This window comes from Polyangiaceae bacterium (genome assembly GCA_016715885.1).
GTDB lineage: Bacteria > Myxococcota_A > Polyangia > Polyangiales > Polyangiaceae > Polyangium.
In genome coordinates this window covers 346,028-807,400 of the sequence record JADJXL010000028.1, presented here as the reverse complement: position 1 = coordinate 807,400, position 461,373 = coordinate 346,028, and the positions used below count along the sequence as shown (strand labels likewise).

395 protein-coding genes, 1 tRNA gene, 1 other RNA gene and 24 pseudogenes (2 of these 421 only partly in view) are annotated in these 461,373 nt (G+C 60.2%); 234 read left to right on the top strand and 187 right to left on the bottom strand.

Annotation, left to right across the window (positions count from 1 at the left end; all coding sequences use genetic code 11):
- From IPM54_44760 to IPM54_44730, 7 genes and pseudogenes are all read right to left on the bottom strand, one after another.
- Nucleotides 1-888, bottom strand: partial view of a hypothetical protein gene (locus tag IPM54_44760; GenBank protein MBK9266873.1) — the 5' portion only. It extends 429 nt beyond the left edge of the window; the window shows 888 of its 1,317 coding nt (coding positions 1-888); the start codon lies at nucleotides 886-888; the stop codon falls past the left edge of the window.
- Between the two features lie 10 nt (nucleotides 889-898).
- Complete coding sequence (gene pilQ / locus IPM54_44755; GenBank protein ID MBK9266872.1) at nucleotides 899-3,127, bottom strand: type IV pilus secretin PilQ; 2,229 nt, start codon at nucleotides 3,125-3,127, stop codon at nucleotides 899-901.
- A 216-nt stretch (nucleotides 3,128-3,343) separates the two neighbouring features.
- On the bottom strand, nucleotides 3,344-4,042 hold the full coding sequence (locus IPM54_44750) for a pilus assembly protein PilP (GenBank protein MBK9266871.1): 699 nt from the start codon (nucleotides 4,040-4,042) through the stop codon (nucleotides 3,344-3,346).
- The gene (gene pilO, locus IPM54_44745) at nucleotides 4,039-4,689 is read right to left on the bottom strand and encodes a type 4a pilus biogenesis protein PilO (protein ID MBK9266870.1); all 651 of its coding nucleotides are present in this window, start codon (nucleotides 4,687-4,689) and stop codon (nucleotides 4,039-4,041) included. The genes IPM54_44750 and pilO overlap by 4 nt, the downstream gene beginning before the upstream one ends.
- Nucleotides 4,689-5,331: pseudogene (locus IPM54_44740) on the bottom strand (PilN domain-containing protein). The gene pilO and the pseudogene IPM54_44740 overlap by 1 nt, the downstream one beginning before the upstream one ends.
- A pseudogene (pilM, locus tag IPM54_44735) lies at nucleotides 5,328-6,381 on the bottom strand (type IV pilus assembly protein PilM). Before pilM ends, IPM54_44740 begins: the two co-directional pseudogenes overlap by 4 nt.
- Nucleotides 6,357-6,512 (bottom strand): hypothetical protein, encoded by a 156-nt coding sequence (locus IPM54_44730; GenBank protein ID MBK9266869.1) that lies wholly within the window; start codon nucleotides 6,510-6,512, stop codon nucleotides 6,357-6,359. Before IPM54_44730 ends, pilM begins: the two are co-directional and overlap by 25 nt.
- 138 nt (nucleotides 6,513-6,650) lie before the next feature.
- On the opposite strand from IPM54_44730, the pseudogene IPM54_44725 reads away from it, so the two are divergent.
- The 3 pseudogenes from IPM54_44725 (at nucleotide 6,651) to IPM54_44715 (ending at nucleotide 8,828) form a co-directional block, all read left to right on the top strand.
- Nucleotides 6,651-7,545: pseudogene (locus tag IPM54_44725) on the top strand (DUF882 domain-containing protein).
- A 743-nt stretch (nucleotides 7,546-8,288) separates the two neighbouring features.
- Nucleotides 8,289-8,363 (top strand): annotated as a pseudogene (gene fliA / locus IPM54_44720) (RNA polymerase sigma factor FliA).
- Between the two features lie 168 nt (nucleotides 8,364-8,531).
- Nucleotides 8,532-8,828 (top strand): annotated as a pseudogene (locus tag IPM54_44715) (sigma-70 family RNA polymerase sigma factor).
- On the opposite strand, the gene IPM54_44710 reads toward IPM54_44715, so the two are convergent.
- From IPM54_44710 to IPM54_44700, 3 genes are all read right to left on the bottom strand, one after another.
- A complete protein-coding gene (locus IPM54_44710) occupies nucleotides 8,829-9,614 on the bottom strand; it encodes a hypothetical protein (protein ID MBK9266868.1) in 786 nt (261 codons plus the stop codon).
- A 273-nt stretch (nucleotides 9,615-9,887) separates the two neighbouring features.
- The gene (locus IPM54_44705) at nucleotides 9,888-11,327 is read right to left on the bottom strand and encodes a hypothetical protein (GenBank protein ID MBK9266867.1); all 1,440 of its coding nucleotides are present in this window, start codon (nucleotides 11,325-11,327) and stop codon (nucleotides 9,888-9,890) included.
- An 89-nt stretch (nucleotides 11,328-11,416) separates the two neighbouring features.
- Nucleotides 11,417-12,736: a 3-keto-5-aminohexanoate cleavage protein gene (locus IPM54_44700; protein ID MBK9266866.1), complete on the bottom strand. Its 1,320-nt coding sequence runs from the start codon at nucleotides 12,734-12,736 to the stop codon at nucleotides 11,417-11,419.
- Nucleotides 12,737-12,812: 76 nt separating this feature from the next.
- On the opposite strand from IPM54_44700, the gene uppS reads away from it, so the two are divergent.
- From uppS to IPM54_44685, 3 genes and pseudogenes are all read left to right on the top strand, one after another.
- Nucleotides 12,813-14,270 (top strand): di-trans,poly-cis-decaprenylcistransferase, encoded by a 1,458-nt coding sequence (gene uppS, locus IPM54_44695; protein ID MBK9266865.1) that lies wholly within the window; start codon nucleotides 12,813-12,815, stop codon nucleotides 14,268-14,270.
- A 31-nt stretch (nucleotides 14,271-14,301) separates the two neighbouring features.
- Nucleotides 14,302-15,613, top strand: a pseudogene (locus tag IPM54_44690) (Glu/Leu/Phe/Val dehydrogenase).
- A 148-nt stretch (nucleotides 15,614-15,761) separates the two neighbouring features.
- A complete protein-coding gene (locus tag IPM54_44685; protein MBK9266864.1) occupies nucleotides 15,762-16,565 on the top strand; it encodes a hypothetical protein in 804 nt (267 codons plus the stop codon).
- Between the two features lie 4 nt (nucleotides 16,566-16,569).
- Here IPM54_44685 and IPM54_44680 read toward each other — a convergent pair whose 3' ends face one another.
- The 3 genes from IPM54_44680 to IPM54_44670 all read right to left on the bottom strand — a co-directional run bounded on the left by IPM54_44680 (nucleotide 16,570) and on the right by IPM54_44670 (nucleotide 19,380).
- A complete protein-coding gene (locus IPM54_44680) occupies nucleotides 16,570-17,226 on the bottom strand; it encodes a hypothetical protein (GenBank protein MBK9266863.1) in 657 nt (218 codons plus the stop codon).
- Nucleotides 17,227-17,265: 39 nt separating this feature from the next.
- Nucleotides 17,266-18,657: a serine/threonine protein kinase gene (locus IPM54_44675; protein MBK9266862.1), complete on the bottom strand. Its 1,392-nt coding sequence runs from the start codon at nucleotides 18,655-18,657 to the stop codon at nucleotides 17,266-17,268.
- 213 nt (nucleotides 18,658-18,870) lie between these two features.
- Entirely contained in the window at nucleotides 18,871-19,380 is a 510-nt protein-coding gene (locus IPM54_44670; protein MBK9266861.1) for a hypothetical protein, read from the bottom strand.
- A gap of 130 nt (nucleotides 19,381-19,510) precedes the next feature.
- Between IPM54_44670 and IPM54_44665 the strand changes: the two genes are divergently transcribed.
- Complete coding sequence (locus IPM54_44665) at nucleotides 19,511-19,699, top strand: hypothetical protein (GenBank protein MBK9266860.1); 189 nt, start codon at nucleotides 19,511-19,513, stop codon at nucleotides 19,697-19,699.
- 122 nt (nucleotides 19,700-19,821) lie between these two features.
- Here the strand turns inward: IPM54_44665 and IPM54_44660 are convergent, their stop codons facing one another.
- On the bottom strand, nucleotides 19,822-20,196 hold the full coding sequence (locus IPM54_44660; protein MBK9266859.1) for a hypothetical protein: 375 nt from the start codon (nucleotides 20,194-20,196) through the stop codon (nucleotides 19,822-19,824).
- 268 nt (nucleotides 20,197-20,464) lie between these two features.
- On the opposite strand from IPM54_44660, the gene IPM54_44655 reads away from it, so the two are divergent.
- From IPM54_44655 to IPM54_44610, 10 genes are all read left to right on the top strand, one after another.
- Nucleotides 20,465-21,742 (top strand): hypothetical protein, encoded by a 1,278-nt coding sequence (locus IPM54_44655; GenBank protein MBK9266858.1) that lies wholly within the window; start codon nucleotides 20,465-20,467, stop codon nucleotides 21,740-21,742.
- On the top strand, nucleotides 21,739-22,437 hold the full coding sequence (locus IPM54_44650) for a hypothetical protein (GenBank protein MBK9266857.1): 699 nt from the start codon (nucleotides 21,739-21,741) through the stop codon (nucleotides 22,435-22,437). The genes IPM54_44655 and IPM54_44650 overlap by 4 nt, the downstream gene beginning before the upstream one ends.
- Nucleotides 22,377-23,081 carry a redoxin domain-containing protein gene (locus IPM54_44645; GenBank protein ID MBK9266856.1) on the top strand — a complete coding sequence of 235 codons (705 nt, stop codon included), beginning with the start codon at nucleotides 22,377-22,379 and terminating at the stop codon, nucleotides 23,079-23,081. The genes IPM54_44650 and IPM54_44645 overlap by 61 nt, the downstream gene beginning before the upstream one ends.
- 107 nt (nucleotides 23,082-23,188) lie before the next feature.
- Nucleotides 23,189-25,102, top strand: a complete 1,914-nt coding sequence (locus IPM54_44640; GenBank protein ID MBK9266855.1) for a response regulator — start codon at nucleotides 23,189-23,191, stop codon at nucleotides 25,100-25,102.
- Nucleotides 25,103-25,227: 125 nt separating this feature from the next.
- Nucleotides 25,228-25,491: a hypothetical protein gene (locus IPM54_44635; protein ID MBK9266854.1), complete on the top strand. Its 264-nt coding sequence runs from the start codon at nucleotides 25,228-25,230 to the stop codon at nucleotides 25,489-25,491.
- The gene (locus IPM54_44630) at nucleotides 25,479-25,889 is read left to right on the top strand and encodes a type II toxin-antitoxin system VapC family toxin (GenBank protein ID MBK9266853.1); all 411 of its coding nucleotides are present in this window, start codon (nucleotides 25,479-25,481) and stop codon (nucleotides 25,887-25,889) included. Before IPM54_44635 ends, IPM54_44630 begins: the two co-directional genes overlap by 13 nt.
- A 254-nt stretch (nucleotides 25,890-26,143) precedes the next feature.
- Nucleotides 26,144-28,573 carry an SUMF1/EgtB/PvdO family nonheme iron enzyme gene (locus tag IPM54_44625; protein ID MBK9266852.1) on the top strand — a complete coding sequence of 810 codons (2,430 nt, stop codon included), beginning with the start codon at nucleotides 26,144-26,146 and terminating at the stop codon, nucleotides 28,571-28,573.
- 97 nt (nucleotides 28,574-28,670) lie between these two features.
- The gene (locus IPM54_44620; protein MBK9266851.1) at nucleotides 28,671-29,243 is read left to right on the top strand and encodes an RNA polymerase sigma factor; all 573 of its coding nucleotides are present in this window, start codon (nucleotides 28,671-28,673) and stop codon (nucleotides 29,241-29,243) included.
- A gap of 26 nt (nucleotides 29,244-29,269) precedes the next feature.
- Nucleotides 29,270-29,842 (top strand): hypothetical protein, encoded by a 573-nt coding sequence (locus IPM54_44615; protein ID MBK9266850.1) that lies wholly within the window; start codon nucleotides 29,270-29,272, stop codon nucleotides 29,840-29,842.
- Between the two features lies 1 nt (nucleotide 29,843).
- Nucleotides 29,844-31,184, top strand: coding sequence for a polymer-forming cytoskeletal protein (locus tag IPM54_44610; GenBank protein ID MBK9266849.1), 1,341 nt, complete (start codon nucleotides 29,844-29,846; stop codon nucleotides 31,182-31,184).
- A gap of 52 nt (nucleotides 31,185-31,236) precedes the next feature.
- Here IPM54_44610 and IPM54_44605 read toward each other — a convergent pair whose 3' ends face one another.
- Nucleotides 31,237-32,355 (bottom strand): STAS domain-containing protein, encoded by a 1,119-nt coding sequence (locus IPM54_44605; protein MBK9266848.1) that lies wholly within the window; start codon nucleotides 32,353-32,355, stop codon nucleotides 31,237-31,239.
- 161 nt (nucleotides 32,356-32,516) lie between these two features.
- Nucleotides 32,517-33,185, bottom strand: coding sequence for a YkgJ family cysteine cluster protein (locus IPM54_44600; protein ID MBK9266847.1), 669 nt, complete (start codon nucleotides 33,183-33,185; stop codon nucleotides 32,517-32,519).
- A gap of 109 nt (nucleotides 33,186-33,294) precedes the next feature.
- Here IPM54_44600 and IPM54_44595 point away from each other — a divergent pair, with 109 nt between their 5' ends.
- Nucleotides 33,295-34,017: a glutamine amidotransferase gene (locus IPM54_44595; protein ID MBK9266846.1), complete on the top strand. Its 723-nt coding sequence runs from the start codon at nucleotides 33,295-33,297 to the stop codon at nucleotides 34,015-34,017.
- 422 nt (nucleotides 34,018-34,439) lie between these two features.
- Here the strand turns inward: IPM54_44595 and IPM54_44590 are convergent, their stop codons facing one another.
- The gene (locus IPM54_44590) at nucleotides 34,440-35,069 is read right to left on the bottom strand and encodes a TetR/AcrR family transcriptional regulator (protein MBK9266845.1); all 630 of its coding nucleotides are present in this window, start codon (nucleotides 35,067-35,069) and stop codon (nucleotides 34,440-34,442) included.
- 189 nt (nucleotides 35,070-35,258) lie between these two features.
- Here IPM54_44590 and IPM54_44585 point away from each other — a divergent pair.
- Together IPM54_44585 and IPM54_44580 are read left to right on the top strand one after the other, a co-directional pair.
- Nucleotides 35,259-38,850, top strand: a pseudogene (locus tag IPM54_44585) (CoA activase).
- Nucleotides 38,851-38,872: 22 nt separating this feature from the next.
- Nucleotides 38,873-40,809, top strand: a pseudogene (locus IPM54_44580) (2-hydroxyglutaryl-CoA dehydratase).
- 84 nt (nucleotides 40,810-40,893) lie between these two features.
- Here the strand turns inward: IPM54_44580 and IPM54_44575 are convergent.
- From IPM54_44575 to IPM54_44540, 8 genes and pseudogenes are all read right to left on the bottom strand, one after another.
- Nucleotides 40,894-41,295 (bottom strand): STAS/SEC14 domain-containing protein, encoded by a 402-nt coding sequence (locus IPM54_44575; GenBank protein MBK9266844.1) that lies wholly within the window; start codon nucleotides 41,293-41,295, stop codon nucleotides 40,894-40,896.
- Between the two features lie 85 nt (nucleotides 41,296-41,380).
- Nucleotides 41,381-41,892, bottom strand: a pseudogene (locus IPM54_44570) ((2Fe-2S)-binding protein).
- Nucleotides 41,853-42,674: an MFS transporter gene (locus tag IPM54_44565; protein MBK9266843.1), complete on the bottom strand. Its 822-nt coding sequence runs from the start codon at nucleotides 42,672-42,674 to the stop codon at nucleotides 41,853-41,855. The pseudogene IPM54_44570 and the gene IPM54_44565 overlap by 40 nt, the downstream one beginning before the upstream one ends.
- Nucleotides 42,652-42,921, bottom strand: coding sequence for a hypothetical protein (locus IPM54_44560; GenBank protein ID MBK9266842.1), 270 nt, complete (start codon nucleotides 42,919-42,921; stop codon nucleotides 42,652-42,654). The genes IPM54_44565 and IPM54_44560 overlap by 23 nt, the downstream gene beginning before the upstream one ends.
- 207 nt (nucleotides 42,922-43,128) lie before the next feature.
- The gene (locus IPM54_44555) at nucleotides 43,129-43,830 is read right to left on the bottom strand and encodes an MFS transporter (protein MBK9266841.1); all 702 of its coding nucleotides are present in this window, start codon (nucleotides 43,828-43,830) and stop codon (nucleotides 43,129-43,131) included.
- Nucleotides 43,831-43,963: 133 nt separating this feature from the next.
- Nucleotides 43,964-47,041 carry an efflux RND transporter permease subunit gene (locus tag IPM54_44550; GenBank protein MBK9266840.1) on the bottom strand — a complete coding sequence of 1,026 codons (3,078 nt, stop codon included), beginning with the start codon at nucleotides 47,039-47,041 and terminating at the stop codon, nucleotides 43,964-43,966.
- On the bottom strand, nucleotides 47,041-48,228 hold the full coding sequence (locus tag IPM54_44545) for an HlyD family efflux transporter periplasmic adaptor subunit (GenBank protein MBK9266839.1): 1,188 nt from the start codon (nucleotides 48,226-48,228) through the stop codon (nucleotides 47,041-47,043). The genes IPM54_44550 and IPM54_44545 overlap by 1 nt, the downstream gene beginning before the upstream one ends.
- Nucleotides 48,218-49,417, bottom strand: coding sequence for a TolC family protein (locus IPM54_44540; protein MBK9266838.1), 1,200 nt, complete (start codon nucleotides 49,415-49,417; stop codon nucleotides 48,218-48,220). The genes IPM54_44545 and IPM54_44540 overlap by 11 nt, the downstream gene beginning before the upstream one ends.
- A gap of 221 nt (nucleotides 49,418-49,638) precedes the next feature.
- Here IPM54_44540 and IPM54_44535 point away from each other — a divergent pair, with 221 nt between their 5' ends.
- The 3 genes from IPM54_44535 to IPM54_44525 all read left to right on the top strand — a co-directional run bounded on the left by IPM54_44535 (nucleotide 49,639) and on the right by IPM54_44525 (nucleotide 52,543).
- Entirely contained in the window at nucleotides 49,639-50,295 is a 657-nt protein-coding gene (locus IPM54_44535) for a response regulator transcription factor (GenBank protein MBK9266837.1), read from the top strand.
- The gene (locus IPM54_44530; protein ID MBK9266836.1) at nucleotides 50,276-51,604 is read left to right on the top strand and encodes a HAMP domain-containing histidine kinase; all 1,329 of its coding nucleotides are present in this window, start codon (nucleotides 50,276-50,278) and stop codon (nucleotides 51,602-51,604) included. The genes IPM54_44535 and IPM54_44530 overlap by 20 nt, the downstream gene beginning before the upstream one ends.
- Nucleotides 51,605-51,985: 381 nt before the next feature.
- A complete protein-coding gene (locus IPM54_44525) occupies nucleotides 51,986-52,543 on the top strand; it encodes a dihydrofolate reductase family protein (protein MBK9266835.1) in 558 nt (185 codons plus the stop codon).
- A 238-nt stretch (nucleotides 52,544-52,781) separates the two neighbouring features.
- On the opposite strand, the gene IPM54_44520 is transcribed toward IPM54_44525, so the two are convergent.
- Nucleotides 52,782-54,587, bottom strand: a complete 1,806-nt coding sequence (locus IPM54_44520) for a xanthine dehydrogenase family protein molybdopterin-binding subunit (protein ID MBK9266834.1) — start codon at nucleotides 54,585-54,587, stop codon at nucleotides 52,782-52,784.
- Nucleotides 54,588-54,628: 41 nt separating this feature from the next.
- On the opposite strand from IPM54_44520, the gene IPM54_44515 reads away from it, so the two are divergent.
- Nucleotides 54,629-54,967, top strand: coding sequence for a cupin domain-containing protein (locus IPM54_44515; GenBank protein MBK9266833.1), 339 nt, complete (start codon nucleotides 54,629-54,631; stop codon nucleotides 54,965-54,967).
- A gap of 143 nt (nucleotides 54,968-55,110) precedes the next feature.
- Here IPM54_44515 and IPM54_44510 read toward each other — a convergent pair whose 3' ends face one another.
- Both IPM54_44510 and IPM54_44505 read right to left on the bottom strand, forming a co-directional pair.
- The gene (locus tag IPM54_44510; protein MBK9266832.1) at nucleotides 55,111-55,950 is read right to left on the bottom strand and encodes a DNA alkylation repair protein; all 840 of its coding nucleotides are present in this window, start codon (nucleotides 55,948-55,950) and stop codon (nucleotides 55,111-55,113) included.
- Between the two features lie 160 nt (nucleotides 55,951-56,110).
- Nucleotides 56,111-56,579: pseudogene (locus tag IPM54_44505) on the bottom strand (DUF1801 domain-containing protein).
- 517 nt (nucleotides 56,580-57,096) lie between these two features.
- On the opposite strand from IPM54_44505, the gene IPM54_44500 reads away from it, so the two are divergent.
- The 5 genes and pseudogenes from IPM54_44500 to IPM54_44480 all read left to right on the top strand — a co-directional run bounded on the left by IPM54_44500 (nucleotide 57,097) and on the right by IPM54_44480 (nucleotide 61,662).
- Nucleotides 57,097-58,281 (top strand): DUF2330 domain-containing protein, encoded by a 1,185-nt coding sequence (locus IPM54_44500; protein ID MBK9266831.1) that lies wholly within the window; start codon nucleotides 57,097-57,099, stop codon nucleotides 58,279-58,281.
- Complete coding sequence (locus IPM54_44495) at nucleotides 58,278-58,883, top strand: hypothetical protein (protein ID MBK9266830.1); 606 nt, start codon at nucleotides 58,278-58,280, stop codon at nucleotides 58,881-58,883. Before IPM54_44500 ends, IPM54_44495 begins: the two co-directional genes overlap by 4 nt.
- Before the next feature lie 539 nt (nucleotides 58,884-59,422).
- Nucleotides 59,423-60,298, top strand: a complete 876-nt coding sequence (locus IPM54_44490) for a hypothetical protein (GenBank protein MBK9266829.1) — start codon at nucleotides 59,423-59,425, stop codon at nucleotides 60,296-60,298.
- 56 nt (nucleotides 60,299-60,354) lie between these two features.
- A complete protein-coding gene (locus IPM54_44485) occupies nucleotides 60,355-61,347 on the top strand; it encodes a DUF1259 domain-containing protein (protein MBK9266828.1) in 993 nt (330 codons plus the stop codon).
- A gap of 6 nt (nucleotides 61,348-61,353) precedes the next feature.
- Nucleotides 61,354-61,662 (top strand): annotated as a pseudogene (locus IPM54_44480) (FHA domain-containing protein).
- A gap of 301 nt (nucleotides 61,663-61,963) precedes the next feature.
- On the opposite strand, the gene IPM54_44475 reads toward IPM54_44480, so the two are convergent.
- Both IPM54_44475 and IPM54_44470 read right to left on the bottom strand, forming a co-directional pair.
- Complete coding sequence (locus IPM54_44475; protein MBK9266827.1) at nucleotides 61,964-62,710, bottom strand: hypothetical protein; 747 nt, start codon at nucleotides 62,708-62,710, stop codon at nucleotides 61,964-61,966.
- Nucleotides 62,703-64,526 (bottom strand): hypothetical protein, encoded by a 1,824-nt coding sequence (locus tag IPM54_44470; GenBank protein MBK9266826.1) that lies wholly within the window; start codon nucleotides 64,524-64,526, stop codon nucleotides 62,703-62,705. The genes IPM54_44475 and IPM54_44470 overlap by 8 nt, the downstream gene beginning before the upstream one ends.
- An 843-nt stretch (nucleotides 64,527-65,369) precedes the next feature.
- On the opposite strand from IPM54_44470, the gene IPM54_44465 reads away from it, so the two are divergent.
- Entirely contained in the window at nucleotides 65,370-66,353 is a 984-nt protein-coding gene (locus tag IPM54_44465; GenBank protein MBK9266825.1) for an Rpn family recombination-promoting nuclease/putative transposase, read from the top strand.
- Nucleotides 66,354-66,398: 45 nt separating this feature from the next.
- On the opposite strand, the gene IPM54_44460 is transcribed toward IPM54_44465, so the two are convergent.
- From IPM54_44460 to IPM54_44450, 3 genes are read right to left on the bottom strand one after another with little or no spacing between them, the layout of a single operon-like run.
- Nucleotides 66,399-66,905 carry a TlpA family protein disulfide reductase gene (locus IPM54_44460; GenBank protein ID MBK9266824.1) on the bottom strand — a complete coding sequence of 169 codons (507 nt, stop codon included), beginning with the start codon at nucleotides 66,903-66,905 and terminating at the stop codon, nucleotides 66,399-66,401.
- A gap of 46 nt (nucleotides 66,906-66,951) precedes the next feature.
- A complete protein-coding gene (locus tag IPM54_44455; protein ID MBK9266823.1) occupies nucleotides 66,952-67,665 on the bottom strand; it encodes a hypothetical protein in 714 nt (237 codons plus the stop codon).
- On the bottom strand, nucleotides 67,662-68,000 hold the full coding sequence (locus IPM54_44450) for a DUF4911 domain-containing protein (protein ID MBK9266822.1): 339 nt from the start codon (nucleotides 67,998-68,000) through the stop codon (nucleotides 67,662-67,664). The genes IPM54_44455 and IPM54_44450 overlap by 4 nt, the downstream gene beginning before the upstream one ends.
- A 198-nt stretch (nucleotides 68,001-68,198) precedes the next feature.
- Between IPM54_44450 and IPM54_44445 the strand changes: the two genes are divergently transcribed.
- On the top strand, nucleotides 68,199-69,515 hold the full coding sequence (locus IPM54_44445) for a hypothetical protein (protein ID MBK9266821.1): 1,317 nt from the start codon (nucleotides 68,199-68,201) through the stop codon (nucleotides 69,513-69,515).
- Nucleotides 69,490-69,660: a hypothetical protein gene (locus IPM54_44440; GenBank protein ID MBK9266820.1), complete on the top strand. Its 171-nt coding sequence runs from the start codon at nucleotides 69,490-69,492 to the stop codon at nucleotides 69,658-69,660. The genes IPM54_44445 and IPM54_44440 overlap by 26 nt, the downstream gene beginning before the upstream one ends.
- 8 nt (nucleotides 69,661-69,668) lie before the next feature.
- On the opposite strand, the gene IPM54_44435 is transcribed toward IPM54_44440, so the two are convergent.
- The 3 genes from IPM54_44435 to IPM54_44425 all read right to left on the bottom strand — a co-directional run bounded on the left by IPM54_44435 (nucleotide 69,669) and on the right by IPM54_44425 (nucleotide 73,952).
- Nucleotides 69,669-70,937 (bottom strand): aspartate kinase, encoded by a 1,269-nt coding sequence (locus IPM54_44435; GenBank protein ID MBK9266819.1) that lies wholly within the window; start codon nucleotides 70,935-70,937, stop codon nucleotides 69,669-69,671.
- Nucleotides 70,938-70,989: 52 nt separating this feature from the next.
- Complete coding sequence (locus tag IPM54_44430) at nucleotides 70,990-73,320, bottom strand: hypothetical protein (protein MBK9266818.1); 2,331 nt, start codon at nucleotides 73,318-73,320, stop codon at nucleotides 70,990-70,992.
- Between the two features lie 68 nt (nucleotides 73,321-73,388).
- Nucleotides 73,389-73,952, bottom strand: coding sequence for an ABC transporter substrate-binding protein (locus IPM54_44425; protein ID MBK9266817.1), 564 nt, complete (start codon nucleotides 73,950-73,952; stop codon nucleotides 73,389-73,391).
- Nucleotides 73,953-74,215: 263 nt separating this feature from the next.
- Between IPM54_44425 and IPM54_44420 the strand changes: the two genes are divergently transcribed.
- Complete coding sequence (locus IPM54_44420) at nucleotides 74,216-74,494, top strand: hypothetical protein (GenBank protein ID MBK9266816.1); 279 nt, start codon at nucleotides 74,216-74,218, stop codon at nucleotides 74,492-74,494.
- 32 nt (nucleotides 74,495-74,526) lie between these two features.
- Here the strand turns inward: IPM54_44420 and IPM54_44415 are convergent, their stop codons facing one another.
- The gene (locus IPM54_44415; GenBank protein ID MBK9266815.1) at nucleotides 74,527-75,849 is read right to left on the bottom strand and encodes a two-component sensor histidine kinase; all 1,323 of its coding nucleotides are present in this window, start codon (nucleotides 75,847-75,849) and stop codon (nucleotides 74,527-74,529) included.
- Nucleotide 75,850: 1 nt separating this feature from the next.
- The gene (locus tag IPM54_44410; protein ID MBK9266814.1) at nucleotides 75,851-77,071 is read right to left on the bottom strand and encodes a type II secretion system F family protein; all 1,221 of its coding nucleotides are present in this window, start codon (nucleotides 77,069-77,071) and stop codon (nucleotides 75,851-75,853) included.
- A gap of 182 nt (nucleotides 77,072-77,253) precedes the next feature.
- On the opposite strand from IPM54_44410, the gene IPM54_44405 reads away from it, so the two are divergent.
- From IPM54_44405 to IPM54_44395, 3 genes are read left to right on the top strand one after another with little or no spacing between them, the layout of a single operon-like run.
- The gene (locus tag IPM54_44405) at nucleotides 77,254-78,375 is read left to right on the top strand and encodes a beta-lactamase family protein (GenBank protein MBK9266813.1); all 1,122 of its coding nucleotides are present in this window, start codon (nucleotides 77,254-77,256) and stop codon (nucleotides 78,373-78,375) included.
- Between the two features lie 19 nt (nucleotides 78,376-78,394).
- A complete protein-coding gene (locus IPM54_44400) occupies nucleotides 78,395-80,239 on the top strand; it encodes an AarF/ABC1/UbiB kinase family protein (protein ID MBK9266812.1) in 1,845 nt (614 codons plus the stop codon).
- Between the two features lie 8 nt (nucleotides 80,240-80,247).
- Nucleotides 80,248-80,781, top strand: coding sequence for a hypothetical protein (locus tag IPM54_44395; protein ID MBK9266811.1), 534 nt, complete (start codon nucleotides 80,248-80,250; stop codon nucleotides 80,779-80,781).
- A gap of 3 nt (nucleotides 80,782-80,784) precedes the next feature.
- Here IPM54_44395 and IPM54_44390 read toward each other — a convergent pair whose 3' ends face one another.
- Nucleotides 80,785-81,591, bottom strand: a complete 807-nt coding sequence (locus IPM54_44390) for a M48 family metallopeptidase (GenBank protein ID MBK9266810.1) — start codon at nucleotides 81,589-81,591, stop codon at nucleotides 80,785-80,787.
- 105 nt (nucleotides 81,592-81,696) lie between these two features.
- On the opposite strand from IPM54_44390, the gene IPM54_44385 reads away from it, so the two are divergent.
- The 5 genes from IPM54_44385 (at nucleotide 81,697) to IPM54_44365 (ending at nucleotide 87,051) form a co-directional block, all read left to right on the top strand.
- Nucleotides 81,697-82,392 carry a TIGR00266 family protein gene (locus tag IPM54_44385; protein ID MBK9266809.1) on the top strand — a complete coding sequence of 232 codons (696 nt, stop codon included), beginning with the start codon at nucleotides 81,697-81,699 and terminating at the stop codon, nucleotides 82,390-82,392.
- Between the two features lie 37 nt (nucleotides 82,393-82,429).
- Nucleotides 82,430-83,098 carry a TIGR00266 family protein gene (locus IPM54_44380; protein MBK9266808.1) on the top strand — a complete coding sequence of 223 codons (669 nt, stop codon included), beginning with the start codon at nucleotides 82,430-82,432 and terminating at the stop codon, nucleotides 83,096-83,098.
- 15 nt (nucleotides 83,099-83,113) lie between these two features.
- On the top strand, nucleotides 83,114-83,806 hold the full coding sequence (locus IPM54_44375; protein MBK9266807.1) for a TIGR00266 family protein: 693 nt from the start codon (nucleotides 83,114-83,116) through the stop codon (nucleotides 83,804-83,806).
- A gap of 177 nt (nucleotides 83,807-83,983) precedes the next feature.
- Complete coding sequence (locus IPM54_44370; protein ID MBK9266806.1) at nucleotides 83,984-85,471, top strand: FHA domain-containing protein; 1,488 nt, start codon at nucleotides 83,984-83,986, stop codon at nucleotides 85,469-85,471.
- Between the two features lie 11 nt (nucleotides 85,472-85,482).
- Nucleotides 85,483-87,051 carry a hypothetical protein gene (locus tag IPM54_44365; GenBank protein ID MBK9266805.1) on the top strand — a complete coding sequence of 523 codons (1,569 nt, stop codon included), beginning with the start codon at nucleotides 85,483-85,485 and terminating at the stop codon, nucleotides 87,049-87,051.
- Nucleotides 87,052-87,321: 270 nt separating this feature from the next.
- Here IPM54_44365 and IPM54_44360 read toward each other — a convergent pair whose 3' ends face one another.
- The 6 genes and pseudogenes from IPM54_44360 to IPM54_44335 all read right to left on the bottom strand — a co-directional run bounded on the left by IPM54_44360 (nucleotide 87,322) and on the right by IPM54_44335 (nucleotide 91,845).
- A complete protein-coding gene (locus IPM54_44360; GenBank protein ID MBK9266804.1) occupies nucleotides 87,322-87,846 on the bottom strand; it encodes an ATP-binding protein in 525 nt (174 codons plus the stop codon).
- Nucleotides 87,846-88,415: a SpoIIE family protein phosphatase gene (locus tag IPM54_44355; protein MBK9266803.1), complete on the bottom strand. Its 570-nt coding sequence runs from the start codon at nucleotides 88,413-88,415 to the stop codon at nucleotides 87,846-87,848. Before IPM54_44355 ends, IPM54_44360 begins: the two co-directional genes overlap by 1 nt.
- A 3-nt stretch (nucleotides 88,416-88,418) precedes the next feature.
- Entirely contained in the window at nucleotides 88,419-88,853 is a 435-nt protein-coding gene (locus IPM54_44350; GenBank protein MBK9266802.1) for an anti-sigma regulatory factor, read from the bottom strand.
- Between the two features lie 331 nt (nucleotides 88,854-89,184).
- Nucleotides 89,185-89,607, bottom strand: coding sequence for an STAS domain-containing protein (locus tag IPM54_44345; protein MBK9266801.1), 423 nt, complete (start codon nucleotides 89,605-89,607; stop codon nucleotides 89,185-89,187).
- Nucleotides 89,608-89,646: 39 nt separating this feature from the next.
- On the bottom strand, nucleotides 89,647-90,597 hold the full coding sequence (locus IPM54_44340) for an STAS domain-containing protein (protein MBK9266800.1): 951 nt from the start codon (nucleotides 90,595-90,597) through the stop codon (nucleotides 89,647-89,649).
- A 158-nt stretch (nucleotides 90,598-90,755) separates the two neighbouring features.
- A pseudogene (locus tag IPM54_44335) lies at nucleotides 90,756-91,845 on the bottom strand (alpha/beta fold hydrolase).
- A 249-nt stretch (nucleotides 91,846-92,094) separates the two neighbouring features.
- On the opposite strand from IPM54_44335, the gene IPM54_44330 reads away from it, so the two are divergent.
- Nucleotides 92,095-92,838, top strand: a complete 744-nt coding sequence (locus IPM54_44330) for a hypothetical protein (protein ID MBK9266799.1) — start codon at nucleotides 92,095-92,097, stop codon at nucleotides 92,836-92,838.
- 39 nt (nucleotides 92,839-92,877) lie between these two features.
- Nucleotides 92,878-93,339 (top strand): hypothetical protein, encoded by a 462-nt coding sequence (locus IPM54_44325; protein ID MBK9266798.1) that lies wholly within the window; start codon nucleotides 92,878-92,880, stop codon nucleotides 93,337-93,339.
- A gap of 6 nt (nucleotides 93,340-93,345) precedes the next feature.
- Here IPM54_44325 and IPM54_44320 read toward each other — a convergent pair whose 3' ends face one another.
- The gene (locus tag IPM54_44320) at nucleotides 93,346-93,621 is read right to left on the bottom strand and encodes an oxidative damage protection protein (protein MBK9266797.1); all 276 of its coding nucleotides are present in this window, start codon (nucleotides 93,619-93,621) and stop codon (nucleotides 93,346-93,348) included.
- Nucleotides 93,622-93,873: 252 nt separating this feature from the next.
- Here IPM54_44320 and ssrA point away from each other — a divergent pair.
- The 7 genes from ssrA to IPM54_44285 all read left to right on the top strand — a co-directional run bounded on the left by ssrA (nucleotide 93,874) and on the right by IPM54_44285 (nucleotide 98,375).
- Nucleotides 93,874-94,221: a transfer-messenger RNA gene (gene ssrA, locus IPM54_44315) on the top strand.
- 5 nt (nucleotides 94,222-94,226) lie between these two features.
- Nucleotides 94,227-95,717 (top strand): AAA family ATPase, encoded by a 1,491-nt coding sequence (locus tag IPM54_44310; GenBank protein MBK9266796.1) that lies wholly within the window; start codon nucleotides 94,227-94,229, stop codon nucleotides 95,715-95,717.
- Nucleotides 95,718-95,719: 2 nt separating this feature from the next.
- Nucleotides 95,720-96,355 (top strand): DUF4276 family protein, encoded by a 636-nt coding sequence (locus tag IPM54_44305; GenBank protein ID MBK9266795.1) that lies wholly within the window; start codon nucleotides 95,720-95,722, stop codon nucleotides 96,353-96,355.
- A 188-nt stretch (nucleotides 96,356-96,543) separates the two neighbouring features.
- Complete coding sequence (locus IPM54_44300) at nucleotides 96,544-96,795, top strand: hypothetical protein (GenBank protein MBK9266794.1); 252 nt, start codon at nucleotides 96,544-96,546, stop codon at nucleotides 96,793-96,795.
- 258 nt (nucleotides 96,796-97,053) lie between these two features.
- On the top strand, nucleotides 97,054-97,434 hold the full coding sequence (locus IPM54_44295) for a hypothetical protein (GenBank protein MBK9266793.1): 381 nt from the start codon (nucleotides 97,054-97,056) through the stop codon (nucleotides 97,432-97,434).
- 277 nt (nucleotides 97,435-97,711) lie between these two features.
- Nucleotides 97,712-97,999 carry a hypothetical protein gene (locus IPM54_44290; protein MBK9266792.1) on the top strand — a complete coding sequence of 96 codons (288 nt, stop codon included), beginning with the start codon at nucleotides 97,712-97,714 and terminating at the stop codon, nucleotides 97,997-97,999.
- Nucleotides 97,983-98,375: a hypothetical protein gene (locus tag IPM54_44285; protein ID MBK9266791.1), complete on the top strand. Its 393-nt coding sequence runs from the start codon at nucleotides 97,983-97,985 to the stop codon at nucleotides 98,373-98,375. Before IPM54_44290 ends, IPM54_44285 begins: the two co-directional genes overlap by 17 nt.
- A gap of 309 nt (nucleotides 98,376-98,684) precedes the next feature.
- Here the strand turns inward: IPM54_44285 and IPM54_44280 are convergent, their stop codons facing one another.
- Nucleotides 98,685-98,888 carry a hypothetical protein gene (locus tag IPM54_44280; GenBank protein MBK9266790.1) on the bottom strand — a complete coding sequence of 68 codons (204 nt, stop codon included), beginning with the start codon at nucleotides 98,886-98,888 and terminating at the stop codon, nucleotides 98,685-98,687.
- On the opposite strand from IPM54_44280, the gene IPM54_44275 reads away from it, so the two are divergent.
- Nucleotides 98,887-99,930, top strand: a complete 1,044-nt coding sequence (locus IPM54_44275; GenBank protein ID MBK9266789.1) for a hypothetical protein — start codon at nucleotides 98,887-98,889, stop codon at nucleotides 99,928-99,930. The genes IPM54_44280 and IPM54_44275 overlap by 2 nt on opposite strands.
- Nucleotides 99,876-100,688: a hypothetical protein gene (locus IPM54_44270; GenBank protein MBK9266788.1), complete on the top strand. Its 813-nt coding sequence runs from the start codon at nucleotides 99,876-99,878 to the stop codon at nucleotides 100,686-100,688. The genes IPM54_44275 and IPM54_44270 overlap by 55 nt, the downstream gene beginning before the upstream one ends.
- A gap of 105 nt (nucleotides 100,689-100,793) precedes the next feature.
- On the opposite strand, the gene IPM54_44265 is transcribed toward IPM54_44270, so the two are convergent.
- Complete coding sequence (locus IPM54_44265) at nucleotides 100,794-103,187, bottom strand: VCBS repeat-containing protein (protein ID MBK9266787.1); 2,394 nt, start codon at nucleotides 103,185-103,187, stop codon at nucleotides 100,794-100,796.
- A 748-nt stretch (nucleotides 103,188-103,935) separates the two neighbouring features.
- Entirely contained in the window at nucleotides 103,936-105,336 is a 1,401-nt protein-coding gene (locus IPM54_44260) for an amidase (GenBank protein ID MBK9266786.1), read from the bottom strand.
- A gap of 97 nt (nucleotides 105,337-105,433) precedes the next feature.
- Between IPM54_44260 and IPM54_44255 the strand changes: the two genes are divergently transcribed.
- From IPM54_44255 to IPM54_44240, 4 genes are all read left to right on the top strand, one after another.
- Nucleotides 105,434-106,147, top strand: coding sequence for a hypothetical protein (locus tag IPM54_44255; protein ID MBK9266785.1), 714 nt, complete (start codon nucleotides 105,434-105,436; stop codon nucleotides 106,145-106,147).
- A gap of 198 nt (nucleotides 106,148-106,345) precedes the next feature.
- A complete protein-coding gene (locus IPM54_44250) occupies nucleotides 106,346-107,122 on the top strand; it encodes a hypothetical protein (protein ID MBK9266784.1) in 777 nt (258 codons plus the stop codon).
- Nucleotides 107,079-107,792 (top strand): AHH domain-containing protein, encoded by a 714-nt coding sequence (locus IPM54_44245; GenBank protein MBK9266783.1) that lies wholly within the window; start codon nucleotides 107,079-107,081, stop codon nucleotides 107,790-107,792. The genes IPM54_44250 and IPM54_44245 overlap by 44 nt, the downstream gene beginning before the upstream one ends.
- Nucleotides 107,779-108,369, top strand: a complete 591-nt coding sequence (locus IPM54_44240) for a hypothetical protein (protein ID MBK9266782.1) — start codon at nucleotides 107,779-107,781, stop codon at nucleotides 108,367-108,369. The genes IPM54_44245 and IPM54_44240 overlap by 14 nt, the downstream gene beginning before the upstream one ends.
- Before the next feature lie 301 nt (nucleotides 108,370-108,670).
- On the opposite strand, the gene IPM54_44235 is transcribed toward IPM54_44240, so the two are convergent.
- The 4 genes from IPM54_44235 to IPM54_44220 all read right to left on the bottom strand — a co-directional run bounded on the left by IPM54_44235 (nucleotide 108,671) and on the right by IPM54_44220 (nucleotide 116,418).
- Nucleotides 108,671-109,453 (bottom strand): hypothetical protein, encoded by a 783-nt coding sequence (locus IPM54_44235; protein ID MBK9266781.1) that lies wholly within the window; start codon nucleotides 109,451-109,453, stop codon nucleotides 108,671-108,673.
- A gap of 143 nt (nucleotides 109,454-109,596) precedes the next feature.
- Nucleotides 109,597-113,472: a VWA domain-containing protein gene (locus IPM54_44230; GenBank protein ID MBK9266780.1), complete on the bottom strand. Its 3,876-nt coding sequence runs from the start codon at nucleotides 113,470-113,472 to the stop codon at nucleotides 109,597-109,599.
- An 863-nt stretch (nucleotides 113,473-114,335) separates the two neighbouring features.
- Nucleotides 114,336-114,935 carry a hypothetical protein gene (locus tag IPM54_44225; protein ID MBK9266779.1) on the bottom strand — a complete coding sequence of 200 codons (600 nt, stop codon included), beginning with the start codon at nucleotides 114,933-114,935 and terminating at the stop codon, nucleotides 114,336-114,338.
- A gap of 28 nt (nucleotides 114,936-114,963) precedes the next feature.
- Nucleotides 114,964-116,418: a hypothetical protein gene (locus IPM54_44220; protein MBK9266778.1), complete on the bottom strand. Its 1,455-nt coding sequence runs from the start codon at nucleotides 116,416-116,418 to the stop codon at nucleotides 114,964-114,966.
- Between the two features lie 716 nt (nucleotides 116,419-117,134).
- Here IPM54_44220 and IPM54_44215 point away from each other — a divergent pair.
- The gene (locus tag IPM54_44215; protein MBK9266777.1) at nucleotides 117,135-118,583 is read left to right on the top strand and encodes an AHH domain-containing protein; all 1,449 of its coding nucleotides are present in this window, start codon (nucleotides 117,135-117,137) and stop codon (nucleotides 118,581-118,583) included.
- A complete protein-coding gene (locus tag IPM54_44210; protein MBK9266776.1) occupies nucleotides 118,570-119,166 on the top strand; it encodes a hypothetical protein in 597 nt (198 codons plus the stop codon). Before IPM54_44215 ends, IPM54_44210 begins: the two co-directional genes overlap by 14 nt.
- Nucleotides 119,167-119,288: 122 nt before the next feature.
- Here IPM54_44210 and IPM54_44205 read toward each other — a convergent pair.
- The 3 genes and pseudogenes from IPM54_44205 to IPM54_44195 all read right to left on the bottom strand — a co-directional run bounded on the left by IPM54_44205 (nucleotide 119,289) and on the right by IPM54_44195 (nucleotide 121,894).
- Nucleotides 119,289-119,928 (bottom strand): annotated as a pseudogene (locus IPM54_44205) (carbonic anhydrase).
- A 22-nt stretch (nucleotides 119,929-119,950) separates the two neighbouring features.
- Nucleotides 119,951-121,499, bottom strand: a pseudogene (locus tag IPM54_44200) (SulP family inorganic anion transporter).
- Nucleotides 121,500-121,705: 206 nt separating this feature from the next.
- Nucleotides 121,706-121,894 carry a hypothetical protein gene (locus tag IPM54_44195; protein ID MBK9266775.1) on the bottom strand — a complete coding sequence of 63 codons (189 nt, stop codon included), beginning with the start codon at nucleotides 121,892-121,894 and terminating at the stop codon, nucleotides 121,706-121,708.
- Between the two features lie 53 nt (nucleotides 121,895-121,947).
- Between IPM54_44195 and IPM54_44190 the strand changes: the two genes are divergently transcribed.
- Nucleotides 121,948-123,294, top strand: coding sequence for a sigma 54-dependent Fis family transcriptional regulator (locus tag IPM54_44190; GenBank protein MBK9266774.1), 1,347 nt, complete (start codon nucleotides 121,948-121,950; stop codon nucleotides 123,292-123,294).
- Between the two features lie 6 nt (nucleotides 123,295-123,300).
- Nucleotides 123,301-126,750 (top strand): protein kinase, encoded by a 3,450-nt coding sequence (locus tag IPM54_44185; GenBank protein MBK9266773.1) that lies wholly within the window; start codon nucleotides 123,301-123,303, stop codon nucleotides 126,748-126,750.
- Between the two features lie 38 nt (nucleotides 126,751-126,788).
- Here the strand turns inward: IPM54_44185 and IPM54_44180 are convergent, their stop codons facing one another.
- Nucleotides 126,789-127,736 carry a hypothetical protein gene (locus IPM54_44180; GenBank protein ID MBK9266772.1) on the bottom strand — a complete coding sequence of 316 codons (948 nt, stop codon included), beginning with the start codon at nucleotides 127,734-127,736 and terminating at the stop codon, nucleotides 126,789-126,791.
- Nucleotides 127,737-127,932: 196 nt separating this feature from the next.
- Nucleotides 127,933-129,054: a hypothetical protein gene (locus IPM54_44175; GenBank protein ID MBK9266771.1), complete on the bottom strand. Its 1,122-nt coding sequence runs from the start codon at nucleotides 129,052-129,054 to the stop codon at nucleotides 127,933-127,935.
- Between the two features lie 173 nt (nucleotides 129,055-129,227).
- Here IPM54_44175 and IPM54_44170 point away from each other — a divergent pair, with 173 nt between their 5' ends.
- Nucleotides 129,228-130,457 carry a pyridoxal phosphate-dependent aminotransferase gene (locus IPM54_44170; GenBank protein ID MBK9266770.1) on the top strand — a complete coding sequence of 410 codons (1,230 nt, stop codon included), beginning with the start codon at nucleotides 129,228-129,230 and terminating at the stop codon, nucleotides 130,455-130,457.
- A gap of 186 nt (nucleotides 130,458-130,643) precedes the next feature.
- Here the strand turns inward: IPM54_44170 and IPM54_44165 are convergent, their stop codons facing one another.
- The 8 genes from IPM54_44165 to IPM54_44130 all read right to left on the bottom strand — a co-directional run bounded on the left by IPM54_44165 (nucleotide 130,644) and on the right by IPM54_44130 (nucleotide 140,185).
- Nucleotides 130,644-131,324, bottom strand: a complete 681-nt coding sequence (locus tag IPM54_44165; protein ID MBK9266769.1) for a hypothetical protein — start codon at nucleotides 131,322-131,324, stop codon at nucleotides 130,644-130,646.
- Nucleotides 131,325-131,391: 67 nt separating this feature from the next.
- Nucleotides 131,392-132,408, bottom strand: a complete 1,017-nt coding sequence (locus IPM54_44160) for a hypothetical protein (GenBank protein MBK9266768.1) — start codon at nucleotides 132,406-132,408, stop codon at nucleotides 131,392-131,394.
- A gap of 66 nt (nucleotides 132,409-132,474) precedes the next feature.
- A complete protein-coding gene (locus tag IPM54_44155) occupies nucleotides 132,475-134,511 on the bottom strand; it encodes a hypothetical protein (GenBank protein ID MBK9266767.1) in 2,037 nt (678 codons plus the stop codon).
- Nucleotides 134,512-134,528: 17 nt separating this feature from the next.
- The gene (locus tag IPM54_44150) at nucleotides 134,529-135,959 is read right to left on the bottom strand and encodes a hypothetical protein (protein MBK9266766.1); all 1,431 of its coding nucleotides are present in this window, start codon (nucleotides 135,957-135,959) and stop codon (nucleotides 134,529-134,531) included.
- Nucleotides 135,956-138,301 (bottom strand): bifunctional metallophosphatase/5'-nucleotidase, encoded by a 2,346-nt coding sequence (locus tag IPM54_44145; protein MBK9266765.1) that lies wholly within the window; start codon nucleotides 138,299-138,301, stop codon nucleotides 135,956-135,958. Before IPM54_44145 ends, IPM54_44150 begins: the two co-directional genes overlap by 4 nt.
- A 299-nt stretch (nucleotides 138,302-138,600) precedes the next feature.
- Nucleotides 138,601-139,155 (bottom strand): hypothetical protein, encoded by a 555-nt coding sequence (locus tag IPM54_44140; protein MBK9266764.1) that lies wholly within the window; start codon nucleotides 139,153-139,155, stop codon nucleotides 138,601-138,603.
- Complete coding sequence (locus tag IPM54_44135) at nucleotides 139,152-139,742, bottom strand: hypothetical protein (GenBank protein ID MBK9266763.1); 591 nt, start codon at nucleotides 139,740-139,742, stop codon at nucleotides 139,152-139,154. Before IPM54_44135 ends, IPM54_44140 begins: the two co-directional genes overlap by 4 nt.
- Complete coding sequence (locus IPM54_44130) at nucleotides 139,739-140,185, bottom strand: hypothetical protein (protein ID MBK9266762.1); 447 nt, start codon at nucleotides 140,183-140,185, stop codon at nucleotides 139,739-139,741. The genes IPM54_44135 and IPM54_44130 overlap by 4 nt, the downstream gene beginning before the upstream one ends.
- 93 nt (nucleotides 140,186-140,278) lie before the next feature.
- Between IPM54_44130 and IPM54_44125 the strand changes: the two are divergent.
- Together IPM54_44125 and IPM54_44120 are read left to right on the top strand one after the other, a co-directional pair.
- Nucleotides 140,279-141,681, top strand: a pseudogene (locus IPM54_44125) (aminopeptidase P family protein).
- Nucleotides 141,682-141,835: 154 nt separating this feature from the next.
- Nucleotides 141,836-143,197, top strand: a complete 1,362-nt coding sequence (locus IPM54_44120; protein ID MBK9266761.1) for a hypothetical protein — start codon at nucleotides 141,836-141,838, stop codon at nucleotides 143,195-143,197.
- Nucleotides 143,198-143,307: 110 nt separating this feature from the next.
- On the opposite strand, the gene IPM54_44115 is transcribed toward IPM54_44120, so the two are convergent.
- Entirely contained in the window at nucleotides 143,308-145,464 is a 2,157-nt protein-coding gene (locus IPM54_44115) for a protein kinase (GenBank protein ID MBK9266760.1), read from the bottom strand.
- A 198-nt stretch (nucleotides 145,465-145,662) separates the two neighbouring features.
- Between IPM54_44115 and IPM54_44110 the strand changes: the two genes are divergently transcribed.
- The 8 genes and pseudogenes from IPM54_44110 (at nucleotide 145,663) to IPM54_44075 (ending at nucleotide 154,542) form a co-directional block, all read left to right on the top strand.
- Entirely contained in the window at nucleotides 145,663-146,010 is a 348-nt protein-coding gene (locus IPM54_44110; protein MBK9266759.1) for a winged helix-turn-helix transcriptional regulator, read from the top strand.
- Nucleotides 146,011-146,065: 55 nt separating this feature from the next.
- Nucleotides 146,066-146,455 (top strand): arsenite efflux transporter metallochaperone ArsD, encoded by a 390-nt coding sequence (gene arsD, locus IPM54_44105; GenBank protein MBK9266758.1) that lies wholly within the window; start codon nucleotides 146,066-146,068, stop codon nucleotides 146,453-146,455.
- 11 nt (nucleotides 146,456-146,466) lie between these two features.
- Nucleotides 146,467-148,257, top strand: coding sequence for an arsenical pump-driving ATPase (gene arsA / locus IPM54_44100; protein ID MBK9266757.1), 1,791 nt, complete (start codon nucleotides 146,467-146,469; stop codon nucleotides 148,255-148,257).
- A 226-nt stretch (nucleotides 148,258-148,483) separates the two neighbouring features.
- Entirely contained in the window at nucleotides 148,484-148,918 is a 435-nt protein-coding gene (locus IPM54_44095; protein MBK9266756.1) for an arsenate reductase ArsC, read from the top strand.
- Nucleotides 148,919-149,038: 120 nt separating this feature from the next.
- A complete protein-coding gene (locus IPM54_44090; GenBank protein MBK9266755.1) occupies nucleotides 149,039-149,881 on the top strand; it encodes an arsenite methyltransferase in 843 nt (280 codons plus the stop codon).
- Nucleotides 149,878-150,459 carry a sigma-70 family RNA polymerase sigma factor gene (locus IPM54_44085; protein MBK9266754.1) on the top strand — a complete coding sequence of 194 codons (582 nt, stop codon included), beginning with the start codon at nucleotides 149,878-149,880 and terminating at the stop codon, nucleotides 150,457-150,459. The genes IPM54_44090 and IPM54_44085 overlap by 4 nt, the downstream gene beginning before the upstream one ends.
- A 154-nt stretch (nucleotides 150,460-150,613) precedes the next feature.
- Nucleotides 150,614-152,260 (top strand): protein kinase, encoded by a 1,647-nt coding sequence (locus IPM54_44080; GenBank protein ID MBK9266753.1) that lies wholly within the window; start codon nucleotides 150,614-150,616, stop codon nucleotides 152,258-152,260.
- Nucleotides 152,261-152,334: 74 nt separating this feature from the next.
- Nucleotides 152,335-154,542: pseudogene (locus IPM54_44075) on the top strand (cyclic nucleotide-binding domain-containing protein).
- Between the two features lie 4 nt (nucleotides 154,543-154,546).
- Here the strand turns inward: IPM54_44075 and IPM54_44070 are convergent.
- The 3 genes from IPM54_44070 to IPM54_44060 form a co-directional block, all read right to left on the bottom strand.
- A complete protein-coding gene (locus tag IPM54_44070; protein MBK9266752.1) occupies nucleotides 154,547-155,416 on the bottom strand; it encodes a serine/threonine protein kinase in 870 nt (289 codons plus the stop codon).
- Nucleotides 155,417-155,515: 99 nt separating this feature from the next.
- Nucleotides 155,516-156,979 (bottom strand): VWA domain-containing protein, encoded by a 1,464-nt coding sequence (locus IPM54_44065; GenBank protein MBK9266751.1) that lies wholly within the window; start codon nucleotides 156,977-156,979, stop codon nucleotides 155,516-155,518.
- Nucleotides 156,980-157,006: 27 nt separating this feature from the next.
- Complete coding sequence (locus IPM54_44060; GenBank protein ID MBK9266750.1) at nucleotides 157,007-157,579, bottom strand: hypothetical protein; 573 nt, start codon at nucleotides 157,577-157,579, stop codon at nucleotides 157,007-157,009.
- A 125-nt stretch (nucleotides 157,580-157,704) separates the two neighbouring features.
- On the opposite strand from IPM54_44060, the gene IPM54_44055 reads away from it, so the two are divergent.
- The 3 genes from IPM54_44055 to IPM54_44045 are packed head-to-tail and all read left to right on the top strand — an operon-like array spanning nucleotide 157,705 to nucleotide 159,790.
- The gene (locus IPM54_44055) at nucleotides 157,705-158,778 is read left to right on the top strand and encodes a TIGR03032 family protein (protein ID MBK9266749.1); all 1,074 of its coding nucleotides are present in this window, start codon (nucleotides 157,705-157,707) and stop codon (nucleotides 158,776-158,778) included.
- Nucleotides 158,775-159,263, top strand: a complete 489-nt coding sequence (locus tag IPM54_44050; GenBank protein MBK9266748.1) for a DUF4915 domain-containing protein — start codon at nucleotides 158,775-158,777, stop codon at nucleotides 159,261-159,263. Before IPM54_44055 ends, IPM54_44050 begins: the two co-directional genes overlap by 4 nt.
- Nucleotides 159,209-159,790 (top strand): DUF4915 domain-containing protein, encoded by a 582-nt coding sequence (locus IPM54_44045; protein ID MBK9266747.1) that lies wholly within the window; start codon nucleotides 159,209-159,211, stop codon nucleotides 159,788-159,790. The genes IPM54_44050 and IPM54_44045 overlap by 55 nt, the downstream gene beginning before the upstream one ends.
- Before the next feature lie 174 nt (nucleotides 159,791-159,964).
- Here the strand turns inward: IPM54_44045 and IPM54_44040 are convergent, their stop codons facing one another.
- On the bottom strand, nucleotides 159,965-162,100 hold the full coding sequence (locus IPM54_44040) for a tandem-95 repeat protein (GenBank protein MBK9266746.1): 2,136 nt from the start codon (nucleotides 162,098-162,100) through the stop codon (nucleotides 159,965-159,967).
- Nucleotides 162,101-162,192: 92 nt separating this feature from the next.
- Nucleotides 162,193-162,789: a hypothetical protein gene (locus IPM54_44035; GenBank protein MBK9266745.1), complete on the bottom strand. Its 597-nt coding sequence runs from the start codon at nucleotides 162,787-162,789 to the stop codon at nucleotides 162,193-162,195.
- A gap of 230 nt (nucleotides 162,790-163,019) precedes the next feature.
- Between IPM54_44035 and IPM54_44030 the strand changes: the two genes are divergently transcribed.
- Together IPM54_44030 and IPM54_44025 are read left to right on the top strand one after the other, a co-directional pair.
- Nucleotides 163,020-164,033: an NAD(P)-dependent alcohol dehydrogenase gene (locus IPM54_44030; GenBank protein MBK9266744.1), complete on the top strand. Its 1,014-nt coding sequence runs from the start codon at nucleotides 163,020-163,022 to the stop codon at nucleotides 164,031-164,033.
- 80 nt (nucleotides 164,034-164,113) lie between these two features.
- Nucleotides 164,114-166,840: a tetratricopeptide repeat protein gene (locus tag IPM54_44025; GenBank protein ID MBK9266743.1), complete on the top strand. Its 2,727-nt coding sequence runs from the start codon at nucleotides 164,114-164,116 to the stop codon at nucleotides 166,838-166,840.
- A 30-nt stretch (nucleotides 166,841-166,870) separates the two neighbouring features.
- Here IPM54_44025 and IPM54_44020 read toward each other — a convergent pair whose 3' ends face one another.
- Both IPM54_44020 and IPM54_44015 read right to left on the bottom strand, forming a co-directional pair.
- Nucleotides 166,871-167,596: a VWA domain-containing protein gene (locus IPM54_44020; GenBank protein ID MBK9266742.1), complete on the bottom strand. Its 726-nt coding sequence runs from the start codon at nucleotides 167,594-167,596 to the stop codon at nucleotides 166,871-166,873.
- 145 nt (nucleotides 167,597-167,741) lie between these two features.
- On the bottom strand, nucleotides 167,742-172,490 hold the full coding sequence (locus IPM54_44015) for a protein kinase (protein MBK9266741.1): 4,749 nt from the start codon (nucleotides 172,488-172,490) through the stop codon (nucleotides 167,742-167,744).
- Nucleotides 172,491-172,861: 371 nt separating this feature from the next.
- Between IPM54_44015 and IPM54_44010 the strand changes: the two genes are divergently transcribed.
- Entirely contained in the window at nucleotides 172,862-174,253 is a 1,392-nt protein-coding gene (locus IPM54_44010) for a sigma 54-interacting transcriptional regulator (GenBank protein ID MBK9266740.1), read from the top strand.
- 485 nt (nucleotides 174,254-174,738) lie between these two features.
- Here IPM54_44010 and IPM54_44005 read toward each other — a convergent pair whose 3' ends face one another.
- Both IPM54_44005 and IPM54_44000 read right to left on the bottom strand, forming a co-directional pair.
- Nucleotides 174,739-175,803 (bottom strand): hypothetical protein, encoded by a 1,065-nt coding sequence (locus tag IPM54_44005; protein ID MBK9266739.1) that lies wholly within the window; start codon nucleotides 175,801-175,803, stop codon nucleotides 174,739-174,741.
- 8 nt (nucleotides 175,804-175,811) lie between these two features.
- On the bottom strand, nucleotides 175,812-176,537 hold the full coding sequence (locus IPM54_44000) for a hypothetical protein (GenBank protein MBK9266738.1): 726 nt from the start codon (nucleotides 176,535-176,537) through the stop codon (nucleotides 175,812-175,814).
- Between IPM54_44000 and IPM54_43995 the strand changes: the two genes are divergently transcribed.
- The 6 genes from IPM54_43995 to IPM54_43970 all read left to right on the top strand — a co-directional run bounded on the left by IPM54_43995 (nucleotide 176,520) and on the right by IPM54_43970 (nucleotide 181,114).
- The gene (locus IPM54_43995) at nucleotides 176,520-177,266 is read left to right on the top strand and encodes a hypothetical protein (GenBank protein MBK9266737.1); all 747 of its coding nucleotides are present in this window, start codon (nucleotides 176,520-176,522) and stop codon (nucleotides 177,264-177,266) included. The genes IPM54_44000 and IPM54_43995 overlap by 18 nt on opposite strands.
- Before the next feature lie 118 nt (nucleotides 177,267-177,384).
- Nucleotides 177,385-177,609 (top strand): hypothetical protein, encoded by a 225-nt coding sequence (locus tag IPM54_43990; protein ID MBK9266736.1) that lies wholly within the window; start codon nucleotides 177,385-177,387, stop codon nucleotides 177,607-177,609.
- A gap of 17 nt (nucleotides 177,610-177,626) precedes the next feature.
- Complete coding sequence (locus IPM54_43985) at nucleotides 177,627-178,058, top strand: hypothetical protein (GenBank protein MBK9266735.1); 432 nt, start codon at nucleotides 177,627-177,629, stop codon at nucleotides 178,056-178,058.
- Nucleotides 178,059-178,534: 476 nt separating this feature from the next.
- Entirely contained in the window at nucleotides 178,535-178,741 is a 207-nt protein-coding gene (locus IPM54_43980; protein MBK9266734.1) for a hypothetical protein, read from the top strand.
- 619 nt (nucleotides 178,742-179,360) lie between these two features.
- Entirely contained in the window at nucleotides 179,361-180,515 is a 1,155-nt protein-coding gene (locus IPM54_43975; GenBank protein MBK9266733.1) for an AAA family ATPase, read from the top strand.
- Complete coding sequence (locus IPM54_43970; protein MBK9266732.1) at nucleotides 180,512-181,114, top strand: DUF4276 family protein; 603 nt, start codon at nucleotides 180,512-180,514, stop codon at nucleotides 181,112-181,114. The genes IPM54_43975 and IPM54_43970 overlap by 4 nt, the downstream gene beginning before the upstream one ends.
- Nucleotides 181,115-181,192: 78 nt before the next feature.
- Here the strand turns inward: IPM54_43970 and IPM54_43965 are convergent, their stop codons facing one another.
- The gene (locus IPM54_43965; GenBank protein MBK9266731.1) at nucleotides 181,193-181,645 is read right to left on the bottom strand and encodes a hypothetical protein; all 453 of its coding nucleotides are present in this window, start codon (nucleotides 181,643-181,645) and stop codon (nucleotides 181,193-181,195) included.
- 436 nt (nucleotides 181,646-182,081) lie between these two features.
- On the opposite strand from IPM54_43965, the gene IPM54_43960 reads away from it, so the two are divergent.
- The 7 genes from IPM54_43960 (at nucleotide 182,082) to IPM54_43930 (ending at nucleotide 192,543) form a co-directional block, all read left to right on the top strand.
- Nucleotides 182,082-183,893 carry a hypothetical protein gene (locus IPM54_43960; protein ID MBK9266730.1) on the top strand — a complete coding sequence of 604 codons (1,812 nt, stop codon included), beginning with the start codon at nucleotides 182,082-182,084 and terminating at the stop codon, nucleotides 183,891-183,893.
- 12 nt (nucleotides 183,894-183,905) lie between these two features.
- On the top strand, nucleotides 183,906-184,565 hold the full coding sequence (locus IPM54_43955) for a hypothetical protein (protein ID MBK9266729.1): 660 nt from the start codon (nucleotides 183,906-183,908) through the stop codon (nucleotides 184,563-184,565).
- Nucleotides 184,566-185,036: 471 nt separating this feature from the next.
- Entirely contained in the window at nucleotides 185,037-185,597 is a 561-nt protein-coding gene (locus IPM54_43950; protein MBK9266728.1) for a hypothetical protein, read from the top strand.
- Nucleotides 185,598-186,043: 446 nt separating this feature from the next.
- Complete coding sequence (locus tag IPM54_43945; protein MBK9266727.1) at nucleotides 186,044-186,226, top strand: hypothetical protein; 183 nt, start codon at nucleotides 186,044-186,046, stop codon at nucleotides 186,224-186,226.
- A 410-nt stretch (nucleotides 186,227-186,636) separates the two neighbouring features.
- Nucleotides 186,637-187,566, top strand: a complete 930-nt coding sequence (locus tag IPM54_43940) for an HNH endonuclease (GenBank protein ID MBK9266726.1) — start codon at nucleotides 186,637-186,639, stop codon at nucleotides 187,564-187,566.
- Between the two features lie 14 nt (nucleotides 187,567-187,580).
- Nucleotides 187,581-188,048, top strand: a complete 468-nt coding sequence (locus tag IPM54_43935; GenBank protein MBK9266725.1) for an SMI1/KNR4 family protein — start codon at nucleotides 187,581-187,583, stop codon at nucleotides 188,046-188,048.
- A 253-nt stretch (nucleotides 188,049-188,301) separates the two neighbouring features.
- Nucleotides 188,302-192,543, top strand: a complete 4,242-nt coding sequence (locus IPM54_43930) for a VCBS repeat-containing protein (protein MBK9266724.1) — start codon at nucleotides 188,302-188,304, stop codon at nucleotides 192,541-192,543.
- Nucleotides 192,544-192,637: 94 nt separating this feature from the next.
- Here the strand turns inward: IPM54_43930 and IPM54_43925 are convergent, their stop codons facing one another.
- Both IPM54_43925 and IPM54_43920 read right to left on the bottom strand, forming a co-directional pair.
- The gene (locus tag IPM54_43925) at nucleotides 192,638-193,681 is read right to left on the bottom strand and encodes a hypothetical protein (GenBank protein ID MBK9266723.1); all 1,044 of its coding nucleotides are present in this window, start codon (nucleotides 193,679-193,681) and stop codon (nucleotides 192,638-192,640) included.
- Nucleotides 193,682-194,027: 346 nt separating this feature from the next.
- Nucleotides 194,028-195,164 carry a hypothetical protein gene (locus IPM54_43920; protein MBK9266722.1) on the bottom strand — a complete coding sequence of 379 codons (1,137 nt, stop codon included), beginning with the start codon at nucleotides 195,162-195,164 and terminating at the stop codon, nucleotides 194,028-194,030.
- A gap of 213 nt (nucleotides 195,165-195,377) precedes the next feature.
- On the opposite strand from IPM54_43920, the gene IPM54_43915 reads away from it, so the two are divergent.
- The 3 genes from IPM54_43915 (at nucleotide 195,378) to IPM54_43905 (ending at nucleotide 200,361) form a co-directional block, all read left to right on the top strand.
- The gene (locus IPM54_43915) at nucleotides 195,378-196,943 is read left to right on the top strand and encodes a protein kinase (GenBank protein MBK9266721.1); all 1,566 of its coding nucleotides are present in this window, start codon (nucleotides 195,378-195,380) and stop codon (nucleotides 196,941-196,943) included.
- A gap of 34 nt (nucleotides 196,944-196,977) precedes the next feature.
- On the top strand, nucleotides 196,978-197,934 hold the full coding sequence (locus IPM54_43910; protein MBK9266720.1) for a hypothetical protein: 957 nt from the start codon (nucleotides 196,978-196,980) through the stop codon (nucleotides 197,932-197,934).
- Between the two features lie 633 nt (nucleotides 197,935-198,567).
- The gene (locus tag IPM54_43905; GenBank protein ID MBK9266719.1) at nucleotides 198,568-200,361 is read left to right on the top strand and encodes an AAA family ATPase; all 1,794 of its coding nucleotides are present in this window, start codon (nucleotides 198,568-198,570) and stop codon (nucleotides 200,359-200,361) included.
- A gap of 38 nt (nucleotides 200,362-200,399) precedes the next feature.
- Here the strand turns inward: IPM54_43905 and IPM54_43900 are convergent, their stop codons facing one another.
- Both IPM54_43900 and hflX read right to left on the bottom strand, forming a co-directional pair.
- Nucleotides 200,400-201,821 carry an ABC-F family ATP-binding cassette domain-containing protein gene (locus tag IPM54_43900; protein ID MBK9266718.1) on the bottom strand — a complete coding sequence of 474 codons (1,422 nt, stop codon included), beginning with the start codon at nucleotides 201,819-201,821 and terminating at the stop codon, nucleotides 200,400-200,402.
- Nucleotides 201,818-203,197, bottom strand: a complete 1,380-nt coding sequence (gene hflX, locus IPM54_43895) for a GTPase HflX (GenBank protein ID MBK9266717.1) — start codon at nucleotides 203,195-203,197, stop codon at nucleotides 201,818-201,820. Before hflX ends, IPM54_43900 begins: the two co-directional genes overlap by 4 nt.
- A 426-nt stretch (nucleotides 203,198-203,623) precedes the next feature.
- Here hflX and IPM54_43890 point away from each other — a divergent pair, with 426 nt between their 5' ends.
- On the top strand, nucleotides 203,624-205,636 hold the full coding sequence (locus IPM54_43890; protein MBK9266716.1) for a glycoside hydrolase family 3 C-terminal domain-containing protein: 2,013 nt from the start codon (nucleotides 203,624-203,626) through the stop codon (nucleotides 205,634-205,636).
- Nucleotides 205,637-205,707: 71 nt separating this feature from the next.
- Here the strand turns inward: IPM54_43890 and IPM54_43885 are convergent, their stop codons facing one another.
- The 7 genes from IPM54_43885 to IPM54_43855 form a co-directional block, all read right to left on the bottom strand.
- Nucleotides 205,708-206,640 carry a hypothetical protein gene (locus tag IPM54_43885; GenBank protein ID MBK9266715.1) on the bottom strand — a complete coding sequence of 311 codons (933 nt, stop codon included), beginning with the start codon at nucleotides 206,638-206,640 and terminating at the stop codon, nucleotides 205,708-205,710.
- A 229-nt stretch (nucleotides 206,641-206,869) separates the two neighbouring features.
- The gene (locus tag IPM54_43880; protein ID MBK9266714.1) at nucleotides 206,870-208,567 is read right to left on the bottom strand and encodes a mechanosensitive ion channel; all 1,698 of its coding nucleotides are present in this window, start codon (nucleotides 208,565-208,567) and stop codon (nucleotides 206,870-206,872) included.
- Nucleotides 208,568-208,918: 351 nt separating this feature from the next.
- Nucleotides 208,919-209,095 carry a hypothetical protein gene (locus tag IPM54_43875; GenBank protein MBK9266713.1) on the bottom strand — a complete coding sequence of 59 codons (177 nt, stop codon included), beginning with the start codon at nucleotides 209,093-209,095 and terminating at the stop codon, nucleotides 208,919-208,921.
- A gap of 85 nt (nucleotides 209,096-209,180) precedes the next feature.
- Nucleotides 209,181-209,906, bottom strand: coding sequence for an SMI1/KNR4 family protein (locus tag IPM54_43870; GenBank protein ID MBK9266712.1), 726 nt, complete (start codon nucleotides 209,904-209,906; stop codon nucleotides 209,181-209,183).
- A 62-nt stretch (nucleotides 209,907-209,968) separates the two neighbouring features.
- Entirely contained in the window at nucleotides 209,969-210,868 is a 900-nt protein-coding gene (locus IPM54_43865) for a hypothetical protein (GenBank protein MBK9266711.1), read from the bottom strand.
- A 197-nt stretch (nucleotides 210,869-211,065) separates the two neighbouring features.
- The gene (locus IPM54_43860) at nucleotides 211,066-211,419 is read right to left on the bottom strand and encodes an MmcQ/YjbR family DNA-binding protein (protein ID MBK9266710.1); all 354 of its coding nucleotides are present in this window, start codon (nucleotides 211,417-211,419) and stop codon (nucleotides 211,066-211,068) included.
- Between the two features lie 91 nt (nucleotides 211,420-211,510).
- Nucleotides 211,511-212,614 carry an RNA methyltransferase gene (locus IPM54_43855; GenBank protein ID MBK9266709.1) on the bottom strand — a complete coding sequence of 368 codons (1,104 nt, stop codon included), beginning with the start codon at nucleotides 212,612-212,614 and terminating at the stop codon, nucleotides 211,511-211,513.
- Between the two features lie 125 nt (nucleotides 212,615-212,739).
- On the opposite strand from IPM54_43855, the gene IPM54_43850 reads away from it, so the two are divergent.
- From IPM54_43850 to IPM54_43840, 3 genes are all read left to right on the top strand, one after another.
- A complete protein-coding gene (locus IPM54_43850; protein MBK9266708.1) occupies nucleotides 212,740-213,258 on the top strand; it encodes a peptidylprolyl isomerase in 519 nt (172 codons plus the stop codon).
- A gap of 113 nt (nucleotides 213,259-213,371) precedes the next feature.
- Entirely contained in the window at nucleotides 213,372-214,307 is a 936-nt protein-coding gene (locus IPM54_43845; GenBank protein ID MBK9266707.1) for a hypothetical protein, read from the top strand.
- Between the two features lie 85 nt (nucleotides 214,308-214,392).
- On the top strand, nucleotides 214,393-215,394 hold the full coding sequence (locus tag IPM54_43840) for a dipeptidase (GenBank protein MBK9266706.1): 1,002 nt from the start codon (nucleotides 214,393-214,395) through the stop codon (nucleotides 215,392-215,394).
- A 184-nt stretch (nucleotides 215,395-215,578) separates the two neighbouring features.
- Here IPM54_43840 and IPM54_43835 read toward each other — a convergent pair whose 3' ends face one another.
- From IPM54_43835 to IPM54_43825, 3 genes are all read right to left on the bottom strand, one after another.
- A complete protein-coding gene (locus tag IPM54_43835; protein ID MBK9266705.1) occupies nucleotides 215,579-216,901 on the bottom strand; it encodes a DUF1552 domain-containing protein in 1,323 nt (440 codons plus the stop codon).
- The gene (locus IPM54_43830; protein ID MBK9266704.1) at nucleotides 216,898-218,955 is read right to left on the bottom strand and encodes a DUF1592 domain-containing protein; all 2,058 of its coding nucleotides are present in this window, start codon (nucleotides 218,953-218,955) and stop codon (nucleotides 216,898-216,900) included. Before IPM54_43830 ends, IPM54_43835 begins: the two co-directional genes overlap by 4 nt.
- Nucleotides 218,956-219,018: 63 nt before the next feature.
- Entirely contained in the window at nucleotides 219,019-219,954 is a 936-nt protein-coding gene (locus IPM54_43825; protein MBK9266703.1) for a DUF1566 domain-containing protein, read from the bottom strand.
- Nucleotides 219,955-220,007: 53 nt separating this feature from the next.
- Here IPM54_43825 and IPM54_43820 point away from each other — a divergent pair, with 53 nt between their 5' ends.
- From IPM54_43820 to IPM54_43810, 3 genes are read left to right on the top strand one after another with little or no spacing between them, the layout of a single operon-like run.
- Nucleotides 220,008-220,178 carry a hypothetical protein gene (locus IPM54_43820; protein ID MBK9266702.1) on the top strand — a complete coding sequence of 57 codons (171 nt, stop codon included), beginning with the start codon at nucleotides 220,008-220,010 and terminating at the stop codon, nucleotides 220,176-220,178.
- Entirely contained in the window at nucleotides 220,175-221,659 is a 1,485-nt protein-coding gene (locus IPM54_43815; GenBank protein ID MBK9266701.1) for a protein kinase, read from the top strand. Before IPM54_43820 ends, IPM54_43815 begins: the two co-directional genes overlap by 4 nt.
- Before the next feature lie 6 nt (nucleotides 221,660-221,665).
- A complete protein-coding gene (locus IPM54_43810; protein MBK9266700.1) occupies nucleotides 221,666-222,745 on the top strand; it encodes a hypothetical protein in 1,080 nt (359 codons plus the stop codon).
- An 8-nt stretch (nucleotides 222,746-222,753) separates the two neighbouring features.
- Here the strand turns inward: IPM54_43810 and IPM54_43805 are convergent, their stop codons facing one another.
- A complete protein-coding gene (locus tag IPM54_43805; protein ID MBK9266699.1) occupies nucleotides 222,754-223,878 on the bottom strand; it encodes a hypothetical protein in 1,125 nt (374 codons plus the stop codon).
- Nucleotides 223,875-224,240: a hypothetical protein gene (locus tag IPM54_43800; GenBank protein MBK9266698.1), complete on the bottom strand. Its 366-nt coding sequence runs from the start codon at nucleotides 224,238-224,240 to the stop codon at nucleotides 223,875-223,877. The genes IPM54_43805 and IPM54_43800 overlap by 4 nt, the downstream gene beginning before the upstream one ends.
- Nucleotides 224,241-224,427: 187 nt before the next feature.
- On the opposite strand from IPM54_43800, the gene IPM54_43795 reads away from it, so the two are divergent.
- A complete protein-coding gene (locus IPM54_43795) occupies nucleotides 224,428-226,005 on the top strand; it encodes an ATP-binding protein (protein MBK9266697.1) in 1,578 nt (525 codons plus the stop codon).
- A gap of 5 nt (nucleotides 226,006-226,010) precedes the next feature.
- On the opposite strand, the gene IPM54_43790 is transcribed toward IPM54_43795, so the two are convergent.
- The 6 genes and pseudogenes from IPM54_43790 to IPM54_43765 all read right to left on the bottom strand — a co-directional run bounded on the left by IPM54_43790 (nucleotide 226,011) and on the right by IPM54_43765 (nucleotide 230,568).
- Nucleotides 226,011-226,343 carry a hypothetical protein gene (locus tag IPM54_43790; protein ID MBK9266696.1) on the bottom strand — a complete coding sequence of 111 codons (333 nt, stop codon included), beginning with the start codon at nucleotides 226,341-226,343 and terminating at the stop codon, nucleotides 226,011-226,013.
- Between the two features lie 138 nt (nucleotides 226,344-226,481).
- Nucleotides 226,482-228,188: pseudogene (locus IPM54_43785) on the bottom strand (acyl-CoA dehydrogenase family protein).
- Nucleotides 228,189-228,224: 36 nt separating this feature from the next.
- The gene (locus IPM54_43780) at nucleotides 228,225-228,539 is read right to left on the bottom strand and encodes a hypothetical protein (GenBank protein ID MBK9266695.1); all 315 of its coding nucleotides are present in this window, start codon (nucleotides 228,537-228,539) and stop codon (nucleotides 228,225-228,227) included.
- 11 nt (nucleotides 228,540-228,550) lie between these two features.
- The gene (locus IPM54_43775; GenBank protein ID MBK9266694.1) at nucleotides 228,551-229,186 is read right to left on the bottom strand and encodes a hypothetical protein; all 636 of its coding nucleotides are present in this window, start codon (nucleotides 229,184-229,186) and stop codon (nucleotides 228,551-228,553) included.
- A gap of 93 nt (nucleotides 229,187-229,279) precedes the next feature.
- The gene (locus IPM54_43770; GenBank protein MBK9266693.1) at nucleotides 229,280-229,837 is read right to left on the bottom strand and encodes a M23 family metallopeptidase; all 558 of its coding nucleotides are present in this window, start codon (nucleotides 229,835-229,837) and stop codon (nucleotides 229,280-229,282) included.
- Complete coding sequence (locus IPM54_43765; GenBank protein MBK9266692.1) at nucleotides 229,834-230,568, bottom strand: hypothetical protein; 735 nt, start codon at nucleotides 230,566-230,568, stop codon at nucleotides 229,834-229,836. Before IPM54_43765 ends, IPM54_43770 begins: the two co-directional genes overlap by 4 nt.
- A gap of 99 nt (nucleotides 230,569-230,667) precedes the next feature.
- Here IPM54_43765 and IPM54_43760 point away from each other — a divergent pair, with 99 nt between their 5' ends.
- The 6 genes and pseudogenes from IPM54_43760 (at nucleotide 230,668) to cysC (ending at nucleotide 235,630) form a co-directional block, all read left to right on the top strand.
- Entirely contained in the window at nucleotides 230,668-231,144 is a 477-nt protein-coding gene (locus IPM54_43760) for an Rrf2 family transcriptional regulator (protein MBK9266691.1), read from the top strand.
- 9 nt (nucleotides 231,145-231,153) lie between these two features.
- Entirely contained in the window at nucleotides 231,154-232,119 is a 966-nt protein-coding gene (gene cysK, locus IPM54_43755; protein ID MBK9266690.1) for a cysteine synthase A, read from the top strand.
- 38 nt (nucleotides 232,120-232,157) lie between these two features.
- Nucleotides 232,158-232,433, top strand: a complete 276-nt coding sequence (locus IPM54_43750; protein MBK9266689.1) for a MoaD/ThiS family protein — start codon at nucleotides 232,158-232,160, stop codon at nucleotides 232,431-232,433.
- Nucleotides 232,433-233,384: pseudogene (locus IPM54_43745) on the top strand (cysteine synthase family protein). The gene IPM54_43750 and the pseudogene IPM54_43745 overlap by 1 nt, the downstream one beginning before the upstream one ends.
- A complete protein-coding gene (locus tag IPM54_43740; GenBank protein MBK9266688.1) occupies nucleotides 233,378-233,926 on the top strand; it encodes a Mov34/MPN/PAD-1 family protein in 549 nt (182 codons plus the stop codon). Before IPM54_43745 ends, IPM54_43740 begins: the two are co-directional and overlap by 7 nt.
- A 6-nt stretch (nucleotides 233,927-233,932) precedes the next feature.
- The gene (cysC, locus tag IPM54_43735; protein ID MBK9266687.1) at nucleotides 233,933-235,630 is read left to right on the top strand and encodes an adenylyl-sulfate kinase; all 1,698 of its coding nucleotides are present in this window, start codon (nucleotides 233,933-233,935) and stop codon (nucleotides 235,628-235,630) included.
- A gap of 23 nt (nucleotides 235,631-235,653) precedes the next feature.
- On the opposite strand, the pseudogene IPM54_43730 reads toward cysC, so the two are convergent.
- Nucleotides 235,654-236,194 (bottom strand): annotated as a pseudogene (locus IPM54_43730) (dihydrofolate reductase).
- 261 nt (nucleotides 236,195-236,455) lie between these two features.
- Here IPM54_43730 and IPM54_43725 point away from each other — a divergent pair.
- The 4 genes from IPM54_43725 (at nucleotide 236,456) to IPM54_43710 (ending at nucleotide 241,219) form a co-directional block, all read left to right on the top strand.
- Nucleotides 236,456-237,766 carry a hypothetical protein gene (locus IPM54_43725; GenBank protein ID MBK9266686.1) on the top strand — a complete coding sequence of 437 codons (1,311 nt, stop codon included), beginning with the start codon at nucleotides 236,456-236,458 and terminating at the stop codon, nucleotides 237,764-237,766.
- Nucleotides 237,766-239,445: a hypothetical protein gene (locus tag IPM54_43720; protein ID MBK9266685.1), complete on the top strand. Its 1,680-nt coding sequence runs from the start codon at nucleotides 237,766-237,768 to the stop codon at nucleotides 239,443-239,445. The genes IPM54_43725 and IPM54_43720 overlap by 1 nt, the downstream gene beginning before the upstream one ends.
- Before the next feature lie 182 nt (nucleotides 239,446-239,627).
- Complete coding sequence (locus IPM54_43715) at nucleotides 239,628-240,122, top strand: hypothetical protein (protein ID MBK9266684.1); 495 nt, start codon at nucleotides 239,628-239,630, stop codon at nucleotides 240,120-240,122.
- Nucleotides 240,122-241,219: an alpha-hydroxy-acid oxidizing protein gene (locus IPM54_43710; protein ID MBK9266683.1), complete on the top strand. Its 1,098-nt coding sequence runs from the start codon at nucleotides 240,122-240,124 to the stop codon at nucleotides 241,217-241,219. Before IPM54_43715 ends, IPM54_43710 begins: the two co-directional genes overlap by 1 nt.
- A gap of 22 nt (nucleotides 241,220-241,241) precedes the next feature.
- Here IPM54_43710 and IPM54_43705 read toward each other — a convergent pair whose 3' ends face one another.
- Nucleotides 241,242-241,847 (bottom strand): hypothetical protein, encoded by a 606-nt coding sequence (locus IPM54_43705; GenBank protein MBK9266682.1) that lies wholly within the window; start codon nucleotides 241,845-241,847, stop codon nucleotides 241,242-241,244.
- A gap of 168 nt (nucleotides 241,848-242,015) precedes the next feature.
- Between IPM54_43705 and IPM54_43700 the strand changes: the two genes are divergently transcribed.
- Genes IPM54_43700 through IPM54_43690 form a run of 3 tightly spaced genes read left to right on the top strand, consistent with a single transcriptional unit; the run spans nucleotide 242,016 to nucleotide 248,318 of the window.
- Entirely contained in the window at nucleotides 242,016-243,614 is a 1,599-nt protein-coding gene (locus IPM54_43700) for a protein kinase (GenBank protein MBK9266681.1), read from the top strand.
- Entirely contained in the window at nucleotides 243,611-245,485 is a 1,875-nt protein-coding gene (locus IPM54_43695; GenBank protein ID MBK9266680.1) for a PEGA domain-containing protein, read from the top strand. The genes IPM54_43700 and IPM54_43695 overlap by 4 nt, the downstream gene beginning before the upstream one ends.
- A 16-nt stretch (nucleotides 245,486-245,501) precedes the next feature.
- Nucleotides 245,502-248,318: a hypothetical protein gene (locus IPM54_43690; protein MBK9266679.1), complete on the top strand. Its 2,817-nt coding sequence runs from the start codon at nucleotides 245,502-245,504 to the stop codon at nucleotides 248,316-248,318.
- 1 nt (nucleotide 248,319) lies between these two features.
- Here IPM54_43690 and IPM54_43685 read toward each other — a convergent pair whose 3' ends face one another.
- From IPM54_43685 to IPM54_43660, 6 genes are all read right to left on the bottom strand, one after another.
- On the bottom strand, nucleotides 248,320-249,708 hold the full coding sequence (locus tag IPM54_43685; GenBank protein ID MBK9266678.1) for a hypothetical protein: 1,389 nt from the start codon (nucleotides 249,706-249,708) through the stop codon (nucleotides 248,320-248,322).
- Nucleotides 249,705-251,018 (bottom strand): hypothetical protein, encoded by a 1,314-nt coding sequence (locus IPM54_43680; GenBank protein ID MBK9266677.1) that lies wholly within the window; start codon nucleotides 251,016-251,018, stop codon nucleotides 249,705-249,707. Before IPM54_43680 ends, IPM54_43685 begins: the two co-directional genes overlap by 4 nt.
- The gene (locus tag IPM54_43675; protein ID MBK9266676.1) at nucleotides 251,018-252,352 is read right to left on the bottom strand and encodes an outer membrane protein transport protein; all 1,335 of its coding nucleotides are present in this window, start codon (nucleotides 252,350-252,352) and stop codon (nucleotides 251,018-251,020) included. Before IPM54_43675 ends, IPM54_43680 begins: the two co-directional genes overlap by 1 nt.
- Nucleotides 252,353-252,425: 73 nt before the next feature.
- Nucleotides 252,426-253,313: a PAS domain S-box protein gene (locus IPM54_43670; GenBank protein ID MBK9266675.1), complete on the bottom strand. Its 888-nt coding sequence runs from the start codon at nucleotides 253,311-253,313 to the stop codon at nucleotides 252,426-252,428.
- The gene (locus tag IPM54_43665) at nucleotides 253,306-254,334 is read right to left on the bottom strand and encodes an ABC transporter permease (protein ID MBK9266674.1); all 1,029 of its coding nucleotides are present in this window, start codon (nucleotides 254,332-254,334) and stop codon (nucleotides 253,306-253,308) included. The genes IPM54_43670 and IPM54_43665 overlap by 8 nt, the downstream gene beginning before the upstream one ends.
- On the bottom strand, nucleotides 254,331-255,098 hold the full coding sequence (locus IPM54_43660) for an ABC transporter ATP-binding protein (protein ID MBK9266673.1): 768 nt from the start codon (nucleotides 255,096-255,098) through the stop codon (nucleotides 254,331-254,333). Before IPM54_43660 ends, IPM54_43665 begins: the two co-directional genes overlap by 4 nt.
- A gap of 70 nt (nucleotides 255,099-255,168) precedes the next feature.
- On the opposite strand from IPM54_43660, the gene IPM54_43655 reads away from it, so the two are divergent.
- From IPM54_43655 to IPM54_43635, 5 genes are read left to right on the top strand one after another with little or no spacing between them, the layout of a single operon-like run.
- The gene (locus IPM54_43655; protein ID MBK9266672.1) at nucleotides 255,169-256,656 is read left to right on the top strand and encodes a radical SAM protein; all 1,488 of its coding nucleotides are present in this window, start codon (nucleotides 255,169-255,171) and stop codon (nucleotides 256,654-256,656) included.
- Nucleotides 256,653-257,396: a glucose 1-dehydrogenase gene (locus IPM54_43650; GenBank protein MBK9266671.1), complete on the top strand. Its 744-nt coding sequence runs from the start codon at nucleotides 256,653-256,655 to the stop codon at nucleotides 257,394-257,396. Before IPM54_43655 ends, IPM54_43650 begins: the two co-directional genes overlap by 4 nt.
- Entirely contained in the window at nucleotides 257,397-258,704 is a 1,308-nt protein-coding gene (locus tag IPM54_43645) for an aspartate aminotransferase family protein (protein ID MBK9266670.1), read from the top strand.
- On the top strand, nucleotides 258,701-259,420 hold the full coding sequence (locus IPM54_43640) for an SDR family oxidoreductase (protein MBK9266669.1): 720 nt from the start codon (nucleotides 258,701-258,703) through the stop codon (nucleotides 259,418-259,420). The genes IPM54_43645 and IPM54_43640 overlap by 4 nt, the downstream gene beginning before the upstream one ends.
- Before the next feature lie 20 nt (nucleotides 259,421-259,440).
- Nucleotides 259,441-260,454 (top strand): zinc-binding dehydrogenase, encoded by a 1,014-nt coding sequence (locus IPM54_43635; protein MBK9266668.1) that lies wholly within the window; start codon nucleotides 259,441-259,443, stop codon nucleotides 260,452-260,454.
- A gap of 36 nt (nucleotides 260,455-260,490) precedes the next feature.
- Here the strand turns inward: IPM54_43635 and IPM54_43630 are convergent, their stop codons facing one another.
- The 3 genes from IPM54_43630 to IPM54_43620 form a co-directional block, all read right to left on the bottom strand.
- A complete protein-coding gene (locus IPM54_43630) occupies nucleotides 260,491-261,903 on the bottom strand; it encodes an inorganic phosphate transporter (protein ID MBK9266667.1) in 1,413 nt (470 codons plus the stop codon).
- A gap of 169 nt (nucleotides 261,904-262,072) precedes the next feature.
- Nucleotides 262,073-263,230, bottom strand: a complete 1,158-nt coding sequence (locus IPM54_43625; protein MBK9266666.1) for a hypothetical protein — start codon at nucleotides 263,228-263,230, stop codon at nucleotides 262,073-262,075.
- A gap of 94 nt (nucleotides 263,231-263,324) precedes the next feature.
- On the bottom strand, nucleotides 263,325-263,975 hold the full coding sequence (locus tag IPM54_43620) for a DNA-3-methyladenine glycosylase (protein ID MBK9266665.1): 651 nt from the start codon (nucleotides 263,973-263,975) through the stop codon (nucleotides 263,325-263,327).
- A 177-nt stretch (nucleotides 263,976-264,152) separates the two neighbouring features.
- Here IPM54_43620 and frr point away from each other — a divergent pair, with 177 nt between their 5' ends.
- Both frr and IPM54_43610 read left to right on the top strand, forming a co-directional pair.
- Nucleotides 264,153-264,710 (top strand): ribosome recycling factor, encoded by a 558-nt coding sequence (frr, locus tag IPM54_43615; GenBank protein ID MBK9266664.1) that lies wholly within the window; start codon nucleotides 264,153-264,155, stop codon nucleotides 264,708-264,710.
- Nucleotides 264,711-264,886: 176 nt separating this feature from the next.
- Nucleotides 264,887-265,750 carry a Stp1/IreP family PP2C-type Ser/Thr phosphatase gene (locus tag IPM54_43610; GenBank protein MBK9266663.1) on the top strand — a complete coding sequence of 288 codons (864 nt, stop codon included), beginning with the start codon at nucleotides 264,887-264,889 and terminating at the stop codon, nucleotides 265,748-265,750.
- A gap of 67 nt (nucleotides 265,751-265,817) precedes the next feature.
- Here IPM54_43610 and IPM54_43605 read toward each other — a convergent pair whose 3' ends face one another.
- The 3 genes from IPM54_43605 to IPM54_43595 form a co-directional block, all read right to left on the bottom strand.
- Nucleotides 265,818-266,387: a hypothetical protein gene (locus IPM54_43605; protein ID MBK9266662.1), complete on the bottom strand. Its 570-nt coding sequence runs from the start codon at nucleotides 266,385-266,387 to the stop codon at nucleotides 265,818-265,820.
- A gap of 63 nt (nucleotides 266,388-266,450) precedes the next feature.
- The gene (locus tag IPM54_43600) at nucleotides 266,451-267,599 is read right to left on the bottom strand and encodes a cystathionine gamma-synthase (GenBank protein ID MBK9266661.1); all 1,149 of its coding nucleotides are present in this window, start codon (nucleotides 267,597-267,599) and stop codon (nucleotides 266,451-266,453) included.
- 47 nt (nucleotides 267,600-267,646) lie between these two features.
- Nucleotides 267,647-268,516 carry a protein kinase gene (locus IPM54_43595; GenBank protein ID MBK9266660.1) on the bottom strand — a complete coding sequence of 290 codons (870 nt, stop codon included), beginning with the start codon at nucleotides 268,514-268,516 and terminating at the stop codon, nucleotides 267,647-267,649.
- 300 nt (nucleotides 268,517-268,816) lie between these two features.
- On the opposite strand from IPM54_43595, the gene IPM54_43590 reads away from it, so the two are divergent.
- The 11 genes from IPM54_43590 to IPM54_43540 all read left to right on the top strand — a co-directional run bounded on the left by IPM54_43590 (nucleotide 268,817) and on the right by IPM54_43540 (nucleotide 278,003).
- On the top strand, nucleotides 268,817-269,170 hold the full coding sequence (locus IPM54_43590; protein MBK9266659.1) for a hypothetical protein: 354 nt from the start codon (nucleotides 268,817-268,819) through the stop codon (nucleotides 269,168-269,170).
- A gap of 287 nt (nucleotides 269,171-269,457) precedes the next feature.
- On the top strand, nucleotides 269,458-269,811 hold the full coding sequence (raiA, locus tag IPM54_43585; protein ID MBK9266658.1) for a ribosome-associated translation inhibitor RaiA: 354 nt from the start codon (nucleotides 269,458-269,460) through the stop codon (nucleotides 269,809-269,811).
- Between the two features lie 305 nt (nucleotides 269,812-270,116).
- Nucleotides 270,117-270,593 (top strand): PTS sugar transporter subunit IIA, encoded by a 477-nt coding sequence (locus tag IPM54_43580; GenBank protein ID MBK9266657.1) that lies wholly within the window; start codon nucleotides 270,117-270,119, stop codon nucleotides 270,591-270,593.
- Complete coding sequence (gene hprK, locus IPM54_43575; GenBank protein MBK9266656.1) at nucleotides 270,590-271,693, top strand: HPr(Ser) kinase/phosphatase; 1,104 nt, start codon at nucleotides 270,590-270,592, stop codon at nucleotides 271,691-271,693. Before IPM54_43580 ends, hprK begins: the two co-directional genes overlap by 4 nt.
- Nucleotides 271,690-272,655 (top strand): RNase adapter RapZ, encoded by a 966-nt coding sequence (rapZ, locus tag IPM54_43570; protein ID MBK9266655.1) that lies wholly within the window; start codon nucleotides 271,690-271,692, stop codon nucleotides 272,653-272,655. Before hprK ends, rapZ begins: the two co-directional genes overlap by 4 nt.
- Nucleotides 272,652-272,936 (top strand): HPr family phosphocarrier protein, encoded by a 285-nt coding sequence (locus tag IPM54_43565; GenBank protein ID MBK9266654.1) that lies wholly within the window; start codon nucleotides 272,652-272,654, stop codon nucleotides 272,934-272,936. Before rapZ ends, IPM54_43565 begins: the two co-directional genes overlap by 4 nt.
- Complete coding sequence (ptsP, locus tag IPM54_43560) at nucleotides 272,933-274,708, top strand: phosphoenolpyruvate--protein phosphotransferase (GenBank protein ID MBK9266653.1); 1,776 nt, start codon at nucleotides 272,933-272,935, stop codon at nucleotides 274,706-274,708. Before IPM54_43565 ends, ptsP begins: the two co-directional genes overlap by 4 nt.
- Nucleotides 274,709-274,749: 41 nt before the next feature.
- Nucleotides 274,750-275,805, top strand: coding sequence for an alpha/beta hydrolase (locus IPM54_43555; GenBank protein MBK9266652.1), 1,056 nt, complete (start codon nucleotides 274,750-274,752; stop codon nucleotides 275,803-275,805).
- A 216-nt stretch (nucleotides 275,806-276,021) separates the two neighbouring features.
- Nucleotides 276,022-276,456, top strand: a complete 435-nt coding sequence (locus IPM54_43550; GenBank protein MBK9266651.1) for a helix-turn-helix domain-containing protein — start codon at nucleotides 276,022-276,024, stop codon at nucleotides 276,454-276,456.
- A gap of 525 nt (nucleotides 276,457-276,981) precedes the next feature.
- Nucleotides 276,982-277,353 (top strand): helix-turn-helix transcriptional regulator, encoded by a 372-nt coding sequence (locus IPM54_43545; protein MBK9266650.1) that lies wholly within the window; start codon nucleotides 276,982-276,984, stop codon nucleotides 277,351-277,353.
- 245 nt (nucleotides 277,354-277,598) lie between these two features.
- Nucleotides 277,599-278,003: a helix-turn-helix domain-containing protein gene (locus tag IPM54_43540; protein MBK9266649.1), complete on the top strand. Its 405-nt coding sequence runs from the start codon at nucleotides 277,599-277,601 to the stop codon at nucleotides 278,001-278,003.
- A 101-nt stretch (nucleotides 278,004-278,104) separates the two neighbouring features.
- On the opposite strand, the gene IPM54_43535 is transcribed toward IPM54_43540, so the two are convergent.
- On the bottom strand, nucleotides 278,105-279,730 hold the full coding sequence (locus tag IPM54_43535) for a Ppx/GppA family phosphatase (GenBank protein MBK9266648.1): 1,626 nt from the start codon (nucleotides 279,728-279,730) through the stop codon (nucleotides 278,105-278,107).
- A 50-nt stretch (nucleotides 279,731-279,780) separates the two neighbouring features.
- On the opposite strand from IPM54_43535, the gene IPM54_43530 reads away from it, so the two are divergent.
- The 5 genes from IPM54_43530 (at nucleotide 279,781) to IPM54_43510 (ending at nucleotide 282,637) form a co-directional block, all read left to right on the top strand.
- Nucleotides 279,781-280,290: a hypothetical protein gene (locus tag IPM54_43530; protein ID MBK9266647.1), complete on the top strand. Its 510-nt coding sequence runs from the start codon at nucleotides 279,781-279,783 to the stop codon at nucleotides 280,288-280,290.
- A gap of 11 nt (nucleotides 280,291-280,301) precedes the next feature.
- Nucleotides 280,302-280,574: a hypothetical protein gene (locus tag IPM54_43525; protein ID MBK9266646.1), complete on the top strand. Its 273-nt coding sequence runs from the start codon at nucleotides 280,302-280,304 to the stop codon at nucleotides 280,572-280,574.
- Nucleotides 280,575-280,623: 49 nt separating this feature from the next.
- Complete coding sequence (locus tag IPM54_43520; protein MBK9266645.1) at nucleotides 280,624-280,779, top strand: hypothetical protein; 156 nt, start codon at nucleotides 280,624-280,626, stop codon at nucleotides 280,777-280,779.
- Between the two features lie 436 nt (nucleotides 280,780-281,215).
- Nucleotides 281,216-281,824, top strand: a complete 609-nt coding sequence (locus IPM54_43515) for a hypothetical protein (protein MBK9266644.1) — start codon at nucleotides 281,216-281,218, stop codon at nucleotides 281,822-281,824.
- 36 nt (nucleotides 281,825-281,860) lie between these two features.
- A complete protein-coding gene (locus IPM54_43510) occupies nucleotides 281,861-282,637 on the top strand; it encodes a hypothetical protein (GenBank protein ID MBK9266643.1) in 777 nt (258 codons plus the stop codon).
- Nucleotides 282,638-282,652: 15 nt separating this feature from the next.
- Here the strand turns inward: IPM54_43510 and IPM54_43505 are convergent, their stop codons facing one another.
- Entirely contained in the window at nucleotides 282,653-282,853 is a 201-nt protein-coding gene (locus IPM54_43505; protein ID MBK9266642.1) for a hypothetical protein, read from the bottom strand.
- A 68-nt stretch (nucleotides 282,854-282,921) separates the two neighbouring features.
- Here IPM54_43505 and IPM54_43500 point away from each other — a divergent pair, with 68 nt between their 5' ends.
- The 3 genes from IPM54_43500 to IPM54_43490 all read left to right on the top strand — a co-directional run bounded on the left by IPM54_43500 (nucleotide 282,922) and on the right by IPM54_43490 (nucleotide 286,732).
- Complete coding sequence (locus IPM54_43500; GenBank protein MBK9266641.1) at nucleotides 282,922-284,940, top strand: hypothetical protein; 2,019 nt, start codon at nucleotides 282,922-282,924, stop codon at nucleotides 284,938-284,940.
- A 40-nt stretch (nucleotides 284,941-284,980) separates the two neighbouring features.
- A complete protein-coding gene (locus IPM54_43495) occupies nucleotides 284,981-285,805 on the top strand; it encodes a hypothetical protein (protein MBK9266640.1) in 825 nt (274 codons plus the stop codon).
- Between the two features lie 78 nt (nucleotides 285,806-285,883).
- Nucleotides 285,884-286,732 carry a hypothetical protein gene (locus IPM54_43490; GenBank protein ID MBK9266639.1) on the top strand — a complete coding sequence of 283 codons (849 nt, stop codon included), beginning with the start codon at nucleotides 285,884-285,886 and terminating at the stop codon, nucleotides 286,730-286,732.
- Nucleotides 286,733-286,791: 59 nt separating this feature from the next.
- Here the strand turns inward: IPM54_43490 and IPM54_43485 are convergent, their stop codons facing one another.
- Together IPM54_43485 and IPM54_43480 are read right to left on the bottom strand one after the other, a co-directional pair.
- The gene (locus tag IPM54_43485) at nucleotides 286,792-287,637 is read right to left on the bottom strand and encodes a hypothetical protein (protein ID MBK9266638.1); all 846 of its coding nucleotides are present in this window, start codon (nucleotides 287,635-287,637) and stop codon (nucleotides 286,792-286,794) included.
- Between the two features lie 153 nt (nucleotides 287,638-287,790).
- Nucleotides 287,791-288,000: a hypothetical protein gene (locus IPM54_43480; protein ID MBK9266637.1), complete on the bottom strand. Its 210-nt coding sequence runs from the start codon at nucleotides 287,998-288,000 to the stop codon at nucleotides 287,791-287,793.
- A gap of 141 nt (nucleotides 288,001-288,141) precedes the next feature.
- Between IPM54_43480 and IPM54_43475 the strand changes: the two genes are divergently transcribed.
- Nucleotides 288,142-288,627, top strand: coding sequence for a hypothetical protein (locus tag IPM54_43475; GenBank protein MBK9266636.1), 486 nt, complete (start codon nucleotides 288,142-288,144; stop codon nucleotides 288,625-288,627).
- Nucleotides 288,628-288,641: 14 nt separating this feature from the next.
- On the opposite strand, the gene IPM54_43470 is transcribed toward IPM54_43475, so the two are convergent.
- A complete protein-coding gene (locus IPM54_43470; protein ID MBK9266635.1) occupies nucleotides 288,642-289,499 on the bottom strand; it encodes a hypothetical protein in 858 nt (285 codons plus the stop codon).
- A gap of 189 nt (nucleotides 289,500-289,688) precedes the next feature.
- On the opposite strand from IPM54_43470, the gene IPM54_43465 reads away from it, so the two are divergent.
- The 3 genes from IPM54_43465 (at nucleotide 289,689) to IPM54_43455 (ending at nucleotide 293,002) form a co-directional block, all read left to right on the top strand.
- Nucleotides 289,689-290,642, top strand: a complete 954-nt coding sequence (locus IPM54_43465; GenBank protein ID MBK9266634.1) for a sigma-70 family RNA polymerase sigma factor — start codon at nucleotides 289,689-289,691, stop codon at nucleotides 290,640-290,642.
- 495 nt (nucleotides 290,643-291,137) lie between these two features.
- Nucleotides 291,138-291,398: a hypothetical protein gene (locus tag IPM54_43460; GenBank protein ID MBK9266633.1), complete on the top strand. Its 261-nt coding sequence runs from the start codon at nucleotides 291,138-291,140 to the stop codon at nucleotides 291,396-291,398.
- A 734-nt stretch (nucleotides 291,399-292,132) separates the two neighbouring features.
- A complete protein-coding gene (locus tag IPM54_43455; protein ID MBK9266632.1) occupies nucleotides 292,133-293,002 on the top strand; it encodes a hypothetical protein in 870 nt (289 codons plus the stop codon).
- 210 nt (nucleotides 293,003-293,212) lie between these two features.
- Here IPM54_43455 and IPM54_43450 read toward each other — a convergent pair whose 3' ends face one another.
- Complete coding sequence (locus tag IPM54_43450) at nucleotides 293,213-294,811, bottom strand: glucose-6-phosphate isomerase (GenBank protein MBK9266631.1); 1,599 nt, start codon at nucleotides 294,809-294,811, stop codon at nucleotides 293,213-293,215.
- Between the two features lie 167 nt (nucleotides 294,812-294,978).
- Here IPM54_43450 and IPM54_43445 point away from each other — a divergent pair, with 167 nt between their 5' ends.
- The 4 genes from IPM54_43445 to IPM54_43430 all read left to right on the top strand — a co-directional run bounded on the left by IPM54_43445 (nucleotide 294,979) and on the right by IPM54_43430 (nucleotide 301,599).
- Nucleotides 294,979-297,816, top strand: coding sequence for a 2-oxoglutarate dehydrogenase E1 component (locus IPM54_43445; protein MBK9266630.1), 2,838 nt, complete (start codon nucleotides 294,979-294,981; stop codon nucleotides 297,814-297,816).
- Between the two features lie 17 nt (nucleotides 297,817-297,833).
- The gene (locus tag IPM54_43440) at nucleotides 297,834-298,316 is read left to right on the top strand and encodes a hypothetical protein (GenBank protein ID MBK9266629.1); all 483 of its coding nucleotides are present in this window, start codon (nucleotides 297,834-297,836) and stop codon (nucleotides 298,314-298,316) included.
- 254 nt (nucleotides 298,317-298,570) lie between these two features.
- Nucleotides 298,571-300,247 (top strand): FAD-dependent monooxygenase, encoded by a 1,677-nt coding sequence (locus tag IPM54_43435; GenBank protein MBK9266628.1) that lies wholly within the window; start codon nucleotides 298,571-298,573, stop codon nucleotides 300,245-300,247.
- 77 nt (nucleotides 300,248-300,324) lie between these two features.
- Nucleotides 300,325-301,599, top strand: coding sequence for an alpha/beta fold hydrolase (locus IPM54_43430; GenBank protein ID MBK9266627.1), 1,275 nt, complete (start codon nucleotides 300,325-300,327; stop codon nucleotides 301,597-301,599).
- Between the two features lie 13 nt (nucleotides 301,600-301,612).
- On the opposite strand, the gene IPM54_43425 is transcribed toward IPM54_43430, so the two are convergent.
- Nucleotides 301,613-303,967 carry a hypothetical protein gene (locus IPM54_43425; protein ID MBK9266626.1) on the bottom strand — a complete coding sequence of 785 codons (2,355 nt, stop codon included), beginning with the start codon at nucleotides 303,965-303,967 and terminating at the stop codon, nucleotides 301,613-301,615.
- Nucleotides 303,968-304,144: 177 nt separating this feature from the next.
- Between IPM54_43425 and IPM54_43420 the strand changes: the two genes are divergently transcribed.
- Together IPM54_43420 and IPM54_43415 are read left to right on the top strand one after the other, a co-directional pair.
- Entirely contained in the window at nucleotides 304,145-304,546 is a 402-nt protein-coding gene (locus IPM54_43420) for a hypothetical protein (GenBank protein MBK9266625.1), read from the top strand.
- Nucleotides 304,539-306,422, top strand: coding sequence for a hypothetical protein (locus IPM54_43415; GenBank protein ID MBK9266624.1), 1,884 nt, complete (start codon nucleotides 304,539-304,541; stop codon nucleotides 306,420-306,422). Before IPM54_43420 ends, IPM54_43415 begins: the two co-directional genes overlap by 8 nt.
- Before the next feature lie 13 nt (nucleotides 306,423-306,435).
- Here IPM54_43415 and IPM54_43410 read toward each other — a convergent pair whose 3' ends face one another.
- The 3 genes from IPM54_43410 to IPM54_43400 are packed head-to-tail and all read right to left on the bottom strand — an operon-like array spanning nucleotide 306,436 to nucleotide 309,265.
- Nucleotides 306,436-307,494 (bottom strand): hypothetical protein, encoded by a 1,059-nt coding sequence (locus IPM54_43410; protein MBK9266623.1) that lies wholly within the window; start codon nucleotides 307,492-307,494, stop codon nucleotides 306,436-306,438.
- Nucleotides 307,494-308,306: a hypothetical protein gene (locus tag IPM54_43405; protein MBK9266622.1), complete on the bottom strand. Its 813-nt coding sequence runs from the start codon at nucleotides 308,304-308,306 to the stop codon at nucleotides 307,494-307,496. The genes IPM54_43410 and IPM54_43405 overlap by 1 nt, the downstream gene beginning before the upstream one ends.
- Nucleotides 308,307-308,323: 17 nt before the next feature.
- Complete coding sequence (locus IPM54_43400; protein MBK9266621.1) at nucleotides 308,324-309,265, bottom strand: ABC transporter ATP-binding protein; 942 nt, start codon at nucleotides 309,263-309,265, stop codon at nucleotides 308,324-308,326.
- 39 nt (nucleotides 309,266-309,304) lie between these two features.
- Here IPM54_43400 and IPM54_43395 point away from each other — a divergent pair, with 39 nt between their 5' ends.
- Nucleotides 309,305-310,036 carry an RNA polymerase sigma factor gene (locus tag IPM54_43395; GenBank protein ID MBK9266620.1) on the top strand — a complete coding sequence of 244 codons (732 nt, stop codon included), beginning with the start codon at nucleotides 309,305-309,307 and terminating at the stop codon, nucleotides 310,034-310,036.
- Between the two features lies 1 nt (nucleotide 310,037).
- Complete coding sequence (locus tag IPM54_43390; GenBank protein MBK9266619.1) at nucleotides 310,038-310,763, top strand: hypothetical protein; 726 nt, start codon at nucleotides 310,038-310,040, stop codon at nucleotides 310,761-310,763.
- 12 nt (nucleotides 310,764-310,775) lie between these two features.
- Here the strand turns inward: IPM54_43390 and IPM54_43385 are convergent, their stop codons facing one another.
- Both IPM54_43385 and IPM54_43380 read right to left on the bottom strand, forming a co-directional pair.
- On the bottom strand, nucleotides 310,776-311,933 hold the full coding sequence (locus tag IPM54_43385; GenBank protein ID MBK9266618.1) for a hypothetical protein: 1,158 nt from the start codon (nucleotides 311,931-311,933) through the stop codon (nucleotides 310,776-310,778).
- A gap of 70 nt (nucleotides 311,934-312,003) precedes the next feature.
- A complete protein-coding gene (locus tag IPM54_43380) occupies nucleotides 312,004-313,209 on the bottom strand; it encodes an acyltransferase (GenBank protein ID MBK9266617.1) in 1,206 nt (401 codons plus the stop codon).
- A 98-nt stretch (nucleotides 313,210-313,307) separates the two neighbouring features.
- Between IPM54_43380 and IPM54_43375 the strand changes: the two genes are divergently transcribed.
- From IPM54_43375 to IPM54_43365, 3 genes are all read left to right on the top strand, one after another.
- Nucleotides 313,308-313,853, top strand: coding sequence for an NUDIX hydrolase (locus IPM54_43375; protein ID MBK9266616.1), 546 nt, complete (start codon nucleotides 313,308-313,310; stop codon nucleotides 313,851-313,853).
- A 54-nt stretch (nucleotides 313,854-313,907) separates the two neighbouring features.
- Nucleotides 313,908-314,939: a CapA family protein gene (locus tag IPM54_43370; protein MBK9266615.1), complete on the top strand. Its 1,032-nt coding sequence runs from the start codon at nucleotides 313,908-313,910 to the stop codon at nucleotides 314,937-314,939.
- A gap of 109 nt (nucleotides 314,940-315,048) precedes the next feature.
- Nucleotides 315,049-315,615, top strand: a complete 567-nt coding sequence (locus IPM54_43365; GenBank protein MBK9266614.1) for a Fis family transcriptional regulator — start codon at nucleotides 315,049-315,051, stop codon at nucleotides 315,613-315,615.
- Here IPM54_43365 and IPM54_43360 read toward each other — a convergent pair whose 3' ends face one another.
- The 3 genes from IPM54_43360 to IPM54_43350 form a co-directional block, all read right to left on the bottom strand.
- Nucleotides 315,616-316,407, bottom strand: a complete 792-nt coding sequence (locus IPM54_43360; protein MBK9266613.1) for a CBS domain-containing protein — start codon at nucleotides 316,405-316,407, stop codon at nucleotides 315,616-315,618.
- 130 nt (nucleotides 316,408-316,537) lie between these two features.
- Nucleotides 316,538-317,221, bottom strand: coding sequence for a hypothetical protein (locus tag IPM54_43355; GenBank protein ID MBK9266612.1), 684 nt, complete (start codon nucleotides 317,219-317,221; stop codon nucleotides 316,538-316,540).
- A gap of 78 nt (nucleotides 317,222-317,299) precedes the next feature.
- On the bottom strand, nucleotides 317,300-318,166 hold the full coding sequence (locus tag IPM54_43350) for a response regulator (GenBank protein ID MBK9266611.1): 867 nt from the start codon (nucleotides 318,164-318,166) through the stop codon (nucleotides 317,300-317,302).
- 678 nt (nucleotides 318,167-318,844) lie between these two features.
- On the opposite strand from IPM54_43350, the gene IPM54_43345 reads away from it, so the two are divergent.
- Nucleotides 318,845-319,666: a hypothetical protein gene (locus tag IPM54_43345; GenBank protein ID MBK9266610.1), complete on the top strand. Its 822-nt coding sequence runs from the start codon at nucleotides 318,845-318,847 to the stop codon at nucleotides 319,664-319,666.
- A gap of 27 nt (nucleotides 319,667-319,693) precedes the next feature.
- Here the strand turns inward: IPM54_43345 and IPM54_43340 are convergent, their stop codons facing one another.
- Nucleotides 319,694-320,824: a hypothetical protein gene (locus IPM54_43340; GenBank protein MBK9266609.1), complete on the bottom strand. Its 1,131-nt coding sequence runs from the start codon at nucleotides 320,822-320,824 to the stop codon at nucleotides 319,694-319,696.
- A gap of 64 nt (nucleotides 320,825-320,888) precedes the next feature.
- Between IPM54_43340 and IPM54_43335 the strand changes: the two genes are divergently transcribed.
- On the top strand, nucleotides 320,889-322,628 hold the full coding sequence (locus tag IPM54_43335; protein MBK9266608.1) for an aldehyde dehydrogenase family protein: 1,740 nt from the start codon (nucleotides 320,889-320,891) through the stop codon (nucleotides 322,626-322,628).
- Here IPM54_43335 and IPM54_43330 read toward each other — a convergent pair.
- Both IPM54_43330 and IPM54_43325 read right to left on the bottom strand, forming a co-directional pair.
- Nucleotides 322,618-325,311 carry a hypothetical protein gene (locus IPM54_43330; protein MBK9266607.1) on the bottom strand — a complete coding sequence of 898 codons (2,694 nt, stop codon included), beginning with the start codon at nucleotides 325,309-325,311 and terminating at the stop codon, nucleotides 322,618-322,620. The genes IPM54_43335 and IPM54_43330 overlap by 11 nt on opposite strands.
- Nucleotides 325,312-325,381: 70 nt before the next feature.
- The gene (locus IPM54_43325) at nucleotides 325,382-325,798 is read right to left on the bottom strand and encodes a hypothetical protein (protein ID MBK9266606.1); all 417 of its coding nucleotides are present in this window, start codon (nucleotides 325,796-325,798) and stop codon (nucleotides 325,382-325,384) included.
- Nucleotides 325,799-325,982: 184 nt separating this feature from the next.
- Between IPM54_43325 and IPM54_43320 the strand changes: the two genes are divergently transcribed.
- On the top strand, nucleotides 325,983-326,438 hold the full coding sequence (locus tag IPM54_43320; GenBank protein ID MBK9266605.1) for a hypothetical protein: 456 nt from the start codon (nucleotides 325,983-325,985) through the stop codon (nucleotides 326,436-326,438).
- A 125-nt stretch (nucleotides 326,439-326,563) separates the two neighbouring features.
- Here IPM54_43320 and IPM54_43315 read toward each other — a convergent pair whose 3' ends face one another.
- Nucleotides 326,564-327,322, bottom strand: coding sequence for an enoyl-CoA hydratase/isomerase family protein (locus IPM54_43315; protein MBK9266604.1), 759 nt, complete (start codon nucleotides 327,320-327,322; stop codon nucleotides 326,564-326,566).
- Complete coding sequence (locus tag IPM54_43310; protein ID MBK9266603.1) at nucleotides 327,319-328,311, bottom strand: RimK family alpha-L-glutamate ligase; 993 nt, start codon at nucleotides 328,309-328,311, stop codon at nucleotides 327,319-327,321. The genes IPM54_43315 and IPM54_43310 overlap by 4 nt, the downstream gene beginning before the upstream one ends.
- Before the next feature lie 162 nt (nucleotides 328,312-328,473).
- Between IPM54_43310 and IPM54_43305 the strand changes: the two genes are divergently transcribed.
- The 3 genes from IPM54_43305 to IPM54_43295 all read left to right on the top strand — a co-directional run bounded on the left by IPM54_43305 (nucleotide 328,474) and on the right by IPM54_43295 (nucleotide 330,398).
- The gene (locus IPM54_43305) at nucleotides 328,474-329,643 is read left to right on the top strand and encodes an acyl-CoA dehydrogenase family protein (GenBank protein ID MBK9266602.1); all 1,170 of its coding nucleotides are present in this window, start codon (nucleotides 328,474-328,476) and stop codon (nucleotides 329,641-329,643) included.
- Nucleotides 329,644-329,858: 215 nt separating this feature from the next.
- Nucleotides 329,859-329,931: transfer RNA gene (locus IPM54_43300), tRNA-Ala, on the top strand.
- 68 nt (nucleotides 329,932-329,999) lie between these two features.
- Nucleotides 330,000-330,398: a hypothetical protein gene (locus IPM54_43295; protein ID MBK9266601.1), complete on the top strand. Its 399-nt coding sequence runs from the start codon at nucleotides 330,000-330,002 to the stop codon at nucleotides 330,396-330,398.
- A 15-nt stretch (nucleotides 330,399-330,413) separates the two neighbouring features.
- Here IPM54_43295 and IPM54_43290 read toward each other — a convergent pair.
- Nucleotides 330,414-331,722: pseudogene (locus tag IPM54_43290) on the bottom strand (phosphoglucosamine mutase).
- A 661-nt stretch (nucleotides 331,723-332,383) separates the two neighbouring features.
- Here IPM54_43290 and IPM54_43285 point away from each other — a divergent pair.
- On the top strand, nucleotides 332,384-333,301 hold the full coding sequence (locus tag IPM54_43285) for a hypothetical protein (protein ID MBK9266600.1): 918 nt from the start codon (nucleotides 332,384-332,386) through the stop codon (nucleotides 333,299-333,301).
- On the opposite strand, the gene IPM54_43280 is transcribed toward IPM54_43285, so the two are convergent.
- Nucleotides 333,256-334,014 (bottom strand): tetratricopeptide repeat protein, encoded by a 759-nt coding sequence (locus tag IPM54_43280; protein ID MBK9266599.1) that lies wholly within the window; start codon nucleotides 334,012-334,014, stop codon nucleotides 333,256-333,258. The genes IPM54_43285 and IPM54_43280 overlap by 46 nt on opposite strands.
- A gap of 87 nt (nucleotides 334,015-334,101) precedes the next feature.
- A complete protein-coding gene (locus tag IPM54_43275; protein MBK9266598.1) occupies nucleotides 334,102-334,536 on the bottom strand; it encodes a hypothetical protein in 435 nt (144 codons plus the stop codon).
- 652 nt (nucleotides 334,537-335,188) lie between these two features.
- On the opposite strand from IPM54_43275, the gene IPM54_43270 reads away from it, so the two are divergent.
- The gene (locus IPM54_43270) at nucleotides 335,189-336,958 is read left to right on the top strand and encodes a class I SAM-dependent DNA methyltransferase (GenBank protein MBK9266597.1); all 1,770 of its coding nucleotides are present in this window, start codon (nucleotides 335,189-335,191) and stop codon (nucleotides 336,956-336,958) included.
- Nucleotides 336,959-337,168: 210 nt separating this feature from the next.
- On the top strand, nucleotides 337,169-337,585 hold the full coding sequence (locus IPM54_43265; GenBank protein ID MBK9266596.1) for a hypothetical protein: 417 nt from the start codon (nucleotides 337,169-337,171) through the stop codon (nucleotides 337,583-337,585).
- 299 nt (nucleotides 337,586-337,884) lie between these two features.
- Here IPM54_43265 and IPM54_43260 read toward each other — a convergent pair whose 3' ends face one another.
- The 6 genes from IPM54_43260 to IPM54_43235 form a co-directional block, all read right to left on the bottom strand.
- Nucleotides 337,885-338,622: a glycosyltransferase family 2 protein gene (locus tag IPM54_43260; GenBank protein MBK9266595.1), complete on the bottom strand. Its 738-nt coding sequence runs from the start codon at nucleotides 338,620-338,622 to the stop codon at nucleotides 337,885-337,887.
- A gap of 98 nt (nucleotides 338,623-338,720) precedes the next feature.
- Nucleotides 338,721-339,224 carry an Hcp family type VI secretion system effector gene (locus tag IPM54_43255; GenBank protein ID MBK9266594.1) on the bottom strand — a complete coding sequence of 168 codons (504 nt, stop codon included), beginning with the start codon at nucleotides 339,222-339,224 and terminating at the stop codon, nucleotides 338,721-338,723.
- Between the two features lie 220 nt (nucleotides 339,225-339,444).
- Nucleotides 339,445-340,284 (bottom strand): MoxR family ATPase, encoded by an 840-nt coding sequence (locus tag IPM54_43250; protein MBK9266593.1) that lies wholly within the window; start codon nucleotides 340,282-340,284, stop codon nucleotides 339,445-339,447.
- A gap of 26 nt (nucleotides 340,285-340,310) precedes the next feature.
- Nucleotides 340,311-340,814, bottom strand: coding sequence for an adenylyl-sulfate kinase (locus IPM54_43245; protein MBK9266592.1), 504 nt, complete (start codon nucleotides 340,812-340,814; stop codon nucleotides 340,311-340,313).
- Nucleotides 340,811-341,914, bottom strand: coding sequence for an aminoglycoside phosphotransferase family protein (locus IPM54_43240; GenBank protein MBK9266591.1), 1,104 nt, complete (start codon nucleotides 341,912-341,914; stop codon nucleotides 340,811-340,813). Before IPM54_43240 ends, IPM54_43245 begins: the two co-directional genes overlap by 4 nt.
- Nucleotides 341,915-341,941: 27 nt before the next feature.
- Nucleotides 341,942-342,313 carry a CBS domain-containing protein gene (locus IPM54_43235; GenBank protein ID MBK9266590.1) on the bottom strand — a complete coding sequence of 124 codons (372 nt, stop codon included), beginning with the start codon at nucleotides 342,311-342,313 and terminating at the stop codon, nucleotides 341,942-341,944.
- 271 nt (nucleotides 342,314-342,584) lie between these two features.
- Here IPM54_43235 and IPM54_43230 point away from each other — a divergent pair, with 271 nt between their 5' ends.
- Entirely contained in the window at nucleotides 342,585-343,232 is a 648-nt protein-coding gene (locus tag IPM54_43230; protein ID MBK9266589.1) for a universal stress protein, read from the top strand.
- Nucleotides 343,233-343,302: 70 nt separating this feature from the next.
- On the opposite strand, the gene IPM54_43225 is transcribed toward IPM54_43230, so the two are convergent.
- The 4 genes from IPM54_43225 to IPM54_43210 are packed head-to-tail and all read right to left on the bottom strand — an operon-like array spanning nucleotide 343,303 to nucleotide 347,608.
- Nucleotides 343,303-344,703 carry a sigma-54-dependent Fis family transcriptional regulator gene (locus IPM54_43225; protein MBK9266588.1) on the bottom strand — a complete coding sequence of 467 codons (1,401 nt, stop codon included), beginning with the start codon at nucleotides 344,701-344,703 and terminating at the stop codon, nucleotides 343,303-343,305.
- Nucleotides 344,704-344,715: 12 nt separating this feature from the next.
- A complete protein-coding gene (locus IPM54_43220; GenBank protein ID MBK9266587.1) occupies nucleotides 344,716-346,374 on the bottom strand; it encodes a PAS domain S-box protein in 1,659 nt (552 codons plus the stop codon).
- 8 nt (nucleotides 346,375-346,382) lie between these two features.
- On the bottom strand, nucleotides 346,383-347,093 hold the full coding sequence (locus tag IPM54_43215; GenBank protein ID MBK9266586.1) for a CBS domain-containing protein: 711 nt from the start codon (nucleotides 347,091-347,093) through the stop codon (nucleotides 346,383-346,385).
- On the bottom strand, nucleotides 347,090-347,608 hold the full coding sequence (locus IPM54_43210) for a universal stress protein (protein MBK9266585.1): 519 nt from the start codon (nucleotides 347,606-347,608) through the stop codon (nucleotides 347,090-347,092). Before IPM54_43210 ends, IPM54_43215 begins: the two co-directional genes overlap by 4 nt.
- Nucleotides 347,609-347,619: 11 nt before the next feature.
- Between IPM54_43210 and IPM54_43205 the strand changes: the two genes are divergently transcribed.
- Nucleotides 347,620-347,790, top strand: a complete 171-nt coding sequence (locus IPM54_43205) for a hypothetical protein (protein ID MBK9266584.1) — start codon at nucleotides 347,620-347,622, stop codon at nucleotides 347,788-347,790.
- On the opposite strand, the pseudogene IPM54_43200 reads toward IPM54_43205, so the two are convergent.
- A pseudogene (locus IPM54_43200) lies at nucleotides 347,771-350,054 on the bottom strand (S46 family peptidase). The gene IPM54_43205 and the pseudogene IPM54_43200 sit on opposite strands and share 20 nt — an antisense overlap.
- Before the next feature lie 91 nt (nucleotides 350,055-350,145).
- On the opposite strand from IPM54_43200, the gene IPM54_43195 reads away from it, so the two are divergent.
- From IPM54_43195 to IPM54_43160, 8 genes are all read left to right on the top strand, one after another.
- On the top strand, nucleotides 350,146-350,844 hold the full coding sequence (locus IPM54_43195) for a hypothetical protein (GenBank protein ID MBK9266583.1): 699 nt from the start codon (nucleotides 350,146-350,148) through the stop codon (nucleotides 350,842-350,844).
- Between the two features lie 626 nt (nucleotides 350,845-351,470).
- Nucleotides 351,471-353,312 carry a DUF1588 domain-containing protein gene (locus IPM54_43190; protein MBK9266582.1) on the top strand — a complete coding sequence of 614 codons (1,842 nt, stop codon included), beginning with the start codon at nucleotides 351,471-351,473 and terminating at the stop codon, nucleotides 353,310-353,312.
- Nucleotides 353,293-353,826 (top strand): hypothetical protein, encoded by a 534-nt coding sequence (locus tag IPM54_43185; GenBank protein ID MBK9266581.1) that lies wholly within the window; start codon nucleotides 353,293-353,295, stop codon nucleotides 353,824-353,826. Before IPM54_43190 ends, IPM54_43185 begins: the two co-directional genes overlap by 20 nt.
- Before the next feature lie 9 nt (nucleotides 353,827-353,835).
- Nucleotides 353,836-355,116, top strand: a complete 1,281-nt coding sequence (locus IPM54_43180) for a DUF1501 domain-containing protein (GenBank protein MBK9266580.1) — start codon at nucleotides 353,836-353,838, stop codon at nucleotides 355,114-355,116.
- Nucleotides 355,117-356,093: 977 nt separating this feature from the next.
- Nucleotides 356,094-357,413: a zinc-ribbon domain-containing protein gene (locus IPM54_43175; protein ID MBK9266579.1), complete on the top strand. Its 1,320-nt coding sequence runs from the start codon at nucleotides 356,094-356,096 to the stop codon at nucleotides 357,411-357,413.
- A gap of 566 nt (nucleotides 357,414-357,979) precedes the next feature.
- The gene (locus IPM54_43170) at nucleotides 357,980-358,162 is read left to right on the top strand and encodes a restriction endonuclease subunit S (GenBank protein MBK9266578.1); all 183 of its coding nucleotides are present in this window, start codon (nucleotides 357,980-357,982) and stop codon (nucleotides 358,160-358,162) included.
- Between the two features lie 601 nt (nucleotides 358,163-358,763).
- Entirely contained in the window at nucleotides 358,764-359,084 is a 321-nt protein-coding gene (locus tag IPM54_43165) for a hypothetical protein (GenBank protein MBK9266577.1), read from the top strand.
- A complete protein-coding gene (locus IPM54_43160) occupies nucleotides 359,084-359,767 on the top strand; it encodes a hypothetical protein (GenBank protein MBK9266576.1) in 684 nt (227 codons plus the stop codon). The genes IPM54_43165 and IPM54_43160 overlap by 1 nt, the downstream gene beginning before the upstream one ends.
- A 91-nt stretch (nucleotides 359,768-359,858) precedes the next feature.
- Here the strand turns inward: IPM54_43160 and IPM54_43155 are convergent, their stop codons facing one another.
- Nucleotides 359,859-360,632 (bottom strand): hypothetical protein, encoded by a 774-nt coding sequence (locus IPM54_43155; GenBank protein MBK9266575.1) that lies wholly within the window; start codon nucleotides 360,630-360,632, stop codon nucleotides 359,859-359,861.
- 878 nt (nucleotides 360,633-361,510) lie between these two features.
- Between IPM54_43155 and IPM54_43150 the strand changes: the two genes are divergently transcribed.
- The 6 genes from IPM54_43150 (at nucleotide 361,511) to IPM54_43125 (ending at nucleotide 369,566) form a co-directional block, all read left to right on the top strand.
- Nucleotides 361,511-364,603, top strand: a complete 3,093-nt coding sequence (locus IPM54_43150; protein MBK9266574.1) for a type I restriction endonuclease subunit R — start codon at nucleotides 361,511-361,513, stop codon at nucleotides 364,601-364,603.
- Nucleotides 364,593-365,348 carry a M48 family metallopeptidase gene (locus IPM54_43145; GenBank protein MBK9266573.1) on the top strand — a complete coding sequence of 252 codons (756 nt, stop codon included), beginning with the start codon at nucleotides 364,593-364,595 and terminating at the stop codon, nucleotides 365,346-365,348. Before IPM54_43150 ends, IPM54_43145 begins: the two co-directional genes overlap by 11 nt.
- A gap of 91 nt (nucleotides 365,349-365,439) precedes the next feature.
- A complete protein-coding gene (locus tag IPM54_43140) occupies nucleotides 365,440-366,315 on the top strand; it encodes a hypothetical protein (GenBank protein ID MBK9266572.1) in 876 nt (291 codons plus the stop codon).
- A gap of 680 nt (nucleotides 366,316-366,995) precedes the next feature.
- Nucleotides 366,996-367,847 (top strand): ABC transporter permease, encoded by an 852-nt coding sequence (locus IPM54_43135; GenBank protein ID MBK9266571.1) that lies wholly within the window; start codon nucleotides 366,996-366,998, stop codon nucleotides 367,845-367,847.
- A 469-nt stretch (nucleotides 367,848-368,316) separates the two neighbouring features.
- Nucleotides 368,317-368,667, top strand: a complete 351-nt coding sequence (locus IPM54_43130) for a hypothetical protein (protein ID MBK9266570.1) — start codon at nucleotides 368,317-368,319, stop codon at nucleotides 368,665-368,667.
- Nucleotides 368,664-369,566, top strand: a complete 903-nt coding sequence (locus IPM54_43125) for an ABC transporter ATP-binding protein (protein ID MBK9266569.1) — start codon at nucleotides 368,664-368,666, stop codon at nucleotides 369,564-369,566. Before IPM54_43130 ends, IPM54_43125 begins: the two co-directional genes overlap by 4 nt.
- A 41-nt stretch (nucleotides 369,567-369,607) precedes the next feature.
- Here IPM54_43125 and IPM54_43120 read toward each other — a convergent pair whose 3' ends face one another.
- The 4 genes from IPM54_43120 to IPM54_43105 all read right to left on the bottom strand — a co-directional run bounded on the left by IPM54_43120 (nucleotide 369,608) and on the right by IPM54_43105 (nucleotide 374,003).
- Nucleotides 369,608-371,089: a sel1 repeat family protein gene (locus tag IPM54_43120; GenBank protein MBK9266568.1), complete on the bottom strand. Its 1,482-nt coding sequence runs from the start codon at nucleotides 371,087-371,089 to the stop codon at nucleotides 369,608-369,610.
- A 92-nt stretch (nucleotides 371,090-371,181) separates the two neighbouring features.
- On the bottom strand, nucleotides 371,182-372,753 hold the full coding sequence (locus IPM54_43115) for a peptide MFS transporter (protein MBK9266567.1): 1,572 nt from the start codon (nucleotides 372,751-372,753) through the stop codon (nucleotides 371,182-371,184).
- An 83-nt stretch (nucleotides 372,754-372,836) separates the two neighbouring features.
- Nucleotides 372,837-373,205 (bottom strand): S-adenosylmethionine decarboxylase, encoded by a 369-nt coding sequence (locus IPM54_43110; protein ID MBK9266566.1) that lies wholly within the window; start codon nucleotides 373,203-373,205, stop codon nucleotides 372,837-372,839.
- Nucleotides 373,206-373,280: 75 nt separating this feature from the next.
- The gene (locus IPM54_43105) at nucleotides 373,281-374,003 is read right to left on the bottom strand and encodes a hypothetical protein (GenBank protein MBK9266565.1); all 723 of its coding nucleotides are present in this window, start codon (nucleotides 374,001-374,003) and stop codon (nucleotides 373,281-373,283) included.
- A 154-nt stretch (nucleotides 374,004-374,157) separates the two neighbouring features.
- Here IPM54_43105 and IPM54_43100 point away from each other — a divergent pair, with 154 nt between their 5' ends.
- The 6 genes from IPM54_43100 to IPM54_43075 all read left to right on the top strand — a co-directional run bounded on the left by IPM54_43100 (nucleotide 374,158) and on the right by IPM54_43075 (nucleotide 380,860).
- Nucleotides 374,158-374,931: a glucose 1-dehydrogenase gene (locus tag IPM54_43100; GenBank protein MBK9266564.1), complete on the top strand. Its 774-nt coding sequence runs from the start codon at nucleotides 374,158-374,160 to the stop codon at nucleotides 374,929-374,931.
- Between the two features lie 14 nt (nucleotides 374,932-374,945).
- Nucleotides 374,946-375,401 carry a PaaI family thioesterase gene (locus IPM54_43095; GenBank protein MBK9266563.1) on the top strand — a complete coding sequence of 152 codons (456 nt, stop codon included), beginning with the start codon at nucleotides 374,946-374,948 and terminating at the stop codon, nucleotides 375,399-375,401.
- A gap of 42 nt (nucleotides 375,402-375,443) precedes the next feature.
- The gene (locus tag IPM54_43090) at nucleotides 375,444-376,352 is read left to right on the top strand and encodes a serine/threonine protein kinase (protein ID MBK9266562.1); all 909 of its coding nucleotides are present in this window, start codon (nucleotides 375,444-375,446) and stop codon (nucleotides 376,350-376,352) included.
- Complete coding sequence (locus IPM54_43085) at nucleotides 376,294-379,089, top strand: AAA family ATPase (GenBank protein ID MBK9266561.1); 2,796 nt, start codon at nucleotides 376,294-376,296, stop codon at nucleotides 379,087-379,089. Before IPM54_43090 ends, IPM54_43085 begins: the two co-directional genes overlap by 59 nt.
- A gap of 182 nt (nucleotides 379,090-379,271) precedes the next feature.
- Nucleotides 379,272-380,381 (top strand): S-(hydroxymethyl)glutathione dehydrogenase/class III alcohol dehydrogenase, encoded by a 1,110-nt coding sequence (locus tag IPM54_43080; GenBank protein MBK9266560.1) that lies wholly within the window; start codon nucleotides 379,272-379,274, stop codon nucleotides 380,379-380,381.
- Nucleotides 380,382-380,407: 26 nt separating this feature from the next.
- Entirely contained in the window at nucleotides 380,408-380,860 is a 453-nt protein-coding gene (locus IPM54_43075) for a hypothetical protein (GenBank protein MBK9266559.1), read from the top strand.
- Nucleotides 380,861-381,237: 377 nt separating this feature from the next.
- Here the strand turns inward: IPM54_43075 and IPM54_43070 are convergent, their stop codons facing one another.
- The 3 genes from IPM54_43070 to IPM54_43060 form a co-directional block, all read right to left on the bottom strand.
- The gene (locus tag IPM54_43070; GenBank protein MBK9266558.1) at nucleotides 381,238-382,656 is read right to left on the bottom strand and encodes a lipase maturation factor family protein; all 1,419 of its coding nucleotides are present in this window, start codon (nucleotides 382,654-382,656) and stop codon (nucleotides 381,238-381,240) included.
- A 180-nt stretch (nucleotides 382,657-382,836) separates the two neighbouring features.
- Nucleotides 382,837-383,325, bottom strand: coding sequence for a hypothetical protein (locus IPM54_43065; protein ID MBK9266557.1), 489 nt, complete (start codon nucleotides 383,323-383,325; stop codon nucleotides 382,837-382,839).
- A 44-nt stretch (nucleotides 383,326-383,369) separates the two neighbouring features.
- Nucleotides 383,370-384,752: an aminotransferase class V-fold PLP-dependent enzyme gene (locus IPM54_43060; protein MBK9266556.1), complete on the bottom strand. Its 1,383-nt coding sequence runs from the start codon at nucleotides 384,750-384,752 to the stop codon at nucleotides 383,370-383,372.
- 201 nt (nucleotides 384,753-384,953) lie between these two features.
- Here IPM54_43060 and IPM54_43055 point away from each other — a divergent pair, with 201 nt between their 5' ends.
- The 5 genes from IPM54_43055 (at nucleotide 384,954) to IPM54_43035 (ending at nucleotide 388,887) form a co-directional block, all read left to right on the top strand.
- Nucleotides 384,954-386,135 carry a VWA domain-containing protein gene (locus IPM54_43055; GenBank protein MBK9266555.1) on the top strand — a complete coding sequence of 394 codons (1,182 nt, stop codon included), beginning with the start codon at nucleotides 384,954-384,956 and terminating at the stop codon, nucleotides 386,133-386,135.
- Nucleotides 386,136-386,155: 20 nt separating this feature from the next.
- Nucleotides 386,156-386,953, top strand: a complete 798-nt coding sequence (locus IPM54_43050) for an RNA methyltransferase (protein MBK9266554.1) — start codon at nucleotides 386,156-386,158, stop codon at nucleotides 386,951-386,953.
- A gap of 112 nt (nucleotides 386,954-387,065) precedes the next feature.
- Entirely contained in the window at nucleotides 387,066-387,539 is a 474-nt protein-coding gene (locus IPM54_43045; GenBank protein MBK9266553.1) for a hypothetical protein, read from the top strand.
- A gap of 15 nt (nucleotides 387,540-387,554) precedes the next feature.
- The gene (locus tag IPM54_43040; GenBank protein MBK9266552.1) at nucleotides 387,555-388,379 is read left to right on the top strand and encodes a dienelactone hydrolase family protein; all 825 of its coding nucleotides are present in this window, start codon (nucleotides 387,555-387,557) and stop codon (nucleotides 388,377-388,379) included.
- Nucleotides 388,339-388,887, top strand: coding sequence for a hypothetical protein (locus IPM54_43035; GenBank protein ID MBK9266551.1), 549 nt, complete (start codon nucleotides 388,339-388,341; stop codon nucleotides 388,885-388,887). Before IPM54_43040 ends, IPM54_43035 begins: the two co-directional genes overlap by 41 nt.
- A gap of 6 nt (nucleotides 388,888-388,893) precedes the next feature.
- Here IPM54_43035 and IPM54_43030 read toward each other — a convergent pair whose 3' ends face one another.
- The 3 genes from IPM54_43030 to IPM54_43020 all read right to left on the bottom strand — a co-directional run bounded on the left by IPM54_43030 (nucleotide 388,894) and on the right by IPM54_43020 (nucleotide 390,973).
- Nucleotides 388,894-389,427 (bottom strand): hypothetical protein, encoded by a 534-nt coding sequence (locus IPM54_43030; GenBank protein ID MBK9266550.1) that lies wholly within the window; start codon nucleotides 389,425-389,427, stop codon nucleotides 388,894-388,896.
- A 57-nt stretch (nucleotides 389,428-389,484) separates the two neighbouring features.
- Nucleotides 389,485-390,384 carry an RluA family pseudouridine synthase gene (locus IPM54_43025; GenBank protein MBK9266549.1) on the bottom strand — a complete coding sequence of 300 codons (900 nt, stop codon included), beginning with the start codon at nucleotides 390,382-390,384 and terminating at the stop codon, nucleotides 389,485-389,487.
- Nucleotides 390,385-390,571: 187 nt separating this feature from the next.
- The gene (locus tag IPM54_43020) at nucleotides 390,572-390,973 is read right to left on the bottom strand and encodes a VOC family protein (protein MBK9266548.1); all 402 of its coding nucleotides are present in this window, start codon (nucleotides 390,971-390,973) and stop codon (nucleotides 390,572-390,574) included.
- Nucleotides 390,974-391,128: 155 nt separating this feature from the next.
- Here IPM54_43020 and IPM54_43015 point away from each other — a divergent pair, with 155 nt between their 5' ends.
- Together IPM54_43015 and IPM54_43010 are read left to right on the top strand one after the other, a co-directional pair.
- Nucleotides 391,129-391,497: a TerB family tellurite resistance protein gene (locus IPM54_43015; GenBank protein MBK9266547.1), complete on the top strand. Its 369-nt coding sequence runs from the start codon at nucleotides 391,129-391,131 to the stop codon at nucleotides 391,495-391,497.
- Nucleotides 391,498-391,577: 80 nt separating this feature from the next.
- A complete protein-coding gene (locus IPM54_43010; GenBank protein ID MBK9266546.1) occupies nucleotides 391,578-391,952 on the top strand; it encodes a hypothetical protein in 375 nt (124 codons plus the stop codon).
- A 42-nt stretch (nucleotides 391,953-391,994) separates the two neighbouring features.
- On the opposite strand, the gene IPM54_43005 is transcribed toward IPM54_43010, so the two are convergent.
- From IPM54_43005 to IPM54_42965, 9 genes and pseudogenes are all read right to left on the bottom strand, one after another.
- A complete protein-coding gene (locus tag IPM54_43005; GenBank protein ID MBK9266545.1) occupies nucleotides 391,995-392,789 on the bottom strand; it encodes a hypothetical protein in 795 nt (264 codons plus the stop codon).
- 142 nt (nucleotides 392,790-392,931) lie between these two features.
- A complete protein-coding gene (locus tag IPM54_43000) occupies nucleotides 392,932-393,450 on the bottom strand; it encodes a GNAT family N-acetyltransferase (protein MBK9266544.1) in 519 nt (172 codons plus the stop codon).
- Nucleotides 393,447-394,343 carry an FAD binding domain-containing protein gene (locus IPM54_42995; GenBank protein ID MBK9266543.1) on the bottom strand — a complete coding sequence of 299 codons (897 nt, stop codon included), beginning with the start codon at nucleotides 394,341-394,343 and terminating at the stop codon, nucleotides 393,447-393,449. Before IPM54_42995 ends, IPM54_43000 begins: the two co-directional genes overlap by 4 nt.
- Nucleotides 394,340-394,819, bottom strand: coding sequence for a (2Fe-2S)-binding protein (locus tag IPM54_42990; GenBank protein MBK9266542.1), 480 nt, complete (start codon nucleotides 394,817-394,819; stop codon nucleotides 394,340-394,342). The genes IPM54_42995 and IPM54_42990 overlap by 4 nt, the downstream gene beginning before the upstream one ends.
- Before the next feature lie 3 nt (nucleotides 394,820-394,822).
- On the bottom strand, nucleotides 394,823-395,215 hold the full coding sequence (gloA, locus tag IPM54_42985; protein ID MBK9266541.1) for a lactoylglutathione lyase: 393 nt from the start codon (nucleotides 395,213-395,215) through the stop codon (nucleotides 394,823-394,825).
- A gap of 27 nt (nucleotides 395,216-395,242) precedes the next feature.
- A complete protein-coding gene (locus IPM54_42980; GenBank protein ID MBK9266540.1) occupies nucleotides 395,243-397,519 on the bottom strand; it encodes a xanthine dehydrogenase family protein in 2,277 nt (758 codons plus the stop codon).
- Between the two features lie 54 nt (nucleotides 397,520-397,573).
- Nucleotides 397,574-398,644: an ADP-ribosylglycohydrolase family protein gene (locus IPM54_42975; protein ID MBK9266539.1), complete on the bottom strand. Its 1,071-nt coding sequence runs from the start codon at nucleotides 398,642-398,644 to the stop codon at nucleotides 397,574-397,576.
- A 27-nt stretch (nucleotides 398,645-398,671) separates the two neighbouring features.
- Nucleotides 398,672-399,301, bottom strand: coding sequence for a nucleotidyltransferase family protein (locus IPM54_42970; GenBank protein MBK9266538.1), 630 nt, complete (start codon nucleotides 399,299-399,301; stop codon nucleotides 398,672-398,674).
- Between the two features lie 9 nt (nucleotides 399,302-399,310).
- A pseudogene (locus tag IPM54_42965) lies at nucleotides 399,311-400,260 on the bottom strand (XdhC family protein).
- A gap of 192 nt (nucleotides 400,261-400,452) precedes the next feature.
- Between IPM54_42965 and IPM54_42960 the strand changes: the two are divergent.
- Complete coding sequence (locus tag IPM54_42960) at nucleotides 400,453-402,126, top strand: HEAT repeat domain-containing protein (protein ID MBK9266537.1); 1,674 nt, start codon at nucleotides 400,453-400,455, stop codon at nucleotides 402,124-402,126.
- Here IPM54_42960 and IPM54_42955 read toward each other — a convergent pair.
- A complete protein-coding gene (locus IPM54_42955; GenBank protein ID MBK9266536.1) occupies nucleotides 402,123-403,874 on the bottom strand; it encodes a hypothetical protein in 1,752 nt (583 codons plus the stop codon). The two genes, IPM54_42960 and IPM54_42955, sit on opposite strands and share 4 nt — an antisense overlap.
- 87 nt (nucleotides 403,875-403,961) lie before the next feature.
- Between IPM54_42955 and IPM54_42950 the strand changes: the two genes are divergently transcribed.
- Nucleotides 403,962-404,243, top strand: a complete 282-nt coding sequence (locus IPM54_42950) for a hypothetical protein (GenBank protein ID MBK9266535.1) — start codon at nucleotides 403,962-403,964, stop codon at nucleotides 404,241-404,243.
- 2 nt (nucleotides 404,244-404,245) lie between these two features.
- Nucleotides 404,246-405,037: a hypothetical protein gene (locus tag IPM54_42945; GenBank protein MBK9266534.1), complete on the top strand. Its 792-nt coding sequence runs from the start codon at nucleotides 404,246-404,248 to the stop codon at nucleotides 405,035-405,037.
- 27 nt (nucleotides 405,038-405,064) lie between these two features.
- Here the strand turns inward: IPM54_42945 and IPM54_42940 are convergent, their stop codons facing one another.
- The 5 genes from IPM54_42940 to IPM54_42920 form a co-directional block, all read right to left on the bottom strand.
- Entirely contained in the window at nucleotides 405,065-406,969 is a 1,905-nt protein-coding gene (locus IPM54_42940; protein ID MBK9266533.1) for a hypothetical protein, read from the bottom strand.
- 12 nt (nucleotides 406,970-406,981) lie between these two features.
- Complete coding sequence (locus IPM54_42935) at nucleotides 406,982-408,733, bottom strand: hypothetical protein (protein MBK9266532.1); 1,752 nt, start codon at nucleotides 408,731-408,733, stop codon at nucleotides 406,982-406,984.
- A gap of 21 nt (nucleotides 408,734-408,754) precedes the next feature.
- Nucleotides 408,755-409,510: an outer membrane lipoprotein-sorting protein gene (locus IPM54_42930; GenBank protein ID MBK9266531.1), complete on the bottom strand. Its 756-nt coding sequence runs from the start codon at nucleotides 409,508-409,510 to the stop codon at nucleotides 408,755-408,757.
- A complete protein-coding gene (locus IPM54_42925) occupies nucleotides 409,507-412,392 on the bottom strand; it encodes an MMPL family transporter (GenBank protein ID MBK9266530.1) in 2,886 nt (961 codons plus the stop codon). Before IPM54_42925 ends, IPM54_42930 begins: the two co-directional genes overlap by 4 nt.
- A 227-nt stretch (nucleotides 412,393-412,619) precedes the next feature.
- On the bottom strand, nucleotides 412,620-414,047 hold the full coding sequence (locus IPM54_42920; protein ID MBK9266529.1) for a protein kinase: 1,428 nt from the start codon (nucleotides 414,045-414,047) through the stop codon (nucleotides 412,620-412,622).
- A gap of 93 nt (nucleotides 414,048-414,140) precedes the next feature.
- Between IPM54_42920 and IPM54_42915 the strand changes: the two genes are divergently transcribed.
- A complete protein-coding gene (locus tag IPM54_42915) occupies nucleotides 414,141-414,881 on the top strand; it encodes a hypothetical protein (GenBank protein ID MBK9266528.1) in 741 nt (246 codons plus the stop codon).
- Nucleotides 414,882-415,001: 120 nt separating this feature from the next.
- On the opposite strand, the gene IPM54_42910 is transcribed toward IPM54_42915, so the two are convergent.
- Nucleotides 415,002-415,160 carry a hypothetical protein gene (locus tag IPM54_42910; protein ID MBK9266527.1) on the bottom strand — a complete coding sequence of 53 codons (159 nt, stop codon included), beginning with the start codon at nucleotides 415,158-415,160 and terminating at the stop codon, nucleotides 415,002-415,004.
- On the opposite strand from IPM54_42910, the gene IPM54_42905 reads away from it, so the two are divergent.
- Nucleotides 415,159-415,434 (top strand): hypothetical protein, encoded by a 276-nt coding sequence (locus IPM54_42905; protein ID MBK9266526.1) that lies wholly within the window; start codon nucleotides 415,159-415,161, stop codon nucleotides 415,432-415,434. The genes IPM54_42910 and IPM54_42905 overlap by 2 nt on opposite strands.
- A 185-nt stretch (nucleotides 415,435-415,619) precedes the next feature.
- A complete protein-coding gene (locus tag IPM54_42900) occupies nucleotides 415,620-416,318 on the top strand; it encodes a hypothetical protein (protein ID MBK9266525.1) in 699 nt (232 codons plus the stop codon).
- Here IPM54_42900 and thpR read toward each other — a convergent pair.
- Together thpR and pdxH are read right to left on the bottom strand one after the other, a co-directional pair.
- A complete protein-coding gene (thpR, locus tag IPM54_42895; protein ID MBK9266524.1) occupies nucleotides 416,311-416,880 on the bottom strand; it encodes an RNA 2',3'-cyclic phosphodiesterase in 570 nt (189 codons plus the stop codon). The two genes, IPM54_42900 and thpR, sit on opposite strands and share 8 nt — an antisense overlap.
- A gap of 25 nt (nucleotides 416,881-416,905) precedes the next feature.
- A complete protein-coding gene (gene pdxH, locus IPM54_42890) occupies nucleotides 416,906-417,493 on the bottom strand; it encodes a pyridoxamine 5'-phosphate oxidase (protein ID MBK9266523.1) in 588 nt (195 codons plus the stop codon).
- Nucleotides 417,494-417,597: 104 nt separating this feature from the next.
- Between pdxH and IPM54_42885 the strand changes: the two genes are divergently transcribed.
- The gene (locus IPM54_42885; protein MBK9266522.1) at nucleotides 417,598-418,281 is read left to right on the top strand and encodes a phosphoribosyltransferase; all 684 of its coding nucleotides are present in this window, start codon (nucleotides 417,598-417,600) and stop codon (nucleotides 418,279-418,281) included.
- Between the two features lie 16 nt (nucleotides 418,282-418,297).
- Here IPM54_42885 and IPM54_42880 read toward each other — a convergent pair whose 3' ends face one another.
- Complete coding sequence (locus tag IPM54_42880; GenBank protein ID MBK9266521.1) at nucleotides 418,298-420,208, bottom strand: CRTAC1 family protein; 1,911 nt, start codon at nucleotides 420,206-420,208, stop codon at nucleotides 418,298-418,300.
- 147 nt (nucleotides 420,209-420,355) lie between these two features.
- Here IPM54_42880 and IPM54_42875 point away from each other — a divergent pair, with 147 nt between their 5' ends.
- The gene (locus IPM54_42875; GenBank protein MBK9266520.1) at nucleotides 420,356-420,535 is read left to right on the top strand and encodes a hypothetical protein; all 180 of its coding nucleotides are present in this window, start codon (nucleotides 420,356-420,358) and stop codon (nucleotides 420,533-420,535) included.
- A gap of 70 nt (nucleotides 420,536-420,605) precedes the next feature.
- The gene (locus IPM54_42870) at nucleotides 420,606-422,663 is read left to right on the top strand and encodes a hypothetical protein (GenBank protein ID MBK9266519.1); all 2,058 of its coding nucleotides are present in this window, start codon (nucleotides 420,606-420,608) and stop codon (nucleotides 422,661-422,663) included.
- Here the strand turns inward: IPM54_42870 and IPM54_42865 are convergent.
- Both IPM54_42865 and IPM54_42860 read right to left on the bottom strand, forming a co-directional pair.
- Nucleotides 422,655-422,951, bottom strand: a complete 297-nt coding sequence (locus tag IPM54_42865; GenBank protein MBK9266518.1) for a hypothetical protein — start codon at nucleotides 422,949-422,951, stop codon at nucleotides 422,655-422,657. The two genes, IPM54_42870 and IPM54_42865, sit on opposite strands and share 9 nt — an antisense overlap.
- Before the next feature lie 104 nt (nucleotides 422,952-423,055).
- Nucleotides 423,056-424,021 (bottom strand): LysR family transcriptional regulator, encoded by a 966-nt coding sequence (locus IPM54_42860; GenBank protein MBK9266517.1) that lies wholly within the window; start codon nucleotides 424,019-424,021, stop codon nucleotides 423,056-423,058.
- A gap of 127 nt (nucleotides 424,022-424,148) precedes the next feature.
- Between IPM54_42860 and IPM54_42855 the strand changes: the two genes are divergently transcribed.
- The 3 genes from IPM54_42855 (at nucleotide 424,149) to IPM54_42845 (ending at nucleotide 428,145) form a co-directional block, all read left to right on the top strand.
- Nucleotides 424,149-425,597 (top strand): MFS transporter, encoded by a 1,449-nt coding sequence (locus IPM54_42855; GenBank protein ID MBK9266516.1) that lies wholly within the window; start codon nucleotides 424,149-424,151, stop codon nucleotides 425,595-425,597.
- 34 nt (nucleotides 425,598-425,631) lie between these two features.
- A complete protein-coding gene (locus tag IPM54_42850; GenBank protein MBK9266515.1) occupies nucleotides 425,632-426,192 on the top strand; it encodes a hypothetical protein in 561 nt (186 codons plus the stop codon).
- Nucleotides 426,193-426,357: 165 nt separating this feature from the next.
- Nucleotides 426,358-428,145, top strand: coding sequence for an AAA family ATPase (locus tag IPM54_42845; GenBank protein ID MBK9266514.1), 1,788 nt, complete (start codon nucleotides 426,358-426,360; stop codon nucleotides 428,143-428,145).
- Here IPM54_42845 and IPM54_42840 read toward each other — a convergent pair whose 3' ends face one another.
- Nucleotides 428,146-431,991 carry a protein kinase gene (locus IPM54_42840; GenBank protein MBK9266513.1) on the bottom strand — a complete coding sequence of 1,282 codons (3,846 nt, stop codon included), beginning with the start codon at nucleotides 431,989-431,991 and terminating at the stop codon, nucleotides 428,146-428,148.
- A gap of 86 nt (nucleotides 431,992-432,077) precedes the next feature.
- Between IPM54_42840 and IPM54_42835 the strand changes: the two genes are divergently transcribed.
- From IPM54_42835 to IPM54_42815, 5 genes are all read left to right on the top strand, one after another.
- Nucleotides 432,078-432,323 (top strand): hypothetical protein, encoded by a 246-nt coding sequence (locus IPM54_42835; protein ID MBK9266512.1) that lies wholly within the window; start codon nucleotides 432,078-432,080, stop codon nucleotides 432,321-432,323.
- Between the two features lie 35 nt (nucleotides 432,324-432,358).
- A complete protein-coding gene (locus IPM54_42830; protein ID MBK9266511.1) occupies nucleotides 432,359-432,991 on the top strand; it encodes a hypothetical protein in 633 nt (210 codons plus the stop codon).
- A 140-nt stretch (nucleotides 432,992-433,131) separates the two neighbouring features.
- Complete coding sequence (locus IPM54_42825; protein MBK9266510.1) at nucleotides 433,132-434,919, top strand: AAA family ATPase; 1,788 nt, start codon at nucleotides 433,132-433,134, stop codon at nucleotides 434,917-434,919.
- A 145-nt stretch (nucleotides 434,920-435,064) separates the two neighbouring features.
- Nucleotides 435,065-435,412: a protein kinase gene (locus IPM54_42820; GenBank protein ID MBK9266509.1), complete on the top strand. Its 348-nt coding sequence runs from the start codon at nucleotides 435,065-435,067 to the stop codon at nucleotides 435,410-435,412.
- Nucleotides 435,385-436,143 carry a tetratricopeptide repeat protein gene (locus IPM54_42815; protein ID MBK9266508.1) on the top strand — a complete coding sequence of 253 codons (759 nt, stop codon included), beginning with the start codon at nucleotides 435,385-435,387 and terminating at the stop codon, nucleotides 436,141-436,143. Before IPM54_42820 ends, IPM54_42815 begins: the two co-directional genes overlap by 28 nt.
- Before the next feature lie 32 nt (nucleotides 436,144-436,175).
- Here the strand turns inward: IPM54_42815 and IPM54_42810 are convergent, their stop codons facing one another.
- A complete protein-coding gene (locus tag IPM54_42810) occupies nucleotides 436,176-436,724 on the bottom strand; it encodes a hypothetical protein (protein MBK9266507.1) in 549 nt (182 codons plus the stop codon).
- A gap of 259 nt (nucleotides 436,725-436,983) precedes the next feature.
- Here IPM54_42810 and IPM54_42805 point away from each other — a divergent pair, with 259 nt between their 5' ends.
- From IPM54_42805 to IPM54_42725, 17 genes and pseudogenes are all read left to right on the top strand, one after another.
- Nucleotides 436,984-438,411 (top strand): FAD-binding protein, encoded by a 1,428-nt coding sequence (locus IPM54_42805; GenBank protein ID MBK9266506.1) that lies wholly within the window; start codon nucleotides 436,984-436,986, stop codon nucleotides 438,409-438,411.
- 9 nt (nucleotides 438,412-438,420) lie between these two features.
- A complete protein-coding gene (gene ruvC, locus IPM54_42800) occupies nucleotides 438,421-438,951 on the top strand; it encodes a crossover junction endodeoxyribonuclease RuvC (GenBank protein MBK9266505.1) in 531 nt (176 codons plus the stop codon).
- A 110-nt stretch (nucleotides 438,952-439,061) separates the two neighbouring features.
- On the top strand, nucleotides 439,062-439,769 hold the full coding sequence (locus tag IPM54_42795; protein MBK9266504.1) for an outer membrane lipoprotein carrier protein LolA: 708 nt from the start codon (nucleotides 439,062-439,064) through the stop codon (nucleotides 439,767-439,769).
- A gap of 116 nt (nucleotides 439,770-439,885) precedes the next feature.
- Nucleotides 439,886-440,305 (top strand): hypothetical protein, encoded by a 420-nt coding sequence (locus tag IPM54_42790; protein ID MBK9266503.1) that lies wholly within the window; start codon nucleotides 439,886-439,888, stop codon nucleotides 440,303-440,305.
- A 105-nt stretch (nucleotides 440,306-440,410) separates the two neighbouring features.
- Nucleotides 440,411-441,646 (top strand): PrsW family intramembrane metalloprotease, encoded by a 1,236-nt coding sequence (locus tag IPM54_42785; GenBank protein MBK9266502.1) that lies wholly within the window; start codon nucleotides 440,411-440,413, stop codon nucleotides 441,644-441,646.
- Between the two features lie 167 nt (nucleotides 441,647-441,813).
- On the top strand, nucleotides 441,814-442,518 hold the full coding sequence (locus tag IPM54_42780; protein MBK9266501.1) for a response regulator: 705 nt from the start codon (nucleotides 441,814-441,816) through the stop codon (nucleotides 442,516-442,518).
- Between the two features lie 83 nt (nucleotides 442,519-442,601).
- Entirely contained in the window at nucleotides 442,602-443,339 is a 738-nt protein-coding gene (locus IPM54_42775) for an energy transducer TonB (protein ID MBK9266500.1), read from the top strand.
- A 36-nt stretch (nucleotides 443,340-443,375) separates the two neighbouring features.
- Nucleotides 443,376-444,077: a MotA/TolQ/ExbB proton channel family protein gene (locus IPM54_42770; protein MBK9266499.1), complete on the top strand. Its 702-nt coding sequence runs from the start codon at nucleotides 443,376-443,378 to the stop codon at nucleotides 444,075-444,077.
- Nucleotides 444,034-444,477, top strand: coding sequence for a biopolymer transporter ExbD (locus tag IPM54_42765; protein ID MBK9266498.1), 444 nt, complete (start codon nucleotides 444,034-444,036; stop codon nucleotides 444,475-444,477). Before IPM54_42770 ends, IPM54_42765 begins: the two co-directional genes overlap by 44 nt.
- Before the next feature lie 2 nt (nucleotides 444,478-444,479).
- Complete coding sequence (locus IPM54_42760) at nucleotides 444,480-444,917, top strand: biopolymer transporter ExbD (protein ID MBK9266497.1); 438 nt, start codon at nucleotides 444,480-444,482, stop codon at nucleotides 444,915-444,917.
- Between the two features lie 59 nt (nucleotides 444,918-444,976).
- Nucleotides 444,977-446,152: a carboxypeptidase regulatory-like domain-containing protein gene (locus tag IPM54_42755; protein ID MBK9266496.1), complete on the top strand. Its 1,176-nt coding sequence runs from the start codon at nucleotides 444,977-444,979 to the stop codon at nucleotides 446,150-446,152.
- Nucleotides 446,153-446,238: 86 nt separating this feature from the next.
- Nucleotides 446,239-447,888 carry a TonB-dependent receptor gene (locus tag IPM54_42750; GenBank protein ID MBK9266495.1) on the top strand — a complete coding sequence of 550 codons (1,650 nt, stop codon included), beginning with the start codon at nucleotides 446,239-446,241 and terminating at the stop codon, nucleotides 447,886-447,888.
- 81 nt (nucleotides 447,889-447,969) lie between these two features.
- The gene (locus IPM54_42745) at nucleotides 447,970-449,166 is read left to right on the top strand and encodes a hypothetical protein (protein ID MBK9266494.1); all 1,197 of its coding nucleotides are present in this window, start codon (nucleotides 447,970-447,972) and stop codon (nucleotides 449,164-449,166) included.
- Nucleotides 449,147-449,413: a hypothetical protein gene (locus IPM54_42740; protein ID MBK9266493.1), complete on the top strand. Its 267-nt coding sequence runs from the start codon at nucleotides 449,147-449,149 to the stop codon at nucleotides 449,411-449,413. The genes IPM54_42745 and IPM54_42740 overlap by 20 nt, the downstream gene beginning before the upstream one ends.
- A 164-nt stretch (nucleotides 449,414-449,577) precedes the next feature.
- A pseudogene (locus IPM54_42735) lies at nucleotides 449,578-452,563 on the top strand (cation-transporting P-type ATPase).
- Between the two features lie 69 nt (nucleotides 452,564-452,632).
- Nucleotides 452,633-452,938: a hypothetical protein gene (locus IPM54_42730; protein ID MBK9266492.1), complete on the top strand. Its 306-nt coding sequence runs from the start codon at nucleotides 452,633-452,635 to the stop codon at nucleotides 452,936-452,938.
- 168 nt (nucleotides 452,939-453,106) lie between these two features.
- Nucleotides 453,107-453,685, top strand: a complete 579-nt coding sequence (locus IPM54_42725; protein MBK9266491.1) for a hypothetical protein — start codon at nucleotides 453,107-453,109, stop codon at nucleotides 453,683-453,685.
- Nucleotides 453,686-453,952: 267 nt separating this feature from the next.
- Here IPM54_42725 and IPM54_42720 read toward each other — a convergent pair whose 3' ends face one another.
- From IPM54_42720 to IPM54_42710, 3 genes are all read right to left on the bottom strand, one after another.
- The gene (locus IPM54_42720; GenBank protein MBK9266490.1) at nucleotides 453,953-454,423 is read right to left on the bottom strand and encodes a hypothetical protein; all 471 of its coding nucleotides are present in this window, start codon (nucleotides 454,421-454,423) and stop codon (nucleotides 453,953-453,955) included.
- Nucleotides 454,420-454,875 (bottom strand): hypothetical protein, encoded by a 456-nt coding sequence (locus IPM54_42715; protein ID MBK9266489.1) that lies wholly within the window; start codon nucleotides 454,873-454,875, stop codon nucleotides 454,420-454,422. The genes IPM54_42720 and IPM54_42715 overlap by 4 nt, the downstream gene beginning before the upstream one ends.
- Nucleotides 454,876-455,038: 163 nt before the next feature.
- On the bottom strand, nucleotides 455,039-455,332 hold the full coding sequence (locus IPM54_42710) for a hypothetical protein (GenBank protein MBK9266488.1): 294 nt from the start codon (nucleotides 455,330-455,332) through the stop codon (nucleotides 455,039-455,041).
- Here IPM54_42710 and IPM54_42705 point away from each other — a divergent pair.
- From IPM54_42705 to IPM54_42680, 6 genes are all read left to right on the top strand, one after another.
- Nucleotides 455,331-455,471, top strand: coding sequence for a hypothetical protein (locus IPM54_42705; protein MBK9266487.1), 141 nt, complete (start codon nucleotides 455,331-455,333; stop codon nucleotides 455,469-455,471). The two genes, IPM54_42710 and IPM54_42705, sit on opposite strands and share 2 nt — an antisense overlap.
- Before the next feature lie 355 nt (nucleotides 455,472-455,826).
- Nucleotides 455,827-456,810 carry a hypothetical protein gene (locus IPM54_42700; GenBank protein ID MBK9266486.1) on the top strand — a complete coding sequence of 328 codons (984 nt, stop codon included), beginning with the start codon at nucleotides 455,827-455,829 and terminating at the stop codon, nucleotides 456,808-456,810.
- Nucleotides 456,811-456,855: 45 nt separating this feature from the next.
- Nucleotides 456,856-457,050 carry a hypothetical protein gene (locus IPM54_42695; GenBank protein MBK9266485.1) on the top strand — a complete coding sequence of 65 codons (195 nt, stop codon included), beginning with the start codon at nucleotides 456,856-456,858 and terminating at the stop codon, nucleotides 457,048-457,050.
- Nucleotides 457,051-457,278 carry a hypothetical protein gene (locus IPM54_42690; protein ID MBK9266484.1) on the top strand — a complete coding sequence of 76 codons (228 nt, stop codon included), beginning with the start codon at nucleotides 457,051-457,053 and terminating at the stop codon, nucleotides 457,276-457,278.
- A gap of 235 nt (nucleotides 457,279-457,513) precedes the next feature.
- Nucleotides 457,514-457,987 (top strand): hypothetical protein, encoded by a 474-nt coding sequence (locus IPM54_42685; GenBank protein ID MBK9266483.1) that lies wholly within the window; start codon nucleotides 457,514-457,516, stop codon nucleotides 457,985-457,987.
- Nucleotides 457,988-458,002: 15 nt separating this feature from the next.
- Nucleotides 458,003-458,266 (top strand): hypothetical protein, encoded by a 264-nt coding sequence (locus IPM54_42680; GenBank protein ID MBK9266482.1) that lies wholly within the window; start codon nucleotides 458,003-458,005, stop codon nucleotides 458,264-458,266.
- 69 nt (nucleotides 458,267-458,335) lie between these two features.
- Here IPM54_42680 and IPM54_42675 read toward each other — a convergent pair.
- Nucleotides 458,336-458,882: pseudogene (locus IPM54_42675) on the bottom strand (CAP domain-containing protein).
- An 800-nt stretch (nucleotides 458,883-459,682) separates the two neighbouring features.
- Here IPM54_42675 and IPM54_42670 point away from each other — a divergent pair.
- Nucleotides 459,683-460,867: a Fic family protein gene (locus IPM54_42670; GenBank protein MBK9266481.1), complete on the top strand. Its 1,185-nt coding sequence runs from the start codon at nucleotides 459,683-459,685 to the stop codon at nucleotides 460,865-460,867.
- A 322-nt stretch (nucleotides 460,868-461,189) separates the two neighbouring features.
- Here the strand turns inward: IPM54_42670 and IPM54_42665 are convergent, their stop codons facing one another.
- On the bottom strand, nucleotides 461,190-461,372 hold the full coding sequence (locus IPM54_42665; GenBank protein ID MBK9266480.1) for a hypothetical protein: 183 nt from the start codon (nucleotides 461,370-461,372) through the stop codon (nucleotides 461,190-461,192).
- Nucleotides 461,369-461,373 carry the 3' end of a sensor histidine kinase gene (locus IPM54_42660; GenBank protein ID MBK9266479.1) on the bottom strand. Its footprint extends 952 nt past the window's final position, so the window shows 5 of its 957 coding nt (coding positions 953-957); the start codon falls outside the window, past its right edge — the gene reads right to left on this strand; it ends in the stop codon at nucleotides 461,369-461,371. Before IPM54_42660 ends, IPM54_42665 begins: the two co-directional genes overlap by 4 nt.

The window sequence follows — 461,373 nt, the reverse complement described above, 5'->3', positions numbered from 1 at the left end:
CATGGTGAGGTGATTGCCAAAAAGCCGCCCGGATTCCCCCTTTGGATCGAGCGACACCGGTACGGGGATCATGTGGTGCGTCGGGGCAAACCCTCGACGACGTAGAGCGCGATCGACGACGTGAGCCGCGCTGGTGATCATCACGCTGGATTCGGCAAGCTTGGCGCGCACGCGAATGCTTTTGTCGAGCGTCGCCGTGTCGGTCTTGCTCAAAACGAACCGCTCGAAACGCATCTTGCCAATGGGTTTGCCCTTGGCTGCGCCGCGCAGCGAAAGGATGGGGCGCCTGGCAAATCCGAGGATGTGCTGGTTGTAGGATCGAGCGAGCGACAGCACCGTTTTCTGATCGAGCGATTCGAGTGCTTCCGGACGAACCCGAAGGCGCACGTCATCAGGTAGTGACGCGAAGTCATCGCCCGCACTCGATCCGAGCCAACGCACGAAGCGCTGAGCGCCTTTGGCGTCCGTGAACGGATGAAACCAAACGAACGCGACGGCATCGCGCTCGGGCTTGCGGATCAACACCACGCGCCAAGGTGTGTCATCGTGCGTGAACTTCGTCGCGAACAATTCTTGGAGCACAAACAAAGAATCGTTTTGTGTGTGAACGATCGAAAACGTTTCCGAGCGCCGCGCGGCTGGGACCCAAACGGGAGAGCGGAGAAGGGGCGCGCGAAGCGTGACACCGAGATGGGGCTCTCGGGCCATGGCGCGGCCAATGCGGCGCCTGAGTTTGTCTGGGTCGATGTGGCCGTCGAGCTCCAGGACGAGCGCGCACTGATTCGCGCCGAGGCCTTCGGCGAGCATCCTGCGATCATTGACGAGATGGAAAACGTCGGCGCCCCCGAGAGAAACGGAGGCGCCAGTGGACGGGACCGAAGCGGGCACGGCCCGTAGCTTACTTGCCGAGCGCTTCGGCGCGATTGACGATGCGCGGAGTGATGAAGATGACGAGCTCACTGCGCGTATCGCTGGCTCGGCGTCGTTGGAAGAGGATGCCGAAGAGCGGAATGTCGCCCAGCACGGGAACCTGATCGAGGTTTCTGCCGGTGTTGCGCGTGAAGATGCCGCCGATGACCGCCGTGTGCCCGTCCATGATCAGCAAGTCGGTTTCGGCTTCACGCTTGAGGATGGTGGGATCGCCACGGGCCGACGTTTGGTTGAAGTCCGGTTCGTCACGGTTGATCTTCACGTGCATCGCGATGCTGCCATCGCTCGTGACGTGAGGTTTGACGAGGAGCTGCAGTTTGGCTTCTTGGAACGTCGTTTGGACACCTTGCGCGCTGATTTGCGAGAACGGAATCAAGGTGCCTTGGCTGATGCGCGCTTCGCGGTTGTCGAGCGTCAGGATGCGCGGGCTCGAAATGATGCGCAGCATGCCGCTCGCTTCGGCTGCCGAAAGACGCACGGCAAGATTGACCGAGTTGTCGATCGACCCGAAGGTGAAGCCGAGGGCACCACCGAGGCCGGTGCCCGTGGCCGCCGGCAAGTTGACGGCGAAGTTCGGGTTGGGGACTTGTCGATCGAACGGGGACAAACCGCCCGTGGGCGTCACCTGATCGCTTGCACCACCAACGATACCGATACGCGACGGGAACGCCAATCCCGTCGGATTGCCCGTGGCCGCGCTGATGCTGCTGTCACCACCCCACTGGATGCCGACGTCGCGCAAGTAGCGGCTCGTAGCTTCCACGATGCGCGCTTCGATGAGCACCTGCGGCGTCTGCGTGTCGAGTGCGCGGACCAGCTCTTCGATCTGGTCGAGGTTTCCAGCGACGTCGCGCGCAATGAGGATGTTCGTCCGTTCGTCGACGGCGAGCGTTCCGCGCGGCGAGAGCAAGTCTTTGCCGCGGGCCTGAAGCTCCTTCGCAGCCGCGTAGTTCACCGGAATGAGCCGCGTCTCGAGGGGCGCGAGCTGCAAGTCCGCCCTACGCCTCGCCAGGTCGAGCTCGCGCTCTTTGTTGAGCACGTCGAGCGGCGCGACGCGAATCATGTTGCCCTGACGAACCATGCCGAGGCCCTTCGATTGAAGGACCGTCTCGAGCGCTTGATCCCAAGGCACGTTCTTGATGCGGATCGTGACCGTGCCTTTCACGTCGTCCGACGTGATCACGTTGACGCGACCGATGTCCGAGATGAAACGCAAGACGTTGTGGATGTCGGCATCTTTCAGGTCGAGATCGATGCGGCGACCTGCAAACCGACGCTGCTGAGCCAAGGGCGACGTCGGCAAGAAGCCGGCCGCTTCCTCACCGTCGATCGTCGTTTCCGTCGGCTGAGGCGCGCCACCTCGAGGGCCGCGCGGATCCTCTTCACGAGCCACCGTGCGGGTTCGTCGCGCCACACCACCGTCGGCGCCTACGCCGGTTGATGCGGCGTCTTTCGGATCCTGCGGGAACGTCACGACGAGCGCGTTGCCTTCGCGCGCAACGGCCGCGACGCTTCCAGCTTTCGGCTCGATCTCGACGACGACGCGCGACGGATCGCTGCGACGTCGATACGTGGAGACCGCCGTTACGGGGCCACCGAAGGCGGTCACGTCGAGCGTTCGTTCGAGAGCATCGGCAAGACGCACACCTTGAAGCTCGATGACCGTGCGCCCATTCGGCGTCGTCGCGTGCGTGTACTTGGCGTCCGCATCGAGCTCGACGATGACGCGGTCTTTGCTCGGCTGATGATCGAACCGCACATTCGTGACGGCTGCCGTGATGGTTTGTCCTGCCGCACGCGCGGCGGGCGCGGCGTCGGATGCAGCAGCGCGCATGGGTACGGTCGCGTCGGCGGCGGCCAGATCGATCACGAGTCCCGTGGGGCTCGTGGTGATGCGGTACTCGGCATTTCGGGCAAGGTCGACGCTGATGCGCGCGATCTTGGTGTCGTCCTGGGTCGCGGTTTGGCTCGACACACGCGCCACGATCGCGTTGCCCCGCGTGATGTTGTGCGAACCTTTGATTTCTGCACCGGACATTTCGACGACGAGGCGTTTGCCCCCATCGGCCGTGCGCGCGACGAACCGCGGTTCGGCGGTGGTTGCGACGGAAATCCGCGCGGTCGTTTCCGACGGAGCCGCAAGTTTGACCTCGCGCACTTCGAGGGGTGAGGCGCCCTGTGCCGCGGCACGAGGCATCGAGCCGAGGAAGAGAACGAGGACGACGAGCGCAAAGCGAAGCCAGCGCTCCGGCGTTTGGACTTTGGGTCCGATCGAGGAGTCGCTCCCGCGTCGCTCGACACACGACACGGTCCGCTCCCTCGTTGCGAAGTGAGAAGGCGACTCGAAGCGCGGATTCGTCAGCATGTGCGCGATAGTAATGGGCGTGTGTTGCATGGGCCTAATTCGTTGCTATCAGCGGCCTGGTTTTCCGCTCTCGTCTGCCGGGAAGAGGGGAATGACGCGCGTCACGGGGGCGATTTCGGGGTGAGCGGGATCCTCGCGAACGAACACGACGTCTCCTTCGCGGATCCGGTCTACTCGCCAATGGATGGCGATGTCGATGCCGGCGGCTCCACCGGCACGTACGATTTCGGGCTTGCCGACATAGTCACCCGTGCGGACGACCCAGCCGACATTGTTCGGATCGATGAACAACGCTCGCGCTTCGGCACGCGTGATCACGCCGGACAGCTTGAGCTCGTCGAGCGCGTAGCGGGGGACGACGACGACGCGTTGGTCATCCTTCTTGGCCCGAGCTTGCTGCGCAAAAACGTTGGCAAAGCCGCGAAACGGATCGCGATTTTTGTCCGTCTCTGCAAAGTCGGCCTCGGTGAAGACGCGTTCGGGCAGGTCCGCGAGTGGATTCGCAGAGGCACTTGCTGCGGCACCCGCACGACCCGATCCCGCGGGTCCCGGAGCTGCACCAGCCACGGCAGGCTGATTCGGAGCTCCGGGCGCACCTGCGGGCGCGACGGCCGAACCTACGGGCCTTGGAGGCGGTGGCGGCGGGTCGTCCTCGCAGCCGCCGACGACGAAGACGGGCAGCACCAACGCAGCGACCGCAAAGGCCAAGCGTCGGGCAACCTCGCGCGTGTTAGGAGCCTTCTTCACTTGCCCGTCCCCCTTCGTTTCGATCCCTTGCCAGCATCGTCGAGACGGAGCGCACGAAACGCCGTACCAAGGCACTCGACGTTGACCTCCGGTTCGGGGATCTGATCACGAACCGTCCCGGTGGACTTGTTGTTCGCGATCTTCATCTGGATGTCTTCCATGTTGATGATGCGATCGAGTTGCCCGACGCCGTGGAAGAAGCGCGCGATCTGGTGGAACCGCCCAGAGAGCGTGAGCTTCATCGGTACCTTGGCGAAAAACTCTTGCGGCACTTCGTCGACCGGAGCCCAGCTCGTCAAGTTCACGCCGGCGACCGTCGCCGTTTGCTGCAGGGATGCAAGGAAGGCGGGCGTCTCGGGGTCGTCGGGGAGAACCTTCTTCGTTTGTTCGGCGCGAGCTTCGCTGCGGATCTTTTCGTCGCGGTCGCGTTGATACGCTTCCTTCGCGGCTTGAGCATTCCGCAGCTCGCCCTGGAGCGTCACTTCGCGGCGCTTGGCCTGCTGCAGGTCGTTCGAAAGATCCTCGTAGACGAAGACGAAAAACAGCGCACCGACGAGCGCCATGAAGAGCAAACCGACGCCGATTTTCCCAGCGAGGGGAAGACGATCAAGCGTCGAGCCGGATGCGGCCGAAGCTTTCGGGGCCATCAGTACCTCACCTTGAATTGCAGAGCGAAGCTGACGAGATCGAGCTTCGTCGTTTGTTCGATCTCCTTCTTTCCTGGGAGAAGCATGACTTCGTAGAAGTACGGCGATAGCTTCATGCGCTGCGCGAGCTCGTAGACATCGTTGCCATCACGCGCGAGCCCTTCGAGGCGCACCGTGCGTTGTCCTTCGATGTACTGCGTGAGCCAGAGGCGCCGCGTATCCCAAGCTGGGTTGAAGACGGCAAGGGGGTTGTCCTGCCGCATTTTGGCGAGTTTGTCCGGGTCCGCGCTGGGCCCTTTGCCCTGCGTCATGATCTGCGCCAGCTCGAGGAGCACGGCGGTTGGTCCCGACCGACCTGCTTGAAGTTTCGCGATGGCGTCTTCACGAGCACGCAAGATGGCGAGTGCTTTCTTGATTTGTTCGTGATCGGCGATGAGGCGATTGATCTCGTCGATCTGGCTCTTGATTTGAGCGTTTGTCCGCTTCTGCCTTTCGAGCTCTTCGTAGGTCGATTGGTAGAACAGGAAGAGTCCGACGATCTCCGAGCAGCACGACGCCGAGCACGACGAGCAGCCACTTTTGACTGGCTTGCGGTGCGCCTGCAGCCGTGCGCTTGTGGGGCAGGAGGTTGATCCTGATCACGAGCGCTTCTCCTTGTCTTTGCGCATCGCGAGGCCTAGGCGACGCAGAGTTGCGAACCGCGGGTTTGAAGCATGTCGGCATTGACGTCCCTTGCCCTCGAACGTGATGCGTTCGAACGGCTGGAGAATCTCCACGTTCACGCGTGATCGCCGACCGATGGCTGCAGGCAAGGCGGGCAAGTTGGACGTGCCGCCCGTGAGGTAGATCCGGTGCATTTCCGGCTCGCCACTCGTGGCGAGGAAGAAGTCGAGCGAGCGTTGAATTTCACTCGCGATGGTGTCGCAGACGGCATCGACGATCTGCGGTACTTGCGCGGCGGGGCCGAAGGCTTGCGAGGGCGGTTGACACTTCATGTTCTCCGCCTCCTCGAAGCTGATTCCGAACTGCTTTTGAATCTGTTCGGTGACGTAATTTCCCGCGTTCGGAATGTCGCGCGTGAAGGCGCTCGCGCCGCGAGAAACGATGTTGATCGACGTCAGCGACGCGCCCACGTTCACGATGGCGAACGTTTGGTCCGGTGGGATGCCCCGCCCGTGTTCGAAGAGGTTTTGCACGGTGAAGGCATCGATGTCGAGCACGAGCGGCTTGAGTTTGGCTTGGCGCGCCACCTCCAAGTAGTCGTTCACTTCTTCGCGTTTGGCCGCCACGAGCAAGAGGTCCATCTGACCTGCCTCGCCTTTGCGAATCACCGGTAGTCGACGTGAACATCTTTGATGTCAAACGGAATGTGCTGCTCGGCTTCCCACTGAATCTGCTCGTCGAGCTCCGCTTGGGTCATCATCGGCACGGTGATCTTGCGGATGATCACGGCTTGGCCGCTGATGGAGAGCGCTACTTCGCGCTGCTTGATTTTGGCGTCGTTGAGCGCTCGACCGATGGCGGACACGATCGCCTGCGTGTTCATCACGTGTCCGTCGACGATGCTCTGAGGTGGAAGCGGACAGAATCCTGCCCGGACCAACCCGATACCTTTTCGCGCTTCCTGAGCTGGACGACCTTGATGGCACTCGAACCGATGTCGACGCCTACCAGGTGATTCCCATCCGCCATTGCTCCGCCTCGACCTTTCGTTGCCAGTCGTCGGGAGGCGATGTGCGCCCTTCGATCGTGCCGCCTACGAAGGGCGGCCTAGCCAGCTTCGCACCGTCGGCAATCCACGGCCAAAAATGTGCTTTACGCATTCGCTCGTCCCGCGTAGCGGAAGGGGAATGAGCGCGGGTTTGTACAAGCGCCCTTGGCCTTGGCTCCTGAACGACACGCACCGATCGGTGTGCCATCGTTCGCGAGTGACTCCGCCCGACTCTCTCCGCCGCACCACGATGCGCAGCATCGCAGTGCTCTTCGCCGTGATCGCGGCCATCTGGCCAGTATACGCCGATGCGTCCGAGACCGTTCACGTCGTCGCCAAGGGCCAGAACCTTGAGCCATCGCGCGACGCTACCGAACGACCGTCGACGCGATTCGTGAAGTGAATGGGCTGCGCAAAGGTCAGCGCATCAAGCCCGGCCTCGTGCTCGTGATCCCCGAGAAGGGCAAGATTGCCGAGGCCAAGAAGGCTGCGGCGCTACGAGCGAGCCGCGCGGAGGCAGCACGCAAAGCTGCTGATGCAAAGAAGAAGGGCAACCCCAAAGCGGCTCGCGGACCCAAGCGTGATCCGTATGCATTCGCGCCCAAACGCCCTGGTTTCGTGCGTCTCGTGCGGGGCACCGATCACTTCGACGGACAACTCATCACCAGACACGGCCGGCTCGTGCCTTCGGCTCTGCCACGCCTCAGTCGCATGATGAAGCATGCCCTGACGGACGCGAAAAACCAGCATCGATCCGCGCCCCGCGACACTTCCGGCATGGTCAGCGATCACTTCGGCGGGCGTCCCATTCACATCGTCAGCGGCTTCCGCCCCTACACGCCAACGCAGTTCACGCGAGACTCCAACCACAACCATGGTCGAGCTCTCGACTTCTACATTCCAGGCGTGCCCAATACGGTACTGCGTGACTTTTGCCGAACCTTCCGCAATGCTGGCGTAGGGTATTACCCAAACAGCTCATTTGTTCACCTTGACGTCCGCACGACCAAAGCCTTCTGGATCGACTACCGCGACCAGGTGAGCCACCCAAGTACGATTCAACCTCGTCACAAGGATCGGCGGACGAGTCCACGGGTGATGTGGATCGACGCCTTCAACACCCCGAGCCGCCGGCGCAAACGTAGAAAAAACTACCACAGCCGCGACGTCGGTGCCCAAGGCTGGGTCTGAACCGACCCACCCCCCACCTTCGCAAGCTGTTGATTTCTCAAGAGGAAATCGCGACACGCAGGATCCGGCGCCGAAAGATCAGCCGAAGGGGGGTCAGGATTGACCTCGATATCGGGCTCGCCGTGACCTCGACATCCGCTCAGTCGTGAGTCGACATTTCATGTTCAGTCGGGGATTCCCGCGCACGCTTCGGTGTAACGTGCGTGTTGCGGATTCGTTTGCAGTTTCGCTATAGCTACCTGTAGCACTCTTTTTAACGGTTTAGGGCATCCTCGCGACCCACACCTTGGAGTCACACGGGTAAATCTCACGAAAGACGCGCGCGCGAAATCACCGACGTATGCCCCCGCTCAAGAAACTCGCACTACACAGGAACGACACGCGCTCGAGTGCGGGGGCTCTCGAAGAAAGCGGCGTCCATACGATCCCGCCCGAAGCCCGCAAAGTCATCAACGCGAAGCTCGCCAAAGCTTCGCAGGACGGCGCTGCCAGCGACATTGCGTATCGCCGTCCCGTACGCGGTTCCACCCACGAGGTTTGTCCAAAGATGCTCGAGGCCCACTTGCCCTCGTGCACAAGGTCGTCGCTCCCATCGCGCGCAAGGTCCCCGCCAATGTGCTTCGAGACGACTTGCTCGCGGCCGGTGTGTCCGCTGGTCGATCTGATCAAGAAAAACGGCGGCGACGGCGGAAACACCTTCGAGTGGTACGCACGCACGCGTATCCGCGGTGCCGTCCTGGACGAACTACGAGCGCAGGACTGGCTCACCCGCCGCGCTCGCGATGCCGTCAATGCAGCTTCCTTTACGCGATGAAACAGATACCGAAGGCGTCGTCTTCGTGGGACTCGACGAGCTGTCCGTAACCGAAGAGCAGGACTACCTCGCCAGTGCCGCCCCGGATCCCGAGTCGTTCTCACGAGGTCATGGAGACCTGGCGCTCGGGTTGCCCGCGCGCTCGACAAACTCTCCGAACGCGAGCGCAAGGTCATCGGGATGTACTACTACGAAGACAAGAAGTTCAGAGAGATCGGCGCCGAGCTCGATGTCTGCGAACCTCGCGTCTCGCAGCTCCATGCTCGAGCTCTCGAAAAGCTGAAAAACAACTTGGTCGAGAAAAGGTTTCACCGATTCATGCGACGCGCTCCGTCCGACGAATCCGTCGAACAAGAGGGCACCCAAGGCAACTGGGACAAACCTTCGGGGACAAACGATCCGTCACCCGATGACGTTGCGTAGTCAGCGCAGCGAAAGCGCGCGCCCGCGCATCGACATCCGCAGCACGTAGAGCGTCGTCGATTCGTAACGCGCTTCGGGCGGCGTTTCCCCACCAGCCTGATGCACGTACGCGTTCTGATGTGCGCCTCGATCGAGCGCCACCACGCGCGCACAACCCGCATCCAAAAGCGCATCCGTCGTCGCTTCGTCCGTGTCGAACGTCGTCGATGCAACGAGCACCGATCCATCCTCGAGAACACCGAGCGCCGCACGAGGACGCCTCGATCCCACGATTCGCGTCTCTGGTAGCGGACGTCCGTCATCCGCGGTGAGCGTTAGCTCGACTGCGTCTGCATCTGCGATCGGCGTGAACGACTCGCTTCGTTCGATGCGGATGCGATCGTTTTCGACGACGAGCACGCCTGCACCGGAGCCAAACTTCAGCCCGACAGCTCCACCTATCGCGAGGCCGCGCGCGCCTTTGCGCTTTGCCGTGCCGAGACCAACCGCAAGCAAAGCACGCGCTTGTTCACCTTCGCCAAGCGCTTCTGGAAACGTTCCGCCAAAGCGATGCGAGAGTTCCTTGGAGCCTGCTCGCACGCGATACTGAAAGCGCTCCGGGCCGAGCAGCGTGAGTTTTACCTGTGCACCGAGCTTCGTGACGGTCGCGCTGTGCACGGCTGGTCGCCACGTCGGATCAGGGCTGAGGCCCCGATCGATCTGCCACGTCGTGCCTTCGGGAAGCGGTACTGGGCCGCCCCTGAGCGACCGACGACGTACACGAATTCGTTCGGCGAACCGGTCCACGATCGTTCGGGCACAAAGGAATCTGTTCCAAACAGGGTCTGCGCCGAGCCCTGGTCTCCTCGCGACGCACGAACCCAAATCCGACCGATCGGGGCCTCGTCGAAAGCGCCATCGCATCACGACAATAGGCGAGCAGCATCGCGCGCGCCAAGAGCATCGCAGGGACGTTCTCTGCGTAGGCGTAGATCACATGACCGCTCTTCGTCACGCCAAGGCCCGAGCGTGCAAGTAGCCGGGCGTCTGTCACGCCAAACTCGGCGATCCGACCATCGATCACGAGCGGTGTGCTGGGTTTGCCATACCGAACGGATGGTCACGGGCAGGTCTTCTTCGAGCGGCCACGGCCCGATGGCTGGGCGACCAAATCGATCCACGGCGAGCGTCGGCGCAGATCGACGCGGAAAAACGATCGCTCGTTGATCCATGACGACACCACCGGGCGACGAGCCATCGGGGACGCCGCTCGCAAACACGGCGACGGCCACGGATGCATCCGCTGCAGCAATGCGTCCTGCGCCATGAAGGCCCGTCTCCGACGGCGGCGACGCCGTTCCTGCAACGGGACGCAGCTCGATGCGCCGTCCATCCATCACAACGAGGCGCACGACGGCATGTGGAAGCTTCGATCCGGGCGAACGCGCGTTCTGAAAAACGCGGGCGGTGCTTCGGGCTGTATCGCCTGGGAGCGCAACCTGCGAAGCGGGCACCCACGCCTTCACCCGGCAGCACGCGCTGCGCCGACAGAGCAAGCTTCGGCGGCGGGAATTCGCCTTCGACCGCGGCGGCGTCACCACCCGTTGCCGCGGGCAACGCCGCCGGTGGAGGCGCCGATGATTCACGCAAACGGATCCATGCGTCGTGCACGCGCGCGTGCAGGCGACGGAAGTCCTGCGCTCGGTCAGGCCCAAGCGTCGCACGCAGCGCTTGCTCCACGACGCGCGCCCTTGGCGTCACGGGATGCGGCAAGCGCTGCGCGACCACGGCGTGCTCGTCGCGCGGTCCAGGGTTGACCGATGCATCGGACAAACTCACGGCTGCCGCTTGCGCCGTTTCACCGAGCGCCATGACGAGCAGCTCCGGCGTGAGCTCGAACCGCGCTGTTTGGGGTGGCGTGCCGAAGCTCGTTTCGATGCGGCCGATGCCTTGGCGACTGCCCGTGCTGATCCAATTTTCCACGTAGGAAGCGAATCGTTCGGCCCTCGTGCGAGCGTGCCATGCAGCCATGTCGCCGCCGAGCTCGAGGACCGTGATGGTTTCTACTGCAGAACCCACCATCGTGGCGTAGGCCGCATGCTGACCAAAGGCCACGAGGTCGTGTTCGTGGCCGCGTGGCGTGTTCGTCAGGTTGACGATGCGACGTAGCGCGATGGGCCTACCTGCGCGCGTGAGGCGCACCTCGGCGCGGAAGAGATCGTTCGTGGGCGTAGCGTTTGCGCCTGCCGGTCGCGCGGCGAGAAAGAGCACGCGGCGACCCACGAGCGCATCGTGCAGCACGCCGCCGCGGCCTTCCCACACGAAGTCGTCGGGTTTTACCGTGCCCCCCACGGCTTGCCCGAGCACCGCGGCGATCGCTTCGACGTTGCGCTCCGGTGGGCGCGGCATCGACACGCAACGCACGGCGAGCGTGAGGATCAAGAGCGCGCCCACGAGAAGGCCACGCGTGCGCACGTACGCCCTCGCGGACTCGGCAAGCCTGCCAAGCGGCGAGGTCATGGCCATCGAAAGGCGCTCTTCGTTGAGGCTCGCACGACGATGCAACGTTGGTGGCGAAAGGACTTCGACGTCCCTGAGGTTTCAGCTCTTTACGATGCTGAGCAACTTTCGTGCATGATCCGGCTCGACGACTTCACGCCTGAGTGTCTTGGCATATGCCGCGGCGCGCGCCACCAGCGGTGCGCTGCCTTCGGAAAGGACGCCCTTCTCGAGGTAGATGTTGTCTTCGGAGGCCCACGCGAGCGTGCCCGCCGAGGCGCATCGCCAGCTCCGTCGTGGGTCGCTGATGCCGTCCGACGGCGGCCACGGCCCACGTCGATCCCCTCCGGGATTTGCGACAGCATGAAACGCACGACGTCTTCGCTTGCGCGAATTCTCCCGGCACTCCCAGGACAAACTGGAAGTGGAGCGGAGGAAATCGTTCCGGTGCGTAATAATCCAACGCCTCGTGGACGTGTCCGCTTCGTAACACTCGAGCTCCGCGATGCTGCCGGCTTCACGGATGCGAGTTGCGATTTGCGGATGTCGGGACGCGTGTTCACGAAGACGTCGTCGCCGAAGTTGATCGTGCCGCAATTGAGCGTCGCCATTTCGGGCTTGCACACGAGCCCTCCGAGCCGCTCGTCGATGGACATGCCCACGGCACCACCCGTCGACACTTGCACGACGACGTCGGTCTTTTCGCGAATGCGCGTGATCGCTTCGCCAAACAGCTCGGCCGACTGCGAAGGCGAGCCGTCCGCGTTACGCACGTGCAAGTGAATGACCGATGCTCCGGCGTCGCGGCACTTGGCAGCTTCGTCGGCAAGCTCGGCAGCCGTGATCGGCAAATGCGGCGTGTGCTCGCGCGTCACTTCTGCGCCCACGATCGCTCCCGTGATGATGAGCGGCGATTCGGGCGGCGTGACGATCACGTGCGGAGCTGGCGTGATGATTGGCCGAGGCTCGGGGAGTTTTGCGAGCAGCTCGGCGCCTGGAGACGTGAGCGCAGGCAGCACGAGACGCGGGCGCCTTTGCAGTTCTTTCGGCACGACGCACGTACCGATCGCGCGACAGACGACGATGGGCTCGCCATGCGCGTCGGCTGCCGATGCAGCAACGTCGGCCGAGCGCACGTTCGAGATCACCTTGCGCGCCTCGAACGCCATCGTGCGCGACGTGTTTCCTACCTTGGTGATGACGCCGGTCGCTTCGATGTAGTCACCGGCTCGTACGGGCGCGAGAAATTCGATGGCTTCGTAGGCGCGAAACAATCCTTCGTCGCCATCGAGGCGGATGAGCAGTTCTGTGGCAACATCGCCGAACAGCCCGAGGACACGCGCCCCATCCACGAGCTCACCCGCATAATGTGCTTCGTGGGCTGCGATGCGAACTCGCAGCGTCACCGTGAGACCCAACCCGATACTCATGATGGGAGACTCGACATAGGGCCGCCTTTCGTCAACAAAGGAAACGCCCGATGGCACTTCGAGCGTTCAGAAAACGATGACGTACGTAGACGCAAAGAACCTCCCCCATCACGTCGGGATCATCATGGACGGCAACGGGCGATGGGCCGAAATGCGCGGGGAACCTCGTGAAATTGGCCACAAATCCGGCAGCGCCGCCGTAAGGCGCGTCGTTCGAGTTGCCCGACGACTCGGCCTGAGCGCGCTCACCCTTTATGCGTTCAGCGAACAAAACTGGGCCAGGCCGCCGGGCGAGGTCGATGCGCTGATGGGCTTGCTCGAAGATTTTTCTCGTCTCCGAGCGAGACGAAATTTGAGCAATCACATACGGCTCGTCGCCATTGGAGACCTCGATCGACTGCCCCCGTTTGTCCGGGATGTTCTCGATCCTCTTCGCGACGCATCGGGACAAAACACGAAGATGACGCTCGCGCTCGCCTTGTCGTATGGCGGTCAGGAAGAAATTGCGCGAGCGGCGCGCGAATTGGCCATCGATGCCCGTGCAGGTCGTATCGATCCTTCGCAAATCGATACCCGGGTTCTGGCGAGCCGCTTACCGAGCCTCGGGGTTCCAACCATTTTGGCGTTGATCTATGTCGGCCCTCCGTGGGGCTGGGCATTGTTTCTCGCAGTCGCACTCTTCGTGGGGGCGCTCGAGTTTTTCGGGATGACGCATCCAGGCGATCGCATCTCGCACGCCATCGGTATTGCAGCGTCTCTCGGTCTGTTCGCCGTCTTGTGGTGGTTTGGCACGGACGCTCGCGTGCTCGTGACGATGCTGTTCGTCTTTCCAACGTTCGCCCTTTTTGCAACGCTCGCGCGGCTTGGGGCGAACGAGACGACGGGCATGCGCGCGTTCGCGATGGCATTCGGCCCGTTATGGCTCGGCGGCGGCCTTGTAACGCTGGCGCTCGTTCGCCGAGATGCGGGTGATGCGGGGCCTGGGTTTGTCGTGTTGGCCCTCGTTCTTTCGTGGTTCAGTGATACGGGCGCGTACTTTGCGGGGCGATTCCTGGGCAAACACAAATTGTACGAAGCCGTAAGTCCGAAAAAGACCGTCGAGGGTGCTTTCCGGGGGTCTCGCTGCTGCGGTTCTCGGGGCCGTGGTGGCGCACTACTTCTACGTGCGGTCATTGCCGCTCGATCACGCCATCGTGCTGGCGATCGTCGCGGGAGGTCTCGGGCAAGCTGGAGACCTTGGCGAATCGATGCTGAAGCGCTCGTTTGGCGTGAAAGACTCGGGCGGCATCGTGCCCGGTCATGGTGGGATCCTCGATCGGATCGATGCTCTCATCGTCACGTCGGCGTTCACGTACCTCTACACGTTGTGGTTTTGGCCTCGGCCTTGACGTCCGCCGCACCGCGCCATTACGCGGTGCGCAATGCGCGATATTTCGAGAAGTCCGGGCAGTCGTTTCGACGCTTGGCATCGTGCCGGTCGGACGTGCGGTGCTGGGGCGTCACGCTTGCGCGGTCAGGTGCTGAAAAAAATTGAAATGGCCTTTGCCACGGACTAGAACGGCCGCATGGATAACCAACAGACGGCGAACGCGGGTGAAGCGAAACCTGAAGCGAAGCCCCACCGATACGACTTCTTCAAAGTCGTTCAGGGATATCTCGACGAGGCGTCCAAAGCCATCGATCTACCCGAATACATTCAGACGATCCTCAGCCAGCCGAAGAACGAGATCATCATCAACTTCCCCGTGAAGATGGATGATGGCCAGATCCGGCTCTTCAAGGGGTATCGCGTCCAGCACAATAACCTGCTCGGACCGTACAAGGGGGGCATTCGGTATCACGAGTCCGTGTCGCTCGACGACGTCAAGGCGCTTGCGGCCATGATGACGTGGAAGTGCGCGCTCATGAACTTGCCGCTCGGTGGTGGCAAGGGTGGCGTCAAGTTCGACCCCAACAAGGTTTCGCCGGACGAACTTCAGCGGATCACGCGTCGGTTTTTCCACGCGCTCGGGAACAACATCGGTCCGGACACGGACATCCCCGCGCCCGATGTCGGCACCAATGCGAAGGCGATGGCGTGGGCGATGGACACGTACATGAATACGGTCGGCCATGTGTTCCGCCAGTCGGTCAAGGGCGTCGTCACGGGCAAACCCGTCAGCGTTGGCGGCACGCTCGGTCGTGAGAAAGCGACCGGCCAGGGCCTGGTTTACTGCATTCAGGAATGGGCCGAAGAGCGTGATTTCCAGCTCGGCGGCGCAACGCTCGCGATTCAGGGTTTCGGCAACGTCGGGTCGTTCACCTCGCTGATTCTTTCGCGTCTTGGCGCATCGACCATCGCCGTCGGTGACCACAGCGGCTACCTCTACAATCCCGAAGGTTTCAACCCGCACAAGCTGCAGGAGTACGTCAGGAAAAACCGATCGATCAAGGGTTATCCGGCTGGCAAGGTGGTTTCGCGCGAGGAGTTTTTCCGCATCAAGTCGGACATCTTCATTCCCGCGGCGCTCGAAAATCAGATTGGCGTCGAAGAGGCGAAGGTGTTGCAGACGCGTCTGGTGGCCGAAGGCGCCAACGGACCGTGCGCGCCCGAAGGCGAGAAGATCCTGCTCGAGCGCGGCATCGACATTCTCCCGGACGTGCTCGCGAACGCCGGTGGCGTGACGGTCAGCTACTACGAGTGGGTGCAGAACAAGCGCAGTGAATCGTGGACGCTCGAAGAGGTGGACGAGCGGCTCGAAGAAGGCGATGAAGCGGGGCTACCGCGAAGTGGTCGAGATGGCGCGCCAGAAGAAGTGCTCGCTGCGCATTGCAGCGTATGCCGTTGCACTTCAGCGCATTGCCGGTGCCTACAACGAACGCGGCATCTTCCCGTGATCACGATGGGGGGCTCGCGCCTCACCCCCAAACCCGGGGTGAGGCGCGACGAGGCAGGCTCTCGATGTCCTGCGCTAGCATTCGACACCCTTTCTCCGCTTTCCAGTTGACTTCCCACGCATGACCAGTCTTCGATGCGCCGATCACCATGGCATTCCTGAACGTGCGCGCTGGTTTGTTGGTCGTTGGACTTTCCCTCGTCGGCTGTGCCGGCACTCCTCCGCCGCCCGTCGTTCCCGACGGCGAATACGAATACGAATTCAAGTACGACCGAACCGGTGAACCGCTCAAGGTCAAGGGCGAGTCGTTCATCTATACGACCAATCAACGCGTCGAGGTCGCGCAGCGCGAAATCTACGACTCGCAGGGTAGGCGCGTCGGATCCGACCGGATTTATGCCAACCAGCGCGTTGCACGTCGTGGATACGCATGGGGCGTGTATCAAGGCGCAAAGGAAATCGACGTTTTGAGCGCGCTGCACATCGCGCGCGACGACGCATTCCGAAAGGCGCTCGCCAAGCGCATCGACCAAATCAACGAGGATCGCGAAAACGCGATGCCGTATTACGAAAAAGCCATGAAGGACACGGCCAGCACTCGGACGCTCGGCATGGCCCTCGGCATTGCAGGCGTTGGCGCGGGCCTCGCAATGCTCGTCGCTGGTGCGATCGTCACACCCGATGGCGAAAGCCCTGGTGCTGTGTGGATTTGGGTTCCCACGGGGCTCATCATTGCCGGTGGTGTTGGTTTTGGAATCATGGGCGTCGCGAATACCAAGCGTCGAGTTGCCGCGATCAAAGCGCAAGACATGGCCAACAGCCAGGTGAGGGCATCCGACTTCCCGAGCCTCACGTCGGAAGCTTACTTGACGGACGCTACCGAGCGCTACAACAGCGGTTTGTCCGCACCGCCGCCCAAAAAAGCCGCCAAGAAGAAAAAGCCCAAGCGCTGATGTTTTACAGGACGACCGCTTTTCGTCCCGCGACCAAAAGCTCCGTTCCCGCTTCCCTCTGTTTCCACTTCACATAACCCAATGCCAAAATGGACGGTTTGACTGGGCTCGACGCCGTGCTCGTAATCGTTCCCACGGGCTTGCTGTCCGGCAATGCGATTTCGGTGGCAGCCGGGACGTTTTCAACGCCGTCAATCTCGAGTCGTACGATTTTCTTTTTCACGTGCCCGCGCATTTGCAGCATGAACACGGCCTCTTGCCCCAAATAACAACCTTTTTGAAACGACACGCCCAAGTGTTCGAGCGATGCTTCTTGCGGGTAATTGTCGTCATTGAAATCGACGCCCCACCGCGGCAGTCCAATTTCTACGCGAAGCTGGTCCCACGTCGTAGCATCGCCAAGCTCGATGGGTGCGCCTTTTCTTTTGGCTCGCACGTGACCACTCCATTGAGCCACGTTTGTCGGTCTTTGCCGGTGATGGATAGCGTGCCAAGAGCGGGGTTTGGGGCGAAGGGCGCCGAAGGCGACCCGGAGCCCGAAATGTTCGAACTCGACGCTCGAAGAACGAGTGCGCCTTCGTGAAGGGCTCGGCGCGCGGCTGCGAAGGTGGTGGTCGTCATGCTGAGCTGCACTTTTGGTGTGCGATCGGCGTTTTGGCAAGGTTTTCCGGAAAGAAAGGGCACCGAGCGCGCGAAACCGTCATTTTACGGCCCCGTAATCGGGCAACTTTGCGCTCCCATCGGACTGCGTGCCCGACTTGCGGACCGTTGGAACGGCCGTGCGCACGGGTGCTGCGGTCGCGGCCGGTTCTGGGGGATGTGCGGACGGCTGCGTCGATGCAATCGCAGAAGCAGGCGGCAATGCAGCAGATGGTGCAGGCGCGGCGACGACCTCGACCGATTGCACGCTCACTCCGGCAGCGGCTTCTGCCGGCGTTGATTCCGCGGTCGTGCTCGACCCACTACGAATGACCACGGCGGTTGCAATGGCGCCGAGCAGCGTAGCGCCTCCAATCGCCACCCAGCGTCCGGCACCATGAGGGCGCCGGTCTGCGTGCGTTCCGGTCCATGGCTCGTTGGTTCCCGAGGGCGCCAATGGAACGCCAACGGCATCGATGGCCGGATGACCGCGTTCGGAGCCGCTCGCATTGGGTGTTGGGGTCGCGGAAATTCGAGGAGCAGGGGCATCCATTGGCGCAGCAGGACCATTGCCGTGTTCACCGCTGGCACAATGGGCGCGTATTCGATCCAGGAGCACATGACATCGCGGCGGCGCGAAATGTGCCAATGCCGAAGCCAGCTCGAACATGTTTTGAAATCGGTCGTCCGACTTGCGCTGGAGGCATTTCAAGAGAACATTGCCGAGCGCTGGGGGAATGTCGGGTCGCACGTCGTGCGGCGGTACGGGAGGATTTTCGACGATGCACAGAATGAGCGCACCCAGGTTTTCCGCCACGTAGGGCCGTTTGCACGTGAGCGCCTGATACAAGGTCACGCCGAGCGACCAAATATCACTTCGCGCATCGACGTCACGCGCCGACCGAAGTTGCTCGGGCGACATGTAATACGGCGATCCAATCATGGCATCGGTCGCCGTGAGGCCTTGGGGCTCGAGCGCGCCGGCATCGGAGAGTTGCTTGGCAATGCCGAAGTCGAGCACCTTCACACATGGGCTTCCGTCGGCCCTGCGCGTGACGAAAAGGTTGGCGGGTTTGATGTCGCGATGAATGATTCCTCGCGCGTGCGCTTCGGACAGGGCTTCACACGCTTGAATCCCGATTTCGCACACTTCGGCCACGTCGAGTGGCGCGGTGGGCCGTATCATTGCCGCCAAGTCACAGCCGTCGAGCAGTTCCATGACCAGATACGGCATGCTGTGCTCGATCGTTCCGAAATCGAGCACCTTGGGAACATGCTCGCTTCGCAGCTTGCTCGCCGCGCGCGCTTCACGCATGAACCGCTCGATGTTCCCCTCGCGGTCGGCTACGTGAGGCAGCATGAACTTCATCGCGACGCGCTGGTCGAGTCCGAGGTGTGTCGCTTCGACGACGGCCCCATCCCGCCCGCACCAAGAATGCGTTCGACTCGGTATTTGCCGAGAAGCACGTCACCAGGTTGAATCGGGAGGTCTTGATGCGAGCTCATGGTTCGAGGTCACCTCATGGGTGCGAGCCTATCGAGCATGCCGCGGGAAAGCAATTCCGCACGGCCGATCGCGTGCGATTTTTGTGTGATTTGGTTTACTTCGGCGCGAGGGCGATCCTTTGGGAATCCGAAGCTTCATTTCGCTACCGTGGGCGATTTGTCAATTCAATCCCTCAACCCCCACATCTGCCACGTCTTCCGTCACCTTCGTCCACAGCGCGCTTTGTTGACCCTCGTAACAGACGTCCCCCTCGTGCCGAAATTCGAATGCGTACTTGACGAATTGCCGCGAAGTCCCGCGCCGAGCGCGTATTTCTTTGCAGCTCGCAATGATGGGTTCGCCCGGTGGAACCAATTTGCGAAAAACCACCTGATAGATGTGCGTCCCATAGCCAATCCATCCGTCGGCATGCCGCAGGCCATGAAGGTAATACGCATGCACGAATCCGAGCATCCCCGAAGCGTGCACCATCGTCGCGCCCGCCACGTGTCGCGGATGCCTGATCGGGTGCGCGCGTTGCGAGACCGTAAAAGGTAGAGGCCGATCCGTTGGCATGCGACAAACCACGCGGTTGTCCGCCGGATCGATTTCGATGATCTCGTCGAACAGCAATACCTCGGGGTCATAAGGTAGATCGGCCAGGAACGCTTCGTCGAACGGCTGAGGCATGCCCAGTTGATAGCATGCCCGCGTCCCACGCGCGCGAAGCGAGCGCACAAGGCTCGTCCCGCTCGCGATCCATCGGCGCTCGTTTTGCAAGCAGGCAGCGTGCGGGACTTTTTCCCGCACGGAGGATCTCATGCCCGAGAAGAAACACGAGCCCGCGAAGCAGGAAAAACAACACGGATCCATGACGGTCGAAGAGGCCGGACGGCTGGGAGGTCACAAAGGTGGCCAGCGCGAGCGCGAGCTCGTCGAAAAAGGCCATCAAGTCGAAGAGCAAAAGCAAAGCGGCCAGACGTCGAGCGGCCAAAAAGGCAAGCACTGACCTGGAATGCCGAAAGGGCTGGTGCCGCCGTCACCAGCCCTTTCGTTTGTCACATTTTCAAAAACGCTGGGGAACAACGCGCTCGGCATCGTTCCCCGCGCCGTCGATTCATGCCTTCGTCGTTACGGCTGTTGCTGCTGCGGCTTCGTCATCGAAAGAATATGAATCTGCAGCCGAACTTGCTCGCCTTCACTGAGCCGCTGCACTTGCGCCTGCCCAAGCTTGAACTCGAGCTGCCCATGCTGCGCGGTCTGAATGCTCACGGTGCCCTTGGTCTTGTCGACCGCCACGATCCTTCCCTCGATCTGCTCCTGTCCCAAGCCTTGCCCCGGCTGAGCCTGCTGCTGGCCCTGCTGGCCCTGTTGCTGGCCTTGTTGCTGCCCTTGTTGACCTTGCTGCTGGCCCTTCTGCGGTTGCCCCGTCTGAGCCAACGCAGGACCCGCCGTCGTTGCCAAGAGAGCCGCCGCAAACATACCGAGCAGTGTCGTCTTCTTCATGTCCATTCTCCTCGATGACCCCAAGCCGCGGCACGCGCGAAACAGCCGCACCACCGCTCGCTGGGCATCCGCCCCTTTCGTCTGGCAACGCGAGTGCCGCGGCGAACCGAGACGGAATGTGGACGCTCGCCATCGCATGAGCGCGGTTGGCTGCGCGCTCGGGGAACGCCCAGCCGTCGGTTCTTCGGCCAGTCGTTGCAAGCCAGCTTTCTGCATGTGCCGCTCCTCCCGCGTTGACGAGGCCGCTTCCTTCGCGTAAGCCCCACACATGTCTGGCGCACCTCGTCGCTGGCCTTCCATCGTCGCGCTCGTAGCCTCGTTGCTCGGGCTCGCGTTCGGAAGTTTGTCGACGATTGATTACTCGAAGCACCTCGATAGGCAGGTGCACGGCATCCACTGCAGCTTCATCCCGGGTTTGCCCGTGGATTCGGGGGGCGAAAGTGCCTGTCGCGCAGCGATGTACAGCCCCTACGCTGCGCTCCTGCGCGACAAGTATTGGGGCGGCGTTCCCATCTCGCTCTTCGCCGTGGGAGCGTTCGCGTTTTTTGCCGCCTTTGCGCTTTACCTCGTGATCGCAGGGCCGCTTGCGCCGCGGCGGGCCACCAAATTCTTCGGCATCGTGAGCTTCTCGCCGCTGCTCGCATCGGCACTCATGTTCGCCATTTCCGCCCTCGAGCTCGGTCAATTCTGCAAGACGTGCGTGGGCATCTACGTCGCATCCATCCTGCTCACGGTGGGCGGCATTGGCGTTCTCGTCGAAGGAAACCGCAAGGGCCCCGTGGTCCTCTCCGCGGACAAACCCGAAGACCGTGACGTCCACGTCGCGACGGGTAAGCCTCGAATCGCCATCCCCGAAGGCCCCTTGTGGATCGTGCCGATCTTTCTCTTTACGCTCGGCGTCTTCGCCGTCACGCCGGCGCTGCTTTACGTGAGCGCTTTGCCGAATTACGCGAACTACATCTCGGACTGCGGCAAACTTGCGAAGCCCGGCACGGACAATCCTGTTCTTTTGCACCACAAGCCTGCTGGAGCCACCCAGCCGGCCACGCTGTTCGTCGATCCCTTGTGCCCCACGTGCAAAGGCTTTCACAAGCGGCTCGTCGCGGAAAAGATCTTCGATCAGCTCGACACGACGCTCGTCCTGTTTCCGCTCGACAGCGAGTGCAACTGGATGCTCGACAGGCCATTGCACCCGGGATCGTGCCTCGTTTCGAAGGCGGTTCTTTGCGCTGATCGTCGCGCCCTCGACGTGCTCGAGTGGGCCTACGACAATCAAGAGGAATTGCTCGAAGGAGCCAAGGCTGCGGCGGGGCTCGTCAACGTACGCGCGGCGATTCGCGAAAAGTGGGGCAACCTCGATGCGTGCATCGACGCGAAAGAAACGAAAGTGCGTCTCGACAAGATGCTGCACTACATCGTCGACAACAAACTTCCCGTCTCGACACCGCAGCTTTTCCTCGGCGATACGCGGCTTTGTGATGAAGACAGTGACATCGGCCTAGCGTTCACCTTGCAGAAGCTCGCACCTACTTTGAGGCAGCCATGAAGTACGCAGGCATCATTGGGATCACCGCTGGTTGTGCTCTTCTCGGTGGATCGGCGTATCAGGTGCACGCGGAGGTGCGAGCGAGCGCCGAGCGCCTCAAGACGGGCGCCGTGCTCGCCGAAAAGCCAGCCGTGGCGATTGCGAACCACGCCGAAGCTTCGTATTGCACGCCCAAGTTCAAGGAGGTCCTCGCGCGCGTCATTCACGCCTGCGGCCTCGATGGCGGCGATTCGCGACGCGGCTGTCAACCCGCCGACGTCAAGACGCTCGCATCGATCAACGACGACGACTTCAACAATCTTTTTACGCCGCTGAAGGATCGGGGCGGCGTCGTCATGTTCGACGATGCATCGGAAAAACTCGACGACGACGGCAAAAAAATGATCGAAGACCTGTGGCTCGATCGAAAGGGCGCGCGGTACTTCTTCATCCTCGCGCGAGCATCGAAGACCGGGGCGCCGGACTTCAACCGATCGCTTTCGCACAAGCGCGCCAATAGCGCGTTCTTTCACATCGGTGACAAATTCAAGGAACCAGATCTCGACAAACAGGTAGGCTTGCTTTGGCTCGGAAACGAATTCGCTCAGCTTGGTCAGGATTACTGCAAATGGAATGTTTCCCGGAAAAACAAACCGTGCACGGCCGAGGCGATCAATCGGAGTGCGTTCGTCTCGTGGGTCGACTGTCAGCTCTGACCGTCGCGCTCGCTGGTCTTGGTTGTGATGGCGCCACGAAGGAGCCTCCGGGCCCCGTTGTTGGGCGGAGCAACGCGGTGACGGCGCAAAGCGGGGCGACGACGCCAGCATCGACTGCGTCTGCGTCGGCCAAGCCTTTGGCGCCTGCAGCGCCGAAGAAGCTGTGCGTCGATCAATCGGCGAAAACGGCTCCGAAGGGTGCGGTGAAAACGGCGAGCGCGCCGGGCGCGACGGCGCTCCCTTCGAGCATTTCGTTTGGTGTGGGCAAGTGGATTTGGGTGAACTTGTGGGCGGCCTGGTGTGGCCCGTGCAAAGAGGAAATGCCGCGGATCTTGAACTTCCACAGCCGCCTCAGAACCGCAGGTGTGATGGTCGATCTCGCGTTTGTCTCGCTCGATGACGACGAACGGCAATTGCAGCGGTTTCTCGCGGCTCAACCCGAAGCCGGCGTGCGTGCTTCGTATTGGCTCCCGGAAGGCGCGGGGCGCGATTCGTGGATTCAAGCGCTTGGCGTGAAAAACGCCGGCGAGCTTCCCGTGCATGCGCTCGTTGCGCCGAGCGGTCAGGTAGCGTGTTTGATTCAAGGTGCCGTCGAGGATTCGGATTATGCTGCCATTGCGAAGATCATGAACGCCTCGCAGTGACGGCACCCGAGCCACGACGCATTCGGGACCGGGTGTCATTGCCGAGCACGAGGACCTTGACGTTTTCGCGCGACTGTGTGTTACATTGGTGACATGCGGGCGGGAAGATGAAAAGGCGAACCGGGGAAAACCGTTTGCGCGGCGCGCGCGGTTATCTGCTCGCGGTGGTCCTCAGCGGGCTCGTCCTGCTGATTCGCGTGGCGCTCGGGCCAATCCTCGGTGAACGTGCCCCACTCGCTGCATTCACGCTCGCCGTAGCCGTGGCTGCTTCGCTTGGAGGTTTGGGGCCCGGCTTGCTCGCCACGCTGCTTGGCGCTTGTTTGGGTGTCATGTTTTTTTATGAGCCGGCTGGGACGTTCGTTCTCGGGACGGCGAGCGATGTCGTGAACTTGCTGTTGTTTTTGTCGTCGAGCGTGCTCATCAGCGTGCTTGGTCATCGCATGAGGCGTTCGGTCGTGCGCGCCGAGCAAGCGATCCTCGAAGATGAATTGGTGGTGGTATGTACCATCACTGAAAATGCCTCTGACGCTTTTTTCATATTGGAAGAGCAGGGGACGATTACGTTCATGAATGCCAGGGCGAAAGCGTGGCTTTCGCATGAATCGCAATCGGCCATCGGGCGGCCGCTGCATGACTTGCTTCATCCCAAAGAAGGCGACACCAAGTGTGCATTGCGGCAGGCGATTCGGGATCATCGAGCGCTCGAGCCCACGGAATGCCTCTTATCGCGTCCCGACGGCACACAATTTCCTGGGCTTTGCAGTGTGCGAATCATTCATCGAGCGAACCGGCAGAGGACCATGTTCGTGGAGATCCGCGATCTCACGGTGGAAAAGCAGATTCGGGAAGAACGCGAGCGAATGCTGGAGCGCGAGCGCGCAGCGCGTGTCGAGTTGGGTCGTGCGAGTCGTATGAAGGACGAGCTCATGGATATGGTATCGCACGAGCTTCGCACGCCACTCACGGCCATTCTTGGCTGGGTGCAGCTATTGCGTCGCCAGCCGTCGAATTCTTCCTACATGGAGCGTGGTTTGGGCATCATCGAGCGCAATGCAAGGATGCAGGAGCAGCTCGTTTCCGATTTGCTCGATGCCAGCCGCGCGAGGGTGGGCAAAATCAGCATTGAAAAGCGCAGCATCGCCATCGAATCCGTGATTGAAGCGGCCATCGATTCGGTGCGGCTCGATGCCGAGGCGAAAGGAATTCATTTGAAAACCGTGCTCGAACCGAGCAGCGTTGCGCTGTATGGCGATGCATCGCGTTTGCAGCAGGTCTTTTGGAATCTGCTCACGAATGCCATCAAGTTTACGTCGCAAGGTGGGCACATTGAAATTAGTTTGTCGGTCAAGGAAGGTTTTATCGAGGTATCGGTGCAGGATGATGGTCGAGGTATCGACGCAGCCGACTTGCCCCATGTCTTCGATCGATTCTGGCAAGCCAATAGCCCCTTGAATCGCGATTTCCGCGGCCTAGGTCTCGGCTTACCCATTGTCGAGCACATCGTGAGGCTCCATGGCGGCCGCGTGCGAGCTGAAAGCGAGGGGCTCGGCAAAGGAGCGCGCCTCGTCGTCGAGCTCCCTTATGGCGATTCGCTCGAGGAGTTGGCACGCGAGGAACCGCGCCATTCAATTGCGACCCAAGAAGCGCCCCTGCGAGGTCTTTGCATCATGGTGGTGGAAGACGAACCCGATGTTCTCGATTTCATTCAGCAAGTGCTCGAGGCTGCGGGGGCACGCGTGATCACGGCGACTTCGGCTGAAGATGCGCTGACGCGGCTGGCGACGATGACGCCGAACGTGCTGGTGAGCGACATTGGAATGCCCGGCATGGACGGTTATGAAATGATTCGGAAGTTACGCGAAGTGCTCAAGAAGGTCGTGCCAGCGCTCGCGCTCACGGCGTTTTCGCGCGAGGAGGATCGAGCGCAGGCCATTCAAGCTGGATTTCACGAGCATCTCAGCAAGCCCATCGCTCCGACGGAATTGCAAGCCATCGTGGCTCGCTTGGCGATTGTGCGGTAGGTTGGCGATTGCGCGAGATACGCGGCGATTTTTGGCCAAAGGCGCTGGTGTGGCGGAGGTGTGATGGCAAAGGCTGACAAAACCATCGAGTGGTGCAATACTGGTGCAGTCAAGGAGGTTCTCCGATGCATCTAACTCTGGATTTACCTGATGACCTCGTTCCTGCTAAGCCGCTCGACGAGATCGCTCGCGAACTGCTTCGAGCTGGCGCAATGTATTGGTTGGTGCGGGGAGAAATCTCGGCAGAACAAGCCAAGGCGATTACAGCATCCGACGCACGCGACGAGTCATTCAAAGCGTTGCTGATGTCGATGCCTGATGTCGGTGACGATGTCGATTTCGAGCGAGCGGTGGATTTGGGTCGGTCGGAGGGATCGTGGGATACTTGATCGATACGAACGTTCTTGCTGAAGTACGAAAGCGCGAGCGAGGCAATCCGCAGGTCCAGGCTTGGATGAAGTCGGTTCGTTCGTCGGACTTGTACCTTTCCGTTCTCGTCATTGGCGAAGTGCGTGCTGGCATCGAGAGGTTGCGTCGCCGCGATACCGCTGGGGCTGCAGCGCTGGAAACGTGGCTATCGCAAATCGAGAAAGGTTACGGCGCTCGAATATTGCCGGTGTCGCGCGAGATAGCGGAAGCGTGGGGACACATGACGGTGCCCGACCCGCTCCCAGTCATTGACGGATTGCTTGCTGCGACGGCGAAGGTCCAGGGTCTCACGCTGGTCACGCGCAACACGAAGGATGTCGTGCGCACTGGTGTTTCATTGCTGAATCCGTTCGAATGAGCCGCACGTTTGATACACTAGCGATCTTCATGTTTTGCTCGTTGGAAAAAAGTTGCGTAACTCGAGCGTTTCATGTGCGCTGTCAACCTTTGGGCTCAACGCCACTGACGTACACGTGGCAGTCTCGCTCGACGAAATGCTTGGCCTGGCACTCCGTGACGATGCGCAACCTCCGGTCCCTCCAGCCATCTCCAGAAACCCGAAACCTGGACAGTGACGCGCGACCTCGGGTGCGCTAGAGGTGTCGCGCCGCCATGTCCGAACCTCAGAACAATCGGGATCCATTTGGTCTGTCCGGGACGACCATCGAAGGCAAATACCGCATCGTGCAGGTCATTGGCGATGGCGGCTTCGGCGTCGTGTACCGCGGCGAGCACACGGGGTTCGGCGAGAGCATCGCGATCAAGTGCTTGAAGTTGCCCGCGGAGCTCAGTGAAAAAAACCGCGCTCAGTTCCTCGAACAGCTCCGCGAAGAAGGGCGCCTGCTTCATCGCTTGTCCCGCGTCACGTCCGGCATCGTCCAGGCGCTCGACGTGGGCGCGTTCGTCACGCCAAACGGCTCGTGGGTCCCCTACTTGGTGCTCGAATGGCTCGAAGGCGAGACGCTCGGCGAGCTGCTCAAGGGGCGCAGCCAGAAGCCCGATGCAGGCATGGATGTCGCCGAGGCCGTCGCACTGCTCGAACCGGCCGCGCGTGCGCTCGCCGTGGCGCATTCGCAGAAGATCGCCCATCGAGACGTCAAGCCGGCGAACTTGTTCGTGACCAACGTCGGCGGCAAGAAAACGGTGAAAGTGCTCGATTTCGGCATCGCCAAGGTGCTGACCGAACACGCGAGCTTCACCGAAGCGCTCGCTGCGACGCGGCAAGCTCCAACGGCGTTCACGCCGCGGTATGGAGCGCCCGAACAGTTCAACAAGCAGCGAGGTGCATCGGGCCCGTGGACCGACGTGTTCGCGTTGGCGCTCGTGTTCGTCGAGCTCGTCAGCGGTCGCAAGGCGCTCGAAGGAGACGACCCTACCGAGCTTTACGTGATGGCGGCCGATCCGATGCTCAGGCCGACCGCGCGAGCTCGTGGAGCGAACGTGCCGGATCCTGTCGAGCGAGTCTTGTCGAAGGCGCTCGCGGTGGAACCGAAGCACAGGTATCCCGATTGTGGCTCGTTCTGGGATGCGCTCGTCGCGGCCGTCGCGGAAAGTCGCGGAGCACGCGCGTCTTCTCCGGGGGTAGCGGCGCCCGGCGCGACGCCCGTGGCGGCGGATCCACATGCGGACAGCTTGCTGAACACCGCGGAATTTGCTGAAAAGAAAAACCTTGGCGTCGCGACCGAAGTTGGTGGCAAGGTGAGCATTGGGACGGGCGCCGGAGAGCTCGATGCAACGGAAGCCGTGCCGACGCGGCTGCTCGAGCAAAAGCCCAAGAACGGCACGCTGCCGATGCGCGACGCCGATCCGATGGCGGAAACGCCGCTCGGTGAACGCGTGCAAAGGCCGTCGTCGTCGAAGAAGCCCGCGCCTCTTCCCGAATTGAAGAATACGTTGAAGGCTGCAGGGACGGGGGCTCCATCCGAGAAAGAGCCGGGTCTCGATACGACGACCATGGGGAAGAATGACAAACCCATTTGGCCGTGGCTCGTCGGGGCGCTTCTGATTGGTGGCGGAGCGCTCGGGTACACGCTGTTTACAATGGGATCTCCCGACAAACCCGTGTCGAAACCCGTCACGAATGTCGTACCGTCCGGAAAAACCAAAACGTTACCGAGTAGTAATGTCGTGTCCGAGCCGATTGCGAGCGCCAGTGCAATGCCGAGCGCGAGCGCTGTGGCGTCGGCATCGGCGGCGCCTCCATTCGTTCCGCCTCCCGACATGAAGCTGATTCCACCGGGCAAGGCAAAGCTCGGCGAAGGAGCGAACGCGCGGGACGTGACGGTGACGCGCGCGTTTTTCATCGATCCGACGGAAGTCACGGTGGATCAATATCGATTGTGCACGACGTGTCCGGAATCGAAGTCGGTCGTATTGCCCGCCGAAAGTGAATCGCTCATCAAAGGGATCATGGCTGCTGCCGCTGCGACGAGCGACGCTGGACCGGATGATGACGGTCCCATCAATCTGCTCGAGTATGCCAATGCGTGGACGCCCAAGTGCAATGATCTTCGCGGCGCCGGGGATCATCCCATGAATTGCGTCACGGCTGCGGCAGCCGAAGCTTATTGCCGTTTTCGCGGTCGCCGATTGCCGACGGAAGCCGAGTGGGAATATGCAGCGCGCGGAGAAGCCGGGCGGCGTTTTCCGTGGGGCGGCGAAGCACCGGTATGCAATCGCTCATGCTACGGTCGCAATGGGACGTGTTTGGATGCAAGCGAAGGCGTGACCACGTGTTCGATCCAAATGCGCCCCAAGGACCGCACGCCTGACGGGCTTTACGACATGGGCGGCAACGTCGCCGAATGGACCGCGGATGGTTTTGCCGAAGCTCCGCCGGGCGGGGCGGATCCAAAAGGCTCACCGGGGGCGACCATGCGCGTCGTGCGCGGGGGTAGCTTCTTGGATGCAGCGTCTCACGTGCGAGCGACGTTCCGCATGGGCGTCATGCCCACGACGGCGCACGTGACGATTGGCTTCCGATGCGCGATGGACGGGCCGCCGGAAGAACCGCCGACGGCGCCGCCCGTGCCGACGCAGTAAACGCTGTTCGTTGCCGCACATCCAAAATAAAACTCCACCCCTTGAAATTTTTCCCTCCCTCCGGTCGAACTGGGCGGCGAGGATGCAGTTCACGCCCATGATTCCCAACGTCCCCGGTCCGAAGGACGCGCCCCAAGCGGCGTCGATCTCGCCGGAGGAAACAGCGGCGTTGCGACAGGTTGTCGCGGCGGTGGTGGCGTGTGTCCTTGGTGAACGCCGGGATCATCCCGACGTTGAGGATTGCACGCATGAAGCGCTTTCGCGTGCGCTTGTAGGACGAAGCCGTCTTCGCGACGGTGAGCCTCTTCGGCCTTGGGTCATTGGTATTGCGCGTCACGTGGCGCTCGATGCCCTCCGAGGTCGCAAGCGTGCGCGGCGATACGAAGCGCAAGCGCCTACACCTGCAGAGGAATCTGCTCCGGTGTGGCTTGATTGGGTTCCCGACCCGACGCCGGGTCCCGAGGAGCGGACGGCGAGTGCTGAGCGAGCGGTGCGGCTCGAACGGGCGCTCCTTTCGTTCCCTGCGGATCAACGCCGGGCGCTCGTGATGTTTCACGTCGATGGCGTGGGATATCACGACATTGCAAAGCAACTCGGCGTCCCGCTCGGGACCGTCGCGACGTGGCTCGCGCGCGGCCGAAGATTGCTTGCGGAATCGGTTGGCGAATGATGTTGGTCGATTGAAAGGAGCTTCGGGTGGCGACGATGGATGACTTGGACAAACTCCCGTCGGATCTCGTATGGCAGCAGGATGGACACCTTTCGGACATCGTGCTTTCGACAGTGGCTGACGGGGAACAAGGCATCGTCCCTCTCGAAGCTCTTTCTCATCTCGAACACTGTGATCATTGCAATACGCGATTCGGAGCCGAAGCGCTGTTGTCGATGCACGCGGGTGAGCTTTTGACGGGTCTCGAGCCGTCGGCGCATGTTTCGGTTGCGCAAAAACCGCGAGCGATCAAAGTGGCGGTTCACGGGGGCCTTACGAATTTGCCCAAGCGTGCCGTATTCGGCTCGCTCGTTCTCGCTGCAATGGGCGCAATACCGGCAATACTCGCTGGGGGCCATATGCGCATTGCAGAAATCACGGAAACTTTCGCGCGTTCCATTTTGATGCTCTCGCGCGGCGCGGTGCTGGTGGCGAAGAGCGATTCATTTACGGCGCTCGTCTGGGCGTCGGCGATGGTTTTGCTGGTTTTGGGCCTCGTGGTATCGCGCATCGCGCGTCCGGGGTCCGTTGATGGCTTGGCAGAGGAAGGAAGCGTGTGACATGTTCAATCGACGAGGTTTGGCGGGGCTATTGGGTCTTTTCGCGGTTTTGGCCATGACGGCGCCGGCAGGTGCATCCGTCGAGAAAAAGGGAGAATGGCCTGCGGAAGACAAAAAGATCACGTTGAACATCGATCACACGTCGCAAGCAAATGCCATCAAGCGATTGGCAGACGAAGCGGGTTGGAGCGTCGTCGTGCGCGGCACGGGCGATGAAATTGCCGAGCTTCACGTCAAGGATCAGCCGGCGGACAAGGTTTTGGCATTGATTCTCGCCGACGGTGAATGGACGGCGCAACGTGACGGAACGCTGATTTCGATATCGCAGAATGCGGGCGCCAAAGCATTGCCTCCGGTGCCGCCTGTTGCAGCCGTTCCGCCCGTTCCCGAAGTGCCTCCTCCGCCCGTCGTCGCGCCGGTCGTGCCCGGCGTCAAGGTCACGGTCGACGTGAATGCGGACGACGGCAAAAATATTCAAAAAGGCGAGGGCAACGATCGCGAAGTGGTTGGTCAAAACCTCGTCATCGACAAGGACGAAGTTGTCCGGAACGTCCAATTGGTGGGCGGATCGCTCGTCATCAAAGGGACGGTCACCGGCGATGTGGAGCTCGTGGGTGGCAAGGTCGAGCTTGCGCCGGGTTCGCGGGTGATGGGCGATATCGAGGTCATGGGGGGATCGGTGCTCGTCAAAACGGGTGCACGCCTCGATGGAGATACGCAAATCGTGGGCGGTCGGTTCGAGCGTGAGGAGGGGGCGCAGGTGACGGGCGCCGTGTCGACGCGCATCGAGGGGAATGACGACGAAGGAGCGCTCGGGGCGCGCATGGTGCGAGAAATGGGTGAATGCACGACGGCGGGAGCGTTTCTTTTTGCGCTGGGAGCCGTTTTGATTGCGCTTTTCACGAGGCGCTCGGAGGCGCTCAAAGTGGAATTTGCGGCGCGACCGATGCGGACGTTTGCCCTGGGAATTGCGGGGCTCGTTGGAGGCATCGTGGTGCTCGCGGCGCTCTGCGTCACGCTGATTGGCATTCCGTTTGCCGCGATTTTACTTCTTCTGGCGATATTCGCGACGTTCGCCGCCATGACATCGGTGCTCGAAGTCATGGGCCGAGCGCTCATTGGTCATAAAACAAAAAATGAATATGCGCACTTGGCGCTTGGGTGCGGCCTCTTTGCGCTCACGATGATGATCCCCGTCGTCGATGACATCGCGAAGGTCGTGCTGATGTTCATGTCGATTGGCACTTTGGTGGCGACCCGCGCTGCGGGTTTGATTCCGGCGCGAAAGACGGCGCCGCACATCGACGATTCGCATCCGTATCGAAGCGCGGAAGCGGTTTGACGGCAGGTTCATGAGGGAGAGCTCCGCGAGGGGCTCTCCTTTGCTTTTAAAATCAGTTACCTTCGACGGACTTCATGCGCCGCAGGCACAGCTTGAGCCCTTCGCGCAAATTCGAGCACGTCGCGATGCGCGAAAGATCGAGCCCCAGGCTCACCACGGTTTGCGCGACGGTGGGCCTAATCCCCGTAATGATCCCTTCGGCCCCGAGCAGGCGAATGGCTTGCACGAGACTCACGAGATGGCTCGCCGTTGCGGTATCCACCGTGTCGACGCCCGTCAGATCGAGAATCGCGAAACGGGCATTGAGTCGCGAAACGGCCGAGAGCAAATCATCCATCACACGCGCAGCGCGCCCGCTATCGACCACGCCGACCATGGGCAACGTGACGACTCGGTCCCACAATTCGATGATGGGCGTCTCCAAATTCCGAATCACCTGCTGCTGCCGTTCGATGAGCTCGATTTTGGTCTGCATTTCATCGATGGTGCGCTTCTCCTCGCTCTTGTCGATCGTCACACCCATGATCGCCATCACGTTACCAGCCGCATCCTTGACGGGCGTAAACCAGGCTTCCCAATGAACGTTATGCGCGCTGGACGTCCATTCACGATCCTCACCACGGAAAACGGCGTGCAGGTTTTCGACGATAGTCGGGTTCGCTCCATACGCCTCGAACAGGTTACCGCCAACGAGGAAGTTGCGTCCGAGGCCCATTTTTTCGAGCGTCACGCCGTCATTGAAGGAAACTCGCCCGCCCGGATATGCAACCGTGACGATGACGTCCGTTTTGTCGAGAATGAACTTCAAAATGCGGCCCGGATCTTCCGGCGGTGGCACCGATGCCGAATCCGGTTCTGCGGAAAGCACCAGCGCCGCATGGATTTCAGCGCGATTGGCAGCGCGACGACCGCTCCATGAAAACGTCCGATAGGCATCGCCATTGCATTGAATTCGCACCGTCGTGCGCACCGGTTCATCGTCAATCGGCGTGCCTTGCAAGAGCGTTGCGAAAGAATCCCGATCGGCGACATGTACGACATCCAACAAAGACCGCCCCGCCCCACACCCCTCGCCCAACACGCGCATCGCCTCCCCGTTCGCTCGGATGACCGATCCGTCGACTTTCATCACGAGAAGCACTGCCGGGCAAGACTCGAAAACGTCGTCCATGTTCTGTCCTTTCGGGAATCTCGTTTGCAGCCGTAACATGGTCGGCGTGGGTTCTCAATTCATTTGAATACCGCGTGGACAGATGAAACGCGGCATACGACAAAGCGGTGAGCCAAAAATTTGGCGGTGCTCGCTTTCAATCCCGCAACAAGAATATAAAATTATGTTGTCGAGGGAACCACGTCATCGTCCCATGGGGCGCCGTCCCGAAGGTGCAGCGTATCTTCGCGCGCCGCGAGGCATGCTTCGCTTCCTGCGACGAACCTTTTGCAATTGTCTGGCCTCAATTCGTAAATCGTGCATCGATTGTCCGACGCTTGAAGCTGACATGGCCCGGGTTTGGCGAACCGTAACGATATTCGCCCGTCCCGATGTCGCACGATGTACTTGGACGTCGTCAGGTCTTTTCGGCCCCCTTTGCGAAAACGATCGAGGTCCACTTCGTCGAGGATCACGTTCGCGTCGTGACAGCACGCCCCGCATGCAATGCAATCGAGCTCGAACGAACGCGTTGCGCCTTCGTGTACGGCGTCTCGAGCGCACCAATCCAGCACCGAGCCGGCGAAGCGAGGTTTGATGAGCGTCGTCGCGAGTCCCTTTGCGGGTCCGTCGAGAGCACGCGTCGTGCGCCTGTGTTCGATGGCCAAGAGCGCCCAGAGCGCCAATTCCGGAAGTTTGCCCTTGGCGTCGACCGGCAGGAGCACGCGTACGTTGTCGTGTTCGTCGACGATCGCGGCGCATCCGCCCGCTCGCACGTGAGCGGCTGCGCGCGCGAGCCAACGTGGACGAAAACGACGCCAAACGGGCCGAATGATGGTGGCGGCAGGCACGCGCGCAAGGATTCCTGCCGAAACGCATCATGTCAAGCGGTCATGCGCGCAGGCATGAGCGCTTTGCGATCAGTTGCGCTATGCTGCACGTCCGATGGCTGACGAGCGCATTGGACAAAGCAAAAAAATTTTCATCGTCAAGACGGGCGAGCCCGTGCCGAAGGTGCGCGAGCGTCGAGGCGAATTCAGCGATATGATCGCCGAGACGATCGGGGATGCCTGGTCGGGCGGATATTCGAGCTTCGACGCGCGCACGGATGCGCCTCCGGACCCCCGTGAAGCGGCCGCGTTCATCATTACGGGATCGGCGGCGAACGTTCCGGATCGAATCGATTGGATGTTGCGAACCGAAGGTTATCTGCGTGAAGTCGTGCAGATGGGCGTGCCCACGTTCGGCATTTGTTTTGGCCACCAAATACTTGCTCAGGCGCTTGGTGGCGAGGTGCGGAAAAACCCGCGCGGACGCGAGATTGGCACGCGGCACATCGAAAAAATCGAGCACGATCCTATTTTCGACGGAATTCCCGAAGTTTTCAAAGCCAGCGTCACGCACGTGGATACGGTCGCCCGGCTGCCTCGAGGGGCCACCGTGCTTGCGAAAAATGATCTGGATGATCATCACACGATTCGGTTCACTGAAACTTGTTATGGCGTGCAATTTCACCCCGAGCTCGATGCCGACGTCATGCGCGGCTATATCGAGCATCGTTGGGAAACGCTCGAAGCGGAAGGTCTTGTCGTGGACGAGCTTCACCGGACCATCGAAGAATGCGAGCATGGTCGCCGCACGCTGCTGAACTTTGTGCGTCACGTCATGGTGCGCCGACGCTAAAGGTGCACTCTCGTTGAATTCCGCTACCATCAACTGACTGAGGAGTCAGCGTGGCGCGGGGGTGAAGCTCGCGCGGGGTTAAAGAGGCTGTCTCGAAACTCGAAACGCGTATCCTCGCCCAGCCCCGCGCGGGGTTGAAACCCCGCGCTACACGACAAGAAGTCCTCGCGCTACCGCGCTCGGACTGACGTCATGGCTGCATGGCGAGGCATGCAATCTATGCGAAATCGTTGAGGATTCTCGATGACGATCCGAAAATTCCACAAGGCCAGTCCCGAACGGTAGTGAGGGACTTTTGAATGTGTAGCGCGGGATTTCAATCCCGCGCGGGCGTTCGGTGACACACTACGGCTCGAGTTTTGAGACAGCCGTTTCAACCCCGCGCATGGGTGCGGTGACGCATTACTTTCGAGACAGCCTCTTCAACCCCGCCCTCTCCCCTTCTTCGCCGGGCTTTTCGCTACCGGCGCCGGCTTCGATCCGTGCAAATAGCCGCTTTCGAGCAAGCGATACAGCTCGTCGACGATCTGCTCTCGCGGCCTCACCGGGCCACTTCCCGTGCATTCCGCGAGGATTTCTTTCAGCGCCCCCACGGTGAACGTCGCGTACATCGACGTATCTCCCGGCCCCACGATCCCCATCGCTTGGCCTTCGTCCAGGCTCGTTTTCAGCAGTTGTTTCACGCCATCGTAAAAGGACCGTAGCTTTGTAGCGAACGCGGGATCCAGCCCCGGTGCGAACGAAAGCAGCAGTTGCGTCAAGGCCGGGTCATCGAGCAGCACCGCGACGATGCCACGAATGTTGTGCTTGACTTGAGCTTCGATATCGGCATGCGGGTCGACTTGCAGGATCGCCGCGCCGAGACGCGAGAAAAGTCCATCGACCAGTTCGACGAACACCGAACGTTTGTCTGAGAAGTACAGATAAAACGTGCCCTTTGCGACCCCTGCACGCGCGACGATGTCGTCGATTTTCGCCGCGTGGTAACCCTTCGTCGCGAATACGTCTCGCGCCGCTCGAAGCAGCTCGATGCGCCGCTCGGTCTTGTCCATCGCCACAAGCGCCTTCTACACCGAAACGCGCCCGTGCGCGCACGCCTTTCGGCGTTTTTTGGCCCAAGGCGACGAAACGTAACAGCCGACCAAGCGGGACTCTTGATTACCGGAGCGGCTCATGTTACAGGTGACTGACTGACCAGTCACCCGCTGGTTTTTCGAAACGATTGCGAGGGAGAGGACCCGATGAGCAGGCGCGAGCCGGTGGTGATCGGAATCGACGTGGGATCGACGACGGTAAAAGCGGTCGTTCTGGACCCTTCGACCCGCGAAATTCTCTGGAGCGACTATCAGCGCCACCAGACGAAGCAACCCGAAAAAGTGGTGGAGATGCTCGAGTGCATCGAAGCAGCCTTCCCGGATTCACCTCGCCCCGAATGGCGCGTCTTCATGACCGGCTCGGGCGCTCTTCCTCTATGCCAATCGCTCGGCGCCAAATTCGTCCAGGAAGTGAATGCAGTCACACTCGCCGTCGAAACGCTCCACCCCGATGTGGGCAGCGTCATCGAGCTTGGTGGACAGGACGCCAAGATCATCATTTTCAAGAAGGATGAAAAGACGGGGGACAAAACCGCTGCACCGTCGATGAACGACAAATGCGCATCCGGTACGGGTGCGACGATTGACAAGTGCATGATCAAGGTGGGGTTGCCTGCTGATGTGGTCCGCACGATTCATTTCGACGACTCGAAGCTGCACCACGTGGCGGCCAAATGTGGCGTATTTGCGGAAACCGACATCGTCAACCTCGTCAAGAGCGGCATTCCCTCGACCGAAATCTTGTGCTCGCTCGCCGATGCCATCGTACTGCAAAATTTGTCGGTACTGACTCGCGGGTCAACCCTGCGTCACCGCGTCATTTTGCTCGGTGGCCCCAATACGTACCTTCCGTTCTTGCAAGAATGCTGGCGCAAGCGAATTCCAGAAACGTGGAACGAGCGCGGGTATGCGTGGCCCAAGGATCAGCCCATCGAAGAGACGATTTTCGTTCCAGAAAACGCGCAATATTATGCGGCATTCGGTGCGTGCGTGTATGGCATGCGCGAAGCGGCCGAGATCGGGCTTTACACGGGTCTCGCTGGGCTCGTCGAATACATGAAAATGGTCGCAAAGCGCGGCTCGGGGAAAGTGCCGGCCCGCCGCTCGTGCGTTCCAACGATGAAGTGTCCGATTTCCAAAAGCTTTATGCGATTCCCAGGTTCAAGCCGATGAAGCTCGAACCCGGGTCGGTCGTGCGTGGGGTGATTGGAGTCGATGGTGGATCGACGTCGTCGAAGGCCGTTTTGGTGGACGAGCAGGGTGAAATCGTCTGCAAGGCGTATCAGTTGTCGAAGGGCAATCCCATTCAGGACACGAAGGAATTGCTCGCGCAGCTTCGTGAATACATCCAGAGCCAAGGCGCGACGCTCGATGTCATGGGGTTTGGCGCGACGGGCTATGCGGCGGACGTTTTGCAAGAAACGATGCGCGCGGATGTCAACATCGTCGAAACGGTGGCGCACATGATGAGCGCCGTGCGGTATTTCGGCGACGTGGACGTCATTTGCGACATTGGTGGACAGGACATCAAGGTTCTGTTCATGAAAAACGGCGACATCGCCAATTTCCGCTTGTCGAATTCGTGTTCGGCGGGCAATGGAATGCTCTTGCAGGCCATGGCCGATCAATTCGGTTTGCGCGTGACCGAATATGCGGACACGGCCTTCCAAGCGGAGCTCGCGCCGAAATTCAGTTATGGCTGCGCGGTGTTTCTCGATACCGATCGCGTGAACTTCCAAAAGGAAGGTTTTTCCAAGGAAGAGCTCTTGGCGGGTTTGGCGCAGGTGTTGCCGAAAACGTTTGGCAATACGTCGTGCAAATCCGCGTTTGGCGTCGCTGGGTCGGCGCTTCGTTTTGCAAGGCGGAACGCAATACAACTTGGCCGCCGTGAAGGCGCAAGTCGATTACATCAAGGAACGCGTACCGGACGGGGAGGTCTTCGTTCATCCGCACACGGGTGAAGCGGGCGCGATTGGAGCTGCATTCGAAACGTTGCGCGTCATCAAGCGTCGTGGAACGTCGACGTTCATTGGTCTCGATGCGGCCATCAATCTGAAGTATGCCACGAAGAACGACGACGAGACGGTTTGTCACTTCTGCCCGAACGAATGCAAGCGGACGTTCATCGATGCCGAACGTCCGGATGGATCGACGGCGCGGTACATTTCGGGTTTTTCGTGCGAAAAGGGCACCGTCGAAAGCGAAGACGCGATGCTGGCGCTCGTCGCGGACCGCAAAAAGATCGCCAAGCAATTCCCGAACGTCGTGGATTACGAAAGCAAATTGGCGTTCCGCAGCTTTTACAAATACATCCCGATGCCCGCGGATGGGACGCCCATCAAGGATTACGTCGTCAAGAAGGGCCTCCTCAGCGTACGGCGTGTCGAAACGACGCGTCCTTTCCGGCGAAGTGGTCCGCAGGTTGCGGAAAAGTTGCGACGAACGCGCATTGGCATTCCGCGCGTGCTGAACCTGTATTCGACAGGGCCGTATTTCCGGGCTTACTTCGAGGCGCTTGGGATTCCGAAGCAAAACGTCGTCTTCAGCGAGGAAACGAGCGAAGAGATGTGGGTCGAAGGTGGGAAGTATGGATCGGTCGATCCGTGTTTCCCGTCGAAGGTCGCGCAGGCGCACATTCACAACTTGCTGTTTCACCAGCATTCGCCGGAAAAACCGCTCAAATACATTTTCTTCCCCATTCTGACGCACGTGCCGAGTTTTGGCAAAGGCGTGATGGACAATGCGAGCTGCCCGATCGTGGCGGGTGTGCCGGACGTCATGAAAGCGGCCTTTACGAAGGAGGTCGACTTTTTCGCGACGCGCGGCATCGAATACCTCGATCCGCCGGTCACGTTTGCCGAACCATTGCTCACGGCGCGGCGCATGTACGAAACGTGGGGCCCGCGGCTCGGCGTGACCGAAGACGAAAGCGATCATGCGCATCGGGAAGCGATGAAAGCGCTCGATGCGTTCGACCGCGAATTGCAGGAAAAGGGCCGAGCGATTTTGGAGACGGTGGAGGCGGAAAACAGGCTCGCCATTTTGATGGTGGGTCGTCCGTACCATTCCGATCCGGGGCTCAATCATGGCATTCCCGAAGAATTCCAGGTGCTCGGGTATCCCATTTTGAGCGTCCGGTCGATTCCGCGCGACGAGGACTACTTGCGTCGGTTCTTCAAGGAAGAACATGCGCGTGGGCAGCATCCGCTGAACATCAATGACGTTTGGCCGGAAAACTATTCGGCGAACAGCGCGCAGAAGGTGTGGGCGGTGAAATTCGCTGCGCGGCACCCGAACGTGGTGCTCTTGGACTTGTCGAGCTTCAAGTGCGGGCACGATTCGCCGACGTACGGGATCATCGATAACATCGTAACGGCGAGCGCTACGCCTTATGCGGCGCTTCACGACATCGACGCGAACAAGCCTGGTGGTTCGATCAAGATTCGCGTGAAAACGTATGCGCACAGTTTGAAGCTGTATCAAGAATCGCTGGAGGATTTGGCGAAGAAGAAAGACGAGCTTGCGCATAACATCGACAAAAGCGTCTCGAGCTTTGAAGATGAAGGCGGCGTCGCTGGCGGAGAGGCGCGCTTCGGATCCGGAGCTCGAAAAGCAGATTGTGGAACTTTCGGCAAAGGTGCGGGCGTATGAAGCGCCTCCGCCTGCTCCGCCCGAGCCGCCGAAGGGATTGGTTCAGCTCAAGAAAAAGCAAGCAGATGGCACCGTGGTGCGGGTTTGACGGGGAAATAGGGAGATAACCGATGGAAGCTTCAGTTCAGAAGACGCGGTTGCCAGTCATCAATGGCGGCGCGAATGGCAAAAAGGCGGATATCGACATCGACGCGGAGCTGCGCGCATTCGAGGAATCGGAGCGTGAGCGGCTCGGCATCAAGAAGGAGCGCAAGCAATGGGTCGACAACATGCTCGATCCGACGATGCGCAAAAATGAACGCAAGAACGTGACGTTGCTCGTTTCGGGTTTGACGGCGGCGCAAGACTTCTTGGCCGAAGGTGCGCTTGCGGGACAAGGCTACAACGTCATCAACTTTGGAACGCCGGACAATGCGGCGCTTCAATTCGGCAAGGAATTCGGCAATCGCGGGCAATGCAATCCGACGTATTTCACCGTCGGCAACCTGATCAAGTATCTCGTTGCGCTTCGCGATGAAAAGGGCATGTCGTCCGAGGACATCATCAAGGACTACATTTTCTTGACGGCCGGCGCGTGCGGCCCTTGTCGGTTTGGCATGTACGTCACGGAATACCGCAAGTCATTGCGTGATGCGGGATTCGATGGATTCCGCGTGATGCTCTTCCAGCAAACGGGTGGTTTGTCGCAAGCGACCGGCGATGACGTGGGCCTCGAAAATGAACCCTGCGTTCTTCATTGCGCTCATCAAAGCCATCGTGTGCGGCGATGTGCTCAATGCGCTCGGGTATCGCATTCGCCCGTACGAAGTCGTGCCGGGTGCGACGAACAAGGCGATGGAAGAGGCGAAGCGCATTCTGTACAAGGCGCTTTACGAGCAGACGAACATATTGGTGGCGCTTTACAAGTGCCGGTCGCTCTTCGAGGCTGTCGAAGTGGACAGGCTTCGCGTGCGTGCGAAGACGTCGATCATTGGCGAATTCTGGGCCATGACGACCGAAGGCGACGCAGCAATTATGCGCTGCAGAGTTCCTCGAGAGCGAGGGCGCCGAAAACGACATTCAATTGACGACGGCGTGGCTTTTGTACAACCTCTGGGAAGTTCGTCACGACACGGCGGATCGATTCGAGCTGCGCGGGACGGATGACGGGCTCTATGGGTTGAAGGACCACCAGGGCGAATTCGACGTGACCAAGCGCATTGCGACGATGCGCATGGCGGAGACGGCGCTCAAGGTTGGTTTCCAGGCATTCGCGCAACCCGTTGGATTGCACGATTACCACTTGCCCGACATGGACCTCGTGGCGGAAGTTGCCGAAGGGTACTATTCGAATGATCTCCGTGGCGGCGAAGGGCACATGGAGGTTGGTAAGCTCATCGTGAATGCCGTGAAGAACAAGGCGCACATCACGGTGAGTGTGAAACCGTTCGGATGCATGCCGTCGTCGGGTGTATCGGATGGTGTGCAATCGTTGATTACGGGTCGGTATCCGGGCACGATTTTCTGCGCGGTGGAGACGAGCGGCGATGGGGCGGCGAATTTTTATTCGCGCATCCAGATGTACATGTTCAAGGCGCGTATTGCGGCCGAGCAGGAGCTCGAAAAGGCGCTGAAGGAAACTGGTCTTTCGCTCGACGATGTGCGAGCGTTCATGGACAAGAATCCGAAATACAAGAGCGCGCTTTATTATCCGCCGCATCATGTGGCGGGGACGGCGGCGAACATGGTGTACGAGCTCGCGCCGCTCATCAAGCAATCGTTTGCCGAGCGAGCGGTTCATCGTGCCAAACACGTTGCGGAAGTCGTGGTGGAAGCGGCGAAGCAGGCGCCGGGGACGATGAGCACGGTGGTCAAAGCGGTGACCGATCCGGAGACCATTTCGCGTGCCAAGGAAGACGCGGCGTTGCTTCGCGAAATGCTGCAAGGCAAAGCGATGGAAAGGCTCACGCCGCTCTTCCAGAAGCTGCTTGGCAAGGCGATATTCGAGAACAATCCGGAAGTCCGGACGTCGCAGTTCGTCGAAGAGGAACGAATCGCGGCGGAGTGATTGACGATCACGCAGGATGACGGCAGAAAACGCGCCGCTCTGTATCAGGGCGGCGCGTCGTCATTTTGTTTGGATGCGCATTCGTTACGTCGTGGTCCGCACTTGCGCGAGCCATGCGCGTGCGCTTTCCTCCGTCTCGGCGAAGTGGAGGCGGGTATGGAGTCTTGTGAAGAGCTGAGCGGAACGGATGGCCATTTGCGCCAAGATCTGGGTCCGATAGCTCGCGTTGACGAGTGCGATGGCTCGCACCCTCGGATCGGCTTTTTCTGCCAACCCCCGGCCGGCGGCCATAGAGACTCTCTCGAGATCACGCAGGCAACACAGGAGCAGGACCTGCTCAAGGCCAGCGGTGAGCGCGTCGCGCGCAGCGTGGAGATCCCGGATCTCCTGACGCGTCACCTCGCCGCGCAGCGTCACCACCAAGAGGTCGGGGGCCTCAAAGGTAATGGACTGATTACCGCAATGTGTTTCGACAACTTTATCCATACGCGTGTCTCCTTCAGGAAATGAGGAGGATATAAACGATAGTCGCCTGGGCAACAACTGTGCCAGCGATGATTTGTGTTATGAATTACGACATGGTTACTGGGTGTGCTGAAGATTTGGCATGCGCCGCGAATGTTCCGCGCAAACCGTGCGGCGAGCCGCGCGTTTTGCATTCACCGAGTTTACCCCCCGCACGTTGCGTGCGGTGAATGGCTCGACGAATACGTGGATATGTTCCACAGCGACAAAGCGCTCCACGCATACCTTCGTCGATGTACGCGTCCGTCGGCTGGGGATGCTTTTTCAAAGCGCCGCGGCTGTCATGATCTGCCCGGGCAGGCAATAACCGCACTGCGAGACTTCTTCCTCGCGCCATGCCTATTGCACCGGGTGTGGTTTGCCTTCTTCGCCAAGTGCTTCGATCGTGGTAATGCTCTTCGCGCTGGCGCTGGCGCTTGCTGTGTTTGCGCCGATCCTGGAGCTTGTCGGCATCGTGCATGGCCTCGTCGAACTTCCAACATGGGGCATCTTGAGCGCAGCCGGTGTAGCTATCTGGATTATTCGTTTGCGGGCAGTCGGTCCGATGAGCTCGACCATACGATCAGCGCCATCGACGAGGCTGTAGCAATGGCGGCGCCAGTGGCGAGCGCGACGAGCGGACTCCAAGTCTGCCAAAGCCATCCCGTCAAAACGCCGGCCGGAACCGCGCTCGCTCCCATGATGAAATTGTACATGCCGTATGCTCGCCCACGGACCGCAGGCGGCGCTAGCTCCTTGACGAGCGCCTTTTCGGCTGGCTCGGTGAGACCATAATAAATGCCGTACACGATGAAGAGTGCCCACGCGTGCCAATTTCGAGTTGCCACACCGAATGCAAGATACGTCATCGCATAAAGCACCCACCCGGAGACGATGAGCTTCGGGCGCGCAATGCGATCGGACCAATCGCCGCCGATGTAGGAGCTCACGAGCTTTGCTACGTGGAAAACCGTCCAGAGCACGGGCAACGACGCTACCGACACGCCGAGATCACGCGCACGGAGGAGCAAAAAGGCATCGGACGAATTGCCAAGCGCAAAGAGGGCAACGATTGCGAGGTAGCTGCGCAGCGATCCGGGCAGCCGTTGCTGATTGCTCTTGTCCTGCCCTGAGAGGGTGTTGATCAGGATTTTCGGGGCTCCTTGCGTTCGTCTGCAGGGGTCGTCAAGCGTCTGAGCATCAATGATGTCATTGCGAGAAAAATATCCGCTTGGCCGATTCGTGAGTTCGCTCGTATTCTTGCTGAGGATGCGGTAGTTTGCGAACCAACCGAAGGTTCGTTCGCCGACCCATCGTTTGGGCAAAACGACGAATCTTTCATGCGTCGGTGCGTTGACCATTTCGCTGGTTGTTCCGGTTTCGTTCGACGTGTGTGACTTTTCCTGTACGCACCGTCGACCCAACGCGTTTCAGCGTTGGATATTCGTGCTTCCAACGGAACCGCTCCATCACGATCTTGAACCGACCCGCGATTCCAGACGACGGAACGAGACCCGCGTCCACGAGCAATGACGCTTCGTCCGTTGTTTTCCCGGTTAGCCCTGGGTCCGCCGACTCGGTCGTTTTGACGCTTTGGCTGTCGTCCATCGGCGCTGTCTCGCCCCGCAGCAACGCGCACCATGCTGCAAGTCGATTGTGGATCGTCAGCACGCCTCTATCGATATTCTGAACCGTGAAAAGGAGGCCCACAAACGAAACAACCCGCTACGATATCATCGCGCTGTCGGTGGTAAACGGCTCTTAAGATTCGCATCATCGGTGGATCATGGGCTCGATCAACCAATCCAAGTCCGTTCAACGGGTTCTCGCACACGTCAGTTGTCGGATTTCTGCAGAACGCGTTGTGTTCCAAAAAACCAAACAGTTCGCGGCCAAACCTTGATCAACACCCTCTGAGGCTTCCGAATGCGACGCAGCAGGCTCGCGCACCGTCAGCACGGCCAGCACCGAGAGAATTCCCGGAATCAATGCGACCGCAAAGACCGACCGCAGCTCCCAACCGAAACCGAGCAATACGGTCGCAATGATCGGTCCGATCACCGCGCCTGCATGGTCCATCGCCCGATGAAAGCCAAACGCGCGGCCCGACTCCGCCGACGTGACCGAGTTCGCGATGAGCACGTCGCGCGGCGCGGTACGAATGCCCTTGCCAATGCGGTCCGTAACTCGGACAGCGAGCACTTGCCAAGGGGCGGTCGCCAGGGCAACCAACGGTCGCGCAAGCGCTGCCACGCCATAGCCGAACACGACGAACGGCTTCTTTGTCGATGTGCGATCGGCCAGGTGACCCGACGCGAGCTTGAGCACGCTCGACGTGGCATCGGCGAGGCCCTCGACGAGACCCAAGAACGTCGGCGCTGCGCCAAGGGACACGATGAAGACTGGCAACAGTGGGAAGATCATCTCCGAGGCGATGTCGGCAAGCAAGCTCGTAAAACCGAGCGCGAGGACCGTGGCGGGCAGACGTCGTTTGACTGGAGAAGGCACGTCGCTCATGAAGAATGCATCCTTGACTACGCCAGGTGTCGTGAGTGTGCCAGAAAGAATTTCGCGTTGGCACCACGACATGCGTTTGATGGTCTATGCGCGATCCTTTGGAGAATTCCGCCCACCCGCACCCATTCCCCAATCACACCCGCGTTTCGACACGCTCCCGTTCACGCAACAGCAAATACCCACACGGCACCGCAAATACATTCAGCAACGTCGAACTCACCAATCCCCCAAGGATCACCACCGCCATGGGCATTTCGATCTCCTGACCGGGACGCGCTCCCCCCATGATGAGCGGCACCAGTGCCAATCCCGTCGCCAATGCCGTCATCGCAATCGGTACGAGCCTTTCCCCAACACCGCGTAAAACGAGCTCCGCACCAAATGCCATTCCCTCCTCATTTTCGAGGTGCAAAAAATGACTCACGAGCATGACGCCATTGCGAGCCGCAATGCCCAATACCGTGACAAACCCGACGAGCGCCCCAATCGAAATCACGCCTCCGGTCAAGGTCACCGCAATGACCCCTCCCACCAGAGCCAACGGTAGCGTCGCAAAAACCAACGTCGTGAGGCGCAGAGAACGAAATTCGGTATGCAGGACGAGGAAAATGCCTACCAGCGCCGCCAGGCAAAGAATACCCAAACGCCGCCGCGCTTCCGTGCGCGCCGCATATTCTCCCACCAGCTCGGCATGATGACCCGCCGCCATGGGAAGAGCCGCGATCTTTTCACGTGCTCGTTTGGCCACCGTTCCCAAATCCGTGCCCGCTGCATCACAAGAAACATCGATGCGCCGCTGACCCGCTTCATGCTGCACGACATTGGGCGCCGGCGTGATCGCTATGCTCGCAATGTCTCCAAGGCGAGTTTCCGTTCCCAATGGTGAAACCACGACCAGGTTTTTCAAGGCCGATACATCCGTGCGCAATTTCGACTCACCAATCACGACCACTTCGCGAATTTGTCCCCCATCGACGACTTCTCCAACCCGGGTACCTTGTAAAACCGTGCGCAAATGTTGCTGCACATCGGCAGCGCTCAGGCCCGCTTGACGTAATGCATCTGGGGAAAGATGAACGTCGATTTGCGGGATAAGAACTTGCTGCTCGACTTTGATGTTCGTCGCTCCCGAGATCGTTCCCAATTCCCGGGCCGCAGCCGCGGCTTCGTCGCGTAACGCCGCCAAATCATGCCCCTGAATACGCACGACGAGCGATCCCGATCCGCCGCTCAATGCCTCTTTCATGCGCTCGTGCAAATACGTTTGCACGTCCCTTTGCAGACCCGGATATCCATCGACGACGTGTTGCACTTGCTCGAGTGCGCGCGTCAAATCGACCTTCGGATCCACGCTGATCCATAGTTCGGCAAAATTTGCTCCCACGACTTCGTCCGCAGCTTCTGCGCGCCCCAAGTGCGAACCGAAATGATGGATGCCTTCGATTTGTCGCAATTCCTTGCTGGCCAAAATAGTCGTGCGCCGCAATTCTTCCAGCGACGTGCCCGGTTTGGCCACCCAATGCATGAGGAAATCGTTTTCTTTGAAATCCGGCAGAAACGATTCGCCAAGAAATGGCACCGCCGCCAACGATGCAACCAATGACGCCAGCGTCACCGCCAAAACTCGCCGCGGTTTTTTCAGGAATTTTTGGACGTGCGGCAAAATCACTCCACGCAAACGTTGCGCAATCGGCGATTCGCGCCGCTTTTCCAAAGCATTCGGCAAAAGCACGAGGCACATGGCTGGCGTCAATGTCAACGCCACAGCCAACGAAGCGAGAATCGACAGTACGTATGCCAATGCCAGCGGCCGGAAAAACGCTCCCGCCAATCCATCCAAAAAATACACCGGTACGAAGACCAAAATCACGATCGCGGTGGCATGAACGACCGCACTGCGCACTTCGAGCGAAGCTTCCAAAACCACTTCGAGTGGCGACCGCGGATTTGGTTTTTGTCGTTCGAGCGTCAATCTACGCAAAACATTTTCCACGTCGATGATGGCATCGTCGACGACTTCTCCAAGCGCGACGGCCAATCCCGCCAGAGCCATCGTATCGATCGTCCCCATGACCGACTGCATGGCCAATGCCGCAGCGAGCAGCGATGTCGGAATCGCCACGACACTGATGAAAGCGGTACGCAAATCATAAAGAAATGCACCCAATACGACAATGACCAGCACACAACCTAGCAGCAATGCTTCCCCAAGATTGTGCAGCGCCCGCTCGACGAAACTCGCCGGACGAAAGATGGCTGGATCCACATCGACATCGGGCAAACCCGGCCGTAAAGCTTCGAGCGCCGCTTCGACGTTCCGAGTTACCTCGAGCGTATTGCCCCAAGGCTGTTTTTCTACAATGAGCAAAAGCCCCGGCTGATCATTGATGATCGCGTCTCCAATGGGTGGAGGTGCACCCTCGCGCACATCCGCGATTTCTCCGAGCGGAATGGACGCCAGGTTTGGCCGGTGAATCGTCGCCTCCGCCAATTCCTCGGGCGTCGTCGCGCCCGGATGCAAGGTGACGCCAAGTCGCTGCTGGGGCGTATCGACAAACCCGCCGCTCGCCGGAACCACCGCATTTCGTACCGTGTTTTGCACTTCGTCGAGCCCCACGCGATTGTCTCGAAGCCGCGCCGGATCGACGACGACTTGCAATTGGCGCGGTCGTTCGCCCCAAATCGCCACATTCGCAACACCCTGAACGGCAAGCAACCTCGGCCGCACGACCCAACGCGCTAGATCCGTCAGCGCCATTTGATCTTTCGTCGCCGAAGTCAATCCAATCTTCATGATCCGACTGGTCGACGATAATGGCGGCATCATTACTGGCGCCCGTGCAACCGCCGGCAATTGTGTGGCCGCGCGAGAAAGACGCTCCTGGACGAGCTGCCGAATTTGCAACACATCCGTGCCTTGATCAAAGAGCAACACCACCGACGACAATCCCGAAACGGATTTCGATCGTAATGCCTGGACGAACGGCACGCCTTCGAGGGCTCTTTCCAGGGGATCCGTAACCAAGGTTTCGACCTCCTGGCTCGATAATCCCGGCGCTTCGGTTTGAACTTCCACACGTGGAGGTGCAAACTCCGGGAAAACGTCAATCGGAATCCGTTGCACGCGCCACGCGCCGAAGATGACCATTGCCAGGGCCAAGGCAAGCACGACGACGCGCTGCTGGAGACAAGTCTTGATGAGCGATTGCATCATTTGCCGACTCCGAATTCTACACCGAACAATTCCGACGCTCCCGTACGTACGATGCGTGTGTCTACCGCGGGACCCAGTGCCAAAATCGCCCGCCCATTCTCGATTCGCACAACATCAACGCGACGCCGTTCATAGGCGTGTTCTTTCGTTTCCACGTACAACCAAGAGCCGCCTCCGGCATCGAAGACGAGCGCCGAAAATGGAACCACGAGTTGCTCCGCGGTCTGCTTTGTCCGAAGAAACGCAACAATTCGTTCTCCGGGACGACGTTTGGTATCCGTCGGTAATTCGTAATAAAAATCGACGGTGGAACGTAGGGGATCCGCAGACGGTGGAGCGAGAACCGGCAAAGCAACGACCGCATTTGCATGGCTCGCTGCCCGACCGACACTCGAAATCTGTGCCGAACTCTCCATAACGACAAACTCGGCCTCCCCCGCATACACGGAAACCCGAACCCATAACGCTGGTGAACCGAGGATCTCGAAGAGCGGCGCTCCTGCGGCAACGACTTGACCCGGAGCGACCGAAATGCTGCGCACGACACCATCTCGCGGTGAATGCAAGGCAATCGATACGTCCGCTCCGAGAGGCGCTTTACGAATCGTCGTGAGACGTTTTTGCGCTGCTCCAAGCTCGGCTTGTAAAACATCGCGTTCGGCCTGTGCTTCTTGAAGCTGTTTTTCGCTCGCTCCGCCTTCGGCCAAGAGTTTCTCCAGACGCTCGACTTTGGTCTTGACGGTTGCCAGTTGTGCCGACGCAATGGCCACGGATTTTTCGGCTTGCGCTCGAACATCGCGATCGGGCGGCGCAAATGGCGCGAGGTTCAACAGCGTTTGTCCCTTCTTTACGATCGCTCCGGGCTTGGGCAGCGTGGATCCCGACACCGTTGCCGAGAATGGCGCCGTGAGAACAAGCGCGCCACCCGCGGGGACGATGACTTCACCCGGCACCGAAATCATTGTTGCGGCAGCATTCTTTTCAACCATCCCGAATTCTAGACCGAGCCTTTTCTCGGCGTCTGCCGTGAGCGTCACCGTCGTTAATGCCGTTTCACTCGGTCGCGGGATGCTCTTCGCCGGAGGCTCGGCCGCGCCCGAAGTTTTTCCCGAACGACCACAACCCACCACGAGCAAAACGAGCCCGAGGAAGGTTTTTCCCAGAACAAAATGATCACGGCGCATCTTGTCTTCTCCCTACATGGCGGTCCAAATGGGCCCGTGCTCGACGTACGGCTGCTTCGAGGTCGATTTTGCGCAAACGAGCTTCCCCCACACGGCGCATTGCTTCGAGAACGACGACATACGATTCTGCGCCCGCTTCGAAACTCCTCAAAGCAATCGTCGAAGCGCGTTCGAGCAGCGGCAACACTTCGTCCCGAAAACGATGCAATGAAGCGAGCGCTTGGGTCAGTTCGAGACGTGCGACACGGATGTCCGTCGTTATGGTTTGTCGAAGTTGGCGATACCGCAGGGTAGCCATGACGAGCTCGGCTTCCGCTCGACCAATTCCCCCTGGATTCCAGTTGAAAATGGGAATGTCGAGTTGCGCTCCGGGAAGCGGGAGGAGAGGCGGACCGCCTTGCGAGCCAAGCGGTTTGACGTCAAAACGGCCCAGCATGGTGAACACGCGTGACTTTTCCCAACCAATGCGTGCCCCCGCCGCTTCCGTCGAAATCTCGGCCGCGCGAACGTCGGGGCGAGCCGCAAGGGCCAATTTCACCAACGCTTCTTCATCGAGCGCCATGCGTTCATCCACCGCTGAACTTACCGTGCCGATTCCCTGGCCAAGAGGACTCTCCGCCAAACCCAATGCGAGACGCAAACGCGCCGTCGTCATCGCGAAATCCGTTTTTGCCCGTTCGAGTTGATCCTCGGCATCCCGCGCATCGGCGTCTGCCGCCAAGGCTTCGAGAGGTGCGGTTTCGCCATCTTCATGCCGCGCTCGCGCGACTTTCGCCACGTTTTGCCACGTGCGGAGCAGCTCTTCGCGAGCCTCCATTCGTGCTTTCGCCGCATGAGCATCGATCCAAGCAAGACGTGCATCACGCGCGACGTCGAGACCCCGCTGCACGAGGCCGCGCGCGGTTCGTTCCACATCGAGTTTTGCCGCATCGATACGAAAGGGGCGCTGAATGAGTGCGGCCAGCGGAAAGAGCAAAGTCGTTTCGAGCTGCCGCGGACCAATCGGCAAAAGAAATGAGAACATCGGGTTTGGCAGGGCACCTGCGTCGGCCAAATCGGCGCGAGACGTTCCAAGCTGGGCCAGCTCCGCGCCAAACCCTGCGTTGTTCCACAAAGCGAGAGCAACGGCGCCGTCTTCATCCAGAGCATGGACATCTCGAACACCGGGCGGCAACGATGGTTCGCGCATCGGATCTTCGTTGAGCACGCGTCCCGATGCACGTCCGACCTCGCGCGAGACCCAGGCGTGATCGTATGGCGAACTTGCGCAACCACAGAAAGCGGCAGAGAAATAGACAAGAAGGACGAACGTCGGAGGACGCATCACGGGCAGTCGAGCATGCCCACCTGAACGTAACCTAAACGGGAAGTGTATTCCGTGCGATCGGGGGTTGTGCTAGGGACAAGGCAATGCGCGTGCTGATCGTCGATGACCAAGACGAAGTGCTGGATCTTTTGGCGCGAACCTTACGCCGTGACGGGCATGAAGCGCTCACGGCAGCGACGAAACAGGAAGCTCTAGCCAGACTCGAAACATGTTCGGTGGATGTCATCGTTCTCGACGTCGCTTTGCCGGATGGTTCGGGAATCGATGTTTGTCGAATCATTCGTGGTGAAGGTAATGGCACACCAGTGCTGTTGTTGACTGCTCATGCGGCTGTTCCGGAGCGAGTTGCGGGCCTCGATGCGGGCGCGGATGATTTTTTTGGCAAACCATTTGCCGTTTCCGAATTGCGCGCTCGTATTCGAGCTCTGGGTCGTCGGGGACCCGAGTTGCGCCCCTTGGAAATTCGCTCTGGGGATGCATTCTTGGATTTTCGAGCACGTCGCGCAGAAAAATCAGGCATCGAAGTGCCGCTCACTGCGCGTGAATGGTCGCTCATCGAATTGTTGGCTTCGCGTTCGGGAAGATTCGTCGCGCGGTCCGAGATTCTGGATGTGGTTTGGAGTGGCGATACGGAAGCGACGGCGAGCCTCGAGGTCTTGGTTGGGCGAATTCGGCGTAAGTTGGGTGATAATATTTTGCTCACGATGCGAGGTCACGGGTATGCGCTCGGTAAAGACTGAGCGGCGTTCGAGTACGCTCATGGGGCGCGTCGCGCGCGTTGCGGCATTGGCCGCATTGGGTGGCGGCTTTTTTGCGGCTCTTGCGGCGTTGATTCTCGCCGAAATCAAGGTCGAGCATGCGGAGGATCGGCGTTTGACTGAAGAAGCAAGCGAAATCGTATTCGAAGTTTCGCGACTTTCCGATGCCGAGCTTCTCGAGCACGTCGAAAAGGAAACCGAGGAACTCGAGCGTGTGAATTTACGTTTTGCAGTTCATCGAGGAGAGGTTTTCTTTGGCGGAGACGCAAATTTGCCGCGACTCGAATACGGTTGTGTGACGAACGATGTGCGCCTATGCGTCGTGAAAGACGGCCCGTGGTCTTGTGTCGTGGCCGCGGATGATGCTCCAACACTGGGACTTGCATTCATGGTGACCATCCTTGGCGGAGCGGCAATCATCGCCGCATTGCTCGGCGCATTGACGAGTCGCCGACTCGCGCGGTGGGCCATAGAGCCGCTGGTTCGTCTAGGCGAACGGCTCGGTGATGCTCCAATGGACCAAGCGACGGATCTCGGAGCGGACGACGGCGTAATCGAAATCGATACATTACGAAAAACGTTACGTGACTTGCTCGATCGGCGCGCCGACGCATTGCGATCGGCACGATTGTTTGCGGCCGGAGCCGCGCATGAATTGCGAACTCCATTGACGACTCTTTCGGGGGAGTTGCAACTTTTGGGCGAAGAGTCTCATGCTCCTTCCATTCAAGATCGAATCGCTGCGCTTCAATCTTCGACGGCGCATATCGTGGAGCTCGTCGAGCGGCTGCTCGTCTTCGCGCGCGTAGGAGCCGCAGAGGCCGCAGAGGCCATGCGGCACGACGCTGTCGAGCTAGGCGATGTCCTCGAGCAGGTTTGTCGCCGAGCTTCTCGAAACGTCATGGGACGGTTGACGTACGAGCCTCGCGCAATGCCTGTCGTGCGCGGCGATGAATCGCTTTTATCGGTGTTATTTGATAATGCCGTAAACAATGCGATTTTGCATGCGTCACCGGCTGACGTACGTGTCGTGCTCGACGAGCAAGACGGGGACGTCTTCGTCGATGTCATCGACGAGGGGCCGGGAATCGATCCTCGAGAGCGCGTTCGTTTATTCGAACCATTTCAACGGGGAACGGCAACCAGACCGGGCGCTGGGCTTGGGCTTGCGCTCGTTGGGCAGATCGCGCGAGCGCATGGAGGTGAGGCCGTGTTTGTCGATGCTGCCGGTGGTGGCGCGCATCTTCGGGTGCGACTGCCGCCATGGGCACCAAGGCCCGCGAAAGCGTGAAAAGCCGCAACGTGCATTGACGATGATGTTGCGGCGGCCCTCGAATGTGCATTGCGAATGCACTCAACAAGCTTTGCATACCACCCCAAAATGATGCGCCCTCAAATACCTCGGCACTCCGGTCTTGAACTGCCGTGGCGTCACGCGTATCCTGCCTCCACACCCACACGCGCACATGTGGCCCATCGCATCTTCCGCCGCCGCCCACGCCTTCGCCTCCCCACGTTGCGCGCCGGAACCTCTCTGAAACACGAGCGTTCCTACGATCTGCACTTTTTGGTGAAAGGTCAGGGGAGCCGAAGAGCGCCTCCCGGACAAACCGCGGTTTAACGGGTCGAGCCATCGTTTGACCTGACCGCTCGGTGCTGGTACTCCTACGCAATGCGACCCCTTCGGTATTCCATCAATGTCACATTGGACGGGTGCTGCGATCATCGTGCAGGCTCCACCGACGAAAACTTGCATCGTTACTGGGCCGAAAACCTCGCGCGCGCCGATGCCCTCCTCTTTGGCCGGGTAACCTACGAAATGATGGAGGCAGCGTGGCGGCTGCCGGCGACGGGACCGAGGCCCGATTGGATGGCCGAATGGATGGAACCGTTTGCCCGGACGATCGACGCAGCAAAGAAGTACGTCGTGTCGAGCACCCTTGAACGAGTCGATTGGAACGCGGAGCTCGTGCGCGGAGATCTGGGGAATGCCGTTCAGCAGCTCAAGCAGGAGTCGGGCAAGGGATTGTTCGTGGGAGGCGTGAAGCTCCCGCTGGCGTTGGCGGAGCTTGGATTGATTGATGAGTACGAATTCGTGGTGCACCCCAGGCTGGCGGGTCATGGGCCCACTTTGTTCGCGGGGCTATCGAAGTATATCGACTTGAAGCTCGTGGGCCGGCTGGAATTCGCCTCCGGTGCGGTGGCGATGCGATATGAGCCGAGAAGGTAACCATTTTTTATAGGGCCGAAAGCCTTTGCCCGGCCATACGGCCTCCGGTACGAGATACCATTGCCGGAAGCACGAGTCGCGTCACGTCGCGCGAGGCACTGTCATGAGCAATGTAGGCCGATGATTCGCTGGGGCTACTCGAGGTGAGCGGAGCTGGGGGGCCGTCGAATGTCTCCCCAAAATTCACCCAAGATTGCATTACCCGGTCGGCGCCGCCCATTCCGACATTGTGCCGCTTTTACGCAAGAAGTGGCAACTTGCGCACGGGTTTGCCCGTGAGCGCTCGCAGCGCATTGCATACTGCCGGCGCGGTCGGGGCCAAGCCGGGTTCACCAATGCCACCCAACGAGTCGCCGGTGGCAATGATGTGCGTGTCGATGATCGGCGTCTCGGGCAGCCGCAAGAGCTTGTAGTCGTCATAGTTGTTTTGCACTGCGCGGCCCTTTTCGATATCGATCTTGCCGTAGAGCGTCATCGTCAATGCATAGATGATGCTGCCCTCCATCTGAGCGACGATCGTGTCCGGATTGACGACACCTCCGCAATCGATCGCGCACACGACTCGGTGCACTCGCGGTTTGCCGTCCTCCAAAGACACCTCGGCGACTTGCGCGCAGATGCTGCCGAAAGATTCGTGTACGGCGATCCCTCGCGCATGCCCCGCGGGCAATGCATTGCCCCAGCCGGCTTTCTCCGCTGCAAGTTTCAATGCGCGAGCATGCCGAGGTCGGCTCGAAAGAAGCTCGAGCCGCATCGATAATGGATCGCTCCTCCCGAGCGCGCACAATTCGTCAAAGAAGCACTCGGTGGCGAAAGCATTGTACGAATGTCCGATTCCACGCCAAAACCACACGGGTACGGGTAACTCTGCCATGGCATAACCAACGCTTCGATGCGGAATATCGTATGGCAAATCCACGGCTCCTCCAACCGCCCACTCATCGATGCCGTCGACAATGGTCCGCTCGAATACGGCAGGTAATGGTTGCGTCGCAATGCGGTGGGTCCACGCGCCAGGGCGTCCTCGAGCGTCGATGGCGCCCGTCATCACGTTGCATGCGGCTGGTCGGTACATGCCGCCCGCAATGACGTCCTCCATGGTCCACACGACTTTGACGGGACGCTGCAATGCTTTGGAGACGTGCACGGCTTCCACGGCGAAATCGAGGTGTTTTCTCCGGCCGAATCCACCCCCGAGCAGCGTGACGTGGACCTTGACTGCGGCCATGGGGAGCCCGAGCATTTTGGCAATCGCTTCTCGAGTGAATACCGGCGCTTGCGTCGATACCCAGATTTCACATGCGTCCGGACGCACGTGAGCGGTGCATCCGAGCGGCTCCATGGGCGCTGCGGCGAGGTAGGGTACTTCGTAGACTGCTTCGAGCTTGCGCGTAGCTTGGTCCAAAATGCGGCCGGGGTCGCCGATCGTCTGCACGGGTTTGCTCGTATCGATGGCGGCGCGCAGCGCGCGGAAAACATCGGCAGTGGATATTTCGCTGCGAGGGCCTGGCTTCCATTGGATGGAAAGCGCGTCGCGTCCTTGTTTTGCAGCCCAGAAATGATTGGCAACCACGGCGATTCCCGACGGTATTTCGAGCACGGCGACGACCCCGGGAACCGCTTTGGCCGCATCCGCGTCGAACGAACCGAGCGAACCGCCAAAGATTGGGCAACGCGCGACGACCGCCACGAGCATTCCCTGGACTTTTACGTCAATGCCGAAAACGGTTTTGCCATCGAGTTTGTCCGGGGTATCCAAACGAGCGATCGGTTTACCCAATAAATCGAATTCTTCGGAGCGCTTGAGCTTCGGTTTGTTAGGGATAGGCATTGCTGCAGCATCGAATGCCACTTCACCATAACGAATCCTCCGGCCGCTCGCTTCATGAATGACCATCGACTGCTCGGCACGACACGTCGCCGGGTCGACTCCGAATCGCTTGGCCGCTGCGGCAATGAGCATTTCACGCGCGGCCGCGCCCGCTCTGCGTAAGGGATCCCAATTGTCGCGAATGGCATTGCTCAGGCGCGTCGTATCAGGCAAACCTGCATGCGATTGCCCGTGCGAACACCGATTATCGACGAGTGATCTCCACCGCAGACCGAATGCAACTCGTGGTCATGAGCATCCCGCCCGGCGGTGATATCGGAGAAGAACAGCATCAGCATGTCGAACAAATTCTCGTGGCGGTCGAAGGCGAGGGAAAGGTTGTCGTCAATGGCGTGGCGTCACCATTTCGTCCCGGCGATGTGGTGTTCTTGAGGCCGGGCGCAAAGCACAATTTCATCAATACTGGCAAGACCGAGCTGAAACTTTTTACGATCTATTCTCCGCCAAACCATTTGCGCGGCCGGGTTCATGCCACCAAGGCGGACGCTCAGGCGGACAAGGCCGACGAGGCGTTCGGGGCGGCGGTTGAATGAGCGACAGACGAAAGTCTTCGCGCCTTTGCCTGTCCGCGCCGAGCGCCTGAACCTTTCGCAAACGCGACCGTTCGTTCGATGTGCACGTTTGGGTGGGAGGTAATTTCTCGCCGAATTGCAAATTCGACGATCCTGCACCACGTTCAGCAGCGCGTCCGCATGGGTTCGCGTGAGCGCTCGTGGGCTGCCGGCGTTGCGAAGTTTTTCGAGAGCGAGTGCGTCCACGCCTTGTCAATGTACTCCGCCGCGTCTGGCGTTTTGCACGACGTGTCGCCATAATCGATTTCGACGTTGCCAATGCGCTTTGCCGCAGCGGTCGCGATCTTGCGAAGGGCCGCGTTGTGACAACCGATGGAGATGACCGCGCGGTTCATCGCATCACGCTCTTCGTTTGGCGCGGAATGGATTGTCCTTTCAATCGTGCTCAGCCGGTCCGCGAACCAATCGTCCGGCATCGTTTCGTCCAGCATGGCGATTGCGCCGACGAGGCTCCAACCAGCGCACCGCATGACCTCGTGCGGGGCAGCGAGCCACGCTTCGGCCCGTGAACGCGCGTGGGGGCTTTCGGCGGCGAGGTACGCGATGTAGCCGTGACACATGCGGGCGATGTGCGTGCCTGCCCAGCGATCGAGCAGCTCGGGCGTCATTTGCGCAGGATCGGCGACCTTTAATGCGAGGTTGCGCGCATCGTAATTGCCGGTATCCCAAAGCGAAAGGGCCAGTTCGTGGTCGACTTTGATGCGCTTGACGAGGGATTTCAACGTGGCAAAGCTGACGCCGAACATCGGCTCGGTGGCGCCATGACGGGCATACGTTTTTCGGGTCTGCGCCGAACCGGCTTGCTCGAGAGCGCTCATGGTTTCTGCGAGCGACATACGGGTTGGCGCAGGTTTGGCCATTGCGGCGGGACGTGCTTTGCGCGCGGGTTTCGTTTTCGACGAAGCGGGATTCGCCTCGCGTGCAGGCTTTGTCGTGGCTGACATGGGACTCCTCTCGAACTGGAAACGTAGGTTTTGCCGGAACGGAGGGCGACTCTAACACGGACGCGGGCAGCCGCGCGAGTTTGACGGCAAAAAAGTCACCGCCGCAAGCGCAAGCATTCGACATCGCTCGAAATACTGCAATATTCCTCGCTCAGTCGATCTAGCTTTCGGGCGCTCGCGACGCTGATTCAACGGACTGTTGGATGCTCGTCTGTTCGATCCCATATCGCATTGCTTCTTCAAGAATATTAATGTTTATATCTTGTAGCGTCCTGAACTTAATGCAATAACCCGTTACACTTGCCCTGCCGAGTTTTTTTCCATATGCCTGCGCCAAGTATTTCTTATCTTTTATCCCGAAGACGTAAACCGAGACTCCTGTTGTGTTTGCACTGATACCAATTTGGTAAAACTCTCTGGTTTTCCCAGCGGCATATTTCATGGTCTGGAATCCATACCCAATGTTGGGGTTGGAAACTGTTTGACCTTTCTCGTTTTTTGCCGTCTAAAAACCACAATCTACATTTAGGCATCAACTGTAGAATGATCCGGTGCAGCTCGTGCATGTCGCTTCGTTTTGGCTCAGGTTGAGAAGCAATGTACGCTTTGATTTGTTCGCGCGTGTTCATTAAAAATTCCTTTCCTTGCTCACCTGCCCGAAGAGTCCATCGAACGCCTGGTTCAGCACATCGTCAATCGCGGCTCCCTCGGCGTCGTCAGCCCTCTCGATCGCTGACCAACGCCAACGACCCGCCCCCGCAACCCACGTCGCCCCAAACGAAAGCCCACGACGTCCACACGCGCACGCTACCCAAATGCGACAAACTCTGCAACACATTTTCTTACCTCGCACGGATGACCTGGAATCCCCAGGCGCACAAGGCGACTTCCTCAGACGGTGCCTTGGTCGACCCGGGTCGCTTCGATTTTTGCAAGCCGCCTTGCGGTCGCCATTGCGGAGGGTGGGGGCACCGGCTGTCCGCCAGATCGAAGTGCATTTCTCACCAAGGACATCGGACGTTCGCAGTGCGTCGAAGCTTTCTATTGTGTTTATGACGCCATTTTGCGGGTACCGTAACATGATGCCCCCTCAGCGCGCCCGTCTTGAATTGCCTCGCCGTCACGCGTATTCTGCCGCCACCTTCCATGAATCATCGCTACCTCGCCATGATGCTTGCGTCGAGCCTGGGCCTCGCCGCGATGACCGCCGCACCCACCGCTGATGCTTTCTGCGGCTTCTACGTCGCGGGAGCCGATCAAAAATTGTTCAACAACGCCACGATGGTCGTGCTCATGCGCGAAGGCACACGCACCGTCTTGTCCATGCAGAACAATTACCAGGGCCCGCCGGAAAACTTTGCCATGGTGGTCCCCGTGCCGGTCGTCTTGCAACAAGAAAACGTAAAAACTCTCCCGTCGGCTATTTTCGACAAGATCGACCAACTCGCCGCCCCACGCCTGGTCGAATACTGGGAACAAGACCCGTGCATGGTCGACGCCAGGGTGGAAAGCAGATCCCGAGGAGCTGCCCCGCCCGCGGCTGCACCCAAGGCGGCCCGCGCAAAAGAATCCTCCGAGCTCGGTGTGACCATCGAAGCTCAATTCGAAGTCGGCGAATACCAAATCGTGATTCTCAGCGCCACGGATTCCGCCGGGCTCGATACTTGGCTCAAGCAAGAAAAATACAAGATCCCCGAAGGCGCCGAGCCTTTGCTCCGCCCTTATGTCCAATCCGGGTCGAAGTTTTTCGTGGCCAAAGTCGACGTGGAAAAAGTCCGTTTCGATAAAGGCATGGCCAAGCTGTCGCCATTGCGCTTCCATTACGACAGCGAAACGTTCAATCTGCCCGTGCGCCTCGGGCTCATCAATGCCAATGGCAAGCAAGACTTGATTGTGCACGTGCTCGCAAGGAATGCCCGCTACGAGCTGGCGAATTACAAGAATGTCACCATTCCGACGAACCTGGACGTCGACGAAGGCGCTCGCGCGCAATTTGGTGCGTTCTATGCGGCTCTCTTCGATCGGACGCTGGAAGAAAACCCCGGCGCCATTGTAACGGAATATGCGTGGGATGCAAGCACGTGCGATCCGTGCCCGGGACCGACGCTTTCGCCGAACGATCTGGCCACGCTCGGCATGGATGTTTTACCCCAAGAATCAGCCGATGATGTGTCTCGACCACCGCCATCGCCTCCTGCGCCGTTCAATTCGCCATTTTGTCCACGAAACCGTCGAAGGGCGCCAAACCAGGCATTCCGACGACAAATCCGCCGAGCGTGTCGCCAAGCCCGAGAACCGGTCGTCGTTGGCGACCAAGTGGTTTCGTATTGACGCGACTTCACGCGCGGTATGGATCCGATTCTTTGGGCGAGGATCTCGTATTTCGCAAGGCTGAACCCATCGTGGGCGGACGGGAATTTTTGCGGAGCGTGCCGAGCCCAAATGGGCAAGGCACAAGCGAACGAAAACTCGAAACGGGATCACAACCCGGCAGCATCAACAATTTTCAGGGTCGATATGCCATTCGGCATCCGTGGAAAGGGCCCATTACCTGCGAGAATCCTCGACGTGGCGTTTGGGGAGGCCCTCCTGCGGGAATGGCGCGTGGTCAAACGACCGTTGCGAAGGACGTGGCGTTTGCCCCGCGTGATGGCATTAAACTGGCTTCCTTCGTGCGGCATGACGTCCCGGAAATCCATTTGCAAGGTGCTCCCATTTCGATGTCGCGCGTGACGCACCCCGGTGTCGCCCCACAAAACGAAGCAAAGGCCGACCCCGCACCGAATCCGCAGCCTGCGTCGTCGACACCCACACCAAGCAGTGGATGCGGGGCATGCGCCATTGGAAATTCCGCAAATACGACGGGGTTTGTCCTGAGCATCGGAATCGTCATGGCTGGTTTGCTGCGGCGAAGACGTCGTGGGATGAATTGACCACCCGCTGCACCTCCGCTCATGGGCGGAAATGGCGTACCGGATCCGGAAGTTAAAATCACTCGCGGAGAAAACGGGGCCGTGACCGATGCGCAAATGGAGGCTGCAACAATCGCCAGGACGTTCGCATTTGGCAAAAATGACAGCAACGTGTGATCCTGCGGGCGCAGAAGCGATTTTGATCCTTCCCGTCCCCCGGTGCTCGTGATAAACAGCACGAGATGCGTGTCGCCAAGGTTCGACCCGGGCCTCTCAGCGCGAGTTTCGTTTTCGTCATCGGCCTCGGCTGCAGCGGAACGCAACAACACGAGGCGGCTCCGCCTGTCACGATCGCAACGACATCGCCGAGCGCCGCCCAGTCCTTCGCGACGCCAGACCCCGCGGAGACCGCGCGCCAAGCAACCACCCGCGCGCCTTCCCAATCGACCCGCTGCGCTCCCGAAGGATCCTTCCCCCCATTGGCGCCCGAGCCCAAGCCTGCTGCACCATTACCGTGTCGACCCACGGAGGTGGCAGCCGAAAAAATGATGTCGACCGACATGAAGGCTCGATACCAACCCAGGAAGGACAAAAGCACAGTCGAAATCAAATTCGGCTGTGACGGGCTCGATAGGGTCATATCGCGTATCGTGCTCGAAACCGGCGGCGGCCACGGAGGATCCCTCAATATCATCGAGATTTCTCGATCCGATCCGAATGCGGTCACGTATGACGTCATGGGCGTTCGCCTGAGCGGTTCCATGGTGGCTCGTCCCAAGTCGCCATTCGAGATCATGCGCTCGACGCTGTCCCAAGAGGCCGTCTATGCCAGAATGCCTCTCGTTCGGGCGGCTCTACGCACGACGATCGAAGAGATCGAGCCCAAATCCGATCCCAATTCACGTACGGGCAGCGGATCGGCATTCGGCTCGTCCTCGAACATTCACGTCCTCGTGCGCGTCGAGGACGCGTCGGCCCGCGCGATGGAGGCGCATTATACGGGTTATGTCAGCAGCCTGGGCCAGGCCCAATATCTGCCTTTGCAGCGAGCCCAGCAGGAGCTCGAACAAGCGCTCGGTGGATTGACATGGCACGCGGATTCGCCTCCAGATGAGATTGGACATTTTTTCGAGCGGAGATACGTCGACGCGCAAAAACGTTTTTCCGATTCCTCGGCGTGGTGGATCCGCGAGCGTTACGTGACGCTCGCCGCCCACGTCGGCACGCGGGCGCTCATCCCCTCGCTACTTCCGCTTTTGACGCCCACTACGAAGGACGCATCCAGCGGACGTACTCGCGATCTCGCCTTCGAGGCGCTCGTTTCGTTGACGGGCTGGGATCCGCGCGCACCCAATAGTGGCGAGCTTCCGCGAACGGCAGAAGCCGCGGCAAACGATTTCATCGAGGAATGCGGAAAGGTACCCGTCACGCGGTGAGTGGAACAAACCAGAGGCGCCAGCATGTTTTTTCAGAAACGCGGGAGTTGAACGTCATGAGCATTCGTCTGGGATGGGTTGTAGGATTCGCTTTGATTTTCGCGTCTGCATGCGATCGAGGTGCGCCTTCGCCTTCTCCGGAAGCTCCCTTGCAAGCACGCCCTTCTGCGGTGGCAGCACCAAGCGCGAGTGCCTCTGCGCAGGCATCAACGACGCTGGATCCGGCCGCCGTTGGATCAGCCACGGGGCTCGAGCCGGAAGTCACGGAAGGCATCGTTCGCGTCTCCGTCCCTCGGAATGACGTGAAGGTCGATGTCGATGGATGGACGATGCCGCCTTTCATGGGCCTTACGTCCTGGGCTGGTTTTACGCCGGGAAAACTGCCGGGCATCGAGGCCATGGTCATGGGCGATCTCGTGCTATTCGAGGACGAAGTGAGCGACGCGATGAGCGCGGCACTTGCTGGAGGGCTCAAGGTCACCGCATTGCATAATCACTTCTTTTTCGACAAACCCAAGGTATTTTTCATGCATATCGAGGGTGAAGGGAGCGTGGCGACGCTGGGCAAGGCCCTAAAGGAGACGCTCGAAGCATTCAGGGCGGTTCGCGCCAAATCTGCCGAACCACGTACTGGATTTGGTAAAACACCGCTGCCGGCGAAAAGTGCGATCGATGGCGCAAAGATAGAATCGGTTTTCGGTATCAAGGGCGCAGCGAAAGACGGGATGTACAAAATCACGATTGGCAGGCCCGCGACGACGGCTGCATGCGGATGTGAAATTGGAAAGATGATGGGCGTCAATACGTGGGCTGCTTTCGCCGGCACAAGCGATGATGCGGTCGTCGACGGTGATTTCGCGGTGACCGAGGACGAGCTTCAGCCGGTACTGAAATCGCTGCGTGGCGACGGGATCCACGTCGTTGCGATTCATCATCACATGGTCGGCGAGCGGCCTCGAATTCTGTTCCTGCATTATTGGGGCCGCGGGCCTGCTGCCAATCTTGCGGCGAGCGTAAAAAAGGCGCTTGGTTTGACGAAAGCTGGATGAAAATCCCTGGGACGCTGGCTCGGAGAAAATGCCGACGATGCGCAGTTTTTCGCGCGCGTACGAGCGGCAGCCTCGCAATGGGAGGCGAGCGGAGAGCCGATCACAATCGGCCGCAGCGAAACGCGCGAGGCGTCACGCACGGACGAGGGCGCTGTCCGTCATCTTGCGCTGCGCTTTCCGTCTTTGGGCGTTTCGAGATTGCACGCGCGGCTCGTGCGTAAGGGTGACGAATGGTTTCTCGAAGATCTGAACTCGAAAAATGGCTGCTGTATCAATGGCGAGCGCGTGACGCGTGCGCCCATTCAGGACGGGGATTTCATCGAAATAGGTTCGGTCATTTTACGATATCGCGCCGCCTTGCCCGCATCACCCGGCTTCGACGGCGATTTCGACAGCGCGATGAACCCCCCCGAGGTCATCGGATTCTCGAGCCTTGTGCCTAACATTGCCGCAGACCTCGATACGCTCGGTCGTATCGCACGTTTGCCTGTTTCGACATTGTTGCTGGGCGAGACGGGCGTAGGCAAGGAGGTTCTCGCACATGCGATGCACGTGCGGGGAATTGTCAGACGTCGCGCTGAGCGCTTTCCCGTCTGGCCGAATGCGCGAGAAGACTTTACGACGAGGACTGCGCCGCGCCTTGACGCCAGAGGGCCGTCCCATCCTGCGCGTAAATGACAACGTCGCCCTCGTCCTCGACGACGAGGTAGCTTCCAGCGTTGCCCGATGTGCCAGTCGACCAAACAACCGCGGCCCCACCATAAACGACAAGATTGCCGTCGCCTTGCATGACGCACGTCGTCACCGATTTTCCTGCGGTCCCAGAAGACCACAGAACGCTTTGCGGAGCGCTGCCCGTTGCGAGCTTGTACAGCACCAGGTTGCCATCGGATTGCAGGACGAATTGGTAGAGCCCATTGGCCGAATAAATGGACTGGTTCGGACCCAGCGCTTGGTTGGGACCCATCGTATCCGTCCAAGATCGACCGCCGGTGACGATTACATTGGACACGAGCGAATAAAGGTCCGTATTGTAACCACCGGACGCGTTGTACACCATGACCACCGTATCGCCGAGCGAGTAGCTCGGCGCATAAGCAATGGCCGGATAATGACCGTCGCACACATAAACGTTCGTGAGGAGCCATTGCAGCTCGCCGCTCGAGGAAAACGTCCCTGTGGCCGCGTAGATCTTGCCGTCGTTGTCGTAGGTGAGCAGAATGCGACCGTTGCCGAGATACGCGAGGTGCGGGTGGGAGCCTTTTTGCATGAGCGGGAACGGCCCAGGCTGCCAAGTGATTGACGACTTGTCGCTGGAAAAAGTGCCCAGGTTGTACCAAATGTACCCTTTCTCGTTATGCACCTCGAGGATCGTGTTGCCAGTGCTGTTGCGGGTGATCGTGGGATAGTCGCCTGACACCGTAGCGGGCGGATTTCCGGCGCTGTAGTTTACCACCGTCCAGTCCGAGCAGCTCACGCTCGAACCCGAGAAGGTGCCGATGTTGTACGCCATGTTGTTGTTGCCGGGCGCATAGATGACGATCATCTCGAATGTTTTGGTTCTCATTCGGATTCGCGGCGATCGTCGGCCAGCTACCGCTGTCGTATTTCTTTCCGCTGTTCGCATTCGGCCAATTCACGGTGCCGCTGGTGCTTGCGAGCGTTCCGCAGTTGGCTCGCAGCTCGGAGATATTCGCATCGACACTCAAGAGCGATGAATAGCTGAAGCTGGACACGACGATGCCATCGTCACGCACGGCAACGCTCGGGGCATTGCCCTGGTCGTATTGCGTCGCCTTTCCGCTGTTCATCCAGAATGAAGTGGACGGCTGAATGCCGCGCCCGGTCGTCATCGGCATGGCTTTGCAAATGGCTTCGGCCAGGGGGGAAACGACGTAATAGAGTTGGCGCGTCGCCTGTGTGTAGAGGTTCATGTTCTCGACGATGTCGAACACGGCCTGTGCAAACCCGCTATTGACGCTGCCTTTCTCGGAGGACGTGAGCCAAGCCGTGCTGGCGGGTGCGGGGAGCGTGTTCGGGCCGGCGGTGCATTGTGCCGATGCCATGACGGCGTTGCCGCCGGGTCCGTAAATGATCGACGTCAGGACGTAAACTTCCTCGTCGTCCGGCGCATTGCTCGTAAACTGGGAATTCGAGAAAAGCTTGACCGTGGCGAAGGTCAGCGGCAGGGCTCCGAGCGGCCATGATTGCTCGGGCATGTTGATCACGTACGGCTGATTGTACATGACATACCATTCTCTGCTCGCGAACATGACTTGATTCGATGGGTACGTGCCGAAGTAGACACCCGCTTGGTATGGCGTGGTCACGCCTCGCATCACCGAAGAGGTGGCGTCTTTGGTCGCGCCATACCAGGCGGCTTGCACGTTCGACGCCTGGAGGCAGGGTACCTGGTTGCGAGGGGCGGAGCGTGGAGAAACGCAGGATGAAATGCGCACGAGCGCGTGAGCAACGACGCCCATTAAATTGAGCCGTCCACCGTCGTCCGCTTCGGCGAGGATATATTCGTAGAACTTGATCGTGAGGGTGCACGCGAGACCTATGTCGGCGATGACGTCCAGGCCCGGGACCGCCTCGACAGACAGCTCGGCCGCCTTGAGCGCCTTTTTCACGATGTCCGCAAAAGCCCCGACATTGTCACCGAAGTAGAGAGCCGTGCTCGCGGTGCTCGCGGTCGTCCCCGCCCAGTCGATGCTGAAGCTGTGCTGCATCAGCAGCGCTACCGATTGCGTGGCACTGATCGGGCAAAGCACGTACGTATAGCTCAGGTCGGCCCTGTCGTCGCCCGCGTTGTTGCGAATATGATAAGCAGACGCCTTTACAGTCATGATCTGCACGGTGCCGCCACCCTGGACTTGAGTCGCCCAATCGTTGAGGCTGCTCACGATTGGCGCATAGGTCTTGTCACCCCCGGCCACCTCCGCGATGAAATTGGCGAAGCTCACAATGCTGGTGACGATGTCCGCGCTTGGTACCTCCGTCGTAGGACCGCTTATTTGGGGCTTCGTCAGGGCATACTCGGAGCCTTGACTCACGAAATAGATTCCATTGACCTTGTTCTTGTTGTACGAGCCCCACCCGCGGCTGCCGGGCGGCTGAAAGGGAACATACAGCTTTGCAAGGGCGTTCAAATCGAGATTCATTGTGGGCGTGGTCATGCTGCAATGCTTTCTGTGGTCCCGATGTATGCGTCTCCGCGCGATATCGTTATGCCGCGCGTCGATTTCGAGCTCGGGCCGCTCGATTCCAATCGTAAGACAATCAGGGTGTCTTGGTCGCGTCAAGTGATTTCAGCACCTGCAGCTCGCCCAAAGGTCACGATTTTATCCACCTGCAGCAAAATTGCTCGGGTGCATATTCTTCCTTGGACGTTTCAGTGGTCGGTGCGTGGATGAATGGACCATTATTCACTCGTTCGACACGAGCCCCCGGTGCCGCCACTCGCGCCCCCAGCCCGGCCTCCCGCCATGTCGGGCGGGGGCGCGCCCCGGCCCCGGGCGGGGGGGGGGGGGGCCGGGCGGGGCGGGGCGTGCGGGCGGGGCGCGGGCGGCGGCGCCGGCCCGGGAAACGAACGAGAGCACATGCCACCGTTTTCCCGCGACCTCCGCGAACGAGAATTGCGCAGGCATACCCGCATACTCCTCCACAGCGCGCTGCCAGAAGAGCCGTGCTTTCGTTGACCCTGAACACGCCCCACCCCCCCCCCCCCCCCCCCCCCCACCCCCCCCCGCCCCCCCCCCCCCCCCCCCCCCCCCCCCCCCCCCCCCCCCCCCCCAACCCAAGGGGCCCCCCCCCCCCCCCCCAAAAGGCCCGGGCCCCCCCCCCCCCCCCCCCCCCCCCCCCCCCCCCCCCCCCCCCCCCCCCCCCCCCCCCCCCCCCCCCCCCCCCCCCCGGTTCGCAATTCTGTTGTCGAGTCCGTCCGTTCGTGTAAAACCTGCCCGATGGCCCGGGCAAACTCTCCGCGTGTTCGTCGTCGTGAACGAGGCAGTACGCACGATGCAATGTTCCGTCGTACGTTTTCCGTGCCAAAACATGCGGCATCGGCGCTCAAAACGATGCTGCCCGAAGACTTGGTCAAACGCATCAAGTGGGACAAACTACGCTCGAAGTCGGGGAGTTTCTCGGACGCGAAATTGACCAATCGTTATTCGGATGTGCTATTCGAGGTAGAGATCGACGACGATTTGGCGTTTATTTACGTTTTGTACGAGCACAAGAGCGAGCCCGAGAAATGGACGCTTTTGCAACTGCTCGAATACATGGTCCGGATCTGGCGTGCGTATCTGCGAGAACGAGGCGGCAAGAAAGTCGATCGATTGCCGATCATTTTGCCCGTGGTGTTGCATCATGGGCAAGCAGGCTGGACGGCTGCGCGTCGGTTCATCGAATACTTCGGGTCGCTCGAAGCGTCACTTCGTCCGTACGTGCCAAACTTCGCGATCTTGCTGGACGACGTGGGGAAAGTGAATCCCGACGACTTGCTTGCCCGACCGCTCACTGCGGAGGCCAAAGTGGTGCTCTTGTGTTTGCTGCTAGGGCGAACGCCAGAGCGGTTGTTCGAGGAGCTTCCGAAGTGGCACGAGCCGCTTTCCGAGGTGTGGAGGGAACAAGACGGGGCGCTTGTGTTTTCGGCAGTCATCGTGTATATGAACCAAGTTGCTCGCATTCCTGAAGAGGAAATCACGATGGCCCTGCAGCACTCTTTGAAGCTCACCCCCGCGGAGGAGATTTTTTTTGCCGACGAGGTCTTGCGCCAGCGTGCCTTGCGCAAAGGGCTGCGTGAAGGGAGGCGTGAAGGGAGGCGTGAAGGACAGCAGGAGCTGCTGCTGAAGTTGCTGCGGCAACGGTTTGGTGAGTTGCCAACGGAGGCCACGGCGACCATTCAGGCGGCAACGTTGGCGGAGCTCGAGGACATGGGACTGCGTGTCTTGAATGCCGCGACGCTCGAGGACGTGCTGGGCAAACCGGCGCAAAAGCGAAAGTAGGCGCTCGTCCGTCGTTTTGCTGCGGCACGAGCAGAGCCGCTCCAATCACGGCGGCGTTTTTCCTCGCCGAAGCGCATTCAATGCAGCGTCGATCGTATCGTTCGACACGAGCCCCCGGTGCCGCCATACCTCGCGCCCAAGCTGATCCAATATGACGACCGTCGGCACTTCGCGTATATCCTTGAATGGCCCGTCGCCTCGAATCGTTGCATCGTCCGCCATTGCAACGGGATAGGGCGGCGCCACCACCTTCGTGAATGCCTCCACGAGCACCTTATTTTGCGGCGGCTCGAGCACGATGACGCCCGCATTGATGCGCGGCACGTGCTTTTTCACGACCGTCGACAAAAATCGCGCTTGAGCGTGCGAATGAAGGTCGTTTGTCGTGATGAACCCGAGGACGCTGTATCGACCCGCAAGCGTCTTCGTCGATAACTCTTTTCCGTCGAGCGTCGAATAAGAAAAATGCACCATCGCTCCCGTGGGCGCAGGTGCTTTCGGCGTTTCGGGCAAAGGCTCGTCAGCTACCGGCGTACACGCAACGTGGGTCATTGCGACGCTGAATGCAAACGTAAAAAAAATCCTCGGTGCCATCCGATTACACCGTGCCATCGATCGCTTCGACATCCGTATCGAATAAATCCGCAAATTCACGTAAGGAACCCGGCAGCTCCGACTTGCGCCGCCGGTGAGCCAAAATCGCATGCGCAAGCTCCTCCACAATCGGCGGCAATGGCGTTGTTTCCAATGTTACACCGTCAACGACATCACCACATCGAGGAGCATGTGCATCCGCTAACAAACTGTCGTGCCGCGCCCAAAAAATACCTTCGTCAGGAATGTAACGACACCAGAGCACGCGTACGAATTGTAGATAAACTGGCTGAATGAGCGCCACCACACGTGCTCCGCCCGATGTCATCCCCGCAAGCGCTCGCGCCATACGTGTCTCGACACGCTCGGCATTCGTTTCCATGGCCATCGCCATTTCCATACGCGCCCGTCTGTCCGGATCGGCTTCAACACCAAGTAACGGCGCATACAGCGCAAGGAGTGGAACGGAAAGGCTCGGGCCATCTTCGGCGAGCGCGTCGAGCCAAGCTTCTCGCGCGTCGGGAGCAAGACCTGCGTAAAGGTCGGCGGCGGCGAGCGCTGCGTCGGCATCGCTGGCAAGCGCGCCCAGCCATTCCCGCCATGCTGCGAGCATCCGAGGTTCGAGTGCTGAACGGTCGGTCGTCTCTTGCGCAGCAGCACGCGATTCGACCAACTGCAAGACAGCGCGTCCTTGCGGAGGCTCATGCGAGTCGCTCATTCGGGCTCCTTCGCGACGGCATCGATACGTGCACCGATCTCGACGACGAGATCCTCGAGCAGTTCATCCAACGCGGCGGCTCGATCGGGGGGCGCGGCGATGACAAGCGCGCCGCCTCGTTCGGCGAATACGAGGCCGAGGCCTTCGCTCGCTTCGAGGATGCCTTTGACATAGACGACGTCGGGTGGGCGCACGTCCACGCGGCGTGCGTACAGGCCTGCGGATGCCGTGGCGATGGGCAAGGCGCGCTTGGAACGAGCGGTGCCTTTGGAGCGGGTGTCGGAAGCGGCCAAGGGGACGGGTGCGGGCGGGCGTCCCGTGTCGGGGGCGGGCATCGGACTGATCAAGTAAGCACTGCCTGGAGGGGAGATCCAGGGTCGTACGAACGGAAGTCGTGGCGTTTCTGGATTGCGGCGTGAAACCTTGGCCATCTCGACGTCGCACCGTTCGTGCTCGCGAAAGCAAAAGCGCTAGATTCCGCGGCGATGTCCCACGCTGGCGCACCGAGATCGTTCGCGACGAGAAGAGCAACCTTGCTGTCGAAACAGCTCGCGGGCGACGTGGGTCGACCGGATCGCGACGAGGATGACGAGGATCTCGACCTTCCAGCGTTCGACGTGGGCGACGACGACGCCGAAGGTGAAGCGGGCACCGACAAGTTCGAGGATGACTTGCCCGCACTTCGCGACGATGGCGGCGATCCGTTCGACGATGCGAATGCGGCGGACTTGGACATCGGCGTCCACATCGACGACGACGACGCGCGGGACACGAGCGCAGACGCGAGTGGCGATGCGGTGGATGTTGGTTCGCTCGATGAAGACTTCGCGCAATTCGACAACGACGCGTCGGCGCTCGACGAGGAACGCGGGACCGATGGGTTTGTCGAGGACGACGAGCTTGGTGCGTTCGACGGCGAAGCGAGCGCTGCGGATGACGGCGGTTTCGAAGGGACGGGCGAAGACGCGGCGAACGACATCGATGAAAGCGCGCTGCCGGAGCTCGACGAGAGCGAGCACGATCATGCGGACGAAACGCTAGGCGACGTTCTTTTGGAAGAAGCGGCGCGTGCGCAGTTGCCGTCGTGGGCCGCGAGCAGGTTTGTCCCGCTGGAAGGGGCGGGGGCATCGGTGCCGTGTGCGTCCGTGTCCGTCGTTGGTGGTCGCGTCTTTGCTGCGGGCGATGTGGTGCTGACGGTCGACGAAGGAGCGCATGCGGCGCGAACCGTGGGGCTCGAGGCGCCCTGTTTGGCGATTGCTGCAACCGAAGAAATGGCCGCGATCGCGACGGTGCGTGGAGGACTGCTCGTCAGTCGTGACGGCTGCGCGTCGGCCGCATCCGTCGCTGGTTTCCGTTCGTCGAAAGGGCCGTTGGGTTTGGCATGTACGCCCGGGCGAGTGTGGCTTCTCCACGATGGAGCTCTCTGGTCGATGGCGGGTGGCGACAACGCGCTCGTGCGCGTGCGGGAAAGCGGCGTGCGCGCGATTGCCGCGACAAACGGATCGCTGCTCGCGCTTTCGTCGCGATCCGATGGGGTATTCGTGGAGAGGTTTCGTGGTGACGACGAGGCTTGGCAATCGACGGCGCTACCGTTGGACGTCGCGAAGTTTGTCACAGCGGAACATCGGCCGATGCTGGTGGCGACGGCGGAAGGGAAAGCGAGTTGCTATCGCGTCGCCGCGAGGGCTCTACGCATCGAACGACGGAGCACTTTCGTTCGTGCGGATCGAAGTGCCAGGAGCATCCGCAGCTTGTTTTGCGGGCGACGGCGAAGCGGCGGACTTGATGGTCGTCACGACGTCAGCCGACGATACGCTGGCGCACTTGATACGCGTCACGGACGAGGGTGAGGCTTCGCGGCTTGCCGAAATCCGCGGCACGCTGGACGGCGGATCCTTTGGCGATGTCTCCGTTGCGTGGGATGCGTCGCGCGAGCTCGTCTGGATCGGCTCGCGTCACGGGCTCGTTGCGCTGGGCCCAGCGCGCAAACACTGAGCGAATCGTTACGCTTCGACGAACGCGCGATGCAGCGCGCGTTGCGCTTCGGACAGCGCGTCCTTCGCGATCACGGATCCAAGGCGCAGCGGCGTTGCCGTGAAGGTGAGGGGAGTCGTGTTCACCACGCGCAGCGTCGAAATGAATCGCTCGAGCGGCTCGGTGGTCGCTGCGAGCCCATCGCCCACGACACTCACGACGGCCGCATCTTCCGTGAGCTCGAGCGACGGTTCTGCATCGAGGAGACGCTGCTTGGCGGCGCGCCAATCGGGCACGTTGAGCAGCGACACGACGAACGAGATGCCTCGTTCGTCGACGGAAACGTCTTTCAGCGGGACGTTTGCTTCTCTTGCCACACGAAGCAATCCGTCGAGTTTGCTCGCGTTGCTCAATCGGCCGAGCACCACGTTGTTTTCGCCCACGACCGCGCGCGCACGCAGATCCGTGCGTGGCGCGAATTTTCGCACGACGGTTTGTCTTGGTGAATCATCTTCGCTGTCGAACGTAGATCGCGCGTAGATCGCGATGTTCGCTCGTCGTGCCCACTCGACGGCCTGCGCGCAGAGCACCTTCGCACCGCATTCGGCCATCTCTTGCAGCATCGCGTGATCGAGCTCGGGCAAGTGTTTCGCATCCGGAACGACGCGCGGATCGGCCGAATAAACCCCGTCGACATCGCTGTAGATCTCGCAGCGTTCGGCTTCGAGCGCCGCGGCGAGCGCGACGGCAGTCGTATCCGAGCCACCGCGGCCGAGCGTCGTGATCTCGCGCCGGTAACTCATGCCCTGATAACCCGCGATGATGACGATGCGACCGCGTGCAAGCTCGTCCTCGATGCGGTGAGGCCTGACCTCGATGATGCGTGCATCGAAATGCCTGTCGTTCGTGAGGATGCCCGACTGGGATCCCGTGAACGAAATGGCGTCCTCGCCGAGCGCTTGGATGGCAATCGACAAGAGGGCCATCGAGACGCGTTCGCCCGTCGATAGAAGCATGTCGAGCTCGCGGCGGGGCGGATCGGACGTGTCTCCTGCTCGAGAGGCGACTTCTTTTGCGAGCGAAAGAAGACCATCGGTCGTTTTTCCCATCGCGCTCACGACGACGACGACATCGTTGCCGGCGCGTTTCGTCGCCACGACGCGACGCGCGACGCGCATGAGTTTGTCGACGTCGGCGACCGAAGAGCCGCCGTACTTCTGCACGATGATCGAACGCGGTTTGCCCGAAGAAACTGCGTTTTGCACGAGACACCTCGACGGCGAATGGACGCCTTGCAGCGTTCTTTCGTCCGCTAGCACGACCCGTCTTGGTGGGCCAAACCCGTAGCGTTCACGGGAGTGTTTCGGCGCTCATCTGTTCGTAAAGCTCGGCTTCTGAAGCACGACCTTCGGCACGCGCCGTAGCTGCAAGGCGCAAGAGCACATGCTGACGAATCGGCCAGAATTCTTGCACGATCTCCGGCGTGCCGTCTTCGATGCGTGTCGACACGAGCGCAAGCAAGTCCATGTCGCGACCGAGGCGACCAAGTGCTGCGGCGAGTCGACGTGCGATCTCGTGGTCGTCCGGGTTGCCTCGAAGTCGTTCCGTCAACTGGTCGACGAGCGCTTCGTCGTCCTCGTCGTGCGCCTGGGTTTCACCTGACGAAACCGGCTCGGATGGTGGAACCGGTGTCGGACTGCGACGCGTGTGCGCACGCGGTTCCTCGTCGTCTTCGTGTTCGTGCGGGCGCGTGTCCTCGCGTTGCGGCATCAAGGGAACGGCGCGACCAAGCTCCGTCGACACGCGACGAAACGCTACGTTGACGGCTCGATCTCGCGGGCGCAGTCGAAGCGCTACGCCCAGATGTCGCTGCGCAGCTCGTAGATCACCGCGCGCGTTTTCTTCGACGTCGGCTGCTTCGACGAGCATTGCAGCCAGGGCAGCGGCGCGATCCGTGTCCTGTGGGAACGCCGCTTCGATCGCTTCGCGTAGGCGCGCGAATGCGAGAGACGCGCCTGCAAGGTCCCCGAGCTCTGCACGCCATCGTCCTTCGAGCAGCCGTGCTTCGGGCGTGAGGGTTTGTCCTGGCAGAATCGTGCGCACCCGAGCGATCGCGGCGGGCCTGTCCGATGCATGTTCGACGAGGCCTCGTGCGAGCTCGATCTCGACTTCCGGCAGGGTTTGTCCTTTTCTACTCAGGATCGCCGATGCACGCGCGAGCAAGTCGAGCGATCGTCGCCCATCTCCGGCCGCTCGAAGCGCCCGCGCAAGCCCGAGCGAGGCTGCGGCGCTTTCGGGGGCGTATCTGAGCGCGCGTTCGAAGAGCGAGCGTGCTTCGGGCACGTATCCACGATGAAAAAAGGCTTCCGCTGCACGCATCCACACGCGGTATCGAGCTTCGGGGCCGCGAGCCGCTGCTTCGAGGTGCTCGGCGTCCGCGCGTGCACCCGTGCCATCGCCCAGATCGAGGCGAGCGGTGAGGCGCATCCAGCGCGCTTCTTCGAGCGCTGGTGAGCGCACGATGGCTTGATCGATCGCATCGAGGCGCTGTTTCGTATCCGTCGCGAGTTTGGCGACCTCGAGCCATGCAAGCGCAGCGAGCGGTGCGAAGGGCTCGTTGTGCGCTGCGCTCGAAAACGCCGCGATCGCCCCATCGTCGTCGCCGATCGCCGCGAGCAATCTTCCGCCAAGCAGGCCTGCATCCACGGCTGGCATTGCGTCGACGAGCGTCGAGAGTGCCGCTTCGGTTCGCGCTTCGGCGATCGCATCGATCCACGCGATGCGCGTCGTGATTTCCGGATGTCGCGGAGCTCGTTCCAGCGCCAGGAGATACCGCCTGCGCGCTTCGTCGAGATTGCCCGCGACCGCAGCGTCGTCGGCATCCAGTGCGATGTCGGCTTGCTCGATCGCGCGGATGGCTTCTGCGGGCAGCGCCGCTGGCGCTCCTGTGACGGCGATCTGCAGAGACAAACGATCTGCATCGGCCGAAACGGCGTCCCATCGAGTTCCCTCGACAGCGGGGGCCCGAGCGCCTGCTGCTGGTAGGACGTGACGAACCACGGCTGCGACGATGTCATGAAGAACGACCGCGCTGCCCACGACACGCCCGAGCGGCCTGCAAGCTTCCGCGAGTGCCCGCACTGCAAGCACGTGGGGCGGTGCCCCGAGATTCACGCCGCGAGCGCGTTCTGGCACGAGGCGAACGTCACGATCCGTCGGCACGACGACGACGTCGAAAGCGAGTGCTGCGCTTCCCAGACGCAAGCCCACGCTCGCGCCCCACGGTGACGACACGAACCCCACGTCGGGCGCGGCTTCACCCAGAATGCCGCGCAGGCGTGGTGCGACAAACCCTGCAAGGTCGTGCAAACCCATCGACAAGGCGAGCTGTGTCAGCGCGCCTCGCTTGTGCCGCAGACGCGTGACGCCGCCCGATAGGTCGACGGGAAAGCGCACGTTTGGCAGCGCGAGAGCGAGTTTGTCCACCAGAACCGGGCCCAAAGCGAACGGCTGATCCAGCTCGATCGACAGCATCCCGCGGTTGACCGAAAGCAGCAGGCTTGGCTTGTCCTTGGGGCGTGGCGGAGCCTCCGCGCGTTCATTCGGCGCAGCTCGAGGCGCACGAAGATCCACGCGTCCGAAGTGGCGAGCACGCCCTCCTGGACCGAGACCGACAGCCATGTGGGTGGGCAGCGTACCAACGCTTGGGCTGGGCTGCGAATTCAGTGCGTAATTAACCAGCCCCGCGCTCAGACATCGCCCTTGGCGATCTTGTCCTTCATCTTCTTGATGAGCGTTGGGAACCCGTCTTTTCTGATGATCTTCGTGAACTGCGAGCGATAACTCGAAATCAGGCTCACGCCGTCCGTCGTGATGTCCTGAATGCGCCACTTGCCGTCCTTCTGCGCAAGCTTGTAGGTGATTTCGATGGGCTCGGCGCGTTTGTCCGTCTTGGAGACCGCCTTCGTTTTCACGATGATGTGTGAATTTTTCTCGGTTTCGCCGATGTATTCGATGTTGTAGTTGAGCGTCTTCTTGATGTTGCGCTCGTACGACCGGCGAACGAGCTGCTTGAGCAGGTCGCTGAACTGAGCTTTTTCGGCATCCGTGCGAGCAGCCCATTCGGTGCCGAGTGACGCTTCGGCCATCGTTTGGTAGTCGAGGACTTCGTCGAGTGTGGCCGAGACTTTCGCGTCGGTTCCCGACTTGGACAGGAGCTCGACGAGCTGAGTCTGCTTGGTCTTTACTTCATCCGTTGCGGGTCCTGCCCAAGCGAACTGAGCGCTTGCGAGCGCAAGGCCCAAAGAGAACATCACTGCGGGAACAAAGTGCGTTCTTTTCACGATCGACTCCTCTTCGATTCAATGTTGGGGCTGCCGCTAGAAACAGTGGTTGGAACCTCTGCATGACCACGGAAGTCCGCACAAGCAAGGTTTCAGATGACAGACGTGCCTCATGCGAACGAACATTCGACGAGAACCTGCTCGAAGTATTGCTAGAGGCACCGAAGGCCGAGCAAGACGCGTAAATTTGCGCCTTATTCAACATCGGCTCGACGTGTAGCAAGATGACCGCCATGGGCAGACGAGGACTCGCGATAACCGGCGTCATCGGAGCAGTCCTGTGTTTCTCCCTCGGGTGGTTCGCCTCGCGCTCCGTCGATGCTCCGAAGCGTGAACCGGCGTCCACGCCTTCGAGTGAACCCGTATCGGTCGACGCATATGACAGCAGTGTCGTGGATCCACTGCTTCTGATCGACCCATCGAAGGTCATGCTCTTGCCCGACGCGTCCCTGACGATTGAACCGCCGGCGCCGCCGCTCGTTCCTGGGCAAACCAACGATCGCCGCGACTAAGATGGTGTCGGGACCTTACCCCCCATCCCGGGTTAGGGGGTGAGGTGCGCGACCGCATTCGCGAGCGCGACGCTCGACGGTGGAATGTGCACCGCGAATGTCGTGCCATTCGTCTCGTTGCTGTCGACGGTCACTTCGAAACCATGGTCGTCGACAATGCGTTTAACGACGGCAAGGCCAATTCCCATGCCCTTCGAGCGCGTCGTGAAGAACGCATCGAAAAGTCGCTCGCGGGCTTCCGGATCGATTCCGACGCCACGATCGTTCACCTCGAACGTCACGCCCGTCGTGTCGTTTTTCGACCATCGCAAGGTCACTACCGAACCCGCCGAGCTTGCTTGGATCGCGTTACGTACCAAATTCCAAACCACCTGCCGCATTTGCGCCATGTCGGCGACGATGTGCACGTCGCTCGGCCCTTCGCATCGCACGATCACGTCACCGCCACGACCGGATGTCGCTGCAAGCTTTGCGACGTCACGCATGATCGCCGACAGGTCCATGGGCTGTTTCGTCGGGCTGCGAGGTCGGGCGAGATCCATCATGTCGCCAACGAGATGATTCATTCGTGAAGTTTCTCGTTCGATGATGCTGCAAAGCTCGCGATCCTCCGCGGCGAGGTTGGGACCCGTGCGAAGCAATTCGATCGATGCGACGATCGAGCCGAGCGGATTGCGAATTTCGTGCGCCAAACCGGCTGCAAGTCGCCCGAGCGCTGCGAGCCGTTCCGCTTCTTCGGCACGGGCATTCGCCGCTACGAGCCGTACGTCTGCTTCACGCAATCGTTCGGCCAGGTAGCTCGCAAGCAGCGTCACCGCCGTCATCGCCAGCAGATTGAGCACGAGCGGAAACGCAGCTTCGTTCCATCGCGTGACGTACGCACCAACCGGCTGATCCGGCGGAGGGCTCAAGTAGCCGTAGATGAACGCGCAGCTCAAGAGCACGTACGAGGACGCGCCAGAGAACAATGCGAGCAGTGCCCCTCGCATGCCGAGCAGCACGGCACCCGTCAGGCACGTCAGGCCGTATAGCGACGTCGCACCGCTCGCAACGCCGCCCGAGATGTACACGATCGCCGACCAAACCACGTGATCGACGATCATCTGCACGATCGCGACCACCTCGAGGCCGCGGCCGATGCGCAAAGCCGCCGCATAAAGCCCCGTGAGGCCGTATGCCGTCGCCACCGTGAGCAAGGCAAACTTGCTCGAATATGCGTGGGTCGCGAAATCGCCGAGATAAATCGTCGTCGTGACGATGAGCACCAACGTCAGAACGAGCAGTCGCACGCCCGTGAGCCAAGCAAAACGGACCGCGAACGTGCTCTCCGCACCTACGCGGAGACCGAGTTGCATGTCACTCGCCCTTGATGTTGCCTGCGAGACTGAAGATCGGAAGATACATGGCCATCAGCACGACGCCGACGACCGCACCGACGACGACCATCATGAATGGTTCGAGCAGTGAAGTGAGAGCAGCGATCGCGACGTCCACTTCTTCTTCGTAGAAATCGGCGACCTTGTTGAGCATCGCGTCGAGGGCACCCGTTTGTTCACCAACGGCCACCATTTGCACGACGATCGGCGGGAAGATGTTCGCCTCCGTCAACGGCTCGGCCATGTTCTTCCCTTCGGAAATCTTCATGCGCGTATAAATGAGGCCCTCCTCGATGATCATGTTGCCCGCCGTCTTCGCGACGATGTCGAGCGCATCGAGGATCGGAACACCAGAGCTCAGCAGCGTGCCCAGCGTGCGGGTGAAACGAGCAACGGCGATCTTCTGAAGCACGGGACCCATCACCGGGAGCTTCAGCATGAGTCGGTGCATCGCACGTTTGCCCTTGGGCGTTCGATAGATGCGAACGGTCGCGTACGCGATGGCAAGCGAGCCGCCGATCGTGAACGGCAACGTGCTCACGAATCCGCGCGAGATCGCGATGACGACCTTCGTCAGCCCAGGCAGCGCGTCTTTCGCACCAAACTCGGCAAACATCCCTTCGAACGCTGGAATCACGAACGTCATGAGCACGAAGATGACGATCGCCAAGATCACCATGACGGCCGTGGGGTACGTCATCGCGCCCTTCACTTGCCGCGCCAACTTCGCTCGCTTCTCGATGTAAACCGCGAGCCTGTTCATGATCGTGTCGAGGATGCCGCCCGCTTCCCCTGCTTGAACGAGGTTCGTGAACAGCTCGTCGAAGATCGCAGGGTGCCGCCTCAGCGCGTCGCTGAACGTCGACCCTTGCTCGACGGTGTTCTTGATGTCCCGAAGAGCAAGCTTGAACGCAGGGTTCGGCTCTTGGTTCGCCAAGATGTCGAGGCACTGCACGAGCGGCAGACCGGCGTCGATCATCGTCGCGAATTGTCGCGTGAACTTGACGATGTCCTGAGTGCTGACGCCGCTGCCGAACTGGATGCTCTTGAAGTCGAAACCCTTCTTCTTGGGGCCGACTCGGATCGGAGTGAGCTGTTGGCCGCGAAGCCAGGTCTGCACAGCACCCTCGTTCTCCGCTTCTCTCTCACCCTTGCGGATCTCTCCAGATCGCGCTCGGGCTTCATACGCAAACACCGCCATACGCGTGCCCCAATTCTCCTGATGTCGCAGAATACGAGCGTCAAAGGCCGCGGGTCAAAGACGTGGCGTGTTCATGTTGGCAAGCGCTGCACAAGGCTCGTCTCTCCCCGAAGTTCCACTTCCGTTGACGCGCAGGCCGGCTTCTGGTCCATCGCAGTGCCGTGAGTTCGCTCTCCCCCACCGTGGATCTCACTCGTGCAGCCGATATCGTCGTGATCGATCATCGTGCCGCCCCTTGCGCCGTCGTCGCGGCAGCTCTTCGCACGGGTGAGCACTTCACGTGCGGCATCGGCGTCTCCGGCGTGCTTTTCGCCGATGCAGACACGCCCCGAGCAGAGCGCGACACTCCATTCGATCTCGCATCGCTCACCAAGCCCATCACGGCGCTCACCATGGCCCGTTTGATACGTGGTGGTCTTCTATCGCGAGCCGAAACGCTTGCAGACGTGCTGCCCGAATTGTCCGGGACAGGCTCGGCGCGCGTATCGATGGATCTCCTTGCGGCACACCGCGCAGGCCTCGATGGGCATGGAGCTCTCTACACGCCGCTCGTGCAAGGCGCAGACTCAATCGATCGCCGCGAAGCACTGCTGCTTGCGGCCGACATGCGTCACGCCCCGTGGACCGAATCGTCCCACGTCGAAGGGTTTGTCCCGGTATACAGCGACCTCGGCTACCTGCTCCTCGGCGCAGCGCTCGAAGCACGCGCGCAAAAGGATCTCGACGAGGTCATGGCCGACGACGTTTTCGACCCTCTCGGCATAGGAATCGGGTCCGCGCGGATGCTCCGTCGTCGCGATCCTGCATTCGACACGCGCGTCGCTCCGACCGAGTTCGTTCCCTTTCGCGGAGGCCTCGTGCGAGGCGCCGTGCACGATGAAAACGCGTGGGCGTTTGCAAAAGACGCAACGTGTGGGCACGCCGGGCTCTTCGGTACGGCCATGGACGTCGTGCGACTGGGTGTCGCGGTGCTCGATGCGCTCGAGGGTCGACGTCCCGAGTGGCTTGCTCCGGACGACGTGGAACCGCTCGTGCGCCCGCGGCCCGGCGGATCCTTGCTTGCTGGATTCGATGCACGAAGCGGTGAAGAATCAAGCTCCGGAGCGCGCCTTGGGCCGCGAACGTTCGGTCATCTGGGTTTTACCGGGACCAGCATTTGGATCGACCCCGATGCCGAGTTTGTCGGCGTGCTCTTGTCGAATCGCGTGCATCCAACGCGCACGTCCCTCGCCATCAAGCGAGCCCGACCGGCTGCGTACGATGCCATGTTCGACGCCATGACGACATTGGGCGACCGATCCTGATTCGGAGTACACTGCCGACGTGTCTCGAGACGCCCCGTCCGTTCCGGCAGAGTCGAGCTCGTCTCCGTCGCGTGCGAAGAAAAAGGCGCTCGCGAAGAAGAAGGGGCCTTCGACGTCCACGAACTCGAACGGCTCGACTTCGCTACCGCAGAAAGCTGCGTCCGGCCCAAGGCAGAAGTCCGAGGTGCCCCAGAAGCGGCCGTCTCGGCGCAAGCAAGTTCGTCAAAGCTACAGGTTTGTCCGAGCGTACTACACGACCTTCGTCGTTCTCTTCAGCTACCTTTGGTTTTTCTTTCTCGCACGGTGGTTCGGTGACGCCTGGATGCAGCCGCGTATGGCGGATCTGCACGCGCGCAACGCGCGTCGCGTGCTCGGGACCATCGTCGAGCTTCAAGGTTTGTTCATCAAAGTCGGGCAGCTACTCAGCATCATGGCGAACTTCCTGCCCGCCCAATTTCGTAATGGTCTCGAAGCGTTGCAGGACCGAGTTCCGCCCGGCCCTTATGCGGAAATCGCCGAACGCATCGAGGCCGAGCTCGGCAAACCCATCGACCAGTTGTTCACGCGTTTTTGCGAAGAGCCCATCGCGAGCGCTTCGCTGGGACAAGTCCACGAAGCGTGGCTGCTCGATGGCACGCATGTCGCCGTCAAGGTTCAGCACCGCAACATCGACGAGATCGTTCGGCTCGATTTGCTCACCATTCGCCGGATCATGGCGATCGTCAGCGTGTTTGTCCCGGTACATGGGCTCGATGCGTATTACCACCAGATCCGCTCGATGATCGCCGAGGAGCTCGACTTTCAGCGCGAGGCGAAGAACATCACACGCATCGCGGACAATTTCCTTCGAGATCCAACGGTCATGTTTCCGCGTCCGGTCGGGGGCTACTGCACGCGGCGCGTGATGACGACGAACTTCGTGGCCGGCGTCAAAATTGGGGACATCGCGGCGCTCGATGCACGCGGCGTCGATCGCAAGAAGCTCGCACGCAAGGTCGTGCAAGTGTTCTGTCAGCAGATCTTCATCGACGGCGTCTACCACGCCGATCCGCATCCCGGAAACATGCTCGTGGCCGACGGTGGTCAGCTCGTGCTGCTCGACTTCGGTGCAGTTGCAGAGCTGTCACCGCAGATGCGCGAGGGGATTCCGGAATTCCTCGAAGGTGTCATTCGTCGCGACACCGATCAGCTCATCAAGGCCATGCGCAAGATGGGCTTTCTTTCGCGGTCGGATGCTCCCGACGTGAGCGAGAAGGTCATCGAGTTTTTCCACCAGCGTTTTCAGGAAGAGGTCAAACTCGACAGCTTCAACTTGAAGGACATCAAGCTCGATCCGCAGAAGGGCATCGAGAGCTTGATCGACCTGCGCAAGATGAACATCGGCCTGAAGGAGCTATCCGGGGCGTTTCACATTCCGCGCGATTGGGTGCTGCTCGAGCGCACGATCTTGCTGTTGACGGGCCTGTGCACGCAGCTCGATCCGGAGCTTTCGCCGATGGAGGTGATTCGTCCGTACTTGCAGGACTTCGTGCTTGGCAATCGCGACTGGGCGCAGATCGCGGTCGAGAGCGCGAAGGACATGGCGCTGAAGGCGCTGACGATTCCGGACGATCTGCGCAAGTATTTGCATCGAGCGAACCGAGGCGAGGCGGAGATTCGCGTGCGGGGGCTTTCGCATGCGGCCGGGCTCGTTTACGCCGGCATGCGGCAGCTCATTTACGCAGCCATTGGAATTGCCGCTGGATTTGCAGCACTTCAGCTACAACTGGCCGGACAAACGCAACTCGCTCGGTATTGTCTCTACGGTGCTGGAGCTGCGGGTGTGCTGCTATTTGGTAGCATGCTCGTTACGCGTTCGAAGTAAGTTCATCCATGACAAACCCGACGAAATCCGATCTACGCGACAAACTCGAAGCAGAAGTTCGAGCGGCCGAAGCAGAGGTCAAACGGATCCGCGAGGAGCGAGCGGAGCGCGCGGAAGCGGCCGATCGCGACGTTTCGGAAGAAGAACGAGCGGTGCGCAAGGGGCTGAGCGCGGCTTTGTCGAAGGCGCGCAACCGGCTGGAGGATGCCCAAGCGGCGCTCGAACGCTTCGACAAGAGCGGCAAGGAGCATGCGGTCGTCGCGCAGGGAAATCGCGCTGCGGGATCGGTTGCCGTGCGCATTCCACCGGGCAGCTCGCACGAGCAGCGTTTGCAGATCATCGAAGATGCGCTCGCGGAACCGCTCGCAGAGGCGGCAGCCGAGCTGGGTGTCGTGCTTGCGGCGACTCCGTCGAAGTTTGCCCGAGAACGTTCGGGCCGCGATGCCGAAGGGCGCACGGTGCTCGACGTGGAAGGTGTCGTGGAAGGCGACGTGCTCGTGCCGGCGATTCGGCAAGCTCGCAAGCCTGGACGGCGTCGGTAGGTTCTACTTCTTCATCTGCTCCCGGATCGCTTTCGCGCGTTCCTTGCTGTCGGGGTGCGTCGAGAGAAACTGCGGGACGGGTTGCGTTTCGAGGCTCTCGAGAAAGCGCGCCAAACCTTCCGGGTCTTCCTTTCGCCTCGCAAGAACGTCCACGCCGAATGCATCGGCTTCTTCCTCCATCGATCGGCTGTAGCTCAGCGTGTCGAGCTGCGAGGCGCCTGCGATGAGCGTGGCGGTGATGTCGTTCAAGTCTCCGGTGACGAACACGATGACGAGTCCAAAAACGCCGTTGCGCACGAGCGATCGAACTCCATGACGCCTCACGGCATGTCCGATCTCGTGTGCGAGTACGCCGCGTAGCTGCGCGTCGTCGTTCTTGGTGCGTTCGAGCAGGCCGGTCAGGACAAACACTTCACCGCCGGGAAGGGCGAATGCGTTGACTTGTTCGTCTTTCAAAACCGTGACACGAGGCGCGACGAGGATGCGTTTTTCTTCTTCGGTGAGCGCGCTGCGCAGTTCTTCGAAGATGCGATCGACGCGTGCTTTTTCTTCTGCCGTGGGTTCGCCGCCCATCGAGTGCTGAGCGCGCATCGCTTCGCCGGCGGTTTTTCCGATCGTCGCGTCGACGTCCGGTGGAAGTTGCGAAACGATGCCGTTTGCGGCGCATCCTGCACATCCGCGCGCTCCAAGAATGAGCAGCACGATGGCAAGCAGGATGACTCCGAACTCGCCAGCGATTCGAGCGGGGCTATGCCCGAAACCCTGCGTGGGTGGCGGTGTGGGTGCACTTCGCACTTCCTCTCCAGACATGAGTCGGTTATAGCCTGCCCGCCTTTCGGTTGCTCGCGGGGGCGGATCGCTGAAAAGCGCGCTCTGTAGTTCGTGCCTCCTCTGGGACGAAGGGGAAGGGTTTCGATGCAACACATCATCAAGTACGAGCCCACGTTCTCGATGCTTCAGGTGAACCTGGCACCGGGCGAAGTGCTCATCGCGGAAGCTGGTTCCATGGTCGCCCGTTCGAGCAGCCTCGGAATGGAGGTCAAGCTCAACGCGGGGAAAAATGCCGGATTTTTCGGCAAAATGAAGACGTTCTTCATTGCCCTCATTCGCAAAATCGTTGGTGGTGAAACGTTTTTCGTGAACCACTTCTCCAGCCCGCAAGGTGGCTGGCTGTGGCTTGCGCCATCTCTTTCGGGGGGCATCAAGCCGATTACGCTCAACGGAAATTCGATGATTTTCAGCGCTGGAGCGTTTCTCGCGAGCGCTGGCGACATCGACCTGAAGATGCGCTGGGGCGGCTTGCGAGCGCTTCTTGCCAAGGAAGGCGCGTTCTTCGTCGAAGCATCTGGCACGGGGCAGGTGTTCGTGACGAGCTACGGGGCGATCGAAGAGATCTACTGCAACGGCAGCTATGTGGTGGACAACGGTCACATCGTTGGTTTCGAGCCTCAGTTGAACTTCAACATCAAGAGCGGTGGAGGTGGACTGCTCGGATTCCTCGCGTCTGGCGAAGGGATCGTGTGCGAGTTCCAGGGGCAGGGGCGCATTCTCATTCAAACGCGCAACACCGGTGCGCTCGTCGATTGGCTCACGCCGATGTTGCCGCCCTGAGGCGCGGACAAACCCAACAACCACAGGGAAGAAAGCCATGCAAACCAACCTTCTCTACAAGCCTTCTCAGACGCTCGCTCAGTGCTGGCTTGCGCCCGGTGAATCCGTCGTTGCGGAAAGCGGCGCGATGGTCGGCATGTCGACCAACGTGCAGATGCAGACGCAATCCGGCGGCTTCATGAAGGGTTTGAAGCGCCTCTTCGGCGGCGAGTCGTTTTTCCGGAACACCTTCACGGCCCAAGGTGGGCAAGGTGAAGTTCTTTTTGCCACGCCACTTTGCGGAGACATGGCGGTGCTCGAAGCCGGTCACAAGCAGTGGTGCATTCAGAACAGCGCGTACGTCGCGTCGAGTCCCACGGTGGACGTGAAGACCAAGACCGGCGGATTCAAGGGCATGTTCTCGGGTGCCGGCCTGTTTGTCCTGGAAACATCGGGCCAAGGCCAAGTCATCATCGGCACCTTCGGCGCGCTCGAGCCGGTGCAAGTCGACGGCAGCATGGTGATCGATACCGGGCACCTCGCGGCTTGGGAGTCGACGCTTCAGTACAAGGTCGGCAAGAGCGGCGCGGGCTGGATCGCGTCATTTCTTTCGGGCGAGGGTCTCGTGTGCCACTTCCAAGGCCAGGGCACCGTGTACTTGCAGTCCCGCAACGCGGCCGAATACGGCGCCACGATCGGCGCGATGTTGCCTCCGCGCAGAAACTGAACCGAGGAGACCGACATGCGACAAGAGATCAAACACAACCCCGACTTCGGTGCGGTTCAGGTCGTTTTCGATCAACCTGGCGAGCAGCTCGTCACGGAAAGCGGTGCGATGGTCGCGCGAGACGCGGGCATCGACATGAAGACGAGCCTCCAGGGAGGCATCGGTGGCGCGCTCAAGCGAAAATTGCTTGGTGGTGAAAGCTTGTTTCAGAACACCTTCACGGCTACGCAGCCTGGACAAACCATGTGGTTTGCTCCGGCGCCGGAAGGTGCGATCGTGTGCGTGACGATGCAGCCGGGCATGGAGCTGTTCGTCCAGTCCGGTGCGTACCTCGCGTCCACGCCCGGCGTCACCCTCGACACGAAGTGGCAAGGAGCGAAAGGGTTTTTCTCGGGAGGACTCTTTCTTTTGCGTGCATACGGTCAGGGGTATCTCTGGTTTGCCTGTTATGGCGGCGCTCACACGATCGACATTGGGCAGCAGTACCACGGCTACATTTGCGACAACACGCACATGGTCGCGTTTACCCAGGGACTGCAGTACCAAATCAACAAAGTGGGCGGCCTGAAGAGCCTGTTTCTCGGCGGCGAAGGCCTCGTTTGCCAGTTCCAGGGCCAAGGTCGCTTGTGGCTGCAAACGCGCAATCCGGGCTCGCTCGCCTCGTTCCTCCATCCGTTTCGCCGGGTCGAAGCCAAGTCTTCCGGCTGAGCTCACGCGCACACGCGACGCGCATGTCCTCCGTGCGCATCACGACGTTCACCAAGTGCCTTCCGCTTTCGGGTCACATCATTCGTTTCGAGACTGCAAACTGGACGTTGCGTTCGAAAGCGATCCGCCGGTAGAGTACCCCCTATCCGACGAGCCACGTCTCGCGGCTACCCGTCTATGTGGAAATTAACGATCGAGGACGACGAGGGGAAACAGACAGCGCTCCCTCTCGCCCACGATGAATACGGCCTCGGACGCGGCGACGAAAACTCGATTCGCCTGACGGACCGCAACGTTTCTCGCAAGCATGCCAGGCTCGCGAAGAACGGCGAGGCTTGGATCATCCGGGATGTAAACAGCTACAACGGCACGTACGTCAATGGCGTTCGGGTCGTTGGAGAGCAGCCGGTCAACGCCGGCGACATCATCCAGCTTGGTGACTACCGCCTCGAGCTGGTCGACGAATCGAAGGTCGTACCCGTTGCGGATCCGTCGGCGCAAGCAGCGCTGACGCAGGTCCCCGTTCATCAGCGCCCCAATCGACTCGTCGTGGTTGTCGGTCCAAACCCAGGCACCGAATACCCGCTCGATCGCGAACACTTCACGATAGGTCGCGCTGAAGAAGCGACCATCTCCGTCAACCACAGCTCGGTCAGTCGCCTCCATGCAGAGCTCATCGCGCTCGGCAACGGTCGATTCGAGATCATCGACAAGGGCAGCGCCAACGGCATTCGCATCAACGGCGTCGAGCTGAAGCGCGGCATCCTCGAAGCAGGCGACGCGCTCGAGCTCGGTGACGTGCGTTTGCGCTTCGTTGGTGCAGGCAAGATCTTCCGCGCCGGCATGGGCCTCGGTGTCGACGGTCAAGGCGTTCGTCCGATGGGCGGCTTCGACAACCTCGCCGCCGCCGCGCCGCCGCAAAAGACCGGCCTCGGCATGGGCAAACTCCTGGCGATCGGTGCTGTCGTTGCCGTGCTCGTCATCGCGCTCGTCGTCGCACTCACTCGACCGCCGAAGACCACCACCGTTGGGCCGACGCAAGCCGCCGAAATGAACCCGGTTGAGGCGCACATCCTGGCGGAAGCGAAGAAGCTCGTCGAAGAGAAGGACTTCGAGCGAGCGCACACGAAGCTTCAAGCCATCAACGACAACTCGCCGACGCGTGAGTCGCCCGAGTTCAAAGAGATCGAGTCCAAGTGGGCGGACTGGATGTTCAGCAAGGCCGAACAGCAGGATGCCACCGAGAAAAAACGGACTTTGCAGCAGATTGCATCCACGCCGAGCGTCAGTGCCGAACAGCGCAAGAAAGCAGTGGACATGTTGACCGCCATGGGCGTCGCTGCAGAGCCGCCGCCACCACCTCCGCCTCCGCCGAATCCTGGTGGCGGTGGGTTTGTCCCGTCGAGCTCGGGCAATTCGGGGTCGTCGAACACGACCGCGACGGCGAAGACGAGCGAACCCACGACGACGACAGGACCCACGGCTCCTCCACCTCCAGGGCAGCTCGATGAAGCCGCGTTGCGCCGGGGGATCGAGGGCAAAGTGTGGTCGGGTCGAGCGAGCGAGCAGGAGATCAAGCTGCTCATCGCCATCTGCAAGCATCAGCGCGACATGGCTTGTCGCGATCGCGCCGTCGCCATGCTCAAGCAGAAGCAAGGCGGTTGAATCACGCTCCCATGACTGCCGCTCGGCCCAAAGCCGATTCATCATCCGACGAGTCCGCGCTTCAAGCATCGGCAGGACAAACCGCCACCGACAAACCGCTTTCATCCGGCGAGCCACGTGCCGGGACAAACGGTTTGCATTCATCGACCATGCTGGCGCTCGTTTCGCTCGCCGTGTTCGTAGCGATTCCTTACTTGCACCCGTCGCTCGAACGGCTCCGTTTGCTTGCGCCGCTGCCGGAAGGGCATGGGCTCGTCGCCGTTGCACCGGCCGCTGCGCCAGTCGCATCCGTGGGCGAAGCGCCGCTCGTGGTGGAAACGACGCCGCAAGCCGAGCTCAGTCAACCAGAAGAAGTGAGTTTGCCGCCGGCGGCGGCGGAGATCATCGAGCCTGCGGGTGGGGCGAAGGTGGACAAACCCCCTCGATCCATCGAGGATCCATCGGGCCACGCGCTCGATGCGTTCTTCAAGCGCCTGCGTGCTGTCGAGCGCAAGGAGCCTGGTTCGATTGCGCGCATCACGTATTTCGGTGACTCGATCGTGGCGAGCGATTTCGTCACGGCGACGTTGCGGCGCAAGTTTCAGAAGCATTTTGGCGATGCCGGGCATGGTTTCATGCTCATGGCGAACGCGTGGCCGGGGTATTTCCACAACGACGTCGAGCGATTTTCGACACCGGGTTGGAAGGTCAGTCGCGTGGTTGGTCCGTATGCATCCGATGGGTTTTACGGGCTTGGGGGCGTGTCTTTCAAAGCCCGCGGCAAGGGTGCGTTTTCGCGATTTTCTACGGCGAAAAAGGGTTCTTTTGGGCGGAGCGTGTCCAGGTTCGTCGTCCATTGGCTCGCGCATGAATCAGGCGGGCCCATGGTCATCAGTGTCGATGGTGCGCATCGAGAAACCATCGACACGCAATCCGCTACTTCGGTATCGAAGTTTTCGACCTACGACGTACCCGACGGCCCTCATGAGCTCGAAGTTCGAGCCGATGGTCCACACGTGCGTGCGTTTGGCGTCGTGATGGAGCGCGACACGCCCGGTGTGGTGCTCGATGCGATCGGCATTCAAGGCTGCCGCATAAGGTTCCTCGACAAGAGTGACGATGCGCATTTCGCCGAGCAACTGCGTGCACGCGATCCGGCGCTCACGGTTTTTCAATATGGAATGAACGAGAGCGAGGACGGCGAGCTTTTTCCGCTCGATCAATATGCATCGACGATGAAAGAGGTGCTGCGGCAAGTGCGTGCGGCCCTGCCAAACTCGTCGTGTTTGCTCGTGGGCCCCATGGATCGCGCAGACAAGAAAGCTGGAGGCGGCTACAAGAGTCGGCCGGTGGTTCCGAAGCTCGCCGCGATCCAGCGTGACGTTGCAGCGGAAGTGGGCTGCGCGTATTGGGACACGCTGAGCGCGATGGGCGGCCTTGGATCGATGGGGATTTGGGTGCAGCGTGGGCTTGGCGGAGCGGACTTGGCGCACCCGTCGGGCACGGGAGCGGATGTGCTCGGGCGCTGGATCTTCCTGGCGCTGATGGAGAAGTACACGGAGTACGTGGAGCAGCCTCACCCCCCGGCCCCCTCTCCCTGAGAGGGAGAGGGGGAGCATGCCTCACCCCCCGGCCCCCTCTCCCTGAGAGGGAGAGGGGGAGCATGCCTCACCCCCCGGCCCCCTCTCCCTGAGAGGGAGAGGGGGAGAAAGACGCACCTACCGCGTCTGTTCTGAAAAACGGCAACAGATCTGATCGCGCCTGCACCCTGATGAGCACTCTTCGCCCCCTCTCCACTTGTGGAGAGGGGGCCGGGGGGTGAGGTCTTTTCCCCCTCTCCACTTGTGGAGAGGGGGTCAGGGGGTGAGGCTCTACCGATTGCTGCCAGGATCTTTGTTGGATGGCGGGCCGCCCATGCGATGCATGCCGGATCGGCGCGTGTTGTCGAGCCACTTGGTGGCCACGACGCGCAGTCCGTGTTGAGGCACGTTGACGATCTCCACGTGGTTCATCATGCGCGAGACGGCGCCGAGCCCCACGCCGAGCCCTTGTCCGGTGCGGCGTGGCGTGCCTGGGTCGAGCCTCCGGCCTTCGGAGAACCCGTCCTGCATCACCGTGGCGGGATCCGTCACGCCAGGGCCCGCGTCTTCCACGACGATACGCAAGCCGATGCGCCCGTCGTCGACCATCGAAAGCGTGATCGTTCCGCGCCCAGCAAACTTGGCAACGTTCGACGCAAGCTCGGCGATGCAGATGGCGACTTCGCCTTGCGCGGTCGGATCGAAACCGATGGCTGCCGCGTATCGCTTGCCCTCGGCGGCACACCAGAATCGCTCGTGTTCGCTCCCTATGTCGAACGTACGCGGTTCGAGTGCGGTTTTACCGGGAGCGGACATCAGGCACCAAGATAGCGCGCAACCACGCATGTCGCATCATCATGGGCCTTGCGGTACCCGTCGAGGATGGAGCGAGCGATGGTGGCCGCACCTTGGTGTTTGATCCCGTCGATATCGAAGCTTCCAGAGATTCCGTCCGAATAGAGGGCGAAGAGATCGCCCACGGACAAACCGTAGCGAAAGACGCGAACGTTGCGAATGCCTCGCCCGAGCACGCCGCGCATGGGCAGAGGTTGAACGCGTTCCTTGCTCCATGCGCGCAGGGCGACGTTGCCAACGCCTGCGATGTCGATTGTTGCAGCGCGTTTGTCCACGCGTGCGATCATGGCGGCGGCGCCGCGGGTGCTCGAAACGGCCTTGTCCGCGCCGTGCAGCATCACGTCGAGAGGTTCGTCGGCGTGCCCTTCGACGTATTCGCAGAAGGCCATAGCGGCGGTGGCGGCGTGAGGTCCATGGCCGAGGCCATCGACGACGACGAAGAGCGAACGTGGTTCGCGATGGATGACGAGCATGGCGTCACCACAGACGGTTTCCCCTTCGGCGGGGCGCTGTGCGGTGCCTACATCCACGGGCTACTCAGCGTACTTTCGGATTCGGACGGTGGTGCCCAGGCCAGGATGGGTATCGAGCTCGAATTCATCCACGAGGCGTTTCGTGCCGCGAAGACCCGCGCCCATGCCCCACTTGGAGCGATAAGCGCCGCTCAAGATGAGCGCTGGATCGGAGATCCCAGGACCTTGATCGCGCGCCACGATTTCGATGCCGCGGCGTTTTCCTTCGATGCGTCGGAAGCGCACTTCGCCGGTGCCCGCGTATTGGAAAATGTTGCGCGCGAGCTCCGACACGGCGGTGGCGACTTTCGTCTGCACGACGTCGGAAAAACCGAGCTGCTTGGCCATGTCTTTGCCGAGCGTGCGGGCGCGGACGACATCGTGTTCGGCGCGAATCGGCACGGTGATCCCGTCGGCGCGGTTTTCCACGGGAGCGTGGTGCTCGTACGACGACATCGACATCGAGCCCAGCGAACCCATCGAGCCCATCGACGTAGCAGGCGAGCTGTTTTCCGTGGCCACGAGCGCCAAGAGGCTCTTGCAGTTCTGCAGCTTTTCCGGCTCTTGGAGAAAAATGTTCAAGCCCGGTCCAAGTTCTTTGACGAGCGAAGGCACATCGGCGCGCGTCACCATTTCAAGACGCACGTTCGCCCGCCGCGCTGCGGAACTGAGTAGCGAGCGACTCGTCGGATCCGACAAGTAGCGTCGCAAGATGGCGAGGACCTCCCCCGCAATCTCGTTCATCGAGCGCGCCTCCTCCTTTGCAGTTCAGCCGGAGAAACCTTGGTCACGCCTCACCATCCTCTTCGTCGTCGTCGTCGCCAACGACGAGGTCGCCGGCCGATCCAACGGGCTGGAGGCTGTCGAGGAGCGCCAAAGCTCGATCGAGATTGAGCGCCGTGCGAACGCCCGGCAGCTCCATACCCATCTCCACGAGCGTCATGGCAACGGCGGGCCTCAGGCCACACACGACCGTTTCAACCCCCATGAGACGCGCCATCACCGCCAGATCCCGAAGGCTTCGCGTGATGTAGCTGTCGAGGATGTCGACGCCCGAAACGTCGACCACGAGCCCTCGCGCATCACCGCGTTCACAAGCAGTCGCCACATCCTGTTGCAAGCGATCGACGACGGTATCGGAAAGCGCTGTCTGTATCGAGACGATGAGCTTTCCTTGAAGCCGTACAATCGGGATTCGCTGCGTTTCCATCATCATGACGCTTGGCCCTCCTGGCCTTCTTTCCACACGCTAGACGCCTTCGTTGTCCAGCCACCGCAAACAGTACCGCAGCCCGTGTCGCAAATTCCGCAGGGTCTCGAGCTGACCAAAGCTGACGTCCAAATCGACCAACGTCTGCGCTACCGCCGGTCGAATCCCCGTCAACACACAACGCGCACCAATGAGCCCGACGGCCTTGACGAGCTTCATGAAGTGATCAGCCGTCGACGTGTCGATCACCTCGACTCCCGTGAGGTCGATAATGACAAACCTTGATTGCTTCTGCACGATCTCCTGCAGAAGTCGCTCCATCATCTCCGCACTGCGTCGCGAGTCGACGATGCCGATCACGGGCAGCGCGAGCACGTCCTCCCACAGCTCGAGGATCGGAGTCGACAGTTGCTCGACGGCCGTGCGAAGGCGCGTGATGATCTCGAGCTTCTCGGCCTCGGCTGCCGTGAGCGCCGCATTCTGCGCCGTCGCTTCTTCTTCGAGGAACTTGCGCTGACCGCAATCGATAAGCGCGATCACCCCGCCAGTCACTTCGTTGTCCGCAGTCGCGAACGGAGCCGCATACGACTCGAGCCACGCACCATCGGGAAAGTTTTGGCTTCGTATGAACGTCTCGGCCCCGCGAACGACCTCGCCACGCATCGCTCGCGCCAGCGGTATGTTCTCGGGATTGATGACGGTCGTCTTGTCGGGCTCGAAAATCCCAAACTTCGAGACGACATCGTCAAGAGGCTGATCGACGGTCCCATCGCCAACGATCTTCAACGCCGTCGCGTTCACCACCAGCACTTTGCCCGTGGAGTCCGCGGCCATGAGCCCAATGGGGAGCTGCTCGATCATCGCGCGCAGGGCCGCAGCCTCCGCACGAGCCGCCGCCGCGGAACGCTCCCGCTCCGCAAGCTGCTCCTCGAGTGCGGCTACTCGAGCCCTGAGCCGCTCGATCTCCGCTGCTTGGCCACCGTCTTCCAAACCAACCTCCGCATGCTCCGGTCACGTGGACGCGAGCGCATCCACATATACACGAGCCTGCCCGTGAAAGTCGACTCGGGACTCAGTACATTGCAGAAATGAAATGCGACCGCGGGCATTGCCACAGGTCGCGATTCCAGCCGGGGCAATGCAGCCCGCTAAAATCCGCGCTTTCGCAGCTCCGCTACGACCGACGCATAAAAGTCTTGATGTTTCCACGCATTACCAAGACCCGCCGAGTCACCAAAAAGCTGCCCAACCTCGTCCAAGTGATCCACCGGGAGACATCCCCAAAATTCACCCCGCTTCCGAATCCGCAACGCGCACGAGACCATCGTTCGGATACGGATCACCAATTCCCCCATCCAGTATCGCCTCGAAAACCGACAGCAGCGGATCCACCGTGTCGAGCTTCCCTTGCCAGTCCTGGATGAATGGAAGCTTCACCGTCGTACTACACGCCGAGCCGCCGAAATGCAGATCCGTCCGACCCGCAACCGACGCGTAGAACACGCCGGGTTCGTCCGGATGCGCCTTGTTGAACGCGGCAATTCCTTCCTGGCTGAAGAGTTTCAAAGGTAAAACCACGTTGGTCTCGTTGCCGATCTCGTCATAGAGAGGCGCGCCGATGAGCACGAGCAGATCGTTGATCGCGTCTTGTGCATTCGGATCCGCGACGAGCTCGAGAACGACGTCCGCGATGCGCGAACCTCCATGCGGCGTCGCTACGGTCACGACGCTCGCCACGAGATCCGGGCGCAGGTTTGCCGCGACGCGCGCATCGAGTCCTCCTTGCGAGTGGCCGATGATGTTCACCTTCTCGTGCCCCGTCACTTCGAGGATCTGTTCGATGTTTTCCACGAGCTGAGCGCCTCGGAAATCCGACGTGTTGAACGGATCGACCGAAGGCGTGAATACGAGGTCTCCCTGTGCCGAGAGAAACTCTTTGACGTTGTAGAAGTAGGTGAGAAACCCAGCGCCTGCGAAATCTTCGAATCCGAAGAATCCGTGCGCAAGCACGATGGGGTAGGGAGGTCCGAGTTTTGCCTTGGGGCTACCTCCACTTCCTCCAACGCCCGCTGATCCCGACGACGAGGACGTTGCACCACCTTCTCCAGTGCCAGCGGCGCCGCCCGCTCCCGTGAGCACTCCGCCGCTGCCTCCTGCAGCCGTGGTTCCAACGCTCGCGGTGGTCTCCGCGTTCGATCCGCAACCGGCCAGCGCGGCGATTCCTGTCAAGGCACACATCACACAGACGCGAAAAGTTTGCGTTCGGACGAACAAGCGCATGGGTTCCTCCAAGAAAGATCGCCGTTGTCTACCGCTGCCGTGTGCAAGGGTCCGCTCCTCGAGGGGCTACGTCAAGCGGGTCGCGGGCTGCCTTTCGTCGTTCCACGAGCGGCTGTTTTTCACGTCCTTGCTTCGTTCGGCTTCGGTTACCCTCGTCCGGCCATGTTCGAGGTCTCCGCCCCGACCGATCCCGCCCGTCCCTGGATGATGCTCGTTCTTGCCCTTGCTTTGCCCGCTTGTGGCGGTTCGTCGCCGAAGGAGAGCACCCTGCCCGAGGCGGGCGAAGCTTCCGAGAAACCCGCTTCGAGCGCCTCGGCGGGGGTGGAAGCAGCGCCATCGTCGCCAGCAAAGGTCGCGGTCGAATTTCCGACGGCGTGTGCGAAGGACGGCGGTGAGGTTTGTGTTCCGCCTGCAGCATTCACGAAGCATCTGTGTTCTGCGCCCAATGCGTCGTCGATTGCGCTTTCGCTCTTTGCCAAAGGGACGCCTTGGCAAAGGATGTATTTGGCGCGCAACACGGAAGCGTGGGACGCATCGGGTGGCGCGGGGTCGACTTCGCAAAAGTTATCGTTTGACGAAGAGGTGATTGTGCTGGCGTTTCGTCCGGCAAACACCGGGGGAATGGTCGTCAGTGGCGCGAGTGGCGCGTACGACGTGCTTCGTTGGGATGGGATGTGCGCGTCGCTGAACGCGGACGAGCTGCGCAAGTGGTATCCGCCGGAGCCGGGTTACGCGCCGATTCCGTGGCGAAGGCTCGATGACGAGCTGCAACAGAAGCTGCTCGGCGATGGACGCATAGCGCTCAAGGAGGGCGAGATGAAAAAGGCCTGCAAGGGTTTGTCTCGCGGTCAAACGAACGCTGCGTGCGACAGGGCGCAGAAGTCGTTGTCGAAGGCGGTGGTGTATTACGTGCGTGCAGGGGGCGAGGTGCCGACGCCGAAGGTGCCGTGATGATCGTTTGACGTCCAAGAATAGCTTCGGGGGTACGACATGACGTTACGGAAGTGTGCGATTACGTTGGTGATTGGCGTGGCGCTTGGGACGACTGGTTGTCGGGATGATCAGGCGCCGGACGAAGCGCAGGACCTTTGGACGCGGATTCACGACGCGAAGTACCAATCGTGGGATCGGGCGCCTGGATATGCCGCGCGCATGCCGACGAGTGCTCCGCACAGCGATGCGGTCGAGATTTTCGTCAATGACGTGGTTCAGGGGGCGCTTGGAGGTTCGGCGATCACGGCGTGGCCGGACGGGTCCATCATCGCCAAGGATGGGTACGACAGCGATGGGGATTTGGACATCGTGGCGGCGATGGAGAAGCGCGGGTCCGAGTGGTTTTGGGTCGAGTGGTCTGCGGATGGCGAAAGCCTATATTCGGGCAAACCGAGCATTTGCACGGATTGTCACGCGCCTGGGGCGGACTTCGTCCTTGCGTTTGGATTCCCGAAATAGTTGAAATTACTTCGGTTCTTCGGGTTTGAAGTCGGGGGGCAGCGTAGCGCCTTCGCCGAAGAAGTACTTTTCGCACTCGCTCATCCAGATGCGTTGGCCGTGTTCGCTCATGAGGTCGAGGCGGAATTCGTTGATGAGCATTTTGGAGTGTTCGAGCCACATTTTCCAGGCGGCTTTGGACACGTTGTCGAAGACGCGAGCACCGAGGGGGCCTTTGAAAGGCGGCTTATCGAGGCCTTCGGCTTCTTGGCCGAGCTTCACGCACTGCACCATTTTTCCCATGGCGAGGTGCTTTAGTCGAGCGTGGGGGAGTCGTCTAGGCGTTGCAACCCCGGTCGCAGTCCGAATTTTTCCGGCACTAGCGGTTCCCCCCAAACTCGCCCGCTGCGCGGGCTCGAACAGTGGGACCCCCCGCAAGCGCCGGAAAAATTTGGACTACGACCTCACTTCAGTACTTGTTGGGAGGACTTGACCACGCAGGGCGATGGTCTATGATGGGGGGCGCCCTGGTCATCGTGGCTTGGGCGACCACGAGGGGGCGATCGGCTTCGACGTGGGGACTGAAGATTCATCTGCGTGCTGGCGGCTCCTGCACCGCCTACCAAGCGGGACGTCATACGTGCGAACGACAACGCATACGCTCTCGCGGCCTGATAACCGACGATAGCCGCCCGACGGAGAGATCGTTCTGGTATCCGAAGGGTGTCAACCACTAGAGCTGGGTTGCGCGAGGGAGTCCTCGATAGCGTGACCGAGATTAGCGAGGGATAGGTCGTGACCGAATTCACGGACCCAGTCGCCGGGGATACGGCGACTACGCACGTGAACGAAGGTGAATTGTAGGCCTTGCGGACCCGGGTTCGATTCCCGGCGCCTCCACTGTAAACATGCTCACGCGCCTAAAAGTTCAGGGCTTCAAGAATATCGATATTGACGTCCGATTGGGTCCGTTCACCTGCATTGCAGGTGCCAATGGCATTGGCAAGTCGAACGTCTTCGACGCAATTGCATTTCTGTCTGCTCTTGCAGACAAGTCGCTCATCGATGCGGCGCTGTCGGTTCGGGGTGGGGCAGGTCGGACGGGAGATGTGCGCAGTCTGTTTCGCCGAACGGGCGACACGATGGCGGATGAAATGCATTTCCTCGTCGAAATGATCATTCCTGAGCGAGGCGAAGACGACCTTGGGCAGCCGGCCGAAGCATCGATGACATATTTGCAATATCGCTTGGGGCTTCGCTATCGAGGGGATTCTACAGGATTGCCCGTAGGCGGCATCGAGCTCGTTCATGAAGATCTCAAGCATTTGAACAAAAGCTCGGCCAAGAAGTCTCTTGGATTCCCTTCAAAACGAGCGTGGGTTGAATCGGTCATTCAGGGGCGCCGCACGAGCTCATATATATCAACTGAGCATTCCATTGTTTCATTGCATGCCGACGCCGGCGGAGGAACTGGAGGCCGCCCCCGGAAGGTTCCTGCGCATAGCCTCCCCCGAACCATGCTTTCCAGCGTCAACAATGCCGCTGAGCACCGAACATTGGTCTTGGCCCGACAGGAAATGAAGTCCTGGATGGAGCTACAGCTTGAGCCATCCGCGTTACGGTCTGCAGATCCATTCACGGCCCCCCATACGATTGGCGCTAGCGGCGACCACTTGCCGGCAACCCTTTACCACTTGGCGCATAGCGCAGCCCAGCGTGAGCCCGGTGGCGATCAAAATCTTTACGCACGCGTTGCGAATCGATTATCAGAGCTTATTGAAAATGTCGGATCCATATCCGTCGACGTTGATGAGCGCCGACAACTCCTCAACGTCGTCATGACCGACCTGCTCGGCACGCCTCATGTTGCTGGTTCATTATCTGACGGGACTTTGCGATTTCTTGCTCTTACGGTAATGGAAGCGGATTCCAGTCCACGTGCGCTGATTTGTTTGGAGGAGCCCGAAAATGGCATGCACCCGAGCCGTATTCGCCCCATGCTGCGGCTCTTGCAAGAAATTGCCGTCGATCCGACAGAGCCCGTTGGTCCCGATAATCCTCTGCGGCAGGTCATCATCAATACGCATTCACCATTGGTCGTTGCGGAGGTTCCCGATGATGCGCTTCTGTTTGCTCACGCGGCCAAGGATCCGACGACATCACCGCGCGCTACCATGCTCTCATTAGCTGCTTTACCGGATACATGGAGAAACAACGTGCCTGTCGTTTCGCGTGGCGCTTTGCTCGATTATTTGAATCCGTTGCAGGATCCAGAAGACGACGCAAGGGATGCCGACAACGCCACGGAAGGTGGTGACGAGCAACATTTCGCCAGGCGTCGGGTGAAAGACCGTAAAGATCTCCAAATGCTGCTTCCTCTTTTCAAGAATGTAAACTGAACGTGCATGCGATGCGCTATACCCTGCTTGCGGATGGCTCGTCCGATGCTGTCCTTCGGTACATTCTGAATTGGCTCATCGAACGCCACACCACGGCTTGTTTTGAGCCACAATGGGCGGACTTGCGTAAACTTCCAAAGGTCCCAAAGACCTTGACGGAACGCATTCGTGTGGCTGTTTCGCTTTACCCTTGCGATTTGCTTTTCGTGCATCGCGATGCCGAGCGTGAAAGCTGCGAAAAACGCATTGCAGAAATTCAGCAAGCCGTCAGCGATGCAACATCGAAGCCTGTGGTTTGTGTCATTCCAGTAAGAATGCAGGAAGCGTGGTTGATTTTCGATGAAATAGCTATTCGACGCGCTGCTGGTTGCCCAAATGGCAAGATGCCGCTCGATTTGCCGGACCTGTCCCGCATTGAAAACGAACCGGATCCCAAAACGCTATTGCACACACTGCTTCGCGTGGCGAGCGGGTACCACGGGCGGCGTGCCAAGCAATTTCAACCAAACGTGCACACTCATCGTCTTGGAGAGCTGATAACAGACTTCGGCCCGCTTCGTAGGCTCCCAGCCTTTCAGGCACTCGAGAGTGACTTGGTTCACGCGCTGCGCAAGATCGGCTGTCCAGCGCTGACGTGATTCAATGATACGCTGATTTTCCGACATGGGCTGGCCCGTCTACACGATGAGCGAGCAACTACTTTGCACGCCTCGCTCATTGAATGGGTCGAACTTTATATGGTAATGGGCAAACCCCAAAGCGAGGCACGCCCACAACCGTCACGGCGTCCCTCGACACCCACCACACACTCCGATACGCTCCCCTCGTGCCCCGGCCCAGCTACGACGACGAAACGCTTCAAGCGTACTTTCATCCTTTCTCGGATGCGCTCTACGATGATCTTATCGTGGGGCCCGTGCTGAGGCGCCTTGCCGTCGAGGACCCCGACATCATCGCCGCCGTGGCCGATGTCGACCGATCGCAGATTCGCGATGCGATGCGACAAACCCCTTGGGAGCGGCTCCTGTTCAACCAGCGAAGTTGGAATGGTTTGATGAGGCTCCGCGGTGAGCGCTGATCAGCAAGCCAACGCGATCATCCGCGAACTGTACGAAGCTGGCGTCGAGGCGTTTCCCATCGCAGCACGACGCGACTCGTGGCCCCGAGCCGCCGTCGCTCACATCGACCGCTCGTGCAGCTTCGAGTTCGAGTCCCGGAACGAGAGACCACGAAAACTTGCCCTAAGTGCGACGATGCCCCAAACTCTCGGCGCGAATCAGAACAAGCATCCGACAAGTCCGGGGGATGGTCGAGCCACGGCACGGGAGGTCATCCAATGACGCGGTTCGTACGCAGGTTCGCCTTGATGCTAAGTTTCGCCGCCGCAAGCCTGTTTGCGATTCCCATGGCGCATGGTAGTAGCGCGCAGGCGTCGCAGGAAGGAGAGCAGGCGGCGCAGACCAGCGTGAAGGGGGCAAAAGCGAAGACGGTATCCGCAGCCGTCCGGTTGGTAGCCAAGGGCATTCGACTTGGAAATAAGCACTTTGGGAAAATCGTGTCGGCACTCGATGCGGCCGCAGCAGGACCATTTCTCAAACACGCGAGCAAAATTGCCGACGTGTTGGATGATATCGCCAGCATTCCAGATGTCGCGGAGAGAGCAGTCGGTGAAAATTGTTTTACGCTTTGTGTGATAAACATGGCATTTTCAAGCTGAGTGCAGGCACAGCCAATGTCATTCGTCAAGCCGTCATGGGCGCCATCAGCGCATTGTTGTGACGAGGTAAATCATGGAGAACGAACGAGAAACCTCGAACAGAAGGTCAAAGAGCTGCGCAATCGACTCGATCGGCTCGAGGATGAATGGGGCACGTTGCGGTGGACCGTTCTGCGCATGACGGACTCGAAGCTGCCGAACCCACGGCACCTCGTTGCTCGACTGGGAGCTGCAAGCTCTACAATCCGAACAACGGCAAGCTCAGTTCTGAATAGCCATGACGGCGCTCCAGAATCGGCTCCTTGGAAATCCGACGCCCGAGCATGAGCAGGTCGAAATCGAAGGAGTTTCCCGAGAGAAGCTCTATGCACCCACTCGCCCGACCATTGAGGAAGTGCTGGATACGCTGAGAACCGTCGCTCGCGAAGACGAGGCAGGCATTGTGGAGATCATGCTCGCGGCGCGGCACGAGCGCGAGCCGGGCGTCGAGTACTTCGACCTCGCCGAATTCGTATTGAATTCCTCAAGCCTCGATGAGCGATCGGCCTATGGAACGCAGCATTAGCGAATTGAAAGAGGAAATCTCGGGTCTCGAGCGGGCCATCGAAGTATTCGAATCGCGAATTGCCGAAGTGCGGTGGCTCGTGGCGATGCTGGAGAAGGCCAAGGCTACCAAACCGGGATTTGCGTTTTGGGAATGGGAGCATCGAAACCTGGCCTCGAAAGCAGCGAGCGAGCGGCTTGGGGATGTGCTCGCGGCGCTCGATGCGCGCGTGGCTGGGCAGTGGGAGCAAGGTGACCGCTGGCAAGATGTTCCTGGCGTGCCGTCAGAGATCCTATACGTCGAAAGGCCCCGACCATCCCCGAGGTGTACCAGCTCGTCAAAGCGGCTGCGGGGCTTTCCAGCAACGTGCAGGTCATTGAGGTGTTTTACAGTTTGAAAGAAAAGCCCGTGTACTCGGACATTACCAATTATTTTCGGGCGGCGTTGGGATAAAGGATGTCGGCAAATTCGGCCTCAGGGTCGGCCGAGAATAATTCAAGTATAGGAGCCAGCGAAGAGTGGACGGACGATGCTCCGCTATCGCATCCCTCGACCCCCCCCTTCCTTACCGATGCGCTCCCCTCCTGTCGCCTCCCACGCAAGCAGCGCTCCCTGGTCACGCGCAACCCGACTCGCACACCCATCCCGGCCAAATCCACCCGCTTTCCCATCTAGCTTCCGTCCACAAAACCCTGTACCATCGCTGCTATGGCAAAACCCCTTCCTTCCCTCGCTCGCCCTCCTCGTTGCCTCGCTGGCCTTGCCATTGCCCGCATGTTCGCCCGACACCATGCCGGCGGCGTCGTCGTGCGCCTGCGGCCCCGAACAAGCCTGCATCGATGCCGTATGCGTCGACATCGGCCTTTCCGACATCGAACGCGGATGCAATCCCCTCGAGCGGCGAATGCATGTACCCGTGGCCCTCGAACGTGTTTACCTCGCCCGACGAAGCAACGGCGACGGGCCTCCGGCTCGCTTATGACGATACCGTCGTGCCTCGAAATGCGTCCGACGAACCCTTTCCCGTCGCCGATTACAATGGTCGCTTCGATGGCTTCTCCCCCAATTCGCAAATTCGATTCCTTTTCCCAGCAGGCGTCGACCCGACAAACCTCCCACCCATCGATGATGTGGACCAATCTCTGACCGAAAATAGCCTGACGATTCTTCTGCGCGCGGACACGGGCGAAAAATGGATCCATTTTGCCGAAATCGACGCCCGCGCGCCATCGGCCGATAGGCAAGCCGTCTTCGTGCGACCCATGAAACGATTGGATTTTGGTGCTCGGTACGTCGTCGCCGTGCGCGATCTGGTCGATCCTACGGGCAAACCCATCGAACCGTCGCCGGCGTTTCGAGCCTTGCGCGACAAGTTGCCCACGGACGTGCCCCAAATCGAAGCATTGCGGCCTCAATACGAAACCATGTTCGCGGCGCTCGAGAAAGCCGGTATTCCGCGCCAATCCTTGCAGCTCGCTTGGGACTTCACCACCGCCTCGAATGAAGTGCTCACCCGCGACGTGCGCCATATCCTGCCGGACTTGAAAATGCGTGCCGCCGCAGGCAACCTCGGGTTTACCTTGACCGACGTGCGCGTCGACCCACCCGAATTGCCGAACCTCAAAATCGCCGCCAAAGGCACGTTCAAAGTGCCGAGCTATCTCACGGGCGACGGCGGCCCCGGCGAAGTCTTCGCGCGCGATGCAGCCGGATTGCCTCAATTCCAAAAACTCGTCGACGCCGATATGTACATCGCCATCCCGCGCGATGCCTGGGACGCCGGCGTGCCCGCAAAAGTATACGTATATGGCCACGGCCTGCTCGGCAGCGGCGAAGAAGCCTTTACGTCGCCAATGACGCGCAAACCTACATTGCCATCGGTATCGACTTCTGGGGCATGTCTTATCGCGACATCGACGTCCTCGGCGGAACGATTTTCCCCCATAACATGAAGAGCGGGCACACCGTTCCCGAACGATTGTTGCAATCCGCCGTCAACTTCGCCACCGCTGGATACCTCGCCCAAGGAGACCTCGGCAACGCCCCCGAATTGCAAAAAGATGGCCAAAACATCATTGATACGTCCGAAGTCTTCTACCTCGGCGGCTCGCAAGGCGGCATCATCGGTGGAACCGTCATGGCAATGGCTCCACAAATCGAACATGGAGGGCTCGTCGTCGGCGGTGGCGTTTATTCGCTCATGGTTTGGCGCAACACTTCGTGGCCGGATATCGAAGGCATCTGGAACATCTATCATCGCGACTCGGTCGAGCGTGAGCTGCTTTTGCCAGCGTTTCAATCGCAATACGACCTCGCCGAGCCTGGCACGTATGCCGACCATTTGTGGCGCGATCCTTTCCCGGGCAATCCGCAGAAACGCATTCTGCTCGTCGAAGCATACAACGACAGCCAGGTCAGCAACATTGCGACGGAAATGATGGCGCGCACGTACGGCATTCCCATGAGCGCCCTGGGAATTTACGACGTGCCTGGCGTGCCCAATGAAACGATGCCCATCGACGGATCGGCATTGCTCCAAGTGGACACGAAAAACAACGACCCCTTGCCGCCCAAACAAAACCTCGCGCCCATGGAAAATGGCGCACATGGCTCGTCCGTGGATTCTCCCACCGTAAAGAAAATCATCAAAGAGTTTTTGGTGACGGGCGTCGTCACTCACCATTGCATCGGCGTTTGCGATCCGGAATGACGCCGCGGGCCTGCCAAGCGCCACGAGCCCACCCAAGCCGGAATTTCGAGGTTATTTTTCCTGGGCACAGCTACGGTCCACCAGCGAGATACCTCGTGTCGTGTGTCATTTGGGTATCCCTGGGCATGCCGCGTCAAATGAAGCCGCGTTGTTCGTGTCGTTGCACTCGTTGAATGCTCCCGCACCCATACCATTGTCGTCCACGACCACTTCGAACTCCATTTTGGCCGGCGGCTCTACGGGCAGCGGTGTCCAAGTCAGGCTCACGCTTTCGCTTGCGCCCGGCAATAGCATTTTGGTGGTTGCCGTGACGCCGATGAGCGTGCGCACGTGGCCGGGCTCGGCATAATAATAAAATGCAACCGGGACCCCGGGCGGTACGCCCACGGCTCCTGCATTGGTCACGTTTACGCGCAAGATGAGGCCGCCGGGGCAGGTGGAGAGATCCGCTCGAGCGTGATAGGGGCGGAGGTCGGGGGCGGAAAAAGTGCCTTCGAGGCGCGCATTGGCGCGATAACGATTGAGCGGAGCGTTGGCGGGGAACGCCCAGCTCGACGGCTCGTTTTGCGGAATGCGGCCGACGCCATTGGCATTGGGTGGGCAAACGGCATCGCGTCCGTCGCACACATTGGTCACATGATAGCTGTGCTGATTCCAGATGGCGCGTGTGGAGACCCAATTGTCTTTTGCGTCGCGATAAACCCGCACGCCGGTCGTGGGCGCGTAACCCGGAAAAAGGTCCACACACGCCTGCGCGTAGGGCGCACACGCGCTGCTCGTGCCGATGAGATTGTTCGACACCACCACGAACTCCGCCTTGCCATCGCCATTGACGTCGGCGACCACGGGGTACTCGGTGCCCGTGCACGACGTATTCGGGACCTCGAAGCGAACGCCGCCCTGGTGGTCATAGACACGCGCAAAGCACTCGTCGGCGTAGATCACTTCGACGTTGCCGTCGCCATCGAAATCGAACACGCTCGAGCCCGTGAAATTCGACGAAAAGTCACGCGATTGTGCTTGCCACAAAAGCGTGATGGGATAATCGGGCGCGGCGCCGACGCGGAAGACGTTCAATGAGTTTTGACCGGCCACGGCAATTTCCGGTTTTCCGTCGCCGTCCACGTCTGCAATCGTCGGTGGCCCGCCGCGACCCGGCAATGAGCCCAATCCCGACCCAAAGGCATTGCCATTTTCATCAAAAATACGTACTTGTGCCGTGTTGCCCGTGGACGTGACCACGGCGACTTCGGGCTGACCATCCCCATTGAAGTCGGCAATGGCGGGCCAGCCATCCGCAAGCGTCGTGGCGATTGCTGGAGCTACCCAAGCCGGTGTGCCGTCGGCGTGATACGCCATGTTTCCCGAGACAATCTCCAATTTGCCGTCACCGTCCAGATCGGCCGCCACCGTGAGCGGACCATAATTCCCGTTACCCGTGGCGCCCGGCTTTTGCCAAACGAGTCGACCGTTTTTGTCGAATACGGTAAATCCAACGAACACTTCCGCGTCACCGTCGGCATCCAAATCGGCAATGGATGGCGCACCCGCATACACCAGCATATTCACCGGCGCACCGTTGGCATCCGTGCCAAAGAGTGGCAATCGATTACCAGCCGCATCGAAGCCGACAATACCGTACACTTTGGCCGCCATCGCTCCCGAGCGGGCGGCAGGCGCGACAATGGTCAGTTTCCCGTCGCCATCCAGGTTGCCTACGGCAATCCCCCCGAGCACATTGAGCCGCTCGTCCGCGGGCGACGTGCACCATAGCTCGGACGGTTTGCCATTGCAATCACCCGCGCCCGACAGCGCACACAGAATGCCTCCAGGACCAGGCCCGCCCGGAAGCTCGTCGGTCACCGTGATCAATACGTCGGCAGCGCCATCGCCATTGATGTCTGCAACCGCGGGTGTCGTAATCGCCAGCCTGAATCCCGGATGTTGGCTCGCGCCGTTCCAAGCCCACAAAAGCGTCGGCTCGAAATTGGTATTGGGTTGATAGGTGCAATCGAGCGACTTGGGAACAGGCATGCAATGACCGAGGCTCGGGTCGCACTGCTCGCCGGTCGGGCAGGGAGCAGCAACGCAGGCCATGCCACTACCGCCGCTACACACGGCACCTGGTGTCGTGCACGTTCCCAAATAACAAACTTCACCCGAGGGGCAGCAAATGTTGCCATCACAGCGCGCGTTCGTTCCGCAATCGAGGGCACACGCACCCTCCTCACACACGTAACCCATGGGGCAAGGTGCTTTGGCATCGCAGTATTTGCCAATGGTCGACGAACCCCCGCCGCTCCCGCCTCCGCCTTCGCCTCCGCCTCCGCCTCCGCCTGCACCACCGTCACCGGAGCTCGACGAACTGCCATTGGGGAGGCTATTGCCGCCGCCATTGCCCGAGCACGATGACGGGGCGACGAGCAGCCCGACGCCCACGCATAGCAACAACCACGATTCCCGACCAAAGCGCGAAGAAGGTAGGCGGTTCTGCATCATGACGATACGCTAGACGGATTGGCCTCGCGTGTAAACAAGAAGCGTCGATAATGTCGGCTTCTTTTTACATCCGTAGCGCGCTACCGCTTCGACTTCTTCGAGGCTGCCGCTCTTCGGGTGTCCTGACCCAAAGGGCGCCGACTGCTTCTTGTTGCCGGCTGCAAGTCGTTGCCAAAAGAGGTCAGCGTCTTTGCCTCGTGCCCCGAACGCGTATCGCTCACGAATCGTATCGCGTCATCCTTGAATTCCCCGACGAATTCGGAAATGGCGCCCGCGCTCCCCACCCAGATTTGCCGCCACTGCTTTCGCTCGGATGACGTTCAGTGTCGACCCCCAGCGAAGGTGGTACGCGAGGGCCTTTGTTCAGTGTCGACCCCCAACCAAGGTCGCAGGCGAGGGCCTTTGTTCAGTGTCGACCCCCAGCGCAAGTGGCACGCGAGGGCTTTTGCTTGTGGTCGACCCTCAGCGAAGGTGGTGCGCGAGGGCATTTGTTCGCGGTCGACCCTCAGCGAAGGTGGTGCGCGAGGGCATTTGTTCGCGGTCGACCCTCAGCGAAGGTGGTAGGCGAGGGCATTTGTTGGCGGTCGACCCTCAGCGAAGGTGGTAGGCGAGGGCATTTGTTCGCGGTCGAGTCGCAGCGAAGGTGGTAGGCGAGGGCATTTGTTCGCGGTCGAGTCGCAGCGAAGGTGGTAGGCGAGGACCTTTGTTCGCGGTCGAGTCGCATTTTACCGCGACGTGAAGCCGGCAGTCATCGTTGATGAATCATCCGCCACGGCTTTGCCGCTTCGAGCTCGTAGGCCAATTCGAGCAGCCGCCTATCTTCGCCCATTTTCGCCGTGAACTGCACGCCGATCGGCATTCCATCGGAATCCGCACCGAGCGGCAGTGAAATGGACGGCGACCCTGTCACATTTTGCAGCCCCGTATACGGCGCATAATCCGATGCCCGCTGGCATATTTCATCGTACTCCAAATCCGGCGAGAAGAACCCTATCTGCGGCGTTTTTCGCGCACCCACCGGCGACATCAGCAAATCGTACCGCCCCTCGAAAAGCCGCTCGATCTCCGCCGCTGCCTTCAGCAATACGCGAAGACTCTGCGGCATCTCCAGCACGTTCCGCCGAAACCTCAGAGCAAGCCCCATCGTGAACCTTTCGAGCTGCTCTTTGTCCACTTTCGCCCCGTGGATCCATTCACCCCAATGGCTCGCGAAATAGGCCAGCATGCCATAATAATTCAAAAAATGCGCCGTCAGCTCCTCCACGTCGAGCGGCACTCGTATGCAAGCAACTCGATGTCCCAGCGATTCGAGCAGCCGTGCCGTCTCCATTTGCACGCGATACGTGTCGTCGTCGATGTGGCCCGGACGCCCCGGAGGCTGGTTTTCGAATACCGCGATGCGCAGCCGCTCTTTCGACGAATGCCGGACGTATCCCATTTCGGGCAATCGAGGATTGCGCCAAAAAGCTTCAGCGGCCGCATAAAACGCTGCGGTATCGCGTACCGATCGCGTCAAGACGCCCTGATGAACGATGTTGATGGGCATGAGGTGTGTGCCTTCCATCGCGACGAGCCGCCCGCGGGAAGGTTTCAGCCCGACGAGACCACATACGGCCGCGGGAATTCGAATCGACCCGGCGCCATCATCGGCCGTTGCAATGGGCACGGCGCCGCAAGCCACCATGGCCGCCGAACCCGACGACGAACCTCCCGTCGTATACGCCGTGTTCCAAGGATTGCGCGTAATGCCCCAGCGTTCGTTCTCCGTGCTGCAAAGAAGTCCAAATTCGGGCATCGTGCTTTTGCCCAATGAATTGACCCCCGTCGATAAAAATTGCCGCACGAAAGGGCTGTGATTCTTCGCCGTCTTGGACTTGAACGCGCCCGTCCCGTGCTGCGTGGGATGACCTTTGACATTGTCGTTGTCTTTGATGAGCGTCGGGACACCATACAGCACACTGCCGCGAGGCAACGTATGATAGCGGCGAGCGTCGTGGTAGGTTTTCACCGCGACGGCGTTCAGGTCCCGATTGGCCTTCTCGATCCGAGCAATGGCGGCATCCGTGGCTTCGGCGACGGAAATTTTTGGGTCGCAATGGCTTCGGCAACACCCACCGCATCCAAAGTACCGAGCGCGTCGTCCGTGAATGCATCGATTGTCTTGTTCACTGCTTCTGCCTTACGCATCGCCGTAGCTTCGCGATGGCATTTGCGGTAGTCTCCATGTGACTGGAGGACTTTTTACCATGCATGAAGCGACGACATCGAGGATTTTGTTCTGTCTTGCGGCAATGGCGATCGGAGGGTGTACCGGATCGCTTGGAGGTGGGGCGAGCGGTGGAGGTGGCGGCGAAGGCGGTGATGGAGGCACTTGGGGTGTAGGTGGCAATGCAGCGAGCAGCAGCAGCTCGGGTCAAGGCGGCATGGGAGGCGCGGGCAGCAGCAGCAGTAGCTCGGGCAGCAGCAGCTCCAGCGCCAGCAGCAGCAGTTCGAGCGGTTCGGCGGATCCGTACGAAGCGGCGCGGCAAGCGTGTTATGATCACATCAATGCATTACGCGCCGAAAAGTCGCTTCCGCCGCTCGAGCGGTGGAAAGAGGCCGAGCCTTGCGCGGACCAGCAGGCGACGTGGGACGAAATGAACAACAAGCCTCACGGGGCGTGGGGCATGGGGCTTTTTCCGTCATGCAATGGTTCGGGTCAAAATGAATGTTTGGGGGCTGGGCCGAATGGTGTCGTGGGGTGCCTCAATCAGATGTGGGCCGAAAAGGATCAAGCGGGTTGTTCAGGCTGTGACGCGTGCGCCGATGCGTACAACCCGAACTGTCCCAATTGCGACTTTTATGGGCAGCAAACGGGCGACGTATGCGGCCATTACGTGAACATGAGCGCCAAATACTTTTCGCGCGTCGTGTGCGGATTCAGCTCGCTCGGAGGATGGGACGTGATGAACTTCCAGTGATGTCGGCTGGATACATCTAGAAAGCACGCCTCACCCAACCCCCTCTGCCCGTCGCCATTACGCGGCTCCGATACGGCAACGAGCGAAGCGTTGCTCTTGAAGGTGGATACGACCAAAACGGACGTGCCAACGAAAGATGCGAACCACCGGTCGCATTCGCGTTGACGCGCGCGCCTGTGGTCGTCGACACTGGCCGTCATGGGGCATCTTTTCAAGATTTTCCAAGCTTGTTTGGTCTTGGTTGCGGGGCGGCTGCGCCAGCGGCTCCTGGTTTTGGTGTGGTTGTCAAGCCTTCTGTGCGCGTTCGGGATAGCGGGTTGCGGTTCGACGGTGCCCGAGTCGCGATCGATTCCACCTGAGCGCGTATTCAACGTGTGCTGGAAGCCGCCGGAGCTGGGTCCCGGTGTGTATTTCGATTTTCGGACGGAAGACGGCGTGGCTGTGGCGACGTCGGGCGAGGAGAACCCACGGCACATCAAATATGTCTTCAAATACGCCGAGGACGCGCCCGCGAGCAATTTGCGATTATTGCCATTGAGTCGCGTGGATGCGTGGTGTCCGCACATTCCGCAGCCGAGCATTTTGGAGGTGCCCGCGTTCGAGCCCGAGCCCGAGCCATGTATCGTGCCCGTATCGATCGAGGAGCGTCTATCGGATGCACGACTCCTCTTTGGGCAAACGTCGGATGTACCGATTCGGAGCCCGTTCTTTTGCGACAAACAGCCGCGTGTGGCGTATACGGTGGAAGAGTTGATATCGTTGCGGACTCGCAACGTGGCGTTTCATTTGGGCTTCGAGCATGCTTACGTGCTCGGAAAAGCCGTGACGCTGGGCGCAGCGGAGTCACAGGCAGTCATCAACAAGAGCGATTCTTGGTTTGAAGCGCGCGCTTACATCGGATCCTGGGACGCTCGAGCAGATTCAGCAGCGGATGGCCGATGCGCTGAATACCATCGAGCCATTGCCCGAGTATGACGATCCGATCCTCGATGGCTTGGTCATGGCGGGTTATCAGGCCGGATTCGAGCATGGCAAATTCGAGGTCGAGGCAAAGCTGTTCGCCATCGACGTCGGCGTCATGCTCATCGAATTCGCCTTGCTGGAAGTGGCGCTGGGTCCGCTCGGTGGGGCCAGGTTGCTCGCGTCGGCGGTCAGCAAGGGCGCGAAGGCACTGACGACGGCCGTGAAGCGACTCGAGAACATTCCCATTTTCATTCCCGGCGCGACGAATGGGGTCGGGGGATTCGTTCGGATCGGCAAGATAACCACTTCCGTTTCTGCGAAGGTGCATCGGTATCAGTTGCGGAGAGCTTTGGAAAAAGAGCTCAAGCGCAAAAAAGCGGCTGGGGAATCGACGCACCACATCGTAGCGCTCGAGGATGAGCCTGCTAGAGAGGCCCGCACGATCCTCGACAAGTTCAACATCAAGATCGATGAAGCAGTAAATGGCGTCTTCTTACCGGCAACCAAGAGCTCACCCAACCCCACCGGGGCCATTGTGCATGCGACCTTGCGGAACGGGGAGTATTACGACAGAGTGAATAGGTTCCTGCGGAAAGCCAGATCCCAAGCCGACTTAATCAAGCGGCTCAAACGAATCCGCGAAACCCTTCTCGATGGGACGTTCTACGATGCAATTAAATGAGTTCATTGGCAGCACAGGCTACGAGATCCTCCAATGCTTCGACTACGATGGCTACGACGCGTTACATTGCCTGAATGGCAAACCTAGCGCCAAGAAGTGGAAGCCAATTCGAGTGCGTCGCGTTCGTCCCAGTCGCCGTCAGGGGTTTCGACCTTCGGATGCGCCCTGGGCATGTGTGGGTGACATTCTCGTCTTCCGTCGTTCGGCCGTCGATGCCTTGCGTGACATCTTGGATGCGCATGGCGAGCTGCTGCCGCTCGAAGACGAGGGCGGCGTCGAGTTGTATGCATATAATCCGCGCGCGCTCGATGCCTTGGATCAAGTGCTCTCCAAGGGGCCTCGGGATGACGACGGCAAATTGGAGGGGGCCACGTACCATGTGTTCATCCCCTCCCTCGTGCAAGGCGTCGACGTGTTCAGACTGGCGCGTGAGCGATGCGGCGACATTTACGTCTCCGATCGGTTTGTCGAACGATGGAAGCAAGCCAAACTGAAAGGCTTGGACTTCCGGCTCGTGTGGGATTCGGATTTACCTCCAGAAGGCCAGCCGGGGCCATGGAAGCCCGGGCAAAAGTGAAGGAAGAAGGTGAGCGACTATCAACCCCCACCCAACCGGATGCTCCATAGGCTCCGCTCGGGGTCGAGGCTCAACCGATCGGATGCGCGGTATCCGCTGCTGGGGGTCGAGGCTCAGCCGATCGGATGGCGGGTCACCCGCCCGTGGGCGTCGACCCTCGAAAATGGGCATGGATCATCCGATGGCATGGGCATCGAGGCGGACGCGCGGAGATGGAGCATCCGATCGGCTGGGGCTCGAGTGCGACAGCGGGTGATGGAGGGTGTGATCTCGCGGGGGTCGAGGGTCGCGCGAACGGGCCTTATGCGGTGCCCGGAGCGACGGGCACTTCTTCACCCGTGTCGGGATTGACGTCCGTGGTTGTGCGGCGACTCTTGAAGGACAAGCCAATGGCTTCGTTTTGCTGCAAGATGGGCCCGAGCCATTGCAATCGCGCGGCAGTGGCGTCGGCCGAACGCCCGTGACGCTTTCCGAGAATGATGGCCACCGTTTCGAGCAACAAGCCTTGACCTTCGGCGCGAGCGGCGCGGATGCGGCCCCAATCGAGAAGCGACGGCGGCGGCGCTTCGAGCGCTTTGCGATAATCCTTGGCAAGAGCCGCCAAACGCGTCGCATGTCGCTGCAAGCTCAATTCTTGCACGACAGGCGCGAGCTCATTTTCCAACGAATGGACGATTGCATCGACGGCTTCGAGCTCTTCGACATAGGGCAATGACGTGATGGCGTGAACGCCCGCGGGGAAAACCTTCTCGAGAAAGTCGGCGACGGTTGCATGAACGGGGTCGTTCTCGGGGGCGCCGGCGGCTTGAGCGACGGCGTGGTCGCGAATGGCGCCAAGGGTGCGGTCGACGAGGACATCGCAACGCTGGGCCTCGGGATTGCCATCGTTCGACGTGGATTCTCCGGCCCAGCGTCGTTCGAGGGCTTGGGTGGCGACGTCGTGCGCAATGGCCTCGGTGCAATGCTTGACGAGCTTGTCGAAGCCATCTTGCTCGGCGCGAGCACGCACCAATTTATGGGCAAACAAGCGTCGACCCGTAGGAAACTGGTATAGATTGATCAGACTTTCGAGTGAGCCGTCCATGGCTGGAACCTCGCACGGGTGAGAGATTGCGGCAGTAGAAGCGTTTCCAGGGCGGAAGGCAAGAGGAATTTGGGGGATGGACGGAAAAAGGTGTGGGGCATGGGTGGGAGAGGGGCAAGGAAAGCTAGGTTAGCGTCTCGCGCTCACAGCGCCCTGATTTCCTCGGACGCCAGCTCGGTGAGCTCGTATTCGAGCTCCAACGCTTGTTCGAGCGCGGTCGTCGCATGCTCGAGCGCCTTGGGGCCGTTGCTCTGGAGCACCTTTTTCTTGTTCGAGCTTACCTGCTTCAGTTTCGCCATGAGGTGCGCGTCGGTGCTCTTTTTTGGATCGGGACCTCCGGAAACTCGTGCGTGCACGGTGGCGATGCTGGTTTCGATGAGCGGCAGGGACTGCTGTACGAGCGCGCGAGCTGCATTCAGGTCGCCCGCCGCGAGGAGCGCGAGCGCCTGCTCCTCCATGAAGATCGCCTCGTCGATGACCGACGAACGGCAACGCACAATCTGAATCGAGTCCTCGTTCTCGTTGCCAGCGGCGTCCCGCACACGAATCGTGGCCGTTGCGTGAAGCGCGGCGCCGAGATCAATCGTGAACGTGGGCTCGAAGGGCTGCCATTGGCCCACTGGATTGAAGTCGGACGTCACCAGCATTTCGGACATGCCGCTCGGCTGTGTGTTGTCGATTTCCGGCGAAAGCAAGTAGGGGGAATAGCCAGCATCCTCGGCCTCGATTCGCACCGTTGCGATGGGCTTTCGCGCGCAGCCACGGCTGCCTTCGACGTAGATGAGCTTGAATTTGGGCGGCACTGGGTCCGGCGCCGGGGTGGCGCACACGGGGCTTGCCCAGCCACTCGTGGCTACGGGTCCAATCAAGCGCGCCGTGTAGCAATGCTTTACGTCATTCGTCGCCGATAGCACGATCTCGGATCCCCAATCCGTCGTGAAGGATTGCTCGAGAACAAACGGCCCACTTGGCGTGGGCCCCCTGTGCACCTCGAGCTCGTAGCCGGCAACGAACGGAACGCCTGGCTGTAGCGCCACGGCTGCATTCAACGGTAATGCAATCAATTCGGGTTTGCCGATCGTGTCGTCACCACGTTCACGTGGATCGCGACCTGTCAGAATCTCCGAATAATCACTTTCGCCGCCACCGTCCGTATCAGCGACCAATGGATTCGTGCCGGCGAGGAATTCGTCGATGTTGATGACCTCATCACGGTCCGGATCCAGCATTGCGCTACCAGACGGCAGACCATGCTGCGTTTGCCACCAATCCGGTAGGTCATCGCCATCGAGATCGGGCGCGTTACGGAGCGCAACCATGTCGGAATGCTCCCGGACGCAGGCGCCCCCCGGTCCCGACGCCATGAGGCGCACGCGATAATTACCGGCGCTGCTGGTTTGCGTATATGCCGCACCAAACACGCCGTCTCCCGGTGCCCCATCGTCGTGTCGCCCATCGTCGAACAGGACAACGTTATCGAACGTCAAATCGGGCCGCTGGATTTCCGCATCGATCGCCGCTGGCAGAGACCCGGTAGAATCGCGTAGCACCGCTTGGAGAAGCAGATCGCGCCCTACCCATTTCTCGTCCTCGAAGTCTGGGTTCGTCGGTGATGCCAATTCGCTACCTCTCACATCGACGCGCGCGATGAGCCGACACCCGGCACGCACCGCAGCCTCCACGAAGACGACCGGATCCGAACCCGCACTGCCCGGCACACCCGGTGCCACAGAGAATTCCCACGTACCCGGCTGAGGATTTACCACGCGGAACACGGCTCGCTCCGGCGAGGCGCTCACCGGCGCAATCATGCTCCCGCTCGGCGTCAACAACGTGACGGCATCGGCTGGATCCGCGGACGACACCGATAGCAAGGAAACCAAAAGCTCGGTCGTGGAGGCATCCACCGAAAATGTAGGAAGTGATGTGATGGAGGAGGTTGTCGTCCCGAGGACGCGCTGATGTCCCGATGTGGCATTGGTTGCGTTACGAAATGCGCTCGATATACCGAGGGTGAGCAGATCTTCCGGAGCCGGGTTGGGAACGTAGAAGCGCAGTCCGCCAGAGATCCCAGCCAAGAAGTCGATGCTCGACATGTCCGCGTCTTGACCGACGCCAATGACCGAGATTCGCGGAGTTGATAGTTTGGGATTATTATCCCGCCGATCGAAGAAAGCCAGCCTGGCCTTCTGGTAGGGGGCCGATGACTGATCCGATGGCCACGGCGCAAACGTGGGCACCGTGTTGATACTGCAATCCACGGGCCCGAGCACCAGATCGGCGTCTTTGGATTTATTCGTGTACGCGTATGTTTTCGACGTCCAGTTGCAGTTCGAGAGCCCGTCTGTAAGTAGCACCATCGCCGGTTCGGGGTCACCCGGAAGCATAACGCCGTCGAGCAACGTTGCCAGCTCGTCTTGACCACGAAACAGGCCATTGCCAATCGCAGTGGAACCTCCCGGAGCCATACTGTCGATTGCATTTACCATGTCCTGGCGTTTCGTCCCCGAACCCAGCAGCCCCATGGGCTCCACGGTTAACGAATGCGTCGAAAAGATGACGAGCCCGGCGTAATCGTCTTCGGACATACCGTCCACGATGAGCTTCAATGCTTTCTTGACCGCCTCGAGTTTGCCAAAGTTGTTCATGCTCCCGCTGGTATCGACGACGAACGCTTGTGCAATGGAGCGCGGAGCGGCCGTCACCTCCAGCGCCTGCGCCTGTGTGTCGGGCGTGAGTCCAGCCGAAGCAATGGTCAGATCGAGCCGGCCGCCCGGCGCAGCGGGGTAGAGATTGTCCGGCACATCGACGACGGCCATATAGGCGCCGCCGCTCATCGCGAACAGCGTGAATGGGCAGTTTGGACCGCCCGAGATGTCGCACATGGATGTATCCAGCGGAGACCCCGCAACAGATATTTGCAGGTTCTTGCCGTTGACCGTATCTACCGGCTGGTTGTTCGCATCCGTCGCGGTAAAATATAGGGTGAAGGGCTTTGTCGTGGGCGTCGCCCCTGAACCATAGTCGCCGATGTTCGCGGGCGACCCGGTTTTCGGCGAGACGATCGACAATTTGGATGTGGACGGTCCAAATCGCCACGAGAACTCTGCGGGCTCGGTCGTATTGCTTGCGACCAGAAGCACCTCGTCCACACTCCCGTCCGACTTGATGTCGACCGTCACGTCGATCGTTTTGTTAGGCGAAAGAGGACACTGCTCGGAGCCGAATTTGCCGACCTTGCACGGGGGGATCAACGTAGGCACTCCCGCCGGATTGATGGTAAACACGCGGAACCGCGGTGTACCCGCCGAGCCGTTCGCAACCTTGGCGTGGATCTCGAGTGGGTAATCTGCTGCGCCTGCTTCCGGGTGCAGTGAGACATACGCCGACCCCCATTTGCCCAGGGATACATTCTGCGGGGATGCCTTGGTCGACCCCATCGCGAGGGTGTTCACGAGCAGGTTCGGTCCGGGCACACAATTGGTCAGGTCGAGGCATGTGTACGTGTCCTGCACCCTGTGCACCCGATAGAGCTGGTCGGGCAGGGTGCTGGTCGACATTTTGGGATACCCGTTTCCCCCTGTCAGCGTGCTCTCGACAAATGGCTTCCGTTGCTTGATTGCGTTGCTGGTTGCACTGTTTGGATTCGGAGCTGTGGGGTAAATTGGTCCTGACGCACCATCGTTGTAGTCGCCGAGCCATTCGAGCCTCCAGCGCGCATCGGTGTCCGCGTAGTCCTTGAGGACGAGCATGGTGTGATACTCGAGTAACGCGTCGTCGAAGTTGCGCCCGACATACGTTTCCAGCGTGCAGTCGAGTCGGGCGAGCACGCTGGCTGTTAGATCCACACCAAGCGGTGTCTGATTACACGGAAGCTGGGTGTTCCCGCTCGTGTCGAGAGACGCAATGAAGTACCCAATCAAGTCGATGCCCTCGTCGGGACGCCGCTCATTCAAAGGTTTTTGCGCGGTTTGTTGGTCGTTGTAGAGGACCGGACTGACTGAATTTACGGCCGTCAAGTGCGCAAGATGCGGGACAGTAGGTGGATTCGGATACGCGAACTGCGCTGCAATATAGCGAAAGAAGCGAACGCCCGGGTAGCTCTCGAGCGTGAAGTCGAGCGGGTTTTCGGGGGAGCAGGTTGACGCGTCCCGACAGAATGCCACCATAATTAAAGTAAAACCCGTACAACGTGCGCGCCGATACGCACTTATCCGCCGGCAACATCGTGACACCGTCACCGGGGTAGTTCGTGAGGCACGTCGTGGGTTCCGCTGTGTTGGCGGTTGACTCGCCCACGTATGCGTGGGAGTAAAGTGGGGACTTTCCTGACGCGTCTGCTGAGAAATGCTTCCAGGCCCGTTGAAACCCGTGAAAATACTCGTGCGCCTGATTGCGTATGACCTCGTTGGCCTTGGAGTGAAACGGTGTGAGCGCTGTTGCGAACGGTCCAGATACCGCGGTAAAAAGGCCTCCCCAGCCATAACCAACGGTGGCAGCGATGTGCGGAACGTACAAGACGCGCGTCGGGCAGATCGCCCCCGGCGCGCAGGTCGACGGGTCGTCAGGTCCACCGGCAGGCATACCGTTCACCCAGGCAAGCTTTCGCGATTGTGACGGAAATTGCGAACCGCCTTGCACAACCAATCGTTGCCAGTCATCGATCTCCCTCAGCCGCTGGATTCCAAAGAGCCCGGCGCTCGGCTCGATGCATGGGGGGTCACCACTCCCAGGCGCCTTCCCCGGGTAGGAGGTAGTCAAGCAGGGCGAGCCCAAGTTCCAGCCCTGTGGCGCTGTGAAGGTACTCGGCGTTCCGTAGAGCACGAATCGCACATCGGCGGCCGTCGTTGCGCCCGAAGTCGATATGACCGCGGCCTTGTTTTCAGCCACTTCGCCCAGTCGTTGCGGTACGCCACAAAACCCGTTGGCCGTGATCTGCGTCGAGAGCGCCATAAGATCCGTCGGTTAGTAGAAACAAAAGCTTGCCTGCATTGGCGGGCGCATCGAAATCGATATCGAGTGACCAAGTGCGGACCTGCGCCAATGTCGCGTTTGCACCCAAGACCGCCTTGACCTGGCTTGCTTGCGGCTTCGTATTGATGCCCAAATTCTCATCGAATATCACCCAGCTCGAGTCACCCTCCCAACCTGGGCACGAGAGCGTGCCGGAAGCAGACACCGCGCAGATCTCGACGCGGTTCGTCGCACTGATCGACGCATCGGCAGTCGGATCTGCAGCCCCCTTCGCATACACGAATTTCACCAGCAGCTTGCGAGTCGCGGCCGTGTTGTACATGCCCGCGCCGAGCTGGTCGGTGACCGGATCATTGTGATGATCGCCAAAAGGCGGCGCGCAACGCGCCATCTGCGGCACGAGCTGCGCAAGCGCATTGGCCGTGCCGAACGTCGTCAACAACCCCGCCGTTATTGCTGCAAACCCGCGCATGCGCGTTCTACCCGTCGTTGTTCTGATCTTGCCCATTGCCGCCTCGCTTCGTCCCGTCGATTCCCTATTGCCCGATCAAGTCATACATCGATGAATACGTGCACGCGGGGTGTGCTCGGATCACGCGGAATGGCACCTCCTCGCTACTGCTGCGATCCATGAACGCGAGCCACAGCTCGTCGTTCCCGTGGGTGGATTCGAAGTCCGTGACCGCGAATCCCCACTGTGGGGCCTTGGAAAACGTCACAAGCGCCCGGCGCTGCAAGTTGCCGGGCCCATCTGCTATATGCTCAATGATCGCATTGCTGTCGTTTCCAGCTACCCACCAACCTCCACCGGCACGCTGTTGCACGGTGAGCCAATTCATGCCGGTATATTGTTTCGGCTGTCCGGGACCGGGAGACGGAATGGCCTCGCCCGGAAATCCAATGGCATTGGCGGTGGTCTCGAGAGAGGCACCCAAGCCTTGCACAAACGTCGTTATTGGTGACAATGCGGAGCCCGATGACCACGCAACACCTGCGCCGCCAGCAATCGCCGCAATCGCTGGTCTGGTCGTTCCGCCGGCCCATCCGCCATCGACACCCAGCCAGTTCTGCGGCTCGAGCTGGATACCCTGGATCTTGGCTGGATCTGGGACAGGCGTTCCGTCTCTCAGGTGGCCCGTGAGCCACGGAAAGTTCGCCGAGAACCCGCTCACCGCCACCGTAACGCCGCTCACCGTGTCGGTCGCATAGCGGATTTCACTGACGTACCCGTACGCTTTTCCAAACGCCGTAGGGGGCAGCAGGACGGTCCCGTCTGGCTGAATCCGTGTCACGTATTGCACGTTCTGCTTCCACGCATGCACGGCAAATGCTTCGCCGTCCCAGCCCACACCCACTAAGGAGTACTCGCCAGGCTCGGGCCACGGGGGTAACGGGTACAATGCCTCTGACGAGTCGCTCGTGGAGAACACCAACAAGGCATGTCCACCAGCTCCACCGTCGGGCGGCACCCAACCCACAGCCAGCCCGACCGTGTTGTCGGGTCCCAAGCTCGTCGAGTTGACGACTTTGCGACCGCCGTCTGGAAAGAAGCGATGTTTGAGCACGGCTCCCGTCGCCGGATCGAAACTACTAACGACGAGAACCGGACCCGACGCATCGGCCGGGACTGGGTTCCATGCGACATGCAGGCCGTTCGCGTCCCGCCAAATATGGTCCCGATCGGCGGATACGCCGATCGTTGGGCCGATTCCGTACCACTTCTCGGGCTCCGGCAGCATGGATGGCAGGATGTGGATGTCGACGCACGGCCCGGTTCCTGCGTCAGGGTCGCCGCTATCCCCGTCGCCTGCGTCCATTAGCCCACCTGCGTCAGCATTGCCGCCGCCACCCGCACTGCCTCCGCCACCCGTTGCGCCACCACCCGTTCCACCACCACCCGAACCGCCCGCAGCATCCGACGTGTCAGCGGTGCGCTCGCCCGTGCCGCACGCCGAAACGATCCACGCTGCGGTCCACATGCCGAGTAGCACGCATGCCCGCATTTGCATGCGAGCGTGGTCCCTGGATTGCCAAAGCATCCGGCGATTGCACACCAGCACGAATCCGCCGTCAAGCGGATTTCTTGGATTGCACACGTGCGTGCATACGTGTGAGTGCATCCTATTTGCCCCCCGTGACAAATAGGTGCTTCCTGAGCCGACTTTTGAGCCCCGTTGTCCGCAAATGCCACTTGGCGAAGGATACCTACCCCAAGTTAGAGCTATATCGATACTGCGACCCGTCTGACCCCCACCCAACCGGATGCCCCATAGGCTCCGCTGGGGGTCGAGGCTCAGCCGATCGGATGCGCGGTATCTGCTGCTGGGGGTCGAGGCTCAGCCGATCGGATGGCGGGTCACCCGCCCGTGGGGGTCGACCCTCGGAAATGGGCATGGATCATCCGATGGAATGGGCATCGAGGCGGACGCGTGGAGATGGAGCATCCGATCGGCTGGGGGTCGAGTGCGACAGCGGGTGATGGAGGGTGTGATCTCGCGGGGATGGGTGGGAGAGGGGCAAGGAAAGCTTGGTTAGGTCAAGTTAGCGCTTATGCCCCCAACCCCCTCTCCTCGTTGCCGCTACGGCAACGAGCGAATCGTTGCTCGTGAAGGTGGATACGACCAAAACGGATGTGCCAACGGAAGATGCGAACCACCGTGCGCATTCGCGTTGACACGCGCGGCTGTGGTCGTCGACACTAGCCGTCATGGGGCACCTTTTCAATATTTTCCAAGCTTGTTTGGTCTTGGTCGCGGGGCGGCTCCGTCGGCGGCTGTTGGTTTTGGTGTGGTTGTCAAGCCTTCTGTGCGCGTTCGGGATAGCGGGTTGCGGTTCGACGGTGCCCGAGTCGCGATCGATTCCACCTGAGCGCGTATTCAACGTGTGCTGGAAGCCGCCGGAGCTGGGTCCCGGTGTGTATTTCGATTTTCGGACGGAAGACGGCGTGGCTGTGGCGACGTCGGGCGAGGAGAACCCACGGCACATCAAATATGTCTTCAAATACGCCGAGGACGCGCCCGCGAGCAATTTGCGCTTATTGCCATTGAGTCGCGTGGATGCTTGGTGCCCGCACATTCCGCAGCCGAGCATTTTGGAGGTGCCCGCGTTCGAGCCCGAGCCCGAGCCATGTCCCGCGCCCGTATCGATCGAGGAGCGTCTATCGGATGCACGACTCCTCTTTGGGCAAACGTCGGATGTACCGATTCGGAGCCCGTTCTTTTGCGACAAACAGCCGCGTGTGGCGTATACGGTGGAAGAGTTGATATCGTTGCGGACTCGCAACGTGGCGTTTCATTTGGGCTTCGAGCATGCTTACGTGCTCGGAAAAGCCGTGACGCTGGGCGCAGCGGAGTCACAGGCAGTCATCAACAAGAGCGATTCTTGGTTGAAGCGCGCGCTTACATCGGATCCTGGGACGCTCGAGCAGATTCAGCAGCGGATGGCCGATGCGCTGAATACCATCGAGCCATTGCCCGAGTATGACGATCCGATCCTCGATGGCTTGGTCATGGCGGGTTATCAGGCCGGATTCGAGCATGGCAAATTCGAGGTCGAGGCAAAGCTGTTCGCCATCGACGTCGGCGTCATGCTCATCGAATTCGCCTTGCTGGAAGTGGCGCTGGGTCCGCTCGGTGGGGCCAGGTTGCTAGCGTCGGCGGTCAGCAAGGGCGCGAAAGCGCTGACGGTGGCCGTGAAGCGATTAGAAAACATTCCCATTTTCATTCCCGGCGCGATGAATGGGGTCGGGGGATTCGTTCGCATTGGCGCAGTCGTCACTTCCGTCTCGGCGAAGGCGCATCGGTATCGTTTGGAGAAAGCGCTCAAAGCACCGCCATTCAATCGCCTGAGACAAGCTGGTGAAGCACTGCACCACATGGTGGCGCATGGGGATGATAGGGCCAAAAAAGCACGAAAAATTCTTGACAAGTTCAAGATCCACATCGATGAGGGTTGGAACGGCGTGTTTTTGCCGGCAACCAAGAAATCGCCCAACCCAAAGGGATCCATCGTGCACTCGATGGTCCACAGCAACGAATATTACTTCAAAATCGAACGTGCTCTCATGGAGGCAAAGTCGCGAAAAGATGCGATTCGAATACTCCAGCGAATCCGAGAGACCCTAGAGAATGGAACCTTCTTCAATGTACCTCTATGAATACAGACCCACCAAGGGCTACGAGATACTTACATGGGTCGATGACGATGCGTATGAGGCCTTGGATCGGCTCAACGGCAAACCCCTAGGCAAGAAGTGGAAACCGGTTCGGGTCCGTCGTGTGCGAGCAACGAAGCGCGAGGGGTGCAAACCTTCGGATGCCCCCTTCATGTTCATGGCCGGTATACTGGTGTTTCGGCGCTCGGCGGTGGATGCGCTTCGGGACATGCTGGACGCCTTTGGGGAGCTGTTACCCCTCGAAGACGAAGGCGGTGTAGAGCTTCTTCTATACAATCCCCGGGCACTCGAAGCGTTGGATCACGAGCGTACGCAGGGGTCACGGGACAAGCAGGGGCGTGTCTATCTGCCGAACAACCACGTGTTCATCCCGTCCGTCGTCGAAGGGGTCGATCTCTTCCGCCAGGCGAAGAAACGGCGCGGCGTGATTTACCTCTCCGACCGATTCGTCGAGCGATGGAAGCAAGCCAAACTGAAGGGGCTGGATTTCATCCTTGCCTGGGATTCGGATTTGCCCCCCGAAGCGCAGCCGAACGTGTGGACGTCGAAACCCATCAAGCTTTGAGCTCGCGTGTAGCAAGTGAAGGAAGAAGATGAGCGACTATCAACCCCCACCCAACCGGATGCTCCATAGGCTCCGCTGGGGGTCGAGGGCGGGCGTGAGGCGTGACGCCCCATTCAACTCGCCTACGGAGTCTCGAAATCGTAGCGGTAGATGTCGTCGATTTCTGCGCCGGGCTTCATCAATGCGAGCTCTTTCAAGCCGCCCGTCCTCATGTCGTAGACCCAGCCGTGCAAATACGGGCGCTGGTGCTTGGCCCATGCCTGCTGCACGATGCTGGTCTCCGCGAGGTTTCGCACTTGTTCGGCCACGTTGTATTCGACGAGCTTTTCGAGGCGCCGGGTTTGGTCCCCAATCGTCTCGAGGTCCCGGCGGTGATTGCGATACACGTCTTTGATGTGCCGGAGCCACTTGTTGATGAGTCCGAACGAACGGTTGGACGTGGCATTGTACACGCCGCCGCAACCGTAATGCCCGCACACGATGATGTGTTTCGCTTCGAGCACTTTGACCGCGAATTGCACGACCGACATGACGATTGAAGTCGGTGTGGATCACGAGGTTTGCGATATTTCGGTGCACGAACAGCTCGCCCGGCTCGCTCCCCGTCACGTCTTCGGCCGGCACGCGGCTGTCCGAGCAGCCAATCCACATGTAGGTGGGTGATTGCGTCGTCGCCGTGCGCTCGAAGAAGTCCGTGCTGACGGCCGATTTCTCCGCGACCCACGCTTTGTTCCCGAGCAGTAACTTCTTGTACTCGTCCATGGCTGGTTCTCCGTAGCGCCGCCTATATGCGCTTTCCACGTAGGTTTCTGAGCTCAATCGCGACTCCTTTGAAGCGCGCCTGCTCTTGGAAGTCGTCGAGTGTGTCGAACGTGTCGCGATCCACGTGCAATGCGCGCGTCCCGTCGATGATCAACGTCGAATTTTCGGGAATCGCCGAGAGCTTTTCCTTGAGCTCGGCTTTGTGCACGAAGGTAATGTCTTTGTTGAATCGCAAGAGATAGAAGTTGTCCTGCGAAACCACCGTCATCGCCGCGCGCGAATTGCTGCGAATGACGAAGAAGACACCCACCGCCATGCCAATCAAGACGCCTTTCAGCAAATCCGTGAAGACGATGCCAAATCACGGTGACCGTGAAGGGCACGGACGATTCGTGCCCCTCTTGCCACATCTTCTTGAAGAGCGATATCGGCGCAAGCTTGACGCCAATGACGAGGAGAATGGCTGCGAGCGCTGCGAGCGGCACGTGGTTCAAAAATCGGCCGAGAAAGAGCACCGCGATGGCGAGCAGCGCGGCGTGAATAACCGCCGACCAGCGCGTGCGCCCACCCGCATACACATTGGCGCTCGAACGCACGACGACCGACGTGACGGGCAACCCGCCGAGTAGCCCCGACACCATGTTGCCCGCTCCTTGTGCGATGAGCTCACGATTGGGCGACACGATGCGCCTGAACGGGTCGAGTTTCACCGAAGCTTCCAGCGACAAGAGCGACTCGAGGCTCGCCACGATCGCAAGCGTCGCCGCGGTGATGTACACCTGCTTGTCGGTCAGCGCAGCGAACGACGGCCGCACGAGCTGCCCCATGATATCCATTGGACTCGACAAGATCGGAAGCGACACGAGGTGCCCGTCCTCGCCCTTCAAGTACATCGTGCCCGTGAAAATTCGCAGCGCCTCGTTCACCAGCGTGCCGACGATCACGACGACCAGCGGCCCAGGGATGAACTTCAGTTGCTTGATTCGTTTGGTGACGTGTTTGTCCCAGACGAGCAAAATGAAGAGCGACACGCCTGCAACGATCACCGCCGCACCACTCGCGCTCATCACCGCCTTCACGATCGCCGACAGCGTGTTTTCCTTGCCGTCGGGTTCGATGAAGCTCATGTCCGACACGTAGTCCAGGTCTCGGCCGAGCGCGTGCGGGATCTGTTTCAGAAAGATCACGAGCCCGATCGCCGCTAGCATGCCCTTGATGACCGAGGTTGGGACGTAGTCCGCGATCGCTCCGAGGCGCAACGCGCCGAACGCGACTTGCATCACGCCCGCGACGAACACCGCTGCGAGGAACGCAGGGTAGCCCATGTGCGCGATGGCCGTGGCGACGATGACCGTCAAGCCTGCCGCCGGACCGCTCACGCTGACGTCCGAGCCCGACACGAGGCCCACGACGAAACCACCCACGACGCCTGCGACCAGACCCGCAAGCAGTGGTGCACCGGACGCGAGCGCAATGCCCAAGCAAAGCGGCAACGCCACGAGGAATACGACAAGGCCTGCAGCCATGTCAGAGCGAAGGTGATCGCTCGGAAGCTTCTCCTTTACCGTCATTGACGCATCGCCATAGTGGATTCGGTGCACAAAGGCGAGAAAAAAAGTGCGAGGTTGGAAGAAAAACACGGTCGGCGCAGTTGCGTTGCTCTGGGCAAGAGTGCTTTTACGCGAGGTGATTCGATTCCACGCGCTTGCTGCTCGCGTTTGGCGAACAAGTGAAATCGAGCACGATGATAATAATTATTTACATCGAGAGATATTTGTCATTCACGAAAAAGACATCGCGCAAAGCAGTCATCCCATGGGTACGGCGGGAAATACCCGAGCCGCCAGATACCGGCATTGAGCGATTGCATTTCTCCGAAGCGTTGAAGTTTGCCACGGCGAATCCCGAGCTCCGCTTTGCCCGGGAAAAGCTCGAAGCGCTTCGCCGGTAATGCTGCAATCTTCACGTCTGCCTTGATTTTGTCCCGACCGACGGGCCAATCATGATAGGGTGCGCGCCATGTCGGTACAAGGCACGCTGCATATCCAGTCGCGAGCGAAGGAGCTTCGGCTCGAGGGGTTTTCGATTACGGTCGTCGAGGGGCCCAATGCGGGCGCATCGGTTCGGGCGCGTACGAGCGAAGTATCGGTTGGCACGGCGCCTGCTAATGACCTCGTGCTCACCGACCCGACCGTCTCGCGACACCACTTCAGTGTGACGGCCACACCGGAAGGGCTGCTTCTGCGAGACCTCGGGTCATCGAATGGTACCCACATGGGACCCGTGCGCATCCAATCAGGATACATCGACGGTGAAGCTCGGGTACGCGTGGGGCGCAGCACGCTACGAATCGACTTGAGTGACGATGACATATGCGAAGTGCTCAGTCCCGACGATGGTTTTGGGACGCTCATTGGTTCGAGCTCGGCGATGCGTCGGATTTTTGCGGCATTGCCGCGTCTGGCTCAATCCGATAGCACCGTGCTGCTCGAAGGAGAAACCGGTACGGGCAAGGGCGTCATTTCGTCAGCCATTCACGAAGCGAGCCCGCGGGCTGCAAAACCGTTCGTCGTCCTCGATTGCGCGGCGATTGCCCCGACACTCATCGAAAGCGAGCTTTTTGGCCATGTCAAAGGATCCTTCACGGGCGCCACGTCGGATCGCGCTGGAGCATTCGAGCTTGCTCATGGCGGCACCATTTTCATCGACGAAATTGGTGAGCTTCCGCTCGACATGCAGCCGAAGCTGCTCCGGGTTTTGGAGGAACGCACGGTCAAGCGGGTAGGGGGTAATCAGCGCATCAAAATCGATGTGCGGGTGATTGCAGCGACGAATCGCGACCTGCGCATGGAAGTCAATCGTAATGCGTTCCGCGCGGACTTGTTTTATCGATTGAACGTCGTACGCATTCACATTCCGCCGCTTCGAGAACGGACCGGGGACATCGAACGGTTGGCACGGCATTTTCATGCAGAGCTCGTGCCGAACAAGCCCATCTCTGATGAGCTACTCGATTATTTTCGCAGGCAGCCTTGGCCGGGCAACGTGCGCGAATTGCGCGCCGCCGTCGAGCGAGCCATTCTTTTCGAAGATCCGGCGCTTTTGGCGCTCGAAGAGCCCGCGACGAACGACGCGCAGCCTCGCGTCGAGGATGTTTTCGATCCGCGGCTTTCATTTCGTATGGCCAAGCAACGCGCGGCGGATAGGTGGGAAAAAGAATACATCCGCGCGCTGATGGTCGCCGCGAAGGACAACCTTTCAGAAGCGTCTCGCATCGCAAAAATGGACCGCAGTCACCTGCGAACGCTGCTGAGAAAATACGGATTACGAGGCGCTGAAGATACGAGCGACGGAGGAAAGGAGTAACACGCCATGGAAGAACCAAAAGAAAGAAAGGAGGACGATACTCTTTCCGAAGCAGGTAAGCGCAAAGTGGCCGCGGTGGCGGATACCGTGACGGGCGAGTTGAAGGCTGCCGATGTAACGCCGCCCGGGACCGTCCGAATCGAGCGTCCGCGGCGCAGGAAAAAGGCGCTGCAGAGCGAGCCCGTCGAGATCATCGAAGCTGCCAACGAGGTGCCAATACCGCAGTCGACGAGTGCGAAAATTGCACTGAGCGGCATTGATTCGCAAGAGGCGCCTTCTTCGTCGAGCTTTCTGCCGCTGTCCGAGCGTAATCCGCTATCCGATCCCAATCGTTGGGATCGGTACGAGATCCTCGGGTTGCTCGGCAAGGGTGGTATGGGGGCGGTATTCGAAGCACGCGACAAACGAATCGATCGGCGCGTGGCCATCAAGTTCATATTCAATGTCGATTCCTACATGACGTCGCGCTTTCTGCAAGAAGCGCGGGCGCAGGCGCGCATCGATCATCCAAACGTTTGCAAAGTATTGGAGGTCGGCGAAGTCGAAGGGCGCGCGTACATTGCGATGCAGCTCATTCGGGGCAAACCGCTTTCCGAGGCGTCCGAGGCAATGTCGCTCGACGACAAAGTGCGTCTCATGAAGACGGTGACCGAAGCGGTTTCCGTGGCGCATCGATTGGGCGTGATTCACCGAGACATCAAGCCGGCCAATATCATGGTGGAGCAAGTCGAAGGGGAGGGCGGATCGATATTGCTCAATCCCATTTTGATGGACTTTGGGCTTGCGCGTGAAGAATCGGGGACGCAAGGTCTCACGGAATCGGGCGCGCTTTTGGGCACGCCGGGATACATGTCGCCCGAGCAAGCGCGAGGTCAAGCGCGGGGCACGGATGCGCGGACGGATGTGTATGGTCTCGGCGCGACGCTTTACGATTTATTGACCGGGGCGCCACCGTTTGCCGATGCGAATGCAATGAACGTGCTCTTGAAGGTGCTCATCGAGGATCCCGTACCTCCGCGCGTGAAAAACCCCGAAGTTCCGCCGGCGCTCGATACCATCGTCATCAAATGCCTGAGCAAGGAACCGCATCAGCGTTATGCGTCGGCGGCCGATCTTGCCGAGGATCTCGAACGATTTTTGAGTCGCGAGAAAGTGCTCGCACGGCGCTTGACCTTACCCGAGCGGCTTTATTGGCGTGGCAAGCGCAACAAGCCCATGGCATTTGCGGTGATTGCATTGGTCGTGAGTTTGGTGGCGTTTACTGGTTACGGGGTCGACACGGCGATCACGAATGCACGGCGTGAGGCGATTGCGCAAAAGCGCGCCGAATTGGGCAAGAAGCTCGGACAAGCGGTGAAGGATTTGGATTGGCTGGTCCGGAGCGCGCATTTGGTGCCGCTTCACGATACGACGGCGGAAAAAGCGATCGTTCGCGAGCGCATGGCGAGCATCGAAGCGGAGATGCGATCGTTTGCGGATCTGGGTGCGGGGTTCGATCATTATGCATTGGGTTTGGGTCACGTTGCGCTCGAGGAATGGGAGCTTGCGCGCAAGCACCTCGAAGCGGCGCAGGCGCGAGGCGTGCGCGAGCCGGAGCTCGATTATGCGCTCGGCAGGGCGCTCGGCGAATTGTACAGCAAGTCGCTCGAAGATGCGCGCAAAAGCGGTGATGCGACGTATTTTGCGAAACGTAAAAAAGAGCTCGACGAGGAGTATTTGGCGCCGGCGCTTCGCCATTTGGAGCGTTGTCGCGGTCTTCCGACGGTATCGGCGGGCTATTTGGAGGCGCTCATCCATTTTTATCACCGGCGTTATGATGAAGCGCTCGAGCAAGCAGAGGCAGCGCGAAAGAGCACGCCTTGGCTTTATGAGGCGGCGAAGCTGGAAGGGGACGTGTATTTGGCGCGCGCGCTCGATGCGAAGGATCGGGGCGACAATGAAAAGGCCGAGCGGGATTTCGAGCAGGCGGTTTTGCATTACGAACGAGCGGCTGATATTGGGCGCAGTGACCATCAGGTGTACGAAGCGCTTTCGGAGGCGTGGATTCGGCAGGAGGAGATGGACCTTTATCGAGGGCGTGATCCGAAGCCGAAGCTCGAAAAGGCGCTTGCGGCGGCGGACAAGGCATTGATTGCGGCGCCGAAGGAATCGTACGGGCACACGAAGAAGGCGTTTGCGTATCACTTTCAGGGCCGATATGCGCAAGGGCATGGCGCATCGCGTGAGGCGGTCGAGGGATATTATCGTTTACAGATTGCATCTGGTAAGCAAGCGGTCGGCGCACATCCAACGGATCCATTTGCGCAGGAAGCAACGGGCATTGCGTATCTCAAGCTCGCCGAATACTTGCAGGATCGCGGAGAGACTGTTGATGCAATTTTGGGACAATCAAGCGTCTACCTACGAGAGGCCATTCGACTGAATCCGAATTTCCCGTGGGCATACAATGATTATGGATATGCGCTCGGGCTGATGGGCTATGCGAAGAAGCGCCGGAACGAGGATCCGCAAGAGCTTTTTCAAAAAGCCATCGAAACGACGAAGAAAGCCATTTTGATCGATGAACAGTACCTCATTGCTTACAACAACACTGCACTTTGGTTGACGGAACTTGCCGAGTGGAAAGCCAATCATGGTGAAAATCCTGAAGACGTTTTGCGTGATGCCGTGCGAATGACGGACCATATCCTTCATATGAATGACAAGCACCTCATGGCGTATGGGAACGCCGGTCGGGCTTTCGCCATGATTTCGTCGTACCGGACGGAAACCAATGAAGACGGAACGGAATCAGCTCGCCGAGCGACCGAACGTTTCAAGGGCCTTCTCAGCATTGATCGGACAGACGTGTTGGCGCACATTGAATTAGCTCGCGCATATCGATTACTGGCAGGCCATGAGCGTATTCACGGGGCGGATCCTTCTTCGAGCATCAACGAGGGTCTGCGTACGCTCGGTACGTGTCGCCGAATCGCGGTTGGAAATGCTGACTGCAAGGTTGTCGAAGCGGAAATACGTATCGAGCAGGCGGAATGGGCCGAAAGCAAGCAGGAGGTCTCTTCGCCGCTGCTCGAGCAGGCACGGCAGCTCGTGGCCGAAGCGACGCAACAATACCCCAATCGTGGCGACTTCTGGTTGAACCTTGCACACATTCGTCTTCGGCAGGTAGCTGCATCACGCACGAGCGTCGAGCCGAACGATTCACCAAACGTCATCGTTGACGACGGGTTGCGTGCGATTGACCAAGCTTTGAAGCTCGCGCCAGGGCTTCCGCGCGCACTCGCGGTTCGCGGAGCGCTGAACTTTCACAAAGCACAGATTGATTCTGCGCACGAAAAATCAGCTCTCGGGCAAGCAAAGGCGAGCTTGTCGAAAGCGTTTGAAGGGAATCCGCTGCTGAAGCGGCGTTACGGCGAAATCGCCAACGAAGTGGAGCGACGGCTCGAAGGGCGATGAGTGCAAGCGGGGGACGAGGGGATGTGGGTAAAACTGCCTCACGGCACGGAGGGCACGAACGTCGTAAATACGTTCGTGTAGCTACGCCCAGGCTCGCGTGTCGAGTAAAACGACGGACAGTACAAGTTGCCGCCGGAATTCACGAGCTGCGCATTGCAGCGCTTGTTGGCGAAGTTCTGGTCCGGCGAGCCCAAAATCGCGCCGGTGAGCACGATTCGTTGCGGACACGCCGTATCCGCTTCGCTGCAGCAATAATTTCCCTGCGACCCGAAACACGCACGTCCCGAATCGACAGGATCTGCGCTATCGGGCCCCGCGACATAAGCGGTGGGTGTTGGGGCAAATAGGTCACCAAAAAAGCCGCCTTCGCGCAGTGTCATGTTCGGGTCGCTGCAAGCGTCACTAAAAGGCGCTCCGCCGGGTCCGATGATGCATATCGAGAGATTTGCGTCGTTTCCATTGAGAAGCGAAAGAATACACGAGCTGACTCGTTCTCGTTTGTCTTGGCCATTGAGGCGATTGCTTTTCCACGAAGGATACAGGGGCCATTGACCGGGAAACGCAAATGTGCCGCTCGAATCCACGATGGTAAAACTCGACTCCACCGAGCACTTGGCGATGGCTTTCATCATGGGAACGCGGTTGTATTCATCTGCATTGAGCCACGCCTTCCATTCTTGCTTCAAGGTGCATCCCGTCGATGTTATCGTATTGCCTGCGCAAAGCGGAAGGGGATCGGGATTGCTGGGGGACGTAATCCCGTGGCTGTTTGTCACACCGCGCTTCAGAGGATCGCTGGCAACGGCCTGCGGAGGCAGGTTGTTGGTGCCGCCCCACCCAACGGCTTGCTCGACCTCCGCCACGTCCTCGAAGTCGTCGAATTCGCCCATTTCGCCACCGCATGCCGGAAGCGCCGTGACGGATACGAGCAATGCGCTCTGTAGCCCGAACCTCGAAACCACTCCAAGCAGCCCTTGCAATGCCATGACGTCCTCCTGCGGTTAAGCGATGCGCGTTGCGCGACACGGACGTCAATCAAATGATGTGCCAACCACGTAAGTGCTGGAAATGTCGTGCTGATCGTGGAATGCATGGAGGCTGCACCCTCCACAATGGAGGTTCCAGCCCCCAGGGGTGGTGGCCGGAGCCTCCATTGGGAGGATTGCGAAGTTCTAGGCGGGATTACTCTTTGGGAACGCCGTTGGTGGCGACGTCGTCGAGCGCGGCTTTGAGGGCCGGATCGACGTCCGCGAGCGACGGGACGCCGAGCTCGGTGAGCGACTTCTGGAAGTACCCACAGGCGGCGATATCGCCTTCGACGGCTGGAGGACCATCGGACGCGCCATTCGTCGACGACGCGAAGCTCAAATACGTTTGAGCGATCGCTTTGTCCCAACATTCGACCACGTCTGCCGTTTGGCCCATTGCGAGGTCTCCGCCAGATGCTTTGGCTTCGCCGCGTCCGGTGCCTTCATTGAAGAATGCGAGGTGCACGTTGATGTCTTCGGCAGCGGGTTTGGCGGGATCGTTCGAGATATCGACGTTGCCTTCCCAATCGACGAAGTCCACCTGATTCTTGTCGTCGCTGAAGCGGCCGTAGAAGTAATCGACATCCGCGGGGATGTTGTCGGGTTTGTCTTTCGGTACGAATTTGCGCACGGCCGCCAGGACCACGCCGAATTGGCCCTTGTCGTTCGTGCCCTTGCCATAGACCGCGACGAACCTTCCGCGATCGAGCGGCGTATTTGCCACGTCCGGATTGTTCGCCGTTTCGAATGCGTAGTTGGCTTCGAAATCCCATAACGTCACGCCTGCGCCGTGATCTTCGCTCTTGGGATCGGGCGTTGCGCCACCCCAGATGACGGGAGACATCTTGGCCAAGTCGTTGTCGACGCCACGCAGGAGCGCGTAAACATAGCGGAAATCCTTGCCGTCGCCTTGGTCTTTGATGTACGCGGCCACCGTGCCCACACCATTGTCATTCGGAAATGGCCCCCACACGAATTCCTTGGTGTCGCTGTTGTAAATCGAAGGTTCCGTCGCCACGATCGCTTTCATCGTTTCGATGATGCTGCTCACCGAGCCATTGACGCCCTTGACGATGTCGTGTGAGCCTTTCGGAAAGATTGCCGGATCGCCGACGAGAGCTTGTATCGAAGCTTCTGGCGCCGATGCTGCGAGCTGTGTTTCCTTCGGAATGGCCGTCCGATACTGTTCGAGCAGCGCTTGGTCGTACCCTTGACCACCGCAAGCCACGAGCGCGTAGGCCATCGCGAACCCGCAAAGCTTCGCCAACTTGTTCATGTGTATCCCCTTTGTAAGAAGTGAAGCCGGAGATCCGAGGTTCACTCGAATCTCGAGCGCCCATGAGACACGCGAGCTCGTCGTCTCGTCAAGTGCAAAGCATTTCCTTGTCGCAAAGTCCGAAAAGTGTAGTACACCCCGGCGCCATGAGCAGAGCGACTTCGGCGCAGCACCTGGCAACCATTCGGCGCGCCCATCACCTCGACGACGTTCGGTACGAAATTCGTGGCCCCCTTGCGCGACGCGCCCACGAGCTCGAGCGTCAGGGCTTCGAGGTCATCAAGCTGAACATTGGCAATCCCGCGCAATTCGGTTTTCGCACGCCGGAGACCATGCGCCTGGCCATGATCGAGAACCTTTCGCAAAGTGAAGGGTATTGCCATCAAAAGGGCATTTTCATAGCGCGTGAAGCCGTCGTCATGGATACGCAATCACGCGGCATCGCCGGCGTGAGCGCCGAAGACATTTTCATGGGCAATGGCGTGTCCGAGCTCATTCTGATGAGCCTCGAGGCGCTCTTGAATCCGGGCGAAGAAGTGCTCGTTCCGGCGCCCGATTATCCGCTCTGGACTGCAGCCGTCACGCTCTCCGGCGGTCGCCCGGTGCATTACCCGTGTCGCGCCGAAAACAACTTCTTGCCCGATCCCGAGGAGGTCGAGCGTCTCGTGACGCCGGCTACCCGTGCCATCGTCGTCATCAATCCCAACAATCCCACGGGTGCCGTCTACCCGCGGGAGCTGCTCGAATCGCTCGTGCAAATTGCCGAACGGCGAAAGCTCGTCGTCTTCTCCGATGAAATATACGATCGAATTCTGTACGATGGGGCCAAGCACGTGCCCATGGCGACGGTTTGTCATGGCACCTTGTGCGCCACGTTCGGCGGTCTTTCGAAGGTGTATCGAGCGTGTGGTTTGCGCACCGGGTGGCTTTTCTTCACCGGAACGAAAGATCACGCCATCGACTACATCGAGGGCCTCGAAGTGCTCGCATCGCTACGTTTGTGCGCCAACGTGCCAAGTCAATGGGCCGTACAGACGGCGCTTGGAGGTCATCAAAGCATTTATGATCTCACGGCCGAATCTGGGCGCCTTGGCCGCCAACGTCGCGCTGTTCTTCGAGGCGTCGAACGTTCCGAATTTTTGCACGTGGTGCCTCCGATGGGTGCGCTTTATGCCTTCCCATCGATTGATACCCACAAGATCCCTCATTTCAACGATGCAGAATTCGCTGCGGAATTGCTCGAACGCGAGCATGTGCTCGTCGTGCCCGGATCGAGCTTCAACATTACGCGGACGAACCATTTGCGTCTCACGCTTCTCCCGAACGAAGACGTCATGGACGATGTCTTCGTGCGCATGGAGCGGCTACTCACGAGAATGGCGGACGCAGAGTCTGGGAATTGAGGGCGACTGCTCTTTGGGATTTGCCCGCAATCGCGCCTCACCCCCTAGCCCCCTCTCCAACTTCGCGTCACTACGTGGGACGCTTTGTGAGCCGGAAGCGGGCGAGTTCGGGACGCTCTTTCTCCCCGTCTCCACGGCAGCGGCCGAGCCTCGAGCTGGAGTCACGCGTGAAGCGAATGCACTCGATCACCTCCGCATTCGCTTTTCCGCTTCCTGCGCTTCTTCTTCGGCACGCACTTCTTCGAATTCCGCATCCATCACCGAATTCGGGCTCGCCACCCGCGCACCCGTCGTCACGCGCTTGCGTTCGCCGAATCGCACGCGGCGCAATTCGCGCACCTCATAACGAAGCGTGCCGTCGTCATCCACTTCGAGCGTCACACGGCCATCCGGGCGCTTTGCCATTGCCGTCAAAAAGGCATCCGCATCCGCTTCCGATATCGTCAACGCTCGAGCCAATTCCGCCGCCGTGACCGAACCCCCGTGCCTTCGCGCAATCGCCCAAACCGCTCGCTCCTGCGCGCCGCGTTCACGCTCCGCTCCACTCTGGAACAGCATGCGTCCGCCCCACAAGAACATTGCCGTGATGAACAAAGTCACAAGCCCGAGAAATCCTCCAACCACAAGACCCGCCGGAGGAACGAGCATCTGCAGAACGGCCCCGATGATCAATGCCACGAGCGTCCCGATGAAGAGCACGAGCAGGCCAGCGGCCGCCGCCATGCCCCCGCCAATCTTCGACGGCTGCCCCGCAACGTTCACCGGTGTGTCCTCGATGAGCGATCGCGGTGCACCACAAGCCGTGCAATAGGCTCGCACACCTCGCACGACCGTTGGCGCTTCTTGTCGGCAATTCGGACAGATCACGGAAAACGCTCCTGCCGAGCACAATAGCCGACTTCGGCTTCGAAAGCGAGCGTCGTGTGACGACGCTTCAGCCGGGCGGAAAAACGAGAATCCTGCGCGATTGTTTCCACGTCAAAAGGTCTGCCGTGCGCACCGTCGCCGTGACCTCCCAACGCACTTCATTGTGCGGAGCTCCAAACGACGGCGCCGCCGTATCCGGAATGTGAAACATTTCCTGAATGACCGTCACGCGCGCAGCTTCGAGGCGCAGACGGCCTCGATCGACGGGACGACGTTCGACGTGCAACGAATGCCGATATATCCGCGGCTCGTCCGGTTCGCTCGACGGCCGAGCGGCCACTTCGATGGCTTGCACGGAAAATGTCAATTCCGAGAGCACTTCGGCACGCGCCGGACGAAACGCCACCGAAACGGTGACGATATCCCCCGCACGGACGATTTCCGGATGCACGTCGAGCTGCGGTGGGCCGAGGCGTTGCCTGAGCGTACGCCTTGGTAAATGCGCGAAGAGCGCCGACAAACCCCCCACGAGCAGCAAGAGCGCCAAGACGCGCGTGTAGGGATTCGCGTGGAGCAAAACGAGCGCGACCGTGGCCCCTGCCAATGCCACGCCCACGATGGGATGTTCGATACCTCGAGATTCGTCGCTTTTTTCCATCGGCGCTTCGGGCAGCGGTCCCGGATAATACGCGAGCGCCGGGCGAGCGGGGCCCAGGCGATAACTTCGCACCGAAAGCGCTCGTTCCTCTTCGGTCCACGGAATCAACGAAATGCGAGCTTCAGCGCGTTCTCGCAGTGCCCAGCCCAATTTCGCTTCGGCGCGCAGCACCCAATGCACCGACAAGATGTGACCGTGATACGTCATCGGGCCGGCGGGCGCGGGCAGTTCGAAACGAAAAACTCGATTTTCGTTTGCCAATAGCTGCACTTGTTTGGCCAAAACGATGGGCGCGCCGCGCACTCCATGAGGTTCGCCTGGTGTTTCGACGTCCCAACCAAGCGTCAAAACCAGCTCGTCGAGACGTTTCGCTTCCGGACACGTGTATTCGACGTTTCCAGAGATGGGTTCGCCCGGGCGATGCACGCCGTCCTGCTTATCCAGTTTGATTGACAAACGGGGTGGCATGACGGGGCGCCGACGTGCAGCGGATCAGAACCGCGCCGAAACGCTGGTGCCGAAACCGAGGAAGTTGGGGCTGATGAACGTGCGCAATGCGAGCGTTCCTTCCGTCGGATCACGCTCGACGAACGTACCGTTGTTGTCGCGAACGAATTGCACCCACGCGAGCGCCGAGAGAATGGGGGAGATGTCCCATTTCAAGCTGGCCCTTGCTTGGAAGATGGGCACTTCCGTTTGATTGACCGGCAAAATCGCGATGTTGCCTTGTTCGCGAACGACGACCGTGCGGCTGATGGGCGCCGATGAATTGTCGATCGTGGCCGTGCTGAACGTCGCCGGGAATTGCAAACCGCCGCCGAAACCTGCCGTGAGCCGCGGTTTTTTGAAGTAATAATCACCGGCGACGGCCAAGAAGACTTCGTCCGATGATCCCGCGTCGGCCGGCAGCGTTTGGAAAGGAATGAAGCTCGGCTGGTTTCGCAGGACATACGGCAGATCGCGATAAATGACCGTTGCACTGCCGCGGAAATACGACGACTTGATGTTGGCTTGAAGCGCCGCGGCTCGTGCCGGTTGCATGGCCGTACCGCCGGCGACATCGAAATCCTTCAAATGTTGCCAGAGGTTGGTTCCTTCGAGCGCGACCGACCACGTCGTTTTCCCCTCGGTGTACGTTTCGGGCTTGAAAATGACCATTGGTTTGTTCGGGTCATTCCGATAAAGCGCGAAGTCGATCGATTGTGGTACGGGGGTCGTCTTGTCGTGCAAGAGCACGCGCGCGGACACGCCTGCCGTATAAATGTCCTGGCCTTCTACGTCGGGCAGGTCGAATCTGCCCTGCTGGAAATAACCGCCGCCCACGTCGATGTGCAAGTAATCCGTAGGATCGACGCTACCTCCGGCGAGCACGCCGTAATTCGTCTGGCCAACGCGGAATTCTTCGGCATTGCTTTCGCCGGTGTTGTCGTCTTGGAGCTTTCCTTCGAGCTGGATGATGTTTGCGGTTTTGAGGCCGAAGTAAACGCTCCAGTTTTTCCCTTCGTACGTGATTTTGCCGCCCGGTGAGCTGCCCTGAATACGCGGGAAAATCGATTGATTGATGAAGGGGTTCGTACCGCCCCAGGAAATGTCGTAAAGGTAGCCCAAGCGGAAGCGGTCGGTATCGAGCGGCCAAAGCGTGACCGACAAACCTTGTTTTCCGTTCGGATTGCCGTCGGTATGGTAAAACGCTCGAATGTACGTACCGGCGTCGTAAATGGCTTGATTCAGGTTATTCGCCTGCCGAGCGATGGCCGCGACGTCGAGACGCAGAAGCAATGCGGCTTCGGTATCGAGGTTTTTGATGAACCCCGGCATTTTCTTGTACAATGCCAGGTGCGTCAGGTTTTCGCGACCGGCGAAACGCGAATTCAAGTTGTCGAAGAAGAGGCGGTACGCTTTGCGATCACCGATGGCGGTGTCCGGCGAAAGTGGAAGCGCGCGACCCGTCGCATGAAGCACGTCGTCGTCACCCATGACCCACGTGAGGCGCGTATCCATGAAATCGCCGATACGCACGGGAGGCGGCGAGCTGCTCACCGTAGGCATGGGCGCCGTTTCGATGGCGGGTTTGGGTGCCGGTTTTACTTCGGCAGGCGGAGCGGGTTTGGGTTCGATGGCGACCGGGGGCGGCGCGGGCGGAGGTGGAGCCAATTTGGCTCGCAATGCGGCTGCGCGCGATTTTGCATTTTCAGCTTGCGGCCCGGTGCCCGCTGCGAGCTCTTCGAAACCTTTCGCGGCATCCTCGAGTTTCCCCGACTTTTCGATGCAATCGGCGAGCTCGAATTGGATGTCGTCCATTTTTGGCGCATCGGCCTTTTCGCCTTCGCTCGCGCGCGCTGCGCGGCTTTGTTCGAAAAGTGCACACGCGCCGGCCGTATCACCCGACGACAGCGTCGTGCGCGCCTTCTGCAAAAGCTCGGCAGAGCTTGCCCCTTGTGCGGCGGCGTCGGGCGCGACGAGACCCAAGACCAATGCGAGTGCGATGGAGGAACGAGCAAGCGTGCGATGGCGGCGGGGAGCGTGCATGAGCAATCCGAGGTCCTTCAGTTCGTACTTTGATCGGGGTCGTCGTTCGTGCGAATTCGAATACAAGCCTGGGTCGGCGGTAGATCTTCTTCTGCGCAGCCTTGCGTCTGGCAAAGAAGATCATCCGGGCAGCGTGCTTCGATGGTCCAATTCAGCGAGCCTCCGGAAAAATTGCGCAATGTGCCAGTGACCGCCGTGAGCACCTCCCCCTTGTGCCCCACCGGGTCGAATTCTGCCGCAGTACCCGTCTGAATTTGGATTTGCGTGCTCCCATTGTACACTTTGTAATTGCCGCGCGCGGAATACGACGTCCATTCGGTGCATTCCACGTCGGAGGCACAGTTGTCCGAACACTGGCCTTCCATCGGATTCTCGAAGTCGACTTGCCCGTCGCCATTCAAGTCGCAATTCGAATGGTCTTCGTCCGGTTTCAAATTCACGACCGTCTTCGGACCGAAATGCCTTCCAATGCGAAACCCCTCGATCCGCACGAGCGACGATTCGTGCTTCTCCATTTCCTTCGCATCGTTGATCAGCGCCCCATCGAGCAACGTCGGCGTGGGCATCAACATGCAATCCTCGGGCTTCTCGAGACGCTCCAGCTTGAACGAAGGAAATGAAATTTCAGTGAAACCGAAGAATTCCACCACCGTGCCGGACAAATACGTCACTTTGTCACAAACGCGCATGCCAGCCGGCGTCGAGAAATTGAACGCGAACATGTGATTGTATCCGGTTGCTTGTCCGGTCAGGTCCGTCACGTAAAACCCATCGCTCGACACGCGCGTCACGACGACCGGGAGCGCTCCTCTCGTTTCGACCTGCACCGCTTCGTATGGATACGGCGTCGAGGAACCATTGCCCTGAATGTCGCTCAGCCGCGGCAGCGAATAATAAATCGGGTTGGAGATTCCAGCGGCAAACGTTCCCACTTCTTCGTTGTCGTCGTCCGCAAAGGCACAGCCCGGATCGGCTGGAAAGTCGATGAGCTCGTCGCCATCGTCGTCTTTGCCATCCGCACATGCAGGGATTTTCGCCAATGCTACCGGAACATACCCGATGTCTTCGACCCACAATCGAGCATTGCCGTACATGGCCGTGAGCGTCGCCGTTCCTTTGGCTTTGCCACCTACGAGCGGGATGTTGCGCCCCGTCGCGCCATCACCCGTGACATTGATGACGACGCCCGGTTCGACCGTGAGCCGAACGACGCCGTCCATCGATACCGGTTCGCCATAAGGTGATCGCGCTTCAATCTCGAAATCCCACGTTTCTTCGATATCACCCTTGTTTGCAGGCAGCGGTGAATCAGCCGACGGCGGAGCCATTCCATTGACTGCGGTCACTCGAACATGAAACGTCGATAGGCCCGGCAGCGGCGGAGGAGTCTCCGTACAGCCTGCGCAAGAGAGCAGGAACAACAGCCCCAGCGAAGCGCATCGTTTCATTGTCCCACCATTCGAATGCGACCATCGGAGAAGTTGCCGAGGAATCGGTCCACGCATGCCAGGAATTTGCATTGTTCGCCGGCGTTTTTGCACGGCGCAAGCCCCTCTTGACACTGCTTTTCAATGGCCGGGGAAGGGGCATTGGAGCAGGTTTCGAGCTGCAATGCGGCGAGGTCATTGCGGCATTGCTTGAGCACGCACGATCCCTTGGCGCACGGTTTGGCCGGGTTGCTCGAGCACGTTTCGCCTTCGATGACCGATTCCGGACACGCGCACGCGAAGTCCGCGTCGAACTTCTCGCAATCCGCATCCGTTTTGCAGGTGATTTCATCTTCGTGATCGCACACGCCATCGGTCGTGCACGTGGCGGTCATACCAAGGAGTGTCGAGCATTCGTCCGATTGGCTCCCATTGCCATTGGCATCCACCGGACACGGCGGCCGGACCGTGCACGGCCTGCCGGCGCGAATGTAATCGACGAGCGCATCCCGCTGCTGAATCTGCGTATCGAATTGTGTCGTGTTGCGCTGGAGCACGCGGAATCCGCTTCCTCCACCAGCCAGGTAATTCGATGTCGCCAGCTCGTAGCTCGCCAGCGTATCGAAAGGCTGTCCGCAAAGATTCCGTTCGACGTTGCAGCTACCCACGCCTTTGTCGGGACAATCGTCGTCTTTGGCACACCGACACACGCCGCGCTGCGCATCACAACTGCCGGCGAAACCTCCACATTGGGAATCGGACGTGCATGTTCGAACGCCGATGTAGATGTTCTGCGCAATGCCGGGCGTCGTTTGCTCGGGCGTCCGCTTTTCGGTGCAATTGATCACGATACGTGCGCCTGCAATTTGCACTTGCGAAACGCATCCGCGGCCCGTCGATCGACGCGCGACGAAATCGAAGAGCTCCTGCACTTCGACGCCCGATAGCTGCATTTTTGCAATCGAGTTGTCGAAGGGAAAAATATTGTACATTTGCTCGACGGTGACCGGTCCTGGCACGAGATCCGCGCGAATGCCCGTCGTATTCGTCAGCGAAAAGTCCGTTTGCACGCCGAGACGCAGCCACATGGCCGTCGCGATCATATTGCCGAGCGGTGAATCTCCACCGCCCGTGGAAAACCGGCGCGAGCCATCGCGAGCATACCCGACGAGCAACTCCAAGTTCGCCAAGGCGTCCAAATTCTGGGCGTACGGCTCCAATATCGATGCGACCACCGGATCCGAAGGCACTTCCTCCGTCACCGGGAAGAGTCGATAATCGTTCGTCACGACCTCGAAACCGTTGGCTGCATCGTATTCGGATTGCCCGTCGACCGTTGGAAAGTCGGACGGATCGTTGGACAACACGAGATCGAGGCGCCCCACGAATTTCGCAAATGCACCCGAATGCGCCAAGATGACGTCGCGCGGCCGGCAATAACGCTTTGCCGGCGGCTCGCCCGGGTTCGGATTCGTGAGCTCGATGTAATAACTGTCTTTCTCGGTGTCGAAATAGGCCGAGCAATCCTTCATCCGCTTCGGCGGCTGCAGCACGATATGATTGTGCCCGCCCAATACGACATCGATGCCCGTCGTGTGCTCGATCATCTTCTGATCCACTTGGAGCCCCAAGTGGGTGATGAAGACGACGACGTCCACGACCGGCCGGAGCAAGTCGATGTAGAACTGCGCCACGTCCACCGTTTCGAGCGGCGTGATGCCCAAACGATTTGGTGCATCGAGCAGCGACGTCATGCTCGACAAGTTGCCCATCCCGATCACGCCCACACGCAGACCGTCGAGCATGAACACCGAGTATGGTTGCAGCGCGTTGCCGAGCGGCGAGTTCCCGGGTTGAGCTGGATCTTCGAGCAGGTAGTTTGCCGCGAGCACGGGGAACGTCGCGAAGTTCTGCAGTTGAAGCCCCAGGTTGAGCGCTCCGCGATCGAACTCGTGATTGGCCACGAGCATCGCGTCGACACCCATCATGCTGAGGGATCGGATCTCGGCTTCGCCCGAGAAGAAGTTGAAGATCGGCGCACCTTGAAAACAATCTCCGCCATCGATGTGCAGCACGCGTGACGAGCGCGCTCGTTCACGGCCGATGATGTGCGAGATCCGCGCCGCTCCTCCAACGTTGGCGATGCTCAGTGCTTCACCGAGGCCGAGCCCCGCGTCCACTTGACCGAGCTGCAAGTTGTAGGGGTAGAGCCGCGAGTGAATGTCCGAGGTGTGAAGCAGGGTCAGGTGCACCTGACCTTGCAGTTTTCGCGAAGGACCTTCCGATGTATCGCAGCCCGTTCCCAGAGCGAAAGCGGCGATCGGAGCGGCGAGAAGCGGAGCCAGTAGGCGTTGGAAGCGCATCGAACGAGGGTACGCTAGGCAAGGTATCGCTGGTGGCTCAAGCAAAAAGAGGCGGTGGTCGGTCGAACCGGCACAAAGCTCGGCAAGACGAACGAACGCGTCACCGGAACTTCACGCAGATGCCATCGGGATGATGAGGCGGTGCCCGTTCAAATTTGCGAACGCGGCCGCAGTTCGAATTTTTCGGCACTCGCGGGACCCCGAACTCGCCCGCTTCGCGGGCTCAAACAGCGGGGCCCCCCCGCAAGCGCCGAAAAATTCGAACTGCGACCTCAATTCCCCATGTGACGAGGTCTCTGTCACGGACACGCCGCGACGCAGCTCGAATACGCGCTGCTCGACGTGGCGATCTCCTCGCACGTCGCGTTCACGATGCACGCCGACAAACACTCGTTTCGACCGGTACATGTCGCAGGATCCGGATCGGAACAGGAAAACTTGCATTCGTCGCACAGCTTCTTCGCCGCCGCCGTACACGCATCTCCGCCGCCACATGCCGCAAGCGCATCTTCCTCGATGTCACAGCCGTCCCACGCGAACGTCTCGCCGTCGCGACACTCGGCTTCCTGCACCACGCAGTTCAGCCAGTCCGCATACTGCGTCGAACACCCGAGCCCTTCGGCCTTCGTTACCGTGGCTTCCACGTCCGAGATGCAGTCGTCACGCTGCTCTTGCGAACACCCTTCGCAGGTGCACTTGATCTCGCAAACCTCGTCGGACGACACGCCACAACCGCTCGCGAACGTCCCCATACCGAGCGTCATCGCCGACCAAGCACCAAGCCACGCCCAGACCCCACGCTTGGACCATCCCAGCTTCTTCGCCTCACGCATCGGCTCTACACCTCCGCTCACGGGCCACCACCGGACGACGTCGACGACGAGCTCGAATCCGTACAACCGATCACGCAGTCGACGTACGTCGAGCCTTCCGTCGGATTGGTGAGCTCATCGCAGCTTGCTCCGAGCGCGCAGAACGCCACGCACTCGTCCACAGGGCCGCAAGGAACCGTCCCTCCGCCCGAGAGACCACAAGCCGCACGCTTGGCAGCTTCTTCTTCACACGCTGTCTTGACGAACTTCGCCGAACGCGCCGAGCAGTCGCGGAGCGCGCTGCCTTCGATCGTACACGTCGACGCGACCCAGCCGCCGCTCTCGCACGAACCTTCGTTGGTGTAGCAACTGATGTAGTCGGCGAAGTAGGAAGCGCAGCCGTCGTACTCTGCCAGCCGCTCGGAATCCTCGACGTCATCGAGACAATCTTCGCGTTCACGCTGACTGCACCCTTGGCAATCGCAACGCGCGACGCAGTAAGAACCCGCGTTGCTCTCGCAACCCATACCGAACGATGCCGGCAAGAAAACGCCGAAAACGAGCATCGACGCGATGCCCAAAAAGCGCGCCCATCGCCTGGGCGGTTGCTTCACGTTCGTACGAATCATGGCGCCGTCGGTTTCGCCATCTCGTCACACGACATCGGCCAGTAGCCGCGAACCTTGGCATCGACACACGCCATGCAAGCGTTGCTGAACGTCTGCTGCGCCGTCGACATCGGGCACGGTGCCCGCACGCAACGCACCCCCGTGTCCACTTCGCCGCAGACAGGCCGAAAGTCCTTCGTGCAAGCTCTCATCTTGCGCGACTCCTCCGAGCACTGTTGAAACGCGAGCCGCCCGCCCGCACCTGGTTGCTCTTCTGGCGGCGCGGCTTCTTCGACAGGAGGCTTCTGCTCCGTCGGCTGCTCCGCCACGGGCTCGGACGACTGCGTCGGAGGCACCGTCACCGTCGGCGGCGGCGCTGCGGCACCCGCTGTTTCTTGCGTCGAACTGCACGCCGCGAGCAAGCCAAAAAGCGTCACGGTGAGGGCAAAGGAAATGTTCTTCATGGCAAACACACGAATCTTTCTCGAATGTCAGAAGCTGCTTCGCTTCTAGCCTCTTTCACCCATCGCATCAACATGCGCGGTATACTGCGCCGCATGCCCTGCCCTCGTTCCCACTGCTCCGTTTTCGTCGCGCGCCGCCGTGCACTGCAAAGCAAACTCCAAGGCCCCGCCCTCATCGCCGCAGGCTTGCCATCGCCCAGGAACTACCGAGCCAACCCCTTTCCGTTTCGCGCTGCGAGCCACTTCATGTACTTGGTCGGCTCCGCTCTTCCCGGCGCAGCGCTCCTCGTCACGCGCGATCGCGCAGTCCTCTTCGTCGAGCCCGAAGCCGAAGACGACGCCCTCTGGCATGGCGCTCGCCCATCGCTCGCCGACTTGCATCGCTCCCTCGCCGTCGACGAAGTTCGCCCTCTCGCAGACCTCGATGCAGCGCTTGCCGACCTTGGAACCAAGAACGTCGCGACGCTCCCGACCGAAGACGCGTGGAGCGCTGCATGGCTGTCCGCGCGCCTCGAACGCACCGTGCTCCCGTCCGGCGGCGATGCTCTCGCCCCGGGCAGTTCCGATGCAGCGCTCGCCGATGCGATGATCACCTTGCGCCTTTGTCACGACGTCGCCGCCGTCGCGCAAATGCGTGCCGCGGCCGATGCGTCCGTGCGCGCTCACTTGGCAGGCATGCGCGCCACGCGTCCAGGCGAGACCGAACATGCCGTTTGCGGCGCCATGATCGGAGCGCTTCGTCGCGAAGGCTTCGACGATGCGTACTGTCCCATCGTCACGATCGAAGGCGAAGTCCTGCATCACCATGGCCACGAAAACACCCTCGCCGCGGGCGATCTGCTCCTCGCCGACGTCGGTGGTGAATCGCCCGAAGGCTGGGCCGCGGACATCACGCGCACCTGGCCCGTATCCGGCACGTTTTCGCCCACCCAGCGCGCCATCTACGACGTCGTCCTCGCGGCGCAACGAGCTGCGATCGACAAGGTTCGTCCGGGCGTGCGTTACCGCGACGTCCACGAAACCGCCAAACGCACGATCGTCTCGGGCTTGCGCGACCTCGGCATCTTCCGCGGCGATGTCGACGGTCTCCTCGAGCGCGGCGCGCACATGCCATCTTTTTCCCACACGGCATCGGACATCTGCTCGGTCTCGACGTGCACGACATGGAGGATCTCGGCGATCGAGCAGGTTATGCGCCGGGTCGTTCACGATCGAAGAATTTTGGAGATCGCTACTTGCGTCTCGATCGAGATCTCGCGCCCGGCATGGCCGTGACGATCGAACCTGGGTTTTACCAGGTACCCGCCATCTTGCGTGACGAACGGCTCACGGGCGCGGTGGGTGACGACTTGCGCCGCGACGAGCTTGCCAAGTATGCCGACGTTCGCGGTATTCGCATCGAGGACGATGTCCTTTGCACCGAAGGCGCTCCGGAAGTGCTCACCGCAAGTTTGCCCAAGAATGCTGCCGACATCGAAGCGGCGATGCGGTCGTGACAATGCGTCGACGCTGAGCAGATCGGGTCCGAAATCGTTGGCTGCTCCACCCCGCGCCGCGTCATTGATGTGGTTTCGAGCGCGATAATTCTCATAATAGCGTAACGAGCGATCGGGTTGCGTGCCCGCATCAGGTTTGGTTTATGCTTGCAGCATGATCACCAAGCGCACCTTTTTCTTGGTTTCTTTTGGCGTTGGTAGCGTTGCGATCGGCGCATCGTCGTGTGCGCTCGACACGAACGGAGCCGTTGATCCCGACAAAATCAGCGATTTTGGCAGCAGTTCGTCCGGTACGAGCAGCAGCAGCTCGTCCGGTGATGCTAGCAGTTCGTCCAGCAGTGCCAGCAGCAGTTCGTCGGGTGGGGCTGGTGGAAATGGGGGCGTTGGAGGCACTGCGGGCGCTGGCGGCGTGGGTGGCGCTGGCGGCATGGGTGCAGCGGGCGGCATGGGTGGAACGGGCGGCGCGCTCATGTGCATGGGCACGGAAGTGGATTGCGATGGCAAATGTGTCGATACGTCGATTGACAGCCTCAATTGTGGCAAATGCGGCGTGGCGTGTATGACGGGCATCTGCCAGGGCGGCAAGTGTTTGGAGTGTATGCCGGGGGCCACGCAGATTTGTTATACGGGTCCCATGGGTACGCTGGGCGTCGGGCAATGCACGGGGGGCATGCAAACGTGTGATGTGGACGGCACCTGGGGCAAGTGCGAAGGCGAGGTTTTGCCGGGGAACGAAACGTGTGGCAATGGGATCGACGAGGATTGCAACGGGAGCACGGCTCCCACTTCGGATTGTCTCGTCAACTCGAACCTCATCGTGCGGTATTACCTCGACGAGGCGGCGAGTGGAAAAATGCCGACGCATGCGGTCGATTCGGCTCCCAATCCGCTCAATTTGCCCATTACCTACGTGGGCGGTTCGAATCAATTGCAGTACACGAACGTGGCATCGGGTCGCGGTCTGGAGTGGGCGGACGACGATAACAGTGGCGTTGCGAAGATCCCGGTCGATCCGACCAAAGTCAAAGCCATGTTGGACGGTAAGCAAAAAGCAACGATCGAGCTCGTCGCAAGAGTCGACACGGCAACGGGCAACTACAACCGCCTTTTGGCCATCGGAGCCGGCGGCACGAATCGATTTACGTTGGGCGTTTATGACGACCCCGAGTACAACTTCGAGATGAACAATTTGGTTGCCGGACGATGGTCTGCCAATTTCTCCGGAATGGGACGCGCCGTCTTGCACCTCGTCGTCGACACCACACACGGTAACTCCGCCAATCGTGTGCGGTTTTATGTGGATGGCGCCCTTCAAAGCAGCATTGGTGGTACCGCGCCGTCGCAGAATGCGACCATTGCACTCACCACGGGTATGTCGCTTTGCCTTGGCAATCGCGACTCCGAGGGCCGCTCGATCAACGGAGCCATTTATTATGCCGCGTTGTACGAGCGGGCATTCTCGACAGCGGACATCGACAAGAACGTCGACGTGTTGAAGATGTGGGACGACAAGTGAACATCGGCGCGTGCCATTGCACTCGCTATCGTCACGCATCGAAATGACTTTACCAGCGTATGGTTCGGATGTTCGGGTGCTCGTAGCGTGCGAACCGTTCCGCGTGCGCGCTATGCAAACGAATGGATGTCGTGCGGAACCAGCAAAGTGGTGTTTCCCGCGGCATCGAGCACGTGCACGCCTTCAGCCGTAAAACCAATGGCCACGAAGGCCGGCTTGTCCTCGCTCCTGCGATGATACACGATCCATTCTGCCGCTGAACCTCCACCATGCCGGCGGAGCACCTTGTCTTTCGTCATCAGCCACGGAATCCCGACGACGTCGAGCGCCATTGCGACCGGAATCCCAAAAGGCAAGCCGCCCTCGGTTTCGACGCTGTCGCCATCGAGCCGCACGATGCAGTCTTCTCCAGCGGCCCAGCAGTCCTTGCCGACGCCGGCGACCGCGACCAAGAAGGGTGGACGCTTGCGAAGGCGTTGCGTCATGATGCGACAAATCTCGTCGTGGCCAAGTTGGAGCGCTCGAGCCGCCGCGCCTCGTTTCCCGCCTACGACGAAGAGGCCCGATGTCCCATTGACCATGGCATGTACGGTTCCGCCGAGCGGCACTTCGTACGCCTCGCTCCACGAAACTCCATTTTCGGAAACCCACAATTCCAAATCCGATTCGACATTTTCCGCGTCGGCCGTGATGATGCCGAACATGCGACCATCACCCACGGTTGCGACGATGGGCCCGAGCGGCGCTCCGGATTGCGGCTTGGGCAAATTCATCAATGTCGGCTCGGCGCTGCGTCCGATGAGCAAAACATGAGACGAACCGACGAGGGCAAATCCGGCAATCGGACCACGGACCATCCATTTCGTTTTCTCGAGCAGACGGGCAACGTCGGGTTTTACGCCGACGACCGCAGCTTCTCCGTGGATGATGCTCACCAATTGGCTACCAAACAATGCCAAAATTCGGCCATCCGGCTGATACACGGCAAGGACGGGCCCGTTTGGCGCGGCTGAAGGCTGCGCATTGGAGCTCCACCGTGCGGGATGTTCCGCCACGCCCAAAATGGGAGTCGTCACTTTCTCTGCGGCCGCGAGCTTTGGCGACCTGAGCGTCGTGGCGGCGCGTTTTTCTTTTCTCGCGCGCGTTTTCCACTTGTCGGCGACTTTTTCGAGAAGTGGCAGCAAGTCCGCGGCAAACGCATCCACGTTGGGATATCGCTCGACACCCTCGAACAGCGAAGTCACCATCATTCGAGCGGCGCGTTCGTAGACTTTTCGGGCTTCGACGGTCCAGGCGCCATCGGGTAATTTGGAAGCGGCCCCGCGCTGGAGCACTTGGTCGATGCGGCTGAACAATTCACCTTCGGCATGAAACCCGTAATGGACGCGATTTGCATAAAGCAGGCTTCGCCTTTTGCCCGCGGCCCATTCGGGGTCGTTGTCGTCGCGGCACCAATCTTCCCCTCCGATGATGAACCATACGACGGCGGCGAGGGCATGGACGTCCGTCCAAACGCCGACGAGCGGATTGCGCTGCTTGGGAGACGAAAGGATTTGCTCGGGAGCGCCATAAGCGTACGTCATGCCCGCCAGTGTGGTTCCAACGCCGTCGACGCGAGCGATTCCGCAATCCGAAAGTTTTGGGGTTTCATCGTCGACGGGACCGACGACGAGCACATTGTCGGGTTTTAGATCGCGGTGAATGATGCGTTCTTCGTGCAGGATGCGCACGCCGTGGATGATGCCGCGAATGAGGCGCAATGCGCGGATCGGATCGATTCCTTCGGGTTCGCGTTCGACGCGTGCCGTGAGCGAAACACCGAGCGCCCCGCTGCTCACGAGCTCGAGGGCCAGCCAGGGCAGGCGCATGGGGGTTTTGCCGAGCAGCACGTCGAGCAGTCCGCTGCCATAACAGCCAACGACGAATTCGGTCGGAGGAACGCGTTCCATGACGCGTCCAAGCGCAATGACCTCGCGTTTGAAAATATCGTCGAGCGATGCGTTGGCGAGTTGGATCTCCATCACGGTCGCGGGCTTCATGATCTTGACCGCGACGGATCGAGGTGTGCGTTCCCAGAGATCATGCGAGCGAAACGCGGGATCGAAATCTGCTTGAAATACGGTCGACATGCCGCCGACGCCGACGAGGCGCGTCAGGGTAATGCCCGTGAAATGTCCCGTCGTGGCTTCGACGAGTGGCAGGCGCGACGTGACGAGGTCGCGCAGCTCGGGGTCTTTTATTCGGAGTGGCTCGGGCTCGAGGATCATGGATGGAGGATTCGGCATCAGATCCGATTTGTGAGGAGGGGTCAACCGGATCCCCGTACCTCTCAGTAAAAAGTGCGGATCGAGAAACCGTGCTTTTTGCACACGTGTGCCCGCGCAGGGGCCTTGCTCGAGGGAATGCAACCATCACGGACATTCGGGCTTGACGGATGTCGTCGCCTCGTCTATCGTCGTTTGCCGATGAAGCCCACCCCGCAAGCAGCCGACCCGTGTTGCCCGCCTGCCAACGAGCAGGTGGATCTGCGGCCGATCGAAGGAGACGAGGCCGACGAGGAGCTTGCGAGCCTGTCGAAAGCCCTTGGACACCCGGCACGGGTGAAGATTTTGCGCATCCTCGTGCGCAAAAACGCGTGCATTTGCGGCGACATCGTCGACGAACTGCCGCTCGCTCAGTCGACCGTTTCGCAGCACTTGAAGGTGCTCAAGGATGCCGGGCTCATCCGGGGCGACGTCGACGGCCCCCGCGTTTGTTACTGCATCGAACCTCGCGCGCTGCGGCGCTTGAAGGCGCTCGTGGGCGGCATCTGATGGTTTTCGCTCGTCATACATATCGTTCATCGCCGATAGCCGAAAGGAAGTTCCCATGTCCGTGACCATCCGCGTTTTCGACCCTGCCATGTGTTGCCCCACCGGCGTTTGTGGCCCGAGCATCGATCCCGAACTGGCCCGCTTCGCGGCCGACGTCGACTGGCTTCAAAAGCAGGGCGTGACGGTCGAACGCTTCAACCTGTCGCAGCAGCCGGCCGCATTCGCCGAAACGCCGGCGGTAAAACAAGCCCTCGAGCGTGGCACGGAGGTATTGCCGCTCGTGCTCGTCGGCGACCGTATTGCGGTCGAGGGATCGTACCCGTCGCGCGAAACGCTGGCTGCCTTGGCCGGGGTCGTCGTGAAGAAGCTCGAGTCGGCGCCTGCGGCAAAAACAGGTTGTTGTGCTCCAAACCCGAATGCCAAGGCGAAGACGAGCTGCTGCTGAAGGAGCATTCCGTGGACTTCATCGAACGCGCTCCGCGAAACCTTTTTTTTACGGGCAAGGGCGGCGTCGGCAAGACGAGCGTCGCCTGCGCGACCGCGGTCGCGCTCGCGGAGCGTGGTCGTCGCGTTCTGCTCGTCAGCACCGATCCTGCATCCAACCTCGACGAGGTCCTCGAAACGAAGCTCGGCAGTTTGCCCGTGCCCATTGCGGGTGTGTCGGGGCTATTTGCGTTGAACATCGACCCCGAGGCGGCAGCGCATGCCTACCGTGAGCGCATGGTGGGACCGTACCGCGGGGTGCTTCCCGATGCCGCCGTACGCAGCATCGAGGAGCAGCTCTCGGGCGCTTGCACGGTGGAAATCGCTGCATTCGACGAGTTTTCGAAACTGCTGGGCGACGCGTCTGCGACGCGGGACTTCGATCACGTCGTTTTCGACACGGCTCCCACGGGGCACACGTTGCGATTGCTCGAATTGCCAGCCGCATGGACCGGGTTTCTCGAGACGAACGTTGGCGGTACATCGTGCTTGGGGCCGCTCGCCGGTCTCAAAGCGCAGCAGGCTCTTTACGACGCTTCACGAGCTGCGCTCGTCGACAGCTCACGCACGGCGCTCGTGTTGGTCTCTCGCGCAGAGCAGTCGGCATTGCGTGAAGCCGAGCGTACGCGCCGCGAGCTGAGTGCGCTCGGCATCACGCGGCTGGAGCTTTTCATCAATGGCATTTTCCGCGCGCAGAGCGAATGCGACGCGGTCGCCATGGCCATGCAACGTCGGGGAGAAGATGCCCTTGCGGCAATGCCACAGGGACTGCGCGACCTATCGAGAACCGAGCTTCCACTGCTTCCATTCGGGCTCGTCGGGATGACGGCATTGCGGATGTTGTTCGGTCCGCGTAATGCCGACACAGCGCTCGCCATTGACGCCTCCATTGCAATGGCTGCCGTGGTGCTCCCGCCGCTTGCTGAGCTGATCCCAAAGCTCGAAGAAGGCGGTCGGGGCGTCATCATGACGATGGGCAAGGGCGGCGTCGGCAAGACGAGCGTCGCGGTGAGCATTGCGGTCGAGCTCGCGCGCCGTGGCCACAAGGTCCACCTCACGACGACCGACCCGGCGGCCCACGTTGCCGAGGCGATTGGGCAAGCGGTGGACGGTGTTCGCGTGAGCCGAATCGATCCCGTCGCCGAGACGCGCGCTTATGCGGACGAGGTCATGCGCGCAGCGGGGGCAAACCTGGACGCTGCAGGTCGTGCGCTCCTCGAAGAGGATTTGCGAAGCCCGTGCACGGAAGAGATTGCTGTTTTTCGTGCCTTCGCGCGCGTCGTCGACGGAGGCGAGCACGGCTTCGTCGTCATCGACACCGCGCCTACTGGGCACACGCTGCTCCTGCTCGATGCTGCCGAATCCTACCACCGCGAGGTGCTTCGCACGTCCGGCAGCGCGCCCGAGGAAGTTCGGCGCCTATTGCCGCGACTGCGTGATCCGTCGTTTACAAAAATTCTGCTCGTGACCTTGCCGGAGGCGACGCCTGTCCACGAAGCGGCTGCACTTCAGCGCGATTTGCTGCGCGCCGAGATCCGTCCGTTTGCGTGGGTCGTGAACCAGAGCCTCGTGCCTCTCAGCGTCACGGACCTAGTGCTCGCACGGCGCCGCGTGAACGAGGTGCGCTTTCACGCGGAAGTTCGTGAGCTTGCATCGCGCGTTGCCCTCGTGCCGTGGTCAAACCCCAAAGCGCTGGTGAGGCTCGACCTCGTAGCGACGTCCTCGACGAGGGGGCAGCTCGAAGTAAATGCCGCGGCCGGCTGACCTGCGCATCCAAGGAACCGGTTTTCATGACGAACGCCAAAGCCGGATTGCTCGGCAAGTTGTCTTTCCTCGACCGATACTTGACGTCGAGGTGCCCGTTCTCATCGGCCTCGTGAACGTGGCGCTCTGGGCGCAAAAACGGTATTTCCCGAATACCACCATCGAAGTTGCATCGCCCGCGTGCGCGATTGACAATGTAAAACCCTCCGCAGCGAAGAGCTGAACGATGAGTAACGATAACAAGAGCATCCTGTTCCTTTGCGTCGCAAACTCCGCGCGCAGCCAAATGGCCGAAGGACTCGGCCGCATGATCTTCGGCGACCGCGTGCCCGTGCTCAGCGCCGGAAGCGAGCCATCCCAGGTCAACCCGTACGCCATCGAAGTCATGCGCGAGCTGGGCGTGGACCTGACGACCCACCACTCGAAGTCCGTGCAGACCATCGAGCCGGAAATCGTGGGCACGGTGATCACGCTCTGCGCCGAGGAAGTTTGCCCGGTGTTCCTGGGCAAAGCGCGTCGACTGCATTGGCCGATCCCGGACCCGGCAAGCAAAGATGCGTCGATCCTCCGCGAGGAGATGCTCGCGCGCTTTCGCACGGCGCGTGACACGATCCGCGGTATGCTCGAGCGCTTTGCGCGCGAAGGATTGCCCGCTTCATGATGTGTTGTGGACAATACGTGTGGCGACCGAGCAGCGTATGGTTTTGGGTTTCTGGCGGCTTTCGAAGAACCTTGCGTCCTTTTGGGGAGGTCGGCGTCTTCATGGCAGGAGGCAACGAACATGAACGAACAGACGAAAGATGAAGTTCGCGCGGCGGTACGAGAGCAATACGGCAACGTGGCCCGCACGTCGGGGGCGACCGGCTGCGCGCCTGCCTGCTGCGCGCCGGGGGCAACGAGCGCGAATGCGAGCTTGGCGCTCGGCTACTCCGAGGAAGACCTTGCTGCCGTTCCCGAGGGGGCGAACATGGGTCTTGGCTGTGGCAATCCGCAGGCCATTGCGGCATTGAAACCCGGCGAGACGGTGCTCGACCTCGGTGCAGGTGGTGGCTTCGACTGTTTCCTGGCTGCAAAACAGGTCGGCCCGAGCGGTCGCGTCATTGGCGTCGACATGACACCGGACATGGTGTCGAAAGCGCGGGCGAACGCGCTGAAGCTGGAAACGACGAATGTCGACTTTCGCCTGGGCGAGATCGAGCATTTGCCGGTCGCGGACAACACCGTCGACGTCATTCTGTCGAATTGCGTGATCAACCTCAGCCCGGACAAGGGCGCGGTTTTCCAGGATGCGTTTCGGGTGTTGAAGCCCGGTGGCCGTCTCGCGATTTCGGACGTGGTCAAGCTCAGAGCGCTGCCGGAGGCGCTTGCAAACGACGTGGCTGCATTGACGGGCTGTGTGGCAGGTGCCGCGAGCGTCGAGACGATTCTGGCCTTGCTCCGCGTCGCGGGATTCGAGAATATTCGAGTCAATGTGAAGGAAGAGAGCCGTGCGTTCATTCGCGAGTGGATGCCCGGATCTGGTGCCGAAGATTACATCGCATCGGCGACCATCGAGGCGGTGAAGCCGGGCGGCGGGAAGGCTTGCTGTGGTCCGTCGTGCTGCGCGCCGGAGAAATCGGCATGATTGATTCGGCTGCACGCGGAGCATGGCGTGATCTGGACGCCAAACTGCGCCCGTTCATCGCGCGCCGCGTGCGCGCCGAGGCCGACGTGGACGATGTCGTTCAGGACGTCTTTTTGAGAATGCAGCGCGGCCTTGGAGGTTTGCGCGACGACGAGCGTTTCGGGCCCTGGGTGTACCAGGTCGCCCGAAGCGCCATCGCCGACCACCAGCGCGCGTCCGCTCGCAACCCGGTGGCATCCAGCGAGCCGCCGGAAGCCGAGGCCTCGGGCATCGAGGAAGCCGACGATGGCGCTGTCGCGCGCGAATTGGCCGCCTACGTCGCGCCATTCGTGGCGATGCTGCCGTCGCCCTACCGCGAGGCGCTCACGCTTACGGAGCTGGAAGGGCTCACGCAGAAAGAAGCGGCTGCGATGCTCGGCATTTCGGTGTCGGGCATGAAGTCGCGCGTGCAGCGGGGGCGCCAGCAGCTACGCGAGGCGCTCGAGGATTGCTGTCACATTGCGCTCGACGTGCGCGGGCGCGTGATGTCGTGCGAGCCGCGTGCAAACGGGCGCTTGCCCGAGGGTTGCTGCAAATAGCCATCGGTATCCGTGCCGATCGGCCGATTTACGCAAAAATCAAAGCAATAGGTCAGGGGAGCATCGTAGCTGGTCCTGCAAATTGTGTTGCAGCTCGAGCGTCCTCCGATGTAGCATCGATCGCGCCGAAAATGGTTTGAACACGGGGTTTGTCGTGTCCGCAGCGATCACAGCCAACCTGCCGAATGGCGGGCTATTTCAAGGGCGTTACCAAGTCATCCGCTGCATCAAGTCGGGCGGCATGGGTTCGGTCTACGAAGTGCTCGACGAAAAGACGGCCAGTCGAAGGGCGCTCAAGGTCATGTTGCCGCAGCTCCTTTCGAACGACGCGCTCCGCGCGCGGTTCGAGCTCGAGGCCAAGATCACAGGTTCCATCGAGAGTGATCACTTGGTCCGCGTGCTCGATGCCGGCGTCGATGCCGAGAGCAAAATGCCGTTTTTGGTCATGGAGCTTTTGCGCGGCGAAGACCTGGCCTCCGTCACGCAAAACCGGGGCGTTTTGCCCCCCGAAGAAGTCGTTCTGTACATCTTTCAAACTGCTCGGGCGCTCGACAAGACGCACGCCGCCAACGTCGTGCATCGAGATCTCAAGCCCGACAACCTCTTTCTGACGGTTCGCGACGACGATACGCCGTGCATCAAGATTCTCGACTTCGGGATCGCAAAGGCGACCGACGTCGCGATCGATGGCGTGCAAACCCGTCCGATGATGGGCACGCCGCTCTACATGTCACCCGAGCAGATGCGTGCGGAAAAGGTTGGAGCTCCAACGGATATCTACGCGCTCGCACAGATCGCCTATGCGCTGCTCACGGGCGAGCCATACTGGAAAAACGAGCTCGACGAGAGTCCGTCGCCGTTTCTCTTGGCGGTCGAAGTATTGCAAGGCGTGCAGGAACTTCCGAGCGTTCGGGCGCTTCGGCGTAGAAACGTGCAGTTGCCGCGGGCTTTCGATGACTGGTTCATCAAGGCCACTGCACGTTTGCCGGACGAACGATTCGCTCGCGCATCCCTGGCCGCCGGGGCGCTCGCCGAAGTGTTCGGCATCGAGTCTCCTGGTCGCTTCTCGCACCTTCCCGCGTTTTCCCGCACCGAAGCGCCGCCGCCAGGCGCGCAAGGCGCTCGAGAAGCTGCACCGAAAATCGAATCAGCGCCGCCGCCCGTCCAAATTGCGCCGAATGATCCGCTGCCCTTCATCGACACGGGTGTGGCGTCCGGCGCGCCCGATCGGGAAGCGCCGTTGGACTTGACAGAAAAACCTCGGCAACCGGCGGCGCCCGTACCAGCTCCACGCGAATCCGGCGTTCGTCAAGCCGCCGCGCTTCCAAAGACCAACCCCAATGCGCCCGTCGCAGCACCGAACAAACCGCCCGCCAAGACCGAAGCCGTGGGCAATGCACCCGTGACCGGCGTGGGCCTCAAGAAAAAGGGGTTCATCGTCGAAGTCGACGTGCGACGCGCCATCGTCAAAGTCAAAGTGTGGGGCTTTTGGACGCTCGAGGACGGGCACGCGTACGTCGACGAATTCAAACGCGCGGCTGCAAAGGTCATTGGCAGACCGTGGTACGTCTTGGCGGACATTTCGGAGTTCACGGCGCAAAAACCCGAAGTCAGCGCGCTCGTCGAACAAACGATGTCGTATGCGACGAGCAATGGGCTCGTCAAAGCCGCCAATCTCGTGAGCAGCTCGCTCGGAAAAATGCAAATTGCGCGTCTATCGCAAGCCATGGGTTTGCCCGAGTTTTCGTTTTTCCAAACGGAACGACAAGCCATCGATTGGCTCTTGGGCTCTGCCGCGTGACGCTTCCGACCAGCATTCGCAAACTTCATCCCACCCATCGCTAGATTTCATCTCCGTTCGTAACGAGGTACGCGGTGAACACTTCGAGAGACTTCAAAAAGCAATTGAAGCGGCTCCTCTTGAGCCCCGTGACGGGTTTGTCGTGGGACGATAAGCTCGCCGCCGCGCGCGCCTACATGCGGGAACTCGAGTCGCGCAACAACCCGGAAATGGAGTCGACCGACCTCACGCCGGACCTCGAGATCGTGCCTTTCGAGCCGGGGCGAAGACCCGTCGACGAAGCGCTGGGCCAAGGTCTGGGCGTCTCCGAACACGCCGCATTTCTATCGACTGCGCCGCAACCCCCGCCGGGCGACGAGCTCTGGCTTCTTTACCACATCAAAAATATCTATGCCTATGTCGAGCTCTTCAACAGGCCGCTCGAAGTGCGCATGTCGCTTTCGCTGTTGCCGCATGGCCATGAGCAGGGCGAACCGTATGACATGCCCGGATTGACGAGTATTTCCGTGCCTTTACGCAAGGTGTCGGCAGCGGCATATCCCGTTGCGGCGCTCGAAGAAGCATCGTTGTCCAATTTTTACGAGACCGTCTACGTCGCGACCGTCACGCCCGAGGTGCTTTTGCCGCGGCACAAGCGCAAAGACGCGGATTTGGCGTCGTACGCGTGGACGGATGTCGATGCGGCCATTCAATCCAGCGCGCCCGATGGCGACGATCCATTCACGTTCGCCAACCTTTTCCATCAGCACGTGCGCGTGGGTTTGTCGCTCGTCTCCGAAGGCGTCACCGTTTCGCACGATCACATGGACGTCGAAGTGTACGACGCGGGCCGCTTCGGATCGCTCTACGCGCGTCTGCTCGAACAGCTCATCATCGAAGACACGGCCGCTCAGGCGCGTGCGCTCGACATGCCCGACATTCATGCCGGCTACCATCCGTGGTTTCCCGTGCTCACGATTGGAATGGACAAGGCAATGCTTTATTTGCACGCCATTCGCCAGGATCTCGGGCAGCAGCGGCGAAACTTGCCCGATCCGGTGTGGCTCGTCCGCGTCGGCTTGTACCTCGAAATGCTCACGTGCCTCGGCATTTTCGAAGCCGTGAAGGATGAATACCCGAATTTGCTGTCCCCCGCAGAGCGGCAAGTATTCGAAAAAAGCCCGGTGTTTGCAAAAATCCGTGAGCGTCTCGATGTGGCCGCGTGGCAAAAAGTATGGGCGCTGCGGAAAATCGTGCCTCGTAGCTCGGATTTGCTCGCCACGGGACCGGTGAGTTTCTCCAATCTCATGCGCAAGCAAAAAGCGACATTGGCTTTTTTGCATGCCCACCATGAAGACTTGAAACATGCCATCGAGCTTGCCGGGCCAAACCTGGACAATGCCCAAGAAACATGGCACCGCGTTTTCCGAGATGCCGAACGAGCGGTCTTGAAAAATAGCCTCGCGGCATTCCCCGAGCTCGGGTGGCTCGATAACAAACAGCGCGATTTCGCCATGTGGCACCAGCGCGGTTTGTTCGGCTCTTATGCATTGCCCGAATCCATTACGGGCGCGTTTGGCGATCAAGACGGGCTATTCCCGTCCGCATGCAGGCAATATCGCAAGTCGATGAACGAAGTGGCCGCGTGGGCGCGCGAAAAGGGGCTCATGGACCACACCGGAAACGAATGCATTCCGCGCACGGCCAGTTTGCTCGAAGCCTACATGCGCGGCGACAAAGCGCTCATCGATGCGCTGCAACGTCGCGATGGATACGGCGGAGGCCTCGATGCAGGCGAGCCTTTGGCCATGCAGCCAGAACCGCAAGTATCCGAAATTACAGCAATTTTGCGCAAGGTGCCCGTCTTCAAACCGCTCACGAATCGCGAAGTCGACAAGCTTGCGCATCGCGCGCGTCGCGTCGTGTACGGCCCGCACGATCGCATCGTCATTCAGGGCGACAAGGGCGCATCGCTTTTCGTCGTCGAATCAGGGTCGGTGGAAGTTTTGGTGCGCCAAGCCGATGGGCACGACATGGCGGTTGCCACGATGGAACCAGGGGCGGTCTTCGGCGAGGCCGCGCTGCTCACGGGCGTCGAGCGGACGGCCACGGTGCGCTCCGTGGGCGAATCGACGCTCTACGAAATCAGCAAACAAGCGATTCAGCCAATCATCGAATCGCGCCCGCAAGTCGTGGTGGAATTGTCGCTGCTCATGGCATCGCGCCAGCAAGCGCGTCGTGATCAAGCGCAGGAGGCCGAAAGTCAGGGACTTGCGACGCGGATGCGCAGGTTTTTCTTGGGTGGATCTATCTACCTAGAATTTTTTGAAAATCCGTCCACATTTCGCGCACGGATTGGTACCGATCCTCCGCTTTTACCGCGAGGGACTTGGCGACCCACGGATCAATGGCAGCCGGCAAGTCCGGCCGCACCGCGTGCAAACTCGGACGAGGCGCTCGCGCAACGGCCAGCATCAGCTCGACGAACTTCTTGCCAGTGAACGGCAATTTACCGCTCAGCATGCGAAACAGGACCACGCCCAAAGCAAAAATGTCCACGCGATGATCGAGCTGGCGAGGTTTCCCCGCCCAGCATTCGGGCGCCAAGTAGCTCGGAGATCCCGTGATCGTCCCATCCACCGTACCCACGCCTTGCGCTCCGCCAACCACTTCTTTCGCGAGCCCGAAGTCGAGCAGCCGTACGCTACCTCGGGACGGTTTGTCCAAAAGGAACACGTTCGCCGGCTTCACGTCGCGATGCACGATGTTCTGTGCGTGCGCCGCGACGAGCGTTTCGGCCACAGGACCGATGATTTCGAGCACGCGGCTGGTGGGCAAGAGCTTGCCTTGGGCCTCGTGAGCCGCCAAGTGCGCCTCGAGATCCTGGCCCTCGCAAAGCTCCATCACGATGTACAAGACACCCGTTTGCGATTGGTTGAACGCGTAGATCTCCGTGGCGCTCGTGCCCGCAAGCAGCCCCATCGCGCGCGCTTCTCGCTGCATGCGCGTCAAAAACACGGGCTGCGTCGTCAAATTCGCGTGCAGACACTTGACCGCAACCTGCATCGATTGCTGCTCGAGATCCTCTGCTCGATATACGCTGCCATGCCCGCCGCTACCGATGACACCGAGCAGTTTGTACCGACCATCGATGACATCGCCGACGTGATACGTCATCCGCCTGGCCTCCTTGCCGCTTCGATGGATACCACGAATCGAGCAGGAGCACCGAAAGGTTCGTGTTGACAAACTCGCGCGTGGGACTTCTGGAAGTCGTCACAGCATGTAGGGGTTCATCATCTCGACGTTCTTGCGCACGGCGCGCGGCTTCGCGCCGCCCTTCTTCGCATCGAGCCCTTCGCGAGCATTGCTCAACGTCGTCGCCTGCCCCGCCAAATCACCCACCACCGCGCTCTTGCCCGGCCCCGCCGAACGTTTCGCCTTCTCCGCCGCCGCAGACAGCTCCTGCTGCTGCGCCTGAATCTTCGCTTCCGCTTCTTCCGTTCGTCCTTGTTCGATGAGCTCGTTCACTTCGAGCAGCGTTGCCGCCGTTTTGCTTCGCGCCATACGTGTCGCAACCTGCGGATCCGTTTCGGATGCCGCATCGACGTCACCCTTCACGAGCGCGCTCAGCTTGCCTTCGCAACGACCTGCACCTCCAAGCACGCGATCGTCGTACGCGAGACTCACGTCCGCCACAGGTACGACTCCCTCCGCATTCGTCGGCACTTTCAACTCCACGAGCACCGTCCTCGTGTCGCCCACGGAAAAGTTTCCGAGCTGAACTTTGATGCGGTTTTTTCCTTCGCGTTCGAACGATCGATCATACACGCGTTCGAGCTCCACGCCCTCGGCAAGCGTGATCGTCGCGGTGGCCCCAAGCGCAACGGTCGTCTTGAGTTTGTCCGCTTCGACCAAGAATGCCTTCTCGAGCGACGAGGGATCTTCGACGAAGTAGTGATTGCCGCCCGAACCGAGCGCAATCGCGCCCATGATCTTGTGGTTGTATGCCGTTCCAACGCCGATCGTCGTGATGCCGACGCTCGCGTCACGAGCCGTCTTGGCGACCGGGAAAAACCCACCTTCGTCACGCACTCCCGCCGTCGGTTCACCGTCACTCAGCAAGATCATGCGATCAGCAAACCCCGTGCTTTGGCCCAGCTCCGCGAGCGCCGCCGAAATGCCACACGAAATGCACGTGTCACCGCCGAGCTGAATCGTGTCGATCGCGTCCTTGATCTGTTGGCGGTTGCTCACCGTCACTTCGACCATGGGCACGTCGGTGCGGATCGTCGTGTCGAACGAGATCACGCTGACGCGATCACCGAAGCTGAGTTTGTCCACGGCTGCTTTGGCGGCCGAAAGAGCCTTGGGGAGGCGATCGCCCTTCATCGAACCGGACCTGTCGATGACGATCGCGAGGTGTCCTTCGACGGGTTTCGCCGTCGCCGTGGTTTGTCCTGGTCGCACATCGAGCAAGAGGAAGGTTTTGGAAAAAGCGCCCTGCGGCAGCACGGCGTTACCGAGTCGGCCTTCCACGTGGAGCGTCGTACCGGCCGTGAAGGTGGACGGTGCGTCGAGCGCGCCTGCTGCGCTCGTCGATGGCGATAGAGGTGTGGTCGTAGCGTCCCGTGCGACGGCGAGTTTGTCTTGGGCAGGGTCCGGTGCGAGCATGTAGCCCGCTGATGCAGCGGCGGAAACTCCCAGGATCGAGTACAGCGCGAGCGTGGCGAGTTTCATCGTGCGTCTCCGTGAGCAAACCGATTGTCAGCGTTCGGCGTTGAGCGATTCGACGAGCTGGACGGCACCGACTCGTTCTTCGGGTGTTCGCAAGGCATGTAGTTTGCCATGACGAACCTCGAGCAAGCCGAAGACGTGTCCCGGACAGGAGCGTCCGAGCCTTCCCGCAAGTAGTCCCAAGGTGACTTGGACGCGCCGGGGCGTCAGAGGTTCTCCGCGCAGATACATTTTGATGACGTACGGAGTTTCGTCGATGGCGAGGCCGAGCTCGGGGTTGATGTCGATCTCGTTGGGGCCGAACGTGTAACTGGCCTTCGGAGGCTCGAACCATTTCATCGAGCCTGTGCCGAGAAAGCGGCGATAGCCGTTGATGACGCGTTCCAGCACGCGTTCGCGTTTGGGGTTGGGCTCGAGATCGACGACGTTGTCCAGCACGCTGTCGGGCAAGTTGCGCCGATGCATGTCGACGATGGCGTCGCGGACGAGTTGATAAAACTCGGGGAGGGGGTCGGCCTTGCGATCTTTGGCGGAGCTTGCATCCGGATCGGAACCTGTTTCGAGAAGCAGGTCGACGAGGCTCGTGATCGAAATTCTATCCATGTGCCTCTAGTCCAAATCGTCTCGTTTTGCAGAATGCGATCCTGCCCATGGATTCGATTCCTATCACGAGATCTGGAAACCGAACAATTCACATCACGGTTCTGTGATATCGTCCGTGCGTCCTGATGCCTTCGACCTCTCAGCCGAATGCGGGCACACACATTACGTGTCCGGCACAACTACCCTCGTGGCTCGAACAGCAAAAATGTTGCCTTGCGTTTTCCACATATCAAACAGGTAAGCTTTTTCTGATTGGGCTCGCTGGCGAAGGGCAGCTCGGGGCCAGCGAGTGGTCGCTTCCGACGTGTATGGGTTTATGGTCGAACGGCCAGACGATGTGGCTCGGATCGAAATTCCACATTTGGCGTCTGGAGAACGTGCTGGCCACGGGGGCGAAACGAAATGGCAAAGATCGCATTTATGTGCCTCGAGACGCCTACACGACGGGGGACATCGATACGCATGACATTGCCGTGGATGCCGAGGGACGAGTCATCTTCGTCAATACGTCATTCAATTGCCTTGCAACGCTCGACGATGACGCGAGTTTTCGCGTCGTTTGGAAGCCTCCGTTCATATCGAAGCTCGTTGCCGAAGACCGTTGTCATTTGAATGGCCTTTGCATGAAGGATGGAAAACCGGCCTATGTGACGGTGGTATCGCGCAGCGATGTCGTCGATGGATGGCGTGATCGGCGCAGGCACGGCGGTTGCGTGCTGGATGTAGAATCGGGGGAAGTCGTCGTGCAGGGGTTGTCGATGCCTCATTCGCCGCGCTATTATCGGGGCAAGTTGTGGGTGCACAATTCGGGGGCGGGTTATTTCGGATTCGTCGACGTGGATCGGGGGGTGTTCGAAAGGGTCGCGTTTTGTCCAGGGTATTTGCGAGGTCTTGCGTTCAGCGGAGATTACGCCATCGTTGGTTTGTCGCGGCCCAGGCACCAAAAAACGTTCGGCGGCTTGCCGCTCGATGAAAACCTACAAAAGCGTGGAGCCGAGGCGCGTTGTGGTATTCACGTGATCGATTTGCGAACGGGTGACATTGCCAATTGGCTGCGGCTCGAAGGAGCCGTGGAGGAGCTTTACGACGTCGTGACGCTCGAAGGCGTGCGAAACCCCACGGTTCTGCCGCTCGAATCCGATGAATTGCGCAAAACGGTGACGGTGGATGCGGCATCCGTTGCGCAGGTATTTGCATGAATAAAATGACGTTGAAGCCCATGCGTGCGTCGGATGTCACCACATCGGCAGCGCTCGAACACTGGCTTGCCGAGCAGAATTTGGGATTGGCCGTGACGACGGGCGCGGGGATGCGGCTGCTCGCATTTGGCACCGAAGACGATGGCCGTATCGCATTATGCGAGAGCGTCTTCGATGCTCCGCGGGCATTGTGGTCGGATGGCAAGGCGATGCTTGTTGCATCCACATCCAGGATTCATCGATTGACGTACGGTGCAGCGCCGGGACGCTTGGCGGGGGATGGCGACGCTTTCTTTTGCCCGCGATCGACACATACGATCGGGGAGCTCGATGTGTGCGATATTGCTCGTGAAAGTGATGGGCGCGTCGTATTCGTCAACGCGCAATTCAATTGTTTGGCGACGCTCGACGAGAGCACAGTTTTCGTCCCGTGTGGCGTCCGCCTTTCATATCGAAATTGGTCCCCGAGGATCGATGTCATTTGAGCGGCTTGGCGCTTCGCGATGGTGCTGCAGCGTACGTCACGGCGTATGCACCGACGGATGTTGCATTCGGGTATCGGTCGAGACGTCTCGATGGAGGGTGTGTGATTGACGTCGTGACCGGGAAAGTGGTCATCGACGGGCTTTGTATGCCGCAATCGCCGCGAGTGTACCAAGACAAACTTTGGCTACACAATGCTGGTACGGGGTATTTCGGGTTTGTCGATTTTGATCGTCGGGTATTCGAGCCGATTGCGTTTTGTCCGGGGATACTGGAAGGGCTCGCGTTTTGGGGCCATCATGCGGTGATGGGTTTGTCGCTGCCGCGATCTCCCGAGCAGATTGCGGGTTTGCCGTTTGTCAAGAACCTGGCTGAAAAAGGCGCGGCAGCGCGATGCGGCGTACAAGTGGTCGACCTTCGGTCGGGCGAAGTGTCGCATTGGATTCGATTGGAAGGGGATTTTCGCGAAGTTCGAGGCGTCGCGGTGCTCGCGGGTATCAAGAAACCGCTCGTGGTGACGGTGGGGTAACGCTCCGAACGAGTAGCGGGCGTGTACTTCGGGGTGTAACCACGGCCGAAGCCCGATTTTTTCGGGCACTCGCGGTCCCCCCAAACTCGCCCGCTACGCGGGCTCGAACAGTGGGACCCACCACGAGCGCCCGAAAAATTCGGACTTCGGCCTTTTGCAATGAGGTTCGGTTCGTCAATTCCTGCGACGGCGAATTCCGAGAAGCGCGAGCAGGCCAAGCAGCAATCCGGAACCCGCCGTCCCGCTTTCTGCGCCTACCGCGACACACCCACATCCTTCGTCCGCGCCAATCGTGTCGCCACCGGCGCCCGCACGGCCGCCGTCACCACCTGCGCCGCCGCCAGCTTCGCCGCCAGCTCCGCCAGCGCCCGCCGCACCGCCGCCACCACCCGCGCCACCACCACCCTCGGTGACTTCGAGCGTCACGTTGCGCATGATGGTGCTCATGTCGTCGGCCGCGCCAATCGTGAGCGGGTACGCGCCGATGTCCGCTTCCACGGTGGCCCAGGAAAACTCGCCCGTTGCCGCGTCGAACGTCGATGCGGCAGGCGCGTTCGTGATGCTGTACGTCGGGGTCGAATCCGGATCCGTTGCGACGACGGTAAAGGTGAGGGTTTCTCCAGCCTTGACGCTGAGCGTGCTTCCCTCGGACGGGGTTGGATCGACAAACGTGGGAGGATCATCGAGCGCACCCACCATGATGTTGACCGTCGCGTCGGTCGATGGAGTCATCGATGAATCCAGGGCGCGGAACTTGAACGAGGTTTGTCCGTTGAAGTCCGCGGCCGGCGTGAACGTGGCGATGTTACCATTGAGCGTGACGGCGCCTTCGCCCGCCGGCGGCTGCGCGGAGATCTCGAACGTCACCATATCGCCCATGTCGACGTCGGTCGCCGTCAGTGTAATGTCGACGGGCGTGTCTTCCGGCGTGCTCGCCGCATTGTCGTCGGCGACGGGCGCATCGTTCACCGGCGTGACATCGATGGTCACCATGGCGGGCGCCGACATTGCGTTTGCCATGTCCGACGCAATGAACGTGAACGACGTCGTGCCATTGAAGTTGGGTCCCGGCGTGAAGGTCGCCATGTCGCCGGCAATCGTCACCAATCCTTCGCCCATGGGCGGCTGCATATCGACGGCAAACGTCAGCATGTCACCCGTATCCACGTCGGCGCCGGTGAGCGTCAACATGAGCGGCGTGTCCTCCATCGTGACGGCGCTTTGCGCATCCGCCGTGGGCGCGTCATTGACGGCCGTCACGTCGATCGTCACCGTCGCATCGCTCGACATGGCGTTTGCCATGTCGATCACGTGATACGTGAACGACGTCGTGCCATTGAAGTTCGCACCGGGCGTGAATGTGGCGATATTGCCCGCGAGCGTCACCGCGCCTTCATTGGCCGGCGGCATCATGGAGATGGCGTACGTCAGCGTATCGCCCATATCGACGTCGGATCCCATGAGCGTCACGTCGACGGCGGTGTCCTCCATCGTCGATTGCATTTGATTGCTTGCGATGGGCGCGTCATTGACGGGAGTCACCGTCACCGTGACGGTTGCCGTATTCGACACGAGCATTCCGGGGTCGGATGCCGAAAACGTAAAGCTCGACGTGCCATTGAAATCCAGTGCCGGCGTGAACGTTGCCTGATCGCCGACGAGCGCCACGGAGCCTTCGCTTGCCGGCGGTTGCTGGACGATTGCATACGTAATCACGTCGCCATTGGCATCGGTTGCCGTGAGCGTCGTGGTGCCCGCCATGTCTTCCGCGGTGGTCAACGTGCCGTCATTGGCGACGGGCGCCGCGGGAACGTTACCCAGATTGCCCGTGACGGTGAGGTCGTAGGTTCCCGAGTTCAGGTTGCCCGACGAGTAGAATGAGTCGACATAAAAGAAGTAGGTGCCCGCGGGGATGTTGGTAAGCGAGATGGTTTCGGTTCCGTTGGGCCCGAATGTATCAGCGCCGTATCCAGCGGCGCACGTATTGCCATCGGTGCACGTCGTCAAGAGGTAAATGGATGCATCCCAGTTGATGCCCGTAGGATCGAGCGAAAACGTGAGGCTATTCGGCGGTGGTCCGACGGTAACCGAATAGACGACGTCCGGTCCCTGCGTCGACGTGTATTTGTTATTGCACGTCAAGGGAACGGCATTTATGTCGTTTATCGCCGCGACGGTCGTTCCGCTATCGGCATAGGGCAGCGACGAGATGACCGTGGGAGCAGCACAGGTATCGGCGCCTGCGGAAAGCGCGGATGGCGCGCCGAGCAGGGCTGCGGCCAAGGCAGTCAAAGGAACGAGTCTACGCATTCCGCGACGCTACGGGATGCCGTCCACGAGCGTCAAGCAGATCTTTTTGCGCCGTTTGCCACATTTCCGGCGGGATCGTCGTTCATCAATGGTCAAAGCGCCGCATAGATCGTCGAAAATGATGCAGCTTCGCCGCGCAAGAGCATTTCGAGGCGCGGGTTGTGCGGAGCTTCCGTCGTATGCAATTTTCCTCGCTGCACATCCAGCATGGCGAAGACGTGTTCGGGATACGAGCGCCCAAGACCTGCCGCGAGAAGCGCCAGCACGATGGACGACCGCTTCGACGTCAATGGCTCCTGGCGAAAGTAGAGCTTGACGAGGTGAGGCTTTCGGCCAATTAAAAACCCCACTTCGGGATTCAGGTTCACGACCAAGGGGCCGAGTTGAATTTCACCTTGCGGAGGCGCGAACCAACGCTTGTCTCCAGAAGCCAAAAACTTGCGATAACCCGCTGCAACGTGTGGATAAATGCGACGCCTTTTGTCATCGTTTTGTCCGGCGAGGATTTCATCGAGCATCGATTCACAAGCGCCGCGCCTGTGCATCGTCAAAATGCCTTCTCGGATGGGACGATAAAAGTCCGATGACAATTCGTCCTTGCGCATTTTGTATTCACGCACGCCCGTGATCTTGGGCGTTCCCGATCGCAACACGAAATCGACGAAGTACGTCAGCGACACCTTCTCCATGGGGTCCTCCCGCTCGAGGCGCGTCGTGGATTCATTTTATCACAAGAGAATCGGCGAGCGGCCGAATTCGACACATAAGAGGGTCGAAGAATGTCCTACCTGAAGACACTGCGCGCACGATCCTGCCTGCTCGGAATAGCAATGGGACGGAAAATGTCCATGCTCCGAAGTCGTTGACGTGTTCAAACGAACGTGCGAAAAGCGCCGCCCCACCAAGGAACGCGTACAACATGAAAGCCATCATCATTCAAGGTACATTCGGCCTGGATTCTCTCGCGCAGGTCGACCTGAAAGATCCCGTCCCCGAGCGTGACCAGGTCGTGATTCGCATGCGCGCCGCATCGCTCAACTTCCGCGACCTCATGACCGTCCGCGGACACTACAACCCCAAGCAACCGTTGCCGCTCGTGCCGCTCTCCGACGGCGTGGGTGAAGTGGTCGATGTCGGACCCGACGTGACGCGTGTGAAAAAAGGCGACCGGGTATGCCCCATCTTTACGCAAGGGTGGATCGAGGGCGACGTGACCGCGGAAAAGCTCCGCACCACGCTTGGAGGGCCGCTGCCCGGCGTGCTGTCCGAGCTTTTCGTCACGCGCGAATCGGGGCTCGTGCATGTACCCGCGCACCTGTCCGACGCTGAAGCCGCGACGCTTCCATGCGCGGCGGTGACCGCCTACAATGCATTGCTTTCCACCGGCGCCGTGACCGCTGGCGATACCGTGCTCGTCCAAGGCACCGGGGGCGTGTCGATGTTTGCGCTGCAATTCGCCAAAATGGTTGGCGCTCGCGTGATCGTCACATCGAGCAGCGATGCGAAACTCGAACGCGCCAAGTCGCTTGGCGCATGGGAAACCATCAACTACAAGACAAACCCTGATTGGGACAAACGCGCCATCGAGCTCACGGGTGGCGTGGGCGTCGATCACGTCGTCGAAGTGGGAGGCGCCGGCACGCTCGCTCGGTCGGTCAAGGCAACACGCGTGGCCGGGACCATCAGCGTGATTGGCGTGCTCGCCGGTGCTGCCGAAAGCTTCAACGTGCTCCCCGTGCTCATGAAACAACTGCGCTTGCAGGGGATCATGGTCGGATCGCGCAGCATGTTCGAAGCGATGAACCGCGCCATCGCGGTCAATGCATTGCGGCCGGTCGTCGACGCAAAGACGTTTGCCTTTGGGGAAGCGCGCGCGGCGCTCGAATACATGGCGAGCGGCGAGCACTTCGGGAAAATCGTGCTGCGGTTTTGATGGGCCGCCCGATGCATGGCAAGTGCGTCGGGCCGCTTGACGCCGTGCGCGAGCACGCAGTAACGCATTCCGACATCCCCATGACCTCGAAAACACACATCACCTGCATTGCGGCGGCGGCGCTCGTTTTCGGGCTCGGCTGCGCGGGGACGCCGCCCTTGATGACGCCCTCCGAGCCGAATACCCGCCGCTCGGTAGGGACGATGCAAGAAGAGCTCGCGCAGGCCTATCGCGCGCTCGACGCTGGGCAATCGGAGGAGGCGCTGCGCAAATTCGAGGCGGCGCTCGGGCACGATCCCGCGTCGATACGCGCGCTCATCGGCGCGGGCCTCGCGTACCTCGAAAAAGGCGATGCTGCACGCGCGCGACAAATGCTCGAAAAGGCAGAAGCAAAGCTCGAGGCCGATACCGGAGAAAAAGGTACGCCCGTCCTCGTCCTGCCCGCAACGGCGGGCGAAGTCGAGCGAGGTGTCGAATACATCGATTACGGTGTTCGCCAAATCCCCGATATCCCTGGGAACAAAGCGATTCTGCTGCCAGAAAACAAAGTCGGGCACGTGCTACTCGAACCGCGCGGCGAAGGATGGGCGCCATTGCGTTGGCTCGGGATGACCCCATTCTCCTCGAAGTCGGGCGCGGTCGGTCGCTTCGACGAGGCAGGTATTCTTTGGATCGTAAAGCCTTACGATTCCCGCGACATTCGCATCGGAGCCTATCAGCGGGGCTCGCTCAGCCCCGACGGGGGCCGGCTCTTCGCATGCAATGCCAAAGAGAGCGTGCTTTTCACGCTCCCCGAAGGCAAAGAGATTGGACGGCGAAGCTCGGGATGCATGGGACGGGACATCCGCTGGCATGTTCGGTGGAACGATGCGGGGACGCTGCTCTTCGAAGGAGAGGCGCAAAACAGGCCATACAACTCCGACCGCGGCCGCCTCGTCGTCTCGGCCGTTCCTTCCTCCGAAACGGTGTTCGAGGACGATAAGACGACGGCGTACGGGATCCACGAGCCGAGCGGCCGTATCTTCGTCAAGCGCCGCGTGGGTGATGACGAGATGGAGCTCGTCATCGTCGGCAGTCGAGAAAAGAAGGTTCTTGCGACGCGCAAAGAGAAGTACATCGGCGGCGTTGGCTTTTCGCCGGACGGATCGAAGGTCGCCATCGTCGGCGCGTCCAATGCGATTTTCGATATCCGGACCGAGCGCGTCGAGGATTTTGGTCCTACGCACACGGTAAACGTCACTTTTCCGGCCTCTCCTGCCCATTTCACGAACGACGGGCGATATTGCATCAATCGAAACAACAAATGGCGGCTGAACCGCGCCGCGCCCCGACCTGGACACGCAGAATATTGTTTTCCGCACGATGACGGCAGCGCGACGACCGCGCAAATACCGATCACGCCTGGGTTTGTCCCGCCAAGTGACGCATGGGAAGGAATCGATTTTCGGGTGACCGAGGCCCTCAGCCCCGACCGAAAAATGGTGGCGATCATCGAGCAAGCCGAAGAGCAAAAGCCGGCGGGGGTAGGGTACGTCCCGCCAGAGCGCTTCTTGGTGCTCGTCGACGTGGCAAGCGCCTCGATTGTTCGGCGTATACCGCTCGGTCGGTTCACCACATCAGGAAATGGCACCTTCGTCGTGGGGCCCGCCTTCTCCAAGGACGGCACGGTCGTCACGGTGCCGGTCGCCGAGTACGAGGCGAGCGGATTCGTGGTTGCTACGGGCAAGCGCGTGCCGCCCGAGAAAGCGCCGAACCCCGAAAAACTGCCACCCGCTCCGCACGAGCTTGTCTTGCAAAAACATGCGCTGCCGCCGGTGGAAGTCCAATTCGAGGGCAATCGCGCGCTGTTCCTCAATACCGAGGCGCCCATGGCAATGCTCTGGGACCTCGTGCAGGGGACCAAGATCCGCACCGAGCGGCAGCCCGGGCTATGTTTTGCAGCGTTTGCAGGCCACGATTTCGAGTTCGCGACCTGCGATACGAAACCGCATTCACTGCGCTCCGAACTCTACCTCCATTCGTCGCCGGGCGATGCCCCCTTGCCCATGGATGGCCTCGTCGTCGAGATGAACCAGAGCCACATCATCATGGGGAGCAAGGAGGGGATGACGATTTACGAACGAAAAAATGGCAAGTTGGAAGAGCTGCAGCGATTGCCCCTCATGTTCGGCGAAATGTTTTTCGACGCGCGCGGCAATCACCTCGTCGTCTCGGGCTTCGGGTTTGGAGGACCGGGTAGCCTGGTCGTGCTCGAAATCCCGAGCGGACGCACGCGATTCGAGCGGAGCGTGAGCTGCTACCCCTTTCGCATGCTCCCCGGCGACGTCATTCAATGCGGCTTCGAGCTGCTCGACCTCGACGGCGCCCCGGTCAAACGTCCGCTAGGTTCGCCCCCGATTGTCCTGACCATCGATAGCGATGGCCACGAAATGAGCGTCGATGAAGGGGGAGCAAAGCCGATCTCACGCCCTCTCGACGCGTTGTTGTGGCAAGACAGCGCGAAATATATCACGAGCTGGTCGACGAGCGAGGATGGGCGCCATTTGTTCGTCGGTCACAACCACGGGATTGTCACGGTGCACGCAATGGCTGGCGGGGCGCGGCTCGTGATGCTGGTGCCGACTCGAGAAGGCAGCGTAGCATTTCTGCCCGGCGGTTATGTCGAGACGACCGGCGAGCCGCCGAAAAACCTCGCTTGCCGGTTCGGGGAGGTGCTGGTGCCATTTCAGGTCTGCGCCGAACGCCGGACCGTGCGCGGGGGAATGGCGAGGACCATGGCGGGAGACCTCTCGTTCGCGTCGCCGTGAGGTGCCGGAAGACAATGGCGATTTGATCAATTACTTCGCGCCAATCTCTTCTTTGCACGTGTCGCCGCAGGGAACGCCAATCGAGTGAATGACGACGCCGAGCTCGACCGCGTCTTCGGCAATCGAATCCATGCTGACCGGGTCATCGGGGTATGCGTGATCGGGCGCGTCGCCAATGAGAATGATGTGCTTCTCCTTGTCCATCCGCCATGGTTGATTCAATCCCGCATCGAGACCCATGGCGACCGATTCTGGATAATCACCGCCTCCCCAAGCACTCATGTCGTCGAGGCCATTCAACGCGGCGTTGATGTCCATCGACAAGGGCGCCAGCGGTTTCACGACATAATCATCACCACGATCACGAAAAACGACGACTCCATAATGCCGATCCGGCGCCTTCTTCATCGCTTCGCTCACGGCCACTTCGACGCTCTCGATGGCCCATAACATCGATCCCGTCGTATCGATGACGAAAACGACGTCGGCATCGGCGGGCAACTTGGCAAGAAGATCAGCCGTGACCACGCCCACGCCGCTCGACCCCGTCGCTTGAATCAATTCGCCTTTACACTTGTCCGCAAAGTCGCTCATTGCATCGAGCGTTTCTTGAACGAATCCGTCGGCATTCAAGCTGTAATGGACTTCGGTCGTGACCTTGCCATTATCGACTCCAACACTGCCTCCGAGATTGCAAGCTGCCAGCATGAGGGATGCTCCGATGACGCATGCGCCGTGGCGTGAAAAAAGCTTCATGGGTTCGATTCTCCTTGTCCAGTGGACCAAGTGAAAGCCGCTGATTCGATGTTCTCGTTCAGCAAGTGCCATACCAAATCACGATGACCACGAAAAACGCTCTTTTGCGTGAATGCAAGTAGCGTATCGCCAACGATCGTTCACATCAGTGGGGCAAGCGTGTCGCGCGTTGTCGTGACGAGGCAGGCGCGGATGCCCGGACCTCTGCAACTCGACGCTTGCAGGTTTCCTCGTCCCGCCGGGCATCGGCCTCCGTAACCTGGAGCAATTCTTGCCGAATTCGCGCGGGGATACAATACGACGTCGCTCTCCAAAGCCGAGCGTCGTCCGGGCCGGTGAATGGCTCCACCGCGGGCCATACGCGAGCGACCTTTTCGTCGGAATGCTGCACGATGTACTTGCCGTCAGGGCTCCATTGAACGTCCGTCAGCGCAAATGGCGAACCTCCGAGCACGAATGGCTGCCCAGACCCGTCCGCTCGAAAAACGCGCAGCTTCGTGTCGGCGGACGCCGTGGCGATGCGCGCGCCATCGGGGCTCATGTGCGCCGCGGAGACGCGATCCCCGTGACCACGGAGGACGACGGGCTGCCCAGAGCCATTCACGCTCCATACACGCGCCGTCCTGTCGAGGGACGTCGTGATGATGCGCTCGCCGTCGGGCAACCACGATGCAAACGTGATGGTCGATTCGTGCCCTCCACGCAACGTCCGCGGAGCCGCCGCCAGATCGCGCACGTCCCAGATATGCACCGCGCCGTCCACTGATGGACCGAGCACCCGCGAGCCGTCCGGGCTCCATTGCGCGGTCGTGTAGTGTCGGTGATCGAACGTCGCAGGCCGCTTGGCGAGCACGACGAGCTCACCCTGCTCAATCGGATTCCATAGATAGACATCCCTGGTGTCGTATGCCACGAGCACCCGTGCGCCATGGGGCTCGAATGCCACACGTACCACGATCACGTCTTCGGCTGGCGTCCTGGTCTCCGCCAAAAGCGCGTAGTCGTCGCTTGCCCAGACGCGAACCTTTCCGTCGACGGAAGCCGTGACGATTCGGTCGCCCGAAGTGCTCCAAGCAACGCCCCAGACCACTCCGTCATGGCCACCAAGCTCGGCCGACGACGATGGGTCGTCGACGTTCCATACCCGCGCGACCTTGTCCTGCCCGCCCGCGACGAGGCGCGTGCCGTCGGGGCTCCAAGCCACGCTGACGACACCCTGCGCATGGCCGCGCATGATCACCGGGCTCCCCTGGCCATCCGCACGCCATACCCGCGCGTCCCCCGACGCCGTGGCGAGCCGCGTACTAGCGAGGTTCCATTGGATCGCGTTGACCACCCCCGTTTGCGACTCGAATAGCCGCGGCGTCACCACCTCCGTGAGGTCCCAGTACCGAAGCGTCCGGTCGAGCGACGCTGTGAGCAGGTAGCGGCCGTCGGGGCTGAATTCCGCCGTGTAGAGCCAGTGCTTGTGGCCGCGAAGCACGATCGGCTGCGCCACGCCGTCGACGTCCCAAATGCGCGCGGTCTTGTCCTTCGATGCCGACGCGATGCGCATGCCGTCGCCGCTCCACGCCACGCTCATCACCTTGTCCTCGTGGCCACGCAGCGTGCGGCGCTCCGTCCCGTCGAAAGCATCCCACACGCGCACGGTGGTATCCTTGCTCGCCGTCGCGATTCGTTTGCCGTCGGGGCTAAAGCTCGCTGCGACCACTTCGTCCGAGTGTCCGCGCAAAACCAATGGCGCGCCCTTGCCATCCGCGTTCCACACGCGCGCAAGCCCGTCCGCCGCTGCCGTGACGATGCGCTTTCCATCCGCGCTGAACCCGGCGCTCGTCACGTCCGCCCCGTGCTCGAGCTGCGCAACCTGCTTCCCATCGGCTGCGCGAAATACCCTCGCGGCCCCGTCGTCGCACGCCGTCACCACGCTCTGCCCATCCGCGCTCATCACCGCCCAACCCACCTCGCTCGCGTGGCCCCGCAGCACCACCGGCTCCCCTGAGCCATCCGCGTTCCAAATGCGCGCCGTCTTGTCCCCCGACGCCGTGAGGATGCGCTTTCCATCCGGGCTCCACGTCGCATGCCAGATGTGCTTGTCGTGCCCGCGCAACGTGCCGACCCGCTGGAAATCGCCCACCGACAGGATGCTCGCCGTACCGTCGTCCGCCGCGACCACCATGCGCCCGCCATCCGGGCTGATCGCCGCCGAGTAAATGGGTCGTAAGTCGCCGTGGATGTTCGCAATTTCATCGTGCGCGACCCCCGACGACAACGCTTCGCTCACGATTTCGGACCACTCCTTCGGGATCTCCTGCGCCTCCACCTCCCGCGCCAGCGCCAGCACCAGCGTGGGATCGTCCACGCGCCTGCGCGCCGCGAGCATGCGCGTCGCATTGCGACCTCGCAGCGCCTGGAGCGCCAATTCGACGTTCTGCTCCTTCACGCGCGCCGCTTCCGCGTCGGCGCGCTGCGCGTGTGCCTGGGCACGCATGGCCAGGAACACCACCACGATGAGCACCGTCCCCAGCATCGCGAACGCCCCGGCCACCGAGCGTCGTCGCCTTCGCCGCGCCTGATCCCGAAGGTCGATGACCGCAAGCAGATACCGCTCCTCCAAGCGTCCGAGCGGCAAACTGCGCTCCGCATGCGCGCCCACTCGTGTCCGCTCGTACCACGCTCGCGCCTCGTCCGCCGCGCGGTCGCGCCAGAGCAGCCCCTCTGCCTCGCCGCTCGCTTGCCATTGCGACGCCGCCGCACGCAGCCGAGCCATGAACTGGGCGTCTGCCGTGCTCTCGTCGATCCACCGGGCAAGCTTCGGCCACCGCTCGATCAGCGATTCGTGCACGATCTCCACCGCGACCGCCCCCGGATTCGCCCCCACTTCGAGCAGCAACAGCCTCGCCGTGCAAAGGTGCTGCACCAGCCCCTCCATTGCGGCGGCGTCGTCGGCGAGCGACGAAAGCTCCGACATGCTCACGATCGCGCGTGTCCGCTCCGGCGTCACCAGCCGCAAGAACACCGCTTGGCAAAGCCGCTGGTTCGCCGGCGAAAGCGCGGCGAAGACCGCATCCGCGTGCGTGGAAAGCGACCCGATCACCCCGCCCAGCCGCTCGTAGCTCCCCCGCGTCAGCGTTTTTGCTCCCCGATCCCGCGCCTCCCACAGCTCCGCCGCCGCAAATTGCAACAGCGGCAGCGGCGTCTTTGCGTGCGACAGCTCCTCCATGATGTCCGCCAGCATCGCTTCATCCTCGAAGCGATACCCAGCCGCCTCCACCGGACGCAAAAGCGCTTCTCGCAACGCATCGCGCCCCAGGGGCGGCACCATGAACAGCCCCTGGGTCACCTCGGCCAGGAAATGCCCGTCTTCCGCCACGCGGTCGAGGAAATCCGAGCGAATGCACACCACCACTCGCAGCGGCGACGACGCGTCGTCCGCCACGCCGAGCAAGCATTGAAGGAATGCGGCCCGCTCGTCCGCATCGGCGACCAGCGTGTACAGCTCCTCGAATTGGTCCACCACCACCAGCGCGCGGCTTTCGCGGCCGCGCCTGCGGCAAAACGCGCGAAGCCGCGCCCCCAAAAGCCCCGGCTCGCTGCGCAGATTGCCCAGCGTTACGAGGCTATTCGCGTCGCCTTGGGCGCGCACGTCGGCCTCCGCGAACGCCTCCGCCAGCGCCGCGACCGGGCTGCGACCCGGACGCAGCACCAGCACCGTCCAATCTTCGCCCGAGTTTTTCAAAGCTGGGATCACCCCCGCGCGCAGAAACGACGACTTCCCCGCGCCCGACGGCCCGACCACCGTCACCAGCCGTTGCCGCCGCAACCGACCCACGATCGTCGCGATGTCCCGCTCACGCCCGAAAAAGCGCCCCGCGTCTGCTTCTTGAAATGCCGAAAGCCCCGCGAACGGAAGCTCCCCCTCCGCAAGCGCCAGTGTCGCTGCCCGCCCTCGAAACGGCATCAGCGCGCCCAGCACCTCCTCCGCCGACCCGAACCGCTCCTCTTTGCGTTTCCGCAAGCACCGATCCACCACCTCCGAAAGCGCCGCATGCTCGGTCGCCACGTCGCCGAGCCTCGGCATGGGCACATCCAAATCCGAAACCGTCGCAAGCCGTTCCCGCGTCAGCGGATTCAGCGGATGCGCCCCTGCGAGCACCTCGAACAGCAAAATCCCCACCGCCCAGATGTCGGCGCGTGCGTCGACGTCCTCGCCCAACCATTGCTCCGGAGCCATGTATGCGAGCGTCCCGCCATCGACCGTCGACAAGCCGTCCTCGGGCCTTGCCAGCCCGAAGTCCAGCACTTTGATCCCCCCGGCATCGAGGATCATGATGTTTTCCGGCTTCAGATCGCGGTGGACCACGCCCCGCTCGTGCGCCGCCGTCAGCGCGCGCAGCACCGATATCACCACATCGAGCGCCTGGCCTTTGGAGAGCCCGCGGTTTGCATCGTCTGCCTCCGACGACAGCACCTCTCGCAGCGTACGGCCCTCGAGGTATTCCAGCACCATGTATGGGTGCCCCTCGGTTTCGTCGACGTCGTGGATCACCACGATGTTTTCGTGTTTGCACAGCGCTGTCGCTCGGGCTTCGGTCAACAGGCGCGACGTCGCCTCTCCGCGGTCTTGCAATAGCTTGATGGCCACCAGCCGCCCGAGCTTCGTGTCTCGCGCGAGCAGCACCACCCCCATCCCGCCTTGACCCAGCTTACGAATGATTTCGTAATGCTCGAGCTGTCCATTCGGCGGAAAGGCCGGCTCGGCGGGCGTATCTCGTTTTGCGGTCTTCGAGGTCAGCGCGGCGGCGTGCGCCGGGGGCAAGGTCCTTTCGATGCGACGGAAATCCGCCGTAACGCTTGCCACCGTAACCGGTTCGGATGCTACCGCATCGGTTTTCATCTCCTCATGCACTCGCCTGCTACGCCTATCACGCATTCGCTTTCGCATGTGGGTGAATGGATTTCGGTGGCACGAATCCGTCGGCCCCCTCGGAATTGCAAAAATCGGGGGGTTTGGGGGGGCCGATCGGGGGGTTTGGGGGGGCCGAGCCTCGCCGTGCTTTGGCGCAAGCCAAAGCACCGGGAGGCGAGCCTCGGCCCCCCCATCGTAAATAAAAACTCTCGCGCAGCGCGCGTCCCACGCGCGCGAAGCGAGCGTCCAGATCTGGCCCGGTTTCAAAACTCTCGCGCAGCGCGCGTCCCACGCGCGCGAAGCGAGCGTCCAGATCTGGCCCGGTTTCAAGTTCTCGTGGATCGTGATAAAGGAGCAGCATGATGCGCAGTTCAGTCTCGTTCGGCACGACCCAGGAGCCCGCGCGCGAGGTCCCGAAAACGTCATCATTCGCGCGTCCTTTCCTCTTCGTCGTCCTCCATTGCGACCGACCGACGCTCGGCGGCGCTCGGTATTGCCTTGCGGACACCGACGTCGTCGAAATCGGCCGCGGGCCCGAGCGTGCTGCCACCCGCGTGCTCGACGGTGACGTGCGGCGCCTCGATGTGCGTTTGCCCGACGTCAGCATCTCCAAGGCCCAGGCTCGTCTCGTTCGAAACGGTGATGGCTGGAGCTTCGAGGATACCGGGTCGCGCAACGGTTCGTTCGTCAACGATCGGCGCGTCCACAAGGTGCCCCTCGTGGATGGCGACTTCATCGAGCTTGGCAACGTCATTTTGCGTTACCGAGCGGCTTTGTCGTCGTCGCCCGTCTCTGCTGCCGATAAGGAACTCCAAAGCCCGGATGCGGGCGGTCTTTCCACGCTTCATCCATCGCTTGCCGACCATTTCGACGCCTTGACGCGGGTTGCGCGGGCGCCCATCCCCGTCGTGCTTCTTGGCGAATCCGGCACGGGCAAGGAGGTCCTTGCGGCGGAGATTCACGCGCTTTCGGGCCGCACCGGGCCGCTCGTCGCGGTCAATTGTGGAGCTTTGCCCGCGTCGCTCCTCGAAGGCCAGCTTTTTGGGCATACCAAGGGAGCATTTACGGGGGCCATTCGGGATGAACAAGGTTACTTGCGCAGGGCGAACGGTGGCACGCTGTTCCTCGACGAAGTGGGTGACTTTCCGCTCCATGCGCAGGCCACGCTTTTGCGCGTGCTGGAGCTCGGCGAGGTCGTCCCTGTGGGTGGAGCGAGCCCTGTCATGGTGGATTTGCGTATCGTTGCGGCCACGAACAAGCCGCTCGACAAGATGGCCATTCGAGGCGAATTCCGAGTCGACTTATTGGCGCGGCTTTCTGGGCATCGGCACACGTTGACGCCGCTTCGTCAGCGCATCGAGGACATGGGGTTATTGATTGGCGCATTATTGCAGCGCTCGAAGGTTCCAGGCGCCGGCGAGCTCAGCTTCACCGTGGATGCGGGTAAATGGTTATTGTCGCAGCGGTGGGCGCTCAACATTCGAGAATTATCGCAGCTCCTTGGCGTTGCGGCGGCATTGGCGGACGAGCCGCTTATCGAGCGTGCGCATCTCATCGAGCGGAGCCTCGAGCCCGACGTTTCGGCCGAGGAGGCGCCGCCGCCGGACGACGTGCGCTTTCGGCTCGTGGAGCTTTTGGAGAAGCACAAGGGCAACGTGAGCCACGTGGCACGCGACATGGGCAAATCACGCGTGCAGATACATCGGTGGATAAGGAAGTTGTCGATCGACGTCGACGCGTATCGGGGGTAGCCAGGGTTCGTCGCACATAGCGTGAACGCTCGCGGGAGTAGTCGGAAGGCTCTCGCGAGAAGCGGCGGTGGTCGTCGCAATAAGAGGCGGCGGTCATCGTGATGAGAGGCGTCGGTTCGGAAGACCGCGGCACGAGGTCCAGCGAGCACGAGGGGCGGTTGGATCGACCGCGGGGGCTTGTCGAGGTGCCCGATGGTCGCGGTTGGTAGGAGCGCCGGAGGTGGTCGTGCGGTGCACGGGCGCTTGTCGAGGGAGTAGCGGGGCTTGTTCGGGGGAGTAGCGGGGCTTTTCCGCACGAGGACCACCTTCGCGCAAGAGAGCGCCGCTGGGCAGCTCTCGTTGCCATTTGCGAAGATGCGTCGTGTGTGAGAGCCGATGCGTCTTGCGCAACGTTGCGCTCGTGTTTGCCGGCGCCGATGCACGACAATGCGGACAAACCATTTGCGGACAAGACGCGCTTCTCCGTTTCATCATGTGAAAAAAGTTTACTCTCGTTCGTAGAGAGCCCAAATGGTCACGTGTGCATGAGGATCGTGTTGTCCCCATTGCCGGGGGAGGAGCTTGCGGGCCAGCTCGGCATCGGCGAGCGAAAGCAATCCAAACTCGTTCAGCCGCTTGGTGAGTGGCTCGAGCTGGCCTTCCCAGCGCAAATAGGCGTGCAGCGACGAGGTGCGATTCTCGTCGGCGAGGTCATGGCCCAAGAGCTTCCAGCCGGCGGGCAAACGCGCTGCGTACTCGGGTTTGGCGAGCAGGTCGATCGCTAGCAAGTAGTATTCATTGTAGGGGTAGGGGCGGGGGGTCGGCAACGCGGCCAATGCCTGATCAAGGCTTTCCGGCGTGCACTCGACGGGTCCGTGGTCCGAGGTGTAGCAGTTCAGCAGCGAGTCGATCGAGCGAACTTCGGAGAAGTGAACTTCGGGAGAAGGAGGGTCCTCGAAAGGCTGGATGCGCCCGTACCAGCCTTCCCAGCCTTTGAGCAACTTCCTGCGCACACTGAGAAACATGGGGCTCGTATGTTGGTCGTCCTGGGCAGGGTCGGCTTTCCGCCATCTGCACTCCCGTGTGTAGAGCGCCCAGATGGTCACGTGCGCATGATGATCGTGTTCTCCCCATTCCAGGGGGAGGAGCTTGCGGGCCAGCTCGGCATCGGCGAGCGAAAGCAACCCGAATTCGTTGAGCCGTCGGGTGAGCGGCTCGAGCTGGCCTTCCCAGCGCCCACAGTTGTGCAGAGACGAGACTCGAGTCCCGTCGGCGAGGTCATGGCCCATAAGCTTCCAGCCCTCGGGCAAACGCGCGACGTACTCGGGCTCGGCGACAAGGTCGATTCCCAGCATGTAGTAATCATTGTCCGGGTCGGGAATCGGCAACTCGGCCAAAGCTTCATCCAGGGTTTCCGGCGTGAGTTTGTCACGGCTGTAGTCCGGAGCGTACCAGTTCAGAAGCCCGTCGATCGAGCGAATTTCGGAGAGATAGGACACGCGGTAATGCTCGATGTGCTCGCACCAGTGGTTGTCGCCTTTGCGAAATTTCCTGCATACGCTGAGATTCATCGTGTCTCCTACTTTTTCCCCTTCACATGGATGCCCGAGGTATGCGGGCCGCCGTCCCCGCACGTGGTCGTCGAAACACTACCACAACGTCCGGTTATCTGAAACGAACCTTCACAGCGGACAGCTTCCTTGTCGATCTCCACACACCGGCTTCCGCGCATTTGTTGATAAGTCACTCTCCCGTGCGTGTGCACACCCGCACACGGATAATGCCTGGTGGCGTAACATTGGAGGTTGCCCTTTTTGGTGTAGCATCCCCTTGCGTCGTCGGTATGCTCGGGAATAAACCTCTCGTTCTGCGGGCAAGCCGGCTGCTTTTGCGGCGGTGGTGGCGGCGGCGGCGTCGCATTGGGCTGTGCGGCCGGCGCGGGCGCAGGCGCCGCTGTCGTCGCCGCCGCTGGCGGAGCGGTAACGAGTTCATAGACCGTGATACCACCCACGGCAACCAACCCGGCCGCCAAAATTCCCAGCGCCACGAGGTCTCCGGGACCAGGGGCCGGTGAGTCCGCTTGCGACGCTAGAAGCGCCGCGGGCGCAGCCCTGGTCATGACCCTCTTGAATGCGGCTTCGACGACGGCGCTCGAGGGCGGAGGCCCGTCGGCAATGAACCTCTTGTCGGCAACTGATAACGCCTGTTCCACGGCTACCGTTTCGACCCAGCCCATGTCCTCGGCACGCGTCATGATTTTTTCGTAGCCAAGCGAGTCGATGGCCATTTGGCCAAGCTTCGCCATGATGCGCTCGTCGTCGATGAATCTCGGCTTGTCCACCACCCTTACGGCGACCGGAATCACAACCGTGTATCCCTCCGCTTCGAGAACCACTTTACTGACGACAATGGGCACGCCGTGGATCACTTCGATGAAACGGATGAGCGCATCTTGTCCGTCGTTTGCGTGCTCGCGCAAATACTTCAGCGTTACAACGCCCTCCCGGAAAGGACTTTCAGCAATCGGCATATTGCGCAAAATATTCCGCATACACGCCCCGAAATCGGGGGCCGTATTGGGGAGGCCGTCAATGCCCACGTTCCTGTGACGATCTTCATTCACCTCGACGATCGCCTCGAATTGGTGCCGGCCCGGCTCCAACTGCCTTCCATATTCGACCATGCATTCGACGGACTGTTCGATCGCGATACTTGGAAGGTTAGCGCGATCGATCCCGCCTTCCGTTTGGCTCACTCGTACTGGTCCAAGACGACTCGTGCAGCCGATCAGCGCATGCCCGATTGTAATAGCCCCCAAAAAAACCATCGCCAGCATCGTGCGCATAGGTTTACTCCCGCCGAGAATGTGCTTGTCGGACAACCGACCTCGGTGCTGGTATGGACCGTCAGGAAAAAACGGTCAAGCTTGCTCGTCGCAATGAGCGGTCAGGGAATGTCCGGTGGTCGTAACAATCCACAAGCTGCGTTTTCAAGGATGAACGCGCGCTCTGCGACGCTGTGGCGTGCGGATTGACGAAAGTCGCCCGCCCAATCCGTGTCCGTGCCACTCCACGCGCCAAAAATCACGGGTGTCGCGACGACATGCCGCCCCAAGTCCGAACCTAGGCACCTCCCATGCCATCGAGCAACAAGTGCTCAAGAAATACCCGGGTCTGTTCACAGAGGCTGAAATTCACTCGCTGAAAAACCTTCGCGGGATCCCAACGTCGATCAATTCGGAGCTTCATTTCAGCAAGATCCGGCTCGCTTGGAATCGCTTCTATAAAAGTCATCCCACCGCGACGAAGCAGGATGTACTCGACTTCGTGGCGGAACTGGATAAAAAGTTCGGTGCGTCCTTCAACCCTCCACATTGATTAGAAAAGAGGTTGCCTTGAGCAAAAAACGGTGGGTCTTGGAGCCTGAAGTCGCTGGGGAACTAGGGGACAACACCATCCTTGATACCTCTGTTCATCCGCCAATCGTGTCCTACTTCCATCACCGCTTCGAGGGGTGGTTGGGCGATGACCTGCTGGAGGTCTTTCCCTGCTTTCTTGTCACCGCCGCCCTTGCGAAGGCCCTCGAAGAAGTAGGGCTGGTGGGTTTCACGCTGGACGACGTGGAAGTGAGCGTGTCGCTGGAGTTCGAATTCATGTATCCTGGGCGCGTCCTGCCGGAGTTTCGATGGCTCAAGATTACCGGCAAGGATCGCGAGGCTGATTTCTACGTCACGCCGGATCACCACTTGGAGGTCTCCGACCGGGCGATGAACATCCTGCGGCGGTTCAACATTGCCCACGCGGAGATCGAAGCCGCAGAAACATGAGATTCATGGGCTACCGACCGCGTCCGCCTACGGCCTGACGAACGTGAACGTCACGCGCTCACGCGGGTAGAGGAGCTGTTTTGGGATCCGTACTACCGATGGTCGGGCGACGGCGTGAGCCCACCCGATTGGCACAACGGACCCGACGACCAGCGCGCGGCAAACTGACGGCCGGTCTGAGCAAACGACAACCGAATGCGGCGCGGCCAAAGTCGGTCAGGACGACTCAATGGAAGGAATGCCGCCTGTCACCCCTCCGTGGGGCCTTGGCTGCTCGATCGCTTGCGCGACATGAAGTCGAACAACGTGCGAAAGATAATTTCGAGCTCGGGGGCGTACTTTGCTTGCGCTTTCACCTGGTCAGCTGACGCGGCGGAGCATTTCCCAGGCTTCGGCGTCGAAAAGCAAATTGGCTTGCTTGAGTATCGTCAAGACGACTTCCAAATCGATGATGACTTGATCGATGTCCTCGGCCCTTGACAAGCCGCCAGAAGGATTTTCGCCGTGATGTCGGCGGGGAGCGTGAGCTTGGTCCCGGCTTTGCCAATGGCATCGGCCGTGGAGCGCCGGCCAAACCAATGCCGCGCGGTGCTTGGCAAGCGCCGCACTTCGTCGGCACTGAGGTTGCCAGCCTTGCAGGAGGCGTGAGCGCATCGGCAATGGTGAGGGACACGGTGCCATAGGAGACGGTAGCCATGATTGATCCCTTTCGGTGGTTGTTGAAGCACGGAAAGTGCGCACAGGACGTTATCCGAGGGGTGCGAAGAAGGCAAAAAGTAACAGGTCGACATAGCGTGAGCGCTCGCTGGAGTAGTCGGAAGGCTCTCGCGAGAAGAGGCGGCGGTCATCCCGAGAAGAGGCGGCGGTCATCGCAAGAAGAGGTGGTGGTTCGGAAGACCGCGGCACGAGGTCCAGCGAGCACGAGGGGCGGTTGATCGACCGCGGGCGCTTGTCGAGGGGACCAATGGTCGCGGTTGGTCGGAGCGCCGGAGGTGGTCGCGCGGTGCACGGGGCTTGTCGAGGAGAAGCGGGGCATATTCGGGGGAGTAGCGGGGCCGCTTATCGGCCTCCAGGATTTCCACGCCGTAGTGTGCATGTACCTGGGTGCACCGGGTGGAGGGGCTGCGATGGCGCGGTGGCTTGGGCTTTCTGGGTGATCTGTATCAGTCATGGTGCTCGTCGCTGGCGACGAACGCGTCAGCCGCACCGGCACCCGTCGAAGTGTGCTGAGGCCGGTCAATTTGCGGGCGGATGACGACACGTTCGCAATGCCTGGCGCGCAGTGGCTCGGGGAGACGTGCAATGACAGTGAGATGGGTCGTACGCGTAAGCAAGGACCGAAAACCACCAATTACATCCTTGCGCATCAAGTCCTTCAAAGCCATTCAAGACACGGGCGTGTTGAAGCCACGCGCGCTGACGGCATTCATCGGGGACAACGGGACGGGGAAAAGCAGCGTGCTCGAAGCCTTGCGCTTTTTGCGCACCTTGAGCATCGGCACGCTCGACGAAGCGCTTGCCCCGTTCGGTGGCTACGAGCACGTGCATTGGAATGCGGGCAAGCGGCGGGGGCACGCGAAACCGGGCGAAGGAATCGAATTCAACGAATTTTACCCCTTGGATATCACGCTGCACGGCCACGTCGGGAAGGCCCGCGCCAGCGCGCATGTGCGGGTGAGCGGGCAAAACCAAAATGTTGCCGTGTTCGAGCATGAATCGCTGAAGGTCGGTAGCGATGTCTACGAACGCGATCGCACCTGGCGCCCGGAACAATCGATCTTGCGAAATACGGTATGGTGTGACGATTGGCAGTTTCTGGACCTGGTGCCCGATCGGATGGGCAAGCCGACGCGGCGAACGCAATCGGGAGCGACGGTGCGTCTTTCGCCCGATGGGAGCAACTTGGGGGAATACTTGCTAGATCTGCGCAGTCAACGTGAACGAGGCGTAGCCGCATTCAATGGGCTGGTCGAAACGTTGCAGGTGATCCTGCCTTATGCGCGGGATCTGGTGCCGGTCATGAGTGAAACGTTCGAGCGGCAAGTGGGCCTGGAAATGCGTGAGGCAAGTTTTACCGTGCCCGGTTGGATGTTGTCGACGGGTACGTTGCGGCTGGTGGCGCTCTTGGCGGTGCTGCGACATCCGCGGCCGCCGTCGCTCTTATGCGTCGAAGAAATTGAAAACGGACTCGATCCGCGGACCATTCACATCGTCGTGGACGAGCTCTTGCGCGCTGCGGAACACGGACGTACGCAAATCTTGATCACGACGCATTCGCCGTATTTGCTGGACCTGTTGCCGTTGGAGTCGCTGGTTTTGGTGGCGCGTGACGATGGTGGGCCGCCGCGATTCGATCGGCCCGGAGATCACGAAGAAATGCAGCAGTGGGCGCGGCAGTTTGCCCCCGGGAAGCTTTACACGATGGGCACGATGCACCAGAAGCGAGGCAAGCGATGAGGGTCGGGTTCGTCGTGGAATGCCATCGCGGTGGCGCCGATCACAAGGTGATCGAGCATGTCGTGGCACGCCTGGATGCGTCCGTGGACTTGCGCTGGGTATTCGCGGGAAACAAGGGGGAGCTTTTTCGAGAATGCGGTGGACTTGTCCGGGGACTCTACGAGAATGAAAAATGCGCTCGCGTGTTCGTCGTGTGGGACTTGATGCCGTGCGACAAGGACATGCAGGACAAGGGCAAACCATCGTGCGAAAAAGAGCGGGCGCATGTTTTGTCGAAAATCGATAAGACGCATCACGCGCGCACGGTGCTCATTTGCATTCGGCACGAATTGGAGGCGTGGCTGCTTTGTGATGGGCAGGCGCTGACGACGTTTCTCGAAAACAAGAATCATCCGACGCCGGTGATTCGAGATGACAAGAAGTCTGAGCAGCACAAGAATCCGAAAGTGGTATTGCGACAGATCTTCGAGAAACAAGGTCGCGAATACCGTGATACGGACCACGCGCCGAAGGTGATTGCCCTCGTGAAGAACTTGGCGAAATTGGAGCGGGTGCAGAGCTTCAAGCGGCTTTGCGAGAAGCTCGTGGCTGTCAGGTGAGCGCTAGAGATGTGATCAGCGGTGAGCGCATTCGATACCGGCGTCTTTGCGCGTTGGTATCTCGAGCGTGAGCGCTACTCACCCCTCCGTGGGGCCTTGGCTGCTCGATCGCTTGCGCGACATGAAGTCGAACAACGTGCGAAAGATAATTTCGAGCTCGGGGGCGTACTTTGCTTGCGCCTTCACCTGGTCATTGACGCGGCGGAGCATTTCCCAGGCTTCGGCGTCGAAAAGCAAATTGGCTTGCTTGAGTATCGTCAAGACGACTTCCAAATCGATGATGACTTGATCGATGTCCTCGGCCTTTTGACAAACCGCCAGAAGGATTTCGGCCGTGATGTCGGCGGGGAGCGTGAGCTTGGTCCCGGCTTTGCCAATGGCATCGGCCGTGTGAGCGCCGGCCAAACCAATGCCGCGCGGTGCTTTCGGCAAGCGCCGCACTTCGTCGGCACTGAGGTTGCCAGCCTTTGCAGGAGGCGTGAGCGCATCGGCAATGGTGAGGGACACGGTGCCATAGGAGACGGTAGCCATGATTGATTCCTTTCGGTGGTTGTTGGAAGCACGGAAAGTGCGCACAGGACGTTATCCGAGGGGTGCGAAGAAGGCAAAAAAGTAACAGGTCGACATAGCGTGAGCGCTCGCTGGAGTAGTCGGAAGGCTCTCGCGAGAAGAGGCGGCGGTCATCCCGAGAAGAGGCGGCGGTCATCGCAAGAAGAGGTGGTGGTTCGGAAGACCGCGGCACGAGGTCCAGCGAGCACGAGGGGCGGTTGGATCGACCGCGGGCGCTTGTCGAGGTGACCAATGGTCGCGGTTGGTCGGAGCGCCGGAGGTGGTCGCGCGGTGCACGGGGGCTTGTCGAGGGAGAAGCGGGGCATATTCGGGGGAGTAGCGGGGCTGCTTATTTGGCCTCCAGGATTTCCACGCCGTAGTGTGCATGTACCTGGGTGCACCGGGGTGGAGGGCTGCGATGGCGCGGTGGCTTGGGCTTTTCTGGGTGATCTGTGTATCAGTCATGGTGCTCGTCGTGCTGGCGACGAACGCGTCAGCCGCACCGGCACCCGTCGAAGTGTGCTGGAGGCCGGTCAATTTGCGGGCGGATGACGACACGTTCGCGATCGTCAAGCGCATCACTGGATGGAGCGTCGCAAGCTCAACGGCAACCTGGGACCCGAGAACCGACCCTCATATCTGGTACAAGCACAACCCCAAGCTTGGCGCCGATAGCCTCGACAGGTTTCCCGAAGATATTCGCAAGGACGCGCGGCGCTGTGTACCTGCGCCCGCGGTTCAGCCGCCACCGGCTGCGGATCCGCCACCTCCGCCACCGCCACCGCCACCGCCACCTCCGCCGCCACCGCCGAAGAAGGTTACGCCGAAGCCGCAGCCGGCTCCGAGCAAGGTGAATGGTCCGAAACCGTTGCCCAAGCCGATTACGCGGCCAGCGCAGAAGCCTGCTGCAAGGCCGCAGCAGCCGCGTAAAGCGCCGTCGGTGTTGCCTGGTGGCGAGCGGTTGTTACCGAAGGACGAGCAGGCGCGCGTGCTGCCGGATGCAAAGGACGCGTCGCCATTACCTCGGCCATTGCTTTCGCATTTCGCGGTGAATTGCGCGGACGAAAAGGCGCGGTGCAAGCGTGACGCGGAGCTCTCCATGCCTGCCGAGCTGCGAGCAACGCTTACCGCGATCTTGGCGCAGTCGTGTTCACAACGAGCACGCCCGGATCCTCGACATGTGGGGCAAACGTATCGGGATCCACTGCAGCAACTTGAAACAAAGTTGCTCGTGGCTGCTCTGAGGTGGGCGGGTGAGCAATTGGCGGAGCCGCAGGTGATTCCGCCGCAGCCGCGCGAGATCTTGCCATTGCCGAAGCTCGTGGTGCAAGAGCCGGTCGCTCAGGACGACGCGTTGTCATTGGAAGATCCCCGCGTGCAATTTGGCGGGGGATTGGTTTCTGGTGGCGCGATTGGCGCCGTGCCACTCGGTTCGCCCGGTGCCGAGGTAGCAATCCAATTGCGCCTGCTTCCGAAAGGCACGTATTGGGCGCAGGTGGGGCGTGCGTGTGGCGAGATTGCCGTTGGCACCGGACAGATTGCCCTTGGCTGTGCAGGAATGGGCGCTGGTGCCGGAATGAGCAGCACGGGTGGTGGGGCCATCGTGGGCGTGCCCGTCGCCGCGGGATCATTTGCTATTGCCACCAATGGCTGCGCGACGCTCGCCAATGGCGTGCGCAATGTCGGGCAATTGCTCAGTGAAGGCGCTCCGCCGCAAGCTCCGCCTGCGCCGTCGCAGGTCAAGCTGCTGGAGCCCAAGCCGAAACCGGCGGCGCAAGCTTCGCCGCCAGCGGCGAAACCGGCGCAAGCGCCAGTGGCGAAGGCGGGGCAACCTACCGCCACTCCGCCCGCGGGCAAACCGTCACCGGGACCGACGACCACACCGGGGCCGAAGAAGCGACCGGGCGGCACCAAAACCGGGCCAAACACGACGTCGTGGGTCAAGTGCACTGGACAGTGGCACCATGCGATATCGAAGAAAATTCACAAGGCACTCGAGAACCACCCCTTGCTGAAGGGAGTCTACAAGTACCGAGATGACCGGTTCGTCACGCAAGCGATCGACAAACAAGCGCACAGAGGGTACCAGAAGTGGCACATGCAGCTCGATGAGGACATAGCACGGTGGATCGACATCAATCGGACAGCGACGCCAAAAGACTTCGAAGCCGAGCTGCTCAGGCGTTACTCCGAAAAAACGCTGAAAGCGATCTTTCCGAACGGATTTTAAGGAGTTACCAGCATGCGCTTCTATGCCATGGGTGAACCCGGCGATGACTGGACCTACAAGACGACGTTCTACAGGATGGAGCCCAAACATACCGGCGATGCTCAAACGTGCCCGCAGTGTCATGGATACGTCGGCATGTTGCCTTGGTTGCCGCCGTACAATGCCGAGGTTGTAGCCTACGGAAAGGCGCTTGGTGACGTTGTCCTCGGATCCAGTGATGACCTGCTCGTGTCCGCGCGATTCCGAGAAGCCTGGGAAACGTCGAACCTACGCGGGCTCGAGTTTTCACCGGTCGAACGACTTCGCGTTCGTCCCGCACGACTTGGAAGAAAGCCCCACACGTACTTTCATGCAGAGGCCCGGCTCTTCGGCACCCAGGTCGACGTCGAACGAAGTCGCATCGAGCGTGAGGAGCCCATCCAGTGCCATAAGTGCAAATATGGTCGTCTCATTTTGAGCATCCGCGGGTTCGCCATTGATGAGAAGTCATGGACCGGCGAAGACATCTTCGCCGCATGGGGGATGCCTGGCACGGTCGTCGTCACCGATCGCGTGCGCCAACTTCGCGACGATTACGGTCTGACCAACGTCAACCTGACGCCGGTCGAGGAAGTGTTCTGGGATCCCAACAAGCGTTGGACGCCGTACGACCACAGCCCGCCCTATTGGTAAAGGCAGCCCAAGGAAGCCGACCCGGACGCCCAGCGTGCGGCAAATTGACGGCCGGCCCGAGTGGCCCTGGTAAAACCATCGTCCCGTAAAACGAAATATTGACGCGCGGTGCGCCCTGTGCTCGGATGCCCGCCATGACACGCGTCTGCGCACGATCCTCCTTGCTCGTCCTATCGCTCGGCCTAGCAGCTTGCGGCGGAAGTGCCGCGCGGACAGAAGCCCCCGCTGCGTCTTCGCCCAAGGCAGCCATTGCAAGCGAGCGTGACGTTGATCGTCCCAACGAGCCAGCCAATGCAGAAGTGGATACCGATCCCACGTTATCCCCGGCCGAATACGAAGCCCGTGGCATGCCCTCGATCCAAAACCCCTGGACCGCGCGTGATTACCAGCTCGCTCTCGCGGTGCTCAGCATGCTGACGTTGGAAAACCCCCGCCCTCTTGCCACGTCTGAACAGCAATCGCTCGGGACCGGTGTTTCGGCACATCGTATCGAGGGAAAACTTGCTCGTTTATGCGAACCGAAACATCGATTGGGACCTGCGGCGATCGAATCTCATAACCATCATCGAAGGCCTGTCGCCCATGTCCATCGTGTACGGCATCATGGCTTCTGCGGATCCGACATTCGAGCGGGAAGCACGTGAAATCATGCTGCAGAATGCACATTGTGTGCTCGCAATGTGGAACCTTGTCGATGAGGTGCCCGAAGACCTACGGAAGCGCGCTTTTGCTCGTCCCAATGGGGCGGTTGCCTTGAGCGAGATGCAGGAAGGAACCGCAAAGGTGGTTAGTGGAATGCTGCTAAGCACAGAACAGCGCGTAGATAAGTCCGTAGCTGCGTTGGTATGGTACATTGGGGAGCTCATTCGAGTCTTGCCGCCGCTCATCGATCGCATAACGCCTGAGCGGCAAGCCGAGGCAATACAACGAATTGCCAAGCTCGCCGCATCAGAGCCCAATCCCGTCCTCGCAAAGCAATTCAAATGGCTCCACAAAGCCGTTACCGCACCGCAAAAACCAGTTGCGCATTGACGCGAGCACACCGAAGGCTCGTCGCACATAGCGTGAGCGCTCGCGGGCGCAGCCGGAAGGCTCTCGCGAGAAGAGGCGGCGGTCATCGCGAGAAGAGGCGGTGGTCGTCGTGAGAAGAGGTGGTGGTTCGGAAGACCGCGGCACGAGGTCCAGCGAGCACGAGGGGCGGTTGGATCGACCGCGGGCGCTTGTCGAGGTGACCGATGGTGGCGGTTGGTCGGAGCGCCGGAGGTGGTCGCGCGGTGCACGGGGGCTTGTCGAGGGAGAAGCGGGGCTTATTCGGGGGAGTAGCGGGGCTGATTGGTCGCGGGTGGGCAGCATGTGTCGCTACACGTGTTGAGCACGATCCCGACGCCTGCAAGCTTGACCACCCACGGCTGCTCTGTTGGCATCGAAGCATGGGGCGGTGCATTCATTTCATTTTCCTGTTGCTATGCCTTGCGAGCGTGACGTCGCTATCGGGTTGCGCGATTGAAATCACGCCGTGGCGTCTGAAGTCCCAAAGCCAAGCGAAGTATACCTACGTCTGTCGCCGGACGCCGGACATTCCCGATGGTGTTCAATATTGGGCGGTCAATACGGATACGGGCGAAACGGTGACGGACCGCGAGCCCCCCGCGCGGGGTTAAAACCCCGCGCTACACGATAAAAAGTCCCTCACTACCGTTCGGGACTGGCGTTGTGCGATCACGGTTCGTTATTGAAAATCCCCGACGATTCCGCAATTGATTCCATTTCTCGCAATGTAGCGCGACGCTAGTCCGAGCGCGGTAGCGTGAGGACTTCTTGATGTGTAGCCCCGGGTTTTAACCCGGGGCGGGGTTTGACGACGCCGAGACCCATCGTCATCGACCCCGAGACGGGCGCCTCACCCCCCGACCCCCTCTCCCCGTCGCTTCGCTCCGCGGAGAGGGGGAGACTTCTAAGCAAGAACGCGAGTTCCCCCTCTCCACGTAGCATTGCGAAGCAATGCGGAGGTGGAGAGGGGGTTAGGGGGTGAGGAGCGAACTGGCGTCGATGCGAAGTCAACCTGCAAAGAGTGGGCGGCTTCGTTTCGGGCGTAGCGGTTGGCGTGGCACCAGGCGGTGCCATGGGCTCGGATGTGCTCATTGAAACGCGCATGTTGCCGCAAGGCACGCGTGACGCTCGCATTGGCAAAGCGGTGGGCGAAATCGTGGTGGGCGGCGGCCAACTCATCGTGGGCATCGGTGGTGTCGTGGTCGGCACCGGGATGAGCGGTACCGGTGGAGGCGCTGCACCTGGCGCGCTTATTTGTTTGGGCAGCATTACGCTCGTGGCCAACGGTGGCGCCACGTTTTGCCATGGCGCCGAGCAGCTCACACTGGAATTGCTTTTCAAGCGCGACGACACGCCGGCGACGGTGATACCCATCGCGCCGCCGCCTCCGCCGAAACCGGTCGCAAAACCGCCGCCTGCACCGAAGCCAAAACCGTTACCGATTGCCAAACCGGCGCCGACGCCGACGCCGACCAAGACCACGACGACCACGCGGGTCAAGGGGGCGCGCGAACCAACGACGACGACCACGACGAGCCCGTCAGGCACGCGGACGACGACGCGACCGCGGCAACCTACGCCAAACCCCGGGAACGCGCGGAGGCCGCACCAGCCGGATCCGGACAAGTGGACAAAGAAGGGCGGTACGATTAAAGAGAATGCGGATGGAACAAGGACGTTCACGCGAAAAGATGGGGTGGCAGTCACCTACGACAAGCATGGGTATCCGGATTTTTCTGCGTATCGGCATCCCACGGTGAAGGATGTGCGGATTCAGTTTACGGGGAGCCGCCCAAAGGATGACAGGTTGGCGAATGCGGCGGCGGGGCTTCGCGACAAGCCAGCAGGATATACGTGGCATCACCATCAGGACGGCAAAACCATGCAACTCATCAAGACGGATGTTCACGGCGACTTCTACCATACCGGTGGTATGGCGACCCCGCGATAAAGGAAAGTTGGACTATGCGCATTAAAGTCGAAAATCCCTACGGCTCCACATCACTCGAGCAAATTGCATTGTTCGAGGCGCGGTGGAAGGTCGTCTTGCCGGATGAGTACAAGCGCTTCTTGCTGAAATCCAACGGCGGCAGGCCAAGTCCTGACGTGTTCGACGTGCCCGGATACCAATTCGAGGGTGGCGTAATCGACTCTTTCTACGGGCTTCATAGCGGCGAGTACTATCAGCTCGAGAGGGCTTACGAAGTTTACTTGGATCGTATACCAACGGATATGGTCCCGATGGCTCTTGATAATTTTGGAAACGTCGTCTGTATCGGCTGGAAAGGCGAACGCCGCGGCAAGATATACTTTTGGGATCACGAGGACGAGCTCGACGAAAATGGCTTGTCCCGTCAGGACTACAGCAACGTGTTCCTCGTCGCGAACAGCTTGGAAGAGTTCTTGGGCAAGCTCAAAGAGCTCGAGGATTGAGCCATCCCCGCGACCCTCGGCCCTCCCCCCCTGTATCCCACGGTGTAACACGGACGCGTATCGCCACATGTTACAGGCGCCCCGCGCGTCGTCCTGATTTCGTCGGCAACGAGCCCGATTTCTTGCCAACTCGATCGAACGCTGAACTATGCTCGCCGCCTCCTTCTGCGCATTCCGGCCGGTACGGTCTTTGCCGAGCGCGCGGAACACTCGCTCGCTCGAGCTTCACCTCACTTCACTCGAAACAGGAAGCATGAAACCCAAACACTCAGCCCCGCTTACCCTTCTGTGCTTCGGCGTCCTCATCGCCGCGAGCTGTAGCGATACCGCCCCGCCGACGCCGGTCAAACCCGGGCCGGATGACGATGTGGTGCCGGCAGGAACCGTCATCTCCGCAGGCGACTCCGACGAGGCGCTCGATGCGATCAAAGCCAATTGGCAACCGTCGCTCGATCCCGATTACAACAATTTGATCCCGCGCCCAGGCGTCGAAGCCGCGACGAAAGAACAAGCGGACGACGTGACCGTAACGGCCACGGAGCTCATTTTCCCCAAAACTCATACGGAAGTGCTGGCGTGGAAGCCAGGGCGTATCGTGGTCGGAGAGCCGGGCGAAGGAATTGGGAAAAACCCCATGGGATTCGCTCGGCGCGTGGTGAGCGTCGCGGAACAGGGCCAAAATATCGTCGTTGCGACCGAAATCCCCGTACTGCAAGAAATCTTCGAGGGCGACGTGCAAATGACGTTCGACCCCGATAAAGCCAAAGAGGTCGACCTGACGAAGCTCGACCTGGATTGGGCCGCCGAAAACCTCTATTCCAACGTGGACTTCTCGACCGAAATGGAGACGCTCCCCGATGACTTCCCATTGGAAGCAGGGGACGTCGGCGAGGACGGGATGTCGCTACCTCCAGCAATGCCCGGCGACCCCGGATTCGGGTGGCTCGCGAAAGCCGTGAAAAAGGGCGCAGGCGCCGTGGGGGGCGCCATTGGCGGAGCGGCGAAGGCGGTCGCGAAAGCGTCGACGAACGTGTGGGAAACCGTGACCGCGAAGAGCTTCAGCGGGAGCATTCCGCTGAGCAAGGACATCGGAAAGAACATTACGTTCGACTTTTTGAAGCTCGATTACAAGCAGACGTTCAACCCGACGGGGAAACTGCCCATCGAATTGACGCTGGCGGGCAATGCGACGATCGACGCGGGGATCAACTTCAATCCGAACGTGCAGGTGGGATTCACGGTTCCGGGGCTGGGGTCGATTGGAGGGGAAAAACCATTTGCGATTTGGGTCAATGCGGACAGCTATCTGCGGGCTCACGACCGAGTCGTGGCGAACTTCGAGGCGGGTCTGGCTTCGGCGGGAGGGAAGTCGGGCGTGGACTTGGAGAACATGTTCAAGAATGCGCCGACGACGCGGGCGGAGGTCCTGACGCACACGAAAGAATTCTTCATAGGGCATCCGGATTTGAAGCCGGGAACGGCGTTCACCAAGACGCTCTTCATTTCCAAGCCATTGACGCAGACGGTCTTTGCGGGACCTGTGCCGGTGATTTTCACCGAAACGTTTCAGCTCGATCTGGAATGCGGTTTCGAAGCGCGGGCGAGCATCAAGGCGGTGGCGGAGCTGGAGCAAGCGCTGACGTTCAAGTTTTCGGCGCGTTATGAAAATGGGAAGTTGTCGGCGACGACGCCACAACTGGGGTCGGCTCGGAAAGTCAACGTGCAGGTGCTCGCGGGTGGTTCGCTGATCGCGACGTGCGGGCTGATTCCGCGCATCAATGCGTTCATTTACGACACGATCGGGTTGAATGCGGGGATTCGGGCGTCGATCATCGGGCGAGCATCGTACAAGACGACGTGCGACGGGGTTGCGACGTCGACGATGCCGAAGGGGGAGGTGAAGCTTGGTCTATTCGCGGGTGTTGGGCTGAAGGTTGGCGCGCGTGGGCAGGTGCCTGGGTCGAGCTACCTGGGGTCGTCGGGGACGCCGCTTGGAGCGACGTGGTATCCGCCGGAGCTGTATTCGAAGGAATGGCCGCTGCTCGAAAAGAAGTGGGATGTGTTGGGGCTCGGTTACTGCACGCCGACGTGCACGAATTTGGCCGTCGACGGGCTGGAAACGGACGCGGATTGCGGCGGCGGGCAATGCAGTGGCTGCGCGGAGGAGAAGGAGTGCAAGAAGAACAGCGATTGCGCGGTTGGATATTGCGCGGCCGGGAAATGCTCGAATACGGATCATTGCCAGAACGGGGTCGTCGACGGGGATGAAAGCGCGACGGATTGCGGTGGCGTGCTTTGTGGGAAGTGCACGCTGGGACGGGCGTGTTTGCAGCCGAGCGATTGCAAGAGCGGTTATTGCAGGGTGTCGCCGGGAAGCGGGTCGAGCCTTGGATTCTGCGTGGCCGATGCGTGTCAGGACAACACGAAGAACAACGGGGAATGCGGGGCGGATTGCGGCGGGAGCTGCAATGCGTGCGGGCTGGGGGCGTATTGCGACATCGACGCGGAATGCGCGAGCGGTGCGAGCAATGGGTATCGATGCGTGGACGAGTCGTGCAGGGACTTGAAGCTGACGCCGGGGGAATCGGACATCGATTGCGGTGCTGCGTGTTTCATTGGATGTGCGACGGGGCAGAAGTGCTTCCAGGACGCGGATTGCGCGGAAGGGAGCTGCGCGGTAGGGATTTGCAGGAAAGGGTGGTTTTCGAGCTGCGACGACCACAAGGCAGCCGATCCGGGTGCCGTGGATGGCGAATACACGATCTACGCGGGCGGTGATGCGCAAAAGCCGTGGAAGGCATATTGCGCGGATATGGCGGGCATGCCGAAGACGTATTTGACGCTGGTCAATACGACGAACGCGAACTTTTCGCAATACACGGCGGGAGGGGCTTCTCCGGGGACGAACGTGCGGACGAGCTTCACGAAGGTGCGGATCGACCCGGTGACGCTTCAAGTGGACGCGCACGACTTGACGTTCGCCACATCGACGGGGAACGTGACTCTTTCGAATAACCCCGTCACATCGATGCCTTACGCAACGGCGATGGACTGCATCGCTGAAGGGAGCAAGGCCGGCGTTGCAAACGTCAATTTGACGGGATTGCCGTTCGTCGTGGCACCCGATCAATTCAAAACCGGTGGTTACATACCGGCCGGCTCGATCACGTATGGCGGAGGCGGTCGCACGGTGGACCTCACGGGCGGCGGCCATTGCGGCTGGACTTCGACGGTCGGCTCGAACGCTCCCAATTCCGTTCCACCGCTGCAGCTCGTGTACGCGCCCTTCATTCCACCGACGTCGTTTCAGAACGTTGCGGTCTGGACGCCGAGCATGACCAATGCGGATGGGTGGTACGACAACGAGCGTCGTTATCGGTCGATTCAGTATGCGGACTTGAACGGCGACGGGCGCGACGACGTGTGCGGCGACTCGGAGGACGGGATTCGCTGTGCCGTGAGCGACGGCAATGGTAGCTTTGGCGATTTCGTGCACTGGACGAGCGGGTTCCAGTTGGGGTGGACGCCTGCTCAATATTCGTCGACGGTCCGGCTAGCGGACATCAATGGCGACGGGAGAGCCGACATTTGCGGGCGCGCGGGAAATGGGATCATCTGCGGCTTGTCGGGCGGGACGAGCTTCGGGGCGGTGACGGAGTGGACGAGCGCATTCGCTGATGACGGCGTCTGGCAGACGGATCCGAGGTATTACGGGACAATCCAGTTTCCCGACATCAATGGCGACGGCAAAGCGGACGTCTGCGGCCGGAGCGCGAACGGGATCCTGTGCGCGTTGTCGACGGGGACGACGTTCGAGCCGGCCTCCTTCTGGAACACGAGATTCAGCGACTCCGAGGAGTGGTCAACCGAGGTGCGTTGGTCGACGATTCGCTTTCCAGACGTGAATGGCGATGGCAAAGCGGATGTTTGCGGTCGCGATGCGAATGGGCTGGTTTGTGCATTGTCGGACGGGACGACGTTCGGCGGCCTGAGCGGGCTGAGCGCGTGGACGAGCGAATACAGCTCGGCCGGTGGCTGGGACGACCCGGATCATTACAAGACGATCCAATACGTGGACATCAATGGCGACGGGAAAGCCGACGTTTGCGGCCGCGGCACGGACCAGATCATCTGTGCCGTTTCCACGGGTACGGAATTCGGTCCATCTGCGGGCTGGACGAATGGTTATCACGACGGCGCCGGATGGAACAGCGATCCGGCGTATTGGGCAACGATTCGCTTTGCAGACGTCAATGGCGACGGGAAGGCGGACGTGTGCGGTCGTGGTGTCAATGGAATACGCTGCGCGGTGTCGAATGGGTCGGCGTTCACGGGTTTGGTAAATTGGGACATGGTGTACAGCGATGCGAGCAACTGGCATACGCACGCCTCGCATTGGTCGACGATTCGCTTCCCGGACCTGAATGGCGACGGCGCAGCAGACGTGTGCGGGCGTCACCAATCGGGCCTGATGTGCGGCCTGGCGCTGCCCTGAGCGGGAGTGCGTAGACACGCCTCACCCCCCGGCCCCCTCTCCCCCGCGTAAAACGCGGCGGAGAGGGGGAGAGAGAAAGACCGTAATTCCCCCTCTACGTTTGCGACCGCCGTCGCAGCACCACGTACACCAATACAACCGCCGCCAATAGGCCCGCGCCGATGACCATTGCATTCGGCGACGAACCACCAGCCGGCGGCGGCAATTCGGGCGCCGATTCCACGAGGCGAATGGCGACGTCATCGAACCACGTCGCAGTATCCCCACGATTCGTGATCTGCACGTAATAACGCCCCTCGGGCAGCTCCAGCGGCGCCTCGAATCGACCACCGGCCCGCTTGAATGGGGCGCGCGCGCCGAGCGCCGTTGCATCGTCGACGAGCTCGCCGGCCCGAACGACGGCCTCCAATTGCGCCTCGGCACCCGCGCTGGCTCGGAGCGACACGATGCCCTTGCTCGCGACCGGCGATTGCCCGCGAAATTGCACGACCGACCGCGGCAAGGCCGCGTCCGGTACGTCTTTCCGCCCAGGAACCACGAATCCATCCGCATACGCACGCGTCATTGCATCGAAGCCAATGTCGAGCACTCGCTCTTCCAGCAAAAGCCCATGCTGCTCGGCTGCTCGCAGCCACGTCGCACCGAGCGCAGCATCCGTCGTTCCCAGCTCCACGGCGAGCCCACGGGCCCACGGAGCAACGGCTTTCGGGGGCGCGGTCATACCGACGATGTAGCGCGTGAGTCCTTTGACGAAAGGCTCCTTCTCCTTCGAATACACGCCCCACAACGCGCTCGAAAGAGCGAGCGAATCGTTATGAGCGGCGCCGGTGCGAGCTTCCGGAAAAACCACGTTCACGCGCATCGAACGAGCGGCCTCCGTGGGAAACGCCGACCGCTCGCCCCAAACAGGATCGCCGCTCATGACGGCCGCATAGAAATCCGCGAGCGCTTCCTTGATGATGGCCGGGTCGTTCGAAGTGCCGGCGGTATCCAATGTCCAGCGGCTTTCGCCGAGCATCGGGTGCATCCAGACATGCGCCAGCTCGTGCGTGACGACGTCCGGATCGGTGCAAAGCTGCTTCGCGCGTACGCCAAACAGAATGGCGCCTCGGCCATTGCAAAGCGACGAATCGCGCAGCGCCCCGCCACACCCGCCAAGCTCGTCGGCGGAGGTGATGCTGCGCGCGTTGGTTTCGGCAAGGTTCGCAATGAGAAGGACATCCGCATGGGAAGCGGCATCTCCAAGGCCAACGCGTGCAAAGAAAGCGGTGGCACTGCGAGCATGGGCATCCAATTCGCGAAGCGGCTCGACGGCCGACGCAGGCAGCGCGGGGTCGTCTTGTTTGATCCACGCCGAGCATGGGGTTTGCTCAGCGCGGACGCACCATCGAATGTCGAAACGAGTCACGGTTGGCCAGTGTGTCGATTCATTACTTCGTGCCGCTCGAATCTGCAACCTACGCAGAGACGTTTGGTCGAGCGCGTCACTTGTCGTCCGTCGATTGCAAGAAGCTGACGTTGGTGGCGATTTCCGCTTCCGTCAATGCCCGCGCATAAAGCGCCGCGTACGAGAGTATGCCATTCATCGAACGACCCTGGGTGTCTCGATTGCCCAGGCTCAAGTATGTGTTTTGATCAATGTTCAATGTGATGTTTTGCGGAAGCATACTCATGGTGCTGCCCTGGATCATGCCGTTGAAATACATTCGCGCGCGATCTGACAGATTGGCTTGGGTCGTATCCACGACGACATGAATGACGCGCCGAGTGCCGTAAGTGAGTGCCCACCTGGCTCGGTACGTTTCGTTAAACTGCATTTCAAATTGCGGTGTCATGTCGACACCCAGCGTCAGCCGATCATTCGAACTGCCTCCAATGGCCATGACGCGGTTGAACTCAGGTGTGGCAGCGTTGATCGCGACGACCAGTTCCAAAGTAACTTGCTGCTTCCCATTGAGCATCGAGGAGACCTTCGTGCCGCCCACAGGCGCTTTTGCCACGCCGGGACCGTCGGCCATGGTCCATTCGAGCCCTCGACCCGTGATCGACGACGTATAATTCGGTTGTGTGCCCGCGCCATACGTGATCGGCAAGTTCAATGGCACGGGCGCCGCATCGACCGCGCTCGTCGGCCCTTGTCCATCGTCCGCCTCATCCAAAAAATACCGCACGACGAGGTCCGTGCTCACCAGACAATCCGACCCCTGCGGCGCGGCACCATCACAATCCTCGTCGACGGCGTTGTTGCATATTTCCGCTACTGGCAGCACTTCGCCTTGGCAAGCGCCATAACCCGATCCATCCGGTGCGCACGTCTGCGTACCCCCTTTGCATTGCCCCACGTTCAGCGTCGCGACCGGTCCCGTGTAACAAGACATCGTCGACCCAGGCATGCACACCATGGATCCTCCGCCGCCGGATCCTCCACCGCCCGACGAGCTTCCCGTCGAGCTGCTCGAGCTCGCCCAACCTTCTCCGCCGTCTCCACCATTCCCCGTGCCGCCTACGCCATCGACGGGTTCTTCGATGCCCGCGATTTGTACGCACGCTCCGAGCGCCAGTACCGAGGCAAACCCCATGAGCCCTTTTCGAAACTGCACGTGCTGCGTTGTTCTCGTCATGTCCGGTCACCTCGCGCGTGTCCCTTCGGAACACTCTACATGACATCCGTGCTCGCATACCAGAGCCCTGGCGGGACGTTCGAGCGACACGCCGACGAAGTGCACGCACCGAACGAACACGCTTGTTGCCATGCCGCCACGGGATCTGGTACGTTGAGGCGCTTTCGCCGATGCGTCGTCGGCGCGGGCACGCGGAGCGGCAGGATCCATGAAATGAAGCCTTCTGCGAAGTCATTCGTGCAAGTGGGCGATGTCCTGCTCGGCAAGTATCGTGTGGAACGAGTGCTTGGCGAAGGAGGGATGGGTATCGTCGTGGCTGCACGTCACGTGCACTTGAACGAGCTATTCGCGATCAAGATGATGCTGCCCGCAGCGACGACGCAACACGACGCCGTCGAACGTTTCTTGCGTGAAGCGCGAGCGTCAGCGCGGCTGAGGGGCGAACACGTTGCTCGTGTGCACGACGTCGGAAGCCTCGAATCGGGCACGCCGTACATGCTGATGGAATACCTGGATGGCATCGACCTCAAGGCGTGCGTGAAAAAGCAAGGTGCGTTTGCGATCGAGGAAGCTGCTCTCTACGTGTACCAAGCTTGTGAAGCCGTTGCCGAGGCGCACGCGAACGGGATCGTGCACCGGGATCTCAAGCCGGCCAACTTGTTCCTCACGCGGCGACCAAATGGTTCGCCGTGTATCAAGGTGCTCGACTTCGGCATTTCGAAGGAGCTGGATTCCGCGGGGAATTCCGGATTCGATTTGACCAAGACCGGCACGTTCATAGGGTCGCCTTCGTACATGTCGCCCGAGCAGATGGCGAACATCAAGGCGACGGACATGCGCAGTGACATTTGGTCTTTGGGTGTGATTTTGTATGAATTGGTCACGGCGACGCTTCCATTCACGGCGACGGTGATGACGGAGCTCGTGGCGAAGGTGCTCACGAGCGCTCCGCAGCCGCCGAGTCGGTATCGCCCTGATTTGCCGCCGGCGTTCGAAGCCGTGGTGATGCGCTGTCTGGAGAAGCAACCGGCGCAGCGTTTTTCCACGGTCGTCGAATTGATGCAGGCCTTGCAGCCTTTCACGATGGGTCAACTGGTGCAGACGTTGCCCGGAGGTATGCGGGCGCCCGTGGCCTCAACCCCCGCACCGCGTGCGCAGTTCCCATCGTTCGTCGCAGTTGCGCCCCCTGCTGGGCCTGCCCTTGCTGGTCATGGCGCGACGCCGAGCGTACCGCCGCCGGGGGTGGTTGCTCAGGCGAGTGCCGACATGGATGCGCGACGATCGCTCGCTGCAATTGGGCAAGGTGCTTTCGGTGAGGGGCAAGTGCCGGCGGATCGGGGCCAGATTTCTGCGTCGGTGCAAGGGCAAACCCATGGAGCCTGGGGCAATACGAGCAAGGTCGAAAGCCAAAAGAAAACCGTGGTGATTGTGGCAGCCGCGGTGCTTGGTGTCGGGGCATTGATTGGGATGGGTATTTCGTTGTCGAGTGGTCCGACGTCGGCGACATCGGAGACGCCCATGGCCGCGCCGTCTGCTGGGGCATCGCAGCCGGACGAGAATGCGCGCGTGTCCGTGGCGGCGGTGCAGCCCGTGCCGGTCGCGCCGTCGGCGTCGGCGTCTGCGGACGTTACGGCGCCTGCGTCGACGGATGACGCGGGCGACACGACGGCGAAAGCATCGCCCCCAAAAAAGACGGATACGTCGAGCGGCAATACGGTGCGCACCAAGCCGACGGGTCCTTCGAAGAAGAAAATAGACATTCCTGGCTTCAATGATTGAGGCATTGCGGCAAGCGACCCATCGAGAAACATCCATGCATCGACGATTGTGCACATCGTGTTTGATTTTGGGGTGCGTGGCATTGCCGTCGGCGTCGTGGGCGCAGTCGGGTGCAGCGGCGGCCAATGAAGCGGCGAAGCTGTATCAAGATGCAGCGAAGGACATGGAGAAGGGACAATTTTCTCCAGCTTGTCCGAAGCTGGAAGCGGCGCGAAAGATATTGCCGGAGCATGTGCGCACGGCGATGACGCTCGCCTTGTGTTACGAAAAGATCGACAAACCCGCGGACGCGCTCGAGCTTTTGGAAGCGACGAAGCCGCTGGCCGTGGATCAAAAGAGTACGGACAAGGTCAACGAAATCGAGGGGCGGATCAAGGAATTGAAGACGCGGGTACCGAAGTTGGTGGTGGTGGTACCCGACGGGATTGCGGCGACACCGGGGATGTCGATCGCGCGCAATGGTGTGCCGATCGTGGCGAGCAAATGGGGGACGGAGCTTGCCGTGAATCCGGGCTCGTACGAGATTGAAGTGACGGCATTGAACAAGGAGCCCTGGAAGACATCGGCGACGGCGAAAGTGGGTGCGACCGAGCGGGTGGAAATCGCTCCACCATGGCAATCCGAGCCGGCAGACGCGCCTGTCGAGCCGCGGACGCCCATGTCTGGTCTACGCATTGCTGGATTTGCGGGCATAGGGCTTGGTGCGGTGGGGATGGGGATAGGTGCGGTGCTGGGTGGTTTGGCGCTGTCGAAGAACGCGGAAAGCAAGGACGGGCATTGCAATGCGAGCAATGTTTGCGACGACGTTGGCAAGGAGCTGCGCCGGGACGCGATAACATTTGGGAATGGGTCGACGGCTGCGTTCGTGGTGGGGGGCGTCTTGGCGACGGCGGGCGTGGTGCTCGTGGTGATGGGGAAGCCGAAAGAGGCAGGGGCGCAAACGAGCGTATGGGTGGGGCCGAGCAGCGTGGGATTACGAGGGCAATGGTAGTGTCCTTCGCCGACATCGTAATGCATCGACGACTTCGCAGATCATTCGTCGGCATGATGCCCCTCGCGCTCTCCTCTCTCGAGCCTTTACAACCTCGTCCCCATCATCTCCCGCGCCTTCCTCGGCATGCCGCACGCGCCTCGCAATCGTTTCCCCACTGCGGCTAGCACGATCATCCACCCCTCGAACCGCTCCCTGCGCCGCGCTCTCCATGTCATCACGCACCACCGAATGCTTCCACCGCCCATTTCAATGCTTTACCCGCTCGCCCAAAACGCTTCCCATACCCCACTAAACACCTCATGAGCTCACCAACCTCGTTTCCCCCGTCCTTCTCAACACGCCATGACGCAACAGGAAACGTTTCCTTCGCCCTTCTAAAAACTTTGCAACGCGTTGCGTCGTGAAAAGGGTATGCTCTCCCCAATGCATCTGCGCAAACGGAGACGAACGAGTGAGTTGGACCTGCCTATGCGTTTGGCCGGGCAATCGGGTATTTCGACCCGTACGAGTCGCTGATTCGAGGCACGCTGCCGCGCGAGCACATCGCGTCGTGCGGGGCGGGTCGATTGACGCATCGCTTCCTGCTTGACCACACCCGCCTGTTTTGGCATGCTCCTCCGCGAGCACGCCATGGCCCTACGCATTCCTACCGGTATCTCCGACTTTCGTCTTCTGCGTGAAGGCAAGTTCGAATTCGTCGACAAGTCGCACTTCATCACCGAACTGCTCGATCGCGACGGCAATACGGTCGTCCTGCTTCCGCGCCCTCGTAGATTCGGCAAGACGATCAACCTCACGATGCTGAAGTGGTTTTTCGAAAAGCGTGACGAAAACTTGTGGCACCTCTTCGAAGACCTGCACGTGGCCCGTGCGGGAGATGCATATCGGGCCCATTTCCAGCAATATCCGGTCATTCACATCAGCTTCAAAGGCACGAAAGCGGACAACTTCGACGAATGTCGCGACAAGATTCGCCAAGTGATCCGAAAATCGTACGAAGCCCATCGCTTGGTGCTCGAAGGCAAGCTCGATGGGCCGAATCAACGCGACTTTCAAGCCGTCATCGAGGGCACGGCCAGCGAAGCACTTTACCAATGGTCACTCCTCAACCTCACGGAATACCTGCACGAAGTCCACGGCAAACGCCCCATCGTGCTCATCGACGAATACGACGCGGCCATTCATGCAGGATACACCTATGGCTATTATGACAAGGTCATCGGCTTTTTTAGGTCGTTCCTGGAAGCGGGCCTGAAAGACAATACGCACCTCGGTCGAGCCGTCATGACGGGCATTTTGCGCGTCGCGAAAGAAAGCATCTTTTCGGGCCTCAACAACCCCGGCGTCTATACGCTGCTCCAAGGCGAATTCAATACGTGCTTTGGTTTCACGGAGCCCGAGCTTCAGGCGCTCCTGCAAAAAGGAGGCATGGAAGAACACTTGGACATCCTTCGCGCCTATTATAATGGATACGACTTTGGCGGCGTAGCCATTTACAATCCGTGGTCGATCCTCGAATTTTTGTCCAGCAAGGACAAGCTACTCTTGCCTTATTGGCTCAATACCAGCGAGAATGCGCTCATCAAACACCTGCTTCAGCATCACGCTTTTGCCGTTGAAAAAGAAATTCTCGAGCTGCTCGAAGGAGGCGCCATCGACAAGCAGCTCGATAGCAACATCGTTTTCTCCGAGCTCGAGACGAATACGAACGCACTGTGGAACATGCTCGTATTTGGCGGCTACCTGAAAGCGACTCGCATGAAACCCGCCTACGCGCTCGAGGCTCCGCGGCATTTGTTGTCCATTCCCAACCGCGAAGTTGCCGAAGTGTATCGAAGCACGTTTCAAATGTGGCTCGACAAGGGGCTCAAGGCCGCGGGGGGACATATCCAGGCATTGACGGAGGCGCTTTTGGAAGGCAACGCGGAGAAGCTCGCACGCCAGATTGAGCCGCTTTGTGCATACACCCTTTCGTATCACGACGTCGGTGGCCCGGACCCGGAGCGGTTTTACCATGGCTTCATGATCGGGCTGCTCGCGGCGCTCGAACCCGATTACGAAGTCCGTTCGAATCGTGAATCGGGCGAAGGACGACCAGACGTTCTCATCAAACCGCGACGTCCAGGCAAGCCCGGTGTGGTGCTCGAATTGAAGGCGGCCAAAAAAGGCGAACGGACACTGAAACAAGCGCTCGCCGAGGGGCTTTCGCAACTGCGCGACAACGATTACGCGGCCGAATTGCGCGCAGCAGGAGTGGAAAAGATCCATCGATTGGCCATTGCTTTCGATGGGAAAAAGGTGCTCGTGGAGTCCGGCGACAAACCCGTGAAGAAACGAGCCGCAACGCTGCGGAAGTTGGGTGAAACCATTCGCAAAGTGGCCACGAGGAACCGCTCGCCCGCACCGAAGAAGCCGAAGCGGTAACGAGCATCAGCGGCACACGCGCGCGAATGTCGGGCGCATCATGGGCCCCGCGCGGATGGAGGTCCATTCAGTTCGATCACCATATCCACTCCAATCGCAGCCAGAAAGTCCCGATCGTGACTCGCAACGATCAAGCCTCCCGGCCACGCCCGTAGAGCTTCGGTCATGGCCCGTTGACCTATGAGATCCAGACTGTACGTCGGTTCGTCCAGGACCAAGACCTCCACGGGCGGGGCCCGTTGAAATAAGGCAATCAACGCAGCACGCGCTCGTTCGCCCGGGCTGAGCGACCGCAATGGCCGCTCCGCAAGCGCCAGCGGAAACTTGTGCGCAACGAGCATCCGAGCAAGCTCGTCATCACCTCGCCGAATCGTTTGCAGGCTCAGGTACGATAGCAGCGATTCGTCCGTGAGCCAATCCGATGCACCTTGCGCAATCGCACCGATTTTCGACATATCGCGCAATGCCGCGCCTCCCGTGGGAGAACGACGGCCTAGCACGACATCGAGGAGCGTGGTTTTTCCCGCTCCATTGGGACCAACGACGGCGATACGGCGCCGCCCCATGCGCAAATCGAGCGGGCCAAAGAGGGAACGTCCTCCCATTTGCACCGTCGCTCCCTGCAAAACCACGATATCGTCGGACGCGGGATCGGGCAAGGTGGGCACGGGCAATTCCAGGGCGAGGTTCACGTTCAACGCGCGCCGTGTCGACTTCGTCCATTGCCGGAGGAAATCGATTCGAGCTTCGCGCTGTTGTTTCATCCGCCCTTGGTAGACCTGCGCGCGGCCTCTTTTCGCGTTGAGCCGTATGCGAGGCGTTGCGCGGTCGAGCTCGCAGCAGCGACCTCGACGCTTTTTGCGATCCCGCCTGCGCCCGACGTGATCGATATGCTCTTCCTGCTGCACGAGGCGCTGCAAGCTGCTGGCATAACGCTCTTGCGCTTCCTGGGCATCTCGTTCCAATTGAACATCGAGACCGTCCAGCGTCCCCGAATAGGCGCGACAACCGGATTCGCTGGCGATGAAGAAATGCTCGAAATCGCCGAGCAGCCTTCTATCATGCGAAGCGACCACCAAACACCCGGGCCACGCTTTCAATGCATGGCGCAGCCACGCGACCGCGTCGTCGTCGAGATCTTCGGTGGGCTCGTCGAGTAGCAAGATGTCGGCTTCCGAAGCCAGTGCTTCCTGCAGCGCGCGTTTACGTTGCTCTCCACAACTGGTGTTCACCGGATTGACCATTTGAGGTACCCAATGGACTTTGCCATGGAGTTTCACGCGACCCGATTGAACATCGGCCTCGCCGGCCAAAACGGCAAGTAGGGAAGACTTTCCCACGCCGTTTCGGCCGATCAGCGCGACCCGTTCGTTCGACAATTGCATGTTCAATCCATCGAAGAGCGGGCGCCCAGCCGGCGTCAGGATGCGCGCTTCCGATACATGCACGAGCGTTGTCATCGATTGCCTCCTGCGATTGCATTGCGGATGTGTGACAGCACCTGAGCAGGCCCCTGAATCCGTAGCTCGAGACCTTCCTCGGCGGCAGTGCTGCTAATCACGCGACACTTGCCATAAACGAGCGACAATACATTCCCGGCCGCATAAGGAACGAACGTCGTCACTTCCTCTTCTTCGCTGCGTACCGCCCGCAAAAGCTGCTCTTCCAAGCTGGCGACTGCGATTGCATCGTGTGTGCTGAGCGCCGCCCACGGATGCCCACCGCTCCACGCATCGAGCTGTTCGGCGTATGGTTTTTCCGCGAGACGGTCGAGTTTGTTGAACACGTAGAACCTCGGGATATCGGCGGCGCCGATCTTTTCGAGGATTTCCAGCGTCGTTTGGAGGTGCAATTCTCGTTCGTAATCGGATGCATCGATGACGATGACGAGAAGGGACGCCTCGGTGATTTCGGAAAGCGTCGATTCGAAGCTGGCCATGAGCCGTTCTGGCAGGCGCCGAATGAAGCCCACCGTGTCACTGATGAGCACGTCACCGCCGTGGCGTGTCAAGCAGCGCGAGGTGGTATCCAATGTTTCGAACGGCATGTCCTTCGCCGACAAACCCGCTGCCGTCAGAGCATTCATCAGCGATGTTTTACCGGCATTCGTATACCCCACGAGCACCATACGTTTGCACGCATTGCGCTCTTTGCGTTGTGTTCGACTGGACGTCTCGAGTTTTTTCAGAGCTTTCTGCAACTCTTCGAGCCGTCCGTCGAGCTTTCGGGCCATCAGCTCCGACGCTGTTTCACCAGGCCCGCGGGCTTTCGTCATGCCTCCGGTTTGTTGGTCCATGTCCAGTCCCACGCCTCGGATTCGTGGCCGCAGGTATTCGAGCTGCGCAATTTCGACTTGAATGCGAGCGCGACGCGTTTTTGCGTGGGCCAAAAACACGTTCAGAATGATCGCTTCCCGGTCGCAAATGGGCATTCCTGCCAGGTCTTCGAGGTTGCGTGCTTGCGATGGAGACAATTCTGCATCGAGCACGAGCATGGTTGCTCCATTCGCACGGGCTCTCGAGGCAATGTCTTGCGCCGTTCCTTTGCCCAGAAGCGTTCGCGGATTCGGCTGTGACAAAAAGCAGATCTCTTGTCCAACCACGCGGCCGCCTTGGCTTTGCACCAAGGCGACGATTTCGGCCATTTGCGCGGCACGTACGTGTGCATCACGCTCTTGCCCCACCGAAACGACGTAACTTGCGCTTGCTTCTGCATCATGAGCCGGTGCAAGCGCTTTGCGTGCGGTCCAATCATCGACGATTTCTTCCCATCGACCCTCGTCGGCAAGGGGCACTTCGGCATGTTCTGCAATGGGTTTCGAGCCAAACTTAGCCATACAAAATCCTCCAATCGACGAATCTCTCGTCACCGTGCTATGCGACCGCGCACGTACGTGCGCGTATTCGGCAGCGACGCATTGGTTTGCAACGCGATCGCAACTGGCCGGCATGGGGTTCGGGGCGCAGAGCGCCGCAAGCGATCCGAAGCCCCCAATGCCAAAGCATTCTCGTGCCTCCGTCGACGCTCACGCGCACGAGACAGGAGCTGCCTGACCAGCGAGTTTGCCAAGACGGAGTCCCTTGCGCGACACAAGGCGCGTGCAAACGCGTGCACAGCAGCCTGACGCAGGGAGCTCGGACGTTCTTAGATGAAGTAGAACATCAACATGGCGACGCGAGGTTACACGGTTTCGTTTCGGCGTGCAAGGATTTTGTTCGTTCCTCTCGACGAAAGGATCTCGCACGGATTACCATCGCCGATCATGCGCTTCGGACGATGTCTTCTCGGTCCCTGGTTACTCCTGAATCTCGCCTGCATTCCAGCTTGTGGAGGCGACCCTCCCGCCGCCAAACATGCGTCCGTGGGCGAGCGTGTCGAGACGCTGCTCGAGGCGATGTCCCTCGAAGACAAGGTCGCTCAGATGCACGGGCAAAGCATCGTGGCAATGGGCGGGCTTTGGCACACGCAGGAGAACGAGACGCACAAGATACCCGGTTTCAAAATGGTCGATGGGCCGCGTGGCGTGCGTGCGGGCAAGGCGACGACGTTTCCGGTTGGCATTGCTCGCGGCGCGACGTGGGATCCCGCGCTGGAAAAGCGCGTCGGCCAGGCCATTGGCCTCGAGACGGCGGCGAAGGGTGGCAACGTGATCCTCGCGCCGACCATCAACGTGCTGCGCCACCCGCGTTGGGGACGCGCACAGGAGACCTACGGCGAGGACTCGTTTCACATTGGCGAAATGGGCGTGGGCTTCATCGAGGGCGCGCAAGAGCACGTCATTGCGAGCGCCAAGCATTTCGCTGCCAACAGCATCGAGAACACGCGCTTCACGGTCGACGTGCAGCTCGACGAACGCACGCTGCGCGAAGTGTACTTGCCGCACTTCGAAAAGGCCGTGAAGGTCGCGCGCGTGGGATCGGTGATGAGCGCGTACAATCGAGTCAACGGGCACTATTGCGCCGAGAACGAGCACCTGCTGCGCGACATCCTGAAAGGCGATTGGGGTTTTGACGGTTTCGTCGAATCCGATTGGATTTTCGGCACGCGGAGCACCGTCCCGTCGGCGCTCGCGGGGCTCGATGTCGAAATGCCTCTTGCCGCGTATTACGGCCCGCCGCTCGTCGCGGCCGTTGAAAACGGGGAGGTGCCCATGGACGTCATCGACGATGCCGTTCGGCGCATTTTGCGAAAGAAGTTCGAATTCAAGCTCGACGATCCAGCCATTGTCGATCCCGCCGTCGTGGAAAGCGCGGAGCACACGGCGCTTGCGCGCGAGGTCGCGGGGAAGGCGATTGTGTTGCTACGCAATGAAATGGGCGCATTGCCGCTCGATCCGGCGACGACGAAGAAGCTGGTCGTCATCGGAGCGCTCGCGAACACGGCGAACCTGGGCGACACGGGCAGCAGCAACGTCGTCCCCTCGTATGCGGTAACGCCGCTCGATGGGCTCATGGCGCGCGCTGGATTGACGGTCGTGCACGTGCCTGGGCCGACGCTATCGGCTGCCGATGAAGCTGCCATTGCCGACGCGGACGCGGCGATCGTGGTGGTGGGTCTCACGTCAGCGGACGAAGGCGAGGATATCGAGGGTGTATCGGCGGGCGATCGCAAATCGCTCGGGCTCCACGAGGAAGACGTTGCATTGATTGAAAGCGTAAAGGCGAACAGCCCGCGGACCATCGTCATCCTCGAAGGTGGGGCTTCCATATTGGTGGAACCTTGGATTCAAGGCACCGAGGGCGTGATGATGGCGTGGTATCCCGGCCAAGAGGGAGGCAATGCGATTGCGGACGTGCTCTTTGGCGACGTGAATCCGTCGGGGAAGTTGCCCATGACGTTCCCGATAGCAGAGACACAACTGCCTCCGTTCGTGAACGACGCCGACGTTGTCACGTACGGCTACTTTCACGGCTATCGGCATATCGATCACGAAAACCTCACGCCGAGTTTTCCCATTTGGCTTCGGCCTCTCGTACACGACGTTTGCGTATTCCGATTTTCGGCTCGACGCGACCTCGATCGAGCAAGCCGGCGAGCTCGTTGCGCATGTCGACGTGACGAATGCGGGGCAGCGTGCGGGCGAGGAGGTCGTGCAGTTATACATCAGCGTGCCGCAAAGCGTGGTGATGCGGGCGCCGAGGGAGCTGCGTGCATTTGCGCGTGTGGCGCTCGATGCGGGGCAGAAGAAAACGGTCGACCTCACGATCCGCGCGGCCGAGCTTGCGTATTGGGACGATGCGAAGGCAGCGTTCGTCGTGGAGCCGACGACGTATGAGGCGCGGGTAGGCTCGTCATCGCGCGACCTGCCGCTTTCGGCGACGTTTGCGGTGGGGCCGTGATTGGGCGCTAGATCGCCGAATCCGAAGCAAACAGTTCTTCAATGGAAGCCACGGAAAATAGCTGGGACGTCCAACGTTCGAGCTGCTCCGTGGTTGCCAAATCGATGCGGCTTCCGACGCTCGCTGGAACATCGCCGAAGCGCTGCTGCAAAAGGCTTCGCAACGTCCAGCGGAGCCCCTTCTTGTGCCCCTCGTCGAGCCCCTTCTTGTGCCCCTCGTCGAGCCCCTTCTTGTGCCCGTGCTGCTCGGCGTCTTGTTGCAGTTTCACGATCTCGGGGTTCTTCTTCGCAATGAGCGCCTTGGCGACTTCGTTTTCGGCTTCCGCAAGCGTGCTGTCGACGAGCGCTTTGACGGCAATCGGCCTGACGAACACGGGATCATCGAACATCCCATTCATGTCGAGTCGCACGAGCTCCCCGCTCGTCTTCGACCATTCGCGTAATTCCCCCGTCTTGACGAAGATGGCGAAGATGCGACGAACCCCGCGTCGAGCCAAATTCTTTGCTTTGCCCGTCACGTCGCTCATCGATTGTTCGTTCACAATCTCGAACGATAATTCCTCGAGGTACCGTGAGCCGGTTTCAGGATCGATGCCCCTTTTGCGAATGCACACATCCGTGGCAAAGTCCGAATCCACCGCGCTGCGCGTGAGCAATTCGGTTGCGACGACATACTCACGCAGCACGTGAGCAGCCAGCAAAAAGCCGGTGAGCGCTTGGGCATCTGCGTGAGGAGGAAGCGAGCCCACGTCGATGACCTCACGCCCGTCGATGAGCTCGACCTGGGACACTTCCGGCACGACGATGTGCTCGTCGACCGGCGGAAATGACGCTGGCGTGGGCTTGAACCGGCGTTCCATGCGTGCTGGTGTATGCGCTTCCGCAACACTGTGCGCGCTCGGAGCGAGAACCATGGGTGCAGCAGGAACTCTCGGGTCCATCGGTGTTCAACGTAGCAGAAAAGCGGATGTGGGTGCAACCGGGAAAGCTCGGCGAAAATGCGCTGGTGATTCGCAATCCGCGCATCCGTGAGGCAACCCGGTTCGTCATGGTCGAGGTTGCCCGGTTTACCCAGGAACATGCGGTTCGTCAAGGACAGGCTGGAGGTTCGTCGGGGATTTTTGAGGAGCACCGGGTCATAGGCGGCGGGTCCGCCTCGAGCGCCCGCTTTTACGACTTGCCTTGCCGCTTTTCGTATTGCTTGGCCAGGATTCGTCCGGCCACGTCGCGGCCGCCGAGGCCAAAGGCCAATGCCAGCGCCAAACAGATCGCCCCCAAGAGCAATCCAAACGCCAGCGAAATCAGCGTTTCGCCCACGCCCAGCTCCTGCAATGCCACGAGCGACGCAAAAAGAACCACCGCCACATGGGCCACTCGACCCAGCGCGCGAACGAGCGCGTCGGTGCTCCTTGCCGTCAAATCGTCCACTTGCTTGCCCGCGAATCGACCCAGCCACAAACCAGCCACCAAAACGACCGCGGCGATGAGTACGTTCGGCAAGTACGCAACGAATCGATCGAGCGTGGTCGCCAGCGCCTCCAAATGCATCGTCGACAGCGATTGGCGCACGAACAGCAAGAGCACCACGGCGCTCGCTACCAATCCCAACAGATCGGACGGCGTACGTAGCCGCTGCCGCCCCGCAAGCATTGCATCGACATTGCCAGCATCCCGCTCCTCGTCGATGGCCTGCACGGCTCCTGCAACAGCCTGCTTGGCAGCGTCTTCTTGAGCTTTCGCTTCGTCCGAAGCTCCAACGGCAAAGCCGATGTGCCCCATCAGCGTATTGAAACCCAGCGCTGCCACGAGGCTCGAAACCAGGTTCCCGACCACGCGCGCCAGCACCACGCCAATGGCCAAAAGCACCATACCCATGAAAAGCTTGGGCATGTAACCGTAAACTTGAGCGAGCGCCAGCGTCGCGGGTTGGCTGATTTCTTCGATTTGAAGCCGCCCGAGCGCCGAGATCGCCGCGTGCAAAAGCACGACTGCAAAGACGATCGTGCCCGCAATTTTGCTCAGCGTATGGTCTCCCAAAGCTTTGCCAAGACCAACTCGCTGCATCACCTTGTCGACGCCGACGCGAGAAAGAATGCCAGCCGTCACGGTGCGCAAAAGACGCGCTAGCAGAAAGCCCACGACGAGGATCAATGCTGCGGCAATGATGCGCGGCGCATACGTCGTCACCGTCTCCAGCGCTGCCGCAAACGGTCGGGCCAATACGCCAATCTGCAACGCTTCGACGACGGGAACTGCGGTGAGCGCCAATATCACCCAGTATACGACGTTTCCAATCATGCGTGAACTGGATACCGCCGCCGGCGCCTCGTGCTTCTTCCCCTTCTTTTTCGGCGCGGCCTCGGTCGCCTCGGTCGCAGGCGTCGCAAGCTCAGGAGCAAATTCCCCGACGCGCGCGTCGAACTTGACCTTATCGAGCAACTTCACGATCAGCGTTCGCGCGAGCATTGCCACGCCAAACCCGACCAAACCAATCGCCCCCGCCTTGGCCAATGCAGGAACGGCGCCCGTAAAGCCGCTCAACATGGCCACGAGCGGGTGCGTGATGGCATCGACGCCAAGAATGCCGAAAAACACCACGAAGACGACTGCCATTGCAATCCAGTAAACTGTGGTTGCAATGATCCGCTCGATGCGCGATTCCGCGGGACTTCCAGCGTCGGCACCAAGCAGCTCGGCGAGTTTGTTGTCGAGTGTCGTACGTTTCAAACCCGCAAAAACCATGGCGCGGATGGTCAGTGAAACCATCCAGCCCAAAACCAAAACGGCCAGGGCTGCGGCCACCGTCGGCAAGCGTTGCCCGATGACTTTGAAGACTTCGTGAATTTGGGGCATGAGCCAGTCCGGCATCGATTTCTCCTCCCGTGTTCGACCTTCGTGCTGCACGCCGTCGCGACTCCACGAAGGACGCCTTCACGTGCATATGGTCAACTGAAAAAGCACAAATATTGCGCTCTGGATGCATGTCTATCACGGAAATATTTTGAGTACAAACAAAATGAACGTGGTGATCTCGCATGACCAAGCTTGGCGGCAGATTCGACGACATGCAGTGAGACGAGAATTGCGCCCGTAGGAGTTGCAGCGCGCGAGGATGAACATGCGTCCCCGGGACGGGCCATCTTGGCTGGGCGGTGGGGGAAGGTACTGGAGCCTACGCAAAGCGAGAGCGTCGCGACGAGCCTATGCGCCTTGATGCAATCAAAAACTCGTCTGCACCTGAACCATCCAGAATGGCGCCCAGGCGCCTTCGTCACGCCGACGTCCAATGCCCACGTTCGTCACCACTTTGAGGTCGTGCTTCGCAGGGTAATAGCCGGCGTCGAGCTGGAGCTCCGTTCGCGTGTCGGCTCCGTCGAAGCCGACGACGCGCGTCAAGCATCGACCGACCAACGTTATGAAACAGGTTGATGAAACAGTTGAAACGCTGCGCGGGTCTGCGCAGGTCCGCTACCGCGATTCGTCATCCGAGCGGTCGCAGGATATCGCGGCCAAACTGCGCGATTTGTTCCGGGGTAAACGCGAGCTCTCCCGAGGGCACGCTCGCCATGCCGGTGTGTCCGTACCGACTTCCGTATTCGCCGCCCATGGCAATCGTCAAATCCAAATACGTTTCCACCTTCATCCAGGGGCGCTTGGGATCCACCATTGCCGAATCCGTAATGCCGACGATGCGTGGTTCTGTATCGGGAAACATGAGCAAACCAATGCATCCGTCTTCATTGCCCTCTGCGAGGTACCGATCGAAGACGCGTATCGATGCCGCGGCCATTTCGTCCGTCATGGGTCGTCCTGCCCAAAGACGCATCGTTTCTTCGTCACGATGCGTGATGGTGATGTCGCCGAAAGGTTTTTCTTTGAGTACCACTTCCAGCGGCGGGATCAAGAAACCGTGAATCATTTCCCAGTTGATGCACGTCGTGGGATTGGGCGACGCTGCATCGTACCGCTCCATGAGGTCCGGGGACGCATCTCGGGCAACGCGCCAGAATAGCGTAAAGCCATTGGTCACGCCGTAGAACTCGCGCAATGCGGACCCCAGTATCACGCCGTGGGTGCCTTCGAGCTGGTCGAGCTCCTTGGTATCGAGTCCTTTGCGCGTCTCGGGGCCAACGATGATCCGGGCAAGGGGGAACCCGCGCAGGGTGGCGACCATTTGGTCGAGTCGTTCTTTTATGGACAGCGTCATGAGGCCGCGACGATAGATGCAATCGGCGACGTTGTAAAGAACGACGTTCTCGACGAGCCTGTTCAGAGCGCCGAATCCGAAGCAAACAATTCTTCGATGGAAGCGACGGAGAATAGCTGGGACGTCCAAAACTCGAGCTGCTCCGCGGTCGCCATATCGATGCGACGTCCGGCGCTAGCTGAAAGAGCACCGAAGCGTTGGCGCAGGAGGCTTCGCAACATGTTGCGGCCGACATCGAGCCCCTGCTTGTGCCCCTGCTTGTGCCCGTGCTGCTCGGCGTCTTGTTGCAACTTTACGATTTCAGGGTTTTTCTTCGCAATGAGCGCCTTGGCGACTTCGTTTTCGGCTTCCGCAAGCGTGCTGTCGACGAGCGCCTTGACCGCAATCGGCCGCACGAACACGGGATCATCGAACATTGCATTCATGTCGAGCCGAACGAGCTCCCCGCTCGTCTTCGACCATTCGCGAATTTCCCCTGACTTTACGAAAATGGCGAAGATGCGACGAACCCCGCGTCGGGCCAAATTCTTTGCTTTGCCCGTCACGTCGCTCATCGATTGTTCGTTCACAATCTCGAACGACAATTCTTCCAAATACCGTGAGCCTGTTGCAGGATCGATGCCCCTTTTGCGGATGCACACGTCCGTGGCGAAGTCCGAATCCACCGAGCTGCGCGTGAGCAATTCGGTCGCCACGACGTAATCGCGCAGCACGTGCGCGGCCAGCAAAAAGCCGGTGAGCGCTTGGGCATCTGCGTGAGGAGGAAGCGAGCCCACGTCGATGACCTCACGCCCGTCGATGAGCTCGACCCGCGACACTTCCGGGACGACGATGTGCTCGTCGACCGGCGGGAACGGGGCTGGCTTGGACCGACGTTCCATGCGTGCTGGCGTATGCGCTTCCGCAACACTGTGCGCGTTCGGAGCGAGAACCATGGGTGAAGCAGGAATTCTCGGGTCCATCGGGGTTCAACGTAGCAGAAAGGTGGATGTGGGTGCAACTGGGAAAGCTCGGCGAAAATGCGCTGGTGTTTCGCAATCCGCGCATCCATGAGGCAACCCGGTTCGTCATGGTCGAGGTTGCCCGGTTTACCCAGGAACATGCGGTTCGTCAAGGACGCGTTGGCGGTTCGTCGGGGATTTCCAAAGTGGGCACCCGCCTACAACTGCACCCGCGCCGCGAGCGTTTTCGGCGCAATCATGCGGTAACTCTCGACCACGAGCGCCCGCACCTGATTCCAATCCACATCGTCATCGACCCGCATGCTGATCCAGCCATGCTTGCCGACGTACGCCGCCACGGAAAACCGCGGATCGCTCGCCACGAGCCCCGCTTGCATTTCATGCGTCGTTTTCATTCCAAGCGACCACACGCCCCCTTCCGCTCCAGCCGACGCGAATATCTTGTCACGCACCCGAAACGTCGGATGTCCCCACGTCTCCAGCTCCGTTGCTTCTGGCAATTCGAGACATATCTTGCGAAATCGTGCAATCGGTTCAGCCGGACCATCCATCTTTGGTGGATGCGGAGGCATCTGACGCGGCAAGCCAGCCGTTTTTTGCGACTTTGAAGTTTTCTTGGTCGTCTTTTTCGTCGTCGCCATGTCACTCGATCTCGTAAGTAAACAACCTGCATTCGATGGGACCATTAAAAACCGTGTGCTCCTTCTTGGGATGCAACGGAATCGCTCGAGGGATGTCCGGCGTGCCCGCGAGGATCACCACCGTGTGCCCGGACAACCTCGAGAATGCTCTGCCCATATCACGGTAAAACCCGGGTCCTGGGTCGATACGTTCGCCATACGGAGGGTTCGTGACGATGAACCCCGGAGGCTCCGTCGGCTCGACGTCCCTCACGTCACCTCGAGAAAATCGCACGGTAACACCCGCCGCTTTCGCGTTCGTCTTGGCCGCGTCGAGCACACCGATGTCGCTGCCCGCGATGAAGGGACTGTCCGCACGTTGTCGCCCGATCGCCTTTTCCCGCAAGTCCGACCATAGACGCTTGCGTACCGCATCGTGACAAACCCACCGCTCGAATGCGTATCGCGATCGAAAAATCCCTGGGGCAATGCTGCGCGCCCACAAAGCCGCTTCGATCGGGAACGTGCCCGACCCACACATGGGATCCACGAGCGGCACTGCACGGTTCCATCCGGACAAACGCAGGATCGCCGCAGCGAGCGTCTCCTTCAGCGGAGCCTCTTCGATGCGCGTCCGGTAGCCTCGACGATGCAGCGCTTCGCCCGCCAAGTCCACGTACAGCGTCACGTGGTTTCTCACGAGGTGCACGAACACGCCGAGGTCCGCGTCTTCCGTGTTCACGTTCGGCCGCGTGCCATACCGCGCGCGTTGCTGATCGACGATCGCATCCTTCGTCCGCTGCGCGATGAACTGCGTATGCGTCAGCATGCTGTCTTTGCACGACGCACGCACGGCGAGCGTATGTCGCGGCTCGATGTACTCGCTCCAGTCCACGTTTCGCACGCCGTCGTAGAGCGCTTGGCCATCGGCCGCGTCGAACTCGGCGATCGCGCACAGCACACGCGCTGCGATGCGCAGCTCCAGGCACGCGCGCATCCCTTCGCCGATGGGTCCCTCGAAGTGCACACCGCCTCGATCCGCTCGCACCTTGCGGAATCGCGCCTCGTTCAGCTCGTCACGCAACACGCCTTCCGTGCCTTTGGGCGCGGTTGCAAAAAAATGCAGCACCTTCGCGTCTGCTAGCTCGCTCGTTCGCATCGTTTGTCGAGGTAGGCGCTCGGCGCGCTGCGCGCAAGGTCCATTCGGTACCTCTTGCCGAAGGGCCTTGTCCAAGCCTACTCTGCGGACCCATGGCAAACCCTACAGCGCTCTGCGAAACGTCCCTCGGCAACTTCACGGTCGAGCTGTATCTCGACAAGATGCCCATCACCGCGCAAAACTTCATCAACCTCGCGAAGAGCGGCTTTTACGATGGGCTGCACTTCCACCGAGTCATCGACAACTTCATGATTCAGTTCGGTTGTCCGCACAGCCGTGATCCGAAGAGCCCGCGAGCGGGCACGGGCGACGGACCTCAAGGTCGGATCCAGGACGAACATCCGGAAAACGCAAAAATATCGAACGAACCCGGCACGTTATCGATGGCGAACACCGGCCAACGCAACAGCGGCTCGTGCCAATTCTTCATCAACACCGTCCACAACTCGTACCTCGATTGGTTCACGCCGGGACCGTCGAAACATCCTGTCTTCGGACGCATCATCGAAGGCATGGATGTCGTGCAAAAGATCGAGAAGACGAGGACCGATGGCGATGACCGCCCCCTCACGCCCGTGCGCATGAACAAGATCACCGTTCAAGGTGCGTGAAATCTCGGGCGATCGCCCACGCTCTGCGGCTTTCACGACACATCGCCGACGTCCCATCGCGCGCTTGCGTCATGCGCGCTCGCATGGCACGACCCATGCCTGGGCTCTGCGCCATGACCTCTCGAATTCTTTTCACTTTGGGCATCGCATTGATCTTCGCCGCAGGATGCAGCTCGCGTCCTCGCGTTGCGCCTACGGTCGATCTGCAATCGGGAGCGCGCGTACCGCCTCCTGACAATCAGGGCGATCGTGGTGAAATTTTGGTTTGGGTGCGAAATGATTCGGGACAAACCCGCACGTTTCGCCTCGCAGACGAGGGGGCACTCAACGTGCTCGGCCAGGATGACGGAATCATTCTTTCCACGTCTCGCGGTGAGCTCACTTGGCAGGCACGAGAAAAAGAGGTCGACCTCGAAGGGTGCGAGCATTTCGACGGCACGCCGGCCGTGCCCACCAAAGGAACGATTACCCTTGCGAATTTGCTGGGGCCGAATGGCGACGTCGTGCAAAAAGTGGTCGATTCAGATGGCGCCGAAGGTGGCGAAATCGACGATTTGCAACATCACGTGAACTTGCTCGGCACGATTGGCCCGTACCTCTTCATTCACGAAACATCGTATGTGTATGCTTGTGGAGCGCACGGCAATACGATCGCATCGGCGCTCATTTGGGACGCCGATCAAGGGAAAGCGATCAATCTGGTGGCCGAGCTGCCGGACAAAGACAAGCTCGTGGAGCGAGCCAAAGGGAAGCTCGAGGAGGATGATGGGGACACGGGCGCCAACAAGGAAGAGTCGGACGGCCCTTCATTGGCGCAGTTCGTGCCGGTGTATGGTGAACGAGGAGCGCTGCGCGTGGACGCGCAGTTTGCCGAGTGGGCGTGTTATGCGTGCAGCGATGGGATGTGGGGCTCGTACACGCGTAGTGCGGTCGTACCAACGGAATGGGTGCCGGAACGAATGCGAGCTTGGGTGATGCCGCCCGTGGTCGTGAAGGAGTTCTTGGAGACGCACCGCGAATGGCGTTTGGGTGGGTGGTCGAGGCGCTAGTGCATTCGAGGCGATCGTGATTGTCGCGGGGCGCGTGGTTTTCCCTGCCCATTGACCTACGTCCCTTGCTATGTTTGCGCTCGCCATGCATGGATCCCCGGACGCACGAGCGCTGCACGAGCAATACCCCGCCATCGATTTCCACGCCGATAGCCTCATGTGGTCGCGCTGGGTTGGTTATGACCTCCACGCGAGGCATGATCCGCCGCTGCCGCTCGCGGCGATCGGGGGACATGTCGATGTGCCGCGTCTTCGTGAAGGCGGCATTGGTGCGCAATTCTTTGGCCTCGTATCGCTTCCCATTGGTCAACGCAGCGGTTTGGCGCGTGTCGTCGACGAACAAATCGACGCGCTCGAAACGAACATTGCGTACGCGCCGGATCGACTCGCCAAAGTGCGCACGGCCGCGGAAATCGAGGCAGCGCGGGCAGCCGGGAAAATCAGCGCTTTGCTTGGAATCGAAGGCGGCCATACCCTCGAAGGATCCCTTCACACGCTCGAACACTTTGCCCGTCGCGGCGTGCGTTATCTGGGTTTGTGTCATTTCAGTCGCAATGAACTGTGTTTTCCCGCGTATGGTCGAGGTCGCGACGATGATGCGGGTCTTACGCCGTTCGGTCGTGATGTCGTCAAACGATGTGAAGACTTGGGCGTCATCGTGGATTTGGCGCACATCAATCGAAAAGGGTTTCTCGAGGTTTGTTCCATGGCGACGCGTCCGCCCATTGTGAGTCACACGGGCGTGATTGGAGCGTTCGAGCATTGGCGCAACATCGACGATGCGCAATTGCGTGCCGTAGCGGACAAGGGCGGTGTCGTTGGCGTCATTTTTTGTCCCAAGTTTTTGGGTGGCGATGGACTCGAGCCTGTCGTGAAGCATTTGCGGCACATCATTGACGTATGTGGTGAAGACGCTCCCGCGCTCGGATCGGATTGGGATGGTTTTATCGTCCCCACCCGTGACTTATGCGATGCGTCCCGTCTCCCGCTGCTCACGGACGCGCTTCTCGAGGCAAAATTCCCGCCTGAAACGATTGGCAAGATATTGCGTGGCAATGCGATGCGGGTGCTTTCAGAAGTGCCGTAGATATGGCCTGCGTGCAAACGAATTGAGGTCGTAGTCTGCATGTTTTCCGGCGCTTGCGGGGGGGCCCCGCTGTTTGAGCCCGCGAAGCGGGCGAGTTCGGGGTCCCGCGAGTGCCGGAAAACATGCGGGCTGCGACCGGGCCCGCATTTACGAAGCGAGTTCCCGAGTCGCAGCCCGGCCCCAATCAAATCCCTACGAGCGGCCCTGTCCCATTGTCGCCGAATGTCTCCACCGGCGCTCCGATACCTTGCAGCATCGAAATGAACAGGTTCGCCATCGGGGTCTTCTCCGGCACCACGACATGCCGCCCCGGCGTGAACGTGCCTCCAAGGCTTCCGCCCACGAGCACCGGCAAATTCGTGTGCCGATGCGCATTCCCATCCTCGATTTCGCTCGAGAAAAACACCGCCGACGAATCCAGCGCCGTCACGCCATTGCCTTCGTCTACCGCATCGAGTTTGGTCAAGAGGTACGCGAATTGCTCCACTTCCCACCGATTGATCGTCGTGAGTTTGTCGAAGTTCGCCGGATTGTCTTGGTGATGCGAAATCTCGTGATGTCCCTCGTTCACCAGCAAGAACGGATAACTCCGCCCGCTACCTGCATTGCCCAGCATGAACGTCACGACCCGCGTCGCGTCGCATTGTACCGCCAATGCCATCAGGTCCAACATCATTTTCACGTGCTCGGGATACGGCAAATCCCCCGGCGGCCTGTCGATCGCCGTGCAAACAGGACCGCTGCCCGTTTTTTGGATCTTCTTCTCGAGCTCGCTCACGCCCGTCATGTATTCGTCGAGCTTGCGTTTGTCGGTCGTCCCGAGTTTTGCCGAAAGCGAGTTTGCCTCGCCGAGCACGTAATCCAAAACGCTCGTGCGGTAGATCTTTTGTCGCGCTTGCTCTTCCGCCGTCGCTTTCGGATCGAATCCGCCGAAAAGAATGTCCCACACGACTTGTGGATTGACCGTTTTCGGTAGCGGCTGCGTTTCCGAAGCCCACGAAATGTTCCGTGCGTACGCGCAGCTATATCCGGAATCGCAGTCGCCAGCGCTCGAACCACCGTCGATACCCATCTGCATCGATGGAATGCGCGTCGCTCCGCCAATTTGCGCAGCGGCCACCTGGTCCATCGAAATGCCATTCTTGATGTTGGCGCCCTCCGTCTTGACGACGTGCCGACACGTGAGAAACCCGGCAGTACCCGCAGCATGATCGCCCGGACCATCTGGACGGGCCGGCGTATTCTCGAGCCCCGTCAAGACGAGCACTTTTTGGCGAATGGGCGCGATCGGTTCGAGAATGGACGGCGGCGTGTATTGATCGCCTTGCTCTTTGGGCGTGAAGTTCGCCATGTGGATGCCGTTTGGAACGTAAAACGCCAAAATGCGGCGAATGTCGTTCGGCGCGGCGATTACGCTTTTGCCCATCATCGATTCCAAGAAGGGCAGGGTCAACACTGCGCCGGCACCACCCAGGAACAAGCGGCGAGAGAGCTTATGACGTTTCATTTTCCACCTCCAATCGCCTCACCACGCCGCATGCGGAATGGCTCGCTCGTTGCGATGAGCTTGATCAAGTCGGTAAACGTTTGTCCGCGGTCGCTGAGCAATTTCACGAGATGCTCGAGGTGCACGTCGTCGACCGGGTAGATCCCTCGTCCCAGCGCATACGTCATCATTTTTTCCGTCACGCAATGCGAGAAGCGCGGATCCTGCGCCAAAAGGGCACTCAGCTCGGGCATCCCATTGAATGTCTTTCCGCCCGGAAGCTCGCCCGATGCATCGATGGCGAACCCATTGTCGTCCGTGCGGAACGACCCGATACCGTCGTATTGTTCGAGCCCGAAGCCGAGGTTGTCCATTTCGATGTGGCACGAGGCACAAATCGGATTTTCTCGGTGCTTTTCGAGCCTTTGACGAATGGTGCCCGTCGGCATCTCTTCCGTGACGAGCCCCTCGACGCCAGGCGGAGGCGCTGGCGGCTCCGAACAGAGAAGCTGCGTCAGCACCCATTTTCCTCGTTTGACCGGTGACGTGCGCGTCGGGAACGACGTGACCGTCAAAATGCTCCCTTGCGCCAAGAGCCCTCTTCGTTGCGGATCGTCGATCGTCACCTTGGTGAAGTCCGCGCCCGGCGAGGGCAAACCGTAATGCGTCGCCAGCCGATCGTCGATGTACGTGAAATCGGCCGTGAGCATTTGCGGAATCGGCAGCTCGCTGCGCAGAAACTCGCGGAAGAACAATTTCGTCTCTTGCCGCATCGACGCGCGAAGGTCGTCGTCCCACATCGGGAACGCGTAATAATCCGGCTGGTGGTCGTCGAGCGCCCGCGTGTAGAGCCATTGACCGGCGAAATTGTCGATGAGCGCATCGGCTTTCGGGTCCTGCAACATCCTATCGACTTGCGCTTCGATTTCCGCCGGATCCTGGAGTTTGCCCTCACGGGCCGCGGCAAACAGTGCTTCGTCCGGCATGCTGCTCCAGATGAAGTACGACAGCCGTGATGCCAATTCGAAGTCGTTCAGCGGATGCGCAGGCGTTGCCGAATTCGGATTCGGATCCATCTCCGGACGGAACAAGAAATGCGGCGAACTGAGAATCGCTCGCAGCGCAATCTCCACGCCCATGTCGACCGTTTGCCCCTGGGCTTTCGCTACGTCGACGATCGCCACCAGGCGATCGATTTCCGCAGCAGAAGCGGGACGACGGAACGCTCGCTCGGCAAACTTCTCCAGCACCTGCCGCACGCACGAAACACCCTCGTTCAAGTCGCAGATGACGATTTTTTGACGAATTGGATTGATCCCGACGACCCCGAGCGGCCCTTCGACTTCGATCCAATCGATGATCAAGTTGCGATCGGCACCCGCGTCCGGATCGTAATAATCGTTCAAGAACTCGACCGACACGACCTGCGTTCCCGCAGTGACCTTCGCCGTTGCCGATACGACCTCGGGATTGGCAGAGGTGGAAGCCACGTTGAATGTACCAATCGCGCTTCCGCCCACGACGAGGTTCATTTGCACCGATTCCGGACCCGCTTGCTGCCCCCATACGCGCGCCGAAATCTTGTATTCGCCAGACGACGGGAAATCATGCGTCATCGGCAATTCGCCGCCGCTCCACAAGTTCCATTGGTCGCCCGTCGCCGCGCCCACTTGACCTTGCAGCGTCTCCGCTTCCACGTGCGCCGTTTCAGACGGCGACGGCACGTTCATCGCCTCACGCGCCAAATCCTCGGCCGCACGTGAATACAGCTCGACCTGCAGTGGCGATAATGACAACACGTCCGAAATGTTGTCGAACCCATATCCGCGATCGTCGGCGGGGAAATCCTTTGCTGGCTGCAATGACGTCCCGAGCAGATCGCGCACGGTGTTGTTGTATTCGACTCGGTTGAGTCGATGCATGGTGACGCGTCCCGGATCGCTGGCCGCAGGAGCGGCGTCATCCGAGCAACCGATGGGCAGCGACAACAAGGCACATAGGCCGACGAGTGGCAATGACGAACCACTACGCAGCTTGAAAGCTCGTCTCGATGTGAAGTTCTTTTCGGGCATCATGACCTCCCGGTGGAATGTCGATGATGCATGAAAAGTCGGGTCAGATGTGGAAAAAAGCGCGTCTCAATCCGGTCCGCGCACGCAAAGTGGAAATATGTAACCCAATGAACCAGGGAAATGTCCCAGCGAGCCACCCGTGGCGTTTAGCTCGAAAAATCTGCCCTCGATTGACGTGGGCGTTGAAGACCAAATTTGCCGACCATATTCGATTTCGAACAGTTGATGAACTGCAGGAGCGTCGGCATCTGCTCGCTCGTCGTCGACGATGGTTGCGAGCTCCTTTGCGTTGGGAAGCCGAAAATCGCCATAGGCTCCATCGGGTGCTTTGCGACACGCATCGATTGCACTTCGCCAACTATCCGCGGGCTCGAGCAGTTTTTTCATCCACATGAGTCCGGTGCGAGTGTCACGGACGAATCGATCCTCTTCGCCAGCAATCTCGAATGGACCTGTCTTGAAGGATTCACCATCACTTTTGACACAAAGCGCTCCCACGTGGGTCGAGGTATGATCGGACCGAATGATATATTCCGACATACAGGAAACGCAAAAATCCACGGACCAGTAACGATCGGGGTCGGTGGCATATCGGGTCGACGTCCAGTACGCCGATGCTTGAACGTCGGGGAACGCGTCGGTGTCGATGCGAATCGGCGAATTCGCCCGAAAGTCCAAAATCGATACCAATTCGATGCGTGTCGGAAGCCGATAATCTCCTGGCAATACGTCGCAATATTTGGTCGCAAGCTCGTGACTTTGCGGCTCGCCCGGCAGCCGATACCATACGAGACCCGTAATGGAATCGATGACCTCGTTTCCTGAAATCCGATAAGATGGACGAGCTGTTACGAAGTGACCATCTTGTGGTGCGGTATCGCGTACGGATTCGCATTTCACGGTCATCGTTCCATCCGAGCAGGGAACGGAGAGCGAGTCGGGGAAACCCAAATAAGGCAGGTGTTCTTCGAGACCCGCGATAGGCGCGCAGGAAGCGAGCACGAGCGTGAAGCACGGTGCAATAACCGAAACGCCGAAGCTCGTACGTGCGCGTCGTGATGGTCGGTCGGCGAGGTGAAGGGCAGGCATACCACCAAACTACGCAGATCACGGTACGAAATGTCAAGGCCGAACGCGAGAAACACGCGCTCGGCATGGAGATTCTTTCCCAAGCGGTCGAATTTCGGCTATTCTGCGCCAAAACGTTGGAGAAACTCGACGCATGAACGACAACGCCAAGCCAGAGGGCACGCTTCAGGTTGCCGTGGGTGACGTCGTTGCATGCAAATACCGCGTCGAGCGAGTGCTTGGGCAAGGAGCGATGGGGGTCGTCGTCGCGGCTCGCCACGAAGACCTCGGCCAGAAAGTGGCGATCAAGCTGCTTCACCCGGACGTGAGCGCTTCCGATGATGGGCGCGAACGATTCTTGCGGGAAGCCCGCGCCGCCGCGAAACTCGAAAGCGACCATGTCGTACGCGTTTTCGACGTTGGAACGTTCGGGGACAAACACGCGTACATGGTGATGGAACACCTCGAGGGGTCCGATCTCGAGCGGTACCTCGATGGTCGCGGCCCTCTCGACATCGAAGAGGCCGTCGACTACGTTATGGAAGCGCTCGAAGCGCTCGCGCATGCTCACGCGCACGGCATGGTTCATCGGGACATCAAACCATCCAACCTTTTTCTCACGCAAAGGGTCGATGGCACGCGTCGCGTGAAGATTCTCGATTTTGGCATTTCAAAAACGGATGCCGGGCTCGGTGTGTCGTCTCCGGGCAGCTCCACGCTCACGTCGCCCCACGCCGTATTGGGATCGCCGGCTTATATGGCGCCCGAACAAATTCGAAGCTCGAAAACCGTCGATCAAACGGCCGATATCTGGTCCGTGGGCGTCATGCTTTACGAGCTCACGAGCGGCAAGTCGCCTTTTCTTGGAGAAAGCGTTGGCGATACGCTCGCTCGGGTTCTCATGGGCAACGTGGAGCCGTTGTCGGTAGTTCGTCGAGACGCACCAAAAGAACTCAGCGACGTCGTCGCGCGGTGCCTCGAAATGGACGAGAAAAAACGATTTCAAAACGTCGCGGAGCTTGCGGTAGCCCTCGCGCCGCTCGGATCGTCACGCACGAAGGAATTGCCCGAACGAATTGCCCGAGTGCTCGGTGCTGATATGACCGCGCGGGGTCATCGAGCCATCGGCCCGCTCGATCGAAATGGCGGCGTCGATGTTTCGGCGGAGACGATTGCAGCACCAGCGAAGTCAACAGCGAACGGCACACAAATTACCGCTACGTCCACGGGATCGACGCATGGATTAACGCGATCGTCGCGTACTTATTTGGGCGTTGCGGCGGCTACTGCTTGTGGTGTGGCTATCATGCTGTTCATGACCATGCGTCCCGGTTCGGACGGTCGGCCGCAATCCACGCGGGAGCACGTGCCGGTGGCGATGGAAAGTGTGCAGCAGCCTGCGCCAACGCCCGTCGCGTCACCGAAAATCGTGCCGGTTGGCGTGCCTGATGCACCGACGCCGACGCCGCACGCATCGGCCGCAATGCCATTGCCATCGGCATCGGCTACGATGGCCCCGGTGCATACGATTTCCTCATCGAAACAAATGACGCAGCCAGTTTCGTCGCAATCGAAGAAAACTCCTGCAAAAACACCAACCCCAGGGTATCCCGCCGGCCTGCTCGATGGTCGGGATTGACGAACGATGGTGCATTCTTCAAAGCGTGTTTTCCGAACGAATGGGATTCTTCTTTGCTCGGCGCTCGTGCTGTTCGTCGCGGCGCTTGCTACGTCGAGCCGTGCGCAGGAGAAGCCATCCGATGAAAACCGAGCGCTTGCGGAAGTATTGTTTCGCGATGCCAAGGCGCTTTCCGAAAAGGAACGATTCGACGAGGCATGTCCGAAGTTTCAGGAAAGCCATAGGCTCGATCCGAAGCCCGGGACGATATTGAATTTGGCTGTTTGTCGAGAAAAACAAGGCAAAACCGCCTCCGCGTGGCTCGATTATCTGGAAGCCGCATCGTTTGCGGCTCGAGCGGGGCAAAAGGATCGGGAAACGTTTGCAAAGGATCAGGCCGCAAAGCTCGAGCAGCAGCTTTCGCGGCTCGTCGTGCGCGTTCCCGATGCCACGCCGGGGCTCGTCGTGAAAGTGGACGCGACCATTTTGAATAGTGCGTCATGGGGAACCGCCGCGCCCATCAATCCAGGCGAGCATTTGATCGAAGCGACGGCTCCTGGTCATCAGCCGTGGTCCAAGCCCATGACGATAGAAAAGGGTCCCGTCAATGTCGAAGTGATCGTGCCGAAGCTTCCGCCATTGGTTGAGGAGAAACCGCCCGAGGTCGCTTCACCGAGCGTGGTGATTCCACCTTTGCAAAAGCCGCCCGCGGAAAAGCCCAAAACGCTCCCGCCTCCGGATGTGCCGGGATGGAACAAACCGCTATGGATTGGTGTGGCGACGGGAGCGGCTGGTTTGGCAGGGATGATCGTTGGTACGGCCTTTGGCATGCGTACGCTCGATTTGCGCGATGCGGGCAATGCCGAATGTGGACCGCCGCCCACGACGACGTATTGTACGAAAACGGGACTCGAGCTGCATGCGCAGGCAGCGTCGTCGGCAACGATTTCGACGGTTGGGTTCGTCGTAGGTGGTGTGGGGCTTGGCGCAGGTGCCGTGTTGATCGGGCTTGGATTGCGCAAACCCACGCCTTTGCCGTCACGCGCGTGGGTATTGCCGCACGTGGGTCTTGCGGGCGCAGGCGTTACGGCGGGCTATTCATTCTAGAATGATGCTCACCCCGGATTGAGAAGCAACGTGCAGAAATAGTATTTCCCGGTCACGTCTGGATCTTGCGATTCGGCCCTCACATGCATCGTGACCGACGTCGTCCCCGGGGGAACGTACGCGCTATCGATGTACACGATATGATCCTCGCCTTCCGAGCCCGAACCATTCTTGAGGAAATTCCCCTTGTCATCGAGCAGCGAAACTTGAAGTCCGCGCAATCCCGATCCATCTCGCTGCGCGCTGCAAAACGCCGTTGCGAGTCCAATACCTGCCGGCACGTTGACGGTAAATTTATCGATATCGCCGTCTACGCCCGCTTTCGCGATGTCCCCATTCACCGACGTGATGTGTCCCTCGCCATCGTCCGTGGGTGATGTTTGAATGGGTTGCGGCGCTGCATCGTTCGGCTCGATTTCCTTCGTATTCGACCCGTATTGATAGTGGTCGAAGAAGTAAAAATCGTTTGTCCCCGTCGTTGCGCCCGCGCCGCGAGACAGCGTGAAGAGATACTCCGTTCCTTTGGTGCACGGCATCGTAATCGTGGGAAGCTCGGGATAACCGAAGGTGTAGTCCCAAACCTGTACGTCGGCTGAAGCGATGATCGTATTGGGCGCGGCTTTCGTGGATACTTGCGCCAAAACATTCGCGTCTGCCGTCGATCCGTTCCCTTCCGTGCCCGCTTGGTAGAAACTGAAAACGCACAATGATCGGCCGTCGAACGGCACCTCGAAATCATTCTGCACCATGAACGAAAACGAGTCTTTGTCCGATACGCTCGCGAACGAACCCCATCCAATCGACTGATAACCAGCCGGAGGGATCTCATTGTCGGGAAAACTCACGAGATTGACCAACGTCGATTGCGCCGGAGTGTCGTTGGGTTCGGAATCGACCGAAACGAGCGCCGCACCTGGATTGATCTCGAATCCGCCGAACGTGTAATCGAAGTTCGTGATGAATTCGGGCAGCGAGCACACGTCTTCCCCGAAGAGCACATAACATTCGCTTACTTCGATGCAATACGTGCCGTCTTCCGGCACGATGTACAGAAGCTCGCTGTTGTTGCTGAACGCACCGTCGTCGTTTCGGGCAATTTGAGTTTTCCCATCGGGGCCATAGAGCGTAATCACGGAATCAGGGTACGCCTCGCCATAAGGATCCTCGTCTGGTTTGCTGTTCGCGCCGAGGAAAATGGATTGTCCTTTTTCAGCTCGACTTTGTAATAGTCGCGATCCACGGCCACCGGATCGAGCTTTCCGGCTGCATCGTCCATCGCGCCGAGCACATAGGGGACGGCTGTATCACAGCTCGTATTGCCGTCCATGTCGACGCCTTGTGAACCACCAGCCCCGCCTCCTCCAACATTCTCTCCACCTTGCCCCCCGCTTCCGCCAGACGGAGTCGTGGTGTTGTCATTGTCGCAACCTGCACTGCCTGCAGTGAAAGCCGCGAGAGCCGCAAGCATAATTCCGTAAAGATGCCTCGAACGCATGGTGCCTCCGATGAAAGAATTCTTCGTGTGCCGATGGCCGGCAGCACGTATCCACTCGTCATCCCTACATCCGTGCGATGTTTTCTTCAAGTGCGCCGTGGCGGTCGGGTGATTGTGAGCACTGCCCGCTTTTTGATCTTTCGTCGGGGCTTTCCCCAGACCGCTTTCTCCGATAACCTGCGCGCACATGCGAACCTTCACCACCGACGGTCCGTGCGAATCAGCGCGTCACTACCTTCTGCCCGCGGCGCCTCGGCTTGCCGAAGCGAAATGCCTCGTTGATCAAGGTGCGTATTTCGTGTTGCGATCGCCCGGACGAACGGGAAAAACCACGGCGCTTCGTGCGCTTGCCGAGACGCTCAATGCCGAAGGACGTCATGCGGCGCTCGTGTGTTCCGCAGCCGTTGCATCACCAGCGCGCAGCGACCTCGTGCTCGTCCAAGAAGCTCTGCTTTCTGCAATTCGCATCGCTGCCGAACAGGATTTGCCGTCCGCGCTACGTCCTCCGCCATTTCCCGCGTCCGCCGATGCCACGCGCCTATGGGAAGGACTCAGCGCTTGGGCACGCGTTTGTCCTTTGCCCATCGTCCTCTTCTTCGACGATGTCGATAGCCTCCACGGCAGCGCCCTCGAATCCGTTCTCCGGCAATTGGAAGCGGGTTTTTCCAGGCGCCCGAGTCATTTCCCGTGGTCGATTGGTTTGTCATGCCAATTCGATCTGCATGAAAATGCTCCCCGGATGCCGGACGATTCCACGAAAATTGCTTCCGCAGGACCGTTCGAACGGTTTTGGGCGTCGCCCGTGCTTCCGCCATTCACCGAAGATGAAATTCGTGCGCTTTATTCGCAACACACCGTCGAAACGCAGCAAGTCGTGGACTCGGGTGCCGTGACATTCGTGCGCAAGGCTTCCGCGGGACATCCCTTTTTCGTCCAGGCGCTCGGACGCGAAGCTGCGGAAATGGTCCCGTGTCCAGGCACCATCACGAAGTCACACATGATTGCCGCGTTTCGCCGCCTCGTCGATCAAGGCGTCTCGTCAATCGACGCTTTGGAATCGCGCCTGATTGAATCGCGCGTGCGCCGGGTCATCGAGCCATTGCTTGCCGGAACAGCCGAAATCGCCTCGGCGTCCGAAGACGATGTGCGGTTTGTCCGGGATATCGGCCTTGTTGCCAAGGACGATCCCGCACGAATCGAAGGACGAATTCATCGAGCCATCATCCCGCGCCTCCTCGCAAAATGCGCAAAGCGCGCCTTCACCGACGATCCGTCGCAGTTTTTCCTGACGGACGGACGGCTTGCCGTCGAGCCACTCCTGCACGGGTTTGCCGTGTTTTACGCGACGCACGGCAATGAGCTTCTCGACGCCATCGCCTATCAAAAAGTCGCTCCAGAGCTCGTTTTTCTCGGATTCTTGTACCGCATGCTCGAAGGGCGCGGCACCATCGACGTGGATTACGGTTCGTCCCGAAGGCGCATCGACGTCACCCTTTCGGTGCCAGCCGTCAAAAGCTCGTCCGATTCGAATACGGAAAACGCCGAGCAGCGGGAAGTGTTCGTGCTCGTGTCACGACGAAAAGGGGATTCCGGCTTGAAAACGCGCGGTCTCGTATGGCTGGAGAATGCACTCGAAGATCAATCGACCGAGTCGGGCACGCTCGTCGTTTTTGATCGTCGTGACAAACACGCGTCGGTGCGACGCATCGAGCTCCGAGAAGCGACGACGATCAAAGGAAAAACCGTGCGATTCTTACGCGCGTGAACGTTTCAGCTCGCCTTCGTGCTGAAGTCGACGATCTGATGAACCGTCCACCGGCTTGAACCGGCAACGATGAGCTCACTGAGCTGCTTCTGATATTCGGCCTGATAGGGCACAGCAGCCATGTCCCTCCAGGCGCTTTCGAGATCATCCAAGCCGTCGATCCTCACTTCCAACTCGATATCCGTATCGCCCGCCCCGATGCCACCCGCGACGATGCGGATCGATCCCGGTCGCCAGCCAATCCGGTTGGCAACGTCGATTTCCCATCGCTGCAGCAGCTTCAGGCAATCGTCCTTGTGTCCAAACCGAGCCGTCAAATGCCAACGCGCTACGTACATGATCCGGCTACCTTTCTCACTCGTTCGTCAACTTCCCGGGACGCTCGAACGAGCACGTCCCCACGCGCGCGCAAGCATAACCCGCCCCGTGAGATCTCGCGCAGGAAAAACATAAAAAGCGCGTGACGCAACGCGTTGTTATGGCGTGCCAAATGTAATCGGAACGTCATTGCCGAGTGCCGAGGAGAGCGAACGGTCCTCGTCACGAATGAGATCCACGCCATGGGACGCGAATCGAAGGGCAGCGGCACGTGCTCGACCATCACCATCGTGAGCGAGCGTGTGCGCTGCGCTGCGCACGAGAAGCGCAAGCTCGAGCGATCGGCCGAGCGTCAGGGCGAACCTTCGCGCGCCCGATTCTACGCCGAGCGGGTCTTTCGCAAACGTACGGGCGAGCCATTCTGCCGCGTGTTCTGCTGCGGAAACGGCCTGCGCTCCTGCCGACCGCAAAGCATCGTCGTTTGCAGATGCGGCGAGCGTGCGGACCTCAGCCAGCAGATCCTCGAGCGGTCCTTCTTTTTGAATGGCTCGAAGCGTGTCGAGCGACAGCACGTTCGTCGTGCCTTCCCATATCGGAAGCACTTGAGCGTCGCGATAGAGCCGCGGGATCCCCGTATCTTCGACATAACCCGCGCCTCCAAAACATTCGAGCACTTCGCTCAGCACGGCCACGGCTTGTTTGCCCGTGGTCAGTTTCGCGAGCGGCGTGACGAGGCGGAGCAGGCGTCCTTCCGATTCCGTGATCACGCCGGTTTCTTCGCGTCCCAGAAGCTCGACGGCCCGGAAATGCAAGGTGAAACGCGCCTTCGGTTTCGGCCTGCAATCCAGCGAGCGTGTCGGCGTGCAGTGGTTTGTCCGTTAATGCGGCGCCAAACTGGACGCGTCGCTTGGCATAATCTCGGGCGAGCGCTACGCCTCGACGCATCCCCGCGGCTGCACAAACGGCATTCCACGTGCGCGTGATGTTGAGCATTGGCGCAATGTTGCGAATCCCATCGGAAGTACCTCGAACGGGGTCGCCAGTGTTCCGTCGAGCGTCAATTCCGCGGTTGGCACTTTACGCGTTCCGAGTTTGTCCTTCAGACGATTGACCAAAATGCCGTTCATTCGTCCATCCGAGCCAAACACTTCGACGAAAAACAAAGCCAGGCCTCGGCCGCCGGAGGGATTGCCTTCGGGCCGTCCGAGCGTCAGTGCCATTTGTGACGTCGTTGCCGACGTGAACCATTTCGTTCCGTACAATCGATAACGACCATCCTCGGCGGCGCGCGCCACGGTCTCGGTCAAACCCACGTCCGATCCGCCCGTGCGTTCCGTCATCCATTGACCGCTCGTCCACGCTGTTTCGGGATCTCGCGACGTGAGCCGCTTGTACGCGTGTGCGGCAAAGTCGTTCTCGTCGTGCACGTTGCGATGTACGAGCAGCGTCTTGGCGGCTCCGTCGGTCATTGCGAGCGGACACGTGTAGACGTCGGTGGATGGATCGAACAAGTACACCATCGCGAACTGATGGATGCGCGAAGCTTCGCCGGACTGTTTCTCGTAGGCCGCGGCGACGAGCCCGTGTTCGGATGCGATGCGTGCCGCTTTTTTCCATAGAGGCGACACTTCGATGTGATCTTGCCGTTTGCCCCACGCATCCCACGACACGAGCCGCGGTTCGTTCAGCCGATCTTCGAGCTGCATGCGATACAGCTCATTGCCTGCGAGCTCTCCCATCGCTCGCAATTCCGGAGCGACCCGAGCGTGCACATCGGGCGAAAGCGTGCGCTTCAGGTAGGCACCGAGCACGCGGTCGTCATCGAACTGGTTTCCGAGCGTAGGGGGGGATTGGTAAAAAGCCATGATTTTCAGGTCGGGCAAGGCAAACGGGCAATGTACTTATTTTTCCTGGGAATCCAACCACGCGGCAAAGTCAGCCGGCGAGTGGTCGAAACCGAGGGCTATCACACGTTCCGCGCCCAGCTCGCCTACACGATCTGCAAGCGTCTTCTGTTCATCTGCGGTCAGCGATCGACCGAGTCGTTGAGCGACGATGTTCTCGACCAGCTCTCGCTTGATCTGCGGTTCGAGCTCTCGCTTGATCTGCGGTTCGAGCTCTCGCTTGATCTGCGGTTCGAGCTCCTTGCGGAATTCTTCGCGGAATTCTTCCCTATCTTTTTTCCTCTCTTCGCGGGCCCACGTGAGAAGGTCCATGACGAACTCCTTCAGCTCCCCATTCGGCAACGATTGGGGTCGTGCAAGTCGAATTGTACCCGTCTGACCCAGCCTGTTGCAAGGTCTTTCTCCCAGGCATCGTCAGGCATGGCGTCGATCTCGCGTAGGGCTTGTCGGCGGACGGGCGGATGACCAAGCAGTCGCAAGAGGACGGTATCTCGCGTTTTGGGCAGCTCGCCGACGACGACGATGGACACATGCCAATCGCGCGTCGCGGTGGTGTAACACCCAGACAAACCGTCGATCTGCCTGAAGTCGAAGCCATCGGCGACGCTTTGGGGTTTTCCCGCGCAAATGTGCCAAAGCCACGGGATCGGCAGAGCCCGTTTTTCGCGCATCTCGAGCACCCGGAGCCAAGCGTGCCGCTTGTAGAACGAGTCGTGGAATTCGCGCTTATCGACAGTGTCGCTCCAAATTTCGATGACCGTCGGCTCACTCGTAATGGCACGCAGCGCGCCCGTGAAGACCGGCGCGCTACGTCGTTTTGCTACGTCCGGGACGAACCAGAGATCGAGCCGCATGGCATCCGTGGGCGGAATTTCGACCTCCATGACGGCGCTACCATGCAGCTCGACTGTGCCATGCACGAGGTTTTTGCCAAACAGATCCAATCGCTGACGAACCATGGAGAAGGCCGAGTGTGGCAAAAGTCGAGATGTTGTCGAGAGGTTTTTCCGACTGGGACGAGTTTTTCCGAAGTGGTTTGTCCGTGTGGTCGTTTACGGACAATACCTCGTGGCGGGATTGACCGAGTTGCACGTGTTCAGCGATGCGTTTTGACCTTTGGGCACGCTCACGGTTTCGATGTGAATGTGCGGTCCGGACGAACACCCGGAATTCCCGCTGTACGCCAAGAGCTGTCCTTGCTCGACGTGCGTTCCATTCGCGATGCCCCCGGGCAAACCGTCGATGTGCAGGTAATAGACGAAGAAGTCCTTGTTCGAATCGTTCGGATCGCCGCAATCGGACTTCAGTTTCACGTAGTTGAACGAATTCCAGCAGCTCGAGCTGCAACCATTGTTGTAACAGTTGGGGAACCCGAGCGCACTACCGACGACCGTTCCTGCCATGGGCGCATAAATGGGCGTGCCGACCGGCGTGCCCAAATCAATCCCGTAATGACTCCCGCCCGCACCACAAGCGCTGTACGATTGCGTGAGCACCCCCGGTGGTTTCGCGACGCAGCACGATCCGCTGCCAGTGGACTTGCACGAATCAGGCGTGCCGGGAGGATTCAATTGACAACCCGCGGGGCAATCGGTCTTGCCCGCCGTCATCTTGTTTTGACAATTGTAAAGCGCATTGGCATCGCCCCGATCGTCGCGCCACAATAAAGCCCATTGCCCGATACCGCATTCGCACACGGATCTCCGCCGGTTTTGCACGCATCCGCCACGCCCGGCGGATTGACTTGACAACCATTGGGGCAATTCTGCTTGCCGGCCGTGGATCCATTTTGGCAATTGTAAAGCGCATTGGGATCACCTCCAGCGAGCGACCCGCCGCAATAAGCTCCGTTGCCGGACATCGCCGATGCGCAAGGATCCTGCTGCATTTGCACTTTGCACGCGTTGTCTACGCATCCAAGCTCGCACGGCGTCGCGTTCGTCGTGCTTCCGCCGCTGCACGTGTAAAGGCTGCCGTGATCGGCCAAGCCCCCGAGCGCCGAGCCACAATGCTTCCCATCCGCGGCTCCTGCACAAGGATCCGTCGATCCGCCGGACGAGCTCGATGAGCTGCTGCTCGCGCTCGAGCTGCTGCTACTGCTCGAAGTCGTCGCTCCTCCTGCACCATTGCCCCCGCCGCCCATTCCGCCGATACCGCCCATTCCACCGCCGCCGCCCGCATTGACGCTCGATCCGGTCCCCCAACCATCGCCGCCATCGCCGCCTCCATCACCACCAGTGCCCGTCGATGCGGCGCCGTTGCAGCCACCGAACGAAAACAACATCAAGCCGGCCAGCGTGGCGCCTAACGCGCCGCAAAAGCTTTTGTCGTATGAAGCCATGAAGAACTGCCTCCTCAGCCGTTCTTCTATCACCAGGTGCATCGCAACTGTCCGGAATCGTTCGGCTGCCCGCGGAAAAATATGTACTTGACTTTTCCGATGCGACAACTTAGAACGCCTTCCCGTGAAGTTGTCCAACAAGGGCCGCTATGGAGTGCGTGCGCTTTCGACATTGCGTTTCACAACGAGGGTCGTGCCACGCAGATTCGAGAGATTGCCGATCGGGAGACGATTCCCGTGCGTTTTCTCGAACAGATCTTCCAGGATCTGAAGAAGGCCGGTCTCATCGGCGCCAAACGCGGACCTCGCGGTGGGTATCATTTGGCCCGGCCTGCGGCGGAAATATCGCTCGGTGATGTGTTTCGAGCGCTCGAAGGCCCCATCGTCGTATGTTCTTCCGATGAAGAAGCGCGAGACGCTCGGCCGGGTCCCGACGCGCCGGCAGCCGCGTTCAAGCAGCTTGCAGGCAATATCGAATCTTGTTTCGACTCCATATCCATTGCCGACATTTGTGAAAAAGGCGTTTCTCTCGGGGTTCGTCGGCGCGGACGTGACCGCGCGACGTACGTGATTTAGGTGCGCTCGATGAACGAACCTGCTCGTTTGCCGCCGCTGCCATCTCACCCTCGCGTGGTGAGCTCCGTGCTCGACCTCATCGGCGACACGCCGCTTTACGAGCTCCGGAACATCGATCGCGAAACGCCTCGAGGTCGCGTGTTTGCCAAGGCGGAACAATACAATCCTGGCGGGTCGGTCAAAGATCGAATTTGCCTCGCCATGATCGAAGAAGCCGAACGCAATGGAGCGCTCGTCCAAGGCGGCGTCGTCGTGGAACCGACGAGCGGCAATACGGGGATTGGTCTCGCCGTGGTTTGCGCGGCCAAAGGCTACCGCTGCATTCTCACGATGCCCGCCAGCATGTCGCTCGAACGAAGGCAACTGCTCGAAGCGTATGGCGCCGAAGTCATTTTGACGGAACCCGAAGCGCAAATGGAAGGGGCGATCGCCAAAGCTCGCGAAATCGTTGCTTCCACGCCATTGGCGTTTTCCCCTGGTCAATTCGACAATCCGCAAAACCCCCGCGTGCATGCAGAAACGACGGCCCGCGAAATCCTGCATGCTCTCGCCAATGAACGCATTGACGCATTCGTCGCCGGCGTCGGCACGGGCGGCACCGTGAGCGGCGTCGGTGAAGTGTTCAAAAAACGAAAACCTGCGCCGCGTATCATCGCGGTCGAACCGGAAACCTGCGCCACCATTTCTCGCGGAGAACGTGGACCCACCAAAATCCAGGGTCTCGCGGCCGGGTTCGTCCCGGAAAACTATCACCCCGACGCCGTGGACGAAGTGCGCACCGTCGGCGATCTCGCCGCGTACGACACCAAGGTTCTTCTGGCCAAACGCGAAGGGCTCCTCGTGGGCATCAGCGCCGGCGCCTCCGTACGCGTTGCGCTCGACGTCGCACGCGAGCTCGGCCCATCGTCCACCGTCGTCACCGTTCTGTGCGACACGGGCGAGCGTTATTTCAGCCTCGACGAATACTTCAGGTAGTTTGACCACCAAGCATCACATAGACTCTGGAGACAAACATGGCAACCGTTCGTATTCCCACTCCACTGCGCACGCTCACCGGGGGCAAGGACGAAGTCGAAGCGTCGGGCACGACCGTCGGCGAGCTCGTCGCAGACCTCGAAGCGAAATATCCGGGAATTCGAGATAGGCTTCTCGACGAAAAGGGCGTTCGCCGCTTCATCAACATTTTCGTCGGCGACGAGGACATTCGGTTCCTCGACGGGCTCAAGACCGAATTGAAGGGACACGAGCAAATTTCCATCGTTCCGGCCATTGCCGGTGGCGTGCGGTGATGCGCTCGTCGCTCGTGCGATCACGCCGCCTTCAATCGGTGACGGAGGCGGTTGGCAATACGCCGCTCGTGCGGCTCGAACGTGTTGCGCGTGATGCGCCGAGCGTCGAAGTGTACGCCAAGCTCGAGTTTGCCAATCCGGGCGGGTCGGTCAGGGATCGCGCTGCGCTTCGAATGATCACGAAAGCGCTCGAAGAAGGAAAGCTCGGCGGCGGCAAGATCCTCATCGATTCGCCGAGCGGCAATACGGGTGTCGCGTATTCGCTCTTCGGCGCGGCGCTCGGCATTCCCGTGCGCCTCGTCATGCCGTCGAACGTCAGCAAAGCGCGCAAAGACATTGCTCGAGCGTTTGGCACCGAAATCATCTTCAGCGATCCCATGGAAGGATCCGACGGTGCCATTCGACTCGTGCGAGAAATCGTCGCGAAGGATCCCGAAACATACTACTACCCTGATCAATACTCGAACCAAAACAATCCTTTTGGCGCATTACTACGGCACGGGCGTTGAAATTCTCGATGCCGTCGGCGATCGCATTACGCATTTCGTGGCGGGACTCGGTACGACCGGTACGATCGTCGGTACGTCGCGGCGATTGAAAGAACATACGCGGCCCATTCGCTGCATGGCGGTCGAGCCGGACGAACCCCTGCACGGACTTGAAGGGCTGAAGCACCTCGAATCGTCGCTCGTGCCGGAAATCCACGATCGAAATGCGTACGACGAAACGCTCCGGGTATCGACCGAAGATGGCTGGGACATGGCCGATCGGCTTGCGCGCGAGGAAGCTTTGCACGTGGGGCATTCGAGCGGTGCGGCGGTGTTTGCCGCGGTGGAAGTTGCCAAAAAGCTGCATCGCGAACAAGGCGGCGGGTGTGTGGTGACCATCGTGTGCGATCGCGGCGACAGGTACTTTGCTCCAATGAAATGGGAGAAACGTTATTTATGGTGAATGATGTTCCCTGGACGGGCGGCAATCTTTCGATTACGCGCAGCGCGCTCGAAGTCGTCGAAAAGGACGCCCTTCGAGGTTACGCGGCGGACGAAGAAGCGTGTGGATACCTGCGGGGCCCAGCGGATTCTCCGCTTTTGTGTGACGAATGCGTCGTCATGACGAACGTGGCGAACAAGCTTCACGCCATCGATCCAGAACGATATTTTCGTACTGCACGAACTTTTTTTTCATTCAATGAAAAGAAATTCGACGATGCCGTGCGAACTTCGGCGGCCGAAGGCAAACCCGTCAAAGTCTTGTACCACTCGCACCTCGATGCAGGCGCCTATTTCAGCCCCACGGATGCGGCGGTCATGAGCATGGGGCAGCCGCCGGAGACCGAGGGAGGCGCGATCTCGATGGGGACTGGTCCTGCGTGGCCGCTCGCGTTTCTCGTGACGAGCGTGCGAGCAGGCAAAATCGACGAGCATCGGCTCTTCGTGTGGGATGCATCCGCGCGATCGTTTGTCGCAACGAACCTGACGATCGTCGATGGATGAAGCATCGTGAGCGGCTTCGTCGTATGGTTCACGGGTTTGTCTGGGGCAGGCAAGAGCACGCTTGCCGCGCTGCTTGCGTCGGCTCTTCGTGGACGCGGCGTACATGTCGAAGTGCTCGATGGCGACGAAGTTCGGACGCACCTGTCCAAGGGGCTCACGTTTTCTCGCGAAGATCGCGATACGAACATCCGCCGCATCGGGTTTGTCGCCAAGCTCCTCGCGCGTAGCGGAGCGTGCGCGATCACGGCTGCGATAAGTCCCTTTCGGGCGATTCGCGACGAACAACGAGCGCAGGCTGGAAGGTTTGTCGAGGTCTACTGCTGTTCGTCCATCGAAGCGCTCGCGGCGCGTGATCCCAAGGGTCTTTACCGCAAGGCGCTGGCTGGGGAAATCAAGGGTTTTACCGGGATCGACGATCCGTACGAGGAACCTTTGGCGCCCGAGGTCGTGGTGTACACGGATCGCGAGACGAAAGAGGAGAGTCTCGCCAAGATCCTTGCAACGCTCGAACAGCGTGAATACATCGCGGCGCGCGCGGCTTCGGCTGTTCAGTTGTCGTCGCTTGCGGCGCCGCATGGTGGGCATCTCGCGCTGTGTCGAGTGGCGGGGGAGCGAGCAGAAGCGCTCTCGGAAGCGGCGCGAGCCCTGCGCGTGATCGAATTGGATGCGGAGAGCGAGGTCGACGTCGAGCTCTTGGCGACGGGTGCGTATTCGCCGCTCGAAGGTTTTTTGACCTCAAAGGATTGGCTACGCGTCTTTGCCGAGATGCGTTTGGAAAATGGTTTGCCTTGGCCGGTCCCTGTGGGTTTGCCCGTGTCCGATGATGTGGCGCGTGATCTTCGTCCGGGTGCCGAAGCGGCGCTTCGATCGCGCGATGGGCGTCTTTTGGGTGTGATCGACGTCAGCGACGTGTATTGTCCGGAAGAACTCGTTCGAGGTCGAACGATGGTGGGTCCGTTTGGCGAGGCCGATCCGGAAATGCTGCGACAGCGTGCGCGTAGTCGTCTTTTTGTGGGCGGCAAGGTTCGGGTGTTCGGCGAGCATGCGCTACGTAATGGAGTCGAAGTCCGAACGCCGGCGGAGACGCGTGCGTCATTCGAAGCGTTGTCCTTGCGGTTTGTCGCGGGCATGCGTACGCGCGTGCTTCCGCGCCGCGCGGAGGAGCATGTGGCGCGTATGGCGCTCGACGTGGCGGGGGGGCTCTTGTGGCAGGTGCTGGACGGTTCCGATCGCGTGCCGCTGCCTGCGCGGCTTTCGTGTCACGAGGTGCTCATACAAAAATATTTTCCTGCCAAACGCGTTGTGTCGACTGCGGGGCTCGGAGGGTTTGCCGTGGGATCGCGGGCTGCGATTGTCGATGCAATCGTATGTCAGAATCATGGATGCTCGCACGTCGTGTTGGGGCAGGGGACCAACGTGGATGTGCGTGACGCATTCCGCCTATTTGCCCCGGGTGAGCTGGCGATCGTGCCGCTCGTATTCGATGACGCTGGGTTCTGTTCCGCGACAAACTCGATGGTGACGGCCCGAAGTGTGCCGGAGGGTGCGGCGATGGCGACGTTATCGGAGGCGGAGATACTCGATAAGCTTGCAGCCAGCGAGCCGATTTCGGGAGACGTCGTTCGGGATGAGGTGGTCGGCGTACTTGCGCGTGCGTTGACGACGACGGATGGAACGAATGTAGAATTAGCTACCAGACCTTGAATCTGGGGCTGGATGACACCTTGTTACCGCGTCGAATACGTCACTTGCACGAATCCAAAATCGTACGCCTTCGACCGCAATAGCGTCAGCTTCACATCCTTGTCGAGTTTTCCGAACAATGGTCGCCCTTCGCCGAGCAGCACCGGTATCAACGTAATCGTCAGCTCGTCAATCAATCCCGCCGCCAAAAATCGTTGAATCGTTATCCCGCCGTCCACGTACAAATGCGTCGCACCCTCCGTTTCCAAGCGTCGCATCAATGCACCCGGCGCCTCCGATGAACACGAGACCGTTTTCGTCAACTCCGCCGGAATCTCGACCGGCCGGCTGCTCAGCACCACGACGCGTTTGTCCCCGTACGGCCACGGGTCGAACGTGCGCCATATCGAACGAATGGCGACCCATCACCAGCACATCGACCGAATCGGCGAAAGCCTTGTAACCACAATCTTCGCCCGGTGGAATGGTTGTATTCGCTTCGTTCAGCCAATCGATGCTGCCGTCCTTGCGAGAAATGAATCCATCGAGGCTCGTAGCAATGAATACGGAGGCGCGGATTGTCATGGGTGGTTCAACCTTCGGAACCGCGCACCGTACACGAAATTCCGGACATCTCGCAACCGTCGACGCGACACGCGGACGCTGCGCCTTTGACCGCCCTCACGTGAATGACTCACGCAAGCAACGAATCCGATGCGTGGAAAGCTCTTCGCGTCTATGCTCCTGCCCCCCAGCTCGGCTCGCTCCATTCATCGAGGAAACGTGGCGATTTGTCCGGACAGACCCGATCGTGAAGTGCGCCGCACAAGGGCGGCACGATGGATCATGTCGACGAACATCCACGCATGGCTCATCGCCGTCGCAGTCCTCTTCGCTGCACCTGTCGCATCTGCCGATCTCGTCGAAGATGCCGATCGCCTCGCAACCGAATGGACTCGGCGTGGCGCCCGTACGCACCGGCCGAAGCCTGTTTTTGCCGAGCACGGGCAAACCAGGATCCTCGAGATCGAACCGAACGTGCTCGATGCCGCAGCCCCAGGTTGCATCACCGTCGCTTTGCTTGGTGCACCAACCATCGACTACGTTGCCACGCCCCTGCGCGATGGCATGCCGCTCGATGTGCTCCCCTTGCCCGATGGTCACCCCGCGCTTTCGCTCGATGCGGAAAGCACACGCAGCGGCATCGGTGTCGCGACGCTGACGCGTTGCAACCAAGAGCGCAAAGAGCTCGCGCGTATTGCCGTCACCATGCGCTCGCCTCGAGGCGCCATCGACACCGTCGTTGCGCGTGCGGCATCGTCGCTCGGTGACGCGCGCGAAGTGCTTTCGGAACGCGTCGCAGGGGTCGTCGCCCCGCGAGGCAATCCCGGCAGACCGCTCGAACCAGGGCCGCTCGCCGAACGTGTCGTGCGCGCCCGAACAGCGAGCTCGTGCCAAGCGAGGCAGTCCTTTTCGCGCGTTTCCGTCGTCGCGATGCCCGAAGGGGCCGGACAAACCCGGCTGCGTTTGTCCGAGGGTTGTCACCGCATTTCCGTCATGGCCGCGGTGCCGACCTCCTTTCCGCATCAAGCCACCGACGTCGACGCCGAGGTGCGAGACGATTCCGGTCGTGTGCTCGCTCGTGATCGCGCCGAAACCGCGGATGCTCGGCTCGACTTCTGCGTGGGTGAACCGTCGCGCGTTGCCGTCGTGTACGGCGGCGCATCCGGCGCCGTACCCGTGATGGTGACGGACGCCGCGTGGCCTTTGCCCGAGGCCATTCCAAATCACTGGGGCGCTCGCGTACGTGCCGGGTTTGCTCTCGCATTCAGGCGAAGGAGTGCTCCCGCTCCGACGACGCCCGCCGCGTTCGAGTCCATGGGTTCGTCGGGACCAACGATGATTCCCGTATCCATCGAACCCGGTCGTTGTTACTTTGCAGCGGTGTCGGTTCTTCGCGGCGAACCTCGCGGCATGCGGATCCATGCGACGGTCGGGGATCGGTTTGTCCGAGATGATGTCATCGACAGGCCTGAAGGAGCGGGTCTCGCCTTCTGTTCAGAAAGTGAAGGCGCGGCTCGGATCGAAGTCGATGCGCGCGGAAGCAACGTCTTCTGGGTATTTGCACTATTTCCGCTCGGTGGGGGCTCGACCTGATGCGCTCTTCGAAAACGATCGCGCACGCTACAGCCGTCTTCGTCGCGCTCGTGTGTACGAGCTGCGGCGCTGCGGTAAAACCTGCGCGCTCGCCGAAGGAAACAAAAATAAAAATCCTTCCCGAGCATGCCGATGCAGAGGCGCTTCTCGTGACGGATGCGGCGCGCGCTCGCGAAGCTGGTGCCGGACCACTCGAAGTCGTCTCGTCGACGTATTTGTCCGAGGGAGATCGGACAGGCGCATTCATCTCCATTCCCGATGAATCGTGTGCTCTCGTCATCGCACGAGGCTCCGCATCGGTGGTCGATGTCGATCTCTTTGCGTACGAAGACGATGGAGCAACCTTTGGCGTCGACGAATCGAGCGATGCGCGCCCGGCCGTCTTGATTTGCCCTCCGCATCCGCGGCGTCTGTTCGTTTCGGCGCGAGTCGTTTCGGGCGGCGGGCTCGTTGGAATTGGTGTGCAGGCGCTACCCCCGGCGGCCACTTCTGCGGTGGAAAAAGTGGCTGGCACCCGCGGGCGTTCCGGAGGTGAAACCGGGCGCCTCGAAGCGTGGCCGGGCCTCGAAGCGAAGCTGCTCGCGCATCGCGCGTGGCTGGGAGGCGCATGGGAGGACGTACGGCGTGCAGCGCTGCCCGTTGCACCTCGAGCAGCAACACGCATGACCGTGCCGCTCGAGCCCGACAGGTGCCTCGATGTCTTCGTTTCGCCGGGTGAAGAAGTGGGTTCGCTCGAAGTCGTGGCGGAAGATGCCGCGGGACGCATCGTCGCTCGGGGTCGTGATCGAGGTCGTGATCGAGCGCTCGTGCTTTGTTCGGCCTCGTCTGCGGAGATTTCGATCGCCGTGCGGCCTCGGGCATCGACGGGCGTCGTTGCGGTCGTCGCGAGTCGTTCTCGGCTTGGCGCGGCTGGATTCATCGAGCCTTGTGCGCGTGCCGAATACGTCACGGAGCCGCGTGAGTTATCGGAAGCGCGTGCGGACCTCGACAAACGCTTGGTGGACAAAGGGTATGGCGCGGCGAAACTCGTGACGACGGCAGCCGCAAAACTCGGAAGTCGAACGCCCATTGCGGTGGACCTACCTGCGGGCTGCTCGAGGCTCGATGTCATTGCGGGCAAACCACTCGCCGATGTGGGTGCGGCGTTATGGGACGAACGCGGCGTGCTTTTGGCAGAAGGACGGGGAGGGGCAGGGGTGACGCTTTTTGCATGCGGCGCGGGCGGGCCGGCAAGAATCGACGTCGAGGCCTATTCCCGGCCGGGGCCGTACGCCATCGAGTTACGTAAGGACAAACTCGCGCCGCCGCTGCTCGTCGCGCACCCTTGGGCTGCCAGCCGCCTTCTTGCCGTGCTCGATGCTGGAGGTGTACGCGCTTCTGCTGCGTCTGCTGCGGGCTCTGTGCATTTGTCTCTCGATGCGAGCAGTCGCGCCACCCTTCCCATCGACGTCCCAGCGAAGGCGTGCGTCGAAGTGGTTGCTGCGCTGGATCGCGTCGGCGCGGGTCTCGACATGCGTTTGGCCGATGCTTCTACTGGCGAAAATACCGTAACGCGTGGTAGGTTTGTCGTGGCCGATCGTCGATGTGCATCCGACGTGCCTGCGAAAGCCATTGCGGAATTTCGTTTGTCGGCGGGCAAAGCCGATGCGCTCGTCTTCATGCGGACGTTGCCGGATTGAGCGTGCCGCCATAGTGAGATCGAAGAGGCGATCACATGCGTTCGGAAAAGTCGGCAAGGTGCTGGCTGCCATCCGAGTCCGTTGAGGTTTCCGTGGACGAGTGCCCTCACGCATGAAAGCCGGGCGTATTTTTTTTCTCGTACCCTCCCCGCGTTCGCCTTTGAAGCGCTATGCTCGTTGCGATGTTTCGGCCAAGCCTCCTCGTCGTACTGTCGGTGCTGGGCGCATGTCACCAGATCGAGCCCGCCCCGCCTCCTCTTCGCCCGCGAAATTCCGATGCGGCGAATGCGCAGCCTGCTCCTTCCGCGACCGAACCCGGGGGGCACCATGCGGCAGCGGAGCCTTCGCCTGCTGGGGCAATTGCACCGCGAGTGGCCGTGGAGCAAGTGGAACCCGGGCAGGAGGCGCTTGCTCAGGCGATCCTCGAGGCGTCGAAGCCGTCGATGTCCGAATGTCGAGCCAATTCGGGCGGCGGTACGATTCGCCTGCGCGTCGTCGGGACCAAGACCTCGGCGCGCATTACGATTGATCCTGGGTCGACGGGCATGAGCGATTCGATGCGCCATTGCGTGCTCGAAGCATTGTCGACGCTCGACGTGCCCGATACGCTTTCGCGAGGGAGCCCGTCCATGGCCCCGTCGGCGGGTTTTTCCTCGATCATTGCGGTGAATTGGTAATGCCCGCCAGCGTACCCGTTTCTTCGCTCATCTGCATACCCGAATTCGAAAAAGCTGCTCGATCGGCGCTTTCTCGAATGACATGGGATTATTATCGTTCGGGGGCCGACGCCGAACGCACGCTTCGAGAAAACGTTCGCGCATATCGCCGCTGGGAAATCCATTATCGCGTTCTCGTGGACGTGTCGCTGCGTGATCTGTCGACGAGCGTTCTTGGCATTCCCGTGTCGATGCCCATTTTGATCGCTCCAACGGCGTATCACCGTTTGGCGCATCCCGATGGCGAATTGGCGACGGCGCGCGCCGCCGCCGAAGCCGGCACCATTTACACGTTGTCGACGCTTGCGACGACATCCATCGAAGACGTCGCACGCGTATCCCAGGGCCCCCTTTGGTTTCAGCTCTACGTGCACAAAGATCGCGAGCTCACGCAATCGCTCGTGGCGCGCGCCGAAGCGGCGGGGTTTCAGGCCATTGTATTGACCGTCGATACGCCCGTGCTCGGACGTCGCATACGCGATGTGCGTAATGGTTTTGGTTTGCCCGCGGGGCTCGTCATGGCAAACCTCGTGGATGCCGCCGGAATGGCGGGCATTCAATCGAGCTCGGCGCTTGCACGTTACATCGCTTCACGGCACGACGCATCGCTCACGTGGCGGGACGTCGAATGGCTGCGCGGGATGACTCGTCTGCCCGTGCTGCTCAAGGGAATCGTTCGTCCCGACGATGCATTGCGAGCCGTCGATGCAGGCGCCGCGGGGATTGTCGTGTCAAACCACGGAGCTCGGCAGCTCGACGGTGCCCCCGCAACGCTCGATGTCCTTCCGCGCATCGTGGATGCCGTCGCGGGACGCGTGCCCGTGCTCGTCGATGGCGGAATTCGCTGGGGCAGCGACGTCCTCAAAGCGCTCGCGCTCGGAGCTCGAGCGGTCATGATTGGCCGTCCCGTGCTCTGGGGACTTGCCGTGGGTGGTTCGGCCGGAGTCCGTTCGGTGCTCGAGATTTTCCGCGAAGAACTGTCGACCGCGATGGCGCTTGCGGGGTGTTCGTCCATCGAAACCATCGATCGGTCGCTCGTCGAAAAACGTGTGCGTTGATTGTCGAGACCAACCGTTCGTCTTATTTGTTGCAGGTCAAAATATCCGTTGCGTTGGCGAAAGGGCCACACATTTCCGACACGTCGCAGTCGAAGTTGGCATGGCAAACCTTTTTGACCGTGACCATGATCCCATATCGCGGATGTTGGAAGCTGCCGCTGCATTCTTCTCTGGGGACGCAGACGGCACCGATCACGGTTTTTTCTGGAACGAGACAACAAACCTTTCCCGTCACGCAGTCTTCCGGCCCATCGCACTCGTAGACGACGGCTTCGCCTTGATCCGTACGCGCACACTGCGTCGGATCCTTGGTGCACGTGGGCGGGTTGAACGTGGCGCAACACGCGGTATCGCACGTGAGCGATCCGCAGCGGATTTGTTTCTTTCGTCGCGGGGGTGGAGCCAATGCGGGTGCAGTCGCTTGCGTGGGCGTGCTCGTGCAGATGCACGGCAAGTACCGCGATCCATCCGCATCGCAGGCTTGCACGCCTTGCTTTCCGCCGGGACAAGCACACGCAACCTGCTTACCGGGCACGCATGCTTGCGACTTGCAAGCGCTGACGAGTGCCATCGCAAACGCGAGTGCAAGAGCGGCAAGGGGCGCGAGATTGCATTGGCGAAGACGCATGACGATGGTGAGATCCTCGCCAAGCGTATGAGTTTTCGGGCTTTACGTCGACGCTTGCAAGAGTGACGCACCTGTCCCTTTCGGCGTGGAGTCCTCGTTCGCGATCGGTTACGATGACCGCGACTATCTTCGCACCAACGTGCGTTTTTGCGGGAGGAGTGTCGCGGCGTGGCCATCACAGAGGGCGCGATCATCGGCGGCAAATTCAAGCTCGAGCGACCGCTCGCGCAAGGTGGCATGGGGTCCGTCTGGGTCGCGCGGCATCAGCTCCTCGACACCGACGTCGCCGTCAAGTTCATGGAGAAGTCCATCGCGGAGAACGAATCCGCACGGCATCGTTTCGAGCGCGAAGCGAAAGCAGCGGTGCTCATCAAGAGCCCGCACGTCGTGCAGGTGCTCGACTACGGCATCGAGGATGGATCGCCGTACATCGCGATGGAGCTCCTCGACGGTGAAGACCTCGACCATCGACTCGAGCGCGGAGGTCCACTCAATCTCGAACAGTCTTATCGAATCATCGAGCAGCTCGGCAAGGCGCTACGTCGTGCGCACGACCTTGGAATCGTGCATCGCGACTTGAAGCCCGGAAATATTTTTCTCTCGAGACATGGCGATGAAGAGATGGTCAAAGTCCTCGATTTCGGCATCGCCAAAGACGTCACCGTGACGGGTTCGGCGTCGGCGACGAGCACGGGTGCGCTTCTCGGATCGCCTTCGTACATGAGTCCCGAGCAGATTCGCGAGACCAAGCTCGTCGATCATCGCAGCGATCTTTGGTCGGTGGGCGTGATTCTTTACGAGATGCTCACGGGGCGTTTGCCCTTCGACGAATCGGAAAACATCGGCAAGCTGCTCGTTTCAATCTGTACCGATCCAGTGCTTCCTCCTTCGGTGATCGTGCCTTCGCTCAGCATCGAGGTGGATAGGTTTTTCGAGAAAGCGCTCGCGCGCGACATGAAGAGCCGGTTTCAGAGCATGGCCGAGCTCGTCGATACGCTCGGCGAATGCGCCGGCATTCGGCCTGCTCGCACGAGTCTTCTCATTGGCACCGACATGCGTGCCGATCGCGGATCGATTCCTGATCGATCGATGGAAACGGACAAGACGCTGTCGCTCGATCCGGTCGTGGCCAAGAGCGTCGATCGGGCAGCATCGACGCGCATCGAGTCTGGTGAGAGAAGCGGGTCGCTTGCTCCGTCGGAGAGCGGCGAGCGCGGGGGTTCGTCTCGGAAGAAGTTTGTCCCGATCATCATCGGCGCGGTTGGCTTGGCCGCCGTTTTGGGCGTCGGTGTCGCGATGAAAAGTTCCGATGCTGGCAAGACGTTGCCCGACGACGCCGAAGCAAGACCGGCGACGCCGTCGGCCGTCGTGCCATCGGTTGCGACGGCGGAAGCTTTGCGCGAAGTGTCCGTCGCGATCGATCCACCGGATGCCAATGTCGAAGTCGATGGGCGTCCAGTGACTGTCAATGCAGGCGGGAGCGTTACGATAAGCGGCGAGCTTGGCAGTGCGCACGCCGTGCGCGTTTATAAAGACAAACTCGAATTTCGTGCGGAAGTGGCGATTACGGCCAAGGGTCCCATTCCGGACAAACTCGCGCTACCTGCTACAAAGCCTGCGGCATCGACATTGCCTGCGGTCGCGACGGCGCCTGTGGTCAAGCCGGCGGTAACGGCGACGACGCAGGCGACATCCACGCCGACGACATCGAAGACCACCACCAAACCCCCGACGGGCGAACCTGGACCGGATCGTGACTTTCAATGAAGTCCCGACGTAGCTGCACGCATCCAATGACGGACAAACCGATGACGGACAACGCATTTCGTTTTGGTCGTGGTTCGAGAACGGTCATTGCAGCACTCGTGGCGCTGTTCGTCACGGCGCCGGTGATGGCTCAACCGAAAGGTGCAGGAAAGGGAGAAAAACCCAAGCCTGCCGCAGAGACGCCTCCGCCGCCGCTCGATCCTGCGGCCCAAGCGGAAGCGACGGCGAAAGAAGAGGCGCGCAAGCATTTCGATCAGGGGCTCGCGCTTTTCGATCGCGGTTCTCTCGAAGCTGCGCTACCCGAATTCGAGAAGTCGATTTCGATTTATCCGACGCGCGCGGCCATCAAAAACGCAGCCTTGTGTTTGCGTCGCCTCAATCGATTTGCGGAAGCCGTCGACATGAACGAACGGCTGCTGGCGTTTGCCGGCGTGTCCGACGAAGAAAAGGCCATTGCCAATGCGGAGTTGGCGCAGCTTCGCCCCGTCGTGGGCAATATCGTCATCGATGGAGTCCAGCCCGGCGCGACGGTTACGATCGATAACAAGCCCATTGGCACGACGCCATTGAAAGGGCCGCTTCACGTACCGGTAGGGACACGTGTCGTTCGCATATTGAAGGCAGGGTTCGAAACGTTCGAAAAACGGGTCGAAGCCGTCGGTGGCAAGGAAGTCACGGTTCGCGCTGTGCTTGCGCCGCTCGAGCTTTCGGGCTGGCTCCAAGTCGACGAGGCATCCGGGTACAGCGTGGATGTCATTCTCGATGGTGAAGTCGTCGGGAAGACGCCATGGCGTGGTCTCATTGCCACGGGTGATCATCTCGTCGTCTTGCGCGGCGACAAACGCCAAGGCACCCAGCCAGCTCGGGTGGAGGTTCGTCAGAGCCAGGTGACGAACATGCTCGTCATCGTCGAAGAGCTCGGGTCGGATCTGCGCATCGAGTCGAAAGTCAAAAATGGCGACATTTACCTCGATGGTGTGTACGTCGGAAAAGACACTTGGGAGGGGTTTGTCCGTACTGGTTCGCATCGCGTTGAAATTGGTGGCGATGGGTTCGTCAAGGAAGAGCGCCGTATCGAGGTTGCTCCGGGCAAACGCGAGGTCCTTTCATTTGGGCCAAGCGTCGAAGCTCCCCGGACGTTTTGGGAGGAAAACCCTCCATTCATCGAAGCGGGCGGAGCGTTTGCCATCGGATCGTCATTTGGCGGCATTGCCGACGAATGTGGCACGGGCTGCTCGCCGTCGCCGGTCATGGGCGGTATGGGCACGATTCGAGGTGGGCTTTCGATACGGTCTCGGTGGTCGGTTGGATTCGATCTCGGGTTTCTTTACGCTCAGCAAACGATAAACAACCGTACGGCGACGATTTCGCCGATCGGTATCGGGTCGTATGAATCCAACGCGGTGACCGACGAGCTCTGGACGCGCGGCTTTACGGCGGGCGTGGGTGTCGGCGTAAAGTTCGGCGATAGGTTCCCGGTGGGCTTCAGGCTCGGTGTGGGCGGATTTTTCGGCTCGTTCACGGATGTGCGGACGGGCGATTTTCAAACCAAAGGTCCGCCGCAACAAGCTGCGCAGCCGGCCAATTTCACGCCCGTACCCTACACGGTCGAGGCTGGTCAATCCTTTACGATGACGGCATTCTACGTCATGCCCGAAGTCCGGGCGGGCGTGCGGATTCGCAAAAACCTCGACATCCATTTGTCTTTGGGCGGAATTCTGCTCGTAATGCCAAACGCGCCCAAATGGGTCCCCGAAGATGCTATCGTACAGGCGGGCAACGATGGCTGGGCCCAATTCGAAAAGGAAGCTCTCGCGAGCCGCGTGCAGTTCGTGGGTACGCCGGCTCTTCTGGTGAATTATCGATTCTGACTTGGAAGGAGCGCTTATGAGAAGCACGAGTGGTCGCATCGGTGGGGGTATCGTACTCGTTTCGTTGCTCGTGGGGGCATGTTTGTCGGAGCGAGAAAAGGACGACGCTGCAGGAGCGGAGGCATTGGCTCAGCCCGAAGCCGTGTTCCGGGACGCGCGTGACGCGAACGAGGTCGTCCTTGCCGTTCGCACGCAGCTCGAACGAGCGTTTGGCAAGGCAAACGTTCAACTTCCGGGCACGCGAGCGCCGGGCTTGACACTTGGCAACTTCAATGTTGTCGGTTCGAAGGTTGCACCGCACGTCGAGCTCCTTTCGGCCGGCGGAGTTTTGGGCGAGGTGCCTGGCGCGCGGGCGGAGATTGCATTGCCCGTACGCGCAGATGGAGCATTTCGGCTGCGCGACGAGCAGAGCGGTATGACGATTGACGTAGGTCTCGCGGGCGCAACAGCATCGGCACGCGAGGAGTCCAATGGTTATGTCGTGTATCGTTCTGGTTATGTGAATGGTGCACATATCGTTCATCGGCCGACATCGCAAGGCACCGAAGATTACGTGTTTTTCCCGGAAAAGCTCCCGGAGACACCCGAATTGCGTTATGATTTGGGGCTCGGTGAGGGCGTTGCGGGATTGCGTCTCGTCGACCGGACGCTCGAAATGCTCGACGCGAAAGGTGCGCCGAGACTGCGCATGACCCAGCCGTATGCCGTCGATGGTGACGGTCGTCGATTGGCAATCAACGTGGCGATCGAGGGCTGTGCGTACGACGCGTCCGGCGTCGCTCCGTGGGGACGTCCCACGGTCGATCCAGGGGCGAAGCATTGCTCGGTGCGGCTTTCGTGGGATGCTAGCGCCAAGGCACCGCTCGTCGTGGATCCCGAATGGATTCTGTCGACGAACATGAATCATGCGCGGATGAATGCGACAGCGACGCAGATGCAGAATGGTCGCGTTTTTGTCTTCGGTGGCGACACGGGTGAAGGCTCGTCGGCATTGGACGCCCCGGAGATTTATGATCCGGAAACGAATTCGTGGGCGACGACGACCCCGGCGCAGAAACCTCGGGCGAACCATCAGGCGGTATTGACGCCCGACGGCGTCGTGGTCATTTCGGGCAGGACATCGCCATCCGTGATGCGTTACAATCCGCAAAATGCATCGTGGAGCCAATTGCCTCAACTTTCCACAGCTCGTTCCAGATTCACCGCGACGTTCATTCCGACGAAGGGCATTCTGGTGACCGGTGGCTTTGACGTCAACAGCGGTAATGCTGTGACGAACTCCACCCAATTCCTTGCCGCGACACCCAATGCTCAGTGGGATGGTGGGGGTGAAATGGCGCACAAGCGTGCGGGCCATACGGCAACGTTGCTCAAAAACGGCCTCGTATTGGTCACCGGTGGTTTTGGTGGCGACGACCTCGAGTCACCGACGACCGCGGAGCTCTTCGATGTATCCGCGATGGCCCCGGATTCCCCGTGGAGCTCAGCGGGCAATATGGCAAGCGCGCATGCGAACCACGCGGCGGCACGGCTCGCCGACGGGCGCGTCGTCGTCATGGGAGGCATCTTTCCCATGACCCAATTCTCGAAAAATGTGGATATCTTCGATCCCGCAACGAAACAATGGACGGCAGGTCCTCCGATGATGACGGGTCGTGCCTATTTTGCGGCAGCCATGCCCCAAGGGCTGGACGGCATCGTCGTGATGGGTGGCCAGGTGCAAGGCGCCAACCTTCCCGAACCGTCGAATCTCGTTGAAGCGTTTGCGCCTGGCAACAACGCATGGAAAGCATTGCCAAACATGAGCTCGGCGCGTGCGTACTTTGCGGCTGAAGCGCTGTCCAATGGTCGCATACTTGCGATTGGCGGCGTAATTCCAGCCGACAACACGCCGGGAACATCCGAGCTTTTGGCCTGTACCAGTGACGAGGACTGCTCGGCCGAGACATATTGCGCAAAGGATCAATCGTGCAAGCCGCGTAAACCGAACGGTGAAACGTGCGACTTGCGTCCAGCGGAAGCGGACGGTACGGATTGTTTCGCGAAGGAATGCCACGTGTGTAACTCCGGCAATTGCGTGGACGGCTTCTGTTGCGACACGCCCTGCTCAGGGCAGTGCGAGAGTTGCAATGGATCGGCCGTCGGCGCGCAGGCCGGCCTATGCGCGCCGGTGGTCGGGGTGCCGGTCACCGACACGTTATCCCAGCGCGATGCATGCAAGGGCGATGGGTTGTGCGGCGGCGCGTGCAACGGTATCAATCGTGAATCCTGTACCTATCCCGAAGGCAACAACTGCCGTTCGTCATGCGAGGAAGGGAAATTCCAAGCGCTCGCCTGTGATGGTCAGGGAAGCTGCGCGGCCGTCGCTTTCGAGCAAGCGTGCAGCCCGTACGCGTGCGACGAAGCGGGCAAGCAATGCATGACGACGTGCACCCAAACCACCGACAATACGACGAAGTCCGGTTGTGACGACGAAACCTCGGTATGCAACGTGGATGGCCAATGCATTTCGCGCCCCACCAAGTGCATTGACGACAATTCAATGGAATTGGCCGATGGTTCGGTACAATCGTGCGGGGCGTTCCGATGCCAGAAGGGCGCATGCCTGAGCGTATGCGACACCGCCTATGATTGCGCCACGGATCCTGCCGGAAAAGTCACCTACGTCTGCGACGAGAGCCGGAAATGCGTCGAAGCGCAGTTTGAAAATACGGTAGAAAGCGTCACGGGCTGCTCCGCTTCGCAATCGCCGAATTCCTCACGCCTCGGCTGGCTCGCCGCTCTCGCCATTGCCGGTGCCTTCGCGGCTCGGCGTCAGCGCGCTCGCGCCTGATTCAATTCACTCCGCCCCGTCCCAAAACCCGCATGAGCCCCGTGCTCGCCTCGCCCGAAGCGTCGGACGAGACGAACACCATTTCTGCGCCGGATGGCAATAGCCGCACCGTCGCCTCGCCCTCGCCCAAATACGCTCGCAAATTGACGAGCCTCGCATACACGGGCCCCGCGGGAAAAAGCGTAAACGTTTTCAAGTCGGTGCTCGTCGCGAGGCCAATGGAGTCGTTGGGCTCGGCAGAAAGACTTTCACCACTGGTCGTCGCGGAAAAGCCTTCGACACCGCGCGCTGTGAAAATCAGGCGAACGCTATCGTCCACGACCATTGCATGAGGGGCTCCAACGTGCGTAACTTGCCGCCAAAAAATGGGATCCTGCACGGATTGAGGTGAAAGAATTGGGTTTTTCGCAATACGCTCTGCCCGCCCTTCGGTGATTTTGGCGAGGCCAATCCCGGCGCGCGCTCCACCTTCGTAAAACATGTACGTTGCGCCCTGAAAATCGAATACGGATGGAGATCCGACCGAACCATTTTCCCAGGGTTCGATAGCGACGAGTACGGGATCGGTGTCGAGAACGTACGTCACACCGTCGTCGTTGGAGCGCGCTCGTACAATCCGCGATGGGTTTCCGGCAGCGGCATACAGCTCGATGACGTTGTCTCGCCGAATGACGCTCGGTGCTCCTACGAGTGTTTCTCCTGGCACATCGATCACGGGGTGCATGCTTTCGATGCGCCAAACCTGTGGAGCTTCCAGGCTTGCGCGGTAGATCGCTCGATCGCCGTTCCTTTTCAATTCGACGAATCCAATGGATTCGTCACCCAAAAGGTTCGGCTCATGCAGTTCCCCGATGTCCGCCATGGGTTCGCAAACCGAGCCGGATCCGCAGCTTCCGCCGCTGCCGCAGAGGGATACCACGCAGACGTCGTCCAGCGCGTCGCAACGTTCGCCGTAATGGCAATCGGTGTTCGTTTTGCATGATCGCGCGCAGCCCCCGGATATGCAACGCTCGCCCGCATTGCAATCCGCATCGATGCCGCAGCCGCGTGTGCATCGTTTACCGCGACAAACCTCGTCGCCTGAACACGTCGTGCCTCCTTGACAAGGCTCCACGATGCAGCGGCCGCAGATGCATCGTTCGATACCCGTGCAATCGGCATTTGCGGCGCAAAGTCGGCTCTTTTGTCCCGTCGGTACGCAAAGCGCCGTGGCGCCCGTCGCAACGGCAGGCGCAATGACGCGCGCAGTTCCAAGACAAACCTCGATGGGCGATGCTTCCTCGAATGCACCGATGCCATCGGAAGGAAACGGCGCGAGAGCCTCGTCGCCATGGACGAGTCCACAGGCGGACGCGAAAACCGCGAAAAAGCAGAGCGCCGCGCGATTCATCGGAAGGTCCCCTCCATGGAGCCAGCGATGACGAACGTTTTTCCATTGACATCGTACGTTGCGTACGGCAAAGACAAACTCGCCTTTCGTTCGGATCGTGGCGCCAAAATGGACGCTTGCCCGGCGATATCGAACCGAAGATCCACGCCCCAGAATCGGCCAATGCCCACCCCTGCACCCAGCGCCAGAGAATGACTCGTTGCGTCCGCATACGTCGTAAACCCGCGCTGCGGTGGCACTGGCGATGGCGCAAGGGCATATCCAGCGCGCGCCGCCCATCGAATGCTCCGATCGTCGTCCTTGCGATCATCACCCGGACGGCCATTCGATGACGCCCATTCGATTCCAATTCGAGGGACCAGAATATCGCGAAATCGCGGCGCCAAAAATTCGACTTCGGTGCGTCCAGGCGACGTCCCGAGATTCACGTCGAGTGTGACGTTGGCCACGGGCGGGGGAGCTGCCGAATACCGTTCCCATTCGATCGCAGCAAGCAGCGACAACTGTCGAAGGACTTTTGTTTTTGCACCAAATGCGAATCTCGCAGGATCGTATCCGCTCACGCCGCGCACCGCGATGGACGTCGTCCCATTGAGCGGGTTTTCAGCAAGCGCGATGCGAATGTTGCTATCGACGGAGAGGCCCACGGCGAGCGCTCCGCGGTATGTCGCGCCAAACGCGACTCGACCCAGGTCGACGGACAGTCCCACGATGGGAGCGGCACGATAATCGAGGCTGATGTCGGAGGCGGCATCGGCATACGTGCCCTGGGCGTCTTGACCTAGCGAAAACGACGTTCCCGAACCGCCCATGTCGAGGGCAAACGCGGCTCCGACGCCTACGGCAAATGGACCTCGGCGCGCAGCCAATGCAAGGTCGAACGTGGCTCGTTGCAGAACCGATTCGTACCGGAAAAACTGCGGCTCGGTGCCCGGACGAAATCCAATATGGGCAATGGCCGTATTGGGAAGATGCGCAGCGAGCGCGAAACCTACGGAAAATGAAGCGGGAAGGCGAATTCCAATTTGAGCGGCCGCGTCGATGCCCGAGGCGTCGCGCACGTTGGCCGACTGGTCATTGATGCGCAAATCAAAAAAGCCATGCATGTATCCGAGGCGCGTGCGCGCTCCAGGCTCCGCCGCAAATGCCGCATTCTGTACCGGGGCGCTCGTCGCGTCCGCATCTGCAACGTCCGCACGCACGAGCGCCGTACTGCGAGCGCCATGTCCAAATCGCGCTGGTGCTCCGGCATTCGCAATGCTCGCAGTGCAAAGCATCGACACGGACAAAGCGGCGGCGAGCTTGTTCATCAAAAGTCCGCTCCTACGCCAAGAGACAACGTAAATAGGGCGCCCGATGCAGTGAGGCGTGGATAGCCAGGATTCGTGATGCCCGTGCTGGGGCTATTCGCATCGGGACCAGCGACGGTCGTTTCTGGGCATGGCGCGGTTTGGCACGGTCGTTTTTCCTGGTTGAACTCGGAAACGAACTGTCCATTTCCGCCGAGCCCAATACGTAACGTGTTGCCGCGCGCATTCTTTAGAGCAAAAGTTGCTCCAAGGCCCAAGGTGAGTTTGTCGCCATCGACAAGGTTTGTCCGGCCTTGGATGTTGCCCGCGAGGATCGTGGGTTCTGCAGCGATTCCAGCGCGAAGGACGAGCTTCGTCCTGGCGCTCGTTGCAATGGAATAATTCGAGCCAATGCGAAAGGACATCGTGTCGCGAAAGAGCTTGCTCGGAATGCGCGAGACGAGGTTCACGCCTGGAAGTGTCGATTGTACCGACAAATATGGGCTCTCCCAATCGGACCACTTTGCATGGGAAACGCTGGTTTCGATGTGGACCTTGCCGACGTCGAAGCTCGATGCCAATACGACCGTGAGCGGATCGAACATGGCCATTTTCGCCTGCAAATTCGTGGCAAGTGGGACGCCGCCAATGTCCGCCGTCGTGTCGATGTTCAAGGGAATTCCAAAACCTTGGCGCACGACGAGCGCGAAGCGCGCGTATTTCGTCGGATCCCATCGAACGCCGAAGATCCCGGAAACCACCGTATTGGCGGCAATGTCGATGCGAGGTTCGGGCGCGCCGGTCGCGCCTTTTTCGAGCTTCGCGGGCCCTCGGACGCCGGCGAGCACATTGGCACCAAAGCCGATCCCGAGCCATTTGGTGATGCGAACCCCCAGAGCAGGGAGCGCAACGAGCCTTTGCGTGCGATTGTCGTAATAGGGATAAAATGGCTCTTCGGGCGCGCGAGCGAGGAGGCGTAGTGCTGCGGTCGGCAAAAAATGCCCCGAAAAACCAATTCGCAAGCGGTTTGCAAGAGGTCCTTCGAATGGAATCGTGGCACTGGCTGTCAGCGTAATGCCAAAGGGGTCCTCGAATGGTAATCTTTTGTCTTGCGCACGAAGGGTCGACACCGAAACGATCGGAGCGATCAAGAGCGCGGTGCCGTTTCCTAGAGCCAAACCCCCAGGATTGAAAAATGCAGCGCTGCCGTCTTCCGCAGAAGCGCTTCGTGCTCCGACTTCAGCGACGCCGTCGGGTCCGAGGCCCTGCACGTCGAAAGCGCTGGCGTGCGTTTGTCGAGGCACGAGCAAGAGCGTCGTGACGCATACGGAGGCACGCAGCCAGCTAGAAAGCATCGCGAAGCATAGGAATAGTGGTATTCGTGCGTCCGGTCAACGGCTTCGATTCGTTGCTCGGACAAACCGCGAATCAACGGTGGCTGCGCATCTGTGCCGCAAGCGCGGCTCGTACGTTGGGAAGCGTCGTGATCCGACCGATGTCGACACCAGCCTTGACCAGCGAAAGCGCAACGTCGCGCCGGATGCCGACGACGGCGCCCTTGGCACCGAGCAGCGTTACGGCGTCGACGATCCCGATGAGCCTCCGGGCAACGTCTTCGTCGACGGAGGCGATGCCCGTGGAATCCACGATGACGTACGCGGCTTGGCGGGCGACGACGTATTGCAAAAGCGTGGACTGCAATTGGTCGGCGCGTGTCGCATCCAGCACTCCGAGCAGCGGGACGAGCAATACTTTGTCCCACACTTCGAGAATTGGCGTCGACAATTCGCGAATTTGCCGTGCCTGCTCTTCGATGATGGCAATCTTGTTGTGCAGCTCGGCTTCGGTTCGTTTGATGTCCGTTATTTCATGCCAAACCACGAGCAGCGCGGGCCCGCTATGCAACGTCACCGGCGTGAGCGTAACTTGGACGGGAAAATCTTCGCCATCCATGCGGCGGTGAATCCATTCGAAACGATGATAACCATTTTTCCGGGCGGTCGCGTCCATCTCGATGCTTTTTTCGAGTGAACTGCGACCATCCGGCTGAAATTCCGGCGAAAGGACTGCCGGGTGAATGTCGAGCACTTGTTGCTTGTCCGTGCACCTCAGCATGCGGATCGCTTCACCATTGCAATCGATGATGCCTCCCGTCGCGACGTCGAAGATGAGGTGAGCATCATTGGAGTATTCGAAGAGCGTTCGAAATCGTTCTTCGGCAATCTCGAGCTCCGCGATACGCTTTTCGAGCTCCGCTATGCGGCCTGAACCGTCATCCAGATGTGCCGAACACATGCATCCTCCAGGGTCATTCATGCCATTTGAACGTGAGCAGGCTGATCGCGAACATCACGATGAACCATACTCCGAGAAGGCCGAGTCCCCCAGCGAGATACGACGCGTCTTCGACGCCATAAAGCAATACCGCTCGCGACAAACGGACCATTTCCGTCGATGGCAAAATGGATCCAAATGCGGCAAGCGGCTTGGGTAATCCGTCGAGCGGGAAAAATATTTCCGAAAAAAATACCAAGGGAAGATTGATGGCGCTGACGATGTCGACCAGCAATTCGGTATTTTTGATTGTCGCCGCGAGAACAAAACCAGCACCCAAAAATACCAGTACGCCAAGCATCGATATGAACACGACCCAAACGAACGATAGGACCGTAAGTGGCATATCGAATGCAAAGTGCGCAACGAGCAGAAGCAACACGACTTGCACGAGCACGAGAAGCGTTCGCGCAGCAACGTTTGCGGCAATGAAGGTATGCTTGCGCAGTGGCGTCGTGGCGAGTTTTTTCAAGAACAAATTCTGGCGGAAGAGGGCCATGGGATAACCCATTCCGAACAGGCCCGCGGTGAGCACGGAGAACGTCAATACCCCTGGAAATAGATAATGCACATAACCAAAACGAGGCGTTTCCACGATATCGATGCGACTCGGAACGGGCAAAACCGACGCGAGTCCGCTTCCGAAAATGCGGTCACGTTCGCCAATATGTAACGTTACGCTCGACCCATCCGGCGAAGGCGCGAGTACGGCGCTGACCATGCGCGTGCGCAGTTTGCCCATCGCTTCGGCTTCGCTGCGCTGCCTGCTCACGCGGACTTCCTCGTAACCGTCGAGCACGCGAACGCACTCTGCGACCGCTTCGTTCATGGAGTTCGTCTCGACAAGCGCGACGTATCGCCGCTCGAAAGGATGGCCGTTCATGAAGACGAGCCCGAGGACGGCGAGCAGCACGACGGGGAAGAGCAGGACAAACCCGGTGGAGCTTCGGCTGCGGAGAACATCGAGGAGCCGGATGCGGAAAAGAACCAAGAACGCTTTCATTCGGCGCGTTCTCCCGCACTTCCGCCTTCACGGATGCGGATGGCGCAGAAGTGAAAGAAAGCATCTTCCACGCCGATTCCGCGACGTTTTTCGGGTGGAACGCTGGCGACGAGCTCGTCTTTCGTGCCGCTCGCACGCAGGCGTCCTCCGACCAGAAAGAGTAGTTTGTCGCAAAGAACGTCGGCTTCGTAGAGGTCGTGGGTGGATAAAAAAAGCGTACGACGCTCGGCTAGATCGCGAAGCAGATCGCCGACGATGCGTTTGTTGTCCGGGTCGAGGTGCGCGGTAGGTTCGTCGAGGAAAACCAGATCCGGCTCGTGAACGACCGCAGTTGCGATGTAGAGACGCGCAGCTTCGCCCCCGGACAAACGCGTGACCGGGGCGCTCGATCGGTGCTCGAGCCGCGCTTGTGCGAGGATTTTTTCGGTGCCGTTCGCGACGCCGAAGATGACCGAAAAAAGCTCGGCGTACTCGCGGACGGTGATGCGGTCGAGCTGGGCTTCTTTCTGCATGACGACGCCGATGCGGCCGCGGGGATAAGGATTTGGACGCTTTCCGAAGAGGCGAAAGCTCCCGCTCGTAGGAACGGACAAACCTTCGAGGATGTCGAGCAGCGTGGTTTTTCCGGCGCCGTTCGGACCGAGCACGCCGATGATGCCGGGACCGTCGATGGTGAAGCTGACGTCGTCGAGCGCGACCGTGTCTCCGAAGCGTTTTCCCAGGGCTTCGGCCTTGATGATTTCGCACGTAACAGACGTCGTCATGGACGCGTGAGCGTAACGCAAGAAGGTTCATTTGAGTGCATGGGTCGCTGTCGTCTATGCTCGGACCATCATGTCGATGTCCGAGCGGCTGCTTCACGAAACCACGAGCTTGTGCAAGGTATGCAAAGCAGCGCTTCCTGCGCGCGTCGTCGCTCTTGACAACGGCGAAGTTTGGATGCGCAAACGCTGCACTGCGCATGGTGAACAAGAAGCGCGGCTCTCGACGGACGCTGCGTGGTACGAGCGCACGCGTGCGATCGTGCCCGTGGATGCGCGGCCCGCGCGCGTGATGCGCGAAATCGAACACGGCTGCCCATTCGATTGTGGTCCGTGCGAAAGCCACACGCAGAAAGTGCGATTGCCGGTCGTGACGATCACCAGCGCTTGCGACCTCGATTGCCCCATCTGCTACGTGCACAACAAGAACGACGACGCGTATCACATGAGTCGCGAGGAGTTTGCCCGCGTGCTCGACCATCTCGTGGCCGATCACGGTGGGGACCTCGATATCGTGAATTTGACCGGCGGCGAGCCGCTCGTGCATCCGCACCTGTTCGACCTCATCGAAATGGCAAGGTCGCGGGGAATTCATCGCGTGAGCGTCTGTTCGAATGGCGTGCGGTTGGCGCGCGATGAAAGTTTGGTCCGGCGTTTGTCGGAAATGGGGGCTCGCATTGCATTGTCGTTCGATACGTTCGACAAGCACGTCGACCGGGCGATGCAGGGCGCGACGCTGGTCGATTTGAAGCGTAAAGTGCTGGAGCTTCTGGACAAACACCAAGTGGATACGACGCTGATTCCGGTGATGACGCGGGGATACAACGATCACGAAATCGGCGACATCATCAAAATGGGCCTCGAATTGTCGTGCGTGCGGCACCTCGAGGTTCACACGATCACGTACACGGGCCAGGGCGGCGCTTCATTCGACCGATCGGGCCGCATTTCGATGGTGGAAGTGCTGCAGCGAATCGAAGAAACGACAAAAGGGCTCCTCCGCGTGAGCGACTTCGTTCCTTCACCGAGCGCGCATCCGCTTTGTTATCAAATTGCCTACATGCTCGTGGACGAACAGGGTGGACCGGCCGTACCCTTTTTGCGATTCATGGATCGCGAAACGATGTACCACGTCCTGCAAGATCATTTGTACCTCGAACCAAATACGCGGCTCGAAAGGGCCCTGCAAGATTCGATGGACATGCTTTGGGCACGAGGTGAAGCGGACGACGAGCGAATCCTGGGCATGCTCAATTCATTGGTACGCAAAATGTTCCCAAGCGACAAACGTTTGCCTCCTGCAGAAGCATTACGGATCAGTGAACGAGCGGCCAAGGCCGTGTATGTTCATTCACACATGGACGAAGAAACGTTCGACGTGGAACGAATTTATCAATGTTGTGATTCGAATTGTTATGCAGATGGGTCGACGGTGCCCGTGTGCAACTACAACGTGCTTTATCGAGAAAAAGAATCCAAGTTCATGGCAAAACCGAAAGAATGGGGCGAGCGCAAGGGGCGGCGGTCATTGCCCCTCGTTGCCAATGGGATGGTCAGATGAATCGGCTGCTCGAAGGAAAACGCGCTATCGTGACGGGCGGCACGCGCGGGCTCGGTCTGGCGATGTCCCTCGCGCTGGCTCGGCATGGGGCCCGCGTTGCGTTGACGTACAAGAATGACGATGCGAGCGCCGAGGACGCCGTAAAAATGATTCGCGAGGTAGGCGAAGCGCCGCTCGTCTTCAAAGGATCGGTCGCGGATTCGGCGCATGTACGAAGCACGGTCGACGCCGTGGTCAAAGCCTTTGGCGGTATCGATGTTTTGGTGAACAATGCGGCCATTACGCAGGTGTTGCCCATTTCGCTGCTCGAAGAAGCCGATTGGGACAACGTGATGAGTGTCAATGTGAAGGGCGTGTATCTCTTCAGTCGCGCGGTGCTCCGTCACATGATACGCGCCCGGAAGGGGAGCATTCTCAACATTGGCAACTTCGCGTCGGAACGCATCATCGAAGCACCGATTCATTATGCGGCGTCGAAGTCAGCACTCCGCGGGCTGACGGAAGCTCTGGCGCGTGAAGTGGGGCGTTATTCGATCCGCGTGAACTTGCTGGCGCCGGGACTTGCGGAAGTAGGGATGGCGCAAGGTTTGCCCCAGCATAGGCAACGAGAATACATGCAGCAATGTCCGATGGGGCGCTTGGCTCGGCCAGAAGAAATTGCCGAAATGGCGGCATTCATGGTATCGGATTCGACTTCGTTCATGACGGGCGCCAAAGTGGTGCTCGACGGAGGTCTCTAGGTGGACGCGTACGATGATATTTTCCGCCGCGGTTTCGATGAATATCGCGCGTTCGTCAATCCGCTCGTGGCACAACGCGCAAAATTGGCGGGTGAACCGATTGAAATCGTGCGCACGCAGGGCGGCCTTTTGTACGATCGCGAAGGGCACGAAATCGAGGACTTTCATGGCACGCAAGCGTTTGGCCATCGAAACCCGTACGTAGCGGATGCCGTAAGGCAATACTTGGCATCGGACGCGGCATCTTGGTATCCGTCGCGCGTGAATCCTTTTGCAGGGCGGTTTGCTCGACGGCTCTGCGAACGAACGGGGTTTTACGACAATGCGTTTTTCGGATGCACGGGAAGCGATGCCGTCGAAGCCGCATTGAAGTTGGCGCGTGCGCTCACGAAAAGACCGCGTTTTCTGAGCCTCGATGGCGCCTATCACGGGTGCACGTTCGGTAGCGTATCGCTCATGGCGAGCGGGTATTTGCGCGACCCATTCGCGCCTTTCGTCGAAGGAGCGGAGCGTATTCCATTTGGTGACGTGGATGCGCTCGCCAAAGCGCTGGCTCCGGGAGACGTGGCTGCGGTCGTCGTCGAGCCGATTCAGGGCGAGGGCGGCGTGCGCGAATTGCCTCCTGAATTCGTGGAAGCGCTGTGCGAGCTGACGGCGAAACACGGAACGCTGCTCGTGGCGGACGAAGTGCAAACGGCGCTCGGGCGCACGGGTCGGGGATTTCTTGCGACGGCAGATTGGCCGCGCCGTCCCGATGCGGTTCTTCTGGCCAAACACTTGGGTGGAGGCCTCATGCCGATTTCGGCGATGCTCACGACGAAGGACATCTTTCTGCGTGCGTACGGGAACCACTTTGCGTCGGGCGAGAGTCACAATACGACGATGGGATTCAATGCGCTTTCGTGCGTCGCGGGTTTGGCCGCGCTGGATCTCTTGACGGACGAACGCATAACGCGCGTCAAACGGCTCGGGGACAAACTGAAGCAGGATCTCGCGAATGCGCTGTCGGGTTCGCCGCTTTTCCGCGAGGCGCGTGGTGCTGGGTTCATGCAAGGCGTCGCGCTGAATCAGCCGGATCATCCGTGGCTTTCGTTCGAGCATTTCGGCTTTCAGGACTTGGACCAAAAGTCGATCATTTCACCGCTCATGTGCCACAGACTTTACCGGCGAGGTTTTTTCTGTTTCACGTGTGGGCACGATTGGAGCATATTCCGGCTTCAGCCTCGATTCGACATACCCGAAGAAAAACTCGAGACGTTCGTCCGCGCAGTGGCCGAGGAACTGGCCTACATCGAGGGGCTCGGATGAATCAGGAAAAACGCCGCGTTTTGGTCATTGGCGGAACGGGGGCCGTGGGAAGTGCCGTCGTGCGAGAATTGTCGCAGGCGGAGTTATCGCCAATGTTCACGTATTGCAATTCCGAAGCGCGGGCGGTCGCATTGGCCGAGGAGCTAGGTTTGCGGCGATTGCGCGTCGATTTGCGGGATGCGTCGGCTTTACCGAAGCTCGTGGCGTCACTCGAAGCGGAAAACAATTTACCGGACGTGGTGATCCATTGCGCGACGATCGTGCGGCAAGCGCGCGTGGATGTTGCCACGGACGAAGATTGGGATACGACGATGCATGTGAATGCTCGGTCGGCGTTCCAGATATGTCGCGAATGGGGCGGACGATTGGGAGCGCGTGGCGGAGGGGACATCGTATTCGTCGCGGCGCTCGATCGAACGCAATCGCTGCCGATACCGCCGGTATTTGCAGCGTCGCAGGGGCTCGTATCCGCGCTTGCGATGGCGGCGGCGAAAGACCTTGGCCCGCGCGGTGTTCGCGTGAATGTCGTCGCGCTCGGGCTCCTTGGCACGGGCATTGGCGCCGAGCTCGATCCGAAGCTCGTGGAGGATTACCATGCAATGAGCGCATTGCGGCGATTGGGCGATGCTGGAGAAGTTGCAAAAACCATCGCCTGGCTCGCTTTGCACAATACGTACTTGAATGGTAAGGTCGTCAGTGTAAACGGCGGCATTTGAACGAACAAGGCAGGGCGACCATGCGCAGGTATGTGGTTTACCGCAATGGCGGGCCGGAAGTATTGCAGCTCCAGGAAACGCCGGAGCCGATTCCTGCGGCGGGGCAAGTTCGAGTGGCGACGCGGGCGATTGGGGTAAACTTTGCGGATCTTGCCGAGCGAGCTGGGCATTATCCGCGGCAGCCGCCACTTCCATTTACGCCGGGCATGGAAGCGTCGGGCATCATTGATGCCGTCGGTCCAGACGTACCAAAAGAAATGGTGGGGCGGCGCGTGATGGCGGTGCCGATTTATGGCAGTCACGCGGAAAAGTTTTGTTTGGGTGCCGAATACGTGATGGATTTGCCAGAGTGGGCCAGCTTCGCAGAAGGCGCGGCGTTTCCGGTGATGTATTTGACGGCGTGGTATGCACTGCACGAGCTTGGGCGAGCGCGCGCGGGTGAACGCGTGATCGTGACGGCGGCCGCTGGAGGTGTTGGAACGGCGATATTGCAAATGGCGCGCGTGGCAAACTTGCGCGTGATGGCCGTCGTGGGATCGCCGGAAAAACACAAGCTCGTGCGGGACCTTGGGGCGGAATTCGTCGCGTCCTACGAAACGTGTGCGGCCGAAGCAAAACGCGTCTTTGGCGAAGCGGACTTGGTGCTCGATTCGGTGGGCGGCACGCTATTTCGCCCATTATGGAACCTGCTTGCCATGTCGGGGCGTTACGCGCTGTACGGGTTTGCCGAAGTAGGAACGGAGAAGGGCATTTCGTATTTGCGCGCCGTGCGCGGACTCTTGGCGATGGGGCTCATCAGCCCGTATACGCTTGTCGGGACGAACCGAACGCTCGCAGGCTTCAATTTGTCCGTCGTACCGAATACAGTGCCGCTCCTGCGAGACAATGCAGCTCGGTTGATCGATATGTGGAAGGACGGGGCGATTCGACCGATCATTGGTGAATCGTTTGCGTTCGAACGACTACCGGATGCACATCGACTGATGTCGTCGCGTCGATCGACGGGACGCGTCATCGTCACGGTGGGTGATTGAACGTGATTCGTGCGGGTTTGTCGCCGGCGCGAACGTTCACATGAGCAGCGCTCGGAACACCAGGAAAAACACTCCTGACAGGAGCATCGAAGCGGGAAGCGTGAGGATCCAGGCGAGCCCGATGTTGCGCACGGTGGATTGTTGAAGGCCCGAACGCTGCGCGACCATGGTTCCTGCAATGCCCGACGAAAGGACGTGCGTGGTGCTCACGGGCAAACCGAGCCATGCCGATACGCCAATCGTGCTTGCTGCGACGATTTCTGCCGACGCACCTTGCGCATACGTCAGATGACTCTTGCCGATTTTTTCACCCACCGTCACGACGATGCGTTTCCAGCCGACCATCGTGCCAATGCCGAGTGACAGGGCAATCGCCACGAGCACCCATGTGGGCGCGTAGTCGGTGAGTCCTCGCAAAGCTTTTCTCTCGGTCGTGAGCTTTTTGCTTTCTGCCTCGCTCAGCCCGAGGTGCCCGTCTTTCAGCATGTTGCCGATGGTTTTGTCGGCGAGAAGCAGATTTTGGCGAAACGTGAAGCGGTCTTCACGCGGAATTTCGGCGGCGTTTTTTCGGTTCGCGAGGCATTGCTGAATTTCAGAGAGCTGAGCGAGTGCTTTTTGAGCATCGGCTTCGGATGCCTTGTCGTGATGATCGCGCACCAGCGCCGCGACGTTGTTGGCAGCCGAAAGCGTACGCTCCATACGCTCCGGGCCTGCTGTCACGTCGACGGCAAATCCGGCGGGCACGAGGCCGATCAGAATGAGCATCACGAGGCCCACGCCCTTTTGACCGTCATTCGATCCGTGCGCGAAGCTGACGCCACAACATGTTGCGATGAGCAGGCCGCGCGTACCTCGCGGTGGTGGATGATCCTTCGGCGGCGGCGTGAGCAGCGAGAGGTTCGTCGTCCATCGCTTGATGAGCAGCAGGATCAGCGCTGCCATGGTGAAGCCGAACAGGGGCGAAACGAGCAGGGACAAACCGATGTCGGCAGCTTTGCCCCAGCTCACGCCGTCACCGAATGTGTGCCCGGGCGTGAGTGAATTGGCGACGCCCACGCCGATGATTGCACCGATGAGCGTGTGCGAGCTCGATGCGGGAAGCCCGAAGTACCACGTGCCCAAGTTCCAAGAGATGGCCGAGCAAAGCAGCGCGAGCACCATGGCGAGTCCCGCGCCGACGCCTTTCGAGACGAGCAGCTCGACGGGGAGCAGTTGCAAGATGCCCATGGCGACGGCGATGCCGCCCATGAACACACCGGCGAAGTTGCAAAAACCGCTCAAAACGACGGCGATGTGAGGCTTGAGCGTGTTGGTGTAAATGACGGTGGCGACGGCGTTGGCCGTGTCGTGAAACCCATTGACGAATTCGAAACCGAGCGCGATGAGCAGGGAAAGAATGAGTAGCGCTTGTACCGCGAAACCAAGTGACGGGTCGAAGAGCGCTTCCATGCGAAAGCCTTTCGGTGCCCGGGAGGGGCGACCATGGGCCGCCGGGTGCTAGTGAGTGCACGGGCGGTATACCGACGCGCGCACAGTAGATGGCGGATCGTCACAGATGTGTGACAGAGCGGTGTCTTGCTAGTGGCTCGCTCGGAGGGCAAGCCATTTTGCGGGTTGGCTACATGCCAACGGCATCTTTGGCGAGCGAGCTTGCGAGGACGAGATCTTCGTTGACGGATGCGACGAGCAGGCTGAGAGCCGATGCGAGCTCGTGGGGATTGCCGTGACCAACGAGGTCGGTGAGGTGCGCACAGAGGGCGGGCAATACTTCCTCGTCTTTGAGGCTCAGCCACCGACTCATGCCGAGCAGGATGCTGGCGTCACCGGCGAACGCCATCGGCGTTGCTTCTTGCAGGATCTCGAGCGTGATGTTTTGCGGGATGTCTTGGTGCAAGAGCGACGTGTGCGCGAAAAACACCGCGACGACTTGGCACTCGCGCCGCAGGCGTTGAAACGTCGCTTGGCCAAACGAATTCTGCCACCGCGTCAGCTCGGCCGTGCGGCTTGCTTCGTACCCTCCAAGCGGAGCATCGGACACGGGCACGACGGCGGCGAGCATTTCGGCCGAGCCGTCTTCGAGCGCCAGGCCGCGAAGTACGTGCAAGTCGTACGCACGCAAGAAGCCCACGAGAATGCGGCTCGCGCAATCGCTCATGAAGGGCGCGAGCACCCGCGCGATGGCAAGCGGGGGCGAACCCGGGGGCAGCACCATCGCTGGAGTCATCGCGCGCATGCGGCTGAACGTTGGACGCTTGGATGAAGCTGCGGCGCGCGACATCGGGCCCGTCGTGATCATCGAAGAGGGTGGCGTATTGGATGCTCGATGCGCGGGCGAAGATCCTGGCGTGCGGTTTGGGATCGGAGGTGGCGGTGGCGCTTGCGTCGGAGCGAGCGCTGAAGATGCCGAAACAGGCGGAACGACGGCGCGGAAAGACGCGGTCGAGCGACGAATGCCCGAAGATGCGCTCGGATCACCGATGACGTGCAACCCTGCGAGATCGATCGAACGCACTGGAGGAATGTCGATCGGCAAGCGGCGGCGCAGTGCCGAGATGAACTCGCCTTCGAATTCGAGGATGTGCTGGTGATCGGACGCTTCGCTGATGATTTCTTCAGCAAGCGAAGCACAACGATCGGCCGCTTGGTCGGCGTCGCTTTGCGTTTGCGGGTCCGAAAAGTGCAGCGTGAGTTTTCCGCGCACGCGCCGTTCGTTCCGCGTCTTCGCGGTGATGATGCGCGAAGCGATCTCGACGTCGGCCGCGCTCCAGAAAGCCATTCGAATCTCCCCGTCTTGGTATCACCCGCGCATCTCCCGCGGTGGTGCCAAGTGTTCAATCGTCGCCAAGCATCGCGCAATGCGAGCGGTTGGGTCAACTTTTCGGGGCGACCGATACGTAGCGATTGCCACGTTCGTAGAACCGCCACGGGAGGAGCGCGTGCTCACCGGCGTAATCGACGTTGATTCGAGCCGAAATACCGATCGTTTTGGACGCACCTCCGACGATGAAGAGGCGCTCGCTACAGAGGTCTTCACCGTAGTGCGTGGCATCGAGGCCCATGGCGTTCGTGAGTTTGCCAGGGCCGTTCGTGAGCATGAGTCGATGCGGGTCGACCCCGCGTCGTTTGCTCATGAGGTCCAATCCGTGGATGGGCTCGATGGCGCGCACGAGGATCGCGTGCGGCAGACCGCTTGCTCCAACGACGACGTTGAACGCCCAATTTACGCCGTACAGGAGAAACATGTACGTATGCCCGGGCGGACCGAACATGGCCTCGGTGCGTCGCGTACGCCTGCCTCCAGCGCTGTGCGCTGCGAGATCTTCAGGACCTCGATACGCTTCGCACTCGACGATGCGACCAGCCGTCGTGCCTTCGTTCGATCGATGCACGAGGATTGCGCCAATCAGGGCAGGGGCGACGTCGAGGACCTCGCGGTCGTAGAAGGAACGGGGCAAAGGTTTCCCTTCGAACGAAACGTTTGCCGGGGGCAACGAATGTCCTTCGATTTTGATGCGTGTCATGGCGATGTTGCCGTGCGTTCCGGCCGACCGTAGTTTGCCGCGGACGGGATGGTGCAACTCGGAATTCTTTTTCACTTGGTACGATCTGGAACTTGCCGAGCGGGGCACATCGCGGTTACGCGTGCTCGGAGGTTGGCGTGCTAAGCTCGCCGCCGCAGGAGACGAGGAGAGATCGGCATGCTGGACGACGTATTGAACGAGCTGCGGACGGGTATCGATAAATCGATCGAGGCACTCCGTCGAGATCTAGCGCGTGTGCGCACCGGACGGGCGCACGCAGGGATGCTGGATGCTATCCGCGTCGACTATTACGGGGTGCCGACCCCCATCAGTCAGATGGCGACCGTAGGCATTCCTGAGCCACGTCTCATCACGATCAAGCCGTGGGAGAAGGGGCAAGTCAAAGCCATCGACAAGGCCATTCGCGAGAGCGATCTCAACTTGAATCCGCAAGTCGACGGCGAGCTCATCCGCATCCCGATCCCGGTGCTGACGGAGGAGCGGCGCAAGGAGATGGTCAAGCTGACCAAGAAACACGGGGAAGAAGCGAAAGTCGCCATTCGCAAGCACCGCCGTGATGCCAACGAGATGGTGGACTCGCTCGACGAAGGTGGCGACGTGAGCAAGGACGACGCGGATCGGACGAAGAAAAAAATCGACGAGGTCGTGGCGGACGGAGTCGCTCAGGTCGACAAGGTGATTGCCGCCAAGGAAAAGGACATCCTCGAGGTGTAGAGCGAATCGGGGCGGCGACGTCGAAGGAGCGAATCGGCACAATGGTGGTCCGAGCACGAATGCGACGCCGAGTTGCCGAATTGGCATCCCGGACGCAAGGATGGCTTGACAGCCCAAACGCTGCATGAAACCGTAGCTTTCGCCCATTACGACCCGGACCGAGGGCGCCGAGGTTTATGCGCGCAGTTGCATACGGGATGACCGACGTCGGTCTCCAGCGCGATCACAACGAGGATAGCTACGCCGTACTCAGCGAGTACGGGCTGTACATCGTTGCCGATGGCATGGGGGGCCATCGCGCTGGTGATGTTGCCAGCCGCATCGCAACCGATTCCATCAGCGAGTTTTTTCGCTCGACGGCGAGTGACGATGCGACGTGGCCCATCGCTTTCGACGCGAACTTGACCGAAGACGAAAACAGGCTGCTCAGCGGCATCCTCATCGCCAACCGCAGAATTTTCGAACGCAGCATTCGATCACGCGAGTGCGCCGGCATGGGCACGACCGTCGTCGGTGCCGTCTTCTCCAAGCGTCGCAACCGAATTTACGTCGGCCACGTAGGCGACAGTCGCGCGTACCGCGTCCGGGCCGGAACGATCCAACAACTCACCCGCGATCACTCGCTCATCAACGACTACTTGATGGCGATGCCCGAGCTGACGGAAGAACAACGCGCGGAGTTGCCCAAAAACGTCATCACGCGCGCGCTCGGCATGCACGACAACGTCGCGGTCGACTTGATGAGCGACGAACCACGCGTCGGTGATGTTTACCTGCTCTGTTCGGACGGTTTGTCCGGGATGCTCACGGACGACCAAATCCGCGACCTCGTCGACACATCACGCGATACGACCGAAATGTGTCGGCGCCTCATTGCGCAAGCCAACGAGCTTGGCGGCGACGACAACATCACCGTGCTCGTCGTGCGGTTCGAGGACGAGAGCGAGGTCGTCGACGAACCTACGCAGCAAATGCCCGCCGCACAAATCCTGCTCGCTGCGTCACGCACGGCCGGAAGCGACGACGACACGCAGTCCTGACGACCGCAGCAGCTCCGTGGTCACGCCTGCCCCAAGCGCCACGTGACCACGTCTCTGTGACATCCGCTTACTGCGTGCAGTTTTCCATGAGCACGTAGCTCTCGTTGATGGCGCACGTGTTGTTCGACTCGACCATGGTCGGACACTTGAACGAAAGCCATGCAGAGCCGGGTTTTACCCCTTCACCGATGCCCGATGGACCAGCAGGCTCGATGTAAAACTCACACGGTTCGCTCGAGCCAAAAAAGTCTCCACCGGTGATCGACGAGGAAAATCCGACGAGACCTTGAGCAGGGGCGTCCTCGGTGGCTTTCGAGTCGATCTTGCTGATCGAGACGTTGAGTATCTCGGTGCCTTCGAAGTCGTATGCCGCTTCGACGCTGAACGGTCCGAGGTCCGGACCCTTGACCGAACACGTCACGCTGGCGCCCTTGACGCCATCGACGGCGATGGTCGTCCGATCGATCGACGAGAGCACTCCCATGGCGCTTTGGTGGCTCTTGTGGGGGCACTCCGCGCCAGTGTCGAAGAAGTTGACCATGAACGCTCCCTGCGGCGTCGGCGGGACCGGGTCTTCACAGCCGAGAGCGAACGTGGCGAGAACGAGTGTCGAACAAGAAAGAATTGCGAGGCGCATGAGTGGCTCCATTGCGTGGGTTGCAATCGGTTCTACAGCAATAGAGTCGAGGGTCGCAAACGGTCAGGCAAGGGCCTGCTCGATGTCGCCCCAAAGATCCTCTACGCCTTCCAGACCCACGGAAAGACGCACGAGGCCATCCGAGATCCCGAGTGCACGTCGACTCTCTTCGGGCACCGACGCGTGCGTCATGATCGCCGGATGCTCCGCAAGCGATTCGACTCCTCCAAGGCTCTCGGCGCACGCAAAGACGCGCAAACGTTCCAGCATTCGGCGTGAAACATCGATCCCTCCCTTGATTTCAACCGAGATCATGCCCCCGAATGCGCTCATCTGCCGTGCTGCGACGGCGTGATCGGGGTGCGATGCAAGCCCCGGATAGTGCACGCGCGCGACCTTCGCATGCGCCTCGAGCCGCGTGGCGAGGGTGAGCGCGGCGGCGCTTTGGTGCCTCACGCGAACGGGCAGCGTCTTGAGGCCTCGGAGCACGAGGAAACAGTCGAAGGGGCTGGGAATGGCACCAATTGCGTTTTGCAAAAAGCCGATCCGCTCGATGAGCCGCGCGTCGGACGTGACGATCGCTCCTCCAACGACGTCCGAGTGGCCGTTGAGATACTTCGTCATCGAATGAACGACGGCGTGAGCACCTAGCTCGAGTGGTCGCTGCAAGACGGGCGTAGCGAAGGTGTTGTCGACGACGAACACGATGTTGGCATCGCGCGCGATCTGGGCGAGCGCGGCAATGTCGAACACCTTCAGCATGGGGTTTGTCGGCGTCTCGATCCACAAAAGTCGCGTCGAGGGACGAATGGCCGCTCGCACGGACGCAGGGTTGCGCATGTCGACGAAGCTCGAGGACAAACCCATCGGGCCCATGACCTTGTCCATCAAACGGAACGTGCCTCCGTAGACATCGTCGCCGCAGAGGATGTGATCGCCCGGTCGGAGCGTATGCAAAAGCGTCGCGGTTGCTGCGAGCCCGCTACCGAAACAGAAGCCGCTTGCCCCTCCTTCGAGCGCCGCGATGCAAGCCTCGAGCGCCTTGCGCGTAGGATTGCCACTGCGCGAGTACTCGTAGCCTTTGTGCACGCCCGGGCTCGATTGCGCGAACGTGCTCGACATGACGATGGGCGTCATGACCGCACCGCTCGTCGGATCGGGTTCTTGGCCAGCGTGAATCGCAAGCGTGTCGATGGAGGTCTTGGCAGACATGTCTTTGGCCGCTCGAAAATGCATGAGGGTTGGAGTGAGGCGCGAGCCTAGCGCGCTTCGGTAGGGATGTCCCGCTGTGGGCTTGCAGCCGCGAACGCGTCGAGAATCTGTCGCGCAGACGATGGCCTGCCAGCCGGATTTGGATCGAGGGCTGCGCGAAAGCACTCGCGTTGCCGTGGCTCGAAGGCGTTGAGCGTGTCGACGAGATCGCGGCGAACACCACGCTGCGCCACCTCCGCGAGCATGGCCGCGTCGGTCGATGCTTCACAAATCCGTTCGCCGGTCGCAAACCAAAGGAGTGTCGCACAAAGCGCGTAGACGTCGGTGGTTTGTCCGGGTTTGTCCTCGCCCCGGATCACCTCGGGCGCAGCGTAAGGAACGGTTCCGCGGTCATCCGTGTCGGCGTCCGCGTCGAGTCCTCTGAATCGTGCTGCTCCAAGATCGACGAAGGAGATATCGCCGAGCGGACCGAGGTGAACGTGGTCGGGACTTATGTCTCCATGCACGATTCCAAGCGGCCCTTTGTCATCTGCGAGCTCGTGCACCTCGGTGAGCAGCTCGAGCGCCGTCACGGTGATGTGTCGGATGAGCGATTGCGGGACGGGTTTGTCCTTCGCGCTCCAACCTCGACGCAGTTCCCGCAGCGATGTTCCCGGCAGGTACGTTTCGATGAAAAACGGTCCGTGTGCATCGTTTCCTACGCGTACGAGTTTTGGCAGAGCGTGATGATCGACGAGCGACACGAGCTTCGCTTCCCGCACCATGGCCGCGCGACCCTCGTGGGTGTCCAGAGCATGTGGCAAGAGGCGTTTGCAGACGACTTCGCGGCCCTGTTCGCGCACGAGAGCAACCTGAAAAACGCTTCCACCTCCAAGCAATCGGACAAACTCGGTTCCTTGGGGAATCGCAAACGCCAACGGAGTTTTCCTCTCGGTTACTGGACCATCACTTCCAGTTGGTACGAACTGTCGATGTCGTGCTCGTCGACTCGAGCGTAATGGGTCCCGGTCGGCAGGTTGTTCACTTCGGAGCGGTCGACACTCCTGAGTAACCCGTGATGCATGATTTGATCGAAATTGCTTCTGAAAACGGGGCGCTGCGTGTGTGACCGGGCGCGCTCGACGCAGCTCGTCGACGACTACGGCAGCTACTTGGCGTCCGCAACGGCGCGCAGATCCGGGATGCGATGGCTTGGTGAGTGTGGGAAGAGAATTTCGATGCGTCCGCTGATTTCAACCATTCATTCCGAGCTCGTCGAGCGTCACCGTGACTCTGGGCGGATCGACCTCGATGACATCGCGGAGGTGATTGGTACGCGCGCGGTGAGTTACGACGAAGTCGAGTACCTCGTCGATCGCCTCGAAGCGGAAGGGTTCGAAGTGGGCGAAGGTATTGGTGCAAGTGACGTCGAGGTCATGCGGTTCGTGCTCGACGCTGCGCGAGAGCTTCGCACGACACTTGGACGAACCCCCACCGTGGATGAGATAGCTTCTGTTTCGGGCAGAGCTCCACACGTCATCCGTCGTGCCCTCGAACGAGCGCAGGGCAAACACGTGCCGAAGCCCGAATGATGCTGCCCGCGGACGCCTGGAAAAAGTTTTCGGTTTTTCGAAGGCGAGGGATTGTCTGGGCACCTTCGTGGGTTATGTCGTCAGATGATCATGCTCGATCGGGCGTTGCATGGAATGACGCGAAGCTATCGAGGCTCCATGGGGCTGTCACCGCGTCGTGCCGCGCACGAAACGGTGTTGACAACATCAGTCACGCGATCCGGCCTCACGATGATAGGATGGCTTCACGTAACACGCGCCCGAGAGCGCATTGCCCTCGAGGCAGAAGCAAAGGAAGGCGGCCTTCGATGAACATTGCAATCACGTTCCGCCACATGGTGGGCACGGACGCCGTAAAGCAGTACGCGCACGACAAGATTGCCAAGCTGCAAAAGTTTCTTCGTCAGGCGATGACGGCGCAGGTCACGCTGTCCGTCGAGGGAACGGAGCACATCGCTGACGTGAGCATCTCTTCGGGCAGTCAGCACTTCCACGCAAAGGAACGTAGCGAGGACATGTACGCATCGATCGATACTGTCGTCGACAAACTCGACCGGCAGATCAATTCGAGCAAAGGAGCCAACATGGCGAAGAAGCGTGGGGGAACGAGTGCTGCCGAGTTTGCTGCCGAAGTCGAGCGCGAAAATCGTGGTCGCGACTGATCGACGAACACCTTTCGTGACGGCGGGATTCGTCGCCTGATGGATCACACGATCCGGCAATACTGACCAAACGAATCGCTCCCACCCATTCCATCCTGCACGCCGTGCGTTCCACTCTCGCCAGCCGTCGCTTTCCGTAGTACGGCTCGGCCGCTCCTGCGCTCGTTTCGTGTATTTTCGTTGCTCGCCTGTAGAGCATACCGAGTGCAGAGCGACAGGCATCGTAACCACTCAACCCCCAAACTCACCGCAGCCGTTCGACACATTTGCGATGCGAGCGGATAGTGCGGTTGCCGCGCCCAACCATGGGAGTTCTGCAAATTCTTCGCGCTGAGCGCGTGTCTGTCGCGAATGCATCCGAGGGCGTCGTGCGAACGAAGGCCGAGGCGCTTCGCCGACTCGCTGCGCTTCTCGCGACAGGTACGGACATTCCCGCAGCGGAAATTGAGCGGGTCCTCGTCGAGCGCGAGAAAATCCAATCCACTGGCGTCGGCGGGGGCGTTGCCATTCCGCATGGAGGCATCGCCGTACTCGAGGTGCACATCGGTGCGGTGCTGCTCTGTCCCGATCCCATCGAGTTCGATGCGATCGATGGAGCTCCGGTCAGCATCCTCTTCGCCGTCATCGGCCCCAAGCGTGAAGCGGGCGAGCACTTGAAGATTCTGGCGCGCGTATCGCGCCTCTTGCGCCAGGACGAGTTTCGTAAGCGACTCCTTGCCGCACCCACGGGCACCAGCGCTTTCGACCGCATCTGTGCCGAGGAGACCAGGAGCAGCGCATGACCGAGTCCGCGCGGTCGAGCGATCCGTCTGCTCGCGTGCGTCCGTCGATCACGGTACGTGCGCTACTGTCGGACCCCGATCTCGGTTTGAAGCTGGATTTGCTCGCCGGGGAATCGGGTCTCGATCGGCTCATTCGACATTCGCGCATCCAAAAGTCGGGTTTGGCCCTCGTGGGCCACTTCCACGGCATCGTCTCGTCGCGCATTCAGATCCTCGGACAAACCGAGCTGTCGTTTCTTCAATGCCTGTCAGCGGAGGCGCGCGACGCGGCGCTGCGCGATTTCTTCGCGCTCGACATCTGCTGCGTCATCGTGACGACTGGCGCGCGCGCAGCGAGTGACGCTTCGGGACACGTCTTCGTGCCCGTGCCGGAGCTCGTTGCTGCTGCAAAGGCTTCGAGCACGCCGCTGCTCGAGTCGCATGCGCGTTCCAGTGCCACGATCGCCGCTCTGCATGGACTGCTCGATGATCGCTTGGCTCCGCGCGTGCGCATGCACGGTGTCCTCGTCGACGTCTTCGGCGTCGGTGTTCTGCTCAGCGGTGCGAGCGCCATTGGCAAAAGCGAATGCGCACTCGACCTCGTCATGCGTGGGCATCGCCTCGTTGCCGACGACGTCGTCGAATGTGACTACCGCCCACCGGGCATGGTCTTCGGTACTCCGGCAGAACTTCTGCGCCATCACCTCGAAGTCCGAGGGCTCGGCATTCTCAACATCAAGGACCTCTTCGGCATCACGGCAACGCGCGAACGCAAGCGCATCGACGTAGTCATCAAGCTCGTCGAATGGTCGAAAGACACCGAATACGACCGCCTTGGTCTCGAAGATCGGCATCGGGAAATCCTTGGCGTGAAGATCCGCGAGCTCGTCATTCCCGTGCGCCCCGGGCGAGACATGTCGACCATCATCGAAGTCGCTGCACGTAACGAATTGCTGAAGAGCGCTGGGCATCACGCCGCGCGCGAGTTCTTCGGTAACCTCGAAGGCGTGCTGCTCGGCGCCCAACCTCGCGGAGCAGGCGAAGGCGGCACGTCGCAGCCTTCGGAAGGCGTTTCTCCTTCCGAACCACCCAGCGACTACGGCCCGAGGAGCTCGTCATGACCGAGCGCAGTCACGTCGTCGTCGTCACGGGTTTGTCCGGTGCAGGAAAGTCGACGGCGCTTCATGCGCTCGAAGACCTTGGCTACTTCTGCGTCGACAATCTTCCTACGTCGGTCGTCACATCCACCGTGGAAGCTTGCGAATCCGGCGACGTGCGACGCATTGGCCTCGGCATCGACATGCGTGCGCTCGCGTTCCTCGACGGCGCAGGCCCAGCGCTCGAGCGCATCTCCAAGGGACGCGACGTCGTCATTCTTTTTCTCGATGCATCCGACGAAGCGCTCCTGCGACGCTTCAACGAAACACGTCGTCCACATCCACTCGCCGCTGCCGCATCTCGTACGGAGTCCAGCAGCGGTGGCCTCGCCGTGCTCGATGGCGTCCATCTCGAACGTGAGCGGCTCGCACCGCTTCGCGCCATCGCGACCGTCGTGATCGACACGACGCGCCTCAGTGTTCACGAACTGCGCAAGCAAGTCATTGCGCATCTCGGTCCAGGTCGTGCCGAAGCACCGCGCATGGTCACGCGTTTGATGTCGTTCGGTTTCAAGTACGGAATTCCCGTCGATGCCGACCTCGTTTTCGATGTTCGGTTCCTGGACAATCCCCACTTCGTCCCGGAACTACGACATCTGCCAGGGACGCATCCAGACGTGCAGGCCTTTGTCTTCAAGAGCGGTGAAGCTTCCGAGTTGCTCGATAAGTGTTCGGAACTTTTGAAGTTTGCGCTGCCGCGTTACGAGCGCGAAGGCAAGAGTTACCTGACCATCGGGATCGGATGCACCGGAGGGCGTCATCGCTCGGTAGCAGTTGTCGAGGTTTTAGCCGACAATCTATGCAAGCAGGTGGAGCTACCCATCTCGATCGTCCATCGCGACATTGCCAGAGCAGATCATGCGACTGCGCAAGACACGGGGCCGACGAGCGGTACGCAAGCGGGGCTCGAGGGGGGCAAACCGTGAGTGGAGACAGTGCCAGCGACAGATTCACGATCGTCAACGCGCGCGGCTTGCATGCGCGCGCGGCGATGAAGCTCGTGCAGCTCGCTGGCAAATATCCCTGTGAAGTCACGGTAGCCGGGCCAGATGGCGAGCCCGCGAATGCCAAGAGCGTGATGGGCGTGCTGCTCTTGTGCGGTGGTGTTGGCACGGTGATCGAAGTTCGAGCGCGCGGACCAAACGCCGACCAAGCCGTGACCGCCATCGGAGAGCTCATCGCGAATCGCTTCGGAGAGACCGAATGAGCGACGAGCCTGTCCCTTCGGCTCCCACCGTCATGCGAGGCATCGCAGGCTCGCCTGGAGTCGCCATTGGCAAGGCGGTCGTCTTTGGGCACAGCCGCGCGTCGTGTCCACGTTATCCGGTAACGACTGCCGACTTCGATTCCGAGCTTCGTCGCTTCCAAGACGCCGTCGCACGCGCGCAGCGCGACCTGCGCGAGATGGCACAGCGCCTCAGCGACAAAAGCGCCGAGGCCTCCATTCTCGAGGCGTATACGCTCATGGCTGGCGACCCCGTGCTTGCCGAAGCCGTGCAACACCAAGTTCGTCATGAAAAACGATGCGCCGAGTGGGCCGTTGCGGAAGCCGCAGACCTCATCGCAAAGCGGCTTGCAGCGGTCGACGATCACTATCTGCGCGAGCGAAGTCACGACGTGCTCTTCATCGGCGACCGCATCTTGCGCGCCTTCGGTACGAGCGACCCGGAGCAGCAAAACTTGCGCCTCGACGAACCCTCCATCGTCATCGCGCATGATCTGAGTCCTGCGGACACGGCCGCGATGATCAGCCAACCGGTCGTCGGTATCGTCACCGAAATCGGCACACGCACCAGTCACACGGCCATCCTCGCCCGCGCGCTCGAAATTCCGGCCGTCGTCGGCGTGACCGATGCACTCGCACACATCTCTTCCGGAGATGTCGTCATCGTCGACGGCTTGCGTGGTCACGTCGTCGTGCGTCCTGCCACGCGTGAGCTCGACGATGCGCGTGCTCGCGGCGAGCGCCATACAGCGCTGTCGCGCGAGCTATCCACGTCGCGTGACCGCGCTGCCGTCACCAAAGATGGCGTGCGCGTCGCGCTTCGGGCCAACGTCGAGCTGCCTGCCGAAGCGGTTCTTGCGCGTGATCATGGCGCGGAAGGCATCGGCCTTTATCGCACCGAATTTCTCTACATCGATCGTTCTTCACCGCCGAGCGAAGATCAGCAGTTCGCAATCTTCCGCGCCGTCGTCGAGACGATGCAGCCGCTGCCCGTCACGCTTCGCACCTTCGACATCGGCGGCGACAAGTTCATCTCGCACCTGAAACTTCCTCCCGAAATGAACCCGATGCTTGGCCTGCGAGCCGTGCGTCTCGCGTTGTCGCAGCCCGAGATGTTTCTCGAACACCTGCGCGCGATGGTGCGTGCGAGCGCGTACGGCAACGTGAAAATCATGGTGCCGATGGTCGCCACGTTGACCGAATTGCGGCAGGTGCGGAAGTACCTCGACCAAGCCATCGCGCAGGTCAAGGAGCGCGGTCTGCCGTGTGCAGACGACATCCCACTCGGCATCATGGTCGAGGTTCCAGCAGCAGCGGTGCTCGTGGACCTCTTCGCGCAAGAGGCGGCTTTCATGAGCCTCGGCACCAACGACCTCGTGCAGTACTCCTTGGCGGTCGATCGTTCGAGTCGCTCGCTCGCGTACCTCGCGTCGTCCTTCGACCCCGCCATCTTGCGTCTGATTCGTTCGGTCGTTCGAGCTGGCGAAGGGTGGGACTGTCCGGTCTCCATTTGTGGCGCGATGGCGAGCGATCCTTTGGCTGCGCTGCTGCTACTTGGCCTTGGCATGCGAGACCTCTCCATGGAGGCGGCGGCCATTCCCGAGATCAAAGAAGCGCTGCGTCGCGTGACGCTCGACGAGGCCGAAGCGGTGGCGCAAGAGGCGCTTCGTTACGGTACTGCCGAAGAAATCGAAACGTGCATTGCCGAATCGTTTGCGCCGCGCCTTTATGACCTTCTCACCGGCGAACGTTGAAGGCATCGTGCCGTGACGAATCGAGGAGTCACGAGCACGTCATGAGCACATCCATCTCATCCACCATCATTCGCACTGCACGCGTATCCACGCATGTTCTCACGAGTGGTCCGCGTGATGCCGTCACCGTTGTCTTCATCCATGGCAACTGTTCATCGGCGCGTTTCTTCGAGCAGACCATGGCGAGTTTGCCTGCTGGTTTTCGCGCCATTGCGCCCGACTTGCGCGGCTTTGGTCGCACCGAGCGAGCGCCCATCGATGCCACGCGCGGGCTGCGCGACTTCTCCGACGACCTCGCCGAATTGCTTCGTCGCCCGGAGCTCGACGTCGTCGGCCCAGTGCACGTCGTAGGCTGGTCCGTTGGCGGTGGCGTAGCGATGCAACTCGCCATCGATCACCCGACGCTCGTGGGCCACATCGTTCTCGAAGCGTCGATGTCGCCGTTCGGCTTCGGTGGGACGCGAGCCGACGGCACGCCGTGCTTTGCCGACTTTGCCGGATCGGGTGGCGGCACGGCCAATCCGGACTTCGTCAAGCGCCTTGCGGCTCACGATGCGAGCAGCGAGGCCGACACGTCACCGCGCAAGGTGATGAATACGTTCTATTTCAAGCCGCCATTTCGGGTGGATGAAAAGCGCGAGGACATGTTCGTTTCCGAGATGCTCGCGATGGCCGTCGACGACGATCATTACCCTGGCGACGTGAAGCCGTCGTCGAATTGGCCTGGAATCGCACCGGGGACGCGCGGCATGAACAACTCGCTTTCGCCGGCCTACTGCAACTTGTCCGGGTTTGCGAATATCGAGCCGAAGCACGACGTGCTTTGGATTCGGGGTGATTCGGACCAGATCGTCAGCGACACGTCGCTCTTCGACTTTGCATTTCTCGGCAAGCTCGGGGCGATACCTGGCTGGCCGGGGGACGATGTTTGTCCGGCGCAACCGATGATTTCGCAGTTGCGTGGGGTGCTCGATGCATACAAGGCGCGAGGTGGTCGTTATCGCGAGCTCGTGATGAAGGACGTGGGGCATTCGCCGCACATCGAAGCGCCCGAAGCGTTCGTGGACGAACTCGTGCGGTTTGTCCGAGACCGCTGAGCCGGCGCACGGGGTTTGTCCAGGGACGAGCCTCGAATGCGTTGCAGGCAAGCGAGTTTGTCGGGCACCGTGTCGCGGTTGGCCCGAGCGTTCAGCAGCGGGCCTCATTTTTCCAAAAAACGATTGCACGGGCGATTCCGTGGGTTTTGGCGGACCGATCCGTATTTGGGCGAATGAGTCCACCCGTTCCTGGGAAAACGTGGTACGTTTGTCGTGATGAACAAGCCACGTACGAACAAGCCATTGAAGTCGAAGGTTCCCAGAGCGCGGGCAAAGCGGCGGGCGCCTGAGCCGGTGACCGTGGTCGTGGAGAGTCGCCAGGACGAGGTTTTGCGCAAGCTTGGGGCGCGCATGCGTGATTTGCGGCTCGAGCGGAAGATGTCGCTTGCGCGGCTGCAGCAGCAGGGGGGGCTCACGCCGAGTCAGATGTCGAGCGTGGAGCGGGGCCGTGTGCAGGTGACGCTGGGTACGGTGTCTGCGGTGGCCAATGCGCTTGGGATGCCGACGTTCATGGTGCTCTTGTTGCCGGACGAAGATCCGATGTCCGCGGTGCTCGAGGAGATTCGTCAGGCCTATGGTGGAGACTGGCGTCGGGCGGCGTTCGTGATTGCCGGCGCGCTTGGTCTCGATTTGTCGCAGATGCCAGGCTGACGGCCTGTCGTCGCTCGTCGCGCTCGTCGCTGCGCGTTCGTATCCATCCCTCCTCGTAACTGCCCTTTTCGATGGCCCTTCTTCTGGGCGTTCTCGCGACAATTCATTTTGCTTTTCGCGCCTTGGCCATCGCGTGATGAAAGTCAAGCCATTCTATCACTGTCATTTCGGCGCGGGAGTGTTTGCGGTTTCGGGTTTTTCCGAAGGACCTGCACATTTTTGAATTATTTTTTTGCGATGTTCGGATCAAACGATTTCGCCGAGAATTTGTAGGGTTCGTCCGAAGCGCCCCAGTTTCACCGATCGTGCGGGTTTTGAAATCGCCGCTCGTCCCGCATCATCGACCACCCAATGTCGATTTATTTGCACCATTTTCTGCACTTTTTGCCTGTCTCCGTCCTTTGGGCGTGATATTCATTGATTCGCACAATCGAATTCGGGTGGCCTAGTTCATCGAGGGACATGGCCCCGGTTGTGTAAAACACGATTCGTTTGTCCAAACGATAAACCGCGAGGTGAATGTCGATGCCTAGTCGTCGCGATCCAGATCCGTTCGCCGCTCAGGTTGGCGAGCGTATTCGTCAACTTCGGAAGGAAAGGCAGTTGTCGCTTCCTGCGCTGGCTCAGGCGAGTGGCATATCGCGGGGTCACTTATCGGACATCGAGCGTGGTATGGCCGTCATGACGCTGCGCACGCTTTTGCATTTGGCGGATGCGCTCGAAGTGCCGCCTTATTTGATCTGTATGGTTCCGAAGGATGATCCACAGGTCGTGGTTATCGATTACGTGATCGCGCGTGCGGGCGGCGACATGAAAAAAGCTGCGGAAGAGCTTCGCGCGCTGATTCTCGAGCATGGAGTGCCAAATGGCGACGCGCCGGACGACAACGACGCGTAGACGTTGAATGACGGCCTCGACAGTAATCTCGAACCCAAGGCAAGTCATTTCACACAACATTGGGCTCCGACGAACCTGGCCCAGCATTGCCAGGTACGTCCCGGTCCAGGGATCGATTGTATTCTGCCTGCTGCGCGTGCTAGCGTTCGTCCCCACGAACACTTGGTTCGTCGTTGCACGTGTTTGTCGCACCAACCTCTTTTATGCTTCCCGGCTGATCCGGGTTACTCGTTCGAGGTTCATCGATGCCCCGTCGTTCGATTCCGGAACCGATTGCCGCCAAAGTGGGCGCCAGAATTCGTGAGCTCCGCCTCGAGCGCGGTATGTCCATCGCGGCGCTCGCAGATGCGGCCGGTTTGTCCAAGGGGCACATGTCCAGCGTCGAACGGGGCCTCGTTTTGATTACCGTGAGCACCGTCGTCTCGACCGCCCGCGCCCTCGGCGTCCCCCCATTCGTCTTGGGCATGTTCCCCACGGACGAGCCGTTTGCTGCGGTCATTGAACATGTTCGCTCGGCCGAAGGTGGCGATACTGTCAAAGCCGCGGCCAAACTTCGCAAATTGGTTTTTGGTCAGACCGCTTCGACCGCGGACACGACCAAACGCAGCGGCCCCGCGACCAAAAAACGTCGAAAGCGAGTAAAACCGTGACCCGTTGGTCGCGTAAGACTCTTTCGAATGCCAACCGTCACGTGCGGTTTGTCTCCGTACAACCCCAGCCGTCGATGAATTGAACGCCGAGCAGCTCGACGTTACGAGCGACCCGGCGGCTCCGTCGGTCGCCTTGGCGGCGGGGACGTCCCTGGCGTGCGTGACGTCGCTCCGTCCGCGATCCGCACGTCGAGACCGAGGGCGTCCTTGAGCATCCCGCACTTCGCCGCAACGGTCCATTCCTCGAGCGACCGGTCTTCCGTCCCTGATAGTTCGAGCACCAACGAATCGCCCTCGATGCGTCCCGCGACGCTCGTCACCTTGGCGCGATGCTCGCGATCGAGCGCGTCGGCAATCCGCAAAATCGACGCCATCGCTTTCACCTTGGCGCGGTCTTCGCGCGACAGCGCGCGGAAGTTTTCGTGATCGAGTTGTGGGGGGCTCTTGCGGTGGTAGCGCGCCACGTTCGCCACGATTTCCCGCTCCATCGGCGATAGTCCCATCAAGTCGGCGTGCACGATCAAGTAGTAGCTGTGCTTGTGGTGCCCCTCGTACCGCACGAAGTCTCCCACGTCGTGCAAGAGCGCCGCGGCGTAGAGCAGGATCCGATCGCGAGGACTCATGCGGTGACGTGGTGCCAAGTCATCGAAGAGACGCGCTGCGAATCGTGCGACGAGCGTTCCGTGTTGCTCGTCGAAGTGGTAGCGCCGGCCGAGGCGCAGACATGCTTCGGTCACCGATGTCGCTTCGCCTCCGAAGTCACGCGGCACGAAGTGCTCGCGCGCCAGGTCGACCAGCACGCCTTCTTTCAGACCTACGCCGGGCGCTGCGATCGATGCGCGGCCAAACACTTCCGCGACGCGGCACAAAACCGTTGCAGCCGGTACGATCGTGTCGGCTCGATCGGGGCGCAGGTTGTACGTGAGGACGCGCTCGTCGACGTTGCGTGCTGCAAGCTCGTCGATGAGCCGCCTCATGGCGCGCACTTCGATCGCTCGGCCTTCGGGGAAAGCAACGGGCATCGGGCACAGGTCCGCGAGCGTTTCAAGGTTGCCTCCGGTGCCCATCACGAGGTCGACGCCGCTGCCATCGGTGGCGTCGTCGATCTCGCGGAAAGCATCGCCGCATACGCGATCGACGTACTCTTCGAGCAGCCGCCTGTGCGCCGCATCGATGGGACCGCGTCCATCGAGGAACGCTTCGAGCAAGCGCACCGTGCCCACGGGAAGCGACCGCGCGAAGATGGGACGCCGGCCATCGAGCAGCGTCAGTTCGGTCGAGCCGCCGCCGATGTCGACGAGCAGCGTACGCCGGTTGCCGAGAGGCATTCGTTCGACGACGGCGAGTTGAACGAGGCGCGCTTCTTCGACGCCTTCGATGAGCTCCACGTGCACGCGGCTTTCGCGTTCGGCTCGCTCGAGCAGAAGCTCGCCGTTGCTTGCCTCGCGTGCGGCACTCGTCGCAACGGCTCGATAACGTTCGACTTTGGCGGCATCCATGGCCGCGCGAAACCTACGGAGCGCGTCGCACGCGGCGCCGATGACGCCGACTTCGAGTCGTCCTTTGGTGAAGACGTCGTGCCCAAGCCGCACCGCAGCGCGGTCGGCGAGCACGTCACGGAACGGGTAAAAACGTGGACCCTCCTCGGTGATGAGGGGAGCATCCACGTCGACCACGCGTAGTCGTATCGCGTTCGAGCCGATATCGATCGCCGCAAGGCGAGCCATGGCGGGAGAACTAGCGTCCTTCCACGTCATTGGCTACTCTCATGCGTCCCATGCGATACGTTCAGCCATCCGTCCTGCCGAAAGTTGCGCTCGCTTTCTTCACCGTTCTTGCCGCAGCTTGCGGCCAAGAGGAGGTTCGCGCGCCCAACCCCACTCGGTCCCTCGACGAACGCCGAGCGATCGAGGTCATTCGTCGAGCGGTCGTGGAAGAGGGTGTGCGGCCCGCGGCCGCTCGAGATGTCGAGCTTCGTACGGGAAAAACCCTGCGCGTCGACGTCAGCATCGAGGGACAGGAGTACGGCGTCGCGTACATCTCGGATGACGATGCCGAAAAGCTTGGAGATGCCATCAAGCCTCCCAACGGCCCCGATGAGAAACTTCGCCTCGAGCGTGTTGGTCCCGATGCCGAAGTACGTATCGTCCTTTTGTACCAGACCAACTATCGCTACGACGATCTCGCAGGCGAGTCGCACGAGATGACGACCATCACGGCCGAGCGGGCTCTTGCGCGCGACGTGCGTGACTTCATCACGCATGCGAAAACCAAGAAGTTCAAGTGAGCTTTGGGCTCGTGAGGACGATAGACACGATGCGTTTGTCCACGCTCATCGACAGTGAATCCATGCGAGCGCGTTCGCCGCGGCAGGCGCTCGTCGTTGCGGGCACCACGCTGCTTCTGGGGCTCGCGATGGTCGGATTACGTCCAACCGATCCGAGTGACACGTCCCTCGTCGATGTCGGCATGGTCGTCACGCTCGCGTCGCTCATCGTTTTGATTGGCGGCATTCATTTTTACGGCCGCCTCGGGCCCGAGGAGCCTGACGAGCGCGGTTACGCCGATTGAGTTGCAAACACTCTTGCGTGCGCAGGCGCCTTGGACCAGCATCGCGCGCATGCATCGTCCTAGCCGTCAGCACAATCATCTGCTCCAGAAGATCGCTCGCAAGGAATCGCTCGCCAAGGCACGCAAGCGCCACGTTGGCCGGCGCCTCAAGCAGTGGAGGAAGTGGTCCAAGGCGTACGAAGGCCTCGTGCAACAGGCTTCGTGACGTCGAAGTTACTCGCCGACAAACTCTCCACGCGTTCGACCGGTGCATCATGAGCACCGGTCGTTGTTTTGTGGTCCAATGATGTCGTAGCCGGGTCTTGATTTGCACGCTCGCTTCGCGCGCGTGGGACGCGCGCTTCGCGAGGCTTGTTTACGATGGGGGGGCCGAGGCTCGGCCCCCCCAAACCCCCCGGGGTCTGATTGCTGACCGGGTCACGGTTCTTGATCGGGGCGTCCGCGGACCCCCCCGATCGAGGGTGCAAGCCCTGGCCCGTACTCGTTGACCTCGTTCGCCCCTCACGTATTCTCGTTCGTGTGCGCGTGAAGGTTTACGTGGCGCGCTTGGCGAGGAGTCAGGGATGCGTGGCGATGGTGTGGTGGCACGACGGACGAGCCTCTTCGTAGGTATCGCGCTGGCGATCCTTGGAGGTGCAACCATGGCATCTGCGCAAGGGATGCCTTCTCCCCCACCGCCGCCACCAGCCGCGGCGCCGGCTGAGCAGCCCTCGCCTCCAACCGGCGCGCCACCAGCGCCCGACGCAATGACTCCCGCCCCTCCGCCACCCATGGGCGCTCCACCTTCGAAGGATGCTGCTGGGTATCCGCCGCCCGGGTATCCCGCTGCAATGGTATTTGGACCGTCGCGGCTTCCCTATAACGAAAGCGACCCGATTCCTCCAGGGTACGAAGTTCAAACGCGGCCGCGAATGGGCATGGCCAAAGCAGGCATTGCCACGTTCGTGCCATTTTATGGTTTGTCCGTCTTGTTTGGAGGGGTTTACCTGGGGAGCGAAGGGCGCGAAGCAAAAATGTATTTCCCGCTGCTCATTCCCGTCGTTGGCCCCTTTGCGACCATGGGTACTGCAGGCACCGAAGAATTCGGTACCATGATTTTGGCGCTCAATGGCATCGGGCAACTCACAGGAGCGGCACTCTTCCTGGCGGGCATGCTCTCCGAAGAAAAATACCTCGCTCGTCGCAGTGCGGGCCTTCGTCCCGAAGTGTTCGTCGGTCCGCAATCAATGGCACTTCGCTGGCAATTCTGAGCGGTTCAGGTCGGCTCGTAGGAAAAGGAATCGGAGATGAACATGCAGAGCGCCAGCGCTACGTCGAGCATAACGCGTTTCTTCGCCCCGCTCGCTTTGGTTGCCGTCGTGCTTGGTTTTTCCAGAGCCGCCGAAGCCGTACCGCCACCTCCACCGCCCAATCCTTCTGGGAACGCAGCAGCGCCGCCCGCTCCACCTCCAGATGCAGCCACGCCTCCTCCCGCTGCGCCTGCTGATGCGCCCCTTGCGCCACCTCCACCACCGCCGGCGCCGCAAGCAATGCCGCAACCCAATCCGCCGCCGAATGCGCAAAACGGAGCGTGGGGAGCTGGCGTGCCGTTGTCGTGGCAGCCTGCGGATCGAACGATCCCTCCCATGTTGCCCAACCGTATCGAATATGAAGAAGGCGACGACGTCCTGCCCGGTTACGACCTCCGAACGCGCGCGAATCGAGGCCTCTTCGTGGGCGGCCTCGTCACGTTCCTGATTCCTTACGGCCTCTCTTTTCTCGTAGGTGGAGCCATCGTCCTGGAAGGAAGCGATCGGGACAGAGAGGAATTCGCTCCTTTGCTCGTGCCCGTCGCTGGGCCTTTCATTACCCTGGGTACGTGGGAACCAGGCTCCTTCAATAACGACGACAAGTCCGGCGAATTCATTTTGCTAGCCAATGGTTTTACGCAGTTGGCCGGCGCCGCCATGATCACCGCCAGCATACTCATGCCCGAAAAATACCTGGAACGTATTGGCAAGCTTCCGGGCAAACCCGAAATCTTCGTCGGACCCGGCTCCGCCAGCATGCGACTGCATTTCTGACGCCATTCGGCAACGTCACGTCGCCCGTTTTACCATCCACTTCCAGTCGAGCGGTGAAGCGTCATTCGGTCGCACGCGTTCGATCGTGGCGTTCGGACCTGCGGAAGCCGCCTTCACATACGTCCGCAACCGACCGCGCCATAATGGCAACGAAATTTTCGTTGCGATGAACTTGATTGTCCACGGCCTGTTTATGCCTTCGGCTTGACTCTTCATCGCCGACCTGATGCCCTCGAAGGATGCAAGCTGCCCGCCATTTCGTCGCGCATTGCCTTCGTATCATCGTGATTGTACTGACCAACTTGGCATTTACGTGGCCGATCGTTGGTTGTGGCCCCGGTGTCGTCCACGTCGTGCAACCGGATTCGATGGCGTTTCTGCAAATAACCAATGCCCAAGTGAGCGCCGAGGCGCGGCGTTCTGCGCACTTGATGGGGCAATGGGTGAGCGGGCGTTCGTCCGACAAGGTCGGCATTCTGGAGGACAGCAAGCTCCCCGAACCGTACACCCAAGATGACGAAGGCGGCGTTTGGCCTTCCGAATATCACTTGGGATACGCCGCACTGAGGCTCATTCGCGAGCATTATGCCGCCGCTCATCCAGCGTACCGTGTTCTCGACGACGGCAACCTCGTGGAGGTCGTCGACGAAGCGGGTGGAAACGTCGGGCTGATCGAGGATTTCGACAAGGATCGGCTCATTGATATCGCGGATGTCGAGGCGCGGGCTTTGTTCGAAGTCGTTCCGCGAGGACAAACACACCGCTCCGCGGCGAACAACAAAGTCGATTGGCATTTGCGCGTGATCAACACCGCTATGCTCGGCGTTCCGAAGTTCAAACTCGGGACGGGTTATGGCGGTGAGATTGGCGTGCGCTTCGCCGAGGGCGCGGCGCCGTGGAAAATCGCGTGGCAAACGACGGATCCGGGGGCGGTCGAGTATCGATGGCTGGTGCTCGGTGCGGAGCAGCAGACCGCAGAGGCCTACGGCGATGCGTATCTGGCCAAGCGATGGCGTGAGCCGACGCTGCGGGAGATATCGCGGTTGGGACGGGCGCTGCACGAAGTGGTGGAGCGGTTGGTCCAGGCACGCGAAGAGCTGGGACGAACGCGTGCCGCTACCGAAATGCCCGTGCTGCCGGGCAAAACGTTGACGGAGTACCTGCGGTCGGTGGCGTTGTGGAGCGCGCATGACGATGACACAGCGCGCCTCTTGCCGGTGATGCGCGAACCGCCTCCGGCACCGGCGCGTCCGGACCCGCGCCTTATGGCGGACACGAAGGGCGGTTCGTCCGGCGCGGGTTCGTCTCCGAAGATGTACCCCGGTGCGACGCAGGTCGACGGTCCCGTCGTTCCACCACACCCCAGCGCCCCCGAGGCGTACACGCTCGATGGCCGGTTTGGGAACATGCCGTGGCAGTACTTCATGGGGTACTCGGCCCATCGGGTGATCGCTTATCACTACCAGGCCCGTTACCAAGGTCTAGGCGAGCTTGTCTTCAAGAACCACGTCAGCGTTGGAAAGATCGTAAAGGAGGCTGGTGGTGAACCGAAGCTGCTTCACTGGTCCGAAGCCGATCTGCGTCCCGACATCACGCATGTGCGGTTCAGGGAGCCCGTGCACTATGTCTTCGAGATCAAGCCCGAAGGACCCAAGCATTTTGTGAAAGGCAAGGAAAAACTTGCGCAGTACATCGGCGTCCTGAACGTCGGCATGGTCGGAAAGCCCAGGGTCTTCGTTCCTGGCCCCAAGTACGAGGGCGAATTGTGGATACGCTTCAAACGGGGCACGCGCCTTTGGGCCGTGAAGTGGCATTCCGCAGCGCCTGGTTTGTTACTCTATCGATGGATCAAGCCGGAGGTTGCCGAATCAGGCAAGGACATGGCCACCTTGGAAGAAGAATGGCGACAAGCCATCCAAGACGATCGATGGCGGGACATCTCCGAAAAGGAGATGGCGGCGGATGCGGAAGAGCTATTCCTCACCGTCGATATGCTCGTAGGGCTCCGGGAGACGCTGGGGCATTTCCGTAACGTCGTGACGCTGCCCATTCAGGGCGTGGGTCTGGCCGCCGAGGCCGTGCTGTCGGCGAGACTATGGAATCAGATGGACGCGGCGCCTCGCGTGGTGCCCATTGTCCGCGTGCCTGCGCCCGTGAAGCAACCGGCCGTGCCCCCCAAGGCGCCGCCTCCGGTGAATGCGCCGTCCTTGGGGTCCGATATCCATCATCCGCGCCCCACTCCCGCGCGCCCTGTCGCGCCCGGAAAAACCCTCTCGGGTCCCAAGACCGTCTCCCCGAATTGACTTGCCACCGTCGTTGGCCTGTGCGAAGCGCGTGGGCACCATGTCTGACAAGGTAGCCTCGACAGACCCGAATGCCCTGCTTTTCCCGGCGTTTCTGTACGGCCCCCACGCCTCGTGTCGGCGCAAGATGAAAGCCGAAGCCAAGAAGTGGGCGAAGCGTTACGAGGCACACGGGGAATTTCCCGAGCCCAAGCTGATTCCCGTGCCGCCTGGATCGGTGATGATTTGTTCTGGCGTGGAAGCAGACTTCCTCGCACTTGGCATGGCCACGAATGAACCGTGTTGGTTTTTCTATTTGATGCATGAGCTTCGAATGGAAGTGCGCCCGAGCTCTGGCCCTCAATATGAGGTCTTCCAACCCAAGTTCGAGGCGTTCCTGTGTCGGTATCCCTGGGGCGCGTTGTATGTCGCTACCACACCAGCGGACAGCACCATCGACCTCGTGTCGCGCCGGTTGGAAGCTGTGTTGTCGTTTTGGGAACAGCTCGGCACGTTGCGATATCTTCGTTACTGCCAATATACGCTGACGACTCTGATGCACTATTATTACGAAGGGACCATTCGGATGTGGGTGGATGCCCCCGCGGGAAGCGTCAAGGACGTGCTGCGCGCCGCCATGGAACGAATGCGCCATGCATCCGAGGATGAAATCCAGGCGCGCATGATGAGGCGCTTGCATGAAGTTGCCGACACGGATCCCGAATTGAAACATCGGGAATGGCTCAAATCGCCAGGCGTCATCGAGGCGGAATTAACGCGCATCAAAGAAATATGGCCGGAGTTGCTCGAGAGCATGAAGTCGGACGACATGGGTGCCTGTGCAGGTTTCCTGCGCGCTCTCGACGGCAAATACCCCGGCGATTGATACGAATTCGTTGCAACCACGCAAAGGTCCGACGATGCCCGGAACGACAGACCCGAATGCCTGCTTTTCCCTGCGTTCATGTACGGCGACAGGACGACGTGTCGCCGCAAGCTGAAGGCCGAAGCCAAGAAGTGGGCGAAATGCTACCTGGAAGGCCGCGACTTTCCCGAACCGAAGCTCATCGCCATTGCCCCCGGTTCCGTCGTGTTCACGGATGAAAACACCGCCAACTGGGTGGGCGGGGGGTATTCGATGAATGCCGGTGCGAACATCGTTACGATCAGCGCCAACCCCAAGCAACAGGGACTCCATATCCAATGGCGTGCCTACCTGCTCGAGACCCTGCAATTCGAAACGAACTGGGCTGCCAAACTCAGCCGCGAAGAAAGCTTCCCCTTCCGCCGTGCATTCGTCCCGCACGTTTGCAGATACCCTTGGGGCGCCATTTCCGCCGCGATCATAACTTGTTTGCTCAACAGCATCGAGCTCACGGTGCCGCGCATCGAAGGCGTGTTGCGGTTCTGGGAAGCGCTCGACACGTTGAAGTACATCACCTTTGAGGAGCGTCCCATCGCACTTGCCGAACTCATGGCGTATTACTTCCAAGGTCACATCGCGATGTGGGTGGATGAACCCACAGGGAACGTCCGAACCGACCTGCAAACTGCAATCGATCAAATGCGTCGTGCATCGGAGGACGAGATTCACATGCGCCTGCTCGCGCGCTTGCGCGAATACGCCGACACCAGAAAGGGGCTGCAGCATCGCGCGTGGTTGAAATCCCCAGGTTTAATCGAAGCCGAAGTCGAAGCGAGACGTCGCAAGGGGCAAGAATTCTACGACAATCTGACCAGTGGAGACCGCGGGGAGCTCGGTTCGCTTTTGGCCATCCTCGAAAGAGACCATTACCCCGGCAACGTGCATTGATTCTGCCCGCCCATTCGAGACGAAGCATCACCGCACATGCCGCCGTTCCGCCAGCCTCATCAATTCAATTCCGGACGCTCCTCCTCATCCACCGTGCCATCCCCCTTGAAGACATACGGCAGCACGAGCAGCTCCGTCGAAGGTACCTCGCCAAACTCGAAATAGTTCAGCCCCACGCGCACCCGGTCCATCGCGCACCCGAGCAGCTCGGCAACGCCAGCCAACATTTCTTCGGCATACAACTTTTTTTCTTGCCAAACTCGAGTCAGCATGCTCGGCGTCGCCCCAGTAGCGAGCACGTGGCTCCAGCGCTCGGCATGACCCGCGGCGCCGGCCACTTGCTCCGCAGTAGGCATCATGTCCGCCGGAAGCGATCCCTCCATGTACATGGGATTGCTGTTGAATTCGTCGACCTTCTTGCCACCTACGAAAAGCCCCATGAGCAAAACGTCGCTGGCATGGACGAGAATGGACACCGTCGTCGAATGCGTTGCCGCAGAGAGAAGGGAGGCGAGCGCATCGAGATCCGTCGTGTATTGATCTTCGGTGCTCTCGTCGTACACAGAAATCCAATTACCTTCGCCCGCGCGAACGACGATCGTGCGATCGTAAGCGTCCGCGTCAGGGCCGCCTCGGACCATGCCCGCTTGCTTGGCCAATTCGTCGAGCGCTGATTCGATTTTTTCGAGCGACGTATAGGGCCCACGCCGTATCTGCACATTGGTGAAAAATGCTCCCATGACCGAACGCTTATCCCAACCAGACGTCGATGGCAATAACGCCACGAGCCTGTCCAATCCAGACGAATGCGCCACCAAATGAAAGCGGCTCGTCAGAGCAAAGCAATCCAGCGAGCCCTTGAGCAGCCAGCTCGACAAGGAATACCCCGGCGCTCGTTGCCGCATTCCGGCTGCCCGTCGACGCGTCCCGGCGGCCCGTCGACGCGCCCCAACGGCCCGTCCACGCATTCCAACCGCCCGTCGACGCGTTCCCGCTCCTCGTCGCCGCATTCCCGTCGCCCGTCGACGCGTCTCGGCTGCCCGTCCACGTGTCCCGACCTATGCGTCGCCGCATTCCGGCTGCCCGTCGACGTGCCCGAGCTGCCATCGGACGTGGTTGTAGAGCACGTCGACGTGGTTGTAGAGCATGTCGACGTGGTTGCAGAGTACGTCGACGCGTTCCATCAACGCGTGGGCGACGACGTGAAACGAGCCGACGCATTCGGAGCATCGCGTCGTCGCGGTTGAGCTTACCGTCGACAAGGTCACGGGATGCGTCGACGAGCCGTGGCAACAGTACGGAGACGTTGTAGTCACCATGCCTCGAAGGGTGTTGACTTCGCTCCGTCCATGCGCGTAGCCTACGAGTTGGCGTTCGAGGCAACTACTTTCGGAAAGGAACGATGCGCAATGAGTGCAGGAACGAAGTCACCTTACGTCGGACCGCTCGTTATCGACGTGACGGCGCACAAAGATCATCTGGTCGACCTTCCCCCTGGCGCGCAGGTGGGGTTGAAGCATGAGAAACCCGGGTTCAGCGAAGTGCTCATCGAGCTCAAAGAAGCGAAGAACGGACCTTTGGCGGCTGCAGGCATCTCCACCGAAGTCGTCACGCGCATCGAGTCGCGGACCGTGACACTCGACGAAATCCGCAAACACAAAGCCGCTGCAAGGAAACTTTACGAGGTCCTTGGAGAGACCGAAGCGGATCTCGAAAATGCACGCGAAGGCGACATTGCCATCATTGCGCGCGGGGCACAGACGGCGGGGCAGCACCTGGGTGCGGGTACGAAGGCGCATTTCGAGAAGACGCTGAAGTATTATTCGCAGATCGCGGACAAGGCCGTCGCGACGCGAAAGAAGAACGCGGCGACCAATGAAGAAAACGTTGAATGAGCGCCAGTGAACACTTACGGCTGCACGAGTAGCCGAATGCGTGCCCCTTCCCAATAACTGACACCGTAAAGCGGCGCGTCGTCACCGAGCATTTCCAACTCGATGACGCCCTGCTCTTCCAATCGTAGCAAGACGACCGTCAATCGACGAGCAAATGGCATTTCGTGGAGCCGTTCGCGTAAGCGGCGCACCGAAATGGTGCCATTCGCATCAGGGCACATGCGTGACAATGCGAATGCGACGACACCCTCGGCGAATACATCATCGCCGCGCGCGTGAAGCATCTGCGTCGCCTTGGCAATGAGAAGCGCGGCCCGCACGTATTCCGGCGGCGCCCGCATGATTTCCAGCAGCATACGCTCGCCCCATTCTTCAGGGCTCAGAACGCCCGCGGATAGTCGTGTCGATTCGTTAGCGTTTCGTGTCGGTATGGGCGGGAGACGATCAGTTAATCGCGGGCGCTGAAATGCTCTCCAAATGTCGCGTCCCATTTCGCGCAACCGCGCACCCAAACGCTCGAATGCGGACGACGGCGTCACGTCGACAACCGTATCGCGTGGCGTCGATTCCGGTAATGTTTGCCTCTCGTGAATCGTTGCGTCATACGTCGTCGCCGCGTGCACTTCATTTCCAACGACCGCCATCGTCATGGGCTTTTGCGTGATGACCTGGGTCACCGGTTCGTAATCATCGTCGTTCATCGGCGCAGTGGCCATGACGCGCTCCATTGCCCACCCAAGCGCCTGTTGGGAGAAAAATCCCGTCCCCAAGCCGGCTGCGGCGTTGTTCTTGCCCAAGCGAACACCACAGCCGACTGGGGACAGGAGGGGGACCATGCCACGACGATTGCCGTCCCCGTAGGAGTCGCGCATGCGCAAACCCTCCGCGACCAACAAGCGTCCCAGCGTCGCCCCTTTCAACGGCACGGCGGCGAAGAGGTAACGAAAATTCTTCATCTACCGCTGAGCGGGGACCACATGATGATTTGATGGCCAGAAACCAAAATTCCTTGTTACCATTCTGAACGCGCGACGTTGTTGCGAGGGATGATGCCCAAGCCCATGTCTACCGAATGTGTCGCCCCCCCTGCACTCCTGTTCGAGGTGCTCGCCCTTCGCCCCGAAATCGAACGCATCCTGGCCGAAGAACCTGGTCTTCGCAGCGCGCCCTGCATGCACGACAAAGTGCAGCTCGTGCTGCTCAAGATTTGGCGGCACCTGGACACGTACGAGCCCCATACGGACGGAATGCGCCCCTGGGTTTCACGCATTGCACAAAATGTGAAGCTCGATGCTGCCCGTGCAAAAACGAGACGACTCGCAGCTTTTGGATACGAACGGGTCGACCCGGACGACGTGCACCATGCAGTCGCATGCCCTGAACGCCGCGCGCGCGCTCATGTGTTGCTGCGCAAGGTCATCCCCGTAATCCAGACGATGCCTGAAGCATTACGCCTGGTTTTGGTGCTCGTGGCCTTCGGACGCCTGGACCATGAGCAGGTGGCTGCGAAGCTCGACATCAGCGTGCCCGCCGTCAAAATGCGGCTGTCGCGTGCGCGCGACCATCTACGCGAGAAGCTCGGTTCCTTGGACGACCATTTGGCAGTCCTTGCACCAGTTCCCGCCATTGCGCCACAAGCCACGCCAAGCATCCCCCGCCGGGCGCTTACGCTGGGCAATCACTTCGTGCACTTGTGGCCGCCGTTTCTCGCGGGTGCGCTGGCATTGTCGCAATTCGAGACGCCGAATGTGTCCATATCGTCGCTCTCCGTCGCAATGACTTCGAACGATCGACCGCCAGCCATAACGGCGCCCAATGTCGTCGATGTCGACCAACGGGACGTGCACCGCATACAACCTGCAAAACAGCCAGTTGCAATGCGGCAACCACGCGCGCAACCGAAAGCAAAGCCGAACGTAGTCTCGGCGCCAGCTGTAGGACCATGCCAGGATCGTCGACGTCGATTTGCATCTGGCTTGGCCGCGGTCGCGTCCCCTGCCATGCCGCCGGTGTGAAAGTGGTTCTCGTTTCTTTCTGCGTGCACTCGGCGCGTGCGTACCTTTTTCTTGTCCGCCTCTTCTGGGGTTCCTATCGTCTGCGCGTGCCGAGGACATCGTCCCGAATCCAGGCCGTCGGCCAACAGGGACACGCCTAAGTCGGGAGTTCATTGCGCGCGTCGCCATGGGCGACCGAGCGCGCCCTGCGGATCCCAGAAGTCATGCCTTGCGCGTTCGCCTTTCCAGCCGATCCAGATGTTGTTCCCGCCTGGGCGTGTTGCGAACTGGGGCTGAGACCCATGCAGCCGACGTGCTCGAAGCGCTTATTGGGCGAGACCACTAGCGGAAGACCGGGTCTTCATGTGCCGTGCACGTGAGATAGCTCAGGCGCCTGGCGCGTGGATCGACGTGACCATCTAGCACATGGGAGTGGCATCCCCCTTGACGGCGCACCGAATCAGAAACGCCTATCGGGCTTCACGCTCTTTCTCCTCGACGGAAACACGAGATTCGGTGAGCCTCGATGGTTATGAAGACGGGAGCGTGGTCTTCACGGTCGAGCCAACCGAACATCCTGTCGTCACTTTGCCCTTCGACAAGCCGCCGGTTTCCGGCGTTCCCTGCGTCACCGCTGCCTCCGCTCGCGCCGCCGAGCCCCCTTGTCAGAACTTCGTGTCTGGGGATCCGAACTATTCGCCGAAAGAAGATCCGTTCTACGTTTCACCTGATGTCAAGAAAGCGAGCGGAAGCAGCCATCGCAGCTCGTCCTCGTGATCCCAAGGTAGATCTTCGCTCGTCGTGTTTGGCTTGCCACGTGGATGCCCGCCGTGGGTGTCGTGCCCGTTGGCATGGTAGCCAAACCGAATTTTCGCTGGGTGCCGAAGGGCAGCTCGCATGGTTGACCCTGGCGTTTTGTCTGGACCACCATGAACGCCATGACCGCAGGGCCCGCTCATTCCCGTGTGGCCATCTGAAATGGTTTTCGGGACCGCGAAGGGATCGGGCGATTCGCGTTTTGCCATTGGCTGGGCAGGCACGTCGTTGCGCGGTCAGGGTGGGCCGGAAAGCTTGGGCGCGGCGTGCCTCGCGTCGGGCGGTCCCATCGTTTGGTGTGGCGGCAACGGTTCGACGTCTTGATTCTGAACCGTCTCGGCCATCGAGTTGCGTCTGGAAGGCCGCGGTTCGTGAACCAACCGCCGCTCATGTTGGTTCGCAGGTGATCGCTGGATGGGAGTTCTGAATCTTGGTGGTGATGCCAGGTATATTCTTCTGCTCTCACGTTCCTTCGTAATGTGTTCGGCTTTGTCGGCTGCCTTGCTGTCCTTGCCGTAATCCCCGGAAACTCAATCTGCAGATCTTTCACCGTGGGGTGTCTGGACCGGCCTGAAGCCGGAAGGACCCATGACTCTTGTCTGGGCCTCGATCCCGCGTCGTGGCGTCCATGCGGCGACGGTTCGTGCGCGCCGAAAGCAACTGGCCAGAGCGCGGGCCTCTTTAATCATGTGCCCGTGACGCTGTACGTCGGTCCAAATGACGACACGCCGCTCGAATGCCCGCCGGGCGCGCCTACCGAGAAGTGGCGCCTCTACGATGAGCTCGTTGCGCCGCCTGCGAAATGCGAAGCCTGCGCGTGCGCGGCATCGAAAGGCGAATGCTCGCAGCCGTCGGAGAAGATCGAGATCCGTGCGGGTGCGTGTGGCGAAAGTAGCGTTGCATCGTCGCCGTTCGACGGGCCGCCGAATTGGACCGGAACGTGTTCGAGCGAAGGAGGTTTGTCCGCGGGTACGATGTGCGGAAACGAGCTATGTGCGCAATCCGTTTGGGCTTCGCCGCTGCCTCCGCCGAAAGACGACGCGTGTTTGCCGACGACAGCGGTTCCTTTGTCCACCAAAGAGTTTGCTTGGCAGATGCGTGCCATCGCTTGCGAGGCTGAAACGCCAACCGGTGCTTGTAAGTCGACAACGCAATACTGTGCTGCCGAACCGGGTCCCGAGTGGCGTACTTGTGTGTACGAAAAGGGCGTGTACAGCCTGAGCGACTGCCCTGACGAGTACAACGCGAGCGTGCATCACCTTTACCCGCACGAGCCGATTGACGATCGTGGGTGCACCGCGTGCGCATGCGGCGTGCCCGTGGGCAGCGCGTGCATCGGCATGATGCGGCTCTACAACGACGCGGCATGTTCCACAGAACTTGTCAACCTGCTTCTTGGCTCGATGAGCGAAAACTGTACGGGCGTCATCCCGGCAGGTAGCGCCATCGGCGCCAAATGGCGATTGATTCATGTCCTTCGATGCTGGCACGTGGCGTACAACCGGCGCCGACAAAGGGCGCCGCGAGCGGCAACACCGCCAGTGCGGTCACGTTCTGCTGCATGAAGTCGTCGCCCCCCAAGCAGCCGCAATCGCTGCCGGAGTAGCACGGGCTTTCACGCATTCCCGCGTGGCGTCGCGTTTTCCCGTTATACGCGTGAACCCACAAGCAGGGTGCAGTTCTTTCAAATCTAATTCCTGGCGCCAATGCCCACCCGCTTTTTGTGCCCATCCATGATCAGCGCGACAAACCCGTTTCGAAGCGTGACCGCACCTTCAACGTTTTACCATCCACTTCCAGTCGAGCGGTGATGTGACGTCATTCGGTCGCACGCGTTCGATCTCGGCGTTCGGACCTGCGGAAAGCCGCCGCAGAATCAAAAACACCGCCTCGGCGTCGTTCGTCTTCGCGCCTTCACACACCTCCGCGAGCGACAATGCCGCGCCCGATCGCGCTTCGAGAACATCCACCACCCGATGCATCAGATCGATCACTTCGGCAGCGGCCTTCTTTCCCGCTTCGACGCCGGGCTGATGATACGCGTTGATGTCGATGAGCTCCGCGTAGATTCCCACGGTCCGCTCATAAAGCGCGATGAGCGCTCCGAGCGATTGCGCATCCAGCGTTTCGAGCGTGATCGTGATCGATGCGCGCCCACGTTCGGCAAGCGCTCGCCTCGTACCTTGGAAAAACCCAGCCAAGTAATCGCCCGATGTCGTGCGCGGCTCCACTTCGATACGGCTTCGCCCGGGCGCTCGATCCTCGAGCACCTCGATGAACGTCACGAAGAAGTTGTCGATCCCATCCCGAAGCTGCTGCACGTACGCGTGTTGATCCGTCGAACCTTTGTTCCCGTACACGCTGATGCCTTGCCACACCTCTTTTCCTTGGCGATCCAACCGTTTGCCCAGGGACTCCATCACGAGCTGCTGCGCATAACGGCTGAACAGTTCGAGCCGGTCCTTGTAGGGCAAAAGCACCATGTCTTTCTTGCCCGAACCGCTCGTTGCCGAATACCACGCGGCCGCCAACTGTCCCGCAAGGTTTGTCTTCGTAGAACCCGATCGCGTCGCTTCGTCCATCCATCGAGCGCCCCGAAGCATCGCTTCGACATCGATCCCTTGAAGAGCCGCTGGCAATAGACCGACCGCCGACAGTTCGCTCGTCCTCCCACCAACCCAATCCCACATCGGAAATCGCGCGAGAAATCCGCGTTCCTTTGCATATCGATCGAGCTCGCTGCCCTCGCCCGTCACGGCCACCGCATGTTTGCTGAAGTCGAGTCCGCGACGTTCGTACGCCGCTTTTGCTTCGAGCATGCCGTTGCGCGTTTCCTTCGTTCCGCCCGATTTGGAGATCACGACGGTCATCGTCGTTGCGAGATCGTCGCCGAGCGCATCGATCGTTCGATCGAAGCCGTCGGGATCGGTGTTGTCGAAGAACCATGGTTTCATGGCGTCCTTGGTCGACCCGAGCGCCGCTGCGACAAGCTCGGGACCCAGCGCCGATCCTCCGATGCCAATCACGAGCAGGTGTCGAAAACGGCTCGATGATGCGGGTTTTACGCGCCCCGCGTGCACGTCGGCGGCGAAGTCGAGGATGCGCTTTTCGGTCGTGCGAATGGCATTCGTGATGTCGGCACTTGGCGCAAGCTCCGGAGCGCGTAGCCAGTAGTGCCCAACCATGCGGTTTTCATCGGCGTTTGCGATCGCGCCAGCTTCGAGCTTTGCCATGGCATCGTAGGCGCCGACGAGGCGCGGCTCGAGCGAATCGACGAAGCCGGGGGCGAAGCCGACGAGGCTCGTGTCGAGCCATATTCCCAGCCGCTCGTCGTGATGAAGGTGTGTGCTGAATTGCTCGATGGGCTGGATCATCGTGAGCTCCGGACGTGGGGTGTTGTTCTAGGAACGGCTGCTTTTCAGTTTACTTGTAGCAGTCATGGGCGTTGCTGCCGAGGTTGTTGGAACCACGCAAAATCTGCGTTCAGGTTTCATGTGCTGGCGTGTCTGCTCGATGCGCGTTATTTCGGTGCTCGACCCCAATGCAATCCAAGCCGCTTGATTTCGGTGTCAACGCAGGGTTCGTCGAAGAACTCTACGCGCAGTACCAAGAAAACCCCGAGAAGGTCGACGCGAGTTGGCGGTCGTTCTTCGAGGCGCAGCGTGGTGTCGTCGCGCCAGGGCAGCCCGTTTATCAAAAGAATGGTGCAGCTCGGCCGGTGCAAACGCTGGCGTACGAGCCCGAGCGCAAGGCGCCCATCGTGTCCGCGGCGCCGCCGAGCCCGGATCTGATGACCAAGGTTGCGACACGCGCTCGCGTCGTCCAACTCATCAACGCCTATCGAGTGCGTGGCCATCTGTTTGCCGACGTCGATCCGCTCGGCGTTGCTCCGTCGGCGCCACCGGAGCTCGAGCTTGCGAATTTCGAGCTCAGCGAAGCGGACTTGGACAGACAGTTTCCGACGGTCGATCTCGCTGGCACTCCGCCGACGTTGACCTTGCGCGAGATCATCGAGCGACTCGAAGAGACCTACTGCCGTTCGATCGGTGTCGAGTTCACGCACGTCGAAGATCCGACGCAACGCGTTTGGCTTCGCGAGAAAATGGAGTCGACGAAGAATCGACTCGAGCTCGATCGCGAGCGGCAACTGCGGATCCTGACGAAGCTTTCGGACGCCGAGATCTTCGAGCAGTTCATTCACCGGAGCTACGAAGCGGGAACGAAACGTTTTTCGCTCGAAGGTGGTGAAGCGTTGATCCCGCTGCTCGATTTGTTGATCGAGCGAGCTGGTGACGATGGGGTCGAAGAGATCGTGCTCGGCATGGCGCATCGCGGCCGCCTCAACGTGCTCGCGAACATTCTCGGCAAGAGCCCGCGCGAGATCTTTGCGCACTTCGAGGACGCCGATCCGGGGCGTTACTTGGGTGGTGGCGACGTCAAGTATCACCTTGGATATTCGTCCGATCGCGTCACCGAATCGGGTCGCAAGATTCATTTGACGCTGACGTTCAACCCGAGTCATCTCGAGTTTGTCAATCCGGTGGTCGAAGGGCGCGTACGGGCCAAGCAAGATCGGATTGGTGCGAAGACGGCGGAGCGCGCGGTGATGCCGCTGCTCATTCATGGCGATGCTGCCTTCATTGGGCAGGGCATCGTTGCCGAAACGCTGAACATGACGGGTCTCGAGGGGTACCGGACGGGCGGTACGATTCACGTGATCGTCAACAATCAGGTGGGATTCACGACGAACCCGAGCGAATCGCGATCGACGCGGTATTCGTCGGACATCACGCGGATGCTCAAGGTGCCGGTTTTCCACGTCAATGGCGAGGATCCCGAGGCCGTCGCGCAGGTCGCGCTCTTGGCGAGCGAATGGCGGCAAAAGTTTGGCATGGACGTCGTCATCGACATGTATTGTTATCGCCGTTATGGCCATAACGAGGGTGACGAGCCGCGATACACGCAGCCGCGCATGTATGCGATCATCGACAAGAAACCCACCGTTCGCCAAATGTACATCAAGCGTTTGGTCGCAATGGGGCAGATGAGCGAAGCGCAGGCAGACGAGATTCTCACGCGGCGTCGCGAGCTTCTCGCCAGCGCGCTCGATGAAGTGAAGCAAAAGGGATTTGCGCCGGTCACGTACACGATGGGTGGCGTGTGGACGTCGTACCGTGGCGGACGAGATGCGGACACGTCCGAGGTATCGACGGGTGTACCGCAGGACAAACTCATTGAGTTGTCTCGCAAAATGCTCGAGCTGCCTGGGAATTTCAAGGTTCATCCCAAGGTATTGCCCATTCTGAAGGCGCGGCACGATCGTCTCGTCAAGGGCGAGCCTTTCGATTGGGGTACGGGCGAAATGCTCGCCTACGCATCGCTCGTGTCGGAAAAGGTGCCGGTGCGCATTTCGGGACAAGACGTTCGTCGCGGAACGTTCAGCCATCGTCATGCGGTGATTTTCGACATCGAAACGGGCGAGCCGTTTACACCATTGTCGCGGGTCGTCGAGCCGCCGGCGAGGATCGACGTATTCAACAGTCCGCTCAGTGAAGCGGGCGTGCTCGGCTTCGAATTCGGCTACGCGCTCGATTACCCCGATGCGCTCGTGATTTGGGAGGCGCAATTCGGCGACTTCTTGAATGGTGCGCAAGTCATCGTCGATCAATTCATTACGTCGAGCGAGGACAAGTGGCATCGTCTTTCGGGCCTCGTGCTGTTCTTGCCGCACGGTTACGAAGGGCAGGGGCCGGAGCATTCGAGTGCTCGGATGGAGCGCTTTCTGCAAAACAGCGCCGAGGACAACATTCAAGTTTGTAACCTCACGACGCCCGCGCAGCTCTTCCATTGTTTGCGCCGGCAAATTCATCGGCCGTGGCGCAAGCCGCTCGTCATTGCCACGCCGAAGAGCCTCTTGCGTGTCGCAACGACGGCAAAAGGGCCGCGACCGGTGTCCACGATCGACGATCTCGTCAATGGCCGATTCCAGCGCGTGATTGGGGATCCCGCGGTGGATCCGGCGCACGTGAAGAAAATCCTCTTGTGCTCGGGCAAGGTGTATTACGACCTTGCGGTGGCCCGGGAGCAACGCGGCATCACGGATGTGGCGATCGTGCGTCTCGAGCAGCTTTTCCCGTACAATCACGAGCTCACCGATGCGCTTGCGCCTTATGCCGACGGCACGAAGCTTGTGTGGGTGCAAGAAGAACCCGTCAATTACGGCGCGTGGTATTACATCAATTGCACGTTGCCGCAGGCGATTGGAGGCCGTCTTCCGCTTTCCGTCGTGGGGCGCAGCCCGAGCGCGAGTCCCGCGACGGGGTCGAAGGCGAGCCACACGTTCGAGCAGAAGAAGCTCATCGACGAAGCGTTTGCTTGATCTGAAGGAGGCTTTTCATGTTCTCGAGCGTCACGAAACACATTGCAATGGGAGCGCTGTTCTGTTCGCTGCTGGCTGCTTGTGGCCCGGAGGCAGCGGAGCCCGAATATGGGTTTGGCGAAGCGGACATGCAGAATGCAATCGTGGGCGATTGGTCGGGAACGTTGACGCTCACGGGGCAAATGCCGACGTCGTTCACGCTTTCGATCGCACGCGTTCCTTCCATGCAGCCGGCGTGCGGCAGCCGCACGTTCAGCGCGCCGGCTTGTGTCGAGACGTCTTCGATGACGCTCAATGCAACGCTCACGACAGCCGACAAGACGTTCGACGCTGTCAGCCTTCAAGGCGACTTCATGGTGATTGGCCTCGAAATGAACAATGGCGAATTGTCGCTGGCGGGCAGTGGCGTCAATCTCACCGGCGGTATCGAAGTCGACAAGACATCGCAAACACTTACGGTATCGGGTACTCAATCGGGCTCGGCCACGATGCAGCGGTAGGGCCTCACCCCGGCCTCACCCCGGCCTCACCCCGGCCTCACCCCGGCCTCACCCCGGCCTCACCCCGGCCTCACCCCGGCCTCACCCCGGCCTCACCCCCTAGCCCCCTCTCCGCAAGCGGAGAGGGGGAACATGCCTCACCCCCCGGCCCCCTCTCCGCAAGCGGAGAGGGGGTGAGGCATGGTATTCCGCGACCGAGCGGCGTATCATCGGCCGCGATGCAAACGTTTGCATCGCGGGAGGCGGAGGACATCATGGCACTGGATGCGCTGGTGGTTGGGGCGGGGCCCGTGGGTCTCGTCATGGCGTCGGAGCTCCGACGGCATGGGCTGTCGTGCAGAATCATCGACAAGAACGACAGTCCGTCGATCTGGTCCAAGGCGCAGATCATTCACGCTAGAACGCTCGAATGCTTCCAAGACATGGGCGTCGTCGACGATGCGTTGGCCAAAGGTCGCCAAGTTTCGGGCGCTCGCATCATGACGCCGCAATTGGAGAAGATCGGGCGGGTTTCCCTGGGCGGCATCGATTCTCCGTATCCATATTTTCTGAGTTTGTCGCAGCGCGAGACCGAGATCATCTTGGCCGAGCACCTCGAACGCAAATACGATACGCGTATCGAGCGCAATGTCACGCTCGAAGGTTTTTCCCAGGGCGCGGACGGTGTCCTTGCCAAACTCGTTCATGTCGATGGGTCGGCGGAAGAAGTCCGCGTGCCATGGCTTCTCGGATGCGATGGGGCGCACAGCGCCGTCCGCAAAACGCTTGGTTTGCCCTTCGACGGGTCGACCTATGACTATCGGATCATCCAAGCTGACGTGCGCGTCGATTTGCCCATTACGGTGCACGACGACGAAATTGCGGTTTTTCTGGGCCCCGCAGGCATGATCGGGTTTTTCCCGTTGCCTGGCGATCATCGTTATCGGCTCCTTGCGTTCCTCGAGCCCGGCGACGAGCGTCCCGTCGAGCTCGAATCATTCAAAGCATTGCTTGCCGAGCGTGGACCGGCGGGCGCCGAGGTTTCGGATCCCAAGTGGATGATCGATTTCAAGATCCACTGCCGGTTGGTCCCTAGATATCGCGTCGGGCGTGTGTTTCTTTCGGGCGATGCGGCGCATATTCATAGCCCGGCCGGTGGTCAAGGGATGAACATGGGCATTCAGGATGCCTACAACCTCGCCTGGAAAATCGCGCTCGTTCACCGAGGAAAAGCCAAAGAAGTGCTTCTCGATTCATACGAAGCCGAGCGACGTCCCATTGCCGAGGCGACCTTGCGGTCCACGGACGCGGGCACGCGAGGGTTCGTTACGGCACTATCGCTCAAGAACTCGATTGCAACGAGCATTCGGAATCATCTCGTGAGTTTCGTGACGAGCCTCGAAATGGTCAAGGAACGCGCGGGTCGCGTCATGTCCCAAATCGAGATCGCGTACCCGAAGAGTCCCATTGTCGGACAAGATCAGGTCTCGTTGTGGTCGGTTCCTTTGAATGGGGGTGGCGAGAATCCAAGTTTGTCCGATTGGATCCATTTTGGCGACGGGCCAGCCCCGGGGAGCCGCGTGCCGGATGTGCTCATTGGCGAAAAAACGGTCTTCGAAGTGCTTCGCGGCACGCGGCACACGCTATTCTGCTTCGACGGCGCCGCGCGGACCGAAGAAGGTTACCATCGTCTCGGCCAGATCATTCAGCAAGCCAAGTCTCGTTTGGGAGACGGCATCGAAGGTTACGTCGTCGTGCCATTTGCGGAGCGTCCCGAAGCGCTTTCGGCGGACGTACCGGTGCTGTGTGATGGCGAGGGCGAGCTTCATCGTCGCTTTGGAGCGCGTTCCGAATGCTTGTACCTGATTCGGCCCGATGGCTACGTCGCATACCGTTGCCAACCGGCCGATGAGCATCGGTTCTCGGCGTATCTCGACCGCCTGTTCGTGTGAAAAACGTAATTCAAATCACGCTCATCTGCCCACATCTCGAGTTCCTTTGATCGCCGTTTTGGTCGTATCATTGCTCGATGCGATTCAAAACGGTCGATCCAAAGGTAGCTGAACACGCGGTCGAACGGCGCGGATTCATCACGGTTCCGCTCGACTACCAAAGCCCTGGTGGTGCAACCATCGACCTTTTCTACCGGCTGATTCCGGCGCACGGCTCCACGGTCGATGATCGCGACAAACCGGTCGTCGTCGTCATCAATGGCGGCCCCGGCATTCCAGCCTCCTTTTATCGCCCGCTCGACTTTGACTACGCGACGAATTCGATGCCCCACGGCGGTCTCGATCGCTTCAAGTATCTCCTGCAAGGCTTCCGCGTATTGATTGTTGATCAACGCGGCACCGATGGTTGTTCCGCGCCGCTCGACATGGACGATCCGGCCTTGGATCCCGTATTCATTGCCAAATATTTTTCTTCCGACAGTCATGCGCGCGATTACCGTGCCGTCATCGACGCCCTCATTCCCGAGGGTCAGCGGTTTTTCATCATTGCGCAGAGTTACGGAGGCATGCCGGGCATGCAGTTTCTGGCCTTTCCTGGGCGGCGTGCAAACGGAATCGTTTTTTCGAGCTCCGCGCTGCCTTTCGAGGATCCGCTTCGTGCGGCGTTGGCGCGTCGTCGAGAGCAACTGCGCCTCAATTTGCAATTGCAGAAAGCAGTCCCCGACATCGCCGACCGTACGGCTCGCGTCCGCGCGCATTACGAGGCGCTCGGGCTCGATCCGGCCATCATTCATGGCCTCTTCGTATTGCTCGGCAAAGACGTTCCCGGCATATGGGAACCCGGCGTCGTCGCACGGCTCGACAAAATTCTTTCGCAGTCGCGAGAGCAAATCCTCGAAGACGTCGAAGCTGGTCAAGAAGCACCCAATCTTCTCAATTACATCTTGTCGAGCGTCAATTTTTCACCAGGATACACCGATCGCACGCTCGCAGCCTTGGGGTCGCGTGAAATACCCTTCGAGCCGTGGATGATCGACGAAAACGTCATGCTCATGCAAACGGGCCAGGATGGAACGTGGCGCCAAGAGCTCATCAATGCATTCGATGCGGCTCCTCCTCAGGGAACGCCATTTCCCACGCTCGACGAATTGCGCGAAGCAATATCCTGCAATCAATTACTCTTTACTGCAGCCGACAATGATGCATTCGTTCCGGCCGACAACTACCGAGAGGTCGTCGAGCGATTCCTCGTTTCTGGTCATACGGAAGTTCGCACGCTGCCGGGCGGTCACAGTGCGATATTTCTCGAGAAAGGCTACGAAGCTTTCGTCGAATGGTCGCGGGACAAATAGCGACGTCTCGCGATTACGACGTCTTCGCTCCCCGCTTTCGTCGTCCTTCTGCTGCCGGCGCCGTTCGTCGAGCGCGTCGCGCGCTGCCAGGCGGCGGCGAAAACCCTGCCGCTTCCAAGTCGCGCAATGAGACGGCCCTCGCGTCCGCTGGAGTTGCCATTGCGGCCCGCAAAAGGAGCGCGTCGAGCTCCACGTCATTGCCCGGAAAGTTGTATTCCACAATCGCGGCCATCGCATGCGGCTCGATTCCCAGAGGTGCCCCCCGAATGCGTTGCCCCAAACGCGTGAGTTTGTCCAGGATGAGCAGCGAAAGATCCTCCGCGCGCGCCGAAATTTCCGGCAATGCAACGGCGCGATCGCCCAGCCGATCCGCAAAGACCTCCACGAGCTTCCCATTCGCTGCGAGGGAATCCACTGTTCCTGGTAAAACGACGACCAATCCAAAGTCGTCGCGCGCTGCCGAGGCAATCCGCATTTGCACGAGCGCCGGGAGCAGATGCGCATCCACCAGGACGAGCGTCCCTCCGGCGGCTGCCGTCATCGGATTCGTCACCCTATCCTGCCACTTGGCCACGTCGTGCTCGGCTGCATTGCCTCCATCGATCACCACCATCACGCCCATTTTTCGCGGTGATGCAAGATGGACGAGCGCCGCCCACGCCACGACGTCGATTCCCGGTGCGGACACCAGCGTCACCGCGTCGTTTGTCTGGGCAAGCCATTCCAAACGTTGCACCGCGGCTCGCGCGGCAGGGCTGTACACGGCCACGCGCGCCGGCCGTTCGAGCAGTTGCGCAATGGCCAAAAACTGCCCCTGAATGCGCCCGAGCTCCCTTTCGAGCTTCTGCCGGTCGAGCTCGACCTGCGTTACGCCGCTCTGCGCAGACAACTCACGCTCGCGCGACCGCGCAAGCATCGACGACACGCCCAGCACCGCACCCAAGCGATCCGATAGCTCCCGCAGCGCTCGCACCTCGGCCAGCGTCGAAGGCGCCGTCCGCGCGCCTCGAGGCACGACCACCGCACCGATCGGACCATCCGCATCACGCACGACACTCACGGCGAGAAGCCCGCGCTCCTCCATCCACGCCATCAGCGGACGCACTTCGGGCCTTCGCACTGCGACCGATGCGAGCGCTTCGATGCGCATGACGCGTGCCGGTTCTTCATCCGCAAGTGCCACGAGCCGCGGCGGAACTTCTGCTTTCAGCGTTTGCATGTAGCCCGCTCGGTCCACGCTGAGCCGTTCCGGAGGGAAAAACCTGTACAAGGCTGCTGGTTCGCCATTACTGCCGAGCACGTCGCGCATCTCGAACAGAGCGCGTCTCAGCGCTTCTTCAGGATCGGGCGTCATCGCAGCGCGCGTTGCCGAACGAAGCGCTTCGGCGAGCCGTCCGCGCGAAGGACCATCACGTCGAGCAACGCGTCGTGCAACGAGCGCGGATGCGGCCCCTACGCCGGCGCTGGCGAACGCGATGTGCCCTGCGAGATCCGGGCGTTTGTGTACGAGAAAAACCACGCCCAGCGCAACCGGCATCACGATGATTGCTGCTGCAACGATCGTCCGCAAGAGCCGCAGCGCAGCCTCGGGCTCGCGCGTTGTCGCCGCGTAGGTGCTCGCGCACGATGCGACGACGACCGAGAGCGGCAGCACTCGTTCCGGCGAAAGCACATGCACGGCGGCTGCGAGCACGCCCGCGGCAAGCGCCACCGATGTCACCCAGAGCGCCGCACGCGCGCGTTCTCGAACGCCGAGCTCGGCACGACGAACCGTTGCCGTTCGCGCCGCCGCGAAGAGCCCCACGCCAAGAGATCCAAGCGATGCCACCACCGTCGCGTAGTCGAGCACCAGCGGGTCGAGCTCCTCCGAGCGCTCGGGGAGCACAGCCTTTGCACCGGGCAACGCGACTGCGACGATCCAGAAGAGCGCCGTGAACACGACCGCATCGAGCCGTTGTACCGCTCGGTCCGGCATCGCCACGCCTCCGAGCGGCGCGATACGCGCAAGAGCCCAAAGCGAGCCGATGGCCGTCATTGCCGCGCCCAGGTTTTCTCCCGCGACAAACCCCGCCGAATGCGGCCCGGCGGATGATGCTGCGAAGAGCGCTGCGCCCGTGATCGTCAGCCGAGCCGCCCCGCGTAGCTCGGGAGTCGCAATGGCGGGCGTTACGTCGCTTCCCGCTGGCCCGGACAAACCGTTCGAAATCGTAACGTCATCGGTCGCTCGGAAGCCGACGAGACAAACCAAGAGCGACAGCCCGAGCGCCACCCAGCCCGCGGGTTCGCCACCCGTCGCTCGGAGACTGGCAATGGCTGCGTACGCGACGATGGCGGCTGCGATCCAGAACGAACGCTTTTGCCACGGCATCAGCGGGGAAAGGTAGCCGATGCGCGCTCATGGGGCCAAAAGCGCGGCCGATGTTTTGGCGTGATTCGGGGCGAGAGAAATGCGAAAAGCGCGAGGGGCGATCAGTACATCGAGCCGCTGCTCGAGCCCTGCGACGGACACACATCCGCGCCCGATACGTAACAAGTGTTCGTGCCAATGTCGCAACAGTTGACGCCCACGGGCGGTACGGAGCAGTTGCTTTGGCAGTCGGCATCCGCCGAACACGGCACGGAGCAGACGCCACCGCCGCCACTGCTGCTGCTCGAAGAGCTCGCGGAGCTCGCGCTGCTAGCCGAGCTCGACGAGCTCGACCCCACCGAAATGCCGCCGCCGTTTCCACCGTTTCCGGTGTTCTCGCCGCCTCCGCCGTCTCCACCGCCGCCGGAGGGCTGGTTGCCAAACTGGGTCGTATCTCCTTCCGCACACGCGGCGAAGCTGAGTCCACAGAGCCCAATCGCTAGAAGAAGGATGCTGGCGTGTTTCACGGGATTGTGTTTTGAAGCTACACGAATGCCCGGCTGTACACAACTTCCAACCCTGGGTGTCTTCGATGAATGACGACGCTCGGGGCAACTCGGAAGCGCAGCCGGACGCGACGATTCGAGCGACGACGGAACCTGTGGAAGGGAATGCAACGCGCCCGACACGCCAAGGTTTCAAACGCCCTTGGATGAGTTTGGCGCTCGTCGTGCTTTGCGCGGCAGTGGTCTTTTTTCCAGCGCTCCGCTCGCCGTTCATCTCCGACGACTACCTCCACGCGTCGATGATCGACGGCACGTTCCCGGGCAAACGCGGCATCTTCGACCTGTACGACTTCATCAATGATGCCGATCGCGCCGTCCTCGCCGAGCGAGGAATGATCACGTGGTGGGCCGATCCAGAGCTCGAGATCCGATTCTTCCGGCCGCTCGCGAGCGCGCTGCGCTGGGGCGAGCACCTCGTGCTGGGTCGCAACACGCTCCTTCTCCATCTGCATTCGTTCGCGTGGTGGTTTGCCGCGGTGCTCGCGGCGCGCGCACTTTTTCTGCGCGCGCTCGGGTCACGAGCTGCGTTCATCGCGACGTTCATCTTCGCGCTCGCGCCTTGTCACGTCATGCCCTTGGCGTGGCTTGCCAATCGCGAAGTGTTCATGTCGCTCGCATTCGGCACATTTGCTTTGAATGCATACGTTCGATATCGCGACGAACGTGCATGGCGTCACGGTCTCCTCGCGTTCGTCCTGTTCGCGCTTGCCCTCTTTTCTGGCGAATATGCGCTGAGTTTTGCAGGGTTTGTCCTGGCGTTCGAGGTGGGGTTCGGGGCGAAGGGCGCCGAAGGCGACCCGAAGCCCCAAATGTTCAACCAGGGTCTGCGGCGCGAAAGCATCACGCGTCGCGCCGTCGGTCTTCTCCCGTTCGTCGTGCCGACCGTCGTCTACATGGCCACGCGTGCGGCGCTCGACTACGGCTCGCGCGGCTCGGGCTACTACACCGATCCACTGCGCGATCCCATTCGGTTTCTGACCGTCGCGCCGCGAAGGTTCGTCACGCTCTCGGCAAACGCGTGGATGTCGCTCGATTACGAGTCGCTGGATTCCACCGCATCTCCATGGCTGCTCGTGGCATTGTTCGTCGTCGGTACGCCTGTCGTCGTCGTCGCGATGCGAAGTGTCCTCGCCGCGCTCGATGACGCGCGCCGTCGCTGGTTCTGGTTCTTCGCCATCGGATCGCTGCTCGCGGTCATTCCCGTCATGGCCGTGTCTCCATCGCCGCGCGTGCTGGGTACGAGCATGCTCGGCGTAGCGCCGCTCGTCGCGATGCTGCTCGATCACGTGTGGTTTGTCTCGGAACCAAGGCGCAACGATCGAGGTGCGGCCGTGCAAATCACAGGATTTGCGGCGATCATGCTGGGCTTCGCGCACCTCGTGCACGCGCCCGGGGCATCATGGCTTTCTGCGCGCCGAATCCGCAGTCACGGCGAGGACTTCATCAAGAATGCCGAAGCGTTGCGCGAGCAAATCGGGACGCCTTCGAACACGGAAGTGATCGTCGTACGTGGCGTGGTGAACGCGTTCTACATGCCCTTCGTTCTCGATCCGTTCGGCCGACTGCCCGTGCGTTGGCGCATCCTTTCGCAAACGAGCCATGCGCTCGTGCTTCGTCGAGGTCCTCGAACGCTCGACATCATCGTTCGTCCCAATGACCGTGTTTATTCGAGCGGTCCGGACCATCTCTTCAGACAAGACCACTCGACATGGGCCGTGGGGAACGTTGCCACGATGCCCGGCGTGCGTATGACCATTCTCGCGGTGGGAACCGCGGGGCCGCGCATCGTTCGTTACGAGTTCGATCGGGATCTCGAGTCTCCGACGTTCACGTGGCTCGCCGAAAATTCCGACGGATTTTCCGTCGAGAAACCACTAGGCATCGGGTTTGGCAAACCGTACGATCTTTGACGTCAAACGATTTTCAGGGCGCGCCTGCGTCAGCCGCATCGTTCTTTCGCTTGCGACAAGGCCCCATCTCTTTCAGCACGTCGAAGGGCAATGCCACATCGAGCGAGAATCGTTTGCCGTGTGGATGCACCGCCGCGTAATCGAGCAATTCGGCAAGTTTCCCGTCCTCTTGGTCTTGCGCCTGCATGCGTGCCAGTGATAGCGCCGCGCCAAACGATTTTCCAAGATCTTCGATGTCTGCCTGGTGCGGCCCTTCCACGTCCGCCACGATGGCGACGTCTTCCGATGCGTCCACGTGCAAGTCCACCCGTTCGACTGCTTTTTGGAGTTTTTCCGCGAGCTCGTCTTGCTCGTCGGGCATCATATTTGCGAGCTCTTCGGGGGAAAGGGACCCATAAATGTCCCCGTACATCGACCATTCCGGAATGGCCGGCTCCGCAGGTTCGCCGGATTCGAGGCGCGTGATGGCTTCTTCGATGACTTTCGCATTCGGCCCCCTGAGCACGAGGGAATCACCCCAGATTGCGAATGCATCGGAGCCTGACTGCTTTTCGTAAATCACGCCTCCAGTACCAAACGTTCGTTTTGCATATTCCGGCCGATCGAAGCTCAATTTGTCGCCACGAACGGACAACACGATGAGCGGCGCGGACGAGACCGCAACACGTTCGATGTCTTCCAGCGGGTTGATCCCGAAATCGCTCTCGAATTTATCGAGCCCGGTCTGGCCATTGCGTTCCATCAAGCAATCGAGCCATGCTTTTCCAACGGGTGAATCCTTCAATTCACCCACCTCGAAAACCACCGTGCTTTTGTTTTTGCCGCCGGGCAGAGCTACGATGAGCGGATCTCGTTTGAGGAATTGGTCGGGCGTCGGGGCGTCATTTTGTGGCCGCACGGGAGGCAATGTCCGTCGGCGTTCGTTGCGGATTCGTTCTTGGCTGCGTTGACGTCGAGGAAAGTCGACTTCGGCAGTCCGGTCGGCTCGTTTGGGTTTGTCCCCCCGCGACATCAAAAATGCGGCCAATCCGAGGAGCACGACGGCCACGAGCAGCCAAATGACCCGTTTCATCAGAAATCCTTTTGCTCGAAAAGATGAATGCCGAGCGCCAAGGCTGCCAATCCGAACACCGAAAGCCCCGCGATTTGACTGGCAAGGGCCCAACCATCCACCGGGAGCGAGCCGGCCAAATCCGACGATGCATTGGCCAGCGTCGACACGCGCGGCAAAAAGAGTGTTACTGCACGAAACGCCGATCGAGCCATGCCCGATTCGAAAAATGCATCGAGCTTGTCGCGGTTGCCTGCGATCGTCCCCGCAATGAGGAAAAATACGCCGGTCGCTGCAGAAATCGCCGCGCTACGAATGATCACGGCGACGGCGAGCATCGCGCCGTAAATGGCAGAAAACGTGATGCTCGCCAGAAGCGCCGCCAGAACGGGCCGAATGGTATACACGCCCGTCTTGACGCCGAAAATGAGCGCCAAACCGCCCGCACCATAAAGCGACGCGACGACGGAGAGCACGAGCACTCCGAGAAAGGTTCCCGCCAAGAGCTCCGACCGACGCAGCGGCAACGCGAGCATATGTTCGATACGCCCCGGCGCGAGCAAGCTTGGTCCGAAATCCGCAGACGCGACGATTCCAAAGGCCAAACCTCCATAAAAAATCATGTACGCAGTGGCTCGAAAGAGGTGTCGCAGGACGATGTCCGCCGCGCGAATGTCCGTATTGACGGACTTTCCGAAAAACCTCGTGGCCGCAAGGGCGCCGTCGACCACTTCGAGGCGCAGGGCGAAGGCGAGAACGCCGAGAAGCCCGGTAAGGCCAATGGCAAGCGCGAGAAACCATTTTCGCGATGCCGCTTCACGAAGCACGTGCATGGCGACGGCGAAAATCTTCACGACGGTTTCTCCGAAGGATTCTTGGCGCCCGACGCAGAAAGCGCATCCGCAAGCACTTCTTCGAGGTCGCGCACGTCGCGCCTCAATTCCACGAGGCACGCGCCTGTGGCGCGTATGCGATCGAGCAGCACATTGAGCGCCGTCGGGTCCGGCGCTTCGCAGAGAAACACGCCGTCCGTCTCTGCCGATCGAAGTCCCAAAGCCGTCAATGCTTGCACATCGAATCCCGGGGCAAACCGCAATCTGTATTTAGATTCGCTGCCGCACAGGGCATCGATGGTGCCTTCACGCACGAGGCGCCCGTCCGAGAGAATGCCAATACGATCACAGACGCGTTCGGTTTCGCTGAGCAAATGGGAATTGAGAAAAAGGGTTGCACCGCGAGCGCGCTCTTCGCTCAGAATGCGACGAATTTCAGCGCGACCCAAAGGGTCCACGCCGTCCGTGGGTTCGTCCAGTATCAGCAATTGCGGATTGCCGAGAAACGCGGCGGCAAGCCCGAGCCTTTGCCTCATGCCTTTGGAAAACCCTGCAATGCGTCGATGGGCGTCCGAACCAAGCCCCACGCGTTCGATTTGCCTCATGGTCACGTCGTCACTTGCCTTCAATCCTTTCATTCGCGCCACGCTCGCGAGGAATTGTACGGGCGTGAAAGAATGCGGCAAGTGCAGTCGCTCCGGCAAGTAACCCACGTGGGCTCGAGCGCGCGGGTCGTTGGGATCCTGGCCAAGAATACGCACTTCGCCTGCGGTGGGCCTCACGATGGCGAGGAGCGTTTTGATGAACGTGGTTTTTCCGGCACCATTCAGCCCGATGAGCCCGAATGCGGCGCCTTGTTCCACCTGCACATCGAGGCCTCGCAAGGCTTCGACGCCGCCGCTGCGACGAAATAGCCCTCGGTACGACTTGCGCAAACCTTTTGCTTCGATTGCCAGCATCGATGATGGTCCTGCCCCCCATGTACCTTCGACGGCGCCGTGAGCGTAGCACTTTTTCCGGCCAGCACGGTTGCCGCTCGTGTCCTGAAAATTTCTTGTCACCTTTCTCATCCTGCCGACGTACTGATGTTCGAGTTCTCGATGATGAGTTTTCTCTGGCCGAGCCGAGACGATCGGCACTGTGACTTGCTACGGGCCGCTTTACGCGGCAATCGTGACGCGTTCCGTACGCTCTATCGTGAGCTTTACGGGCCCGTTACGGGCTTCGTTGGTCGCCGTATTGGGCATCCGCAAGATGCCGAAGACGTCGTGGCCATCGTTTTTCACAAATTTCTCGAGCGTCTCGGGGATTACGACGCGAAACGCGGCACCGTGCGGATGTATGTCCTCGCGATTGCACGCTCGGCCGTCATCGATTGGTTACGAGCAGTTCGTGACGATGTCCCCGTGGATGACTTGGCTGGAAGCATCGCGGACGGAGGTGAATCGCCGCTCGATGCGTTGGTTCGTGGCGAAAAGATGGGGCAATTGCACAAGGCGCTCTTGGCGATTTCCGCGCCATCGCGGGAAGTCTTGGTGCTGCGTTTTGGAGACGGTTTGTCGCATGCCGAAATTGCGGAATTGCTCGGCATGAAGGTCGATGCGGTGAAACAACGCTCGTCGCGGGCCATGCGGGAGCTCGAAGCGCAAGTGAAAAAGATGCCGTCATTAAAAGATGAAATGAGTTTGTCGAACGCAGAGACGGAGGGCGTGACCAATGTTCGATTTTGAAATGCGAAGGTCGCTTGGACGGGTGCTCGCGCCGTTTCGTAAGCCGCGTCCCGAGCACAAAGCGGCGCTCGAAGAAAAGCTGCTCGCAAAATTCAACGAAATTCATCCGAAGGAGGAGGACTACAGAATGAAAAGGTTTGGATTGCGCAAGGCGCTTCTGGTTGCTGCGGCCGTGATGACGCTGGGTGTCGCGGCGTGTGCGGCGCCGGCGGATATCGAGGTGGATGTGGGGCGGCGAGTTTCGATCGAATTACCAGAGGGGGTCGAGCCGCCTTTGGAACACGAAGCGATCGAGAAAATGATTCAAGGTAGCGGTAGCACCACCGAAGCGCGGGTGCGCATGGCGATGCAGAATGGCAAGAGCACGTTCGAAATCGAAGTGTGGGGAAATGGTTTGTCGAAGACGGATGTTGCCGACCAGATTCGGGCAAAGTTTCCGGCATTGGCAAAAGCTGCGATTCACGAAGAAGTGCTCGAAGGCAGAGTGCACGGCACGCTTGGCCAAAAAATTGGTCACCATTGGCTGGACCTCGATGTGCTCGACGAAACTGACGTCGAAGCAGCCAAAGAGCAATTGATGCAGCAGCTTGCGGCGCAAGGCGTGACGGGGAAAGTGGACGTCGACGTGCAGGACGAGGGAGGCAAGCGCAAGGTCAAGGTGCGCGTGGAGCGTGAAGATTGCGAGCTCGAGGAGGAGGCCGGAATGGAGCAGCCGGCACCTCAATGAAATGGCGTATGCTCAGGGAAGCGCATCCCACGCATTCCAGTGCACGCGCGCAATGAATGTCGACCCGCCCATCCCATTCGGCTTGTAAATGGCAGCCTCGGCCCAGGCGAGCTCGCCGAGTGTCGGGCATACGAATCCACCGTGACTCACGAGCCCCGTATTCGCCCCTGCGGGTGGCTCGACGGCCAAAAGCGCCATCGTATTGTTGCAGCGATTGGCTTCGTCGTACACGTAATACGTGATGTCTTGATTCTGCTCGATGCTGGCAATCGGCACGAGGTTCATGAGCTCGGCGGTCTTCATGCACCGGCAATATTCGCTCGAGAGCATGCGGCCAAAAGGAATGCCCCGCGTCGCGAGCGAATTTCCGATGGCAATCGATTCCATGTTCCCAGTGGGATTGAGTTGCCTTGCCGTCGCCGTCGGCGGTTGTCCTTGGGGACAATTGGCGTCGCAACGTTTCCACCAATCGGGATACGACGTATTCGCGGCCGTTCCCAGTCCGGTATTGTCCGAACAAACATCTGCCGACGCGTGACGCCAAAAGAGGTTGTAACCGCCGCCTGCGAGGCATTGCATGATGGTGGGCGAAAGCGTGTCTGCCGCTGGATCTCCTCCGCACGTACCGTCACATCCATAAACTGCGTAATGGTATGTCCGGGGGACGTTCGGTGTCGTGGGCAAAAGATTGCGAAGCGGCTCGGTCGTCGTGATCCCAGGTCCCTCGTAAACGACGGATGCGCTGGGATCGTCCGGACCCGTGGGCGCGGATCCTTCTTTGCGGACGATGCGCGACGTGGGTTTGGCCGATTTCACCCAATCGAGCTTCACGTCTTTGCCGGCGATGATGACCGTCAAATTCATGGGGTTTTCGGGCGCTCCGCCACCACCGCCGCCCGCGCCGCCCATTCCACCGTTTCCACCCGCGCCTCCCGCGCCTCCCATCCCACCTACACCGGCACCGGCCATGCCTCCCGAGCCGCCATTGCCGCCGGCGCCCGCTTCACCGCTGCTGCTCGATGCCGAGCTCGACGAAGATGCCGCCGACGAGCTACTCGCGCCGCCCGTCGTCGTCGTGGATGGCCATGATTTTTCGCCTTCGTCAGTACACGCGGCAGCACCGAGAATCAGACCAGCGGCGATTACGGATTGACGGAAAACCTTTTGCATTGCAGCACCTCTCGGGGCAGCGCCCGGCTCGTTTGTACGTAGAACAATTTTTGCGCGGCGTCAGCTCGGTTCAGTCCGCAATCTTTTGGCGGAGCCAGAGCGACGGCTTCTCGATGAAAAGGTGCATCACATATGCAATCGCCCACGAGACGAGCAGGGTAGTGGCGAGCGCCGCGATCCATAACAGGGTGAGCGAGATGCCTCGGGAATGGAGTGTTTTGACGGCGGGCACGACGAGGTGATCGATGATTGGTATGTGCACCAAGTAAAGACCGTACCCGAGTGTCGCGACCTTGCGGAAGAACGGCGCAGAAAGAACGCGGGCGACGATGCCGTCACTGTAGAGCAAAAGCGGCAACGCGCAGAGGTACATGATGCTCGTGAGGGTGCCCCAAGAGAACACCTTGACGAGCTGCAGGTGCTCCTTGCCGAACATGGATGGTTGGAGCAGCAACCAAAGGCACGTGAGCGCGGGAAGCGCGAGCATCGCGCGATGTAGAGGATGCTCGAGCCACTTGCTGATGACGTCGCGGTAGCGGCGATGCACGAGAGCCAGAAGGATTCCGGCCATGAGCGTGTCGAAGCGAGTGTAGGTGCGGAAGTAGAGCGCGCCGTAGAGGATGAAGTCGTTCCAGGGACGCCACCGGTAGTAGATCACGAGGCGTACGACGAGCGCGACGACGCAGAGTGAACTGAGCAGCACGATGCGCCCGCGATCGCTACGCAAGCGGTGCAGGATGAAGAAGAGCAGGGGAACGGCCAGATAAAACTGCTCTTCGAGCGCCATCGACCAGCCCCAGAACATGATGACGTCGGGGCGATGGAGCGAGACGAAGTTTGTCAGGTACGTATACTCGAAGATCAAGTTCTTGCGCTGCATCTCCGTGAGCGGATACGCGAGCGCGAGGATGGTGAGGACGATGTAATACGAGGGAAAAGTGCGCAGAACACGACGGAGGTAAAACCGGCGAAGGTCTTGGGAGCCTGTACGTTCGAGCGATCGGAGGAGGATCGAGCCGATGAGGAAACCGCTGAGGATGAAGAAGAGGTCCATCCCAAAAAAGATGGAGGTCGAGACATCGACGAAGGCACGATTGAGTGGAACGTCTTGTTCGCCCCAGAGAATCCACGTCACGTGCCACTGCACGACGCTGACGATGCCGACGACACGCAAGCCGTGAAGAGACGCGTACCGATTGTCGAGCAGGTCGAGGCCGAAGAAACGCGACAGCCACGAGCGGGGCTTTTCTGCATCGGCGATGGCAGCGTCGGTCATCGAGGCGCGCATCGTAGCAGTCCCTGAAAACGTCTGCTTCAGTCTCGGACCGTCGTTGGCTGTCGCAAAGCGACTCGATTCGATTGAAAGAAGAGAAGATGAAACCGTGGTTGGTCACGAAAAGCGAAACGCTCGTTGCAAAAAAATGGCTCACCGTGAAGGAGCAACACATTGCGCTCCCACATGGTGGCGAGATTGCCGACTTTCACCTGCTCGAAGCACCGGATTGGTCATCCGTCATTGCAGTTACAGAAATGGGGCAATTCGTTTTCGTGGATCAATATCGTCACGGCGCAGGCCGAGTGAGTCGCGAGCTTCCTGCGGGCGTGATCGATGCGGGTGAAACGCCCGAGCAAGCTGCTCGCCGGGAGCTCGAGGAAGAAACAGGGTTCGTCGCGGAACACTGGGAGCACCTGTTCACGACGCATGTCGAACCGCACCGTCTCACGTCGCGCGCGCACTTTTTCGTGGCCACGGGCGCTCGCCGAGTCGCCAAGCAGCGTGTCGATCCGAGCGAAAACATCGATGTCGTGCTGCTCGACGCGGCGGATATCGTTCCCGCGATCATGAATGGAGCCATTGTGCATGGCGTGCACGTCGGCGCGATCATGCTTGCCGCGCGTCGTGGGTTGGTGAAGCTCTAGCCCCACGATCCGCACTTCTTTGGGCTCCGCCGCGACTTCGTGTACGCTCGCGCCGTGCTCGCCCGCCGCGCGCTTCTCGTCTCGCTCTGCGTTTTGGCCTGCGCCGTCGCATGGCTGGCACGTGATGCATCGGCCGCGCGCCATCGCGCGGTTGCCATATCGAGCGGTTTGTCGCGGCTCACCATGCCGGTCGCGGCAGCCCCGCCCGCGCCGTCCGCGGAAGCCTCACCCAAGCGCGTCACGATTGCATTGACCGGCGACGTCGCGGTGGCTCTCGGTGTTGGAGCGATCGTTGCCCACGGCCGCGATCCGAGCTTTCCTTTTGCCGACGTTGCAGAACGATTGCGCAGCTACGACTTGCTCGTCGGGAACCTCGAGTGCGTCGTGGCGACGCAGGGCGCGGCGGCCATTTCCGAGCCTCTCGTGGCGCCCATCCAAACGCCCAAGCTCCTCGTCGATGCCGGGTTCGATCTGGTCTCGATTGCCAACAACCACACGCTCGACATGTCCCACGCCGGATACTTCGAAATGCTCCAGCGGCTCGATGCTGCGGGTTTGCCGCATTTCGGATCGACGACCGCCGATCATGCGCGTGATCCCATCGTGGTAAGGGACGTCGGCGGCGTGCGCGTGGCGCTCATTGGTCACATGAATCGGGAAGAAAAACGAGCCATTGCCGATGTCGCGCGCGCTCGGGAACGGGCGGATGTCGTGATCGTATTCGAGCACTGGGGGATCGAATATGCGCAATATCCGGTGCGTCACCAACGATTGCGAGGACGTACATTGATCGATGCCGGCGCGGATGCCGTCGTTGGCGCACATGCGCACGTCGTTCAGCCCATGGAAAAATACCGAGATCGACTCATTGCATATGGATTGGGCAATTTCGTTTTTTCCAGCATGGTCCGCCCCGGCTCGCACAATGGCGCATTGCTCGAGCTCGACCTGGACAAACGCGGAATCGCCGCACATCGATTTCGCCGGGTGACCATCGACGAGCGCGGAGCGCCCCGGTTTCACGGTGAGCCGACCGAAGAGCCGCCGTTCGACCCGCCGGGCACGCGATCTCTTCCGCCGCTATGAAACGCGCGAGAAGCACATCTTGCAATTGAAGGCCGCCTCGTGTACGAATTTTCGAATGCACTACGCCAGACTTTTCATTTCGCTTGCAAGTGTGACGTTGGCTTTCGCGATGTTTTCCGGCTGCAAGGACGACGGACCTGCCAAAGGTGGGCAGGGTGGAGAGGGCGGAGAAGGTACGTGGGGAGTGGGTGGGAGCGGTGTTGGATCGACGAGCAGCGGCTCCATGGGCGGCGACGGCGAGCCGGCGGTCATGAATGGAATGACCGCGGCGCACAATGAAGCTCGGGCAAACGCCAATCCCGCTCCGGCCAAACCAATGCCGCCGCTCACGTGGTCGGCCGATCTTGCTGCGGTGGCGCAAGCTTATGCAGAAAAATGCATATGGGAGCATAGCAGCAACAATTATGGCGAGAATCTCTACGCGACGTCGGGAGGTGACACGCCGCAAGACGTCGTGAATGCATGGGTGTCGGAAGTTCAGTATTACGATTACGCATCCGATTCGTGTAGCGACGTATGCGGCCATTATACGCAGGTCGTTTGGGCCGAAACGTTGCGCCTCGGATGCGGTATGGCGAAATGCCCGGACAACGCGCCCTGGGGCAATGGACCGTGGGAAATGTGGGTTTGTAATTACGATCCGCCGGGCAATTGGGTCGGCCAAAAGCCCTATTGATTACGCGAGCGCAGCGAGCGCACGCGCAAAGTCGAGCCCCGTCACGACGCCGACGAGCTCGCCGTTGTTCATGGCAAATACGCGACGAGCCCGCGCCTCGAATGCGTGCGCCGCAGCGCGATAAAGCGGCGTCTGGACGTGCTGCAACACGAGGCCATAATTCATGACCTCCTCGACGCGCGTATTCGGCGGCAAATCACGCGCCGCAAGCGCTTCGACCTGCGTGAAGGCTCCCACCGGATACCCGAATTCATCGAGAATCGCAACGCCCGTCACGCCCACCCGATCGAGCCTCGATGCAGCGTCGGCAATCGTCGACTTGACCGACAGCGTGATGACCGGACGCGACATGACGCTTTCAACCGTGCGGTCGATGCGCAAGCTGCGCACGGATGCGAGCACTTCCTCGATGCTGAACACGCCCGCGAGTTGCCCCGCGTCCTCGACGTACACGCGATGAACATGGTTGTCGGCCATGACGCGGGCCGCGTGTGTGACGAGCGCATCGGCGGCAATCGTGATGACGCCCGCGTGCATGTGCTCGCTCGCGGGTTCCGATGGCAACTCGATGGCCTGCACGCCCGCCAACGATGCCGGCTGCAATCGGCCAACGCGCAAAAGGTCGGTCATGGATACGACCCCAAGCGGCTTGCCGCTTCCGTCGACCACGGGCACCGACGAAATCCGTTGGAGCACGAGAAGCTGGTAGACCTTGTCGAGTGGCGTATCGGTTTTCACCGACAGCACGGGGGTCTTCATCAACGTCGAAACATGCAGGGACGCTTGGGTCATGAGAGCGGCTCCTTGGCAAATGGTTGGCCAAGCGGTGCGGAGTCGCTCGGCATCCTACCGTTCGTCGATACGAATGCAACTACCGCGTGAGGGCAAGGCCATGACAAACCGCAGTCGCCCGCACGGACGCTCAAGCCATGGGATAAACGCGTTCGAACGTGGCTGCGGCGATGGCCACGGTAACGGGAATCGTGAAGTTGTCATCGAGCCGCACCGTCGCAACCTCGATGAGCGCTCCGGCTGCACTCGAAACGGCGGCGATTGCCAACATCGTCGGCAAAGGCAAGGGATGAAATGCAACGAGGAGCGTCATGGCAGCGGCCATGCCGACGGCGAAAAAACCAAGCGTGCCTTCGAGCGAGCGGTTTTTCCGAATTTTCGTTCGCCCGATGCGGCGTCCAATGAACCCCGCCGCAGGATCGGCCAAGCCCAAAACGACGACCCCGAGCTCCGCCGAGCGCAAGGGCGCAAAAAGCGCAAGGCCCACGAGCGCCGTGAGATACCACGTCGACGAGTTGACTCGATGCGTCTCTTCCTCGTGCGCGATGCGTGAAAAAAACCGCATCAAATAGCCGTTTACCGGAGGATGCAGGCGCCGAGCAGCCTCGAGCGACCAGCAAATGAGCGCAAGCGAGCCGCTGACCGCGACGAGCCACTCGCGACTCGGGCAAAGGCGCAACAGCACGAGAGCAACGGCCGCGGAAGTCACATGAAAGAGGCTTCGAGCGGCATTTTCGGGGCGCCTTGGCTGCGCAGGTGTAAGAGGCGCCGGCTCTACATCGAGCGCGGCAAGATCATACCCAGAATTGGACACGGCGGGAGCAGCCTACTCGCACCGCGGTGTCCCGAGTTTCAGGTTCTTGTCATTTCGACGGCGCCGTGGGGCCCAGGACTACGCTCCGCGGGCGAACTTGAGCGGGGTCGATCGCGGCGCGGGAGGAATCGATCCGCTTGCCACGCGGGGCTTACCGCCGTCGTCCTCCGTGAGGCGTTGGAGGACGGCGTCCGCGACACTCGCAAGCTCCATCTTGCGCGACATCACGAGGGGGGAACGCGATCCCAGGCGACGCGAAGCAGTCGACGCGACAAAGGTGCCGCTCGGCGCGTCATCGAGGACGATCATGGGCACGTTGGCGTTCGAGCACTTTAATTGCACCACGCCGAGCAGTCGAAGAAAACTCCGACGTTCGACGACCACACAATCGGCGCCCATGCCTTCGACACCGAAGTATTGCGCAGCTTGATCGGCATTTTCCATGGTCACCACGTCACACCCGTGGCCGACTCGCAAGAGCCGCGCGAGCGTTTGCCGAATGCCACTATCGCTATCGACGATGAGCACGCGCCACGGGCGAGGCGCCACGTTGTCGATCGTGCGCGCGCCGGCGAGAGCCCGTGCGCGACCAATCAGATACGCTTTCGAATGCGGTTTGCCCACGTAATCATCGGCTCCCACACCGAGTCCTTCGAGGCGCGAGCCAAAACGCGCGTCACTCGACAGGATCATCACCGGCATGTCCGCGAGTGACGGATTGCGCCGGATTTCTCGCAGCAAATCGATGCCATCCCCATCGGGCAGGGACAGGTCCAGAATGACCAAATCGATGCCTTCGCGGTTTCTTGCTTGGGCCAGAGCACGCCGAGCTGCATCCAGCGTCGGCACAGGGGTCACTCGAAACCCAGCTTCTCGGAGCTCGGCCGTGATGACCATCCGGACCGTCGTGCTGTCATCAACCAAGAGTACGTGGGCAGCAGGCATTGGTAATGGTCTCCGTAAGTTCCGAAAATTCCGAACGATGTCTTTTTCTCAAAGTACACCAAACGAACGATATGCACACGAGGTTTATGTTCATGAATGCGTTTTTGTGGATCTCCTCGGTCATCGTGTCGATATTTCAAAACCTAACGTTTCCGCAACGTTACATATTTTTTGTGTCCCAATTGTCCGTTTGGTCAAACCACGTCACATTTTGATGTCCGCGATCTACTTCTGGTCAAACCAATGACCACCATGCCATTGATGCCGACATCTGAAAACCTAACGTTTCCGCAACGTTACATTTTGATGTCCGCATGGTGCTTCCAGTCAAACCAATGACGCTCCGGCACGCGCGGCGGTTGACCGTTTCAATCACCCGTCGAGCAGGCGCAGCCTGCGAATATCACGAGCTTCAATCGCTTAAGCAATTATCGGGCCAAGTCCACGAAAGAGCATAAATTTTTGAGTTTTCGCGACGAACACACGCGGTCATACGCAAGCGGTGCACCTTCGTCGCAGAATTTGCGCCCTCAATGTTCATTCGAATTCGCATTGATATGGACGAAGTTGCGCTCGTTTGGGCTTTGGTACGGAGCCGCGCAGGCACATCGAGCAAACCGACACGGTCTCAGTGCAATTCTGCTTGCACCGGCCCAAGGCTCTAGGTATCCGAGGCGTATGACTCGAATTTGGGCTTCCGCTGCCGTTACATCCGCCTTGCTCGTCGCACTTCCGAATGCTACGGCCGCTGAACCGACGCCGCAGAGCTCGACCTCCGAGTCCTCTTCCGCTGCGCCGCAAGCGCCAACGCCGCCCGATTCGCCGGCCGAAGCGCCGCCCCCAGAAACGCCCCCGGCAGAAACAACTCCGGCAGAAGCGCCCCCCGCAACGCCTGCGGCGGAGAAGCCTCCGGAGCCGGCCGCACCTGCGAAGGCCCGATCGAAAAAGGGGCTGCCTCGGCTGCATATCGAAGCCAATCGGCCGGGGGTGCGCCTTTTGCAAATCAATCACGTGATGTCCGACGAAATGGGCGAGGGTATTCTCGTGAATGACGTCTGCACCGCCCCGTGTGACAAAGTCATCAATGCCAAAAGGGGACAAACGTTTTTCTTTGGCGCCGACGGAATGGTGCCTTCCCGAGGATTCAAGTTATCGGGTGTCGAAGGCGACGTCGTGGCCCGCGTCGATGGCGGAAGCCTCGTTGCACGTCAGGTGGGGTATTTGGTCGGAGGGTTTGGCGGGGTCGCCGTCATTGGTGGCATTACGATGCTCGGCGTCGGATACGGCACGGGCACGGCCCATTTGTCGAGCGAAGGAAAAGTCGTGGAGGGGCCCAACCCGAATCTCACGACCGGCGGCTTCATCGTGCTTGGCGCGGGAGCAGCCATGGTCACGACCGCCATCATTTTGGTCGTCACGGCGAAAACGAAATTCACGCTGGTACGCGGAGAAGACAAATCCGCCCTCGTTACGTGGGAAATGGGCGCGATTCGATTTTGAGCCGATGGTGGGAAGTGTAAATGACAATCAGAACGTCACGCCTACGCCGAACGTTCCGAGGATGGTTATGCTGCCCTCTTTGTCGTAGAACGTGACCCCCACTGGCGCCACACCGGGGTTTTTCGATTCGGCAACGATGGTGATTGGATCGGCCGTGGCCACACCAATTCCAATGCCGCCCGACAACGAAAACCCTCCGTCACCGAATATCGTCGTATTGCCGATGACGCCGCCGAATATCCACGAGCCAACCTCTTTCGTCACGGGGTCTTTGGGCTGGATCGGATGCGTCAGCGTCGCATCGAAGCTCTCGTAACCGGCGTGGGCCTTGAGCCAAAAACCTCGCAATGCTTTGCCCTCGAAATAAACGCCCACGTTGCCCGCCAGCGCCCATCCGCTCGCATCGAGGTTCTCTGTCGACGTGCCAAATATCCACGACGGCGAAAGCTGCACCGAAAGCGGACCGATGACGGCAACCTCCGCCTCGAGCGTCAGCCGCCGAAATAGCAAATCGAAGGGATTGACGCGCGCCGACCAACGACAACACTTGGGCGGCGGGGGCGGAGGAGGTGGCGGGGGACCTGCACCCGGACCATACCCTTGCGGAGGATATCCCTGCTGCGGATATTGCCCTTGAGGATATTGCCCTTGAGGATATTGACCTTGTGGGTATTGCCCTTGAGGATATTGACCTTGTGGGTATTGCCCTTGAGGATATTGCCCTTGAGGATATTGTCCTTGGGGATATTGTCCTTGAGGGTATTGCCCTTGAGGATATTGGCCCGGCTGATATTGCCCAGGCGCGGGTTGTCCCTGCGGATATTGCCCCTGCGGATATTGCCCCGGTTGGTATTGACCCGGCGCGGGTTGTCCCTGCGGATATTGCCCCGGTTGATATTGCCCAGGCGCGGGTTGCCCCTGCGGATATTGGCCCGGCTGATATTGCCCAGGCGCGGGTTGTCCCTGCGGGTATTGCCCCGGTTGATATTGCCCAGGCGCGGGTTGCCCCTGCGGGTATTGGCCCGGTTGTGCTGGAGCTTGCGGCACGGGCGTGCCCTGTTGAGGAGGCGCCGGCTGCTGAGCCCACACGATCGTGGTCATCGTCAGTGTCGCAGCAAGCGTTGCGGGCGTAATCCAAGGCGGCGATCGTCGTGCCATCCCGCTCAATGTACCGCTCCGCAAGACGTTTCGCCAACCCGGAGATCAGCTAGCCTCCCGTCGTATGACTGCCGCCACGATTTCAATCGACACGAGCCACGTCGCCGCAGAACCTTCGGCCACGAGCATCGATCAGGCTCTCGTCGAACTGCGCGATAACGCTCGCGGTTTTGCTCGTTTGGCCCCGCGCGACAAAGCCCGGCTCCTGCGCGACGTGCTCGGACGCGTCGAAAGCGCCGCCGCACGCATGGTCGAAGCAAGCTGCCAAGCCAAGGGCATCGACCCGCGTAGCACGCTCGCAGGCGAAGAATGGTTTGGCGGGCCGGTGACGATCGTGAGCAACGTAGCGGCTCTCGCGGATGCGCTCGACGACGTCGCCAAACGCGGTGCACCAAGGTTGCCCTTTCGCAGCGTGCGCGAACGCGACGACGGACGCGTCGACGTGCGCGTGTTTCCGATGCGCGGATCGGACGCGCAACTGCTCGCGGGTTTTTCCTGTGACGTGCGCCTGCTCGAGGGCGTGCGTGCGCGTGACGTGCGCGCACAGCAAGCCGCGTTTTACCAGACGAAGGACCCCGAAGGCGCCGTATCGCTCGTGCTCGGAGCAGGCAACGTCGCAAGCATCCCGGCGATGGATACGCTCTACGAGCTCTTCGTCGAAGGCCGCGTCGTGATGCTCAAGATGAGCCCCGTCAACGAGTACCTCGCGCCCATCTTGAACGACATGCTCGCACCGCTCGTCGAACGCGGGTTTGTCCGGATCGTACGCGGCGACGCGAGCGTAGGCGCCTACCTCGCAACGCATGAAGCCGTCGGACATGTGCACGTCACGGGTTCACAACGAACGCACGATGCGATCGTGTGGGGAGCCGATAGCTCGCAGCGAGCAGAACGACAGCGCCGAGGTGAACCTGTTCTCGGTAAAACCATCACATCGGAGCTTGGTAACATCAGCCCCGTGATCGTCGTGCCGTTCCTCTACTCGGAGCGCGAGCTCTGGTTTCAAGCGCGAAACATCGCGACGCAGGTCGTCAACAACGCATCGTTCAACTGCAACGCGGCGAAAATGCTGGTGCTCGCGCGAGGTTGGGCGCAGCGTGATCGGTTTGTCCAGGAACTTAGTCGAGCGCTCCTTCAGGTGCGCCCGCGCAAGGCGTATTATCCCGGCGCGGTCGAACGCTACCAGACGCTCACGACAGGCCGCGAGCACGTGCGACGTTTCGGTGAGTGCGGTCCGGACGAACTCCCGTGGACGCTCATCGAAAGGCTGGATGCTTCACGCGCGGACGAACCGCTCTTTTCGACCGAGCCGTTTTGCTCGATCATCAGCGAAGTATCGGTTGGCTCGGACGACCCTGTGGACTTTCTCTCGGCCGCCACGAAGTTCTGCAACGACTCGCTCTGGGGAACGCTGTCGGCTTCGATCGTTTGTCACGGCGTGCTCGAGGACGATCCCGTCGTCGGCCCGGCGCTCGAACGAACCATTGACGAATTGCGATATGGCGCCGTGGCGGTGAACCATTGGCCAGCGCTCGTGTACGGTACGGTGACGGCGCCTTGGGGCGGGCATCCAAGCTCGACGCTCGAAAATGTGCAAAGCGGCAAAGGATTCGTCCACAACACCGTGATGTTGGGAAATATTGAAAAAGCGATTTTTCGCGGGCCGCTTACGCATTTCCCGCGTCCTCCGCTCTTTTTCGATCATCGAAAAATGGATGTCGTGGCCGAGCGGCTCATGCATTACAACGCTCGACCCGGCTGGTCTCGCCTGCCGAGCGTTGCAATGGCAGCGCTTACTGGCTGAGCTTCGGCCTTTTCGGCTGGACGATGCGCACGCCGCGTTCTTTGACGGTCGTGCGCATCATGCGGTCGACCTGTTCCTTGAGCCCCGGTTGTTCATCGGGTTCGGACAAGTCCCACCCTTTGGCTTCTTCCGCTTCCTTGGTATTGCTCGCATTGCAAGGCGCCGCGACCGTGCGCGGGAAATACGTGAACGGCGTATAGTCCGGCGTGCTCGTGAATGCGTCGACCGGCAAGAGCGCGCTGCGCATGTATTCGTTGTTGTAGGGCAGGCCGAAGATGTGCGCGATGAGCTTATAGATGCTGGCCATGTCGTAATGCCCGTGGCTCACGTATTTGCGCCGCACCCAGGGCGAAGCCATCCACAGGACGGTGCGATGCAAATCGACGTGGTCGCCACCATTTTGCGGATCGTCCTCCGTGATGATGACGAGCGTGTCTTTCCAGTTCGGGCTATGGGAAAGCGCGTCGATGAGCATGCCCGTCGCTTCGTCGTTCACCGCAATCATGACCTCGGGCGCGGGCGCTCCAGCGCTGCCGCCGCTCGTATGGTCATTGGGCTGCACTGCGTACGTAAACTGCTGCAAGTCGCAAAGAAGCCGAATTCGCCCCGCCATGTAGCAGGACTTTTGCGTATCCGGAAGCTCGCCGGCGTACACCAAGCCCGGATACTTTCCATCGAGTCCCTTCGGCGCATTGCCAACGATTTCACCCATGTTGTCGTAGGTGATTCCGTTGTCTCCGAGCCAATGGAAAATGCTGCCTTCTTCCGGGGCCGATTGCTTGGTCGTGGTCGGTTCCGTCGGTGGGCGCGAACCGCGACCCCACGTGGAGAGCCACGTCCTTTCGACGTAATCGTTCGTCCGGCCAAACGCGGTCCAGACGTGACCTTGCACGGATTGCTCGGCATCCGTGTAAAAATTATCGAAATTGGTGAACGTCTCCGCAATGGCCCGAGCATTTTTCCACACGGCATCTTGCATGGCGACATCGGGCGCCATGATGAGGTTCGGGTCGCCATCGCCGAGGTCCGTACGGTCTCCAAGGACCGAGTCGTAGGTCTTGTTTTCCCGAATGACGAGAATGACGTGTTTGATGACCTTCGACGGGCCCTCGGTGTTCGTCGCAGGAATGGGGAAATCGTTTGCCCCCGCAGGACAGGTCACCTGGGGCGCGCCCGGGAGCTTGTCGATGTGTCGTCCTTTGTCGACCGTTGCGGTATGCGCGGCGAGGTTTGCCAATTCAGATGCGGGCACGTGCTGGACGCTGCCGCGCATCATTTCGGTGATGTTCCCGTCGGACCACGGCAATTCCGACAAATCGGGGCCCGCTCCATGCGCTTTGCCATTGATGATGACGAGGGATCCATCGCCATCGACGATGACGCCGGTGGGCCACCAAGCCGTTGAAATGGCCCCGGCTGGTGTAATCGTGGGCGGCGTACCCATGCCGACGTCGTAAACGCCAACCGCATTGATGCCGGCGAGCACCGCATAGAGTCGCTTGCTCGTCGCATCGTAGGCCATGGCGCTCGGAGATGCACCTCGAGGCGCGTCGGCGTCGAAGATGGGCACGCGAGAATCGATGTTCATGGTGGCTCGATTCACGAGGGCAATTGAATCGCCATGCGCTTCGGCCACCGCAACGTACGTTTCGTCGAGAAAAACGAATTGTGCGGGGCTCTTGGCGAGCTCGACAGCACGGGTTGGAGCATTCTTGCCGACTTCGATTTCGATGAACTTCGAGCCGGCTTGGTCCGTCGCGTAAAAGGTATTGCCCGCGGGATTGAGGGGATCGAGACGCACGTCGAAAATGGCAAACGAACCGCCGGTCGAAATGCCGCCTAGACGTGTGCCGTAATCGGCATCGTCGAGCGAGATGACTTGGAATTCGGTTGCGTATTGTGACGGGGCGACGACGAGACGCTTGCCATCACCGGAAATCGCTAGAGCGCCCGAATACCACGGATTGTCGCCCGACATGCCGAGCGCGATGTCGCGTCCTGCCGCCCGCGTCGCTTGTCCCGTCATGGGATCGATGTCGAATGCGTACACCATTGCGTCGCCGCCGCCCGACGCGAGCGCTCGATTCGGAGCAATCCACGCCAAACCATAATAAAGCGCGGTGGGTCGAGGGAATTGGAGGTAGCTGGCCACGGGCGCGCCTCCGGATGCAAGCTGATCCAGATTGAGCACGCGCAGCGCGTTGTCGCGAATGCCGCCGTCGGAGACGAGCGCCAAACGCGAACCGGGCACGGCCATGATGTTCATGGGGAACGTGCCACGCAGGTCGGGTTCTTCGAAAAGAACCTCGCGGCCAACAGGATGAATGATATGGCCGTCGGGGAGAACGTATCCGCCACCGGCGAGCGGTCCCGCCTTTGCCGCAGCCTCGCCCGTTGCATCGCTCGCGGTGCACTTTCCAGCAACGGGCGTGGGGTGCGTCCCGTCAAACGCTTCGCACGCTTCGTCGTGCGGAAGTTTGTCCCAGGGTGCGAGCGCTGGGCATTCGAATGGCGTTTCCGGTTCGGAGCACTCGCCGCCGCACAAAAACGCACACGACTTGGGCAAGTCGCCCATGATGTCGTCGACGGTGCCGAGGTTCGGAGGTGTCGGTTTGACGACGGCGGGATCGTCGTCGCATCCGGCCGCGACAAACGCAGCAAATGCAAAGCCGACGAGTGACACGCGCGAGCGGAGAGACCGGCTGAAACGGGCAAGCATGTAAAAGAAGTATCACGACTCTTGCGCGGACAGCTCAACGCATCGCCAAGAAGAGCGTGACGATTCCAAGGGCGGCGATTGCGGCGATGAGCCAGGCAAGATGGCGCGAACTTTTTGATCCGTACGTTTGCGTGATCGAGGGCGCGGCCTTTTGCGTGGCGCGGACGCAAAGGACGACGCCACTGCTCGCGCCGGGGCCGATGCGCGCTTCGAGATGAAGCTGCGCAATGGCACCATCGGCGTCGCCGAACGGTTTTACGAGCCGCAACACGACCGCGTCGTCGATCGAGCGTGGAAGCTTGACACGCAGCGAGCGCGCGCTCACGTCGCCTTCGATGCGGTGTCCGCCGCGACGGCCGCAACCATCGCATCCGCCACCGTCACAACGTGCACACACGACGCGCGACGGAATGGCGACCATGATTTCGGCGCCGACCCAAGCTTTCGGCACTTCGATGGTGTGCCTACCGCGCGACCGGCCGCATGCATCCAGCGCGGAAGAATTTACGACACGGCCAAGCGCCTGCGCCATGCACAATTACTAACCCCATCGCTGGCATTCGGGAAGTGCATCACAACCACTCGAACTTGGCCGCTTGCTCGCCTTCCGAGTGACGCCGAGTATGCTCGGCGCAATGATGCAGAAACTTACTTTGCCGCCATTGCTTGGTGCTCTAACCATTTTTTACGTCGCAAGTTGCGGCGGAAAAGTCGTCCTCGACTCGGGCACTGGTGGCATGGGTCAAGGCGGCAGCGGAACGTCATCGTCGAGCTCGAGCGTGTCGTCGACATCCGTTTCGAGCAGTTCGTCAGGCGAACCATCTCCTTGTGACGGAACGGCGAGTTGCGAGAAGTGCGTCAATTGCACCGTGGGCGTCGTCTGCGCCGAACAGTGGGAGAAGTGTGCGTCCGTGGCGCCCTGCATGGAGCTCGTCTACTGCCTTGCGAGTTGTCACGACGCGCAGGCGTGCATCGACAAGTGCCTCGATGCGTTTCCTGAGGGGATCGACCTCTACAACGAGACGGCGAACTGCGTGATTTGCCAGGCCTGCTTCAACGACTGCAACGGTTTGGCGAAGGGTTGCATGTGAGGTTTTGATGGTTGAGCTGGTTTCGGTTTGGCCCGGGGGGTTTGGGGGGGCCGAGCCTCGCCCCCCCAACGAGAACTAGACTCGCGCAGCGCGCGCGAAGCGAGGGTTCAAGCTCTGGCCTGGCTTCAACCGCGACGACGGAAAAACCCTTCGATCGCTGCCCGATGAGCTGGCCCGGCCCAGAGCTCGGCAAACACCGCTCGCTCGAGCTCGATCGAGTTGCCTCGACGCGCCTGCCGCACGACGCGAAGCGCTCGCTTCTGCGCAGCGATGACCGCACGAGCATTCTTGGCAATCGACGCAGCCCGTTCGAGCGCGCGCGTGAGCGCTTGACCCTTCGCCACGACATCACCCACGAGCCCGATGCGTTGCGCTTCGGTCGCATCGATTTTCTCTGCTGTGAAAAGCAGTCGCGACGCTTCGACCGGACCCACTCGCTCGAGCAGTCGCGTCATGCCGCCCCACGCCGGGGACAAACCCATCCGCGCATGCCGAAACGCAAGGCTCGCATGGCTCTCCATGATCACCATGTCGCAGAGCAAAATCAGCTCGCAGCCGCCGCCGTAGACATCTCCAGAGACCGCAGCGATCACCGGCAAATCGCCCGATTCGAGCACCAAGAGCGGCTCGTACATGTCGAGCACCGGCTTTGGCCCTCCATCATCACGAACATGCTTGGCGATCTCGTTCAGGTCTCCGCCCGACACGAACGATTCTTCCCCCGTCGCTGCGAGCACGATGGCGCGTGCGGCAGGATCGGCCGCTGCCTCGGATGCTGCCTCGGCCAAGCGACGAGCTAGGTCGGCATCGATGGCGTTGCGCGTCGTAGGTCGATCGATTGTCAGGACAACCGTCGCGTCCGATCGATCGATGCGCAGGCTCACGTGGCATCTCCGCGTGCGCGACCGTTCGTTCGTGGCGCACTTCGAGGCGGCGTGCGTTCGTCATAAAGAACGCTCGTGATGCGCAGATCGACCTCGCGTTGCGAGATGCGTCCTTGCTCGGAGGCGTACTTCTCGGCGTACTCGATGATCGCGCCCGCAACGTCCACGCCGCTCGCTCGCTCGACACCTTCGAGCCCCGGAGAGCTGTTGATTTCGAGGATCTTCGGCTTCTTCTTCGACTCGAGCATGTCCACGCCGGCGACCTCGAGCCCCATCACCTTCGCAGCTCGAATGGCCGCGTTGCGATACGCAGGCAGAAGCTTGACGCGGTTGCCTTTGCCGCCGCGATGCAAATTCGACCGGAATTCACCGGGTTTGGCGACGCGCCGCATCGAAGCGACCACGCGTCCACCCACGACGATCACGCGGATGTCCCGCCCCTTCGACTCGCGCACGTATTCCTGCAAAACGATGTCCTGGCCCATCGCCCAGAGCGTTTCGAGCAGCGAATGCACCGCTTGCGGCGTCTCGGCGATCATCGTGCCGATGCCTTGCGTGCCTTGTTGAAGCTTGACGATGGCCGGGCAACCGACGATGGCCAGAGCCGAATCGACGCCTGCGGGACTGCGCGCACAGATGGTCGTGGGCACATCGATGTGCTTGCGGTTGAGCAGTTGTAGTGCGCGGAGTTTGTCCCGGCTACGCGCGATGGAGACGGCGCTGTTGAGCACGGGAGTTCCCATCAGGTCGAATTGACGAACGACGGCCAGGCCGTAATTCGTGATACTCGCCCCGATGCGCGGGATGACCAAGTCGAACTTGGACACCGCGTTTCCTTCGTGAAGCAGACTCGGACGTCCCTTCGACACGACGATCTGCAGGTCCAGCGGGTCGAAGACCGTCACATCGTGACCGCGCGAGCGCGCGGCCAGCACGAGACGACTGGTCGAGTAGAGCGTTGGGTTTCGCGAGAGAACGAGGAGCCGCATTCGAATTGAAGGGCGCACACTAGCAGAGTCCGACGAGGTCACACGTGCGTTCGCGGACACGGATGCTTTCACACATTCGTGCCTCTTGCGCTTTGAGATGTTTCGTGTACGAATCATGTGCGTTCGCGCGGGGAATCGCGCCAAATCAGGAGAAAAGTCGTCATGTGGCAGCCCTTTACCGAGGAGCACGAGCAATTCCGAAAGACGGTCCGCGCGTTTGCGGAGAAGGAGCTGGCGCCGCATGCCGAGCAGTGGGAAGCGGACGAAGTTTTCCCGAATTGGGTATTCAAGCGGGCAGGGGAGCTCGGGATTTTGGGCGCGCATTTCCCCGAAGAACACGGCGGTATGGGGCTCGATTATTGGTTCAGCGCGGCGAAAGCGGAGGAATTGCCGCGGTCGCGCTTGGCCGGTGTCGTGATGGGACTGCTCGTGCAAAGCGACATGGCGACGCCGGTCATCAGTGATTTGGGGACCAAGGACCAAATCGAGGAATTTTTGAAGCCGGTCCTCGCGGGCGACAAAGTGATTGCGCTGGGCGTGAGCGAGCCGGGGGCCGGAAGCGATGTCGCGGGTATTCGCACGTTCGCGCGCAAGGACGGGGACGATTACGTCATCAGCGGCCAGAAGACGTTCATCACGAATGGGACGCGAGCCGATTTCGTCACGCTCTTGGCGAAAACGACCCCGGATCGAGGGGCGCACGGATGTTCGTTTTTCCTGGTACCGACGAATTTGCCGGGATTCTCGGTATCGAAGAAATTGAAGAAAATTGGCAATAAGTCTTCGGATACGGCGGAGCTCTTCTTGGAGGACGTGCGAATTCCGAAACGTTATCTGCTCGGCGAAGAAAACATGGGCTTCATGTACCTGATGCAGAACTTCCAAAGCGAACGACTGATCGGGTCCGTGAGCGCCATTTCGGGCGCCTTCTACACGCTCGATTATTCAGTGAACTACGGCAAGGAACGCATGGCGTTCGGAAAACCGATCATCAAGCGCGAAGTTTGGCAGCACAAATTCGTGGACCTGTACACGCGGGCCGAGGCTGCAAGGGCGCTCGTCTACCAGTGCATCGATCGGTACAACGACGACCGGTACGTCAAGAAGGGGCCGGTCGGCTTCGACACGGTCAAGTACATCTCGATGGCGAAGGTGCTGGTGGGTGACGTGACGAACGACGTGATGGACACGTGCCTGCAGTTCCACGGCGGGTGGGGCTACATCGAAGATTTCCCGATTGCTCGGGCTTGGCGCGACCAGCGGCTGTTCCGCATCGGCGGCGGGACGAGCGAAACGATGCGGTACTACATCGCCAAGATCATGGGGTTTTGAAGGCGGGTCAGGACTTGGACGCTCGCTTCGCGGGCGTGCGCGCTCGGTCGCGGCCCACGCGCGCGAAGCGAGCGTACAAGCCCTGGCAAGGTCTCGATTCGACCGGGCTTCCAAACCCAGGCCCGGCCTCAACCCCACCGTGCTTCAAAATACTTAAAAAAGAACGGGACAAGCGCCGAAAAGCGCTGTAGAACCTGCCCCCTCTCGGATCGACCGGGGCTGTAGCTCAGTTGGGAGAGCGTCTGACTGGCAGTCAGAAGGTCAGGGGTTCGATTCCCCTCAGCTCCACTGATGATGCGAAAGATGGCAAAGGCGTCGCAATGCATGCGGCGCCTTTTGCCATTTCGGGGTCGCGCATGAGATCGCAACGTGCCTGGCAGTTTGTCCTGGTGATCTACGTGATCATGCTCGGTGTCATCTCCGCTCTGGCCTACACCAAACATCTGCACGTGAGCGCGCTCGTGGGCCGGTCGCACGCGGACAAACTCATTCACTTCGTCTTGCTCGGCGGCGCTTCGTTTCTCGCCAGGCACGCAACCGCGGACGCTCGGATGCGCTTTCTGAGCCTGCCAATCGGGCCATTCGTCGTGGGCACGATTGCGACCATCGACGAATGTGCTCAGGGTTTTTCGCCGTCACGGACGTTCAGCTTGGGAGATCTGGCCGCCAACATCGGGGGCGTCGTCGTGTTTGGATGGCTTGCTGGGCTGCGGTTGTTCGGAACGCTTGCACGAACTCGCTCGCGTTCGAATTGATTTGAGCTGAAACGTTCAGCCCGCGACCACGTCGCGCGTTGCGGCTTCGACGATCTCTTTTGCGTAACGCGCGATGGCCGCAGCATCTTCGCCTTCGACCATGACGCGCAGCTTGGGCTCGGTGCCGCTCCATCGCACGAGCACGCGGCCCGCGCCGCCGAGCGTCTTTTCGATGCGATCGACCACGAGCCGCATCGTGGGCATCGATTCGATGGGCATGCGCCGCACGAACGTCGCGTTCTCGAGCACCTGAGGCACGCGCTGCATCGCGCTGTTCGCAAGCTCGGATAGGGGTTTGCCCGATTCGAGCATGATCGCGAGCACCTTCAAGGCAGCGACGATGCCATCGCCCGTCGTGGCGTGATCGAGAAAAATGAGATGTCCCGATTGTTCACCGCCGAAGGAATAACCACCCGCACGCATCGCCTCGACCACGTACCTGTCACCCACGGCCGTTCGTACGACCTTTCCACCTTCGGCTTCGACCGCTCGTTCGAGGCCCAAGTTCGACATCACCGTGCTGACCACCGTGCGCTTGGGGAGTTTGTCCTGGCGAATCATGCTGCGCGCAACCATCGCCATGACCGCGTCGCCATCGACGACCTGTCCCTTCTCGTCGATCATGATCACGCGATCGGCGTCTCCATCGAGCGCAATCCCGAGCGATGCTTGCCGCCGCACGACCTCGTTCACGACGTGCTCGGGATGCAATGCGCCCGCGTCTCGGTTGATGTTTCGCCCATTCGGACGAACGCCGAACGCATGCACGTCGGCACCAAGCTCGGTGAGGACCGCCGGCGCGACGCGGTACGCGGCACCGTGGGCCGCATCGACGACGATGTGTAGTCCTTCGAGCGACAAGTGCGCAGGGAACGTGTTCTTGCAAAAGACGACGTAACGACCGCGTGCATCTTCCAAACGCGTCGCACCACCTATCGCCGCGCCCGTCACACGCATCTCATCGAGGGACGACGAGTCCATCAAGCGCTCGATTTCCGCTTCTTCCGCGTCGGGAAGCTTGAACCCGTCGGGGCCGAAGATCTTGATGCCGTTGTCGCCGTACGGATTGTGGCTCGCGCTGATGACGATGCCCGCATCGGCTCGCATGCTGCGCGTCAGTTGCGCAACGGCAGGCGTGGGGATGGGGCCGCTGAGCATCACGTGACCGCCCATGGCGCAAATGCCCGACGCGATGGCCGTTTCGAACATGTACCCGGACAAACGCGTGTCTTTGCCGATGACGACGCGTACTTTGCGGTTTTTCCCGCGACGCGCGACGAACGCGACGGCCCCTGCCGAGGCGCAGGGCCATCTCCGGGGTCATCGGCGGCTCGTTGGCCGCGCCGCGAACTCCGTCCGTTCCGAAGAGCTTTCGTGTGCTGCTCTTGGCTAGGTCCACCGGGTGGTCTTTCTTCTTGGTCGTCGTTTTGGCCACGCCGTCACGCTAGTCGGGGAAGGGCACGAGCGTTAGCCCGTTTGAAGCCCACCGTTGCCGTTTTGCGGAGGCAGAAGGTTGGATGCTCGCCGGGCAACCGAGGTTGTTGGTCAGAAGTTTTGGCAAATGAAACATATTCGACGCGCGGTCTCAGGACGAATGCGATCGTCGCCGACGAGCAGAGCGGTCGTGAGAATTCAGCATTTTGTTGGCAATGTAAAAATGAATAAAAGAAATTCGCAAATCGTCGTCGCTCGACGTTCCTGACGAAATCGTGTTCGAGTGCTGTTTCGACGCGTCCGATGCACGTCAGATCGCCGAAGCCTTTCTCACCCGCCGCACGGCAACCCTTCCCAGGTTACCAAGTTGGTGACGATGTGCGCCTGTGTGCTTGCGAGGTTACCGGGGGGCGCCTTGTGTTCGACGCACCAGGTTGGGTGGGTGGAATGACGTCGATGGTCGACCCTTTCGGCGCGACGAATGTCGTGATGTCCGTCGATTCTGCAACCTGAACTTGTCACGATGATCGTCTTCCGGTGTAATGCGGATCATGTCCAATCCTACTCCTGAAGTTGTTGGTTCGCAGAAGGCCTACGAGCAATTCCTTCCTGAAGCAGAAACGCTGGCGGAAGCGGACGTGCGTCCATTTCGCGCTGACGGATCGCTGGCGTTGCACAATGTCGAGATGGGTCTCGACGCCATTTCGCCTCACATGGATCGGATCAAAGCAGAATTGCCGACCGTGGACGTCGTTGCATTGCAACAGCTCCCCGACTTGGCGCTTGCGGTCATTTATGCGGCGGCGCAGGTGGACCGTACGAGTGACGGGTCGACGGGCGCGCTTATCGACAAGGCCCGAGCATCGCGCACGTTGCTGCTCACGTCTGCCGAAGCGCTTGCTGTAGCGGGCATATTGCCGGCGCATGAAGTCGAGCGCATACGAGTGGGGACGGGGCCCATCGATTTGGCGCAAGACAACATTGATTTGGCCGCGCTCATGACCAAACACGCCACGGCGATTGCCGGAAAAACGGCGGTCACGCCGGAGCAGATCACGGAAGCTGCAAATGTAGGGACGGAGCTACTCAAACGGCTCAAGCCCAAAGGTACGCGGAGCAAGGACCCGGCGAGCGAGGCGGTCGCTTTGCGTGATCGATTTGGACGCTGCTCGCGACGCGCCTTTGAGAGCTGCGTCGCGTGGGCATGTGGTTATGGATGGACGAGGTGGATCGATTCGTTCCAGCGTTGCAATCGCGGTCGGTGCGTCGGAAGAAGACGGGGCCTGAATGATGCGCATGGGGCGGGGGAGTGCGTTGTATGTGTGCTCAATCGTCGTTTGATTTGTGGGCCGAGCACCGACAAGGCCACCATGACGACGGAACGTAATGCTGCGCGAATGCAGAGTCGTTGCCGAACCCTGATTCATTCCGCGCACAAAGCCAAAAGCTCGTCTTTCGAGCGCACCTGAATCGTCCACGAGACACAGTCATCGCGCACGTGCTCCAAGTCGGCACGCGCCTCAGTTTTTCGGCCCAGCTGGAAGAATGCCTCCGCTCGAAGGAAGTGGAGCTCCTCGCGGAGGTCGTCATTATTCAGTTGGTCAGAAAGAACGAGCCCTTGGCTGAAGTCAGCAATAGCCAGATCATAGTCGCCCGCCATGAGTGCATATCGGCCTCGATCCCAGTATGCGTCGGAAGCCGACAACCCGAGCTCGATTGCTCGCGTCATTGCAGTAATTGCCGCTGGGTAATCATCGTTGGAGTTGTGGGCACGCGCGAGCGCGCGCCAAGCCTTGGGATCATCGGGATGTTGCTCGGTTTGGCTCACCGCATCCTCGAAATCGGCTTGCTCCTTCGCCCTCTTTCGCTCCTGGACCTCCTCGCGCACCCGTTCCCAGGTGTCGGCGGGCAACCGCACTTCGCTGAACCGGGGCCGTCGCAGGTTTCCCGCCCATTCGAGTGTCCCAGAATCCGCGAGAGCGATCAACCGACGGAGATGGACGCAGCAATGGGTGTCGTCAAGCGGAAAGCCGCCTTCTTTGATGGCATCGGCAATGATTCGTGCCGCCTTGTGAAACATATTGTCTGCTTGGTCGAGCAGATTGGCGTCGATTTGGGCCAGGCCGGCTGCGCCTAGTCTTTTGGCTAGCGCAGTCTCCTTATCGTCCGGAACCTCGGGCAATTCATAATCATCCACCATGACAAAACCTCATTTCGTACGTAGCGCAAAAATGCGACTTTCGATCGTATCGTGCACCTAAAAACAACGTCACGTCCTCCTTCCTGGGCGGGCTTCTCTGCCGCCCGAATCGACGCGATTGCCACCGCACCGCTCGTCAACATGCCCGCGCGCGCAGTCCTTAGCGTTCGTATGTCCTCCGGTCAGGCCGCGCGGAGGGTTGGGGGAAGAGAGCCATTCGATGCATTGTCTGATTGCTTGGTCCCATTGTTTCTGGCACTCCTTCGACAATTTACCCGCGACCACTGCGGCAAGCACGACAACCCCAACACCCACGACGATCGTCACGCCCGAGCCACCAATGACGATCGGCAGCAACTCGTACACATGAGGCAGCAGCATTGTGGTGTCACCAATGAGGCTGCGCGAATGCGGTAGTATGCTTTGAGAATTTCCCGATGATAACGATTCACCCTCCTCTGGCAGGACGTCGAAGACTCGCATCTGCTCGAGCGCCTGGATCAAGCATTCCTCGAGCTCGCGTCGTCCAGTCGGTTCCCGTTCGGCTCGACATCTCGAACCACACCCAGTGCCGTCGCCCGGACCTCGAAAGATATATTGTACGAGTGCCGCGAAAGTCGCGAAACCCGCCCGTTCGTGCAGCCTTGAAGGGCAGCTATGACGCTTCGAGGAAGCGACCGCTCCAATAGCTGAGACCGATCCGATGACTGCGGGGGCGCCACGATATGCTCGTCGCTCGCCGCGCATCCGGCCATCAACATAAACATGCCCAATGTTGTAGTGAACAATGCCACCGAGGCCAATCGCCAGCGGCTCAAAATCGTGTGACTCTGGACGCGTGCGTTTGTTAAGGCTGTCATCGATATGTCTCGCTTTATCATGTGTTCTTTCCTTGGATTAACAAGGTTATCAGGAGAAAGGTTCACATTTACCACCCGATTGATTCCGTCCATCGCCGCTTTAATACGATAGCGACAACATCGGCTCAAGGTAGCGGTAGAGCACGACACCCCCTTGCACGGCCTGTTGCGAGGCTACGAGAAAACAGATGTGCTCGTCAAGCCCGGTAATTCGGACTCTACGGGTAACCATGCCCTTGTTCGAACCGAGTCTTTTCCTTGACGCCGGGGTTGCATAAACAGTAGGCTCGCGCCCCATGCCCCTGTCGTGGAACGAGATTCGCGCCAACGCCATCAGCTTTGCCAAGGAGTGGAAGGGCGAGACTCGAGAGCACGCCGAAGGTAAGACGTTCTGGGACGACTTTTTTCGAGTCTTCGGCTTGCGGCGAAGGCACGTCGCCACCTTTGAAGAGCCCGTCAAAACGATCAAGGGGACGTACAAATTCATCGATCTTTTTTGGCGTGGCACCTTGCTCGTCGAACACAAGAGTGCAGGCAAGAGTCTGGACAAGGCGCACTCGCAGGGAATCGATTACATTCAGCGTCTTCATTCGGCTGGGCGTGCCGACGACGTCCCGCGGTACCTGATTGTTTCGGACTTCCTTCGGTTCGCATTGTACGACCTCGAGGCAGACACTTCGGTAACGTTCGACCTTGATGAGCTGTACAAGCACATTCACGCATTCGCCTTCATTCCGGGGTACCAGCAGCCTAGCCTCATCGACCAGAACCCAATCAATATTGCGGCCGCTGAGCGGCTTGGGTCTTTGCGGGATGCGCTCGAGGATTCCGGCTACAAGGGGCATGCGTTGGAGCGATTGCTCGTACGCATTTTGTTTTGTCTTTTCGCGGATGATACGAGCATATTCGACCCGCGCGATGCCTTCGCGTTGTACATCCGCAATCATACGAAAGAGGATGGTTCCGACCTTGGTCCGCATCTTGCTGAAATCTTCGATATACTCGACACACCGGTAGAACAACGATCCAAGCATATGCCGGAGGACCTCAAAGGTCTCCCGTACGTCAACGGCGGACTATTTGCGGAGCGCCTCAGGATCACGCATTTTCATCGCAACGCGCGCGATGCGCTTCTCCATTGCACTGAATTCAACTGGTCGACGATATCGCCCGCGATCTTCGGGGCGCTCTTCCAATCCGTTTTGGATTCGCGAGAACGGCGACAGTTTGGTGCGCATTACACGTGGGAACCCGATATTCTCAAGGTGGTTCAATCGCTATTTCTGGACGATTTACGGAGCGAGTTCGAACGGATAAAGCACGACCGCCGTCGGCTTTCAGAATTTCACATAGCGCTCGGAAAGCTGAAGTTTTTGGATCCGGCATGCGGATGTGGCAGTTTTCTCGTGATTGCATATCGCGAGCTTCGCCAACTCGAATTGGATGTACTGCAGGCGCTATCGTCAGGCCAGCGCGTCACCGACATTTCGGCGCTAGCGCGCATTGATGTCGATCAATTTTTCGGGATCGAGCTGGAAGAATGGCCGGCACGAATCGCCGAAGTGGCGATGTGGCTTACGGATCATCAAATGAACTTGCGCGTTTCTACGCTGTTCGGCAACTACTTCGTGCGCCTCCCCCTTAAAAAGTCCCCGACGATCGTCGTTGGTAATGCTCTTTGCCTCGATTGGCGCGATGTCGTCCCGCCCGAGGAATGCTCCTATATTCTCGGAAACCCGCCGTTTGTCGGGCATCATTATCAAAATCAGCAGCAGAAGGCAGATCAGGACTTTGTCATGTCCGGTATTTCGGCGCATGGCGTTTTGGACTACGTATGTAATTGGTATGTCAAGGCTGCCGACTATATTCGTGGGACTCGCATTCAGGTCGCGTTTGTCTCAACGAATTCTATCACGCAAGGTGAACAGGTTGGCTTGTTGTGGACGTTCCTCGTCCAAAAATACAAATTAAAGATCCATTTCGCTCATCGTACCTTTGTTTGGCAGAGTGAAGCGCGGGGCAAGGCGCATGTTCATGTCGTCGTAATCGGCTTCTGGAGCGTTTGATGGGTCAAATAAGCGGATCTATGAGTACGCTCCCGATGGAAAATTGGTTTCCGTATCTAAAGCAACGAACATCTGCCCATATCTCGTGGAAGGGTCCGATCGCGTTGTAGTCAACCGTTCATCGCCCATAAGCGATGTTCCCAAGATGTCCTGGGGAACAAGCCGACGGACGGCGGACACCTCATCCTTTCCGAGCAGGAGCGCGATGAGTTGGTCGCCGCGGAGCCGGGTGCTGAAAAGTACATCCGAGCCTATATGAGCGGCGGGAATTTCATCGATGGTGTCACGAGATATTGTCTTTGGCTGAAGGACGCGGACCCTCGTGAGCTAAAGAAACTGACGCTGGTTTGGGATCGTGTAGAGAATGTCAAAAAATTTCGCGAAGCCAGCACGGCGGCCAGCACGAGGGCGTATGCAAAATATCCGACTCTATTTCGTCAAATTGCACAACCTAATTCGGATTATCTCGCGATTCCGGAGGTGTCGTCCGAGCGGCGCGCCTATATCCCGATTGGCTTCATATCCCAGGATGTGACCGTTCCGAAGAGCTTTCGTGTGCTGCTCTTGGCTAGGTCCACCGGGTGGTCTTTCTTCTTGGTCGTCGTTTTGGCCACGCCGTCACGCTAGTCGGGGAAGGGCACGAGCGTTAGCCCGTTCGAAGCCCACCGTTGCCGTTTTGCGGAGGCAGAAGGTTGGATGCTCGCCGGGCAACCGGGGTTGTTGGTCAGAAGATTTGGCAAATGAAACATTCGACGCGCGGTCCCAGGACGAATGCGATCGTCGCCGACGAGCAGAGCGGTCATTGAGAATTCACATTTTGTTGAAAATGTAAAATATGTAATAAAAGAAAATTAGCAAATCGTCGTCGCTCGACGTTCCTGACGAAATGCATGTTCGAGTGCATGTTTCGACGCGTCCGATGCACGTCAGATCGCCGAAGCCTTTCTCACCCGCCGCACGGCAACCCTTCCCACGACATAACCAATCGTGAACAAATGCCAGGCGCGTAGCCCGCTCTTTTCACCCTGGTACACCGGCCTCACCGGCACTTCCGCAATGCGATACCCATGTCGACTCAACGTGCCGAGCACATCATTCGGATACCCATATCGAGGCCACATGCCTTCGCGCAGCACGCAATCCATTGCGCGTGCGCCAATGGCCGTGTAACCGCATTGGCTATCCGATAACGCCGACAATCCCGATGCATAGCGCGTGGCCCATGCGAGCGCCGCCGTCCCCACGAGCCGATGCAAAGGCATGTCGCGCCATACAGCGGGATGCCGCAGCCGATCCCCTTTCACATAATCGGCGTCACCACGCACGATGGGATCGATGAGCGCTGGCAAGTCGTCCGGATCCATTTGTCCATCGCCAGCCATGACGACAGCCACGTCTGCACCCAGTGCACGCGCTTCCGCATAACCCGTCAAAATGGCCGCACCTACGCCGCGATTCACCGAATGCTTGACGAGCCGCAAGCGCCCGTCGTTCGCCGCGAGCGCTTCATCCGATGTCCGATCGTCGCTCGCGTCATCGACGACGATGACGTGATTCACGATGCTCGGCACTCGGCGTACGGTCATTCCAATCCGTTCTTCCTCCCGAAACGCCGGCACGACGACGGCAATGCGCGACGCTCTTTCGTCTTTTTTTTCGTTCATTCTCGTGGGGTTTGTCTGACATGATCGCCCGAGCGGCGCACAAAAAAAACCGGGCGACCATTGGCCGCCCGGTGTTTGTCATCCCGAACGAGGGACGATCAGACGTTCGGCGCTTCCCAGTCATCCTCGGCCGTGATGCCACCCTCGTTCCACGTCCAGATGATCTTCTGGTACGTGAACGCGATCTCTTCGTACTCGGCGTACTTCATGAGCTCGGGGTTGCGGTTGTTCGGCATGCGGTGGCTGATCGACGCGATGTTCGCGTTCATGAGGCGCACCGTGTAGTGATTGACCTCGGTGCCGACGCCTTGCTGCGCCTTCACTTGCGGCGTGTAATGGTCGAGCTTCCACTCGGGGATGTTCTCGTTGTTGACGAGCGCGTTGTAAAGAAGCGGCGAGGCCTTGTCGAGCTCCTTGGTGATCACGAACGGCTTGTGCATGCGCTTGCCGGTGGGCAAACCGCTGGCCGGATCACGCGGGCTGATGATCTCGTGCGAGACCGCGATGACCATGATGCTGTTCTCGCGACCCTTTTGCGTCACGGAACCCTTGATCTCGCCTTGCTTCTGCCCCTTCAAACGGAGATACGCATTGAGAGCCATGTCGATTTCCTCTTTTCACCCAAATCCACCGGCCTCTGGACTCAGTCTACACCTCATTGTGCGCTGGCAGATGACGGCTTCTCTGGATTGCGCGTCTTTACGACCCGCCGAAGAAACTCGCTCGAAGATGGAAACCCCGAGGAGTCTGACAAGGTGTTCGCTCGTTTCTACGCAGGCGTCAAGCACTTTGTTCAGGCGCTCGAATCATCTACGAAAATGCCTACGAACGATACTTGCGACCCCCCGCGAGCTGATCGGCGAATGCGACGAGATCTTGCTCCTTCTTGAGCAGCGCACCGAGAAACGGAAGGGCTTGTTCGAGCCGCACTTCGCCAACGTTCGCCTGGCGAAGCACCGATATCCAATCGATGAGCTCACTCGTCGACGGGCGCTTGCGCAGCCGCTGCATCCCACGGATCTCGTAAAACACCGATAGAACTTGATCGGCGAGCGATCGCCCGAGATCGGGATGATGCACGTTCACGATTTGTCGCATGAACTCGCGCTCGGGAAAGTCGATGAAGTGAAACACGCAACGCCGAAGGAATGCATCGGGCAGCTCCTTCTCGTTGTTGCTCGTGATGATCACGACGGGACGATGCTTCGCAGCGTACTCGTCACCCGTTTCCACGACCCGAAACCGCATGCGATCGAGCTCGTGCAAAAGATCATTGGGGAACTCGAGGTCCGCTTTGTCGACTTCGTCGATGAGCAACACGACGCGTTTGTCCGAACTGAGCGCGCGGCCGAGCGGGCCGAGCTTGATGTAACGCCGAATGTCGCGTACGTCGCCGTCACCGAATCGCGAGTCGTAGAGGCGCTGCACCGTGTCGTACACATACAGGCCATCTTGCGCTCGCGTGGTGCTCTTGACGTGCCACGTGATGAGGTCGAGCTCGAGGCCTTCGGCAATGGCTTCCGCGAGCAGGGTTTTTCCGGTCCCTGGTTCGCCCTTGACGAGCAGCGGTCGTTCGAGCGCCAATGCGCAGTTGACTGCAGCTTCGAGCGCGTCGCTGGTGAGGTAACGGATCGTGCCGCGAAAACGGCGAAACTCGTTCATGCGGCGCAACGTAGCACAGGCGTCTTTCAAGCCAGGCGAACGATTTTGCCAATGGCTTCGTCGTCGAATCCCCCAAGGGCGATCACATCGGGTGCTTCGGGAACGTCATACGGAAGGTCGGCCCCAGGCAACCCCGTCACTTTGCCTTCGCGCACGGCGGCATACAGGCCCTTGGCATCACGCTCGGCACATCGCGCAGGCGATACGTGCACGTACACTTCGATGTAACGCGGCGCGAGCTCTTTGGCGCGATCGCGGTACTTCCGCAAGTGTGCCGTCGCGGGAACGATGACCATGAGGCCTTGCGCGGCAAACAGCGCAGCGAGGTTCGCGAGCGTTTCGTAAAAGTCGCTCCGCGCCTGTTCGTCGTACGCAACCGCAGGCTTGATGGCGGCGCGCACGGCATCTCCGTCGAGCACGACCGTGGGCCGATGAGCGTGCAGGAATCGCTTGCGAAGCCGTTCGGCAAGTGCGGATTTACCCGAAGAAGGTAGTCCCGTGATCCATACGACAGCTCCCCCGTTACTCATGGAAACAACCTTTCCGCATCGTTGGGATCGAACGAACGTGCATCGAGCGCTCGCTCGACGAAGCCGAGAAGAGCATCACGCGTGGTGTCTCGAATCGAAGGGTACCACCTGGGGTTTGCCATGACCAGCGCTCTCCAGGCGAGAAACGGTGCGCCGACGGAGAAGATGTCCGTGTCACCGGTTCGTTCGATGTACGTTTGGAAAAACAATCTCCAAAGCTTGCCCAAGGCCGGCGCCCATGATCCAGGTGCTTCGAGTGCAAAGAAGACGTAATTGAGCGCCAAGCACATGACGTCGTCTGCCGGATCGCCCACCGATCCGCGACTCGTATCGAGCAGGGCTGGCTGTCCTTTGCGGTCGAAGAGAATGTTGAACGGATGGAAGTCGCCGTGCGTGCGAGCAAGCCGATGGGTCCGCTGCTTCAGGCGAAATCGCCATTCCAAACACTTTCGTTCGATGCCCAAGAGCCGCTCGGGCGGCGCCATGGGAACATTGTCGGGATATCCGTCGACGAGCCCGAAAATACCTTCGCCACTGCCCAATAAATCGCGAATGGCGCGACGATAGAGAATGGGTGCATTGCGTTTTTCGGCGTGGATTTCTGCCAGCAGCAATGCGAGCGCTCGGGTTCGAGATTCGTCCTCGGGCGAAAGGCTTTCTCGATGTGCAATGCGACGAAGGTCCTCGGCATAAACGTGTCCTTCGACGAATTCGGTGATCAAGTAAAACTCGTTGCTGTCGCGGAGCGAAATCAGCTTTCCGCCGCGCGTGACAGCTCCAACGTCGATGGCTCGCGTATGCCGGGGAATGGAGTCGAACGTATCGTAGGATAGGAGCATGTTCGCGGCACGATCAGCTCGGCGATCGTGCCCGAATTCGTCCGGTTTGGCCGTATGCAGACAGAGGTCACGCCGCTCGCCGCCATTCGTCCGCAAGACGATGCGGAGGGGCACACCATAACCAATGGCTTTTTCCGTTCCATCGGCGTCTTGGACGTCCGCGTCGGGGCCAAGCGGCGTGATGCTCTCGATCTTGGCGTGAGGAGCAATTTGCGCGCAAAGCTCGGCAAGCGCCTTTGCATTCCTCACATTTTCGTTCATTGCAACGCTCGTTTCCTCGTTTGATGACTATGCCTTGCCGTCGCAAGCGTCGGCGAGCGCTCGAAGTGCATCCGTCGTCGTAAAGACGCCAATGACATGCTCGCGCTCCATGACCACGGCCGAACCATACCGATGCTCGGCCATCTCCCGAGCAACCTGTCCGAGCAGCGCAGTTTTCGCCACGATGTACGGCGTCGCCGTCATTGCCTCTTCAACTCGAACCGTGGCTGCTTCCACGTCGCGCAGGTTCTCGACGAACGCGAGATCTCGGTCCGACAGGATGCCCACCAGCCGGCCTCCATCGAGCACTGGCAGATGCCGAATGTGATGCTCGCGCATGACTTCGTGGGCATGCTTCAGGGACTGATCGTACCCGATGGAGTGGATGCTTGCGGTCATGTAGTCGGCGATGGTTTTGTCCTTCATGGGCTCCTCGAAGCGGCCGATCTAGCAAGAGTGCGGCCAGCCGGAGTTTTACGCGATGTCGAAGCGTGTGGGGCGCTAGAATTGCGCCGGCGTGCATTTCATGCGCCTACCTGCGAGCCAAACCGCAGTACCATGATCGCCGCCATGCCGGGAGCGGCGCTCGTTCGCTTCGCGGAAACCGGCTCTGGACCATTGGCACGAGATCTGCCGTAAGCCGCTACATCGAGAGAGGCAGGAGTTCGAGATGAGTAATCAAGAGAAGGCGTACACGATCGTGGTCGGGATTGACTTCTCGGAGGCGAGTGACGAGGCGCTCGATGAAGCGCTGATGCTGGCGATGGCGCGTCATGCGGAGCTGCACGTGCTTTACGTCGACGATCACTTCCGTGCGCCCGAAGGCGGACAAGAGGCGGCGGCAAACATGTTGTCGCGCATCGAGCATCATACGACTGCGCGAATGGACGACATCGGGCGCCGCAAGGGGCAAAAAGTGACATTTCGCAAGATGTATTCGCACTTTCGGCTAGGCGCCCCTGCCGAACAACTCGTGCAGCTCGCTTCGGACCTCGACGCGGATTTGGTGGTTGTCGGGACGCACGGGCGCAGTGGCCTGCAGCGCCTCGTGCTGGGATCGGTTGCGGAGCGCGTGGTGCGCTTGGGTCGGTGCCCGATTTGGATCGTGCGGCCCAAGGATCACGCAGGGCTTGGCAAAGTGCCCGAAATCGAGCCGCCGTGTAAAGATTGCGTCGCCAAGCGCGAACAGACGAACGGCGCGCAGTTCTGGTGCGAAAGGCATTCGGAACATCACGTGCGTGCGCACACGTATCATTACGCAGGTGGCGACGGGACCGACCGAGGATCGACGTCGGGTCACACGTCGACGCCGACGTAATTTGAAGCCTGGCCTGTTTTTGGAAGCTCTCTTCGCGGGCCCGAAGCGAGCTTCCAAGATCTGGCCCGGTTCACATCGTGTTCTTTTTGTTGTCTTTGGAAACGATTCCGTACTCGTGCAGGCGGTACTGAATCGTTCTCACGCTGATGTCGAGCATCTCGGCGGCTCTCGTCGTCGAGCCATTGGTTGCTTCGAGCGTCGTGAGAATCGCATATCGTTCGATTTCCGCCATCGTCGAGCCTGGCACACGCACGGCACCTTTCGGCATGGGCGCCACGTCGATCGGCAAGTCGCCTTCGTCCACCATCGTGTCTTCGCAAAGGACGACCGCTCGTTCTACGGCATTTTCCAATTCACGCACGTTGCCCGGCCACCTGTGCGCCAAGAGCTTTGCCCGCGCACGGTCCGTGTATCCATCGATGCGTTTCTTGTTCTCCGCGGCAAACCGCCGCAAGAAATGATCCGCCAGCAAAATGACGTCGCTGCCCCGCAATCGCAGCGGCGGCATTTCAATGTGCACGACGTTGAGCCGATAATAGAGATCTTCTCGGAATCGACCATCTTGTACGTCTTTGGCGAGATCCCGGTTCGTCGCAGCAACGAGCCGCACGTCGACCTCGATCACTTCGTTGCCACCGACACGCTCGAACGTGCGCTCCTGCAGCACGCGCAAGAGTTTCACTTGAGTTGCCGGCGGAATCTCACCGACTTCGTCGAGAAACAGCGTCCCACCGTTGGCCTGTTCGAATCGACCCAAGCGACGTTTGTCCGCGCCCGTGAAGGCACCTCGTTCGTGCCCAAACAATTCGCTCTCGAGCAAACTCTCCGCCAGCGCCGCACAATGAAGCGTGATGAACGGCCCGCCATGACGCGGACTCTTCTTGTGAATCGCTCGCGCCAGCTCACCTTTGCCCGTGCCGCTCTCACCCGTGATGAGCACCGTTGCACGAGCACCCGCGACCTGTCGCGCAAACCGGTACACCTTCTGTAGCGCGGGACTCGCACCAATCAGTCCTTCGAAGCCTTCGCCATCTCGTTCGCGCAGTTGACGTCGCAGATGCTCCGCTTCGACACGCAGGTTCGTCCTTTCGATCGCACGCTCGATCGACACGATGAGCGCATCGAAGTCCACCGGCTTGGTCAGATAGTCATCCGCACCCGCACGCATCGCCTGCACTGCCGTCGATACTTCGCCAAACGCCGTCACCACGATCACAGGCACGTCGTGATACGTGCTCCGAAGCTTCTGCATCAGCTCGATGCCGTCCATCTTCGGCATCTTCAAATCCGTCACCACCACGTCGGGTGGGTGTTCTGCGGCGACTTGCAGCGCGTTCGCTCCATCCGCCGCCGAATTCACCGCATACCCCTCTTGGCGCAGCAATTTCTCGAGCCCCGAGCGAGCGTTGGGTTCGTCATCGACGACCAGCACGCGAGCCTTCGGCTTGTTACCCGTTTTTGGTTCCGTCATGTGAAGTGATCCTCAGTCTTTGATCAGGCGGGGATGATCCGTACGCTCGCGTTCGCCGAGTCGAATCGGGAGTTTAGCCCGAAAGATCGTTTTTCCCACGCGGCTTTCGACATCGATCGTGCCGCCATGGTCGGTGACCACTCGGTGAACAATCGATAACCCAAGGCCAGTACCATTGGGTTTGGTCGAGAAAAACGGGTCGAATATGGGCGCGTCGACATTCGATAGTCCAGGCCCGTCGTCCTCTACGTCAATCACGGCATGTCGTGGTTTTCGTCGAACTCGCACCTTGACCGTACCCCCGGGGACGGTCTCGAGCGCTTCAATCGCATTTTGCAGCAAATTCAACAAGACTTGTTCGATCTTTGGCGCGTCGACGTCGAGAACGATGTCGTGAGCCGGAAGCTCGAGACAAACTTTGAGCTTACTCTTTTCAGCGGCAGGAAGCACGAGCTGCACTGCACGCTCGCACAGTGCACGCAGCGACGTCGGGCGCAAATCGAGCGGTTTGGGACGAGCGAAATCGAGAAACTCACTCACGAGATCACCGAGCCGCTTGATTTCCTCCGTGACGACGCGGAGCGCGTCGAGCTGGTCGGGCGGAGCTCGACCTTTGCGCAACTCGCGTTCGAGGAACGTGGCATGCAGCCGTGCACCGTTGAGCGGATTGCGGATCTCGTGCGCGAGACCCGCTGCAAGCGTACCGACGGCTGCGAGCTTCTCCGACTGCCGCACACGCAAGGCCAAGGCGTTTTCGTCGGTCGTGTCGCGACCTACGGCAAAAAGCACGACGTCGTCGTCCTGGCCAGGCGCGTAGGCAAGCTGCCAGCGCACTTCACGCATCTTGCGCGAACGCGTGCTCACGACCGTGTCGAGGTCATGAATCTTCTGTGCACCCTCGCGCGCATCGAGGATCGTGCGCATGAGGCTGCCGTGTTCTTCTCGCAACGGTTCGGCCACGAGCGTCTCGACGAAAGGTTTGTCCAAGACCTCCTCGCGACCCTTTCCCGTGACGCGCTCGGCCTCGCGGTTGAACAGCCGCACATTGCCCCGTCGATCGATGCCGACGATCATCACACGCGCAAGCTCCACGGCGCTCACGTACCGGTGTTCGGTGCGACGCAGCGCCTGATCGACCTCGGCGCGTTCGAACTTGGCCCGCTGCTGCAGCCGGGCGACGAAGTGATCGCAGTAGCTCTCGAGCATCACGGCAAGGTCGAGGTCGAGCACACGATGAAGCGCTTCGCGGCAAGCAGGAGCATCGTCGCCCATCGTTTCATCGACGACGCGTGCGAGCGCCATGCGAATGACGGCCATCGCCGTGAACATGTAGCGTTGAGGCAATCCGATCTGTACGTGAACGCGGCCAATCTTGGACGTCTCCGCGAAGTACGCATCGTCGTGCGGGCCCGTGCACAATCGGTGCATCCAGCGAACGAGCGACGCTTGCAGCCGCGCGATCTGCTCTTCGCCCGTGAAGACGTCGTGCGCTTCTTCGTGCTCGCGAATTCGATCGTAGAACTCGATCGCGATGCGCTCGAAATGCGGTGCGGCCTTGGGATGAAATACGCGAAGCAGCTCGGTATCGTTCGAGGTGAAACGAACGTAACGCAAAAGCTCCTTCACGCGGTCTTCCCGCGTAGTAGCTGGATCCGGGGGGTCTCCGTACATGTTTGGCCTCAGCGGCTTTCGGAGCCGTCGACATTGCCCGCGATGGCTTCACCGAGCGCTGACAACTCGCTGCCAAGGAGCGCGACGAGATCATCGGCCGTCACGATGCCCGTCACGCGACCATCCGCATCGACGATGGGAACGCGCCGCACGCCGTGTTCCCGCATCGTCCGAACGGCCGTCAAAAACCCATCCGTTCGTGCAATCGTGACCGCGTCGTACGTCACGATGCTCGACACGAGGATCGCTTCCGGATCGAGCCTTTCGGCAACGACGCGAAGCACGATGTCGCGGTCGGTCAACATGCCGACCGGGCGCCCGTCTCGCACCACGACCACGCAACCCACCTTCAGGTCCCGCATGCGACAGGCAACATCGAGGACCGTGTCATCCAGCGCCGCGGTGACGACGGGTCGCTCGAATCGCGATAGAGGCGCCGGCACGTACGTCTCCGGCGCCGGTTGTGCTCCCGGGCCCGATGAATGCTCGAAGTGCAAACCTTTCGCCCCGCGCGCAGTGTTTGCGTCTCTCGTCGTGCGGACCCCTTGCCAATTGCACACGAGGTACGAATCGCGCAGGGACAAGCCGACGCATTGCTCGCACGTGTTGCATTCCGATACGTCGATGTCCATTCCCCGGCGGGGACAATGCACGAGTGCTTCGACACCATCGGCAGTTCGTATCGACAAACGATGCACCTTGGCCGGTTGGTCACTCATGCGTCCGCTCCGTTCTCTCGAATGACAGTACCTCGTTCCGGCGCTGCATCGTCTCCAACGCGCACCGTGAGCACCGGACAGGGCGCATGCCTGACGACTCGCTCCGCCACACTACCCATCACCAGCCGCTCGAAACCCTTGCGCCCATGCGTCCCCATCACGATGAGGTCGAAGCGTTCTTCTTCGGCCAACCGGAGGATCACCGTGCCCGGTTCCCCCATCTCCAGCCTTTGATGTACCTCGGTCACGCCGGCACGTTGGAGCTGCTCGACGAGGTGCCGAAGCGCTCGGTCCGTGCGCGTTTGGACGAGCTCGTTCAGCGATGCGTCCGCTGCGTTCGGTAGGTTGACCACGAGCTCTGGAAACACGAACCCTTGCCACGCCGGCGGCTCTTGCACGTGCAAAAGCTCGACACGCCCGTCGAGCTTGGTTGCGAGGTTCGTGGCGAGCTCACACGCGGCATGTGAGCTGTTGGAAAAGTCGACGGGGACGAGGATCCGGTTGAACGCAGTCATGCTGAGTACGCATGATGCAACCTACGGGCCTTGCGACGCTGGAGCTTTGGATCTCGGTATTGTTGCGGCGAAAGCCGCGGACGGACGCAAACTGCAAGCGTGCTGCCGTCATGGCAGGCGCAGACCATGCGCATGGGCGCATCGATTGCGCAAGGGGCGAGCTCAGTCCACCGAAGGCGTGACGCCGAGTTCCATGAGGACGTTGTCGGCTCCGTCAGTGTCCAAAACCCACTGCACGTACCGGAAGTCGACATGAATGGATCGCGTGATTTCCGGCAGGAACACCACGTCCGAAGCCATCGATTCGTAGTTCCCATCGAAGAGCAACCCTACGAGCTCGCCCTTCGAATTCATCGTCGGTGACCCCGAATTGCCGCCGGTCGTATCGACGTCGCTCAAAAAGTCCACGGGCACTTCCCCGAGCGTTTCACTCGAGTACTTGCCGTACTTCTTGGCTTTCGCCGCATCGAGCAGCTTGGGCGGCGCGTGGAAAGGTTCCTCGCCCGTCGCTTTCGCGGCCATTTCGGAAATCGTGGTGAACGGCCGATACACCGGAGCTGTTGCCGACGGACGGTACCCACGCACCGTTCCATACGTCACGCGCAGCGTTCCGTTCGCATCCGGAGCCAGCGGCACGCTTCGCATCTGTTGAAGCGCATCGAAGTAGCGCGGACGCAGTAAGCTCATCGCCCCTTCGAACGCTTTGCCCCGCTCTTCTGCCGCCGCATAAACCGGGCGCAATGCCACGGCGAGCTTGATCATCGGGTCCTTGCTCTTGTCGAGATCGGCCTTCTTTGCCTTGCGGAAAAGCTCGAGCCGCGTTTTTTCGTCTTCGAGCTTCGTTTGGTACAGGTCCGCGAGCGCCTTGTCGATCGACGCCCTGTCGAGCTTCTTGCCGACGATCGTCGTCATGAACCCAGGCCGATCGGCATCCGGGAGCTTGGCGACTCGTTCGAGCTCCAGGCCGAGCAGGGTCAGATCGATCGCGCGATCGTACGAGCTCGTCATGCGCACCAGGCGTTGTTCGAGCCGTTTCCAGTTGCGCTCTTGGAAGTCCGGGTCACGAGCGGCATCGGGTTTGTCCCGCTCTTCGGCCATGCGGACGATCATCATGGCGGCCGAAAACATGTCGGCGCTCATGTTTACCCGCTGCAGCGCCATGTCTTCTTCACGCGTTTTCTTGCGTTCGCCGACGAGGGCCGTGATCTTGCTCATCACGTCGCCAAAAGCCGCTTTGCGCTGCGTTTCGGCGTCGATCCATGCCGAAAGCTCTTGGTCCTCTTTCTCGCGCCGAGCAGCGACGCCCCCCCTTGCCCAGCCCCTCGGACAAACCTTTGGTGCGCGTCAGCCCGTTGCCGAGGTAGCCCACGGTCGGCTGAATTTTCACGCTCAGCTTGGGCTGCTTTTTCTCGAGGTCTTCGAGGGCGGCGATGGCTTGTTCGTAGGCCGCAATTCGTCGCGGAAAGTCCCACTCGACGGCTTCGCGGACTTCGAGGGCCGTGCGAAGCCGGTTCGTCCTGCCGGGATACCCCGCGACCATCACGAAGTCTCCGTCGGCGAGCGGTTTCGATGCGACGCGCAGGTAGTGCGGCGGCTTGTAAGGAACGTTCGACGCGGCGTGATCCGCTGGCTTTTGATCTTTGCCCACGTAGGCGCGCAAAAACGAAAAATCACCCCCGTGACGCGGCCATCGCCAGTTGTCGATTTCTCCGCCGAAATTACCCACCCCTTCGGGCGGCGCGTAGACGACCCGCACGTCGCGAAGCTCGAGTTGCTCGATGAGCAAGTATTGCGCTCCGCCGAAATAGCTCTTCAGTGAACAGCGAACGCCGGGCTTGTCTTTTTCGCACGCGGCGACGAGTGCTTTTTCGCGTTCCTCGAGCTTGTCGTACCGAGCCCTGTCGTTCGGGAGTGATTCGAGGCCCGCGCGAACGTCTTTCGTGACGTCTTTGAACGATTGAGTGACGAACACGCGGTTGGTGGGACCGGCCCATTTTTCATCGGCGCGTGTTTTTGCATGGAAACCTTTCTGTGCGACATCTTGGTCCGGCGTCGAATTGACCTCTACGAACTGCAGCATGCGCGTCACGCAGTGGTGGTTGGTGACGATGAGGCCATCGGGCGAGACGAACGATGCCGAGCATCCACCGAGGCTCACGACGGCACCGAGCGGAGCGGTGGTGGGGTCGGTGAGAGCCTTTGGGTCGAGCTCGAGGCCAGCGGATTTCAGCGTCTCGTGATGAGCATCGAGCTGAGATGGCACCCACATGCCGCCAGGATTTGCAAACGGCTTTGTGTCGACGGAGGGTGTGGTCGCGGTCGAAGCTGCCGGAGATGCTTGCGGGTTTGACGTTACGACACGGCTGGTCGGTTCGGCGCCGCAGCCGACGCCGAGCGCAGAAACGAGCAGCGTGAGGGTCGAAAGAGATGCTGTGGGGCGAGGCATGTCGGGCCTTTAGCACCTTTGAACGGTCGTGGTGCAACCCCTGAAGAGTCCTGTTGACGCAGCGACGCTTGGGCGTTGATCTTGCACAATCATGCGCAACTTGACCGCTATCCTTGCTTCTTCGTTTCTCCTTGTGGGCTCGGCCTTCGTTGGTTGCACCAACGATGCCACGACGGGCAACTCGTCGGCTGCGACGAACGCGGGCGGCTTTGGCGGCGGCGGTTCGCAGGCGCCGGACTGCAATGGCAATCAGCCCGATGGGTTTTGCAACTACTTGGGTGACAACCCCGAAACGTGCGAATGCGCCGATTGCGCAAGCCGTGCCGCGTGCACGAGCCGGTGCGCCGACGATGGAACCTGCAACCTCGGCGCGGAAGCAGAAGATTGCACGTGCAACGACTGTTATTTCAAAGTCGAACAATGTCCGCCGACGAGTGTCGGGTGCGAAGACGATGGCATGTGCGAGCTCGACGAAGACTGCACGTGCGGCGATTGCACGGACCAGGCTCGGTGCACGCAAAACTGCGTCGATAACGGCTCATGTGTCCCGTACCTCGAAGGCTGCTCGTGTAACGACTGCAAGAACCACATGAAATGCGGCGGTAGTGGGAGCTCATCGTCGTCGTCGAGCGCCGCCTCATCGTCGTCGAGCTCGTCGAGCTCGGGAGGTGGCGGCGGTGGTGGCGGCGCTGGCGGAGCGGGTGGCGGAGCGGGTGGCGGTGGAGCTGGCGGAGCTGGCGGAGCGGGTGGTGGTGCTGGCGGAGCGGGCGGAGCGGGTGGAGGCGTGTAGAGTTCTGCGAATTTGCGCGTTCGAGCGTCGGGGCGGGTTGAAGAGGCCGTCTCAAAAGTCTGAACGTGCGTCCTCGACCCGGGGTTAAAACCCCACACATCAGCACCTCGACGATTTCGCATAGACTGCATGCCTCGCCATGCAGCCATGACGTTAGTCCGAGCGCGGCAGCGCGAGGACTTCTTGTCGTGTAGCGCGGGATTTCAATCCCGCGCGGGCGTGCGGTGTTGCAACCGCGGTCCGAGTTCTGAGACGGATCAACACAATCGTGGAGCGCGCCCGCGCGGGCGCTCGGTGACACACTACGGCTCGAGTTTTGAGACAGCCTCTTCAACCCGCCGCGTGGTCTCACCCCCCATCAAAATTTCACCACTCCGCCCATAACGCTCGATTGCGGTAGCGCTCGAAAAAGCGCGAGGCAATGGACGCGACCGTGAGCACGCGTGCTCCGCATACGTGCGTTCGTTGTAGTCCGCATGAAATCCTGCAATCGGGTGCGAGTTTTTTCACCGTATTCCGACGATTTGCATGATCCAGTCTTGGGACGATCCGTGATATAGGTGGAATGTTGCCTATGACTTTCCAAGTCGCGAGGTGCGGCTTGGACAACGAGAACGAGGTCGCTCATGGCGCAAACGCGAAGACGACTCGAAATGAAGTGGTCGATGGGTTTGGTGTCCCTGGCCGTGCTGGGGGCGCTGGGCTTTTCAGGATGCAATGCCGGAGACGGCGATGGAGCGTGTGTATCGGATGACCTGTACTTTGCCCAAAAAGTTTGGGCGCCGGTGCTCGCGGTCAAATGCGTGGGCTGTCATAGCCCGACGGGTATCGCGAACCAATCGAGCTTGGTGCTTCGCGGCAGCACCGAAGCCGGGTTTCTCGATTCGAACTTCGAGATCGTGAAGAATGCAGCGACGCTCGAGCAGGATGGCGAGTCGCTTCTTTTGGCGATGCCGACGGGTGGAACTGCATCACGCAAGCATCCTGGCGGCGTGGTGATCGATGAGGGCAGTGACGACTACGCGGCGCTCCAGGAGCTGGTCAACCGGTTCGACGAGCCGTCGTCATGCGAGACGAACCTCAACGCCGTGTTTGCCGGAGTGCAGCTCGCGACACCCGTGGAAACGCTCCGCAAAGCATCCCTTTCGCTCGTTGGGCGTCTGCCGACGGATGCCGAAGTGAAGGCGGTCGAAGCAGGGGGCATCGAAGCGCTCGATCCCATTCTCGACAAGATGATGACCGAAGACGCGTTTTATACGCGCCTGAAGGAAATCTACAACGATGTCTTTTTGACCGACCGTTACCTCGAGAACGAAGACGCGGTCAATCTGCTCAACGACGTCGATTATTACAATCCCAAGTGGTACAACGGGCTCTCTGATCCGGCCGAAGCGAACGCTTGGATCGAAAAGTACGGCGCCAGGAACTGGGACGATTTGTACAACAAGCTTCGTTCCTGGACGAACCGTGGCGTCGCTCGTGAACCCATCGAGCTCGTCGCGCATGTCGTGCGTGAAAATCGGCCCTTCACGGAAGTGCTGACGGCCAATTACATCATGGTCAATCCGTTCTCGGCCAAGGCGTACATGCTCTCGGGCGTGACGTTCAAGAACGACGCGGATCCCACGGAATTCGTCGAAGCACAAATCCCAACGATTCCGCACGCCGGTTTCCTCACGTCGCCGATGTTCTTGAATCGGTATCCGACGACGGACACCAATCGCAACCGAGCCAGGGCGCGCAAGGTGTACGAATTCTTCCTCGGAACCGATATTCTGAAGACGGCCGAGCAGCCCATCGATCAGACGATCGTGACCGAGGTCAATCCGACGATGAACGCGGCCGCCTGTACCGTGTGTCACGTCCAGATCGACCCCATTGCCGGTGCATTCCGCCATTTCGACGATCGCGCCAGGTACGATCCAATGACCCCGCCACTCGACGATATGCGTCCGCCGGGGTTTGGCGGAGAAAACATTCCTTACGAAAGGCTTTCGGAAGGACTCAAGTGGCTCGGGCCGCGTGTCGCCAACGATCCGCGGTTTGCTCTCGCAGCGGCATACACCGTGTTCACCGGCATGACGGGACAAGCTCCCCCGGTTGCGCCGACGGACCAAAGCTCGCCCGACTTCGCCAGCGAATTCGATTCCTACCTCGCGATCTATTCGCAATTCAGCAAGATCGCGCACGACTTCACGGACAGCAACTTCAACTTGAAGGTCGTGTTCAAGGAAATCGTCAAGTCGCCGTACTACCGCGCGAAGAATTCGCAACCGCTCACGACCGACCAAAAGTCGAAACTCTCGACGCTCGGTATGGGCCGATTCCTCACGCCCGAACAGCTCCACCGCAAGGTCTGGGCCGTGACGGGGTATCCGTGGCGTCCCAGGGCATTCGAAAGATGGCGGCTGGTCCAACGATTACCTGCTCATCCGAGATCAATACCGCATGCTGTACGGCGGTATTGATTCGGCTGACGTCGTCACGCGCGTCAAGAGCCCGAACGGCATCATGGCGAACATCGCCGAGCGCATGTCCAATGAAATGGCGTGTCGCGTCGTCCCGCGCGAATTCTGGAAATCCGCCGAGGAACGCTTGCTCTTCCCGCACGTCGAATTGACGTTCGAACCCGAAGACAAGAATGGTTTCCCCGTCGAACCGGCCGTGGTCGCCATCAAGAAAAACATCCAGCACCTGCACGAGCGGATCCTCGGAGAAAAACTCCCCGATGGTCATCCCGAAATCGAAAGGACCTACCAGCTCTTCCTCGAAACGTATCGCGAAGGCATCAAAGGCATGAGCGATCCGATGAAGAATTATTCCGAATCGCTCGATTGGGCGTGTCAGGTTCAGAATGACTTCTGGACGCGCGTCGAATTGCCCGACGAGGACAAACTGAGGGACGATCCGAATTACGTCATTCGTTCCTGGATGGCCGTTACCACGTACCTGCTGTCGGACTACCAATTCCTTTACGAGTAGGAGAGCCCCATGGATCGACGAGACTTTCTCAAGATAACATCGATGGCGGGGCTTGGAGTGGCCGCTGCCAGCTTGCCATTCTCCGACCGCGCCAGCGCGGCCGGACCCTACACGGGCACGTTGTGGGTCACGATTCAAGCCAGCGGTGGCTGGGACGTGACGAGCTTCTGTGATCCGAAAGGAGCAACGGGGCCGGATGATCCGAATCCGATGAACCATTACTTGGCCACCGACATCGGAACCGCCACAGGCAGCGCGAGCGGCATGCGATATGCCCCCACGCCCGAAAACAAGGCATTCTTCGACAAATACGCCAAAGACCTCATGGTCCTCAATGGCGTCGATACGTCGACGAACAGCCACGACGTCGGCACGCGCGTCACCTGGTCCGGCACGCTCGTGGAAAACAAAGCCTCCTTCGCGGCGCTCGTTGCAAGCCACGCGGGCGGAGCATTGCCGATGTCGTACATCTCCTACGGCGGCTACGACGTCACCGGTGGCACGGTGGCCGTGACGCGCGTGGGCAACCTCGAGGCCATTCGCAAGATTGCCTTCCCGAACATCATCGACCCTCTGTATGACCAGGACCAGACGCCTTTTCATTCAGAGGAGACCTTTGCTCGCATTTCGCAAATGCGCGATGCTCGGCACCAAGCCTACATGGCCAAGCAAAACCTCCCGCGGCTCAAAGAGTCGATGGGCATGCTTTATACGGCCCGCTCGGGTCAAAACGAGCTGAAGAAGCTCACGGAATACCTGCCGACGCAACTCGAGCAATCGAATTTGCGCAGGCAGGTGCAGATCGCGCTCGCCGCATACCGAGCTGGTATTTGCGTGAGCGTCAATCTCAGCACCGGCGGCTTCGATACGCACGGCAACAACGACCAAGGGCAATTCCAGAGTTTGGCCAGGATCTGGGATGGCGTCGATTACTTGGTCGAGCAATCCAAGGCGTTCGGTATTTGGGGCAATGTCGTGATCATCATGGGTTCGGACTTCGGCCGCACGCCGGGGTACAACGATGGCGATGGCAAAGACCATTGGTCCATTACGAGCATGATGCTCATGGGTAAGGGCATTCCAGGTGATACGGTCATCGGTAAGACGACCGATAGGCACAACCCTTACAACATCGATCCCAATACGCTGGCACCCGTGGAGGGCGGAGGTATTCGCCTGAAGCCGGGTCACATTCACCGCGCGCTCCGCAGGCTCGCGGGCATTGATCAATCCGAGCTCGCCGTTCGGTTCCCGATCAAGGAAAAGGAAGAGCTGCCGCTCTTCGGCTGATCGAAACGATTAGCAAGAAAAACCGAGCCCCCCGTGAGAATCGTTCTTCCGGGGGGCTTTGTTTTTTTGTCGTATCTACGTAGATTGTCTGATGACGCAAGTTGCGGGTGGGAATGGTTCGGTGCACGGAGAGACGCGTTGTGAGTGGTGTCGGCAAGAATGCACCCCCGCGCGGGGTTGAAACCCCGCGCGGGCGTGCGGTGACGCACTTTGGCTCGAGTTATGAGACGAAGCGCTCAGCGTCTGAGATACCTTCATCCTCGCAGCATTCCGCCCGATTGCTCCTCGCATTTGCCAAACACCCCGCTCACATGTTTGGGGTGCAGAGTCGCTCGAAGTGCTCCTACCCCGCTGCCGTGTGACTCGTGCGTGTCGAATCCCGAGCACGCCATCACTCACTATGGTAAGGCGTGATTCCGATCCGACATGCCTAAGCTTCTCGTCCACCCCGACGTTCACACGCACCTGGCTCAACTCGACGCCTCCATCGGCGATTCGATCCGCCAAAAAGTTTTATGGACCGAGGCACAACTCGCAATCACCGGGCGGACGTCTCGCGCCAAGGGCACAGTCGCTCAGGCATGGCGAAGAACCCCGGTGCGCGGAAACCAATACCCCCTTGACGACGTGTGTCCTGTGCTCCTCGATGAAGCGCAGGATCTCACGCCCGTCGAGATCGCATTGCTCCTCGAGCTCCCCCGCGCCATCGCGCGCCGTGATCGGGCCGCCCTCTTCATTGCGGCTGGCGACGAATCGCAAACGATTCATCCGACCGGTTTTGAATGGGGCATCGCCAAAGACCTCATTCGCGAGTGCCTGGGACGCGAGCCCAAAGATATCATACTCGGCCAAACGATGCGGAACCCGAGCGCAATTCAAGAATCGGGGCAAGTGATGCCCGGGTCCACATCGTCGTTGGGGTATGAGCATGCAGGAATGAATTTGACAATCTACCCAAAAAGGGCGATGATTCGACCATGCCGATGTCGAACCCGTCGAGTGGAAACATCAAGGGCTTGAGGTTGACGGATTTTCCCGAGCTCGTTCAGCAATGGCACCCGACCAAAAATGGAGATGTGAAGCCACAAGATTGCAGCGCGATTTCGTCCATGAAGGTATGGTGGTGTTGCCCAGTGAATGCGCACCACGCGTGGCGAGCGGCGATCTGGAATCGAACTCGTCGAGGTACTGGATGCCCGTTTTGCTTGGGCAGGCGAGCGACGGTCGACAATTGGTTCGAACGATTTCCTTTGGGTCTCATCAGGGAATGGGATGTCGAGAAGAATGGCAACATCGAGCCCGATGATATTTTGTATTCGACCGACCGACGCGTGTGGTGGAAATGCTCCAAGAATTCGAAACACGTTTGGCGGGCATCCGTGGCCAATCGAATTGCACGCCACGGCTGCCCTATCTGTGAAGGCAGACCGACATCGAAGCCCAATTCATTGGTGGAGTGCAGGCCCGACTTGGCCATGCAATGGCATCCTTCCAAAAACACGGACCTGTTTCCTGAAGACGTGACGATTGGTTCCCAAAGACGCGTGTGGTGGAGATGCCCCAACGGGCCGGACCACGAATGGGAGGCCATGGTCTCCATGCGCGTCCAATCGAGCGGTTGTCCATTCTGTCGCATGTTCCCGAGGCGGTTGTCGAGCACGAATTCGCTTGCAACGCGTGCGCCTCACTTGATTGCCGAGTGGCATCCAACGAAAAACGGGACATTGACGCCCAACGACGTCACGATGGGCGCGCCCCGAGCAGCATGGTGGGTTTGTCCCAAAGGTCACGAGTATGAAACGCTCATTGCTAACCGAACGCGAATCGGTCATGGAACAGGCTGCCCGGTGTGCGCTGGTCACCAGTTGATACCCTCGACGACATTCGCCGCCATATTCCCCAATATCGCGGCCGAGTGGCACCCGACGAAAAACGGTAGCCTACTACCTACGGACGTCGCACCTCATGCGGGGCACCGCGTGTGGTGGAAATGCGCAAAAGGCCCCGACCATGAATGGCAGACGATCATCAACCAGAGAACCAATGCGCAACGCCGTCGTGGATGCCCGTTCTGTGCCAATTTTCGTGTATCCGTCACCAACTCATTGGCATCCCGGTTTCCCGACATTGCATCGCAATGGCATCCTACGAAAAATCGCCCCTTGAAACCCAAAAACGTCGTGTTCAGCACCACCCGGAGCGTCTATTGGTATTGCCATCGTGGCCATGAATGGAAGGCGCCCGTCCGCGATCTCACCCACCGCGGGAGACGTTGCCCCCATTGCGTCTGGCGGTGAATCACACTCCTCTCCCAAAAGCGCTCCTCGAAAAAGCCGCCGCGCTCGAAGCAAAAGCCCAAAAGTAGCCCGTCCCATCTGCCCCCGTCATCGCCATCGTCCAAAACGCCCTCGGCTGGTCACGCTGCCGGGCCGCTTTGCCATGGATGCAATGGTCGTCGAAGAGGACACGCATCCTTTCGGGCACGTGGTGCCGGAGGGCCATCCAGCCGCCCTCGTTTTGGCGCCGAAAGACCACCCGGCGCGTTGACCCGAGCATTCTCTGGCCGCGAAAGTACGGTCGGCAAGCATGACCAGCCGCCGAGCTTTTTCGAAAACAAGGGTCGGCAGGTTTTGTGGACGGGTCTTGTTTCTGCAAAAGGGAATGGGCAGAGAGGCCGGTCGAGCTCGAGACGCCCGCATTCGATGCGGCCGAGCGGCCGGAGGCACTTGCGGCGCGAAAGGAGTGCGGGGGCGATTGTACGGCGATTCTCGGGCAGGCGCGGTTGATCAGCCCATCCAGCCGCATGCCGCACGTTGAACAACATGCAGACGATGAGCCAAAGTGACACGAAGGGTCGAAAGGCTTGCCCTACTTTCGCCAGCTACAGATTCCTTTGCCCTCACTACCCGAACAACGCGCCATTGCCACCGCACTTGGTGACATGGACGCCGAAATCGCTGCGCTCGAACAGCGCCGCGAAAAGACCCGCGCCCTGAAACAAGGCATGATGCAAGAATTGCTTACGGGAAAGCCCCGCCTCGTATGAGCAAAAACGTATTCGGACCAGCCCAATGAAGCTGTTCCGGGTCCTGCTTTGCCTCGCCGTCGTCGTGGTCCTGGTCGTTGGTTGCAGAAAGCGCGAAAAATTAGGGTCGATACCCATAAGCGCTAACTTGACCCGTTTGCACCCGCGCGCGGGATTGAAATCCCGCGCTACACATTCAAAAGTCCCTCACTACCGTTCGGGACTGGCCTTGTGGAATTTCGGATCGTCATCGAGAATCCTCGACGATTTCGCATAGATTGCAGACCTCGCCATGCAGCCATGACGTCAGTCCGAGCGCGGTAGCGCGAGGACTTCTTGTCGTGTAGCGCGGGGTTTCAACCCCGCGCGGGGCTGGGCGAGGATACGCGTTCCGAGTTTTGAGACCGCCTCTAAAACCCCGCGCGGGGCTGGGCGAGGATACGCGTTCCGAGTTTTGAGACCGCCTCTTCAACCCGGGGCGGGGCGACGAGTACGTTATGTTAGCGGTTATGGGGGCGATACCCCTGCTGTGCCAAGCGAACATGCCGAAAATTTGTCCGCATGACGACAGCCCTGGTAATGCCGAGTTGCGGGAGCAACGTGCTCCAGGCAGAGGAACGTCATGCATCGGAAGCTTTTGGGTGTTGGTGCTTTTCTGCTTTTTGCAACGTTTGGGATGCTGTCCGGGGTTGCTCGGGTAGCGCCAAGTAAAACCATTGCCTTGCAAGGTGACGGCCTTCAGCGCCAGGAAATGAGCGAGGAGGAGAAGGAACGACGGCGCGAAGAGTGTGCTCGAATGTACGAGTACTGTTATGATGCGTGTACGAAAAGGCATCCCAAAGAGCCCCCGGCACGTGGCAGGTGCCAAGATGATTGCTCGAAGAAAAATACGGAATGCATGAAGAAGATCGAGAGCAATCCTATCGAAGACCCGGATTACTGATGACGACCCTGACGACGCGAACGCTCCACTATGTCGATACGGACGGCGTCATGAAGTACGTCGTCATGACCCTGTTCACGCGCCTGGACGACGACGGCAACGTGAGGGCGGGTCTTCGCTTCGGGCCGCCGATCAATTGGGAGATGCTTCATCCGCGGGACGATTTGGTGCTTCAGATCGTCCACATTCTCGCCTTCTGGTGGGTTCGTCTTTTCAGGAGCGGAATGAAGCTCGCCAATAACATCCGGTGGGTCGATGGCCAGGGGAAGGAAAGTTTCAATTGCGGGCTGCCTGCCGTGCGCAAGAGGCCCTCGGATTGGGTTGCTCCCGAAATACCGCCACCGGAGAAGAACCCCGGTGACCTCACGGTATTGGACGAGTTATCCGTCAGTTTTCCGGATGCGAGTGGTGTCGAGTACGGGCGCCCTTTATTCGTGTTCATGCCCCAGCAAATCGATGAGAAGCATTGGAAATGCGGTTTCGCATTCGATGCAAAAGACAGCGGCCAAGTTCGCTACGGCGTTGGGGACGATTGGATCCAGTCATTCCTCGATGCAACCGCGATGATGCGCGTCGTTTATGGCTCCATGTTGCCCCAAGGCTGGACTCCTCGGACGGCCATCAACCTCGATCGTTTGCCCTACAAGATGGGTCGCGGCTACTTCATGGACGAACGCGAGTAGTTCGCGCCACCCCGTAAGGTGCATCGTGCCGGTTCACCGAGCCTCGTCGCCTCGGCGCCACCGAGCCTTCGTGCTTTCACGCCGGGCGCTGTTACCAATGACTGGTGAAAATGCAATCGTACAAAGTCGCCTCACCCAAAAACCTGAAATCAGTCACCACGTCGGGCATTCGCAATGTGCCAATGTCAGGTTCCAGGTAACCATACCCTGGAAACTTTTCCTGCAATATTCGCTCGATCGTCTTCCAATAGGGGATCGCGTCGATCGGTAGCTCGAATGATTGAGCATACTGTGGCAATTGCGGAATTGGCAACTCCCCAGACGGCCCGTACATGATTTCGTTTTCCTTCGCTTCGGGCTGCGACTCGCCGGAGATCGGCATGTCATCTTCGTCTTCGCGATGTTCGCCCATGCGCCCGTGCTGGTAGGTTCGACTCGAATACGAACAAGCATAATACGGCGCTATGAAGCTCACCGCAAACTGGAGCTCGCGGCTGCAGTTCGGTGAATCGTCACTCGGGAGTGCCAACGAGCCCGAATAGGCGCTATCAAAGGACCCGCTTGGGAGGTGAACGGAGTTATTTTGAACGACGCATGCGGGGAATTGCAAATGAATGCGTTGCAGGGCATCCATCCAAGCTGCCTGCTGTGCTCCCGCGTTTTTTCGGGCTGCGACCAAGCGTTGATGCTCAACAGTGACTTCATACCCGTATGGAGGCCATGCTTCGCGGGGAAAATCGGGCGGCGGAGGCGACGGCGGATCGCACAGCTCTGGCCACGCCATTGCGCCGGGCCTTTCAATGAGCCGTCCTCGCGGGAAGTATTGGCGAACGATATTGACGAGACTTTCGACGTTCGTGCTCATGGATGTTTGCTGCTCACGCGTGCGCCAGAAGCCCCGGTTTCATGAAGAATCTTCATCATGACCGCACCGAAGGGCGTCGCGTCAGCGCGTCGTTTGGCAATATTCGAATGAATACTTTTGCTGCATGTCGCAGAGATAATCTTGATCGCGGCAGCAGCCGATACAAGTGACGCTCGCCTCGCGCTTGTAGCATTTATCAAAGCAATCGAGCGTCTGTGTCGTGCACTCTTCACGTTCGCGCGGAGCGCCACCATCTACGTCTGCGAAGCGGCCCTTGTATTTCTCGCGCTGCCGGCAACCACCTAGTGCAATTGCGAGCGACGCCGCACAAAGCAGGATATGGATTGCCCTCATCTGAATGCCCCTCGTGCGTTCGTAGATTTCGCCATCACACATCACGCGTAGCTAGTCGAGGTTCTGGCACGAATAAAAATTATAGCTTTCATCACTATCGCACAACCGGCCATTGTCGAAGCAGCAGCGGGGACATTCCTTCAGCGCGTCGGCCTTATGGCACTCGATATTGCAAGCGCTTACCTTCAGCGTGCAACCTTCACGTCGAGGTGGCTGGTTGGCCTCTTCCTTTTCGGTGTCAGGTGTGCAACCCGAGATCGCACAGCACAGGATGCCAAGTAGGAGGGCAGCATTGGCCCATCCAAGGCAATTGGGTCTCTTGCGCATGCGTCATAGTGACACGCTGTGCGCGAAGGGGCAACAATCTCGTTCGGTGCCACCGGCTTGGCCGCGCACATGCGTAGCTTAGTCGCCTCGGCGCCACCCAGCCATCTTGCTTTCTTCGTAGACCGCCAACGCCACGCTTGCCATCCCACACGGCTTCACGTTATCCTCGGCCGAACCTGCGGAAAGACCCGTCTCGTATGAAAACCCTCATCGGCCAGCTCGAGCGCAGAACTCAAAAACGCATCGTAAAACTCTTCGTCGACGAGCTGAAATACGATTACATCGGCGACCTGTCCGAAGAGCAAAACAACCGCAACATCGACGAAGCACGCCTCGAACACTTCTTGTTCGCCTACCAAGAATACGACGACGATCTCATCCGCCGCGCCGTCGCCGATATCGTCAAAACCGCCGGCGACACGAGCCTCGATTTGTACTACCGCAACAAAGCCGTCTACGAAAAACTGCGGTACGGCGTCCCCGTGAAATCCGAAGTCGGAGCTACCACCGAAACCGTGTGGCTCATCGATTGGAACACGCCCGAACGCAATCAATTCGCCATCGCCGAAGAAGTCACCATCCTCCCGAATGATCCCAAAGGCCACGAAAAACGCCCCGATTTGGTCCTGTACGTCAATGGCATCGCCCTCGGCGTCATCGAATTGAAACGCGGCTCGGTCGACGTGTCCGAAGGCATCCGCCAAAACCTCGACAACCAAAAAGAAGATTTCATCGCGCCCTTCTTCTCGACCATGCAAATCGTCATGGCCGGTAACGATACCCAAGGCTTGCGCTACTGGACGCTGGGAGGCTCGCAAAAGGAATACTTGACCTGGAAAGAGGAGGGTCCCGGCGACAACCCGCTCGACAAAGGCCTGCGGCAATTGTGCGACAAGACGCGGTTCTTGGAGCTGATACACGATTTTATCGTATTCGACGCCGGAAAGAAAAAGATTTGTCGCCACAATCAATATTTTGCGGTCAAACTCGCGCAATCCCGCGTCCTGCAGCGCGAAGGCGGCATCATTTGGAACACGCAAGGATCCGGCAAGAGCCTCATCATGGTGTGGCTCGCGAAATGGATCCGCGAACATATCAAGGACTCCCGCGTCCTCATCATCACCGACCGGACCGAGCTCGACGACCAAATCGAAAAGGTCTTCAAAGGCGTCCAGGAGGACATCTATCGCACACGCTCGGGCGCGGACCTCGTCGAGCAGCTCAACATGCACGAGAAATGGCTGCTATGCTCGCTCATTCATAAATTTGGCCGCAAGGACGCCGACGAAAACGAGACCAACGCAGGCTTGAAGGAATACGTCGAGGCCGTGAAGCGGGCATTGCCGCACGACTTCAAAGCCAAGGGAACCATTTTTGTCTTTGTCGACGAATGCCACCGCACGCAATCGGGCGAGCTGCACGAAGCCATGAAGGCGCTGCTTCCGCAAGCCGTGTTCATTGGTTTTACGGGTACGCCGCTGCTCAAGTCGGACAAGAAAAAGAGCATCGAGATATTCGGCGGCTACATCCATACGTACAAATTCGACGAGGCCGTCACGGATCGCGTCGTGCTCGATTTGCGCTACGAAGCACGGGACATCGAACAACACTTGACGTCCCCGGCGAAGGTCGATCAATGGTTCGAGGCGAAGACGCGGGGCCTCACGCCGCTCGCGAAAGCGCAGCTCAAGAAGCGCTGGGGCACGATGCAAAAGGTGCTGTCGAGCAAATCGAGGTTGGGCATGATCCATGCGGACATTTTGCTCGATATGGAGGAACGGGATCGGCTTCGGAGTGGACACGGCAATGCGCTGCTGGTCGCGGGGAGCGTGTACGAGGCGTGCAAGTTTTACGAATTGTTTTCCAAAGGGCCGCTCGCGGGCAAATGCGGCATCGTGACGTCGTACGTGCCGAAACACGGGGACATCAAGGGGGAAGAGACGGGCGAAGGGGCGACCGAGGCGCTGGAGAAGTACGACATTTATCGGCAAATGCTGGCGGATTTTTTCAAAGAGCCGCCGGAAAAGGCGATGCACAAAGTCGAGGCGTACGAGAAGGAAGCGAAGCGGCGATTCATCGAAGAGCCGGGGCAAATGAAATTGCTCATCGTGGTGGACAAGCTCTTGACGGGGTTCGATGCGCCGCCGGCGACGTACTTGTACATCGACAAGACGATGCGCGACCATGGGCTTTTTCAGGCGATCTGTCGCGTGAATCGATTGGATGGAGACGACAAGGAGTACGGCTACATCATCGATTACAAGGATTTGTTCAAGAGTTTGGAAGGCGCGGTGCACGATTACACATCGGGGGCGCTCGATGGGTACGAAAAGGAAGACGTGGCGGGGTTGCTCGAGAATCGTCTCGCCAAGGGCAAAGAACGGCTGGACAAGGCGCTGGAGTCGATTCGTGCGCTTTGCGAGCCGGTGGAGCCGCCGAAGGATCTGGCAGCGTATCTGCGCTATTTTTCGTATCACGACGACCCCGCGCAGCTCAAAGAAACAGAGTCACAACGCTTGGCGCTCTACAAGCTGACGGCGTCGTTGATTCGAGCGTACGCGGACATTGCGAATGAAATGGAACAAGCGGGCTACATCGCGGCGGAAGCCGAGCGCATCAAAGACGAGGTGGCGATGTACGAGCACCACCGCGGGGAGGTGAAGCTGCACAGCGGTGACGCGATTGATTTGAAAGAGCACGAGCCTGCGATGAGGCACCTGATCGACACGTACATTCGTGCCGAAGACAGCAAGAAGGTGTCGGCGTTCGAGGACATGTCGCTGGTGCAATTGGTGGTTTCGCGCGGGTACAAGGAAGCGGTGAAGGCGCTGCCCAAGTCGTTCGGGAAGAAGGCCGCGGCGGAGACCGTGGAAAACAATGTGCGCAAGGTGATTCTGGAGCAATCGCCGGTCAATCCGAAGTATTACGAGAAGATGTCGCAACTGCTCGAGAGCCTCATCGAACAGCGGCGGCAGAATGCATTGGCGTACGAGCAATATTTGGCACAAATCGAGGATTTGGCGCGCAAGGTGCAGCAAGGGCCGGGGGGCACGGCGTATCCAAAATCAATCGATACGGCGGCCAGACGCGCATTGTACGACAACCTGGGGCAAGACGAGGCATTGGCGGTGAAGGTGGACGCAGCCGTGCGTTCGAGCTTGCAGGATGGTTGGCGTGACAATGCGATCAAGACAAAAAAGGTGCAATTGGCGATCAAGGCATTGTTAGGGGACGACGAGGAGCGCGTGGCGCAAGCATTGGCGATTGTTCGAGCGCAGCATGAGTATTGAGACGGGTGTGCTGACGGTGAACGGCATTGACGTGCTGGTCGTGCGCAAAGACATCAAGAATCTGCATTTGGCGGTGTATCCGCCGGATGGTCAAGTGCGCGTCGCGGCGCCTTCGGCGGTGACGAATGCGGCGGTGCGGGTCGCGGTGATTCGGAATTTGCCGTGGATCAAGCGGCAGCGAGCGGCGTTCGACGAGCAGCCGCGGGACTCGGCGCGCGAATATGTGAGCGGCGAGAGCCATTATCATTTGGGGCGGCGGTACTTGTTGCGGATCATCGAGGGCGATGGGCCAGCGCGCGTGGTTTTGCGCAATCGAACGACGCTGGAGCTGCACGTGCGCGCGGGTAGCACGAGTGTGCAACGCGAGCGGCTCTTGAAGGACTGGTATCGGGTGCAATTGCGCGCAGTGGTCGCTCCGCTGCTGGAGGCGTGGCAGAGGCGGATGGGGCTCGAGGTGTCCGCGTGGGGCATCAAGCGGATGAAGACGAAGTGGGGCACGAGCCACGCGGCTGCGCGGCGGGTGTGGCTCAATCTGGAGCTGGTGAAGAAGCCGATCGAGTGCATCGAGTACGTCGTCGTGCACGAGCTGGTGCACTTTTTGGTGCCGCATCACGACGAGCGGTTCGTGGCGCTGATGGATCGGCACATGCCGAAGTGGCGGTTTTTGCGCGCGGAGCTGAATGCGCAGCCGCTCACCGAGGAAAAGTGGGGGGCCAGAGAAGGCAAAGGTGCCAGCCCCTTTTGAAACGTCCGAACTTGGTCGAGGGCGGTGCACATCGCTAGGCCATCGTTCTTTTTTCTTGCCCCGTGCATGTCATCCGTTGTACCGTGCCCCCATGTCTGCCCGAATTATCGCCTATGTCACGGGCCTTCTTTCGGTGCTGCGCGAAATCCAATATACCCTCGCGCGGGCATCGAAGGAGCCCTTGGCGGCCATCTACGTACCCACATTCCAAGCGATTCGGGAAGAATGGCAGACCGTTCTTCTCGAGGAAATCGCACGGCTCGATGCCTTGTCCAATGCGCAAGCTTTGGTGAGCAAGGCCGATCAAGGCATCGACGCATTCGCGGGTCGCGTATCGCGCGCGGTCGACGACCATACCGATGGTCCGACGCGGAAGCAAATTCGCACGGCCCTTTTCAAGAACAAGAGCCTCAGCAAGTTTCGCCGCCCCGTGCTTGGCGGACAGCTCGACGCCATGACCGATTGGGCCGATACGCTCGGGAAATGCGGCGTCCCAGCGCTCGCAGCGCTCGCGCCCGAAGCCGCGACGCTGGTTGCCGCAGGGGAAGCTGCGCGTGACGAGCGGGAAAAGGCCCAAGCGGCGAATCGTCATTTTCGCACGGTGGGCCAGCGCAAGCAATTCATCGACAAACTGAATGCGACCCGGAAGGAAGCTCACGGCGGTTTGGCGAAATTGACTTTCGAGCATCCGAATCTGCCGCAAGATTTTGCGGATGGGTTCTTTTACAGCGAGCCGGTGCGCGACGACGAAGAAACGATCGACGAGGTGAAGGCGTCGATTGAAGACCTGGAAGTCAAGCTGGAAGAGCGTCGCGTGTTATTGAAGAAGCTCGAAGAGGAAGCGGAGAACGAAATCAAGGCCGAGCAAGAGCGGCAAGCGCGTGCGCAGGCCATTGACGACCTGGAAGCGCAAGCCAAAGCGCTGCTCGAAAAAGCCGCCGCGCTCAAAGCAAAATCCAAGAAGTAACCCGTCCCATTCGACCCCGTCACAACCATTGTCCAAAGCGCCCTCGACCCGTCGAGACGCCCGCATTCATGCGGCCCGGCGGCCGGGGGTTTTGTCGTGGCGAAAGCATTACGGTGAAAAGGGTACGGGGGCTGATTGGGGGAATGGGAGAGGATGGGCAGGTTGTGAAGGGGTGATTGGGGAATTGTGGGCTCGAAGTGGCGTTCGGTACTGCGCCCATTGACGTCGCATGGTGGTTCGGTGACGATGTTTTCGTATGATGGGCTGATGTAACAATTGGACGAACCGGGAGGACTCGGGCGATGCGGACTTGGAGCTTGCTTTCGGGGGTGGGAGTTGCGATTGTCGCGGCGTGGTTGGCCGTGACGAACTTGGCGTACGCCGACGAGTTTACATGTACGGTTCCGTGGTCGGGCGATACGGATTGCAAGTTGCCCAAGTTCAACATTCCGGCGCGGGGACTGTTGACGATCGAGGTGTACTCGATTCAAGAGGATGGCAAGGAACATTGGGAGCCCGCGGAGTTCAAGGTTTTGAGCGACACCAACGAAGGACAACGTTCTAGTCAAAGGGCGTCCGCGGATGCAGAACGACGGTTACCTGGAAGTACGAGAGCAAGGAGGCGCACTGACGGCGCAAGCTCCGCGTTTATCACAAGGCGATAGCCACCGTCATCGTGCGTGGCCGCTACACCGTCAGCAAGTAGTCGTGCCGTCAAGGAAAAACTTCGAGCGAGTGATGACGTGGTAGCGCATCTCGTGTGGCATGATGTCAAGCGGAACTTGCGCCTGATTCGTGCGCTACCCGTCCTTGCCGTCGCCATCGTTCTAGCGTACCAGGAGGTAGAGTGGCGGCAGAAGCTTGGTGATTTTCAAGACTTCCTCTATTATGCCGAAGGTGCATTCAGTCGTAACCACTTCTGGCTCTTCAAGGTAATTCCTCTGGTGGCGGGCGTGATGGGGGGATCGCTCGCGGCGGAGCGGCGCGCCGGTATTACCCTCGGCATTTTTGCCAAGGGCGTTTCGCGTTGGCATTACATTATCGCCAAAATGCTTGGCGCAGCCGCTAGCAGTGCGCTGATTACGCTTGTCGCAATTCTTGCGTTCTTTGCATATGTCTTCACGATGTGGATTCCAGGACGTGCGCCTTACCTCGAACCCGTGTGGATCGAGGGGCCGGTCAAATCATTGTTCGCATACAGTCCCTTTGCTCATGACTTGCTCGTCGCAGCGATGCTCATTACCGCCGCCGCAGCTTTATCGCTCGTTGGGGTGCTTGCCGGGCTCATCGTTGCAAATGAGTACGTTGCAATCGCAGCGACACCCATCTTCACGATTATCAGCGTCGTGATCATGCGTCAGGTCAGCGATGCGCTCAATCCCGAAGGATACCTCATGCTCGATTACGACTGGTCATTAAAATCCCTGCCCCACTGGCTCCTTCCCTATCTCCCCTTCCTTTATTGGACGGCTTTCTCTCTGATCATTGCTGCCCTGTGCAAATGGATCATCGCCAAAAAGGAAATCGCCTGATGGAGCTTCTCCGGGCCCTCGGGCGGTCCACGACGCTCAGCTTTCTCAGCGGCTTCGTTCGCTGGCGCTGGGCGCTCGTCACCGCGCTCTTCGCGCTCGCCGCAGGCCTCGTCGTCGATACGCTCCAGCTTTTATTTTCGCGAATACAAAATCATCCGCCCCGTCGACGCGTGGGACATCTTTCCCACGTTGCTCCAACATACCTACGTGCTGCACTTCTTGTTCGCTTTTGGCTTTTTGCTATTGATCGGCGACCATTATCATCGCCAGCGTGACCAAGGCTCCGCGGCGCTTTTCGCCATACGCATGCCCTCGCGGCGTCTGTACTTTCTCGGCAACATGGGCGCCATCGGCATCATGGCCTTTCTGTTCATCGGTGTCTGTTGGCTCATGAGCTTGCTCGTCGGCTTCATCATGGTGCCGCCTTCCTCGATGTGGCCCATGCTCCCGCGAGAATCCCCTGGATGTATTGACCATTCCGGTCGAGCTGCCGCTGCCGATCTATTCGGTGCTCGTCGCCGCGTACGCCGCGTGGGGCCTTTGGATCGGTGGCTCGACCATTCTGCTCGTGTCGACGCTCTTCCGCAATACCGCCGTCGTGCTCGGCGCCATCGCCGCATGGGTGCTGGCCAGCCTCGGCGCGTACTGGCACATCAATTCACCCTATCTGCGATTCTTTTGCATTGGTTACTTGATGAGCCCCCAAAAACATTTCGACAATGCCTCCATGTCCTTGGGCACTTTTTTCATCATGAGCACCACGATGTTCGTCTTGATCGCCCTCATCGGCTCGTGGCGCATGCGGCGGGAGGAAATATGACGGATTCAGCTCCGATCGCGTCGCTCCGGGACGTGGGTAAGCTTTATGGAAAACGTTGGGCCCTGCGCCACGTGAACTTGGAGCTGTCGCCCGGTGAAATCGTCGGGTTCATCGGTCCCAATGGAGCGGGAAAAACGACGCTCATGCGTATCATCGCGGGGCTGAGCCTGCCGACGGAGGGGCAATTGACGGTGCTGGGGTCGGCGATGGGCGGTAAAGAATTGCAAACGCCCGTGGGCATTGGGCTCGTGCTGGAACAAATGGGTTTCATTGCACATATCTCGGGGAAAGCCAATTTGGAGATGCTGGCAGGGCTGCGGCGCGTGGCCTCGGCGGCGACGATTGTGCAAACGTTGCAACAGGTGGGGCTCGATCCGAACGATACGCGTCCCGTGCGCACGTATTCGCTGGGGATGCGGCAGCGCTTGTGTTTGGCGCAAGCGCTGATGGAAAAACCAAGATTGCTGCTGCTCGATGAACCCACGAACGGGCTCGATCCGGCAGGCATCGTCGATTTGCGGAAGCTATTGACGGACGTGGCGGCCGAAGGGACGACCATTTTTCTCGCGAGCCACATGCTGACGGAAGTGGAGCGGATTTGTCATCGCGTGCTGCTGGTGCGAGCGGGTGAAATTCTGAAAGATTTGGATTTGCGACATACGGGGCCATCGCGAATTCGACTGGTGGTGGCGCGCGAAAAAGACGTGGAGACCGTTTTGCAGAGCGGAATCACGGCGGAACGAATGGCAGGCGAATCCGAATTGCCGACGCTTCTATTGACGCCCGACGCGACGATCCCGGAATTGGTGCGCCGCCTGGTGACGATGGGCGTCGATATCGAAGAAATCAGCGCGGAAAAACAATCGCTCGAAAAAGAATTTTTGACGCTGTTCCGGTGACGAGCAAGTCGCCCCGAATCCATCAGCGACCCCCCCACCCGCTATTCATCCAATTCCTTCCGCTCGTCGCACGCCTTGGCAAAACCGAGACGACACGCCTTTTCGTAATGCGCTTTCGCCTGTTCACGATCCTTCGGCACACCAATGCCAAGCTCGAGCTGGAATGCGATGTCCCGACAAGCTTCGGCATGATCACCGTCGCACGCTCGTTTCCGATAACGAAACGCAGCAGCCTTGTCCTCCCGCACGGAGCTGCCGACGTAATAACTCAATCCGACGTCGGCGCATGCCTTGACCACACCGCGCTCGCAGGACGCTCGTTCCTCGGCAAATTCCTGCGCGACCACAATTTGCGCCATCAATACGAGCGCGCCAATACCGGTCGCAAGGACGCCAATGAGGCCGAGCTTGATCCACGAAGAGCGCTCGGCTGCTTGTTCGCCAAGCAGTTTTTCAATCGAATGGCCATGCTGCTGCACGCGGCGGAGCAAAGGGCGCACGTTGATGCCCAAGACGCTTTGCGTGCCGCAATAAATGCAGCCGACGAGAACACTGCCGCCCACGGGCAAAGGCGCTCCACATTGACGACAACCCGGCGCATCGCCGGGTTTTACGGGAGGTCGCGCGCCAAACGTGGTGGATAGGAGGAGCAATGCGCGGCGACGCGCCAATGCAATGCGCGCAAAACTGAACATCGCAAACGTGAAGACCCAGCCATTGAAAAAACCAACGCCAATGGCAAACGCATCGAGCGCGTCGGAGCCGACGATCCAAAATGCAGCGGCCACGGCTGCCCACACCAATGCGCTGACCAGAGCGGCCAAGGCCAACGTGACGCTGGCCATATTTGCGCCGGGTTGCCGCAAAAGGCGCTCGATTCGAAGGGCCGTCGCCTGCTGCGTTCGATCGGCGGCCATTTGCATGGTGACGCGTTCGCGAATGCGAGGATCGACAGGGTTTGGCGCTCCGCACGCGATGCACGAGATGCTCTGCTGGTCCGTGGGCGGCAATGGCGCGCCACACCGGGCACAACAAGCGAGGTCGGCTCGTCGAGGCAATGGTTCGGGCTCTTCGCCGAGACGCGCTTTGAGGGTTTGCCCAAGCGATTCGAGCGACGCGATTTCCGTAGCGTCGACGGCATCTGCAAGGACGAGCGTTTGGCCTGTTCGTGTCGTCAGCTTCAGTTGATGGCCAAACCCCGCCGCGTCGGCATGGATACGCGCGGCCGCTATTTCCTCCCAGCGAAGCGTCGTGCCGCCATGACGCCCTCCCTCGATGCCCATGCCATCCGCGCCGAACACGGCGTCACTCGCGCGGGCGGACCATGCATACACGATGAGGGCAATGCCAATGCAGAGAGCTACGGCGCCGATGACTCCGAGCACGATGCGCGCTTGGTGTGCAGCGTCGAGGTGCACGCTGGTTGCGACGAGGACGGCGCCGGGGAGGAGCAATGCGCTGGCCCAGGCAGCTCGCCAAAGGGCATCGACGCCAATGTGAAGAGGCAAGCGTACGGTGGGCATGTCGCCGCATTACGCTTGGCTCGAAGCGGAATGTCAACGATTGCGGCGGAGGCGTGGATGAAGGGGGGATTTGGGGGACGCTCAGGCGGCGGTCACGTGGAGTGACTGCCCATGGCTTTGCGGAGAGGCTTGTTGAACGCGGCAATGGCAAGGCCTGCGGCGACGCCGAGGCCCGTGAGCATCAGGAAGAAGTTCGTCGCGGACCAGAGGGTGTAATACCTGCCGATGTAGCCGCAAAGGATGTTGCCGAAGAAGCTCGATAGGAACCAGATGCCCATCATCATCGACACGAGGCGCACCGGCGAAACCTTCGTCACGAGCGACAGGCCGATGGGCGAAAGGTAGAGCTCGCCGACGGTGAGCATCATGGTGCAGAGAACGGGCCAGAAAAGACTGCCCTTGCCGCTGCTGCCAATGACCTGATCACCGACGACCATCACGAGGAACGAGATGCCGAGGATGATGCATCCGACGGCCATCTTCGTGACGCTCGACATCTCTTTGCCTTCTTGCGCTTGCTTGGCCCAGATGCGTTCGAGGATCGGCGCGAAGAGGAAGATGAAGAACGGGTTGAACGATTGGAACCAGGTGGATGGGATTTGGAAGCCGAAGATGACGGGCCAGACGGTTTTTTCGTCGGCCCAGGTTTGCATCGTGTTGCCTTGCTGTTCGTAGACGGCCCAGAAGACGATGTTGAGGGCGCAGAGCAAGACGAGCGCGCCGACGCGTTGGCCTTCGTTCTCTTCCTTGGGGGCCTGCACCGTTTCCTTGGCGTCGTCGCTCTTCTTGAGCGTGTCGGGGGCGAGCGTGCTCGAACCGAAGAAGAACTGAATCACGAGGCCGATGCACATGCCGATGCCGGCGGCGAGGAAGCCGTAGCGCCAACCGCTGCCCTTCGCGAGCGTGCCGCAGACGAGGTTCGTCAGGAACGCACCGAGGTTGATGCCCATGTAGAAGATGGTGAAGGCACCGTCGCGGCGTTTGTCGCCGGGTTTGTAGAGGTTACCGACCTGCGTGGAGATGTTCGGTTTGAAGAACCCGTTGCCGACGATGAGGAACAAGAGGCCGACGAAGAAGAGGTTTTCCGCGCCGAACAGGATGAACTGCCCTAGCGCCATGAGCGTGCCGCCGATGTAGACGCTCTTCTTCTGGCCCAAGTAGCGATCGGCCATGAAGCCGCCGAGCACCGGGGTCAGGTACACGAGGCCCGTGTACCAGCCGTAGATGACGGAAGCGGGGCCCTGCATTGCACATGTCTGTTCAGCGATCTTTTGCGCGACGTCCTGCGCGACGGGTGCAAGCCCCGCGGCTTTGTCTCCCGCGACGAGGGTGTTGACCTTGTTGGTGATGCACTGGGTGAGCGTGGCCGGATCGTCTTGCGGCAAGAGGCTACGGATGAAGTTCCATCCGAAGATCTCGCCCGGGCTTCCGCTGCCGTCGTAAGCCTGTCCTTGAAGCCTTTGGCGGTACGTGACGAACAGGTAGTTCACCATGTACAGCTTCAGAAGGCCGCGCATGCCGTAGTACGAGAAGCGCTCCCACATCTCGGTCGTGAAGAGCACGAAGAGCCCCGCAGGGTGGCCGAGAATCTGCTTCTTCGACTTCGGTCCAACCCACGCTGGTTCCTGTTTCGCGGGCTCGGGCTCTGCTAGCTCTGTCGACATCGAGGCTCCTCCGGCGGCAAACCGAAACGCGGTTTTACGCAGGGTGCGTCACGGACGCAAGCGTGGTGTGCTCTGAAGGCTGGCTAAAAATGGGGAGGCTGGGGCGTTCTGCTGAGGTCGAGGATGCGTTCGTCCAGGAGAACGAGTTTTCCGGCTGGTAACGATTCGCGGATGGCACCCAGGGCGCGCTTGGTGCTCTCGAGGGTGCTGCACGAGGCGATGTCGACAAAGAGACGACCCTCTTCGGGCCAGGTGTGGAGAGCGATGTGACTTTCGCCAACGACCGCACACGCGGTGACGCCTTGAGGTGAAAAGGGAACGACGAGCGTGCCGAGGCCGGTGAAGGGGCCACGCGCGACGGCGAGATCGAGCGCGGCCCGTAGGGCCACGGTGTCATTGAGAAAGGCTTCGGGACAGGCGTCGAAGACGGCGAGCAGGACGAACAGCTTCATGCGGTGACGAGGAGATAGCCGCGGGAATGAGCTCCAACAAGGGTCTCCTCGTCATTTCGGGTCAGCGTCGGAGAGCTAGCGGCGTCCAACGAACATGGGAGGACGCTGGCGCTGTCCACCCATGTCGAAACGACCCGCAACGCCGGCAAACAGGAAAGCATTGACCTTGGGACTGTCGATCATCTCCGTCCTGGTTCCGGTGGTGTTTCTCCACAAAAACATGTTCACGTCGCCGCCCACGGTCGGTGCAATGGCAATGTCGTCGGTGAGACGCACATCGACACCGATGGCCGCACGCGCGAGCTGGAAGCCGTGCGTGAAGCTATCGGGCGTCGCGCCTTCGCGGCTTTGCCACAGCATGCGATAACCCGTGCCAAGCGACAGGAACGGGTCCAGCCGTTGATACGGATTGGCGTGGTAGGTCGCGTCGAGGCCCGCAGTGGCTCCTCGTAGATCGGTCCCGCCGGCACCATCGGCCATCGAGTACGAGCCGACGATGCCGACCGAAGCATTCGGCGTTGCGCGATAGGCAAGACCAAGGCCCGCGCCCATGCCAGGCTGACCGATTCCGGTCGCGCCAACATTGTCGGTCGCGGATACTTGCGGGCCGAAGCCTTGCGCGTAGCCAGTATTGACCTGGATTTCAAATGCGTTCGCGGGTGCGCGAACGGTGCCGCGAGGCATGCGTTCATCGCTCGTCGTCACCTGTGTCACCTGCGCAGTTTGTGCCATGGCCGACGAGGCGCTTACCGCGGCGAACGCGAATGCCGCGATCGCGATTCCCAAATTGTGCTTCATGATTCTTCTCCCCCTGGTCGGGGCTCTGGAATCGAGCGCCGCCCTACCGAGCGACAGTGCAGCGCACGTGCCAAACGGATGCGGGAATCGTCTTCACGCCCAACGGTAGAAACTTGCCAAGGGCACCGGGATTCGATGACGATGGGGGTAAATCATGACCAACTGGATCCATGTCGAAGGCAAAGTGGCGATCGTGACGGGCGGCAGCCGGGGCATTGGCGAGTCCATCGCGAAAGCGCTCGGGCAAAGTGGTGCAAAAGTGGCCATTGCATCGCGTAAGAAGGAGGGGCTGGATGCCGCGGCCGACCGTTTGCGCGCAGCGGGGGTCGACGTTTTGGCGCAGGTATGCCACACGGGCAAACCGGACGATGTGAAGGCGCTGGTCGAGCGTGTGGTTTCCACGTTTGGCAAGGTCGACATTTTGGTGAACAACGCGGCGACCAACCCTCACTTCGGCCCGCTGATCACCGCCGATGATCCCGCGTTCGACAAGACTTTCGAGGTCAACGTGAAGGGATATTTTTACGGTATTCGCGAAGTTGCCAAACACCTCATCGATCGGGACGCCCCTGGGAGCATCATCAACATTGCGAGCGTGGTGGGACTCGGCGCCGCCGTCATGCAAGGCATTTACGGGATGACCAAAGCTGCCGTCATCTCCATGACGCAAACGTTCGCGGTCGAGCTGGCTGCGAGCAAAATTCGTGTGAATGCGGTTGCTCCGGGCTTGGTAGATACGAAATTTGCGGCGGCGATCGTACACAACAAGGACATCGCTGACCGTTTTATTGGAAAAACGCCGCTCGGTCGATATGCCGTGCCCGACGAGATCGCCGGGGCGGTTTTGTATTTGGCATCGGATGCGTCGAGCTTCGTGACGGGACAAACGGTCGTCGTCGACGGCGGCGTGACGATCGCGCATACTTGAAATAGGAACTGCCCATGCAAAGCCTACAAGACAAGTACGCCCCCGAAAGCCGCTGCTTCGGCTGCGGTCCTGCAAATGACAAAGGCCTGCGCATCAAGAGCCGCGTCGAAGGTGACGAGACCGTTGCGGAATTCGTTCCGGAAGAACACCACGAAGCGTTTCCAAACATGCTGAATGGCGGGATCATCGGCGCGCTGCTCGATTGCCATTCGAATTGGTCCGCCGCGTGGTACTTGATGAAGATGCATGGCTTGGACAAACCACCGTGCACGGTCACGGCGGATTTCCACGTGAAGCTGCGTCGTCCGACGCCGCTATCGCGGGTCTTTTTGCGAGCGCGCATCGCGGAGGCGACTTCGGATCGATGCGTGGTCGAGGCGACGCTGGAGGCGGATGGCAAGGTCACCGCGACGTGTCGCGGTACGTTCGTCGCGGTGAAGGAAGGGCATCCCGCGTACCATCGCTGGTGAAGTTTCTTTACGCTGGCCGCTCGTCCGCGCTATGTTCGCGGCGTGATTGCGGCTGAGCTTGTTTCGGGCCGTTTCGAGATCGAGCGGCTTGCTAGCTCAGGCGGCATGGCTGTCGTGTATCGAGCGATCGATCGGACGACGGGCACGCCCGTGGCGCTCAAAGTGCTGCATGCCGAGGGAGCTCGGTTTGCCGGACACTTCGCGCGCGAAAGTTACGTGCTGGCGGAGCTGGATCATCCGGGGATCGTTCGGTACATCGCGCACGGGAGCACGCCTTCGGGTGAGCTTTTTCTCGCGATGGAGTGGCTCGAAGGCGAGGACCTTGCGCAGCGCTGCAAACGGGGGCCATTGGCCGTTGCGGACACGGTGACGCTGGGGATGCGCGTTGCGCAAGCATTGGGGGCGGCGCATGCGCGAGGGGTCGTGCACCGGGACATCAAGCCGAGCAACCTGTTCTTGCCGGATCGCGACATCGCACAAGCCAAGATCCTCGATTTCGGGATATCGCGTCCGCAAGCGACGCGGCCGGCAACGCGAACGGGCATTCTGCTGGGGACACCGGGGTACATGGCGCCCGAGCAGATCATTGGAGCACCGACGATCGATCCGCGCGCCGACGTTTTTGCGCTCGGGTGCGTGTTGTACGAATGCCTGACGGGTCGCCCTGCATTCGAAGCAGAACATCTCATGGTGTTGCTGTCCAAAATGCGCGCCCCCGAACCACCTCGGCCCGTGGATGTTCGTCCCGACGTACCCGCTGCGCTCGACGAAATCATCGCGCGGATGTTGTCGTCGGATCCTGCGCACAGGCCGGAAGACGGCGCTGCCGTGGCGCGAGAAATCGCGATGCTCGACGACGCGGAGACGCCGTGGGTGCAAGGCGCGTTTCTCGATGAAACGGGAGAGAGATTCGCTCATCGAGAATCCGTTCGAAGTGACGAACGTGGATGATTTCCCCGACGAGCTATTGCCGAAAGCCTATCAATCGGGGACTTCGCGGGCGACCGTGCCGCTCGATTCTTGGTATCGCGAGCTGGCGACTTCGGGAGCACGAACGCAGGAGCTTCCACGAAATGTTGCTGCTGCAATGGGCGCGGCCGAAAAAAATGTGTCGATGATTCCGCTCGCATTTCAGGGGCTCGAGACATCGTGCCTTGGTCGCGAGAAGGAAGTAGCGGAGATCATTCAGGCATTTGGCACCGCCGCGTTTTCCGTGAAACCGTCGTCGATGGTGGTCGTGGGTGAAGCGGGGATTGGAAAAACGAGTTTGTTGATGGAGGTGCTCCGCGTGCTGGATGAACGCGGGGGACTGGTCGACGCGCAAGGTATCGTGCGTCCCATCACGGTATTTGCCGGGGCAACGGATCCCCATGCGCGAGCGGCTCCATTGGGGCTCGTGGCCGAAGTGATTCGCAATGCGGCGCAGATTCGTTGCGGTGATGAACCATCGGTGCGTCGTGACAAGCTTTTGCAACATTTGGCCCGGCACCTCGACGAAGCCGATGCGGTTCGTATCGTGGAATTTCTCGGCGAGCTTGCCGATATTCCATTTCCCGACGACCTCAGCGTGCCATTACGTGCCGCTCGGCAAGATGCTCGTCTGATGGGTGATCAATTGCGTCGCGCGCTGGAAGATTGGCTCGTTGCAGAATGCTCGGTGCGCCCGGTTCTGGTCGTCATCGATGATCTCGGTTGGGCGGACAATGCAAGTTTGAAGCTGATTGAAGGCGCATTGAACACGCTGGGAAATCGGCCGCTGTTCATTTTGGCGACGGATACCGAAAGGGGGCGTCTTGCTTCGGGCCCGCGCGGGCGAGCGATTTCATTGGCGCCGCTCCCTGGCGACTGCGCGTATACGGTGACACGTCAATTGCTGGGCGCAGATGTGGACCTTGCGCAGATAGCGCGGGTGGTTCAGCGCGGAAATGGTCAACCGTTGCGGCTCGAGCTGCTCGCGCGCGCCGTCAAGGCGGACGCTGCTGCGCCGCTGGCGGGGTCGCTCGAGGATATCGCGCGTCGCACGCTTTCGTCGCTTTCGGACGGGGCGCAGCGATTGCTTCGTGCGGCGAGCGTGTATGGTCGGGTTTTTTGGCAAACGCCATTGTTTTCGATGGTGGCTGCGCAGGCGCGAACACCGGGGGTGGATCCTTGGCAATCCGAGCGTCAAGCGCTCGCAGAATTGCTCGATGCGTCGCTCGTTTTTCGTCGAGGTCACCGGACGCCGTGGGGTGAAGAATATGCCATCACGCATCCAATGATACGACAAGTGGCGCATTCGATGCTGGACGACGCCGAACGGAAACGGCTTCACGTGCGTCTTGCCGAATGGCTCGAACGAATGGGCGGCACGGAATCGGCGGTATTGGCGGAGCATTTTTATTGTGGAGGCGCGGATGATCGCGCGGTGCCGTGGGCAGCGCTGGCGGCGGAACGAGCGTTCGAGGCGGGGGATTTCGATTTGGTGATGCAGTGGGTTTCGCGGGGATTGCCTGCGGCGCCTGCGGGTGAAGTGCGTGGGACGCTGAAGTTATTCGAGTCGCAGGCGTGCAAGTACCGGGGCGATCATCGAGCGGCGCTCGATGCGGGGCGCGATGCGATGCGATTTTTGCCAGGGGGCAGTCCGCTTTGGTACAGCGCCACGGGCGAAGTTGCATTGGCTGCGGGCAACCTCGGGGACGATGGTGCGCTGATCGAGATGTTCGACGCATTGACGAGGCTTGGAGCGGATGGCGAAGCGGGCGGGCCGCATGTGATTGCGGTGGCGCGTGTTGCTTTGCAATTGCTGATGGCGGGTCATCACGACCATGTCGCGGCCATGTTCGCGGCGCTCGACGATTTGGAGCGGCGCACGGTGGCGATCGATCCGGAGGTATTGGCATCGGTGCATCGTGCACGAGCATTGCGCGCGATGTTTGCGGGTGACGCGGGGACGAGCGTGTCCGAATTCGAGGCGGCGGCGAAGCGTTTCGAGGAAGTGGGGGATTTTCGCAATGCTTGCGTGCAGCGAATCAACGTGGGTTCGTGCACCAACGAGCTGGGTGATTGGGCGAGGAGCGAATCTGCATTGCGTGACGCGCTTGCGAGGGCCGAACGAATGGGGCTCGTGCCGCTCGTCGCGCAAGCAAAGTTGAACCTTGGATTGGCATTGGCGCGTCGCGGTCAATTGAATGAAGCGCTGACGGTCGAGCGAGATGCGCTGGCGATGTATGCGCGCCAGGGGCTACGCCGTCTCGAAGGTGGCGCTCGGCTTTACTTGGGGATCATACGGCTTGCTTCGGGCAACGTCGAGGCTGCCGAGCGTGAGGTGACGGCGGCGATTGAATTGCTTGCGAATCATCCGCCCGTGCGAGCCCATGCGTATGCGGTGCTCGGGCAGATTGCGCTCGTGCGAGGGGATACGCGCGGCGCGCTGGAGCCTGCGGAAGAAGCGGTGCGGATTCTCGATGCGCTGGGGGGTATCGAGGAAGGCGAATCGACGGTGCGACTCGTGCGAGCGGAGGCGCTGGCATCGCTTGGGCCGCAGCGTGAGGCGGAGGCGCGCAATGCGATAACGGTCGCGTATCGCAGGCTCATGGAGAGGGCCGAGAAGATACGGGATGCGTCGTGGCGAAAGTGGTTTTTGGAGGTGGTTCCAGAAAACGTGCGGACGCTCGAATTGGCCAAAGCGTGGGGATGTGGTTCTGGCTGAGAGCCTCGATCGCAGGGATGAATTTTTTTGGCGCTCGCGGGACCCCAAACTCGCCCGCTTCGCGGGCTCGAACAGTGGGGCCCCCCGCAAGCACCAAAAAATTCATCCCCACGATCTCAATGCAACATTTGGCTTGCAGCATCCCCGTTTGTCGCGCTAACGATGCGTCGGAGGAACTGAAGATGAAAATCAAGGCTGCCGTTGCACATCGACCAAGCGCCCCGCTGAGCATCGAAACCGTCGATCTCGATGGACCCCGCGAAGGTGAAGTCCTGGTCGAAATCAAGGCGACCGGGATTTGTCACACGGATGACTACACGCTGTCCGGCAAAGATTCCGAAGGACTGTTTCCGTGCATTCTGGGCCATGAAGGCGCAGGTGTCGTGGTCGACGTGGGACCAGGGGTGAAGAGCGTGGTCAAAGGCGACCACGTGATTCCACTCTATACGCCGGAATGCCGCCAATGTAAATTTTGTTTGTCGAAAAAGACCAATTTGTGTCAAGCCATTCGAGCGACGCAGGGCAAAGGCGTCATGCCCGACGGGACGAGCCGCTTTTCCATTGGAAACACGATGGTACACCATTACATGGGTACGTCGACGTTTGCCAATTATACGGTGCTGCCGGAAATTGCCGTGGCAAAAATTCGCAAAGACGCACCTTTCGACAAAGTGTGCTACATCGGCTGCGGCGTCACGACGGGCATTGGAGCGGTCATCTATACGGCAAACGTGCGTCCTGGTGACAACGTCGTGGTCTTCGGCCTTGGAGGCATTGGTCTGAACGTCATTCAGGGCGCGAAAATGGTGGGCGCCAATATGATCATCGGCGTGGACATCAACCCCGCGCGCAAGGCGATTGGCGAAAAGTTTGGCATGACGCACTTCGTCAATCCGAAAGAAGTCGGCGCAGACCTCGTCTCGTACCTCGTGAGCCTCACGGATGGCGGTGCGGATTTTTCATTTGAATGCGTGGGTGATGTGAAAGTCATGCGCCAGGCGCTCGAGTGTTGCCACAAAGGTTGGGGGACGAGCGTCATCATCGGCGTTGCGGCGGCGGGGCAAGAAATCGCCACGCGCCCGTTCCAGCTCGTCACGGGGCGCGTTTGGAAAGGCAGCGCATTCGGCGGGGCTCGAGGTCGCACGGACGTTCCGAAAATCGTCGATTGGTACATGGAGAAAAAGATCAACATCGATGACCTCGTGACGCACGTCCTGCCTTTCGAGCGCATCAACGAGACGTTCGACCTCATGCATTCCGGCACGTCGATCCGCTCGGTCGTCACATTTTGACGCTGCGTCTGCGATGGGGTAGACACATGCCCATGAAAGCCGCATGGCTTGTTTTGGTCCTCGCCCTGGGGCTTTCCGGCTGCTCCAAGCCCGAACCGCCATCTCGTGCGCAGCGAGTCGCGATGATTCAGAAAGATGCGACCTCGGTCGAGCTGGTGCCGGCCGAGGGGCTGCCGCCGTATTGTCACGTGTTCGTCGTAACGGCGACCGGTTACGTGCAACTACATACGGCGACCGAGGATCAGCTTTCTCTGGAATGTCCGGCGGGTGTGCCCATTACGAGTCGCGCGCTGAAGATGCCAAAAGGTCACGGGAACGTCAAAGTGTACGTGGTCTTTTCGGACAGGCAGATCGAAAGTGGACCTCTTTCGATGCAAATCCAAGAATTCGTGTCGCAAAAAAAGCCGGTGACTGCAGTCGACCTCCGAGCCCCCGGAAACGTCGTCGTCGAGACGCTCGAATTCGCGACGCCAAAGTAGCGTGCCGTCTGCATTGATTGTGCTTGTGGAGCGCTCGATTTCTCGGCACTCGCGGTGCCCCCCAAACTCGCCCGCTTCGCGGGCTCGAACAGTGGGACCCCCCACGAGCGCAAACTTAACCCGTTTGCACCCCCGCGCGGGGTTGAAACCCCGCGCTACACATTCAAAAGTCCCTCACTACCGTTCGGGACTGGCCTTGTGGAATTTCGGATCGTCATCGAGAATCCTCGACGATTTCGCATAGATTGCAGGCCTCGCCATGCAGCCATGACGTTAGTCCGAGCGCGGTAGCGCGAGGACTTCTTGTCGTGTAGCGCGGGGTTTCAACCCCGCGCGGGGCTGGGCGAGGATACGCGTTCCGAGTTTTGAGACAGCCTCTAAAACCCGCCCCGAGGCTTTTTCAACCCATACTGGACCAACGTCTTTTCAAGCGCCGGGTCGTCCTTGCCGACGGGCCGCATCCATTCGCGCACGTATTCCCGCTCCCACCATGCGTCTTTGCCGTCGCCTATGTGCGTAAAACGATACCGGTAGAGCTTTGCGCGAAGGAATCGCGGAGGTTTGTCGGGGAATGGATCGCTGGCCAAGAGCGATTTTGGCGTTGTCTCACCGCGGAGAAGTTTGTCCACGAGGTGCAAAAACCACGGTTGTCGCTCGACGGTCGATTTCGCCGCAAACCAAAGCTGCCAATCCAAACGATAATGGTAAGGCGTAATGAGGCAAGGGCGTCGTTTGGGATCGCCCGGTTTGCAAGGGAATTCGTATTCGAGCCAGCGGGCCTTGTCGCTCGGCAATGGATCGGCCGTTCCTTCGAGCACCACTTCGAATCGCTCTTTGTCGACCGAACCGAACGCGCCGTAGGTGTTGACGAGCGCGAGCGGATTGAACGAGCTGTTCATGCGCTGCCTGTCGGAAAACAAATTCTGCACAGGCTCGATGCTCAGAAAAAACACGAACGCAGCGGCCACGTACGCAGTGATCAATTGCGGCTGCGATGGCTTTGGTACGGACTTCTCGTCGTACCACGAACGCAGTTTCTTTGGCAACACCATTCGTAATGCGTCGTCGTCGAAGCATGCAATGGCCGGGACGATGGTGAGCCAATTCAAAAAGGACAGGTTTCCGCTCAGGATGAGCGTTGCTTGAAACGTCACGAACAAGACGCCCGCGATGATTCGCGCAGGGCGGGGCCCAAATGCGAAAAGCGGCGCGATGAGCTCGACGAGATGATTGAAGCCCACGCCGACGGAATGCGCGCCGGCTGGAAGCTGGTGAAAAAGGAGGCTCGCTGGACTCGGAATCGGCTGCGTTTCGTAATGGTAGACGAGGCACGTCAAGTCGCGCCAACACGGATCGCCTCGCAATTTGATGAGGCCCGCTCCGAGCATGATGCGTACGATGAGCCATCGAAAAAGGACCATCGTCATGGCCGGCGGGGCACTCGAAAATGGACGATACTCGCGGATAGGGCATAGAAAAATCGATAAGAAGCCGGTCTCCAAAAGCTGGATTTCCCACCCATAACCATAAAATATTTGTCCCACACGCGAGAGCGACAGATAAAGCAGCCACAAACTAAATTGGACAATCGCGTTGGTCACGCCGAACATGACGGCGAGCGACAGCGCGAGACCCATCGACGCAAATGTCAAAAGCACGCCGTCGGTCGCACCGAACCAATAGAGGAGCGTCGGGAGCTGCTGGAATGCACCAAGCTTCGAGCCGAAGCGGGTGACGACGAAATCGAGGAAAGCGTTCGCGGGGAGCAGGCCACTGGTCCCGATGAGCGGCCCCATTTGTTGAAATGCGACCAGGAATGCAATGAAGTACACGAATCCTAGGAGCCGCAGCAACACGAATCGGGTGAGCACGTAAGGGCGCTGCGATTCGAAAAGGCGCCGCAAAGGATTGTCACGAATTCGCGCAACGTCCTGATCCACGAGCGCACGATACCGGAAATGACCCTGAACGCGCCATCAAAATGTAAAGCGAAGCGCCGCGCCGCGGGGTGATACGTAGACCGTAGGCACCGCGCGCGCCCACGCGGGCGAATCGGGAACCTGGCGCGCGCCAATGAATGCAAGCGGCAGGCCGACCACCAAACCAAGTGCGCCTCCCACCATCAGCCCCGTGCCGAGCCCTCGTTTTTCACTGCCAGGGCAATCGTTGCATTCTGGGGCATCGTCATAGACGAAATATCCGGTGCCGAGCGAAATGAGGCCCATGCCTCCGAGCGCCGCGCCAATGCCGAACATGACGGGACTTGCCATGCGCGTCGTCGGTTCACCGAGCGATCGCTGTTCCACGACGAACGTGGTGGGCGCATGCGGATGCGACGGTGCAGGGGGCGGCGGCGGAGGAGGCGGCGTGCCGACTTGCCAGCCAGAAGGCTCGTCGGCCATCGCGGACGGGGTGGTGAGAAGAATGGCGAGCGTGAGGAAGTTGAAGAAATGGCGATGTAGCATCGTATGAAAATACCATCATCGGGTATTTTCGCAACTTAGGAGACTCATTGCCGGACTTCATCGAGGCTCGTGCGAATATCCTCGAGCGCCATGTCGATGCGATCCGCGTGCGTACGAAACGACAGGATGCACATCCGAATCAAGAACCGGCCCTTGGTCACGGTGCCGGTGAGCAAGACGCGCTGCTTTTGATTGACGAGCGACATGAGTTGCCGGTTTTTGGCATCCTCGTCCGCATTGTTCAACGTCGGAAACCGAGCGCGAAAGGCGAGCAGCGACAACACCGGCTCCGCCACGATTTCAATCCCCTGCATTTTTCGTAATTCGTTCGTCGCGTACGCTGCCAAATCTAGCTTTTCATCGAGTGCGTTTCGAAAAACACCAGCTCCATGCATCGAGAAGGGAAGCCATACACGCAAGCCACGCGCATCGCGGGAAAGCTCTGGCCCAAGCTCGCAGAAGTCCACGAATCCCTCGTCGTGTTGCATGGGCGGCATGTACGCCGCCGGAACTGCGTGCGCTCGACGCAACGATTCGCGGTCCCGCACGATCAAACAGCCCGTACCGTAGGGCAAAAACAACCCTTTGTGCGGGTCGAGCGTCACGGAATCGGCGCGCCCAATTCCTGCAAGTGCCTTGCGCCCGCGTTCGGTCATTGCAAAAAATCCCCCGTAGGCGGCATCTACGTGGAGCCACAAGCTTTCGGCTGCTGCAATGTCCGCAATTCGCTGCAAATCGTCCACGGCACCCGTATTTGTCGTTCCAGCGCTCGCAACGATCAAAAATGGGAGCAGTCCCGCAGCTCGATCTCGTCGTATTGCGTCGAGCAGCATTTCTGGTTGCATCCGATAACGATCGTCGGTTGGAATCGCTCGCACGTTTTCCGGCAATATTCCCGCGAGCAGTGCGGCCTTGAGCACCGAATGATGAGCTTCCTCGGAGGTATAAACCGTGCCGCGCAAAAAGTCCGGCGGTAGTTTTACTCGACGCGCCGTAATGGTTGCTACGAGGTTTGCGAGCGATCCACCCGTCAATAATATGCCCCCGGCAGAAGACGGCATACCGAGCATCGCGGCGAACCATTGAATGACGTTTTCTTCGAGCTGAGCAAGACCCGGAGCGGCAATCCACACGCTCACGTATCGGTTTGTCACGTCGGCGATCAGATCGGCGATGGCCGCATGGAAAATACCGCCGCCGGGAATGTAGGCCAAGTAGCCGGGAGACGCCGTATTGAGGCTCGCTGGAATGATTTGAGAAAACAACTTGCGGAAGAGTTTTTCAAAGGGTATGCCCTCTTCGGGCATGGGTCCGGCAAGGCTTCGAGCGAGCTTTCGGCCGCCTTTCGTCGCATGCATGGGTTGATCGGGAAGCGTGCCGATGTGCTCGATGATGTGTTCGGTTGCGCGCTGCAGCATCGATCGCATGATCGCCGGCGACAATTCGAGCGGGTGAGGGGACGGCGGCAGTGGACGGGGCTTGTTTCGACCCACGGTTTTGTCCTTTCACGACGTGTGGCTTGGGTGGCACTTTAGGAGCAAGTCGATCGAATGGCACGGCGTAACTTCGTGCTTGGCCGGCTTCGAAAATGTTTGCAGCAGCCCACCTGTATTCGATATTCTGGCCTCATGACACCGAAGTTTTTCTTGCCATGGGCATCTTTTCTGGTCATTGCAAGCGTCGCCGCTGGTTGTGGCGGCGGTACGAGTGGCACGAACACCGCAGGGAGCGGGGCGGGATCCACTTCCAGTTCCGGCGGCGCTGGTGGCGCCGGTGGGGACGGGGGAGGCATCCTTCCGGGCGGGTGCAATCCAGCCTGCGTCGAGCCTCAAGTATGCAGCGCGTCGGGCGCGTGCATTGATCCCGGGACATGTGCAGCCGATGCAGATTGCGCGGCCGGCACCGTTTGCGACACCGCGACGGGAAAATGCATTCCCGGCGGCGCATGCGGTTCGCAAGAAGCGAAGGTGGATCCCGTGCCGCCGAACATGTTGCTCGTGGTCGACCGATCATGCTCGATGACGGGCAAGGTCGGCGATTCGACCAAGTGGAACATTGCCGTTGCCGCCATCAATAAAATGACGACCGACTTCACTGGTCAAATTCGGTTTGGTCTGACCCTATTTCCGGACCGCGTCACGCCAAATTGCCAGCAAGACAAAATTCCCATTCCCGTCGGGCCGGGCAATGAAATGGCCGTGCAAACGTTGATGACCAATGCGCTCAAAGCGGCCGACACCAATTTCCCCGATGGCCCGTGCGTGACGAATATTCAGACGGGTATGCAGCAAGCTACGACGGAGCCCGCATTCCTCGATACCGAACGCGACAGCTACGCCGTGCTGATCACCGACGGCAAGGAAACGTGCGGGTCGGATGCGACGACGGAACAAATCATCAAAGACTTGCACGACATGGCCGGTGTGCCGACGTTCGTCATTGGTTTTGGTGCGGGCATCGATCCTGCGCAAATGGACAAGTTCGCGGTTGCCGGTGGCGTACCGAGCAGCGGGGCGACCAAGTATTTCGATGCAGGCGACCAAGCGAGCCTCGATACGGCGCTCGCCACGATTGCGAAAAGCACCCTTTCGTGCACGTATTCGCTGGATTCCGTTCCGCCGAATCCGAACGACATCTACGTATTTTTCGACAACGTCACGAAAGTGCCGCGCGACCTGATGGACGGCTGGGAATACGACATCGCGAAAAACCAGATCGTGTTCTACGGCCCCGCGTGTGATAGCCTCAAGAATGGCATCGTCAAAGACCTGGACATCGTGTTCGGCTGCGACACGCCCACGCCCGATTGACCCTTCCAACGACCGACCTCATGCAAAAACATCCCTCCGCGCGCCGAAAAGACGCGAATGAAATCGTGTACGGTTTGCGTGCCGGCCTTGCGGTATTCGAAAGGCACCCGGAAAAAATCGTGCGCGTCGCTTTTCACCGCGAAACGCGCCGGCTCATCGGGGCGCTCGAACGCTGGGCCGTGGCGCATCGAATTCCGTGCGCCGAAGCGACCGACGATGATCTCGGGCGTTTTTCCGGGGCGAAAAATCATGAAGGCCTGTGCCTCGAAGTGACACCGCGTTCGTGGATGGGGACGCAAGAGCTTGCCGATATGCTCGTGCGGACGAAGGGAGCAGCGATAGCGCTGGAACGAATTCGCAACCCGTACAACATCGGGGCCATTTTGCGGACCGCTGCGTTTTTTGGAATGGATGCGGCGCTTTTGGGGGCCCCAGCGCCTCATCCAGGATTGCCCGCCGATGCGGTGCGCGTTGCCGAAGGGGGCGCCGAACAGCTCGAGTTTGCCCGCACGACGGACCTGCCCGATACGCTCGGACGCCTGCGTGCACGAGGGATCACGGTGGTTGGAGCGGAGAGCGAAGCGACGGTCAATGCGATTGGTTTTGCGTATGCTCGTCCCATCGTCGTCGTATTGGGTCACGAGCGGGAGGGTTTGTCCGAACGAGCAAAGGCGCAATGCGACACGCTGGTGGCCATACCAGGCTCGAGCTCCGTCCGGTCGCTCAACGTATCGGTCGCCGCGAGCGTGCTGCTTGCCGAAGTGGTTCGAGATCGGCTTCGGGAGGCGATGAAGGGCAAGCCGGGGGCGAAGAAGTAATCGTCGCTGCATTTTTGGAAGGTGCCAACCACTTTTGTGAGTGTGGCGCAGTACTCAAATTGCCCGCCGTGCATCTTTAACCCCACCTCGTTTCGCGCTAATCTCCGGCGTCATGAGCCGTAGATTCGTGCTCCCCCTCCTCCCCGAACCCGCCGCCCCCTCGGTCGACCTCGTCCGCAAGCGCCTCGGCGGCCGAGCGTCCACGGAAGCTGGCACGGGCGATGTTGTAACGTTTGCCACCGATGGAGGCATCCATCAGACGGGCGTCGTCGTCTTTGTTCGTGGCGACGAGCTCGACGTATATGTGAGCGCCAACATCGTTCGCCGCATTCGTCGATCTGCCGCCAAATCGACGGATGCCGAGGCCGCTCCGTCGTTTGGTCGCATTGCGGAGAGCGCCCGCGTGTTTGCGCGTCTTACCGAGGGGCAGCGCGTATGCTTTGCTAGCGAAGGCCGCGATCAAGAAGGCATTCTCGTTGAAAAATGCCGATTCGGAGCGCTCGTCGAAAGGCCCGATGGAAAAATCATCGGCCTTGGCTTTCAACGAGTGCGACCTGCATTCGACGCTGCTGAACTTCCATCGTGACGTCGAGAGAAAAACATGGCCATCGAGCTCGAAGGTTTTACGCGATCGACCTTTACACATGACGGCGAAACGCGAGACGTGTATCGTCGTGGAAATGGTCCTGGCGTCGTCATTGCCTCGGAAATTCCTGGCATTACCCCGCAGGTGATGCGGTTTGCCGAGCGCGTCGCGGCTGAAGGTTTCACCGTTTTTCTTCCCCAACTTTTCGGCACTCCCGGCGCTCCGGTGTATATGCCAAAGGCTTTGGGCGTGATGGCTCGCGCCTGCATTTCGCGCGAATTTGCGGTCCTCGAAGCCAATCAATCCAGCCCCATTACGGATTGGCTGCGAGCTTTGTGCCGCCATGTTCACGAATCCGTCGGAGGCAAAGGCGTCGGTGCCATTGGCATGTGCATTACGGGCAACTTTGCCCTCACCCTCATGGTGGATCCTCGCGTCGTCGCCCCGATCCTGTGTCAACCGTCGCTTCCCATTCCCATTGGCAGTGCGCGTCGCGCGGGAATGCACATTTCCGATGCCGATCTCGAGACCGTCAAGCAGCGCTGCGCGGGTGGAGCTAAACTTTTGGCGCTCCGGTTCACGCACGATCCTCTTTGTCCCGGTGAACGCTTCGAGACCATGCGCCGGGAGCTCGGTGATGCGTTCGAGGGCATCGAAATCGATTCTTCGCCCGGAAATCCGTGGCGTATCAAGCGAGCGGCCCATTCCGTCGTCACCAACGATCTCGTCGACGAAACCGGGCATCCCACGCGAAAGGCCCTCGATCGGGTCCTCGCTTTTCTCCGCGAAAGACTTCGCGATGAGCAAGAATCTCGTGTCGGAACGCCAGACGCTCCTTGACAACGCACGCGGCACCATCGTTACCGATGGTCCGTTCGTCATCGTTTGCCATTGTCCAGGCGGTGTTTTCGAGCCATTTGTTTATTTGGTTTCCGGGATGGCGATCGTTCTTTCCATGATCATCGGCGCCATCGTCATCACGCGTGCGGCCCCGCGGCCCATTATTTTCGTTGCCGTCATATGGATCATCGGGGTCATCGTGGCCAATTGGATTTTGTACCGACAGCGCCGCAAACATGGCACCATGCGCATCGATACCGATCGAGCCGAGATTACGCAGCACGGGAGCGGTTTTTCTCGTATGTATCCGTTTGCGCAAATCACACGAATCTCCACACCCGTCGTGGAGGGTATCGAAGCGCGCGAAGACGAGCGTGGATTCGAGCACCATTGGCTGCTCGTCGAATTGTCCGGTGGACACGAGTTGCGCCTTGGACAAGGCCCGATGCACGAGCTCCGCCCCACGCTCGCATTTTTACGCAAGGCGAATGTACCGGGAATGGGATAATGCCATTTAGCGCGCTGCGCGCACGATTTCCCCGCGGCCGAGAATTCGTTCTCCCGGAGGCGCCGCGACGAGATCCACCCAATCACATTCGGCAATCATTGCATTGGCTTCGGCAGTGTCCAAAATCCACCGCACCGATATCGTGAGAATTTTGCTCACGTCGTGATGCAAATAATATCGCCCACCGGGCTCCACCAAAATAGCTGCATCTGTCATTTCATCCATCCCGAGGTCTTCGTCGATGTCGTCGCCATAACGCGTCACGATTCTGTGAATTCCGGGCTCGGCAAACCAACAAAACCACGAAGGCCCCTTGGTCATCCCCACGAGCTGCCGATTGTCCCGTACGACCGCCGGGACGAGCAGCGCAACGTTATGCGGACGAACGACGCAAATTTGTCCGACGTTCGCAGGCAATGCGTCGAACGTCGTCGCTGGCGCCGTATCACGCGGCGCAAGCTCGTAACGCGTGCAAGCGCTCGCGAAGAGCGCCGCCACGATCATCGTCATCATTGCGGACCAAGCAAAACGGCTCCCCATGACGACATCCAGGATGCCATGAGCACGCCGAGCTTGCTGCTCGAATCTCGCGCCTGCTCACGTATTCGCGCGTAGCCGCTCGATCCACGCGTCTAGGTCCTCCGGAAGCGGGCTTTCCCAGCTTACGGCCACTCCTGTGCGAGGGTGCGCAAAGCCGAGTTTCGTCGCATGAAGCGCAAGCCTCGGCGGATCCATCGCCGACACGCTTCCGTATTTGCGATCTCCCAGCACAGGGTGCCCTTCGTGCTGCCCGTGCAAACGGATCTGATGCGTGCGGCCCGTTTCCAAGCGCACGCGCACGAGCGTCGCTCCTTGGACGAACCGCTCGACCACGTCGAAGTGGCTCACCGCGCGTTTTCCCGCAACCGGATGATCCACCGTGCGTTTGTCCCACGAAACCTGCTCTCGCAACACCGCTAAGTATTGCCGCTCGAAATCGTGCACGCGAATGCGCTCAGACAAGACGCGATTGGCCGCCTCCGTCCGAGCGAACACCACGAGACCGCTCGTTTCCAGGTCGAGGCGATGCACCAAAAAGAGAGTTTGTCCAAGCGTTCGTCGCAACAGATCGAACAGGTTCCCTCGATCGCTCTCCGGCGTCGGTGCCGTGAGCAGCCCGGCGGGTTTGTCCACGACCACGAAGTCTTCCTCGTCGTGCACGATGCGATACGCGGGCAGCGCTGCATCGTCCCGCGCTCGTGCCGCCGTGCCGACCTCTTTCGTCGCCCGTTCGAGCGCTCCGCCGAGGTGCGCGATGATGGTTTGTCCGGGCCGAATTGCTTTGCCCGCGATCTTGACGCGAGCGCCATCGAGAAACACGCCGCCCAGATCGATGAGCACACGCGCTTTGCGCCGACTGAGCCCGGCGACGTTGGCTGCGAGCACTTGATCGAGGCGCAGGCCTGCGTCTTCCGGACGCGCCACGAAACGCACGCGCTGATGCGACAATTCCGCCATGGAAAAACTCTTCTAGCGCTCGTTCAGTCTGAATCCAGGCCAAGATTTGCAGGCTCGCTTCGCGCGCGTGGGACGCGCTCGCGAGCGTGGGGCCCGCCCCCCCCCCCTGTTTTTCTCCGCCCCCCCCCCGGGCGGGCCGGGCGCCCCCCCCCCCCCCGTTGGCCCTTGTTCCAAACTGAACGGCGCTCTAGCGCTCGTCCGGAAAATGGCTCAGCCCCACGATGTTCCCGTCCGGATCGCGCACGTACAGCGTGTACGCGCTCTCGCGAAACACCGCCACGCCTGCTCGCTCGAGCCGCTCGCGCCATTTCTCACGTTCGTCCGGACGTATGCCCAGCGCGACGCAGTGAAATCCGGGCGCCAACTCATTGCGCTTCGGCCCTTCGACCTCGGCCCGTTCAATCGCCAAGAAAGCGCCCGCGGCAAGCTCGCACCAAATCGATCGTGGACGCGCTTCAGCATCGTCCCAACGGCGAATCACGCGCAGCCCCAGCACGCCGACGTAAAATTGCTCGGCGCGTTCGAGGTTGGCGACGACCACGGCCACGTGATGCACGGAAAGTGCTGACGGAAAATCGGAGGACGTCATGCGCGACGGGCGTAAAGTAGCGGCCAAAAGCGGCGTGCGTCGAGCGCTCGTGACCGTGCGTTTGGTTGCGGCTATGTGTCGCGCTCGTGCTTGGCGACGATACTTGACGTGTGCAGCGTAAACCGGCAAAAATCGCCGCCATGCGTGAAGAAAACATGGCGGTTCTGAAGTCGCTCGTGAGTGTCGCTTGGGCCGACGGCACCTTTGCCGATGCCGAAAAAGAGATGGTCGACGCGCTCATCGCCGCGTTCGAAGCATCCGACGAAGAGGCGAAGGAGATTCGAGACTACGCGGGTCAGAAGCGATCGCTCGACGACATGCCCATCTTCGATCTCAATGCCGATGATCGCCGCGTGCTTTTGCAACACGCCGTGCTCCTCACGTACGTCGATGGCGAGCAGCACGAAGCCGAAAAAGATTTCATCGGCAAAATGTGCAAGACGCTGGAGATTCCCGATCAGGAAGCCCAAGGTCTCATTGGCCTCGCGGAAGAGCGCGCCAAGCGGTTCTTGAACTTGCTTTGATCTCAAACGACGCCACGCACCGCGCGAGCGGCTCTTCCTGAGCCGCCTGTGGGTCGCTACGATCGGAGCTCGGAGGCGATATGCAAGATCGACACAAGGAAGGGCCGCCGGAGTCACGACGTGACGATCGTCAAGGTGGACGAGGTGGCAAAGATGGTCCGCCGGGCACCGATTTCTTGGACCTCGAAATATCGCAGGTCCTCTACGGCGAAGCTGCTGGTGTCGCCCGTGATGCGTTTCGCGAGCTCGTCAAGGACGCCGTCAAGGCTCGGTTGAAGGAGCGCTTTGGTGCGAGGATCGAAGCGCTCGCCAAGATCGCCGCCGACGAGCTCGTCGACGACGTCGAGACGAACCTCGCCATCGAAGCTCTCATCAGCGCCCGCAAGGAAGCTCGCCGTGGGCGCGAAGAAGCCATCCGGCGCGTGTTTGCCCAAGACGACAAAGAAAAACCCTGACGCCGCCCTTGGGCAAACACGTTTGACGTCAAACGTTACAGGTCAAACCGCGAGCGCTAGCGGTTCGTCGTCGTTCCATTCGTCGAACCGAATCGGCGGGGGAGGCGGGTGAGCTTCGAGCGTTTCTTCGAAGAACGACGAACGCGCATCCATGCAGCTTTGCACGAAATCCAGCGGTGCGAGCAGCGCGTGCAAATGCGCCGTGGATTCGGGGTCGCCATCGCAAAGCTCGGCGATCACGCACGTCACGTACGCGTGAATGGCCAATACCGACGCATCGAGGCTGCGTTTGATGGCCCGAGATGACCATGCTCCACCCTCGGCATTTCCGAGCGCCCGTCCGTACGCTGCATGCGCCTCGCGAATGGCCTCGACAAACGGTCCTCCGCCGATCGCTCGCAGTGTTGCCTCGAAACCACCCAGGTCGATACGACCGAGCCGCGCTTCGGATTCCGCCCATTCGAGCAGCGGTGGAGGCCGCACCAGCTCGAATCCGTTTGGAAAAATGCCCACGAGCGCTTCCACGGCGCTCCGAGCTGCGCTGCAATGCGCGGGCAATGCCGCAAGGGCTTCGAGGAAATCGTGCAGTGCGACCCAATTTGCATCGAGGTTACGTCCTGCAAGCGCGATGGGCGACCGCTGGTCGTGGAAATAAGGCGCGTGTCCTCGTGTGGCCGCCGTGAGGCTATCCAGGCGCGAAGCGAGCAATCGTTTTGCGCGCAAAACCGGTTCTGACAAACGCGGGAGGAGATCCGTCGCCGCCAAAAGCGCGCGACCCAGCGCGATTGCACCCGAAAGATTCACGCGAGGGATCCGGCGAACGTAGGCCTGAAACATGATGCTTCCCGAACTCTCTGCGAGCCAAAAGACGTAAACACGGCCAGGCGCGCTCGCGAAACGCCCACCATGCTTACGTCCATCGTTTCGAGCGGGAGCTCAGTTGCGTGGTTTCGTAAAAAAAGTTTGTTGGTGAAGTCGACTACGCTCGTTGCCCGGCGTCGTCGCGTTCGAAGTCGAGCATGTAAAACCGATTGCATCCAAAGTGGCCGGTGCATCCGAGCTGTTTGTCGATGCGGCGAAAGCCCAAATGTTCGTAAAGACGCTGCGCGGCGTCCATGCCGGTGAGTGTTTCCAGGTACACGCGGACAAACCCAAGGTTTTTTGCGACACCCAGGACATGGCGCAAGAGCGCGCTTCCGGCGCCTATCCCTCGAGCCTCCGGCAAAAAGTACATCTTGCGTAGCTCGGCGGTTCCTTCATCGGCGCCTTGAAGCGGAGCGATTCCTGCGCCGCCCACGATGCGACCATTCACTTCGACGACGAAATAGGCACTACGAGGAGTTCCGTAAGCCGCGCTCATGCCATTCACTTCCGGGTCGTGAATGGCAAAACCGGGGCCGTCCGCGCCAAATTCGGGCATCACCGTGCGAATGATGGAGGCAATGGCTGCGTCGTCGTCTGGACGAATGGGACGAAACGCAAATGCGGGAGAATTCATACCGGAGCGCCGAGATCACGCACGAAACCGCGCACGATGGCCAAGGCAACGTGCTTGCGATAATCGCCGGTCGAGCGAACATCGTCGATGGGCGAAATATCCGAAAGCACGGCCCTATCGAGCTCGCTGGCCGAGATTTCCGATAGTGGTTTGGAAAGCACGAGCGCCCGCGTATTGGGCAAGGTTGCCGTCACCGGCGCGACCGATGCCATTCCGAGGCCAAATCGCACGACGCGTTCGTCCGATCGAACCGCAATGGCTGCAAGCGCCATTTTGGATATCGCTTGCGCTCGACGCGTGCCCACTTTGCGCCACAACCACGGCGTTCCTTCGCCGGGAAGCGCCATTTCCACGGCGACGATCACTTCGTCGGGCGCTCGAGTGCCCTGCTTGTACCCCGTCTGCAATTGCGAAAATGGAATCTTCCGTTCGCCTCGCACACTGCGCACGACGATCGTTGCATCATAAGCTGCGAGCGCTGCAACTCCATCGGCTGCCGGCGATGCCGTCGCGAGATTGCCGCCCAGCGTTCCGCGCGCTTGAATTTGGATTGCACCAAGTTCGCTGGCCATGCGTTCGAGCATCGGGGCGCGCGTCAAGATATCGGGATGCCGGCGCATTTCGAGGTACGTCGTGGCCGCGCCAACGCGGAGCAAACCGCGTGAAAATGAAATGCCCCGCAATTCGTCGAGACGCGAAATGTCCACGACGAGCGGTAGAGTTTGTCCTTTATCGAACGGACGTCGCATTTCCTGTTCGACGACCCAATCCGTGCCTCCTGCCAGCAGCACCGTCGATTCGCCGCGTGCATGACGTTCGGCGACGACCGAGCAAAGCATGTCGAGCGATTCCGCTCGCTTCATGTCGTAAAGGGAGAGATCCGCGACAGTCACGCCGCACCTCCGCTCTCGCGACGTTGTTTGGCTGCTTCGAGCACGCTTTCTACGATGCGTTGATATCCCGTGCAGCGGCAAAGATTGCCCGCAATGGCTTCGCGTATTTCGGCATCCGTCGGATCGGGACGCCGTCCGAGCAGCGCTTCGGCGCTCACGAGAATGCCCGGCGTGCAAATGCCGCATTGAGCGCCGCCGTGATCGATGAAGCATTGCGCAAGCGGGCCTTTTCGTACCGTATCGGGCAACCCCTCGACGGTCGTCACCGTGCGCCCTTCGCATTGCCCAATCGAAACCAGGCACGCATTCACGGGCACTCCATCGAGCAATACCGTGCACGAGCCGCATTCGCCTTCGCCGCAGCCTTCCTTCGTGCCCGTGAGGCCCAGTGGACCACGCAATGCATCGAGCAGCCGGACGAGCGGCGGAAGGTCGACCTCGCGCGATTGCCCATTGACGTTCAAGCTGATCTTCAAGGGCTATTCCTCCACCTTGCGCTGAATGAATTCAATTTTGTATCCATCCGGATCTTCGACGAACGCAATCACCGTCGTGCCGTGTTTCATCGGCCCCGCTTCGCGCGTCACCTTGCCCCCGCGCGCTTTGACGTCGGCACAAGCCTTGTACGCATCGGGCACGGCAATGGCGATGTGGCCGAAACCATTGCCGAGGTCGTACGACTTCGTGTCCCAATTGTGTGTCAATTCCAAAACGGCGGTCGAATCTTCGTCACCGTAACCGAGGAATGCGAGCGTGAATCGTCCTTCGGGATAGTCGCGTTTGCGCAAAAGGCGCATGCCGAGGACTTCGGTGTAAAAAGCGAGCGACCTGTCGAGATCGCCGACGCGGAGCATGGTGTGCAGAATGCGCATGATATCGTTCTCCTCGAAATTCGTCCGCTAAACTCGAGCCTGTCGTGCGACGTGCAGCGCCAAGAGTTGCTCGGGGAGCAATGGCAAATCATGTGCGGCAATGCCCGTTGCATGTTCGATGGCTGCCGCAATGGCTGGTGCGCCTCCGTCCATTGGCAATTCGCCAACGCCCTTTGCGCCACCTCCAGGGCCGTACGCATACGGCGCTTCGACGATATCGACGTGGAAGGGAGGCGCATCGAGCGCCGTGGGGATGATGTAATTCGTCATTCGGGGATTGAGGATCTTGCCGTCTTTCCAAACGACGTTTTCCCAAAGCGCCCAGCCGATGGCTTGCAAGCTTCCGCCTTCGATTTGGCCTTTGCACATGATGGGATGAATGGCTTTGCCCACGTCGGTGGCGCTCCAGAATCCGAGCACCGTGACCTCGAAGGTATCGAGATCCACTTCGACTTCGGCGACGTCGCACGCATATCCGTAGACGGGGTATGCGTCGCCTTTGTAGGTTTTATCGTCCCACTTCACCCAATCCGGATGATGGTATTGAACGAGCGCCGTGACGGTTTCTTCTCGCGCGAGGAGCCTATCGGCGGCTTCGGCGAAACCGCCGCCACCCTTTTCTTGTTCGGCGTGAACACGAGCAGCAACTTCTTTCGCAGCGCGCTCGACGATGGAGCCCACGACCATGACCGTGCGTGATGCAACGGTGGGTCCGGAATCCGGCACGTGCGTCGTCGAAGGAACGGTGAAATCGACGGCATCCAATTCAACGCCGGCGGCATCTGCCACCATTTGACGAAATACCGTCTCCGTGCCTTGGCCGATATCCGTGGAGGCCGTGCGAATGTTGAGCCTTCCGCCCGGGAGCAAATCGACCGCTACGCGGCCTTTCAACATGTTTTCACCGGCTCCCGTGAAACCCGCGCCGTGCATGAAAATGCTCGCGCCGATGCCTCGTGCCGTGCGTCCGCGAATGGTGGGTCCTGCCAAACGTTTTTTCTGATATTCGCTCGAGGCAAGAGCTTTTTCGACGCATTCCGCAATACCCACGGACCCGCGGAGCACTTGGCCCGTCGCCGTGGTATCGCCTTCGTGCAGCATGTTTTGCCGCTTCAGCTCGACCGGGTCTTTTCCCGTTTTCTGAGCGACCTGGTCCAAGTGCCGTTCGATGGCCCATATCGTTTGCGGCGCACCGAATCCTCGAAACGCTCCATTGGGCGGCGTATTCGTCGCGACCGCGAATGCATCGATACGCACGTCTTGCCAGCGATACGCGCCGGACGCATGCAGCGCTCCGCGGGACAAAACCACGGGCGAAAGCGTCATGTAGGCGCCGCCGTCCATGAGAATCCGCATCTTTAGCGCTCGCAGGGTGCCGTCCGCATCCGAGCCCGACGTGATTTCGCATATTGCCGGATGCCTCTTCGTCGTCGCTTCGATGTCTTCTTTGCGGTCGTAAATCATCCGCACATGCTGGCCGCTGTGTTTCGCCAAGATTGCCGCATGGAGCGCAATGACCGACGGATATTCTTCTTTGCCGCCAAACCCGCCGCCTGTCACCGATTGGGTCACGTGCACGCGATCCCCGGGCAAACCAAATGCATGCACCAATGCTTTGTGCACATAATAAGGGCATTGGATGGAACCAATGACGTGTACGCCCGCGTCGTCCCAATGCGCGATCACGCCCTGCGGTTCAATGTAAAGCTGCTCTTGATGGTGCGTCGCATACTTGCCGTGCACGACCACCGCGCATGCTGCAATCGCTGCGTCGATCGCCCGAAGGCTCGCGTCTTCCTCCGGCACATCGGCGCTGCCCTTCGTAATGGCGATACGCTTCTGCACGTTGTCGTCGCCCCAGATGACGTCGCGCTTGGCGAGCGACACTTCCGGATCGAGAACGGGCGCGAGCGGCTCGATGTCGAGCTTCACGGCGAGCATGGCGCGCGCGAGCTTCTGTTTGTCCGCGCATGCCAAAAGCACGATCGGCTCGTACGCGTGAGCGATGCGATCGCTCGCAAGAATGGGCTGCTCGGCCGAAATGCACTGCACTTCGTTCACCGCGAGATCGCTTGCTCGCACGACGGTCACGTCGCTCCAGTCGAATGCTGGATCGAGCGTCACGCTGCGCAGATTGCCGCGCGCGTAAGGGCTTCGCACGGTTGCGCCAAAGAGCTCGCCCGGCGCAGGACGAATGTCGTCCACGTACGCTGCTCGTCCGGTCACTTTGGCCAAGCCGTCCACGCGCGGGACGTTGGTTCCGACAAACGGCGAATGAATCGTGGAGGGAGAAGATGTCGCGATGGTCATCGGCAAACCCAATTTTTGCGAGCATACGCCCGCATAGAACGCCGTTGTTCAATTTCTTCGCATACCGCCGGCCAGGTCGAGCAAGACGCGGGGATGATAAACGTCACGCAAGGCTGCATGGGACGAGGTCTTCAGCGCATCGAGGACGCGGGTCTTCCAAGCTGCGGGAATCGCTTCCTCGCCGAGGCGTGCGCCCACGAGCGCGCCCGTGATGGCCCCGTTCGTGTCGGCATCACCGCCGCGATTGACGGCATCCACGAGGGCCGCCTCGAACGTGGGTGCGTGCAGTAGTTCCCAAAACGCGAGCCGAAAGGCGACTCGGACAAACCCTTGCGATCGATGGATGTGCATGTCGGCCTGGTAGAGTCCGGGATCATCGTGCTTTGCAAGCTCGAGATCGCCGAGCAGCGCCTCGCGCGCTCGTTCGACGTCCGGACCATCGCGCGGCACGAGGTCGATGAGCGCGGTCGCTGCGTCATCGACTTCTTCCACGGCAGCAGCGTGCATCTGCATGGGATCCGTGCGACCTGCGCCAGCTTCGGCGATCGCAGAGCAAAACGCAGCACACGCGATCCGGCATCGCGGATCGAAGTGCGTGATGGCGCTGTCTGCAAGCGCGGCCAATCGTCGCGCGACGGGATCGTCGACAAACGCCACCGCAATGGGCGCAATGCGCATGAGCGAGCCGTTGCCGGCGGACTTGCGATCGGAATGGATCCATGCGCGGCGTGATGCTTCGCCGATCGAAACACCCCGAGCAATCATCGACAAGCTCGCGTGCGTGAGGTTTCCGATGTCGAACGCGTGCTCCACCCATGCGACGTAACGCTGCGCGACGTCTGTCGGGTGAAACCGGCCGTGCTCCTTCAAACTGGCCGCCAAACACGCGGCCATTTGCGTGTCGTCGGTGACTTGACCCGGTTCCACGGAGAACGGTCCACCACCGGTGATGTCGACATGAGGACCCGTTGCGAGCGTCGGAAATGGCGGCGCTTCGCAGGCCGTGAACTCGAGCGTCGTGCCGAACGCGTCGCCCACCGCGAGCCCTAAGAGCGTTCCGCGTGCCCACGAAGACCTCCACGCGGCCGAATCCGTTGCTCCACCAATGATTTCGCTCATGGCGCCTCCCGTCGTTGCGAGGCTAGTCTATCCGTTCAGGAACGTCGGCGGGCCATGGAGATATCGAACCGCTTCCGCGGGTGTGTCGATGTCCACGAGGACTTCGGGATCCGATACGTCCACGCCGACAACTGCATCGCCGAGCGTGCGCAGGTAGTCGCGTAGTGGGGGCGGATTCGGTTCGCGATATCGACCAAGCGCCACGCCTTGCATCGCGACGGGATGCCCGAAGCGTTCTCCGTACCGCGGCTTTGCGGCAAGCGGTGGCGTACCCGAAGCACCGAGCGCCGAGAGCAATTTTTCAGCAACGTCGCGACGTGCGGGGAGCGTATCTACAGGACAAACGAGCACGCGGTCGCCCGTGTCGATTCGAGGCGCTGCGGTTGCAATCGAGCCTGCCGGACCCAGGTCCTCCGCTGCATCCGATACGACCAGATCGAGGCCCGGACAAACGAACGGAATGAGCGCTTGGACAATCTGTTTTCGAGCCACGACGATGGCGCGATTCGACTCTGCCGCAAGGCGAGCTTCCGCATGCGCGATCGCTAGCGGCCGGGGCTTGGTTCCTTTCGGACCTGGCCACAGGAGCAGCGCTTTGGGGCCGCCGAGGCGAAAGCCCTTACCCGCCGCGAGAATGATCGCCACCGTGTCTGCCATGGGAGTCGACTATGTATCTGGGGTGGGATGCGTTCGAGCGCCAGCCTCTGTGTCGAGCACGAAAGCATGGGCGTCGTCCGGTTGCGCCGCAGCTTCCCCGCTTTTCACGACGTGACGCACCAGGCCCGTCATGCTCGCGCGCCATGCCACGATTTCCGCCGCGATCGCCACGCCTATTTCGGCTGGCGTTCGAGCACCGATGTCGACCCCGAGCGGCATGCGGACGCGCCCGATGTCTTCTGCGGAAACACCTTTGGCTTCGAGCCTCGCACGCGTTTTTGTAGCTTTCGCCCGACTACCCACGCCTCCAACGAAGCAAAACCTGCCCCGATCGCCCACTCGATGGCCGCCTGATCGATCTGATGATCGTGCGTCATGACGAGCGCCGCGACCCGTCCGAGATCGCTCGGCAACGCCTGACGCACGACGGGATCGTCGTGTTCGGCGCAGAGCACTTCGATGGGGTTTGTTTCGGGTTTGTCCTGGGGAAGTCGAGCCGGGTCTGCCGCGGAATCGCGCGCGTCGCAAAGCGTCACGGAAAAACCGAGCGATGCGAGCAGAGGGGCCGTGAATACGCCCACGTGACCTGCTCCGACGATGAGCACATGGTGCGCCGGTGTCATGGGTTCGAGCAGCATATCGCCGGAACCGCCGCAACACATCCCGAGGGACGGTCCGAGCCTAAACCTATCGGTTCGCGGCAGCGGTGCAGGCGCAGCGAGAAGCTCGGCCATCGAGCGCAGCACCGCTCGTTCCACGGCGCCTCCACCCACGGTTCCGAGCGCCGTGCCGTTCTGAAAGAGCGCCAGCTTTTGACCAGGCGTGCACGGAGCCGAACCGTGCCGTGCAATCACGGTCGCGACGACCACTCGCTCACCGCGATCGAGCGCAGCAAGCGCAGCTCGCAAGACCTCGGTGGCGAGCGCAGTTCGAGGCATCACGGCGGAGGTGTCGATCACGGTGCGCAAGTGTACCGGCTTTGCCCTTCCTTGACGAGGCTACGGTTTGTCCTCGTCGGGGGGTATGGGGGGCAGAGCAGTCGGCTGGTCTTTTGGGCGCAGCCAAAAAGACTTATAGAGCCGCCTGCGAACCCTCCAACGAGATCGCTCCTCGCGCATCCCCCCACGCGAAAGAGTCAGAAAGAATCATTCATGACAGCGCGAAGAGGCCCGGATTTCAGCCTCGAAAAGGCGGTCGAGGATCCCGGTTTTTTTCCTCGGCAAACAGATGTGTCCGACCTACTCGACATGGTCGCGATGGGTTCGTCCGCAGCCGACGGCGCCAAACGGGCACTCGTACACTTCGGTCCGGACGCAGCACGTGCTGCGTTGACCAAGACGAACATCACGGACACCAAGGCACGAGCTCGCCTCGTTCAACTCGTTGGACGCATCGCTGGCGAACACGGTGGCGAGGACCTTTTGCAATCGCTCGTCGAACGCCTCGGCGACGACGACGCGATGGTTCGTCGCGCAGCGGCAAACGCACTCGGCAAGCAGCGTACGCCCCTCGTAGCGTCCGCTTTGTCGGCAGCGCTTTCAAAAGAAACGGACGCATCTGCTCGGCGCGCGATGGCTGCTGCGCTTGGCAAGACCGGCGGTGCAGACGCGGCCCGCTCGCTCGACGAGCTGGATGCGCGAGGCGACGAGTTGCTCGCCCGCACGACATCCAGGGCCGCGCTCATTGCGCAACGAACCGCAGGCCGCGAAGTGCCCTCGGCGTTCGATGCATCGAAGGCGCTGAAAGGGCCCGTGCCGGTGGTTCTTCATTGTCGCTCGGGACTCGCTCCCATCTTGCTCGGCGAGCTCGATGCCGATTTGTCGCCGCGTTTGCCACCCGACGCAAACCGTGTCGATCGCGTGCTCGTCACGCTCACCGGGGCACCCGAACGATTGTTTCGAGCTCGTACGATGTCGAGTTTCGGTTTCCCACTTCCAACGGAAACCATTGGACCCGAGGGAGACGTCGCGACGGCCCTCACGCGCGCGCTTGCATCGCCCACGGCTGCGCGGATTTTCGACGCGTACACGAAAGGGCCCGTGCGCTTCCGCATCGATTGGGCCGACGGGGGAAAGCATCGCGCCGTCACATGGCGCGCAGCGGAGCAAATGGCCGAAGCGTGTCCGTCGATCATCAACGACCCCACATCGAGCACCTGGGATGCGGTCGTTTCCCAGGCGGCAGGGGCTCTCGATGTCGAGCTACGTCCACGCTTCGAGGACCCTCGTTTCACCTATCGGCAAGCTGACGTGCCTGCGGCATCGCATCCGACGATCGCTGCAGCGCTCGTGCGAATTGCGGGGGTTCGTCCGGACGATGTCGTATGGGATCCGTTCGTCGGTTCGGGCATGGAGCTTTGTGAACGAACGATGGCGGGCCCTTACGTGCGGCTCATCGGCACCGATCGCGATCCCGCGGCGCTCGACGTTGCGCGGCGCAACCTCGAAGCTGCGGGCGCATCGAACGTGGAGCTACATCGCGACAATGCGCTCACGTTCGTGCCGCGTGGACCGCGCGCTCCGACGCTTGTCATTACAAACCCACCCATGGGTCGCCGCGTTCTGCGCGGAGAAGACCTTCACACGTTTCTCGATCGCTTCTTGGCGCATGCAGCAGCGGTGCTCGCGCCTGGTGGTAGGATCGCGTGGATCACGCCCGTGCCCACACAAAGCGCACGCGTGGCCAAGGATCTCGGCCTCGAACGGCTCTTCGCCGCACGCGTGGACATGGGCGGGTTCGATGCGGAAATGCAGCTCCTTCGCGTGCCGACGCGAGGTTTGAAGACTGCGCCTCCCCGAGCGATGGACAGGCGAGGACGACGTTAACGTTTGAGCACGAAGAAGTAGACGCCCGCGACGGCCGCAATGATCAAAAGGGCGATGCCAACGCCAATGAGGAGTCCCTTCAGCGGGTTTGGCTGAGCCGCGTTCGGCGGGGCTGGCGGGTCCGGCAGAACGACTGTTGGCATGAATGATCGCGGGTCCGGCTGCCGCGCTGCCGGCGGCGCTGCCATGCCTGGTGTCGAAGGCGCCGTCAGCGACGCCAGTGCAGGTGCCGCCATGCCTGGCGTCGAAGGCGCCGTGCGTGCAGCGGGCGAAGCCATCGGAGGCGCAGGTGGTATCGCTTCAGCAGCCGCCGGCGTTGCCTTGGGTGCTCCATCAACGGGCGCGTCGAGGCTCGGGCCTTGCGATGGAGACGCCGGTGTTTGGCGAGCATCCGCGCCCTTCTTGTCGAAGGTCGGCTCGTCATCGAACAACGACGGCATCGCGATGACGGGAGCACTGCCTTGCGACGCGGTAAGCGCCGCTGCGGCGTCGTGTGCTGCCGCAGGGGGTATGTCCGAGGAGGCCGTTGCCGCTGCGACGGCTGCGGAGGTCGGATCGACCGGTGTCGTCCGATCTGGCGCAGGCGGCGCGATGGATGACTTCGCTTGGCGCATCACCTCGAGCGGCGCTTCTCGCATCACGGTCGCTTCGTTGTCACCGTCGTCGAGGAGAGCTTCACGCGAAATGGATGGCGGTCGAACTGGCGGCGGTGGTGGAAGCGCTGCTGCAGGGGGCGCAACTGGCGGTGCGGGTTGGGCCGGGGGCTTGGCGCCAAACCCTCCGACCATCGTCTGCTTGGCAAGGCTCTTGCGCGCTGCCGGCGCACCGGGCGCATGCTGGAGGCTGAATCCAGCCGCCGATGTGGGCGGTATGGGAGGCGCCGATCGGATACCGGCTCCGGGTGGCGCTGGGGCCGGCACTGTCGCGGGTGCTCGCGATCCAAACATCGCCATCGGTGGAACCGAGATGAGTGACGTTTTCGCGTTTTCGTCATCATCCTCCATCAGTCCATGCGCGTGCGCGACGGGCGGCGGTTGATGGGCCGGCACGGCCGGTGTTGCTGCTCTGCGCGCTGCCGCTTGTGCACTCGGCGCCGGCTCGGCTGCCCGAGTTGTCTGTTCGCGCTGCACCATGATTGCGCGAACGGCATCGGCGGCCGACACCGGGCGCATCACGGTGCGTTCGTCTTCGTCGTCGTCCGGTTGATCGTCCGCCACGGGAGGCAAGTCGCGAACTTTCGGATCGGGATGCCACGCTTCGAGCGCTTCGCGAAACGCTGCCATCGTCGACGTGCGATTCGCGAACGACGGACTGAGCGCAGACTCGATGACGTGCTGCAAATCGTCGTCGCCTACATCGAACTGCGACAGCGGTGCGAATGTTCCGGTTCGAATCTTGTGCTGGATCGCCGCATCGTCAGCCGCGACGAACGGACTCGCGCCCGTGAGCAACGCGTACAGCGTTGCGGCCGTGCTCCACGTGTCATCTGCAGCCGATGCCGCCTCCGTGTCGATACGTTCGGGCGAACGAAACTCCATCCGATTGCGCACGGCGCCCGTAGGAACGAGCATTCCAAGAGACAAACGTGACGTGCTCGCCGTCTTGAGCGCCTCGGGTGAAATGCCCCCATGTGCAAGACCGCGCGCATGCAGTGTCTCGAGTTTTTTCGCGAGCCTGACGATCCAGCCGACGGCATCGAGCTCGTTGACTGGCCCCTCCCGCGCAATTCGCTCCGCAAGCGTTTCCACCGGACTCCTGGAATGCGATGTTGATGTATTTCGCTTCTACATCGACGCTCGTTATTGGAAAGCAAAATCTGCTACCGTCGACCGCCGATGTTCAGGACCCGTCGCACTGCGTACACCTTCCAAGATGCATCCACGCAGGGTGTTGCAAAACGCGTTCGCATGACGGCCATCCACTGCGCCGGATTTTGCTTCGTGTTGCTTGGGCTACCCGGCTGCATGCGCGAGCTCGACATGGCCAAAACCTACGACGATCGGCAGGCAGAAACGACGATTCGCTACACCGGCGTTCGTGGAAGCACACGGCAATACGCTGACTACAGCGGCATCCAGGGGACGATTCTCACCGAGCCCGCGAAAACCGAGCGCTAGCCATGATCCGCACGCTTTCGCCCCAGTCATTCGCACGATTGCTTGCCATCACCACACTCGGATTGTGCAGTTGCGCAACGCCCCGAGATCGTGCTGCGGAAATCGTGGCAGCAGCAACCGCCGGGCACATGAAACCCGTCGTCGCATGCTGGGAAAAAGAACACGAAACCTCTGGATTCCAGGGTGAATACATTGCCGTCGTGGACTTTGAAATCGGCGGCAACGAGCACTTTCGCAACGCCAGCGTCAAGTCGCTCGAACCCGTTGACAACGGCGCTCCTTCGCGTGACCTGACGGAATTCCGGTCGTGCATTGAAAAGGCACTCGACGAGGTCGAGCTACCAACGGAAACGGATGCAGGTGGGCCCGGGTATAGCGCCGTCTTCGGCGTGTCCGTGCACAACTACCGAATCGCGTTCGTTGGCGATCAAGCGGGGCGCCGAGAAGAGGCAGACGGCCGGCAAGCGCATGTCCTCATCGGACCTCGTGCCGATCGCTGCCAAGGCCTCTACACGTACAACCCGCCGCGCGACAGCTCGACGCTCTTCACCGAGATCGCCCTGATGACATCCAAGCCGGCGAATCCGCAGGACAAGGACGCCGTCGCGCGTGAGTTGCAGCGGATGTACGACCTGCAACTCGAGCTCGCAGCGCGCCTCGAAGCGGACCTTGCAAACTCGTCGCTGCCAGCCGTGAACCGCAAGCGGCTCGTCGATGCGCTCGAAGCAGCAAAGCGCGAAACGTCGGCAACGGCCGAACGTATTGGATGCGGCGCGGTGCGTCCCGAGAAATAGCTCGTCGTTGCAGGACAAACCGTCGCGCTAGCTTCCGCGCGCCGGCCGCTTGCGCTCCTTGAACCACTTGCGCATCTTGCGCATGCGCGCGACTTGCTTCCACGGCGCGTGCATCTTGCACGTCGACGCCTCGTCGCTTCCTTCCGGAGCACCCCAACGTTTCTCCGGACAATCGTTTGGATTGTACGCGACCTCGAATGCCTTGGCGCGCGCGACGACGTCGCCAATTGTCAATCCAAACGCCGAATCATCGCTCCGCACATACTCGAAACGTCGCTTTTTCAGCTCGTCGGCGAGCGTCGTTTCGAGCATCGTCTGCACTTCGACGGCGGTTTGTCCGGGCGAAATGGCGTAACGATTCAGCCTGCGCGCAATACGCGCCGGAGCGCCCGTCACCATGTCGATCGCCACGAGCAATCGCAAATCACGCGACGGCGTCGAAAAATCCTCCCACGGCCCCACCGTTTCGAAAATGCTCGACCCCTCGGGCATGTCGATCGATTTCCCGCCACCTTGCCGATACTTGCGCCCATTTTCCACCGACCCCACGCGCACCTTCACCTGCTCTTCCAACGCGTCGATCATTTCGAGCAGCGCGCGCTTCGGATCGAGCGGCTCTGGGGAAAGCACGTCGTCCACCCGATCGTAAAACCCTTCGACCCCATGCTCGTATTGCTCCATTCCGAAGTCGCCGTAGTCCGGATGCGCGGATATCTCTTCGTTCGTCAGCGACCGCATCGTCGACTTCTCCACGACCACCGGCCGAAATCGCTTGAAGCCCGGGCTGCCGAGCGACGGATCGAGCGCAAATAAAAAATTGCCCCGCCAATACCTCTTTCGACCCACCGTTGCATCCGGCTGCCCGTCGACCGCGAGCAGCATTCCTGCACGATCTTTCGATTGTTCCACGCGACGAACGACGACCAAAACATGCCCGTAAGGATCGGCGTAAATCGTTCCAGGTCGTAAGGAACGTTCATTCAGACGAACGGGATAAAAGTTTGTCTCGTCGTCGTCTCCCGCGGTCCGTGGAGTTCCCGAATGCACCGTATCGGCCAGCGTCGTTCGTACGAATTCGGCAAAACCCGCCATCCGATCGGGGTTTCTGTGCAGCGGCCATTCGAGATTCGAACGTGGCCGTTTGCATTCCGGCGCGCGCCCACCGCCTCCGCGCGTGCACGACGAATATGCGAACGGCAATTCGAGCTTGAACGAAAAATAAGCCCGCAGCGCAAAAGGAAGATCCGCGCAATCCGGATCGATTACTGGCGCTTTCGGTCCCGCGGCATCTTCATTTGAGCTCAGATGATCGTGAAGAAAGTTGCGACGAGGATCGCGCAGCGCATCGTGCAGCGCCGTGAACGATAGCGATTCACCGAGCGGCGCATCGAAGAGCGATTCAATCCAAGCCGAATACAGATTCTCCGTCTCCTCGTTCCAAACTCCCGATGCGGGCCACATGCCTTGGATCACGCGCGGAGGGTCTTCGGCATCGTCGACACGAACCTCTTTGCACGTGCCAGCTCCGCCTTGATCCGTGAAGTACGCGCGATACGTCCCTTTCGTCGGTGACGCGATTTCCGCACGCCAAAAATAGGGCGGACCGCCCATGCGTGCATCACTTTTCGCTATTTCCGCGCCACTTGCGTCACGAATGACGAGCGCGCCTTCGGTTTTGGCGTCTCGGGTGAGGACAAACCTGAGCATGCGGCCGGGACGTGGCGTTTTCGGTGATACGAAAAGCGACACTGCAGGCAACTCTTTGCAATCGGCAGGGAGCGGAAGCGCTTGTTTTGCGGACGCGACAGGCGCCGGTAGCGATGCCACGGCGCTTTCGATTCCTCGAGCAGCGACGAGACGAGGTGAGTCCTCGGCATGCTTGTCGCATGCGCCGAGCATTGCGACGAGAAGCAGAACCGAGGATGGACGCATGGAGGAGGACAATCAGAAACTATAACGCCCGCGGGTCCAAAGAACGTTCCCACCTGTTTCTGCGGAGCCGAACTTCGTGTAGGACTTGCCGAGCTGAAAGAGGGCTCCGGCGCTCAGTTCGAGGCCGTTGCCGAAGTTGTATTCCAGTTGGGGGAAGAGCACCATCGAGAAACCTTCGGCGCTCAGCGGAGAAATGCTGCGCGTTACGCGCTTTCCTTGTTCGTCGTCCCACGTCGATTCGGTCAAGGGAGTGACGTCGAGAATGGCGAACATGCGGAAAAGAGCGGCCTGGTTCATGAACTTCAGGTCCGTTCCAAGAACTACGTAATCGCCAAGGCGCGGCCGTAGAATTTCACGGCCGCACGTTTCGCCATTTTTGGCGAGCGCACACGAAAGTACGTTGGCTCCTTCGACAACGCCGCTCTGGCGGACGGCGTAGCCTGGCCTGAGGAAGTCGCCAGCGCCAAATTCGTCGACCAGTCCGTGCACCCACATGGCATTGACGTACACGTGCTCGCCGAACGTGTAATCGAGACCCAGCACCCATTTCAAAAATGCTCGGTTCTCCACGACGACTGGCCGTCTTCCTCCGCCTGGTTGCCCGTCACCATCGTAATCGTATTCGCCAGCGGCTTGCGGAATTCCGAGCGGCAAATCGTCGTTCGTCACCTTGATGCGCTGCTCTTGCGGGACGACGAGCGCACCTTCGAAACGGTAACCCATGCCATTGATGTCTTCGTCGATCCACTTGAACGGGTTCACTTCGCCGGCTGCATTGAAGCCGTAGACGTGCATTTGTGGGTATTCGACCGTCACGTCGGTGACGAGCGTACCTTGGATGCAATCGTTCGGATCGCTGGGATTGCAGCGCGGGTCCGCGACGAGCCGCGTGTGATTCGCGCTCGCCTGGGGAAAATCGCTTCGGCCGCGGTAAAACGACAGCGCGACGTCGTGCTCCTTGATCGTGCCGGCAATGCGATAGGCGAATTGCATGTTGTCGAACGTGGGATCGGGGAGCTTGGGTGTGACGTTTCCGACCACCGTGGGGAATCCGAATATCGTTTGCGCTGCGGCTTGTTCGGCGATGACGCGGTGCCGGAATGTCTCGTCGGCGAACGGCATGCGGTCGAGTTGCGCCAGGGCGAGCGACCCGGAAAGCGGCAAAAGCGCAGGCTTGAAGATGGGAGCCAGGACGGCCGAAATGGACCACTCTTCCGAAATCCAATAATCGGCCTTGACCATGAAGTTGGCCAACTGGCGTCCAAATTGCAGTGGATCACGCAAGTCGTCCGGGTTCAAATTGTTTGTCGGATTGAACTGGTCGCCCACGCCCCAGGAAACGATTTGTTGACCGATTCGGAGGTCGAGGTTCTTGAAGAAGATCCCGCTTGCTTCGGCATAAAGCGCGCGAGCTTCGATGCGGTACGGGTCCGTTTTTTCGATACGCGACAAATCCGAGACGCTCGTGAGCTGTTCCGGGTAGCCGCTGTAAACGAAATCGAGCTGCGCGACGCCTTTGAACTTGCCGTACGTGGCGTTGAGCTTCAGGCCGAGCGTATTCCAATTGCGTTCGACGCCCGCGGGCAATTCTTGGCGCGCATAAAAGCCGCCAACGCCCACGGGCGCGATGCGAAAGCGCAAATCGCTTTGGATACGGCCGCCCCACTCGATTTCGAGCTCGTCGGCATGTGCAGGGTTATGAATACCGAGGGAAAGGGCGGCGGCGAGAATGGTCGCGCCGCCCAGGCGGGCATGACGATTCATGGGTTTTTCAGGGGCGGGAGGCTATTTTTCGAGGTTGCGTTTCGAGAACAAGTCGTCGCTGATGGGTTCGTTCACTTTCCACGTCTTGGTGGTGAATTTCGTCCAGTGGCCACCTTTCGTGTGGTCGACCATCTTCAACGTCATTGGCGTGCACACGGCGCCCTCGCACTTGTAATCCGAACGCGTTTCGGTTTTCACGTGCTTGCCAGAGGCATTGAAGTATTTGATTTCCGACGGCAAACCCTTGTCTTTGACGATGGTGAATTCGAGTTTGCCATAAGGCGTGGTTTGTCCTGCCTTGGGGAGAAGCGTGAGCTTCTGGTCGCTTCCGGAGTCGCTCAGCTTGTCTGCCGTATACCACGGCGCATACATCTGCGCCGCAAAGTCGTCCTGCGTAAAGGTCATTCCCATGAAACCTTGATCGGTCGTGTGGCTCGCAATGCGGCGCACTTTGCCGAATGCCGGCAGGTACACGTACATCTGTGTCGGGCTCAGAATGAGCACCTTCGTGCCCTTCATATCGGCGGGCGCGGTGAATTCCGTCATCCGCTTCTCGCCCTTGATGTACACCTTCATGCCGAGTTTCTTCTCGGGCTTCCCAGGCTCCTGGTTGATGATATCGAACTCCAAATACTGCGTTTTCGCCTGGTTCATGGCCTTGTCCATGCGCCCGAGCGCCGCGTCCGCAGGGGGATCGGCGTTTGCGCTGCCACCACCAACCAGCGCGGCGGAAACCACTGCACCAACGGAAAGCCAACCACGGAAAGACATATTCATCGGGAACCTCGTTCGTTCAGGGGCCGATTCGCACCCGTGTCGAGATCAGTGTCGGACGCCTCAGACGGAAGCGCCACAGCCGGTATTCTATTTGCGCCGCCATAATAGCTCAGTTTCCGCGCAAGGAGCGGAATCACGAGCATCGTGACGAGGGCGGCGGTGATCATCGCTGCGCTCGTCAGTCCACCCACGTTTTGCAATGGACGTGCATCTCCCAGCGTCAGCACGAAAAAGCCTGCGGCGACCATCAGCGCATTGACCCAAATGGCCGGACCCGTTTCGCGTGCGGCTGTCTTCGCAGCATCGCTGATGTCCCCGCCATTCGGCGCGCGCCATGAAGCCATCAAGTGCACTGCATAATCCACGCCGGCACCAATGATCAAGCTCGCGAGCATCGATGTTCCAATATCGAGTCGCACACCCATCGCGCCCATCCCGCCGTAAATGATCGACGTCGTCAGCACGATGGGGAAGATGCCCAAAAACCCGCTGAAAAGCGACCTGAACAGCGCCGTCATGATGATGAGCACCATACCCAATGAAAACCCAAGGCTTTTCCATTGGTTGGCTTCGACGCTTTGCGACAGGCCCGCGTGCATGACGGGCAATCCCGTGACCGACACGGAAAGCGCTTGCCCTTCTTCACCCGCCTTGGGCGGCAACGCAACGCGCTGCACGTCGATATCCATCAGCGCCGTTGCGACCGCAATCATGAAACGTTCACCCTCGGGCCCTTCCGGCACGGTCGTTTTCGTTGCTTGCACGAGTTCTTTGGCAATCGCCGCCGTCGTCGCTCGCCGCCAAATTTCATCCAGTGGACGCTCCACTGTACCCGCGAGATCCAAAACAAGCTCGTCCGAAGCAGGTTTTTCGAGCGCTGTCGATATCGCCTCGGTCAATTTCGCTTCGGCTGGTTTGGCGCCAATGCCCGCAAGCGCCTTGGCAACCTTTTGCTTCGGCTCCGGCCCTTCGAGCTCCACGCTGCATTCATCGGAGCCGAGGAACTTGATCACGGCCGCTTGCACAGCGTCCGTTACGTCGAGCCCTTTCTTGCCGCGCATCCTGCTTTCGATGTCGCTCGCAGCAGGCATCGTCACGCCATACTGCGCTCCGACTGCGCGTAATCGGTCCACGACTTGCGTCTGCTTGCGCGAATCGAGCTCGTCCGTGCGATTGCCCGGGCCTTCGACCACGACGATACGCGGCAGCATCGTATCGCGCGTGAGCTTGCGAATTTGCTCGACGAGCGGTTCGGTGTCCGCGGCCGTGCGCGTGTCGAGCTTCACGTGCATCAGCGCGTGACGTTTGTCGTCCGTGACGAGCTGCTCGACGGCCTTTTTTCCAGCAAGGAATTGATAAAGCAGTTTTACTTTTGCCGCCGTATCGGGAATGCGGCGATCACCTTCCATCGCTTCGTTGATTTGTGCAATCACGTTGCCGATGTGGTTCACGCTCGTGACGTGCGGCGTCGTGGCGATACGATCGGCCAGCGTGCGAACTTCGCGCAGGACCGCAGGATCGGTCATGTCGCCTTCGATTTGAATTTGCAGAAAGAGCGACCCTCCGAACGAGTCGTGCAAAAACCGTTCGGCTTGATCGGGCGGGCTGTTTTTCATGAAAAACGCCGCGTTGTCCATGCGGCTATCGAGCTTCCCGACATAAAATGCACTTGCAATGGCCACCACCGCCACGGCAGCTCCGACCAAGGCGCGCTTGCGCTGCGGCAACGTGCAAAGCCATACGTGGAATCGCTTCGGGCCGCGCTCCTGCGGCGGCTTGCCTTTCAGGCGCGCGAGGTAAATGATGGCCGGTACGAACGTCATGGCGAGCACGAGCGTAATGAAAATGCCGAGCGCCGTGAAAATGCCGAACGTTCGTAGTGGCTTGATATCCATGAGCAGGAACGACAGCAGACTGACCACCGTCGTCAAACCACTGGCCACGACGGGCGGTCCTACTTCGATGAGGGTACGTACGAGCGCCGTTCGCCCGTCGGTTCCGTGCGCAATTGCATAATAGCGGCTCAGGATGTGCACCGGATACGCGCTGCCCAATGCAAATAAAATGACCGGAAGCGAGCCCAGCACCACATTGACGGAAACGCCGAGAGCTCCCATCAATCCAAGCGACATCACAATGCCAATGGCCGTCGACAAAAGCGCGAGACCGGCTCCAATGACATCGCGAAACGAGATGACCGTGATGAGCACGATGACGAGCACCGCCCACGGAGCCAATCGCCGCATGTCCTCCTGCGTCACATCGTAAATGTACGTCGAAATGAAAGGAGCCCCGCCCCAATATTTCTTTTCTTGGGGAAACGCCTCTTCAATCGCCGTACGAACCTTCTGCGCAACGACTTTTTGTTCCGTTCCGTATCCTGCAAAACAATAAATGAGGACTGCTTTCCCATCCTTGGAAATCAAATTGCCGACGACATGATCCCGTGACATCACTTTGGCCCGCAGTGCGGCACGTTCGGCATCCGTTTCCGGAATTTTGCCAATGAGATAATCCGTCGTGATACCGCCTCGCTGCGTATCCGCCGCAAAGTCCTCGACGTTCGCCAAGCTCATGGCATGGCCGATTCCGTCGGTTTCGTTGAGCCGTTTCGTCGCTGCACGCAATCGTTGCAAAAAGTCCGGCGCCAAAACATCGTCCGATTCGACGCCCACCAGCGCTACGTCGAGGCTCCCGAATCGCTTGCTGACGTCGTAAAAAATGCCGACTTCCGGATTCTGACGCGGCAAGAAAGCAAGCACGTCGTCGTCACGATCGACCCGGCTTGCGTAATAAAGGCTCGCCATCGACAGCAGGAATACGACGAATACCGTGGCCCATGCCGCAGTGCGTCTCACAAGCAGGTGCGCGAGAAAGTGCATGAAGAATCTGCCTCTCGATGGAGATGACCCGTGCAGCTAACTCATTCAAGTGCTCAAAGTCAAGCGCAGCTATGTCTCGAACGTTCATCGACGCGACACGAACCTGCTACCGAGCATTCATTTCGTGCCGGAATGGTGTCCTGCACGCATGGTGCATTGCGTAATTGGCGCGAAATGGTATTCGCAGATCTCTTCCGATTGGATCAAAAACGAACGATGACGCTCGGTTAGCGCCCGGTGGACGTGGCCGGAGCCGCACCGGGCTCGGGTGGGGTTTTTTGGGACAAGCTGATCACGACGATGATCGCTAGGAGCGCGAGCAGTCCGATGCCGACGCCCAGCGCAACGGCAACCCACGGGCGCAATGGGCTGGCGGGGCGGTTTTCCGCCGGCGCAAACGGTGGACTAAAGGCGGGATTTTGTGCCGAGCTGACACGCATGGCGTCTTGTGGCTGTCCCTGCCACGGCGCAAGGCTCCCATCCGGCATGTGTTGCAAGACGGCGGTACCTTGGGGTCCAGCACCTCCAAATGTCTGCAGCTTGGGAGGCGTCGCTTGAGACTGCGGCGTCGGAGCGCTCGATGGCCACGATGGTCGCATGGGCTGGCCTTGAGCCGGGCCGCTCGATGGGCCCGAGTCGCTCGTTGGGGGCGCTGGACGCTGCTGCGCGTGCAGGTTTGCCGCGGACATCATCGGAATGGTTTTTCCGACGTGCGCATACGGCTGCACCGGAGCGGACGAACCCGCGCGATACACTTGCGTGACGCCGAGATCGCTTTCTTCGTCCACCGAGGGCATCGGTTCACGCGCATCGTTGCGATCGGCTCGATCGGCGAGCACTTCGAGCCGCGAGACGATGTCGGCAGCTTGCGTGAATCGTTGGTTCCGATCGCGCACGATGCAGCCCGCCACGACCTCGTCGAGGTCGGGATCGATGGTCGGGATGACGTCGCGCAGTCGCGGGATCGGATCCTTCAGCACCGCGTGGATGAGGTCCGGCCCGCGGCCTTGAAACGGTCGTTTGCCCGTGAACATCTCGAAGGCGAGCACGCCGAGCGCCCAAATGTCGGTGCGTGGATCGATGTCGGACACGCCGACGATCTGCTCGGGCGCCATGTAGGCAGGTGAGCCGAGCATACCGCCGGGTGTCGTGAGCATCTCGTTGTCGCCCATCGGCTTGCAGAGTCCGAAGTCGAGCACTTTGACGATCTCGCCGTCGCTGCCGGCTTCGCGGTGCAGAAACACGTTGGCCGGTTTGAGATCGCGGTGGATGATGCCTTGTGCGTGCGCGGCGACGAGCGCGCGCGCGATGTCGCGCATGATGACGATGCCGCGTTTCGCGTCGACGGAGCCCTCGCGCTTGAACACGGCGTAGAGCGTCTCGCCGACGAGCAGTTGCATGACGAGGAACGGATCCTGGTCTTCCGTCTCGCCGACGTCGTAGACCTCGACGACGTTCCGATGGGCGATCTTTCCAGCGGCGCGCGCTTCACGCAGCAGCCGCAGGCGCAAGTTGTCCGTCGCGTTCACGATGAGCTTCATCGCGACGTGACGCGCGGTCACATCATGGACCGCTTCCCACACGACCCCCATGGCCCCCTGACCGAGCCTTCGGACGAGGCGATACTTGCCTCCAACGAGGTCGCCGGCCTTCATGCCGCTCGCATGCTAACACCGGGTCGGCTCAAACAGAAAGATCCCGCAGAGCGTCGTTGCCGACTTGGCAAACCGTCCCCTAGAGTGGCTGTCATGCCCACGTTTTTGTCGCGCCGAAACTTTCTTGGACCGGCAATCCTATTGACAGCGCTCCTCTCGGGATGCCGTGACGATCCCGCGCCCGCACCGGATGGGCGCGCGTCGCAAGCGCCGTCCGCAGACAAACCGACCGCCGAAAAGTCCACGCCGAGCGCTGCCGCGACGCCGCGCAAGGCCGTTGCACCCGTGGTGAAACCCGCACTGAACGTGCCTTCCGCCACGCCCAGCGCGAGCGCTGCACCGAGCGTTTCGGCGGCTGTGGAAGCTTTGGCCGCACCTGCCGAACCTGCCCTCGATTGCGACACGATTCTGACGGCGGAAGACGTCTTCGCGGCATGCAACGTCAAGGTCGAGGCACCTGCGGATCAACCCACCGACGACATCGGGGCCGAGCGAACGTGCAGCCGCCGCTTCAGCAGCAAAGAGGCTGGCACCTTGAGCGTGCTCATCGTGCGGCACGCGAACAGCACGGAAGCGACCGAGCGTTATTACCAGGAAACCAAGGCCGAGCTGAGCAAACCCGAACCGATCAAAGACGTGGGCGACCTGGCTCGCAGGTACGTGAAGAGGGGCGTGAGTGGAGATCCCATTTACACGGTCGAAGCGGTGAAGGGTCAGTTCAACGTTTCCGTGTTCAACCCCAAGATAACCCTTGGTGCTCAAACGGTTGGGCCCGTCTGTGACGAAGCCGCGCTCGAGAAGCTGCTCGCCGTCGCTATCAAACGCATCCCGTGACGCTTGTCGAAACAAACGATTCACGCACGAAAAACGGGTTGGTACGAAAAAACGTTGGTGCACCAACCATGACGGTCCATCGCCCCTTGGATGGCGCCGTTCATTCGGCCTGCAGCGCGTTCATTCGATGTCGCCTTCGTGGCCGAGTGTCTCCTTGTTCGTCTTCTGCTGCTGCTTGATGTCGCTCGAGGAAGCGCCCGAATCGACCATCTTGCGGATGACGTTGTTGGCGATCTTCTTGCGCTTCGCGTCCATTTCTTTGTCGTGTTCGTCGCCCATGGGAGCCTCCGATGTGGACCGAGAAAGTCTCGGCGTGTGGTCCAGCGGCATTCGCAAGAACGAGGCCAATGGCTTCGACACGGACAACGAGGCTTCGGTGCGCCAATGGAGTGCAATGGCTGCGGGCAGCGCGCAAAAGGTGCGCTCTGCTCGGGAATCGGAAAACGCCAAACGTCGCGCTCGCGTCACCGACGACGTCGATGCGATTGATGTGATAACCGAAAGTGCACGTTCTGCATCGTCACGCAACGGATTCCGCGCATTGCTTGGATGAACGGGTTACCGACGTTCGCCGAATTGGCGAACGCAATACGAGGGAGATCCACGCGTGCATTCATCGGGTACACGTTTTTACATGCCATCTTGACGCCCGCTCGGAATTCGGAATAATCGCGTTCGCGGTGCTCGTGGCAAGTGCCCGGCATGCGCGCCACGCGCCGATTGGATGAAAGGCTGATCATGCACGACGCTCGTATGGACTCTTATGAGGCGATCGCTTTTGGCCGTTTTACCGCGGCGCAAATTCACACGCTGCTGCTCGGACTCGATGTGGAGCTCGATCCGACGCTGAAGCTCGTAGCGATACGTGTGCAGTCGGCCAGCGAAGCGCTCGAGAACGCGATGCTCCGTTCGGGCACGCCCGAATTTCTCCTGCACCGGGCGGCGCCTGGGCAGCCTGATTTCCTGCGTGAGGCACGCGATGCGTTGCGCGGCGTCGTGCACGATGCCGAAACGGGGCGTGATGGCTTCATGCTCGCGTCGAAGCTTCTTCAAGGAGAATCGCTCAGCACGGCTTTGCGTCGCACGCCGGCGAAGCTCCTTGCGAGGCTCGATCATGCACGGGAAGTCGTCGAAAAATCGAAGGACGTGCTTTCGACGCACGAGATGTGGATTCGCGCGCTCGATCGCACACGGCAATCGCTCGCGGCTTTCGATGCAAAAGTGCGCGCGGCGCGCAGCGAACGGCGCAGCATTGCACCGGATGTTTACGCCGCATGGCAGCCTTGGCAAAGGACGTACGCGGCAGCAAAACACATCGTCATTGGCGTGCTTGCGGGCTGCGACCAAGTCGTGCTCGTTCGCGAAGTTTTCGATGATCTCGCCGACGAAATGGAAGCGCGCCTCAGCCAATTGCCTCCGCCGCCGTCATTTACATGAGCTCCTGACGAAATGGCGCGCGCAAAAGCGCCGTATACTTGGCCCCCTGCGCCGACTGTTCGCTCCGATAAAGCACCAGCTCGCGAATCGTCGTTTCCCCAAACGATTTCCCCGCGAGCATGTTCGCACATCGCACGAGCGCCTCGTCTCCCCGAGGATTGCCCGCGCGAGCGAGCGTGAGGTGCGGCGCATAATCTCGATGCTCGAGCGTCTGCCCCATCGTTTCGAGCCTTTTTGCCAGGTCGGTCTGCACGCTACACAATGCCGAAACGTCACCACGGATATCCGCCCAAAGCACGCGCGCCCGCTTTTTCCCGCCGAACGTGCCTCCACCTTCGATACGCAATGCAAATGGCGCATGCTCGATCGCCACGGTCTTGACCGCATCCATCACTGGATCGACCAGCGATTCTTCGATCTCACCCAAAAATACGACCGTCAGGTGCAGTTTTTCCGAACGAACCCATTTCGCGTGCGGCGCGATGGACCGCAAACGCTCCACCATGTCGCCAAGTTGCGATATGCTTTCGGGGCTCGGATCGACCGCGATGAACAGCCGCATCGTATTGGCCATGGCCGAGCCTCCTTCAAGGGCAAAGCCGGCACGCGGAGAATCCGCTCTCCGTGCGCACGTACAGGTAACGATCGTGCATGCGATCGTCTCGGCCAAACCAAAATTCGATACGCTCCGGAATGACTCGATAGCCGCTCCAATGCGGCGGACGAGGCACGTCGCGCCCTTCGAATCGAGCTTCTACTTCGGCAAATTCCCGCTCTAGCTCTTTGCGCGACGCGACGGGCTCACTTTGCGCCGAAGCCCAAGCGCCTAGCTGACTTCCTCGCGGGCGAGTGGCGAAGTATGCATCGGCTTCTTCGTCCGTTACGCGTTCGACGCGTCCTTCAATGCGCACTTGTTCGGCCGCTTTGGGCCAATGAATGCAAAGCGCAACGTAAGGATTTTTCTCGATTTCTCGACCTTTACGGCTTCCAAAATTCGTGTAAAACACGAAACCGCGCTCGTCGGCTTCTTTGAGCAGCACCATGCGTACCGATGGACGGCCGTCGGGCGAGACCGTAGCGAGCGCCATGGCCGTCGGATCGCTGGATTCGCGCGTTTGCGCGCGGGCAAGGCCTTCACGGAAGGCTGCGAGGGGATCTTTGACCGGATGATTCATCGGGGCGGAGCATAGGAGCCGACCGGCGTCCGGAAAAGACCGAATCGTGATCCACGTGCATGACGGCGACGATTTCGGCATGATGATTTCTCGAGGGGGATACGATGTTTCAAGATCGCGTCGAAGCAGGCGAGCGGCTTGGTGAGCATCTTTCCGGGATGGGGCTCGAAGGTGCTGTCGTGCTGGGAATTCCGCGTGGCGGCGTGGTCGTGGCCGCTCCCGTTGCAGACGCCCTGCACGGACCGCTTGGTGTCGTCGTGGCGCGTAAATTGCGCGCGCCGCATCAGCCCGAGCTCGCGATTGGCGCCGTCGCAGCGGATGGTTCGTATTGGCTCGAGCCGCGAGCGATGCGAATACTCGGCATCGACCAGGATTACTTGGAAAATGAACTTTCGTTTCAAACGGGCGAAGCGCGGCGGCGCGAATCCATGTTCGACGGGCACCTTCGTCCGTCCGTTGCCGGACATGCGGTCGTCATCGTGGACGATGGCATTGCAACCGGTGCGACGGCCATGGCCGCCGTAAGATACATGCGTGCAATGGGGGCATCGCCCATCGTGCTTGCGGTACCCGTTGCATCGCCCGAGCGAGCGGACATGTTGCGTGGCGAAGCGGATCGCGTGGAATGCTTGATCGAGGATCCCGGTCTGTTTGCCGTCGGGCAATATTATATCGATTTTCAGACCGTGAGCGATGAAGAGGTCAAACGGCTCCTCCTGGCGTTTGCCAGCCGCAAACGCGACACGCAACCGGCGCAGCCGAAACAAGGCGTGCGCCGAGCGAGCTGACGACGAGGCAGGCGCGCTACTCCGTCTTCATCTCTACGTCGTACACCTTCGAATCACCCTGCCTCAATTCAATGAACCTGTCCGCGACGACGTTTTCAAAACGTTCCACCGTGCGCGCACCATTCGGCCACGTGACTTCGACCGAATGCAAAATCTCGCATCCGCCGAGCCCGAAAAACACGACGGTATCGTTTTGCATGCCCATGTGCCCATAGCCGCCGCCAAGCTCGCGAACGAGCTTCTTGCCATTGGCATCGATGGTCACGCGTGCTCCAATGCCTGCGCGGTTCGTCGATACGCCGTCTCCCACGAGCTTGATGCCCAGCCAATGCCCGTATTGATTCGCATCGTTTTCGTAGAAATGAACCTCGTTCGACGACCAAATTTTGCTGCAATCTCGCGCAGTTCCCGATCCGACCACGATATCGAGGTCCCCGTCGCGATCGAAATCGGCCACCGTCATGCCGCTCGTGCATGCATGATGCAGTCCCTGGGCCAACCCGATTTCCTCGAAGGTGCCCCCCGTTTTTTGGTGAAAATACAGGCTATATTGATCCGGATAATCGCTCGCCCCGACGAGGATGTCTTCACGCCCGTCATTGTCGACGTCCGCCGCAGCCGAGACGATTCCACCTTCGTTCCAATCCACCGTCGGATGTTCCCACTCGAGTCCCACGGCCGCTCGTTCGGGCCTTTCAAACGCGATCGACGTTCCTTCCGAAACGTTTCTCAATAATTCGGACTTGTCCGAGCTTTGACCGGCCCACCAATGCGCAATTTCAGTGTGGTAGACGTCGAGCTTCCCGTCGCCCGTCATGTCCGAGCACACCGTCGTGAAGGTATTTCCTCCGAGACGTGGCGGGTTGATGTCCGACGTCGGATTCCAGTAAGAATCGGCAGGATTCGGGCATTGAATGAGCGGCGTCGCGACACCCATGCAATCGGCTTGGGCCGGATGAAGCGTGCAATAACAAGCGAACATCTGATTGTCGCTGTAGGTTTGATTGTCATCGAAGGCGAATTTCGCAGCAGCGCCGACGTCCGTGTAATGGCCCGGCGTATCGGTCGTGTAAAGCACGTTAGGCCCACGCGCGTAGGCGCTCACGAGCAATTCCGGATTGCCATCGTCATTCACGTCGCAGCTCGTCACGCCATAAGCTGCTCGGCGGTTTGCCGCGGAAGTGACGCCCGCGCCGGGCGAAATATCGGTAAACGTGCCGTCTCCATTGCCGGTCAAAAGCTGCTGAGCGCTCGCGGCGGTCGTAAAGAAAAAACCGAGGAAAACATCGACGACGCCATTGCGATCCACATCGACGAACGTCGCACCGGTCGTCGGTTTCGCATTGAGCGGCGAAAGCGCGGATTTGGTGGCTGCCGTAAAGTGCCCCGTGCCGTCGTTCAGCATCAGCGTCGTGCGATCGAGATCCGCAGCCGTCGGAGGCGCCCCGACTTTGTCGGGTGCCGTATACACGATGCTGAGCGCATCGAGATCCCCGTCGTTGTCCACATCGGCAAACACGGCCGACTGTGCAGAGCGATATTCCGTGTCGGAATCGGGCGCCTTGGCGTATCCGCTTTCGGTGGTGCGATCGACGAACGTGCGCCCACCATTCGGCCCCGGCTCGTTCATCAGCACGTACACGAGGCGCGGGCCTTGCCCAATCACCTCGCGGTTGTTCGATCCAATCGCGTGCACCAGCAAGTCGGGATAACCATCACCGTTGATGTCGGCGCTCGTGAGCCGATTGCCAACGACCTTCGCCGTCGACAATCCCCACGCTTCCGAGCGCTGCGTAAATTTGGCGCTGCCCGTCGTCGCATGAACGTCGCAAGCGACGGCGACCGGTTCCGGCGAAGGGACGATGGGTTGCGTTTTCGTGTCTTCCCCGCCGCAACCTGCGGCGAGCGATAAGCCTAGTAAAGACATGCTGCGGAGGACCGTACGCTTGTGCATCATCGCCGCAGTTTACAGAATCGCGTGCGCGGCGTCTTTCTGCTCCAAAGGCACGCTCGCTCAAAACCTCTTCGCGCAGAGCGCACGTTGTGCTTCGCTCGCATCCGAGGAGTTCATCACATGAAAGTAGCGCCGTTCGTGTTGTTGCTTGTTTCCGCATCGATGCTCGTTGGTTGCCCCGAGGAAAAAGCCGCCACGCCCACGCCCGACAAGAGCAAGGCGGCTGAACCTGCGCCGAGCGCTGCGCCCGCGGCTGCTCCCGCAAAGGCCGAGGAAAAGAAGGACGAGGGCGGTTGGTGAGCTTCGCGGCGCGTTCGTGAACGTCCGCGTTTCCATCGCGCGTCGAGCAGGACGGCTCGCGCTACTTGCAATGCTGGCCAGTAGCGCGAGTTGTGAACGCAAGAGTGCGTCTGTCCAAACCATCGCTACGAACTCGTACGATCCTCTGCCAGAGCTTCGCGAATTCGAAGCGGCGCGACGCGCGCAAACAGACTTCGTCCATCTGCCTTCGAGCGATCATGCCTTCGGGGCCGATCCATACACCATCACTCCGTTCGGCGACGGAAAACGCTTCGTGTCGATCTTGCGAGGTCGCGACGCGATCGTCGTACTGGATGCTTCGTTGCAAGAGCTTCAGCGTTTGCCTGCGCCACCATCACCGAGCGGTGTTGCGGTGAGTTCGGATGGAAAAACCGTGTTTGTCGTGGGTGAACGCGCTGGCCGGATCGAGCGGTTCGTCGTTCGAGACGATGCTCCGCATCTCGAAGCGGCGGGGCGTTACGAGCTTCCCGATGTACGCGCGTTGCGTGACGTTGCAGTCGGTCCCGAAGGAGCTTTGTATGCGGTCGAAGAGGATCGCGGCCGGCTCATTTCATTGGTGCCCCAACCTTTCGATGCGCCGCAGGCCGATTCGATCCTGCCCGCTCGACGCTCGGACATCACGCTTGGGGGCGCGCCCGTTCGCGTCGTGCGCGTGGGCAAGTTCGTCATCACGAACTGCCTTCTCGCGCATGCGCTCGTCGTTCGAACCGTGGACGACGACGGTGCCGTGGCGGACGCGGGCGAGACGCGCATCACGCATGACGGCCCGATTTGGAGCTTTTCGGCGCGGCCCGCGGGTGACGACTTGCTCGTGCTTGCCGGCGGTGTCGAAGATCATCCGCTCGATCGTCGGGGTGGGTTTTTCGGGTACATCGACTCGTTTGTCTTTCTGTACAAGGTTCACGATGGAGCGGCTGAACGCTTGTCCATGGTGAACGTGTCCGAGTTTGGTGTCGTGACGCCGAAGGCCGTGGAGCTCGACGAAACCGCCGAGGGCAAACTTGCAGCGTTCGTGACGGGCTACGGTGGCGAAAGTCTTGTTAGGTTTGTCTTTGGTGATGCGGGAAAACCGCCGACGGATGTTCGATTGCATTCGCTTCCTGGTGGGTCACGTGCGATTGCGAAGAGGGCCGGCGGAGGGTTTGTCATAGCGAATCCGCTTCTCGATGCATTCGTCACGTTGAACGATGCTGGCGACGTCCAAAAAATCGTGCCCGTGGTCGATGCTCCGGTCGATGCAAGTCGCCGCGGTACGCTTCGTCTTGGCGAGGCGCTCTTTTTCACGACGCTCATGGCGCCCAAAAACAAGGCGGACGACGCGCATAGCCGTTTTACCTGCGAAACCTGCCATTTCGAGGGTCATGTCGATGGCCGAATCCATCATACGGGTCGCGGCGACGTGCGTGTCGTGACGAAGCCGCTGCTCGGGCTCTTCAACAACAGGCCGCACTTTTCGCGGGCGCTCGATCCAGACCTCTCTTCGATAGCGCACAATGAATTTCGAGTGGCCGGGGCGGGTAATGATTATTTGCCGTGGTTTTCCTTGGAACCGCCCAGCGCACATCCGACCCTTTCTGCAATGCAAGAGGCGGCCTACTTTGGATCGAGGCTGCCGCCGCTCGAATTACGCAAGGCGCTCATGACGTTTCTCATGGCATTTTCGCATCGAACGAACCCGGCCATTGAAGGGCGCTCGGCGTTTTCAGCGCTGGAATCGGAAGGTGCGCGTGTTTTTCGCGATCGATGCGAATCGTGCCATCAGGCGCGTACGTCGACGGATGACGCCATGTCGCGCGTGACGTCGTTCAACGCATGGGAATCGCACATATTTTCGTCGGGGCCGATCGTGTGGGCCATGAACGAATATCGAAAAACGGGCGTCGAGCCTTATGTGCACGAGCGCGGTGCGCGTGTGCCGTCGTTGCGAAGGCTGTACAAGAAGAGGCCGTATTTGACGAGCGGTGCAGCAAAGGATTTGCAGGGCGTCTTGGATCGCGTGGGATGGACCGACGACGGCGCGTTTTTCCACGATGGAGCGCCGGAGGGCGCGAAAAAGCTCGACGCACGCGAAGCCGAAGCAATGCGAGCGTTTCTCGAACTACTTTGATGACTTCGCTTCGACCAAACCCTTCTCAGTCTGCGAGCGGTGCGAATCTGAGCGAAAGTCGGCGAGAGGCAGCGCCTCGAATGGCGTCATTGGCTCCAACGTTTCCCAACAACGCCTGCTGATCCATTGGTCAGGCGCCAATCGATGGAAGCATTCGTGGCACACCACGACCTTGCGCCAGTCTTCTCCATCTTGGCAATCCAAAAAAAACACCGGCCGGATTGGCTCGTCCACCATACCATCTTCCGGGTAGGGATAAACTTCCTTCTCCCCGGTGTTCTTTTCCACGCCACACGAAAGACACTGCACATTCATAAATTTACTTTCCTCAACTCACGATACGCCAATCCATGAAGGGATCTCGTTGGAAATACACCCCGCTTGCCGCACCTTCAATGCCGCTGCCCGTGGCCATGTGGCGCTCGCTTTCCCGTGCGCTTCGGATTGGCCGCGTGATCGGACGAATCGCTGTGCTCGCTCGTGCAAACTTCCCGAACGCAGCGCCTTAGCCAGCGATGTGCGGGGTCTGCATCGAGCCGTGGATGCCAAAGCATCGATACCGTGAACCCTCGCGTGGGAAAAGGCAGCTCGAAGCTGAACATACCGGCGCGCAGATTTCCCGTGTGTCGTGCAGGTACGGTCGCGATGTAGTCCGACGACCGCGCGAGCGCAATGGCCGTCGAAAAACCGCCAACGACGACCGCAACTTCTCGCTCGAGCCCGAACGAACTCAATATCACGTCAATGGGGCCTGGCGCGTGATTGGTGGTTTCGACGTGCTTCTCCTCGGCATAGCGCGCTGCGGTGACGAGCCCCTCACTTAGAGCATGCCCTGCACGCACGACGCCAATGAAGCGATCATGGAACAGCGCCTGTGTGATCAATTCGGGCCCCGTGGTCTTTCCCACGACACCGGTTTCTAGGTCCACCGTTCCTGCGCGAAGTTGCCCGCTATCACGAACCACCTTCTGCACGAAGCCGAGTCGCACCCTTGGAGCTTCTGCGCTCACGCGTTGGATCAGCGCAGGACCGAAGTTCTCTACGAAGCCCTCGCTCGTTCGCACGGTGAACGTTCGCTCGAGCTTCCCGATATCGATCTTCTCGGCGGGCTTCAGCACGGCCTCGGCATCGCGTACGACCTGGCCCACGCGCTCCCGCAGCTCTGCCGCGCGCGGCGTAGCGACCAGACCTCGCCCCGCCCGGACCAGCAGCGGATCACCTGTCGCCTCACGCAATCGCGCCAAGGTCCTGCTCATCGCGGACGCGCTCAGACGCATGCGTCGCGCGGCTGCCGCAACGTTGCCCTCCTCCAACAGAATGTCCAACGCCACGAGCAGATTGAGGTCCGGCCTTTCCATGGCTTCATTGTGCACGTGACATGGCGTCAAACGCAACCATCGAGTGCATGCCGTGCGTCTTCCGCCATGTGTCGATTGCTCGTACGTTGCCCGCTGTGAGGTCGCGATGGAATTTTCGTCGAACGCAATGAGCGCACGCACGAGCGAAGCACTCCAGGGAGGCACACGGGCAATACCTTCGATTCCGTGGGCGCTCGCCAGCCTTTGTCTATCCATGCTTTTGTCGTCGCTTGGCACCAGCAGCGCCAATGTCGCCCTACCGACGCTCGCCAAGACCTTCGGCGCATCATTTCAAGAAGTTCAATGGGTCGTCGTCGCATACTTGGTTGCCATTACGTCTTCCATCGTCAGCTTTGGAAGACTTGGCGACCTCCTGGGCCGTCAGCGATTGCTGCGAGCTGGGCTGCTCGTCTTTTCGACCGCGTCGCTCGTCAGTGCCGTCGCGCCCTCGTTGTGGGTCGTGATCATCGCGCGCGCAATACAAGGTTTGGGTGCCGCCATCATGATGGCGCTGACCTTCGCATTCGTCAGCGAGATTGTGCCCAAGGTCAGGACTGGCAGCGCAATGGGCTTGCTTGGAGCTACGTCCGCCGTGGGTACTGCACTTGGACCTTCGCTCGGAGGTGTTCTCATCCACTGGTTCGGCTGGCGCGCCATATTCCTGATCAATGTTCCGCTTGGTTTGGCGGCCTTTGCTCTCGTGTGTACACACCTGCCTGCCCACGCACGAAAAGGCGACGATGCCATTGGTTTCGACAACAAAGGGACCGCGCTGCTTGGCCTGACGCTGATTGCTTATGCGCTCGCCATGACCTCGGGACGAGGGCACTTTGGTATGCGCAGTCTGGTTTTGCTCATTGCTGCGCTGATTGCATTGGCTCTTTTTATCGTCACCGAAAAGAAAGCGGCCGCGCCGCTCCTTCGTTTGACGCTCTTCCGCGATGCCACATTGAATGCGAGCCTGTTTGCGAATCTGCTCGTCTCCACGGTGGCGATGACCAATCTCGTGGTGGGTCCGTTTTACCTGGCTCTCGGTATGCAGCTCGACGCAGGGACGGTTGGCATGGTCATGTCTGCTGGACCTTCCGTATCTGCATTGGCGGGTATTCCTGCAGGTCGCGTCGTGGACCGTTTTGGCACGCATCGCACCACCCTCGCGGGGCTTTTCGGAATTGCAGTTGGCGACATCTTGTTGGCGCTCACCCCCAAGACGTTCGGCATTCCGGGCTATGTGCTTCCCATGGTCGTCGCCACCGCGAGTTATGCATTGTTTCAGGCGGCGAACAACACGGCCGTCATGCAGAACGTCGACCCTCGTGAGCGCGGCGTCATGTCGGGAACGCTGAGCCTATCGCGCAATTTGGGACTTACCACGGGGGCGTGTTTCATGGGCGCGGTGTTCGCATTCGCTGCGGGCAAAAGCGACGTAACAACAGCGGGCTCAGACGCCGTCTCCGCAGGAATGCGCGGCGCGTACAGCCTCGCCGCGGCTCTCATGATCAGCGCGCTGCTCGCCGTCGCGCTGACCCATGCACGCGGCCTGCGTCGGGAAGTGACGAAAGTCCATCATCCATGAGGAGTTCGTTCAACAATACAAGGAGAGAAAAACCATGACGACCAAGAATTCGCTCGAAACGTTCATTACCGATGTAAAATCCTTTTGGGGCCCTCTGACCACGGAAATGGTTACACGATGCCGAACCCTTCTCGAGGGGCTCGCCCAAGCGCCGATTGCAGAGGAATGGCTGGCCGAGCTGCACAGGGATCCTCCCGAAGACAAGCAACTGTACCGAGATCCCGAGCATGATTTTCTGCTCAATGCGTATGTGGAACAGCAGGATCGTTATCGAGCCCCTCACGACCATGGAGCGGGCTGGGTGGTGTACGCCGTCCAGCACGGTGAAATGGAGATGGGAACCTATGCTCGAATGACCGAGGCAAACGGTCATGTTCGTCTCGTGCAGCGAGACGTGCAGCGGATGCGCGCTGGAGACTGCATGGTTTACCTTCCGGGCGACATTCACGATACGCGGTGCATCTCCACGAACGCCCTGCTCTTGCGCTTCACGAGCTGCGATTTGAAACGAGAAAGCAAGGAAGGCCGAATGACGCGATATGTGCAGCAGCACGGCGTCTGGACGCTCGGGCGAGTGCGGGCGATGACTGAATGACCGAACGGGGCACGCATTTGGTTCGACGACGAGACCGTCAAGGTCAAGAGGAAGCAACACTCGAACTTCATGCGTGCTGCACACGTCGGGTTTCACCACGGCCGAGGTGCCTGCTTCGCTTTCCCGTGCGGTCGTGCTAAGGTTCGCCCGCGAGCACGTCGAGCCATGAAAATTGCCTACGCAACATGTGATTTTGCCGCTCTCCGTCGGGAGAAAGCGTTTTACGTCGACAAGACTCCGTTCATCCCGCACCTAGAAAACGCCGGCAAGTTCCTGATCTTCCTGCGGCCGCGCAGGTTCGGCAAATCGACCCTGATCAGCACGCTCGAAAATTATTACGACATCGCTCTTGCCGACAAATTCGACGAGCTGTTTGGCGGACTGTGGATCCATGAGCACCCGACGCCCGAGAAAAACAAGTATCTCGTTCTGCGTTTCGATTTTTCGCCCGTCGCGTCGGAGGGCACCACCGATGAAATCCGGCGTAGCTTTGCAATCCAGATCAAGGCATCCGTCCGGTCGTTCATCTGGCGGTACGAAAAACTCGTTCCCAGGCTCTCGACGCTGGAAGCACGGGTCCGTTCGGACGACCAAGATACCGCCGCGATCATGACGGAGCTCTTTACGGTCGTCCGCGACGCAGAGCACCAGGTCTATTTGCTGATCGACGAATACGACCATTTTGGCAATCGGCTGCTTTCGGATGGCTTGATCGACACCTACCAGGACATCGTGCGCAGTGCGGGATTCGTGCGGAGCTTTTATGCCAGTTTGAAGGCATTTACAATCACGAGCACGCTGGCGCGGATGTTCGTCACGGGCGTTTCGCCCATCATGCTGGATGACTTGTCGAGTGGGTTCAACATCATCACGCACGTGTCGCAGAGCGATGCGTTGAATGCCTTGGCTGGGTTCACGACGGCGGACGTCGAACGCGCGGTGGACACGATGCTTCGGGACAGGCCCGATTTGGCGGCCGATCCGCGCATTGGCGATCGCAAAGCGCTGCTCGAAACCCTGGAGCGGTATTACGACGGGTATAGGTTTTCCAAACGAGCTACCGAGAAGATGTACAATTCGACGCTTGTCCTGTACTTCCTTGGAAAGGTGCTCGCTTCGGGATACTACCCCGATCAAATGCTCGATTTGAACGTGCGTACTGATTATGGCCGTCTTTACGGCATTGCCCGAAATACGAGCGGTCAAGAGACCGGCACACGGGAGCTTTTGGAACAGATCTTGACGAGTGAATCGGTCGCGAGCCCGCTGGTGGAGCAATTCGGGACGAAGATGCATTTCGGCGACGCGCAGATCGTGTCGCTTTTTTATTACATGGGCATGCTGACGTTCGGGCCGAATGCGGCGGAAGAAACGATACCCGTGTTCGTGATTCCCAATCGGGTCATGCGCGAATTGCAGTGGAGTTATCTTGTGTTTGCCCTGGCGGATCACGACGACATCCGCATCGACATGAGCCACGTGGCAACGGCATTGGCCACCATGGCGAAGCATGGCGACATCCAGCCGCTGCTCGATGTTTTCCATAAGCAGGTCATCTCCCGCATCAGCAATCGGGACCTCATGCAATTCAACGAAAAAACGATGAAGCTGATGCTCTTTGCGTATTTGTCGCAAACCAATTCGTTTTATCTGATGAGCGAAAAAGAGGTCGCCCAGGGATATTGCGATTTGTTGCTCGGGCTAAAAGGTAATGCATCCGCAGCGAAGTATGCGTGGATCATCGAAGCGAAGTATGTGAAGACGGACGCGACGGACGAGGAAATCGAGGCAGCGGTGCAAGAGGGTTTTGCGCAGATCGAGCGGTATGTTTCGGACGCGGACGTGGTCCAGATGCTGACGCTGGGCAACCATTTGCGAGCTGGCGTCTTGGTGTTCGTCGGGACGAAAGACGTGCGATATTGGGCGTGGAACACGGCCGCATCGAGCGCGTAGCTACGACGAGTCGTCGCCCAGCCATTCGCGGGCAAGCTCGAGGGTTCTACGATGGTCGGGGATGTTTTCGAGGAACGAGCGGCGCACTTCGGGCTCGGAATCCGGAATGAACGCAGCACGGCGCAGGAGGTCGTCGCGTGCTTCGCGAATGGCGTCGCGGGCGGCGTCGAGATTGCCGAGGGCGTGGTGAGCTTCGGCGCGGACGAGGAGGAGGAGGGCGTGGCGGTTGCAATACCCCATACCGCAGGCAATGGATTGGGAGAACGCGAGTTCGGCAATGTCTCTGGCGTCTTCCGCGCGTCCTTGTGCGAGTCGAAGTCGAGCCATGACGGCGAGATACCAAAGACGCAAATAAGGTTCCGCCGTGTCAATTTCCGCGACGCTGAGCAGTTCCGACTCCGCTGCGTCGAGCGCTCCGCCATAAAGTTGAGCTTCGGCAAGCACCAAGCGAGATATTCGGCGCAAAATCATCTCGTTTGCCGCTCGCAGCATCCAGGCGGCGAGGGCGGCGGCTTCATCCAGCTTGCGTTGATCAATGCGCATGACTGAACGATGGCTCTGGGTGGCGAATGCGTCCATACTCCCTTCCGGGCTTTCAGCGTACAAGATGATGTACAGATCGTCCGCGAGATCGAATTGACCGAGCATCCAATGGGCAGCGGCGACACTCCAGCGCGTGTACGGAAGCTCGCGGCCGATGCCCGATTGCTTGCGAAGAGAAATAGCGCTCGTCGCGTGCTGAAGAAAGCCCCACGGATTCCGATCGATATGACACGCACAAAGTGCACGGGCGAGCTCGGCCCAGGCAGATGCAATCGGGTCGCGGTTTGCCGTCATCTGTTCGAGTCGCCGCAGATTCAATTCAGCTTGGCGGCGCTCCGCCGCGTATATATGCGAAACAATGAGCGAAACTAGGGTGGCTGCGAGCAAGGGAATCGCATCTGGCTCGAACTCCATATGTTGGAGCGATTGAACTCGCTCATGCAGCGCCTCCTCGTCACGCAAGTACATCGCACAAGCGATTCCGGCGTAAAGCGCTCGGCTGGCGGTTCGGCTCCCGGGGCGAGCGTGTTTCAGTGTCACGCCGGCCGCATCGGATGCGGCCCGAAAATCCCCCAACTGGAACTTGGCATCCGCCTCGACTGCCCGCATGCCTGCCATCAACCCAGGCTCCTGCCCCAGTGCTACTCCCCGCTCCGACAGCTTGATCGCGACCGCGTAATCACCCCCTTCCAGCGCCTGCTCGGCCGCACGCAGGTAATACGCCGCCGCCCGTTCCCCTTGCTCACCCCTATCAAAATGCTCCGCCAACAGCCTTGGATCCCTTTCCCCAGCCCGCTCCAGCCATTCGCCAGCGAGCTTATGCCCAAGCCTCCGATCCTCCTCCGTCAGCATCGCATACGCGCCTTCCCGCAGCAGCACGTGCCGAAATGCGAGCTCCACCTGTCCCGCAAATCGACTCTCGGGCCGTTTCACCAGCACCTCGCGCTCGACCAAATGCAGCAATCGGTTTCGCACCTGTGCTGGCCGATCCGCACGATCCAATAACGCCGCGACACCTCCTGGCCAGAATGCCTCGCCAAACACCGCTGCCGCTCGCAATGCGCGACGATCCTCGTCATCCAATGCCGCGAGCCTCGATTGCACCATCGCCACGACCGTCTCGGGAAAGCCTTCTCCCTTTCGCTCCGCCGCTGCACGGATCAGTTCTTCCAAGTAAAACGCATTCCCGTCCGCTTGCGCGATGAGCCGCTCCAGCGTTTCCGCACCGATGTCCTCGCCGAGCACCTGGCGCACCAATCGCTCGCTCGCCTTTTTGCCCAGCGGTTTGAGCTGAATCTCTTGCAGGTGCCGCCCCTCCCAAAGCTCGGGGAAAAGCGAATGCACTTCCGGGCGCGCAATGGCCAGCACCATCCACGGCTCTTCCGAAACATCCCGCAATGCCGCATCCACGAATTGCACCGTCGGCAAATCCCCCCAATGCAGATCCTCCAGCACCAGCAGCACCGGTTGCACTGCGCATTCGGCACGCAGAAAATCGAGCCACGCGCGACGCATTTCATCCGTCATGATCTGCGTATTGCGGCGCGCTGCACGCAATAGCTCGCTCGAATCTTCGGGGAAGGGTACACCTGCAATTTCACCGAGCAGCTCCGCCACGCGCTGTCGATGCTGCGCCCCCACGCGTTCCGCTACCCGGCCGAGCAGTTTTTCACGACGCTCAGGCAATGGTTCGTCGCCACGAATCCCGCACGCATGGCGAAGCGCTTGACCTAGCAGCCCCAGCGCCGAGCCCACACGCAATACGTCGCCGCGCGCAATCCACACCGCCATGGGCGTATCGTTTGCCCGAAGCCTCGCCAAAAGCTCCTGCGAAAGACGCGATTTGCCCATTCCTGCCGCCGCCACCACGAGCGCTGCCTGCGCCGTTCGCTCTTCGATGGATTCCGCGAACATCTGCGATAATGTCGAAAGCTCGCGATCTCGTCCGACACAAGGCGTCGCCTTTTTCAGGAGCAATCGCGCTTCTTCGGCGATTTCGCGCTCGCCGTGCAATGTCGCGCCCGCCTCCGTCTCGCGCACGTCGAATCGCCCGTCGAGCAATCGCGCAGTCATTTCGTCGATTGCCACCGCAGCCGGCCGCGACTCCAGCAGCTTCACCGCCCGGTCAATCGCTTCGGCCGCCGCCATTCTGCCCGTCAATTCACCTCGGCCCGTCGCGAGCGCGACGGCGCGACCATTCGTATTCGCGTGCAACCACAATGCACATCGCGCCGCCTGCGCCGCTTGATCCGTCGCGAGGCCCATTGCACCCATCGATGCCACGGCCGATCCGTCACGTAGTACATCGAGCCGCCCGCCAAAAGTCTCGGTACCCTCGCGGAGCATCTGCGCCGTTTGCGCCGCGTGGCCTTCGAGCGTCACGTCCTCTCGCCTTTCCGCTTCAATGACGATCACCGTCATGGTCCGCCGCTCCCCGCTCGTCAATGCAATCGATGCCCGACGCGTCGTTCCCCGAGGCAATTCCTTGGTGAGCGCTGCGAGGTTTTCCAGCACCGCCGCACCATTTCGCGGCCGAGCTTCCGGGTTTTTGGCCATCATTCGGAGCAATAGCTGTTCCAATGCCGCCGGCGCATCGGGCCGCAATTCGCACAGCCGAGGCGGTTCGGCGATGAACACTTTGGCCAGCAGCGCCATCAAATGCTCGCCGGTAAACGCGGGTATCCCCGTCACGCATTCGAACAGCACGCAGCCGAGCGAAAACACGTCCGCTCGGGCATCGATCACGCGAGCATTCTGTACTTGCTCCGGCGCCATGTACCCCGGTGTGCCCATGATCGTTCCCGTCCGTGTCAAGCGCGCTGCCCCATCGAGTCGCGCAATCCCGAAATCGACCACTTTGATTTGGTCTACGCTGCCTCCCACGAGAAACACATTGCTCGGCTTCAAATCCCGATGCACGATTCCGCGCGCATGCGCCTCGCCAAGTGCCTCGGCAATCTGTTTGCCCAGGCCAATGCTTTCCTCGAGCGATAGCTCCGCTCGCGCGAGCCGCCGCGACAGATCCTCGCCCTCCAGCCACTCCATTGCGAGATACGGCTCGCCCGACGTCGCGACCACTCCATGCGCCACGTACCGCACGATGCGCGGATGCGCCAACTCGGACAGCGCTCGCGTCTCGTGCTGAAACCTCGCGTGGTGCTCACGAGCGCCGCTACGGAGCACTTTGACCGCGACAACCTCGCCGCTTTGCCGGTCCTGCGCACGGAAGATCTGGCCCATGCCGCCGGACGCTACCAACGCTTCGATCTCGAAACGTTCCGCGACGACGTCGCCTCGTTGCATGTGCGGCAGCATAGATACAGTCGATAAAGTTTGTCCATGATAATACAGTCGTCCATGATTGTCTGCTGCGTGCTGGAGCTTCGCCGGTGCGTGCCGGAGCTTCGCCGGTGCGTGCTGGAGCTTCGCCGGTGCATGCTGGAGCTTCGTTTCTCCGTGCCGGAGCTTCGCCCCTCCATGCCGGAGCTTCGCCGGTGCGTGCTGGAGCTTCGCCGGTGCGTGCTGGAGCTTCTTTTCTCCGTGCGGAGCTTCGCCCCTCCGTGCCGGAGCTTCGCCGGTGCGTGGTCGACGTTCGTGCGAAAGAAGGCTGGCTTTGTCTCCAACTTTGCGTGTAGCATCGCCTACGGACCTCGCACCCTGGAGACCCCAAGTGACCATTGATTACGAACGATTTGCCCGTGTCATCACGCGCTCGATCGAAATCGCCGACGAGCCGAATGCCGATGCGATTGTCGTCGCCGTGTTCAAAGAGACGCTCGCGGATGCCGCGGCGGCCTACCTTGCTGCGGAAGCCGCAGTGTCGACGGCGATGAGCGCATTTGCGAAGGAAAACCGTGAGGCCCTCGATGCATTGGCTTCACTCGACACACCGTATCGAGTGGCTCGAGCGGCGGTATTGGCGATGTTGCCGGGAACGAAGTTGCCGGATACCCTCAAATCGCAACCCACGGACACCGATCAGCTCAAGGCCATTGCCCAGTTGCTCGACCTGATTGATGATCATGTTGGCAAGGAATGGGCTGACGTGCTGCTCGCCGGAGAATTTGGCACGAAGGCGTCGCAGACGACCACGGAATTGTCGGAATCCATTGCAGCAAACAAAGCTTTGTCGAAAGCGCGGAGTGATCGTGCTGCGGCATATGGCCCGACCTATGAAAAGTATTTGCGCTTCAAGCAAGTCGTGCGCAATGTTTATGGGCCGGGTTCGAAACAATATAGGCGCATTCATTTACGCGCATCGCCCGGTGCGTCCGCGCCGGAGGCGGAAGAAACAGGGACTTGAGTCCATTCCACGTCAGCCCGCCGTGCGTGCGTCATGCGTGCGCGCGGTGGAAATTTCATGGGTGCTGCCACCACGGCTGAGGTGCCAGCTTCGCTTTTCCTTGCGGTCGTGCTAAGGTTCGCCCGCGAGCACGTCGAGCCATGAAAATTGCCTACGCAACATGCGATTTTGCCGCTCTCCGTCGGGAGAACGCCTTTTACGTCGACAAGACCCCGTTTTTCCCGCACCTGGAGAACGCCGGCAAGTACCTGATCTTCCTGCGGCCGCGCAGGTTCGGCAAATCGACACTGATCAGCACGCTCGAAAACTACTACGACATCGCTCTTGCCGACAAATTCGACGAGCTGTTTGGTGGACTGTGGGTCCACGAGCATCCCACGCCCGAGAAAAACAAGTATCTCGTGTTGACGCTCGACTTTTCACCCGTCGCGTCCGAGGGTACGACCGAAGAAATCCGACGGAGCTTTGCAATCCAGATCAAGGCAAGCATCCGTTTTTTCATCCATCGCTACATGGCGCTCGTCCCCAAGCTATCCGTGCTCGAGCGGGCCGTCGACTCCGACGACGAAGATACCGCGGCGATCATGACCGACCTTTTGACGGCGGTCCGCTACGCCGGACATCAGGTGTATTTGCTGATCGACGAATACGACCATTTTGGTAATCGGCTGCTTTCGGACGGCTTAATCGACACCTACCAAGGCATCGTGCGCAGTGCGGGGTTCGTGCGGAGCTTTTATGCAAGCCTGAAAGCATTCACGCGGACGAGCACGCTCGCGCGGATGTTCGTCACGGGCGTTTCGCCCATCATGCTGGACGACTTGTCGAGCGGGTTCAACATCATCACGCACGTGTCGCAGCGCGACGCATTGAATGCCCTGGCGGGTTTTACCGCGGCTGACGTCGAGCGCGCGGTGGACCTGATGCTCCGGGACAGGCCCGACTTGGCGGCCGATCCGCGCATTGGTGATCGCAAAGCGCTGCTCGAAACGCTGGAGCGGTATTACGACGGGTATCGATTTTCGGTGTACGCGCAGGACAAAATGTACAACTCGACGCTGGTCCTGTATTTCGTCGGCCAGGTCTTGGCGACGGGCAGGTACCCCCGGCAAATGCTCGATTTGAACGTGCGTACCGATTATGGGCGCCTCTACGGCATTGCTCGAAATACGAGCGGTCAAGAGACCGGCACACGGGAGCTGTTGGAAGAGATCTTGACGAATGAATCGGTCACCAGTCCCCTGGTCGAGCAATTCGGCACCAGGATGCTTTTTGGCCGAGCGCAAATCGTGTCGCTCTTTTACTACATGGGGATGCTGACCTTCTCCGCTGATGCGATGACCAGCTCGGATCCCAAGCTCGTCATCCCCAACCGCGTGATGCGCGAGTTGCAATGGAGTTACGTCGCGTTTGCCATGGCCGATCACGAGGGCTTGCAAATCGACTTGACCGATGTGTCGAGCGCGCTCCGGAAGATGTCGGTGGACGGCGAGATTCAACCCTTGCTCGACTTGTTCCACAAGCAGGTCCTTGGACGCATCAGCAATCGGGACCTCATCCAATTCGATGAAAAAACGATGAAGCTGATGCTGTTTGCGTATTTGTCGCAAACCAATTCGTTTTACTTGATGAGCGAAAAAGAGGTCACGCAGGGTTATTGCGATTTGTTGCTTGCGCTCCGAGGCAATGCATCGGCGGCCAAGTACGCGTGGATCATCGAGGCGAAATACGTGAAGACCGACGCGACGGACAAGGACATCGAAGCTGCAGTTGCAAAAGGTTTTGCGCAGATCGAGCGGTATGCGGCGGACGCGGACTTGGTCAAGATGCTGACGCTGGGCAACCATTTGCGGGCGGGCGTCTTGGTGTTCGTCGGGACGAAAGACGTGCGCTATTGGGCGTGGGAGACGGCCGCATCGAGCGCGTAGATAGGACGATGCATTACCCGACGGGCGCACGCAAATCATGTGCGGCTGCTCGATAGACCGTCGTCTTCTTCTCAGGTCTCATGGCGCTGCCGCGCATTCGATTGCTGCAATTGCGTAAAGATTGTGCTATGTCGCAAGCACTTTGATGATGCACGCGCGACCGGGAGACACCGTTGCAGGCCGTTTCGTGATCGAACGGCTCGCTGGCCGCGGAGGCATGGGCGAAGTGTTTCGCGCACGGGATTTGCGTGATGATCAGGCCGTCGCGCTGAAAATCATGCGCGTTGAAGGGCATGATCTAGGCTGGTTTCAACGCGAAGTCAGGACGCTCGAAAGGCTCCGCCACCCCAATGTCGCGCGCTATGTCGATCATGGAATGATGGGCACGGGCACGCATTACCTCGCAATGGAATGGCTGGACGGCGAGGACCTTGCCGCGCGACTCGAAAAAGGACCGCTCGGAATATGGTCGGTCGTCCAGGCGATGCATTGACTTCTTGCATGCAGGCGGTGGAATTGTACAGGCGCGTGGGCGACATGAGAAACGCATCGGTGCACATGATGAATGTCGGCGTCCTGTGCACTTCGCTCGGCGCTTATCGAGACGCCGAGCGATATTTAACGGAGGCACTCGCGGAGAGCCGTCGATTGGGAGTCACGCGTCAAGGCATATGGATTGAGCTCAGCCTTGGTCGGATATGGTCGCAGGTAGGCCGATTCGACGAAGGTGTGGCTGCCATGCGACGAAGCCTCGATGCGTTGACCCGTCCCGGATATGAACGACTTTGGGCGGTCGCAAGCGCCGAGCTTGGTTTCGAGCTCGCGGTGGGTGGTCATTTCAAAGAAGCGCTGGAAATTGTCGAACCGGTATTTCACAGCGAAGCAGCCGATAACTCATTGATCCTATCGCTCGTTGCTGGAGCGCGTGCGCATCTTGGCTTGGGCGATGTGCCGAGCGCCATGAAGCACGCGCGGTCCGCATACGAATTGCAGGAGAAGACGGGGGATCGCGAGCATGCCGTGGGCGTGTACGTGACGCTCGCGCTCGCAAGCAATGCAGCGGGCGAAAAAGCCGAAGCGATGGCGGCCATCGAGAAGGCGCGTGACGTCATCCTCGCAGCGGCCGATATGCTGACCGACCCGGAAAAACGCCGCACGTTCATTGAAAGTGTTCCCGAGCATGTTCGAGCGCTCAATCTTGCCAGGGCGTGGATTGACGCTTGAAACGGCGTTGCCGATTGGCGTAACTGTTTCTCTTACGGAACTTTGGCGTTGATGATGGCAATCGCATCCAGATCGAATCCAGCCGTGGGTGCTGCTCCCGCGCCCTGGATGTCGCGAATGCGGACAAACCTGACTTCCGCGAGCCCCACGGTGCTCAAATCGAATGGATCGCCACCGGACACCATCGGATCGAATGCGGAGATTTCGAGGTCACCATTGGCAAAAACCGGCGCATGGCCCGCGCATCCCGTGGGCGGCATCGATTCGGCGGCACACGGAAAACTCACCCACGTTTGACCATCCGAACTTACCGATACTTCGGCGAGCTCGCTGAATACTTGATCCCCCATGCTTCCATAGAGAAACGGATTCTCGAATACGATGAAGTCGACGCCAGGCCCATCGACGATGGCATTGCCGCCGAATCCCAATGTAATGGTGCCTTGACGGCCAAGCGAAAGCACGTCGGTGCTTCCTTGCGTGTTGCCATTACCGAGTGGCTCTCCGTAAATCACTTCGGGATACTGTTCAGCGCCGAATCCTGCCGCCTCCCCAGGCTCGAACGATTCCACGCAGCTCACCGTCCGAGTTGCCGGCGCCGACGCATTACACGCATGAGGTGACGGGCTCTCTCCGCCATTTTCAACTCCAACGTCACCGCAACCCAACGCAAATAGACCCACCGAACATGCCGTAGCAAGAAATGTTTTGTGCATTCTTCTCGAATACCAAACGGGACCCGGTGGAGCCAGTCCTTCCGATATGCCAAAAATGCGTGTCATTTCAGTCGTTTCGCCATTGCGACGAGCATTTGCCTTTGGATCGTACTAAAAGAATCTCGTGCTCCGTCGCCCCCCGTTTCCTCGTCCCTCTCCATCCGCCGTCGACAAGGCGCGGCTTTTGCTCGATCGCGCGCTGGGGCCGTCCAAAGTGATTACATCGTCCGACGGATGCGCGTCGTACGCAGGCGACGAATCGGATCAGGAACCCGTCGTGCCCGATGCCGTCGTGCTCGCGGCAAATGCAAACGACATCGAACGAGCGCTCGCGGCGGCAAGCGAAGCCGATGTTCCCATCGTCCCGCGCGCTGCCGGAAGCGGCAAGTCGGGCGGATGCGTTCCCGTGAGCGGCGGCATCGTGCTCGTCACGCTCGGCATGAACGCCATCAAGGAGATTGACCGAGACGAACTCGTCGCCGTGGTCGAGCCCGGCGTCATTTTGGCGGACTTTCATGCAGCGGTCGAAGCCGAGGGGCTCTTTTATCCACCCGATCCCAACTCGCTCGCCATCTGCGCGCTCGGGGGCAATCTCGCCGAAAACGCCGGCGGTCCTCGCGCATTCAAGTACGGCGTGACGCGCGAATACGTGCTCGGCGTGGAAGCTGTGCTCATGAGCGGCACGCGCATTCGAGCGGGTCGACGCACGGTCAAAGGCGTCACGGGCTACGACGTCACGAGCCTCCTCGTGGGCAGCGAAGGCACGCTCGGCGTGTTCACCGAAGCTACGTTGCAGCTCATTCCAAAGCCTGCGGGCGTCGCGACGCTGCTCGGCTTGTTCGAGACCGTGACCGATGCAGGGCGCGCCGTGTCGGCCATCATCGCCGCGGGCCTCGTGCCGCGATGCTTGGAGCTCATGGATGCGGGCGCGCTCAGTGCAGTGCGAGCACGTGGCGTTGCCGTCAACGATCGAGCGGGCGCGATGTTGCTCATCGAGGTCGACGGCGACGCTGCAACCACGGAAGCCGCCATGGAGCGCATCGGTGAAGCGTGCGTCGCCGCGCGAGCGATCGATGTCCTCGCAGCGCAGGACGCATCGCAGCAAGCGCGTTTGTGGGCCGCTCGTCGCGCGCTTTCTCCGGCAACGCGCGCGATGGCTCGCTACAAAATCTCCGAAGACGTCGTCGTTCCGCGCATGCGTTTGCCCGACCTTTTGGCCGAGATCGATCGCATTTCCGAAGAGACGAGCATTCGCATGTTGAGCTACGGACACGCGGGTGACGGCAACCTGCACGTCAATTTTCTTTGGGACGATCCCGATGCTTGGCAGCGTGTCGAACGCGGCCTGGAGCGGCTCTTTCGTGCGGTCGTGAGCATGCGCGGTACGCTCACGGGCGAACACGGAGTCGGCACGTCGAAGGCTGAATACTTGCCTCTCGAGCAGTCATCGGAGCTCATTCAACTGCAGCGCGACATCAAGCGCGTGTTCGATCCGAAAAACCTTTTGAACCCAAACAAAATTTTCCCTCGCCGCGGACATGGCGTCTGCTAATGAGGCTGCGTGCGCGTTCTTGGCATCGATCCTGGAAGTCGACATCTTGGTTGGGGCGTCTTGCACCGTGAAGGCAGCCGCATCGAGCATGTTGCGCACGGTGTCATCGACGTGGATCTCGATGGCACGTTTGCCGATCGTCTCGTCGACATCGACGATCGCCTCGCGGAGGTCATCGCCAAGCATTCGCCCACGGTGGCTGCCGTAGAGAGCATCTTTTTCTCGAAGGATGCGCAAAGTGCAGCGAAGCTCGGTCACGCGCGCGGTGTCGTGCTCTTGCGGCTCGCGCGTTCGTCGCTCCAAACCTGCGAATATCCTCCGGCGCTCGTCAAGCGTACGGTGGCGGGTCGCGGAGCCGCGGACAAACGCCAAGTCGCGATGGTCGTGACGGCGATCTTGCGCCTCGGTGCTCCGCCCCGGTCCGATGCGGCCGATGCGTTGGCCATCGCGCTCACGCACCTCAACGTGGCCGGATTTCAGGCGGCACTTTCGGCGTCGAAACCCTCGCAAAAAGCGCCTCGGAAGGTACATCTACCGTGAGGTTGCATGATCTTGTTCGGGCCTCCGTCCAAGCGCCGGACCCTTACGAATCGCCAGGTCTTCGGTTACGTACTCATCACCAGTTCGAACCCCACTCACAGGACAGAACGATGCGCCAGTTCCGAATCATCTCCGCCTTTTCCGCCATCGCCGCGAGCGCGTTTCTTCTCTGTTCCCCGGGCAGCTTCGCTCAAGCTCCCGCAGCTCCTGCCAAGCCCGCAGCGCCCAAAGGCCCGACAGCCGACGAGATTGGCAAGAAAGTCCAGGCCTTCTACGATTCGCTGAAGACGTTCAAGGCGACGTTCTCGCAGACGTACACGATCAAAATTCAGAACGTGAAGAAGGAGTCGAAGGGCAAGGTCACCTTCGAGAAGCCTGGGAAGATGAACTGGGTGTACGACGCGCCGAACGGCAATCGCGTCGTCTCCGACAGCACGACGATTCGCGTGTACGAAAAAGAGAACCAGCAGATGTACGAGACGCCGGTGAAGACGTCGCAATATCCGGCGGCGCTCGCGTTTTTGATGGGCAAGGGGCAGCTCATCAAGGACTTCAATTTGCGGCTGCTCGACGCGGCGCAGATGAAGTTCGAGGGCGGTTACGTGCTCGAAGGGACGCCCAAAGAAGCTACGCCCGCGTATCAAAAGGTTTTGCTTTACGTCGACGGACAAACCAGCCAAGTTCGCCGCGTGCTCATCTTGGATGCGCAAGGCAACCGCAACCGGTTCGACTTCAGCGCACCCGTCGTCAATCAAACCGTCGACAAGAGCGAGTTCGAGTTCACCCCGCCGCCCGGCACGCGCGTCATCAAGCCCTGAAATCGTTGCAGTCCAAACGACCGCAGAGCATCTCGGGGGTGCAGGTATCATCGCGAACGATAATTTCGACAAATGCTGGACGTAATCTGGTAGATGTCATCTAGCTTGGAGGAGCGATGAAAGCGTTGGATCTTGCAAAAGTGGTGCTGTTGGCATTGGCGTTGTCGACCGTTGCGTGCGCACAAACGTACATGGTCAAGGGCATGCAGGGTGCGCCCGATGCCGATGCAAAGATCACCGCGAAGGTGATCAGCGAAAACACCCTCACGCAGATTTCGATCAAGGCTGAGCATCTTGCCCCGCCGGAGCGGCTGCTTCCTGGATCGACGGTGTATGTCGTTTGGGCTCGTAAGGATGCGAATGACGAATGGATTCGCATCGCGAAGCTCGACTACAGCGCCGACTCCCGCAAGGGTGCCGTCGACACCGCGACGGTGCCGCTCACGGGCTTCGAGCTTGCGATCAGTGCCGAGCAGCAGGCCATGCCGAAGTCGCCGTCGACGACGATCATCTTCACGCAAAAAATCTCGAACTGACGCGACCCATTCGGCTCTCGCGTTTCGTACGTCATGAACGGTAGGATGGATTGATGGCTGCCGCGCGCGTGGTGCGCGGTGGCTTCGTGCATCCCTACGCGTGCCATGAACAACCCCTACGGTTCTCGCCCCGCGCCCTACGGCCAACCTTCCTATCCGCAACAGCCTCCACCGAACTACGGCCATGGTCCGGGGTATGCCGGTGGTCCTCCGAAGCCCGTCGATCCGCCTGACCCGGACAAACGCCGGCGCATGGTGGGTTTTGGTATTTGGGGCGTGGGCATTCTCGTCGGCGTCGTGCTCAACATCTTGTTCACGCTCGCCGAGATAGCGTTTTCCAAGGCGCCTGGGCGCATGATGTCCGCGGTCCTCACCGGCGCCATTTTCGCCTTCTTGCCGCTCGGGTTTTACCTGTTCATCCCCATGGTCCTCGATCGTTACGATCCCGAACCTTGGTGGACGCTGGCGATGGCGTTTTTCTGGGGTGCGATTGTCGCGACGGGGTTCGCCGGGATGATCAACACGGGCGTGCACATCGTATCGGCGAGTTTATTTGGACCAGCGGTGGGCAATTTCATGACGTCGGTCGTCAGCGCGCCCTTGTCCGAAGAATTCTTCAAGGGGCTTGCCATTTTGGGCATGTTCTATTTCTTGCGTCGAGAATTCGATGGGGTCGTCGATGGCATCATTTACGCGACCTTTTGTGCGCTCGGTTTTGCCGCGGTAGAAAACGTCAGTTATTACGCGCGCGCCGAAATGGCCAATCAGCTCGCAGGGACGTTTTTTCTGCGCGGCATTCTCTCGCCTTGGGGCCACCCGCTCTACACATCGATGACGGGGATCGGCTTTGGCATCGCGCGTGAATCGAGTCGCACGTGGGTGCGCGTGCTGGCGCCCATTGGAGGGTTTTTCATTGGCGTCTTTTTGCATGCGCTTTGGAACTTCGTGCCCACGGTCATTCCAAACGCCTTCTTCATCATGCTCCTCTTCTGGTTCATGTTCGTGGTGATTTTCTTCGTCATTCTGATCGTCCTCGTCTTGCGAAAGGGCAACATCATTCGCCAGTACTTGAAGGACGAAGTGCTGATGGGGAACATGACGCAGCAGGAAGTGGACCTCGTCTGTTCGCCCGTTGGAAGGCTCTCGTGCACGTTCTCGTGGCGCGGGGCCGAGGGGCGGGCGTTCATTGGGGCGGCGAGTCGATTGGCGCTGTCGAAATGGCACACCGCGCGCGCCATGAAAGGCCAGAAGCGCACGATCAGCGCCGACTTCATCGGGCCTTTGCGACAAGACATCGTCCGGATTCGCGCTCAGCTCAATGCGAAGGCGCCGCGGCGATAACACGGACCGATGTTTGTCAAAATCGTGTCAATGTCGCAATGGCGCCATTCTGTTACGATTTTGAAACCATGAATTCACAGAATTGTAGCAATTCCGGCTGACAGCACGTCGTCCTTTCACGCAGCCTCCATCATTTCGTTACAATGACCCCGTAGAGTCGCTCGTCGATGGCGACCATTCTGGTGATCGAGGACGAGCCCGCGCTGCTGAAGGTGCTCGATTACAATTTCAAGCAAGCGGGGCACGAAGTCCTTCTGGCCCCGCGTGGCAGTGAAGGCTTGCGCCTCGCCCGCGAGCGGCATCCGGACGTCGTGCTGCTCGATCAAATGCTTCCCGACGTGCAAGGCACCGAGGTCTGTCGCACGTTGCAATTGGATCCCGGGACACGTGACGTGCCCATCGTCTTCGTCACCGCAAAAGGTGACGAAGTGGATCGCATCGTCGCATTTGAGCTCGGCGCGGTCGATTACGTGGTCAAACCCTTCAGCGTTCGCGAGCTGGTGCTCCGCGTGCAGGCGATTTTGCGTCGGTCGAAGAGCACCGCACAAACGCAACGAATCATCGAATTCGGCATTTTGCGCATCGACGAGGATGCTCACCGCGTTTGGATCAGTGGTGAGGAAGTGGGCCTCACGCTCCTCGAGTTCAAGCTCCTCGTGACGCTTTATGAAAATCGGGCCCGCGTGCAGACCCGCGGCGCGCTGCTCGAGGGCGTGTGGGGAATGGATGTGGGCGTGACGACTCGCACCGTGGATGCCCACGTAAAACGCCTCCGCGACAAACTCGGGGAGGCCGGTTCCTATGTGCAAACCGTGCGAGGGCTTGGGTATCGATTTGCTCATTCTCCCGATGACACTTCGTTTGCGGAATGACTGGAAACCATAATGCAATCGTTACGAAGCATTCACCATATTGACACGAAAGCGCGGCACCGTGCGGCCCCGATGGAGACGCCATGAGTTTCGAAGCGTGGAACATCGAGGAGAGTGACCCGGGGCGAAAAAAACGGCTCGCCATTGGATATGCGACAGCAATCACCCTTTGCACGGTGGTTGGTGCGGCATTCGCGTCCATCAAAGCAGTCGTACAGGTCGCCGAGGAAGAACAGCTTGTCGCGGTCGAGCTCACGCCGACAATCGAAGCGCCCAAACCGCCGCCGCCTCCTCCGCCGCCGGAACCGGAACCGAAAGTGGCGTCAGGGCCAAAAGTGATGAAAAAGCCGGTCGTCGTGCCGCAAGCGGTGCCGACCGACATGCCGCCCGAGGGTGACCCGGAAAAACCAGTTGCCGCGAGTGAAGAAGGAGAAGGTGAGGGCGACGGAATAGGTTCGGGCAATGCGGCGCCACCGCCTCCCCCGCCTCCGCCGCCACCGCCACCGCCACCGCCGCCGCCGAAAATTTCCGGGCCCATTCAGCTTCCGGAAGACGGCACGCCGCCATCGCCGATATCAAAGCCGTCTCCGCCGTATCCCGAAGCGCTGAAGAGCGAAGGTATCGAAGGAACGGTGGTCGTGAGGTTTGTCGTGACGGAATCGGGGGACGTGGGCAGCGTATCGGTCGTTCGAGGCCATCCACGGCTCGATCCAATCGTCATTGGTACGGTGAAAACGTGGCGATTCAAGCCGGCCATGGTCGATGGAAAGCCGGTCGCAACCTACCAAGTGGCTCGATTCAATTTCAAGATCAAGACGTAAAAAAGGGTTTGGCGAAAGATCGCCGAGGAGTGAAACATGCAATTCGATCTCGCACACATTTGGGCGAGCATGGGCATCGTATCGAAGCTCATTGCGTTCACGCTCGTGCTCATGGCCGTCGCGAGCATTGCGGTGGTCGTCGAGCGGATGATTGCACTTGCGCGAAGCAATGCGGAAACCGGGCGTTTCATGAAGGTGGCCGGCCCGCTGCTCGATTCATGGGACATGGCCGAGCTCATCAAAGCAGCGGATCGCCATCGCGTCTCGGCGCTCGCGCGGCTCGTGGGCGGAGCGGTTCGTCGATACGTACGAGCGGAAAACGAGCCGGATGGGAATCTCTCGCCCGTCGAATTGTCGCGACGCGAAGTCGGTCGTCGGCGCGAAGCCATTTCGATGGACCTGCGCCGAGGCATGTCGGTCCTCGCGACGGTCGGATCCATTGCACCGTTCGTGGGGCTCCTCGGAACGGTCGTCGGTATCATTACGGCATTCCAGAGCATTGCAGCGACCGGTTCGGGTGGCCTCGGTGCGGTCAGCGCGGGCATTGCCGAAGCGCTCATCGAAACGGCGCTCGGGCTGTCGGTCGCCATTCCTGCAGTGCTTTGCTTCAATTGGTTGACGGGCAAGATTTCGGTTATCGAGGCGGCCATCGATCGCAGCGCAGGCGAGCTGCTCGACGAAATGGAGAATCACCATGGGCGTGCAAGCGGCGAACGGATTCTCGAAGAAGCAGCCTGAGCCGGACATCAACATCACGCCGCTCGTGGACGTGGTGCTCGTGCTGCTCATCATTTTCATGGTGATTGCTCCCGAGCTGGAACATGGCGAGCGGGTGGAATTGCCGAGCGTGGTGAAAGCGGACGAAAATTCGAAATCGAAGCTCGATCCCATTACGGTGACGGTGACGGCTCGTGGAAGTGTGTTCCTGGAAAAAGAGCCCATGGGCAATCTCGCGACGCTCGAAACCAGGCTATCGCAGATTCACCAAGCGGAATCCGACCGGAGGATCGTGCTGAAGGGTGATGCGTCCGTGCATTACGCGAAAATGCGCGACACCTTCGCGGCGTGTCAGCGTGCGGGTTTCAAAGGGATTGCCTTGAGCGTGAGCCAAAAGGGCAAAAGCGGTGAGGAGAGCTAGCCATGGGGATGAACGTTTCGGCTGGCGGGAAAAAGGACAACATTGCACCCGCAATGAACGTCACGCCGCTCGTGGACGTGGTGCTCGTGCTGCTCATCATCTTCATGGTGGTGGCACCGCTGCTCGACAAGCAGCTTTGGCTTCAATTGCCGAAAAAGGATACGGCTCAAAAGAACGAGCCTCCACCGCCCGACGCGGACAAACCGGTCGTGCTGACGGTGGATTCCAAGGGCACGATTCGCATCAATCAAAACGTGATCGAGAAAGCCGAGCTTCGCGAACGATTGCGTAAAATCTTTGCGGCCCGTGCCGATCAAGTCCTTTATTTCGACGCCACCGACGATGCTCCGTACGGCGTCACCGTGCAGGTGATGGATATCGCCAAACAGGGCGGAGCAAAGGGTATCGCGATATTGACGGAAAAGGTCGCCGGTAACTGAGTTTTCAATGCAGGAAAGCGAAAAATTCGCGCGACATCTCGCGCGCACGGGATAGGTCCATGCGACGACTGACGAACATTACGACGACCCTCTTGGCATTATCGGTTCCCCTTTTCACGGAACGTGCGGCATTTGCTGCGGATGATGCTCCCGCGCCAAGTTCGAGCGAACCGGCGCCGCCGCCAGCCGACGATGTTATCCTCGAGGAAGAGGACCCGTCGCGCGCGCCGCCCGCAGGAAAAGGTGTCGTGTGGGGCATCGTGACGGACGCAAAAACGAACGAACCGGTCATCGATGCACAAGTATCGGTTGTCGGGACGAACAAGAAGGCGATTGCGGACTTCGACGGCCGCTTTCGACTGGAACTGACGCCGGGCATGTACGAGCTGCGCGTTTTTTATCAGCTCTACAAAGCTCAACGCGTGCAAAATGTCCGCGTCGTCGCGGGCAAAGTCGAAAAGGTCGACGTGGCGCTGTCGACGGAAGAAAACAAGCAAGAGATCGTCGTCGAGATTGAAGCGGACCCCGATCGAGCATCCGCGGCGGCACAAACGCTCATTCGCAAAAATGCCGCGGCCGCAGGCGATGCCATCAGCGCGCAGGAAATCGCCCGAACGCCCGATCGAAACGCTGCCGACGCTGCCAAGCGCGTCGTCGGCGCGTCGGTCGTTGGAAGCCGCTACGTATTCGTCCGCGGATTGGGCGAACGATATACCAATGCCCTCATCAATGGCACGCCGCTGCCGAGCCCCGAGCCCGATAGGCAAGCTGTTCCATTCGACATGTTTCCCACGACGGTGCTCAGTGACTTGACCATCGTCAAAACGTTCACGCCCGATATGCCCGGCGACTTCACGGGCGGCTCCGTACGCGTTCGCACGCGTGAATTGCCCGAGTCGTTCACCGTGACGGGGACGTTTTATTTGGGTGTGAATACGGAGAGCACATTTCGCGATCGGCTCACGTATCGCGGTTCCAGCACCGATTGGCTCGGCATCGACGACGGTACGCGATCACTGCCTCGGTCCATTCCAGCATATCGCGTCACGCGCCTCGGTCCAAAGCCGGACGGTAGCGTCATTACACGCGACGAGTTGACTCGATACGGGCAGGACATCAATGCGTACATGAGCACGCAGCGGGCAATGGCGCTGCCCAACATGAGCGGCAACATCACGATTGGCGATACCTTGAAAAAAGAGCCGATCATGAATTCGGATACATTGCAGCGCTGACGTATGGGCGAAAGTTTCAGATTCGACGCGACGAGATTGCTCGGACGTTTACCACGGACCCCAATGCGGCCGTTCCCGAATTGCGAATGCTCAACGATTACCGCATCGAAACGGGCCTCGATACCGTTACGTGGGGTGGATACGGCGGGCTCACGTATCGTTATGCCAAAGACCACAAGGTTTCACTGATTGGTCTGCACACACGTTCGTCCGAAAACGAAGCGCGCGAAATCGAAGGTTTCAATGAGGACGCGGGCATGACGATTTACGATACACGTCTGCGCTTCACGAGCCGAGCGCTCACGTTCGGGCAGCTCACCGGTGAACACAAGCTACGCAGCATGAGCGATGCGACGCTCGATTGGAGTTTGACGTTGTCGTCCGCGTCGAGCAGCGATCCGGACATGCGTGAAAACGTGTACCAATTGGCAGAAGGTGGGCGAAAAGTCTGGGACGATGGGACGCAAAGCGGGCTGCACTTTTTCGGCAATCAATCCGAAATGATTTACGGCGGGCTCGTCAATTGGACGCAGCCGCTCGTGAAGGGGGATGCGCCCACGCGGCTCGAGTTCGGAGGGCTCGCGCTCGTGCGTTCGCGTGACTTCGAGGCGCGCAGGTTCAGGTTTCTCGCACGAAACCCACCTGGTTTCGATTATGCGAAATCCCCGGACGAATTGTTCGTTCCGGAAAACATCGGCCCCGCGCTGGAGCTCGACGAATGGACGCGAACGAGCGATTCGTACGTGGCCGAGCAAAACATTTTTGCTGGGTATGCAATGGCGGATACGGCCCCGACGCGGTGGATGCGCGTGATTCTTGGCGCGCGAGTGGAAGCGTCGACGCAGGTATTGGAATCCTTCGACCGATTCGATCCGACAATTCGATCGAAGAGCACGCTGGCCACGGTGGACCTCCTTCCGTCGGCAAACCTCGTATTCAAGACGACGCCGAACTCCAATCTGCGTTTCTCCGCCACGCGCACGGTCGCGCGCCCGCAACTGCGCGAGCTTGCGCCGTTTCTCTTTACGGAATACTTCGGCGCGCGCGACGTGTACGGCAATCCAAACCTCGATCGTACGACCATCGTGAACCTCGACGCGCGCTTCGAATGGTTTCCGACACTTTCGGAGGTCGCCGCGGTCAGTGTGTTCTACAAAGAATTCAAAAAGCCCATCGAAAAGGTGATTCTGCCCGCGGGCAATCGCGGGACCGATAGCTTCGAAAATGCCGAGGGAGCTCGAAACGCGGGCGTGGAGCTCGAATTGCGCAAGAACCTTGGTTTTGCGCATCAGCGGCTCGCGAATTGGGGCGCCCTGGCAAACCTGACGCTCGTGTATTCTCGAGTTTCGCTTGGTGAGTCACAAGTTGGACTGCAAACGAACAATGAAAGGCCGCTGGCGGGTCAATCACCCTTCGTGGTCAATCTTGGTGCCGATTATGCCAACGACAAAAGCGGTACGCGATTTCGATTGCTGTACAACGTCTTCGGGCGACGCATTACGCAAGTCGGTGCATACGGTTTGGCGGACGTGTACGAACAACCGCGACACGTCGTCGATGTCACCGTGGCGCAACGAATTGGCAAGCACGTGGACCTGAAACTTGCGGCGGAAAATCTGTTGTTTGCCCCCGTGCGGTTTACCCAAGGACCGGATGCGGAAGGCGATGGTTCGAATGTCGTAGGCGAATTTCAACCCGGCGCGACGTTCACGCTCAGCGCGACGATGCAAAACTGATACGTCGCGAAATTGTTTCCATTGCACCGCAAAAACGTCACGTCGACCCTCCATGATGCTGCCCGCAATCCAGGAGGAACCATGAATACTCGACGAAACACTTCGATTCTGGCGCTCGCTTTTCCCATAACGCTACTCGCCGCTTGCGGTGATCCCGATAATGATAAGCCTCCGACGGGAGGAACGTCGTCCAGCAGCAGCTCCAGCAGTTCGAGCAGCAGTGGTATGGGAGGTTCGGGCGGTTCGGGCGGTGGTGGGACATCGAATTGCGCTCCGAATCCTGGGGCCGCCGAAATCGCAGCGACCCTCTTCGATGCGGTCAACGATGAATACGAAATCAAGACCGATGTCACCTTGACATCCGACAAGATTTGGACCTTGAAGCACAAGGTTCACGTGCGCGCGGGTGCGACGCTCACGATTGAACCTTGCACGACCATCGTGGGCGACAAAGGAACACTCGGTACGCTCATCATTGATCCCGGTGCAAAAATCATTGCTGAGGGAGCCGCGGACGAACCCATTGTCTTCACGAGCCAAGCGTCCGCCGGTGATCGTCAAGCGGGTGATTGGGGTGGCGTCATCGTGCTCGGCAGGGCGCCGATCAACGTTCCCGGCGGTAAAGCCAATATCGAGGGGCTCAATCCGACGCCCGAAACGCAATACGGTGGCGATGTGGCCGATGACGACAGCGGCATCTTGAAGTACGTGCGAATCGAATTCAGCGGCATCTTGCTTTCGCAAAACAACGAGGTCAATGGATTGACGTTTGGCGGCGTCGGTTCGAAGACGCAGGTGGAATACGTGCAGGTCCGCAATACGCTCGACGACTGTTTCGAGTTTTTCGGCGGAACGGTGAATGCCAAGCACTTGGTTTGCACGCACAACCAGGACGACGGCTTCGATTGGGATTTGGGTTATTCGGGGAAACTGCAATTCCTCGTGCTGCAACAGGACCCGACGTTCCCGGATGACACGAACGGGTTCGAAAGCGACAACGATGCAATGGGAACGACGAACATGCCGATCTCGAACCCCACCATCTACAATGTCACGTTCATCGGACACGACGCGGACAAACAGCAATATGGCTGGCAGCCTCGACGTAGCACGCAAGGAGCCGTGCACAATGCGATTTTTCACGGGTTTCGAGGCGTGTATCGATATCCGGGACGCGCAGACGAAGGTCGAGCTGAAGAGCTCGATTTGTCATGGCAAGAAAGTACACAACATTGCATACCCCGAAGAACCGGGCGGCATGGGCGTGCTTGCCGATGACGACAATGGCGTCGACGAGGTCGCTTGGTTCCTCGATCCGGCACGCAAAAACTCCGAAGCCGATCCGATGCTCACAGCCCCGTTCGACGGCGCGGCTCCGGATTTCCGGCCGAAGACGACCCTTACCGAAAATGCAGCGACTCCGCCGAATGACGGGTTTTTCGATACGAACGCGACGTACATCGGCGCATTGACTTCCGATGATACGTGGATGACCGGCGCTTGGTTGTCGTTCGCGCCGAATTGATCAGGCGCGGACCCTTATTGCATTGCCCGCTCGCCCGCCATTACACTGGCTCGGGGATTGCTTCGTCCGCCCCGGTGCGCTCTACCAATACGAAATGGCGCCTGCGCGCTCGAGAACGTCATGCCGCTACCCGCGGAGCGCGACCGTCCGGCGACGATGTGCATATGGCATCGCGCGTCCGCGCCGAGGTTCCGGGGCTCTTCGGCGAACGAGGAAAAGCGCGGCAAATCGAAGAAGCATTGTCGATGCTCGAAGGTGTGCGCGAAGTTCGTGCCAACGAGCATTCAGGCACGGTGCTGTGTGTATTCGATACGTCCGCCAATGCGGCGGCTCGATCTGCAGCCCTCTCGCTCATGCAGCCCTATGCCGAGCCAAACGCACCGCCTCCACCATCGTGGTCGTGTCTCCGCAATACGCTCGAGCGGGCAGGGGAGTCGCTCGGGAGCCTGCGCGAAGCAATCGCTCGAACGTTGCCGCGGCAAACGAAAAACGGCGAATCAAACGGTCTTCGTGGAAATGGCGTCGAAGTACCAGCGTGGCATGCGTTATCCATTGAAGAGACCGTGCGCAAGCTCGGCGCCGACCCCGCGCGTGGTCTGACCGCGACCGAGGCCGACCGCATTGCTCGCAGTGCCGGGCCAAACGTGCTCGCGGGGGTCGAAGTGCGAACGCCCATCGAAATTCTTTGCCGGCCAGGTCTTCACCGTTCCGACGGCGCTCCTCGCGAGTGCAGCGGGTTTGTCGGTGCTGCTCGGCGATATGCTCGAAGCCGGGGCGATTCTCTTCGTGGTCGGCCTGAACATTGCGGTCGGGTATTTCACCGAATCACGCGCGGAAGAGCTCCTCGATGCATGGGGCGCATTTCGCGTCGAATGGGCGCGCGTTCTTCGCGACGGCGCGACATCGACCATTGCGGCGCGAGACGTCGTGCCCGGTGACGTATTGGTCCTGCGAGCGGGCGATCCCGTGGTGGCCGATGCCCGCATTCTTTGGGCAAACGATTTGTCGGTCGACGAAAGCACATTGACGGGGGAAAGCGAACCTGCAGAAAAGAAAACCGACATCGTCGCGGAAGACGCCGCATTGGCCGATCGCGACGACATGCTGTACGCGGGAACCGTCATTTCGTCAGGAGAAGCTCGTGCGGTCGTCGTCGCAACGGGGCGCCATACGGAGCTCGGGGCCATTCAACGCGCATTGTCGCACACCGAGGAGCGAACTGCGCCGCTCGAGCAGCAACTCGACAAATTGGGCCGCACGGTCGCATGGTTGTCGTTATCGAGCTCGGCGGCGGTCGTTTCCATTGGTCTCTTGCGCAGGCGGCCCTTGAGGGCGCTCGTGCGTAGCGCCGTGGCGCTCGGCGTAGCGGCCATTCCCGAGGGGTTTCCCGCGGTAGGCACGACGGCGCTCGCGCTCGTCAGCCAAAAACTCTTCAAACAAGGAATCGTCATTCGGCGACTTGCCGCGGCCGAAACGCTCGGAGCCGTGGGCGTCGCATGTGCCGACAAAACGGGCACGCTGACGGAAAACAGAATGCGCGTGGCCGAGGTATTCGTGCCTGCGCTGGGGCTCGTGCGCGTGGATTTGCCGGCAAGCGACCAAAAAGGAAACGGCAAAGCCGCTCACGTGAAGCTCGTCTGCGAAAATGGGAAAACCATCTCGCCGTCGGATATGCGCGAAATCGGACGCATCGCGGCCCTGAATGCCGACGTTGAAATCGGTGACGGCAACGTCATTACGGTGGGGTCGGGGACGGAACGAGCGCTCGTCGAATTTTCCATGGCGATCGGTTATCCGGCGCAACGTCGTCGCCGCTTGGTACGGCGCGTCGGCGAAAAGCGACGAAGCGCAGATAGGCCGTTCATGACGACGATTCACGAGCACCCGGACCTCGGGCGGATCGAATTGGTCAAAGGAGCGCCGGAATCGGTCATCGAGCTCGTGCGGGCGACAGCCGCCGAAAAGAAAAAACTTTTTGATATGAACGATGCGATGGCATCGCGGGGTCTGCGCGTCTTGGCGCTCGCGTGGCGACGCAATGGCGAAGTGGGCACGGACGCGCCGCTCGAATTGGCGGGGCTCGTCGGTATGCGTGATCCGCCGAGGCAAGGCGTACGCGAAGCATTGGCGACGCTTACCGATGCGGGCGTGCGGACGATGATGCTGACGGGCGATCAGGAGCGAACCGCGCGCGCCATTGGTACGGAGCTCGGTATTCGCGATGAAGACGTCCGAAGTCGCGTGACGCCGGAAGCAAAACTGGAATTCGTGCGCGAATTGCAGGCGAAGGGTGCCATCGTGGCCATGACGGGTGATGGCGTCAATGATGGGCCGGCGCTCAAAGCGGCCGACGTGGGCATTGCCATGGGCGAGCGAGGGACGGACATTGCGCGTGCGGTCGCCGATGTCGTGCTCGCGCACGACGATTTGCAGAGCTTGGCGGCCGCGGTGTGTGAAGGCCGGCGGCTTTACGACAATGTGCGCCGAGCCATTCAGTACCTCGTCTCCACGAATACGAGCGAAGTCATGGCCATGGTCGCGGGCGGGATTGCGGGGATCGAGCCGCTTGGTCCATTGCAACTCTTATGGATCAACGTGCTCACGGACGTAGCGCCTGCGCTTGCATTGGCGCTCGAGCCGGCCGAGGTCGACATCATGAAGAGGTCGCCGCGCGATCCGGCGGTGCCGCTGTTTGGCCGGGCGGATTATCGGCGTCTCGTGCGCGAAGCTTCCGAGATGTCATTGATTTCGCTTGGCGCTTATGGTTTGGGGGCATTGCTACCGGGCGGCTCGGCGCGACGAGGGCGAACGATGTCGTTCGCGTCGCTCGTGACTGCGCAGCTCTTGCACGCACGCAATTGCCGAGCGAATTCGGACGTGCCAAACCCCGAGCTCGGTTGGTCGATCGCGACGGGTTTGGCGCTCGAAGCGGCAGCGTTGGGTACGCCATTTCTACGGCGGGTGCTGGGAACCGAAAAGATTTCGCTTGGCAATGCATCGCTCGCATTTGCGCTCGGGGCATTGCCAACGATTCTGCGTGCACGTACGAATTTTCCCGTGGTCCCATCCGCCGGTCATCATCGATCGTTCGGTGCAAAGGGCCATGGAAAACCTTGCAACGCTATCCGAAGAAGCGGCAAACAGGAATGAAGAGGGCGCGGACGAGGCACCATTGACGGAAACGAAGGTCATGGGGAAAAAATACGAGGAGGCTGGGCGATGGCGCTGAAATTTCATACGCCGTCATTTTTGATGGGGTTTGCGAGTGCCACGGTGATTGCCGTATCGGGCAAGCGATTGAAGCCGGTGGCGGTGGAGCTCGGTTCGCTCGGGCTTCATTTGGCGCATTTGACGTGGGGCCTGGTGGAGCGGCAACGCGAACACGTGGAGGACCTTTGGGCGGAGGTCGAAGAGCGGGCGCGGGAGCGTCGGCGCAAGCCGATGCGTGGGCGAAAGGCGCCCGTGACGAAGACGGTACGCATCGAAGCGACGCCTACGAGCAATGGGCAGGAGGCTCGTCATTGAAGTGAGCGAGGTTTTCGCCTCGATACCAGCGAGGTCTCATCCCGGTTTTCCGTCGATCGCGGGACCCCAAACTCGCCCGCTTCGCGGGCTCGAACAGTGGGGTCCCCCCCGCGATCGCCAGAAAACTCGGGCCGAGACCTCTTGCAACCAAGTCGTCGGAGAATGAGCATGCTAGACGAACGGGCGAGCTCCATCGTGCATCAAATGCCGCGTCGAGTACGATTACGTGCGAGTCTGCTCGTGGGGCATCGTGATATTTGTCAGCGAGTGGCGGAAAAATTCGCCCATGCGGAGCCTTCGGCCGAGCGGGTGGAGGTTCGTCCATCGACGGGATCGGTGATCATCGAGCGCGAAGACGGGACGCTCGATGCGGAAGCGCTGCATAGGTTGCTTGCTCGAATCGTTTCCGAGGAAATGTCGGAGGTGCCTTCGAGCAGGCGATATGTGGTGCCTGAACGAATGCCTGGGCCGACGCGAGTTGCCAATGCGGTGGCGAAAGCATTTACGGACATCAATGGTGACGTCCGCAAAGCGCTCGATGGTCACGCCGACTTGGGGACGCTGCTTCCGGTGGTGTTTTTTTCGTTGGGGCTCGTCGAGGTCGCAGCGACGCGCAAGCTGCCTGCGCCGGCGTGGTTCAATCTGCTATGGTGGTCATTGCGCTCGTTCATGACGTTCAATCCGGCGGCGACGGGGCAAGGCGAGGGCGAAAGAGCGGTCGTGGAGCGGTCGGTGGATTTGGATTGAACCACATTGAGGTCAGCTCGTCCGGCCTTTTGCGCGTGCTGAACCACGTTGAGGTCAGCTCGTCCGGCCTTTTGCGCGTGCTGAACCACGTTGAGGTCGGCTCGTCCGGGGTAGGGGAGCAACGAGTGGGCTTACGCGCCGGTCGGATCCGGCTCGGAAGTGGTTTGGGTATCTGCGGGGACGGCGCGTGACCGGCTTTCGGCCTTCGTTTCGGCGTCGCGCAGGCTGGGTAATCGTTGGAGAGATCGCTTCGCGTGTGTCTTTGGCTCAGCGATCAACCGCGGCCAACACGAGAGCTGTCAGCGCCGGATACGATCCTTTGGCTTGCAATACGTGGAACATTTCGACCACTTTTGCATTGGTAGAAAACCCGGCTACCGCTTTGACGATATCGTATACTTCCGCAACGGTTGGGGCGCTTGGCGAATACAACGTATCCGAGGCAACGTCGGGAATCGGATTGTTGCTGTCGGGATCCGGCCGCCAATTGCCCAAGACCCGCGCATTCAGCTCGCCAAGTACATGCGCGAGTCGCCGCGATTGCGCTTCCGTTCGGATGTTTCTGTGCTCCCATTCCCAGTCCAAAAATCGAGAATGTGATGCTTTGGCGCGATCGAGCATCGTAAACTGCCATCGCACAAGCGCAATTCGTTCCTCGAACCGAACGACGAGACGCTCGAGTCGGCTCACTTCGTTGCGCAATTCATCGAGGCTGGGCGTTTCGGACGAGGTACTCATCGCACGAACGACTCCAAAACGAAATCCGCAAGTTCTTCGTAATCATAGGCGAATTCTTCTTTGGCCAGCTCCATCAGTTTCACGACCGAGCGCTCCGTTCCATGCGTCACGAGTTTCAGTGCTTCGATGATCTCGGTGGCTGTAGGGCGCGCCGGCGAGTACAACGCAGTCCGCGCGATACCTTCAATTTCGACTTGCTCATTTTCGGGAACAATCGCGCCCTTCAGCCGATTTTGCAGGGCCGTCATTGTCGCATGAAAACGAACATGCTCCGCTTCCGACGAAAAGTGATGCAGTTCCCAATCAATCAGCGGATGTCTGGGATCAGTCAATTTCGACACCGTCATTCGCGAGACGCGCGATGACAATGTTTCCCATTCTTCTTCGAGCTGCTCCAAACGACGACGCAATTCGTCGACTTTGGCTTCCAGGGTTTGTTTTTCCTGATCCATGAACCCACCTTGTCAAATCAGAGCACTGATGACGGCAACCACGACTTTTTCGATCATTTTTGCAGAACCAGGATCCATTCGTATGGGTCCGCGGTCTGTCGTGAGCATGAAAAATAATTTTGAACCAACGACACCCAGCACCAAATCCGGAATCTTGGCGATTTCATCGAGGACATCGGCGATCTTGCCCGCATGCTTCCGGAAATGCCTTCAAAGCTCGCGGATCAGATGCCAACTTTTCACAAGCGTCAAAGAATGGCTTTTCTCCTTTACGTAGAGCTTTGGCCATGAGCTTAACGGCCTGGCTTACCAGTTTCGATTTGATGCCCTGAACGTTATTCGCCGGTGAAGAGCTAAACGACGCATGCGAACCATCTGCTCGAACATCATGGGTTCCGATGAGCAAGGCGATCGTAAAACCCAGCATCGCCGAAATCAATCGCATCGACGTCTTCATGCGCGCCTCGTCTGTGAGTGTCGTGTGCAGGTCATCGATGGCAGCACAAGCAAACGGACGTGTAAAGCAAAACGAGCTCGAACCATTTGGCGTGCGACCCACGGCCGACGCGCTGCAGCCGCTCGATGCGTCTTGCTGACGCGCAAAAAGATGCTGACGTCGCTGTGAAGCGGTGATCGGGAGCAGAGTCCTCATGCCAAAGTTCTGCGTAAGGACAGGTCCGCACAGGGATGGTTGGTTGTTCCTCCCACGCACTCTCCTCGACGCAACGCACGCTTTTCCAAAACGAAACGTTTACGATTCGCGGAAACCGGGCCATGCGTCCCCTCCACCTTGCTTTCCTCGTGTTCCTTTCATCGCTCGCGGGATGCCTCCGCGACGACGTCGCCCCTAGCAGCCACGCGCCCGAGCCAACGAAGACAACACCGCCACCGAGCACCTCCGCTCGAACGGCTTCCCCGAATGCAGTCGTGAACACCGACTCCAAGGTGCCAATGCCCCGCCCTGGTCGCCGGCGACTCGAGGCTGCCGTGCGCGAAAATGCGATGTGCGAAACGTGCCACGACGACGAGGCCAAGGAATGGCGCGGCTCCTACCACCAGCGCGCCAACGTCGACCCCGCCTACCAAAAAGCCTTCGCCATCGAGCCTTTGCCGTTCTGCCGAAGCTGTCACGCACCAGAAGCCAATCCCCTCGAAGAACCGCCCCCCGCCGTGAGCGCGCTCGGGGTAGGCTGCGTCACCTGCCACGTCACCGAAGAAGGGGTCGTCCTGGCAGCATCGCGCCCGGGCGAAGACACCGAGCACGAAGGGTCACCTGCGCCGCATCCGCTCCGCCGCTCGAACGCGTTCGCCCATGCCGGCGGTTGCGCGGGCTGCCATGAATTCCGCTTCCCCATGCCCGGCGGCTCGGACGACGCGTTCTTCATGCAAACGACTGCACGCGAGCATCGCCGCTCTCCAGCCGCGCAGAAGGCGTGCGCCGATTGCCACATGCCCCTCGTCGATGGCCGCCGATCACATGCCTTCGCCGATGTGCGCGACCCCGAATTTCTGCGCAAAAACCTCGAAGCCTCCGTCGAGCGCACCAGCGACGACACGCTGCGCATTACCCTGGTCCAGCCAAACCCCGGTCACGATTTCCCCACCGGAGACCTTTTCCGCCGTATCGAGGTTGGCTACGCAATCAAAAGCACGCGCGGCAAGCTCCTGCGCCGAGAGACGCGCCACCTCACGCGCCATTTCCAAATCGTCCCTGGCCAGCCCGGGCGCCACCTCGTCGCAGACGACCGCGTGACGAGCGAACCGCGCGTCGTCGAAATGGCATTGCCGCCACGCGACGAGGTCCCCTTCGCCGCGCGTATCGAATGGTGGGTGACCTATCAGCGCGTGGCCAGCACCGGCGAAGGGACGAATACGGCAGGCGGATCGCTCTGCGATGTGGAAATGCGTGCGGTTTTATCCGAAAACTTGACCTGACGAAAAACACGGATGACAACGACCAAAGCGACCACGAGGATGACGATGCGACAACGTATGCGTACGATTGCAGCGATAGCTTTATTGGGGGCTCTAACGATCGGGTTTGCGCTGCTCGGTTGCACGAGTCGTCTTGGACCGGTCGTGGCTACGCAGACGGAAGGAGGGATCGACCGCCCGAATCTGCCTGATATCACGGTCGCTCGAGCCAGAGATTGCGTGGCCGAATATGGATCCTAGTTGGAGCCAGGGCATCACGAATTCGACGTCAAGATTCAGGTGGATGAAGATGGCGACAAAGAAGACGTCACGATTGACGACATTCCCAACACGGCGTATGACTTGGGCGCATGCATGCGGAATGCGCTTCGCGCGATGCCCATTGCCAAAGAACCTTTGCGTCAGGGTGTGGAAACATTGAAATATCGGCGCGAGCAGCCGAACGCTACAGATCGTGCGCTCAGGTGACAGTGGCGGACAAGGCGAAAGACGATGTGGTGGAGGCAGTAAAAAGGTGGAGACGCAAGCCGACCAAAAACCGTTGCCTCGATGCAGCGGCAGGTGGCGAGCATCTCTGGACAGCATTATGTCAAGATATGACAGGCAGGATGGCCGCTCAATGCTGGGAGCATATGAATAGCAACGAGACAGAGAAACGAAATCTGTGCAACGCGTGGTTCGGGAATTGAGGAGTCTAGACAGAATGGCAGCGTCGAAAACCACAAAGAGCGTCCCGAAACCCAAACAACCTCAATGGATCGCCGAGCGGCGTCTCGAACGGAGTGATGGCGTTGGGGGCATCGTCATTGTTCGCATTGGTAGCCCTGAACGGCCTCCTGGTGCCAAAGAATGGAGATGCCCATTCATGTTCGAGGGATTGGGGGACGATTCGATCCACTTCGGCATGAGCATCGATTCAATGGCGGCGCTCCAGAACGCGCTGATTGGTATTCGAGAACTTCTCGAACGGACCGGCATTCCCCTTCGATGGGAAGGGTTCGACGAAGACTTTACCGGTTTTCCCAAACATATTCCTTGGACATATGGCCTTGAGCTCTACCAACGAATCGAAAAGATTATCGAGGTGGAGATCGAGGAGCTCGTCCGTCCTATTCGCGAGCGTCACGAACGTCTCGCGGCGCAGCGTAAAGGACGAAAAAAACCGCACGCCAAATGAAACATATGTTTCTAAGTGCCTGCACCTGCGTCGGCCGCGCAGCCCAAATACACGTTTCCGACGACCCGAAAGGCGCTCTCGACGTTCCCCGAAGTTTCAGACATTACGCTCGTGGAGTATTGGGAGGAGGGGCGGAAGCTTGGGATCAAGGTGAAGAGCGAGGCGCAAGGCGAGGCTGTGATTGCGCACGTGAAGGCGAACATGAAGGACGAGTGGCCGGAGCTGATTTGTTTTGAGCCGAGGTCACCGCGGGTGATTGAGATGAAAGCGGGGAAGTGAGGGGTGACGTCCGCAGAGCGCTCGATGGTCACGCTGACGTGGGGACGCTGCTTCTGAAGGAAGCAGCGCTCACTGCTTGCCGAAGTCCTGGGTCCAGTAATGGTCGTACGTCGCCGCAGCGTTGTACGAATACCCGACGCCCAGGTGCTTGAAGTTGCCGTTCATGATGTTGTTGCAATGGCCCGTGCTTGCCATCCAACCGTTTACGACCGCTGCCGGAGTCGAATATCCCGCGGCGATGTTTTCACCGGCGGCCTTCCACACATATCCCGCGCTCGTGATGCGTTTCGTGAAGGTCGGTATCCGAACCCGTATGGCTGAAGAAGTTTTCGTGCTCATGTCCTTCTGAATGTTTACGAGCGGCACAACGCAATCGGTCGTCACGGGTCACAAGGGGGACCGGCGATTTGGTGACGCCGCCGCACTTCGCGCCTGCCGCACGTCGCTGATTGACGAGCAAGATCACGTCATCCTCGAACTGGGCCCATGCTGGCGTCCAATTATTTACGTCGTTGCACCAGGCAACGAGTGCTTCTTCCGACTCGTCAGTCAGCTCATCTTCCGGATCGGCTTCATCGATTGCCGCACCGTTTTCGAATTCGTCACCAGGTTCCATCTCACCGCAACCGGCAAGGGCAAACACGGTGGAAAACGCAACGAGCGACAGTTTGAGCGAAGAACGCATGAGTGTCTCCTTGGGCGCCAAACCCGATAAAGGAATGTCATGCATACCGAATTGCTTTGTTTTTATCAACGGCGGTTTTTGCCGCCAAGCGTATTGGCAGCATCCCGACATTGAAATAACGATTAAGCATTCAATTGGGCTTCCCCATTACCCAGATTTGCTTTGGGCATGTACATGCCCCCCAGCCACGTGATAAACGCCCTCGCAGCCGGGGAAAGGTTGCACGACGATGACGACGGCTCGTGCAGCGCGCCCGTTGGGTGCCAGTCAAGCACCATTGATTGGGGTCTTCGTCGGGTTTTTGCTTGGTGCTCGGAGGGTTTCTCCCGTAAGACAAGACCACCCGGTGGCGTACGAGTTATTCAAACAGCGGCGATTGGACCGGTTCTGGTGGAGCCTCCACGTTTGGCGGACGTACGGCTCGGCTGACGCCACGATATGCTTGCATCATGCCGAATAGAAGATTCTCGGCACTTTCCAAAGTGCTGAAACGACGGAGGTTCGTCAAGGGAGCGATGCTGAGCAGCCTCTAAGCGTACGAGCGCGCCGTTCGCGACAACGCGAGTGTCGTGCATACGGAGGGGCAAGCGTTGATGTTTGCCCCGGAAGCAGGCAGATCCCGCTGCAGTTGAATATGTTCGGCATCGCGGAGAATAAGGGGGAAGAAAATGCGGGTTGAAGCTGGAATGTTACCGTTGACGCATTCCTTCAGCCCGTGCTAGGAGACTGCCATGCACGACGCGGCCAAACCGGCTCACCTATGGAAACCCATCGAACTGCCCACGAACGTGGACGATTTGGCCCGTCCCGAACTGCGGGCCCTCGAAACGTTGTGGACATCGTCACGTGCGGAACTGGAGCGGCTTGGATCGTGGCAAAACTTCTGGGACCGCATGACCCGCTGGTGGGCTATCGAAACCGGCGTGATCGAGGGGATTTTCGACATCTCTCTCGGGGTCACGCGAACGCTGGTCGAGCAGGGGCTGCTCGCTTCGTTGATTCCGCATGGGGAATCGAGCCGTCCTGCGCGTGAAGTCATTGAAATTCTCGGTGACCATCGCGAAGCACTCGACATGGTCTTGGATGTCGTGAGTGGCACTCGATCGTTATCGGTTGGATGGATCAAGGAGCTTCATGCGCTCATCTGCCGCCACCAGGAAACCGCGGACGCGGTGACTCCATTGGGGCAAAAGGTACGAATACCACTTCCCAAAGGGGCGTTCAAGCAACGACCAAATTCCGTTGAGCTACCCAATGGTGAAATGCACGAGTATTGCCCTCCCGAGCATGTCGCGATGGAGATGGAGAATCTGGTCGCGTTATATAAGCAGATTCCGGAAGCTCTGCCTGAAGTGAGGGCTGCATGGCTGCACCATGCATTTACGCAAATTCATCCCTTCGAGGATGGGAATGGACGGGTTGCGCGGGCGTTGGCGAGCATCGACTTCATTCGCGCGCGGCTTTTCCCGCTGCTGATCGAGCGGCAGCAACGTGACCAAGTTTATGTTCCCGCGCTCATTGCGGCGGATAAAGGCGACCTCGGCCCGCTCGTGCAATTGTTCACCGCTCGGCAAGAGCGCATGGTACGAAAAGCGATCTCGGAAGCGGAAACGCTTACGACTCACGTGACGTCGCGAAAGTCGCTCTGGAGAACGCGCGAGAAAAGCTCATGCGCCGTCAGCAGGCGGACATCGACGCGCACGCGCTGTCGCGCGAACGTCTTACCGCACTTGCCAACCTCACGGCTCGAGAATTCGAGAAAACGCGCGACGACATTCTGGCAGAAATCCCCAATGTCGTCATCAGAGTGTTTCAGAAAGACATCAGTACAGGGCATTATTGGCGAGAACAAATCGTACGCGAGGCTCGACGCGGCGACTATTGGGCAGATCTGCGAGAACCGTGGGAATGGGTGAATCTGTCGCTCGTCGATGGCGGAAAGACCAGTTTCGTCGTCGCGCTCCATTTCATTGGTAATCCGACCCCTGGCGCGGCAGCAGCCATTGCCTTCGTAACGCATCGAGAAAAAAAGGACGACGAGACGACAGTGCTCGATGCCGCGCAGCTTTCCCTCGAACCGCTGATGCTGTACCCAGGTGAATCCGAAATTCCTCAGCGACAACGCTTCTTGGATTGGCTCTCGAGCAACGACCGAGGCCATCACGGTCTGGACGCGTTATCTCTGAATGATTGTGCGATCGCATTTGGCGACGTATCAGTCGGCGCTGGCCAACGACGTCAGCTTTCGCGGGCGAATTGCGGCTCGCGCCGCCACGACAGCTTGGATACGTCGCGCACCCCCGGCGGACAGGGAAAAACGACGCTGATTTCCGTGCCACCTTGGCGGTCGCAATGCAACGTGCCGCCAACCTGCGCCGCAAGCGCTCGAATCAATTGCAGTCCCATCGATCGCGCGGTCATG

Coding starts and splice junctions, on each gene's coding strand:
- pilQ (MBK9266872.1), bottom strand. CDS start 3,127: ATGCCTCGTGCCGCGGCACAGGGCGCCTCACCCCTCGAAGTGCGCGAG.
- pilO (MBK9266870.1), bottom strand. CDS start 4,689: ATGGCCCCGAAAGCTTCGGCCGCATCCGGCTCGACGCTTGATCGTCTT.
- IPM54_44730 (MBK9266869.1), bottom strand. CDS start 6,512: ATGCGTAAAGCACATTTTTGGCCGTGGATTGCCGACGGTGCGAAGCTG.
- IPM54_44705 (MBK9266867.1), bottom strand. CDS start 11,327: ATGACCTCGCCGCTTGGCAGGCTTGCCGAGTCCGCGAGGGCGTACGTG.
- IPM54_44700 (MBK9266866.1), bottom strand. CDS start 12,736: ATGAGTATCGGGTTGGGTCTCACGGTGACGCTGCGAGTTCGCATCGCA.
- uppS (MBK9266865.1), top strand. CDS start 12,813: ATGACGTACGTAGACGCAAAGAACCTCCCCCATCACGTCGGGATCATC.
- IPM54_44685 (MBK9266864.1), top strand. CDS start 15,762: ATGGCATTCCTGAACGTGCGCGCTGGTTTGTTGGTCGTTGGACTTTCC.
- IPM54_44670 (MBK9266861.1), bottom strand. CDS start 19,380: ATGCCTCAGCCGTTCGACGAAGCGTTCCTGGCCGATCTACCTTATGAC.
- IPM54_44665 (MBK9266860.1), top strand. CDS start 19,511: ATGCCCGAGAAGAAACACGAGCCCGCGAAGCAGGAAAAACAACACGGA.
- IPM54_44660 (MBK9266859.1), bottom strand. CDS start 20,196: ATGAAGAAGACGACACTGCTCGGTATGTTTGCGGCGGCTCTCTTGGCA.
- IPM54_44655 (MBK9266858.1), top strand. CDS start 20,465: ATGTCTGGCGCACCTCGTCGCTGGCCTTCCATCGTCGCGCTCGTAGCC.
- IPM54_44650 (MBK9266857.1), top strand. CDS start 21,739: ATGAAGTACGCAGGCATCATTGGGATCACCGCTGGTTGTGCTCTTCTC.
- IPM54_44640 (MBK9266855.1), top strand. CDS start 23,189: ATGAAAAGGCGAACCGGGGAAAACCGTTTGCGCGGCGCGCGCGGTTAT.
- IPM54_44635 (MBK9266854.1), top strand. CDS start 25,228: ATGCATCTAACTCTGGATTTACCTGATGACCTCGTTCCTGCTAAGCCG.
- IPM54_44625 (MBK9266852.1), top strand. CDS start 26,144: ATGTCCGAACCTCAGAACAATCGGGATCCATTTGGTCTGTCCGGGACG.
- IPM54_44620 (MBK9266851.1), top strand. CDS start 28,671: ATGATTCCCAACGTCCCCGGTCCGAAGGACGCGCCCCAAGCGGCGTCG.
- IPM54_44610 (MBK9266849.1), top strand. CDS start 29,844: ATGTTCAATCGACGAGGTTTGGCGGGGCTATTGGGTCTTTTCGCGGTT.
- IPM54_44605 (MBK9266848.1), bottom strand. CDS start 32,355: ATGGACGACGTTTTCGAGTCTTGCCCGGCAGTGCTTCTCGTGATGAAA.
- IPM54_44590 (MBK9266845.1), bottom strand. CDS start 35,069: ATGGACAAGACCGAGCGGCGCATCGAGCTGCTTCGAGCGGCGCGAGAC.
- IPM54_44575 (MBK9266844.1), bottom strand. CDS start 41,295: ATGGATAAAGTTGTCGAAACACATTGCGGTAATCAGTCCATTACCTTT.
- IPM54_44565 (MBK9266843.1), bottom strand. CDS start 42,674: ATGGTCAACGCACCGACGCATGAAAGATTCGTCGTTTTGCCCAAACGA.
- IPM54_44560 (MBK9266842.1), bottom strand. CDS start 42,921: ATGGACGACAGCCAAAGCGTCAAAACGACCGAGTCGGCGGACCCAGGG.
- IPM54_44555 (MBK9266841.1), bottom strand. CDS start 43,830: ATGAGCGACGTGCCTTCTCCAGTCAAACGACGTCTGCCCGCCACGGTC.
- IPM54_44550 (MBK9266840.1), bottom strand. CDS start 47,041: ATGCAATCGCTCATCAAGACTTGTCTCCAGCAGCGCGTCGTCGTGCTT.
- IPM54_44545 (MBK9266839.1), bottom strand. CDS start 48,228: ATGCGCCGTGATCATTTTGTTCTGGGAAAAACCTTCCTCGGGCTCGTT.
- IPM54_44540 (MBK9266838.1), bottom strand. CDS start 49,417: ATGCGCGAACCATCGTTGCCGCCCGGTGTTCGAGATGTCCATGCTCTG.
- IPM54_44535 (MBK9266837.1), top strand. CDS start 49,639: ATGCGCGTGCTGATCGTCGATGACCAAGACGAAGTGCTGGATCTTTTG.
- IPM54_44530 (MBK9266836.1), top strand. CDS start 50,276: ATGCGCTCGGTAAAGACTGAGCGGCGTTCGAGTACGCTCATGGGGCGC.
- IPM54_44525 (MBK9266835.1), top strand. CDS start 51,986: ATGCGACCCCTTCGGTATTCCATCAATGTCACATTGGACGGGTGCTGC.
- IPM54_44510 (MBK9266832.1), bottom strand. CDS start 55,950: ATGTCAGCCACGACAAAGCCTGCACGCGAGGCGAATCCCGCTTCGTCG.
- IPM54_44500 (MBK9266831.1), top strand. CDS start 57,097: ATGAATCATCGCTACCTCGCCATGATGCTTGCGTCGAGCCTGGGCCTC.
- IPM54_44490 (MBK9266829.1), top strand. CDS start 59,423: ATGAAGGCTCGATACCAACCCAGGAAGGACAAAAGCACAGTCGAAATC.
- IPM54_44485 (MBK9266828.1), top strand. CDS start 60,355: ATGAGCATTCGTCTGGGATGGGTTGTAGGATTCGCTTTGATTTTCGCG.
- IPM54_44470 (MBK9266826.1), bottom strand. CDS start 64,526: ATGACCACGCCCACAATGAATCTCGATTTGAACGCCCTTGCAAAGCTG.
- IPM54_44465 (MBK9266825.1), top strand. CDS start 65,370: ATGTTCCGTCGTACGTTTTCCGTGCCAAAACATGCGGCATCGGCGCTC.
- IPM54_44460 (MBK9266824.1), bottom strand. CDS start 66,905: ATGACCCACGTTGCGTGTACGCCGGTAGCTGACGAGCCTTTGCCCGAA.
- IPM54_44455 (MBK9266823.1), bottom strand. CDS start 67,665: ATGAGCGACTCGCATGAGCCTCCGCAAGGACGCGCTGTCTTGCAGTTG.
- IPM54_44450 (MBK9266822.1), bottom strand. CDS start 68,000: ATGCCCGCCCCCGACACGGGACGCCCGCCCGCACCCGTCCCCTTGGCC.
- IPM54_44430 (MBK9266818.1), bottom strand. CDS start 73,320: ATGGCTGTCGGTCTCGGTCCAGGAGGGCGTGCTCGCCACTTCGGACGC.
- IPM54_44425 (MBK9266817.1), bottom strand. CDS start 73,952: ATGTTCTCTTTGGGCCTTGCGCTCGCAAGCGCTCAGTTCGCTTGGGCA.
- IPM54_44420 (MBK9266816.1), top strand. CDS start 74,216: ATGGGCAGACGAGGACTCGCGATAACCGGCGTCATCGGAGCAGTCCTG.
- IPM54_44415 (MBK9266815.1), bottom strand. CDS start 75,849: ATGCAACTCGGTCTCCGCGTAGGTGCGGAGAGCACGTTCGCGGTCCGT.
- IPM54_44410 (MBK9266814.1), bottom strand. CDS start 77,071: ATGGCGGTGTTTGCGTATGAAGCCCGAGCGCGATCTGGAGAGATCCGC.
- IPM54_44395 (MBK9266811.1), top strand. CDS start 80,248: ATGACAAACCCGACGAAATCCGATCTACGCGACAAACTCGAAGCAGAA.
- IPM54_44390 (MBK9266810.1), bottom strand. CDS start 81,591: ATGTCTGGAGAGGAAGTGCGAAGTGCACCCACACCGCCACCCACGCAG.
- IPM54_44385 (MBK9266809.1), top strand. CDS start 81,697: ATGCAACACATCATCAAGTACGAGCCCACGTTCTCGATGCTTCAGGTG.
- IPM54_44380 (MBK9266808.1), top strand. CDS start 82,430: ATGCAAACCAACCTTCTCTACAAGCCTTCTCAGACGCTCGCTCAGTGC.
- IPM54_44375 (MBK9266807.1), top strand. CDS start 83,114: ATGCGACAAGAGATCAAACACAACCCCGACTTCGGTGCGGTTCAGGTC.
- IPM54_44370 (MBK9266806.1), top strand. CDS start 83,984: ATGTGGAAATTAACGATCGAGGACGACGAGGGGAAACAGACAGCGCTC.
- IPM54_44365 (MBK9266805.1), top strand. CDS start 85,483: ATGACTGCCGCTCGGCCCAAAGCCGATTCATCATCCGACGAGTCCGCG.
- IPM54_44360 (MBK9266804.1), bottom strand. CDS start 87,846: ATGTCCGCTCCCGGTAAAACCGCACTCGAACCGCGTACGTTCGACATA.
- IPM54_44350 (MBK9266802.1), bottom strand. CDS start 88,853: ATGTCGTCGTACGAGCACCACGCTCCCGTGGAAAACCGCGCCGACGGG.
- IPM54_44345 (MBK9266801.1), bottom strand. CDS start 89,607: ATGGAAACGCAGCGAATCCCGATTGTACGGCTTCAAGGAAAGCTCATC.
- IPM54_44330 (MBK9266799.1), top strand. CDS start 92,095: ATGCTCGTTCTTGCCCTTGCTTTGCCCGCTTGTGGCGGTTCGTCGCCG.
- IPM54_44325 (MBK9266798.1), top strand. CDS start 92,878: ATGACGTTACGGAAGTGTGCGATTACGTTGGTGATTGGCGTGGCGCTT.
- IPM54_44320 (MBK9266797.1), bottom strand. CDS start 93,621: ATGGGAAAAATGGTGCAGTGCGTGAAGCTCGGCCAAGAAGCCGAAGGC.
- IPM54_44310 (MBK9266796.1), top strand. CDS start 94,227: ATGCTCACGCGCCTAAAAGTTCAGGGCTTCAAGAATATCGATATTGAC.
- IPM54_44295 (MBK9266793.1), top strand. CDS start 97,054: ATGACGCGGTTCGTACGCAGGTTCGCCTTGATGCTAAGTTTCGCCGCC.
- IPM54_44290 (MBK9266792.1), top strand. CDS start 97,712: ATGACGGCGCTCCAGAATCGGCTCCTTGGAAATCCGACGCCCGAGCAT.
- IPM54_44285 (MBK9266791.1), top strand. CDS start 97,983: ATGGAACGCAGCATTAGCGAATTGAAAGAGGAAATCTCGGGTCTCGAG.
- IPM54_44275 (MBK9266789.1), top strand. CDS start 98,887: ATGTACCCGTGGCCCTCGAACGTGTTTACCTCGCCCGACGAAGCAACG.
- IPM54_44280 (MBK9266790.1), bottom strand. CDS start 98,888: ATGCATTCGCCGCTCGAGGGGATTGCATCCGCGTTCGATGTCGGAAAG.
- IPM54_44270 (MBK9266788.1), top strand. CDS start 99,876: ATGTCTTATCGCGACATCGACGTCCTCGGCGGAACGATTTTCCCCCAT.
- IPM54_44265 (MBK9266787.1), bottom strand. CDS start 103,187: ATGATGCAGAACCGCCTACCTTCTTCGCGCTTTGGTCGGGAATCGTGG.
- IPM54_44255 (MBK9266785.1), top strand. CDS start 105,434: ATGCATGAAGCGACGACATCGAGGATTTTGTTCTGTCTTGCGGCAATG.
- IPM54_44250 (MBK9266784.1), top strand. CDS start 106,346: ATGGGGCATCTTTTCAAGATTTTCCAAGCTTGTTTGGTCTTGGTTGCG.
- IPM54_44245 (MBK9266783.1), top strand. CDS start 107,079: ATGGCCGATGCGCTGAATACCATCGAGCCATTGCCCGAGTATGACGAT.
- IPM54_44240 (MBK9266782.1), top strand. CDS start 107,779: ATGCAATTAAATGAGTTCATTGGCAGCACAGGCTACGAGATCCTCCAA.
- IPM54_44235 (MBK9266781.1), bottom strand. CDS start 109,453: ATGGACGGCTCACTCGAAAGTCTGATCAATCTATACCAGTTTCCTACG.
- IPM54_44225 (MBK9266779.1), bottom strand. CDS start 114,935: ATGGGCAAGATCAGAACAACGACGGGTAGAACGCGCATGCGCGGGTTT.
- IPM54_44215 (MBK9266777.1), top strand. CDS start 117,135: ATGGGGCACCTTTTCAATATTTTCCAAGCTTGTTTGGTCTTGGTCGCG.
- IPM54_44210 (MBK9266776.1), top strand. CDS start 118,570: ATGTACCTCTATGAATACAGACCCACCAAGGGCTACGAGATACTTACA.
- IPM54_44190 (MBK9266774.1), top strand. CDS start 121,948: ATGTCGGTACAAGGCACGCTGCATATCCAGTCGCGAGCGAAGGAGCTT.
- IPM54_44185 (MBK9266773.1), top strand. CDS start 123,301: ATGGAAGAACCAAAAGAAAGAAAGGAGGACGATACTCTTTCCGAAGCA.
- IPM54_44180 (MBK9266772.1), bottom strand. CDS start 127,736: ATGGCATTGCAAGGGCTGCTTGGAGTGGTTTCGAGGTTCGGGCTACAG.
- IPM54_44175 (MBK9266771.1), bottom strand. CDS start 129,054: ATGAACAAGTTGGCGAAGCTTTGCGGGTTCGCGATGGCCTACGCGCTC.
- IPM54_44155 (MBK9266767.1), bottom strand. CDS start 134,511: ATGCACGCTCCCCGCCGCCATCGCACGCTTGCTCGTTCCTCCATCGCA.
- IPM54_44150 (MBK9266766.1), bottom strand. CDS start 135,959: ATGAAACGATGCGCTTCGCTGGGGCTGTTGTTCCTGCTCTCTTGCGCA.
- IPM54_44145 (MBK9266765.1), bottom strand. CDS start 138,301: ATGCGCTTCCAACGCCTACTGGCTCCGCTTCTCGCCGCTCCGATCGCC.
- IPM54_44135 (MBK9266763.1), bottom strand. CDS start 139,742: ATGATTCGTACGAACGTGAAGCAACCGCCCAGGCGATGGGCGCGCTTT.
- IPM54_44130 (MBK9266762.1), bottom strand. CDS start 140,185: ATGAAGAACATTTCCTTTGCCCTCACCGTGACGCTTTTTGGCTTGCTC.
- IPM54_44120 (MBK9266761.1), top strand. CDS start 141,836: ATGATCACCAAGCGCACCTTTTTCTTGGTTTCTTTTGGCGTTGGTAGC.
- IPM54_44115 (MBK9266760.1), bottom strand. CDS start 145,464: ATGATCCTCGAGCCCGAGCCACTCCGAATAAAAGACCCCGAGCTGCGC.
- IPM54_44110 (MBK9266759.1), top strand. CDS start 145,663: ATGAAGCCCACCCCGCAAGCAGCCGACCCGTGTTGCCCGCCTGCCAAC.
- arsD (MBK9266758.1), top strand. CDS start 146,066: ATGTCCGTGACCATCCGCGTTTTCGACCCTGCCATGTGTTGCCCCACC.
- IPM54_44095 (MBK9266756.1), top strand. CDS start 148,484: ATGAGTAACGATAACAAGAGCATCCTGTTCCTTTGCGTCGCAAACTCC.
- IPM54_44090 (MBK9266755.1), top strand. CDS start 149,039: ATGAACGAACAGACGAAAGATGAAGTTCGCGCGGCGGTACGAGAGCAA.
- IPM54_44085 (MBK9266754.1), top strand. CDS start 149,878: ATGATTGATTCGGCTGCACGCGGAGCATGGCGTGATCTGGACGCCAAA.
- IPM54_44070 (MBK9266752.1), bottom strand. CDS start 155,416: ATGACGTATCACGTCGGCGATGTCATCGATGGTCGGTACAAACTGCTC.
- IPM54_44065 (MBK9266751.1), bottom strand. CDS start 156,979: ATGAAACTCGCCACGCTCGCGCTGTACTCGATCCTGGGAGTTTCCGCC.
- IPM54_44060 (MBK9266750.1), bottom strand. CDS start 157,579: ATGGATAGAATTTCGATCACGAGCCTCGTCGACCTGCTTCTCGAAACA.
- IPM54_44055 (MBK9266749.1), top strand. CDS start 157,705: ATGCCTTCGACCTCTCAGCCGAATGCGGGCACACACATTACGTGTCCG.
- IPM54_44050 (MBK9266748.1), top strand. CDS start 158,775: ATGAATAAAATGACGTTGAAGCCCATGCGTGCGTCGGATGTCACCACA.
- IPM54_44040 (MBK9266746.1), bottom strand. CDS start 162,100: ATGCGTAGACTCGTTCCTTTGACTGCCTTGGCCGCAGCCCTGCTCGGC.
- IPM54_44035 (MBK9266745.1), bottom strand. CDS start 162,789: ATGGAGAAGGTGTCGCTGACGTACTTCGTCGATTTCGTGTTGCGATCG.
- IPM54_44030 (MBK9266744.1), top strand. CDS start 163,020: ATGAAAGCCATCATCATTCAAGGTACATTCGGCCTGGATTCTCTCGCG.
- IPM54_44025 (MBK9266743.1), top strand. CDS start 164,114: ATGACCTCGAAAACACACATCACCTGCATTGCGGCGGCGGCGCTCGTT.
- IPM54_44020 (MBK9266742.1), bottom strand. CDS start 167,596: ATGAAGCTTTTTTCACGCCACGGCGCATGCGTCATCGGAGCATCCCTC.
- IPM54_44015 (MBK9266741.1), bottom strand. CDS start 172,490: ATGAAAACCGATGCGGTAGCATCCGAACCGGTTACGGTGGCAAGCGTT.
- IPM54_44010 (MBK9266740.1), top strand. CDS start 172,862: ATGATGCGCAGTTCAGTCTCGTTCGGCACGACCCAGGAGCCCGCGCGC.
- IPM54_44005 (MBK9266739.1), bottom strand. CDS start 175,803: ATGAATCTCAGCGTATGCAGGAAATTTCGCAAAGGCGACAACCACTGG.
- IPM54_44000 (MBK9266738.1), bottom strand. CDS start 176,537: ATGGCGAAGCTTGGCCAAATGGCCATCGACTCGCTTGGCTACGAAAAA.
- IPM54_43975 (MBK9266733.1), top strand. CDS start 179,361: ATGACAGTGAGATGGGTCGTACGCGTAAGCAAGGACCGAAAACCACCA.
- IPM54_43970 (MBK9266732.1), top strand. CDS start 180,512: ATGAGGGTCGGGTTCGTCGTGGAATGCCATCGCGGTGGCGCCGATCAC.
- IPM54_43965 (MBK9266731.1), bottom strand. CDS start 181,645: ATGGCTACCGTCTCCTATGGCACCGTGTCCCTCACCATTGCCGATGCG.
- IPM54_43960 (MBK9266730.1), top strand. CDS start 182,082: ATGGCGCGGTGGCTTGGGCTTTTCTGGGTGATCTGTGTATCAGTCATG.
- IPM54_43955 (MBK9266729.1), top strand. CDS start 183,906: ATGCGCTTCTATGCCATGGGTGAACCCGGCGATGACTGGACCTACAAG.
- IPM54_43935 (MBK9266725.1), top strand. CDS start 187,581: ATGCGCATTAAAGTCGAAAATCCCTACGGCTCCACATCACTCGAGCAA.
- IPM54_43930 (MBK9266724.1), top strand. CDS start 188,302: ATGAAACCCAAACACTCAGCCCCGCTTACCCTTCTGTGCTTCGGCGTC.
- IPM54_43920 (MBK9266722.1), bottom strand. CDS start 195,164: ATGACGAGAACAACGCAGCACGTGCAGTTTCGAAAAGGGCTCATGGGG.
- IPM54_43915 (MBK9266721.1), top strand. CDS start 195,378: ATGAAGCCTTCTGCGAAGTCATTCGTGCAAGTGGGCGATGTCCTGCTC.
- IPM54_43910 (MBK9266720.1), top strand. CDS start 196,978: ATGCATCGACGATTGTGCACATCGTGTTTGATTTTGGGGTGCGTGGCA.
- IPM54_43905 (MBK9266719.1), top strand. CDS start 198,568: ATGGCCCTACGCATTCCTACCGGTATCTCCGACTTTCGTCTTCTGCGT.
- IPM54_43900 (MBK9266718.1), bottom strand. CDS start 201,821: ATGACAACGCTCGTGCATGTATCGGAAGCGCGCATCCTGACGCCGGCT.
- hflX (MBK9266717.1), bottom strand. CDS start 203,197: ATGGCTAAGTTTGGCTCGAAACCCATTGCAGAACATGCCGAAGTGCCC.
- IPM54_43890 (MBK9266716.1), top strand. CDS start 203,624: ATGCGCTTCGGACGATGTCTTCTCGGTCCCTGGTTACTCCTGAATCTC.
- IPM54_43885 (MBK9266715.1), bottom strand. CDS start 206,640: ATGGACCCGAGAGTTCCTGCTGCACCCATGGTTCTCGCTCCGAGCGCG.
- IPM54_43880 (MBK9266714.1), bottom strand. CDS start 208,567: ATGCCGGACTGGCTCATGCCCCAAATTCACGAAGTCTTCAAAGTCATC.
- IPM54_43870 (MBK9266712.1), bottom strand. CDS start 209,906: ATGACGCTGTCCATAAAAGAACGACTCGACCAAATGGTCGCCACCCTG.
- IPM54_43865 (MBK9266711.1), bottom strand. CDS start 210,868: ATGGACCCGAGAATTCCTGCTTCACCCATGGTTCTCGCTCCGAACGCG.
- IPM54_43860 (MBK9266710.1), bottom strand. CDS start 211,419: ATGGATGGTCCGGCTGAACCGATTGCACGATTTCGCAAGATATGTCTC.
- IPM54_43850 (MBK9266708.1), top strand. CDS start 212,740: ATGGCAAACCCTACAGCGCTCTGCGAAACGTCCCTCGGCAACTTCACG.
- IPM54_43845 (MBK9266707.1), top strand. CDS start 213,372: ATGACCTCTCGAATTCTTTTCACTTTGGGCATCGCATTGATCTTCGCC.
- IPM54_43840 (MBK9266706.1), top strand. CDS start 214,393: ATGCATGGATCCCCGGACGCACGAGCGCTGCACGAGCAATACCCCGCC.
- IPM54_43835 (MBK9266705.1), bottom strand. CDS start 216,901: ATGAAACGTCATAAGCTCTCTCGCCGCTTGTTCCTGGGTGGTGCCGGC.
- IPM54_43830 (MBK9266704.1), bottom strand. CDS start 218,955: ATGATGCCCGAAAAGAACTTCACATCGAGACGAGCTTTCAAGCTGCGT.
- IPM54_43815 (MBK9266701.1), top strand. CDS start 220,175: ATGAACGACAACGCCAAGCCAGAGGGCACGCTTCAGGTTGCCGTGGGT.
- IPM54_43810 (MBK9266700.1), top strand. CDS start 221,666: ATGGTGCATTCTTCAAAGCGTGTTTTCCGAACGAATGGGATTCTTCTT.
- IPM54_43800 (MBK9266698.1), bottom strand. CDS start 224,240: ATGCGTTCGAGGCATCTTTACGGAATTATGCTTGCGGCTCTCGCGGCT.
- IPM54_43795 (MBK9266697.1), top strand. CDS start 224,428: ATGCGAACCTTCACCACCGACGGTCCGTGCGAATCAGCGCGTCACTAC.
- IPM54_43790 (MBK9266696.1), bottom strand. CDS start 226,343: ATGTACGTAGCGCGTTGGCATTTGACGGCTCGGTTTGGACACAAGGAC.
- IPM54_43780 (MBK9266695.1), bottom strand. CDS start 228,539: ATGGACCTTCTCACGTGGGCCCGCGAAGAGAGGAAAAAAGATAGGGAA.
- IPM54_43775 (MBK9266694.1), bottom strand. CDS start 229,186: ATGGTTCGTCAGCGATTGGATCTGTTTGGCAAAAACCTCGTGCATGGC.
- IPM54_43770 (MBK9266693.1), bottom strand. CDS start 229,837: ATGACGGCGGGCAAGACCGATTGCCCCGCGGGTTGTCAATTGAATCCT.
- IPM54_43765 (MBK9266692.1), bottom strand. CDS start 230,568: ATGGCTTCATACGACAAAAGCTTTTGCGGCGCGTTAGGCGCCACGCTG.
- IPM54_43760 (MBK9266691.1), top strand. CDS start 230,668: ATGCGACAACTTAGAACGCCTTCCCGTGAAGTTGTCCAACAAGGGCCG.
- cysK (MBK9266690.1), top strand. CDS start 231,154: ATGAACGAACCTGCTCGTTTGCCGCCGCTGCCATCTCACCCTCGCGTG.
- IPM54_43750 (MBK9266689.1), top strand. CDS start 232,158: ATGGCAACCGTTCGTATTCCCACTCCACTGCGCACGCTCACCGGGGGC.
- IPM54_43740 (MBK9266688.1), top strand. CDS start 233,378: ATGGTGAATGATGTTCCCTGGACGGGCGGCAATCTTTCGATTACGCGC.
- IPM54_43725 (MBK9266686.1), top strand. CDS start 236,456: ATGTCGACGAACATCCACGCATGGCTCATCGCCGTCGCAGTCCTCTTC.
- IPM54_43720 (MBK9266685.1), top strand. CDS start 237,766: ATGCGCTCTTCGAAAACGATCGCGCACGCTACAGCCGTCTTCGTCGCG.
- IPM54_43715 (MBK9266684.1), top strand. CDS start 239,628: ATGTTTCGGCCAAGCCTCCTCGTCGTACTGTCGGTGCTGGGCGCATGT.
- IPM54_43710 (MBK9266683.1), top strand. CDS start 240,122: ATGCCCGCCAGCGTACCCGTTTCTTCGCTCATCTGCATACCCGAATTC.
- IPM54_43705 (MBK9266682.1), bottom strand. CDS start 241,847: ATGCGTCTTCGCCAATGCAATCTCGCGCCCCTTGCCGCTCTTGCACTC.
- IPM54_43695 (MBK9266680.1), top strand. CDS start 243,611: ATGAAGTCCCGACGTAGCTGCACGCATCCAATGACGGACAAACCGATG.
- IPM54_43690 (MBK9266679.1), top strand. CDS start 245,502: ATGAGAAGCACGAGTGGTCGCATCGGTGGGGGTATCGTACTCGTTTCG.
- IPM54_43685 (MBK9266678.1), bottom strand. CDS start 249,708: ATGAATCGCGCGGCGCTCTGCTTTTTCGCGGTTTTCGCGTCCGCCTGT.
- IPM54_43680 (MBK9266677.1), bottom strand. CDS start 251,018: ATGAACAAGCTCGCCGCCGCTTTGTCCGTGTCGATGCTTTGCACTGCG.
- IPM54_43675 (MBK9266676.1), bottom strand. CDS start 252,352: ATGCTTTCTAGCTGGCTGCGTGCCTCCGTATGCGTCACGACGCTCTTG.
- IPM54_43670 (MBK9266675.1), bottom strand. CDS start 253,313: ATGAATGACCCTGGAGGATGCATGTGTTCGGCACATCTGGATGACGGT.
- IPM54_43665 (MBK9266674.1), bottom strand. CDS start 254,334: ATGAAAGCGTTCTTGGTTCTTTTCCGCATCCGGCTCCTCGATGTTCTC.
- IPM54_43660 (MBK9266673.1), bottom strand. CDS start 255,098: ATGACGACGTCTGTTACGTGCGAAATCATCAAGGCCGAAGCCCTGGGA.
- IPM54_43655 (MBK9266672.1), top strand. CDS start 255,169: ATGTCGATGTCCGAGCGGCTGCTTCACGAAACCACGAGCTTGTGCAAG.
- IPM54_43650 (MBK9266671.1), top strand. CDS start 256,653: ATGAATCGGCTGCTCGAAGGAAAACGCGCTATCGTGACGGGCGGCACG.
- IPM54_43640 (MBK9266669.1), top strand. CDS start 258,701: ATGAATCAGGAAAAACGCCGCGTTTTGGTCATTGGCGGAACGGGGGCC.
- IPM54_43635 (MBK9266668.1), top strand. CDS start 259,441: ATGCGCAGGTATGTGGTTTACCGCAATGGCGGGCCGGAAGTATTGCAG.
- IPM54_43630 (MBK9266667.1), bottom strand. CDS start 261,903: ATGGAAGCGCTCTTCGACCCGTCACTTGGTTTCGCGGTACAAGCGCTA.
- IPM54_43625 (MBK9266666.1), bottom strand. CDS start 263,230: ATGGCTTTCTGGAGCGCGGCCGACGTCGAGATCGCTTCGCGCATCATC.
- IPM54_43620 (MBK9266665.1), bottom strand. CDS start 263,975: ATGACACGCATCAAAATCGAAGGACATTCGTTGCCCCCGGCAAACGTT.
- frr (MBK9266664.1), top strand. CDS start 264,153: ATGCTGGACGACGTATTGAACGAGCTGCGGACGGGTATCGATAAATCG.
- IPM54_43610 (MBK9266663.1), top strand. CDS start 264,887: ATGCGCGCAGTTGCATACGGGATGACCGACGTCGGTCTCCAGCGCGAT.
- IPM54_43605 (MBK9266662.1), bottom strand. CDS start 266,387: ATGCGCCTCGCAATTCTTTCTTGTTCGACACTCGTTCTCGCCACGTTC.
- IPM54_43600 (MBK9266661.1), bottom strand. CDS start 267,599: ATGTCTGCCAAGACCTCCATCGACACGCTTGCGATTCACGCTGGCCAA.
- IPM54_43590 (MBK9266659.1), top strand. CDS start 268,817: ATGCGTCCGCTGATTTCAACCATTCATTCCGAGCTCGTCGAGCGTCAC.
- raiA (MBK9266658.1), top strand. CDS start 269,458: ATGAACATTGCAATCACGTTCCGCCACATGGTGGGCACGGACGCCGTA.
- IPM54_43580 (MBK9266657.1), top strand. CDS start 270,117: ATGGGAGTTCTGCAAATTCTTCGCGCTGAGCGCGTGTCTGTCGCGAAT.
- hprK (MBK9266656.1), top strand. CDS start 270,590: ATGACCGAGTCCGCGCGGTCGAGCGATCCGTCTGCTCGCGTGCGTCCG.
- rapZ (MBK9266655.1), top strand. CDS start 271,690: ATGACCGAGCGCAGTCACGTCGTCGTCGTCACGGGTTTGTCCGGTGCA.
- ptsP (MBK9266653.1), top strand. CDS start 272,933: ATGAGCGACGAGCCTGTCCCTTCGGCTCCCACCGTCATGCGAGGCATC.
- IPM54_43555 (MBK9266652.1), top strand. CDS start 274,750: ATGAGCACATCCATCTCATCCACCATCATTCGCACTGCACGCGTATCC.
- IPM54_43550 (MBK9266651.1), top strand. CDS start 276,022: ATGAACAAGCCACGTACGAACAAGCCATTGAAGTCGAAGGTTCCCAGA.
- IPM54_43545 (MBK9266650.1), top strand. CDS start 276,982: ATGCCTAGTCGTCGCGATCCAGATCCGTTCGCCGCTCAGGTTGGCGAG.
- IPM54_43540 (MBK9266649.1), top strand. CDS start 277,599: ATGCCCCGTCGTTCGATTCCGGAACCGATTGCCGCCAAAGTGGGCGCC.
- IPM54_43535 (MBK9266648.1), bottom strand. CDS start 279,730: ATGGCTCGCCTTGCGGCGATCGATATCGGCTCGAACGCGATACGACTA.
- IPM54_43530 (MBK9266647.1), top strand. CDS start 279,781: ATGCGATACGTTCAGCCATCCGTCCTGCCGAAAGTTGCGCTCGCTTTC.
- IPM54_43520 (MBK9266645.1), top strand. CDS start 280,624: ATGCATCGTCCTAGCCGTCAGCACAATCATCTGCTCCAGAAGATCGCT.
- IPM54_43515 (MBK9266644.1), top strand. CDS start 281,216: ATGGCATCTGCGCAAGGGATGCCTTCTCCCCCACCGCCGCCACCAGCC.
- IPM54_43510 (MBK9266643.1), top strand. CDS start 281,861: ATGAACATGCAGAGCGCCAGCGCTACGTCGAGCATAACGCGTTTCTTC.
- IPM54_43505 (MBK9266642.1), bottom strand. CDS start 282,853: ATGAAGAGTCAAGCCGAAGGCATAAACAGGCCGTGGACAATCAAGTTC.
- IPM54_43495 (MBK9266640.1), top strand. CDS start 284,981: ATGTCTGACAAGGTAGCCTCGACAGACCCGAATGCCCTGCTTTTCCCG.
- IPM54_43490 (MBK9266639.1), top strand. CDS start 285,884: ATGTACGGCGACAGGACGACGTGTCGCCGCAAGCTGAAGGCCGAAGCC.
- IPM54_43485 (MBK9266638.1), bottom strand. CDS start 287,637: ATGCGGCAACGAGCGCCGGGGTATTCCTTGTCGAGCTGGCTGCTCAAG.
- IPM54_43475 (MBK9266636.1), top strand. CDS start 288,142: ATGAGTGCAGGAACGAAGTCACCTTACGTCGGACCGCTCGTTATCGAC.
- IPM54_43470 (MBK9266635.1), bottom strand. CDS start 289,499: ATGCGCGACTCCTACGGGGACGGCAATCGTCGTGGCATGGTCCCCCTC.
- IPM54_43465 (MBK9266634.1), top strand. CDS start 289,689: ATGTCTACCGAATGTGTCGCCCCCCCTGCACTCCTGTTCGAGGTGCTC.
- IPM54_43450 (MBK9266631.1), bottom strand. CDS start 294,811: ATGATCCAGCCCATCGAGCAATTCAGCACACACCTTCATCACGACGAG.
- IPM54_43445 (MBK9266630.1), top strand. CDS start 294,979: ATGCAATCCAAGCCGCTTGATTTCGGTGTCAACGCAGGGTTCGTCGAA.
- IPM54_43440 (MBK9266629.1), top strand. CDS start 297,834: ATGTTCTCGAGCGTCACGAAACACATTGCAATGGGAGCGCTGTTCTGT.
- IPM54_43435 (MBK9266628.1), top strand. CDS start 298,571: ATGGCACTGGATGCGCTGGTGGTTGGGGCGGGGCCCGTGGGTCTCGTC.
- IPM54_43430 (MBK9266627.1), top strand. CDS start 300,325: ATGCGATTCAAAACGGTCGATCCAAAGGTAGCTGAACACGCGGTCGAA.
- IPM54_43425 (MBK9266626.1), bottom strand. CDS start 303,967: ATGCCGTGGCAAAAGCGTTCGTTCTGGATCGCAGCCGCCATCGTCGCG.
- IPM54_43420 (MBK9266625.1), top strand. CDS start 304,145: ATGTCGCAACAGTTGACGCCCACGGGCGGTACGGAGCAGTTGCTTTGG.
- IPM54_43415 (MBK9266624.1), top strand. CDS start 304,539: ATGAATGACGACGCTCGGGGCAACTCGGAAGCGCAGCCGGACGCGACG.
- IPM54_43410 (MBK9266623.1), bottom strand. CDS start 307,494: ATGAAACGGGTCATTTGGCTGCTCGTGGCCGTCGTGCTCCTCGGATTG.
- IPM54_43405 (MBK9266622.1), bottom strand. CDS start 308,306: ATGCACGTGCTTCGTGAAGCGGCATCGCGAAAATGGTTTCTCGCGCTT.
- IPM54_43400 (MBK9266621.1), bottom strand. CDS start 309,265: ATGCTGGCAATCGAAGCAAAAGGTTTGCGCAAGTCGTACCGAGGGCTA.
- IPM54_43390 (MBK9266619.1), top strand. CDS start 310,038: ATGCGAAGGTCGCTTGGACGGGTGCTCGCGCCGTTTCGTAAGCCGCGT.
- IPM54_43385 (MBK9266618.1), bottom strand. CDS start 311,933: ATGCAAAAGGTTTTCCGTCAATCCGTAATCGCCGCTGGTCTGATTCTC.
- IPM54_43380 (MBK9266617.1), bottom strand. CDS start 313,209: ATGACCGACGCTGCCATCGCCGATGCAGAAAAGCCCCGCTCGTGGCTG.
- IPM54_43375 (MBK9266616.1), top strand. CDS start 313,308: ATGAAACCGTGGTTGGTCACGAAAAGCGAAACGCTCGTTGCAAAAAAA.
- IPM54_43365 (MBK9266614.1), top strand. CDS start 315,049: ATGTTTTCCGGCTGCAAGGACGACGGACCTGCCAAAGGTGGGCAGGGT.
- IPM54_43360 (MBK9266613.1), bottom strand. CDS start 316,407: ATGACCCAAGCGTCCCTGCATGTTTCGACGTTGATGAAGACCCCCGTG.
- IPM54_43350 (MBK9266611.1), bottom strand. CDS start 318,166: ATGCCTGCTGCCCACGTACTCTTGGTTGATGACAGCACGACGGTCCGG.
- IPM54_43345 (MBK9266610.1), top strand. CDS start 318,845: ATGACTCGAATTTGGGCTTCCGCTGCCGTTACATCCGCCTTGCTCGTC.
- IPM54_43340 (MBK9266609.1), bottom strand. CDS start 320,824: ATGGCACGACGATCGCCGCCTTGGATTACGCCCGCAACGCTTGCTGCG.
- IPM54_43335 (MBK9266608.1), top strand. CDS start 320,889: ATGACTGCCGCCACGATTTCAATCGACACGAGCCACGTCGCCGCAGAA.
- IPM54_43320 (MBK9266605.1), top strand. CDS start 325,983: ATGATGCAGAAACTTACTTTGCCGCCATTGCTTGGTGCTCTAACCATT.
- IPM54_43310 (MBK9266603.1), bottom strand. CDS start 328,311: ATGCGGCTCCTCGTTCTCTCGCGAAACCCAACGCTCTACTCGACCAGT.
- IPM54_43305 (MBK9266602.1), top strand. CDS start 328,474: ATGTGGCAGCCCTTTACCGAGGAGCACGAGCAATTCCGAAAGACGGTC.
- IPM54_43295 (MBK9266601.1), top strand. CDS start 330,000: ATGAGATCGCAACGTGCCTGGCAGTTTGTCCTGGTGATCTACGTGATC.
- IPM54_43285 (MBK9266600.1), top strand. CDS start 332,384: ATGTCCAATCCTACTCCTGAAGTTGTTGGTTCGCAGAAGGCCTACGAG.
- IPM54_43270 (MBK9266597.1), top strand. CDS start 335,189: ATGCCCCTGTCGTGGAACGAGATTCGCGCCAACGCCATCAGCTTTGCC.
- IPM54_43260 (MBK9266595.1), bottom strand. CDS start 338,622: ATGAACGAAAAAAAAGACGAAAGAGCGTCGCGCATTGCCGTCGTCGTG.
- IPM54_43255 (MBK9266594.1), bottom strand. CDS start 339,224: ATGGCTCTCAATGCGTATCTCCGTTTGAAGGGGCAGAAGCAAGGCGAG.
- IPM54_43250 (MBK9266593.1), bottom strand. CDS start 340,284: ATGAACGAGTTTCGCCGTTTTCGCGGCACGATCCGTTACCTCACCAGC.
- IPM54_43245 (MBK9266592.1), bottom strand. CDS start 340,814: ATGAGTAACGGGGGAGCTGTCGTATGGATCACGGGACTACCTTCTTCG.
- IPM54_43240 (MBK9266591.1), bottom strand. CDS start 341,914: ATGAACGAAAATGTGAGGAATGCAAAGGCGCTTGCCGAGCTTTGCGCG.
- IPM54_43235 (MBK9266590.1), bottom strand. CDS start 342,313: ATGACCGCAAGCATCCACTCCATCGGGTACGATCAGTCCCTGAAGCAT.
- IPM54_43230 (MBK9266589.1), top strand. CDS start 342,585: ATGAGTAATCAAGAGAAGGCGTACACGATCGTGGTCGGGATTGACTTC.
- IPM54_43225 (MBK9266588.1), bottom strand. CDS start 344,703: ATGACGGAACCAAAAACGGGTAACAAGCCGAAGGCTCGCGTGCTGGTC.
- IPM54_43220 (MBK9266587.1), bottom strand. CDS start 346,374: ATGTACGGAGACCCCCCGGATCCAGCTACTACGCGGGAAGACCGCGTG.
- IPM54_43215 (MBK9266586.1), bottom strand. CDS start 347,093: ATGAGTGACCAACCGGCCAAGGTGCATCGTTTGTCGATACGAACTGCC.
- IPM54_43210 (MBK9266585.1), bottom strand. CDS start 347,608: ATGACTGCGTTCAACCGGATCCTCGTCCCCGTCGACTTTTCCAACAGC.
- IPM54_43205 (MBK9266584.1), top strand. CDS start 347,620: ATGATGCAACCTACGGGCCTTGCGACGCTGGAGCTTTGGATCTCGGTA.
- IPM54_43195 (MBK9266583.1), top strand. CDS start 350,146: ATGCGCAACTTGACCGCTATCCTTGCTTCTTCGTTTCTCCTTGTGGGC.
- IPM54_43190 (MBK9266582.1), top strand. CDS start 351,471: ATGGCGCAAACGCGAAGACGACTCGAAATGAAGTGGTCGATGGGTTTG.
- IPM54_43185 (MBK9266581.1), top strand. CDS start 353,293: ATGCTGTACGGCGGTATTGATTCGGCTGACGTCGTCACGCGCGTCAAG.
- IPM54_43180 (MBK9266580.1), top strand. CDS start 353,836: ATGGATCGACGAGACTTTCTCAAGATAACATCGATGGCGGGGCTTGGA.
- IPM54_43175 (MBK9266579.1), top strand. CDS start 356,094: ATGCCGATGTCGAACCCGTCGAGTGGAAACATCAAGGGCTTGAGGTTG.
- IPM54_43165 (MBK9266577.1), top strand. CDS start 358,764: ATGCATCGGAAGCTTTTGGGTGTTGGTGCTTTTCTGCTTTTTGCAACG.
- IPM54_43160 (MBK9266576.1), top strand. CDS start 359,084: ATGACGACCCTGACGACGCGAACGCTCCACTATGTCGATACGGACGGC.
- IPM54_43155 (MBK9266575.1), bottom strand. CDS start 360,632: ATGAGCACGAACGTCGAAAGTCTCGTCAATATCGTTCGCCAATACTTC.
- IPM54_43150 (MBK9266574.1), top strand. CDS start 361,511: ATGAAAACCCTCATCGGCCAGCTCGAGCGCAGAACTCAAAAACGCATC.
- IPM54_43145 (MBK9266573.1), top strand. CDS start 364,593: ATGAGTATTGAGACGGGTGTGCTGACGGTGAACGGCATTGACGTGCTG.
- IPM54_43140 (MBK9266572.1), top strand. CDS start 365,440: ATGTCTGCCCGAATTATCGCCTATGTCACGGGCCTTCTTTCGGTGCTG.
- IPM54_43125 (MBK9266569.1), top strand. CDS start 368,664: ATGACGGATTCAGCTCCGATCGCGTCGCTCCGGGACGTGGGTAAGCTT.
- IPM54_43120 (MBK9266568.1), bottom strand. CDS start 371,089: ATGCCCACCGTACGCTTGCCTCTTCACATTGGCGTCGATGCCCTTTGG.
- IPM54_43115 (MBK9266567.1), bottom strand. CDS start 372,753: ATGTCGACAGAGCTAGCAGAGCCCGAGCCCGCGAAACAGGAACCAGCG.
- IPM54_43110 (MBK9266566.1), bottom strand. CDS start 373,205: ATGAAGCTGTTCGTCCTGCTCGCCGTCTTCGACGCCTGTCCCGAAGCC.
- IPM54_43105 (MBK9266565.1), bottom strand. CDS start 374,003: ATGAAGCACAATTTGGGAATCGCGATCGCGGCATTCGCGTTCGCCGCG.
- IPM54_43100 (MBK9266564.1), top strand. CDS start 374,158: ATGACCAACTGGATCCATGTCGAAGGCAAAGTGGCGATCGTGACGGGC.
- IPM54_43095 (MBK9266563.1), top strand. CDS start 374,946: ATGCAAAGCCTACAAGACAAGTACGCCCCCGAAAGCCGCTGCTTCGGC.
- IPM54_43085 (MBK9266561.1), top strand. CDS start 376,294: ATGAAACGGGAGAGAGATTCGCTCATCGAGAATCCGTTCGAAGTGACG.
- IPM54_43080 (MBK9266560.1), top strand. CDS start 379,272: ATGAAAATCAAGGCTGCCGTTGCACATCGACCAAGCGCCCCGCTGAGC.
- IPM54_43075 (MBK9266559.1), top strand. CDS start 380,408: ATGCCCATGAAAGCCGCATGGCTTGTTTTGGTCCTCGCCCTGGGGCTT.
- IPM54_43070 (MBK9266558.1), bottom strand. CDS start 382,656: ATGGGGCCGCTCATCGGGACCAGTGGCCTGCTCCCCGCGAACGCTTTC.
- IPM54_43065 (MBK9266557.1), bottom strand. CDS start 383,325: ATGCTACATCGCCATTTCTTCAACTTCCTCACGCTCGCCATTCTTCTC.
- IPM54_43060 (MBK9266556.1), bottom strand. CDS start 384,752: ATGCGATCGATGCTGCAGCGCGCAACCGAACACATCATCGAGCACATC.
- IPM54_43055 (MBK9266555.1), top strand. CDS start 384,954: ATGACACCGAAGTTTTTCTTGCCATGGGCATCTTTTCTGGTCATTGCA.
- IPM54_43050 (MBK9266554.1), top strand. CDS start 386,156: ATGCAAAAACATCCCTCCGCGCGCCGAAAAGACGCGAATGAAATCGTG.
- IPM54_43045 (MBK9266553.1), top strand. CDS start 387,066: ATGAGCCGTAGATTCGTGCTCCCCCTCCTCCCCGAACCCGCCGCCCCC.
- IPM54_43040 (MBK9266552.1), top strand. CDS start 387,555: ATGGCCATCGAGCTCGAAGGTTTTACGCGATCGACCTTTACACATGAC.
- IPM54_43035 (MBK9266551.1), top strand. CDS start 388,339: ATGAGCAAGAATCTCGTGTCGGAACGCCAGACGCTCCTTGACAACGCA.
- IPM54_43030 (MBK9266550.1), bottom strand. CDS start 389,427: ATGGGGAGCCGTTTTGCTTGGTCCGCAATGATGACGATGATCGTGGCG.
- IPM54_43025 (MBK9266549.1), bottom strand. CDS start 390,384: ATGGCGGAATTGTCGCATCAGCGCGTGCGTTTCGTGGCGCGTCCGGAA.
- IPM54_43020 (MBK9266548.1), bottom strand. CDS start 390,973: ATGACGTCCTCCGATTTTCCGTCAGCACTTTCCGTGCATCACGTGGCC.
- IPM54_43015 (MBK9266547.1), top strand. CDS start 391,129: ATGGCGGTTCTGAAGTCGCTCGTGAGTGTCGCTTGGGCCGACGGCACC.
- IPM54_43010 (MBK9266546.1), top strand. CDS start 391,578: ATGCAAGATCGACACAAGGAAGGGCCGCCGGAGTCACGACGTGACGAT.
- IPM54_43005 (MBK9266545.1), bottom strand. CDS start 392,789: ATGTTTCAGGCCTACGTTCGCCGGATCCCTCGCGTGAATCTTTCGGGT.
- IPM54_43000 (MBK9266544.1), bottom strand. CDS start 393,450: ATGAATTCTCCCGCATTTGCGTTTCGTCCCATTCGTCCAGACGACGAC.
- gloA (MBK9266541.1), bottom strand. CDS start 395,215: ATGCGCATTCTGCACACCATGCTCCGCGTCGGCGATCTCGACAGGTCG.
- IPM54_42975 (MBK9266539.1), bottom strand. CDS start 398,644: ATGAGCGAAATCATTGGTGGAGCAACGGATTCGGCCGCGTGGAGGTCT.
- IPM54_42970 (MBK9266538.1), bottom strand. CDS start 399,301: ATGGCAGACACGGTGGCGATCATTCTCGCGGCGGGTAAGGGCTTTCGC.
- IPM54_42960 (MBK9266537.1), top strand. CDS start 400,453: ATGACAGCGCGAAGAGGCCCGGATTTCAGCCTCGAAAAGGCGGTCGAG.
- IPM54_42950 (MBK9266535.1), top strand. CDS start 403,962: ATGTTCAGGACCCGTCGCACTGCGTACACCTTCCAAGATGCATCCACG.
- IPM54_42945 (MBK9266534.1), top strand. CDS start 404,246: ATGATCCGCACGCTTTCGCCCCAGTCATTCGCACGATTGCTTGCCATC.
- IPM54_42940 (MBK9266533.1), bottom strand. CDS start 406,969: ATGCGTCCATCCTCGGTTCTGCTTCTCGTCGCAATGCTCGGCGCATGC.
- IPM54_42935 (MBK9266532.1), bottom strand. CDS start 408,733: ATGAATCGTCATGCCCGCCTGGGCGGCGCGACCATTCTCGCCGCCGCC.
- IPM54_42930 (MBK9266531.1), bottom strand. CDS start 409,510: ATGAATATGTCTTTCCGTGGTTGGCTTTCCGTTGGTGCAGTGGTTTCC.
- IPM54_42925 (MBK9266530.1), bottom strand. CDS start 412,392: ATGCACTTTCTCGCGCACCTGCTTGTGAGACGCACTGCGGCATGGGCC.
- IPM54_42920 (MBK9266529.1), bottom strand. CDS start 414,047: ATGAAGGCCGGCGACCTCGTTGGAGGCAAGTATCGCCTCGTCCGAAGG.
- IPM54_42915 (MBK9266528.1), top strand. CDS start 414,141: ATGCCCACGTTTTTGTCGCGCCGAAACTTTCTTGGACCGGCAATCCTA.
- IPM54_42905 (MBK9266526.1), top strand. CDS start 415,159: ATGGGAGCCTCCGATGTGGACCGAGAAAGTCTCGGCGTGTGGTCCAGC.
- IPM54_42910 (MBK9266527.1), bottom strand. CDS start 415,160: ATGGGCGACGAACACGACAAAGAAATGGACGCGAAGCGCAAGAAGATC.
- IPM54_42900 (MBK9266525.1), top strand. CDS start 415,620: ATGCACGACGCTCGTATGGACTCTTATGAGGCGATCGCTTTTGGCCGT.
- thpR (MBK9266524.1), bottom strand. CDS start 416,880: ATGCGGCTGTTCATCGCGGTCGATCCGAGCCCCGAAAGCATATCGCAA.
- pdxH (MBK9266523.1), bottom strand. CDS start 417,493: ATGAATCATCCGGTCAAAGATCCCCTCGCAGCCTTCCGTGAAGGCCTT.
- IPM54_42885 (MBK9266522.1), top strand. CDS start 417,598: ATGTTTCAAGATCGCGTCGAAGCAGGCGAGCGGCTTGGTGAGCATCTT.
- IPM54_42880 (MBK9266521.1), bottom strand. CDS start 420,208: ATGTCTTTACTAGGCTTATCGCTCGCCGCAGGTTGCGGCGGGGAAGAC.
- IPM54_42875 (MBK9266520.1), top strand. CDS start 420,356: ATGAAAGTAGCGCCGTTCGTGTTGTTGCTTGTTTCCGCATCGATGCTC.
- IPM54_42870 (MBK9266519.1), top strand. CDS start 420,606: ATGCTGGCCAGTAGCGCGAGTTGTGAACGCAAGAGTGCGTCTGTCCAA.
- IPM54_42860 (MBK9266517.1), bottom strand. CDS start 424,021: ATGGAAAGGCCGGACCTCAATCTGCTCGTGGCGTTGGACATTCTGTTG.
- IPM54_42855 (MBK9266516.1), top strand. CDS start 424,149: ATGAGCGCACGCACGAGCGAAGCACTCCAGGGAGGCACACGGGCAATA.
- IPM54_42850 (MBK9266515.1), top strand. CDS start 425,632: ATGACGACCAAGAATTCGCTCGAAACGTTCATTACCGATGTAAAATCC.
- IPM54_42845 (MBK9266514.1), top strand. CDS start 426,358: ATGAAAATTGCCTACGCAACATGTGATTTTGCCGCTCTCCGTCGGGAG.
- IPM54_42840 (MBK9266513.1), bottom strand. CDS start 431,991: ATGCAACGAGGCGACGTCGTCGCGGAACGTTTCGAGATCGAAGCGTTG.
- IPM54_42825 (MBK9266510.1), top strand. CDS start 433,132: ATGAAAATTGCCTACGCAACATGCGATTTTGCCGCTCTCCGTCGGGAG.
- IPM54_42820 (MBK9266509.1), top strand. CDS start 435,065: ATGATGCACGCGCGACCGGGAGACACCGTTGCAGGCCGTTTCGTGATC.
- IPM54_42815 (MBK9266508.1), top strand. CDS start 435,385: ATGGTCGGTCGTCCAGGCGATGCATTGACTTCTTGCATGCAGGCGGTG.
- IPM54_42795 (MBK9266504.1), top strand. CDS start 439,062: ATGCGCCAGTTCCGAATCATCTCCGCCTTTTCCGCCATCGCCGCGAGC.
- IPM54_42790 (MBK9266503.1), top strand. CDS start 439,886: ATGAAAGCGTTGGATCTTGCAAAAGTGGTGCTGTTGGCATTGGCGTTG.
- IPM54_42785 (MBK9266502.1), top strand. CDS start 440,411: ATGAACAACCCCTACGGTTCTCGCCCCGCGCCCTACGGCCAACCTTCC.
- IPM54_42780 (MBK9266501.1), top strand. CDS start 441,814: ATGGCGACCATTCTGGTGATCGAGGACGAGCCCGCGCTGCTGAAGGTG.
- IPM54_42775 (MBK9266500.1), top strand. CDS start 442,602: ATGAGTTTCGAAGCGTGGAACATCGAGGAGAGTGACCCGGGGCGAAAA.
- IPM54_42770 (MBK9266499.1), top strand. CDS start 443,376: ATGCAATTCGATCTCGCACACATTTGGGCGAGCATGGGCATCGTATCG.
- IPM54_42765 (MBK9266498.1), top strand. CDS start 444,034: ATGGGCGTGCAAGCGGCGAACGGATTCTCGAAGAAGCAGCCTGAGCCG.
- IPM54_42760 (MBK9266497.1), top strand. CDS start 444,480: ATGGGGATGAACGTTTCGGCTGGCGGGAAAAAGGACAACATTGCACCC.
- IPM54_42755 (MBK9266496.1), top strand. CDS start 444,977: ATGCGACGACTGACGAACATTACGACGACCCTCTTGGCATTATCGGTT.
- IPM54_42750 (MBK9266495.1), top strand. CDS start 446,239: ATGCTCAACGATTACCGCATCGAAACGGGCCTCGATACCGTTACGTGG.
- IPM54_42745 (MBK9266494.1), top strand. CDS start 447,970: ATGAATACTCGACGAAACACTTCGATTCTGGCGCTCGCTTTTCCCATA.
- IPM54_42740 (MBK9266493.1), top strand. CDS start 449,147: ATGGGCGTGCTTGCCGATGACGACAATGGCGTCGACGAGGTCGCTTGG.
- IPM54_42730 (MBK9266492.1), top strand. CDS start 452,633: ATGGCGCTGAAATTTCATACGCCGTCATTTTTGATGGGGTTTGCGAGT.
- IPM54_42725 (MBK9266491.1), top strand. CDS start 453,107: ATGCTAGACGAACGGGCGAGCTCCATCGTGCATCAAATGCCGCGTCGA.
- IPM54_42720 (MBK9266490.1), bottom strand. CDS start 454,423: ATGAGTACCTCGTCCGAAACGCCCAGCCTCGATGAATTGCGCAACGAA.
- IPM54_42715 (MBK9266489.1), bottom strand. CDS start 454,875: ATGGATCAGGAAAAACAAACCCTGGAAGCCAAAGTCGACGAATTGCGT.
- IPM54_42705 (MBK9266487.1), top strand. CDS start 455,331: ATGCGCGCCTCGTCTGTGAGTGTCGTGTGCAGGTCATCGATGGCAGCA.
- IPM54_42710 (MBK9266488.1), bottom strand. CDS start 455,332: ATGAAGACGTCGATGCGATTGATTTCGGCGATGCTGGGTTTTACGATC.
- IPM54_42700 (MBK9266486.1), top strand. CDS start 455,827: ATGCCCCGCCCTGGTCGCCGGCGACTCGAGGCTGCCGTGCGCGAAAAT.
- IPM54_42695 (MBK9266485.1), top strand. CDS start 456,856: ATGCGACAACGTATGCGTACGATTGCAGCGATAGCTTTATTGGGGGCT.
- IPM54_42685 (MBK9266483.1), top strand. CDS start 457,514: ATGGCAGCGTCGAAAACCACAAAGAGCGTCCCGAAACCCAAACAACCT.
- IPM54_42670 (MBK9266481.1), top strand. CDS start 459,683: ATGCACGACGCGGCCAAACCGGCTCACCTATGGAAACCCATCGAACTG.
- IPM54_42665 (MBK9266480.1), bottom strand. CDS start 461,372: ATGACCGCGCGATCGATGGGACTGCAATTGATTCGAGCGCTTGCGGCG.